The sequence below is a fragment of the Sphingomonas sp. Leaf9 genome (genome assembly GCF_001421355.1).
Classification (GTDB): Bacteria; Pseudomonadota; Alphaproteobacteria; order Sphingomonadales; family Sphingomonadaceae; genus Sphingomonas.
In genome coordinates, this window is record NZ_LMKC01000001.1 from 1 (window position 1) to 447,260 (window position 447,260).

A 447,260-nucleotide genomic window follows, 5' to 3' on the forward strand; every position below is an offset into this window, starting at 1 on the left:
GACGCCTAACCCATCGCCGCCGCAAAAACCTCCGTTCGTGCTGAGTAGGGGCTGAGCTTGTCGAAGGCCCGTATCGAAGCACCTGTGGCCCGGTCCTTCGATAAGGAAACCGGCGTCGCTTCGCGACAAGGAAACCGGCGTCGCTTCGCTACCCCTCTTAGGAAGGGCGCTTGCTTCGCCTGCGTTTCGCTGTCTCGGTAGAAGCGAGTAACTCGCCCCGTCCGGTGAACAGCCCTCTACGGGGGGTCGGCTTTGCTGTCAACAAAGTTTCGCAAAAAAGTTCCACAAATGTCATCCCGCTTGCGATTTCCCCCGTCGATGCCCGGCGGGAGCCGGAACACGACACCCTTCGACATCGCGTTCCGGCGGACGGCATCAGAACCCCAGCCGAACGGAAACTCCCGGCTTTGCAGCAACCTCCGCCTTCAGCAACTCGACCAGTTCCGCCGCGCCTGCCGCCGGCGAGTAGCGCAGTTGCCGCGCGACCACAGCGAAATCCCCCGGCGTCAAACCCTCGACCTCCGCCAGCGCCGTAGGAGCCGGCGTGCCGAAGAACCGCAGGAATGCCGCCGCGGATCGTTCGGGGCCAAGCGCCTGTAGACGCAGCTTGAAGACGAACCGGCGCAGCGTCGCGGGGTCGAGGCCAGCTTCGTGGTTCGTGGCCGCAACCACCGGCAACGGATGCAGGTCCAGCCATGTCAGCAGCTCGTTGACCTGCCCCACCTCCCAACTCGTCCGGGCGGTAGCGCGATCGAACAGCAGCGAATCCGCTTCATCGAACAGCAACACCGCCTCCCGCCGCCGCGCTTCGGCAAAGGCCTCGGCAATCTGCGCCTCCGTTTCGCCCACCCATTTCGACAACAGGTCGGACGCCCGCTTGACCAGCAGGGGCCGGTCAAGCGCCCGTGCCAGATGATGGGCGAACGCCGTCTTCCCGGTGCCGGGCGGCCCGGTCAGCAGGAGCGACACGTCGTTCGCCCCCTTCGACGCCAAGGCAGCGAACAACCGATCGATCGGCCGATCGGTCTCGAACAGCGTGAGGTCGAACGCCGTCGGCTCTGGTGGTGGCAAGATGCCGCCACGCATCGCGCGTACCAGCGCCTCTGCCGCGACAACGCCGCCATCCGCCTCCCCCGCCAGTTTCCCGGCACGTGTCGCGGTTCGCAGCACCGTGGCCGCTTCCGGGGCGATGTTCAGCAACGTGTCGAAGGCAGCGCCGGGACTCACCTGTTCTTCGCGCGCGACCCGATCGAGCATCGCCGCCGCAGACGCGCGCGACGGCAGGTCCAGCCGCAAGACGAAGCTCATCCGGCGCAGGATCGCGCGATCGACGTTGCCGATGGCGTTGGTCGTCCAGATCACCGGCACCCGGTTGGTTTCCAGAAGACGATTGACGAACACCTTGCTCCCCTGTCGCCGATCCACCCAGTCGCCTCCCGACGACGGACTGGCATCGCCGATCAGGTCCTCCATTTCGTCGAACAGCAGCACCGCCGGCCCCCGCCCGCCGAGCAGCCGCTGCGCCAGGGCAAGCGCCGTCACCCGTTCCCAGCGGGTAGGTTCTTCACCATTCTCATCCGCCTCGCCGACGCCGTGGAGTGTCGCGCCCACGGCATCGACCAGCGTGCGGGCCAGTTCGGTCTTGCCGGTGCCGGGTGGGCCATAGATCAGGATGTTGATCCCTGCCGCCCCGGCGGACAGCGTACCGCGCAGCAGGCGGACCAGAAAGTCGACCGGCTCGACATGGGCGAACGCTGCCAGATCGAGCATCGCCGTCTGCCGCATGCCGACCAGCGTCTCGAGCATCGCCTCCTCCGACGGCGGCGCCCGGTCGAGCAAACGCCGCAACGTCCAGCGTATGCCGATATCCGCCTCGCCCTCGCGGTTCGTGGTGAAGGATGCCAGTCCGAGCCGGGTGATCGCACTGCGCCGCGCGGCACGCTCGGCATCCTCCGGCCCCGCCCCGGCCAGGCTGCCCAGCAGGTGCGGCAGGTCGTGCCCATGCAGGCTCAGCAACCGCGCAAGGCTGCCCACGCGCGGCAGGCGGTCGCACGCGACCATGAGCCGCAGCAACGCGGCATCGACCGGCGACAAGGCAAGCGACCGCGCGAACATCTCGGCCAGCGCCAACGCCTCCGTCCGCACCGGTGCGCCACGCGGCGCGGAAAGCGCCGTCACCAGCACGTCCCAGTCCAGTTCCTCTTGCATGTCGGGTGCCAGCCAGGGGGCATGCGGCTGCGCCCATTGCAGCAGCGCCTTGGCAAGCGGTGCCGTGGCGGGCAACGCGCCCGCCGTCCGGAGCATCATGCCCCGGACGATATCCAATTCGTCCATGTCGGTTCCACGCGTCTATCGCCCCCGCGCGCAACGCAGCGCAGCGACGGCATTCCTTTAGAAGAAGGTTAGATGCGGCGGGGGCGGATGCCGGCCCGCCGCAGACGTCGTGGGACGTTTACGCGAAAGGCCGGAGACCGCCGACCCGTGCACCGCGATGGGCGGCAAGGTCGAACAAGGTACGTCTCCGTAACGCCCGCATTCCGCTGCGGACGGCGTGGCCGATAGCATGACGTCGTTGCGCTCGCAATCCGGTGGTCGGCGCGATCCCCTTGTTGGCTGTCGGCATGTGTGATGTACTGCCAACACACATTGTCGGGGGATGATATGCGCAAGGTAGCATTCTGGGGTGCATTGGCTGGCATCGCGGTTGCGGGACTGGCGGGGGCGACCCACGCGGCGGCACCGGGGGCGGGCGTTCCGGTGATCGAACGGACCAAGCTGTTCGGCAATCCGGTGCGCACCGCCGGGCAATTGTCGCCCGATGGCAAATGGCTGGCCTTCATCGCCCCGCGCGATGGGGTGCAGAACCTCTGGGTCGCGCCGGTCGATCGCCCGGCCGACGCCCGCGCGCTGACCGCCGAGACGAAGCGGCCGATCCGCTCCTATTTCTGGGCGCCGGATTCGCGACAGATCCTGTTCGTCAACGACAAGGGCGGCGACGAGAATTTCCTGCTCTATGGCGTCGATCTGACGACCGGCCAGCAAAAGGCGCTGACCCCGTTCGAAAAGACCACGATACAGGTGATCGGCATGTCCGATACGATCAAGGACCGCATCCTGATCGGCGTGAACAATCGCGACCCGCGCTGGCACGACGTGCAGGAGCTGAACCTGACCACCGGAAAGCTGACCCCGGTGTTCCAGAATGACGGCTATGCCGACTTCGTGACCGACGACCAGTTGCGCGTGCGCATCGTCGCCAAACCGCGCCCCGACAGCGGCATCGATTATTACCGCGTGGTCGACAACAAGGTGGAGGCGACCCCGTTCACGCGCGTCGATTATGAGGATGCATCCTCGACTAGCCCGCTCGGATTCACGGTCGATGGCAAGACGCTGTACTGGACCGACGCGCGTGGACGCGACACGCGGGCGTTGCTGGCGCAGGACATGGCGACCGGCAAGTTCAGTACCATCGGCTCCGGCGATCGTGCCGATGTCGGCGGCGGGCTGACCAATCCGACGACCGGCGTGATCGAAGCCTATTCGGTCTATTTCCACCGCAACGAATATGTCTCGGTCGGCGATGCGGTGAAGGCGGACCTCGCCTTCCTGAAGGCGCAGGACAAGGGCGAATTCTACATCGGCAGCCGCACCAATGCCGATGACAAGTGGCTGGTCACCTTCGATCCGGTCAGCGCACCATCGTCCACCTGGCTGTACGACCGGCGCGCACGCAAGCTGACACAGCTTTACACCCCCCGCCCCGATCTGGTCGGTGCGCCGCTGGTAGGGATGGAGGCGGTCGACATTCCAACCCGCGACGGGCTGTCGATGGTCAGCTATCTCACCCGTCCGAAGGGCGCGACCGCCGCGACGCCGATGGTCCTGCTCGTCCATGGCGGCCCATGGGCGCGCGACACCTATGGCTTCAACGCCTATCACCAATGGCTCGCCAATCGCGGCTATGCGGTGCTGTCGGTCAATTATCGCAGCTCGACCGGCTTCGGGAAGAAATTCGTGCAAGCGGGCGACAAGCAATGGGGCCGCAAGATGCACGACGACCTGCTCGATGCGGTCGATTGGGCGGTAAAGCGCGGCGTCACGACCCGGAACAAGGTGGCGATCATGGGCGGCTCCTATGGCGGCTATGCGACGCTTGCCGGGCTGACGATGACGCCGGATGCCTTTGCCTGCGGCGTCGATATCGTCGGGCCGTCGAACCTGTTCACCCTGCTCAAGACCATTCCGCCCTATTGGGAAGCCGGCAAGCAGCAAATGTATCGCCGGATGGGCGATCCGGGCACGCCGGAGGGACAGGCGCTGCTGAAGGAACGCAGCCCCCTCACCTATGCCGATGCGATAAAACGCCCGCTGCTGATCGGACAGGGCGCCAACGATCCGCGCGTCAACGTGGCGGAAAGCGACCAGATCGTCGCGGCAATGCAGGCAAGGAAAATCCCCGTCACCTATGTCGTCTTCCCCGATGAAGGGCACGGGTTCGCGCGCCCGGCGAACAACATCGCGTTCAATGCCGTGACCGAGAATTTCCTTGCGAAGTGCCTGGGCGGCCGGGCCGAACCGATCGGCGGTGCGCTCGCCGCGTCGACCGCGCAGGTGAAGGCCGGCAGCATCGAAGGCGTTCCCGCCGCCACCGGGACCAAGGGCAACTGACGCTCCCCGATACGCCGCCGCGCCCCGGCGTGGCGGCGTCCGGATCGGCACCCGTCCGGCGACGGTAGCCGCCACTATATGCCAGCACTATGCGATTGCCGGGAATCGCTCTCGAATTGCTACGCCCCCTGCGCCTAATCGCGCACCCCGTAAGGCTTCGTCGTGTGACGGATGCCGCGCCATAGGGGTAGCAACCATGAAGTTCCGTCCTGCCGCCATCGCCGTCGTGCTGGCAGCATTCCCGGTCGCCGCGCATGCGCAGACCGCACCCGAGCCGACCGACCCGCCAGCCGCCGTGACCATCAGCGGGTCGGCCGCGATCGCCTCCGACTATCGCTTTCGCGGCGTGTCGCAGTCGGACCAGGAAATGGCGGTGCAGGGCGGGATCACCATCGCCCATGACAGCGGCGCCTATATCGGCACCTGGGCGTCGAACCTGGCCGGATGGGGCACGTTTGGCGGCGCGAACATGGAACTGGACCTGATCGCCGGGTACAAGACCGCGATCGCCGATGGCGCGACGCTCGACGTCGGCCTCACTTGGTATGTCTATCCCGGCGGCGCGGACAAGACCGACTTCGCCGAACCCTATGCCAAGCTGACCGGCACCGCCGGCCCGGCGACGCTGACCGCCGGGGCGGCCTATGCGCCAAAGCAACAGGCGATCGGCAAATGGTATGCGACCGGTGCCGATGCGGCCAACGGCGTCTATACCCGGCCGGGCGCGAAGGACGACAATCTGTACCTGTGGGGCGATGCCGCCCTGCCCGTCACCGGCAGCCCGATCACCGCGAAGGCGCATATCGGCCATAGCTGGGGTCAGGATGGGCTGGGCCCCAACGCCACCGCCGTGTCGCCGACCGGCAGCTACTGGGACTGGTCGCTAGGCGCGGATGCGACCTATCGCAACCTCACCCTGAACGTCAGCTATGTCGACACCGACATTTCCAACCGCGACGCCGCCTATCTGCGCCCGAGCTTCAGCCGGGGACAGGACGGTACCGGCAACATCGCCGGCGGGACGGTCGTCGTCGCGCTGACCGCAGCCTTCTGACACAGGGAAGACAGCCATGCAGGATCTGCTCTGGGTCGCCATCATGGTCGGACTGGTCGCGCTAGCGCTCGCCTATGTCCGCCTGTGCGACAACGCGTGAGGGGGCGGCAATGACCCTCGACCTCTGGCTCGCCGCGATCACCGCGCTCGGGCTGCTCATCTATCTGGTGGCGGTACTGATCCGCCCCGAACGCTTCTGAAGGGAGCGGTTTCATGACCATTCAGGGCTGGCTCCTGATCCTTGGCTTTGTCGGCATCCTGCTGGCACTCGCCAAGCCGATGGGCCTCTGGCTGCACGCACTTTACGAAGGGCGCCGCACCCCGCTCCACCGCCTGCTCGGCCCCGTCGAGCGCGGCTTCTACCGCCTGTCCGGCATCGACCCGACCCAAGAACAGGGCTGGCGGCGCTATGCCGTGCACATGCTGGTGTTCAACGCGGTGCTGATGTTCTTCACCTATGCCGTGCTGCGCCTGCAGGCGGTGCTGCCGGGCAACCCGCAGGGGCTGGCGGCGGTCGGCGAGCATCTGTCGTTCAACACCGCGATCAGCTTCACCACCAACACCAACTGGCAAAGCTATGGTGGCGAGAGCACCATGTCGAACCTGTCCCAGATGTTGGGGCTGACCATCCATAACTTCCTGTCGGCAGCGACCGGCATCGCGCTTGCCTTTGCCCTCTTCCGCGGCTTTGCCCGGCGCGAGGCCAAGGCGATCGGCAATTTCTGGGCCGATGTCACCCGCATCACGCTTTACCTGCTGCTGCCGCTGTGCATCGCGCTGACGATCTTCTACATCGCCAGCGGCGTGCCGCAGACGCTGGCCGGCGTCGTCGATGTCCAGACGCTGGAGGGCGCGCGCCAGTCGATCCTGCTCGGCCCCGTCGCCAGCCAGGAAGCGATCAAGATGCTCGGCACCAATGGTGGCGGCTTCTTCAACGCCAATTCGGCACATCCGTTCGAAAACCCCACCGCGCTGACCAACTTCATCCAGATGCTGTCGATCTTCGTGATCGGGACCGGCCTCACCTGGACCTTCGGCAAGGCGGTCGGCAACCCGCGACAGGGTTGGGCGATCCTGGCTGCGATGATGATCCTGTTCCTCGCCGGAACGACCGTTGCCTATTGGGCGGAGGCTGCCGGCAATCCGATGCTGCACCAGCTGGGCGTCGCGGGCGGCAATATGGAGGGGAAGGAAGTCCGCTTCGGCATCGCTGCCTCCTCGCTGTTCACGGTCATCACGACGGCGGCGTCATGCGGCGCGGTCAATGCGATGCACGACAGCTATACCGCATTAGGCGGCCTGATCCCGCTGTTCAACATGCAGCTGGGCGAGGTCGTGATCGGCGGCGTGGGTGCCGGCATCTACGGCTTCCTGCTGTTCGCGATTCTTGCGGTGTTCGTCGCCGGCCTCATGGTCGGGCGCACGCCCGAATATGTCGGCAAGAAGATCGAGGCGCGCGAAGTGAAGCTGGCGGTGCTGGCCATCGCCGTCCTGCCCCTCGCCATCCTCGGTCTCACCGCCTTGTCATCGGTGCTCGACCAAGGGCTGGCCGGCCCCCTCAACAAGGGGCCGCACGGGTTCAGCGAAATCCTCTACGCCTTTACCAGCGCGGTCGCGAACAACGGGTCGGCCTTTGCCGGTCTGACCGCCAACACCCCCTGGTATAACGGGATGCTGGGCGTTGCGATGTGGCTGGGCCGGTTCTTCGTGATCGTGCCGATGCTGGCGATCGCCGGCAGTCTGGCGGCCAAGAAATACACGCCGGAAAGCTCGGGCTCGTTCCCGACGACCGGCGGACTGTGGGTGGGGCTGCTGGTCGGCATCATCCTGGTGCTGGGCGGCCTGACCTTCCTGCCGAGCCTCGCGCTCGGTCCCATCGCCGATCATCTCGCGATGATCCGCGGTCAATCCTTCTAAGGGGGCCCATCGTGGCGAAATCCCAAAGCAAGAGCCTGTTCACGGCCGATCTGGTCGTGCCGGCGATCAAGGCGTCGTTCGTCAAGCTGCACCCGGCCGAACTGGTGCGAAATCCGGTGATGTTCGTGACGGCGGCCGTCGCGGCGCTGCTCACCATCCTGCTCGTCGTCGGCAATGACGGCCTGACCGCCGGGTTCAAGCTGCAGCTGGTGGTATGGTTGTGGCTGACGGTGCTGTTCGGCACCTTTGCCGAAGCGCTGGCCGAAGGGCGTGGCAAGGCGCAGGCCGCGTCGCTGCGCGCGACCAAGGCGGAGCTGACCGCCAAGCGGCTGCGCGGTGACGGGCGCGACTATGAGAATGTGCCCGCCAGCGCGCTGACCGTCGGCGACGTGGTGCTGGTCGAAACCAACGACCTGATCCCATCGGACGGCGAGGTCGTGGCGGGCGTCGCCTCGGTCAACGAAGCAGCGATCACCGGCGAAAGCGCGCCGGTGATCCGCGAGGCAGGCGGCGACCGTTCCGCCGTCACCGCCGGCACCCGCGTCATTTCCGACGAAATCCGCGTCCGGGTGACCGTCGAGCCGGGCAAGGGCTTTCTCGACCGCATGATCGCGCTGGTCGAGGGCGCCGAGCGGCAGAAGACCCCGAACGAGATCGCGCTGACGCTGCTGCTGGTCGGCCTCACCATCATCTTCCTGATCGCGGTCGCCACCGTTCCGGGCTTCGCCAGCTATGCCGGCGGCAATATCCCGGTCGCGATCCTCGCCGCATTGCTCATCACGCTGATCCCGACGACCATCGCCGCGCTGCTGTCGGCGATCGGCATCGCCGGCATGGACCGGCTGGTCCGTTTCAACGTGCTGGCCAAGTCGGGCCGCGCGGTGGAGGCGGCGGGCGATGTCGACGTGCTGCTGCTCGACAAGACCGGCACGATCACCATCGGCGACCGGCAGGCGTCGGAATTCCGCGCGGTCGGCGGCACCAGCGAGGCCGAACTGGCCGAAGCGGCGCTGCTCGCCAGCCTAGCCGACGAGACGCCCGAAGGTCGTTCGATCGTCATCCTCGCCCGCGACCGGTTCCGCGTGGCGATCACCGAACTGCCCGCCGGTGCGGAGGTCATTCCCTTCACCGCCCAGACCCGCATTTCCGGGGTCCAGGTCGGCGGTTCGCTGATCCAGAAGGGGGCGGTCGATTCGATCCTGCGCGCCAATGCCGGATCGGGCGAAACCGCCGCCGCGACCGAACTGCGCCGCATCACCGACGAAATCGCCCGTGCCGGTGGTACGCCGCTGGCGGTCGCGATGGACGGCCGGCTGCTCGGCGCGATCTTCCTGAAGGATGTGGTGAAGGCCGGCATCCGCGAACGCTTCGGCGAGCTGCGCGCGATGGGCATCCGCACGGTGATGATTACCGGCGACAACCCGCTGACCGCCGCCGCCATCGCCGCCGAAGCCGGGGTCGACGACTTCCTGGCGCAGGCGACGCCGGAGGACAAGCTGGCGCTGATCCGCAAGGAACAGGCCGGTGGCAAGCTGGTCGCGATGTGTGGCGACGGCACCAACGACGCGCCGGCGCTCGCGCAGGCCGATGTCGGCGTCGCGATGAACACCGGCACGCAGGCGGCACGCGAGGCGGGCAACATGGTCGACCTCGACAGCGATCCGACCAAGCTGATCGAGGTCGTGGGGCTGGGCAAGCAGTTGCTGATGACGCGCGGGGCGCTGACGACCTTTTCGGTCGCCAACGACGTCGCGAAATATTTCGCGATCATCCCGGCGATGTTCGTCGCACTCTACCCGACCCTGGGCGTGCTGAACGTGATGGGGCTGGCCTCGCCGCAATCGGCGATTCTGTCGGCGATCATCTTCAACGCGGTCATCATCCCGATGCTGGTGCCGCTGGCGCTGAAGGGCGTGACCTACAAGCCGATGGCGGCGGGACCGCTGCTGTCGCGCAACCTCGCCATCTATGGCCTGGGCGGGCTGGTCGCGCCGTTTTTCGGGATCAAGCTCATCGATATCGTCGTCAGCGGCCTCGGCCTGGCGTAAGGAAGACGGACATGAACAAGGATTTTTCCTCCGCGCTGCGGCCGGCCATCGTGATGACGCTGCTGTTCGCCGCGTTGCTCGGCCTTGGCTATCCGCTGGCGATGACCGGGATCGGGCAGGCGCTGTTCCCGGCACAGGCGAACGGCAGCCTGGTCCGCGACACGACCGGCCGGGTAATCGGGTCGAGCGTCGTCGGACAGGCGTTCACCACCGACCGCTATTTCCAGACGCGCCCCTCGGCCGCCGGCAAGGGCTATGACGGCCTTGCCTCGTCCGGATCGAACCTCGGCCCCACGTCCAAGGCGCTGATCGAGCGGGTAACGACCGATGTCGCGAAGCAGCGCGATGCAGGCGTCACCGGCGCCCTGCCCGCCGATCTGGTCACCGCCAGCGGTTCGGGGCTGGACCCCGACCTGTCGCCAGCCGCCGCACTGGCACAGGCCCCCCGCATCGCCCGCGTGCGCGGCATCGGGGTCGAGGCGGTCCGCGCCCTGATCCAAGGGCGGATCGATGACTCGATTCTCGGCGATCCCACCGTCAACGTCCTCGCGCTCAACCAGGCGTTGGACCGCATGGCCCCTGCCCCGCGCTGATGCCGGCAGCCGACCCGCACCGTCCCGATCCCGACGCCCTGCTGCGCGCCGCCGCGCAGGAAGGGCGCGGGCGGCTGAAGATCTTCCTCGGCGCGGCGCCGGGGGTCGGCAAGACCTATGAGATGCTGTCCGAAGGGGCGGCGCGCAAACGCGACGGCGTCGACGTGGTGGTCGGCGTCGTCGAAACGCACGGCCGGGTAGAGACCGAGGCGCTGACCCGCGGCCACGAGATCATCGCCCGCCGCGACATCGCCTATGAAGGCCGGACGCTGGGCGAGATGGACATCGACGCCATCCTCGCGCGCAGCCCCCGCCTGGTGCTGGTCGACGAGCTCGCCCACACCAATGCGCCCGGCAGCCGCCATCCCAAACGCTATCAGGATGTCGAGGAGCTGCTGGCGGCGGGCATCTCGGTCTATTCGACACTCAACATCCAGCATGTCGAAAGCCTCAACGACGTGGTGGCCAGCTTCACCCGCGTCCGCGTCCGCGAAACGGTGCCCGACAGCATCCTCGAAGCAGCCGAGCTGGAGGTGGTCGACATTCCGCCCGACGAGCTGATCGACCGGTTGAAGGCAGGCAAGGTCTATTTGCCGCAGGAGGCGACGCGGGCGCTCGACCATTTCTTTTCCAAATCCAACCTGTCCGCCTTGCGCGAACTGGCGCTGCGCCGCGCGGCGCAGGCGGTCGATGCACGGATGCTCGACGATGTACGCGCGCTGGGGTTGGGCGGCACCTGGGCGGGGAGCGACCGGATCGTCGTCGCGATCAACGAACTGCCCGGCGCCGACAATCTGGTCCGCGCGGCCAAGCGGGTGGCCGATGGCCTGCATGGCCCGTGGACAGCGCTGTTCGTCGAAACCCCGCGCACCGCTGCGTTCTCGCCTGCGCAGCACGCCCGTGTGGCGGCGACGATGACGCTGGCGACGCAATTGGGTGCCGCGGTCGCCACCGTGCCCGCGCCCAATGTGGTTGAGGGGATTCGCGGCTTCCTGACCGATGCCCGCGCGACGCAATTGGTGCTGGGCAAATCGAACCGGTCGCGCTGGTTCGAACTGCGCCACGGATCGATCGTCGACCGGCTGGTCCGCGATACGCCGGGGGTGACGGTACATGTCCTGCCCGTCACCGGCGAAGCACCGCGCGAACCCGTGCGACAGCGGTCCTCGCCCGGCTGGGGCACGGCCGGCGGCTATGCGATCACCACGGCGATGATCGCGGGGATCACCGCGATCGCCAGCACGCTGTTCCACATCCTCGAACTCGGCAATATCGGCATGCTGTACCTGCTGCCGGTTATGGTCGCGGCCAGCCTGCACGGGCTGCGCACCGGGCTGTTCGCCGGGCTGGCGTCCAGCCTTGCCTACAACTTCTTCTTCCTGCCGCCGGTCGGCACGCTCAGCATCAGCAATCCCGAAAACATCGTGTCGGTCGTAGTGCTGTTCGGCGTGGCGGTGGTCACCAGCCAGCTGACGTCGCGGGTGCGGGCGCAGGCCGACCTTGCCGCCGCCAGCGCGCGAACCAACGCCACCCTTGCCGGGTTCCTGCGCCAGATCGCCGGCGTCAACGACCTCGATGCCGCCGCGCAGATGATCTGCGACGATGTACGCCGGCTGCTGGGGGTGCAGGTGTTGCTGCTGGGGCCGGAAGGGGGCCGCAATATCGGCATCCTCGCCGCGACCGACCCGGCCTATCGCCTCGACACGATGGACCACGCCGCCGCCAACTGGGCCTATGACACCGGCACCCCGGCGGGCAAGGGATCGGGGACCCTCACCGCGTCGGAATGGCTATTCCACCCGCTGAAGGCCGGCGAACGGGTCGTGGGCGTGCTCGCGATCGCCAACGAAACCGGCGGGAACCCCGTCCGCCCCGACCAGCTGCCGCTGCTCTCCAGCCTTGCCGACCAATCCGCGCTCGTCCTCGAACGGCTGCGGCTGCAGGCGGAGATGCGCGACGTCGATGCGGTGCGGACCCGCGACCGGTTGCGCGCGGCGCTGTTGTCGTCGGTCAGCCACGACCTGCGCACGCCGCTGACCGCCGTCATGGTCGCCGCCGATCAGCTTTCGCATGGCGTCACGCCCGAACTCGTTGGCACCATCCGGTCGGAATCGGCGCGCCTCAACCGGTTCGTATCGAACCTGCTCGACATGGCGCGCGTAGAGGCCGGCGCGATCCGGCTGAAGGTGGAGGCCACCGACCTGAGCGATGCGGTGGCGGGTGCCGCGCACGATGCGCGCGGCGCGCTGGAGGGGCATGACGTCCGACTGGACGTGCCGCCCGACCTGCCGCTGGTACGGGTCGATCCGCAGCTGCTGCACCACTGCCTGCTCAATCTGCTCGACAATGCCGGCCGTTATGCCGATCCGGGGACCGAAATCGTGATCGAGGGGCGCAATCGCTATGGCGAGATCAGCCTGTCGGTGCGCGATCGGGGACCGGGCCTGCCCCCCGGACAGGAGGCACGCGTGTTCGATACCTTTACCCGGCTGGAGGGCACCGACCGATCGGTCGGCGGCACCGGGCTGGGCCTCGCCATCGTCAAGGCATTTGCCGAGGCGATGGGGCTGAGCGTCACCGCCGCCAACCGCGCCGATAGCGAGGGCGCGATATTTTCCCTGCTGTTCCCGCCCGCATCACTGCTGCGCGACCTGCCGACCGGGACCGACCACTGATGCCCGCGAAGATCCTGATCGTCGACGACGAACCCGCCATCCGCCGCCTGCTGCGCAACACGCTTGTCCGCGCCGACTATGCCGTGGTCGAGGCGGGCAATGGCCGCGACGCGCTACAGGTCGCAGCGGCCGAGCGGCCCGATGCGATCCTGCTCGACCTCGGCCTTCCCGACCGCGACGGACTGAGCATCATTCCGCTGCTGCGCACGCATGGCGATGCCGTCGTGCTGGTCGTATCCGCCCGCGACGCGGTGGAGGAGAAAGTATCGGCCCTCGACCTTGGCGCCGATGATTTCGTGACCAAGCCGTTCGATACCGAGGAACTGCTGGCCCGGCTGCGGGTCGCGCTGCGCCACCGCCGCGCGAACGATCCCGCGCCACAGATCGTCGAACGCGGCGACCTGCGCATCGATCTCGACCGGCGCATCGTGCTGCGCGGCGGGGTGGAGGTGCATCTGACCCGCAAGGAACATGACGTGCTGGCCCAGCTCGCCCGCCATATCGGGCGGATCGTGACGCATGAACGGCTGCTCACCTCCTGCTGGGGCGGCGATGAAGACCCGCGCATCGAATATCTGCGCATCATTATCCGCAACCTGCGTCAGAAGCTCGAAGTACCCGATCCGGTTGGTAGCGTAATCGCCAATGAACTGGGTGTCGGATATCGCCTTAGAACCGACAGCTGAATCGATAAATCTGTAGCTATACAGGACTTGCCGGCGAATCACTTGGCCGATACCACCCGGGATATTGCAAACCGCCGAACATGAAGCGAAGATGAAATAACGACGTCTTCGCATGTCACCGAACCGTCACCGGACAGCCTTCGAATCGCAGTACTGGCCCCTTCCGAGCCGTATCGGCCCAAAGGGGAATTTACAGATGATCGTTCGTTCGGGTGTGCGCGCACGCCTTCTCATGGGTGCCGCCGCGCTGCTGGTGCCGGTCGCGGCACAGGCTGCCGCGCCGGAAGACGTAGTTCCCGCGCCCGTCACCGCCGCGCCCGAAGCACCGGCGACCGACGACGCCTCCGCAATCCCCGACATCGTGGTGACCGCGACGCGCCGGGAAACGAACCTGCAAAAGACGCCGGTCGCGATCAGCGTGCTGGGTGCCCCTGCCCTCGTCGATCGCCACGTCCAGAGCCTGTACGACCTGGCCGACGGTGCCGTCCCCTCGCTGCGCGTCGCCACGTTCGAAGCGCGGCAGAGCGCGCTGACCGTCGGCATTCGCGGCATCGTGCCGCTCGACGCCAACCAGCCGGCGCGCGAGCAGGGCGTCGGCATCTATGTCGACGGCGTCTATCTCGGCCGCCAGCATGGCCTCAACGCCGCGCTGTTCGATGTCGAGCGGATCGAGGTGCTGAAAGGCCCGCAGGGCACGCTGTTCGGTCGCAATACCGAAGGCGGCGCGCTGAACATCGTCACCCGCGCCCCCTCGGGCGAGTTCGAGGGCCGCATCCGCGCCGGCGTCGCCAACTATGGCGGCTATAACGGCGAAGTGCATCTCGACCTGCCGGCGTATGAAAATGTCAGCGTCAAGCTGGACGGCATCGTCCAGTATCAGGGGCCGACCACGAAGAACCCGCTCGCCGGGCAGACCGGCTTCAACTATTTCGATCGTCGTGGTGCCCGCGCCGCCGTCCGCTGGGCCCCGATCGATGGCCTGACCGAAGACTTCTCGTACGATTACGGCATCGATAAGAACTCACCCTTCTACAGCCAGCTGCTGAACTACAACCCCAATGGCTGCGTCGCCGGTGCCCAGTCGGCGGTCCCGGCCTGCACCCTGCCCGGCACCGCCTATACGGCGCTCACCGGCACGGTGAAGCCGCTGATGCCCGGCGTCGTCATCAACGGCACCAGCCGGATGAAGACCGCCGACATCGGCGTGCCGCAGCAGCCGAGCGTCGATGAAACCCACGGCTTCACCAACCTGCTAAAGTACAAGCTGTCGCCCGAAATCGAACTACGGTCGATCACCGCATGGCGCGGTGTCGATGCGACGCAGTGGGACAATTCGGGCGGCGCACACCGCGTGCCCGTCTTCAACCCCGGCAACGTCGTGATCGACGGCACGCTGTATAACGGCCAGCTGTTCAGCCGCTATTCGCTCGCCGACCTGCGCCAGCGCCAGTTCAGCCAGGAATTCCAGGCGGTCGGCACCGTCGACCGGTTCGATTATGTCGCGGGCCTGTTCTATTTCAACGAACATGTCAGCGACGACGCCGCAACGCCCAATTCGAACCTCTACAATGCCGCGACCGGGCGGATCAGCATCGTCAATCCGTGCGCGGTCATCACCACCGGCTTCACCGTCGTGAACAATCTGCCCGTCGGCGGCACCACCGCGCCTGCCGGATCGCAGCCGGGTTGCCGCTCGATCGACCGCGCGTCGGAAGTCTGGTCGAAAAGCTATGCCGCTTACGGTCAGGTTACGTGGAACGCGACCGACGTGCTGCACCTGACCGCCGGGGGCCGCTACACCCACGATACCAAGCGTGGCGAGCTGCATTTCTCGCGCAACATCAACTATGACACCAATACCGCCGCTGCGGCGCGCAACGGCTACACCCCGCTGGATGCGACGTGGAACCGCTTCAACCCGATGGTCACGCTCGCCTATGACGCGGCGGACAATGTGCATGTCTATGCGAAATACGCGACCGGATACCGCGCCGGCGGTGCGAGCTCGCGCACGTCGAACTATCAGGCGTTCGATCCCGAGGACGTGAAGTCGTACGAAGTCGGCATGAAGTCGGACTTCTGGGACAAGCGCGCCCGCCTGAACCTTGCCGCCTACATCATGGATCGCAAGGACAGCCAGGTCGACATCAGCTCGATCCAGTCGACCGCGACCGGGAACTTCAACAACCTGGTCACCATCAATGCCCCGGGCACCACCAAGATTCGCGGGATCGAGGCGGAACTGACTGTCCAGCCGATCGACAACCTGACGCTGAACGCCTCCTACGCCTATACCTATACCCGCATCCCGCCGGTTCTCATCACCAACAGCGTGACCAACGCCGCCGGGGTGACGACAGCCACGCAGGTCTATCAGAACTTCTATATCGTCTTTACGCCCCGCAACGCCGCCAGCGGGTCGATCGACTATGCCCTGCCGCTCGATACGGGGAACAAGCTGCGCTTCCACCTCGACGGCAACTATGCGCAGGCGACGCAGGCGTTCGACCAGTTCGCGACGAAAAACGCCGCATCGTTCATCGTCAACGGCCGGGTCGCGCTGGCCGACATCGCGCTGGGTGACGGGCACCAAAAGCTGACCGTCGCGCTATGGGGTCGCAACCTGTTCGACGAGCAATATGTCTATCGTCGCGATCCGTCGAACAGCCTGCCGGGCGCACCGACGACCAACGTGGCGTCGGGCAGCATCAACAACGTGCTGGGCGATTACGGCAACTTCAACGCCCCGCGCACCTTCGGCGTGGAAGGGCTGATCAACTTCTAATCGGCAGGACCAGCGCGGCCGATAGCCCCGGCCGCGCATCCGCCAGTTCCAGCCTGCCGCCGTGGAGGCGCGCGATCGCATCCACGATCGGCAGGCCCAGCCCATGGCCCGGACGATGCCGGCTGGCCTCCAGCCGCCCAAAGCGTCGCCGGGCCAGCGCCCTGTCCCCCTCGGCGATCCCCGGCCCGCTATCCGCGACGCAGAGGCTGACCGCATCGCCGTCGACCGCCAGCGATACCGTCACCCTCGTCCTCGGCGGGGTGTGGTGCAGCGCGTTCTCGACCAGATTGTACAGCGCCTGGCTCAGCAACTGCCGGTCGCCCGCGATGGTGATCGCGGGCAGCGTCCCCGTCGCCAGTATGCGCCCCTCCTCCTGCGCCACATCCGACAGCGTATCCACCACCTCGCCGGCAAGGTCGTGCAACGCGACCCGGCCGAACGCGCTGCGCCGATCGCCGGTATCGATTTCCGCAATGCGCAGGATCGCGCCAAAGATCGCCAGCAATTCGTCGCACTGCTCGATGGCGGCCTCCAGCTCGTCCGACGGCGCGCGTTCGGCGGCAACCGTCAACCTGCTGCGCAACCGGGCCAGCGGCGTGCGCAGGTCGTGCGCGACGTCGTTGGCGACATGTCGTAGCCCGTCGACCAGCGTCGCGATCCGGTCGAGCATCCGGTTGATCGCCTCCGCCTGCGCGGCGAACACGCCGCCGTTCGCCGCCACCGGGATGCGGTGCGACAGATCGCCGTCGATGATCGCCAGCGCGGTCGTCCGCGTGGCATCGATCCGGCGTCGCACGACCAGCCCGAACGTCGCCGTTCCCGCCAGCACGACCGCCGCGATCAGACCAAACCCGATCAGATAGTTGCGCAGGCGGATCGCATCATAGCCGTCGATCGGCTCCGTCTCGGCGACGGTGATGAGCGTCAGTCCGCCCCCGACCGATCGCGTCTCGGCCCGCCCGACGCTCAGCCCGGTAATCCCGTCCGTCCGGCTCACGTCGGAAAAGCCGGATCGAAGCGGTCGCGCCAGCGCGACGTTGCCGCCTAGCCGGTGCCCGGCGGCATCCAGCAGCTCGAACCCGATATCGCCGCTGTCCCGCCGACTGGAAAAGGCGACGATCCGGCGCAGGATCGCATCGGCATCGCCCGGCACCACATCCTCCAGCAGCGCATCGGCGACGGAATCGATCCGCCGGTCGACCAGCGACACGATCGCGGTGCGCGACGCGTGGAAGGTGGCATAGCCGGTCACCACCGTCACGACCGCGAACGCCGTCAGGAAGATCGCGGTCAGCGTGCGCAGCCGCAACATGTCAGGCGCGCAGGCTGTAGCCGACGCCGCGCTTCGTCACGATCGGATCGTCCTCCCCATCGGCGGTGAGCTTGCGCCGCAGCGCGCGAATCTGCACGTCGACGATGTTGGTCGCCGGTTCGAAATCATAGCCCCAGACGCGTTCGATCAGCATCGCCCGCGTCACGAACCCGCCGGCATGGCGCACCAGTTCGGCCAGCAGCTTGAATTCGAGGTTCGACAGGACCAGCGACCGCTCGCCCCGCCACGCGCGATGCTGTGCGGGCTGCAGGGTGATATCGGCGGCGCGCAGCGTTTCCACCACGTCGTCGCGCCAGCCGCGCGCTCGGATCAGTGCACGCAGCCGAGCATCGATCTCGATCGCCGGTGCAGGCTTCACGACATAATCGTCGGCCCCGGCCTCCAGCCCGCCCACCTTGTCACTGGCATGGCCGAGCGCCGTCAGCATCAGCACCGGCAGGCGGTGCCCCCGCGCGCGCAGCCGCTGCACCACCGTCGGCCCGTCGAGCAGCGGGATCATCGAATCGAGCACCACCGCATCGAAATCGCCGGCCTCGACCGCCGCCAGCGCGTCCGGCCCGGTACCGGCGACCGTGACGTCATGCGACAGCGTTTCCAGCTCGGCGCGCATCGCTGCGGCGAACGCGCGGTCATCCTCGACGATCAACAGCTTCACCGCAGCCCTTCCCTTTCCACGTGAACCACCGGCTATACCGGACAAGACACTGGACAGGCCAGCGCAAGCCGACGATTTGGTCGCGCCGGGTGCAGCGGCTATAGGCACGGCATGACCCCTGCCCCGACCGATCCCGATATCGAAACGATGCTGATCGGGCCGGTGGTGCCGGGGCGGGCGTGCGGCGACTGTACCGCCTGCTGCACGCACCTGACGGTCAACTCACCCGACTTCGCCAAGCCCGCCGGCACGCCCTGCCGCCATTTGTCGACGGGCGGCTGTGCGATCCACGCCACCCGACCGCATATCTGCCGGACCTGGTTCTGCGTCTGGCGCCGCCGCGCCGACCTGCCCGATGCGGCGCGGCCGGATCGATCGGGGCTGCTTGTCTCGCTCAACTTCGTCGATCGGCCGCACCATCCGCTGGAGGCAGTGTCGATCAACGTCCGGATGCTGCCCGGCAGCGACGCGATCCGCAGCGGCATGGCCGCCGCGATGCTTGACCAGCTGTGCGACCGTCTGGTGCCGGTATGGTTCAGCGACGGGCAGGAAAAGATGCTGATGCACCCCGCCGCCGACGTCGCCCGCCACATCGTGTCCGACACGCCGCCGCCGCCCTCGCTGGCAAACGAGGTTGCGGCGTGGCGCGAACGCTACGCCGTGTTCGACACGGACCCGGCGGCGGACGACTGACGCTCAGGCGAGCGACAGCGTGGGGTCGCCCGCCGGAATGGTGAAGGTCGCCAGCGTCGATACCGCCGCATCCGGCTCGCTCACGCTACGCACCGCCCGCGCCTGCGTCACCCAGCGGTCGCGCGTCACGTCGCACACTGCATAGCCGCGCCGGTCGCCGGTGAACTTGAGATACGGGTTGTTCGTCATCAGCCGTTCGTTGCCCGCCCGGACATCGGCCCCGTCGCCGCCGGACGAAATCGACGTGGTGACCAGTTCCACCGCCACCTTGTCGCCGGTGCCGGCATTGGTGCGCAGTTCGCCGGCAAAGGTCTGATGCTCGTCACCGGTCAGGACGACGGCGTTCTGCCCCTTCAACTGCCGCAGGAACCGTTCGCGGGGCGCGTCATAGGCGGCCCAGCTGTCCATGTTGCGGATCGGCACGGCGCCGTCCGCATCCCGCCGGTCGAGCGGCATCACCATCACCTGCTGCGCGATCGCATTCCACCGCGCCGCCCGTTGGGCAAGGTTGCGACCCAGCCACTGTTCCTGCGTCGGCCCCAGCACCTGCGCCTTCGGGTCGCGCACCCCGGCACACACCGGCTCGAACCCGTCATCGCACGGCTGGTCGCTGCGATAGCTGCGCGTGTCGAGCAGATGCAGGTCGACCAGATTGCCGATCGTCGCGCGGCGATACGCCTGGATACCGTCGCCGGTCGGAAAGGCGCTGCGCCGTATCGGGGAATGCTCATACCATGCCTGAAACGCCGCCGCGCGGCGCAGCGCAAAGACTTCCGGCAGCGTCCCGCGCTTGTCGGCGAGGCCGACCCAGTTATCCTCGACCTCGTGATCGTCGAACGTCGGGAACCACGCCGTTGCCGCATGCGCCGCCTGCAAATCGGGGTCCAGCTTGTACTGGGCATAGCGCCGCCGGAAATCGGCAAGATCGTATAGGTCCTGGCCCAGATGTTCGCGCACTACCCGGCGCGGCAGGCCGTCATGGCCGATGCTGCCCGGCGTCGAGCGCCCTTCATAGATATAGTCGCCATAGTGAAAGGCGAAATCGACCTCCTCCAGCGCCATGTGGCGATAGGCGGTGAACAGGCCGGCTTCGTAATTCTGGCACCCCACCACGGCGAACCGTACCCGGTCGACCGGCGTACCCGCCGCCGGCAACGTCCGCACCCGCCCCCGCTGCGACCGTTCGCGCCCGATCTGGAACCGATACCAATAGGGCCGCGCGGGTTGCAGCCCGGCGACCTCGACATGCACGCTGTGGCCCAGTTCGGGGCGGGCGATCGCCTCCCCCTTCGCCACCACGTTGCGCATGCCCTCGTCACTGGCGACGACCCATTCCACCGGCATCGCCGCCATCGGCATGCCGCCATGTTCGGCCAGCGGATCGGGGGCCAGCCGCGTCCACAGCACGAACCCGTCGCTCGACGGATCACCCGCCGCTACGCCCAGCCGGAACGGATAGGCCGCGAACAGCTGTTGCGCGCGCAGGATCGCAGGTGCCCCCACCAGCAGGGCGGTCGCGCCGACAAAGCCGCGACGGGTCAGAAGCGAAGACATGCGATGGTTCCTGAACGCTGATGATGACATTTCCGGGACGATCTATCATCCGGTCGCCGCACGGCAATCGCGTTTTGCCCCGCCGCCCGACCACGCGCACGGAACGGCAGAGCGGTTGCGCTGGCAAGGCTGACAACGCTATCAGTATCCACGACAGACCGCCGGGGGACGGCGCGACAGGGGATGGGGAGAACCATGATGCCGGTATCGACAACCGCGTGGATTCGCGACATTGTGAACGTTCACTCAATCCCATCCCACAGCTCGATCCGTTTCTCCTTCATCAGAAAGCAACCGATGCCCGCCACTCCCCGCACCGCCCTGCTGCGCCTTCTGGCCGGCTCGCTGCTCGCCGGCAGCGCGCTCGCCACCCCGGCGCTGGCGCAGACGACCAATAACGCGCCAAAGGCCGCCGCCGCGCCGACCGACGGCCCCGCCGCGCGGCCGTGGATGAACACAGCGCTCGACGCGGCAGCCCGTACCGAGCTGCTGCTGAAGGAGATGACGCTCGATGAAAAGCTGCAGCTGACCTTCGGCTATTTCTCGACCAAGGCGGAATGGCAGCGCAGCCCGATCAAGAACTGGCAGATGCCAAAGGACGGCCTGCCCGATTCGGCCGGCATCGTCCCCGGCATCCCGCGCCTCGGCATCCCCAGCCAGTGGCAGACCGATGCCGGCGTCGGCGTCGCCAGCCAGCGCACGCCGACCCCGCGCCTGCGCACCTCGCTGCCGTCGGGCATCGCCACCGCCGCGACGTGGAACCCGGAACTCGCCCAGGCCGGCGGCGCGATGATCGGGAACGAGGCGTTCCTGTCCGGCTTCAACGTGCAGCTGGCCGGCGGCATGAACCTGATGCGCGAACCGCGTAACGGGCGGAATTTCGAATATGGCGGCGAAGATCCGCTGCTCGCCGGCATCATCACCGGCCATGAGATCAAGGGCATCCAGTCGCAGAACGTCGTCTCGACGATGAAGCACTATGCCTTCAACGGGCAGGAAACGAACCGCTTCAACATCGACCACAAGATCGGCGAACAGGCCGCGCGTCAATCGGACCTGCTGGCGTTCGAATTCGCGCTGGAAATCGGCAATCCGGGGTCGGTGATGTGCGCGTACAACCGCGTCAACGGCTTCTATGCGTGTGAGAATGACTGGCTGCTCAACAAGACGCTGAAGCAGGATTGGGGCTATAAGGGCTTCGTCATGTCGGATTGGGGTGCCACCCATTCGACGACGCAGGCGGCCAATGCCGGGCTCGACCAGCAATCGGGCTGGGCATTCGATCGTTCGCCCTATTTCGCCGATGCGCTGCGCGAAGCGGTGAACAACGGCTATGTTCCCGAAGCCCGCGCGACCGACATGGCCCGCCGCGTCCTGTGGGCGATGTTCGACAACGGCCTGTTCGACAAGCAGGTCGCGGGCGATCGCGCGACCACCATCGATTATGCCGCGCACGCCGCCGTCACTCGCGCCGATGCCGAGGAAGGCATCGTCCTGCTGAAGAACACGCCGGGCCTGTTGCCGCTGTCGACCACGGCCAAATCGATCCTCGTGATCGGTGCCCATGCCAATGTCGGCGTCCTGTCGGGCGGCGGGTCGAGCCAGGTCTATCCGCATGGTGGCCCGGTGGACGGCCTCGCCGTGCCCGACGAATTCCCGAGCGGCTTTCCGGGGCCGAAGCTCTACCACCCCTCCTCGCCGATGAAGGCGTTGCAGGGCCGCACCCAGGCGACCGTCACCTATCTCGACGGCAAGGACGTTCGCGCCGCCACTGCCGCCGCGCGCAAGGCCGATGTGGTGATCGTGTTCGGCGAACAATGGACCGGCGAATCGATCGATGCGCCGAACCTGAACCTGCCGGACCAGCAGGACGCGCTGATCGATGCCGTCGCACGCGCCAACAAGCGCACAGTCGTCGTCCTCGAAACCGGCGGCCCGGTGCTGATGCCGTGGCTGCCCAGGGTCGGCGCGGTGCTGGAGGCATGGTATTCGGGCACGTCGGGCGGCGAAGCGATCGCCCGCGTCCTGACCGGCGAGGTCAATCCCTCGGGCCACCTGCCCGCGACCTTCCCTGCATCGCTCGCGCAGCTACCCCGCCCGGTGATCGAGGGCGATCCCAAGCTCGACCGCGATTCGCACCCGATGGGCAATTACGACATCGAAGGGGCTGCGGTCGGCTACAAGTGGTTCGACAAGACCGGCGCCAAGCCGCTGTTCCCGTTCGGCTATGGCCTGTCCTACACGAACTTCACGCTGGGCAAGCTGACCGCCGCGCCGCAGGGCAAGGGCGTGTCGGCGACCTTCACCATCACCAACAGCGGCAAGCTGCGCGGCAAGGGGCTGGCCCAGCTCTATGTCGCGGGCAGCGGCTGGGAAGCGCCCAAGCGGCTCGGCGGCTTCACCAAGGTCGATCTGGCCCCGGGTGAGAGCCGGAGCATGACACTGACCGTCGATCCCCGCCTGCTGGCAACGTTCGACAGCAAGACGCGCGGGTGGACCATTGCCGGTGGCGAATACCAGCTGCTGCTCGCGCACTCGGCGACCGATATCGCCGAGCGGGCGACGGTGCGGATCGCCCCGGCCACGCTCGACAATCGCGGGCGGTAAACGCGTGACGCGGGGATTGCGGCCACCGCGATCCCCGGACTCTCGGTAGGAACGCCCCCATATCCGTCACCCTGGGCTTGCCCCGGGGTCCCGCTTCTTCTTCCTGCCGCCGCAGAAGCGGGAGCCCGGATCAAGTCCGGGGTGACGAGCGGGGTGGATCAGTACCGTCGCGCCAACCACGAAGCGCCCGGACTGCCTGCCTTTACGGGATTGAACGGGGAAAGTGACGCTCCCGGCTCCAAACGTAAAAAGGGCCGCGGTAGCGAACGCCACCGCAGCCCTTTTCGAGCACATCGCAGCGGCGAAACGCCGCCCGCGACTTACTTCTTGCCGAGCGAGAGACCGCCGAAACGCTTGTTGAAGCGCGCGACCTGACCACCCGAATCCAGCATCTGGCCACGGCCACCGGTCCATGCCGGGTGCGCCAGCGGATCGATGTCCAGCGTCATCAGATCGCCTTCCTTGCCCCAGGTCGAACGGGTCTCGAACACCGTGCCATCGGTCATCTGGACCTTGATGGTGTGATAGTCGGGGTGCGTTTCTTTCTTCATCGGTCGTCTCCACAAGCGGCTGGTTCCGACCAGCCTTGGAAATGGGAAGGCGCGCCCGTACACGGACGCGCCCATAATAGCAATGATCGCTGTCGGCTTACGCCTTGGGCGGATCGGCGATCATGGCGGTGAATTCGCATTCCGCCGCCAGTTCACCGTCGATCCGGGCCTTCCCCGCGAACTTGCAGACGCGCGAACGCTTCTGCACGAATTCGGCCTCCAGCGTCAGCAGGACACCCGGTTCGACCGGCTTGCGGAATTTCACGCCGTCGATCGACATGAAATAAACCAGCTTGCCCGACCCGGCGAGGCCGAGGCTTTCCACCGCCAGGATGCCGGCGGCCTGCGCCAGCGCCTCGACGATCAGCACGCCCGGCATGATCGGACGTCCAGGGAAATGCCCCTGGAAAAAGCCTTCGTTGATCGTCACCGCCTTGATCGCGGTGATCGACCGGTCGGGGATCAACTCCGCGACACGGTCGACCAGCAACATGGGATAGCGATGCGGGATCGCCGCCATCACGCGCGTGATGTCGAGCGGTCCGATCGAGTTCGCTTCCCCTTCCATCGATCAGCGGCCTGCCGGGGCCGGACGTGCGCCGGCGGCCGGGGCGGCCTGTGCCGGGGCGGTCACGCTGACGCTGGGCAGCTGCGCGTTGAGCGCGGCCAGCACCGCATCGGTGATTTCGGTCGCCGGCGCGTTGTAGAAGCTGCTGCCCTTGTCGACGGCCAGCGTCGCGCCACGCTGCTGCGCGACCTGGGTGATGATCGGACCCAGCTTCGTGCCGATCTGCTCACGCACATAGGCGATGTTGCGCTGGACCTGCTGTTCCTGCTGCTCGATCTGCTGCTGCGAGGTCTGCTGCTTCTGCTGGAACGTGCGGATGCGGGTCTGGAGCGCCGCGTCCGGGTTGCCCTTGGCAGCGGTCACGGCAGTCTGCAGCGACTGCGCTTCGGTCTGCAGCGGCTGGCCGAGCGAGGTCGCGAGCGACTGGAGCTGGGTGCGCTGGGTCTGCAGCTGCGCGGTCGCCGCCTTGCACGCGGTGCAGTCACGGAAAATCCGCTCAGAATCGACGATGGCGATCTTCGCATCGGGCAGCGCCTGGGCGAACGCCGGGGCGGTCGGGAGCGCGAAGACGAATGCGGCAACAGCCGCCTTGGTGAAGCTACGCATCAGAATTGGGTTCCTACGTTGAAAGTGATGAGTTTCTTGTCGTCGCCCGGCTGGCTCAGCAACGCCTTGGCAAGGTCGATGCGCAGCGGCCCGAACGGCGAATTCCAGTTCACGCCAATACCGATCGACAGGCGCGGCTTGGCCGAGTCGCCCAAGAACTGTTCGAGGAAGGGCGCGGTCGTCGACGTGGCGATCGTATTGGTTTCGCCGCCGGCGCAGGTGCCGCCGATCGTCGCCGAATAGCCGACCGAACAGGTCGTCTGCCGGAACGCCGCCTGCCCCGACGCGTCGGTAAACTGGTTGTTGTACACCTGCTGGCCGTTGACCGTCGTGTTGGTCGTGAACGGCAGCAGCGACGGCGACCCGTCCTTGTTGAACTGCAGCGTGCCGTCGGCATTCTTCGCCTGCTGGAACTGCACCGTCGGCAACGGACGGGTAACGCCGAACAGCGCACCGGCCTGGATGAAGATCGACGGACGCAGGCCCAGTTCGGCGATACCCGATCCCAGCGGCGGCTCCAGTTCGAGCTTGCCGAGATAATAGGCCTTGCCGCCCAGCGGATCGTTCAGCACCTGATCGCGCGCAGTGACCAGCGCCTGGTCGCCGCCAGCGACCGAGCCGGTATATTGCTGGCGCTGGATGCGCGGGCCGACGCCACGAATGTCGAAGCCGCGGAACTGCGGTTCACCCAGATAGAAGCGATCGACGATGCGAACCGCGTCGATCCCCTCGCCCGGCTTTTTCTGCAGCGCGTGGATGTAACCGCCCTCGATGCCTGCCGACAGGACGAAGCCGCCGAGATTCCAGTATTTGTCGAAATCCCCCCGCACACGGGCATAGCGCACGTCGCCGCCCAGGCCGGCGAAATCGACGCCGGTGACCAGCCGCTGACCACGCGACGGGCGCAGGCGGTTGTTGAGATTGTCGAAGATCAGGTTCGCACCGACGATGCTCGACAGGCGATTACCGATCGAGTCGCACAGATAGCGTCCCGCCTTCAACGGGTCGCAGACACCGTTGGTAAAATAGGTATTTTCGTCCAGCCCGACATTGTCCTGGCTCAGCTGATACCGGCCCGACAGCGTCCAGAATTCGGTCAACGGCACGCTCGCCACGATCTGTCCGCCGGTCGAGACCTGCGAATAGAGCGAGTTGCGGCCTGTGCCGAGGAAGTTGAACGAATTGAAGTCGCGACGGAAGATCGTGCCGCCCAGCGCCACGTTCTTGTCGAACAGATAGGGTTCGGTGAACCCCAGCTCGACCGACTTCTGGTAGGTCGAATAGTTGACGGACGCCTGCAGGTCCTGCCCCTTGCCCCGGAAATTCCGCTGGCGGATCGACGCCTGGATGATGAAGCGTTCGAGGCTGGAGAAACCGGCCGAGAGCGTCAGCTCGCCAGTCGATTTTTCCTCGACGTTCGCCGCCAGGATGATGCGGTCGGGCGAGGAGCCTTCCTTGCGCTCGATCTCGAACTTTTCCTGGAAGTAGCCCAGCGAGTTGATGCGATCCTGCGACCGCTTGACCAGGAACGCGTTGAACGCATCCCCTTCGGCCACACGGAATTCGCGACGGATCACACGGTCCTGCGTCTGCGTGTTGCCGGTGATGTCGACCTTTTCGACATAGGTCCGGTTCGCTTCGTTCAGGAAGAACGTGATGCCCATCGTGAGCTTTTCACGATCGGGCTGATATTCCGGGCGGACATCGGTGAACGCATATCCGAACAGGCCGGCATATTCACTCAGCTGGTCGATCGCGTCTTCGGACAGCTTGGCGTTGTACCAGTCGCCCTTCTTCATCGGCAGCGTCTTGGTCAGCGCCGCGCTGTCGAAATCGCGGATCGCGCTTTCGACCGCCACGTCGCCGAATTTGTACCGCTTACCTTCTTCCACCACATAGGTGATGATGAAATCTTCCTTGTCCGGCGTCAGTTCGGCCACCGCCGAGATGACGCGGAAATCGGCATAGCCGTTGGTCAGGTAGAACTGGCGCAGCTTCTGCTGGTCATAGGCCAGCCGATCCTGGTCATAGCTCGTGTTCGAACTGAAGACGCGCCACGGACGCGACTCCTTGGTCGCCATCTCGCCGCGCAGCTCGCTGTCGCTGAACACCTCGTTGCCGAGGATGTTGATCTGGCGGACCTTGGATTTCGGCCCTTCCTGGATTTCGAAGATCACGTCGACGCGATTCTGGTCGAGCATGACCATCTTCGGTTCGACATTCGCCGCGAACCGGCCCTGCCGGCGGTACAGCTCGACGATGCGCGCGACGTCGGCGCGGACGGCGGTGCGGGTGAAGATCTGCCGCGGGGCGAGCTTGATCTCCTTGGTGATCTTGTCGTCCTTCAGCCGCTTGTTGCCTTCCAGCACCACGCGGTTGATGATCGGGTTCTCGCGGACCCGGACGATGATATCGCTGGTCTCGGCACCCTCGATCTCGACATTGGCGAGCAGGTCGGACGCATAGAGGTCCTTGATCGCCTGATCGAGCGTTTCCGCGGTGTATGGGCTGCCGACGCGCAGCTTCGTATAGGACAGTACCGTGTCCGGTTCGATGCGCTGCGCACCCTCGACCCGGAGCGAACGGATGGTCCGCACCGGGGCGGCGGGAACGGCGGGTGCCTGCACGGCAGGCGGCTGGACTGCCGGAGCAGCGGCAGCGGGACGCGTCTGTGCCGATGCCGCCGTGCCCGAGAGCATCGTGCTCGCGAGCAGCGCCACGCCATGTGCGCCATAAATCGAAAACTTGCTTGCCGTCACCAAACCCACCCCAACCGGAGGAACTTTCCAAACAGGACGAATGCGCCCTGCCCTAACCGCGTCAGCCGATCAAGCCGGCCAGCCCACGCCACACGCCGAACGCCCCCAGGTCGTTCACCGTGACGAATATCATCAGCGCCAGCAACAGCGCCAATCCGCCGCGAAATGCCCACTCCATCGTCTGCGGGCGCACCGGCCCGCGCTTTATCGCTTCGATGGCGTAAAAGAACAGATGCCCGCCATCGAGCATCGGAACTGGCAACAAGTTGATGAATCCCAGATTAATGGAAACGAACGCCACGAACGTCACCAGCGCCGGCCAGCCCAGCGAAAGCTGTTCGCCCGACGTCTTGGCGATGCGCAGCGGACCGCCCATTTCCTCCATCGACCGGCGACCGGTGATAATCTGCCCCAGGCCGTCGACGGTGCCGCGCAGGATCGATCCGACCATGCGGGCCCCCTCGACCGGGGCCTGCCACAGTGGCAGCGGCGCATAGACCGGCGCGCCACGCTCGATCCCGAAGCGGCCGATCTTTGCCTCGTTGCCGAAGCGATCGCGCTGCACCACCGATCCTATCACCGCATCCGCCGAGCGGAGCGCACCGCCGCGCACATAGTCGACGGTCACCCGCTCGCCCGGATGCATCGCGGTGTAGAAGGACAAGTCGGAAAATGTCTCGATCGATCGCCCGTCGAGCGACGCGATCCGGTCCCCCGGCTGCAATCCGGCGCGGTCGGCTGCGCTGCCCTGCACCACGCCGCCGATCGTCGCCGGCGTCCGATCCACGCCATAGGCCGCTGCAAAACCACCCAGAATCAGGACCGCCAGCAGCAGGTTCACCGCCGGTCCGGCGGCGACGATGATCGCCCGCTGCCACACCGGCTTTGCCTGAAACGTCCGGGCGCGCTCGTGCGCGGGCAGTTGCAGCCATTCGGCATCGGGCTGCGATGCCGGGTTCATGTCGCCGGCAAAACGGACATAGCCGCCCAGCGGCAACCAACCGAACTTCCACCGGGTACCATGGCGGTCGGTAAATCCGGCGACCTCCCGCCCGAACCCGACCGAGAAGGCATCGACCTTCACCCCGAACCAGCGTCCGGCGGCATAATGGCCCAGCTCGTGCAGGAAGACCAACGGCCCCAGCACCAGCAGGAACGCGATGATGGTCATCAACAGTCCGGGGGATTCGATCAAGCGACGCTGTCCTTCACACGCTCGCCCGCCAAGCCCCGTGCTTCGCTATCGATCGCCAGCACGGCGTCGATCGTCTGCGGCTTCGGCGGATCGAAGCGGTCGAGAACATCCGAGACGATTGCGGCAATTTCGAGGAAGCCTATCCGCCGGTCGAGAAAGGCGGCGACCGCCACCTCGTTCGCCGCATTCAGGATCGCCGGCCGCCCGCCGCCCGCCGCCAATGCGGCACGGGCCAGCGCCAATGCCGGAAAGCGCACCATGTCCGGCGCCTCGAAATCCAGCCGCCCGATCCGTGCGAGGTCGAGCCGCTCGCACGGCGTCTCCATCCGGTCGGGCCATGCCAGCGCGTGCGCGATCGGGACGCGCATGTCGGGCGACCCCAGCTGCGCCAGAGTCGACCCGTCGACATATTCGACCATCGAATGGATCACCGACTGGCGATGGACCAGCACGTCCAGCTGTTCCGGGGCCACCGGGAAGAGGTGATAGGCCTCGATCAGTTCGAGCCCCTTGTTCATCATCGTCGCCGAATCGACCGAGATCTTGGCGCCCATCGACCAGTTCGGATGCGCCACCGCCTGTTCGGGCGTGATCCCCTGCATCTCGGCCAGCGACCGTTCGCGAAACGGCCCGCCGCTCGCCGTCAGGATGATGCGGCGGATGCGTTCGGGCGGACAGTCGTCGAGGCACTGGAAAACGGCGTTATGTTCGCTATCGACCGGCAACAGCGTGGTACCGGCCTGGCCCGCCGCCGCCATCATCACCTCGCCGGCCGAGACCAGCGCTTCCTTGTTGGCCAGCGCCACCGCGCCGCCGCGCGCCAGCGCCGCCATCACCGGTTTCAGTCCCGCCGTCCCGACGATCGCCGCCATGGTCCAGTCGACCGGCCGCGCCGCGGCATCGATCACCGCCTGCGCACCGCCCGCCGCCTCGACCCCACTGCCGGCCAATGCCTCGCGCAGCACCGGCAGGCAGGCTTCGTCGCCGACCACCGCCAGCTTCGCGCCAACCCGCCGCGCCGCCGCCGCCAGCTTCCCCACATCGCGATGCGCGGTCAGCGCCTCGACCGCAAAGGCATCCGGCGTGCGTTCGATCAGGTCGAGCGTCGACGTGCCGACCGATCCGGTCGCGCCCAAAATGGTAACCCGCTTCATGCCAGATACAGCCCCGCCAATACCATCAGCGCCGCAGCAGGCGCGACGGGAACCAGTCCGTCCAATCGATCCATCACGCCGCCATGACCGGGCAGGACGTTGCCCGAATCCTTGACCCCGGCCTTACGCTTCAACTGGCTCTCGTACAGGTCGCCCATCTGCGCGAGCACCGCCAGCAGCGGCGTCACCAGCATCAGCAGCAGCGGCAACCCGGCAACATACAGCCCGCCCGCCAGTACCGACGCGGCGATCACGCCGCCGATCAGCCCGGCCCAGGTCTTGTTGGGACTGATCGTCGGCGCCAGCTTCGGCCCGCCGATCGAACGCCCCGCGAAATACGCCCCGATATCGCACGCCCACACCAGCGCCATCGCCCAGAAGGCGAGCAGCAGCCCGCCACCCTGCCCGCGCAGGAACACGACCGCCAGCGCCGGCGCTCCGCAATAGACGATGCCGCGCGCCAGCCCCGGCAACCGCGTGATAATGACGACAAAGAACGCCGCGCCGACGATCAGCCCCAGCGCCAGAAAGCTCGCGCCCGCCGCCAGCGGCGACAGGATCGCCAGCGGCACGGTCAGCGCAAGCTGGGCCAGCCGCTTATGCTCGCGCGACACTTTGTGCAGGTCGGCCCATTCGGCCATCATGAACAGCGTACCGATCGCGACCAGCAACCAGAAGACGAACCCGCCCAGCCACAGCGCAGTGGCGGCGACCGCGATCATCCCGACACTGGCCAGCGTCCGCCTGGCAAGGTCGGATTTGCGCCGCGCTACCGGATCGGCGGCGGGATCGGGGATCACAGGCCCCCGAACCGGCGCTGCCGCTGGCCATAGGCCGCGATCGCCTGCGCGAGCGCCTCGCCATCGAAATCGGGCCATAGCGTGTCGACGAACAGCAACTCGGCATATGCGGCCTGCCACAGCAGGAAGTTCGACAGGCGCTGTTCGCCCGACGTGCGGATCATCAGGTCGAGGGGCGGCAGGCCATCGGTATCGAGCTCGCGATCGATCGCCGCCTCGTCGATCGCCGACACCGGCATCCCCGCCGCGACCTTTTCCGCCAGCCGCCGCGCCGCCGCGACCAGCTCGGCCTGCGCACCATAGTTCAGCGCGATAGCGAGGATCGGCCCAGTGTTCGTCGCCGTCCGCGCGACCGCATCATCGATCAGCTCGACCAGATCGGCCTTCAGCGCACGGTAATTGCCCAGGATGCGCAGCCGCACGCCTTCGCGCGTCAGCTCCTTGATCTCGTTCTTCAGGAAATGGCGCAGCAACCCCATCAGGTCGCCGATTTCCTCTTCGGGACGACGCCAATTCTCGGAGGAGAAGGCATAGAGCGTCAGCGCCTCGATCCCCTGTTCTCGCGCCGCACGGGTGATGCGCCGCACCGCTTCCACGCCCTGCCGATGGCCGGCCACGCGCGGCAGCCGCCGGGCCTTTGCCCAGCGGCCGTTGCCGTCCATGATGATCGCCACATGACGGGGGATGACGGAAGAGGAAGGCAGGCCCGGTGCGGCGGAATCAGCCGCCGATACCGGAGCGCGCGCGGCGAACGACGTCACTTGCCGAGGATTTCCTTTTCCTTCGCGCTTGCGGCAGCATCGAGGTCGGCGATCGTCGCGTCGGTCATCTTCTGGACTTCGGTTTCGAGCTTCTTGCGCTCGTCTTCCGAATAGACGCCCTTCTTCTCGTCGGTCTTCAGGCTTTCCATGCCGTCACGACGGACGTTACGCACCGCGATGCGCGCCGATTCCGCGTACTTGCCGGCCAGCTTCGCCAGCTCCTTGCGGCGCTCCTCGGTCAGATCGGGGATCGGCAGGCGCAGCGTCTGGCCATCGACGATCGGATTGAGGCCGAGGCCCGCCGAGCGGATCGCCTTGTCGGTCGGGCCGACATTCGACTTGTCCCACACCTGCACCGACAGCATGCGCGGCTCGGGCGCCGAGACGGTCGCAACCTGGTTCAGCGGCATGTGCGCGCCGTACACCTCGACGGTAACCGGATCGAGCAGCGAAACCGACGCGCGACCGGTGCGGAGACCGCTCAGGTCGCCCTTCAACGATTCCACGGCACCGGCCATCCGGCGCTCCAGATCGGCCTTGTTATATGCGGCCATAACCGACTTCCTTCTGAATCAAGCGTTGTTCTGGACGATCGTCGACACACCTTCGCCCGCCAGCACGGCGGCAAGGTTGCCTTCGTCACGGATGTTGAAGACGACGATCGGGATATTGTTGTCGCGGCACAGTGCCACGGCCGACGCGTCCATGACCTTCAGGTCGTCGGCCAGCACGCGGCCGAAGCCCAGCGTGTCATAGCGGGTCGCGGTCGGCACCTTCTTCGGGTCGGCATCATAGACGCCATCGACGCTGGTGCCCTTGAACAGCGCTTCGCAGCCCATTTCGGCGGCGCGCAGCGCGGCGGTGGTGTCGGTGGTGAAGAACGGGCTGCCGGTGCCGGCGGCGAAGATCACGACGCGGCCCTTCTCCATGTGGCGCACGGCGCGGCGGCGGATATAGGGTTCGCACACCGATGCCATCGGGATCGCCGACTGCACCCGCGTCTCGACACCGATCTGCTCCAGCGCGTTCTGCATGGCGAGCGCATTCATCACGGTCGCGAGCATGCCCATGTAATCGGCGCTCGCCCGTTCAAAACCCTGCGCCGCACCGGCAACACCACGGAAGATATTGCCGCCGCCGACGACGACGCACACCTCGTGCCCCTCACCCCGTGCGGCCTTGATCTCGCGGGCAACGCGGTCGCACATCGCGGGATCGATGCCGAACTGGCCGGAGCCCATCAGCACTTCGCCGGACAGTTTCAGGAGGATACGGTTGAAGCGAGGACGGGTCATGGAACCTGCAAAGTTGGTCTATCAGAAGCGCGCCGGACCCTAGCCGCGACCGCCCGCAAAGCCAAGCGGGCATTGCCCCTCAGGGACGGATGCCCCGGACATGACGGCCGGATACAACAGGGGCCGCAAGCGCCTATCGCACTTGCGGCCCCTGTCTTTTGCCTGTCGGCGGTCGACCTTACTTGGTCAGGCCGGCCGTCGCGGCGACTTCGGCGGCGAAGTCGGTTTCTTCCTTCTCGATGCCTTCACCGAGCTGGAAGCGGACATAGTCCTTCAGCACGATGGTCGTGCCGGCGTCCTTGGCCGCCTTGGCAACGACATCGGCGACCGGCGTCTTGCCGTCCATGACGATCGGCTGGCTCAGCAGCGCGTTTTCCTTCGCGAACTTCTTCACCGAACCTTCGACCATCTTGGCGATGATGTCGGCCGGCTTGCCCGAATCGGCGGCCTTTTCGGTCGCGATCTGGCGCTCACGCTCCAGGATGTCCTGGTCGAGACCGCTCTCGTCCAGCGCCAGCGGGAAGGCAGCGGCGATGTGCATCGCGATCTGCTTGCCCAGCGGCTCCAGCACGTCGACGCCGGCATCCGATTCCAGCGCGACCAGCACGCCAATCTTGCCGAGGCCCGGACCCGCCGAGTTGTGGACGTAGGGAATGATCGCGCCCTTGGGGACTTCGACCGACTTCGCGCGGCGCAGGACCTGGTTTTCACCGATGGTCGAGATGTTGGCGACCAGCGCGTCCTCGACGGTGCCGCCGTTCGGCATCGCTTGGCGCTTCAGCGCCTCGACGTCATCACCCTTTTCCAAGGCGATCGCGACGACGTCACGCACGAAGCTCTGGAACTGGTCGTTCTTGGCGACGAAATCGGTCTGGCTGTTGACTTCGATCGCCACGCCCTTGGTGCCGGCGACGGCAACGCCGACCAGACCTTCGGCCGCGGTGCGGCTCGACTTCTTGGCGACGGCGGCAAGGCCCTTGGTGCGCAGCCAGTCGACGGCGGCTTCCATGTCGCCGTTGTTCTCGGACAGCGCCTTCTTGCAGTCCATCATGCCGGCGCCCGAGCGCTCACGCAGTTCCTTGACGGCGGTGGCGGTAACTTCTGCCATGATCAGGCTCCTGATTGGTGTTCGATATGCTTGCGGGCGAGGCAGCGCGTGTTCCGCCCTGCCCCGCCCGCACGTCAGTTCCGTGACAGCTTACGCTTCGACAGCGGCTTCCGGCTGCGCGGTCGGCTCGGCGGTCAGCGCTTCCTCGGCCGGCGGCTCGTCCATCGCGCCCAGGTCGCGGCCCGAATGGGCCATCGCCTGCTGGCCGCCACGGGTCGCGGCGATCGCGATCGCTTCGCAGTACAGGCGGATCGCACGGCTTGCGTCGTCGTTCGCCGGAACCGGGAACGCGATGCCGTCCGGCGACACGTTCGAATCGAGGATCGCAACGACCGGGATACCCAGCGTGTTGGCTTCCTTGATCGCCAGCTCTTCCTTGTTCGCGTCGATCACGAACATGATGTCGGGAATGCCGCCCAGATCGCGGATACCGCCAAGCGAAAGCTCGAGCTTGTCCTTCTCGCGGGTCAGGTTCAGCACTTCCTTCTTCGTCAGGCCGTGCGTGTCGCCCGACAGCTGCTCTTCAAGGGCCTTCAGGCGCTTGATCGAGTTGCTGATCGTCTTCCAGTTGGTAAGCATGCCGCCCAGCCAGCGGTGGTTCACGAAATGCTGGCCCGACTTGCGCGCTGCTTCCGCGATCGGCTCCTGCGCCTGGCGCTTGGTGCCAACGAACAGGACCTTGCCGCCCGATGCCACGGTCGACGACACGAATTCCAGGGCGCGCGCGAACAGCGGCACGGTCTGCGACAGGTCGAGGATGTGGACGCCGTTACGATCGCCAAAGATGTACGGCTTCATCTTCGGGTTCCAGCGGTGGGTCTGGTGGCCGAAGTGCGCGCCCGATTCGAGCAGCGCCTGCATGGTGACGACGGGTGCCGCCATAGGATAATTCCTTCCGGTTGATCCTCTGGGAAGCAGGAACCCTAGTCAGGCCAAAGGCCCAGGCACCGGTATGAGCGCTTCCCATGTGGGGTTGAGGCGGCGGCCTTTAGCGTAACGAACCGAAACGATCAAGACTTGACGGTGGAACGATATGAGAACATAACCGGTCCAGACACGGATCATGGAACAAGACCTCACATAACTGGTTGAGGGACCTTGCGATTTCATGATCGCATGATCGGGGAGTTTCGAGATGGCCCTGTTGGTTTCTGCACTGTTCGCCGCCGGCTTCGTTATCGCCGTCGCTACGATCTTCGCCACGGTCCTGCCGGCAAAGGACCGCATCCTCCGCCTGCTGATGCGCGGCCCGGAATGGACGATCGATCCGCTGCCGCCGGTACATCTGACTTCGCGGCGCGGCGTTATCCGTCAGCGTCCGATTACGGTCGTGGCGCAGCCGCTTCGCGCTGCCGCCTGATTCGTGCATAGCTGCGAATGCTGAACGGGAGCGTCGCCAGATAGGCGACGCAAACCGCCGTCAGCGTCTGCCACGGGGCGGAGACGAGCGCCGCTGCGACGATCACCACCCCGACGATCGCTTCGAACCGGATGTTGCGACGGAGCTTAAGCGACGACCAGCTATAGGTCGCGAGGCTCGACACCATCAGGAACGCGACAAACGCCACCCATGGCGCCACGAGCCAGGGTGAGCGGAACAACTCCTCGCCCGACCAGATCCAGATATAGAGCGGCAGCATCGCCAGCCCGGCACCGGCCGGCGCCGGAATGCCGGTCAGGAAGCCCGCTGATTTGTGCGGCTGATCGTCAGCATCGATCCGCGCGTTGAAGCGGGCAAGGCGCAGCGCGGTAAACACCGCATAAACCAGCGACACGATCCAGCCGATCCGCGGTTCGGCCAGCAGCGCCCAGAGATACATGATGAGCGCGGGCGACACGCCGAACGAGATCGCGTCGGACAGGGAATCGAGCTCCGCGCCGAACTTGCTCTCGCCGCGGACCAGCCGCGCGACGCGCCCGTCCAACCCGTCGAGCACACCGGCGAGCAGGACCATCAGGACGGCGCGTTCCCACTCTCCCCCGATCGCGAAACGAATGCCGGTCAGGCCGGAACACAGCGCCAATGCGGTGACGGCATTGGGGGCGACGGCGCGCAGCGGGATGCCCCGCACGGGAAGCGGACGACGCATCGTCATTGCGCGATGCCGGTGGCGGCGGCGATACCGGCGCGGCCCAGCACGGTTTCACCGGCAACGCTGCGCTGGCCCAGCGCGACCTGCGGCTCGGTGCCCTCGGGCAGATACACGTCCACCCGGCTGCCGAAACGGATCAGGCCGACCCGCTGTCCGGCGGCGACGAAATCGCCCGGCTTCACGAACGCGACGATCCGGCGCGCGACAAGACCCGCGATCTGCGTGAACCCGACGCGCTGGCCATCCAGCCCCTCGACCACGACATGCTGGCGCTCATTCTCGTCGCTCGCCTTGTCGAGATCGGCGTTGAAGAATTTGCCCGAGATATAAACGACCTGCCGGATGGTGCCGGCGATCGGGGTGCGGTTGATGTGGACGTCGAACACCGACATGAAGATCGATACGCGCACCAGCGGCTGATCGCCTAGGCCGTTGGGCCCGCGCAGCTCTGCCGGCAGCTCGACCCGCTGGATCATCGTGACCAGCCCGTCGGCAGGCGCCACGATCAGCCCCTCGCCCTGCGGCGTGGTGCGGATCGGATCGCGAAAGAACGACGCGACCCACAAGGTGACCAGCCCCATCGGCCATGCGAGCGTCTCCCACGCCATGAAGGCGAAGAAGGCGGTGACGACGGCGGCGATAAGGACGTATTTGCGCCCTTCGGGATGAACCGAGGGCCAGCGCCACTTGACGGTCGTGTTGCCGACCGCGGGCTTTTCGAGCGATGCCATGAAGCGTGGTGTAGCCAAGACGGGTCGTGCTGACAACCGCCCTGCACTCCCGTGCGGTTGATCCCGCGGCAACGACCCCGTAAGGCCCAGCCCAACCGCAACTATATCGAGAACAGGCGCATGGCGAAGATCAAGGTCAAAACCCCGGTCGTGGAGATCGACGGCGACGAAATGACCCGCATCATCTGGGCATGGATCCGCGAGCGGTTGATCCAGCCCTATCTCGAAATCGATCTCGATTACTACGACCTGGGTATCGAGAAGCGCGACGAGACTGACGACAAGATCACGGTCGACAGCGCCAAGGCGATCCAGAAGTACGGCGTCGGCGTGAAGTGCGCCACGATCACCCCCGACGAACAGCGCGTCGAGGAATTCGGCCTAAAGAAGATGTGGCGTTCGCCCAACGGCACGATCCGCAACATCCTGGGCGGCGTCGTCTTCCGCGAACCGATCGTCATCTCGAACGTGCCGCGCCTGATTCCGGGCTGGACCAAGCCGATCGTCGTCGGCCGCCATGCGTTCGGCGACCAGTACAAGGCGACCGATTTCAAGGTGCCGGGTGCCGGCAAGCTGACCATGAAGTGGGAAGGCACCGACGGCCAGGTGATCGAGGAGGAAGTGTTCGACTTCCCCGCCGCCGGCGTCGCCATGGGCATGTACAACCTCGACGAATCGATCCGCGATTTCGCCCGTGCGTCGATGAACTATGGCCTTGGCCGCGGCTGGCCGGTGTACCTGTCGACCAAGAACACGATCCTGAAGGCCTATGACGGCCGCTTCAAGGATATCTTCGAAGAAGTGTTCGCCGCCGAATTCAAGGACAAGTTCCAGGCCGCCGGCATCGAATATCAGCATCGCCTGATCGACGACATGGTGGCATCGGCGCTGAAGTGGCACGGCGAATTCGTCTGGGCCTGCAAGAACTATGACGGCGACGTGCAGTCGGATCAGGTCGCGCAGGGCTTCGGTTCGCTCGGCCTCATGACCTCGGTCCTGATGTCGCCGGATGGCAAGACGATCGAAGCGGAAGCGGCGCACGGCACCGTCACCCGCCACTATCGCCAGCACCAGCAGGGCAAGGCGACCTCGACCAACCCGATCGCGTCGATCTTCGCATGGACCGGCGGCCTGAAGTATCGCGGCAAGTTCGACGGCACGCCCGACGTGACGAAGTTCGCCGAGACGCTGGAGCGCGTCTGCATCGAGACCGTCGAGGCCGGCCACATGACCAAGGATCTGGCGATCCTGATCGGCCCGCATCAGCCGTGGATGACCACCGAGCAGTTCTTCGAACAGGTTCGCGTCAACCTCGAATCGGCGATGGGCGCGCAGGGCTAAGCCCCTCGCATCTCCGCACGTTTCCGGCGGCGTCCATCCAAACGGATGGGCGCCGTTGGTACGTTAGCGGTTGCTGCATCCGTGCCGCGTCCGCAACAATGGCCCCATGCCATTGCCGATTGATTCGACGCCGTTCAGCGATTCGCTGGTCATCCTGGGGGCCGCGGGCCTCGTCATTCCCGCCTTTGCCCGGTTTCGCGTCAACCCGGTGATCGGGTTCATCCTGGTCGGAGTGCTGGTCGGTCCGTTCGGCCTGGGCGCATTGGTCGACCGGGCGCCGTGGCTGTTCCACATCACGATCACCGACCGCCATTCGATCGAACCCTTTGCCGAATTCGGCATCGTGCTGCTGCTGTTTTCGATCGGGCTCGAACTGTCGTTCAAGCGGCTCTGGGCGATGCGGCGACAGGTGTTCGGGCTGGGTGCCGCCGAACTCTTCGGGTCGGCGCTGCTGATCGGCATTGCCTTGATGGTGCTGGGACAGGCGACCGCCGGCGCGATCGGGCTGGGCCTTGCGCTCGCGCTGTCCTCGACCGCGCTGGTGCTGCCGATGGCGGGCACCACCGGCCCGGTCGGCCGCCCTGCCTTCTCGATGCTGCTGTTCGAGGACCTGGCGCTGGTCCCGATCATCTTCGCCTTGGGCGCGCTGGCCCCGACCGCGACCGACGAGGGCTGGGCCGGGCTCGCCAACACGCTGATGTGGGGCGCGCTCAGCGTCGTCGGCCTCTACGCTGCCGGTCGCCTGTTCCTGCCGCGCCTGTTTGCGCAGGCGGCACGGACCAAGAGCCCCGAACTGTTCCTGTCGGCCAGCCTGCTGGTCGTGATCGTCGCCAGCCTGGTCACCACCGCCGCCGGCCTCTCGCCGATCGTCGGCGCGCTGCTCGCCGGGCTGTTGATCGCCGAAACCGAATATCACAGCGAGGTCGAGGTCATCACCGCCCCGTTCAAGGGGCTGGCGCTCGGCGTGTTCCTGATCACCGTCGGCATGAGCCTCGACCTCGGGACCATCGTCGACAACTGGCCCGAATTGCTGGGTGCGATCGCCGGGGTGGTGGTGCTGAAGGCGGCGGTGACGGGTGGCCTGCTCTGGTTCAACGGCGTGCGGCCGGGCACCGCGACCGAAACCGGCCTGCTGATGTCCAGCCCGTCCGAAACCACGCTGATCGTGCTGACCGCCGCAACGCAGGCGCAGCTGATCCAGCCCTCGACCGCCGCCTTCTGGCAAACGGTCACCGCGATCGGGCTGACCATCACGCCGCTGCTGGCAACGCTGGGCAAACGCGCGTCGCGGCGGATCGAACACCGCGTCGGATCACCCGAGGAGGCACCGGTCGATACCGCGGCGGGGCGCGTCGTCATCATCGGCTTCGGCCGGGTCGGGCGCCTGGTTGCCGAGATGCTCAAGACCCATGGCAAGCCCTATATCGCGGTCGATTCGGATATCGATAACGTGGCGACGGCCCGTGCGGAGGGGCATCCGATCCTGTTCGGCGACGTTTCGCGTTCCGAACTGGTCGACCGGCTCGACCTTGGCCGGGCGTCCGCACTGGTGCTGACGATGGACGATCCGGTGCTGACCGTGCGCCTGACCCGCCGCGTCCGGGGATGGGTGCCGAACCTCACCATCCTTGCCCGCGCCCGCGACGCGACCCACGCCGCCGAACTTTATGCCGCCGGGGTCAGCGACGCGGTGCCCGAAACGCTCGAAAGCTCGCTGCAATTGTCGGAAGCGGTGCTGGTCGACCTGGGCGTTGCGATGGGGCCGGTGATCGCATCGATCCACGAAAAGCGCGACGAACTGCGCCAGACGATCCGCGAACAGGCCGATCTGGAGCGCGAACCCCGCATCCGCCGCCTGCGCCGGATCGACGACCCGGTATAGCGGCGGCGTGCGGCGCGTCGCTAAAAAGCGAAGCGTGCCCGGCCCAGAATTCGGTCGCCGCTATGCCGCCGGTCGCCGATCGGCGCGACCGCGCGGTCGTCGGTCAGGTCGGTCCCCACATAATCGATCGCCAGCGTCAGCGGCCCCGTCACATGTTCGACCCCCAACCGCCAGTCGACATAGGTTCCGCCGGGCCGCAGCCGATCCGCCCGCGCCGCGTCGTCCACCGCGCCCGACGATCGCCCGACGCCGCCGATCAGCGTAAACGGCGTCATCGGCAACCCCGCCACGGCCTGTGCCGACAGATACAGGTTGCTACCGCCGATCGCCCGCTGCGGCGGGGCGTAGAGCGCCCCGGCAGTCAGTTCGACCGAACCCAGCGTATAGCGGGCATCGCCCCCGAACTCCGCATAATCCATGCCCCGCGCCGCACCGGCAAAGACATGGCCGATCGCCCGCCCGCGCAGGGCGAACGGCCCGACATCGCCGCCGATCGCCGCGCCCAGATCGGCCACCGCATCGGCCCCGTCGTGCCGTACCGATCCGCGCAGCGCCGCGACCCGTGCGTCGAGATCGACCATGCCCAGCGTCAGCGCGGCATCGCCAGACACCGACGCCCGCCCCTCGCTCCAGCTCAACCCGCGTCGCCGCTCGTCGGTGGTCGCTTCGACCCCGACCGAGGGTAAGGATTGCGCCTGCGCCGCTGCCGTCACCAGCAGCGATGCGACGCCGAATGCGATCCGTCCGATCATCCTGCCTGCGTCGTCCCATGCATCCGGTCGATTTCGGCATGCAGTACCGGGTGATCTTCCTGCGCCAACTGCACCAGCCGCGCCTGCAGCACCGCGTCCCGACGCGCGACCTCCTGGGCGATCGCCGCCTTCTGCGCGCTGCACCATCCGGGACGACTACCCTCGATCGCCGCATCATGGGTGAAGGACCGCGCCAGCGTCGATCCCGACGCATGCCGCGCCTGTCGTTCGACAACCAGTCCAGCGCGCCACACGCAGCGCAGCGTCGACGGACGCCCACCGGCACCGACCGTTCCGACCTGCTGATGGGTCACCCGCACATCGGCGGTGTAATCCGACTGCACGGTGCCGCTGCGATGATCGACGCGCATGCTGTGCGCCATACCGCCGTCCGGCGCCGCGATCGCCGCGCCCAGCAACAGCCCGACCATTCCGACCATCATCCCTTCTCTCCTTCATCCTGCTGCGGACGGCCCCGCCCCATATTGGCCGGTGACCGTGTGGACGTTCGTCCGATCCGTACATAACCGATCACGGCGGGGCGGCGTTCCGCAATCCGCGGCGGCAACGCTTTGTAACGAAATGAAAACGCCGTCCGGAGGCATCCCCCGGACGGCGCTTTCGCGAACGGACGGTGCCGGTACCGGCACCCGTCGGTTACTTCATGTGCGCGCTCAGCAGCTTGTTCATTTCGAACATCGAGCACGACTTCTTGCCGAACAGCTTTTCCAGCGTTTCGTCCGCCAGGATTTCGCGCTTGTCCTTCGGGTTCTGCAGGTCGTGCTTCTTGATATATTCCCACATCTTGCTGACGACTTCGCTGCGGGGCAGCGGGTCGGATCCGGTGATCTTCGCCAGATCGGCCGACGGCGTCACCGGCTTCGCGATTCCGCCCCGGGCGCCGCCGGTCGTCGTGGTTTCCTTGGCCATAATATTCCTCCTAGTCCCCCTGCGAACCGCGCTTCTTCAGCGCGGCAGGTCGATGGTTATGCAAGGTTCCGAACCGCTTGTCGCGGGGGAATTGCGACGAAACGTACCGTCAATCCCACGAAATTCCCCCGTCGACCGCGCTTTTCGGCCGCGATCGGCTCAGAACCCGAACCGCGCGCGCACGCCGTAGAAACGCGGCATGGCGGGATAGACGCCGTAGGTGCCGGTCTGTTCCGGGATCGCGAAGCCCGAAATGTTGTAATATTGGTTCGTGATATTCTCGACGAAGAATTCCAGCTGCTTGCGGCGATCGTCGGTCGCGAGACCGATCTTGCCGTTGAGCAGCGGATAGCCGTCGTTGCCGACCGTCGTCCGGCCCGTCCCGTCGCGCACGATCGACACATCGCTGTTATACCGCATGTCGACGTGGAACAGCATATTGAGATTGTCGGTCAGGCGCGGGGTCCAGGTCGCTGCAACCGTCACGACATTGCGCGGCTGGTTCAGGAACTGGCGGCCATTCTGGTTCTGCAGCGGCGTGCCGGTGAAATCATTGCCGGCATCATAGGATGCGTTGAGCAGCGTGTAGCCCAGGCGGAAGCTCAGCTCGCGGATCGGCTGGATCAGCGATTCGATCTCGACGCCCTTTGCGGTCGACTTGGGCACGTTCTGCACGACGAAGCTGTTGCCGGCGAAGATCAGCGACTGCAGCCCCTTGAACTTCTGGTAGAAGAACGCCGCGTTGAACGAGAATTGCCGCGTCACGCTGGTCTTGAAGCCCAGTTCGTAGCTGTCGACCGTCTCCGCCCCGAATTCCAGATCGGTCGCCTGCGCGCCGTCCCCGCCCAGCACCGTCGTGTTGAAGCTCGCCTGGTCGAGGTTATAGCCGCCCGACTTGAACCCGCGATCATAGCTTGCATAGGTCAGGATGTCGGGGGTCAGCTTGTAGGCGAGCTTCGCGGTACCGGTCAGGCGGCTTTCCGACCGCTTGTGGCTGTAATTGCCGTTGAACTCGCTCGACACCGCCGGATTGCAGCTGAGCAGGAACAGGTTCTGGAACAGCGCCGGGCTCGCCTGGCGGATCAGGTTGCGATAGGTCACCGCGCGCGGATCGTTGCCGAGGAAGAAGCCGCACGCCGCCGGATTGCTGTTGATCGACGCCGCCAGCTCCTTGCGCTCGTAATTATAGCGCAGGCCCAGCGTCAGCGAGAGCTTGTCGTTGAAATTGATGATGTTGTGCGTGAACAGCGCAAAGGCGTTGGTATCGACCTGGAAATCGTCGTTATTGTTGCCCTGTCCGGCGACGTTCGGCGTCAGCGGGGTGTTCAGATAGTTGAACAGCGCCGATCCGGGCGGGGCCGCCGCCTGCAACTGCGGGCTCTGTGCATAGAGCAGCTGCCCGAACAGCGGCACGGTGCCGGTCGGCAGTGCCGCGCCACCGCGCAGCGACGTCACCAGCTGGGTAAAGGTCGGCACGTTGAAGCTGCCGAAGAACTGCGCCTGCCGCCCGATACCGCCCGCCGACGGCGGCGCACCGAGCACCCCGGCCAGCAGCGTGTCGACATAGCGATTGGCGTCGTTGCCCAACCGCACTGTGTCGCGCAGCTTCAGCTGTTCGTTCAGGTAGAAGCCGCCGACGAGGAAATCGAGCTTCCCGTCGAACAGCTGCCCCTGCAACCGCAATTCCTGCGTGATATCGCGCAGCGACGACTTGTAGCCCTCGCGATAGGCGCGATCGATGCCCGAGTAATCGATGTCCTGGTTCCGCAGCACGCGGAAGTCGCGATAGGCGCTGATCGAGGTGAGCTTCAGGTCGCCGATATCGGCGTTCATCTCGCCCGACACGCCCCAGTCGCGCACCGCTTCCTTGTAATCGCGGTTGGGCGAGGCGGCCATTTTCCGCTCGGACGGCGCGCCGGTATAGATGCCGGTACGCCCCTGCTGCGCCGCGATCGCCTGGATCGCCGCCGCCGTCTGTCCGCGGGTGCCGCTGACCACGCCGCAGCATTGCTCGTCGGTCTTGTAGTAATCACCGATCAGGCGGAAGCTGAATGCGGACGTGTCGTACAGCGCCTGGCCGCGGACGTACCAGCGGTTGATGTCGTTGAACGCGCGGTCTGAATTGACGTCCTCGATATACCCGTCGCGCTTGCGGTATCCGCCGTCGAGGCGCAGCGCGAGCTGTTCGCTGACCGGCCCGGTCAACGCGCCCTTCAATTCATACGCGTTGAAATTGCCGTATTCGCCCTCGACATAACCGCCCAGATCGAATTTCGGCATCGCGGTCGTCACCGACAGCGCACCGGCCGAGGTGTTGCGGCCAAACAGCGTCCCCTGCGGCCCGCGCAGCACCTCCACGCGCTCGACCTCGGGCAGCTCGGCGATGGCGATGCCCGCGCGCGAGCGGAACACGCCATCGATGAACACGCCGACTGCCGGTTCGAAGCCGGGATTGTCGCCCGCCGTGCCGACGCCGCGAATCGACAGCGAGGTCGCGGTCGCCGACGACTGGCCGGTCGTCGTCTGGAGCGAGGGCGCCAGCTGTTCGAGGCCGCGAATATCGCGCACGCCGGCATCGTCCAGCAGCTGTGCGTTCACCGCCGTCACCGCGATCGGCACGTCCTGAATCGGTTCGGCGCGGCGGTTGGCGGTCACGATGATCTCGTTCCCCCAGTCGTCGTCGGCCTGTGCCGTAGCGTCACCCGGCGCGGCCGGCGCGGTGGGCGAAGCGGCGGGCGCGGACGGCGTGGTCTGCGCCCATGCCGGGACGGCGCCGGCGACCATCGACAGGGCGGTCGCGGTCAGCAGGTGGAACTTCTTCATGGCATCCCCTCTTCCTCAGCTGCCGATATGGTCCGGCTATGCATGTTGCATTTGGTGACGAAGCATCTATCCCGCGTCAACGGGCAACCTGCATCAACGGCACGCTTTCATCGGCGAACGGGTATGGAAGCCACAGTCGCCGCACCACAGGGGATCGCCCCCGCTGCCACTGTTGAGTCGAAGATCGGGAATGGAACGATACCATGTGTGACGCGAACGACGACAGCGACGCCTGCGAACTGCTGGGCCCCGCGCCCAAGATTCCGGTACCCGACGATGTGGTGGAGGCGATCCGCACGCTGCTGCGCTGGACCGGCGACGACCCGACCCGCGAGGGATTGCGCGACACGCCGCTGCGCGTCGCACGCGCCTGGCGCGAATATACGCAGGGCTATGCCGAGGACCCCGCGCAACATCTGGGTCGCGTGTTCGAAGAAGTCGGCGGCTATGACGAGATCGTGCTGCTGCGCGACATTCCGTTTCAGTCGCACTGCGAACATCACATGGCCCCGATCATCGGCAAGGCGCATATCGCCTATCTGCCCAAGGACCATGTCGTCGGTATTTCGAAGCTCGCCCGCGTCCTCCACGGCTATGCCCGGCGATTGCAGGTGCAGGAACGGCTGACCGCCGAGGTCGCCGACTGTATCTGGAACGGCCTGCGCCCGCGTGGCGTCGCGGTGGTGATCGAGGCGACGCATGGCTGCATGACGTCGCGCGGGGTCCGCACGCCCGGCGTGACCATGACGACCAGCCGGATGATGGGCGTGTTCCGCGAGGACGAGCGCAGTCGCAAGGAAGTGTTGTCGCTGATCGCACGCGGATGACGGAACGGCGGCGCGATGCGGGACGTTGCAACGCCATGATCCGCACCCTCGCCTGCCTCCTCGCCGCAGCGGCGGTGACCGCCTGCTCCGCCGAGCCCCCCGCCGCCGCCAATGCGGCCGATCCCGCCCGCCTTGTCGGGTCGGTCGGCGGTGCCGCGCCGGCATCGACCCCGCAGCCGGCGGCGGCAAAGGGCCTGCCCGAACCGACCGAGCCACATGCGGCGCCTGAATTGCAGCCGATGGTCTATGCCGATTTCAAGGACAAGGACCTGCTGGGGTCGGGCTGTTCGTTCCGCACCGTCCCGCGCGGCCCCGTGCTGCTGCTAGTCCGCGACCAGGGCGACGGCCTCGTCAAGTTCGACAAGCGCCTGCGCCGGATCACCGCCGCGACGCCGGGGCGCGAGGCGATCCAGAATGGCGGCATCCTTGCCGGCGATAAGGTGGCGTTCACCGTCGACCGTCCCGCCGCCAATGCCGACCCCGCATCCGATTCGACCCGCCAATGGCCCGCCACGCTGACGATGCGCACGCCCGATGGCGGCGAACGCATCTATCGCGGCGGCCGGTGGGAATGTGGCAGCTGATCGACCGGATTGCGTCGCGGCCACGGGCATTCTACAGCGTGCGCGTGGCCTCGTAGCTCAGCTGGACAGAGCGCCGCTTTCCTAAAGCGGGCGTCGGGGGTTCGAGTCCCTCCGAGGCCACCAGTTTCCCGAAGCGATGGGGTGCGTTGGCACCACGCCCATTCCCCTGACCCAATCCGTTCGCTTCGAGCTTGTCGAGAACCGAGCGGATCAGATTGGCTGAAAAGCCACTAATTCGCCCGCTCCGGCGGCACGATGGGCAGCGGCAGCGGTGCGATCGGCACGCCTTCCTCGACCAGCGCCTTCGCCTCCTCGCGGGTCGCCTGCCCGTGGATCGGCGCATGATCGGCGTCGCCGACATGCATCGCCCGCGCCCGATCGGCGAAGGCACGGCCGACCCATTCGCTGCCCGACAATGCCGCCTGCTGCGCCTTCGCCAATGCCGCCAGCGCGGCCTTCATCGCCTCGGGCGGCGGTCCCGCCGGCCGGTCGCCCTTGGCCGCGATGTTCGGGGCCATCACCGCCTTGTCGATCCGCGCGTCGTCGCACATCGGACAGCGGATCAGCGACCGTTCGCGCTGGTCGGCATAGGCATCGCTCGATGCGAACCATGCCTCGAACACATGCGCGTTGCCGCAGCGCAGGTCGAACACGATCATCCGACGATGTCGACCGGCGGGATCGGGCGACGATGGTCGAGCACCGGCACCCGCGCCCGCACCGCCGCGACCTGATCCGGGTCGATCTCGACCATGCCGATCCCCGCCGCCTCGCCCATGTCGAGCAGCACCTTGCCCCATGGATCGATCACCAACGAATGGCCAAAGGTCGCGCGGCCATCGGCATGGACCCCGGTCTGCGCCGCCGCGACGACGAAGGCCCCCGCCTCGATCGCCCGCGCGCGCAGCAAGATGTGCCAGTGCGCCTGCCCCGTCGGCACGGTGAAGGCCGCAGGCACCGACAGGATCGTCGCGCCCGCATCGCTCATCGCGCGGAACAGGTCGGCAAAGCGCAGGTCGTAGCAGATCGACAGTCCCATCGCCCCCGCCGGCGTCGCGACAACACAGGCACGCTCGCCCGGCGCATAGCTGGCCGACTCACGCCAGCTTTCGCCGCTGGGCAACGTCACGTCGAACAGGTGCAGCTTGTCATAGGTCGCGCGGACCGTGCCACTGTCGTCGATCACATAGCCGCGATTGGCCAACCGGCCATCATCGCGCCGGATCGCCAGCGACCCCAGATGGACCCAGATGCCCGCCCGCGCCGCCGCATCGCACGACGCCCGCAGCACCCGATCGCCAGCTTCGGTCGTAATCGACGCGGCGGCACGCGCGCGGTCGCGATCGATCAGCCCGGACATTTCGGGCGTGAACAGCATTGCCGCACCACCCGCGCCCGCCCGCTCGATCGCGTCCACCAGCACCGCGGCATTGGCATCTGGATCGATGCCGGCGGTCATCTGGAGCAGGGCAAGCTTCATGCCGTCAGCAGCGCGTCCAACCTGCCCTCACGCTCCAGCGCTGCCAGATCGTCCGATCCGCCGACATGGGTGTCGCCGATGAAGATCTGCGGCACCGTCGTACGGCCATTGGACTTCGCCAGCATTTCCTGCCGCTTCGGGCCGCCCATGCTGATATCGATCTCTTCATAGGCCGCGCCCTTCCCGTCGAGCAGCCGCTTGGCGCGCGTGCAATAGGGGCAGAAGGCCTTCGTGTAGATGAGGATGCTTGCCATGGACGTCAGGTGTGTCCGCTTCAGCCCCTTGTCAATCATCCGTGCCGACGACCCGTGCCCAGCACAGGACCGTGACCCGCCGCGCGCCTGCACGGCGTAGCGCATTGGTACAGGCGTCGACCGTCGCGCCGCTGGTGTGGACGTCATCGATCAGCACCACCGAACGCCCGGCGACCGCCGCCGGATCGTCGACGACAAAGGCACCGCGCACCGCCTTTGCCCGCGCCCGTCCGCTCATGCCGCGGAGCGGCGGCGTCGGGCGGGTCCGGCGCAGGCTGTCGCGCAGCACCGGCAAGCCGCGCATCCGCCCGAGCGCCGCGGCGATCAGCACCGACTGGTTATACCCCCGCGACCACAGCCGCCGCCGGTGGAGCGGCACCGGGATCAGGCAATCGGCATCCACCGCCAGATGCCGGGCCATCAACCGCGCCATCGTCGTCGCCAGTGCCAGCCGCCCGCCATATTTCAGTTTGAGCGCCACATCGCGCGCGACCGGGCCATAGGCGACCGCCGCGCGCACCCCGTCATGCACCGGTGGCTGGTGCAGGCAGGGGGCACAGCGCATTCCCGGACCCTGATCGACCGCCATCGGTGCGCCGCATCCGGCACAGGCCGGGTCGCCCAGAAACCGTAACCCCGTCCAGCATCCCGCACAAAAGCGATGATCCGCCTCCACCACGACGCCACACCCCGGACAGCGCGGCGGGATCGCAAGGGCGACCAGTTGCGCGATGGCGGCGGCGGGCAGGTGGGCAAGGCGCATCGCGTGCCCTTGTCGCCGCGCCCGCCGCCCGGCACAAGGCGCGGCGTGAGTGCCCCCGATCTCTTTGCCCGCCCGCGCCGTCGCCTGCACCGCGACCGCGCCCAGTTCGACTTCGCCCGCGCCGATTTCCTGCACCGCTATATGCTGGAGGGGATCGAGGACCGGTTGCAGGCGGTGACGCGCAGTTTCTCGGACGTCCTGGACCTTGGCTGCGCCGATGCCGCCTTCGCCCCGCCGCCCGGCGCGCGGATCGCCCGGTTCGATCCCGGCTTCGCCTTTGCTCGCGCCGCGCACGGCGTGCAGGGGGACGAAGACCGGCTGCCCTTCGCCGATGGCGCGTTCGATCTGGTGGTGTCGGTCGGCGTGCTCGACAGCGTGAACGACCTGCCCGGCGCGCTGACGCTGATCCGCCGCAGCCTGCGCCCCGACGGACTGTTCCTCGCCGCCTTCACCGGGGGCCGCACGCTCGCGACCCTGCGCCAGTCGCTGCTGGCGGCCGAGGCGGATCGCCCAGCGGCGCGGGTTCATCCACAGATCGACCTGCGCTCGGCCGGCGACCTGCTGGTGCGCGCCGGCTTCGCGCTGCCCGTCGCCGATTCCGAAACGCTGACCGTGCGCTATGCGGGGCTTGGCAAGCTGGTCGACGACCTGCGCGGCATGGGCGCGACCGGCCTGCTGGAGCCGGCCCCGCTCGGCCGCGCCGGGCTGGTCGCCGCCGCCTCGGCCTTTGCCGATCGCGCCGATTCCGATGGCCGCACCGCCGAAGCGTTTGAGGTCATCTACCTGACCGGCTGGGCCCCCGCGCCCAGCCAGCCGCAACCGGCGCGTCGCGGCAGCGCCACCGCCTCGCTCGCCGACACGCTGGGTCGGCCGGGCGCGCCCTAGACCAGCGCTTCGAGCAGTCCGATCAGCGGCCGGTCGGCGGGCGGCATCGGCAGTGCGTGCAACTGCACCGGCCGCAGCCATTGCAGCGCCGTCGCATGCCGCGCGACCGGTATCCCGTGCCATTTGCGCAGGGCATAGAGCAGCAGCAACAGGTGCCGCTCGCCCAGCGCCTCGCTGGCAAAGGCGGCCGGCGCCAGGCACTGGTGATCGACCACGATCCCCAGTTCCTCGTCCAGTTCGCGGACCAGCGCCGCCTCGGGCGTCTCGCCAGCTTCCACCTTGCCGCCGGGAAATTCCCACAGACCGGCCATCGCCGTGCCCGGCGGACGCTGCTGGACCAGCACGCGCCCGTCGCCGTCGATCATCGCGGCGGCGGTTACCAGTAATATGCGGGCCGGGGCGGACGACACTTTCTTAACCTCGTTCGGGATAGGGATCGGCGCTACAGCCATCGGGAGTCTTCCGTCATGCGTTCATCTCTGCGCCTGCTGCGCAGCCTGTGGCGGGACCAGCGCGGCGGGACCGCCATCGAATACGGCATGATCCTCGCCCTGATCGTGATCGGCTTGATCGCCGCGATTGCTGCATTGGGCAAGACCACCAGCGATCTGTGGAATGGCATCACACTGAATGTGACGCAAACCGGACCGCAAGGTTAACCATCAAAATGATTTCCTCACGATTTCTTTAAACTTTTGTCAACCGCGCTCCCGGTACTTTGGCTTTGTCGAACGGAACCTGGTTTCGAACGGCCGGGAATTGAAGCACGCAGAACCATGGAGCAGATTATGCAGAAGATCCGTACCTTCCTGAAGAACAGCAAGGGCGCGACGGCCATCGAATACGGCCTGATCGCAGCGCTGATCGCCGTCGCCGCGATCGCCGCGATGCAGGGCCTGGGCAACCAGCTGAAGCTGACCTTCGGCAACGTCACTGCCAACATGAAGGCGTCGTAAGACCCTTCGCACCAAGGATAGGGTGGCGGGACGGGGGTCCCGCCACCCTATTTTATTGTCCGCACGCAACCGCGTCTCCGGACAGGGCAAGTGGTTACAGGCGACCCATCGCCAGGAATTTCTTGCGCCGCGACTGCCGCAGCGCTGCGCCGTCCTGCGCCGACAGCGCGTTCAGCTCGCCATCGATCGCATCGCCCAGCGCCGCGATTGCCGCTGCCGGATCGCGATGCGCCGCGCCCAGCGGTTCGGCCACGATCCGGTCGATGACGCCCAGCGCCTTCAGATCCTGCGCCGTCACCCGCATCGCTTCGGCCGCTTCCGGTGCCTTGTCCGCCGTCCGCCACAGGATCGACGCGCAGCCTTCCGGGGAAATCACCGAATAGACCGCGTGCTCCATCATCAGCACCTTGTTGCCCGCCGCCAGCGCGATCGCGCCGCCCGAACCCCCTTCACCCAGGATCGCCGACACCATCGGCACGCCGAGGTTCAGCGCCGCCTCGGTCGAGCGCGCGATGGCCTCCGCCTGCCCGCGCTCTTCGGCCTGGATGCCGGGAAACGCGCCCGACGTGTCGACCAGCGTTACCACCGGCAGACCGAACCGATCGGCCAGCTGCATCAGGCGGATCGCCTTGCGATACCCCTCGGGCTTGCCCATGCCGAAATTGTGGCGCAGCCGTGTCGCGGTATCGTCGCCCTTTTCATGGCCAATCACCATGACCTTGCGCCCGCGGAACCGCCCGATCCCGCCCAGGATCGCCTGATCGTCGGCAAAGGCGCGGTCGCCGCCCAGCGGCATGAAGTCGTCGACCAGCCCCGCGACATAATGCTTGAAATGCGGCCGCTCCGGATGGCGCGCGACCTGCGTCTTCTGCCACGGGGTCAGCTTCGCATAGGTTTCGCGCAGCAGCCGGTCGGACTTCGTCTGCAACCGCCCGATCTCGGTCGCGATGTCCAGTTCCCCATCGGCGGCGGTGTCGCGCAGTTCGTCGATGCGCGCCTGCAGCTCGGCGATGGGTTTTTCGAAATCGAGGAAAGTAGCCATGGTCCGCGCCCTATGGCCGTGTCCGCCCGGCGTCAATCAGCGGGTGGAGTTCGCCCACCAGCTGCACCAGCCGCGATGCATCGACATGGGTATAGATTTCGGTGGTCGCGATATCGGCATGGCCCAGCATCGCCTGCAACGCGCGCAGGTCCGCGCCCCCTTCCAACAGGTGCGTGGCGAATGCGTGGCGCAGGACGTGCGGGCTGATCCGGTCGGGCGCGATCCCCGCCTCGCCAGCCAGCGCGCGCACGATCTGGTACAGCCGCATCCGCGACAAATGCCCCTTGCCCGACGGGAACAGCCAGGGGCTGTCCGCCGGCACATGCGCCCGCCATCGTGCCACCGCCGAACGCGACCGGTCGGACAGCGGCACCATCCGCTCGCGCCCGCCCTTCCCCTTCAGGATCATGTACGGCCGATCCGACACGATGCTCCCACGCGGCAGCGACACCAACTCGGTCGCACGCAGCCCCGATCCATAGAGCAGCTCGAACAGCGCGGAGAGCCGCAGGTCGTTGCGGTCGGGCGGCACCCGCGCGATCCGCGCATCGATCGCGGCGAACATGGCATCGATATCGCGGTTCGACAGGGTCTTGGGCAATCCGCGCGATGTGCCGGGCCGGGGCAGCGCCGCCCCGGGATCGTCGGCCCTGAGCCCTTCTTCCGCCAGGAACGCAAAGAACCGCCGCAGCGCCGCCGCCTTCCGCGCCACCGTCGACTTGGCGAGATCGGCCCAGCCATCGGCCAGCCGCCCGATCGCATCCGCATCCGCCCCGGCCAGCCGCCCGCCCAGCGCATCGGACGCCAGCGACAAATCGGTGCGATACGCGGACAACGTGTTGCGCGCCGCCCCCGCCTCCGCCGCCATCATTTCCAGAAAGCGGTCGATCAATACCCGGTCGCCACCGGGCGCGGTCACGCCCGACCCGTCACGACCGCGCGATCGCTTCCGCCGCGATCATCCGCGCCTCACCCTCACGCCCCGCCGCGCGCAGCGCCGCGACGATATGGAACAGCGCCTCGGCGGGCACCCCGCGCCAGTCGGACGTCTGCATGCCGGTGGCGGCGAGGAGCAGCACCGTGCCCCCCTCGCCATTCACGCCGGCACGGTCGATCGCATCGGTCCACGGATTGCGCGCCCCGACCGCGACGTTCAGCTCGCGCGCCATGCCCTGCACCTGATCGCGGGGCAGCCGGCCCAAGCCGGCGAGCGCGGCGAACAGCAACTGCCCCTTCCGCGCATTCTGTCCGGCATAGTCCGACACCGCGCCCGCCGCGACCGACCGTCCCATAGGGTCGGCGACGGTCAGCATCGCCCAGCCATCGCTGCCGACCGGAATGACCCCGCGCCAGCGCAGCGCCGGCAGGTCCAGCCCGGCGGTCAGCATCGACGCGATCAGCTGATCGGCATCGCCGGCGTGATCGGCGACCGGCGCGATCATCGCTGCCGCCCGCGCGGTCAGCACGCGCCGCGCATAGCCGAGCGGCGTGGTGATCGCCGGTTCCCAGAACTGGCGCAGCATCGCCAGCCGATCGGTATCGCTGCCGGTAAAGGCGGTGCGCAAATCGCTCGCCAGCGCGGTCTGCGTGCTGGTCGCATCCTCGTCGGTGGTCAGCTGGGCATAGAGGTCGACCAGCGCCTCGCTGGACACCACCCCTTGCGCAGCGGCCAGATCGGCATCGGCCAGCCGCAGGTTCGGCGCATATTGCGGCGCGGTCGCGTGCCAGTAGCGGACCTGTGGCCCAACGCCGCCGAACAGGCCGGCGGGGACCGGCGTCGCGCTGGCGGCAGCCATGCCGTAGCGCCACGCGGTCAGCCGGTCGATACCATCCCATTCGATCGTCGCGGCCCGGCGGCCCTGCGCGCCCTTGCCGACCAGCTTCTCGGCCAGCGCGACGTCGATCGCGCCGCCGCCCGGCGCCTGTCGCCGCGCCTGATCGACGATCCGCCCGGCCTGCGCCGCCTCACCCGACAGGCCGAGGCAGATGGCGTTGGCCAGCCGCCAACCGCGTTCGTTCGACACCCGCATCGCCGGCGCGTTCAGCGGGCAGAGACCGCCCGGATCGCCGGTGGCCAGCATCGCCTGCATCGCGATCTGGTAGAGCTTGGGCGTATAGTTATCGATGTCGACCGACTGGACCAGCGCGCGCGCCGGGGCGGCTTCGCCCATCCGCACCAGCAGCCACGCACGCTCGGCGGCGAAATCCGCGCCGTCGACGCCCGCCGGAGTGGCAATGTCGGACACCAGCGCCCGGCGCAGCGCGATCGAGACCCAGCGCGACGCGACCGGCGCGTCGAGCGAACGCATGATCCGTTGCAGCCACGGCCCGTCACTCGTGCCAAAGGCATTGCCGCCGAACGCGCCACCCTGTCCGGCGATGCCGATGCTGGCGGTCGAGCGCCGCGCATAATCGGGCAGCTCATATTGGCGCAGCGCTTCGGGGCTGATCGGGCTCGGCGTCGCGGTGGCACTCGGCACCGGCGACGGCTCGGCCCCCGGAATGCCGGGAACACCGGGCAATGGCTGCACGATCGGCGCGGCCGGCGCGAAATTGGGGGTGCCGGGTACAGCGGGCGCGGTCGGTCGGCCGCTCGCACGCGGGGTCGGCGTGGGCGCCGGGGCCGGTGCATCGCCGAAGCCCGGCGGCAATAGCGATTCGGGCACGTCCTGTCCGATCGCCGGTACCGCGACCGCGATCAGCGCGGCGGCAGCGATCCCGACGCGCAACCGGTCAGTTGGCGAGGTTTTCAAGCGAAACCGCCTTTTCGATCTGGGTCGGCTGCTGCTCGGTCGACCGCCCTGCCAGCACGAACATGCCCGCGACCAGCGCGACGACGACGACGATAAGAATGACAAGCGAACGCGACATGGATCAGATCGTCCCGAATACGATGGGCCAGGGAAAAAGACGGCGACGCGCCTTTTGCCCGATCGGCGGGGCGGCTGTATAGCCCCTCCCGCAATGCTGCAAATTCAAGACTCCCTGCCCCACCCCGCCCCCCGCTGGACCGGCCGCCCGATCGTGCTGGTCGGGCTGATGGGCGTCGGCAAATCCACCGTCGGCCGCCGCCTGGCGCAGCGGATGAAGCTCGATTTCGTCGATGCCGACAATGAAATCGAACATGCCGCCGGCATGACCATCGCCGAAATCTTCGAACGGTTCGGCGAGGAACATTTCCGCGACGGCGAACGCCGGGTCATCGCCCGGCTGATCGACGGCACGCCGAAAATCATCGCGACCGGCGGCGGCGCGTTCATGCAGCCCGATACCCGCAACCTGATTCTCGGACAGGCGCTGGCAATCTGGCTCGACGCGTCGCCCGCGGTGCTGGCCGACCGGGTGCGCCGCCGCGACACCCGCCCGCTGCTGCGCGGCAAGGACCCGGAAAAGGTGCTGACCGAACTCGCCCGCGTGCGAAACCCGGTCTACGCCCTTGCGCCGATCCATATCGTCAGCCAGCACGCGCCGCACGACGCCACCGTCACCGCTATCCTGAAAGCCATCGGCCAATGACCGTCATTCCCGTCGACCTCGGCACCCGCAGCTACGATATCGTGATCGAGGACGGCGTGCTGGCGCGGGCGGGCGACCATCTGGGGCCGATCGCGCGCGGGCGGCGGATGGTGATCGTGGCGGACGCGCAGGTGCCGATGCACCTCGCGACGCTGCGCGCCTCGCTCACCGCGTCGGGCATCGCCAGCGAGGTGATCGAGATCCCGGCGGGGGAGGGTTCGAAAAGCTGGGCGACGCTCGAATCGCTGCTCGATTCGCTGCTGGCGCTGGGCGTGGAGCGCGGCGACCATATCGTCGCGCTGGGCGGCGGGGTGATCGGCGATCTGGTGGGCTTTGCCGCCGCCATCCTGAAACGCGGCTGCGGCTTCGTACAGGTACCGACGACGCTGCTCGCGCAGGTCGATTCGTCGGTCGGTGGCAAGACCGGGATCAACACCCGCGCCGGCAAGAACCTGGTCGGCGCGTTTCATCAGCCCGCTTTGGTGCTTATCGACCCGACCACCCTCGACACGTTGCCTGCCCGCGAGGTGCGCGCCGGCTATGCGGAGGTCGTGAAATACGGCCTGATCGACGATCCCGATTTCTTCGCATGGTGCGAATCGCATGGCACCGCGCTGTTGCTCGGCGATCCGCAGGCCCGCACCCACGCCATTGCCCGCTCGGTATCGGCCAAGGCGCGGATCGTCGGCGCCGACGAACGCGAGACGACCGGCACCCGCGCGCTGCTGAACCTCGGCCATACCTTCGGCCACGCGCTGGAGGCCGAAGCCGGCTTCGACGGATCGCTGCTGCATGGCGAAGGCGTGGCGGCCGGTATGGCGCTGGCCTTCGCCTATAGCGCCGAGCAGGGGCTGTGCCGCGCCGAGGATGCGGAGCGGGTCGCCGCGCATCTGCGCGCCGCCGGCCTGCCCGACGGCCTTGCCGCCGCCGGCATCGCCGAATCGGGCGACACGCTGGTCGGGCACATGCTCCACGACAAGAAGCGCGAGGGCGGCACGCTGCCCTTCCTGCTCGCGCGCGGCATCGGGCATACCTATCTCGACCGCTCGGTCGATCTGGGACAGGTCGCTGCGTTCCTCGACCGGCAGCCCCGCTGATGCCGCAGGGCGTTGCCAAGCGCGACCTGCCGACGAAGGTCTGCCCGGTGTGCGACCGCCCCTTTGCCTGGCGCAAGAAATGGGCGCGCGACTGGGATAATGTCGTCTATTGCTCCGACCGCTGCCGGCGGACGGACAAGGCTGATTAACCGGATCACAGGCTTTCATGATATATCCCGACGGATCGCATGCGGTCGGGATCGGCGGAATGGAGCATCAGCGAAAGGCGCGGCTGGCGGGCGGGAACGGGGCGCTGGCATGGCTGGCCGATCCGGTCGTGGCCGTGCCCGACGCGGCGCGACCGATGCTCTACGCCGCGATATTGGCCGCGCCCAAGGTCGTGGTCATGGGCGCCCTCACCGGCATCACCATCAGCCTCGCCGCTGCGCTGCGCACCGGGCTGTCCATCTTCTGGGTCTTCTCCCTTCTCGAAGTGGTCGTGCTGCTCCTGCGCCTCCGGACGATCCGGCAGGTCCGCCACGCCTATCGCGCCGGACAATTGCCGACGATCGAGGGATCGATGCTGCTCTCGATCGGCTGGTGCGCGTTGCAGGGGCTGTCGGCGCTCGTCATCGCGCTGACCGGCGATCTGGTGCTGACGACGATCGCCACCGCCTTCATCCTCGGCCTCGTCGCGCCGATCTGCGCCCGCAATTACGCGATGCCGCGGATGGCGACGCTGATGGTCATGCTGTGCGACCTGCCGTTCAAGGTCGGCCTCGCCCTGTCGGGCGAATTGCTGCTGTGGATGCTCCTGCCGATGACCCTGCCGCTGTTCATCGGCGTGCGCGCGCTGCTGGGCAGTTTCGGGCGGATGCTGGCGCTATCGCTCGAAGCCGCCGAGCGCCAGCGCCACCTCGCCAGCCATGATCCGCTGACCGGTCTCGTCAATCGTCACGGCCTCGACGATGCGCTGGCGCGACTGGCCGACCCGCCGCATCGCCCGCTGGTGCTGCTGTGCATCGACCTCGACCAGTTCAAACCCGTCAACGACCGCTATGGCCATGCGGCGGGCGACGGCGTGCTGGTGGAGGTCGCCGCACGGCTGCGCCAGATCGCACCCGACACCGCAGCCATCGCGCGGCTGGGCGGCGACGAATTCATCGTGGCGATTCGCGACCTGCCGCCCGACGCCGCCCAAACGCTTGCCGAACACGTGCATGACGCGCTGTCCGCCCGGCGCTACCGCATTGATGACGACATAGCCGCTCCGGTCGGCGCAAGCATCGGCTATGCCTGTTTCCCGGAGGACGCCGCGACCCTCGGCCAGTTGCGCCGCCGCGCCGATGCCGCGCTCTACGCCGCTAAACGCGCCGGCCGGCTCTATCGCTACGACGACAGCCTGGCGCCGGTGAACGACGCCGCCTGAGTGTCAGGGGATGTCGCGCTGTTGCGCCTGCTGGTCGCGCCGCCATGCGAACCAGTTGCGCAGCATCGCCTGGGTACAGCCGGTCTGCCCGCCGGTCCCGACCACCGAACAGCTGTTCGGCCGCCCGACCCGCGCCTCTTCCATCGCGCTGTCGGCCCTGACCGCCCAGCTGGCACCCGCCGACGACCTGTCCGGCGGCGCGCGGAAGCGCTTGGGGATGCGATACCGCTCCCCCTCGTCCAGCCTCGCGCAGACCACGATCTCGTCGTCGCTGGCAGGCTTGGGACACGCGTCCTTGCCATAGACGGTGGCGTTGCGCACCCGCTGCGGCGGCGGATCGGCGGGCGCATCCTGTGCCAGCACCGGCGTCGCGATCGCAAGCGCCAATCCCGCCCATACCCAACGCGCCATATTCGTATCTCCTGACCCGCGATCCATACGCGACCGCATCGATGACCAGAACATGAACGCGCAAAGATTCCTGCCGTTGCACGCTGCCCACAGGACGCTATGGCGGTGCCATGATCCTCGTCATCGACAATTACGACAGCTTTACCTGGAACCTGGTCCATTACCTGATGGAACTGGGCGTGGAGGTCCGCGTCGAGCGCAACGACAGCATGACCGCGGCACAGGCGCTGTCCAGCAATGCGCAGGGTTTCCTGATCTCGCCCGGCCCCTGCACCCCAACCGAGGCCGGCATCTCGCTCGACCTGGTGGCTGCCTGTGCCGAGGCGCAGCGCCCGCTGCTGGGCGTCTGCCTCGGCCATCAGGCGATCGGCCAGCATTTCGGTGGAAAGGTCGTGCGCGGCGGGCTGATGCACGGCAAGACCTCGCCGATCGAGCATGACGGCACCGGCGTCTTCGCCGGCCTCCCCTCGCCCTTCACCGCGACGCGCTATCACTCGCTGATCGTGACCGATATTCCGGACGTGCTGGCGGTCAACGCCACCGCGTCGGACGGCAGCGTCATGGGTTTCCGCCACCGCGAACTCCCCATCCACGGCGTGCAGTTCCACCCCGAAAGCATCGCCACCGAACATGGCCACGCGATGCTCGCCAATTTCCTGAAGGACGCAGGGCTTCCCGCGACGATGCCGGCATGACCGTCACCGCGCTCCTCCCCGATCCGTCGACGCCGCTCGCCCACGAAAGCGCGGCGCAAGCCTTCGCCGCGATCCTCGACGGCACGGTGTCGGACGACGCCATCGCCACCTTCCTGATCGACCTCGCCATTCGCGGCGAGACGAGCATCGAGATCGCCGAGGCCGCCCGCGCGCTGCGCCATCGCATGATCCCGATCCACGGCCCGGCGGACGCGATCGACGTCTGCGGCACCGGCGGCGACGGGCACCATACCCTGAATGTCTCCACCGCCGTCAGCCTGGTCGTCGCGGCCAGCGGCGTCCCCGTCGCCAAGCACGGCAACCGCGCCGCCTCCAGCAAGGCCGGCGCCGCCGATACCCTCGAAGCGCTCGGCCTCGATATGGGGCGGGCCGGCGCGATGGCCGAAGCGACGCTGAGCGATATCGGCATCGCCTTCCTCTTCGCCGCCAACCACCATCCGGCGATGAAGCGCATCACCCCCATCCGCCAGCGGATCGGGCGGCGCACCATCTTCAACCTGATGGGGCCGCTCGCCAATCCGGCACGCACCACCCGCCAGCTGATCGGCATCGCCCGCCCCGATTACGCGGCGGTCTATGCCGAGGCGATGGAACTCCTCGGTGCCGAAACCGCGCTGATCGTGTCGGGGGAGGAGGGGCTGGACGAAATCTCCGGCGCCGGTCCGACCATCGTCGTGCCCGTCGGCATGACCATGGCCGACCGCATCGTGCCGGAAGACGCCGGCCTGTCCCGCCACCCGATCAGCGCGATCCGCGGCGGCGACGCCCATCACAACGCCGCCGCGCTCCGCGCGCTGCTGCGCAGCGAAAAGGGTCCGTATCGCGACGCGGTGCTGCTCAACGCCGCCGCCGCGCTGCTGATCGCCGATACCGCCACCGACCTGACAGACGGTGCCGAACGCGCCGCCGAGGTCATCGATTCGGGCGCGGCCGACCGCCTGCTCGACCAATGGATCGCCTATTCATGACGATGCTCGACACCATCCTCGCCACCAAGCGCGCCGAAGTCGCCGCCCGCAGCGCCCGCGCCAGCATCGCCGACCTCGACGCACGCGCCAGCGAACAGAGCGCCCCGCGCGGCTTTCGCGCCGCGCTCGACGCCCGGCCCGGCCACGCGCTGATCGCCGAGATCAAGAAGGCCAGCCCGTCCAAGGGGCTGATCCGCGCCGACTTCGATCCCCCGGCCCATGCCCGCGCCTATCAGGCCGGCGGTGCCGCCTGCCTCTCGGTCCTGACCGATATCGACTATTTCCAGGGCGCCGACGAGTATCTGGTCGCCGCTCGTGCCGCGTGCGACTTGCCGGTCCTGCGCAAGGACTTCAACGTCGATCCCTGGCAGGTTGCCGAGGCCCGTTCGCTGGGCGCCGACGCGATCCTCATCATCGTCGCAGCATTGTCCGATACCCAGATGGCGGAGATCGAGGCCGCCGCGATCGAGCGCGGCATGGACGTACTGGTCGAGGTCCACGACCGCGCCGAACTGGACCGCGCGCTGGCACTACAGTCGCGGCTGATCGGAGTAAACAACCGTAATCTCAAGGACTTCTCGGTCAGCTTTGAGCGAACCTATGAACTGGTCGGCCATGCCCCGGCCGGCTGCACCTTCGTCGCCGAAAGCGGCCTGACGTCCCGCGCCGATCTCGACGTGATGGCCGAACACGGCGTCCGCTGTTTCCTGATCGGTGAGGCGCTGATGCGGCACGCCGATGTCGAGGCGGCGACGCGGGCGATGATCGCTTGAGCCTGACCCATCTCGACGCCGATGGCAGCGCGCACATGGTCGATGTCGGCGGCAAGGTTGCGACCCGACGCCAGGCCATCGCCACCGGCCGCATCGTAATGGCAGCCGAAGCGCTGAGCGCGATCCGCGAAGGGTTGGTGAAAAAGGGCGACGTCCTCGCCGTTGCCCGCGTCGCCGGCATCATGGCGGCCAAGCGCACCAGCGACCTGATCCCGCTCTGCCACCCGCTGCCGCTGACCAAAGCGTCGGTCGATTTCGCATTCGAAGCCGACGCCATCCGCGTCACCGCAACGGCCGCGACCGATGGCAAGACCGGGGTAGAAATGGAAGCGTTGACAGCAGCTTCCACCGCACTCCTCACCATCTATGACATGGCGAAAGCGATCGACAAGGCGATGGTGATCGAGGGCGTATGCCTGCTGGAAAAGCAGGGCGGCAAGTCCGGAGACTGGGTTCGGGGCTAAGCGCCGGTTTCCCCCGCGGCGGCGGTGCAACCACCTCTACCCCAACCGTCACCCCGGGCTTGACCCGGGGTCCCGCTTCTTACTTCTCTCCGAACGAGAAACCGAAACCCCGGATCAGGCCCAGGGTGACGATCAGACGCAAAGGCCCAGCCCATGTCCCTCCTCCCCGTCGCCGATGCGCAGACCCGCGTCCTCGCCCTCGCCCGCCCCGTCACCCCCGAAACCCTACCGCTGACCGAAGCGCTCGGCCGCTTTGCCGCCGCCGACGTCATCGCACTGCGCACCCAGCCCGCCCGCCCGCTCTCGGCGATGGACGGCTATGCGATCCGCTTCGACGACCTGCCCGGCCCATGGGAAGTGATCGGCGAAAGCGCCGCCGGTGCCGCCTTCCCCGGCACGGTCACCGCCGGACAGGCGACCCGCATCTTTACCGGCGCGGCGATGCCCGCCGGGACCGATTGCGTGCTGGTACAGGAAGAGGCGACGCGCGACGGTACCCGCCTGCACCTGTCGGGTGAAGGCCCGGTACGCGGCGGCAATGTCCGCCGCGCCGGCCTCGATTTCCGCGAAGGCGAGCTGCTGATCGCCGCCGGCGATCGCATCACTCCCGCCCGCGCCGCACTCGCCGCGATCGCCGGTCACGGCACGCTGTCGGTCGGTCGCCGCGCCCGCATCGCCATCGCCGCGACGGGCGACGAACTGGTCCCCGCCGGACAGGCGTTGCGCGAAGACCAGCTACCTGAATCCAACGGGTTGATGCTCGCCGGCCTGCTCGCCGACCTGCCCGTGGAGCGCATCGACCTCGGCATCCTGCCCGACCGGATGGATGCGCTGGTCGACGCCTTCACCGCGGTCGATTGCGACCTGCTGGTCACGACCGGCGGTGCGTCGGTCGGCGACCATGACCTCGTTCGCCCCGCGCTGGCGGCGGCGGGCGGCGAACTCGATTTCTGGCGGATTGCGCTCAGGCCGGGCAAGCCGATGCTGGCAGGCCGGCTGCGCGATGCCGCCGTCCTCGGCCTGCCCGGCAACCCGGTGTCGTCGTTCATCACCGCGCTGCTGTTCGTCCGCCCGCTCGCCGCGCGGATCGCCGGTGCCGCCGACCCGATGCCCCGCAGCACCCGCGCGACGCTCGCTCATCCGCTGCCGGCCAATGGCGCGCGGCAGGACTATCTGCGCGCCACGCTGATCGACGGACAGGTGTCGACCGCCGCCATTCAGGACAGCTCGATGCTGCGCACGCTCGCCCGTTCCGATTCCCTCATCGTGCGCGCGCCCCATGCCCCGGCGGCCGATGCGGGCGACTCGGCGGAAATCCTGCAACTCGCTTGACGGCGTATAAATCGTTTCCTATTGGTTCCACGTCTGTTCCGACGGAGGACGTTTATGCTGACGCGTAAGCAGCACGAGTTGATCTGCTTCATCGACGACCGGTTGAAGGCAACCGGGGTCTCCCCCTCGTTCGAGGAGATGAAGGAAGCGCTCGACCTCAAGTCGAAGTCGGGCGTCCACCGCCTGATCTCGGCGCTGGAGGAACGCGAATTCATCCGCCGCCTGCCCAACCGTGCCCGTGCGCTGGAAGTGTTGCGGATGCCCGACCGCCCGGTCGCGAAAAAGCCGGTCGCCAAGCCTGCCGCAACGCCCCGTGCTGCCCCGCAGCCCGCCAACGACGTTGTCGAACTGCCGCTGCACGGCCGCATCGCCGCCGGTGTCCCGATCGAGGCGATCGAGGGGCAGGCGACGCTACCCGTTCCCGCCGCGCTGCTCGGCGCCGGCGACCACTATGCGCTCGAGGTGGCCGGAGATTCGATGGTGGAGGCCGGCATCCTCGACGGCGACTATGCCCTGGTCCGCCGCACCGAAACCGCCCGCGACGGCGAAATCGTGGTCGCGCTGATCGAGGATAGCGAGGCGACGCTGAAATATTTCCGTCGCGAGGGCGCGATGATCCGCCTCGACCCCGCCAACCGCAGCTACGACCCCCAGCGCTACCGCCCCGAGCAGGTGCGGGTGCAGGGCAAGCTGGCCGGACTGCTGCGTCGCTACTAACTCGCAACAGCACATTTGACCGCGAAAACGCGGCGAGTGTGAACTTTGTGAACTTTGGCCAAATAGCCTTTGGCTGACAGTCACTTAGCCAAAATGCTAAATCACGGGTGCTGGTCCGTTTGACGCGGACCAGTGAACTTACCGTCACCCCGGCCTTGCGCCGGGGTCCCCTTCTTTGTTAGAACAGCGGAAACCCTACCGCCCATTCCCTGGCGCATAGGGGGTCCGAACCGCCTTGTACCACGCCAGCGGATGCGCCGGCGGCACCACACCTGCCGGCAACGCCCGCCCCGACACCTCGGCGAAATAGGCGATACAGGCATCCCGCCACCACTGCGCCTCGGCCCGCTGGATCGTCAGGAACTGGCTGACCTCGGCATGGCGCTGGTCATCCACCTTTCCTTTGAGCGCCGCCCACTGCCCCTGCATCGCCGCGACCTCGGCCACGCCCCGGTCGTACCGCCCGACCAATTCCTCCCACAGCGTCCGCCCCGACGCCATCCGCCGCTCCCACGGCACATGGTGGAACCACAGCAGCAGGTCCTCGGGCACCGTCGCCGGATCGCCCCACCGCTTTGCCAGTGCCGGCGCATATTGCCCGACCGCATCGCTACCGCTCCGCGTCCGGTCGAACCCGATCCCCACGCGGTCGGCCTTGTGATAATAGACCGGGTTCCAGTCCGGTCGCGCCAGATCGTCGACCCACGGCCCCGGCCCATAATGGTGCCCGGTCGCGAACAGGTGGTGCAGCCCCAGCGGCATCATGTAATCGACCACCGCCTGCCGCGACCGCAGCATCATCGCCGCCGCCGGCTCGGCCACCGCCTGCCCCCACGTCATCGCCGCCCAATCGCGCGCGATTGCGTCCGCCCGGTCATCCGGATTCCACGCCAGCCGCCCAAAGGCATACCAGTTCGCCTGATCGAACTGCGACCCGGACCAGTTACGGTCCGTCCCGACATTGGCGACCCCCGCCATCCCGCTCAGCCCACCCGGCCGTGCCAGCACGTCGGCAACGGTCGAACCCTTTCGCGGACGCCAGGTGTCGCTGCGCAGCACCTCCTCCCACATCGGCCCCAGATAGGCGAGGTGGGTGGCGAACCCCAGATACTCCTTGGTGATCTGCACTTCCATCATCAGGGGCGTGCGCGGCATCGCCCCGAACAGTGGATGGAACGGCTCGCGCGGCTGGAAATCGATCGGTCCGCTCTTGACCTGCACGATCACATTATCGGCGAATTTCCCGTCGAGCGGCTGGAACTCGCTATAGGCCTGCTTCGCGCGATCCTCTGGCTTGTCATGGGCATAGACGAACGCCCGCCACATCACGACCCCGCCATGGGGTTTGAGCGCGGCGGCCAGCATGTTCGCGCCCTCGGCATGGCTCCGACCATAATCCCCCGGCCCCGGCTGCCCCTCCGAATTGGCCTTCACCAGAAAGCCGCCGAAATCGGGGATGCGGGCATAGATTTCGTCCGCCTTTGCCTGCCACCATGCCGCAACCTGTGGGTCGAGCGGGTCGGCGGTCTTCAGGCCGCCGACCTCGATCGGGGCGGAGAATTTGGCCGAAAGGTAGACGCGGATGCCCCACGGGCGGAAGATCGCCGCCAACCGCTCGACCTTCTCCAGAAACGCCGGGGTCAGCATGTCCGGGCTGGCATTGACGTTGTTCAGCACGGTCCCGTTGATCCCGACCGACGCATTGGCCCGCGCATAATCGGTATAGCGCGGGTCGCTGAAGCCCGGCAGCTTTTGCCAATCCCACAGCGACTGCCCCGCATAGCCACGCTCGACATAGCCGTCGGGATTATCCCAATGGTTCAGCACCCTAAGCGCCAGCCGCGGCCGCTCGACGATCGACAGTCGGTCGAGTGCCTGCCCGGCCTGCGCGATCCGCAACAGCCGGAACGCGCCATACAGAACCCCCACCGGCCGGTGCGCTGCGATCACCGTGACGGCATGCCCGTCGACCACCACCGATCGCAGCACATAGCCCTCCGGCCCCAGTTCCGACAGCGGCAGGCGCAATGCCGAGATCCGCGACGACCGGGCAGTCCCGATCAAAATTGCCCCGTCCGCCATAGCACCCGCCGAAACCTGCCGACCGGTCAGCCCCGACAGTCCGCGCTCCAGTTCCGCCGCCGCGTGCGCGATCGTGGCATCCTGCTCATCCCGAACGACCACCGTCGCCTTCGCAGCGACCGCCGCCGCCTGCGGTGCCGGAAGCGTCCGATAGCGCAGCCACAGGTCATAGCCGTCCTCGGCACGGGCCGGCGCCGTCCACGCCATGCACAGCAGTACCGCCCACCCGATCGCTCTAAGCATCCTGCATCCCTTCCTCCCGTCTGACCGACGGCGTTGACTTGAGGGTATCATCCCAGACATGGTAACGCTACCACGTCAAAGAACGTGGGAGAGGGAGAGCCTGATGACCATGATCGATCGCCGCAGCATGTTGGCCGGAGGTGCCGCGATGTTCGCCGCGCAAGGCGTTTCCGCAACCCCGGCAGTGTTGACGCCGAAGGCCGCTGCCGCACAGCGCGGCCGCCGCTTCGGCTCCGCCTTCGCCTGGGCTCCGCCCGGACGTGATGCCGCGTCGTTCAACAATCCGGCCTATGTCGCACTGCTGCAGCGCGACTGCGCGGTGCTGGTCGCCGAAAACCAGATGAAGTGGCAGGCACTCCGCCCCGCCGCCGACCGGTTCGACTTCACCCAGTTCGACGCGATGGTCGATTGGGCGATGCGGCACGGCTTCGCGATGCGCGGGCACACGCTCTACTGGGCCTATTCCAAATGGTTTCCGGCGTGGCTCAACAACCAGGATTTCGGGCAGCGCCCGGCGACGGCAGCGGCGGGCATCCTCGACCAGCATATCGAGACCGTCACCAAACGCTATGGTCGCAAGATCGACAGCTATGACGTGGTGAACGAGGCGGTCGATCCCGATACCGGGGACTTGCGCGAAACGTCACTGTCGCGGGCGATGGGCGGGACGGCCAATGTCCTCGACCACGCCTTCCGCACCGCCCGCGCTGCCGTGCCACATGCCGAGCTGGTCTATAACGATTATATGAGCTGGGAAGATGGCAACGAGAAGCATCGCGCCGGCGTGCTGTCGTTGCTGGAGGCGTTCCGCCAGCGGGGCACGCCGGTCGATGCGCTGGGCGTGCAGTCGCATATCGGCCTGTTCCAGCCGACAACCAATGCCGGTGCGGTCGCCCACCGGTTGGAGCCCGAATGGCGGCGGTTCCTCGACCGGGTGGTGGCGATGGGATACCGGCTGGTCATTACCGAATTCGACGTGCGCGATCGCGGCCTGCCCGTCGCCGTGGGTCCACGCGACCGCGGCGTCGCCGACTTTGCGCGCGCCTATCTGGACATCATGCTGTCCTATCCGCAGCTGGGGGACGTCCTCGCCTGGGGCCTGAGCGATCGCTACAGCTGGCTGCGCGGGTTCGAACCGCGTCCCGACGGTGCGGTCGCGCGCGGCTGCCTCTATGACATGGACCTCCGCCCCAAGCCGCTGCGCGATGCGATCGTCGCGGCGCTGGCCGGCGGCGTGCCACGCAAACGCTGAACCGGCGGCGGTGTTACCCGCCGCCGCCCATCAATAATCGCGGCTGTAGCGCAGCGATGCGTTCGACCCGCCGAACGATCCGGTCTGCGACAACAGCCTCAGCGTCTTGGTCAGCGCGATCTGGATCTGCGTGGCGGTGAAGCCGCGCGCGTCGGTGATGATCTCGACATAGATATCGTCGGTCAGGTACTTGCCCGCCGCCAGCGACGTGCCGCGCCCGCTCGCCTCATCGCCGCCCATCACCCGCAGCCGGTCGAACCCGGTTGCCGAACGCAGCTTGCCCAGCGGGTTCAGCCCGCCACCACCCGAGCCGCGCAGCGAGTTCAACGCCGCCGCCAGCTGGATCGCCTCGGTCGCCGACAGGTTCGTCACCGAACTGCCGAACAACAGCCGTGACAGCACCTCGTCCTGCGCCAGCGACGGCGTGGAGTTGAACGCGATCTGCGGCGCCTGCGCGGTGCCCGACACGTTGATCGTGGCAGTGATCCCCTCGGCAGTGGTCGATGCGACGATATCGATGACGGGGTTCATATAATCCTCGCCCTCGAACCGGATCATGCCGCGTTCGACCTCGAACCGCTTGCCGGCGAACGAATAGGTCCCGCGCACGAGCTGCAACTGCCCGTTGATCGTCGGCGCGGCGGACGTGCCGGCGACGCGCAGGTTCGCCTGCCATTCCGATTCCAGCCCCATGCCCGACACGAACAGCCGGTTGTCGGCTCGCACCCGCAGCGCGAGGCGGAACAGGCCGGCGGATGCCGCCGCCTGCCGCTGCTGCACGGCGTTCGGCCGGTTCGCATCGCTCTTGCGCCGGACCCCGGTCAGCTCCGGCACTTCGGCCGCACCCTGGCGGATGATCTGGTAGCGGGCCTCGGGGATGATGATATCGCCCGAGATCAGCCCACCGTCGCGCCCGTTCTGGATACGGATGTCGCCGGTCGCCGACGCGCCCAACGCATCGCTGCGCGCGAGCTGGGCATTGCGCAGCTGTGCCTTGATATCGATCGGGAAGCCGCTGTTCGCCGCCAGCCCGACCGTGCCCTGTGCAGCGACCGTCCCTTCGCCGGCACGCGCGCGCATCTGGGTCAGTTCGAACCGATCGTTGGTGAACCGCCCGTCGATGCCGAGATTGGTCAGCCGGGTGCCCAGCGTCTCATTCTCATAGGTCAGGTTGTTCGCCCGGACGATGCCGGTCAGCTGCGGTGCCTGCACCCGTCCGCCGAAATCGGCGGCAAGGCCGATCGGCCCCGACAATTGCTGGTCGGCCAGCCCCGCGAAGGAGAACAGCACGCCCGCCGGCCCATTATACCGGATGCCGCCCGACAGTGGTGCCGCCAGCATCCGCGTGACCCACGATCCGCTGCCCGGCGGCAGCGGCCGGAGGTTCGCGACCATCCGCCCCACCGTCGTCGTGCCGCGCCGGATCAGCGCACGGCCGCTGCCGCCTTCGGGACGAAGATCGCCGGCAAAGACGATATCGACCGGTTCGGAGATCGAGGCGAGGCTGGTCCGCTGGAAATTGCGGATGGTCAGCCGGGCATCTGCGCGCGGGAAGCTCTGATCCGCTGCCTGCGCGAAATCGAGGCTGCCCGTCGCGGTGCCGCCAAGCCCGGTGTCGGGGACGAAGGCGTTGACGATGCTCAGGTCCAGCCGGTCGAGCCGGGTCTGGATCGACATGCCATTGCCATAGACACCCGCCGCACGGATCGAACCCTGCGCGAAATCGATACGGGTCGGATACAGGCGATAGCCGCCCGGAGCCGAGGTGATCCGCGCCGGGTTGACCGTCTTGAACGGGATCGAATTGGCGACACCCTGCAACGCGACCAGGTAGTCGTTCGGCCGCAGCCGCGCATTGGCCGCGACCCGGAACGGGACGCCCGACGATCCTTCGGTAAACAGCTGCGCGGTGCCGTTGCCGCCGCGATAGTTGATCTTGGCGCGGCTGCGCTGGACGACGAAATCACCCATCGACAGGTTCGCGACCTGCGCGTCGGCGACGATTTCCGGCTGGTCGTACAGCACCGCGCTGCCGGTCACGATCGCGCGACCGATCCGCAGGCCCATATTGCCGGGGATCACCGCGTTCGATGCCTGCGCATTGACGTCGGCGCGCTGGAACTTGCCCTGCGCCGACAGTCGGGCGATGCCCGCGACGCCCGATCCGGCGAAGTTCACCCGGCCCGCGAACGGGCCGGCGTCGGTCGCTTCGATCCGGCCGTCGATGTTCATGCCGGCAAAGGTCGCCGAACGGATGTCGGCCGCCAGGCGCGGCGCGGTCGACAGCAGCACGTCGGCGCGGAACGGGCCGTAATCGGTGTTGCCCGTCGCCTGGATCGCATAGCGATCACCCTGCCCGCGCACCCGCGCCTCCAATCCGGTCAGCCCGACACCGACACCCGGTCGCGCGGCCCGCAGCAGCACCTGCGGCGCGGCAACGGTACCGGTCACCCGTGCGGTAAGCGGACCATATTGCGTCGAATATGCATCGGCATTGAACAGCAGCGGCCCGGCCGGATCATACCGTCCCGAACCGTTGGTGATGCGGAACTGTGGCGCGTTCATCCGCACGTTGGCGAAGCTGACGATCCCGTCCGGCCCCACCCCGACATCCGCCCGCGTGGTGGTGACATTGCCGCCCAGGAAGTTGCGGATGCCTTCGTTGAACAGCCGCGTCGTCTGCGCCACGACCCGCCCCTTGATCCCGAAGCCGCCATTCGGCGCGGCGTAGAGGCTGGCATCGGTCGTCAGGTTCAGGATGCCGATGCTGGCAACCTCGTAATCGTTGATCCGCCCCTTGATCGCACCGGTATAACGCCCGGTGGTCAGGTTCGCGGCTACGATCGCGGTCGCATCAATCCGGTCGGATCGGATACGCAGATTGTCGGACAGCACCTGATCGCCCGAAATGGCCAGGTCGCCGTTCAGCGCGACATTGGTGACCAGCCCGCCGACGGCCGCGTTCAACCCGGAAATCCGGCGCGCTTTCGCCGCGATCGGGATCAGGATGCGGTTGGAATCGACCGTCGCCTTGCCCTCGGCATATAGCTGTTCGACGACGGTTTCGCCGAAGCCCAGTGCGGCGGCCTGTACCTTGTAATCCACGGTCGGCGTGGCGAACGCACCGTCCAGCACGACGGCGGCGCGCACCGATCGGCCGTTCAGGTTCGGCGCGATCGCCCCGGGCGTCAGCAGCATCGCTTCGGTGCGGAAATTGCCGAACCGGCTGTTGCCCAGATCGAGCAGACCGGCGGCGTTCACTGCCAGCGCGCTGGAACGCAGCTGGATGCGCGTATCGGCCTTGCGGTTTGCCAGCGCGGCGTCGATCGCCACGACCATGCGCGGAGCGGTCAGCCGCTCGACCGGTCCCAGCAGGATCAGCCCCGGCCGCGTCGATCCGCGCACCGTGAAACGACCATCGCGACCGGTCAGCGCTAGGTCGGCAAGCGGCTGTCCGCCGAGCGTTCCGGCCAGCCGTCCGCGCCAATTGGCCCAGTCCCCCTGCCCGTCGACCGTGGCGACGATCGGCGCCTTCAGCCCGGCCATGCCGGCAATCATGCCATTGGCCGGCCCGGTGATCCGCGCATCGACGTCGAACCGGTTATCGTCGGGAACGGCATCGAGCTTCAGTGCAACCCGGTCGCCGCCGGCCACGCCCGGCGCGGCGATGGTTGCGGCATTGGCGGTCACCTGTGCGCGGCGGTCGGCGATATGCACCTCACCGTCGAGCTTCGCGAGATGGCGCTGCCCGGTCACCGCCGGCCCGACCTCGATCCGGTCGACGACCAGGCGGTTCACATCGATGTCATAGTCGGGCAGCAGCGGCGCGTTGAGATCGCTCGGCGGCGTGTCCTTCAGCACCGGATTGCGGGCGTAGCGGACCAACGGGCTGGTCAGGCTGCGGATATCGACATGCCCGTTCGCAAAGGCGAAGGGCCGCCAGTCAACCGCGATCGCCGGCGAATAGGCGAAGACACCCTTCGTATCGCTCAGCCGCAGGTCGCGAACCGTCATCGCGCCGTAGAGCGATCCATCGATCCGTCCGATATTTACCTTCAGCCCCGAGGCGGTGGTGTAGCCGTCGAGCTTGCCGACGACGAACCCGCGCCCCGGCCCAGTGTTCAGACCGAACACCAGCGCCACGAGCAGGAGCAGGAGCGCGACGATCGCGATGCCGATCCATTTCAGGATTTTGACCCATAGCGGGCGGTCACGCACGACGACGGTTTCGGTGGCGGGCATGTCGATGTCGGTCATCAGAATGCCTGCCCGATCGAGATATAGAGCGCGATCTTGGATTCTCCGGGGCGCCGGGCGATCGGCGTCGCGACATCGACCCGCATCGGGCCGAAATTGGTGTAGAAACGGCCGCCGATCCCCGCGCCAAAGCGGAGGTCGGAGCCTTTGGGCAGGCTCGATTCATAGACCTGCCCGGCGTCGATGAACGGCACGATCCCGAAATTGCCGAAGCGATAGCGCGCCTCCAGCGCGAATTCGTTCAGGCTGCGGCCGCCGATCGGCCGGTTGAGGTTGTTGCCATCCTCGTCCACCTCCGGCGTGCGGGGGCCAAGCTCCTGAAAGCCGAAGCCGCGCACCGACCCGCCGCCACCGGCATAGTAACGCCGCGACGGGGCAAGGTCGTCGCGCGCGATCCCCTGGATTGATCCGGCGCGGGCGCGACCGGCGATGACGATGCTCTCGCCGATCGGGTAATATGCGGTTCCTTCGACCATGAACCGGCCATAGGGGCGCGTGGCCCCCTGCACCGATGCTTCGGGGCTGGCGTTCAGTTTCAGGCGGAAGCCCTTGGTCGGGTTCAGCAGATTGTCGGACGTGTCGAACCCGGCGAACAGCGGCAGCGCGGCGATGCCATAGGTCTTGCGACGACGCGCGCCGACGTCGAAGTCATAGGTGTCTTCGTTGGTGCCGATCAGTTCGGCGCCATAGGCATAGGTAAAGCGCTTCTGCCAGATCGGCGTGGAATCGTACGACCAGCGGATGCCGAGCGTCCCGGTAAACGCCTCGAACGCGTTATAATTGCTGCGGCTGGCATTGGCGAGAATCTGGAAGGTCCGATCGCGCCGCCCGGCGTTCGACCGGCGGAACGTGACGCCCGCCCCCTGTTCCTGCGTTCCCGCCACGCCGCGCACGATCAGCGCACCTTCCGGCGGGAAGAGATTGCGATGCGTCCACGATCCTTCGAGGCGGATACCCTGCCCCGTGCCATAGCCCGCTTCGCCGGCCAGCGTCCGTGCCGGCCCGGCGTCCTGCTTGACCAGCAGATTGACATATTCGGTGCCGTCCGGCGCGACCTGCCCGGTGCGCTGCGGCTCGACCGACACGCCCGAGAACAGCCCGGTCGACACCAGCGCCGCGCGCAGGTCGTCGACCTTGCGATTGTCGTACAGCTCGCCCTGCTTGAACCGGGCGAGCACGCCGACATGCTCGGCATCGAAGGCGAGCTTGCCCGTCGTGGAATAGGTGCCGAACGACGAGCGCGGCCCGGTCGTTACAGGCAGGGTATAGGCCCCGGTGACGGTCGTATCATCGAGCAGAATATCGCGCTGGCCGACCTGGACGAACGGATAGCCCTGCTGCGGCAGCTTCAGGCTGACATTGGCCTCTGCCGCCTGGATACGTTCGGCATCGATCGGATCGCTGACCTTCAGCGGCAGCTCGCGCTGGACCAGGTTCGGCGGTACGGTCGGCTGGGTATCGATGCGGATCCAGCCCAAGGTGAACTGCTTGCCCGGAAGGGCCGTGACGACCGCGCGCACCTTCTGCCCCGGCGGTGTTTCGATCGCGGAGGTCGCGGTGCCGTCATAATAGCCCTTGGCGCGCATGATCCGAACGGCGAGTTGCTCGTCCTCCTTCGCACGGGCCTGCACCATCGCGGCGTTCGCGGCCTTGCCATCGCCTTCGCGCAGCGCCGACAGCGCGCGGAACTGCGTCTCGCCATCGATCGCGTCGAGGCCCTTGATGACGGTATCGTAACGGATTTCCACCGCGCGCTTGTCGTCCACCCCGGCGACTTCGACCGGGGTCACGTTGAACGACGACAGCGGCGTCAGCGGCTGGGCAAGCTCGGGCGCTTCGGGCTGTACCGCATCGGGCAGGGTTTCGGCGGGGAGCTGCGCTTCGGTCGCGGGCGCGGCCGGTGCCGGCAACGGCTGGACCTGCGGCGCCGGCGACGGCTTGGCATCAAATCCCGACAAGGGCTCAAGCGGCGCGTTAATGTCGCTGGAAAGGCTGGGCAGCGCCGCCTCGAACTCGCGATCGGGAACGATCGGCTCGATCGGCGGTTGCGCGGTGGTGGCGGTCGTCGGCGGTGTAACGCGATCCTGTGCCCTCGCGACCGGGATCATCATCGTACTGGCAAGCAGCGCAACCACCGTCGAGGCGCGAAATTCCCCCAAAACTTGTCCCCGTCCCCTTGGCGGACGTTGCGACACACAACCCCCGTGAACCGAAAACGCCATGCGAACGAATTGGTTCATATCGAAATTTCACTGCATCCGATCCTGCCGCCGCTGCGTTGGTCGACGGCAGCAAGGGGAGCAGCGTTGACCGATACCGTACCGCCGATCGACCCGGCCACCATCCCGGGCAGCGCGTCTGAACATCCATGGCAGCATCCGTGGCCTGCGTGGCGTGCGATTTTCTTCCGCGTCTACACGATGGTCGGCTATCACAACCTGTCGCTGATGGCCGCCGGGGTTGCCTTCTACGCCTTTCTCTCGTTCGTGCCGCTCCTGGGTGCGATCGTCATGACCTATGGACTGATCGCTGATCCCGCCACGGTCGCGCGGCATATGGAGACGATCTTCGAACTGGTGCCGGCCGACGCCGCCCGGCTGATCTCCGACCAGTTGATCGCTGTCGTCACCACCGCATCGACCCAGGCGGGCCTGGGCCTGTTCATCGCATTGCTGCTGTCGATCTATGGCGCGATGCGCGCTGCCAGCGCGATCATCCAGGCACTGAACGTGATTTATGAGGAAGAAGACGAGCGCAGCATCGTCATCACGACGCTGTTGTCCGCGATGCTGACGATCGCGGCGATCTTTGCCGGCGTCGTTGGCATCCTGTCGGCAGGCGTCTTGGCGTGGATTCGCAGCGAAACCGCATTCCTCGGCACCGTCGGCGCGATCGTCGTGCAGGGGGCGACGTGGCTGGTCGCCGCGCTGATCGCCAGCGCCGCAATTGCCTTTGCCTATCGCTACGGGCCGGATCGGGCGCGGGCCAAATGGCGCTGGCTGTCGGTCGGATCGGTCGCCGCCACCCTGCTCTGGCTGCTCGCAACCGTGCTGTTCGGGCTCTACGCGGCCAATTTCGCCAATTACAACGCAACCTATGGCGCGCTGGGCGCGGTCGTCGTGCTACTGATGTGGCTGTTCGTGTCGAGCTTCGCGATCCTGATCGGCGCGGAGATCAATGCGGAGGCCGAGCGACAGACGGCGGTGGACTCGACGGTGGGCCACCCGCTGCCGATGGGAAAGCGCGGCGCGCGCCTTGCCGACAGTCTGCCGAGCACGCGTCAGATGAAGCCGCGGCGCGACCGTTACTGACCAGCGGTTCGCTGCTCCATCGCATCGGCCGCTGCCTGGACGCGGGCCAGCATGTCGCGCAGGACGTCAATTTCCTGCGCGCTGAACGATGCGAACAGTTCCTGTTCGATCAGCAACGCCTTGGGCGCGACCTCATCGTACAGCGCCCGGCCGGATTTCGTGAGCCGCAGCAGGTGCGACCGCTGATCACCGGCATTCGCACTGCGCTCGACCAGCCCGCGATCGACCAGCGCGATCGCGCCGCGGCTGACCGTAACCTTGTCCATCCGGGTGGCGACGCACAGCGCCTGCTGCGTGATGCCGTCATGTTCCGCAATGACGGTGACCAGCCGCCATTCGGGGATACGGAGGCCGAACAGCGAGCGATAGGTGGAGGCGATGGCGTCCGACACCCGGTTCGATGCAATCGACAGGCGATACGGAAGGAAGTCGTCCAGAAGCAGTCGTTTGTTCACGACGGCAATTGTTGCCGCTGTCCCCGCCGCCCGTCAACCGGCGGAACCGGTATCGCACGCGAAACGTAATGATGGTCCATTCACGAGCCGGGATCTCCGCGATGTTCAATTGGAAGCACGAGGCGCAGGACAGCCTCGAAGCACTGCTGTTCGACCATATCGACGATCGCGCCTTCCCCTGTGTCGGAGCGAAATCGGCCATGGCGCGGGGCACGCTCGACGTTCTCGCCTGCTCCCGGATCGACAGCGCGTGGGACGATGTCCGCATCCACGACGCACTGATGCGGCTGGCGGAGGATTATCGCCGCGACCGGGCGATGTACCGTAGCTTCGCGGTGATCTTCGAGGGGCCGGACGACCTGAGCGAACCGCAATTCGAACATGCGCTGTGGCAGCGGGTGCAGTCGCTGTCGGACAAGGATGTGTGGCGCGGGCAGGATTATGACGCGCGGGTCAGCGCCGATCCCGACAACCCCCATTTCTCGCTGAGCTTCGGTGGCGAGGCTTTCTTCATCGTCGGCCTCCATCCCCGCGCCAGCCGTCCCGCGCGTCGGTTCGAACGACCGACGCTCGTCTTCAACCTGCACGACCAGTTCGAACGGCTGCGCGCCGAGGGTAAATACGAGACGATGCGTGAGAAGATCCTGGTCCGGGACGAGGCGCTGGCCGGCAGCCGCAACCCGATGCTTGCCCGCCATGGCACCACCAGCGAGGCTCGGCAATATAGCGGCCGGGTGGTCGACGACCGCTGGGCCTGCCCGTTCCACTATACGGGTGCGCCGAAGTGAACGTCTCCATTCCCGAACGATCCGGCACCGCGTTCCGGCTGGCCAAGGGCGATACGCTGGTCGTAATCGATCCGCGCGGGTGCCAGGTCGCCGACCTGCTGGCGTTCAACGCCGATGATCTGGACGAGGTGATCTCCTCCGGTCGGACGCTGGATTATGCCGAGACGATCCGGCTGACCACCGGCCACGCGCTCTATTCGAACCGCAGCCGGGTGATGCTGGACATCGTCGACGATACCGTCGGCACCCACGACTTCCTGCTGACGCCGTGTTCCTACGACACGTTCCACCATTTCTATCCCGACCTGCCGCCGCATCGCGGCTGTTTCGGCAATCTCGCTGCCGCGCTGGAGCCGTATGGCGTGCAGCCCGATCGCATCCCGGTGGCGTTCAACTGCTTCATGAACGTGCCGATCGATGGCGCGACAGGACGCCTCAGTGTCCTGCCGCCGCTTAGCAAGGCAGGCGACTCGATCACGTTCCGCGCGGTGATGGATCTGGTGATCGGCCTCACCGCCTGTTCCGCGCCCGCATCGAATGGCGGCAGTTTCAAGCCGATCGAATATCGGATCGAACCTGCCTAAACCGCCCAGCTGAGAAACGCGGCCCCGGCGAGCAGCGTGCCCAATGGCAACCGGTCGGTTGCCGTCGTCCGGCGACCGAGCAACGCGAGGGCCAGCACGACCGCCAGACCTGCCAGGGACGCGATCAACAGCACCTGTGGCAACGCGCGCCAACCGAGCCACAGGCCGATCGCCCCGAACAGCTTCGGATCGCCACCGCCCAGCCCGATCCGCCCGCGCACCCGGCGATACCCTTCAGCCGCCAGCCACAGCACACCGAACCCCGCCACGCCGCCGATCAGCCGCGCTTTCAGGTCGGCACCCAGCCCCGCCAAGCCGCCGGCCAACGCCACCACCGCCAGCGTTCCCGTCAGCGCATCGGGCAACCAAAAGGCTACATGGTCAACCGCTCCCAGCGCCAGCAACAGCCAGCCGCACGCCGCGCCGGCCACGCCCTCCCACCCCGGTGCTACCAGTCCGGCGACGACCCCGATACCGGCGCCCAGCAACTCGGTAACGGCATGGCCCGGCGCGATCCTCCCACCGCACATCCGGCACCGTCCCTGCAACAGCACGAAGCTGACGATCGGTATCAGCTCCATCGCGGTCAGCGTCCGCCCGCACCCGTCGCACATCGACCGCCCCACCAGCGCCGATCGTCCCGCCGGCCAGCGGATAACGATCGTCGCGATGAAGCTGCCAAACACCGCGCCCAGCGTTCCCAACAGGATCGGCCAGAAAGCGGAAGGCAGCGCAAGCATCATGGTCCGCGGCCTAGCGCGATTGCGGCGGCGCGGCCATCGCCCTAGATGATAACAAACGAAACAATGATAATTCCCGGAGAGCGTTCCATGTCCGATCCCGTCGTCATCCTGTCCTATGCCCGCACGCCGATGGGCAGTTTCCAGGGGGCGCTGTCGGGTGCCACCGCAACGCAGCTGGGCGCGACGGCGGTCGGCGCGGCGGTCGCGCGGGCCGGCCTGTCGGGCGAAGCGGTCGAGCGCATCTACATGGGCTGCGTCCTGCCCGCCGGGCTGGGACAGGCCCCGGCGCGGCAGGCGGCGTTGGGTGCGGGATTGCCGCAGCATGTCGAGGCAACGACCGTCAACAAGATGTGCGGATCGGGAATGCAGGCGGTGATGATGGCCGCCGACAGCATCGCCGCCGGCTCGGCCGATATCATCGTCGCGGGCGGCATGGAGAGCATGACCAACGCCCCCTACCTGTCGCAGCGTCACCGCAGCGGCGCGCGGATCGGCCATGACCGGCTGCTCGACCATATGTATCTCGACGGGCTGGAGGATGCCTATGAACCCGGCCGGCTGATGGGCAGCTTTGCCGAGGAAACCGCCGCCGCCTATGGCTTCACCCGCGAGGCGCAGGACGCCTTTGCGATCGAATCGCTCACCCGCGCGCAGGCGGCACAGGCATCGGGCGCGTTCGATCGCGAGATCGTGGCCATGGAGATCGCCGGGCGAAAGGGCACGACCACCGTCCGCCTCGACGAACAGCCCGGGCGTGGCGACGTTACAAAGATTCCGACGCTGAAGCCCGCCTTTGCCAAGGACGGCACGATCACCGCCGCCAACGCTTCCTCGATTTCCGACGGCGCGGCCGCGCTGGTGCTGGCGCGCGCCTCGGTCGCCGAGCGGCTGGGGCTGACCCCGATCGCGCGGATCGTCGCCCATGCCGGATACGCCCATGCCCCCGCCCGCTTCGCCACCGCACCGGTCTTCGCAATGCGCCGCGCGATGGAGCGGGCCGGCTGGAGCGCGGACGCGATCGATCTGTTCGAGGTGAATGAGGCGTTCGCCTGCGTCACCATGGCGGCGATGCACGACCTGGGCCTGCCCCACGACCGGGTGAACGTGCACGGCGGTGCCTGCGCGCTTGGCCATCCGATCGGGGCGAGCGGCGCGCGCGTGCTGGCCACGCTGTTGTCGGCACTGGAGACGCGCGGGCAGCGGCGCGGACTTGCGTCGTTGTGCATCGGCGGAGGCGAGGCGACCGCGCTGGCGCTCGAAATGGTCGACTGAGGACCGGAACCTTATCGCCCCGCCCGGCGTAGGCTACGCCACAGGCGTAGAAAAGGAATTGCCGTGGCGGATCGGGACGATGTGGTGGGATATGACGGCCCGGCAGGCGGTTGGGGCTCGGTCAAGGGGATGTCGAAGGTCCTCGCCAAGGAGCGTAACCGCCCCGCCGCGCTGGCGCAACTCGCCCGGCAGAACAAGACCAAGGGCTTCATGTGCACGTCCTGCGCATGGGGCAAGCCGGCCGAGCCGCACCCGTTCGAATTTTGCGAAAACGGCGCCAAGGCGACCCTTTGGGACCTGACGCCCAATCGCTGCACGCCCAATTTTTTTGCCGAGCATTCGGTCAGCGAATTGAAGACGTGGAAGGATTTCGACCTCGAGCATGTCGGGCGGCTGACGCACCCGATGCGTTACGACCATGCCACCGACCATTATGTCGAATGCGGCTGGGACGAGGCGTTCGCCGCGATCGGCACCGAACTGCGCGCGATCGACCCGAAGAAGGCGATCTTCTACGCCTCGGGCCGGGCCAGTCTCGAAACCTCGTATCTCTACGCGCTGTTCGCCCGCCTCTACGGCCACAACAACCTGCCCGACAGCTCGAACATGTGCCATGAGACGACCTCGGTCGCGCTCAAGAAGACGATCGGCGCGCCGGTCGGCACCTCGATCCTCGACGATTTCGAACATTGCGATGCGATGTTCTTCTTCGGCCAGAATACCGGGTCGAACAGCCCGCGCTTCCTCCACCCCTTGCGCGACGCGGTGAAGCGCGGGTGCAAGATCGTAACGTTCAACCCGGTCAAGGAACCGGGCCTGATCGCCTTCACCGATCCGCAGAACCCGTTCGAAATGGCGACGCGCAGCGAGACGAAGATCAGCTGCCAATATCATCAGGTAAAGCCCGGCGGCGACGTCGCGGTGATGATCGGCCTCGCCAAGCATGTGCTCGCCGCCGAGGACAAGAGCTGGGCCGAGCATCAGGTCCATGTGCTCGATATCGACTTCATCGAACAGCACACCCATGGCTGGGCCGAATTCGAAGCGATGGTCCGCGCGACCGACTGGGCCGATATCGAACGCGAAAGCGGCCTGCCCCGCGCCGATATCGAAGCGGCGGGACAGGTCTATGTCGAGGCGGATCGCACGATCGGCATCTACGGCATGGGCCTGACGCAGCAGGTGAACGGCTTCGATAACGTCGCGACCTATGTCAACCTGCTGCTGATGAAGGGCAATATCGGGCGCGTCGGCACCGGCATGTCGCCGGTACGCGGGCACAGCAACGTGCAGGGCCAGCGCACCGTCGGCATTTCGGAAAAGCCCGAACTGGTGCCGATGGACCGCCTGCGCGAGCTGTTCGATTTCGAACCGCCGATGGACCATGGCCACAACACCGTCGCCGCCTGCGAAGGCATCCTGAAGGGCGAGATCGATGCCTTCCTGTCGCTTGGCGGCAATTTCCTGCGCGCGATCCCCGATCTGGAACGGATCGAAGCGGCGTGGCCGCAGATGCGCCTGACGGTGCAGATCGCGACGAAGCTGAACCGCAGCCACCTCATCAACGGCAAGGTCGCCTATCTCCTCCCCTGCCTCGTGCGGACCGAGGTCGACCAGCAGGCAGGCGGCGAACAGATCGTCACGATCGAAGATACGTTCAGCCACATCCACGGATCGATCGCGACGCACGAACCGGCGAGCGAGCATCTGAAGTCCGAGGTCGCGATCGTCGCCGGCATCGCGAAGGCGACGCTCGACCCCAATCCGAAGGTCGACTGGGACGGATGGACCGGCGACTATGCCAAGGTCCGCAAGCTGATCGAGGATACCTATCCCGACCAGTTCCACGATTTCGAGGAACGGATGTTCACGCCCGGCGGCTTTTATCGCGGCAATTCCGCACGCGAGCGGGTGTGGAAGACGGAGAGCGGCAAGGCGGAATTCACCGTGCCGCGTTCGCTGTCGGGCACAAACATTCCCGACGCGCCGGGCCGGTTGCGGCTGGTGACGCTGCGGTCGAACGATCAGTTCAACACGACCATCTATGGCTATGACGACCGCTTTCGCGGCATCACCGGCACGCGCGACGTCGTGCTGATGAACCCGAAGGAGATCGAGAAGGCCGGTCTGCACAAGGGGCAGGTCGTGACCATCGTCGGCGACGGCGACGACGGCATCGACCGCCGCGTTTCGGGCCTGAAGGTCGTGCCGTTCGACCTGCCCGATGGCTGCATCGCCGGCTATTATCCCGAACTCAACCCGCTGATCCCGCTTGGCTGGCATGATTTCGGGTCGCAGACGCCGGCTGCAAAGGCGGTGCCGGTGCGTATCGTCGCCTGATGGACCAGGGGGGGCATGCCACCCGGCGCTTCGACCGGGTGGCCGCATCGGGGGATGCCGAACGACAGGAACGCGCGGTCGCGGTCGAGGCGCCGATCGCGGTCGAGGTCAATGGATTGGGCTATGCCGTGCTGATGGCGACGCCCGCCGACTTGGCCGATCTGGCGTACGGCTTCGTGCTCGCCGAACGGCTAGTCGACAATGCGCGGGAAGTGATCGACGTGACGGCGCATGGGATTGCGGCGGGCACCTTGTTGCGCGTGACCCTCACGCCCGCACGCCACGACCGCGTGGCCGATCGCGTGCGGCACCGGGTGTCGGAATCGTCGTGCGGGCTGTGCGGGATCGAAAATCTCGAACAGGCGCTGCGGCCGCTGCCCCCCCTGTCAGCGACGAGCGCGGCTTCACCGGCGGCGGTTCTTACGGCAGCGGCAGCGCTGCGCGATCACCAGCCTCTGGCCCGTGCAACCGGCGCCACCCATGCCGCCGCGCTGTGTGCTCCGGACGGCACGATCCGGCTGGTGCGCGAGGATGTCGGGCGGCACAACGCCTTCGACAAGCTGATCGGCGCGATGCGGCGCAGCGGCCGCGACTGGGACGGCGGTTTTGCCCTGCTCTCGTCGCGCTGCTCTTTCGAACTGGTCGAAAAGGCGGTGCTGGCCGGCTGTCCGTTGCTCGCGACGCTGTCGGCGGCGACCACGCTGGCGGTCGACCGTGCCGCCGCCGCCGGCCTGTCGCTACGGACATTAGTGCGGAGCGACACGGTGCTGGCGTCGTGATCCTCGGGGCGATCCTTGCCGGCGGACGCTCGACCCGGTTCGGGAGCGACAAGGCGCTGGCGACGCTCGGTGGGCGGGCGTTGATCGACCGGGTGGTTGATGCGCTTGCCCCCCAGGTCGATGCGCTGGTCGTGGTCGGCCGGACGCACCCCGGCATCGTCAGCATCGCCGACCGCCCCGCCCCCGACCTGGGGCCGCTGGGTGGGATCGGGGCCGCGCTGCATCATGCGGCAACGCACGGCTTTGCGCAGGTGCTGACCGTGCCGTGCGATGCCCCTCTGCTGCCCGCCGATCTGCGCCGGTACCTAGCGGCCGCCGGGCCGGCGGTGTATCTATCCGACCTGCCGGTGGTGGGGTGGTGGCCCGCGACGGCGGCGACCACGCTCGACGCATTGCTGGCAGCAGGGGGATCGCGATCGGTTCGCGCCTTTGCCGACCAGATCGGCGCACGGGGCATCAGCGGCCCGTCCGAAATTGCGAACGTCAACACCCCGGCCGATCTGGCGCTGCTGGCGAAGCACGATATAGCCGACCGGTGATGACCGCATCGTTCCTGATCCTGCGCATCGGCGATACCCGCCTCGCGCTGCCCATGGCGGCAGTGCGCGAGGTGCTGCCGCTGCTGCCGATCGACGCGCCGCCGGGCCTCCCGCGCCCGTTGCTCGGCTTCGTGACGTTGCAGGGGCGGCCGGTACCGGTGCTGGCCCCGCGCGTGTTGCTCGATCCGCAGCACGCGCCGGCAGCAATCGATCTGTCGGCGCATCTCGTCCGCCTGCGTGACGATATCTGCCTGCTGGTCGACCGGGCAGAGGATGTCGCGTCCGGTGTGGTCGGGCCCCTTGCCCCCGGCCACAGCCTGAACGCCGCGATCGTCGGCGAACTGCCGCTGGCGACCAGCGGCATCGCCCATGTCGTCGCGCCCGACCGGCTGCTGCTGGACGGCGAACGCGCGGCGCTGGCGGTGCTGACCGCCGCCGCCGCCGAACGCCGCGACCAATGGAGCGCGGCATGATCGGCGACGACGCTTTTGCCGAGGTGAAGGCGCTGGTGATCGCGCGAACCGGCCACCATTATTATGCGGACAAGGACGCCCAGCTTGCCGATCGCGTCGCGCAGCGGATGGTCGCGACCGGCGATAAGACGATCGGCGACTATCGCGCGCGACTGCGCGATCCGGCCGATCCCGAATGGCCGCTGCTCGAAAGCGCGGTCACGATCAACGAAACGTTCTTCTTCCGCTTCGCCGAACAGTTCGAGGCGCTGAAGACCCATATCCTGCCCGCGATGATCGACCGCCACCGGGAGGACCGCCGGCTGCGGATCTGGAGCGTCGGCTGCTCGACTGGAGCGGAGGCGCATTCGGTCGCGATCCTGCTCACCGACCTGCTGGGCGACGCGATCGCCGACTGGCGCATCGCGCTGACCGGCACCGATATCGACGAAGCGGCGCTGGAGGCGGCGCGCCAGGCCGAATATTCGTCCTGGGCACTGCGTACGATGGGCGAAGGCGAGCGCACGCGGCTGTTCGACCGGACGGGCGAGCGCTATCGGTTGAAGGACCGGTATCGTGGGCTTGCCCGGTTCGAACGCCACAACCTGCTGGCGATGATCGACGCCGCCGCGCCGCTGGGGTTCAGCGATTACGACCTGATCCTGTGCCGCAATGTGCTGATCTATTTTTCGCAGGACGACTCGACCGCGATCGTCGGCGCGCTGGTCGCGCGACTGGCGACCGACGGCATCCTGCTGCTCGGCCATGCCGAACCCAATCCCGGCTTCGACGCGGTGGCCGACAGCGACCTGAGCGCCGGCATCCTGACCTATCGTGCCCCGGGCACGCGGCAGAGGCCCGTGCCCCCACCCGCGCCGCCTGTGCCGCCGCCCCCGGCAGCACGCGCGCCCCGCCCCGTCCCAATCCGGGTAATGATGGCTCCACCCGTTCCGGCCCCCGAACCAACGGTCATCCGCGCTCCCGACGCGGTCGCGCATTATTTTACCGCGCTCGACGCACTGGCATCGGGCGACAAGGACCGCGCCGAACGGGCGTTTCGCGACGCGCTGTATCTCGACCGCTCCTTTGCAATGGCGCATTATCAGTTCGGCCATTACCTGCTGGCGCAGGGACGCACGCCCGATGGTCGCCGCAGCCTGACCAATGCGCTGCGTGTCGCCAGCGCCCTTGCCCCCGATACCGAACTGGCCGAAGGCGACGGGATGACCGCCGGCGCGATGACCGCCGCCATCCGCCATGCGATCGGAACCGGGCAATGAACGCACCCATCCTGTCCGCCGACGGCCTCGATGCCGATGCGATCGCCGCGATCCTCGCCGCGCGTCAGCACAGGCACGCGCAGGCGCGGCAGGCCGACGACCGGCCGACCGAAACGCTGCTGGTGTTCGAACTGGGCGGGGTCGCGCACGGCCTGCCGATCGACTGCGTACGCGCGGTCGCTCCGTTGCCGAAGGTCACGCGCCTGCCCGGCGCGTCCGCGCCGTTGAGCGGGCTGGTCGCGTGGCGGGGCACGGTGGTGAACCTGTTCGCGCTCGCCACTCTGCTCGACCGTGACGCGGCGGGAGCCGCGACGATGATCGTCCTGCGGCACGATGCACCCCGCATCGCGCTGTCGGTCGATGCGGTGGCGGGGGTGGTGACGATGCCCCGGCACGACGCTACCCCCACGCTTTCGACGCTCGTCATCGATGGCGACGAACGGTTGACACGCATCGACCCCATCGTGCTGATCGAACGACTACTCCCCGCCCGTCTTCAGGAAGGATAAGGTTTGTCCGTCTCTACCCGGATCGCCGCCGGTTTCGCGGCCCTGACCGCGATCCTCCTCGCGCTCGGCGTCTATGCCCTGGTCCAGATCGGCGAGGTCCGCCAGACCGTCGACCTGATCGTCGAACGCGACCTTGCCTCGATGGAGGCGCTGAACCGGATCGACCACGCCCTGTCGCGCAAGGTCGAACAGCGGGCCAGCCTGGTACAGGCGTTCCTGACCGGCGACACGACCCGCGTCCGCGAAGCGACGACCGGATGGCGCAACGCCATCGACGAAGCGCAACGCGGCATCATCGAGCAACAACGCGCGGCGGAAACCTATCGCGACAATTCGGTCACCGGCAAACGCGCAGAACTATGGGCGCGGATGGTGCGGCAGCTGGCCGAGGGTGAACGCGCGCTGGCGCAGACGCGTACCGATGTCGAAACCCAGCTGGCGGCGGTCGGCGCCGGCGACCGGGCGGGCGTGCTGGCGATCGAACCGGATATCGTTCGCGACCATGCGGTCACCGTCGCGCGCATCGGCCAGGCGCGCGATACGCTGAACGTCGCGATCGAACGCGGGCGCGACGCGACGCGCGATGTGTACGGCATGAGCCGGATTTCGATCATCATCGGGTTGATCGTCGCCATCGCCATCGCGATTGCCGTCGCGGTGACGACCCGGCGTTCGATCGTCCGGCCGCTCGATTCTTTCATGTCCTTCGTCGGCCGGATCGGCGGCGGCGACCTGTCGACGACCACCGATGCGACCGGTTCGGACGAACTGGGCCGGCTGGGGCGCACGCTCAACGACATGGTGGGCGGTCTGCGCACCATCGCGACGCAGAACCGGGCGGCAACCAACGACCTGAACGCCGCGACGACCGAAATCCGCGCCTCGACGCAGGAACAGGCGGCATCGGTCGAGGAACAGCTGGCCGCGGTGCAGGAAACCGCCGCGACCGTCGACGAGATCACGCATAGCGGCGCGCAGATCACCCGCCGCGCACAGGAGGTGATCGCCCAGGCACAGGCGACGGCGCAGGTCAGCGACGCGGGCCTGACCGCCGTCGCCGACACCGCCCGCGCGATGGACGCGATCCGCGAACAGGCGGAGGCGGTTGCCGCCAACATCGTCGCGCTTTCGGAAAAGACGCAGGCGATCGGCGACATCATCGCGACGGTCAACGACGTGTCCGAACGCTCGCACCTCCTCGCGCTCAACGCCTCGATCGAGGCGGCGGCGGCGGGCGAACAGGGGCGCAGCTTCGCGATCGTGGCATCGGAAATGAAGCAGCTGGCCGATCAGGCGAAGGGCGCGACCCGCAACGTCCGGTCGATCCTGGGCGATATCCAGCGCGGGATCAATTCGTCGGTGATGCTGACCGAGGAAGCGGTGAAGCGCGTCACGTCGGGCAAGGAGCGCACCGATGCCGGCCATGCCGCGATCGAGGAACTGGCAACCCGCGTGCAGGAAAATGTGCAGACGTTCCAGCAGATCGTTGCCTCTACCAACCAGCAGCAGATCGGCATCGAACAGGTGACCATCGCGCTGCAGAACATCCGCGAGGCATCGCAACAGACCGCCGCATCGACCCGCCAGCTGGACCAGGCGGCAAGCGACCTGGGCGAGTTGTCGCGCACGCTGGTCGGTCTGACCGATCGCTACCGCCTGTAACGGATCGGACGCGGAGGTGGACGAGCTTCAGGCTGAACTGCTGGCGGCTTTCGCATCGGAACTGGCCGAGCATATGGCCGGCATCCGCGCGGCGCTGGCCGATGCGGATGCCGGCCGCCCGGTCGACCTGCGCGAATTCAGCCGCCGGGCACACAGCCTGAAGGGAGCGGCGCGCGCCGTCGAACTGCCTGCCAGCGAAGCCGCCGCGCATGAAGCCGAAGCGCTGATCCTTGCCATCGAACGCGGCGACCGGGCGATGGACACCGCGGCAATTACCGAACTGCGCCGCCTCGCCGACGCGATCGAGGACGGTGCGGCGACGGATATGCCCGACACCGCAAACGAGGCGGAGCCCGAACGGCGGGTCGCGATCTCCGGTCAAAGCGTCGAAAATCTGGGGCGGTCGCTGCACGTCATGGCGACGCAGATCGCCGAACAGGGCATGGTCGCCGACCGGCTAGGCGCGCTGGCCGACGATCTGGCCGCGCTCTCGCCGCTGCTGTTGACGACGGGTGATGGCGAGGCCGCCCGCCGGCTTCGGCAGGCCACCACCGAACTCGACCGCATCCGCCGTCTCCACGGCCGGTTGCGCGACGCGCTCGATCGGTCGAGCGCCGAGCTGGAGCGCGATGGCGAACGCCTGCTCCTGCAACCGGTCGCCACCCTGTTCGACGGCTATGAACGTGCCGTCCGCGAACTGGCGACGGCCGAGGGCAAGGTTGCCCGGCTGCGGACGAACGATGCCAATGGCGAGGCCGATCGCCGTATCTTGAATGCCCTGCGCGATCCGCTGCTGCACGTCCTGCGCAATGCGGTACGCCACGGGATCGAGACGCCCGAGCATCGCCGTCGTGCGGGGAAAGAGGATGCGGGCACGATCTCGATCGATACCCGCATCGATCGCGGACGGCTGACCATCGCGGTGCGCGACGATGGTGCGGGCCTGAACGACAATGCGATCGTGGCCCGCGCCCGCGCCGCCGGACTGATCCCCGCTGATGCACCGTCCCCGCGCGGTGCGGCGCTCCACGCCCTGCTGTTCGAACAGGGCCTGTCCACCGCCGATCGGCTGGACGAGGTTGCCGGACGCGGCATTGGCCTGTCGGTGGTCGCGGAGGTCGCGCGGCGGCTGCACGGATCGGCCAGCATCATGCCCGGATCGGGCGGCGGCACCGTGCTGACCATCGCCGTTCCCGTCACGCTGACCCGCCGCACGCTGTTGCTGGTCGAGGTCGGCGACGTGCGATGCGCGCTGCCGTCCGATGCGGTGCGGTCGGTGCTGCAGATCACGCCGGCTGATTTGTCGCCGAGTGGCGGGGAAGTGATGCTGGCGGTCGACGGCCAGCCGCTGCCCGTGTCCCGCCTGGGCGACGTGCTGGGCGTCGCGCAGGCAGACGCCGATGCAACACTGCGCGCGGTCGTGCTGGAAAGTGACGGCATCCGGCGCGTGATGATCGTCGATGCGCTGAGCGACGTTCGCGCGCTGCTGGTCGGCGATGCCGCCACCATCGCCGCCGACCTGCCGCTCGTGCTCGGCACGGTATTGCTGAACGGAGAGGTCGTGCTGGTGCTCGATCCGGCGCAGCTGGTGCGCGATCGCGCCACCGGCCGAGCCGCCCACCCCCTAACCGTCCAGAAGGCGGAGACGCCGCAGCGGACGATCCTGGTCGTCGACGATTCGATCACCACCCGCACGCTGGAGCGCAGCATCCTCGAGGCGCAGGGCTACCGCGTGCTGATCGAGGTCGACGGTCTTGCCGGGCTGGAGCGGCTGCGCTCCGGCATCGACGCGATCGATCTCGTGGTCGCCGATGTCGAAATGCCGCGCATGGATGGTTTCGCGTTGCTGGCGGCGATACGGAACGATCCGGCGCTCAAAACTTTACCGGTCATCATGATGACATCGCGCAACAGCCCTGACGACATCGAACGTGGCCTGAGCCTGGGCGCCGATGCATATGTCACCAAGCAGGATTTCGATCAGGGCATGTTGATCGGCGTCGTCCAGCAGCTGATCTGACGCCATGGCCGTTCGTCCCACCCCCGCGCGCGTGATGATCGTCGAGGATTCGACGGTCGTGCGGACGTTGCTGACCCATATCGTCGGCAGCGATCCGCGCCTGACCGTCGCTGCCAGCTTCGCCACCGCCGAGGAAGCGATCGAGGCGCTGCCGGCGCTCCGCCCCGACGTCATCTCGATGGATATCCGCCTGCCCGGCATCGACGGACTGGAGGCGACGCGGCGGATCATGGCAGCGCATCCGACGCCGATCGTCGTCATTTCCGCCAGCATGGACGGCGGCGCGATGGGGACCAGCATGGACGCGCTGCGCGCCGGTGCGCTGTCGGTCGTCGAAAAGCCGGTCGGTCTTGGCGATGCCGCCTATGCGCAGGTGGCGCACGAAATCCGCACCCAGCTGGCGATCATGAGTGAGGTCGCGGTCGTCCGGCGCCGGATGCCGGCCGCTGCGGCAACCCCGGTACCGCCACCCCGCCTGCGCCCTCCTTCGGTCCTGTTGGTCGCCGCATCGACCGGTGGGCCCCCCGCCCTTGCGCGACTGTTCGGCGCGCTGCCCGCCGACCTTCCCGTGCCGATATTGCTGGTCCAGCACATGGGGGCGAGCTTCATGGCGGGCTTTGCCAGCTGGCTCGACAGCGTAGTACCACAGCGGGTGGAGATTGCCCGGAGCGGCGAAGTGCCGCGCGCAGGCACGATCCATGTCGCGCCAGGCGACGCGCATCTGATGCTCGCGCGGGGCGGCACCATGCGCGTCGCGACCGACGGTCCCGTGGGTGGGCAACGCCCGTCTGCCACCCGCCTGATCGAAAGCGCCGCGACCGCGATCGACGGGGCGGCGCTGGCAGTGGTGCTGACCGGCATGGGTGAGGATGGCGCGACCGGAGTCCGCGCGCTGCTCGCCGCCGGAGGACAGGCGGTGGCGGAGGATGCCAGCACCTCGGTCGTCTATGGCATGCCCGCCGCCGCACAACGCGCGGGTGCGCTGTCGCTGCCGCTCGACCTGATCGCGCCGCACATCCGCCGCATCGTGGACCGCGCGCGGTGAGCGAAGATGCGGCAATCCTGCTGATTGAGGATTCGGATACGCAGGCGCTGCAGCTGCGGCGGATGTTCGAGCGCGCGGGCTTTCGCATCGATCGGACGCGCGACGCCGAAACGGCCCTTGAGACGCTGAACCACAGCCGACCTGACCTGCTGGTCGTCGACTATCGCCTGCCGGGCATGAACGGTGACGAACTGGTCCGGATCGTTCGGCAGACGGGGGCGACGCGCACGCTGCCGATCCTGATGCTGACTGGCGACGATGCTTCAGATGTCGAACGGCAGGGGCTCGACAGCGGGGCCAACGCCTATGTGCCGAAACGCGGCGGGGCCGAACTGATCTTGTCGCGCGTCCGCGCCCTGCTGCGACAGGTGCGGGCACGGCCGGTGGGCGATGGCCCGGCGGCATCGCTGCGCCAGGCCCGGCTGCTACTGCTGGCACCGCCCACCGATCCCACGGATCGGCTGGTCACACAGCTGGCGACCGAGGGTTATCAGGTCGTCCATGTCGCGGCGATTTCCGATGCGATTGCGACGATCGACGACGACAGCGCCGACGGCATCCTCGTCGTGGAACCGATCGACACCCCCGGCTTTGGCCTGTCGGCCACGCTGGATCGGCGCCGAACCGAACGGGCGAGCGGCATCGCGCTGGTCGCGCTGACCGAGGATGCCGAACCGGCGACGGTGCTGGCGGGGCTGGCCGCGGGTGCGGATGATGTCGTGTCACGCGGGCAGGATGGCGACATGCTGCTCGTCCGGATCCGCGCGATCGTCCGCCGCAAGCTGGCGCGCGACGAGGAAGCGGCCGGCATCGCACGCGAACGGGCGCAGGCGATCGCGCTCGCACAAGCGCGCGCCGAAGCGGACTCGGCCGAACGCCTCGCCCGCGCCAACGACGAACTGGCCGGCGCGAATGCCCTGCTGCGCGAAACGCAGGCGCAACTAATCCAGTCGGCCAAGATGGCGTCATTGGGCGAGCTGGTCGCCGGCATCGCGCACGAGATCAACAACCCGCTGGCGTTCATCCTCGCCCATCAGGCGACCGTCGAGCGCGCCGTCGCGACGGCCGCCAGCGCCGACGACGCGGCGCGCACCGCGTTGCTGGCCAAGGCGTCGGATCGGTTGCAGTCGATCCGCTCCGGCCTCACCCGCATTCAGGAGCTGGTCGTGAAGCTGCGCCGTTTCTCGCGACTGGACGATGGCGAGGTGTCGCTGATCGACATTCCCGATGCGATAGATGCGGTGCTGACGCTGCTCGCGCCGCGTCTGGGCACCGTGGAGGTCGTCCGCGACTATGGCCCGATACGGATGCTCGAATGTTCCGGCGCGCTGGTCAATCAGGTCGTGATGAACATCGTCGCCAACGCCGCCGACGCGGTCGACCCGGCAAGCGGGCGGATCGTCATCGCGACCGGCTCTGCCGACGGCATGTTCCGCATCCAGATTGACGACAACGGGCCGGGCATCCCCGACGACCGGCGCGAACGGGTGTTCGAACCGTTCTTCACCACCAAGGATGTCGGGGCAGGAACCGGCCTCGGCCTCGCCATCGCGTATGGCGTCGTGCGATCGCACGGCGGCACCATCGCCATCGACCGCGCCGCGCAGGGTGGCGCTTCCTTCACGATCCAGATACCAGAACGGCCGTAATGGAAATGTCCGGTTCCCTGCCCCTGCTGCTGCTGGTCGATGACGAGCCCGAAATCCTCGTCGCGCTCGGAGATCTGCTGGAGGACCGCTATCGCATCCTGTCGACCGCCTCGCCGGTCGAGGCGCTGGAGCTGGTCCGGACCCATCCCGACATCGCCGTCATCGTGTCGGATCAACGGATGCCGGAACTGACCGGCAGCCAGTTCCTCGCCCGCGTCCGCAGCCAGACCAATGCGGAGGCGATCCTGCTGACCGGCTATGCCGATCTGACGGCGGTAGTGACCGCGCTCAACGACGGGGCGATCAGCGGCTATGCGAACAAGCCGTGGGATGCCGAGGCCCTGATCGCGATGATCGCCGCCGCCGCCGACCGTTTCGCGTTGCGGCAGGCATTGGCGTTCGAACGTGCCGCCTTTCGCGCCCTTGCCGATGGGTCGGGCGATATCGTGACGATCCTCGATCGCGATGGCCAGGTGGTCCGCGGCACGGCGCAGCCAAAGGGTGTCGATCCCCGCGACCTCGCCATCGTTGGGCAGGATGACAGCGATAGCGAGGACCGGCAATCGCCGCAGCCATCGGGCGATCGCTGGACGCACATCACCCGCATCCCGTTCGCCATCGGGACGCAGCGCTATCTGTTGAAGATCGAACGCGACGACACCGACCGGCGGCTGTCCGAACGGCGTCACCACCAGTCGGAAAAGCTGGAGGCACTGGGCACCTTGTCCGGCGGGATCGCGCATGATTTCAACAATCTGCTGGCGGCGATCATTGGCAACCTCGAACTTGCCGAACGGCGGATCGACGATCGCGACCGGCTGCGGCGCTATCTGGGTGCGGCGACCGAGGCGGCCGGGCGCGGCAGTGCCATCACCCGCCGTCTGTTGAGCTTCAGTCGTCAGCGCGACCTCGCCGCCGAAATCTTTCGGCCCGACGACGTGATCCAGTCGATCGAGGAACTGATCGTCCGCACCGCCGCCGGCCGCATCCGCGTAGCCTATGACTTTGCCGAGCCCGCCTGGGTGGTGCGGACGGATGTTGGGCAGTTTGAGCTGGCGATACTCAACCTAGCGATCAATGCGCGTGATGCGATGGAGGGCAGCGGGACGGTGCGGATCGGCACGGCGAATATCGCGGATGCCGCGGTGTTCCTGCCCGACTTTGCCGGACCGTTCGTCCGCATTTCGGTCAGCGATACCGGCAGCGGCATGGACAGCGCGGTACGCGAACGGGTGTTCGAACCGTTTTTCACGACCAAGGCGCAAGGGGCCGGGACGGGTCTCGGCCTGCCGATGGTCCGGGCAATGGCGCGGGCGGCCGGCGGCGACGTGACGATCGACAGCGAAGTCGGGCGCGGCACCAGCATCCACCTATGGCTGCCCCGGATCGATGCCGGGCCGATCGCGGTCAGTCCGCCGGCAAGCGACCGGATCACCCCTCGCCGCCTGATGCTGGTGGAGGACGATCCCGAAGTCCGTGCCGTTGTCGCCGCGCAGCTGGAGGCCGCCGGCCACAGCGTCGTCGTCCATGATTCGGCCACCCGCGCGGTCGCCGTGCTGGAGGCGGGCGAGCGGTTCGACATGGTGCTGACCGATTATGCCATGCCCGACATGTCGGGGATCGACGTAGCGGCCCGCGTGCGCGCCTGCTGCCCGGACACGCCGGTCCTGCTTATCACCGGGTTCGCCGAGATCGGCGACACGCAGATCGGCGTGCCGGTACTGACCAAGCCGTTCACCAGCGACCAGCTGCTCAGCGCGATCGCGCTGGCGACGGCTATTCCCGACAACGTATCCGGCTGAACGGCTGTCCATCGGTGACGATCGTCAGGCGATCGCCCGCGACCCGCAACGTCTGCGTCGTGGTCCAGCGCTGGCCCTCGCCCTCATAGTCGGCGGTGATCCGGACCTGCTCGGTACCGAGCGGTTCGACGCGCTTCACCGTGCCGACGCTCTCGTGAAACCATAATTCCCCCGGCGCGACCCGTACCCCTTCGATCGAAGCTGCCGGGCGGGCACAGGCGGCGGCATCGCGGTTCCACTGGCCGACGAACCGCGCCGGAATGGTACTGGGCGCAGCGGTCGCCTCACCCGGTGGCGGCGAGGGTTTGCCGACGAAGCCGCAGCCGCGCACGGTGCGCGCGTCGATGGTCAGCGTCGCGGTAAAATCGCGCGGCGCACCCGACATATCGTCCTCGCATGGCGCGCGAACCACCCGCAGGCGGACGCCCTGCCCCGCATCCCATTCTCGCGCATCGGCGCTGGCCCGGCGCGCGACCACCGCCAAGCGCCGCATGGGGACATCGACACCGCTCAGCGTCAGCACGTCACCAGCGATGCCGACCGAGTAAAAGGGTTCGTTGGTCGTGACCGTCAGCCGCTCGGGCACCGAACTGGCGACGGTGGTGGCTATCGGCGGCGTCGCGGAGGGAGACGGCGTAGGCGACGCGATCGGATCCGCCGGGGCTGTCCCTCCCCCGTTACAGCCCGCCAGCAACAGCAGGCCCAGCGCCGATGCCCACCGGTCAGCGCGGGGCATTGCGGCCCGTCCCGGCACTCACCCGATCGTCGCGGCTGGCCAGCGTCCCGATCACGTCCACCGACAGCTGCGGCGTGGTATCGGCCGGTCGATAGGCGGGAAACGCGATGACATCGTTCACCACCGCCACCTGTCCGCCAAGCTGCGTCGCTTCGAACAGCTGGCGCGCGAACGCGGTCGGTATCCGGATGCAGCCATGCGACGCCGGAAATCCGGGCAGGTTGCCGGCATGGAGCGCCACCCCGTCCCAGGTCAGCCGCTGCATGAACGGCATCGGTGCATTGTTATATAGGTTCGATCGGTGGAACGGGCGCTTCTGCAGGATGGTGTATTCGCCGATCGGCGTCATCTTGCCCGGCTTGCCGGTGGAGACCGTTGTCGCACCGATCAACCGGTCACCGCGATAGACGAACGCCATCTGCATCGGCACGCTCACAACGATGCTGACCGGTCCCGGCAATGCCGGATCATCGGCCCAGCGATGGTCGCCCGGCCGCATCGCCACCGCCGCCCGTTCGACCGCGAGCGCCGCCGGCGCCTGTGCCATCGCGGGGAGCGGCAGGATCACCAGCAACGGACAAAGGCGCAGCAGAACCGTCATGCCGCCACTATCCCGCAGCGCGCGGCGAATGGCAAATTTCGCGGTAACCATAGCTGCCAGAGTCGACCGTCCGTTCCATCCGCGCGACAAGCGGCGGAACGCTTGCACATGTGTTAATTGAATGGAAGGCGGTTCGCCCGTATCTCTAACCCTCAACAATTTGGCGAGGATTTGGATGCGGGACGAAGCAGTTCGATCGCGGCGAGCGGTGCTGAAAGCGGCAGGCGGATTGGCCGGTGCCGTACTCGCACAGGGCTGCACGACGAATTCGATCGTGCCCATCGCGCAAAACGCCCCCATCGTACCGCCGCAGCATCGCTTTGCCTCGGCACCCGTGCCGGCCGCTCCGGTGAAGCAGATGCGTGCACCTGCGACGGTCAATCCGCGGCTGTTCGAACGCGCGCTGGCGTCGATGGACCGCCATTCGGGACGGATCGCGCGTACCGACCGTATCGCCATCGCCGACTTCGCGGTCGATTCTGCCCATCCCCGGTTCCAGTTCATCGACATGCACAGCGGCGTCGTGTCGGCGATGCGCGTCGCGCACGGCAGCGGATCGGACCCGGCGCATTGCGGATCGTTGACCCGATTCAGCAACGTGCCCGATTCCAATGCCACGTCGGAAGGCGCGTTCATCACCGACAATTATTATGTCGGCAAGCATGGCCGGTCGCAGCGGCTGGTCGGGCTGGACCACACGAACGACAACGCCCTGATGCGTGCGATCGTCGTCCATGGCGCATGGTACGCCAATCCGGAAATGATCGCGCAGCACGGCAAGCTGGGCCGTAGCCAAGGGTGCTTCGCGGTGGCCGAGGGCGATCTGGCGCGCGTGTTCGACCTGCTCGGCGAAGGCCGGATGATCTACGCCGCCAAGGTTTGACGGGTAGACACCATGCCCCAAGCGTCACCCCAGACTTGATCCGGGGTACCGCTTTTTAACCGGCAACTGAAGAAGAAGCGGGACCCCGGATCAAGTCCGGGGTGACGGGTTGGGTGCTGAGGCGGTACGCCATTGCCAACCCCTGCCCTTTCGGCGTGGTCCTGCACGACGATCCTTGTTGGGCGCGGTGAGGGTCCTTAGGGTGCGGCCATGACCACGCACCCGTTCCATTCGATCCACACCCACGGCCTGCTGCGCGTCGGGGCCTGCACTCCGCCCGCGCATGTCGGCGACCCCGCCGCCGGGGGCCGTGCCGCGATCGAGCTTGCACGTCAGGGGCATGAGGCGGGCGCCGACCTGCTGGTCTTTCCCGAACTGAACCTCACTTCCTACGCGATCGACGATCTGCACCTGCAGGACGCGCTGTGCGATGCGACCGAAGCGGCGCTGGCGGCGGTGATCGTGGCCAGCGCCGATCTGCGCCCGGTGCTGTTGCTGGGGGCCGCGCTGCGGCGCAACGGGCGGCTCTACAACTGCGCGGTGGCGGTATCGTGCGGACGCATCCTCGGCGTCGTGCCCAAGACCTATCTGCCCAATTACCGCGAATATTATGAGAAGCGCTGGTTCGCGCCCGGCGTCGGGCTGACCGGCCTGACCATGGCGTTGTGCGGACAGACGGTGCCGTTCGGGACCGACCTGCTGTTTGCCGCCGATACCCTGCCCGACTTCGTGTTCCATGCCGAGATTTGCGAGGATTTCTGGTCGCCGCTGCCCCCGTCGACCGCCGGGGCGATGGCCGGGGCGCTGGTGCTGTGCAACCTGTCGGCGTCGAACATCGTGATCGGCAAGGCGCGCGACCGCGAGATGTTGTGCGCGTCGCAATCGGCGCGCACCGTGTCCGCCTATATCTATGCCGCGGCGGGCATCGGCGAGAGTACGACCGACCTGTCATGGGACGGCCAGGGGTCGGTGCACGAACTGGGCGAATTGCTGGTCCAGTCCGACCGGTTCGACCAGTCCGCCGGCATCGCCTTTGCCGATATCGATCTGGCGCGGCTGCGGCTAGAGCGGATGCGTACCGGCACGTTCAACGACTGCGCAGCGGCCAGCAGCCATCCGGAGACGCGGTTCCGCCGGATCGGGTTCGACCATGCCCCGGCGGAGGGCGATATCGGCCTGCGGCGTGCCGTACGCCGCTATCCCTTCGTCCCCAACACGCCCGAGCGGCTGGACGATGACTGCTACGAAGCGTTCAACATTCAGGTCGAAGCCTTACGCAAGCGGCTGGTCGCGTCGGGTACGAAGCGGCTGGTGATCGGCGTGTCGGGCGGGCTTGATTCCACCCATGCACTGATCGTGGCGGCCAAGGCGTTCGACCGGCTGGAGCGGCCGCGCACCGACATATTGGGCTTCACCATGCCCGGCTTCGCGACCGGCGAGGCGACCAAGGGCAATGCGTGGAAGCTGATGCGCGCGCTCGGCATCACCAGCGACGAGATCGATATCCGCCCCGCCGCGCGGCAGATGCTGGGCGATATTGGCCACCCCTTTGCCAGCGGCGAACCGGTCTATGACGTAACGTTCGAAAATGTGCAGGCCGGGCTGCGCACCGATTACCTGTTCCGGTTGGCGAACCAGCGCGAGGCGCTGGTCCTGGGCACCGGCGACCTGTCCGAACTGGCGCTGGGCTGGTGCACTTATGGCGTCGGCGACCATATGAGCCATTATGGCGTCAATGCCGGCGTGCCCAAGACGCTGATCCAGTACCTTATCCGCTGGACGATCCACACCGATCAGTTCGACCGCGACACCGACGCGGTGCTCGACGCGATCCTGAACACCGAAATTTCGCCCGAGTTGGTGCCTGCCGACGCCGATGGCCGGATGCAGAGCACGGAGGATCGCGTCGGCCCCTATGCGCTGAACGATTTTTTCCTCCACCATATCGTCCGCTACGGGCAGCGGCCGTCGAAGGTCGCGTTCCTGTGCTGGCACGCATGGCGCGATGCCGCCGCCGGGCGCTGGCCGATCGATTTTCCGGAAGCGGCGAAGGGCAGCTACGACCTGCCGACCATCGCCAAATGGCTGGAGAAGTTCCTGTGGCGCTTCTTCCAGACCAGCCAGTTCAAGCGGTCGGCACTGCCCAACGGGCCGAAGGTATCGGCCGGCGGCGCGCTGTCACCGCGCGGCGACTGGCGCGCGCCATCGGACGGGGTGGCGACGGCGTGGGTCGAGGAATTGCGCGCAGGGCTGCCGCCGCTCTAACGCTGCGCCCGTGCCGTCTTTTCCGACGCTGATCCGTTTAAGGCCCAGCGCAGCATCCGCGCCATGCCCTGCGCCCCGGCGCGGACGCCCAGCGGCGCGGTGCTGCGCAGTTCCAGCATCGCCCGCGCCCAAGGCGGCAGCAGGTCGATCGCCGCCGCGGTATTGAGCGCGCCGAACCCTTTCAAGAACGGGTTCGGCAACGGTTGCTGCAGCAGCGCGTCCCGCACCGTCCGGGTCCGATGGTCGCAGCACAACTCGCCGCGCACCTTCAGCAGCCACGCGTCCACCGCCGCGCGGCTATCGGACACGTCGCGCGCGCCCAGCCGCTCGGCCACGACGACATTCTCCGCGAAATAGCGGTCCTGATCGGCGCGCGACAGGTGCGGATCGCGGTAACGCAGATAGGCGCGCAGGAACGAGTCCGTCTCGGCGACATGGACCCAGGTCAGCAGGTGCGGATCATTGGCGTCATAGGGCGTGCCGTCAGGCAGCACCCCGTGCACCCGGTCGTGGATGTGCCGGACATGATCGATCAGCCGCCCGGCCTCCGCTGTGCCGCCATAGGTGGTGCCGGCGATGAACTGCGCGGTGCGTTTCAGCCGCCCCAGCATATCGCGGCGGAAATTGCTGTGGTCCCACACCCCAGCCAAGGCCGCTGGATGCAGCATCTGCATCAGCAGCGCCGTCGTGCCGCCGATCATCATCGACGAAAAATCGCCATGTACCCGCCAGCTGACCGATCCCGGCCCGAACAGACCGTCATCGCCCGGTGGCCGCCGAAGGTCGATCGCGCCGTCGCCAGCCCCGGTCAGCCCACGGACTTGGCGAGCAATAGTCTGTCGCAGGGGGTTCATCATGCAGGAACGATCGTAGCGCGCGGCCGGGTCCGATCGTTACGGAACCAAATCGCTCGTTCGCGACCTTTGTCGAACGTCCTCGAACCGACAGGCCTGCCGATGTCCTCTCCCCCCAGCCCGGAAAAGCCGCTCGACATCGTGCAGCGACAGGCGGCGATGTCGGGTCGCGAAATGCACGATCCGGGCAACGGCATCTTCTTTGCCGCGGTCAAGACCACGCGCATGCCGATGATCGTGACCGATCCCAATCTGCCCGACAACCCGATCGTCTTCGCCAACCCGGCATTCCTGAACATGACGGGCTATAGCGCGGAGGAGGTGCTGGGGCATAACTGCCGGTTCCTGCAGGGGGCCGACACCGACCCGGACACGGTGGCCGAAATCGCCCGCGCGATCCGCGAGCGGCGCGAAACCTCGGTCGAGATCGTCAACTATAAGAAGAACGGCAGTTCGTTCTGGAACGCGCTATTCATCTCGCCGGTGTTCGATGCCGACGGTACGCTCCGCTATCACTTCGCATCGCAGCTGGACGTCACCCGCCGCCGCGATGCCGAGGAAGCGCTGCGCCAGGCGCAGAAGATGGAGGCGGTGGGGCAGCTTACCGGGGGGATCGCGCATGACTTCAACAACCTGTTGACGGTGATCCAAGGGTTTGCCGACGTCCTGCTCAACCAGCTCGACCGGAACGACGCCCTGCCCCCCGACCGCGCCCGCCGGTCGCTGCGCGCGGTCATGGACGCGGCCGATCGCGGGGCCGAGCTGACGCAGCAACTGCTCGCCTTTTCCCGGCGGCAGAAGCTGTCGGGCCGGGTCACCAACATCGACGACCTGGTGCGGGCGCTGCTGCCTATGCTCCGGCGCACGATCGGCGACGTGCCGATCACGATCGAGGTCAAGCCGTGCGGCGACCATTGCAACGCCCGTATCGATCCGGTGCAGGCCGAGGCGGCGATCATCGGCATCGTCATGAACGCCCGCGACGCGATGCCCGACGGCGGCACGATCACCCTGTCGGCCGAGCATGTCGAGCTGGACGGCAGCGACCCGCGCTATGGCGACAAGCTGAGCGGTACGTTCGTCGCCCTGTCGATCGCCGACACCGGCAGCGGCATGTCGGAGGAGGTCCGCGCCCGCGTGACCGAGCCGTTCTTCACGACCAAGGACCAGGGCAAGGGCACCGGGCTTGGCCTGTCGATGGTCTATGGCTTCATGAAGCAGTCCGATGGCGCGCTGCACATCGCATCGCACGAAGGCCATGGCACCACCGTCTCGCTGCTGTTCCCGGCCGCCACCTCGGTCCCCGAGCCGATCCGCCAGCGCCGCGCCCGCAGCGACAGCGACCTGCGCGGCCAGGAAACCGTGCTGGTGGTCGAGGACCAGCGCGACCTGGGCGACCTTGCCGAAGCGATCCTGAAGGACTTCGGCTATACCGTGCTGCGCGCGGGCAATGGCCCGGAGGCGATCGCCGTGCTGGAAGGCGACGCGGCGATCGACCTGCTCTTCACCGACCTCATCATGCCCGGCGGCATGAACGGGGTGATGGTCGCGCGGGAGGGGCGGCGGCTGCGCCCCCGGATGAAGGTGCTGCTGACCACCGGTTATGCCGAGGCGTCGATCGAGCGGGTCGATGCACGCGGCACCGAATTCGACCTGATCGGAAAGCCGTATCGGCGGGCCGATCTGGCGCAGCGCATCCGGCAGGTACTCGACGGCCCGACCGGTACCGGTTGATGAACTTCGGTTTCGGTTATACTGCAATACGTTCCTGCCACGATCCCAGTCGCCGGGCAGCCATTGGATGACGAAAGGGCTACGCTTGGCGACCAGTGCAACTGCCCAGGATGCGGGGATGGCGACATCGCCATCGACCCTGGGACACGACCTGACGATCTGCGACCGCGAACCGATCCATATGCCAGGGGCAATCCAGCCCCACGGCATGCTGTTGATCGTCGATCCGGCCGAGGGCGCGATCGTCGGCGGCGCAGGCGATGTCGCGTCGCTGCTCGGAAACCAGTGGCTGGGCGGATCGATCCACGACCTGATCGGCGAGGCCGGGCTGACGCTGCTCCGTTCGACCATCGCCGGGCCGGTCGTGCTCGGCATGGTCGCCACGCGGGGGCTGTCCGCCGTCGCCAGCCGCGAGGGCCGTTTCTGGTTGATCGAGCTGGAGCCGACCGCCACCGGAGAGCCGGGCACCGACGACGCGCTGACGTGGATCGAACATGGCGGCGAGGAATTTTCGCGCGCGGTCGATCTGGACGACCTGTCGGCGCGCGCCGCGACCATCTTTTCGCGGCTGACCGGGTTCGACCGGGTGATGATCTATCGCTTCCTCGACGATGATTCGGGGAAGGTCGTTGCCGAACGCCATGCACCCGACATGGATGGGTTCCTGAACCACCATTTCCCGGCATCGGACATTCCGCGCCAGGCGCGCGCGCTGTATGTCCGCAACCGGGTCCGCGTCATTCCCGACGCGACCTATGTCCCGGCGCCGATCACCGGCATCGACCCGGCGCTGATCGGCATCGACCTCAGCAATGTCGGTGTGCGGGCGGTATCGCCGGTCCACGTCCAGTATCTGAAGAACATGGGCGTCGCGGCGTCGGCGTCGGTCTCGATCGTCAAGGACGGCATCTTGTGGGGGCTGGTCGCGTGCCACCATCGCAGCCCGCGTGGCCTGTCCTATCTGCAACGTAAGACGTGCGAACTGATCGCCGCGTCGTTCGCGCAACAGGTGACCGCAAAGGAAGAGGCGGCCGAATATCGCGAGCGGCTGCGCCTGCGCACCGCCGAGGACGCCTTGGCGCAGCGGCTGTCCCAGGAATATGATCCGGACCAGATGTCGGCGTTGATCGCCAGCGACCTGCAACGGTTGCTGCACGCCGATGGCTTCGTACTGCAACGCGGGGCGACGCTGAATTCCAGCGGCAACGTCCCGCCGCCGGAAGCCGTCGCCGACATCCTGCAATGGGTGCGGGCGCAGGGGAACATCCTGCTGCACAGCGCCGCGCTGGAACAGCGGCTGCCGGGTGCGCGCGCCTATCGCGACCTGGCCAGCGGGCTGCTCGCCATCACCCTGTCGACCGACGAGCCGGTGGTGCTGCTATGGTTCCGCGCCGAGACGCTGCAGACGATCCAATGGGCCGGCAATCCGCACAAGGCGGTCGGACAGGCACCGGACCAGCCGCTGACCCCCCGCGCCTCCTTCGCGGCGTGGAGCGAGGAGATTCGCGGCCGTGCCCGCCCATGGAGCCCGGCGGAGATCGAGGCGGCGCATCGCCTGTCGCGCCTGCTGTTCGACGCACGCCAGCGGCGTCGGATCGGCGAGCTGAACCGCGAACTGACCCGTGCCGTCACCGACAAGGACGCACTGCTCGCGCAGCAGGAAACGCTCATCAAGGAAGTGAACCACCGGGTGCAGAACAGCCTGCAGCTGGTCGTCGCGTTCCTGGCGATGCAGGCCCATGCCGAAAACGACGCGACGCTGACCCGCCATCTGGGTGAGGCGCAGCGGCGGCTGTCGGCCGTCGCGCTGGTCCATCGCCGGCTCTATTCCGAAGATACCGTCACGGTCATCGATCTCGGCCGCTATATCGAGGACCTGCTGGCCGAGATGCAGTCATCGATGGGCGCCGAATGGACCGGGCGACTGACAATGGACCTGGCGCCGCTGCTCATCACCGCCGACGCGGCGGTGCAGATCGGGCTGGTGCTGGTCGAACTGGTCATCAACGCGCAGAAATATGCCTATGGCGGACAGCCGGGGCCGATTTCGATCTCGCTGGAAAAGGTCCGCAACCGGTTCCGCCTGACCGTCGCCGACCGGGGACAGGGGCGCAGCGGCAACCGCACGGGCTTTGGCACGCGGATGCTGAGCGCAATGGTCAAGCGGCTCGACGGCACGATCGAGGAAAGCGACAACGCGCCGGGCCTGCGCTTCACGGTATCGGCCCCGATCGCGACGCCGGACGAGGCCTGAGATAGCGTGGCCGGTTCGACACCCGGCACCGGACCACTGCCATGAAGATCGATCTCAGAGCCGTTCGACACAGCGACCTAGCTACCTTCTTCGACCATCAACGCGATGCGGAGGCGGCAGCGATGGCGGGGTTCACGCCACGGTCCCGAACGGCGTTTGACGACCACTGGCGCAGGATCATCGCCGAGCCGCAGAATGTGGTGATGACGGTCGAGGTCGATGATGCGGTCGCGGGCTATGTCTCTGCGTTCCCGCAAGCGGATCGGCAGGAGATCGCCCATTGGTTCGGCCGGGCATATTGGCACCGGGGGATCGGGCAGGCCGCCGTCGCGCAGTTCCTGACACTACACCGCCGCCGTCCGATCTTTGGAACCATCGTCCGTTCGAACGCGGCGTCGGGTGCGATCCTGCGCAAGTGCGGGTTCATCCCCTTTGGCCAGGACACCGGACCGGACGGGGAGCCGGAAGAAGTCTTTCGACTAGATTAGATGCGGGGCCGACGGGCACGCGCCTTTTAGCGGCAAGGACGATCCGCCATGCCCACGAAAAGGGCGCGGCGGCCCATGGCCACCGCGCCCTTGATCCGTGACGCAATGCGTGCAGCCGATTACTCGGCGGCGGTCGCCTTGGCCGGACGCGGATCGCGACGCTCGGCGATACGCGCCGACTTGCCGGTGCGACCACGCAGATAATAGAGCTTCGCGCGACGCACGACACCGCGACGCACGACCTCGATCGAATCGATGTTCGGCGAGTAGAGCGGGAAAACGCGCTCGACGCCTTCGCCGAAGCTCATCTTGCGGACGGTGAACGACGAACCCATGCCGGCGTTCGAACGCGCGATGCACACGCCTTCGTAGTTCTGCACGCGGGTCCGCTCGCCTTCGACGACCTTCACGCCGACCTTGAGGGTGTCACCGGCGCGAAACTCGGGGAGCTTCTTCGACTCGAGGAACTTGGCGATCTGTTCCGCTTCGAGCGTCTGGAGGAGGTTCATTTCTTCTGACCTTCGTCTTGGTTGTGCGCACCAGAGGGCGAACGGACCCGAGCGTCGACATGACGCTCCCACAGGTCCGGCCGCCATAGCCGTGTATCGGATTCGGACCGTGCCTTGCGCCACGCCGCGATCCGCGCATGATCCCCCGATCGCAACACTTCGGGGATCACACGCCCTTCCCAGTCATAGGGTCGGGTATATTGAGGATATTCGAGAAGGCCGCTTTCGAAGCTCTCCTCGATACCACTCGAAGCCGCGCCCATTACGCCGGGAAGCAGCCGAACGCAAGCATCCAGCAGTACCAGCGCCCCCATTTCGCCGCCCGACAGGACATAATCACCGATAGCGACGGGTTCGATATCGCGCGCTTCGAACAGGCGTTCGTCGAACCCCTCGAACCGGCCGCACAGGATGATCGCGCCGGGGCCATCCGCCAGTGCCCGCACGCGTGCCTGGGTCAGCGCCTTTCCGCGCGGGGTCATCGCCAGGACCGGGCGACCATCGCTCACGCTGTCGAGCGCCGATGCCAGCACGTCCGCGCGCAGCACCATGCCCGCGCCGCCGCCCGCCGGGGTATCGTCGACCGAGCGATGCTTGTCGGTGGCGAAGTCGCGGATCTGCACCGCGTCCAGCGACCAGCGTTCCTCGCGCAGCGCCCGACCGGCGAGCGACATTCCCAGCGGGCCGGGAAACATTTCGGGATAGAGCGTCAGGACGGTCGCGGCAAAGGTCATGGCGACAGCCTCTGCCCGCTTGTTCGGGGGAACGAAAGCCCCTGCCCCGTCATTTGCTGGGTCATGCCTGCCCCCTCCCCCGAACCCGCCACGGTCGACTGCGCCATCATCGGTGCGGGTCCCGCCGGGCTGACCGCCGCGATCTATCTCGCGCGGTTTCACCTGACGATCCGCCTGTTCGATTGCGGGTCGAGCCGGGCGGCGATGATCCCGCGCACGCACAACCATGCGGGCTATCCCGGCGGCATTCCGGGGACGGAGCTGCTGGCCAGGATGCACGACCAGGCACGCGAATTCGGCGCGACCTGCGAAGCGGCGACGGTGACCGCGATCGAGCGCGACGGTGACGATTTCATCGTCCGCACCGACCACAGCGTCCTGCGGGCGCGCACCGTGCTGCTGGCGACCGGGGTGGTCAATCACCGCCCTGCCGGGCTGAACGATGCGGTGCACGACGATGCGCTGCGACGTGGGCTGCTGCGCTATTGCCCGATCTGCGACGGATATGAGGTGACCGACCGCCGGGTCGGCGTGATCGGCACCGGCGATCATGGTATGCGCGAGGCGCTGTTCCTGCGCGGCTATACCGCCGATGTGACGCTGATCGCGCCCGACAGCGACCATGCGCTCGACGACGAGTGCTGGGCGGCGCTGGATGCGGGCGGCATCCGCCGGGTCGATGGCCCGTGCGGCGATTACCGGATCGACGGCGAACACTTCGTCGTCCGTACTGCCGAGGGTGAGCTTTCGTTCGACAGCGTGTATCCGGCGCTGGGATCGCACATCCGTTCCGAACTGGCGATCGCAGCGGGCGCGCGGGCGAGCGAAGATGGCTGCCTGGAGGTCGACGACCACCAGCGCACGTCGATCCCCGGCCTGTTTGCCGCTGGCGACGTCGTGAAGGGCCTCGACCAGATCAGCCACGCCATGGGCGAGGCGGGCGTTGCGGCGACCACCATCCGCAACACGCTGGCCGAGCGTCGTCCGATCCGCCGCTGACAGCTTGTCGCCACCGCCGCCGCGCGGTAGCCATGGGGCGGATGCCGAGACGCCTGCTCCTGATCGCTGCGCTGTTGCCCGCCCTGCCGGTCAAGGCACAGTCGGTCGACCGCATCCTTGCCGCCGCTGCCGAACGGGAGGCGGCGCGAAATTGCGCTGCGACGGGTGCCGGGGAAATCGTCGTCTGCGGTGATCGCGATCGCGACGCGCGCTACCGCCTGCCGCTTCCCACAACCCGCGAGGTTGGCGAACAAGGCGCGGTGATCGGCGAGGTGCCCGCGCCATCGGTGCAGGACCCGTTCCTGTCGGGCTGCGGCATCTTTCGGGGCCAGCGCCGCTGTTCACAGCGCGAGGCGGAGGCCTATGGCTACGGGCGGGGGCGTGATCCGGTGACGCTGATCGGGCGGATCGTCACCAAATTGGTCGACCCCGATGCGGAGACGGGTCCGCCACCGACCGTACCATCACGGGACCGCTAATCGTTACGCATCAGGCTTGATTGGCGACCGGGGTGATCGTATCCGATCAATCGTGACCGAGACGACGCTTCGCCAGATTTTCTATGTCAGCCGTGGCGCGCCCGGTGTCGATGTCGACCAGATCCTGCAGCAGTCCCGCCACAACAACGCGGTCGACGGGATCACCGGCGTGCTGTGGCACGATGGCGACCATTTCCTGCAGGTGATCGAGGGGCCGCAGTCCAGCGTTGCGGCAACCTATGCCCGGATCGCGGGCGACCCGCGGCATCGCGACCTGACGATCCTGTCGGATCGCACCGTCGGGGCACGGGAATTCGGCTATTGGAGCATGGAGCGCGCCACGCGGTCGCTGAACGACGGCGATGCGGTGCTGGCGCGGATCGAACGGCGGCTGGCCGATGCGCCCGATACGCTGCGCCGGGCATTCGCCGCCGCCGCAGCGCGGTAGCGATCAGTCGACGGCGAACAGCGCCTCGACCACCAGCCGTTCGCCATTCCATTCGGGTACGGCATGCGGCTGCATCGGCACCATGAAGCGCTTGCCGCCGGGCCGTTCGATCTCGATCACGTCGCCTGCGCCGAAATCGTCGATGGCCACGACCTGTCCCAGCGCCTGGCCCGTGGTCGAAACGACGGGCAGGCCGAGCAGGTCGGCGTGATAATATTCACCATCGCTGAGCGGCGGCAGCTGGTCGCGAGCGATCCACAGCTCGGTGCCGCGCATCGCCTCCGCCTTGGTACGGTCAGCGATTTCGCGGAACCGGCCGATGACGCCATTGGTCGCGGGACGCACCGACACAAGGGTCAGCGCGCCACCGTTCAGCGTCGAATAGGTCGACAGGTCGTCGGTGAACAGCTTCAGCCGCACCTCGCCATGCAACCCGTGCGCACCGGCGATCGCCGCCAGCACGACGCGGCTGCGATCGACGTCAGGCGTCGGGCGAGCCTTCGCCGCCGGTGGGGGCGTCGTCGCTGCCTTCGGCGGGGTCTTCCGCCGATTGGCCGATGTTGGTGGCGTCTTCGTCATGGGCTGACTGTTCTTCGGGATCGGTCATGCGTCATGCTCCTGCTCGGGGTGAGCGGGAACGCATGACGCCGATCAAAAGGTGCCGGCCCACCGCGAACGACGGGCCGGCACACCCAATCACGCTTCGGCGGTTTCGGCCGGAGCGACAGCGGCTTCTTCAGCTGCCTTCGCCTTTTCGGCGCGCTCTTCCGCACGCTCGACGGCCTTCTCGCCGGGCTTACCCTTGGTCGGGTTGTTGCGAGCGGCGCGTTCCTTCACGCCGGCCTTGTCGAGGAAACGGGCAACGCGGTCGGTCGGCTGCGCGCCAACGCCCAGCCAGTGGGTCGCACGCTCGGCGTCGAGCACGACGCGCTTTTCGTCTTCCTTGCCCAGCAGCGGGTTATAGGTGCCGATCTTCTCGATGAAGCGGCCGTCACGCGGGCTGCGCGCATCGGCGACGACGATGCGGTAATACGGACGCTTCTTCGAGCCACCACGCGACAGACGGATGCTGAGTGCCATTATTCTTCTTCCTTCGTTGGTCTATGTAAGCCGGTTCCGACCGGCGATTACTTCTTCTTGATAAGGTTTTCGAAGCCGGGGGGCAGCTGCGGCATGCCGCCGCCCTTGCCACCCATGCCACCGCCGAGACCCGGCAGGCCCGGCATTTCGCCACCCGCCTTGCTCATCAGGTCGCCAAGGCCGGGACCGCCCAGCGCATTGCCAAGGCCGCCCATGCCGCCCTTGCCCAGCATCGCCATCATGCCCTTGATGCCGCCCATCTTCTTGAGCTTCTTCATCGCGGTCTGCATTTCCTGGTGCATCTTCAACAGCTTGTTGATGTCCTGCACCGTCGTGCCCGACCCCTTGGCAATCCGGATCTTGCGCTTGGCATTGATGAGTTCGGGCTTGGCGCGTTCCTTCGCGGTCATCGACGTGATCATCGCGTCCATGCGCAGCAGGATCTTTTCATCCACCGCACCCGACGCCATCGCCGCCTGCGCCTTCTTCATGCCGGGAATCATGCCGGCCAGCGCGCCGAGGCCACCCATGCGCCGCATCTGCGCCAGCTGCCCGCGCAGGTCGTTCATGTCGAACTGACCCTTGGCAAGACGGCCGGCCATCCGCTCGGCATCTTCGGCCTCGATCGACTGCGCCGCCTTTTCGACCAGCGACACGACGTCGCCCATGCCGAGGATGCGGCCCGCGACCCGCTTCGGGTGGAACGGCTCGATCGCGTCCAGCTTTTCGCCGGTGCCCGCGAACTTGATCGGCTTGCCGGTGACCGCGCGCATCGACAGCGCGGCGCCACCGCGCGCATCGCCGTCCATGCGGGTCAGGATGACGCCGGTCAGCGGCACCTGTTCGGAAAAGTTCTGCGCGACGTTGACCGCGTCCTGCCCGGTCAGCGAGTCGACGACCAGCAGCGTCTCATTCGGCTGGGCAATGTCCGAGACGGCCTTCATCTCGTCCATCAGCGCCTGGTCGACGTGCAGACGACCAGCAGTATCGAGCATGACGACATCGAAGCCCTGCAGCTTCGCCGCCTGCAATGCGCGACGGGCGATGTCGACCGGCTGCTGCCCCTGCACGATCGGCAGGGTCGTGACCTCGACCTGGGTGCCCAGCACCGCCAGCTGTTCCTGCGCCGCCGGGCGATTGACGTCGAGCGACGCCATCATCACCTTCTTGCCCTCGCGCTTGCTCAGCAGCTTGGCGAGCTTCGCGGTGGTCGTCGTCTTGCCCGAGCCCTGAAGCCCGACCAGCATGATGACGGCGGGCGGCGTAACGGAGACGTCCAGCTCGGCCGTGTCCGGGCCCAGCATGTCGACCAGCGCGTCGTGGACGATCTTGACGACCTGCTGCCCCGGCGTGATCGAACGCAGAACATTCTGGCCGACGGCGGCCTCGGTCGCCTTGTCGACGAATTCGCGCGCGACGGGCAGCGCGACGTCGGCTTCCAGCAGCGCCACGCGGACTTCGCGCATCGCCGTCCGGACATCGGCCTCGGTCAGCGCGCCGCGACCGCGCAGCCGATCGAACACCCCTCCCAGCCGGTCACTCAGACTTTCGAACACGCGCGCACTCCAATTCCGGTTTCCCGCGAAAATCGCTCAAGCAAAACACGCCGGCGGACGAAACCTCGTCGGCCGGCGTCGCCCTTGGGCGGCATTGCTGAACGATTCCCCACGGAAACGATCCGGAGGCTATAAAGCATCTGCGGCACCCATGCAAGTCGCAGCGACGGGTCGCGACGACCGGAGCCGGAGCATCGACGGGCCGAACGCCGGCTTTAACATCTTCTACACCGATCGGCGTCGATAACCCTCGGATATGGATTGGGATCGGCAACGCGGAACGGAGGGCATGGCTCCGGCGGATGCGCGACAGCGGGGCAGCCGCTGGACGCTGCCGATCTGTGTCAGCGCGATTCTGCTGTTTATCGGCCTCGGCATCGCCGTCATCTCCGGCGTGCTCGACCATCGCTATTTCGGCGGTGCCCCGGTCGAGCGGCCGCTGGTCGTGGCACTGCTCCTCAACGCACTTCTCGTCGTCTTCGGCTGGCGGCGGCACCGCGCGGTCGAGATCGAGATGCATGGCCGATCGGCGGCGGAAGAACGCGCCAGGATGCTCGCCTCGCGCGATCCGCTGACCGGTTTCCTCAACCGTCGTTCGCTGAGCGAAGCGGGTGCCGCGCTGCTGGGTGCCGCGATGCGCCGGGAACAGGCGGTCGCGCTGATGATCGTCGACCTCGACCATTTCAAGATGGTCAACGACATGCACGGCCATGAAACCGGCGACGCGGTTTTGCGTGCGGCGGCACAAGCGATCGCCGGCGTGATGCCGACGGCCGCGCTGACCGCGCGATTCGGCGGCGACGCCTTTGCCTGCGCGTTCGTATTCGACGCGCGCGACCCGTCGACCGTCGATCATGTCGCCTCGCGCGTCATCGCCGCGCTGTCGCAGCCGATCGAGGTCGATGACCGGCGCATCCACCTGACCAGTTCGATCGGCGTCGCGCGATCCGATTTCGACGGTGCGGGCATCGACACGCTGCTGCGGTCGGCGGATATCGCGATGTATTGCGCCAAGAAATCGGGACGCGGCGGCGTCACCTGGTTCAACCGCGCGATGGAACATGCGCTGATCGATCGCAACGACATCGAAAACGGCCTGCGCCTCGCCATTCCCGCCGGACAGATCGTCCCCTATTTCGAGCCGCAGATCGACCTGACCAACGGCCGGCTGTGCGGGTTCGAGGTGCTGGCACGCTGGATTCACCCGACACAGGGCGTCATTCCGCCCGACCGCTTCATTCCCGTTGCCGAGGAATCGGGACTGATCGCCGAATTGTCGCTGTCCATCATGCGACAGGCCTTTGCCGCCGCGCGCGACTGGGACCCGACGCTCTCGCTCTCGGTCAACATCTCGCCCACCCAGCTGCGCGATGCCTGGCTGGCGCAAAAGATCATCAAGGCGACGGTCGAGGGTGGTTTCGCACCCAACCGGCTGGAGATCGAGATCACCGAAAGCGCGCTGTTCGACAACCTCGCGCTGGCCCAGTCGATCGTCGGCTCGCTCAAGAATCAGGGCGTCCGCCTTGCGCTCGACGATTTCGGCACCGGTTATTCGTCGCTCGCCCACCTGCGCGCGCTGCCGTTCGACCGGATCAAGATCGACAAGAGCTTTGTCCTCTCGCTGCTCGACAATGCCGATTCGGCGGCGATCGTGAACGCGATCATCGGCCTTGGCGCGAACCTGAACCTGCCGGTCACCGCCGAAGGGGTCGAAACCGACACCATCGCCGAACGGCTGGCCGCACTCGGCTGTGCCAAGGCGCAGGGGTGGAACTACGGCAAGCCGCTATCGATCGCCGACACCCGCCGGATGCTGGCCGCGCGCGGCCTGCTGCATAGCGGCGGCGCGGTGGAGCCCGACCTGCCCGACCTCACCAGCCGGCGTCAGGTCGGCTGAGATACGCCGCCTCCACCTCGGTCGACACCCGGCCGAGCGCGGCGTTGCGCGACGGATAACGGCCATAGCGTCCCAGCACCTCGGCATGATCGCGTGCGAATGTCAGGTTGTTGGGGTTGCCCAGCGCCTCGAAACACCGCAACGAAAAGCGCGATACCCCTGCATCCTCGCTATGCATCAGCGGCATATACAGGAACGCCCGGCGCTCCGGCGGCAAGGCGCGATCGTCGCCGCGCGCGATCCCGATCAGCGTCAACTCCAGCGCCAGCGGATCGGCCGCGAACGCCGCCGCCTGTCCGCGGAACAGGTTGCGCGAAAACTGGTCGAGCACGATCACCGCCGCGAGCAGCGTGTCGCGATCGTCGCGCCAGCCCGCCGCCTCACTGGTCAGCAATTGCCGCTGCAATGCGCCGAACCGCGTGGCGATTTCCGCGTCCAGCGCGTCGTCCTTGGCGAAATGGCGCTCGGGGCCGACCTGATCGAACCAGAAGTCGAGCACTTCGCGCGCCTGTCCGTGGACTTCCCCGGTCGCTGTCCCTAGATCGTCGCCCATGCCATCCTCCTGTGGTCTCGCCATCATAACGCTCGGCTGCCGGCTGAACATCGCGGAAAGCGATGCGATCCGTGGTATCGTCGGCGCGCGCGACGTGGTGGTGGTCAACAGCTGCGCCGTCACCAACGATGCCGTCGCCGCCACCCGGCGCGCGATCCGCAAGGCGCGGCGCGACCGGCCGGCCAGCGAACTGATCGTCACCGGCTGCGCGGCGCAGATCGACCCGGCGAGCTTTGCCGCGATGCCGGAGGTGACCCGCGTCATCGGCAATTCCGACAAGCTGAACCCCGCCGCATGGGGATCGAGCGAGCCGGTGATCGTCCGCGCGATCGAGCGCGTGCTCGACACCGCTCCGCAATTGGCCGGCGGTTTCGAAGGGCAGACCCGCGCCTTTGTCGAGGTGCAGAATGGCTGCGACCATGCCTGCACCTTCTGCGCGATCCCGGCCGGGCGCGGGCCGTCGCGCTCGGCCGATATCGACGCCATCGTGGCGCAGATCGATGCGCTGGTCACCGCCGGCCATGCCGAGGTCGTGCTGACCGGGGTCGACCTGTCGAGTTATGGCGACGACCTGCCCCACACCCCCCGGCTGGGCGATGTGGTCGAGGCGATTGTCGTCCGCACGTCGCTCCGCCGCCTGCGCCTCTCCTCGCTCGATCCGGCAAATATCGACGCCAAGCTGGTCGAATTGCTGACGAACGAGCCACGGGTCATGCCGCATGCCCATCTGTCGTTCCAGGCGGGCGACGACATGGTGCTCAAGCGAATGCGCCGTCGCCATAGCCGCGCCGACGCGGTGCGGCTGGTCGAGCGGCTGAAGAACGCGCGGCCGGATATCGCGATCGGCGCCGACCTGATCGCCGGTTTCCCGACCGAGGATGATGCGATGGCGGCGAACACGCTCGCGCTGATCGACGATTGCGCCATCGTTCACGCCCATGTCTTTCCCTATTCCCCCCGCGCGCGCACCCCGGCCGCGCGGATGCCGCAGGTGTCGCCGCCCATCGCCAAGGCGCGGGCGCAGGCGCTGCGCGACGCCGCCGGTCGCCGGCACCGCGCGTGGCTGGCCGAACAGGTCGGCAGTGTTACCGACATCCTGGTCGAACGGCCCGGCACGCGCGGGCATAGTCCCGGCTTTGCCGACGTCCGGCTTCCCCCCTGCCCGCCCGGTCACATCGTGACCGCGCGGCTCACTCACATCGAAGGCGATCAGTTGATCGGCATGCCCCTATGAGCCTTTCGTGGCACGAACGCCTGCTCGGCGGCCTGAAAAAGACCTCCGACCGCCTGACCGGCAATCTGGTCGGCCTGTCCGCCGCGCGGCTGGACGAGGCGACGCTGGACGAGATCGAGGAGGCGCTGATCGCCTCCGACCTCGGCCCCGCCACCGCCGCCCGCGTCCGCACCCGCCTGTCCGAAGGGCAGTATGAGCGTAACATGGAGGAGCTGGGCATCCGGCTGGTGGTCGCGGAAGAGATCGAAAAGGTCTTGACCCCGGTCGCCAAGCCGCTGGAAATCGAGGCCTTTCCGCGTCCGCAGGTAATCCTGGTCATCGGCGTCAACGGCTCTGGCAAGACTACTACGATCGCCAAGCTCGCCAAGACGCTGGTCGAGCAGGATTATGGCGTCATGTTGGCGGCAGGCGACACGTTCCGCGCTGCTGCCATTGGCCAGCTCAGGACCTGGGCCGAGCGGATCGGCGTGCCGATCGTCAGTGGTGCCGAGGGCGGCGACGCGGCCGGCATCGTCTACGAAGCGGTCAAGCAGGCGACGGCCACCGGCATCGACGTGCTGATCGTCGACACCGCCGGCCGGCTCCAGAACAAGCGCGAGCTGATGGACGAGCTGGCCAAGGTCCGCCGCGTGTTGGGGCGCCTGAACCCCGCTGCGCCGCACGATGTTGTCCTCGTCCTCGACGCGACGACGGGGCAGAATGCGCTCAACCAGATCGAGGTTTTCAAGGAGACCGCCGGCGTTACCGGCCTGGTGATGACCAAGCTCGACGGCACCGCGCGCGGCGGCGTGCTGGTCGCGGCGGCGGAAAAGTTCGGCTTGCCGATCCATGCCATCGGCGTCGGCGAAACCGCCGACGACCTGCGCGGGTTCGATGCGCATGAAGTGTCCCGCATCATCGCGGGCGTGGAACGGGTGCGCAAATGACGACCGACGCCAAACCCCCGGTATCGCCGCTGTTCCGCATGGCGCTCGATTACGGGCCACTGCTGGTGTTCTTCATCGCCAATTTGCTGGCGAGCAAGATCGGCCTGCCCGATATGGTCGATTCGCTGGCGCAGGTAATCATCGCCAGCACCGCCTTCATGATTGCCAGCGTGGTCGCGATCATCGTGTCGAAATGGAAGACCGGCCATATCTCGCCGATGCTGTGGCTGTCGGCGGGGCTGGTCGTGGTGTTCGGCGCGCTGACGCTGTATTTCCGCGACGATACCTTCATCAAGATGAAGCCGACGATCGTCTATGTGATGTTCTCGGCGATCCTGACCTTCGGCCTCGTGACCGGACGCCCGCTGCTGCAACAGCTGCTGGAAACCGCCTATCCGGGCCTCAGCGCGATCGGGTGGCGCAAGCTCACGATCAACTGGGCGATCTTCTTCGCGTTCATGGCCGTGCTGAACGAGGTCGTTTGGCGGCATTCGACCTGGGATTTCTGGGTCGGGTTCAAGCTGTGGGGCGCGGTGCCGCTGACGCTGATCTTTGCGGCGGCGAATATCCCGATGCTGTTGCGCCATGGGTTGCAACTGGAGAAGGATGCCCCGCTGCCGCCGGCGGACTGACCTTGCTCCCTCTCCCCTTCAGGGGAGAGGGGAAAGCCGCGAGCGCCGCGTGCATGAAAAAAGGGGCCGTCCTTGCGGATAGGCCCCTCTCCCAACCCTCTCCCCTGCAGGGGAGAGGGCTATACGGCGAATTACTTCACCGCTGCGTCGTAGCGCTGGCCGACCTTGTCCCAGTCGACCACGTCCCACCACGCCTTCAGATACGCCGGACGCGCATTGCGGTACGTGATGTAATAGGCGTGCTCCCACACGTCGTTGCCCAGGATTGGCGTGCCCTTCACCGGGGCGAAGTCCATCAGCGGATTGTCCTGGTTCGGCGTCGAGGTGATGGCGAGCTTGCCATCCTCCCCGACGATCAGCCATGCCCAGCCCGAGCCGAACTGGTTCGCACCCGCCGTGTTGAACTGTTCCTTGAGTGCATCGAGGCCACCGAACTGGTCGTCGATGGCGTCCTTCAACGCGCCCGACGGCTGCGAACCGCCACCCTTCATCGTTTCCCAGAAGAAGGTGTGGTTCCAATAGCCACCGCCATTGTTGCGCAGCTTCGCCGGCGCGCCCGACATGTTCGCCATCAGCTCTTCGATCGACTTGCCTTCGAGGCTCGCGTCTTCCGACACGGCTTCGTTCAGCTTGTCGGTATAGGCCTGATGGTGCTTGTCATGGTGCAGCGTCATCGTTTCCTTGTCGATGGTCGGCTCCAGCGCGTCATAGGCATAGGGCAGCGGGGGAAGTTCGAAAGCCATGAGGGTTCCTCCTTGGGCGTTAAGCTCTGGTCGACCGAACGAAGCATGGGCCGATCGGCTCCGGTCGTTACGCTCGGGCAACATCTAGGACGCGGGGACCCGTGCACAAGGGTCGGTCAGCCGCCCTGCCCCAATAATCCGTGGCGTTTCAGCGCGTGGCGCAACTGGTCATAGGTCAGCCCCAGCGTATCGGCACAGGTCCGCTGGTTATAGCGCGCCTCGGCCATCGCACGGGTCAGCAGCTGGCGTTCGAACCGGTTCACCCGCGTCTTGAAATCATCGCCATTGTCGTCCGCCACCTCCGGCGCGTCGCCCGCCTCGCCCGTGGCGGCGGCCGGCGGCGGCGTGCTGGCGGTGCGCGGGCGAAAGGGGGAGGCGAACGGATCGACCTCCACCAGATCGATCGGCCCCGGCCGTTCCCAGCGATAGACCGAGCGTTCGACGGCATTACGCAGCTCGCGGACATTGCCCGGCCAGCGATGCTCCATCAGCTGGTCGACGGCATTGGGGCCAAAGCCCGGCCATTCGTCGCGGCCGATCTCGGCCGCCATCCGCCGTCCGAAGAAATCGGCCAGCACCATGATATCGCCCGGTCGCGCGCGTAAGGGGGGCAAGGTAACGACCTCGAAGCTCAACCGGTCGAGCAGGTCGGCGCGGAACGTGCCGCGCTCCACCCGGTCGGGCAGATGCTCGTTGGTCGCCGCGACGATGCGGACATCGACCCGGATCGGCCGCGACGACCCGATCCGCGTCACCTCGCCATATTCAACCGCACGCAACAGCCGCTCCTGCGCACCCATCGACAGCGTGCCCAGTTCGTCGAGGAACAGCGTGCCGCCATCGGCTTCCTCGAACCGCCCGGTGCGCGCCTTGGTCGCGCCGGTGAACGCGCCCGCTTCATGGCCGAACAGCTCCGCCTCGATCAGCGTTTCGGGCAGCGCGGCGCAGTTCATCACGACCAGCGGCTGGTCCCAGCGGCCGGACAGGCGGTGGAGGCGTTCGGCGACCAGTTCCTTGCCCGTCCCCCGCTCCCCGATCACCAGCACGGGACGGTCGAGCTGGGCGGCGCGGCTGGCGCGCTCCAGTGCATCGAGAAAGGGGCCGGATTGGCCGACGACCTGGCTTGCGCGTTCCATCGCCGATGTGTGGCGTATTTTCCCAAACATTCGCAAGCGCCAAATTCGCCACGGTCACCAACCGGCGAAAAGTGACGCAAAACCGTCATTTTCTGAATTGGCACGCCTCCTGCAATGTATCTTGCAAGCCCGGTACAGGGCGCAGGCAATCAAGCTTCAGGGAGCATTACCGTGATCCGCATCAACCAGAATGTGACCGTCCGCCAATCGATCCTCAGCCTGATCGGTGCCGTCGCGGTCAGCATCTTCGCCTTCGGCGTAACGACCGCTTCCGGTCCGATCGCCACACCCGTTGCCGCAGCGCCGATGGCGTGACGGCAGGCCGGGGCGGTTCTGCCCCGTTCCGTTCCGGCCACCCCAGTTTTTCCAGGAGTAACTCGATGGGTATCTTTTCCCGCACCCGCGACATCATCGCCGCCAACGTCACCGACCTGCTCGACAAGGCCGAAGACCCCGCGAAGATGATCCGCATGATCATCCTTGAAATGGAGGAAACGCTGGTCGAGGTCCGTGCGTCCGCCGCGCGCACCATCGCCGACCAGAAGGAAATGCGCCGCCATATCGCCAAGCTGGACAAGCTGCAGGACAGCTGGACCGAAAAGGCCGAGCTGGCGCTGAGCAAGGACCGCGAGGATCTGGCGAAGGCCGCGCTGGTCGAACGGCAGAAGGCGGTCGACATGATCGAACAGCTGAACGCCGAAATCGTCGTGCTCGACGATGCGCTGCGCGCGTCGGAAGCCGATATCGCCAAGCTGCAGAACAAGCTGCGCGAGGCGCGGACCCGGCAGAACGCCATCCAGACCCGGATGGAAAGCGCCAACAACCGCACCAAGCTGCGCGAGATGTATGCCGGATCGAAGACCGCCGAAGCGTTCAGCCGCTTCGACGTGCTCGAACGCCGGGCCGACCTGGCCGAAGGTCGCGCCGAAGCGGCCGGCATGGGCCAGGGTGGCAAGTCGCTCGAGGACGAGATCGCGGAACTGCGGTCGTCGGACAAGATCGACGCCGAACTGGCCGCGCTCAAGGCCCGCCTGAACCGGGAGGGCTGAGACGATGGGCGAATTCCTGACCGCGGCGGTCGCGATCAGCGTCCTCTTCATCGGTCTGCCGTGGCTGATCCTCCACTACATCACGAAGTGGAAACAGTCGCCGACGCTGACCAACGAGGACGAGCGACTGCTCGACGACATGCACGTCACCGCCCGCCGGCTCGAAGAGCGGCTCCAGACGATCGAGCGGATCATCGCCGCCGACAATCCGGACTTCCGCCCTTCGACGCCGCGCCGGGAATATCCGGAAAGCGATTTCCGCAACAACGACTACGCACGGAGGGACTGATGTCTGGCGCACGCACCAAATTCTATGTCGACAAGGCGAATGGCAAGATGTCGGGCGTGTGCGCCGGCATCGCCGACTACACCGGTGTCGAGGTCATGTGGATCCGCATCGGCACGGTGATGCTGACGCTGGTCGGCGGCTTTCCCTGGACGGCCATCGCGTATTTCATGATCGCATGGATGGCCCCGAAGAAGCCCTACGGCCTGTATGAAAGCCGCGAGGACGAGAAATTCTGGCAGGGCGTCCGGTCGAACCCGACCCGCTCGGCATCGGAAATGCGCTCGACCTTCCGCGATATCGACCGTCGCCTTGCCGATATCGAAATGTATTATACCAGCCGCAACACCCGTCTGGCGGACGAGATCGACAGCCTGCGCTGATCCGATCCCTGCCGGGACGATTTGGGGAGAGAGACGATGAATTGGGGTGGACCGGGTTTCGTATTGGCCATCATCGCGATGGCGATGATCGCCGGTGTCGTGAAGGCATCGATCCGGGCAAAGCATGGGATCGCCAAGGAGGACGAACGCGTCCGCGGCGGCAACCCCGATGCCGAGCGTCAGGCATGGCTGATGGCGCAACAGAACGAGCAGTTGCAGGCCAAGGTCCTGCGTCTCGAAGAACGCATCGCCGTTCTCGAGCGCATCGCGACCGACCCTGCCACCCGTACTGCCCGCGAAATCGACGCGCTGCGCTAAGCTTCGAGGACCAAGATCATGCTGACCAACAATCCCGACCTCGTTCCGATGATCGTCCTGCTCGGCCTTGCCATCATGGTGGCGTGGGTCGTCACCACCTGGCTGCGCGTCAAGAACGGCTATCCGTTGCAGGGCAGCTGGGGCCAGAACGTCTACCCGGTCGCCAACGACGAGACGGTCGAACGGGTCAAGCTGCTGAGCCAGGAAAACGGCCAGCTGAAGGCCGAGCTGGGATCGATCAAGGACCGGCTGGCCAATGTCGAACGGATCGTGACCGACGGCGCCCACAGCCTCGACCGCGAGATCGAGCAACTGCGCAGCCGCGCGAACTGAAAGGACCTGTCATGAGCCCCTTTCTCATCCCCGCCCTTGCCCTGATGATCCCGATCGTCGCGATCCTCAGCAAACTGGTCTTCCAACCTTGGCTGGAGCTGAAGGAGCGGGAATTGCAGGTCCGCGGCACCGAAACCGCCGAAAAGGCCGCGCAGTACGCCGCGCAGACCGAACGGCTGGAACAGCGCGTCCGCGTCCTCGAACGCATCATCACCGACCGCGGCGTCGACCTCTCCGACGAGATTGAGCGACTGCGCGACAAACCTCTCAACTGACCCCAAGCGAAGGGACCGTCCGATGAACCTCACGCTTACCCTCGCCCTTGCCATCACCACGCTGGCCGCCGTCACGATCCTTGCGGTTACGGCGCTGGCGGGATGGCGTGGCTGGCTCTCGCTCCAGCAGCAGCGGCTGGGCGATCACGCCATGACCCAGCAGCCGACCCCCAATGCCGGCACCCGGATCGAGATCGCCGACCTGAAGGAACGCATCCGCAAGCTCGAAGCGATCGCCGCCGGGGTGGAACTGTAGGGCCAAACGCCTATAGCGGCGTCATGCAGAGCATCGACGATATCCGCGAAGAATATGACTTCCTCGACGGCGACGACCGTTACCGGCTCCTGATCGACCTGGGGCGCCAGCTGGAGCCGATGCCCGATCCCCTGAAGACCGATGCGACGCTGGTTCGAGGCTGTTCGGCATCGGTCTGGGTCTATCCCCAGCCCCGCGAGGACGGGACGCTCCACTTCCTGGCAGACAGCAACGCCGCGATTACCAAGGGGATCATCGCGCTGGTGCTGGCGACCGTGCAGGACCAGCCGGCCAGGACGATCCTCGACACCGACATCGCCGACACGCTGGCCCCGTTCGACCTGCGCAACCAGCTCAGCTCCAACCGGACGCAGGGTATTCCCAACATGATCGCGCTGATCCGGGAAACGGCGGCACGGCTGGCGTGAAGCGCCGGATCGGCTGGATCGCGGCGGCGGCGGCCGTATTCGGCATCGCGACCGCTGCGGCAGGATATCGCAACGCGCTGGCCGACCCGATCGTGCGCGACCTGCACCTCCCCGCGCCGATCGCGCCGACCTCGGTCGTGCTCCTGACCGACAGCCATGTCGCCGGCCCCGACATGCCACCCGAACGGCTGGCGCGGATCGTGGCGCAGGTGAATGCACTGAAGCCCGATGTCGTCTTGCTGGCGGGCGATTATGTGAGCGACAAGGCGGCGTCGACGCGCACCTATCCCGCACAGGCGGCGATCGCGCCCTTCGCCGCGCTCCGCCCCCGGCTGGGCACCTTTGCGGTACTGGGCAACCACGATCACGAACGCGGCGCGGCCGAGATGCGGCGGTCGCTGCGCGCGGCGGGGGTCGAACCGCTTGCCAACGACGCGGTGCGTGCAGGGCCGCTGGCGATCGGCGGACTGGACGATGCCACGACCGACCACGCCGATCTGCCGGCGACACTGGCCGCGCTGGGGCGGATCGGCGGGTTCCCGATCGTGCTCAGCCACAATCCCGATCCGTTCAAGAAGCTGTCGGGCAAGGTCGGCGTGATGCTCGCGGGGCATACCCATTGCGGGCAGGTCCGGCTGCCGATCCTCGGTGCGCTGACCTATGGTTCCAATTACGGCGCGCGCTATGGCTGCGGTGTGGTTCGAGAAAAGGGGCGGGTGCTGGTCGTCGGCGCAGGACTGGGCACCAGCGAACTGCCGATCCGCTTCGGCACGCCGCCCGATATCTGGCGGATCACGATCGGCGGCTAATCCAGCCCCAGCCGCCCGGCCACCGCGTCCAGATCGTCGCCCGGCCGCACCAGCAGCCAGTCATTCGGCCGCGCACTGTCGACCACCACCACCGCGCCCTTGGGACACACGTCGAGGCACTTCACCTCGACCACGCCCGCACGCGACTTCGGCCCGTTCTTCAGCTTCAGATGCCGGCGCAGCGCCTTGGCCAGAGGCTTGCCCGCATCACCGAACCCGCCGTTCAGCTTCTTCGAACATTTGGCGCAGACCAGCACCGCCTTGTCCCAGCGGGACCGGACACCGGTCCTCACGCCGGTTTCCAGGCCCGGCGTTCTTCCGCGACGCGCAGCACGTCATAGGCCGCCTGGATCGCGTGGAATTTCTTCGCCGCCTCGGCATCGCCGGGCCGGACATCGGGGTGGAACACCTTGGCGAGCTTGCGCCACGCGAGGCGGATCGTGTCGAAATTGGCGTCGGGATCGCATTCCAGCACCTCAAGCGCGCGCATCTCGTCGCGCGAGCGGGTGCTGTCGCCAGAGCCTGCCCAGGCATTCGAAGCGGACGCGGCATAGCCATTGGCGGTGCGACGTTCCTCTGCCTCGCGGGCCTTGGCCTCTTCCTCGTTCAGCCCCTCGAAGTAGTTCCAGCCCTTGTTATATTCCGCCGCATGCGCTTCGCAGAAATACCAGCGGTCGGGGCTGTTGGGCGATTTGGGCGCGGGGCATTTACCGGGTTCGGTGCAACCGTGGCGGTCACACAGCTTCACCGTCTGCGCCTCGCGGCCCTCGCTATAGCCGCGCCAGCGGGGAAAGCCCCAGTCGTTCGATCGCGTGTTTCGTGCCATTGCTGTCGAAATAAGCCGCCATGCGCCTCACGCAACCCATTGTCGCGCGGGAATGTCAGAGGGTCTGTAAGCCGGGTTCTGTCCACCTGAATGAAACAGGATGGGCGACCATTCCTCTTGGACGACGCTTGCGCGCCATCTCTAGCAACCAACCCGGGCAGCGGGCCGGAACATGCCCCGGAGCACTTGCGTACTCCCTGCCGCCCCTATTCGGTCTTGCTCCCGGTGGGGTTTGCCATGCCGCTGCCGTTACCGGCCGCGCGGTGCGCTCTTACCGCACCCTTTCACCGTAACCCGGCCGAAGCCAAAGGCCGTCTGCTCTCTGTGGCACTGTCCCTGAACCCCGCGTGCCGAAGCCTGCGAAGCCCGCCGGGCGTTACCCGGCACCGTCGTTTCCGTGGAGCCCGGACTTTCCTCGGCACGCTTGCGCGCGACGCGGCCGCCCGACCCTCTGACCCGGACGCCCCTAGCCGACCGGAGGCGCCGGTTCAATCGTCGCCTTGCGGCTTTGGCAGCAACAGCGCGAGGAGGAGCATCCGGCATTCGCCATCGATGATCCCGTCGACCATTTCCGGCCGGAACCGCCGCTGGAACGCGGTGACCGCGGCGGTCGCATCGGCCACGTCATAGCCGAAACGTTCGAGCGCCAGCAGGAACCCGGCATCGCTCCAGCCGGGGTCCATCAGGTTGCGGGTCGGGCGGGGCAGCGCCAGCCGCAACCGCGCCAGCCGGTTCCACGGGAACAGCTCGCCCGGGTCCTGCTTGCGCAGCGGCGCGATATCCGAATGGCCGACGACATTGCCGCGCGTGATCGCGTGCCGGTCCTTGATCTGGTGCACCAGCGGGATCAGCGCGTCGACCTGCGCATCGGGAAAGGCACGATAGCCCCATTCATGCCCCGGATTGACCAGTTCGATGCCGATCGACGCGCTGTTGACGTCGGTGATCCCGCGCCAGTGCGCCCGGCCGGCGTGCCACGCGCGCTTGTCCTCCGCGACCATGCGGTAGATCGTGCCGTCCTCGTCGATCAGGTAATGCGCCGACACCTGCGCCGCCGGATCGGTCAGCCGCGCGATCGCCGACGCCGCGTCGGTCATGCCGGTATAGTGCAGGACGATCATGGTGATCGGCAGGCTGCGTTCGCCGAAGTTCGGCGACGGCGTATCGATCATGTCCATCCCGGCCCTCCCCTCGCCCATCCTGCCCCTCGCTTGCGGCCGGACGCGGGGAAAGGCAAGCCTGCCGGGGCGGGGCTAGTGCGCGGCGAGCCGGTACATGCCGCGATAGCGTTCGGACGGGACCAGCGCGTCGCTATGCCCGATCACCGTTTCGCCCGCCCCCAGCACCAGCAGCCCGCCGGGACGCAGCACCCCCGCGATCCGCTCCAGCACCGCCCGCCGCGCCGCCGGCGACAGGTACATCAGCACGTTGCGGCACAGCACGATATCGAACTTTCCGGCCGGCATCGGGTCGGACATCAGGTTCTGCTGGCTGTATAGCAGGCGCAGCCGCAGTTCCGGCCTCGCTTCCCACAACTCGTCGCGCAGTTCGAACCAGCGCATCATCCGCCGGATCGACAGGCCGCGCTGGATTTCGAACTGGGTATAGCGGCCCGACCGCGCCCGCAGCAGCGCGCGCGCGGAAATATCGGTCGCGCGGATTTCGGGAAGCGTCATCCCGCCCTGCTCCTGCGCCTCGGCGAACAGCATCGCCAGCGACAGCGGCTCCTGCCCGGTCGAACAGGCCGCCGACCAGATGCGCAGCCGGCGCGGCGTGTCGCCCGCCATGTCGTGCGCCGCGCCGATCACCTGGTCGAGCACCGACGAATCGCGGAAGAACGACGTTTCCTGGTTCAGCAGCGCATCGACCACCAGGTCGGCCAGCCCCGCTTCGCAGCGCCCGCCCGCCGCGATCCGCGCGACCAGTTCGTCCAGCGAGGCAAGGCCGCGTTCGCGCAGCATCGGCTGCAATGCGCTGTCGATCCGCCATGCCCGCCCGGCGTCGAGCTGTTGCCCGGTACGCTGTTCCAGCAGGCTGACGATCTTGTGCGCGGCGTGGCTCATCGGGGGTGCGGCCTGCGGCATCGTCATGCGGAACGCTTTCTGCGGGCGATGAACGCGCCCAGCTGGTCGGGGGTACCGATGGTGGAGGCAAGGCCGCTTTCGGCGATGGCGCCGGGCATGCCCCAGACGACGGAGCTGTTCTGGTCCTGCACCGCGACCACGCCGCCGGCCGCGCGAATGCGTTCGGCACCGCGGCATCCGTCACGGCCCATGCCCGACAGGACGACGCCCAGCGCGCGCTGCCCGAATACCTCGGCCACCGATTCGAACATGGGGTCGACGGAGGGCATGCACCCGCTGATCGCAGGCGCGCGGTCGAGCCGGGTCGCCGCCCCGTCGGTCGTCGATACGACACGGATATGCGCGTCGCCCGGCGCCAGGATCATCCGCCCGCGCTGGATGCGCAGGCTGTCGCGCGCCACGTCGACCGGTCGCCGGGCCAGCGTCGCCAGCTGCTGCGCGAAATAGCCGGTGAACGATCCCGGCAGATGCTGGGTAATCAGGATCGGCACGTCGAGGTTGTCGGGCAATGCGCGCAACAGCGGGGCCATCGCATGAATGCCGCCGGTCGAGGCGCCGATGGCGATGATGTCGAACACATCGCCCCGCGCCGCCGAGGCGACCGCCGATCGTGGTGTCGTCGCCATCACATCGGCGACCAGCGCGGTCAGCCGATGGGCGAAATTGCCGGCCAGCGGCGACGATTCGGGCTTGGCAAGCGTCGCCGCCGCACCCAGCGCCATCGCGTGCAGCGCCGTCGGCGATCCGGCGGTGCAACTGCCCGACAGGACGATGACCCGCGCATCGGGGGCAAGCGCGGTGAGTGCCGGCAGCCCGGTCAGCCCGTCGGTCCCCGGCAGATTGATGTCGAGCAGGATCAGGTCGACCGGCCGGTCGCCCAGCACGGCCAGCGCCTGCGCGATGCTGCCGACCGCCGCGATCACTTCATAGGTGGGGATCGCATCGACGATCCGGGCGATGACGCAGCGCGTGACCGCCGAATCATCGACGATCAGGACGCGCAGCGCCCCGGATACGGACGCCGCCGGTTTGGGACAGGCCGCGACCACGTCCGTCGTCGTTACGCGACGCCGACGATCTGGAGCTTGCTCTCCAGCGTCTCGCGATCGAACGGCTTCATCACATATTCGTCGGCCCCGGCCTCGATCGCGGCGCGGATATAGGCCATGCCGTTCTCGGTGGTACAGAACACCACCTTGGGATGCTGCCCGCCATCGCTTTCGCGCAGCGCGCGCAGGAAATCCATGCCGCTCATCACCGGCATGTTCCAGTCGAGCAGGATGACATCGGGCTGCTGTTCAGCGCAACGGTCCAGCGCCTCGCGCCCGTCGCCCGCTTCGCGGACCTCGAACTGCAACGTTTCCAGGATGTGCCGGGCGACCTTGCGGATCACCTTCGAATCATCGACGACCAGACAGTTCTTCATGACGACATCCTACTGTATACCAGGCCAGCCTAACGGCAGTTCGTAAGCAGGCCGTTAAAGGGGTCAGGCAGCGACCCGTTCGCCGCCGGCCGTCCGCGCGACGACGGCGGACAGGTCGAGGACAAGGACCGCGCGATCGTCATGGTCGATGACCCCGGCGACGACCGCCGCCCATGCCGCGCCGGGCATCAGGCCCGACGTCAGCGGCCGCAATTCGCAGCGATAAGCATCGTCGAGCATGTCGACCAGCAGCGCGTAATGATGGCCATCGACCTGCGTCACCACCGCCCGACGGCGCGGGGACGATGGGTGCGCCGGATCGATCGCGGTCGCGGTGTCGATCACCGTCACCACCCGGCTGCGCAGCGCGGCAAGGCCGCACACCGCACGCGCCGTGCGCGGCACCGGCGACACCGCCGTGATATCCACCACCGATTCGACATGATCCGACAGGATCGCGACATCCTGTCCGGCGACACGGGCAAGGAGGAACAGCTGCTGCATCGTCACTTCCCCACTGCCTGTCGCACCGCATGCAACACGCCTTCGCGGTCGTAGCGATAGATGCTGCCATCGCCGGTATCGGCGACCGACGCCCGCAGCCGGACGACCGGCGTCCGCCCGCCGGGGACCACCGCCGACGAATCCTCCGCCTGCGCCAGCACCAGCGCAGGCCGTTCGTCCTCCGCCAGCCGCTCGACCGCGCGATAGCCCGCCTGCTCCAGCATCGGCCGCAGGAAGGTGCGCATCCATCCCGTCCCGCCATCGGCCAGCAGGCAGGTCGGCCGCGCGGCGACCGCTTTGCCCATCGCCGGTGCCACTGCATGGGCATGGCGCTGGAACAGCCACAGCGGATCGACCTGTTCGACCTGTTCGCCCTCCAGCAGCACGATGCCCCCGCTCGGCCCGAATTCGGCCGCCGATGCCGCCAGTTCGGGCAGCATCACGATGTCCACCGCATCGTCGATGGCATAGGCCAGTTCGACCATGCCATCGGTCAGCCGCAGGACCGTCGTCACCCGGTCGACCGCATCGTCCGCGGTGGCCACCACCGGCAGCACCCGCCCGTCGATTGCCAGCCAGATGCGCCCGGTGCTGCGTTGCAGGCTGCCGGCGCGAATCCGCTCGATCCGGTCGATCACCCCCAGCGGGATCACCCGCCGCCGCCCGTCGAGGTCGTCGAACAGCAGCGCGGCGATGCCCGGTTCCTCGACCGCTTCCGCCTCTGCCGCCAGTTCGCGGTCCATCGCATCGGCGAAGGTCAGCCCGGCGGCATGCGCCACCCCGGCGCAATCGAGCATCAGCATCGGCTGTCCGGTATCGGGCAGCGTCTGTCCGGCGAACAGCCCGGTCGCCATCACCGCCGGTGCGGCGGGCTTCACCACCAGTTCCTCGGTATCCAGCACCTCGTCGACCGCGACCGCAAAATCGCCCGCGCCGATGCCGACCACGACCATCATCTTGCCCGCCGCATCGGGGCGCGGTTCGACGCCCAGCACCGCGCACAGGTCGACCACCGGCAGCCGCCGATCGCGAATCTGCGCGATGCGGATATCGCCCAGCTGGTCGATGCGGAAGTTTGCGCCGCGCGCCCGCACGATCTCGCCGATCGTCTGGCGCGAAATGGCGAAGCGATGCTCGCCCGCGCGTACGACGATCGTCGACACGATCGACAGCGTCAGCGGCACCTGCACCGCGATGCGCAGTCCGCGGCCGGGCTTGTTGTCCAGCGTGATCCGCCCGCCGATCTGGTCGATCGCCGCGCGCACCACGTCCATGCCGACGCCCCGCCCCGAAATCTCGGTTGCGACGTCGCGCGACGACAGCCCCGGCGCGAACACCAGCTCGCATTGCTGGCGCGCGGTCAGCCGCCGCAGCTCCGCCTCGCTGCGCTGCCCGCTGCCCGCCAGCTTCGCGATCAGCCGCTCGGTGTCGATGCCGCGCCCGTCGTCGATGATCTCGATGACGATCTGGTTGCCCGATTGCCGCGCGGCGACGTGCAGCCGCCCGCTCTCGCGCTTGCCCGCCCGGCGGCGTTCGGCCGGCGGCTCGATGCCATGGTCGATCGCGTTGCGGACCAGGTGGACCAGCGGGTCGCGCATCACCTCGATCATCTCGCGGTCCAGCTCGACATCGGCGCCGTCGACGCTCAGCGTCACTGCCTTGCCCACCGCCGCCGCCGTGTCGCGCACGATGCGCGGCAGCGGGGAGAACAGCGTCTCGATCTTCTGCATCCGCGTCCGCGTCACCGCGTCGCGCATGTCGGCGACCGACGCCGACAACCGCTCCAGCGCGCCTTCGACCGCCGGATCGAGGTCGAGGTCGCGCAGCCGCCGGATCAGTTCGTTACGGACCAGCACCATGTCCGACATGCCGCTCATCATCCGGTCGAGCAGGTCGACGTTCAGCCGGACGCTGCGCAGCGGCGCGCGGCCCTGCGCGATCGCAGCCGCCGCCAGCGGGGTCATCGCCTGCGCGACGCTTGCGCCCGGTGCCAGCGCGGCGATCAGCTCGTCCTCGCCCTCGTCGGTCAGCGGCAGGCCGGCGTCGATCGCCTCGACCAGCTCACCGATCCGGTCGATGATCGCCAGCACGGCGTCGACCAGGAACCGGTCGGGCCGCCGCTTGCCGTCGCGCACCTCGCACAGCGTATCCTCGGCAGCATGGCTGAGGCGCAGCAGGCGCGGCAGGTCGAGGAAGCCGCAGCTGCCCTTCACCGTGTGGACGAAGCGGAAAATGGCATCCAGCCGGGCGCGATCGTCGGGCGCGGCCTCCCACGCGACGACCTCCGTCGACAACGCCTCCAGCGTCTCGCGCGTCTCCGCAATGAATTCCTGTAACAGATCGTCCATGCGGCCCCGCCCGGTTGTGGCGCGACCATGGGCGGGATCAGGTTAAGACGTAGTTAGTGCGGGAAAGGGATCGCGCTCCCCTCCACCGCCACGAACGTCACCCCGTGACCAGCGACGCCCCGAACAGCAGCACCGGCGAATCCACCGGCGACACCTGCAACGTGCCGCCGCTCTGTTCGACCAGCTCGCGCGCAAGGCAGGCGGCGGCGGCGCGTGGCGTCATCATCGCGGCATCGCCCAGCAACGCACCACGCAATTCGGCGTCCAGCACGATGCGCAGGCCATCGGCCCGCACCGCGATATCGATGCCGTTCGCCGTCCGCTCCGCCCCGATGTCCAGCTGCCCGCCGCGCACCAGCGCGTCGCCCGCGATCAGCGCGAGGTTCAGCAGCACCTTCACCGCCGGCTTCGGCAGCGACGGCGCATCGACCATCCAGCCGAGCTGTACCCGGTGGTTGTCGCCGAACAGCCCTTCCAATGCGGCGCGGGCTTCGCGCGTATCGATCGAATCGCCCAGGCCACCCGACGCACCGAACGCCAGGCGAAAGAATTTCAGCTTGTTGGCCGAAGCCCGCGCGCTGTCCGCCAGCAGTTCGAGGCAGCGGGCGCGCATGTCCGGATCATGTTCGTCGGCCAGCAGCTCCAGCCCGTTGTTGAGCGCACCCACGGGGCTGAGCAGGTCATGGCACAATCGCGAACACAGCAGGCTGGCGAAATCGGCTGGGCTGATGTTCAATGCGACGACCCTTGTGCTTTGGCGAACGTCATCGTCCGCCCGGCCCCGTCCATGTGCACCGCTTCGCAGTTTTTTTCAACGTGGCCACCGGTGGATACCGCGAAGGCGACCGGATCGAACCGGCCGTACCGTGCGCCATTGGCGACCGCCCGCCACAGCCGCGCGGTCCCGCCGCCCATGATCAGCCACAACATCCCGTCCGCCGCCGCCTGCGCCGCATCGGTCAGCGACGGGTCGGCGCTGCCCGAGGGATGCGAATGATACCAGCCGAGCACCGCAGCCCCGCCCCGCCGGGCATCACGCAGCGCGCCGAACAGCACCGCCGGGTCGATTTCGAAATACCGCGCCGGATCGGCCGCGACATTTCCCGCCGGTTCCGCCACGGCGATGTGCCCATCCGTTCCCCGCAGGATGCCGCATATCTCGACCGGATTTTCGTTGGCGTCCCGTAACAGTCGCTGCAGCAGATCGCTTGAAAATTTCGGTTCCATCGCCATCTCCTACCCAATGGACCGGGGGGTTTCCACGATCGAGGCGCGCATCACCGACGCGGCGCACGGGCAACGGATCGACAAGGCATTGGCCGATGTCGTCGCCGACCTGTCGCGCGAACGGATCAAGGCGCTGATGGCCGCCGGCCATGTCCACAGCGCCGATGGTCCGGTGGCGGACGGCAAGCGGAAAGTCGCCGCCGGACAGGTCTTCACCATCACCCTGCCCGCCGCCGTGCCACTGGATAATATCGCGCAGGATATTCCGCTGGTCGTCGCCTATGAGGACGAGCACCTGATCGTCGTCGACAAGCCCGCCGGTCTGGTCGTCCACCCGGCCGCCGGCAATCTGGACGGGACGCTGGTCAACGCGCTGCTCCACCACTGCGCGGGCAAGCTGTCGGGGATCGGCGGCGTCGCGCGGCCGGGCATCGTCCACCGCATCGACAAGGATACGTCGGGCCTGCTGGTCGTCGCCAAGAACGACGTGACGCACGAAGGGCTGGCGCGGCAGTTCAAGGATCACAGCATCGACCGGCGCTATCTGGCGATCGCGGCGGGCCGGGTGTTAACTTCGACAGGTATGATCGACGCCCCGCTGGCGCGATCCCCCAATGATCGCAAGAAGATGGCGATCGTCCACAGCCCCACCGCTAAACATGCGGTGACCCACTTTCGCAAACTTCGGCAGCTGAACGGCGCATCGCTGATCGAATGCCGGCTGGAAACCGGGCGCACCCATCAGGTGCGGGTGCACATGGCGTCGATCGGCCACCCGCTGCTGGGCGATCCGGTCTATGCCGGACGGCGACCGGCATTGAAGGCGCAATTGGAAACGCTCGATTTCGCCCGACAGGCATTGCACGCCGCCCATCTGGGGTTCATCCATCCGGTCACAAAAAACGCTTTGTCGTTCGATAGTGACCTTCCGGCAGACATGCAGGAACTGTTGGACCATCTTCACGTATAGGTTTCGGCGATTCCGCACTGCGGCGTCGCTACAAGGACAAAGGGAGTTTCACGCGATGGCAACTGGCAGCAACGTCCCGGCGACGATCCCGGCGCTTGGCGGCGAGGCGAGCCTCAACCGCTATCTCTCGGAAATCCGCAAGTTCCCGATCCTTGCGCCCGAGCAGGAATATATGCTCGCCAAGCGGTTTCAGGAACATGGCGATCCGGAAGCGGCAGCCCAGCTCGTCACCTCGCACCTGCGCCTCGTCGCAAAGATCGCCATGGGCTATCGCGGCTATGGCCTGCCGGTCAGCGAACTGATTTCCGAAGGGAATATCGGGCTGATGCAGGGGGTGAAGAAATTCGAACCCGATCGCGGTTTCCGCCTCGCGACCTACGCGATGTGGTGGATTCGCGCCTCGATCCAGGAATTCATCCTGCGGTCGTGGTCCCTCGTGAAGATGGGCACCACGGCGGCGCAGAAGAAGCTGTTCTTCAACCTGCGCCGGATGAAGTCGAAGCTCGACGCGTTCGAGGATGGCGACCTCTCACCCGAACATCTCGCCAAGATCGCGACCGACCTCGGCGTGACCGAGGACGAGGTGACGTCGATGAACCGCCGCATGGCGATGGGCGGCGACACGTCGCTCAACGTCCCGATGCGCGAGGATGGCGAGAGCCAGTGGCAGGACTGGCTGGCCGATGACAGCCCCTTGCAGGACTCGGTCGTCGCCGAGGCGCAGGAAGCCGATGTCCGCCACGGCATGCTGGTCGAGGCGATGGACGACCTCAACGACCGTGAAAAGCACATCCTGACCGAACGCCGCCTGACCGACGATCCCAAGACGCTGGAAGAGCTGAGCCAGGTCTACGGCGTCAGCCGCGAACGCGTCCGCCAGATCGAGGTGCGCGCGTTCGAAAAGCTGCAAAAGGCAATGATGCGCCTCGCCGGCGACCGCCGGATGCTCGCGGCGGTGTAAGCTGAAGGGGTGGCGGGCCAAACCCGCCGCCCCGCTCCGTCATCCCCACCGCCCCTTCGTTATCCCGGCGAAGGCCGGGATCCATAACCCATGTCGCCCACGGCTCCTGCAACAACGCCAGTTGCCACCTTGCCCTTCCCCGCTTGCTACCGCTAGCGAGCTTCCATGCCCGCCCGCTCCGCATCCCGCCCAAAGTCCACCGCTAACCACAGCAACTGGGGCCGCCGCCTTACCGGCTGGGCCATCAAACTCGTCCTCGGCTTCGTAATCCTCTCGGTCCTCTGGGTCCTGATCCTGCGCTTCGTCCCCCCGCCGATCACCATCACCATGCTGGGCGACGTGCCGACCGGCCACGGCGTCACCAAATCGTGGCGCCCGCTGTCGAAGATCGACCCCGACATGCCCCGCGCGGTCATCGCCGGCGAAGACAGCCGCTTCTGCGCGCATAACGGCTTCGACTATCTCGCCATCGCCAACGCCGCCCGCCGCAATGCCGAAGGGGGCCGCATCCGCGGCGGATCGACCATCAGCCAGCAGACCGCAAAGAACGTCTTTCTGTGGCAGGGCGGCGGCTTTTTCCGCAAGGCCATGGAAGCCTATTTCACCGTCCTGATCGAAGCGATGTGGGGCAAACGGCGGATCATGGAAGTCTATCTCAACGTCGCCGAGACCGGCATCGGCACCTACGGCGTGGAGGCCGGCACCCGCCGCTATTTCAAGCACGGCGCCGACAAGATGGGCGCACGCGAAGCGGCCCAGATCGCCGCCGTCCTGCCGTTACCCAAGAAGCGCGCCGGCATCGCGCCGACCGGCTTCACCCGCCGCTACGCCCGCACGATCGAACGCCGCATCGGGATCGTGCAGCGCGAGCGGCTGGACAACTGCCTGAAATAACCGCCGTCCGTCTCCCGGCGAAGAGATGGCACTGACCGCCCGCCATAACAGATCACCCCAACCTACGCGGGGGTGACGCCAGTTCCGAGGGCCGATCGACATCTAACGATCATTCTGGATTTCTCGTCATTCCCGCGCAGGCGGGGATCCATAAACGCTGACGTTTCGGCAGGATTGGCGACGCTGGCGCATATGGACTCCCGCCTACGCGGGAGTGACGAGGGGGAATCGAGTAACCGCTCCCCATCAAGTGAACGGGAGGTCGATCGGTCCGAAGATGACGAGATCAGGTTACTTCGTCGCCCGCTCCACCGCATCCCCCGCCTTGTCCGCCGCGTCGCCGACGCTCTTCGCCGCCGACGTCACCGCGCCGGTCCGCGCATTGTCGTTGTTCGCATTGTTCAGCAGGAAATAGGCCCCGACGATCACCGCGAGCAGGATGGCAAGGCCAATCAACAGCCCGCCGCCCGATCCGCGCCGCTCGACGATGACCGTCTGCGGTGCGCCATTGGGGTTCGTTTCGATCCGGTCGCGGTCCATGGCATCCTCTCCCTGTCAGGTTGATATGCCCAAGAACCGTCACGTCCGCCGCTTGTTCCAGCAGCGTTCCAAACCGCTCAGAACGGCAGCTTGAACCCCGGCGGCAGCGGCAGGCCGTTGGTCAGCTTCGACATTTCGGTCGAACTCGCCGCATCCGCCTTCGCCCGCGCATCGTTGAACGCCGCGACGATCAGGTCTTCGAGCATCTGCTTCTCGCCCGGCTGCAACAGCGAGTCGTCAATATCGACGCCCAGGATGCGCCCCTTGGCCGACGCGCGGACCTTCACCAGCCCGCCGCCCGATTGTCCGTCGACCTCGATCGTGTCGAGGTTCGCCTGCGCCTTGGTCAGTTCGTTCTGCACGTTCTGCGCCATGGCCATGATGTCGTCGAGATTCTTCATCGCGCGATACTCCCGTCGCTGCGTTGCCAATGATCGAGGGTGGCGTCCGGAAACGCCGCCAGTGCCGCCTGTACCAGCGGCGATTTGAGGACCTGTTCGCGTTCCGATTCCGCCTTGGCCGTTTCCTGTTCGCGCAAGGTCGGTTCCCCCGCACCCTCGCCGATCAGAACGCGCCAATGGCTGCCGGTGATCCCCTTCAGCGCATTTTCCAGATCACGCGTGAAGTCGGCGGGCAAGGGCCGCGCCCCGCTCAGCTCGACCAGTTGCGGCTCCAGCCGGATCAGCCGCGCGCAATTGCGAAACTGCGCCTCCAGCGAATGCCGCCCATGCTTCGACAGCAGGGTCGCGATCTGCTCGGCCGTCTCGGGCAGCGGATCGGCTACCGCCACCGGCTCGGCGGCAGGCGCCGGTGCCGGAGTGGCAGGCGCCCCGATCGCCGGCATCTGCCCGGCGGCCAGCTGCTTCGCCAGCGTCCCCGGATCGGGCAGCGACGATGCATGGACGATGCGCAGCAACGCCATTTCGCACGCCTCGATCGGCAGCGCCGCGCGCGACACTTCCTCATGGCCCTTGAGCAGCAACTGCCACAGCCGATGCAGCATCGGGAACGACAGCGCGCTCCATCCATCGAACGCGTCGCGCTCCTCCGCCGACTGGCCCGGACCGCGGTCGCCGCCGACCTTGACGATCGTCACCGCATGCACCGTTTCCAGCAGCGTCCGCAGCACCGACGCCGGATCGACGCCCAGATCATATTGCGCCCGCAATGCCTTCAGCGCCCCCGGCGCATCGGCCTTCAGCAACAGGTCGAACAGCGTGCGGATCGCGCCCCTATCCGACAAGCCCAGCATTTGCCGAACCGCATCGGCGCGCACGCCTTCACCGTCCAGCCCGCCATGCGCGATCGCCTGGTCCAGAATCGACAGCCCGTCGCGCGCCGACCCTTCGGCCGCGCGCGCGATCAGTTGCAGCGCCTCCGGCTCCGCCTCGACGCCCTCGGCTTCCACGACATGCGCGAAATGCTGGCTGAGCAGATCGGCCGGAATCCGCCGCAGGTCGAACCGCTGGCAACGCGACAGGACCGTCACCGGCACCTTGTGCACCTCGGTCGTCGCCAGCAGGAACTTGACGTGCGCGGGCGGCTCTTCCAGCGTCTTCAGCAGCGCATTGAACGCTGGCGTCGACATCATGTGCACTTCGTCGATGATGTAGATCTTGAAGCGCGCCGACACCGCGGCATAGCGCACCGCCTCGGTCATTTCGCGCACGCTGTCGACGCCGTTGTTCGACGCGGCGTCGATCTCGATCACGTCGATATGCCGCCCCTCGGCAATCGCCCGGCACGGCTCGCACACCCCGCACGGATCGATCGTCGGCCCGCCCTGTCCGTCCGGCCCGATACAGTTCAGCGCCTTGGCGATCAGCCGCGCGGTCGACGTTTTGCCGACCCCGCGCACGCCGGTCAGCAGGAAGGCGTGCGCCAGCCGCCCGCGCTTGATCGCATTGCCCAGCGTCGTGACCATCGCATCCTGCCCGATCAGCTGGCTGAACGTCTGCGGCCGATATTTGCGCGCCAGCACGCGGTAGGGCTGCGCGGCGGCAGGCTGTTCGGGGATGTCGAGGGCGAGGAAGGAGTCGGACATTGGGGGTGTCTTAGCGGGTGGTGGCGGCGGTGTCGCCTGTCGTGCAAATGACCTTTGTCCGAATGTATCTCAGAAAGGTCCGGCGGACCGGTCTACGAAGCGCGTCTGACGCCCCGGTTCCCCGGCAGCGATCGTCGGGCGCAGTCTTGCACGAATGTCTTCAAGATGGGTGCGGGGCGCAATTCGCGCCGCCATTCTCCCACCGCAAAGACGATACGGTGCTCGGCGGCGCTGATCACCGAGGCCGGCGCGTAGCGGTCTACTTCGAGCGCATCCCCAGAGGTTGGCAGAGACCAGACCCGATCGTCCACGGTAAGGGTGAATTCTCGCGCGGCCATCGAATAACCGCCTGAGACAAGTGCGTAGCTCGGAGCGCCTCGGCAAGAGGCAGAGAAAACAGTCTGCTCTTGATCACCCCACCGATAGTCTAGACGAGTCGAGTACCCGTGGTGCTCCGGCCGGTATTCCCAGCCTGCATCGGAGCCTCCATTGGAGCCTGCGTCCCGACCGACTTCCCCACATGCTGTCGTCAGGATCAGGAACAGTGGCGCCAGAGAAGCGCACATCGTCCGCTTACGCATAAGCCCCTCGCCGCCATATAGGTTACACCAACAGCAGCTACGCCGCCAAAGCCTCCAACGCTTCGTTCGCCTCCATCCACTTCGTCTCCGCCACCTCGATCTCGGTATCGAGGCTCGCGCGGCGCTTCATCAGCTGCGCCATGGTCAGCTTCGCCAGTGCCGGGATCGCGTTCCCCGCCATCGCCGCGTCCAGCGCATCGCGCTGTTCGGTCAGCCGCGCCAGATCGCGTTCGATCGCCTGCGCGCCCTTCTTCAGCACCTGCGCCTTTTCGCGCGCTTCGGCGGCGGCCTTGCGGTCGTTCTTCTTGTTGGCCTTGGCCGCCTTTTCCTTCGCCGAATTGCCGAGGATCAGCGCGATATAATCGTCGATCGTCCCGTCGAACTCCTTCGCGGTCCCCTCATCGACCAGCACCAGGCGGTCGGCGGTCGCCTCCAGCATGTGGCGGTCGTGGCTGACCAACAGCACGCAACCGGTATAGGCGTTGAGCGCCTGCACCAGCGCTTCACGCGCATCGACGTCCAGGTGGTTGGTCGGTTCGTCGAGGATCAGCATGTGCGGCGCATCCCGCGTAATCAGCGCCAGCGCCAACCGCGCCCGCTCCCCGCCCGACAGCTTGCCGACCAGCGTGATCGCCTTGTCGCCCGAAAAGCCGAACCGCCCCAGCTGCGCCCGGACAGCAGCGGGCGACGCGCCCTTCATCTGGCGCGTCATATGCTCCAGCGGGGTGTCGTCGGTGCTCAGCTCCTCCACCTGATACTGGGTGAAATAGCCGACCTTCATCTTGCCCGCGGCGTTCATATCGCCGTCCATTGGCGCCAACTGCGCCGCCAGCAGCCGCGCCAGCGTCGTCTTGCCGTTGCCGTTGCGGCCCAACAGCGCGATGCGATCCTCGGGATCGATGCGCAGGTTCAGCCGCTTGAGGATCGGCGTATCGTTATACCCGACGCTCGCCATGTCGAGCGTGATGAGCGGCGGGCGCAGCTCGTCGGGATCGGGAAAGTCGAACGACAGGCTGGGGTCCTCCGCCATCGCCGCGATCGGCTTCATCTTGGCGAGGATCTTCAGCCGCGACTGCGCCTGCTTCGCGGTCGAGGCTCGCGCCGAGTTCTTGGCGACATATTCCTGCAGCTTGGCCCGCTGCGCCGCCTGGTTGACGCGCGCCGCCTCCAGCTGCGCCAGTCGTTCGGCGCGCTGCTTCTCGAACGCGTCATAGCCGCCCGGATAGAGCGTAATCTTGCCCTGGTGCAGGTGCAGGATATGGTCGACTACGTTGTTCAGGAAATCGCGTTCGTGGCTGACGACGACGATCGTCGCCTTGTAGCCTTTTAGGAAATCCTCCAGCCACATCACCGCTTCGAGGTCGAGGTGGTTCGACGGTTCGTCGAGTAGCAGCACATCGGGTTGGCTGAACAGCAACGCCGCCAGCGCCACGCGCATCCGCCAGCCACCCGAATAGCTCTCCAGCGGCCGCTGCTGCATTTCCTCGTCGAAGCCGAGGCCAACGAGAATGCGCGCCGCCCGCGCCGGCGCGCCATAGGCGTCGATCGCCAGCAGCCGTTCGTGGATATCGCCCAGCCGGTCGGGATCGGTCACCGTCTCTGCATCGTGCATCAGCCTGGCGCGCTCGACATCGGCCTCCAGCACGGTGTCGAACGGCGTCGCCTCGCCCGCCGGTGCTTCCTGCGCGACATAGCCGAGCCGCGAACCGCGCGGCATTTCGGCGGTGCCGTTGTCGGGTTCGAGTTGCCCGGCGATCACCCGCACCAGCGTCGACTTGCCCGCGCCATTGCGCCCGATCAGCCCGACCCGGCTGCCCGGAGGCAGCGCCGCACTGGCATTGTCGAGGATCGTCCGCCCGCCCAGGCGCACCGTGATACCGTTCAGATTGAGCATGGGCGGGCGCGTAGCAGTTTTTGCCGCGTTTGCGAAGAGCGGCGCGGAAGGCGCTTTCCTACATGGCACCGCCCCGCCATGATCCGCCCCGGCCGCATGGCGCGCCCGCTCTTTGACAGGTCCGATCGCCTGCGCGCGCTGCACGAGCCGCGCGCATTCCTATGCCCCAGGCGTCAACCCAGCAGTGGCTGGAGTCACCCTCGATACGGGCCAAGGACAAGGTTCACGGCTGCTGAAGCGATCGTTATTGCAACTGAATAGCAGCGCCGCACGAATTGCTTCGCGAGTGTGAACTTAGTGAACTTTGGCCGCTGGCCACCGATCCGCACCAAGGCCCGCCACGGGCAAAGCCCGTGTCGTCGGACGGCGCTCGACGCGCCGCCGGCCGGCCGCGCCGCATGGCTCGGCCTAGCTGCGCTACGCCTGGGCCGGCGCGGCAAACATCTGGCGCAGCTCGCTTTTCAAAATCTTCCCATTGGCGTTCCGCGGCAGCACCGTGTCGGAAAACCGCACCATCACCGGCACCTTGAAGCCGGCAAGCCGCGCACGAACAAAGTCTTGCAACTCGCCCTCGCTCGCCTCGCAGCCGGGGCACAGGTGAACGACGGCCGCCGGCACCTCGCCCAGCACCCGGTCGGGCACGCCGACCAGCGCAGCGTCGGTGACCGACGGATGCGCGTACAGCACGTCCTCGACCTCGATCGAATAGATATTCTCACCCCCGCGGATGATGATGTCCTTCGCCCGGTCGACGATGGTGCAGAACCCCTCCTCGTCCAGCCGCGCGAGGTCGCCGGTCCGGACCCAGCCGTCGATGAAGGTCTGCGCGGTCTCCTCCGGTGCATTCCAGTATCCGCGCACGATCATCGGTCCCCGCGCCCATAGCTCGCCGACCGCCCCCACCGGCTGTTCAGACACGCCATCGGGGCCGACGATCTTCAGGTCGGCGACCGGCACCGGCGCACCGCAGCTGGTCGGGCGCGCCAGATAATCCTCGCCGACATGCTGGGTGACGGTCGCCATCGTCTCGGTCATGCCCCAGCCATGGCCGGGCAGCGCGCCGAACACCTCGTAGATGCGCTTCACCAGGTCGGGCGCGGACGGCGCGCCGCCATATTGCACGACCTCCAGCGACGACAGGTCGTGGTTCGCGCGATCGGGATGCTCCAGCAACTGCCACGCGATCGTCGGCACGCCGCCGGTCACCTGCACCCGCTCCCGCTCGATCAGCTTGAGCGCCTCGCCCGCATCCCATTTGCGCATCAGCACCAATGTCGTGCCGCCAGCCAGCGCCCCCATCAACGACGCGCTGCACGCGGTCACATGAAAGAACGGGATGACCAGCAACCCGACCTTCGGTTGCGGCTCGGGCGGCATCTCACCCCGCCGCAAATAGGATCGCGCGGCGACATAGGCCGCCGACAGGATATTGGTCGACAGGTTGCGATGCGTGCCCAGCGCCCCCTTCGGCCGCCCGGTCGTGCCGCTGGTGTAAAAGATCGTTGCCGGATCGTCAGGCGCGATCACGACGTCGGGCAGCGGCACCTCGGGCAAGGTCGCATAACCGGCACAATCGCCGATCACGTCCTCCAACCGCCGCTCGATACCGCTTAGCGGCACCCGCGCCCGCGCGACGACGACCTGCTCCAGCCCCGACATCGCGCCATAATCGCCACCCAGCCGATCGTGCCGCTGGCGGTCGACGATCAACACCCGCGCACCCGAATCATTGACGCCGTACGCCAGCTCCTGCGGGCTCCACCACGCGTTGAGCGGCACGCAGATCGCCCCCGTCGCCACGATCGCGAAGAAGGCGACCGGCCATTCGGGCATGTTGCGCATGGCCAGCGCCACCCGGTCGCCCTTGCCGACCCCCATCGCGCCCAACTCGGCGGCCAGTGTCGCGATGGCGCGATATTGCGCGTCATAGGTAACGCGCTGCTCCTCGTGGATCGTCGCCAGCCGGTCGCCATGGGTGCGCGACAGCGCGATCAGCTGCGTCAGGTTGGCCGGCGCATTCTTCCAGACGCGCGTCTCGATCCCGTCGATCGTGGCGCTGTCCATCTCGAACGGCTGGCCCGGCGCGGTCAGCGCGGCCTGCACCTGCGCCATCGACATGCGCGGCCAGTCGGACGGCACCGCCATCGTTGCTTCGTCACCTGCCACGCAACCGCTCCCGCACTATTGTCGAAGGTCGGGTTTGCCCCGCCGCTCCGCTTTTCGATGCTGCGCACTATTGATTGTCGTTCCGCGAAAGGCAATAGAATGCGGCAACACTGCCGGCGTTTAGAAGGACCGGTATGGCAACCTATGGAGAAGGCCCGACATGTCCGTGACCACCGAACGCCATGGCGACGTCCTGGTCGTACTGGCCGACAATCCGCCGGTAAACGCCCTGTCGGCCGCCGTCCGCACCGGGCTGAAAGCCGCGATCGAGCAAGCCGCCGCCGACGATGCGGTGCGCGCGGTCGTCATCGCCTGCGCCGGGCGGACCTTCTTCGCCGGGGCCGACATCACCGAATTCGGCAAGCCGCCGGTCGAACCGATGCTGCCCACGCTGGTCGACCAGATCGAGGCATCGGACAAGCCGGTCGTCGCCGCGATCCATGGCACGGCGCTGGGCGGCGGGTGCGAGGTCGCGATCGCCAGCCATTATCGCATCGCGGTGCCCAGCGCGAAGCTCGGCACGCCCGAGGTGAAGCTCGGCCTGCTCCCCGGCGCCGGCGGCACCCAGCGCCTGCCGCGTCTGGCCGGCGTCTCGGTCGCGCTGGAGATGGTGGCGAAGGGCGATCCAATTTCGGCGAAGAAGGCGCTGGACGCCGGCATCGTCGACCGGCTGGCCGGCGAGGACAGCCTGCTCGCCGACGCCATCGCCTTCGCCCGCGACGTCGCCGACGTCCGCCCCATCCCCCGCGCGTCCGGACGCTCGCTTTCGCCCGATCCGGAAGCCGTCGCCGCGTTCGAACAGGCGAACGCCCGCCGCTTCCGGGGCTTCGACGCCCCCGCCGCCAACATCGCCTGCATCGTGAAGGCGACCGAAACCCCCTATGCCGAGGGGGCGGAGTTCGAACGGCAGCAGTTCATGCAGCTGATGTTCGGCGTCCAATCGGCCGCACAGCGCCACATCTTCTTCGCCGAGCGCAAGGCATCGAAGATCGACGGGATCGCCGACGACGTGAAGCTCCGCCCGATCCACCGGGTCGGCATCATCGGCGCAGGCACGATGGGCGGCGGCATTGCGATGAACTTCCTGTCCGCCGGCATCCCCGTGACCATCGTCGAGATGCAGCAGGACGCGCTCGACCGCGGCACCGCGACCATCCGCAAGAATTACGACGCGACCGCTGCCAAGGGGCGGATGAAGCCCGAACAGGTCGACCAGGCGATGGGCCTGCTCACCCCCTCGCTCGACCTGACCGCGCTGGCCGATGTCGATCTGGTGATCGAGGCGGTGTATGAGGAAATGTCGGTCAAGCAGGACATTTTCGGGAAGCTGGACGCGATCTGCAAACCCGGTGCGATCCTGGCATCCAACACCAGCTATCTCGACGTCAACGTCATCGCGGGCGCGACGAAGCGGCCGCAGGACGTGGTGGGCCTGCATTTCTTCTCGCCCGCCAACGTCATGAAACTGCTGGAGATCGTGCGCGGCGATGCCACCGCCGACGATGTGCTGGCGACCGCCATGGCGCTGGCGAAGAAGATCCGTAAGGTCGCGGTGATCGCCGGCGTCTGCCACGGCTTCATCGGCAACCGCATGCTGGAGCCACGCCAGGTCGAGGCGATGAAGCTGCTGCTGGAGGGCGCGACGCCCGAACAGGTCGATCGCGTCCATGTCGCGTTCGGCATGCCGATGGGGCCGTTCCAGATGGCCGACCTGGCCGGCGTCGACATCGGCTGGCACCGCGACCCCAACCGGATCGAAAACCTGCGCGACGCCCTCGCTGCGGAGGGCCGCTGGGGCCAGAAGAAGCAGGCCGGCTTTTACGATTATGATGCCAAGCGCACGCCATCGAACAGCCCGCGCGTCGCCGAGATCATCGACGATTTCCGCCAGCGGACCAACACCCCGCAGCACGACGTGACCGATCAGGAGATCGTCGAGCGCACGCTCTACACCATGGTCAACGAAGGCGCGAAGATCCTGGAGGAGGGCAAGGCGCAGCGCGCCTCCGATATCGATGTCGTCTGGATCTATGGTTATGGCTGGCCGGTCTATCGCGGCGGGCCGATGTTCTGGGCCGATACCGAAGGGTTGAAGAAGATCGTCGAGGGCCTCGACCGCCACGGCTTCGAGGTCTCCCCGCTGCTGCGCGAAAAGGCCGAACAGGGCGGGAGGTTCTCGGCATGAGCGACCTCGCCCAATTCCGCGGCGACACCCGTGCGTGGCTGGAGGAGAACTGCCCGCCCTCGATGCGCGAGCCGGTTCGTGCGGACAGGGACGTGACCTGGGGCGGGCGCAATCCGACCTACGCCAATCCCGACCAGAAGCTCTGGCTCGACCGGATGGCGGCGCGCGGCTGGACCGTGCCCGACTGGCCGACGGCCTATGGCGGCGGCGGCCTGTCGCCGGCAGAAGCGAAGATATTGCGCGAGGAAATGGCGGCAATACATGCTCGCAACCCGCTCTATTCGTTCGGCATCTCGATGCTCGGCCCCGCGCTCCTCAAATACGGGACCGAGGCGCAGAAGCAGGAGCATCTGCCCAAGATCGCCCGCGGTGAAATCCGCTGGTGCCAGGGCTATAGCGAACCCGGCGCCGGCTCCGACCTCGCCGGGCTCCAAACCAGCGCGGTCGACGATGGCGACGACTTCATCGTCAACGGGCAGAAGGTGTGGACCAGCTATGCCGACAAGGCGGACTGGATTTTCTGCCTCGTCCGTACCGACCGTACGACCAAGCAGGCCGGGATCAGCTTCCTGCTGTTCGACATGGCCTCGCCCGGCGTCACCACCCGCCCGATCAAGCTGATCTCCGGCAATTCGCCCTTTTGCGAAACCTTTTTCGACGATGTGCGCGTGCCCAAGGCCAATCTGGTCGGCGAACTGAACAAGGGCTGGGACGTCGCCAAATATCTGCTCGGCCATGAACGGGAGATGATTTCCGGCATGGGGCTGACCGACGATCGCCCGCTGATCGATCGCGCCGTGGCGACGGTCGGGCTGGACGCGCAAGGCCGGCTGGCCGACCCGATGCTCCGCGCGGCGATCGCGACGTTCGACGTCCGCGCCCGCGCCTTCGCCGCCATGTCCGAACGTTTCCGCGACGAACTGAAGGCCAACCGTGCGCACCCTGCCCAGCCCAGCATGATGAAATATGTCGGGACCGAGCTGAACAAGACCCGCCACGAACTGACGATGGCGGCGGGCGGCAGCGACCTGCTCGAATGGGAGGGTGCCGACAGCAACGACGGGGCCGCCGCCCGCACATGGCTGCGGACCAAGGCCAATTCGATCGAGGGCGGCACGTCCGAAATCCAGCTCAACATCGTCGCGCGTCGTATCCTCGACCTGCCGACCCAGTGACCTTCTGCCAGGAATTGCCACCATGCCCCTGTTTCTGAACGAAGATCAGACGATGCTCGCCGACACCGCGCGCGAGTTTTTGAGCGAAGCCGCCCCGGTCGCGCACCTGCGCACGTTGCGCGATGCCAACGATCCGACCGGGTTCGACCGCGACCTGTGGGCGAAGTTCGCCGAGATGGGCTTTACCGGCATGATGGTGCCCGAAAGCGCCGGCGGGCTGGGCCTCGGCCATGTCGAGGCCGGGATCGTGCTGGAGGAGATCGGTCGCAACCTGTCGCCCTCCCCCTTCCTCACCACCTCGGTCGCCGCCGTCGCCGCGCTGACCGGGACGACGGCGGGCGAGCGTTGGCTGCCCGCAATCGCCGTCGGCAAGACCGTCGCGGCGCTCGCCATCGACGAGCGCGCCAAGCATGACGACCGCATCGCCCTGAAGGCCGAGCGCGCCGGCAACGGCTTCCGCCTGTCGGGCACCAAGCAGTTCGTGACCCACGGCCATGTCGCCGACCTGATCCTCGTCGTCGCCCGCACCGCCGGCAGCGCGGAGGACAAGGACGGCCTGACCCTGTTCGCGCTCCCCGCCGACACGCCGGGCCTGACCGCCGATCCGCGCCGGCTGGTCGACAGCAGCATCGCCGCGCGGCTGACCTTCGATGTGATGGTCGATGGCGACGCGGTGGTCGGCGACGTCGATGGCGGCGGCACCCCGCTTGCCCGCCTGCTGTCCGCCGCCCGCACCGGCGCTGCGGCGGAGTCGCTCGGGGTCGGTGACGGCGCCGCCACCCGCACGCTCGACTATCTGCGCCAGCGCAAGCAATTCGGCCAGACCATCGGCAGCTTCCAGGCGCTGCAACACCGCGCCGCGCACCTCTATTCGGAACTGGAGGTCGCCCGCGCCGCCGTGCTGAAGGCGCAGCAGCTGCTTGATGACGCGCATGCCGATGCCGACCTCGCCGTATCGGTGGCCAAGGCAATGGCCGGCATGGCCGCCACGCTGTCGGTGCAGGAGGCGGTGCAGATGCATGGCGGCATCGGCATGACCGACGCGGCGGACATCGGCTTCTTCATGAAGCGCGCCCGCGTCCTGACCGAGATGTTCGGCGATATCGGCTATCACGGCGACCGCGTGGCCCGCGCCGGGGGCTATTGATGGAGCCGACGCCTGCCGACCTGATCGCCGGCCTGACCCGCCTGCTCGATATCGAGGAGATCGATACCGACCTGTATCGCGGCGCCCGCAATCCCGGCGGGGTCGGTCGCGTGTTCGGCGGACAGGTGATCGCACAGGCGTTGCAGGCCGCCCAGCGTTCGATCGGCGGGGACAAGATCGCCCATTCGCTCCACGCCTATTTCCTGCGGGCGGGGGATGAGCAGCATCCGATCGTCTACCGCGTGGTCCGCGATTTCGCCGGGCGCAGCTTCGCCAACGCCCGCGTCATTGCGATGCAGCGCGGACAGGCGATCCTGAACATGGCGGCGTCGTTCCAGCTGCCCGAAGACGGCCTCACGCATCAGGACGCGATGCCCGACGTACCGCCGCCGGAGGCGCTGCCGACCGACCGCGACCTGCGCGAGGCGATGCAGGACCGCATCCCCGAGAAATATCGCCGCCTGTTCCTGCGCGCCCGCCCGATCGAAATCCGCCCGGTCGAGGCGGAGCACTGGACCGACCCGACCCGCCGCGTGCCGCTGCAACATGGCTGGTTCCGCGCCGCCGCGCCGATCGGCGACGACATGACGCTGCACCGCGCGATCCTGGCCTATGCCAGCGACATGATGCTGCTCGGCACCTGCATGTTGCCCCACGGCATCCACTGGATGATGGACAAGGTGCAGACCGCCAGCCTCGACCATGCGCTATGGCTGCACGAGCCGTTCCGCGCCGACGACTGGCTGCTTTACCAGACCGACAGCCCCTGGGCGGGCCACGCCCGCGGCTTCAACCGCGGCCGCTTCTTCAGCCGCGACGGACGATTGGTTGCAAGCGTCGCGCAGGAGGGACTGGTCCGGGTACGGGAATAGCGCATCCCATTGCGATCGTGCCCCGCGCAGGCGGGGGCCCAGGATTACTCTGTCCCGAAGCTGCTATTTGCCGCCCTAGGCTCCCGCCTGCGCGGGAGCACGATTTGGGCTGGTTCAACCCGGCTCGTGCAACGGACACCCGTTGAACCGCCGGCGATAGTCCGCCGAATGGTCATAGATCGGCTTGCGCACCCGGTTGACCCCACCCAGCGGCTGGTGCGCGGCCAGCCCGGTCCACACGCTAAAGCGCAGATTTTCGTCGACCTCGGCCACCTTCTCGGCCGACCAGCTATCCTGCGGATCGGTGCGGATCGTCGCGACGGTGAGGTACGGGCTGACCTCCTCCGGCCACGGCGTCGCCGCATCCTCGATCGGCTGGGCGTCGGTATCGCGCAGCAGCTGCACGCGGACCTCCCATGCGCCGCGTACCTTGCCCGCATCCGCCTGCATATCCTCGCGGATCGCGTCCGGACGACCGCTGGTGTCGATCACCCGGTCGGTCAGCGCGATTAGGTCGGGCGACACCGGCACCAGCTGATATTTCGCGACGAACGCGCCGTGGCGAAATGGCGTGGCGGAGAAATAGGTCTCGCCCAGCGGATGGACGTTCTTCGATCCGCCCATCGTCTTCAGTAACGTGCTTTCGGTCCCGACTGCTTCCAGCGCCGCCTCTGCCCCGCGCAGGACATAGGACAGCGCCTTCTTGGCCCATTCCGCCTTGTCGGTGGTCTTCGCCAGCAGCTTGAGGTTGCCCGCAAATTTCTGCGGCGTCGGCGCGGCAAAGGCCGGCGCGTTGACCATCACGAAATCCTGCGTTCGCCCTTCCGCGCCGGGCAGTCGTTCCCCCTCGACGTCCAGCACCTTCCACGCGAGACCACGCGGCAAACCGATCGCATCGTCGAGGATATCACCCGGATTGGTCGAAAGCCGCATCACCACGGGATGCGTCCCTGGCGTCGCAAACAGCCCCTGCGCCAGCTCGGGCGGCAGGTCGTCGTGGATCGTCAGCTCGCCCTTCAGGATGCCGTGCCCCTTGGCATGGACCGCGCGCACCGCCTTGCCATAATCCTTCGACGTCGTTTCGAGGATGGTGTCGAAAGACTGTTCCATCTGCGCGACCGTCGTCGCCTCATCGGGCTGTGGCTGTTCCAGCCCGGCCGAATAGCGGATCGGCGGTTTCAGCGTGGCGGTCATGTGGCAAACTCCTTGCATCTTGCAACGAGAAGCGCCGGCCACCCACTTCGTTCCGCCCGATCAGACGGCGGTACGCCCGTAATCCTGCCGTGTGACCGGATGGCTCGACGACAACCCGCCATCGACCGCCCATGCCTGTCCGTTGACATAGCTGGCCTCCGCCGAGGCGAGAAACAGCACGACCGCCGCCACCTCCTCCGGCTCGCCACCCCGGCGCAGCGGATTCAGCCGCCCGATCCGCGCCTCCTTGCCATGCTGGCGGGCATGGTCGTACACCATCGCGGTCATGCCGGTTTCGATCAGGCCGGGGCATATCGCATTCACCCGTACCCCCGATCCCGACAGCTGTTGCGCGGCGGTCTGGACCAGGTTGATGACCCCCGCCTTGGATGCCGAATAGGGTGCCCCACCCGCGCCCGATCGCAGCCCGGCGACGCTGGCGGTACACACGATCGCCCCACCACCCGCCGCCGCCATGATCGGCGCGGCATGGCGAATCGCCAGGAACGGGCCGATCAGGTTGACCCGCAGGATCTCCGCCCAATCCTCCGCCGTCGTGTCGAACAGCCCGGCGATCCCACCGGAGATGCCGGCATTGGCATGCACCACATCGATCCCGCCGAACGTCTCGACCGCCAGCGCGATCACCCGCGCGACATCCGCGTCCTGCCCGGCGTCCATGGTACAGGCGACCGCGCGGCCGCCCATGTCGCCGATCATCGCCGCCGTGACGTCTGCCTGCGCAACGTCGCCGCACACCACCCCGGCCCCTTCACGGGCAAAGGCCAAAGCGGTTGCCCGCCCGATCCCCGATCCCGCACCGGTGACCAATACCGACTTGCCATCGAACCGCATCACGCGCCTGCCTTCTTCGCGAAATCCCACGCCATCGCCGCCAGCATCGGCACGCGCTCGGCCATCGCCGCCGCCTGCGCGCTGGCGGCATTGCCGTCGCGGACGCGCTGCTTGATGCCCTGAACGATCCCGGTCAGGCGGAACAGGTTATAGGCGAAATACCACTCCAGCTTCGGCACGTCCGCCCGGCCGGTCGCGGCGCAATAGCGCGCCACCACCTCGTCCATCGTCGGGATGCCGCTGTCGCCGCCGGCCAGCCCCTTGATCCCCGACCGGCCGTCCGGATCGGTGCCCCAGTTCATCAGCAGATAGGTGAAGTCGGCCAGCGGATCGCCCAGCGTCGACAGCTCCCAGTCGAGCACCGCGACGACGCGCGGCTCCCCTTCGGCAAAGATCAAATTATCGATCCGGTAATCGCCATGGACGATCGCGGTGCGATCCTGCGGCGGGACGGTGCGCGGCAACCATTCGATCAGCCGCTCGACAGCGGGCAGGTCGTCGGTCTGGCTCGAACGATATTGCCGGGTCCAGCGCGCCACTTGCCGCTCGAAATAATTGCCGGGCTTGCCATAATCGCCAAGGCCCACCGCGACCGGATCGATCGCATGCAAGGCTGCCAAGGCGTCGATCATCGCATCATAATGCGCCCGCCGCTCGGCCGGGGCCATGTCCGGCATCGACGCGTCCCAGATCGTCCGCCCCGCGACCCGCTCCATCAGGTAGAAGGGCGCACCGATCACGTCGGCATCCTCGCACAGCGCAATCGGCCGGGGTACCGGAAACCCTGTCGGGTGCAGCGCGGAAATCAGGGCAAATTCGCGCTCGATCGCATGGGCGCTGGGCAAGAGCGGCCCGAACGGCTTCCGCCGCAACACGAACGACCCGGCAAGCAGGTCGACGCGGTAGGTCGGATTGCTCTGCCCGCCCGGATAGCGCGTAATCTCGACCGGCCCCGCCCCGACCGTCGCCGCCAGCCACGGTGCCAGCCGCGCGAGGTCGAAATCAGCGCCCATCGGCCACCTTCGCGAATTCGGCGCGGGCGATGGCGCGGTTGTGCACCTCGTCCGGCCCGTCGGCAAAGCGCAGCGTACGCACCCCCGCCCAGGCGGCGGCCAGCGGGAAATCCTCCGACACGCCGCCCCCGCCATGCGCCTGGATCGCATCGTCGAGGATCTGCAGCGCCATCGTCGGTGCCTGCACCTTGATCATCGCGATCTCGCCTTGTGCCGCCTTGTTACCCGCGCGGTCCATCATGTCGGCCGCCTTCAGGCACAGCAGCCGCGTCATCTCGATATCGATCCGCGCGCGGGCGACCCGCTGTTCCCAGATCGAGTGTTCCGCGATGGCCTTGCCGAACGCCACGCGCGATTGCAGTCGCTTCGTCATCGCCGCCAGCGCCATTTCCGCGACGCCGATCGTCCGCATGCAATGGTGGATGCGCCCCGGCCCCAGCCGCCCCTGCGCGATCTCGAACCCGCGCCCCTCGCCCAGCAACAGGTTCGCGGCGGGCACCCGCACCTGCTCCAGCACCACCTCGCCATGGCCGTGCGGCGCGTGGTCGTATCCATAGACCGGCAGCATCCGTTCGATCCGCACCCCCGGCGTATCCATCGGGACCAGGATCATGCTCTGCTGCTGGTGTCGCCGCGCATTCGGATCGGTCTTCCCCATCACGATCGCCACCTTGCAGCGCGGATCGCCGGTGCCCGATGACCACCATTTGCGCCCGTCGATCACATAGTCGTCGCCATCGCGCACGATCCGCGTCTCGATATTGGTCGCGTCCGACGACGCCACCGCCGGCTCGGTCATCAGGAAGGCGGAACGGATCGCGCCCTCCATCAACGGCCGCAGCCACCGCTCCTTCTGCTCGGCGGTCCCGTACCGGTGCAGCACCTCCATATTGCCGGTGTCGGGCGCGGAGCAATTGAACACCTCGCTCGCCCAATGCCACCGGCCCATTTCCTCGGCACACAGCGCATATTCGACATTCGACAGCTGCGTCCCCTCGAACGCGAAACTCTCATCCACCACCGGCGCGCCCGAATGGGGCGGCATGAACAGGTTCCAAAGGCCGGCGGCCTTTGCCTTGTCCTTCAGCGGCTCCAGCATCGCGACCGGGGCCCAGCGGTCGCCACGCGCGACCTCCTGGTGATAATCATGGTCGGCGGGGGCGACATGTTCGGCGATGAATGCCGCCACGCGGTCGCGATATTCGGTTTCGCGCGCACTGAACCGAAAGTCCAACATCCGTCTCCCGTTGCAACTCTTTTGCCCGGTCTATGCCATACCGGATATTCGGTAAAGCGCGGATGACGTCGCGGCATGGTGCAACAATGGGGCTTGGGGTCCACACCCGATCTGCTAGGGTTGCGCCATGACGACGACCGACGGGGCCACCAAACGCTACCGCGCCAAGCGCGACGCCATCCTTGCCGCCGCGGCGGAAGCGATCAACGAGGCGAGTGCCAAGGGCATGACCTTTGCCGATGTCGCACGCCGGGTGGGCCTCAATACCACCAGCGTCACCTATTATTTCAAGCGCAAGGAGGATCTGGCCGCCGCCGCGTTCGACCACACGCTCGACTGGCTACAGGCGACGCTCGACGAATCGCTCCGCGAACCAACCCCGCAGGCCCGCGTTGCGAAGTTCCTCGCCATCCATTTCGACCGCCAGCGCCGGATCGAGGCGGGCGAGGAACGCCCCGTCGCGATGCTGTCCGACCTGCGCGCGATGGAGGACCCGTTCAAGGCGCGCCTGCTCGCCGGCTGGCGCGAGGTGTTCCGCAAGACGCGCACGCTGTGGGGCGAACCGCGCGACCGCATCGCCAAGGATGTGCAGGGCGCCCGCGCGCACATGCTGCTGGAAAACTGCTTCTGGCTGACCGTCTGGCTCGATCGCTACGAACCCGACCAGTATGACCGGGTGCAGGCGCGGCTGATGGACGTGTTCACCCACGGCCTTGCCGGTCCCGGCCAGCGTTGGGACCCGCAGCCGCTGGTGCTGGAACAGGCCGATGCGGAGCCGGCGCGCGACGCATTCCTGCGTGCCGCCACCCGGCTCATCAACGAACTCGGCTATCGCGGTGCCTCGGTCCAGCGGATCGCGTCGGAACTGAACGTGACCAAGGGGTCGTTCTACCACCATCTCGATGCCAAGGACGATCTGGTCGCGGCCTGTTACCAGCGCAGTTTCGACACGATCTCCGCCGCGCAGCGCGCCGCCGACCGCGACGGCGGCAGCCATTGGCAGCGCCTGTCCAGCACGCTCGCCACGCTGGTCGATGCGCAGTTCACCGAACAGGGCCCGCTGCTGCGCACCACCGCGCTCGCCGGCCTGCCCGGTGGCGTGCGACAGGCGATGGTCGACCGTTCCAACCGCATCGCCCGCCGCTTTGCCGGCACGATCAGCGACGGCATCGCCGAAGGATCCGTGCGCGCGGTCGACCCGCTGATCGCGGCGCAGGCGCTGATGGCGTTGCAGAATGCCGCGTTCGACATGCGCAGCTGGGCATCGACCATGCCGCGCGACCGCGCGGTCGGATTCTATGCCTCGACGGTGATGACCGGGCTGTTCACCGACCCGGCACTGTGACCGGCATTGCGGACGGCTCGGGCCGGGCCAGCCGCAGGACGATATAGCCCAGCACGCCCGCCGCCAGCGATCCCGCCAGCACGCCGATCTTTGCCTCCGCCTGTAACAGCAGGTCGCCGGGAAAGGCGAGCAGCGTGATGAAGATGCTCATCGTGAAGCCGATGCCGCACAGCATCGCGACGCCCAGCAACTGCAACCGGCTCGCCCCGGCCGGGCAGTCCGCCACGCCGAGCCGGATGGCGAGGGTCGCGAAGCCGAACACGCCGACGACCTTCCCGATCAACAACCCCGCCGCGACGCCCAGCGTCACCGGTGCGGCCAGCGCGCCGGGCGGCAGTCCCAGTACCGGCACCGCGGCATTGGCAAGGCCAAAGACCGGAACGATCAGGAACCCGACCGGGACATGCAGCGCCTGTTCCAGCCGGTGCAGCGGGCTGACGCAGTCGCGATCCGACCGCGCCGGCGTCCGCTCCATCGGGATGGTCAGCGCCAGCATCACCCCGGCCAGCGTCGCATGGATGCCCGACAACAGCACCAACACCCACAGCACGGCACCGACGATCAGATAGGGGGCAAGCCGCCGCACGCCGCACCGGTTCATCGCGACCAGCACCAGCAGCGCGACCGCCGCCCCGGCCAGGGCGGGCAGCGACAGACCGGCGGTATAGAAGAACGCGATGATCGCCACCGCGCCCAGATCGTCGATGATCGCCAGCGCGGCCAGGAACACCCGGAGCGACCCCGGCACCCGCTTCCCCAGCAGCGCGATCACGCCCAAGGCAAAGGCGATGTCGGTCGCAGCCGGGATCGCCCATCCGGTCGCGGTCGGCCCGCGATTGAACGCCAGATAGATCAGCGCCGGCACGACCATGCCACCGGCCGCCGCGATCCCCGGCAACACCCGCCGCGACCATGACGACAGCTGGCCGTCCAGCATCTCGCGCTTGATCTCCAGCCCGACCAGCAGGAAGAAAATCGCCATCAGCCCGTCGTTGATCCAGTGCCCGACCGACAGCGGGCCCAGATGGACGTGCAGCAACGCGTCATAGTCCGGGCCAAACGGCGAATTGGCAATCAGCAACGCGACCAGCGCCGCACCCATCAGGACGATGCCGGCGGCGGCCTGCGAATGGAGGAAACGGCGCAGCGCACTTGGGCGCTTGGGGGAGATCGGGGGCATCGGCGCTCCAGCCACACGGGGGCGGCACTGGCGGCCCGACCAGCGCGAATACCCTGCCCGCCGCCTTGCCGCGCCGAACACCCGGCGCGGTCTATTGCATCCGAACCGGGCCGGAGCAAGCCATCGCCGCTACGCCAACACCCCGCGATATTCCTCGCGCAACGCCGCCTTCTTCAGCTTTCCCGTCGCGCTGTGCGGCAGGGCGTCGACGAAGATCACGCGGTCGGGCAGCCACCATTTCGCGACCTTCGTCGCCAGATGCGACATGATCGCGTCCGCCTCGACCGTCGCGCCGGGGCGCCGGACCACCAGCAATACCGGGCGTTCGTCCCAGCGGGGATGCGGCACGCCGATCGCCGCCGCTTCGGCGACGCCAGCGCAGCCGACCGCCGCATTCTCCAGATCGACCGAACTGATCCATTCGCCGCCCGACTTGATGACGTCCTTCGCGCGGTCGGTGATCTGCATCGTTCCGTCGGGGTGCAGCATCGCCACGTCGCCGGTGTCGAACCAGCCATCCGCCGTCAGCGCATCCCCACCCTCGTCGCGGAAATAGCGCTTGAGGACCCACGGTCCGCGCACCTGCAAACTGCCTGACGTCACACCGTCGCGGGGCAGCACCGCACCCTCGTCATCGACGGTGCGCAGTTCGACGCCGAACGGCACTTTGCCCTGCCGGCACACCTGATCGACCCGCTGGTCGAAACTCAGGTCGTCCCAGTCCGGACCCGGCGCACCCATCGTCCCGATCGGCGACGTTTCGGTCATGCCCCACGCATGGTTCACCCGAGCGCCCATCCGCATCAGCCGCTCGATCATCGCGCGCGGCGCGGCCGATCCGCCGATCGTCACGACCTTCAGGTGCTCCGGTCGATGGCCGGTCGCGTCCATATACTGGAACATCGCGAACCACACGGTCGGCACGCCCGCCGAATGCGTCACCCGTTCGCGGTTCATCAGGTCGCACAGCACGGCGGGATCGTTGACCGCCGAGAACACGATCTTCGCCCCCACCGCCGGCGCGGCAAAGGGCACGCCCCAGCCGACCGCATGGAACATCGGCACGACCGGCAGGCAGACGGCGCGCTGCGACAGGTCGAACTCGTCGGGTTGCAGCTCGGCAATGGCGTGCAACACGTTCGATCGATGGGTATAGACCACGCCCTTCGGGTCGCCGGTCGTGCCGCTGGTATAGCAGATCATGCACTGGTCGCGCTCATCGCCCTCGACCCAGGCATAATCGCCGCTCTCGGGCGCGATCAGCGCGGCGAACGAATCCGCGCCCTCGCCGTCCATGACGATGAAATGTTCGATCCCGGTCAGGCGCGGCTTCATCCGTTCGATGATCGGCGCGAATGCCGCATCGTACAGCAGCACCCGGTCGCCGGCATGATCGGCGATATAGGCCAGCTGGTCGTCGAACAGGCGCGGATTGATCGTATGGATGATCCCGCCCATCCCGATCACGCCGTACCACGCGATCAGGTGGTGGGCGTGGTTCATCGCCATCGTCGCCACCCGGTCGCCAGGCTTGATGCCGATCCGTTCCAGCGCCTGCGCCAGCCGCCGCGCATCGTGCGCGATTCCCGCCCAGTTGGTCCGCGTCTCGGTGCCATTGGCCCAGCGGGTCACGATCTCCCGACCACCATGCTCGCGCTCGGCATGATCGAGCAGCCGCGGTACTCGAAGTTCGAAATCCTGCATTCCGCCCAGCACGCGCACTCTCCTTCGCGAACGGGGCCATGCTGCCCCTATCCTACGGCGGCGAGCGGTGCCTTCACCGTATCGAACGCCGCGCTGGCGACACCTTGCAGCCTGCCGACCCGTTCGGCAAGCTCGCCATCGATCCGGAAATCGCGGCCCAGGCATACCCGTGCTTCGATTCCGTGCGCGGCGGGCACCGAAACCCAGATTTCGCCCCGCGCGCCGCGCTCGTGCTGGACCAGCCCGGCGAGTGCCGGATAGGCGGCGGCATCCTCGATCGTCAGGTCCAGCCGCAACCGCACGTCGCGCGCGATCACGTCGAACGGCTTCAGCGACTTGACCGTCGCCCGCGCGCTTTCGTCGCCGGCGCGCCGGTCGAGTTCCAGCGTGAACAGCCCGCAGCCGCCAACCTTGCCCGCTGCCTCCAGATCGTTCGCCGCCCCTTCGTCGAAACAGGTCACCGGCACCTGCCCCGTCGCATCCGACAGCGTCGCCATCATGTACCGCTTGCCTCGCGCCGACGTCCGCCACCGCGCATCCTCGACCAGCGCCGCCACCGTCGCACCGACCCGTCCGCCCTCGGGCACCGGGGTATCGGCCAGATCGGCGATCTTGCGCGCGCCATGCGCACTGGCCAGATGGGCATAGCGATCGAGCGGGTGTGCCGAGAAATAGAAGCCGAACGCGTCCTTTTCCGCCGCGATCGCCTCGGTCAGCGTCCAATGCACGTCGGGCAGGCGGATCGCCGCCTCGGTCGCGCCGCTCGCTTCGCCGAACAGGCCACCCTGCCCGCTCGACCGGTTCGCCTCGGTCCGCTGCGCCGTCGCCATCAGCGTGTCGGCCAGCGCATGGACGCCCGCCCGATCGCCGACGACGCATTCGAACGCGCCCGCCGCCGCCAGCGTCTCGATCTGCCGCTTGTTCAGCAGCTTCGGATCGACCCGCGTCGCGAAATCGTCGAGCGACTTGTACGGCCCCTTCGCCGCCCGCTCCTCGACCATCAGCTCCATCGCCCGCTCGCCCACGCCCTTCAGCGCCGACAGGGCGTAGCGCACCGCCAAGTTGCCGTCGGCCTCCTCGACGCCGAAGGTCGCATCGCTGGCGTTGATGCACGGCGGCAGGCAGTCGATGCGCAGCCGCTTCATATCGTCGACGAAAATCGCCAGCTTGTCGGTCTGCGCATAGTCGAACGCCATCGACGCGGCGAAGAATTCGTGCGGATGGTGCGCCTTCAGCCACGCCGTCTGGTACGCCAGCAGCGCATAGGCCGCCGCGTGGCTCTTGTTGAAGCCGTATCCGGCGAACTTGTCGATCAAGTCGAACAGCTCGTTGGCCTTCGCCTCCTTGATGCCGTTCACCTCGGCACAGCCCTTCACGAAGATCGATCGCTGCGCGTCCATCTCCGCCTTGACCTTCTTGCCCATCGCGCGCCGCAGCATGTCCGCGCCGCCCAGCGAATAGCCGGCCAGGATCTGCGCGGCCTGCATCACCTGTTCCTGATAGACGAAGATGCCGTAGGTCTCGTTCAGAATCGGTTCGAGCAGGTCGTGGGGATAGATGATCTCCTCGCGCCCCGCCTTGCGCGCGCCGAACGACGGGATGTTGTCCATCGGCCCCGGCCGGTACAGCGATACGAGCGCGATGATGTCGCCGAAATTGGTCGGCCGCACCGCCGTCAGCGTCCGCCGCATGCCCTCCGATTCCAGCTGGAACACACCGACCGTATCGCCGCGCTTGAGCAGCTCGTAGGTGGCCGCATCGTCCCACAACAGGCTGTCGAGATCGACCACGATCCCCCGCCGCGCCAGCAGCTCGACCGCGAACTTCAGCACCGACAGGGTCTTGAGACCCAGAAAGTCGAACTTCACCAGCCCCGCACCCTCGACATATTTCATGTCGAACTGCGTGACCGGCATGTCGGACCGCGGATCGCGGTACAGCGGTACCAGCTGCGCCAACGGCCGGTCGCCGATCACCACGCCCGCCGCGTGGGTGGACGAGTGGCGCGGCAACCCCTCCAGCTTCATGGCAAGGTCGAGCAGCCGGCGCACGTCCGCCTCGCGCTCATATTGCTGGTGCAGTTCCGATACGCCGTTGATCGCGCGGTCGAGCGTCCACGGGTCGGTCGGATGGTTCGGCACCAGCTTGGCGAGGCGATCGACCTGGCCATAGCTCATCTGCAACACGCGGCCGGTGTCCTTCAGCACCGCGCGCGCCTTCAGCTTTCCGAAGGTGATGATCTGCGCCACCTGGTCGCGGCCATATTTCTGCTGGACATAGCGGATAACCTCGCCCCGCCTGGTTTCGCAGAAATCGATGTCGAAGTCGGGCATCGACACGCGTTCCGGGTTCAGGAAGCGCTCGAACAGCAGCCCCAGCTTGATCGGATCAAGGTCGGTGATGGTCAGCGCCCAGGCGACCGCCGAACCCGCACCTGAACCACGGCCCGGACCCACCGGAATATCATGGTCCTTCGCCCATTTGATGAAGTCGGCGACGATCAGGAAGTACCCCGGAAACCCCATCTGGCAGATGACGTCCAGCTCGAAATCCAGCCGAGCGAAATAGTCGGGGAACCTTGCAACCAGCTCTTCCTCGGTCAATTCGGGGATCGTCCCCGTCGCCGCCGGCGTCGGCGCATCCTCCCACGGCGCGGGCGCCTCGACCGCGACCTCGGCGGTCACCATGCCCTCTTCCAGCGCGACGATCTTGCGCAGGCGATCGACCAGCCCGGCGCGCGAATCGACGCGCAGCTTCAGCGCCTCGCCCTCGCGATCGCCGGCCAGGCTGGGCAGGATCGGCTTGCGCTTGGGCGCCGCCACCGCGCAACGCTGTGCGACGACCAGCGTATTTGCCAGCGCTTCCGGCAGGTCGGCGAACATCTCCTGCATGACGGCCGCAGGCTTCAGCCACGCCTCGGGCGACGAGCGCTGGCGATCCTCGCTCGCGACATAGCTGGACGATGCGATGCACAGCATCGCGTCGTGCGCATCGTGGAAATCCGCCTCGGCAAAGCAGCACGGATTGGTCGCGACCAGCGGCAGGTCGCGTGCATAGGCGAGGTCGAGCAGATGCGGCTCGGCGCGCTGTTCGACACTCTCGCCCCGCCGCGCCAGTTCGACATAGAGCCGGTCGCCGAACAGCGCCTGCAACCGGTCGGCATAGGCCAGCGCCTCATCCTCGCGCCCGGCGGCGAACAACCGCGCCAGCGCACCGTCGCCCGCGCCGGTCAGCGCGACCAGCCCGTCGCTACGCCCGATCAGCGCGTCGATCGGCACATGCGCGGGAATTTCCACCGGCCGGTCGAGATGCGCCATCGACACCAGCGCGCAGATATTGTCGTACCCGCGCGCGTCCTGCGCAAACAGCGGCAGCCAGTCGATGTCCGGCTCGACACCCTCGACCCCGCCCGGCCGCGCGACGGCCAGCAGCGTGCCGACCACCGGCTGCACACCCTGATCCTTGCACGCATCGGAAAACGCCATCGCGGCATACAGCCCGTTGCGATCCGACAGCCCGGCGGCGGGAAAACCCAGTTTGCGCGCAGCCTTGGCGATCGCCTTCGGATCGATCGCGCCCTCCAGCATGGTGAAGGACGAAAAGATACGAAGCGGTACGAACCCGGAATGCGCCATCCGCACGACGTAACCATCCAGGGCTGATTCGGCCAGTGGAGCAACGGCGGAACCACGACGAACCGCACCCGTTCCGGTGGCAAACAGGAGCATGACGATGACCGATTTCGCCCGCAACGTCCGTACCGGCGGCCCCGGATGGGGCTGGAGCCTCGCCTACGGTATCGTGTCGGTGCTGATCGGCCTCCTCGCCTTCGCCGCGCCCTTCCCCGCGACGCTGGCGGCGACGATGATCGTCGGCTTCTTCTTTCTGGTGGGCGGCATCGCGTCGCTGATCGCCGCGTTTAGGGGGCGTAACGGCCGGGGCTATGCCGCGCTGTTCGGGCTGCTGTCGGTGATTGCCGGCGGCTACATGCTGCTGATGCCGGTCGGCGGAGCGCTGTCGCTGACGCTGCTGATGATCGTCTGGCTCGCGGCCCGCGGGATCATGGAGCTGATCGTCGGCGCGCGGTTTCGGCGGTTGCGCGTGCCGATGCTGCTGCTCGGCGCGCTGAATGTCGTGCTGGCGATCCTGCTCTACACGACGGTGCCGTGGTCCGCGCTGACGCTGCCGGGCTACATCCTCGGCGCGAGCTTCCTGTTCGGCGGGATCGTCGCGATCATCGGCGCGCTGTCGGATCGACGGGAGCACGCAGCGTAAGCCGTTCCGAGAGGAAACGTACCCCCGCGCAGGCGGGGGTCCAGAGCCAAACAAGAAACGACAGCGAGTGGAACCCTGGGCTCCCGCCTGCGCGGGAGCACGGCCACGGCGGCACTATCCCAACGCCGCGGCAACTGCCCCTTCCAGCTCCTCCGGCTTGGTCGTCGGCGCGAACCGCGTGACCCGCTCGTCGCGCCCGACCAGGAACTTGGTGAAGTTCCACTTCACCGCCTCGCTGCCCAACACACCGGGCGCTGCTTTCTTGAGCGCGCGGAACAGCGGCGCGGCATCGGTGCCGTTCACGTCCACTTTGCCGAACACCGGAAAGCTGACGTCATAGGTCAGCGAACAGAATTGCGCGATTTCCGCGGCGTCGCCCGGTTCCTGCCCGCCAAACTGGTTGCAGGGAAATCCCAGCACGGCGAAGCCCTGCGGCCCGAACCGGCGATGCAGCGCCTCAAGCCCCGCATATTGCGGCGTGAACCCGCATTTCGACGCGACGTTGACGATCAGCAGCACCTGCCCGCGATAATCCGCCAGCGTCGTCTCCGCGCCATCGGCGGTTCGCACCGGAAGGTCGTACAGGTCGCTCACCGCAACACCCCATCATGCAGCCGCACCACCCGGTCCATCCGGCTGGCCAGTCGTTCGTTGTGCGTCGCGACCAGTGCCGACGAACCCTGCCCGCGCACCAGCCGCAGGAACTCGGCGAACACCACGTCGGCGGTTGCCTCGTCCAGATTGCCGGTTGGCTCGTCGGCCAGCACCAGCGCGGGCCGGTTCGACAGCGCCCGCGCCACCGCGACGCGCTGCTGCTCGCCGCCCGACAGCTGGCTCGGCCGATGGTGCAGCCGCTTGGACAGGCCCAATGCGCTCAGCAACTCGGTCGCCCGCGCATCCGCCACGTCGCGTTCGGCACCACGCACCAGCTGCGGCAGCACGACATTCTCGACCGCGTTGAAATCGGGCAGCAGGTGGTGGAACTGATAGATGAAGCCCATCCGGTCGCGTCGCACCTCGGTCCGGCGGTTCGCGCCGGCCTTGGCCAATTGTTCGCCGCACACCAGGATTTCGCCCTCGAATCCGCCTTCCAGCAGGCCGACCGCCTGCAACAGCGTCGACTTGCCCGACCCCGATGGCCCCAGCAACGCGACGATCTCGCCCGGCGCGACGGCCAGCTCGACCCCGCGCAGCACGTCGATCGTCGCTGACCCTTGCGTGAAGCTGCGCCGCAGATTGCGGGTTTCCAGAACCGGCTCAGTCATAACGCAGCACCTGCACGGGGTCGGTATTGGCCGCCTTGAACGCCGGATACAGCGTGGCGAGGAACGAGAAGAGCAGCGCAACCACCGCGATGACGATGATCTCGACCGGATCGGGCTTCGACGGGAGTTCGGTCAGATAGCGCATCGTCGGGTCCCAGATATCGATACCCGTCACCGCACCGACCGCCCCCAGGATCTGCTGCCGGAACGCCAGGAACACGAAGCCAAGGATCAGCCCCGCCCCCACGCCCAGCGCACCGATCGTCGTGCCGACCGTCATGAAGATGCGCAGCAGCCCGCCGCGCGTCGCCCCCATGGTCCTGAGGATCGCGATGTCGCGTGTCTTCGCGCGGACCAGCATGATGAGCGACGACAGGATGTTGAACACCGCGATCAGGATCAGGATCGACAACACGGTAAAGGTCACGATCCGGTCAACCGCCAGCGCCTGGAACAGCTCGCCGTTCAGCTGCCGCCAGTCGACGATCTGCGCGCTGGCGACATATTTGCGGGCCAGCGGCGCGACGATCTGCCCCACCTTGTCGGGATCGGTCGTCTCCAGCTCGATCGACCCGACCGTATCGCCGCTCAGCAGCAGCGTCTGCGCATCCTCGATCGGCATGATGACATACGCCTTGTCGAGGTCGTAGACCCCGACCTCGATGATCGCGGCGATGCGGTACGGCACCTGGCGGATCATCGTGCCAAACGGCGTCGTCGGCCCCTGCGGGCTGATGATCGTGATCTCGCTGCCGATAGTGACGCCCAGCGCCTGTGCCAGACGGCTGCCGATCACGACATTGCCGCTGCCCGGCGTGATCGAGCGGAGCGCACCCAGCTTCACATTGTCGCGGATCGTCGGATTGTCGCGAATATCCTCGATCCGCATGCCGCGCATCAGGATGAATTCGGATCGGCCGTTATAGGTCGCGAACAGCGGCTGTTCGATCAGCGGTGTCGCGCTGGTAACCCCCGGCGTCCGCTTGGCCTCGGCGGCGATGTTGCGCCAGTCGGGCAGTTGGTTGTTGTACCCCTGGATCAGCGCATGGCCGTTCAGCCCGACGATCTTGTCGAACAGCTCGGCGCGAAAGCCGTTCATCACGCTCATGACGATGACGAGCGCCGCGACGCCCAGCATGACCGCGACGAGGCTGATCGATGCGACCAGTGCGATGAACGCCTCCCCCCGGCCGGGGAGCAGGTAGCGGCGGGCGATCATCCGCTCGTAACGCGATAACAGCATAGGGGCGGTCGATATCCTGACAGGCAAGCCGAAGTTGGCGCTGTAGGTAGGCGATGCCGCGTCCGCAATCCATGCTGTTGCGGAATCGACACATGGTTAGCAAAACCGTAGCAAACATGCCGCTCCCCCGGTGACAGGCGGGCACAGGCATCCTACGACGGCCCCACGAAGCGCAGGCAACACAGGCCACGGTTCGGGGAGGCCAACCGGCTCCGCCCTGGAAGGGGGGAAGGGGCGTAGAAGCGGTGGCAACCAAGGGGGCTGACGAGCGATCGTCACGCAGGCGGCCGGGCTGGTAACAGTCCGGCCGTTTGCCGTTTCAGGGCCTGCGCGCACACATCGCGGCACCCGCAACCTTCCGCTCCCCGCGCCTCCTCCTCCACCAACCTCCGATATCCCCGTCCGCGCCAACGTCGGCGCCCGGCGCAACCTTCCGCGACCCGCTTTCCCCTCCCCGATCGGTCGCCCGGATATGCCGGATCGCGCAACCTTCGACAACCTCTTGAAAGCCTCGATTGTCGAACCATATCGGTTCGTGAACGGTGCCTGCGGGGCCGCTCACGAACCGGCATCGCCTATCCGGATGCCGCCTTCGATCAACTCGCTTCGACATGGAGGATTTGACATGCGTACGTTCGATTTCACCCCCTATCGCCGCTCGACCATCGGTTTCGACCGCTTGTTCGACCTGCTCGAAAACAATGCCCGCACCAGCGCGGGCGAGAATTATCCGCCCTTCAATCTCGAACGCGTCGCCGAGGATCGCTACCGCATCACACTGGCGGTCGCCGGCTTCAAGCAGGATGAGGTGGAGATCACCGCCCAGCAGAACCTGCTCGTCGTCTCGGGCAAGAAGGCGGATCAGACCGATGCGCAGAAGAGCGCGGTCCTGCATCTGGGCATCGCCAATCGCAGCTTCGAACGCCGGTTCGAACTGGCCGATTTCATCGTCGTGGAAAGCGCCGACCTGTCCGATGGCCTGCTGACCATCGAACTGCGTCGCGAAGTACCCGACGCGATGAAGCCGCGCCGCGTGGCGATCGGCGCATCGGCCACCCAGCCGGTGATCGCCAACGATGCCGCGAAGGGCGACGATTCGGCAAACGCCGCCTAAGCGACCCTTCCTGACGCAGGCGGGCGCCCGGACCTATCTGGTTCGGGCGCCCGTCATGATTCTAACGCCGTTGCCACAACCCGACCGTCACCCCGGACTTGATCCGGGGTCCCGCTTCTTGCCGGTTACGTGACGTTCGAAAAAGAAGCGGGACCCCGGGTCAAGCCCGGGGTGACGTTACGGTTGGGACTATGGGTTCGCCTCAAACCAACCGGGACTGCTTCACCGCCGCGCCGATAAAGCTCGCGAACAGCGGATGCGGGTCGAACGGCTTGGACTTCAGTTCCGGATGGAACTGCACGCCAACGAACCACGGATGATCGGGCCGCTCGACGATTTCCGGCAGCATCCCGTCGGGCGACATGCCCGAGAATACCAGCCCGCCCGATTCGAGCATCTCGCGATAGGCGGTGTTCACTTCATAGCGATGGCGATGCCGCTCGCTGATCGTGGTTCCGCCATAGATCGACGCGACGACCGAATTGCCCGCCAGCGACGCTTCATAGGCGCCCAGCCGCATCGTACCGCCCAGATCGCCATCCGATTCGCGCTTCTGGATGCCTTCGGGCGACATCCATTCGGTAATCATGCCGACCACCGGCTGCTCGGTCGGCCCGAACTCGGTCGACGACGCATTGGCGATCCCACCGGTCGAGCGCGCGCCCTCGATGCAGGCCATCTGCATGCCAAAGCAGATGCCGAAATACGGCACCTTGCGTTCCCGTGCGAAACGCACGCTGGCGATCTTGCCCTCGGCACCGCGTTCGCCGAACGCACCGGGAACCAGGATCGCGTGGCACGGCTCCAGCTCGGCGGCGACCATGTCGTGATCGCCTTCGAACAATTCGGCGTCGATCCAGCGGATCTTGACCTTCACCCGGTTCGCGATACCGCCATGGACCAGCGCCTCGTTCAGCGACTTGTACGCATCCTGCAGCCCGACATATTTACCGACCACGCCGATCGTGACTTCGCCTTCGGGGTTCTGGAGGCGATCCATGATGTCGCTCCAACGCGACAGGTCGGGGGCATCGCCGGGCTCGATCCCGAACGCGCGCAGCACTTCGGCGTCCAGCCCCTCGGCATGATATTGCTCGGGCACCGCATAGATGCTGGACGCGTCGAGCGCGGGAATGACCGCGCCGGCCGGCACGTTGCAGAACAACGCGATCTTCGCGCGCTCGCTCGCCGGCAACGGCTTTTCGCAGCGGCAGACCAGCACGTCGGGCTGCACGCCCAGCGCCGCCAGTTCGCGCACCGAATGCTGCGTCGGCTTGGTCTTCAACTCGCCGGCCGCCGCAATATACGGCACCAGCGTGACGTGGATGCTGATAGAGCGACCGCGGCCCAGTTCGTTCTTGAGCTGGCGAATTGCCTCGATGAACGGCAGCGATTCGATGTCGCCGACCGTACCGCCGATCTCGCACAGCACGAAGTCGAGGTCCTGCCCGTCGTCGTCGACGGTATCGGCCTGCGCGAATGCCTTGATCGCGTCGGTGACGTGCGGGACGACCTGCACCGTCGCGCCCAGATAATCGCCGCGCCGTTCGCGCTGGATGATCGTCTGATAGATGCGACCCGAGGTCACATTGTCCGACTGATGCGCCGCGACGCCGGTGAAGCGTTCGTAGTGGCCAAGGTCGAGGTCGGTTTCCGCCCCGTCGTCGGTCACATAGACTTCGCCGTGCTGATAGGGCGACATCGTGCCCGGATCGACGTTGAGATAGGGGTCAAACTTGCGAATGCGGACCTTGTAGCCGCGCGCCTGCAAGAGAGCTGCGAGAGAGGCCGCCATGAGGCCCTTGCCGAGCGACGAAACCACGCCGCCGGTGATGAAGATATACCGCGCCATGGGAAGCATCGCCTAGCGTCGAACGCCATCGCCGCCAAGCGCAGGATTGCCCTGCGCCCGCGAAATACGACGGACTGGTGGATGAAAAGGGGTGTTTAGCGGGCCAGCGGGACCGCGCCGTTGTCGGCGGGGGCCGGGTTGCCGCCCGGCTGGGCCGCCGGATTTGCCGGCGCACCCGCTGCCGGAGCCGGAGTCGTCGGCCGTGCCAGCGACGTATCGATCGACGCCCCGCCCCGATTCGCGGCGATGACCGCCAGCGCGATGCTCATCGCGATGAAAAGCCCCGCCAGGATCGCAGTCGCCCGCGTCAGGAAATCGGCCGCCCCACGCGCCGACATCAGGCCCGACGGGCTACCACCGGTGGTCAGCCCGCCGCCTTCCGACTTCTGCATGAGGATCACCGTCACGAGCAGCGCGGCGATGATCGCATGAACGACGAGCAGGAAGGTGAACATGGTCGAGGAACATTTCCGAAAGAAAGGAGTGCGGGTGTCGAAGCGCGCCACATAGGCGAGGGAACGCCCGCGATCAATGGAGCGCCAACGGTCCATCCGTAACATTATCGTATCGACCGGGAAACCAAGCGCGCGATTGCGACGTTCATCTTTCGACCCCGCCCTACGGCCTTGTACTGACGTTAGGTTCCAGCGATGTTCCCCACGATCCCCCTCAAGAAATGGATGGACGGCCTGGTCGATTATGTCCGCTCGGGAGAGCCGGACCTGACCAACCGCCAGATGGCGCTGATGATGATCGTCTATCTGCAACCCGGCCCCCATACCGTCCGCGGCCTGGCCCGTGCGCTGAACGTGTCGAAGCCGGTCGTAACGCGCGCCTTGAACAGATTGGGCACGCTCGGCTATCTCCGCCGCCAACGCGACGATGCCGACAAACGGAATATCTTCGTTGCGCAGACCAGCGAAGGGGCAAATTTTCTTGCAGAGTTCGGGCAGTTCATGGGCGGCGACGGCGTCGGCGACTATCACCGGCGACACGCCAGCGCGTAACCGCTTCGCGCTGCGCACGCGATCGGTCGCGATCGACCCTCGCACCGATGCCGTGCGACGCGACCTTGCCGACATCCGACTCGCCGACCGCGTGTTCGCTCCCCATTACGCCGTGCCGACGCGCCGGATGGTAGGCACCGTCACGCCGATCACCGAGTCCCCGGACGGTGCCGTCCTGTCGCAAATCCTGCCGGGCGAGCCGTTCGATGTGCTCGAATTCACCTCGACCCATGGCTGGGGCCGCTCGCCGATCGACGGCACGGTCGGCTTCGTGACGCGCAGCAACCTGATCGACGAATATCCCGCCTCGCACATCGTCGTGGCACGGCAGGCTATCGTTCACGCCGATGCCTCGACGACGCGCCCCCTGCCCCTGTCGCTGCCGATGGGCAGCCGGGTCGCCGCGACACCGGCCAATGACGACTGGGTGGAGGTCGATGGCGGCTATGTCGCCGCGGCGGCACTGCGTCCCTTGTCCGACGAGTCCGGCGATGCCGTCGACCAGGCGATGCGCCTGCTGGGAACGGGATTCGTCATGGGCGGACGTTCGGGCGCGGGGGTCGATGCCGCCGGGCTGATTTTCCTCGCATGGTCGCTGGCCGGCGCACCCCCGCCCCGCTTTCTCGACCTGCAGGCGGAGAGCGTCGGCACCGCTCTTGCCGAAGGCGACACGCTCCGCCGGGGCGACCTCCTGTTCTTTGCCGATCATGTCGCGATGCTGGTCGACGACACGACCGTCATCCACGTCACCGATACCGTGCGGTGCGATTCCGTGACCGCGCTCGACCGGTTCGGTCCCATTCGTGCCCGGAGGCGCCCCGCATGACCGTTCGCGTCTTCATCGACGGTGCCGCCGGCACCACCGGCCTTGAAATCGCCGACCGGCTCGGCGACCGGCCCGAGGTCGACTTCATCACCCTCGACGATACCCGCCGCAAGGATGCGTCGGCGCGGCGCGAGGCTTTGAACGACGCCGATTTCGTCATCCTCTGCCTGCCCGACGATGCGGCACGCGACGCGGTGGCGATGATCGACAACGACCGGACGCGCGTCATCGACGCCTCGACCGCGTACCGCGTTGCCGATGGCTGGACCTATGGCATGGCCGAACTGGAGCCGTCGCAGCCCGGCGCAATCGCGACCGCTATGCGCGTGTCCAATCCGGGTTGCTACCCGACCGGCTTCCTCGCGCTGGTCCGTCCGCTGGTGCGCGCCGGCCTCGTGCCCCACGACTGGCCGGTCAGCGTCAACGCGGTGTCGGGCTATTCCGGCGGTGGCAAGGCGATGATCGCCGCGTTCGAGAATGGCGAGACCGATACCGCGTGGCTCGGCTACGGCCTGTCGCTCGCGCACAAGCATGTGCCGGAAATGCAGCGCCACGCCCGCCTCGCCCATCCGCCGCTGTTCCAGCCGTCGGTCGCCCGCACCTATCGCGGCATGGTGGTCGAAGTACCGCTGCCGCTGTTCGCGTTTCACCGCCGCCCCAGCCTGTCGGCGATCGAGGCGGCGTTGCAGGAAGCCTATCGCGAATCGCCGGTGGTCCGCGTCCTGCCGGGCGACGACAGCGCGATCCCGATCGAGGCCGATGCCGGTACCGATCGGCTGACGCTGCGCGTGTTCGGCAACATGGATACCGGTCAGGCGCGGCTGGTCGCGACGCTGGATAATCTGGGCAAGGGTGCGTCCGGTGCCGCAGTGCAGAATTTCAACCTAATGGCCGGTTTCGACCAGACTGCCGGGCTGACGCTATGACGGCGAACGCAATTTCGTAACGATTTAAGCGATCTTTGCGCACCGCATACCTATGCCGCCTTCGCGTTCGCGAAATAGGCTGCTAGAGGCGCGCTCGATCACGGTTAGATAGCAGGAGTTGGCATGACGAGGGACCCGGTAGCGAAGCTGCTGTTGTTCGGCGCGACGGGTGACCTGTCGCAACGGATGCTCCTCCCCTCGCTCTATGGCCTGCATGCCGACGGCCTGCTGCCCGATGGATTGACCATCACCGGCACCGCGCGACACGAACATGACGATGCCGGTTTCCGCGATTTCGCGAAACACGCGCTCGACCAGTTCCTGCCCGACGACCGCAAGGACGAGGCGGCGATCGACGGCTTCCTCGCCCGCCTCCACTACCAGCCGCTCGATGCGTCGAACGTCGATGGCTTTGCCGCCCTCGCGGAAAAGCTGGGCGATATTTCCGGCGGCCTCGCCATCTTCCTGTCGACCGCGCCGTGGCTGTTCGGCCCGACGATCACCGGCCTGAAGAGCGCCGGCCTTGCCGGTCCCAAGGTCCGCATCAGCCTCGAAAAGCCGCTGGGCAAGGACCTGAAGTCCAGCCAGGAAATCAACGACCTGGTGGCCGCCGCCTTCCCCGAGGAGCGGACCTACCGGATCGACCATTATCTGGGCAAGGAAACGGTCCAGAACATCCTCGCGCTGCGCTTCGGCAATGCGATGTTCGAGCCGGTGTGGAATGCCCGCGGCATCGACAATGTGCAGATCACCATTTCCGAAACCGTCGGCCTCGAAGGGCGCGCGGGCTATTATGACGAGGTCGGGGCGTTGCGCGATATGGTGCAGAACCATGTCCTGCAGTTGGTCGCGCTGATCGCGATGGAGCCGCCCGCCCGCTTCGACGGCACGTCGATCCGCGACGAAAAGGTCAAGGTCCTGCGCTCGCTGCGCATGATTGGGCCGGAAGAGGTCAATACCCACACCGTCACCGGCCAATATGATGCCGGCGCGGTGAAGGGCGAGATCGTGCGCGGCTATGACGAGGAACTGGGCAAGGATTCGAACACCGAAACCTTCGTCGCGGTGAAGGCGCATGTCGACAACTGGCGCTGGCAGGGCGTGCCCTTCTACCTGCGCACCGGCAAGCGGATGACCGATCGCCATTCGGAAATCTCGATCCAGTTCAAGCCGGTGCCGCACTCGATCTTCGCCGATCGTGGCGGGCAGTTGCAGCCGAACACGCTGGTCATCCGTCTCCAGCCGGAGGAATATGTCCGCCTGCTGGTGATGGCCAAGGAACCAGGCCTCGACCGCGATGGCGTGCGCCTGCGCGAAGTGCCGCTCGACCTGTCGCTCACCACCGCCTTTGCCGGCACCCGCCGCCGCATCGCCTATGAACGCCTGCTGCTCGACCTGATCGAAGGCGACCCGACGCTGTTCGTCCGCCGTGACGAGGTGGAGGCGCAGTGGACGTGGATCGATGCGATCCGCGAAGGGTGGAAGGCGAACGACACCAAGCCCAAGGGCTATGCCTCGGGCAGCTGGGGGCCGAATGCCAGCGTCGCGCTGACCGAACGCGACGGGGTGACGTGGAACGAGTGAGCGTGTGAGACGCTCCCCTTCCACCCTATATACCCCGTCCAGTTCGAGCAGCATCGAGCAAAGTCGAGATGCGGCCGTCGAGAACCGGTTCTCAGGCAAGCTCGAACGAAACGGAAAAACACACGGGATTGCAGAATGACCGAGATCGAATGGTGGGAATATGACGAATCCACCGAATTTGCCGAGGCGCTTGCCGGCGATATCCAGTTCATCATCGAATCGGCGATCGACGCGCGCGGCGCGGCGGTAATCGCCCTGGCGGGCGGTCGCACCCCCGCCCCGATCTATGACAAGCTGGTCAAGGCCAAGCTCGACTGGAAGCGAGTGACGATCGTCCCCACCGACGACCGTATCGTGCCGATGGGCGACGCACTGTCGAACGTCACCGGCCTCGCTAAGATCTTTCTGCCCAAGGGCGCACGGGTGATCCCGCTGACCGCCGAGAAGGCAGCGGACTACAAGGCCGCCGGCCGCGCGGCGGACGCGCGGTTGCAGGACCTGCACTGGCCGCTCGACCTCTGCCTGCTGGGCATGGGTGCCGATGGCCATACCGCGTCGATCTTCCCCGGCCCCGACCTGACCGAAGCGCTGACCGGGCCCAAGGAACGACGCGCGCTGGGCGTGATGCCCGACCCGCTGCCGCCCGAGGCGCCGGTTGCCCGCGTGACGCTCAGCCACGCCGCGATCGCCTCGGCCCGTGCGCTGATGATCGCCATCACCGGCGATGAAAAGAAATCGGTGCTTGAACGCGCGATCGATCAGGGCGCATCCTCGTCCTATCCGATCGGCCGCGTGCTGGCCGAAGTCGAACTCCCCGTCGATATCCATTGGAGCCGCTAATGGCCTTCAACGCCACGATCGCCGCCGTCACCGACCGCATCATCGAAGCGTCGCGCGACAAGCGTGCCGCCTATCTCGCGCTGATCGACCGCGAGCGCGAGAGCGGCGTCGACCGGCCGATGCTGGGCTGCGCGAACTTGGCGCACGCCTATGCCGGCACCGATGAGGATCGCGACGCGATGCGTCCGGCCAACCGGATGAACATCGGCATCGTCACGGCCTATAACGACATGCTGTCGGCGCACGCCCCCTATTACCGCTACCCCGAACAGATGAAGGTCTGGGCGCGCGAAGCGGGCGTGACCGCGCAGGTCGCGGGCGGCGTGCCGGCGATGTGCGATGGCGTGACGCAGGGATTTCCCGGCATGGAGCTGTCGCTGTTCAGCCGCGATACCATCGCCCTGTCGACCGCGGTGGCGCTGAGCCACGGCACGTTCGAGGGTGCGGCGCTGCTCGGCATCTGTGACAAGATCGTGCCCGGCCTGCTGATGGGTGCGCTGCGCTTCGGCCATCTGCCGATGGTGCTGATCCCCGGCGGCCCGATGCGCTCGGGCATCCCCAACAAGCAGAAGGCGGCGGTTCGCGAAGCCTATGCCGAGGGCAAGGTCGGCCGCGAGGAACTGCTCGACGCCGAAATCGCCGCCTATCATGGCAAGGGTACCTGCACCTTCTACGGCACCGCCAATTCGAACCAGATGATGGTCGAGGCGATGGGCCTGCACGTCCCCGACGCCGCCTTCGCCAATCCGGGCACCAAGCGCCGTCAGGAACTGACCCGCTACGCCGTCCATCGCCTCGCCCAAATTGGCTGGGACGGCGACGATTATCGTCCGATCGGCCGGGTGGTCGATGAGAAGGCGATCGTGAACGCCGCGATCGTGCTGCTCGCCACCGGCGGATCGACCAACCACCTGATCCACCTGCCCGCCATCGCGCGCTGTGCCGGGATCATCATCGACTGGGACGATTTCAATCGTCTGTCGGAGGTCGTGCCGCTGCTCACCCGCGTCTATCCCAACGGGTCGGCCGATGTGAACGGGTTCGAGGATGCCGGCGGCCCGTCCTTCGTCATCCGCGAACTTCTGCGCGGCGGGTTGCTGCACGGCGACGTGCTAACCATCGCGAAGGACGGCATGGCCGCCTATGGCCGCCAGTCGACGATCGAAGACGACAAGCTGGTCTGGAAGGACCATGCCCCGACCAGCGGCGACGACACGATCGTCCGTACGATCGAAGCGCCCTTCGCTGAAGAGGGCGGCTTCCGCATCCTCCAGGGCAATATCGGCCGCGCCTGCATCAAGGTGTCGGCGGTCGATCCCGATCGCTGGGTCATCGAGGCACCGTGCCGCGTGTTCAGCGACCAGGCGGCGGTCCAGACGGCGTTCAAGGCCGGCGAGCTCGACCGCGACGTCGTGGTCGTCGTCCGGCATCAGGGGCCAAAGGCCAACGGCATGCCCGAACTCCACAAGCTGACCCCGCCGCTCGGCGTGCTGCAAAATCGCGGTTTCCGCGTGGCCTTGGTTACCGATGGCCGCATGTCGGGCGCCTCGGGCAAGGTACCCGCCGCGATCCACCTGTCGCCCGAGGCGCTGGGCGGCGGGCCGATCGGCAAGCTGCGCGATGGCGACGTCATCCGCCTCGACGCGAACGCCAACACGCTGGAGGCCTTGGTCCCGGCCGACGAATGGGCGGCGCGCGAACACGCCCCCGTGCCCCCGCCTGCCGACGGCACCGGCCGTGAAATCTTTGCAATGATGCGGCAGGGCGCAAGTGAAGCGGAAGCCGGCGGTTCGGCCATGCTCGCCGCGGCGGGGCTGTAACGCCGAACCACCATCCTCGTACCCCCGCGCAGGCGGGGGTCCAGAGCAACGAGCGTCGACCCATGCGACTCTGGATCCCCGCCTTCGCGGGGATACGTAACCGGGCCAAGAGAGGAATGTCATGGAAGTCGTTGCGGTAGATATTGGCGGCACGCACGCCCGCTTCGCGATCGCCGAGGTCGAGGACGGCCGGGTCGTGTCGCTGGGCGAACCGATCACGCAGAAGGTCGCCGAACATGGCAGCCTGCAACTCGCGTGGCGCGCGTTCGAACGCGATCTGGGCCGCCCCCTGCCGACCGCGGCCAGCCTTGCCGTCGCCTCGCCGGTCAACGACACGCTCATCAAGTTCACCAACAATCCGTGGATCATCCGCCCGCCGCTGATGAAGGAGCGGCTGGGCGTCGACACCTGGACGATCATCAACGATTTCGGTGCGGTCGGCCATGCCGTCGCGCAGGTTGCCGACAGCGACTTCATCCATTTGTGTGGGCCGGAAGGGCCGCTGCCCGACAAGGGCGTCGTCACCATTTGTGGCCCCGGCACCGGCCTCGGCGTCGCACAGCTGCTGCGCGCGCATGATCGTTATCACGTGCTGGAGACCGAGGGCGGGCATCAGGATTTCGCCCCGCTCGACGGGATCGAGGATGCGCTGCTCCGGCGGCTGCGGCGCGCGCATGGTCGCGGGTCAACCGAGCGCGCCTGCGCCGGCCCGTCGATCGTCGCCTGGTACGAAACCCTGGCCGAGATCGAGGGCGTGTCGGTACCGCATAGCGACGACAAGACGATCTGGACCGCGGCGCTCGACGGCACCGACAGCATCGCCGTCGCCGCGCTCGACCGCTTTTGCCTGACGCTGGGTGCCGTGGCCGGCGACCTTGCGCTGGCGCACGGGGCAAAGGCGGTGGTCATCGCCGGCGGGCTCGGCCTGCGGCTGAAGGATCATCTGCTCGAATCCGGCTTCGGTACGCGCTTTACCGCCAAGGGGCGTTTCCAGCAGCTGATGGCCGGCATCTCGGTCAAACTCATCACCCATCCCCAGCCCGGCCTGTTCGGGGCCGCCGCCGCATTCGCGCAGGAGCACGCACGATGACCGTCACCATTTCCGACATCATGCAGACCAGCCCGGTCATCCCGGTCCTCGTCGTCCATGACGCGGCGCAGGCACGCCCGATGGCCGAAGCGCTGGTCAAGGGCGGCCTGCGCGTCCTCGAAGTCACGCTGCGCACCCCCGCCGCGCTGGAAGCGATCGCGGAGATGAAGAAGGTGGAGGGCGCGATCGTCGGTGCCGGCACCGTCGTCAGCCCCGACCAGTTCCGCCAAGCAATGGACGCCGGCAGCGAATTCATCGTCTCCCCCGGCCTCACCGAAACCATCGCGCGCCCGATCATCGACAGCAAGGTCCCGTTCCTGCCGGGTATCGCCAACGCCGGCGACATCATGCGCGGCCTCGACCTCGGCCTCACCCACTTCAAGTTCTTCCCGGCAGAAGCATCGGGCGGCCTGAAGGCACTGAAGGCGCTCGCCGCGCCCTTCTATCAGGCCAAGTTCTGCCCAACCGGCGGCATCACCGAAGCGAGTGCGCCGGAATGGCTGGCGTTCGATCCGGTCCTGTGTGTCGGTGGCAGCTGGATCGTCGGCGCGACCCACGCCGAAACCGAAACCCGCGCGCACGCGGCGGCGGGGTTGCGGGCCTAAAATCCTCCCCGCCTCTCGGGGAGGGGGACCATGCGCAGCATGGTGGAGGGGGGTGTCCACGAACACCAAGGTTTCGTTTGCGGCTGACCCCCTCCACCATCCTGCGGATGGTCCCCCTCCCCATGAATGGGGAGGAGCTTCAAAGTGCTACATCTCGCCCCGTGCGCGGCGGATTTCGTACCATTTCTTCACATTGGCGTTATGCTCGGCCAGCGTGTCGGCGAACACATGCCCGCCGGTGCCGTCTGCGACGAAATACAGCGCCTTCGTGCTCGCCGGATCGAGCACCGCGTCGATCGAAGCCTTGCCCGGATTGGCGATCGGCCCGACCGGCAGTCCAGCCGACGCATAGGTGTTGTAGCCGTTCTTCGCCTGCAACTCCGACTTGCGGATACGGCGGCCCAGCGGCTTGCCTTTGGTGATCGGGTAAATGACCGTCGGATCGGCCTGCAGCCGCATGCCCATGCGCAGACGGTTGGAATAGACCGCCGCGACCATCCGGCGTTCCGATGCCTTGCCGGTTTCCTTCTCGACGATCGACGCGAGGATGATCGCCTCGCGCGGCGTCTTCACGACGCTGGTCGGCTTGCGCTTCTTCCATGCGGCGGCGAGGTAGCGGTCCATCGCCGCCTGCATCCGCTTGACCAGCACCTGCCGGTCGCCATCACGTTCGTAGCTGTAGCTGTCGGGCAGGATGCTACCCTCGGCCGGGAGCGGCGCGGGCCCCTCCATCTGCGGCGCCTTCGCCACCGCCTCCTGTACCAACACCGAAGGCCAGCCTTCGGGCACCATCACGAAGCGTTGCAGCGTGCGACCGCCCTGCAACAGCTTTAGCACGTCGGCTTGGCTCAGTCCCTTGGGGATGCGATATTCCCCGGCGCGGATCGGATCGTCGCTGCCGAGGAACCGCGCGAACAGGCGGAAGCGACCGGCGGACGGTATCGCGCCGGCTTCCTCCAGTTGCTCCGCCGCCGAGGCGAGGCTTGCCCCCTGCGGCACCGTTACCGTCAACGTGCGCTGCGCCGGACCAGACCCGCCCCAGCTCTGCATCACCATGAACAGCCCGCCGATCACGAGCAGCCCGAGGATGAGGCCAAGGCATCCGATCCGGCGCATCGCGTCAGATCGCCTTCATCACCAGCGAAGCGTTGGTACCGCCGAAGCCGAACGAGTTGTTCAGCACGGCGCGAACCTGCCGCTTCTTGGCGACATGCGGCACCAGGTCGACGCCCTCGGTGCCGTCATCCGGATTGTCGAGGTTGAGCGTCGGCGGCACGATCTGGTCGCGCAGCGCGAGGATGCAGAAGATGCTCTCCACCGCGCCCGCGCCGCCCAGCAGGTGGCCGATCGCCGACTTGGTGCTGCTCATCGACGCACCCGACAGGTCGTCGCCGAACACGCGCTTGGCCGCGGCCAGTTCGATCGTGTCGGCCATGGTCGAGGTGCCATGCGCATTGATATAGTCGATGTCCGACGGCTCCATGCCGGCCTTGCGCAGCGCCATGCGCATCGCATTCTCGGCACCCTTGCCCTCCGGATGCGGCGCGGTGACATGATAGGCGTCGCCCGACAGGCCATAGCCGACGACTTCAGCATAGATTTTCGCTCCGCGCGCCTTGGCGTGCTCATATTCCTCGAGCACGACGACACCCGCGCCCTCGCCCATCACGAAACCGTCGCGGCCCTTGTCATAGGGGCGGCTGGCCTCGGTCGGGCGGTCGTTCATGCTCATGTTCAGCGCGCGTGCCTGGGCGAAACCGGCGACGCCCAGCGGGTTGACCGTGCTTTCGGCACCGCCCGCCAGCATGATGTCGGCATCGTCGTCACGGATCATCCGCGCCGCGTCGCCGATCGAATGCGCACCGGTCGAGCACGCGGTGACGACCGCATGGTTCGGGCCCATCAGGCCGTACTTGATCGACACCTGACCGGAAATCAGGTTGATGAGGCGACCATGGACGAAATGCGGGCTGACCCGGCCCGGGCCCCGCTCGTGCAGGTTGACCGACTCGATCTCGATACCCGGCAACCCGCCGATGCCCGACCCGATCGAGACGCCGGCGCGCAGCTTCGTCGCCTCGTCCATCTCGGTCAGCCCGGCATCTTCCAGCGCCTGTCCGGCGGCATCGATGCCATAGATGATGAACGGATCGACCTGCCGCTGAATCTTGTGATCGACCCGTTTGTTGGGGTCGAACCCATATTCATGGTCCGCCGGCTTCACCTCGCACGCAATCTGGCACTTCTGGTTCGACGCATCGAAATGCGTGATCGGCCCCGCCCCGGACTTGCCGGCGATCAGGTTCTTCCAGGCGGTTTCGACCTCGGCACCCAGCGGGGTCACGAGGCCGAGGCCGGTCACGACTACGCGGCGCATGGCATTCTCTCCGTTCAGATACGTAACGAACGACCCCCCGCCCATGGCTTTTCGCCGGGACGGGGGGCCGTGAAATCATGGCAATCGGCAGGGCGGCGGGGCCGCCCCGGCCGGATCAGCCCTTGTGCTCGTCGATATAGGTGATCGCGTCCTTGACGGTCGTGATCTTCTCGGCGGCATCATCGGGGATCTCTACGCCGAATTCTTCCTCGAACGCCATGACCAGCTCGACGATGTCGAGGCTGTCCGCGCCCAGATCGTCGATGAAGCTCGCGTCTTCGGTAACCTTTTCCGCTTCGACGCCGAGATGCTCGACGACGATCTTCTTCACGCGTTCGGCGGTCTCGCTCATATTCATTCCCTCTTCAGATACCGGGGTGTTTATTACCTGAACGCCCCTAAAGCGCGTCCGGCCCGCGCGCAAGAGCGCGGGTGCGGACGCATTAACCCTTGGCAGCGAACAATCGTGCCAGCGTCGCCGCGTTGAAGGCATATCCGCCCATCAGCCGCTGGATTCGCGTATCGGCCTTCTTGGCACCCGCAAGGCTCATCAAGCCATCCATGAACGCATCCACCTCAGGCGTCTGCTTGCGCGCCAGAAACGCGTTCAGCACGGCGGGCGACGTCTGGCTGAGGCGACGGTTGACCGCGACCGGATCGACGCCCTTGGCCGACAGGCCCGATGCCAGCGCCTCGACGGCGATGCTGGTCACGACGATGTCGCCCGCGCGTGCATCCGCCTTGCCGGTGCCCGGCTGGCAGGTCGCGGCCTGGCGCCGCGCCGCCTTGACCAGCGCATCGGTGGCGGGCGAGGGCTTCTTGCCCTCCAGCACGCCGACGATCATGCCCTGCTGCATCTTTGCCAGATCACCCTTGGGCAGCTTTGCCACGGTGCATTTGACGACATTGGCATCACCCGCGGCCAACATCGCCGCAATCAGCATCACGCTCATACCATCGCCATCCCGCCATTCACATGGATCGTCTGGCCGGTCACATAACCGGCTTCCCGACTGGCGAGATAGGCGACGGCAGCGGCGACGTCATCGCCCTTGCCCAACGCCCCGGCCGGAATCTTGCCCAGCAGGGCGGCTTTCTGCGCTTCGGGCAGCACGTCGGTCATCGCCGACGCCATGAAGCCCGGCGCGACGCAGTTGACGGTGATGCCACGGCTCGCCAATTCCTGACCCAGAGCCTTCGACATGCCGACCAGCCCCGCCTTCGACGCGGCATAGTTCGCCTGCCCGGGATTGCCGGTCTGCCCGACGACCGACGTGATCGAGACGATGCGGCCGAAGCGCGCCTTCATCATCGGCTTGGCCGCCGCACGGCACAGGCGGAACGCCGCCTCCAGGTTGACGCGGATCACCTGATCCCATTCGTCGTCCTTCATCCGCATGGCGAGGTTGTCGCGCGTCACCCCGGCGTTGTTGACGAGGATATCGAGCTTGCCGAGCGCCGCCACCGCCTGCGGCACCAGCCCATCGACCGCCGCGCCGTCCGACAGGTCGCAGACGATCGGCACATGGTCGCCACCCAGTTCGGCGGCGAACGCCTCCAGCTTGGCCGCGTTGGAGCCGGACAGCGCCAACCGTGCCCCCTGCGCGGCGAGGCCCCTGGCAATCGCCGAACCGAGGCCACCGCTGGCACCGGTCACGAGGGCGGTCATTCCCGTAAGATCGAACATCGTCATTCTCCAAAAATCCGGCTCAGAGCCGCCCCACCAGCGCCTCGATATCGGCCATCGTCACCATGCTGGTCGCAGTCGCGTCCGGCGCGATGCGCTTGACCATCGCACCGAGCACCTTGCCGCCCAGTTCGACGAAATCGCTGACGCCGGCATCCTGCATCGCCAGCACCGATTCCCGCCAGCGGACCATGCCGGTCACCTGCTCGACCAGCAGGCGGCGGATCGTTTCCGGATCGGCGACGGGTGCGGCGGTTACGTTGGCATAGACCGGCACGACCGGCGCCGAGAGCGCGACATCGGCGAGCGCCGCGGCCATCGCATCGGCGGCGGGCTGCATCATCGGGCAGTGGAACGGCGCCGACACCGGCAGCACGACCGCGCGCTTGATCCCCATCTCCTTCGCCAGCGGCACGGCGCGATCGATCGCGGCCTTCGCGCCCGAGATCACGACCTGCGACGGATCATTGTCGTTGGCGACGGTGCAGACCTCACCCTCGGCCGCTGCTTCGGCCAGCGCCTGCGCCTTGGCCAGATCGGCACCCAGCAACGCGGCCATCGCGCCCTCGCCCACCGGCACCGCCGCCTGCATCGCCTGCCCCCGCAGTTTCAGCAGCCGGGCGGTGGTCGACAGGTCGAGCGCACCCGCAGAACACAAGGCGGTATATTCGCCGAGCGAATGGCCCGCGACGAAATCGGCCTTGTCCGCCAGGCGAATGCCGCCCTCGCGCTCCAGCACCCGGAGCGTAGCGATGGCATTCGCCATGATCGCGGGCTGGGCATTTTCGGTCAGCAGCAGATCGGCATCGGGGCCTTCGGTCATCAGGCGAAAGAGATTCTGCCCCAGCGCCTCGTCGACCTCCTGGAACACCTCACGGGCATAAGGGCTGGCGGCGGCGAGCGCGGCGCCCATGCCGACCGACTGGCTCCCCTGCCCCGGAAAGATGAATGCGCGCATCGCCGACGTCTCCTGCAAATCCAAGCCGCGCGGGGTAGTCCGTCGGCCAAGCTGAACGCAAGAGGGCGCATTGCGACATAATGCGACCATTTCGCAACGGGACTGACAAACCCCGGTTACAGCCCCTCCCCATCTTGGCTCCAACAGCAAATCGAAGGAGACCGAAGATGAAGAAGCTGATCCTCGCCGCGATGACCGCCTCGTTGCTCGCGACCCCGATGGCCGCATCGGCACAGAGCCGCACCGTCATCAAGGAGCGCCCCGGCCGGACGGTCGTGGTCGAAAAGAACCGCTTTGGCCAGAATGTCCGCAAGACCGTCGTCCGCCAGCAGCCGGCACGCTATGCCAAGTGGCAGCGCGGCCAGCGGTTCGACCGCAACCGGGCGCAGAATTATCGCCAGATCGACTATCGCGCCTATCGCCAGCGCGGCGTCTACGCTCCCCCGCGCGGCTACCAGTGGGTGCAGTCGGGCAACGACGCGGTGCTGGTGGCGATCGCCAGCGGGCTGATCGGCGCGGTGATCGGCGGCGCGATCGCCAACTGACCTTGCTTTCGCGCCCGATTCGGGTAAGGGGAGCGCATCCGGGGTGGCGGGCATGTCCTGCCGCCCCGGACTGCATTTGAAGACGACAGCCGGAGGGGCGACCGCGATGGGCGCGGCGTCAGCGATCGGCCAACAGACGAGAAAGAACCATGGCTCTCTACGAGCACGTGTTCCTTGCGCGCCAGGATCTGGCACAGGCGCAGGTGGACGCGCTGGCGGAAACCGCCACGAAGATCGTTCAGGACATGAACGGCAAGGTCGTGAAGACCGAAACCTGGGGCCTGCGCAGCCTCGCCTATCGCATCGCGAAGAACCGCAAGGCGCATTACGTCATGCTCGAAATCGACGCGCCGGGCGATGTCGTTGCCGAGCTGGAGCGCCAGACGCAGATCAACGAAGACGTGATCCGCTTCATGACCGTCAAGGTTGACGGCCACGAGGAAGGTCCGACCGTGATGATGCGCAAGAGCGAGCGTTCGGAGCGTGGCGACCGTCGTGGTGGCCGTGATCGTGACGACCGTGGTCCGCGCCGTGAGCGCGAGCCGTCGGCCGAAGTCGAAGCGTAAGGAGCAGCACCATGGCACGTCCGTTTTTCCGCCGCCGCAAGAGCTGCCCCTTCTCCGCGAAGGACGCTCCCCGGATCGATTACAAAGACGTTCGTCTGTTGCAGGGCTTCGTGTCCGAACGCGGCAAGATCGTCCCGTCGCGCATCACGTCGGTGAGCGCCAAGAAGCAGCGCGAACTGGCCCAGGCCATCAAGCGCGCCCGCCATCTGGGCCTGCTGCCCTACATCGTTAAGTAAGGAGCGCCCGACATGGACGTCATTCTGCTGGAACGCGTCGAGAAGCTCGGCGCCATCGGCGACGTGGTGAAGGTAAAGGACGGCTTCGCCCGTAACTTCCTGCTGCCGCGCAAGAAGGCGCTGCGCGCCAACGAAGCCAACAAGAAGGTGTTCGAGGCGAACCGCGAGCGGATCGTCGCCGACAACGCCGCCCGTCGCACCGACGCGGAAGCCGAAGCCAAGACGCTGGAAGGCGTTTCGGTCACGCTGATCCGTCAGGCATCGAACACCGGTCAGCTGTACGGTTCGGTCGCGGTTCGCGATCTGGTCGACGCGCTGGTCGCCGACGGCCACAAGGTCGACAAGTCGCAGGTTGCCCTCGACCGTCCGATCAAGGCAATCGGCCTGCACGACGTGAAGGTCGCGCTGCACCCGGAAGTGTCGGTTGCCGTCAAGGTGAACGTAGCCCGTTCGCCGGAAGAAGCCGAAATGCAGGCGCAGGGCGTCGACGTCATGGCGTCGATGTTCGAGCGTGACGACGCCGGCTTCACCGAGGATTACGATCCCAACGCCGAGCCGGGCGAAATCGCCCGCGACGACGCGAATACGGAAGAAGCGCAGGGCTAAGCCCCGACGCGTTCGACCAATAGAAAAGGCCGCCGGAGCGATCCAGCGGCCTTTTTCTTTGCCTTTCGCACGAAAGCGCGACGGCGGTCAGGGACAGGCCACGCAGGCACCGATCACGGCAGCGAGCGGGATCAGCGAGAGGATAACGGGAACGGCCTTGGCCATGGGAAGCGCCTTGCGGTGAATGGTTCAGCCGGATCAAAGCGCGATCGATCGAAAGGTTTCGCTGGGATGAACAGTATACGTATCAAATCAAAACTCTCCTGCCGGTGATTTCGTCGGTCAGGGTACCGCTCGCCGCTTGACGGCACCGGCATTGCGGCGTACGAGCGCCCCTCCCGCAAACGGCCCCTTCGTCTAGCGGTTAGGACGTCGCCCTCTCACGGCGAAAACACGAGTTCGATTCTCGTAGGGGTCACCAGCGACGGCGCGACACTTCGCACCGGCTGGCAGATGACAGGCGCGGGTTCCCCGAAGCGAACCCGCCACCGATCAGGCAAGGCCACGATTGCGCAGCAATGCGGTCGCGTCGGGCATCCGCCCACGGAACGCGACATAGCTGGCCGCAGGATCGCGCGAATTGCCCCGCGACAATACTTCGTCGCGCAGCTTCTTCGCCAGCACCGGGTTGAACACGTCGCCCGATTCCTCGAACGCGGCAAAGCCGTCGGCGTCGAGCACTTCGGCCCAGGTATAGGCGTAATAGCCCGCCGAATAGCCGCCGTCGAAGATATGGCTGAAGTGCGGCAGGCGATGCCGCATGCCCACCGCGTGCGGCACGCCCAGATCGGCGAGCTGCGCCTTTTCCCACCGCACCGCATCGAAATCGGCGGGCAGCGCGCCCAGCGAATGCAGCCGCATGTCGAGGATCGCCGACGACAGCTGCTGCACCGTCAGATAGCCCTGGTTGAAGGTGCGCGCCTCCAGCAGCGACTTCAGCATCGCCTCCGGCATCGGCTGTCCGGCGGCGTTGCGGGCGTGGACGCGCAGGATCGCCGGGTCGCTGACCCAGTGTTCGTGCACCTGAGACGGAAACTCCACGAAATCGCGGGTGACCGACGTGCCCGACAGGCTGGGATAGCGGACCTTGCTGAACAGGCCGTGCAGGCCATGGCCGAACTCGTGGAACAGCGTCTCCGCATCGTCGAGGCTGATGAGCGCGCGCTCGCCCGGTGCCGGGGGCGTATAGTTGCAATTGTTCACGACGATCGCCTGCTGCCCCAGCAACGTGCTCTGGTCGCGCAGCGAGTTCATCCACGCACCGGGCCGCTTGGTCGGGCGGGCGAACCAGTCGGCATAGAACAGGCCGATCGGCGTGCCGTTGCCTTCGCGCACCTCCCACACCTTCACGCCATCGGCATAGACCGGCACGTCGCTGCGCGCGACGAACTGGATGCCGTACAGCCGCTTCGTCGTGTCCATCAACGCAGCGACCATGCCGTCCAGCGGGAAATACTGCTTCACCGCGCCTTCATCGAGGCTGTAGCGGCGCTGACGTTCCTTTTCGGCGTAGAACCGCCAGTCCCACGGCTCGATCCGGGTCACGCCATCGGCGCTGGCGAGCTTCAGCAGCGCCGCTTCCTCTTCCCGCGCGCGGGTCAGCGCGGGGCGATAGACGCGCATCAACAGGTCGGTCGCGGCCTCCGGCGTCTTGGCCATCGCATCCTGCAACACGAAGGCGGCGTGGCTCCGCGCGCCCATCAGCTTCGCACGCTCGATCCGCAGTTCGACAAACCGGCGGATGATCGCCGACGTGTTGTTGTCGTTCGCATTGGCGCCGCGATTATCGAACGCCGCAAAGACCTTCTGTCGGGCGGCGCGGTTGGTTGCAACGGTCAGGAACGGTTCGACCGCCGACCGGGTAGCGGGGATCAGATAGCCGGCCTTGCCCTCTGCCTTAGCGGCGGTCGCCGCGGCGGACTTCAGGTCGGCGGGCAGCCCCGCGACCTCCGCTTCGGTCAGCAGGACGCTGCTCGCCTTCTGGTCGGCCAGCAGCTTTTGCCCGAACTGGACGCCGAGTTTTGCCTGTTCCTCATTGATCGCGGCGACGCGGGCGCGGGTCGCCGGGGGCAGCGCGGCACCGGCGCGGACGTAGCGCTTGTACGTCTCCTCCAGCAGCCGCGTCTGTTCCGGGTCGAGGCCGAGCGAGGCGCGATCCTTGTACAGCCGGTCGACCCGCGCGAACATCGCCGGGTCGAGCGAGGTTTCGTTCGAAAAGCGCGTCAGTTCGGGGACGACCGCTTCCTCGACCGCCTGGATTTCCGGCGTGGCGTCGGCCGAGGAGACGTTGAAGAAGGCCGACGACACGCGCGTCAACTGCTGGCCCGACCGCTCCATCGCCTCGATCGTATTGGCGAAGGTCGGTGCCGATCGGGCGACGGTGATCGCGCGAAAATCGGCACGCGCAGCCTTCAACGCTGCATCGAACGCCGGGCGGTAATGCGCCGGACGGATCGCCTGATAGGGCGGGATGCCGTTGGTCCAGTCACCGAGCAGCGGATTGGCAGGTTCGGCGGCGCGCAGCGGCGTGTTGAGCAAAGGCAGCATGGCAGCAGATACTAACAGGGTACGACGATGCATGGGCGTCCTTCATCTGGTTGAATCGATGCGTTGAATGCGATGGTATAGCATCGCGTCGGGCTGAACCATGGTCATGCGGCATCGGAGATGAACGCAACCCGATCGAAGCAACGGCGCGCGGCAGGCCAGGCAATTCCTCGTCCGACAGGCGACGACCGATATCGAGGGGTATTGCCACGGACGATCATAAGCATGATATGTTACGTTATATCATTCGAGGCGATTGTCCATGACGTCCAACACTGCCCTGCCCGAACTGCCGCCACGTCGACAGCGCCTGCTCGACGGCTTTGCCGTTACCGCGTCGCTCCTGTGCCTCATCCATTGCCTCGCGCTGCCGCTGCTATTCGTCGCCCTGCCGGTCCTTGCCACCATGCTGGTCGTGCCGGAGGCGTTCCATGCAATCGCCTTTACCTTCGCAGTGCCGACCAGCATGCTGGCGATGGCATCGGGGCACGCCCGGCACGGCCGCCATGGACCGGCCCTGCTGGCCGGGGCCGGACTTGCGCTGCTCGGACTAGGCGCGTTTGCGGTCGAGGCGGAAGTGGCCGAGCGAATCGTGTCGTCGATCGGCGCGGTGATCCTGGCCACCGCCCATGCGCTCAACTGGCGGGCATTGCCCCCGCGATCATGATGTCGGCGCAAAAGGCGCAGTGCCGACGCCCCTGCTCACTCAAGGATTTCGGACTTTCGACGCGCGCGCAGGGAGCATAGAAGCTGCCAAGGCGTTCCGCCCCCGCAACGAAACCGTCCGGCGACACGCGCCGGCCTTACCGAAACCGAGGCTGTCCAGCATGGCAATCGTCCGTCAGCGCGTCGAATCCGGCGGGTTCCTGATCTTTCTCGCGCTGGTCACCATCGCGCTTACCCTTGTCGTATCGAGCTTTATCGGCGCGCTGCTATGGGCAGGGCTGGCGGCGTTGCTGTTCCAGCCGCTGTTTCAGCGCCTGCTGCGCTGGCGGCCGGGCCAGCGCAACCTCGCCGCCGCGCTGACCATGCTCATCATCACCGTCGCGGTGGTCATCCCGGCGATGATTATCGTCAGCATGGTCATCGACCAGGCGGCCGGCGTCTATAGCCAGCTGCGCACCGGGCAGATCAATTTCGCGACCTATTTCGAACAGGTCCATGGCGCCCTGCCCGCCAAGGTGCAGCGGGCGATCGACAGTGCGGGGTTCGGCAGTTTCGAACGTGCCCAGCTGAAGATTTCGCAGGCGGCGAGCGCCAGCGCGAGCGTGCTCGCCCGTAGTGCGCTGTCGATCGGGGCCAATGCTGCCGCGTTCCTGCTGGCGTTCGGCGTCGGGCTGTACGTCACCTATTTCCTGTTGCGCGATGGCGAGCGGATCGGCCCGGCGATCGTCCGCGCGCTCCCGCTGGAGCCGACCGTTGCCCGGCGGCTGGCTGACAAGTTCGTCGCGGTCGTCCGCGCAACGATCAAGGGGTCGGGCGTCGTCGCACTGGTGCAGGGGGCGCTCGGCGCGATTACCTTCTGGATCGTCGGCCTGCCCGCAGCCTTGCTGTGGGGCGTGGTCATGGCGATCGTCGCGCTGCTGCCGGCGGTCGGCCCGGCGCTGATCTGGACCCCGGTCGCGATCTATCTGCTGGCGACCGGCGCGGTGTGGCAGGGCGTGGTCGTGATCCTGTCGGGCGTGCTGGTGATCGGCCTCGCCGACAATATCCTGCGCCCGGTGCTGGTCGGACGCGATACCGGCCTGCCCGACTGGCTGGTGCTGGTCACGACGCTGGGCGGCATCGACCTGCTGGGGCTGAGTGGGATCGTCGTCGGCCCGGTTGCGGGCGCGCTGTTCCTGACCGGATGGCAGGTACTGACCGAGCAGCGGCGACTGCGCGCTGCGCCGGCCGCGGACGAACAGGACCGTTAAGGCACCTGGCTGGCAGGATGGGCGGACAGGAGCAATGCCCCTGCCCGCCCTGTCGCATCAGAACTTCACACCGGCACGGGCGTACAGGTAGCGCCCGTTGAAGCCGAACGGCGAAAAGCTGCTGTACGGGATGAAGTAGTTGTTGATCGCCGCAGCACCCAGGATCGGGTTGCGCGTCGGATAGACGTCGAACAGGTTGTTCGCACCGATCGCCAGCTCGAACTGTCCCGGCGTCGCGCGGACTTCGAGGTCGGTCAGCCACTTCGGTTCCAGCTCGACATCGGTCGCCACCGCGCCACCCGGCGACAGCGTGTTGCCGAACCGGTTGGTACGCGCGGTGATGCCGAAGATCCCCTGCGACCAGTCGAGACCGACATTGACCTTCGATCGCGGCTGCCCTTCGGTCAGGCGCAGCGATTCCTGCCGCCCGAACAGCGTGACGCCCGGAATCGCCGACAGCGTGGAGCGGTTGGTGATGTCGGTCTGGTTATAGTTATAGCCGGCGGTCAGCGTGACGCTGCCGATGCCGAGGTCGGGCACACGGTAGGTGCCGACCACTTCCACGCCCTGGGTCCGCGTGTCGATGCCGTTGATGAAGAACCGGGCCGAGGTGATGTCCTGAATCCCGGCCCCGCGCAGCACGGCGACGACCGCATTGCCCTGCAGGTTTTCGGACAGGATGATCCGGTCGTTGATCTTGATGTTGTAGTAATCGGCCGTCAGCGTCAGGCCGCGCAACGGCGTCAGCGTCAGGCCCCCGCCGATATTGACCGACTTTTCCGCCTGCAACTGGCGCGACCCCAGCGCGCGGGCGACCGGATCGCCGACGCGGAAGGTGCCGATTTCGACCAGCGTGCCGCCGATATTCTGCGTCGCGAAGGACGAGAAGAACTGTTGCGCAAGGCTCGGCGCGCGGAAACCGGTCGAAATCGACCCGCGTGCCGCGATCCAGTCGGTCGGGGCAAAGCGTGCCGCGACCTTACCATTCACCGTGTCGCCAAAGTCGCTATAATGTTCGTAGCGGCCAGCGGCGACGACGTTGAATGCGTCGCTGACCTTTGCATCCAGTTCGGCATAGCCGGCAAAGCTGTCGCGCGACGTATCCACCCGGCTGTTGGGCGAGAAACCGGGGAAGCCCTGCGACCCAGCGGCGGCGCCGTTGGTGAAGGCGAACGGTCCGGCGGCATAGCTCTGGAATTCGCCGGCGACGATCTTGTAGTTCTCGTTGCGATATTCGCCACCCAGCGCCAGCGAGAGCGACGACAGGAAGCCGACGGCGATCTCGCGCTGCAGGTCGAGATTGACGGTCTGCTGGCCGAACCGCGTGCCGCCGGCGTTGAACGCACGCTGCGACTGCGGCCCGAACGACGCGTTATAGCTGTTCTCGATCCGGAAATCGAAGCTGTTGGTGCCATAGACATAGGACAGGTCGTATTTGAACCCGGCCACCTCGCCCTTCACGCCCAGCGCGCCGGAGAAATCCTCCATCTGCGTGGTGATGAGCGGCAGGAAACCATCGGCATAGAAGGGCGTGCAGACCGTGCCGGTGAAGGTGCAGTTGCGCAGGTCCTGAATGTTGCTGTTGGTATCGCGACCCGACGCCCGGCGGTAGAAGGCCGCGCTTTCGCCGTCGCGGATGCCGTAGCTGCCGAAGATGTAGAGTTCCGACGTCGCGCCGATATCGACGCCGCCGTTCAGGAAGAAGTTGAAGTCGGTGGTCTTCGCATCGCCATAGCGGTGGTTGACGCGGTTCGCGCCGAATTCGCGCGCATCGACCGTCCCGGTGGTCGACAGCGGATAGAAACGGCGCGGGTCATAGCCGGCGCGATTGGTCGGTTCGCGATCGCGATATTCGCCGGTCAGGTTCAGATAGGCGGTTTCGCCCATTGGCAGGCCCATATTGGCGGCAAAGGTCACGGTGCGGCCGTCGCGGACCTCGCGGTCGCGGCCGGTTTCTTCCAGCACATAGGTGCCGTCGGCGCGGACCTGCGGCTGGCCGTTGGCCTGGCGGGCGATCCCGGAGACTTCGGCCACGCCCTCCATCGACGAAACGTACTTGCCATAGGTCATCGTCGCGCGACCGCCTTCGCGGCGCTTCAGCTGGACGTTGATGACGCCGGCAATCGCGTCCGAACCATATTGCGACGAAGCACCATCGCGCAGCACGTCGATCCGCTCGATCGCGAGGCTTGGGATGGTGTTGAGGTCGACCGCCGACGAACCGCGCCCGACCGAGCCGTTGGCGTTCAGCAGCGAAGTGGTGTGGCGACGCTTGCCGTTGACCAGCACCAACGTCTGGTCGGGCGACAGGCCGCGCAGCGTCGCCGGGCGCACCACATCGGTGCCGTCGGTGATCGAGGGCTGCGGAAAGTTGAACGACGGGACCAGCTGGTTCAGCAGCTTGTTGGTTTCGGTGTAGCCGGCGTTGACCAGCGCATCGCCGGTGATGACGTCGACCGGTACCGGGCTTTCAGCGACCGTGCGGCCCTGCGCACGCGTGCCGACGACCAGGATTTCCTCGCCCGCGGGCACCTGATCGGCCGGCGGCGGCGCATCGGCGACCTGTGCAAAGGCCGGCACGGCGGCCAGCGCGCTCGTCAGAAACAACGCGGTGAAAACGGGTTTACGCATGAAAATCTCCCCCAGGTGCGGGCATTTGCCCATACCGTTGCGCGCCGACCCTCTCCTCCGCAATTTTCTGACGCAACCCTTCCGCGTTCGGCATCACACGATTGTCACACTACCGTTGCGGCGCTGCAACATCGGTTTCGCGGTCGAATCGCGCCTTCGCCATTGACAGCGCGGATCACCTTGCCTAGTCACGATCCACTTGCCGTGTGGGGTATCTCCACGCGGACATATTGTATTTGGGAAAGAAGCAAGGGCCATGTTCGCAATCGTGCGCACGGGCGGCAAGCAGTATCGCGTTGCCGCAGGAGACAAGATCGTCGTCGAAAAGCTCGACGGCGAAGCTGGCAGCAACGTGACGCTCGGTGACGTGCTCCTTGCTGGCGAAGGTTCGGAACTGAAGTCGGTCGCAGGGCTGACGGTTTCGGCGGAAATCATCGCGCAGGCGAAGGGCGAGAAGGTCATCGTCTTCAAGAAGCGCCGTCGGCACAACTACCGTCGCAAGAACGGCCATCGTCAGCAGCACACCATCCTGAAGATCACCGCGATCGGCGACAAGCGCGCCGACGACAGCGCCGCCGCATAAGCGCCCGAGCGAATACGAGGAGTTTGAACCATGGCACATAAAAAAGCAGGCGGTTCGTCGCGTAACGGTCGTGATTCGGCCGGCCGTCGCCTTGGCGTGAAGAAGTTCGGTGGCCAGGAAGTGGTCGCGGGCAACATCATCGTGCGTCAGCGCGGCACCAAGTTCTATCCGGGCGTGAACGTCGGGATGGGCAAGGACCACACCCTGTTCGCACTGGTCGATGGCCGCGTGGCGTTCAAGGAAGGCAAGCTCGGCCGCAAGTTCGCGTATGTCGAGATGCTGGCCCAGGCCGCAGAATAACGGGCTACCACACGGGTCGCCCACCAGGGTGACCCGGGTTCCGGCGACGGAACCAGCCAACAAGAGGGAGGCGGGTCACCCCGGCTCCCTTTTTTATTGCTCTCTCCGGCACCTGCCCGCTTCCCTGCGGAGGCGCGGCGTATTGGAGAGACGCTGATGTTCGCCCGTACCGAACGCCTGACCCTGCGTCCCGGCTGGCCCGAGGATGCTCCCGCCCTGCTGGCCGCGATCGGTCATGAGGCAGTCGTGCGCAACCTGTCGCGCGCGCCGTGGCCTTACACGCTGGCCGATGCGGAGGCGTTCATCGGCACATGGGCGGGCGATCCCGGCCTGACCTTCCTGATCTTTGCCCATGATCGCGGACGATGCGAGCTGATCGGCGGGATCGGCATCGGCGCGCTGGAGGGCGTGCCGCATATGCTGGGCTATTGGCTCACGCCCGCGGCATGGGGGCGCGGCTATGCGACCGAGGCGGGGCGTGCGGTGCTGGACGGCGCGGCGACACTGGGGATCGGGCGGGTCGTCGCCGGCCATTATGTCGACAATCCGGCGTCGGGCGCCGTGCTGCGGCGGCTGGGCTTCGTCGCCACCGGCACCCGCAGCATGATCCGCTCGCTTGGCCGGGGCATGACCGTCGAGACGATCGACTACGCCATCGACCTGTCGGATCGTCACAACGCCCGGCAGCTCGCGGCCTGATCGCAACGGAACGCGGTGCCCGCCCGGCTGGTTGATGCCGGGCGGCGCTGCTGCCGCATCCGGAGGACGCCCCGATGATCGATCCCGAAACGCCCCAGGAAAAGGAAATGGAAGAAGTCCAGGAAGAGGCCGCCGAGGAACGCGAGGAAGAAGGCGGCTATCAGTGATGTCGGCGGCCGGGGCGCGCACCGCGTGTCGCCCCGGTCACCCTTCCAGAAGGTCTAGATAGCCGACGACATCGCTGCTGGTCTGTAGATACAACCCGGCCTGCATTTCCTCCGGTTCGCGCGCGGCGGCAGCCATCGCTTCGGCAAGTGTGCCGTACAGGATCGTGGTTGCCACCCCGCCCTCGTCATCGAGGTGATAGAGCCGCACCGCCGCTTCTTCCGATACCGTTCGCATCCGCCGCTCCTGCCCCGCACCGTCGCGCAGGGCAAGCGGTTCAGGCGCTGGCGAGCCGGGCCGCCGCGAACTCGCTGTCGACCAGCCCGATCAGCGCGCGGTCGTCATGGTTCCATGGATGGAAGCCGGGCAGGAAGAAGGCGAACCACAGCCCCATGACCTTGCGCGCCATCCCCGGCCGGCCGAACGCATAGGCGAACAACCGCCATTTGAGGCGCGCACCGATCAGCCCGTCCTGTGCCAGCAGGTCGAGCATGCCGGCCGTCCGGCCGCGAAAGAATTTCGCGGTAACGATCAGCATGACGGCCGACTTGACCCGCCAGCGCTTGAACCGGCTCCAGTCACGCGTCGCATGCAGCCAGGTGTCGTAGGCAACGCCCTTATGCTCGATCTCCTCGATCGCATGCCACCGCCACAGATCGGCGGCGGCCTGGTCGCCGCCCGCCAGATGGCGCGGATTGGCGACCAGTTGATGGGCGAGGATCGCGGTGAAATGCTCGAGGCACATCGTCGCCGCCAGATTGGCGATCGGCGGCTTGCCGCGCGTGATCGCCAGCTCGCGATCGACCCGCGCCTCCAGCCGGGACGTGTCATAGCCCTGATCGGAAACATGGCGGTTGAACGCGACATGCTCGCGCGTGTGGATCACCTCCTGCTTGACGAAGGCGCGGATTTCGGCGGCAAGGTGCGGCGGCACATCGTCGCGAAACTGGCGCACGCTGTCGATGAAGAAGCCCTCCCCCTTCGGAAAGGTGACCGACAGCGCGTTGTAGAAGGCGGTAGCGACCGGATCGTCGTTCAGCCAATAGCGCCGATAGCCACCGTCGCGCCCGAAGCGCACGTCGCGCGGCGTGATGGTCAGGTCGGCGGGAGTCTTTGCTTTCGACACGGTTCTGCTCCACATCATCGCATGCACGTTGCGAATTACTTACACAAATGTCAATAGCGCGCCGCCGCCTCTCCCCCGAAGCGTCGCGCGATGCCGCGCTGGACGCGGCGCGCGACCTGTTGATCGAGGCGGGGCCGCAGGCGGTCACGCTGAAGGCGGTGGCGACGCGGATAGGGCGGACCCATGCCAATCTGCTCCACCATTTCGGGTCGGCGTCGGGGCTGCAAAAGGCACTGGCGGAACGGATGGCGACGTCGATCACCGCGACGATCGGCGCGGCGGTGCTGCGCGCCCGCGATGGCGACCACGACCCGCGCGAGATCGTCGACCTGACGTTCGATGCGTTCGATCGCGAGGGCGCGGGGGCGCTCGCCAGCTGGATGATCCTGTCGGGCAATGACGATGCGCTCGACCCGATCCTCGATGCGATCCATGCGCTGGTCGACCGGCTGGGCCATGAAAATACGCTCAGCGGGATGCCGCTGGCCGATGAGACGCTGCAGCTGGTGCTGATGGCGCTGGGCGACGCGTTGCTGGGCGGGCCGATGGCGAAGGCGCTGCGCCTGCCGCGCGAACGGGCGCGCGAGCTGGCGGTGCGCAGCCTGGTCGCGGTGCGCGGGCAGGCGTGAGCGTGCTGGTGCGTGCCGCGACGCCGGCCGATGCGGCGGCGATCACCGACATCCTGCTGCCGATCATCCGTGCCGGCGAAACCTATGCGCTCGACCGCACCATGACCGCGGAACAGGCGCTCGGCTTCTGGTTCGCACCCGGACATGCGGTGTTCGTCGCGGAGATCGCGGACCAGGTGCTCGGCACCTATTTCTGTCGCGCGAACAAGTCCGGCGGGGGCAAGCATGTCGCCGATTGCGGCTATGCGACGCACGGCACGGCGACCGGGCGCGGCATTGCCCGTGCGATGGCGCTGCATTCGTTCGACCATGCCCGTGCCGCCGGCTTTCGCGCGATGCAGTATAATTTCGTGATCGCCACCAATGTCCGCGCGGTCGGCCTGTGGCTCTCGCTCGGCTTCGAACAGGTCGGGCGGCTACCGGGTGCGTTTGATCATCCTACGCTGGGCGAGGTCGACGCACTGGTGCTCTACCGGCGGCTGTAGCATAATCTCCTTCCCCCTTGGGGCGACTCAGACTAAGCGCACGCCATGCATTTTCTCGATCAAGCCAAGATCTTCGTCCGTTCGGGCGGGGGCGGCCCCGGTGCCGTCAGTTTCCGCCGTGAAAAGTTCATGGAATATGGCGGGCCCGACGGCGGCAACGGCGGCAAGGGCGGCGATATCATCTTCGAAGCCGTGCCCGGCCTGAACACGCTCATCGATTTCCGCTACACCCAGCATTTCCGTGCGCCGCGCGGGTCGGGCGGTTCCGGCGCGAACCGCACGGGCGGCGGCGGACGCGACCTCATCATCCGCGTGCCGGTGGGAACGCAGGTACTGTCGGAGGACAAGGAGACCGTCCTCGCCGATTTCACCCATGCCGGGCAGCGCGAGGTGTTCCTGCGCGGCGGCGACGGCGGGCGCGGCAATGCCAGCTACAAGACGTCGACCAACCGCGCCCCGCGCCAGCACGGCACCGGCTGGCCGGGTGACGAGGCATGGGTCTGGCTGCGGCTGAAGCTGCTGGCCGATGCCGGGCTGGTCGGGCTGCCCAATGCCGGCAAGTCGACCTTCATCAACGCCGTGACCAATGCCAATGCCAAGGTCGGCGCCTATGCCTTCACCACCACCCGACCGCAGCTGGGCGTGGTCAGCCACAAGCAGCGCGAATTCGTCGTGGCGGACATCCCCGGCCTGATCGAAGGGGCCGCCGAAGGGGCTGGCATCGGCGATCGGTTCCTCGGGCATATCGAGCGGTGCCGGGTGCTGCTGCACCTGATCGACAGCCATACCGACGATCCGGTCGAGGCGTATCGCATCGTGCGCGGCGAGCTGGAAGCCTATGGCGCCGACCTGGCCGACAAGCCCGAGGTGATCGCGCTCAACAAGGCCGACCTGCTCGACGACGAACTGACCGAAGCGCTGATCGCCGAACTGGAAGCCGAAAGCGGGGCAAAGGTCCTGCCGCTGTCGGGTGCGACCGGTCAGGGGCTGGAAGCGGTGCTCGACCGGCTGATCGAGGCGATCGGGTCGGGCGAGATGCACGCGCAGGACACCGGCGACGACGAGGAACCGCGCGAATGGTCGCCGATCTAGGTGGTTCGATATCCTCCCCGCTCCGCGGGGAGGGGGACCGTCCGCAGGACGGTGGAGGGGGCGCTCCGCGCAACGCAGCCGCTGTGCAGCAGGACACCCCCCTCCACCAGCCTGCGGCCGGTTCCCCTCCCCGTGCCGGGGAGGATTGTTTCTCTCCCCAAGCCTGCCCCCGCCTGATCGTAAAGGTCGGGTCGGCGTTGCTGGTCGCGCCTGACGGCCAGCCACGGCGCGAATGGCTGGCATCCCTCGTCGCCGATATCGCCCAGCGCGTTGCCGCAGGGCAGCAGGTCGTCATCGTGTCATCGGGCGCGATCGCGCTTGGCGCGCGGCGGCTGGGACTGCCCAAGGGCGGGCGGGCCAGCCTGGAGGATGCGCAGGCGGCGGCCGCCACCGGGCAGATTGCGCTGTCGAGCATCTGGGCCGAATTGCTGGGGCAGCACGGCCTGACCGCCGCGCAATTGCTGGTGACGCTCGACGATCTGGAGGATCGGCGGCGCTACCTCAACGTCTCGGCGACGCTCGGGAGGTTGCTGACGCTGGGCGTGGTGCCGGTCGTCAACGAAAACGACAGCGTGGCGACGGAGGAAATCCGCTTCGGCGATAACGACCGGCTGGCGGCGCGGGTCGGTGCGGCGGCGCGCGCGAACGGCGTCGTGCTGCTTTCCGATATCGACGGGCTGTATGATTCGAACCCGCACAGCAACCCCGATGCCCGGTTGATCCCGCATGTCGCGCAGATCGATGCCGGCATCATGGCGATGGCCGACAGCAAGTCGTCGTCGGGCATGGGATCGGGCGGCATGGTGTCGAAGGTGGAGGCGGCGCGGATCGCCACTGCCGCCGGCGCGAACCTTGCCATCGCTACCGGCCGGATCGACCATCCGCTCGCCCGGTTCGGCGATACCGGCCATGGCACGGTCTTCGCCACCGCCGGCAATGCGCCGGCGCGCAAGGCGTGGCTGTCGGGCGGGCTGACCGATCGTGGATCGATCCGGATCGACGCGGGCGCTGCCCGTGCCCTGTCGAGCGGCCGCAGCCTGCTGCCCGCCGGTGCGATCGAGGTCGTCGGCGATTTCGCGCGCGGCGATCTGGTGCGGATCGTCGATGCCGAGGGGCGGGCGATCGCGCGGGGCCTTGCCGAATATGACGCCGGCGACGCCGCGCGGATCGTCGGGCGACGCAGCGACGAACTGGCCGAGCTGCTGGGCTATGCGCCGCGTTCGGCGCTGGTCCACCGCAATCATATGGCGTTGCTGTGAGGACGATGGCGCTGACCGGCGGGACCGGCTTTGTCGGTCGCCGCGTGATCGCGCAGGCGGTCGGGCAGGACTGGCATATCCGCGCGCTGACCCGCCGGGCGCAACCGGCCGAACCGAACGTCAACTGGGTGCGCGGCGCGCTCGACAAGCCCGACAGCCTGGTCGAGCTGATGGCCGGGGCCGATATGGTGCTGCACGTCGCCGGGGTCGTCAGTGCACCCGATGTCGCCGGCTTTACCGCCGGCAATGTCGCGGGGACGCAGGCGGTGCTGGACGCGGCACGGGCGGCGGGGGTGCGGCGGTTCGTCCACGTCTCGTCGCTGTCGGCACGCGAACCGCAGCTCTCGGCCTATGGTGCGTCGAAACGCGCGGGCGAGGAACTGGTGCGGGCAAGCGACCGCGACTGGACCATCGTCCGGCCCAGCGGTGTCTATGGCCCCGGCGATACCGAGATGCGCGACATGTTCCGCATGGCGCAGATGGGCCTCGCCCTCCTGCCCCCGCCGGGCAAGGTCGCGCTGGTCGCGGTCGACGACCTCGTGCGGCTGCTGCTGGCACTGGCCGAACGCGATGGCCCGCGTGCCGTGCTGGAGGTCGATGACGGCAATCCGCTGAGCCATGCCGACCTTGCCCGACTGATCGGGGCGGCGGTCGGGCGGCGGGTGCTGCCGATGCACCTGCCCGCCGGCCTGTTGCGGCTGGGCGCGCGGATCGATCGCACGTTGCGGGGTGCGGCGGCCAAGCTGACGCCCGACCGGGCAAGTTATCTTGCCCATCCCGACTGGACCGCCGATCCCGCCCGCCGGCCACCGTCCGACCTGTGGGAACCACGGATCGACACGGCACGCGGCCTTGCCGACACCGCGGCATGGTATCGCGCGCATCGTCTGCTATAGCCCCGCGCAATCACCTATTCTGGAAAGACCCGCATGAGCGACCGCGCCGCCACCCTCGCCACGATCACCAGCCTGATCGAACCGTTCAACAAGAAGGGCGTCGCGCTGACCGAGGCGACGACCTTTGCCGGCGATCTCGAATGGGACAGCCTGACCGTGATGGATTTCGTCGCGGCGGTGGAGGACGAGTTCGACATCGTCATCACCATGAACATGCAGGCGGATATCGAAACCGTCGGCCAATTGGCCGATGCCGTCGAAAAGCTGAAGACCGCCTGATCCCCCTGCCCGGCCCCGAAAGACCGACACCATGACCGAAGCCGCCGCCACGCCCCACGCCCTGCCCGCAACGCCGGAAGCGATCGCGCCCGAACGCGACCTGTTCAGCAAATTCGATGCGCTGATCGCCGAACGCGAGGCGCTGTTGGCAACCGGCGTGCGTGATCCCTTCGCGATCGTGATGGACAAGGTGACGTCGCCGACCCAGGCGGTGATCCGGGGCAAGGACACGATCCTGCTGGGCACCTACAATTACATGGGCATGACCTTCGACCCCGACGTCGTGGCGGCGGGCAAGAAGGCGCTGGACGAATTCGGCGCGGGCACGACTGGCAGCCGGGTGCTGAACGGCACCTACGACCCGCACAAGGATTGCGAAGCGGCGCTGCGCGAATTCTACGGCACCGACCATGCCATGGTGTTTTCGACCGGCTATCAGGCCAATCTCGGTATCATCTCGACGCTGGCGGGCAAGGGCGAATATATCATCCTCGACGCCGACAGCCATGCGTCGATCTATGATGGCTGTTCGCTCGGCAATGCCGAAATCGTCCGCTTCCGCCACAATTCGGTCGAGGATCTCGACAAGCGGCTGGGCCGCCTGCCCAAGGAGCCGGGCAAGCTGGTCGTGCTGGAGGGCGTCTATTCGATGCTCGGCGACATCGCCCCGCTGCCCGAAATGGTTGCAGTCGCGAAGAAGCACGGCGCGATGGTCCTGGTCGACGAAGCGCACGGCATGGGCTTTTTCGGCCCCAACGGCCGCGGCGTGTATGAGGAACAGGGCGTCGAGAAGGACGTCGATTTCGTCGTCGGCACCTTCTCCAAATCGGTCGGCACGGTCGGCGGCTTCTGCGTGTCGAACCATCCGAAGTTCGACGTGATGCGGCTGGTGTGCCGTCCCTACGTCTTCACCGCGTCGCTGCCGCCCTCGGTCGTCGCCACCGCCGCGACCTCGATCCGCAAGCTGATGCACGCGGGCGACAAGCGCGCGCATCTGTGGCGCAATTCGAAGCGGCTGCATGGCGGCCTCAAGGATTTGGGCTTCAAGCTCGGCACCGACACCCCGCAATCGGCGATCATCGCGGTGATCCTCGAGGATCAGCAGCAGGCGGTCCTGATGTGGCAGGCGCTGCTCGAAGGTGGGCTGTACGTGAACATGGCCCGCCCGCCCGCGACCCCGGCCGGCACCTTCCTGCTGCGCTGCTCGCTGTGCGCCGAACATACCGCCGAGCAGGTCGAGACGATCCTCGGCATGTTCGAGGCCGCTGGCAAGGCGGTGGGGGTCCTCGCGTAAAGATCCTCCCCGCCCGCGGGGAGGGGGACCGCCACGAAGCGGTGGTGGGGGGGGGGGGCTGGCCGTCCAATGCGACGGTCCCGTATGCGGACGCCCCCCCTCCACCAGCTGCGCTGGTCCCCCTCCCCGTGCCGGGGAGGATTTGTAAGGACTAGCTTCCCTCCACGCCTTCGCTATAGCCTTGCCCCATGCCATCGATCGATCGCTACATGGCCCGGCTGATCGCGGTGCCGCTGTTCTCCACGCTGCTGATTTCGGCGATGCTGCTCGTCCTCGACCGGATGCTGCGGCTGTTCGATTTCGTAGCGGCGGAGGGCGGCCCGGTCAGCGTCGTGTGGCGGATGCTCGCCAACCTGCTGCCCGAATATCTGGGGCTCGGCATTCCGATCGGGCTGATGCTCGGCATCCTGCTGGCGTTCCGCAAGCTCGCCACCAGTTCCGAACTCGACGTGATGCTGGGCGTTGGCATGAGCTATTGGCGGCTGCTGCGCGTACCGTTCATCTATGCGACGGTGCTGGCGGCGGCGAACCTTGCCATCGTCGGCTTCGTGCAGCCGCTGGCGCGCTATAATTATGAAGCGCTGCGCTTCGAACTGCGCACCGGCGCACTCGGGGCCTCGATCAAGGTCGGCGAATTCACGAAGCTCGGCGAACGCATGACGCTGCGGATCGAGGAAAGCCGCGATTCGGGCGCGGACCTGCGCGGCATCTTCGTGCAGGCGAGCCGCCCGAATGGCCAGTGGCTGGGCGTCACCGCGGAGCGCGGCCAGTTCCTGCGCACCGACGATCCCAACACTATCATCTTCCGCCTGACCAACGGCACCCTGATCCACAACGCCCCCGATTTCCGGGTACCCCGGACGCTGACCTTCACCGCGCATGACCTGCCGATCGACCTGCCCAAATTCGGCAGCTTCCGCCCACGTGGCGGACGCGATCTTGAACAGACGCTGCCGCAGCTGGCGATCACCGGCCATAACCCGAAGGTGAGCGAAGAGGATCGCGACGCGGCGCGCGCGAACTTCCATTTCCGGTTGGCGGAGGTGGCGACGATGTTCCTGCTGCCGATGCTGGCGCTGGCGTTGGGCGTGCCGCCCAAACGCTCTTCCTCGGCGTTGGGGGTGTTCCTGTCGATCGTGATGATCGTGACCTATCATAAGGTCAACGAATATGGCGAAGCGGTCGGCGGGCTTGGCCGGATCGATCCGATCATCGCGCTGTGGGGCCCGTTCCTGCTGTTCACCGCGCTGGTATTCCGCCTGTATTGGGTGATCGCGCGCGTGCCAGGCGGCGAGCCGATCGGCGGGCTGGAGCGGGGTGCCGCCAAGGTCGGCAAGTTCATCGGCCGCTATCTGCCCGGTCGTCGCAAGGCGGCGGCGTGATGCGTGCTTTTTTTCCCTCCACGACGGTCGCCATCTATATGGCGCGGCTGTTCCTGATCCGCACCTTCGCGATCCTGTTCGCGCTGGTGCTGGTGCTGCAGGCACTCGACCTGCTCAGCGAAAGCGGCAAGATCCTGGCGGTACCGGGCAACGGGCAGGCGGAAATCCTGCGCTACGTCTCGCTGCGCACGCCGCAGATCATCGCGCGCTTCCTGCCGTTTTCGGTGCTGCTCGGTACCATCCTGACGCTGACCCAGCTGAACCAGAATAGCGAGATCATCAGCCTGAAGGCCGGTGGGCTGTCGGCGCATCAGGTGTTGGCACCGCTGATCCTCGCCAGCTTTGGCGTGGCGGCATTGTCGTTCGCGTTCAACGACCGGGTCGTCGCGCGGGCAACCGCGACGCTGACCGTCTGGGACAATGTCGATTACGGGCCGATGCCGGTCGACCGGGGCGAGCGGACCAATGTCTGGGTGCGCGATGGCGACAATCTGATCCAGGTCGCGCGCGTGGCGGGGCGCGGCGAAGCGACGCGGCTGCGTGGCATTACCGTGTACAACCGCGAAGGTAGTTCGCTGCGCGAGCTCGTTACCGCCAGCAGCGGCTGGCGCGAGGGTGGCGCGTGGCGGATCGAGAATGCCGAACGCTTTACCGTCGCGACCGGCATTCGTGAGCGGTTGGGGACATTGAAGATCGCCGGCGGGGTCCGGCCGGATCAGTTCACCCTGCAGAATGTCGACCCCGACGGACTGTCGTTCGGCCAGTTGTCGCTGGCGATCAACGACCTGACCGAAGCCGGCCGTCCCACGAAGGCGCTGGAGGGGGCGCTGTGGCACAAATTATCGGGCCCGCTGTCGGCGGTGCTGATGCCGCTGCTGGCGGCGGTCGCGGCGTTCGGTGTTGCCCGTTCGGGCAAGTTGTTTGTCCGCGCGGTCATTGGCATGGCGCTGGGGTTCACCTATTTCGTGGCGGACAATTTCGCTCTCGCGATGGGCAACCTTGGGGCTTACCCACCGTTCCTAGCGGCTTGGGCGCCGTTCCTGCTGTTCTTCCTGATCGGTGAGGCGGTGCTGATTCGGACCGAGGAATAGCCCAAGGATCGTCGCACTTTGGCCGCAAAGCGCGGGCAGAGCGGAAACGATGGGCGAATCGTCCGGTTAAAGGAATGGATTGAGGAAGTTAGGCCGATGAACGCGATCACCGAGAAGCAGGGCTTCTGGAAAAAGTCGCACCATCTCGACAAGATGACCTTCAAGCAGCTTGTCGTTGCGTATTTTCAGTATCCGGCAATCATCGCCTATATCGCGCTGTCGTTCGTCGCGATCGGGCTGTTCGCATGGCGCCCCGCGCCGCTGGTCCCGACGCTGGCGTCGGTCGGCGTCGCCGTCCTTGCCTATCCGTTCGTGTGGTATGTGCTGCACCGCTGGGTGTTGCACTCCAACTGGATGTTCAAGTTCGCGCCGCTCGCCGCGACGTGGAAGCGTATCCATTACGACCACCATCAGGACCCGAACCACCTCGAGGTGCTGTTCGGCGCGCTGCACACCACGCTGCCCGCAATCGCGATCGCGACTGCGCCGATCGGTTTTGCCATCGGTGGGTTCGGTGGGGCGATGGCGGCGCTGGCGGCTGGCCTGCTGACCACCTGTTTCTACGAATTCTGCCACTGCATCCAGCATCTGGCCTACAAGCCCAAGAACAAGCTGCTGGTCGAGTGGAAGCGCAAGCACATGGCGCACCATTTCCATGACGAGCATGGCAATTTCGGCATCACCAACTTCTTTTGGGACAAGATTTTCGGCACCCACTACGAGCGCTCGGAACGCCCGGAAAAGAGCCCGACGGTCTTCAACCTCGGCTATACCGAAGAAGTGGCGAAGAAGTATCCCAAGGTTGCCGAGCTGTCGGGCGGCGTCGCAAAGGGGCATCCGCGCTATCGTGGATGACCGGATGACCGATTTGTCATTTGAAGTTTGAGACGGGGCGGCGCATTGCCGCCCCGTTGCTGTTTGGGGGATAGCCATGTCGATCACCGTCCGTCCGGTCGTTACCGCTGCCGATCGCAAGGCGTTCATCGCCCTGCCCTATCGGCTGTACGCCAACGATCCGCACTGGGTCCCGCCGCTGAAGAGCGAGGTCGCCGGGCAGATCGATCCCAAAAAGAATGGCTGGTTCAGCCATGCCGAAGCGCAGCTCTATATCGCCGAGCGTGGCGGGCAGGTCGTCGGGCGGGTGTCCGCGCATCTCGACACGCTGGCGCTGACCATGCCGACCGAGAAGGGTTTCGGCCCCGGCGTTGGTTTCTGGGGCATGTTCGAGGCGGAAGATGCCCAGGTAGCCTCCGCCCTGATCGCACAGGCCGAAAGCTGGCTGCGCGGCAAGGGCATGAACCGTGCGATCGGGCCGTGCAGCCTGTCGGTCTGGGAAGAGCCGGGTCTGCTGATCGAGGGGCATGACCATAGCCCGACGGTGCTGATGGGCCATCACCTGCCCGCCTATCGCGGCTGGATCGAAGGTGCCGGCTATGTCCCGGTCAAGCAGATGATTACCTATGAGCTGGACATCACCAAGGATTTCCCGCCGATCGTCCAGCGCATCGTCGCCGCCGGCGAAAAGAACCAGCGCATCCATATCCGCCGCGTCAACAAGGCGAAGTTTGCCGATGAGGCGGAGATCATCCTGCGCATCCTGAACGATGCATGGTCGGACAATTGGGGCTTCGTGCCGCTGACCCAACCTGAAGTGGACGATGTCGGCAAGAAGCTGAAGCCGCTGGTGTTCGAGGACCTGATCCGCATCGCCGAGCTGGACGGTGAACCCGTCGCGTTCATGATTACGCTGCCCGATATGAACGAGCCGCTGAAGCCCATGGGCGGATCGCTGCTGCCGTTCAACTGGCTGAAGCTGCTGCTGTGGCTGCGCGCGCCCAAGGCGCGGACGATGCGCGTGCCGCTGATGGGGGTCGTCAAGAAGCTGCAGGCGTCGCGCATGGCGAGCCAGCTGGCCTTCATGATGATCGAATATATCCGCCGCGATGCCGTCGCCAAGTTCGGTGCCTCGCGCGGCGAGATCGGTTGGGTGCTCGACGACAATCAGGGCATGAACGCCATCGCGACGACGATCGATAGCAAGGTCAATCGCGTGTATCAGATGTACGAGCGCACGCTGTAATCGACACCGCCGGGCGCACCAGCCCGGCGGTATTATCCCAATTCAAAGCCGACCGAGCGCGATCAGCGGATCGAACCCCCGCGCCCGCCAGTCGTCGCGGGTGCGGCAGATCTTCGGCCGCGGCGGTGCGCCTTCGCGGCGGTCCTTGATGCAGTAGCGCCGTTCACGAACGGTCGGCGTCGCGGCGACTGCTTCGGTGGCCGCGACGGTGAGGCCGGCGGTGGCTGGTGCCACCTCCGGCTGGGCGGCAAAGGCCGACGCGGCGGTGACGAGGCCGAGGACCTTCGACGTGATGATATACGCGGCAAACATTGGCTGGTCTCCCTGAAGATGTCCGCAGCGAGGCGGCGGATCTTGCGGGCAACATTGCAGTGTCTGTGCCAGTTATGGGGAAGCGTTGCCTATCAGTGACTTAGCGGGCATGTCACAAATTAAAGGTGACGTATATCGCTAATACACCGCATTCTGCGCCACATATTCGCATGCCCGGACCTCCCGGCAGACCGAAGGTCAGAAGCGCCGCGAAATCCCGCTATACAGGCGTAGCTCCGGCGTATGGTCGTCAAGACCCGCCGCACCGCCGGTATCGAGGAACAGGTCGTCCGACACCTGCCATGCGACCGCCAGCGCCAGCCGGTGGTCGGTCACCTTGTCCGCCCGCTCGAACTGCACTTCGGTCGTCAATTGGCACGCATCGGACAGGAGGATGCCCAGCCCGACCGTCGCCGTCGTCACCACCTGGTTCCCCCTGCCGCTATCGCGCGGCAGCCATGCGACTTCTGGGGAAAATTGCACGTTCAGCCGGTCGGTCAGATCATAGGACACCGGGGCCACCATCCCCGCTCCCCAACCGCCGCCGCCGATAGGGGAGCGGCCGACCGGCACCGTTACCGAAGGCTGCAGGCCATAGGACAGGCCCTTCCCGTCGGGGTTACGCAACGCGATGCGGGTGCCGACCTGGACATCGCCCGTCCGCGCGACGTTGCGCCCGGCGGGGCGATCGCGCGCGATCCCGAGCGGAGTCCATTCGACCTGCAACTCGGCCGTATCGCTGATGCCCAACCGGAACAGCGTATCCCCGAACACCACTGTGTCGCTGTCGCGCGAGCGTTCCCAATCGGACAGCGCGGTTTCGATCGCGAAATGGCCTGTTTCGATGGTGCACGCCGATTGCCCCAGGCTGGGCCGGGTCGGGCAGTAGTCGCGCGCGGCGGCAACGGACGGCACCGACGCTGCGATGCCGACCATGGCAAGCCCAATGCGCTTCACCGGAGGCGGACCCAGGTCGGCGCGTGATCGCTGGCCTTTTCACGACCGCGATGGCTTTTATCGACGCCGGCATCGACGAAGCGATCCGCAGCGATCGGGCTGAGCAGTAGGTGATCGATACGGAACCCGGCATCGCGCTGCCACGCACCCGCCTGATAGTCCCAGAAGGTCCACACGCCGCCCTTGGGAAAGCGCGTCCGGAGCGAATCGGTCCAGCCCTGCGCCAGCAACGCGCGGTACCCGGCACGCGATTCGGGCTGCATCAGCGCATCCGCCTGCATCGCCCGCACTGAAAACACGTCATCGTCGTTAGGGATGACATTATAATCGCCGGCAAGCACCACCGCTCGCTCTTCTGCCAGCAACTCGGCAGCGCGGGCGCGCAACCGGTCGATCCAGCGCAGCTTGTAATCGAATTTGGGGCCAGGCTGCGGATTGCCATTGGGTAGGTAGATCGACGCCACGACGACGCCATCGACCTCCGCCTCCAGATAGCGGCTATGCTCGTCCTCTGGCTCCCCGGTGAGCCCACGTTGCCGTTCGACCGGATCGGTGCCGCGCGCCAGCACCGCGACGCCGTTGAACCCCTTTTGCCCGTGCCAGATGGCACCGTAGCCGGCGGCGCGGATATCGGCTTCCGGAAACGTGTCGTCGCTGGATTTCAGTTCCTGAAGACAGACCACATCGGGCTGTTCCTCGGTCAGATATTCGATCAGCCGGGGCAGGCGCGCCTTGATGCCGTTGACGTTGTAGGAGACGATCCGCACGTCAGACCGCGAAGCTGGTGCCGCAACCGCAGCCGGATGCGGCCTGCGGATTGGTCACGCGGAACGCCGCACCACCCAGCGATTCGACGAAATCGACCTCGCTGCCCCGCACCAGATCGATGCTGACCGGATCGACCACCAGCGTCACGCCATCGGTCTGCGCGATGCTGTCCTCCGCATCGACGCCATCGGCAAGGCCGAAGCGATACTGGAATCCGGAGCAGCCGCCCCCTTCGACCGACAGGCGCAGGATCGCTGGCTTTGCCTGTTTCGCAGCGATGGCCGCGACGCGCGCGGCGGCGGCGGCGGACAGGGTGACGTCGGTCATGGTCGTATCCATCACGCCCAGATAGGCGCAGTGTCACGCGACGGCAACGGTCGTCGCGTCCGCGTCACTCCGCGACGGCGGGGCCACCCATCGCCAGACGCTGGCGCTGCGCACGGTCGGCTGCCATCGCGAGCTGCCCGGCCTGCAGATACGGCGCCGGGTTCACCGCCGACCCGTCGATACGGACTTCGTAATGGAGATGGCTACCGGTCGAGCGGCCGGTCGATCCCATCAGGCCGATCATCTGGCCGCGCTTCACGCGCTCATGGTCGCGAACGAGAATCTTCGACAAATGGCCGTAGCGGGTGGCGATGCCCTTGCCGTGGTTGACCTCGATCAGATTGCCATAGCCGCCGGCACGTTCGGCGCGCGAGATGATGCCGTCGGCGGTAGCGTAGATCGGCGTGCCGGTCGGGCCGGGAATATCGACCCCGGCATGCATCGCGGCGGTGCCACGGAACGGATCGGAACGGACCCCGAAATTGCTGGTGAACGAAAGGCTCTGCACCGGCTGATAGGACGGGATTGAAATCGCGGCCTGTTCGATGGTGTCGAGCTTCTTCCAGCTCATGAACAAGGCGCGGAACTGGGCGTCGGCCTGCGCATCGGCAGTGGCGGCACCGGCAGCCGCCGCGGCGGCGGTGGCGGCGTCGACCGGCTCATAGGGGCCACCCATCGCCGGCATCACCCGGCGCGGGTTCAGGCCCAGCTTGCGCAGCGATCCCGCCGTCTGGGCATAGCGCGCATCGGCAATCGCCTTTGCCTGCGCCGCCATTGCCGCCTGGTGCCGGGCCACGCGGTCGAACGGGCGGGTCACGCTGTTGGTGGCGCCCGCCGGCTTTTGTTCAAGCGCGGCAAGCGCCAGCGCCTTGGCATCGTCCGATCCGGTCAGTACCGCGGCGAGCGCTGCCTGGCGCTTGTCGAGCCGTTCGGCATGGGCACGGGCATCGGCGTGGAGCCGGGCGACATCGGCGCGCATCGCGTCGACCTGCTGTTGCATCACTGCGACCTTGTCATCGCCGGCCACCGCACCCGCTATCGCGGTGCCGACCGTCGCCTGCCCCATGCCATAGGCCGAAAAAGCGATGGTGACGGCGGCGAGACCGGCGGCAGCGGCCTGGTTTCGGCCGGAAATCGTATGGCGGCGCAGCTGCTTGCCATCGTGCAGGATAAAATGACGGGTCCGAAAGATCGAACGGAACCCCGCGATCGGAGCGACGTTGTTTTTAAATACGGAGGTAATCGACATTCTGTCCCGCTATCCGAGCGTTTGCGCGCCGGACGAGCCGACACGAACGATGAACCCCAATGTCTTTACGGCATGCCCCACCGCGTTGACCGAGGCTGCACTTGCCGGACTTTTGATACGGCACGCAAGCGCAGGCCCCTCCCCCCGCGTTAAACCGCCGTACAGGCACGGCGAGCCGTTTAACCATAGAGCCATGCTGGGAATATTCGGTCGGCAAATCGCCGGATTGCAATCGATTCGCCCGGCTCACGCCGGCAGCGCTGCAAGCACTTCCGCAGCGTGTCCCGCGACCTTTACCTTGCGCCACTGCTGTACCAATTTGCCCGCCGCGTCGAACAGGAATGTCGCCCGCTCGATGCCCATATAGCTCCGGCCGTACATCTGCTTTTCGACCCAGGTGCCGAACGCCTCGCACACCGATCCGTCCTCGTCGCTGGCTAGCTCGACGACCAGCCCGTGCTTGGCGGCAAAGCGCGTGAGCTTCGCCGGGGTGTCGCGCGAGATGCCGATCACCGACGCTCCCCGCGCGCGGAAATCGTCCATCAGCGCCGAAAAATCCTGCGCCTCCCGCGTACATCCGGTCGTGTCGGCCTTGGGGTAGAAATACAGCACCAGCGGACGGCCGATGCGATCGGCCAGCGTGAAGCGGGTGCCGTCGGCAGCCGTCAGCTCACCACCGGGTAGGGTGTCACCGATTTCCATCCTGCGCTCCTGTCACAATGCCTTGCCAAACCGCCCCGACCGTCTGCCGCACCGCATCCAGCCGGGCAAGCGCCGTCGGCCAGTCGGGACAGCCAAGCGCGGCCGCCACGATCGGTTGCGTTGCGTCGGATGGCACCTGTCCGTCAGGTGCGACCAGCCGCATCGTCACCAGCAGGCGGGTCAGGAAATCATGCGCCGACCGCAAGGTGTCGGGCAGCAGCCCCTCCCCCGCCAGCGCATCGATCGCCGCGCCCAGTTGCGGCACCAGGCCGCGACCGGTCGTAAGTTGCGTGACATGGACGGCGAATTCGAGATCGACGAGGCCACCCGTGACGAGCTTTGCATCGAGCGGCCCCACGGGCGGTTTATGCCGCGCCATTTCCGCGCGCATCGCGACCGCCTCCGCCGTGACGTCGCGCTGCGGCCGGTCACCGCCCAGCACCCGCGCGATGATCGCGGCGGCCTGCGCCTGCCCCTCGACCGACCCGACGATCGGCCGCGCGCGGGCAAGCGCCATATGCTCCCACGTCCACGCATCCTCCCGCTGATAGCGTTCGAACCCCGCGAGCGAGACGACCAGCGGCCCCTGCGCACCCGACGGGCGCAGGCGGGTATCGACTTCGTAGAGCGGCCCGGAGGCGGTCTGCACCGACAGTGCCGCCGTCAATCGCTGGGCAAGGCGGTTGTAATATAGGACTGCGCCGAGCCGCTTTTCCCCATCCGATTCCGCTGCAAAATCGCCCGTGAAGCAATAGATCAGGTCGAGGTCCGAAGCATGGGTCAGCGCGCCGCCGCCCAGCCGGCCCAGCGCAAGCACGATTAGTTCGCTGCCCGGCACATGCCCATGACGCTGCGCGAATTCCGCGATGGTGGCGGCGGCAAGAACCCGCACCGCCGCCTCCGCGACGCGCGCATAGCCCGCCGCCACCGCAAGCGGGTCGCTGGTGCCTGCCACGACCTGCACACCCAGCATGAAGCGCTTTTCGTTGACGACATCACGGACGCGATCGAGCAGCCGCTCATAACCGTCGCCACCGCGCGCCTGCATCTCGGCGGCCAGCGCGTCGACATCGCCGACCGGCTCCAACGCGCGCGCGTCGATCAACGCATCCAGCAGCACCGCGCGCCGGGCCAGCGCCTCTGCAAGCGTCGGTGCGTGGCACAGGATCGTGCTGAGCAGGCGGGCGAGTGCCGGCTGCGCTTCGAGCAGGCGGAACAGGTTGATGGCACTGGGCAACCGCGCGAGCATCGCGTCGAGCCGCAACAGCGCGGCCTGCGGATCGGCTGCCGTGGCGAGGCCGGCGACCAGTCCGGGCAGGCTGTCCTCCAGCGCGGCACGGGCCGCCGGACTGCGCAACGCCGGATACCCCCCACCGCGCCAGTCGGCGATCCGCCGCGCACCCTGCTCACCTGACGCGAAGCCCAGCGCCTCCAGCCGCTCCGCCAGCGATTGCGCGTCCACCGGCAGGCGCGCGGTGGTCGCCCCGTCGAGCCGGTCATAGATCGCGCCGACCGCCGCGACATGTGGCGCCAACAATTCGAGCAGCGCAGCAGCGTCGCCTACGCCGTGCAGCCGCGCTACTCGATCGAGCGCTTCGGGCTGATCGGGGAGGCTGTGCGTCTGCCGATCGTCGACCATTTGCAGCCGATGTTCGATGGTGCGGAACAGGGTGTAGGCGGCGTCCATCGCGCGGGCTTCGTCGGCGGTGATGCGCCCACTGGTCGCGAGCGCGGCCAGTGCGTCCCGGGTGGCCGGCGCTCGCAAGGCGGGATCGCGGCCGCCATGCACCAACTGATGCACCTGCGCGAAGAATTCGACCTCGCGAATGCCGCCGCGTCCGCGCTTCAGGTCATAGCCGGGACCGAATGCCTGTCCCTGCGCATAATGTTCGCGGATGCGGCGAGTGATCTCACGGATCTCGCCGATCGCGCCGTAATCCAGCGCGCGACGCCACACGAACGGCCGGATCGCTTCCAGAAAGCGATTGCCCAGCGCCAGATCCCCCGCAACGGCACGGGCGCGAATGAATGCCGCCCGCTCCCACGGCAAGGCCGCCGATTCGTAATAAGAAACGGCGGCGTCGACCGGCAGCGCGATCGGCGTGGCCTCCGGCGAGGGACGCAGCCGCAGGTCGACCCGCAGGACATAGCCATCGCCGTCGCGCGACTGGAGCAGTTCGACCGCGCGTCGGGCAATGCGCACCGCCGCCTCCGCCGGCGAATCCTTTTCGCGACGGGGCAGGATGACAGGATCGTAGAGCAGGATCGGGTCGATATCGGACGAATAGTTGAGTTCGTGACTGCCCTGTTTGCCAAGCCCGATCGCCGCGAAACCGATCAGCTCGGCCCCCGGCGTCCGTTCCTCGATCGCCTGTTCGATCGCGCGGTGCAGCGCATGATCGGCAAAGTCGCTGAGCGTCCGGGTGACGCGCGTCAGGTCATAGGCACCCGAAAGGTCGGCCAGCGCGACCAGCAGCGCGAGGCGGCGTCGCTCGACCCGCAATTGCCTCGCCAGCGGCATATCCGGTTCGGCGGCCACCGCGGCAAGGACGTCGCCATCAAATCCATCGATGCGGGTAAGGAAGTCCGCTTCGCGATCGATCAGCGTCGACAGGAACGGCGAACCGGCACGGACGCGCGCCAACAGATCGGACGATAACTGCATCACTTCCCCCGGCATCGATGCGACGGACTGCGATACCTATCGGTTAAGCGCATGAAACGAAACGCTCAAGCGGTCGTTGGAAGGACATGGCACCGCATGTTCCCTCCCCCGGCAAACGCCCCTTCGCGGGGCAGGTCGTGCGTCCGCCCAATCCGGGCGACGGCGTGGGTCACGCGCTTCGGCAGGTGTATCGTCAGGATGCGGCATTGCCGACGAACTGGCGGGAGTATCTCCAGTCGCTCGACGATCTGCCCGAGCAATAAGCGACCTCAGCGTTCGCGGCTGAGGTCGTCCACTTCGCCCATGATCGTATCAAGCACGGTCTGGCCATTATTATCAGGCTGTTCCGCGCGCGAGGGCAGCTTGCCCTCCGTCATCAACGCTTCCAGTGCGACGCGGCCGCGTGCGACACGGCTCTTGATGGTGCCGACTGCCACGTTACAGATTTCGGCAGCTTCCTCGTACGCGAAGCCACCGGCACCGACGAGGATCAGCGCCTCACGCTGCGGTTGCGGAAGGTGCAGCAGCGCGCGTTGCATGTCGGCCAATTCGACATGGCGATCCTGGCTGGCCGGTGCCGCAAGAATGCGGTCGGCCACCAGATCGTCCCACTCGCCCTTAAACCGGGCGCGACGCATCTGGGACAGGTACAGGTTGCGCAGGATGATGAACGTCCAAGCGCGCATGTTGGTGCCGGCCTGAAACCGCTGGCGCGCGGCCCATGCCTTCAACAGCGTTTCCTGCACCAGATCATCGGCCAGATCGCGGCTGCCTGACAAGGACCTGCCGAACGCGCGCAGGTGCGGAATGACCTGTGCCAGCTGTTTCTTAAACTCGGGGTCAGGCAACGCGACATGCTCCCGCACCTCGCCCGCCACGCCCTCGCTAATATCGGATTCAGTCATTCTTATCCGTTCGATACGCAGTCGGCCCGGTGTGGGGCAGACCCGAACATAGGGTTGGCGTTGGCGGAATGCCAGCCGCTGCGCGCCGGATGGTACGGCGCGCAACGGCGGGGATCAGGTCAGCAGGATGTACGCCATGACCGCGATCGCCGCGATCAGGGATATCGCCAGCACATAGCGGGTGACCCCGGGCGTTGCGCCGGCCCGCGCCTCGGTGGCGCTGACATGGATGCGGTCATTATCGTCTGCCATCGCCTATAAACCCCCGAGGTTCGTTTTGGGTCCGTACCGTTATGCGGCCGTTTCCGGCACGGTCGCCTCGTCGAAGAACAGCGCCTGGCTGATCGCTGCCTTCACCGTCGAGCGCTGGAAGGGCTTCGTGATGAGGAACGTCGGTTCAGGCCGCTCACCGGTCAGCAGGCGTTCGGGGAAGGCAGTGATGAAAATCACCGGCACGTTGAATTCCGACAGGATATCCTTCACCGCGTCGATACCCGAGCTGTCGTCGGCCAGCTGGATGTCAGCCAGCACCAGCCCCGGCCGGTCCTGCATCGCCAGCGCGACCGCCTCGTCGCGGGTTACCGCCACGCCGGTCACGTCATGGCCCAGATCGCGAACGATCTGTTCGAGGTCCATGGCGATCAGCGGCTCGTCCTCGATAATCATCACGCGCGACCGGGTCTGCTGTTCGATTTCGCGCAGTGCTTCGGCGACTAGTTCCTCGACCTCATCGGGGCTCGCCTCGATCAGATAGGCGGCGTCCTCGGTCGTGAAGCCTTCCATCGCGGTCAGCAGAAGCGCCTGACGCGACAGCGGGGCGATCCGGGCCAGCCGCGCCTGCGCGATCGCCTCGTTATCGGTTCCCGATGCGCTGGCCGCCCCGAATGCCTCGGGCTGGGATGATGCCCAGATCGCCTGGAACGTGCGATACAGTCCCAGCCGGGGATCGACCTCGCGCGGAAATTCTTCCGGCGCGGCAACGATCGCTTCCAGCGTCGCACGAACATACTGATCGCCCTCGGTCTGGCTGCCGGTAAGCGCACGGCCATAGCGCCGGAGGAAGGGAAGGTGCGGCGCGAGCTGCTGTCCGAGCGACATGATCAGGTAATTCTCCTTCGGCACGCCACCGGCATTGCCGACGACGCAAATCTTAAAAACGGCCACGAAACGGCAAGGAGAAGACGCCTCCCCCGAGTTCGCGTCAGGTCATGGAACCAACGAGCGCGTCTTTAGTTTCATGTCCGCCCAGACGCGCCCAGCCAAGGTAGCCTTGAAGCCGTCGGGCACATGATTTGACAGTTTCGTACCGGGAATATGGTCCGGGTATCGGGGGAAGGCATTGCTTCGTGAAGGATGGTGAAAAGGCGGCGCGGCAGTCGAGCGCGAACCCAGCAGCGGCGCCTTCATCGGACAAGAAGGATTCGTCGAACCTCGGCAACGCGCTGCGCGCCGTCTATCATGACGCCGCGAGCGAGGCCGTGCCGGACGAGATGCTCGACTTGCTGAGCAAGCTGAAATAGCTCACAGGGTGTGACGACATCCACCCCTGTTCGGCGGAAGCCGCCGAGTCCGGCCGCCGCCCTGCGCCGTGCGCCCACCGGCGCAAAACTGATGCTTATCCTCAGCGCCGCGCTTTTGCCGCTGGCCCTGATTGCCTTGTTCGCTACGTTGCAGACATCGCGGGTCGCCGATGTCGATCTGCGCGCGCGGTTGCGTGTCGCGGCGACGGAAGCGTCACGCGCGCTGGCGATCGAACTCGTCGGCGACATGACGGCATTGCGCGTGGCGATGACAGCCATGTCGACCGATCCCGCCAATTCGCCCAGCTGTGCGCGGGTCGAGGGGGTGTTCGCCCAGCAGACATCGGTCGGCGCGCGGTTCGGCATCTATTCCGCCGATGGCCGGTTGGTCTGCGGCACTGCCATTCCGGTGCGGATGGCCGGAGCGCCCGATGCCGGCGGTGTCCGGGCGCAGGTCGTTCCCGATGCCGGGCTAGTGCTCGACATTAGTGGCGTCAGTTCGGCACGGGCGGTTGCGTTTTTCCCGGTCACGATGCTCCGCGAACTGGCACAGCCAAGCGGCTTCGCCTCGCCCTATGAAGGCGGCTTGCTGCATGGCACCGATTCCGAGCTGATCCTGTCGCAACTGGCGGCACAGGGCGGGATCGACCGGCGCGAACGGGTCGACATTCCACTCGGCATCGATGACCTGGCATTTTCCATGGCCGTGCGCCGTGCGCCATTCACGTCGTCGGCGATCATCGCGATGCTGCTGCCGCTGGTCATGTGGATCGCGGCGACGGGCATCGGCTGGTTCGTGGTCGATCGCCTGCTCATCCGGCCGCTACGTCGCCTGCGTGACGATATCGAACGCTATCGCCCCGGCTCCCCCATGGCGGACGTCAATCTGGGCGCGGTGCCGGCGCAGGAGATCGCCGATCTGGGCGAGACGTTCCAGGAACTCACCCATACCGTCGAACGCCACGAACAATCGATGGCCGACGGGCTGGTGCGCCAGACGAAGCTGACGCGCGAAGTGCATCATCGCGTGAAGAACAACCTGCAGGTCATTGCCAGCCTTATCAATTTTCATGCCCGCAGCGCACACGGCGAAGCAGCGGCCGATGCCTATGCCACCATTCAGCGGCGGGTCGACGCACTGGCAGTCGTCCATCGGCATCATTATGCCGAGATGGAGGAAAATCGCGGGCTGGAACTGAAATCGGTCATCGGCGAGCTGGCGTCGAACATCCGGGCCACCGCGTCGGGCACCGCGACCAAGCTCGGCATCACGCTGAACGTTGAATCGGTGCTGGTGACGCAGGATGTCGCGGTCGCGGTGTCGTTCCTGCTGACCGAGTTGATCGAGCTGGCAGTATCGGTGAACCCGCAGGCGCAGGTCGGCGTCTCGCTGCGCCACGTCGTGGGTACCGACACCGCCGTCCTGCGCACGACTTCACCGGCATTGGTCGAGAGCGAGGACCTCGAAGCGCTGATCGCCAGCCGCTATGGCCGGATCATCCTCGGCCTGTCGCGTCAGCTGCGCGCGCCGCTGCACCATGATCCACTGACCGGGGCCTACGAGATCACCATCGCCGCCCGCGCGGGCTGACGCGGGATCAGCGCAGGCCGAGCAGCTTGTGCGTCTGCAGCGACAGGCGCCATTTCGGCCGGTCCATCGCAAAGTCGATCGCAGCGTCGCGGTGGATTTCCTCCATCCCCACCACGTCCATCGGCTGGATCAGGTGGTGCGCGAAGTTCCACTGCTCGATCGCATCCACGTCGATGCCGTCCTGCGGCCAGACGAGCTTCAGTTCATCACCCTGCCGCTGCACGACCTCGCTACCGGCCTTGGGACTGATGCAGATCCAGTCGATCCCGGGATGCGCCGCGATCGTGCCATTGCTTTCGATCGCGATGGTAAATCCTGCGTCGTGCAGCGCGGTGACCAGCGCATCGTCGATCTGCAACATCGGCTCGCCACCGGTCAGCACGACGAAGCGGCGGACGTCACCGCTGCCCCATGAGACGCTCACCGCAGCAACCAGCGCGTCGGCATCAGCGAACTTGCCCCCGCCCACGCCATCGGTCCCGACGAAATCGGTATCGCAGAAGCGGCAGATCGCCGTGGCACGATCCTGCTCGCGCCCGGTCCACAGATTGCAGCCGGCAAAGCGCACGAACACCGCGCGACGCCCGGCATGCACCCCCTCCCCCTGCAGGGTCAGGAACATCTCCTTGACGGAATAGGTCATAGGCCGGTGTCGGGCCGCTCGGCATAGCGCGTCGGATCAGGCAGCCCCGCCTCGACAAAGCCCCGCGCGCGCAGCCGGCAGCTGTCGCAACGGCCGCAATGCAGGTCGCCGACCGGGTCGTAGCAGGACCAGCTCATGCCGGCATCGATTCCCAGCCGATCCGCCTCGCGCGCGATATCGGCCTTGGTCATGTGTTGCAGCGGTGCGTGAATGCGGAACCGGTCGCCCTCCGCACCGGCGCGGGTGGCGAGTTCGGCCAGCCGCTCGAACCCGGCGATGAAGTCCGGGCGGCAATCGGGATAGCCCGAATAATCGAGCGCGTTGACGCCGATCCACAGGTCCCGCGCGCCCGCCGCCTCGGCCCAGCCGAGCGCCAGGCTGAGGAAGATCGTATTACGTGCCGGGACATAGGTGACGGGGATCACGTCCGGCTCGACGCCGCTCTTCGGCACCGCAATCGATGCATCGGTCAGCGCCGATCCGCCAAAGGTCGACAGGTCGAGCGGCAATACGACATGGCGTTCGGCGCCCAGCGCCTTGGCAATCCGCCGCGCCGCCGCCAGTTCGACCAGATGGCGCTGGTTATAATCGATCGAAAGCGCCAGCAGCCGGTGGCCTGCCTCTCGCGCCAGCGCCGCCGACACCATCGAGTCCAGTCCACCCGACACCAGCACCACGCTGAGGGGAGTATTCGTCATGCTGCGCTCGCTAAGCCCTTCGTGCCATAAGGGCAACCGCCCGACAAAGGACGGGCCGCACAGCGGCGGCCCGAAGGGGTTCCATGCTTAGGGATCACATGCATGCCCGTAAGGACATGTCCTGCTAATATCCGATCGGGGTTAAACATGCGCTTAACGGCCGCGCCCGCCGCAACTGCCGACGCGACGCGCCTCGAACGCATCGGCGAACGGCATGCCATCGACGATCCCCTCGCTCTCTATCCGCAGCGCACGAGGCGTATCGACATGGATTGTCGTACGGACGTGCCCCGCGCCCGGACAGGTATAATGGACGGTGGCGATGCGCGGCGTGTCCTCGATCACGAACCGGCTACACTGCGCCGCCCGCAGGCGAAGGCGGAACAGCACGGCGGTGTCGGCGATGCAGCTTTCGCGCGCCGCCTCCGCCGATCCGGGACTGCGTAGCGACCATTGACCGGTGGCCACCGGCTGCATCGCCATCAGCGACGGCGCGGCGGCGGGTTGCGCAACCGCTCCCCATGCGATGGCCAGCGCCACCGCCAGCCCCCACCGCAAACTTCCCCCCATGATGCCTTCCCCCCTGGTCGCGTCAGGCCGCTATGTCGGACAGCGCGAGCGGAAATTTCGTCGCGCAAAAGGCGCAATCGACAGTGATGATGCCCTGTTCATCGGCCATCGCCGCCCGCTCCTCGGTCGGGAAGCGCGAAATCACCCCCGCGATATAGTCGCGGTCGCACCGACAGCCGCGCGACAGCGGCGTGCTGGCGAGCACCCGGACCTCACGCTCTTCGTTGAACAGGCGCCAGACGAGCGTTTCCAGCGGCAGCATCGGGTCGGCAAGTTCGTCGGCACCCATCGTCGCGCCCAGCGCCTCGACATGGTGCCATTCAGGATGGTCGAGCCGGACGTGCAGTCGTTCGCGCCCTTCCTCGCCCTCGGGCAGATGCTGGAGGAAGATGCCGCCGGCAATCCGTTGGCCATTGTCGTCGACGCCGATGCCGAGGCGAACCAGCGACGGGATCTGTTCGGACTGCAGGAAATAGCTTTCCGCCGCCTGCGCGATCGATTCCCCGTCCAGCGGCACGATGCCCTGATACCGCTCGCCCGACGTCACCTGGTCGAAGGTGATCGCCAGATACCCCTGCCCGAACAGCGCGAACAGCGACGGGTCCTCGCCCAGTTCGGCCAGGCGATCGGCGTCGTAATCGACATAGCCGCGCAGTTCGCCATTCTTGTAGTCGCACACCATCAGGCGAATGATCCCGCCCTGCGTCTGCGCCTGCAGCGTCAACTGTCCCTCGGCATCCTTCAGCGTCGAGCCGAGCAGCGCGGTCAGCGCGAGCGATTCGGCCAGCAGCTTTTCGATCGGCGCCGGATAGGCATGGGCGGCAAGGATCGACTGCACGACAGGCCCCAACCGCACGACGCGACCGCGTGCGTGATGGTCGGGCAGCGTGAACCCGATCGCACGGTCGAGGTCGGGCAGGCGGACGGTATCGGACAAACGAAAGCTCCTCTTGCCCTCATGTTCGGGCAAACTGTGATCGATCACTCACATGGTAGCGCGCGCCGCGTTTCGCAAGCGCTTTGAGGCCCCCCGCGTTCGCACATGCAAAAACCGGGCGGCTCGCGCCCCAGATGGGACACGCGAACCGCCCGGCAGAACGGGCCGACACTGATCGAGTGCTCAGCCGACCAGGCCGAAACACCAGCGCAGGATCGCCTTTTGCGCGTGCAGGCGGTTTTCCGCCTCCGGCCAAATCAACGACTGCGGGCCGTCGATGACCTCGGTCGTCACCTCTTCATCGCGATGGGCCGGCAGACAGTGGAGGAACACCGCATCGGACTTCGCATGAGCCATCAGCGCGGCATCGACCTGATACGGGGCCATCGCTGCCAGCTTCTGTTCGGCATGGGCCTGTCCCATCGAGATCCAGGTGTCGGTGACGATGACGTCGGCATCGCGCACCGCCGCCACCGGATCGCGGGTGATGGTCGCGCGACCGCCCGCTGCCGCGATCACCGCCGGGTCGGGGTCATAGCCCTCCGGACAGGCGGCCACGACGTCGAAGCCCATCAGCGCGCCCGCCTCGACGATTGAGTGCAGGACGTTGTTGCCGTCGCCCAGCCATGCCCATTTCAGACCCGGCAGCGCCTTGCCCGATTCGATCACGGTCAACAGGTCGGCGACGATCTGGCACGGATGCGAATGGTCGGTCAGACCATTGATGACCGGCACCGACGCATAGCGCGCTATCTCGTCCAGCTTGGCCGCGTCGTCGGTGCGCACCATGATCGCGTCGCAATAGCCCGACAGGACGCGGGCGGTGTCGGCCACCGTCTCCCCGCGACCCAGCTGCGACGTGCCGGCGTCGAGCACCAGCGCCGATCCGCCCAACTGGCGCATCGCCATGTCGAACGACACGCGCGTCCGGGTCGAGGATTTTTCGAACACGCAGGCGAGCGTGTGGCCGGCGAGCGACGCATCGGCATCGGCGCGGCCCTTCGGCCAGCCCTTGCGCGCGGCCTTGGCATCCAGCGCGTCGTTCAAAATGGCGGCGATGCCATCGGCACCGGCCGAGGCGAGATCGAGGAAATGGCGCATATCGGGTAAATCCTCCCCATTTTGGGGAGGGGGACCGTCCGCAGGACGGTGGAGGGGGTGCTCCACCGGCGCTGCGTTTCGGGGCGGTCCCCCTCCACCATGCTTCGCATGGTCCCCCTCCCCGTGCCGGGGAGGAAATTCAATCAATCGTCGGCGACCGGCACGTAGACCCGCGCGGCGGCCGACAATTTCTCCACCGCTTCCGCGATATGGCTCTCATCAATCACCAGCGGCGGCAGGATGCGGACGACATTGTCGCCGGCCGCCACCGTCAGCAGGGTATGATGATCGCGCAGGTGCGCCACGAAACGGCGACTGTCCGACTTGAGCTTCAAACCGAGCATCAGCCCCATGCCGCGCACCTCCTGAAACAGATGGTCGTGGTTCGGGATCATCTGTTCGAGGCTGGAGCGCAGCCGGTCGCCCATCGCCTTCACATGAGCAAAGAACGCGGGGTCGAGCATCACATCGAGCACCGCCTGCCCCGCCGCCATCGCCAGTGGGTTGCCGCCATAGGTCGACCCGTGCGTGCCGAACACCATGCCCTTGGCCGCCTCGGCGGTCGCGAGGCACGCGCCGAACGGGAAGCCGCCGCCGATGCCCTTCGCCGCCGAAACGATGTCGGGCGTCACGCCGTACTGTTCATGCGCGAACAGCGTGCCGGTGCGGCCATAGCCACACTGCACCTCGTCCAGCACCAGCAACAGGCCATGTTCGTCGCACGCCTTACGCAGGCCGGTCAGGAATTCGGGCGTTGCGGTGCGCAGGCCGCCCTCGCCCTGCACCGGCTCCACCAGGAACCCGGCCGTGTGATCGTCGATCAGCGCCAGCGCGCCGGCGAGATCGTTGAACTCGGCATAGCCGAAGCCCGGCAGCAACGGTTCGAACCCGTCGCGCATCTTGGCCTGGTTGGTGGCCGAGATGGTGCCAAGCGTCCGGCCGTGGAACGCCTGGTTGAAGGTGATGAGCGTGTGCCGCTCCGGGTTGCCGTTGGCGAAATGGAACCGGCGCGCGGTCTTGATCGCGCATTCGACCGCTTCGGCGCCCGAATTGGTGAAGAACACCGTGTCGGCAAAGCTGTGGTCGACGATCCGCTGTGCCAATGCCTCGCCCTGCGGGCTGCCGTAGAGGTTGCTGACGTGCATCAGCGTCGCGGCCTGCTCCTGAATAGCCTTCGTCAGATGCGGGTGGCCATGGCCGAGCGCATTGACGGCGATGCCGGCGGCGAAGTCGAGATATTGCGCGCCGTCCTCACCATAAAGATAGCAGCCCTCGCCTCGGACCGGACGCACGCCGCACCGTGGATAGACGGGCATGAGCGCGGGGGTCGTCATCGAACTGCTCCTTCATGAGAAATATCGGCGTTCAAAACGCAAAAAGGCGGCCATGCCGGCCGCCCGGAGCGGCGCTGTACCGCCCCTGATGCGGATTCGTCAATTCTTGAGCTTCCACCCCGAGCGCAACAGCGCGTAGCAGCCGATCGCCATCGCGACATCGACCGCGAGGATCACCGCGCCGCCGAGCAGCACCGGCGAATCGGCGCGCTCCAGGAATCCGTAGCGGAAGCCAGAAATAATGTAGAAGAACGGGTTCAAGTGGCTGATCGAGCGGAAGGTCGGCGTCAGCGCCTCGACCGAATAGAAGGTGCCCGACAACAGCGTCAGCGGCCCGATCACGAAATTGGTGATCGCGGCGGCATGGTCGAACTTCTCCGCCCAGATCGATGTCATCACCCCGGCCAGCGCAAGGAAGGTCGATCCGAACAGCCCGAACCACAGTACGGCGCCCGGATGGCGCGGCATCACGTGCACGCCCGGATAGAGCAGCATCGCCCCCCACAACACGATCCCGACGAGGAACGCGCGCGTCACGGCGCCCCCGACCAGCGCCGCCAACAGCTCGCCGGTCGACAACGGCGGCATCAGGTAATCGACTACCGTCCCCTGAATCTTGCCGACCAGCAGCGCGAAGCTGGAATTGGCAAAGGCGTTGTTCAGCATCGCCATGGCGATCAGGCCGGGCGCGACGAAATCAGGGAACGGCACGCCCAGCACGCTGCGCCCCGCCCCGCCCATCGCGACCGAAAAGATCACGAGGAACAACAGCGTCGTGACCGCCGGTGCCCAGATGGTCTGAAGCTGCACCTTGAAGAAACGGCGCACCTCCTTGATATAGAGCGTGCGCAGCCCACCCCAGTTCACGTTCCGGATGACCGGCACGCCGGGGTCGGCGATGATGATTTTTGCGCGCGACGGGGATTGTTCCTGCATGGCTGTGTCGCCTAATCGCTGGCGCGCGTGGCGGCAAGGATCATGGTCGTTTGCGCGAATGACGAAGTGAAGGACGAATACGGGCATGAGCTGGACCGAAGAACGCATCGCGACCCTGGCCAAGATGTGGGAATCGGGCATGACCGCCAGCCAGATCGCCGAGGAACTGGGCGGGATCAGCCGCAACGCGGTGATCGGCAAGGCGCATCGCCTGGGCCTGCAGTCGCGCCCGTCGCCGGTGAAGTCGAACGACGCGGCCAAGGCAGCGGCACCCGCGCCCAAGCCCGCCGCTCCGGAGCCCGCACCGGTCGTCGCCGCTCCCCCGCCGCCGCCGCCGCCCGCTCCGAAGCCGGCACCTGCGCTCGAGCCGAAGCCTGAACCCGTCGCAGCTGCGCCGGTCGAGAACGACCCGTTCACCCCGCTTCCTGAAGAAGATCAGGCGGATGATGCCGAGGAAGAGGATGACGACGCACCGGTCGCCGCGCCGCGTCGCGCCGAACCGGTCATGCGCTCGGTCGGCCCCGGCGGTTTCCTGCGCCAGAATCCGGGCGAGCAGAGCGCGCCGCTGACCCCCGCTCCGCCGCGCCGCCTGGTGCCGGCCCGGCCGAGCGATGCGATTGCGGGCAAGACGACGCTACTCGACCTGAACGACCGTATTTGCAAATGGCCGATCGGGCATCCGGGCGAGCCGGACTTCCACTTTTGCGGCGACAAGGTGAACCCTGGCTTCCCCTATTGCGTCGATCATTGCGGCCATGCGTATCAGGCGCAGCTGCCCCGCCGCGACCGTCGTCCGCCGCCGCCGCTGCCTTATGGTGGGCCGCGGGTTCGCTGATCGCGCGAGGCCGAGCGAAAGCTCGGCCGCGCCCCCAGCGATCAGCACGGCCGGCGCGGCCCACAGCCGCGACCGACGGCATGGGCGAAGCCCATGCCCGCCGATCATTCTCCCCCCACCCCCCGCTTTGCGGATGGCCCCGTTTCGTTCTATACGCCCGCCATGGCCGACAATCTGTTCGAAGCGAACATCCCCACCCCGCCCGCCTATGACGCCTCCTCGATCGAGGTGCTGGAGGGGCTGGAGCCGGTTCGCCGCAGGCCCGGCATGTATATCGGCGGCACCGACGAACGCGCGCTGCACCACCTTGCCGCCGAAGTCCTCGACAACGCGATGGACGAAGCGGTCGCGGGCCATGCGACCCGGATCGAGGTGCAGCTGGACGTCGGCAACCGGCTGACCATCATCGACAACGGGCGCGGCATCCCGGTCGATCCGCACCCGAAATTTCCCGACAAATCGGCGCTGGAGGTGATCCTCTCCACGCTGCACTCGGGCGGCAAGTTCGCCGGGAAAGCCTATGCGACATCGGGCGGCCTGCACGGCGTCGGCATCTCGGTGGTGAACGCGCTGTCGGTGGATACGGTGGTCGAGGTCGCCCGCGACCGGCAGCTCTATCGCCAGCGCTTTTCGCAAGGGCAGACGATCGGCCCGCTGGAGCATGTCGGGGCCGCGCCCAACCGGCGCGGCACGCTGGTCGCGTTCACGCCCGATACCGAAATTTTCGCGGACCTCCAGTTCAAGCCCGCCCGGCTGCACAAGCTGGTGCGATCCAAGGCCTATCTGTTCGCCGGCGTCGAAATTCGCTGGAAATGCGCGCCCGAACTGGTCGAAGGCACCGACGTGCCGGCCGAAGCGGTGTTCCAGTTTCCCGGCGGCCTTGCCGACCATTTACGCGAGCAGGTCGGCGGCCGCGAATGTGCGACGGCCGATTTCTTCACGGGCACGCAGGATTTCCCCGGCGAGCAAGGTCGCGTCGAATGGGCGGTGGCGTGGCCGCTGTGGAGCGACGGCAGCTACAGCTATTATTGCAACACCATCCCGACGCCCGATGGCGGGACGCATGAACAGGGGCTGCGGCAGGCCTTGGTACGGGGCCTGCGCACCTTCGCCGATCTGGTCGGCAACAAGCGCGCCAAGGACATGACCGCCGACGACGTGACGGTCGGCTGCGAGCTGATGCTGTCGGTCTTCATCCGCGATCCGCAGTTCCAGAGCCAAACCAAGGACCGCCTGACCAGCGTCGAGGCCGCGAGCCTGGTCGAAAAGGCGGTGCGCGACCATTTCGACCATTTCCTCAGCCACAATATGGATCGGGGCAAGGCGCTGCTCGGCCTCGTGCTCGATCGGATGGACGAACGGCTGCGGCGCAAGGCCGAGCGTGAGGTCAAGCGCAAGACCGCGACCTCGTCGCGCAAGCTGCGCCTGCCCGGCAAGCTGACCGACTGCGCCTCCGACGATCCCACCGGCACCGAACTCTTCATCGTCGAGGGCGATTCGGCGGGCGGTTCGGCCAAGCAGGCGCGCGACCGCAAGACGCAGGCGATCCTGCCGATCCGCGGTAAAATCCTGAACGTCGCCTCGGCGACCAGCGCCAAGATTCTCGCGAACCAGGAAATCGCCGATCTGGTCCTCGCCATGGGCTGCGGCACGCGCAAGGACTGCCAGCCCGATGCGCTGCGCTACGAACGCATCGTCATCATGACCGACGCCGATGTCGACGGCGCGCATATCGCCACGCTGCTGATGACCTTCTTCTTTCAGGAGATGCCGGAAATCGTCCGGCGCGGGCACCTGTATCTGGCGCAGCCGCCGCTCTATCGCCTGACCGTCGGCGCGAAGTCGCTTTATGCGCGAGACGATGCCCATCGTGCCGAGCTGGAGCGCACCGCGTTCCGGGGCAAGAAGGTCGAGGTTTCCCGGTTCAAGGGGCTGGGCGAAATGAACCCCGGCCAGTTGCGCGAGACGACGATGGACCCGAAGAGCCGCAGCATGATCCGCATCACCCTGCCGCAGGAATATGAGGAACGCGCGGCGGTAAAGGATCTGGTCGACCGCCTGATGGGCACCAATCCCGCACACCGCTTCGCCTTCATCCAGGAAAATGCCGCAAGGTTGGACGAGGAGGTAATCGACGCCTGACGGGCGCGATTGACGCTCCTTCCCCGATGCCGCAACCTGCCGTCGACAGGGGTTTTGGGGAAGATATCGATGGTCGCCATGCTGATGATGCTCGCCGCGCTTGCCCAGCCGGCGGTACAGGCACGACCGGCCGAACCGACGATCGACACCCGCGCCCACGAGATCTTGGCGCTGCTGGGCGGTGCGGGGGAGTATGATGCGACCTTCGCCCCGTCGTTTCGCGCCGCCGTCCCGCGCGAGAAATTCGACGCCATCGCCATGCAATTGGCCCAAGCGCTGGGCAAGCCCACCGGGATCGGTGCGATCGAGCCGACCGGCGCCTGGTCCGCCCATATCCGCATCCCCTACGAACGGGGTACGCTGAAGGCCGACCTGGCGCTGGACCCCGCAGGCGACCATCGTGTCACCGGCCTTCTGACCCGAGGGGTCGAGCCGCTCGGCCCGGCGGCCCAGTCGATCGACGAAGTAATCGGTCAACTCGCGACGTTGCCCGGCACCAGCGTGTTCGCCGTGGCGCGGCTGGGCGATGGCCCGCCACGCACGAGCAGCACTCGCAACGCCACCACGCCCATCGCGATCGGTTCGGCGTTCAAGCTGGTCATCCTCGCCGAACTGGTCCGCTCGATCGAGGCCCGCGAGCGCAAATGGAGCGACGTCGTGACGCTGGACGGGTCGGCCCTGCCCGGCGGCGGCTATGCCCAGCAGCCAAAGGGCACGCGCATCCCGCTGAAAGAACTGGCCGAGCGGATGATTTCGGTCAGCGACAACAGCGCAACCGACATTCTGCTGTTCCACCTCGGCCGGGCAAAGGTGGAGGCGATGCTGCAGGTCGTCGGCTTTACCGATGGGGGCACGCGCAACTTGCCGTTCCTCGGCGCGCTGGAGCTGTTCAAGCTCAAGGGCGTGGACGGCGGGGCGCTCGGCACCCGCTATCTATCGCTGGACCGGGCGGCACGGCGGGCATTTCTCGACGGCCCGGTGCGCAACACACCGATCGCCGCGATCCCGCGCGACCTGTTCCAGAATGGCAAGCCGCTGCGGATTGCCGAGCTGGAATGGTTCGCCAGCCCGAACGACCTGATCCGCGCGATGGACTGGCTGCGCCGGCATATGGACGGTCCCGCAGGCACAGAGCTGCGCGCTGTCATGTCGAAGAATCCCGGCATTGCCGAGGCATCGTCACACTGGCGCTATGTCGGCTATAAGGGCGGGTCGGAGCCCGGCGTGCTGACCATGACGTTCCTGCTGCAGGCACAGGATGGCAGCTGGCATGCGTTGACCGCAGGCGTCAACGACACCGCACACGAGGTCGATACGCTCAAATTTACCGGGCTGGTGACCCGCGCGCTGGAACTTGCCGCGCCGCGTTAGAGGTGGGAGCCGGACGACCCGCTGCGAAATCGTTGCGGCTGCTTCCTTCCGGACCTGACCGGGTTGGCGACGGCATCGTCCGCCCGACTCCCGCGCGCCATATGGGCGAAGCGGCCGCCGGGCGCAAGGGGATCAATTACGCGGCGGGAGCTTGGAGTAAGGCACGAAGTCGCCGAGCGAGATCGATCCGCTCATCATCCGCGAATTGCGGTCGAGCAGGTTGACGATATCGATCCGGCACAATTGCGTACCGATCGTGCGCGTGACCAGGATATCATCACGGTCGAGAATACCGCCGCCCTGCGGCCGGTTCACGAACAACGTGCCGTTGTTCATGCGATAGACGATGGCGGTGTCCGGTACGATCTCGCTCGACCGGATATCGCGCAGGTTGATACAGTCGACCGGCTTGCCGGCGTCGCGCCGCTCGGTGATCCGCGACAGCGCCGCCTCCCCCGCTGCGTTGTCGCGTTCGCGTGCGGTGAGCGGGGCCGCGCTGGCCGCGACCAGGGCAATCGAGAGCAGGTTGAACAGGCGCATGATCGTCATCCCGGCTGGAGCAAGATCGACTCCGTAGCATATCCCGAATGAACCGACACTGACGCGGGCCGTTCCGCCCGCGCCGTCGCCCGACGATCAAAGGCTGGCCGCCGCCTCGATGATCGGCACGAACTTTTCGGCGGTCAGGCTGGCCCCGCCGACCAGCGCCCCATCCACATCGTCGATCGACAGGATCGACGCGGCATTGGCGCCGGTCACCGACCCGCCATAGAGGATGCGGATGCCATCGGCGGCGTCGCCGACCATCTGACGCAGCTTTGCACGGGCGATCGCATGAACCTGCGCGATCTCGTCCGCCGACGGGGTGCGCCCGGTGCCGATCGCCCAGCGCGGTTCATAGGCGAGCGTGAACCATTCGCCGCTCGCCCCCTCCGGCACCGACTTTTCGATCTGCGCCTGCACGACGCGCTCGGCGCGCCCCGCATCGCGCTCCGCTTCGGTCTCACCGCAGCACAGGATGACGTTCAACCCGTGGCGGCGCGCCGCTGCCGCCTTGGCCCAGGCGTCGTGGCTGGTTTCGTTCTGGTCCGCGCGGCGCTCGCTATGGCCGACGATGACGATGGTCGCGCCGGATTCGAGCAGCATTTCGGCGGAGACGCAGCCGGTATGCGCGCCGCGATCATTGGCATGGACATCCTGCCCGCCGATCTGCATCGTCGTGGCGATCTCCGACGCGGGGTGGACCAGCGTCGCGGGCACGCACAGCGCCACATCGACCCCGGGCGCGGCGGCAGCAGCGGCATCGATCGCGGCGATTTCGGCCAGCTGCCCGCGAAGCCCGTGCATCTTCCAATTGCCGGCTACCAGCTTGCGACGACTCATACCCACGGCTCCCCAGGTGTTTTACATGTTCTACAGCCGATAGCGCATGTGGCGTTCCACGCAACCTTGAAGCGGGCGCGACCGCCTTCTAAAGCGGCATCCTTTCATTCCTTTCGATCGGTTGCACGGATGCTCGGTTTCTTCAGGCGCATGACCAAGTCGAAGGTCGGCATCTTTGTCGGCCTGCTGTTGCTGGCGGTCATCGCCATCGGCTTTGCCATGGCCGATCTCAACGGTCTGCGCCCGTCGTCGCTGGGCGGCAACGGGGCAACCGTGGCGACGGTCGGCGACGACAAGATCACCGACACCGCGCTGACCGAGCGTATCCGGGGCGACGTGCAGCAGGCAGCGCAGCAGCAGCCGGGGCTGGACACCGCGCAATATATCGCGCGCGGCGGCTTTGAAGGATCGCTGAACCGTGCGATTTCGGACGCGGCGCTGCGTCAGTTCGCGCAGGATCACGGGCTGGTCGTGTCCGACCGCTATGTCGACGGACAGATCGCCAGCCTGCCGGCGTTCCAGGGGCTGGACGGCAAGTTCGATCAGCGCACCTTCGAACAGGCGCTGGCGCGTGCGCGCATCACGCCGCAGCAGCTGCGCGACGATATCCGCCGCGCGACCCTCACCCGCCTGATGCTCGCCCGCACCGTGGAGAGCAGCTATCTGCCGCAGCAGCTGGCGCTGCCCTACGCCTCGCTCGCGAAGGAAGCGCGCAGCGGGCAGGTCGCGATCGTACCGACCGCCGCCTTCCCCGCGCCGGCGGCTCCGACCGACCAGCAGTTGCAGGCCTATTACACCGCGAACCGCGCGCGCTATACCGTGCCCGAGCGTCGCGTGATCCGCTACGCGATCGTGACCCCGGCAAGCGTCCTGGCGCAGTCGGCGCCGACCGACGCCGAGATCCTGGCAGCCTATCGCACCAACGCTGCCCGCTTTGCCGCGTCGCAGACCCGCACCGTGTCGCAGGTCGTGGTGGCCGATCAGGCTGCTGCCAACAAGCTGGCACAGGCAGTGCGCGGCGGGCAGGCGCTGAGCACCGCCGCCAGCGCGATCGGCCTCGAAGCGACGAATTTCGCCGGACAGACCAAGGGGCAGCTTGCCGGCAAGACCTCGCCCGCCGTCGCCGATGCCGCCTTCGGCGCGCAGCAGGGTGCGGTCGAGGGGCCGATCCAGTCGCCGCTGGGCTTCGTCGTGCTGAAGGTCGATGCCATCACGCAGGTACCGGGCAAGACGATCGAGCAGGCCCGGCCGGAGCTGGTCGCCGAGCTGACCAAGACCAAGGGCGCGACGGCGCTGGGCGCGATCCAGGAAAAGATCGACGGCGGCATTACCGACGGCGCGACCTTCGACGAAATCGTCAAGGATTCGAACCTGTCGGCGCAGGCGACCGCTCCGGTCACCGCGCAGGGCATCGACCCGCTGAAGCCGGCCCAGCCCGATCCGGCGCTGACCCCGATCCTGCAGGCCGGGTTCGCGGCGGAATCGGGTGACGCACCGCAGATCGTGCAGACGGCGGCCGATGGCACCTTTGCGCTGGTATCGACCGGCGAAGTGACCCGCGCCGCGCCGCGCCCGCTGGCCGATATTCGCGAGCAGGTGATCGGCCAGTACCGGCAGCATCAGGCGCTGAAGGCCGCCCGTGCCGTCGCGCAGCAGATCCTGACCAAGGTGAATGGCGGCATGCCGCTGAACACCGCCGTCGCCCAGTCGGGCACCCGCCTGCCCGCGCCGCGCCCAGTCACCGCATCGCGCGCCCAGCTGTCGCAGCTGGGTGCGCAGGTTCCGGCCGCGCTGCAGCTGATGTTCTCGATGGCGCCCAAAAAGGCGAAGCTGACCGCCGCGCCGAACGGCGAAGGCTGGTTGATCGTCTATCTGGACGGCATCCAGCGCGGTGACGCACGCAACGACAAGGCGGCAATCACCGGCGTCGGCCGCGAGCTGCGTCGCATGAGCGGCAACGAATATGCCGAACAGTTCGTCGAGGCGGTTCGTCGGCAGGTGGGCGTGAAGCGCAACGAGCAGACGATCAATCGCGTGCGCAACGAACTGGTCGGCGGGGCCACGCCCGCGCCGGCACAATGAACGGGATCGAGGGGCTGGACGCCGCCCGCGCCGCGCTGGCGGCGGGGCGGCCGGCGTTGCTGTGGACCACGCGGGTTGCCGATACCGAAACGCCGGTCGCCGCCGCGCTTAAGCTGATCCAGCCCGGACGCGGCGACTTCCTGCTCGAATCGGTCGAGGGCGGGTCGGTGCGCGGGCGCTACAGCCTGTTGGGGCTGGCCCCCGATCTGGTGTTTCGTGGCGACGGGCATGCCGCGGCAATCAACGCCGACTGGCTGACCGATCGCGACACCTTCGTCCCCTGCGAGGAGCCGACGCTGGCGGCGCTGCGCACGCTGGTCGGGCAGTGCCGGATGGACGTGCCGGCCGCGCTGCCGCGTGCGCTCGCCTGCCTTGTCGGCTATTTCGGCTATGAAACGGTCGGGCTGGTCGAAACGCTGCCGCAGGCGGCGGAGGACGCGCTGGGCCTGCCCGACATGATGTTCGTGCGGCCGACCGTGCTGCTGGTGTTCGACCGGCTGTCCGACACGCTGTTCGTCGTCGCGCCGGTCTGGCCGGGGGCGAGCGTCGAGATGGCAGCGGAGCGGATCGAGGCGACGGCGGCGGCGCTGGACGCGGCGGCCCTGCCCGCGCCCGCGCGACTGGCGGAGGTGCCCGAACTGGCGCTTGCCCCCACCCTGCCCGCCGGCCGCTATGGCGAGATGGTCGCGGCGGCGAAGGAATATATCGCGGCGGGCGATATCTTTCAGGTCGTGCTGGCGCAGCGTTTCACCACCCCGTTCCCGCTCGAACCGTTCGAGCTGTACCGGGCGCTACGGCGGATCAATCCGTCGCCGTTTCTCTATCATCTCGACCTGCCGGGCTTTGCCCTGACCGGGTCCAGCCCGGAAATCCTGGTTCGACTGCGCGACGGTGAAGTTACGATCCGCCCGATCGCCGGCACCCGTCCGCGTGGGAGCACGGCGGCGGAGGACGAGGCGAACCGCACGAGCCTGCTCGCCGATCCCAAGGAACGCGCCGAGCATCTGATGCTGCTCGACCTCGGCCGTAACGATGTCGGGCGGGTCGCATCGACCGGCAGCGTGCGGGTGACCGACAGCTATACCGTCGAATTCTACAGCCACGTCATGCACATCGTGTCGAACGTCGTCGGCACGCTGCGGTCGGATGCCGATGCGCTGGACGCATTGTTCGCCGGTTTTCCGGCGGGCACGGTGTCGGGCGCGCCGAAGGTGCGCGCCTGCCAGATCATCGCCGAACTGGAGCGCGAACGACGCGGTGCCTATGCCGGTGGCGTCGGATATTTCAGCCCCGACGGATCGATGGATTCGTGCATCGTACTGCGCACGGCGGTGGTCAAGGACGGGATGATGCACGTCCAGTCGGGCGCGGGCATCGTCGCCGACAGCGACCCCGCCTATGAACAGCGCGAGTGCGAGGCGAAGGCCGGCGCGCTGCTGGCCGCCGCGCGCGAGGCGGTAGCACAGGCGGGCAAGGTTCGTTTCGGACAATAGCGCGGAATTCGGCGGGGTTTGCGGTACGTTCAGGTTACCGCAGTAGACTATTTGGCGGCGACATGCGGCCAAATATCGGAAATCGCATGATTCGTCGGTTGGAACAGTATTCCACGGACGGGCGGGAGCAGGCGTTCCCGTCCCGAGGAGCGAGAAAGACCATGGTGACTATTTGCCGTGCGACGTTGCAGGATATCGACCGCATCGTGCCGCTGTTCGATGCCTATCGCCAGTTCTATGGGTATGACAGCGACCTGGACGGGGCGCGGCGGTTTCTGACCGAGCGGCTCGATCGTGAAGAGTCGGTGATCCTGCTGGCAGCGGACGGCGCCGGGTTCACGCAGCTCTATCCGTGTTTCTCTTCCGCGCGGATGCGGATGACGCTGATCCTGAACGATCTGTTCGTCGCTCCGGAGGCGCGCGGGCGGGGCGTCGGAGCGGCGCTGCTCGACGCGGCCTGTGCCCATGCGCGGTCGGTCGGGGCAGCGCGGATGACGCTATCGACGGCGGTCGACAACAGCGCGGCGCACGCGCTGTACGTCCGCGCCGGATGGGAACGCGACGCGCAGTTTCATACCTATACCATCGCCGTCGGCTGAGCCCGTTCGGCGCCGGTAACGGCTCCGGCCCGGCTATCGCCGCAGCGCGATCCAGCCGAGCCAGAGCCAGCCGACGATCATCGCCAGTCCACCGAGCGGGGTGATCGGCCCCAGCAGCCCACGCGGGCCACCCAGCGCCATGGCGTAAAGCGAACCGCCGAACAGCAACCCGCCGGCGACGAACAGCCAGCCTGGCCCCCGCGCGCCAAGGTTCATCGCGACCAGCGCGGCGATGGCGTGGGCGAGCTGATATTGCCCCCCGGTCTTCAGCCAGTCCGCCGCCGGGCCGGAAGCGCCATGCGCGCCGAATGCCCCAGCGGCGACCGCCATGGCACCCGACAGCGCAGCGGCAAGGAGCAGGAGGTTCATCGTAACAACTCCCATGGATCGGTGACCATCGCCGTCAAACGCAACCCGGCCAACGCGAAACCCACGCGCTCGCCGATCGGCCGCCCCTTCATTCCGCGTCGCCCTGTGGCGCGTCCGACGTCGCGCCGACCCGGGCATGGGTGAAGATCATGTCACGGCCCTGTTTCAGATCGCCGGTTTCGGATTGCTGCGACAGGCGCTTCGCGTCGGTCTTGCGATACAGATCCTCGGTCCGGTCGATTTCGCCATCATCCACGCCGACGCTGACCATCGCCGCGCGCGCCATGGTGACGGCGGAATCGAGCACTTCGCGAAACACGCCCTGCACCGGGGCACCGGCGAGCTTGACGACCGAGCGGCGGTCATAGGCGCGCACGAAGATGCCGGCATTGGGAAACGCCTGATGGATCGCCTCGATCGTGTCGGTTTCGAACGGATCGCCATCGACGCAGAACAGCAGCAGCGCGGCGTCCTGCGCCCCGGCGAGGCGCAGCAGGTCGATGCGGGTGCCATCGCCATAATAGACCTTCATGCCGAAGCTGTCGGCGATCTCGATCATCTCGACATCGCGGTCGATGACGGTGACGCTGATCCCCTGGGCCAGCAGCATCTGGGCAACGGTCTGTCCGAAACGACCATAGCCGGCGACGACCGCGCTGGCACCGTCGTGGCGCGGCCCTTCGGGCGTTTCGCCGCGTTTCCTGGCAGGGTCTGCACGGAACTTGCGCGTCGCCATCATCAGGAACGGCGTGGTGGCCATCGACAGGGTGACAATTGCGCCGAACACGCTGGCCGCTTCGGGCGCGATCAGTAGGGCGTTCTGCGCCTGCGCGAACAGGACGAAGCCGAATTCACCGCCCTGACTGAGCAGCAGGCCCAGCGCCAGCGCGCCGCGCCACGGCATGCCGAACAGTCGGCCGAGGCCGAAGATCACCAGCCCCTTGGTCGCGATCAGCGCCAGCGCCATGCCGATAACGAATACCGGACGTTCGACGATCGCCCCCAGATCGAGCATCATGCCGACCGCGAGGAAGAACAGCCCAAGCAGGATCGAGCGGAACGGCTCAACATCGGCCTCCAGCTCGTGGCGGTACGGGCTGTCGGCCAGCATCACGCCGGCGATGAACGCGCCGAGCGCCGTCGACAGGCCCAGCGCCTGCATCACCGCCGCGCTGGCGATGACGGTGAACAGCCCGGCGAACACGAACATCTCGCGCTCGCCCATATTGCCGATTAGGCGGAACAGCGGCCGCAGCAGGAACCGCCCCGCCAAAATCAGTCCGACGACCGCGCCTACGGTCCACAGCGCCAATTGCCACCCCGGCGGGCCACCGGCATCGGCGGGATTGCGCGACAGCGCGGCGACGATGGTGATGAGCGGGACGATCGACAGGTCCTGAAACAACAGGATCGCAAAGGCGCGTTCGCCGAACGGCGTCTTCATGCGGCCGGCCGATTGCAGCATCGGCAGCACCTGCGCCGTCGAGGACAGCGCCAGCGGCAGGCCGAGCGCGATGGCGGCGGCCCAGCTGAAATGGGTGGCGAGCCAGACGACGCCGGTGATCGCAACGCCGCACAGCACGACCTGCAACAACCCGAGGCCAAAGATGTCGCGCTTCATCTGCCACAGGCGCGAGGGCGACAGTTCCAGACCAACGAGAAACAGCAGCAACGTGATGCCGAGCTCGGCAATGGCCAGCTTGGACTCGGCATTGCCGACCAGCCCCAGCACCTGCGGCCCGACCACCGACCCGGCGACGAGATAGCCGAGCGTGGCACCGAGGCCCAGCTTGCGGAAAATGAGAACGAAGACCAGCGCCGCGCCCAGCAACGGCGCGAAATCATGGAGCAGCGACGCGGTGCCGTGTTCCATCAGGCGGCGGCCCGCTGACCGGCGGCCTGTGCGGCGGCTTCGGCGGCGGCTTCGAAGGCCAGGCGGATCGAGGCATGGCGCGCGCTGTGCGGGCGGGCCGGTTCGAACAGGGTCAGGCCGGGCCACTCGGGCACATCCCCCTCCCCGGCCAGCCAAGCGGACAGCACATTGCTGGCGGCGGCAAGCTCGGCAGGGGTTTTGCCAACAATTTCCCGCGCCAGCAGCGCCGACGATGCCTGACCCAGCGCACAGGCCCGCACCAGCATGCCGACGCCGGCGACGCGACCATCATCGCCGAGCGCGATATCGACCGTTACCCGGCTGCCGCAGACAGCCGAGCGTTTTTCGATGGAGGCTTGCGGGTCGGAAAGGCGGACGGCCTGCGCGGTTTCGGCAGCAAGGCGGAGGATTTCAGTATTGTACAGGTTTGCGCTCACCGGCCCGATGTAGGGCGGGTTCGTGACGGTGGCGAGTCGCGGGGCGGCTTTTTCTATTCGCCGAACACCGGTTCGCCCCGGCGGCGGCGATCGATGAAGTCGACGACGCTGATGCTGGTGGCGTTGAGCAGCGGATAGGTGCGCGCGTTCTTGATCCATAACGGGCGACGCGTCGGGCCGCCACCGATGAAGTCCGCGGCAAGCAGCAGCAGCAGAAAGGCAAGGCTGACGAGGATCAACCCCTTCAACGCGCCGAAACCGAAGCCCAGCGCACGGTCGACCGGCCCCAGGACCGAGGCACGCGTACGCGCACCCACGGCGTTGGCGACCAGCCGCCCGGCGAAATAGCCCGTGCCGGCGATCAGCGCGAACGCCAGCGTCGCCGCGCCGCCCGCCGTGCCGGTCGGCGCGACCAGCGCGGCGGCGACGGTCGTGTGGAACAGTTTCAGCAGCAGCACGACCAGCGCCCATGCGCCCAGCGACAGGACTTCGGTGACGAAGCCGCGCAGAAAGCCCAGCACGGCCGCGCCGCCGACGGTACAAAGGACGGCGATGTCGAGCGAGGTCAGGCCCATGGGCGAGGCTATGCCGGGCGGCGGGGGGATTGTCGAGGTGGTGGTTGGGGCGCATCACTGATCCTCCCCGTGCCAGGGAGGATTCAGCGGCCCAGCATGTAATCCACAAATCTGGGCAAATCCTTGAACCCCGACAGCTTGATCGCCCCGCCCTCCGCCTGCGCAGCCGGAGCCAGCGCGCGGGAAAAGCCGAGCTTGCCCGCCTCCTTCAGCCGCAGCGCACCGTGCGCGACCGGCCGCACCTCCCCCGACAGCGCAATTTCGCCGAACACGATCGCATCGGACGGGATCGGTCGCTCCGACAGCGCCGACACCAGTGCCGCCGCGACGGCGAGGTCGGCGGCGGGGTCGGTTACGCGGTACCCGCCGGCGATGTTCAGATAGACTTCGGCGGTAGCGAACGCCAATCCGCAGCGCGCCTCCAGCACTGCGAGGATCATCGCCAGGCGGCCCGAATCCCAGCCGACGACCGCGCGACGCGGGGTCGCGCCGGACGCCAATCGGACGGTCAGCGCCTGCACCTCGACCAGCACCGGGCGCGTGCCTTCCAGGGCGGGGAAGACGACGGTGCCGGTGACGTTTTCATCGCGGCTGGTCAGGAACAGCGACGAAGGGTTTGAAACTTCGGACAATCCTTCGCTTTCCATCGCAAAGACGCCGATCTCGTCGGTCCCGCCGAAGCGGTTCTTGACCGCGCGCAGGATGCGATATTGATGGCTGCGCTCGCCCTCGAATGCCAGCACCGTGTCGACCATGTGTTCAAGCACGCGGGGGCCGGCGATCGACCCGTCCTTGGTGACATGACCGACCAGCACGACGGCGGTGCCGCGTTCCTTCGCGAAGCGGATCAGTTCGCCCGACGACGCGCGGACCTGGCTGACCGTGCCCGGTGCCCCTTCGATCAGGTCACTGTGCATTGTCTGGATCGAATCGATGATGAGCAGGTCGGGCGCGGCCGATCCGCCAAACGTCGTCAGAATGTCGCGCACCGACGTCGCCGCCGCCAGTTGCACCGGTGCATTGCCAAGCCCCAGCCGCCGCGCGCGCAGGCGGACCTGATCGGCGGCCTCTTCGCCTGAGACATAGGCAACGCCCTTACCCGCCAACGCCAGCTTGGCGGCGGCCTGTAGCAGCAGGGTCGATTTGCCGATACCGGGGTCGCCACCGATCAGCGTCGCCGATCCCTCGACGAACCCGCCACCCAGCGCCCGGTCGAGCTCGGCGATTCCAGTCTGGAGACGTTCCGGCAACGCGATGTCGGTGTCGAGGCCCGACAACAGGATCGGCCGTCCGCCGCTTTGCAGGTTATGCCGCGCGGAAAAGGGCGTGACGACCGCGCCGGCATCCTCGACCAGCGTGTTCCAGTCACCGCAATCGGCGCATTGCCCCGCCCATTTTGAGGAAACCGATCCGCATTGCTGGCAGACATAGCGCTTCTGGGGTTTTGCCATGCGCGGGCCGTAGCAGACGGGGAACGAAAGGGGAATATCCGGTCGACGCTGCGTTTACGGATAGCCCCCTCCACCATCCTGCGGATGGTCCCCTCCCCGTACCGGGGAGGATTTTAGTCGAGTTCGCTGCCTCTTTTCAGAACCTTGGCGCCGTCGTCCTGTTCGATCAGATAGGCGGGATTTTCCTTCGTGCCGTTCTTTACGACCTTACTGCCCTTGATCGTGCGCTGGACGCGCTTCTCGAAGCGCTCCTCGACCTTGCCCTCGGCCGTGCCGTTGCCCCACGACCATTTGACGGTCTGGCCCTTCTTGTAGCTGTCGCTCATCGTGTCCGCTCCTGTTTGTCAGGCGGGTCAACCCGTTGCGGTGGCCAAGCGTTCCGGTGGCGTGACCGGCGTTCCGGCGCTATGGGCACGCGGATGAAGCCTTCCCAGCTCCGCATCGCGATGTTCAGCGGAAACTACAATTATGTCCGTGACGGTGCCAACCAGGCGCTGAACCGGCTTGCGCGCCACCTGCTCGACCACGGCGTCACCTTGCGCGTCTATTCGCCGACGACCGACAAGCCGGCCTTTCCCCCGACCGGCGATCTGGTCAGCGTGCCCGCCTACGGAATGCCCGGCGGCCGCGGCGAATATAAGCTGGCGCGCGGGCTGACCGCGAAGACGCGCGCCGATCTGGAAGCGTTCGCGCCGAATATCGTCCATGTCTCCGCGCCGGACATTCTCGGCCACCGGGCGCTCAGCTGGGGCCGGGACAAGGGGATCGCGACGCTCGCCTCGCTCCACACCCGGTTCGAAACCTATCCGCAATATTACGGCATCGGGTTTCTGGAGCCGGTGGCGGTCGCGCTGTCGAAGCGGTTCTACAATCGCGCCGATCAGGTGATGGTGCCCGGACGCGGCATGGCCGACCTGCTGCGCGAATGGGGCGTCACCTCCCCCATCGGCATCTGGTCGCGCGGGGTCGATCACCAGCGGTTCAGCCCGGCGATGCGCGATCTCGACTGGCGGCGGTCGCTGGGCATCGGCGATGACGAGGTGGCGGTCAGCTTCCTCGGGCGGCTGGTGCTGGAAAAGGGGCTGGATGTCTTTTCCGACGTCGCCACCGAATTGCAGCGGCGCGGCGTCAAGCACCGCATCCTGGTGATAGGCGAAGGGCCGGCGCGCGACTGGTTCGCCGAACGCGTGCCGCATGCGGTGTTTGCCGGGTTTCAGGCTGGCGACGATCTGGGCCGCGCGGTCGCGTCGATGGACGTGTTCTTCAACCCATCGATCACCGAGACGTTCGGCAACGTCACGCTGGAGGCGATGGCCGCCGGCGTGCCGGTCGTCGCCGCACGCGCGACCGGCGCGGTGGGCATGGTCGAGGACCGGACGACCGGCTTCCTGGTGCCGCCGCGCGACGTGCCGGCCTATGCCGATGCGATCGCCCGGCTGTGCGAGGATGCCGACCTGCGCTGGCGCATGGGGCTGGCCGGGCATGAGGCGGCCAAGGGCTATCGCTGGGACACGGCGAACCAGTCGGTGCTGGATGCGTATCTGAAGATCGTTCGCGGGTAGCGGCGGCGCTGGGGCCGCGACGTTGCGGTATGGATTCCCGCCTTCGCGGGAATGACGACGTGGTGATCTGCACCCCTTCTTCGTCACCCCGGACTTGATCCGGGGTCCCGCTTTTTCCCGGCCGTAGAGAAGAAAAAGCGGGACCCCGGGTCAAGCCCGGGGTGACGGGTGGTTGGGCGTGGGAGTGACGGGGAGGGCGGCGTGCCTGGCCCCTGGCCCGCCGATCGCTTAACGTCGCATCAACCCGTATCCGCTAGTGCTGCGGGTGACGTTGAGGGTTCCCGCGCCGATGATCGACAATTTCTCGCTGGGGCTGACCCATTTGCTGATGCTGTTCGCGGCGTGGCGGTTGCTGCGGCGGCCCGATCTCGACGACGAACGCGTGCGGGACGACAGCCCGCGTAAAGGACGGGATCGCTTCGGTGCGTGATCTCGTCTTCGTCGCCTTTCTGGGATTGTTGTTCGCGGCCGGGTTTCGCAAGCCGTTCGTGTTCGTGCTGACCTATGTCTATATCGACATCGTATCGCCGCAGCGGCTGACCTATCTGCTGCTCAATTCGATTCCGATCTCGCTGATCGCGTGCGGCCTCGCGGTGCTGGCGTGGGTCGCGGTGGACGACAAGCGCGATACGCGGATGGCGCCGCGCCAGTTCCTGATGCTCGCCCTGCTGCTCTATTGCTTCTGGACGACCAAGACCGCCGATTTCCCGGTCGAGGCGCAGTTCAAGTGGGAATGGGTATGGAAGGCGCTGGCCTTCGCCATCTTCCTGCCGCTGACGCTGCGCACCAAACTGCGGATCGAATCGCTGCTGCTGTTCATGGTACTGTCCGCCGCGTCGATCATCATCGTCGGGGGGATCAAGACGCTGGGGTCGGGCGGCGGATACGGCGAACTCAACCTGATGGTGTCGAACAATGCCGGCCTGTACGAAGGGTCGACGATCTCGACGGTCGCCATCGCGATCATCCCGCTGATCCTGTGGTTCAGCAAATTCGGCACGGTGTTCCCGCCCGACTGGCGGGTGCGCGCCTTTTGCTATGCGCTGATCTTTTCGTGCATGTTGATCCCGGTCGGCACGTCGACGCGCACCGGGCTGCTGTGCATCGTCCTGCTAGGCGTGCTGATGCTGCGCGACGTGAAGCGGCGGCTGACCTATCTGGCGCTGGCCGGTGCGGCCGGGTTGATGGCGGTGCCGTTCCTGCCATCGGCCTTTACCCAGCGGATGGAGACGATCGGCACCTACCAGTCCGATGCGTCGGCCTCGACCCGGCTGGCGGTGTGGATGTGGACGCTCGAGTACGTGAAGCAGAACCCGTTCGGCGGGGGCTTCGTCGCCTATCTCCAGAACCGCATCCGCTATGAAAAGGTCGCGGTCGTCGGCGAGGGCGGCAACCAGACGGTCGAGCGCAGCCTAGAGGTCGATGCCGGGCGCGCTTACCACTCGGCCTATTTCGAAATGCTGGGCGAGCAGGGCTATCCGGGCCTCGCGATCTGGCTGCTGATCAACCTCGGCGGGCTGTTCCGAATGGAGGTGCTGCGGCGGCGCTATGCGAAGGCGGCGGAGGGCGAGGCGTGGGTCGTGCCGTTGGCTGCGGCGTTGCAGAACGGGCACATCGTCTATCTGTTCGGCGCGAATTTCGTCGCCATCGCCTTCCAGCCGTTCGTCTTCATGCTGATCGGCGCGCAGATCGGGCTCGACACTTATCTGGCGCGCAAGCGATCCGAACGGGCGTGGAACCCGATCCAGCGTCGCAGGAAGGAGGCGGTCACCGCATGAACGAGTTGAAGGCGCTGACCGGTGCGCGCGGGCTTGCGGCATGGTGGGTCGTGCTGTTCCACCTGCGCGGATCGATGGCGGAGATGCATCCGGCGGTCGAATCTGCCATCGCCAAGGGCTATCTGGCGGTCGATTTCTTCTTCCTGCTGTCGGGCTTCGTGATCTGGCTGTCGTGGGGCCGTCGCTTTGCCGAGGGTGGTTTTCCCGTCGCCGGCCGGTTCCTGTGGAAGCGGATGGCGCGCATCTGGCCGCTCCACCTGTTCGTATTGGCCTGTGCGGTCGCACTGGCGAGCGTGCTGGCGGTGACCGGGCGCAATATCGACCGCTTCCCCTTTGCCGAACTGCCGCTGCACGTCGTGCTGCTGCAAAGCTGGGGGTTCGTCGATCCGCTGAAATGGAATGATCCGGCATGGTCGATCTCGGCCGAATCCGCCGCCTATCTGCTGTTCCCGTTGCTGGCGGTTGCCATCGATTGGCGAAAAGTGCCGAGCGTGGTGCTGGTCGGGTTCGTCGCGGTGCTGCTGTTCGGTATCCTGCCGCTATGCGGTCAGGATGGCCTGGGCAGCGACCTGCAACGCTTTGCGGTCGTCCGCTGCGTGATCCAGTTCGCGGCCGGGACCGCGATCGGTGCGCTGTGGCTGCGCTGGCAGGGGCGCGACCGCATCGCGGCGATCGCGGTGGTCCTCGCGCTCGGCCTGGCAGCGGCATGGGGGCTGAAACTGCTGTCGGAAGCGCAGTCGCTGCCGGCTGCGCTCGCATGCCTGCTGCTCGCCGTCGGACTTGCGTCGAACCGGCGCGGCAACCCGCTGGAATGGGCACCGATCTATCGGCTGGGCGAGATCAGCTATGCCACCTATCTCGGCCATTTCCTGCTGTGGTTCGTGTTCAAGCTGCTGCTGGTGCAGGATGCCGCCGACGCGCCGGCATGGGTGCTGGCGCTGTATGTCGTTGCGGTGATCCTGTCGTCGGAGCTGCTGTATCGCGGCGTCGAACGCCCGGCGCAGACGTGGCTTAACAGGGTTGGAGATCGGCGACGGATGGTTACCGCCTGACGTTCACCAAAGTCGTCACCCCGGCGTTGATCCGGGGTGACGCCAGTGGAGAGGCTAGCGAGCGCCCGCCCCCATTACCTCACGCCTCGGCGAGTTCTTCCTGCAGCGCCTCGATCACTGCCTTCGAAAAGGCGGGGATGTCGTCGGGCTTGCGGCTGGTAATGAGATTGCCGTCGATCACGACCTCTTCATCGACCACCTCGGCCCCGGCATTTTCCAGGTCGGTGCGCACCGATGGCCAGCTGGTGACGCGGCGGCCGTCGACCACATCGGCCTCCACCAGCAGCCACGGCGCATGGCAGATTGCGGCGACGATCTTGTCGTCGTCCATGAATTCGCTGACGATTTCGACCGCGCGCTCCTGAATGCGCAATGCGTCCGGACTGGCGACGCCGCCGGGCAGCAGCAGCATGTCATATTCCTCGGTATCGACCGCATCCAGCGTCAGGTCGGGCGTGATCTTCCGCGCCTCTTCCTTGTCCTGGACGACGCCCTGGATCGGGTCGGTCTTGATCGATGCCAGCGTCACGGTCGCGCCGGCATCCAGCAGCGCCTGCCGCGGATCGAACAGTTCGGATTCCTCGAACCCGTCGGTGGCGAGGATCAGCACGCGGGCATTGGCGAGGTCGGCCATCGGGAAATCTCCTGTGCGGGGTGGTCCGGTCGTAACCGGTTGGCCCCACGCCGGTTCCGGAACGAAGCGACGAGCCGAACATTGATCGGGACATGCGCAGGGACAGCCCGATCGAACCAGCCGACGACGACATTCCCTGCCCCGCCGGCTGCGTCTTTTCCGATTGCGACGCGCCGGGCATCACCCGCAAGAAGTTGACGCGCGGTTGGGGCTATTACGATGCCGATGGCGAGCGCATTACCGAACGCGCCGAAATCGACCGGCTGAATGCCATCGGCCTGCCGCCGGCCTATCGCGACGCGTGGTTCTGCCCCGATCCCATCGGCCATATCCAGGCGATCGGCTGGGATGAAAAGGGTCGCAAGCAATATCGCTATCACGTCGATTTCCGCGCAGCGCAGGAAAGCGCCAAGTACGATCGATGCGCGGCGTTCGGCCACGCCCTGCCGAAACTACGCGCGCAGGTCGAACAGAACCTGGCCAAGCGCACCTTGTCGCGCGACCGCGCGGTGGCGGCGGTGGTGCGACTGCTCGACCTCGGGCGGGTGCGCGTCGGGAACGAAGGCTATGCGCGGGTCAACAAGAGCTTCGGCGCGACGACGCTGCGCAAACGGCACGCGAAACTCGCCGGGACGAAGCTGAGGCTCCAATACCGTGCCAAGTCGGGCAAGATGCGCGTGTTGACCATCACCGACCGCTCGCTCGCCAGCTTCGTGCGCAAATGCCAGGACCTGCCGGGGCAGCATCTGTTCCGCTGGGTCGATGAATCAGGCGAAACGCATCCGGTCACCTCGAGCGACGTCAACGCCTATATCCGCGCGGCGATGGGCGGCGACTTCACCGCCAAGCATTTCCGCACCTGGGGCGCCAGTGTGCTGGCCTTCACCACGCTGGCCGAGGCGGATGCGGATATCACCCTCAAGACGATGCTCGGCCCGGTGGTCGACGCGCTGGGCAATACGCCCGCCATTGCCCGCAAATCCTATGTCCATCCGCTGCTGATCGATCTGGTCAAGGACGGGCAGAGCGCGTTTCGCGATACGCTCCGCCTGCCGCGCACCGTCAAATATCTCAGCCGCCACGAACGCGGACTGATCGCGCTGCTGGAGGCGCAGGAGCGCCTGCCCGCCGCCGCCTGAAAGGATTTCATGAGCGTACAGAAAGCGTCGCCGGTCGCAACGGTCGAACAGGGCTTCAATACGGGCCAGGCACAGGCGCAGGCGCGACTGCTGCTGCAGGACAGCGCACGATGGATCGCCGAGAACTGGCTGCAGGTGCTGATCGCGCTGGGCGCGGGCGCGCTGATCGTCGTCACCCTGCTGCTGCTGCGCCGCTGGGCGCTGAAGCTGGCGGAGGAGGATCGCGCCGGCTGGGGCAGCGTCGCCGGCCGCGCCGTCGGGCGTACCGGGCTGTTCTTCATGGTGATGCTCGCGGCTAAGCTGGTCGACGGTTATGCGAGCGCACCGCCGATGGTGACCGCTACGATCGAATTCCTCTTTACCGTCGCCGCCGTGTTCCAGGCCGCGATCTGGGCACGCGAGGTCATATTGGGCGCGGTTGAGCGGCGTACGGCCAGCGACAGCTATCATGGCGAGGCGCTGGCATCCGCCATGGGGCTGATCCGGTTGCTGGTCACCTTCGCGCTGTTCGCCATCGCGCTGATCGTCGTGCTCGACAATCTGGGGGTGAACGTCACGGGGCTGGTCGCCGGGCTAGGCGTCGGCGGCATCGCCATCGGTCTGGCGGCGCAGGGCATCTTTGCCGACCTATTCGCCGCGCTGTCGATCATCTTCGACAAGCCGTTCCGGCGGGGCGACAATGTCAGCTATGACAAAACCGACGGCGCGATCACCGAGATCGGGCTGAAATCGACCCGCATCCGATCGGTCACCGGCGAAGAGCGGATCATTTCCAACAAAAACCTGCTCGACAAGGAAATCACCAACAACACCCGCCGCGCGCATCGCCGCGCGTCCTTAGTGGTCGGCGTCACCTATCAGACCGATGCCGAAACCTGCGCGCGCATCCCCGCCATGCTGCGCGAGGTGGTCGAGGCGCAGGACCGGGCCTTCGTGCGCTGCGGGCTGATCGGGTTCGGCGCGTCCAGCATCGATTTCGAGCTGCTGTTCGATTCGGCGGGCGCGGACTATGCCGCCTTTTACGACGGGCGGACGGCGGTCGGCATCGCGATCCTGCGCCGTTTCGCCGCCGAAGGGATCGAGATCGCCTATCCGACGCAGGTCAACCTGACCGCGCGGGCGGACGGAACAATCGTCGACCCGGTACCCGTCCAGCCATGATTTCGAAGATCAGGTCTGCCACAATCCTTACAGCGTCAGCCCGATTTTAGACTTCCTGGTGCGTTTCGGCTTGCGACGCATTCCACCGGCACTATGATCGCCCGAAAGATCGGGAGAGGATCGTAGTGGCCGACATCACGGCACAGGAACTGGCGGCGCAGGTCGGGGCGGTGTGGCGATCCGACTGGATTGCGCTGGATCAGGGCATGATCGATGCCTTTGCCGATGCGACTGGCGATCGTCAGTTCATCCATGTCGACCCCATCGCCGCCGCCGCGACGCCGTTCGGCGGCACTATCGCCCATGGTTTCCTGCTGCTGTCGCTGATGCCCCGCCTCGCGGCGCTGAGCGATCAGCCGCGGATCGCCGCCACGCGGATGCAGGTCAATTACGGCGGCAACCGCACCCGGTTCCTCACCCCCGTCCGTGCCGGCGCGCGCATCCGCGGTCGCTTTACGCTGCTGGCGATGGAGGAAAAGCGGCCGGGCCAGTGGCAGCAGACGACCGAATATGCCGTCGAGGTCGACGGCACCGACAAGCCCGCGCTGATCGCCGAATGGATCAGCCAGTTCTTCACCTGAAGCCCCGAGGATTTCCCATGCGCTCTGCCGTCATCGTATCGACCGCCCGTACGCCCATCGGCCGCGCCTATCGCGGGGCGTTCAACAACCTACCCGCACCGACGCTGGCCGCCCATTCGATCCGCGCCGCCGTCGAGCGAGCCGGGATCGAGGGGGCGGAGGTCGACGACGTGCTGCTAGGCGCGGCGATGCAGCAGGGGCATCAGGCGAACAACATCGCGCGCAACGCATCGCTGCGTGCCGGTCTGCCGATCAGCGTGTCGGGCATGTCGATCGACCGGCAGTGCGCCAGCGGGCTGATGGCGATCGCCACCGCCGCCAAGCAGATCGTCCACGACCGAATGGATATCTGCGTCGCCGGCGGGGTGGAGTCGATCAGCCTCGTCCAGACACCGCAAATGCGCGTCGCGCCCGATCCGGAATTGCTGGCGATGCACGGCGACATCTATATGCCGATGCTCCAGACCGCCGAGATCGTGGCTGCGCGTTACGGCATCTCGCGCGAACGGCAGGACGCCTATGCGCTTCAGTCGCAGCAGCGCACCGCCGCCGCGCAGGCCGCCGGGCTGTTTGATGCCGAACTCGTGCCCGTCACCTCAACAATGAACGTGGTGGACAAGGCGACGAAGGAAGTATCGGCCCACGAGGTCACCCTGACCAAGGACGAAGGCAACCGCGCCGACACCACGATCGAGGGGTTGCGGGCGCTGAAGCCCGTGATGGGCGAACAGGCGGTCATCACCGCCGGCAATGCCAGCCAGTTGTCGGACGGTTCGTCGGCCTGCGTGCTGATGGAGGAGTCGCTGGCCGCATCGCGCGGCCTCCAGCCGCTGGGGCGCTATATCGGCATGGCAGTTGCGGGCACCAAACCCGACGAGATGGGCATCGGCCCGGTCTATGCCGTGCCCAAGCTGCTCGAACGCTTCGACCTGTCGGTCGACGATATCGGCCTGTGGGAGCTGAACGAGGCGTTCGCGGTGCAGGTGCTGCATTGCCAGGACGTGCTGGGCATTCCGAACGACCGGCTGAACGTCAATGGCGGCGCGATCTCGATCGGCCACCCGTACGGCATGTCGGGCGCGCGAATGACCGGCCACGCGCTGATCGAAGGCAAGCGGCGCGGGGTGAAGTACGTCGTCATAACGATGTGCGTCGGCGGCGGCATGGGCGCGGCGGGGTTGTTCGAGGTACTTTGACCCGTCAACATTCTATTGACTAGTTATCGTCAATGGTTGATTGCTACTCCGTCAACCCATTATTGACGGAGCGGCAGATGCGGATGCAGGAAGAACAGTGGTTGCGGACCAGGACGGCGTCCATCATCCTTGACTGGGCGGAGGAACGCGAGCCGCCCTTTTCAGGTCTGGGCAAGGCTGATTTTGCCGAAGCCATCGTCGCGGCACATGTCGTTGCCGACGAAGCGCGGCTGAACCTGAACCAATGGATCGCTGCCGCGAGGCGGGCCGACATGAGTTGGGCGGAAATCGGCAAGACGCTGGGCATCAGCAAGCAGGCGGCGCAGCAGCGCTTCGGCCGGGCTACTGGCCATGCCGAGGAAGGGGTGGATAACGGAACGTTCGTTCGAACGGGCGCGACGGCGTTCAACGAACTGCGGATTCTGGCGGGGGAAGGCAGGAAGGGTAATGAGTTGGTTGCGCTTGGCGCACTGACCCTCAGCTTCCGTCCTAGCGAACAGACATGGGAATATTGCCGGCGGATCGGGACCGGCAGCGATACCACGCGCATGCAAGCCGAAGGCTGGGAGCATGTCGCCAGTTGGCTGCCGTTTCATTATTACAAGCGGGTGACCGAGTAGCGGGCTGCCCGAGATGACGGCCAGCGCACGACCCGGCGTTGTGCACTCCCCCTCTCCCAACCCTCTCCCCTGAAGGGGAGAGGGCTTTGGAGTCACCCGATGCGCTGCATCCAACCATGCGGGTCGTTGCTCCGCCCACGCTGGATGTCGGTCAACTGCTTCAGCAGTGCCTGCGTCCGCTCACCCGGCTGGCCATCGCCGATCTGGAAGCTGAAGTCCGCCGACGACACCTTGCCGATCGGAGTGACGACAGCGGCGGTGCCGCAGGCGAACGCCTCAACCAGGCGGCCGCTGGCGGCATCCGCCTGCCACTGATCGATCGAATAGCGTTCCTCGCGCACCGTGATCCCGACGTCGCGGGCCAGCGTCAGGATCGAATCACGGGTGATACCGGGCAGGATCGTGCCGGTCAGCGGCGGGGTCAGCATCGTGCCGTCATCGAACACGAAGAAGATGTTCATGCCGCCCAGCTCCTCGACCCAGCGACGCTCGGTCGCATCGAGGAACACGACCTGGTCGCAGCCCTGGCGGATCGCTTCCGACTGGGCGAGCAGGCTGGCGGCATAGTTGCCGCCGCACTTGGCGTCACCGGTGCCGCCGGGCGCGGCGCGGGTGAATTCCTTCGATACCCACAGCGAGATGCTCTTCGCACCGCCCGGCCAGTAATTGCCGACCGCCGAGGCGATGACGCAATAGAGATATTCGGCCGACGGCTTCACGCCGAGGAACGTCTCGCTCGCGATCATGAACGGGCGGAGATACAGCGCGCTGCCCTCGCCTGCCGGAATCCAGTCGCGCTCGGCGAGCGTCAGTTCGCGGCACGAGGCGACGAACAGATCCTCCGGCAGTTCGGCCATCGCAAGGCGGTGGGCCGAGCGACGGAAGCGCGCGGCATTCTGCTCCGCACGGAACAGCGCGACGCCGCCGTCGGGCAGCGTATAGGCCTTCAGCCCTTCGAAGATTTCCTGCGCATAGTGGAGGACGGCGGCGGCCGGGTCCATGACGATCGGCGCGCGCGCGGTGATCTTCGCGTCGTGCCAGCCCTTGTCCTCCGACCAGCGGATCGTCGCCATATGGTCGGTAAAGACGCGGCCGAAGCCGGGGTTGACGATCCGCGCGGCCCGCTCGCTCGCCGCGACCGGGGTCGCATGGGGTTCGAAGGCGAAGCTCGGCTGCGTCATGGCGTCCTCTTGGATGAATGCTTGCGGAGGGGTAGGCCGGATGGCACAAATGGTCAACATGACTGCCCCATCTTCCGCGCAACCCATGACCGCCTCTGCCCTGTTCCTGCGCGAGGCCGAGGTGCGGCGCGGGATTGAGTTGCTGTATTTCGGCTATAGTCATTTAACGCGCAGCATCGACGAGGAACTGGCGGCGCAGAACCTGGGCCGGGCACACCACCGCGCACTGTATTTCATCGCACGGCGACCGGATTTGTCGGTCAGCGAGCTGCTCCGGTTGCTGGCGATCACGAAGCAATCGCTGGGCCGGGTACTGAACGACCTGTCGGGGCGTGGGCTGGTCGAAAGCCGGGCGGGCGACCGTGATGCGCGGCAACGGCTGTTGAAACTGACGACTGAGGGACAGGCGCTGGAGGCGCGGCTGTACGAGATGCTGAACGCGAAGCTGTCGCGCGCCTATTCAGGCGCGGGGCAGGATGCGGTCAGCGGATTCTGGGCCGTGCTGGAGGGGTTGATCCCGGCGGGCGACAAGGCGGCGGTGGCGGCGCTGGGGCGACCCTGAGTGCCATTTCGTCACCCCGGACCTGATCCGGGGTCCCGCTTCTTTGCGCGGTCGGAAGAAGAATAAGAAGCGGGACCCCGGGTCAAGCCCGGGGTGACGATAAGGGCCGGGTATCGCCTGGGCGGAAAGGAATTACCTCCGCGCTGCTGCCGCCATTTCCGCGTTACGCCGTTGGGACGCCGCCAGTGTCGCCGCCAGCAACCGCTTGAGCGCATCGCTGTCGTCGAGCACGTTCAGCCCTTGCCGCGTCGAACCGCCCGAGCTGGCAACGCGGTCGGCGAGCGTCGCAGGTGAGGCTTCCGACCCGGCGGCCATTGTCGCCGACCCCTGCACCGTGGCGATGGCGAGGCGCTGTGCCTGATCGGCGGGCAGGCCGAGCGCAGCGCCGGCAGCGGCCAGCGCGTCGATGAAGCGGAACACGAAGCCCGGACCACAGCCCGACAGCGCCGTCACCGCGTCGAACAGCGCGGCATCGTCGATCCACTCGACCAGCCCCAGTGGCGCCATCAACCGGGCGGCGGTGGCGCGGGCGGCATCGTGCTGCCCATGCGAATGGAGCGCGACCACCCCCTGCCCGATCGCGACCGGCAGGTTGGGCATGGCGCGGACGATGGTGCTGGCGTTGAACCGACGGGACAGCGCCGCCTCCTCGACCCCGGCAAGGATCGAAATCAGCAGCGGCACGCCGGCGATGCGCGGGGCAAGATCGGGTGCGACCTCATCCAGTTGTTGCGGCTTGATCGCCAGCACGACGATGGCCGGCGGGCCGTCTTGCGGGATCGTCGTCGCGTGGGTTACGCCGGACGGCACCGCGCGCGGCGATCGGGTGACGACGGTGATCGCCGCCGGATCGACACCATCGGCGATCCACCGCTCCAGCATCGCGCCGCCCATATTGCCGCAGCCGATCAGCCACAACGGTCCGGGCAGCACGCTCATGCCTCGCCCTGCGTCTCGATCATCGATGCGGCGATCGCTTCCTTGGGGCTCTTGCCACCCCACAGCACGAACTGGAACACCGGATAGAAGCGTTCGCATTCATCGATCGCGGCGTCGATCATCATCTCCGCCTGATCGATCGTCAACACCGGCTCCTCGGGCAGCATCGCGGCGTGGCGATAGAGCAGGATGCCGCTGGACGACCACAGCTCGAAATGGCCGATCCACAGCTGTTCGTTGATCAGGCCGATCGTTTCATAGATCGCCGCGCGCCGTTCGTCGGCGACACGAACGTCGGGCAGCGCCAGGAATTGCAGCACGCCGTCCTCGCCGCGCCAGATCGCGCGCAGTTCGAATTCGGTCCAGCTGCCCTTCACATGCGCGACGATCTCGTCACCGTCGCGCTCATGCTTCCAGCCGTGCGCCGCGAAATAGCGCTCCAGCGTGTCGATCGGCACGGCGTCATCGCCGTCCTCTTCCACTTCGTCCAATATCATCCCCACGTCTTTAACCGCTCGCGTGCCCTGCGTCACGCGGCGCGGCGCGGGATGCAGGGCAATGGATCAGAGCGCGCCTTCGCCGGCACCCGTGCTGTCGACCGACGGCGCGGCGCCGGTGACCGTCTTGCCCTCCAGCGCATCGAGCCGGGCGCGCAGCGCATCGGCCTCGTCGCGCGCGGCGACGGCCATGGCCTTCACCACTTCGAATTCGTCGCGGCTGACGAAATCCATGCCGCCCAGGAACGTCTTGGCCCGTTCGCGCGCGGCAGCCTCACCCTCGCGCGCCATGCCGGCGATGGTGCCGGCCGCGCCGTTCACGAACTTGGCGAAATCGTCGAACAGGCGATTGTCGGACTGCATGGAAAATCCTTCCGGTTGGCCAGGCGCCCGTCGCGCCGACCGTTTCTAAAGCGTGATTTGGGTGGAATGGGCCGGCGGCACAAGGGTTTCCGCGTTCGGATTACGCCGGTCGATCTGCCAGTTGAGCGCCGACGCGATCACCAGCCACACCAGATACGGCACCAGCAGCCACGCCGCGAGCGGCCGGATGCGGCCAAAGGCAAAGGTGGTGGCAAGTGCTGTGAAGAACAGCGCGACGATCAGGTACAGCGCCAGCGTCACCTGATGCGCGCCAAAGAACAACGGCGACCAGACGAGGTTCATCGCCAGCTGCGCCACGAACAACGCGATGGCGATCCCCCGGCCCCGCGCGCCGCGCGCGTTCAGCACGACGGCTATTGCAAAGCCCAGCATCAGGTACAGGATCGTCCACACGACCGGGAACGCCCAGTTGGGCGGCCGGATCGCCGGCAGGTCGAGCATCCGGTACCAGCCGTTCGCATCCCCCGCGACGACCAGCTGCCCCGACGTGAATCCCAGCAACAGGATTAACGGCACGCAAACCACCGCGCGCCGCAGAAATCCCGATCGCAACTGCCACTTCGACGCGATCTCGTTCATCCCGCACCCCAGTACCGACGCGCCCGTTGCGCCGCCGTTCAGGGCGCAGTGCTTGCTGTGTGCGGTGCGTCATTGCAAGTCAAAGCGGCCGATTCGGGCGCATGGGCACCGATCAGGAACTCGATATTGCCCTCCGGCCCGGTAATCGGGCTGGGATCGACGCCCGCGACCCGCCAGCCAAGCCCGGTCAGCCAGTCGGCCACCGCATCGCATACGCGTGTATGGATCGCCGGATCGCGCACCACGCCGCCCTTGCCGACCTCCTCGCGCCCCGCCTCGAACTGCGGCTTGATCAGCGCCAGCAACCGGCCGCCGGGCTTCACGAAGGTCAGCGGCACCGCCAGCACCTTGGCCAGCGCGATGAAGCTCGCGTCGCACACCACCAGATCGACCGGCTCGGGGATCTGCGCCTCGGTCAGCAGCCGGGCGCTCAATTGTTCGTGGACGATGACCCGTGGGTCCTGCCTGAGCTTCCACGCCAGCTGGTTCGTACCGCTGTCGACCGCGTAGACCCGCGCCGCGCCGCGCGTCAGCAGCACGTCGGTAAAGCCACCGGTCGACGATCCGACATCGATCGCCACCGCCTGCGTCACGTCCCAGCCGAAATGGTCGAGGCCGTGCGCCAGCTTGATCCCCCCGCGCGACACCCACGGATGATCGCGCCCACGCACGTCCAGCGTGACGTCTGGGGCGAATTGCTGCCCCGGCTTGTCGACCTTGCGATCGCCGACGAACACCAGCCCCGCCATGATGAGCGCCTGCGCCCGCGTCCTGCTTTCGGCCAGGCCACGATCGACGAGCATCTGGTCCGCACGTTGCTTTGCCATGGCCTCGCATGGCGCGGCTTTCCGCCCGTCGCAACCCTTGATCGACTGGTCGATTGGCTATTGCCTATCGGATGAGTAGGAATACATTGACTATAGGAAGCCGCCCGGACCCGATCCCCGTCCCTAAGCCTGGCCGGCGGCTTCCACCCCGTTGAACACCATGAGCAGGAGCGTGACGATGGCACAGTTTTCGACTCCCCCGACCGGCCTGCCCACGGTGCTGACCGTGCCCGGCCTGAACGGTTCCGGCCCATCGCACTGGCAGACGCTGTGGGAGCAATCGCGCCCCGACACCGCGCGGGTCGAGTTGGGCCTGTGGTCGCGGCCATTGCGCAATGCGTGGGTGACGAAGCTCGATCAGGCGATCCGCCAGGCACAGGCGCCGGTGGTGCTGGCGGCGCATTCGCTCGGCTGTCTCGCCGTCGCATGGTGGGCGCAACTGTCGGGACAGCCCTATGGCTGGCCGGTCGCGGGCGCATTGCTGGTGGCGCCGGCTGATGTCGACCGGGCGGGCGCGCCGGTGGAATTGCAGGGTTTCGCCCCCACGCCGCGTTTCGCCCTGCCCTTCCCCTCGCTGGTCGTCGCCTCGACCGACGATCCCTGGGTCTCGATCGAGCGGGCGCATTCGATGGCGGTCGATTGGGGCAGCCATTTCGTCGATGCCGGCGCGCAGGGTCATCTGAATGCCGCCAGCGGTATCGGCTGGTGGGAAGAGGGCCAGGAACTGCTCGACCGCGTGATCGCGGCGTCGGGGGACGGACATGGCCATGTCCGGCTGCCCAGCGATGCCCGGTCGGTGCTGGCGATCAACGCCACCGACGCCGCGCAGGGGCAGTTCCTGCGCTGACGTCCAGCGTCACCCCGGATCACGTCCGGGGTGACGATCAGGCGACCGATTGAAGATAGACCGCCAGGTCTCGCACATCCTTCATCGGCGGCAGCTCGACCGGATCGGCCCGCTTCGGAATCGCCAGCCCCAGCCGCGCCCACGCTGCCTCGACCAGATCGGCAACGTCTTCGTCATCGATCATCAGGAACCGAGCGAAATCGTCGTCGGGATGCGGGACAACGCCCTCTCCGTAACAAGGCGCAACCAGATCGCGGGTCAGCGCGGCGATGGCCGGAGTCACGCCGTTCTCCGCCACCATCGCGTCGAAATCCGCCGTGCTCCATCCGGCGCGATACGCCTTGGCCGCACTGAACTGCCGCCACATCCGCCAGTTGAACCAGGCAAGCGCGACCACCGCCAACGCGATGATCGCCGCCGCCTTCTGTCCGCCGGTCATGCGCGGACTTCGGTGGCTCCGCTCTCGTTCCAGCGCAGCGCCTGCAACACCGTGTCGACGATCTGCGGCGCGTTCAGGCCAGCTTCGTCATATTGCTTTTGCGGGCTGTCCTGATCCTGGAAGGTATCGGGCAGGCGCATCGTGCGCAGCTTCAGGCCCGCATCGATCAGCCCGCTGTCGCTGGCAAAGGTCAGGACATGCGCGCCGAGGCCCCCGACTGCGCCTTCCTCGACCGTCACCGCGACTTCGTGGGTGGTCAGCAGGCGGCGGATCATCGCCTCGTCGAGCGGCTTGGCAAAGCGCAGGTCGGCAACGGTGGTCGACAGCCCCTTCGCCTCCAGCGCGTCGGCGGCCTTCAGCGCTTCCTCCAGCCGGGTGCCGAGCGACAGGATCGCGATCTTGCTGCCCTCACGGACCAGACGCCCCTTGCCGATCTCCAGCTTCTGCGGGACCTCCGGCAGTGCCACGCCGATGCCGTTGCCGCGCGGATAGCGTACCGCGATCGGCCCGGCGTCATATTCGGCGGCGGTATAGGTCATGTGGACCAGTTCCGCCTCGTCCGCCGGGGCCATCACCACCATGTTCGGCAGCGTCGCAAGATAGGTCACGTCGAAGCTGCCGGCATGGGTCGCGCCATCCGCCCCGACCAGCCCGGCGCGGTCGATCGCGAAGCGCACCGGCAAATTCTGAATGCAGACGTCGTGCACGACCTGATCATAGGCACGCTGGAGAAAGGTCGAATAGATCGCGCAGAACGGCCGCATGCCCTGCGCCGCCAGACCGGCGGCAAAGGTCACCGCATGCTGTTCGGCGATGCCGACGTCGAAGAATCGGTCACCATGTTCCTTGGCAAAGCGGTCCAGCCCGGTGCCCGACGGCATCGCGGCAGTGATCGCGCAGATGCGGCTGTCGGTATCGGCCAGTTGGCTCAGCGTATGGCCGAACACGTTCTGATATTGCGGCGGCCCGGCGGGCGCCTTCACCTGCGTGCCGGTGATGACGTCGAACTTCTGGACGCCGTGATATTTGTCCGCCGCCGCTTCGGCCGGGGCATAGCCCTTGCCCTTCTTGGTCACGACATGGACCAGGATCGGGCCTTCCTCGGCATCGCGGACATTTTCGAGGACCGGGATCAGATGATCGAGATTGTGACCATCGATCGGGCCGACATAATAGAAGCCCAGTTCCTCGAACAACGTGCCACCGGTCGCCATGCCACGGGCGAATTCGTCGGTCTTGCGCGCGGCGGTGTGCAGCGGGCGCGGCAGGCGGCGGGCGATCTTCTTGAGCGCCTCACGCAACCCCAGAAACTCGCGGCTCGACACGATGCGCGACAGATACGCGGACAGGCCGCCGACCGGCGGCGCGATCGACATGTCGTTGTCGTTGAGGATCACGACCAGCCGGTTGCCCGCCTGCTCGGCATTGTTCATCGCTTCATAGGCCATGCCGGCCGACATTGCGCCGTCGCCGATCACGGCAATGCCCTTGCCCGGCGTACCCGCGATCTTGTTGGCGACGGCAAAGCCCAGCGCCGCCGAGATCGAGGTCGAGCTGTGCGCCGCGCCGAACGGATCGTATTCGCTTTCCGACCGCTTGGTGAAGCCCGACAGCCCGCCGCCCTGGCGCAGCGTGCGGATACGGTCGCGGCGGCCGGTCAGGATCTTGTGCGGATAGCATTGGTGGCCGACGTCCCACACCAGCCGGTCGGCGGGCGTGTCGAACACATAATGGATCGCGACGGTCAGCTCGACGACGCCAAGGCCGGACCCCAAATGCCCACCGGTGGTGCCGACCGCGCTGATCGTTTCCTGCCGCAATTCGTCGGCGAGTTGCCGCAGGTCACCGGGGGCCAGCTTGCGAAGGTCGGCGGGCGTTTGAACGGTGTCGAGCAGCGGCGTGCTAAGTGGATCGGCCATCGCGCCTGACTAGCGCAGGTGGAACCCACTGTCGATTGCCGGTGCGCGCCAGTTGGGACAAACTGCGCGTATGGTTCAGGAAAGGTTCAATCCTGCACGCATGCTGCACAGGTTCCGCGCACTTCGATAACGGGGCGCACCGGCTTGAACCCGGCCCCCGACGCTGCGGCACGGACGGTACCTGTGATCTTTTCGTCATCGATATGCGTCGTCTGTCCGCATTTGTCGCAGACGAGGAAAATGCAGTCGTGGACGCAATCGGGATGGGTATTCGCCAGATAGGCGTTGGCGCTTTCGACCCGGCGCGCCAGGTTCGCGTTCACGAACAGGTCGAGGATGCGATAGACGCTGTTGGGTGCGACGCGCCGCCCCTGCGCCTTCGACACGGCATCGGCGATATCATAGGCGGAGGCAGGCTTTTCGAACGACGCCAACACGTCGAAGATGCTGGCACGCATCGCGGTCCATTGCTCGCCGGCGCGAATCAGCGCGGCTTCCGCCGCCTTGTTCCACGCGGCTCCGTGATGTTCGTGATGTTCGTGCGCCATGTCAGCGAGATAGGCGCGCAAACGACAGGCGGCAAGCCGCTCAGCAGCGCGCGCGACGGTTCAGATGATGCCCCAGCGCCAGCAGCGCGACGCCGCTAAGCGTCGCGATCGCTTCCGGCACGCCGTGCGGCAGGGTGAGCGCCAGCGCCATGACGGCAAGGCCCATGCCACCGATCAGCGTCGGCAACCGCTGCCCATGGCGCAAAAAGCCCACGCCCAGCGCGACGATGCCGAGCAGGACGGCCAGGCCGAGGCCGATTTCGTGGATCGCCGGATGCAGCAACGTGCCGCCGACCGACGCCAGCAGCGCCATGACCGCGATGGTCGTCACGCAGTGCACCGCGCACAGGCCGGACAGGATGATCCCGAACCGGTCGAGTCGGCCTTCGTGCAACCAGGTTCGGGCGGTGGTGCTGCGCATGCACCCCCTATGCCCCGAATTGCGCGAAGTTACAACATATCGTTTCATGGCTGCCCAAACGCCGCCGCACGCGCCGGGTTCGACGGGGCCACGAAAAAGTCCCGCCCTCAACGTTTGCGCGTTACCATCAGGTCGGGCTTGGCGGGCGGTTTCCAGCCGGCGGGCGGTTCGACCCGTTGCCGGCTGGTGCCCAGCCCCATCGCACCGGGCGCCTGCCGGGTCAGCCCCGCCGTGTCCGCCGCTTGCGCGGCGTTGGGATCGGCACCGCCGCGCAGCAGGTTGATCCGGTCGCGCAACCGCGATGCGGTTTCGAAATCCATCGCCGCGGCGGCGGCTTCCATCCGGGCGCGAAGCGTCTCGATCGTATCGGTCATGCGACCCGAACGCGCGAGACGCCGCGACGGATCATCGCCAGTCGAACGCCAGTGGCGCCTCGCGGAACGCAAACCGGTCGAGATGGCGCGCGACCGCCCCCTTCAGCCCGTCCAGCTGCTCCGCCGACGTCGCGTCGATCCGCACGTTCAGCGCATCGGAGGCGGCATCGAACGTCACCAGCGCGTCGCCGGGATGGCTGGCGCCGCGCGCGTCGCGGGGGAAGACCACCGTACCGTGGTCGGCGTCGAACTCGACGGTCAGGTTATGCTGCCAATGCTTGCACAGCTGCTGGAGGTACCGGCTGGCCTGCGCAGTCGGCACCGCGGCGTGGGTCGTGAAATCGGTCATAGGCGTTCAACTTTCTGCGCCGCTTCGTCGAGGATCGCGGCAATGGCGTGGAGGGTGTCGGTGTCGACGTCCGGCCCGGCGAGCCGGTGGTGGAGCGCGGCGCGCAGGTTGGCGCGGGCGCGGTGGATCGGGCCGGCATCGGTGCGGGCACGGTGTTCGCCCAGCGCCTGCAACCGTGCGAAGAGGTCGGCGACCTGTTCGGCATCCTGCGCCAGCTGCGCGCTGCCCGCCTCGGTCACGGCGAACAGCTTGCGCGTGCCCTCGCTCGCCTGTTCCTCGATCAGTCCCATGTCGGTCAGCAGCGTCAGTGTCGGATAAACGACGCCGGGGCTGGGCGCATAGGCGCCGCCGGTGCGCGCCTCGACCGCGCGGATCAGGTCGTATCCGTGGCGTGGCGCCTCGGCGATGAGCGCCAGCAGCACCAGCTTCAGTTCGTCACCGCCCAGCACCCGGCCCCGCGGCCCGCCGCCATGTCGGCCACGACCACCCGGACCCGGCCCGCCGGTCCATGACGCATATCCCATTCCAAATCGCATTCTCATTCTCCGATATATCTTAGACACCAAGATATATCTTGAAACGGTTCTTGCAAGAGGCGTTTGGCGGTTTTTTGCGAAGGCCTATATTCGGGCCATGTCCGACCTGTTCGCCGACTTCGCTCCGCCCGTTCCCGACCCGCCCGCCGCTGGGCCGCTGGCCGATCGCCTGCGCCCGACCACCCTGTCCGATGTCGTCGGGCAGGATCACCTGACCGGACCGGAGGGTGCGATCGGACGGATGGTGGCGGCGGGAAAGCTGTCGTCGATGATCCTGTGGGGACCGCCCGGCACCGGCAAGACGACCATCGCCCGGCTGCTCGCCGATGCGGTCGGCCTGCGCTATGCCCAGATTTCGGCGGTCTTCTCCGGCGTCGCCGACCTGAAGAAAGTGTTCGCCGAAGCGCGCGACCACGCCCGGCTGGGCCGCAAGACGCTGTTGTTCGTGGACGAAATCCACCGCTTCAACCGCGCGCAGCAGGATGGCTTCCTGCCCTATGTCGAGGATGGCACGGTGACGTTGGTCGGTGCCACGACCGAGAACCCGTCGTTCGAACTGAACGCGGCGCTGCTCAGCCGGTCGCAGGTGCTGATCCTCCACCGCCTCGGTGCCGATGCGTTGAACGAGCTGCTCGCGCGCGGCGAGGCACTGGAGGAACGGCCCCTGCCCCTGACCGACGCGGCGCGCGCGGCATTGGTGGCGAGCGCCGATGGCGATGGCCGGTTCTTGCTCAATCAGGCGGAGACGTTGTTCTCGATTCAACTGCCCGAACCGCTCGATCCCGCCGGGCTGTCGGCGCTGCTGCAACGGCGGGTCGCGGTGTATGACAAGGATCGCGAGGGGCATTACAACCTTATCTCCGCGCTCCACAAATCGCTGCGCGGATCGGACCCGCAGGCCGCGCTCTATTACATGGCGCGGATGCTGACGGCGGGTGAGGAACCGCTCTATGTCCTGCGCCGGCTGACCCGCTTCGCCAGCGAGGATATCGGCCTCGCCGATCCGCAGGCGCTGGTGCAATGCCTCGCCGCCAAGGACGCCTATGAGTTCCTCGGCAGCCCGGAGGGAGAACTGGCGATCGTGCAGGCGTGCCTCTACCTCGCCACCGCGCCCAAATCGAATGCGGCGTACAAGGCGCAAAAGGCGGCGTTCAAGGCCGCGCGCGAGACGGGATCGCTGATGCCTCCCCCCTCGATCCTCAACGCCCCGACCCGGCTGATGAAGGACATCGGCTATGGCAAGGGCTATGCCTATGACCATGACCAGCAGGACGGGTTTTCGGGCGCGAATTACTGGCCGGAGGAGATGCCCCCGGCACGCTTCTACGAACCGACCGGGCGCGGGTTCGAACAGCGCATCGCCGAACGCATGGCATGGTGGGACGAACGGCGGCAGACATCGTGACCCGCCGCTTCACGCGGTTTGCGGCGATCGACTGGTCGGGACAGGCGGTGGCGCGCCCCGCTGGGCTGGCGGTGGCGGAGGCGCATGACGATGGCCCCGCGCTCGTCACCCGCGACGGCGGCTGGTCGCGCGAGGGCATTCTCGACTGGCTGACGATGCTGGCGGATACCCAGGCGGACATGCTGATCGGGCTGGACCTGTCGCCCGCCCTGCCCTTCGTCGATGCCGGCGGCTATTTCCCCGACTGGCCCGGTTCGCCCGACGACGCCCGCGCGCTATGGGCGATGGTCGATGCCATGGCCGCCGGCGATCCGCATCTGGCGGCGACGTCGGTGGTGGACGACGCCGAACTGTCGCGCCATTTCCGCCGGCATCGCGCGCTCGGCGACCGCTTCGGACAGGGACGCGGGCGGTTGCGACGGTGCGAGGAACGGCAGCGCGCGGCAGGGTTCTCTCCGACCAGTTGCTTCAACCTGGTCGGCGCGGCGCAGGTCGGCAAATCAAGCCTGACGGGGATGCGGGTGCTGCACCGGCTGGCGGGGCGGATACCGGTCTGGCCGTTCGATCCGCTGCCGCCATCGGGGCCGGTGATCGTCGAAATCTACACCACCATCGCCGCGCGGGCCGCCGGGGTCCGCGCCGGGCGCAGCAAGCTGCGCGATGCCGATCAGCTGGACGCCGCGCTGGCGGTATTGGGCAGTGCGCCGCATGCGCCCTCCCCCCGCTATGACGATCACGCGACCGATGCGCTGCTGACCGCCGCGTGGCTCCGCGGGGTCGCGCACGATCCGGCGCTGTGGTCGCCGCCGGCACTGTCGCCCCGTGTCGCGCGTACCGAAGGCTGGACCTTCGGCGTGGTTTGAGATTGTGGTTCGACACACCGCTTGGTAAGCGAGTTTTGGCGTGCCCCGTTACGTTAATGGTAAACGGCTTCCTTTGTAACGAAGAGACGCGGGTTCGATTCCTGCACGGGGCACCAGCCGATTAGTTGAGGCTCGCGCGCAATCGCCCCGCGACATCCTCCAGCGTCACCCCGGCCAGCTGATCCGTCCCCTCGCCCGCGCGAAGCACGGTGGCAATGTTCAGCATGATCTGCGTCACATGATCGATCGACTGCAGGCCGGTCAGGTGCCGGCGCAGCGTCGTTTCGTCGCTGCCGAGTTCAAAGGCAAGCTCGCCGAGCAGGCGCGACGCCCGCTCCAGCTCGCCGGCCAGCGCCTCGCCCAGTTCGGGCGAGGCGACGGAGATCGCCGGCGCGCTCATTTCGAGCACAGTTTCAGGACGCCGGCGGCCAGCGCATCGGCCGCCACGGGCTGCGTCACCATGCCGCGCGACAGGGTATGGCCACCGCCGCTTTCGGCCGGCGCAAAGGCATAGCCGCCCGCGCCCAGCATCGCCTTCAGCCCGCCGCCGCCATCTTCGCTGCTGTCGAGGAACAATACGCCGGCCGCGTTCGAACCCGCCGCCTTGGCGGCAGCGGCGAACAGCAGCGAGATCGACGGCCGCTCGCCCGCCACCGGATCGCGCGCCAGCAGGCGCAGCTTGCCCGACGGCCATGCATCGACCACGACGTGATGGTCGCCCTGCGGCGCGAAATAGATCGTGCCCTGCTCGATCGCCATGCCGTCCTGCGCGACGACGACCTTCGGCGCGACCTGCGACCCCAGCTTTTCGACCATGCCGTTCACCAGCCCCGGCCCCAGATGCTGGACGACGATCGTCGGCGGGCAATTGGGCGGGAACTGCCCGAACAGGTTGAACAGCGACGCGGTGCTCGACGCATCGCCGCCGACCACCAGCAGGCGGCCGTTCCAGTCGATCGGGCGCGCGGCCGATGCGACCTTGGGCACCTTCACCGGGGCGTTGCGCGCCGACTTGATACGCTTGCCGAGCTTCGCGATGATCGCGTTCAGCTCGGCCGGCGCCGCCACGCGCGGCTTGGGCAGGCAGTCGATCGCGCCCAGGCGCAACGCCTCGATCGTCTCGCCCGCGCCGTCGGTCGTGCGGGTGGAGAACATGATGACCGGCATGGGCTTGGTATCCATGATCTCGGCCAGATATTCGATGCCGCTCATCCCCGGCATCTCGACGTCCAGCGTCATGACGTGCGGCTTGAGCGACGCCACCATCGAACGCGCCTCGGCCGCGCCATCGGCCAGTCCGACGACCTCGACACCCGGAATCCGTTCCAGCGCGCCCGAAATGAGCGCCCGCATGGTCAGGGAGTCGTCGACGACGAGGACCTTGGTGCTAGCAGCCATGATGTGATTGTCCCAAAAAGATTACGCGGTACTTCAAGCGGCTTCGGCGACCGGCTGGTCGACCAGTCGGTCGAGCGCCAGCACCAGGATCATGCGATTGTCGATCGTCGCCAGCCCTTCGAGGAATCGCGACGCCTCGGCATCGCCGATATCGGGGATCGGCTGCATGGCATCGGGGTGGATCGACACGATGTCGTTCACCGCATCGACGATGATCCCCTGCAGCTGTTCGCCGATCCGCACGACGATGATGACGTGGCGCGCCGACGGATCGGTCACGCCCCAGTTCAGCCGATGGCGCAGGTCGAATACCGGCAGCACGACGCCGCGCAGGTTCACGACACCGCGGACATAGGGCGGCACGTTGGGCAGCGGGGTGGCCGGCGACCATGCGCGGATCTCGCGGATCGCCATGATGTCGACGCCCAGGATCTGGTCGCCCAGCTGAAAGGTGATAAGTTGGCGGGACATGGGAGTTTCCTTGATCGCGCTTGGGGTCAGTGCAGGACGCGCCGGATCGCGGCGGCCAGCTTTTCGGGGTGGAACGGCTTCACGATCCAGCCGGTAGCACCGGCGTCACGCGCACGCTGCTTCTTTTCGTCGGAACTCTCGGTAGTTAGCACGAGAATCGGCAGGCTGCGACGCCCCTGCCCGCGGACTTCGGCGATCAGGCCGAACCCGTCCATGCGCGGCATGTTGATGTCGGTGATCAACAGGTCGGGCTGGAACCCGTCCAGCTTTTCCAGCGCATGAACGCCGTCCTCGGCCTCCACGACGCTGTATCCCAGATCGGTCAGCGCGACCCGCAGCAACATTCGCATGCTGGGCGAATCGTCGACGGTCATGATCGTCTTGGCCACGGTAAGAGGCTCCCTCGGTGCAGATTCGGTCATCAGAAAAACTCCACGTCGCCGACGGCGGCGGGCGGTGGCGGTGGTGCGCGCACGACGATCGGCGGCGGTGCGGTATCGACGACCGACCGGCATCGCGCCAACCCGACCGCCGCGCGAAACTCGACCCGACGCGCCTGGGTGCCGCCGACATCCTCACCGACCAGCGCGATGCGTTCGTCGCGCAGGAAGGTGCGGGCAAAGGCGATGTTGGCGCCGCCGATATCGCGGAACCCCGCGCGCATCGTCGCCCCGCCAAAGATGCGCGCGCGCATCCGCGACCGCGCCGCGCCACGCGCCAGCATCGCGTTGATCAGCACTTCCATCGCATACACGCCGTAACGCTGCATCGACGCCGGGTCGGACGCGTTGCCGTCCGCCAGCAGGTAATGGTTGATCCCGCCGATCTGGGCGATCGGGTCGTAGAAGCACGCGGCGACGCAGCTGCCGAGCACCGTCGTCAGCACGACATCGCGTTCGTTGCTGACCTGGGTCTCGCCCTGTGCAACGGTTACCCGCCGCAGTCCGTCACGGGTCGCCAGCGCGCTCATGCGGCGCATTCCGCCAACAGACGCGCGGCGATCTTGCGCAGCGGCAGCTGTTCGGTGACCGCGCCGATCTGCTGCGCGATCGCGGGCATGCCATAGACGACACTGGTCGCCTTGTCCTGGCCGAAGGTCATCGATCCGCAGCCGCGCATCGCCTTCATCCCCTCCGCCCCGTCACATCCCATGCCGGTCAGGATCGCGGCGGTCGCATCGCGGCCCGCCAGGCGCGCGACCGAATGGAACAGCCGGTCGACCGACGGGCGATGGCCGTTCACCTTGTCGCCTTCGACCAGGCGGCAATGGCGCCGGTCGCCCGATCCGCCGATCTCCATATGCCGTTCGCCGCCAGGCGCGAGATAGACCTTGCCCACCGCCAGCGGTGCGCCCGCGCGCGCTTCCTCGACGCTCGGCGCGCACAGCCGGTTGAGCCGCGCGGCAAAGCTCGGGGTAAAGGTCGCCGGCATATGCTGGACGATGACGGTCGGCGGGCAGTTGGCAGGAAAGCCCGACAGCAGCTCGATCAGCGCCTCGACACCGCCGGTCGACGCGCCGATCGCGATCATCGCGCCGGGACGCGGGGTATAGGTTGCACGTTCCTGCACCGGTGCGGCGGCGCGCACCGGCGTGGCACGCGCGGCCGGGCGCGCGGTGGCGGCGGCGCGGACCAGCTCGGTCAGCTCCGACGTGCAGGCGGCATCGGTGCCGGCCATCAGCCGCGTCTTGTCGAAACAATCGAACGCGCCGCGTTCCAGCGCGGTCAGGCTGGCCTCGGCGCCTTGCGCGGTCAGCGTCGACAGCATGACCACCGGCGTCGGGCGCAGCCGCATCAGCCGTTCGAGGAAGTCGAGCCCGCTCATCCCCGGCATCTCGATGTCGAGCGTCACGACATCGGGGTCGAGCGCCTTGATCTGCGCGCGTGCCTCGTCGGCGCTCGCGGCGGTGCCGACGACCTCGATCCCCGGATCGGCAAGCAGCCGGCGGCGAATGATCGCCTGCATCGCCATCGAATCATCGACGATGAGGGTGCGGACGCTCATGCGGCGATCTTCTGATATGCGGTGCGGCCGATGCAGCGGAACTTGTCCTGCACCGCGCCGATCAGCCGCTCCGAATGACCGATGTAGAGCATCCCCCCAACCTCCAATCGCTCGCCGAGCCGCGCCAGCAGGCGTTCTTTTGTGGGCTCGTCGAAATAGATCATGACATTGCGACAGAAGATCGTGTCGAACCGCCCCTTGAACGGCCAGTCGCCGAGCAGGTTGAGCGGCTTGAACGCGATTCCCTCGCGAAGGACCGGATCGACGACAAGGCTGTCGCCGTCCCCCCCGGTCCATACGGAACGCAGCGATGCGGGTACGGTCCGCATCGTTTCCTTCGAATACCGGCCGGCGCGCGCGGTGTTCAGCACGCTTGGCGACACGTCGGTCGCCAACAGGCGCAGGTCGGCCTTCAACAGTCGCTGAGCGGCGGCGCGGTCGGTGCCGAACATCGCCATCAGCCATGAATAGGGTTCCTCGCCGCTCGAACACGCCGCCGACCACAGCCGCACCCGCCCGCCCTTTGCCAGCCGGTCGGCGAGCGACGGCCAGATCCGCTCCACGAAATCCTCGAAATGATGGTTTTCGCGAAAGAAGCTGGTGTGGTTGGTGGTCAGCGCGTCGATCGCCCGGCCGCGTTCCTCGGCATCGCGGCCGATATGCGCCACATAATCGGCAAAGCTGCCGAAGCCGCATGCCCGCACGCGCGGCGCGATCCGGCCATAGACCAGCTGCGCCTTGCCATCGGGCAGCAGGATGCCGACCTCGTCATACACCAGCGCCGCGATGGCGCGGTGGTCGCCGGGGTGAAATTCGAATTCACGCGCGCGGCTGTTGTCGAGGGCGGCGGCCCGGTTCATGCGGCGATCGCCGCGGTCGGACGGTTGGCGAAGCGGCCGCGCGTCGTCAGCGCATCGACATCGGCGATCAGCGCGACGCGCCCGTCGCCCAGGATCGTCGCGCCCGCAACGCCGTCGATCGCCTGGTAATTCGCCTCCAGGCTCTTCACGACCACCTGCCGCTGATCCTGAATGGTATCGACCAGCAGCGCGGCCTGGCCATGGTCGCCCTCGACCACGATCAGCACGGCGTTCGTCGGGTTCCGCTCGGCCCCCTCGATGCCCAGATAGTCGGCGATGCGCAGCACCGGCACGTACGACCCGCGCACGTCGAGCAGCGTGCCGTCCGGCCCCAGCCGGCTGAGCGTGTCGTCGTCGGGGCGCAGGCTTTCGACGATATGGCCCAGCGGAATGACGAAGGTCTGCTGGCCCACGGTCACGATCATGCCATCGAGCACCGCCAGCGTCAGCGGCAGGCTGAGCGAAAAGCTCGACCCGAAGCCTTCGCGCGACTGGATGCCGATACGGCCGCCCAGCGCCTGGATGTTCTTGCGCACCACGTCCATGCCGACGCCGCGTCCGGACACGTTGGTGATGGCCGCCGCGGTCGAGAAGCCGGGCGCGAAGATCAGGTTGTCGATCTCCTCATCGCTCAGCACCGCATCGGGCAGGATGATGCCCTTCTCGATCGCCTTCGCCTTCACCCGTGCGCGGTTGATCCCCTGTCCATCGTCGGACACGGTGATGACGATGCGGCCCGACTGGTGCGCGGCGGCCAGGCGGACGACGCCCTCGGCCGACTTGCCCGCCGCGACGCGAACGTCGGGCATTTCCAGGCCATGGTCGACGGCGTTGCGGATCAGGTGGGTCAGCGGTTCGCCGATGCGTTCGACCACCGTCTTGTCGACCTCGGTCATCTCGCCATCCACCTCCAGGCGGACGCGCTTGCCGGTCTCGCCCTCCAGTTCGCGGACGATGCGCGGCACGCGGCTGAACACCGTCTTCATCGGCTGCGCACGGATCGCCATCGTCGATTCCTGCAACTCGCGCGTCAGATGTTCGAGGTCGCTCAGTTCCGAGATGCCGCCCATCTGGTTTTCGGCCAGCCGCTGCGCCAGCATCGCCTGCGTAATCACCAGCTCGCCGACCAGGTTGACCAGCCGGTCGAGCTTGTCGAGGTCGACGCGGATCGTCTGCGCCGGCGGTGCCACAGCAGCGGCCGGGGCAGCGGCACGCGGCGCGGCCGGTTCCGCCGCGACCGGCGACACAGCGGGCGCAGGTGCCGGCGCGGCAACCGGGGCGGGAGCAGGCGGCGGCGGCGGCGCGGCGACCTCCGGTTCGGCGACGACCGCTACCGGCGCGCTTTCCATCGAATCGAGCAGGTCGAACAGCGCGTCGACGCTATCCTCCGCCATCGCCGGTTCGGCATCGCCGCGCGTCAGCGTGATCGCGCTTGGGTCGCCGAATTCGAACACCGCGCGGATGTCATCCTCGGCAACGCTGGCGGGCAGCGCGACGTCCCACGCCAGATAGCCGCATTCGGGGTCCATCATGTCCAGCGGCGGCAGCGCGGCGCGGTCGCACGACGTCACCTTGCCGCCCAGCATCGTCAGTTCGCGCAGCAGCAGCAGCGGTTCGGCACCATGTTCGAACGCCTTGGACCCCGGCGTATAGCGCAGGCGCCAGCCATTGGCGGCATCCGCGCCGTCCTCCGACTGCGCCACATCGCCCAGCATCGACATCAGGTCGTCGAAATCGTCGGAAATGGCGACCGCCGGCGCGGCATCCGCCGCCGGCGCCGCCGCGGCCTTGGGCTCCGTATCGCCCCCGGCGGCCGCGACCAGCCGTTCCAGCATCGCCGCATCGGCCGGCGGCGTATCGCCGTCGCGCGCCGCCGCCACATGGTCGGCCAGCACGTCGAACGCCCCCACCACCACGTCGAGCAGCGCGGGCGTCAGTTCCAGCGTACCGTTGCGGATCAGGTCGAGCAGCGTCTCATACTGGTGGGTATAGGCCTGCAACCGTTCGTGCCCGAACGCGCCCGCCCCGCCCTTGATCGAATGGACGCAGCGGAAGACGCCGTTGATCGTTTCCGAATCGCGGTCGCCGTCGCGCAGCAACGCGAAATTGCCTTCCATCGCGGCAAGGCCTTCCTCGCACTCCTGGAAGAAGATCTGCTGGATTGCGTCGAGGTCCATGAAATTCGCTCCGGATCAGGCGGCGATAAGGGTGTCGAGGGCCGCCAGCGTCGCCATGTCGGCGAACACCGGACTCGCGCCGACGATGCGGAAATCCTGGCCCGATTCCTCCGCCGCGACTTCGGCAGCGGCCAGCACCTGCAGGCACGCTTGGCCGATCCGCTCCACGCCCGACGCATCGAGCAGGATCGGGGTGCCGGTGCCGATCGCATCGCGCAGCGTCTGGCGCAGCGCGGCGGCGGCGGGGGTATCGAGTACGGCAGGAAGAGCGATGGTCATGGGCGTATCCCGGAAAAGGAGGTCGCTGGCAGGGATTGGGATCAGAATTCGGTCCAGTCGTCTTCATCCACGACCATCGCGGCCGCGGTGGCGGCACTGCCGCTGGCGGCGGCCTTGCGGCGGGGTGGCGGCGACGACGGGGCCATGTCGCGGCTGACCTGCGCGACGCGGGCCTGCAACCGGTGGACGGCGCTCTGGGTCGGTGCATGGCGCGGAGCGGAAGCAACCTTGGCCGCGGCATAGGTGCCATGGCGCAGCGTGAAGCGGTCGACCTGCCGCGCCAGCTCCTGTGCTTCTTCGGCCAATGTGCGGGCGGCGGCGGTCGCCTGTTCGACCATCGCGGCGTTTTGCTGGGTCACGCCGTCCATCTCGTTGACGGCGGTGTTGACCTGTTGCAGCCCGGTCGCCTGCTGATCGGCCGAGGTGGCGATGGTGCCGACCAGCGCGCTGATCTCGCCGATGCGCCCGATAATCCGCTGCAATGCCTTGCCGGTTTCGCTGACCAGTTCGACACCGGTCGCGACCTGTTCGGACGATGCGTTGATCTTGGCCTTCACGTCCTTGGCGGCGTCGGCCGAACGCTGCGCCAGCGCGCGCACTTCGGACGCGACGACCGCGAACCCCTTGCCCGCGTCGCCGGCACGGGCGGCTTCGACCCCGGCGTTCAGCGCCAGCAGATTGGTCTGGAATGCGATGCCGTCGATGACGGTGATGATATCGCCGATCTCGCCCGATGCCCGTTCGATGCCGTGCATCGCGTCGACCGCGCGGCGGACGACATCGCCCGACTGTTCGGCCTCGTCACGGGTTTCGCTGACGACCGCATGGGCGCGGGTGGCGCCGGCGGCGGTTTCGCGCACTGTGCCGGTGATCTGGTCCATCGCGGCGGCGGTTTCCTCCAGGCTCGCGGCCTGCTGCTCGGTACGCTGCGACAGGTCGTCCGATGCCTTGCGAATGTCGTTGGCGCCGCTGTTGATGCCGCTGGTCGCCTCGCGCACCGCCGCCAGCACTTCCGACACCGCGTCCATCGCCGCGTTGAAATCGATGCGCAGCCGTTCGTAATCGGCGGGGAACGGGTCGGCGATGCGATAGCTGACGTCGCTGGCGGCAAGGCGCGACAGCCCCTCGCCCAGCCGGCCGACCACCTGCTTCTGGCCGGTCGCCGCGTCCTTTACCGACTGGCCGTTCGCCTGGAACACCTGCATCGCGCGCGCCATGCGGCCGATACAGTCGCGATGGTCGGCATGCTCGATCGTGCGCGACAAATCGCCGGCGGCAATCGCCTCCATTCCCACGACCGAATCGACATAGGGGTTGCAGACGGCGCTGCGGAACACGACCGCCAGCACGATAGTGACGCACAACGCCGCCACTGCCGCACCCAGCAGGATCGGCGCCGACGCCATGCCGCCCAGCGCCGCCGCCGTGGTGGCGACCGGCACGGCCACCAACAAGGCATAGACCGTCCCCATCACGGTAAACTTCAGACGGATCGGGGCGTCTTTGCGAAACCAACGCATCATTCATGTGCTCCAAACGAACTTTGTCACATCCCCCCGGACTGCATTGCTCGCTTGGATATCGAGGTACCGATCTCCGTATAATTTCTGGTTAATGTCGAAGATGCGTGGAACTGCGTACCGTCACGACCGATCGGCGCAGTTTCGGATACTGGATATTATCGTTCCAGATCATGATGTTATCCGATTCATCGAATTGACAGCGCCGGACAAAGTGGTAGCGATACCATTACCGGACAATCCGGCGACACGATGGGCGGAACGAACCGCACCACGCATCAGGGGAGTTTTCGCATGAGAGGTCATCTTCTCGGCAATCTGGCGCGCAGCGCCTCCGCCATCACTCTGGCCGCAGCTTTGGTCGCACCCGGCATCGCCGCCGCGCAGACCGGCGACACCGCCGTCAATGCCCAGCCTGGCGCCACCGAAGGCACCGCCGGCAGCACCGCACAGCAGACCGGCCAGGACCCGGTGCAGGACGGCGAGGAAATCGTCGTCACCGGCATCCGCGCCTCGCTGAACCGCGCGATCGATATCAAGCGCAACTCGGCCGGCGTGGTCGACGCGATCAGCGCCGAGGATATCGGCAAGTTCCCCGACACCAACCTCGCCGAGTCGCTGCAGCGCATCACTGGCGTGTCGATCAACCGGGTGAACGGCGAAGGATCGCAGGTGTCGGTGCGCGGCTTCTCGGGCGGGTTCAACCTCGTCACGCTGAACGGCCGCCAGCTCCCCGCCTCGAACGTCGACACCAGCGGCGCGGGCGATTTCGCACGCGGCACCGGGCGTTCGTTCGACTTCCAGAATCTCGCATCGGAAGGCGTATCGGCGCTGGAGGTCTACAAGACCGGCCGCGCCTCCATCCCGTCGGGCGGCATCGGCGCGGCGATCAACGTCGTTACCCGCAAGCCGCTGGACTCGCGGGAGGATGGCGTCACCGGCTCGTTCGGCGTGAAGGCACTGCACGATGTCAGCACGATGGAGGGCGAAGGCGCCCGCGTGCTTCCCGAAGTGTCGGGTCTGCTCAGCTGGCGCAACGACGCGCGCACCTTCGGCCTGTCGGTCTTCGGCAGCTTCCAGCGCCGCGACAGCACCTCGGCCCAGAGCGCGCCGAACTATTTCACGGTGGTCCCAACCGCCGACGTGCTCAACCCCGCCGGTCCTTACGTCAACGGCCAGACCCAGATCGAGAACCGGCCGACCACGCCGTTCACGCTGGTTCCCAACGACAGCCGCTACCAGTTTTCGGAAAACAAGCGGGAACGCATCAACGGCCAGGCGGTGTTGCAGTTCGCGCCGACCGAACGGCTGACCTTCACCGCCGACGCGCTGTTCGCGCAGAACCGGCTGGAGGAACAGCGCAGCGAGCAGACCAACTGGTTCAACCGCCCGTTCGGCCGGATCAAGTTCAACGGCAACGACGTGATCGCCACGCCCGATTTCATCTCGGAAACGATTAACGGCGTGAAGGACCAAGGCTTCGAGCAGCAGTTCCGCGCCACCAAGACCCAGCTTCAGTCCTATGGCCTGAACGGCAAGTGGCAGATGACCGATCGTCTGACGCTGAACGTTGATGGCTATCATGCCGTGTCGAAGTCGACGCCCGATGCCCCCAACGGAACGTCGGTGACATTGATGTCGCTTGGCGCGCCGGTCATCAGCAGCCAGGCGATCGATTATAGCAGCGGCTTCCCCCGCGTGACGCAGACGATCAACGATTCGATCAACGGCAATGGCAACGGCGTCCTCGACCTCGGCGACGTCGGCACGCAGATTTCGCGCACCAACACCGCCACCCAACGCCAGCGGATCAACGGCGGTCGTGCAGATTTCGGCTGGGACCTGGGCGGCGGCAGCCGGTTCGATTTCGGCGGCACCTACACCGACTCGCAAATGACCAGCCAGCGGGTGCAGACGCAGCAGCAGCTGGGCGACTGGGGCATCACCGATCCGGGCATCGTCCAGCGGCTGGCGTCGAACGTGGTCAAGACCTTCTGCCTCGACTGCAAGTTCGACAAGTTCAGCACCGCCGATGTGAAGCGCACTGCCTTCCGCGGCAACGCCGTCGTCCTGAACGACATCTTCTCGAACTTCTACGCCGCCAACCCGATTTCGACCACCGCCAACGACAATGATACGGTCGGCGAGAAGGTCTGGGGCGTCTATGGGCAGATCACCTGGAAGGGTGAGATCGCCGGCCGCCCCGCGAACCTGCTGTTCGGCACCCGCTATGAAGAAACGAAGGTCCGCTCTGTCGCGATCCAGGCGATCCCGTCGGCGCTGAAGTGGGATGCGGATAACGACTTCTCGGCGGTCGTCGCAGCCTCCGGCTCGCCGGTCGTCCAGCGCGGCAACTATACCAACCTGCTGCCGGCGGTCGATTTTAACATCGAGGTGTTCGACAACTTCATCGCCCGCGCGTCGGCAAGCCGCACGCTTGCCCGGCCCGACTTCGGCGACCTGTTCGCGTCGACAACGGCCGGCCCGCCGACGCGTCCGGTCGCACTGGGCGGCCGTCCGACCGGCCAGTCGGGCAATGCCAGCCTGCTTCCGCTCGTGTCGGACAATTTCGACCTGTCGGTCGAATGGTATTTCAAGCCGTCGAGCTATGTGTCGGTCGGGTTCTTCGACAAACGGGTGCGCAACTTCATCGGCAAGGGCGTGTTCAACCGCAGCCTGTTCGACCTGCGCGATCCGTCGTCGGGCGCGGCGGGCACCCGTTCGGGAACCGCATTGGCGCGGCTACAGGCGCTGGGTGCCGACCTGAGCGACGTGAACCTGTTCACCTACACCGCACTTCTTCAGCAGAACGGCGGCAACACTGCCCAGGCCGATGCCACGTTCCAGGCAAATCGCGTCAATGGCGGCGCGCTGAATCAGGATTATGTGAACAGCGTCCTGCAGGCGATCGACATCTACGCTAACGGCCAAGACCCGCTGTATAACTTTGCCGTGGAACAGCCGATCAACAACCGCGAGGGCCATATCTATGGCTTCGAACTCGCAGGTCAGTACTTCTTCGGCAACACCGGCGTCGGTGTCCAGGCCTCGTACACGAAAGTCTATGGCGACGTGAACGCCGACATCGCGGCCGATCCGAACGTCAATGTGTTCGCGCTGACCGGGCTGGGCGACAGCGCCAACGGATCGATCATTTATGACAAGAACGGCCTGTCCGCCCGCGTGACCTATAACTGGCGCGACAAGTTCCTGGCCGCGACCAATCAGGGCGACAGCCGAAACCCGTTGTTCGTCGCGCCGTTCGGCACGCTGGACTTCAACATCAGCTACGACCTGAACGACCGCATGGCGCTGTCGATCGAAGGGGTGAACCTGACCAGCGAGCCGCTGGTGCAATATGGTCGCGACCGTAACGCGTTGGTGTTCGCCCAGGAACTGAAGCCGCGCTTCCTGCTGGGGGCACGCTATCGCTTCTGATGCGGTCAAGTGACGGGAAAGGGGCGCCCTTCGCGCAAGGGCGCCCCTTTTCATCGCGCGCGATTGCCCTACCCTCACGCCAGCCCAAGGAAAGGTCCGCGTGTCGATGCCCCCCGTATCCCTCAACAACGTCGATCATCACGACCTGACCGTGCGGGTCGCGCACGGCGCCGACCATGGCGATGCGGTCAATCAGGTGCTGCTGTTCCCCAATGAATTCGAAGCGGCGCAGCGCGACTATCCGATCCTGTTCCGCCGCGACGACCGGGGCGGCCTCTATGCCGTCGCGCTGCTCGGCCTCGATCCCGATGACAATCTGTTTCTCGGCGACAGCGGCGAATGGCAGGCAAGCTATGTCCCCGCCGTCCGCCAGCGCGGCCCCTTCGGCCGCGATCGGGACAGCGGCGGTCTCACCATCGACCTGAGCGACCCGCGTGTCTCGCGCGGCGACGATGGCAATCCGCTCTACCTCCCGCACGGCGGCACCGCGCCCTATCTGGCGCATGTCGAGGGGGTGCTGGACGTGATCCACGAGGGGCAGCAGATCAATGCGCCCCTGTTCGCCGCGTGGCAGGCCGCCGACCTGCTGCGCCCGACCAATATCGAACTCGACCTGGGTGATGGGCAGAGCTGCACGATCACCGACATCTTGGTCGTCGCCGACGATGCGCTCGACGCGCTGACCGCCGACCAGCTGGCGGCGCTGCATGTCAGCGGCGCACTGCGCGCCGCGTTCATGGCCAGCGCGTCGCTCGACAACATTCCCCGGCTGATCGACCGGCGGCAACAGCGGCACGGCGGCTGACATGCCGCGTCCGGTTCGCAGCATCGATGGTGCGGATGCGATCGACCTGCCGTCGCTGCTCGCCGCGAACGAACCGGTCGTGCTGCGCGGGTTCGCCGCCGATTGGCCGCTGGTCGCGGCGGGCCGGGCGGGTGCGGAGCGGGCCATTGCCTATCTCAAGCAATTTGACGGCGGGCGTCCGATCGTCGGCTATACCGGCGAGCCGGCGATCGGCGGGCGCTTCTTCTACCGCGACGACTGGACCGGGCTGAATTTCGATGCCGCGCGGGTCGGATTGTCGGCGTATCTCGACCGGATCGCCAGCCATCTCGATGATCCGGATGCGCCGGCCTGCTACATCGGATCAACCGATCTCGACACGTACCTGCCGGGCCTGCGCCGCGACAACGACCTGTCGCTGCCGCCGCCGGCCCCCGGTCGGGCCGCGCCGCTGGCCAGCATCTGGATCGGCAACCGCACCGTCGCCGCGACGCATTACGACCTGTCGAACAACCTTGCCGTCTGCCTCGTCGGGCAGCGCCGCTTCACGCTGTTCCCGCCCGACCAGATCGCGAACCTCTATCCCGGCCCGCTGGAGCCGACGCCGGGCGGACAGGTGGTCAGCATGGTCGACCTGCGCGCGCCCGATCTCGATCGCTATCCCCGCTTCGCCGACGCACTGGGACAGGCGCAGATCGCCGACCTAAAACCGGGCGACGTCCTCTTCTATCCGGCGCTGTGGTGGCACAATGTCGAGGCGCTGGACCGCTTCAACGTCATGATAAACTATTGGTGGAACGACGCCCCCGCCTTTGCCGACAGCCCGATGACGACCCTGCTCCACGCCATGCTGTCGCTGCGCGAACGGCCGGCGGCGGAGCGCGCGGCGTGGGCCGCGATGTTCGATCATTATATCTGGCGTGGTGGCGACGATGCGCGTGCCCACTTGCCGCCCGAGATCCAGGGCGACCTCGCCCCGCTCGACCCCGCCGCCGCCCGGCGGCTGCGCGCGAAACTGTTGCAGAGATTGAACCGATGATGCGGATCGTGATCGCGGGCGGTGGCACCGCCGGCTGGCTGGCGGCAGCGCTGCTGACGCGACAGCTGGCGGGACTGGTCGAGGTGACCTTGGTCGAATCGGAGGCGATCGGCACGGTCGGCGTGGGCGAGGCGACGATCCCCACCATCCGCAGCTTCCACGCGCTGCTGGGCCTCGACGAGCGTGAGTTCATGGCGGCGACCGGGGCCAGCTTCAAACTGGGCATCGCGTTCGAACATTGGGCGCGCGCCGGCGATCGCTATCTCCACTCGTTCGGCGAAGTGGGCCGATCGACCTGGATGGGCGATTTCCAGCATTTCTGGCTGGAGGCGCAGCGACAGGGGGCGGCCGCCGATATCGGTGCCTACTGCCTCGAACACGAAGCTGCCGAGGCCGGTCGCTTCCTCGGTGGCCCCGACACGCCGCTCAACTATGCCTATCACTTCGACGCCGGCCGCTACGCTGCCTATCTGAGAGGGCGCAGCGAAGCGCAGGGCCTGACGCGGATCGAAGGAAAGATCGCGCAGGTCGAGCGCGACGGCGACAGCGGCGACATCGCTGCGCTGGTGCTGGACGATGGGCAGCGGGTGGCGGGCGACCTGTTCCTCGACTGCACCGGCTTCCACGCGCTGCTGATCGAACAGGCGCTGGGCGTCGGGTTCGAGGATTGGGGCCATTGGCTGCCCACCGACCGCGCGCTGGCGGTGCAGACCCGCGCCACCGGCCCGGCGCTGCCCTATACCCGCGCCATCGCGCACGACGCGGGCTGGCGCTGGCAGATCCCGTTGCAGCACCGCATAGGTAACGGCCTCGTCTACAGCTCGCGCCATCTGGGTGACGATGCCGCGCGCGACCGGCTGATGGCGTCGGTCGAGGGACAGCCGCTCACCGAACCGCGCCTCATCCGCTTTCGCACCGGACGACGGCTGGCGATGTGGGAGCGCAATTGCGTCGCGCTCAGCCTGTCGAGCGGATTCGTCGAACCGCTCGAATCGACCAGCCTGCATCTGGTGATGATCGCGCTGACCCGGCTGGTGCAGCTGCTCCCCTTCGGCCACCCCGGCGCCGCGGCGCGCACCCGCTTCAACGACCAGTCGCGCCGCGAGATCGAGGCGGTGCGCGACTTCGTGCTGCTCCATTATCACCTGAACCAGCGGCCCGAGCCGTTCTGGCGCGAACGGCGTGAGATCGCCCCGCCCGACAGCCTCAACGAACGTATCGCCTTGTTCGCGGAGGGCGCGCACACCTATCAGTCCGCCGACGACCTGTTCCGCACCGGATCGTGGACGCAGGTGATGCTGGGCCAGCGCCTGACGCCCGCCAGCTGGCATCCGCTGGCGCGTGCAATGCCACCGGGGGAATTGGGCACCGCGCTCGACGGGCTGCGCTCCAACATCGCCGCCACCGTCGCCCGCCTGCCGACGCATCAGCAGTTCCTCGACCAATATTGCCGCAGCGGCGATTGATCCGCCAACCGGGTCAGCCGTCGCCCCGGCGATAGGGATTGTGCATCTGGGACAGCCATCCCGTCACATGCTGCGGCACCGCCTCGACCGTGCCGCGCGGACGCCGCGCCGCCGCAACATCGATATGGCCGTGTTCGAACACCAGCCCCGCCCGGCCGTCATGCGCCCAGCGAACCCATCCTTCGAGATGGTGGAGCGTGCCCATCGTCACCAGCACCCGTGCACCGGAGGCCAGGTTGACCATATTGTCGATACAGACGCCTGCTTCGGACAGGTTGCGCACCCGGCATTCGACCACGCCTTCGCTGGATTCGACACGCGCGGTCAGGAACACGCTGTCCCGGCGCGGACGCGGGGGGAACGGGCCTTCAGGCGAATCGCTCATGCGCCTCACGCTATCCGCTCGATCGCTAAAACCCGGTTAACGCATCGGGAGCGATCGGAAATTGGTGCCCCTGGCCGGGCTCGAACCAGCACTCCTTGCGGAATCCGATTTTGAGTCGGACGCGTCTACCAATTTCACCACAGGGGCACGCAGGGCGCGTTAGCCGAAGCGACGCGCCCCCGCAACCGTCACGAAAACACGCGGTCGATATCGGCGCTGCCATAGGGGTCCTTGGGATCGGGCCCGAACCGGTTCGGCCCGCGCGTCCCCTCCGACACGTACAACACGAACAGCCAGATCCAGCCGATGATCGGCAGGAGGATGAGCAGCATCCACCATGCCGAGCGGTCGGTATCGTGGAGCCGGCGGAACGCGACGGTAAAGCTGGGCACCAGCAGCGCGAGGCTGGTCAGGGCGTTCAGCGGGCCGCTCCCCTCCCATCCGAACCCCAGCACATTGTCGACGATCGTCGTCGCGGCACCGATCAGAAAGCTGAACAGTACGAACATCCAATATTCCTGGCGACGCGAACGGCCGCGCACCTCGAAATACCGTCGCAGCGGCAGGATCATCCATTCCATGTCGGCACATTCCCCTCGTTACTGTTGCGCAATGTTTTGCAAGCCAGGGCGGGCAAGGCAACCGGTCAATTGACTGGTGCCCGCCGGCGATAGCTGAGCGCCTCCGCCACCTGCGCCCGTCCGATCGAGTCGGTGCCGCCCAGATCAGCGATGGTCCGGCTGACCCGCAGCACCCGGTGGAACGCCCGCGCTGACAGCCGCATCGCTTCCGCCGCCTGTGCCAGCAGCGCGCGCGCCGGTGCGTCGAGCGCGGCGGCACGTTCCAGCACCGCGCCGTCCGCCTCGGCATTAGTCCGGATGCCATCGGCGGCATAGCGTTCCCGCTGCGCCTGCCGCGCCGCCGCGACCCGCGCGGCGACTTCCGCCGACCCTTCGGCGGGCGGCGGCAGGACGAGGTCGGCGGCGCTGACCGCCGCCATTTCGATCGACAGGTCGATTCGGTCGAGCAGCGGCCCCGACACCTTCGCCTGATAATCGGCGGCACAGCGCGGCGCGCGGGCACAGGCCAGCGCCGGATCGCCCAGATGGCCGCAACGGCACGGGTTCATCGCCGCGATCAGCTGCACTCGCGCCGGAAAAGTGACATGCGCATTGGCCCGCGCCACGCTGACCTCACCCGTCTCCAGCGGTTGCCGCAGCGAATCGAGCACTGCCCGCTGGAACTCGGGCAGTTCGTCAAGGAACAGCACACCCAGATGCGCCATGCTGATCTCGCCCGGCTTTACCCTCAGGCCACCTGTGGATCGCCATCGGTTCGATGCACTGTGCGCAAGTTTCTGACCGGATCTTACCGCCGATTGACTACACTATGGGGAACGATAGCTTGCACTGGCGCTGCTTCTGCCCTCTCCAGACGTCATCGGAGCCAGTACCGTGACAGACTTGCCGAAACAGGTAATACCGCTGGGACAAGCGATGATCTCTGGAACCGTAGACGGCGACGACATTATGGCATCGCCCGAACGGCTCAGGATCGCGACGCTTAGAAAACCAGTGTTGGATCGGCTGCTCGCACTCCCCAAGCGGACGAATCGGGAGGTACGCATTGCGGCTGAAGAGCTAAACTGTTCAATTCGAACCGTATTTACCTTACTGAAAAGATACGGTGCGGCGCGGCGGCTCGCAGACTTGGCTCCGCGTAGACGCTCCTCATTGCTCGGCAGGAGCATGGTCGATGCACGTGTCGAGGCTATTATGGCCGAGGTGATCGCTTCTTATCACCTCAGTCGTATGAGACCCACTATCACTCAGACGATTCTGGAAATACGTCGGCGCGCTCAACAACTCGGCCTTGCGCTGCCCGATCAAAAGACTGTGCGAAAGCGCATAGCAGCCATCCCAGCGGTGCAAATTGTACGATCGCGTGAAGGTGCGAAGCGAGCGCGCGAACAGTTTGGTTTGGTGTCAGGCTCAACGCCCGAAACCGAGTTCCCCCTGCAACGAATCCAAATCGATCACACACGCGTCGATCTTATTGTCGTGGATGAAGCGCTGCGTCAGCCTCTTGAGCGGCCTTGGGTGACAGTTGCGATTGACGAATATTCCCGAGCCGTGCTGGGCTTTTATCTTTCACTAGAAGCGCCATCGTCTACGTCGGTCGGGCTGTGCCTAGTCCATAGCATTCTACCGAAAGATGGGTGGGCAGCACGGATCGGGCTCGTCCCCAAATGGCTTCCGTATGGCCGGCCCGACGAAATCTACACTGACAATGGATCGGATTTTCGATCCGAAGCCGTGGAGCTGGGTTGTCGATCTTGGGGCATGGTGATCAACTTTCGTCCCGGCGGGATGCCCCACTTTGGCGGGATCGTAGAGCGAGTGATCGGTACAGCAATGCGATCGCTGAGAACCTTGCCCGGTGCGACCGGCGGCTCGATAGCTGAACGCGGTGACGTTGATCCCGCCAAAGGCGCATCGCTGACGATGCAAGAGTTGGAGCTACTGCTCGCGACCTTCATCGCGGGTCATTATCATTGCAAAATCCATAGCCATCACGGAATGACGCCGAACGCGCGTTGGCAGGCTGGTATTTTTGGAGATCAGCAGCGAGCCGGTAGAGGCATCCCAACGCCAATCAACGATCCCGCAAGGCTATTGATAGACTTCCTGCCGATAGAGCGCCGGTCAGTGAACCGCCGGGGCATCCGGTGGGGTGGCATCCACTATATGGATGATATCCTTAGGCCTTATCTGGACGATCAAAGCCAGACCAAATTTGTTGTTCGGCGTGATCCCCGTGATGTCTCGCGTATCTGGTTTCTTTGTCCCGACGATAATATTTATTATCCGGTACGCTCGCGCGATATATCCCGCCCGAGTATTTCGGCATGGGAATTGGAAAATGCTCGCAAGCACCTGCGCGCTAGCGGCCAACGCGGTTATGACGAAACAGCGTTGTTCCAAGCCGCAGAGCTTCAACGAGAAATCGTTGCAAAATCTTTAGAGGCTCGCAAAGCCTCGCGAAAAAACCGGCTGGCGAAAGAGCGCCAGATAGGCGCGAGAATCAGTCAAAAATACTCGGAAACCCATCTCGACAGTCATGAGCCTGCTTCGGCATCCCCTTGGCGTCGCATCATTGACGATGATCTAAAAGGCGACGAATTTTACGAGGTCGATGAATGATCGATCGGGCCCGCGAACTCACTGCGACCGCTAAGGAGCTTTTAAACAGTTCTGACGATGAGCGGGTCGGCTCGCTCTCTCGAGAGCCGTTCGTGTCCTATGGGACAGCGAAGCGCATCTTGATCCGCATGAATGCCCTTCTGCACAGCCCTAGATCGCATCGGCCTGCAAGTATGCTTATTGCGGGCGCTACAAACAATGGAAAAACCATGCTCGTGCGCCGGTTCACCGACGCAAATTTGCCAGTCCATGACGAAGATGCGGATGCGGTGATCTGCCCCGTAATTTACATTCAGATGCCGCCGACCCCCGACGCTCGACAATTCTACCTCGCCATTCTCGAGAAACTTCATGTCCCGATCCAGCGGACAGCGGTCCTTAGCCACGTTCAGGCCCAAACACTAAAAATATGCAAGATTGTCGGACTTAAAGTCCTTATTATAGATGAGCTACATAATATACATGGCGGCAGGATTGAACAGCAAAGATATTTCCTAAATCTTCTTCGCTATATCTCAAACGAACTTGAAATACACATTATAGGATGTGGCCTAGCATCCGCATTGAGAGCACTGCAATCCGACGAGCAACTCACCAACCGCTTTGAACACTGGCCACTTCCGATATGGAAAAACGACAAAGCCTGTAAAGTGCTCCTGAACACGATCGAGTCCACATTACCACTACGACGACAATCGAGCTTGTCGGAAACAGAGATGATAGAGCGTATCTTAGGCCTTTCCGGGGGAACGATCGGCGAGATCGTTCGCCTAATTAGAGAAGCCGCTGAGACAGCGATACGGTCAGGAGCGGAGCGTATCGACACTAATCTGTTGGATGGTCTGGGATGGGTTGCCCCCGAGAACAGACGGCGAGCGGCTGAAGCTGTTTTAGGCCATCGCGGTTGACCGCAACCGAGCTCCTCCCCTGGCGACCAAGCCCGAAGCCAAACGAGCTATTCTCGTCGTGGTTACGGCGCTTAGCGCTAGGAAACAGCGGGAAGATTCAGACATTTTGCCATTTGCTGTGGCCGGGTCGGCAACTTTGGAACAGAGACACCGATGCCATCGCCCCTGCCGAGGTGCTCTTGTCGCTCGCCTCGCGAACAGGACGGAATATAGCCCTTCTGGAAAAAACGACGCTTCGCGCATTCGAAGGCATCGTGTTTGAGCACGTGCGCGTCAAGGTCGCGACCCGTTGGGTGTTGCCACTTGGGGTATATCATCGAACCCGGCGATTGGGCGGTCAGCAATGGTGCCCTGTCTGCCTGAGGGAGGATACCCACCCCTACTATCGGTTAGACTGGCGCCTAGCATTTTCAACCTCTTGTTCGAAACACGGGGTAATGCTTCACGATCGATGCACTTGTTGCGGGGAGCCTGCCGTGCCCCATCGCGGCGTTGATCCTGAGTGCCACCAGTGCGGGTTTGATCGCCGGAAATCGCCGGTCACTTTCGGAGATTCCAGAGCGCTCCAGCTCGAACATACTATGCGTGCCGTGGCTTATGGCACCGGAACGCTACCACCGCCGCTTCGCGACCTTCATCCCTTGGCGTATTTCGACCTGCTAAGGCAGGTCTTCAGTATCGTGTCATCGAATCCACGCTCAGCGCAGCTGAGGGAAACTGTAACCCGCCACTCGGGCGGCGACCCCTCGCCCCCGACTCGTTCGATGAAAAGCGCGGCATTCGAGAATCTTTCAACGTCCGACAGGCATCGCATGATCGCGATCGGAGCGTGTTTGTTAGAGGGATGGCCGTTCAATTTCATAGGCCTTTGCGCCGAGGCCGGGATGTGGAAAAGCTGGGCTATGCGCGGCGATCAAAGGCATATCCCTTTCAAATATGCCGATCCCGTCGCTACTTATCTTGCCCCGATCCTACCTTAGCCAGCTTTACGCGGCGCAAGACACGGTCTCCCGTCCTCGCTTTTTTGCATCTCGTTCGGCGGCTGAAGCGATCGCCGCATAATCCCGAAGAACCTTCTGCATGATCTTGACCTCAGCGAGTCCTACGTCGCTCGCGCCTACGAGCATGGCAGCCATGGCGCCCTCAAATCGATTGAGGCCGAACTCCACTTCTAGCACTCCAAGCATCGCCGACAGGCGACTCGCGACAGCATCAAAGTCAACTTCGCTATTTGGCAATTTCAACAAACGCGCCTCCTGCACATACAGAGGCCCCGGTCCGAAGCCGGGTGTTCGTAACCCCGCGCGTAGCACAAGGCGCTGCCGCCTTTGAGCGGAGCCTTGGACATACGCGGCAGCCACCCGGCCGAGAAACTCGACCGGACTACGCCTTCAACGGGGTTACGACGCCCCACGGACGGGATTGACCGTGCCGCACATCGTAGATCGCAGAAACAGACACTATGGGCAACGGCCCGATGCCCTGTATGAATATGACTTCATCTGCAGAGGGCATATTTTCACGTGCGAGCGACATTTGTGCGGCATGGTCAGAGCACCGGAAATGCCGGAATGCCAAGCGACGACCTTTCCTTGATCGAGCTCACCGACCTTGGTTGGCAGCAGGCCCGTGATGTTGCCGCGGTGTGGGATGAAACACCGTCGCTGATAGTCACTTCGCCATACCTTCGCACTCAGCAGACGGCAGCACCTACGATCGAGCGGTTCCACGGCGTTCCAGTTGAAGTTTGGCCGATCGAAGAATTCACTTACCTTCAACCTTCTCAATGGAACGGAACCCTCAGCTCTACGAGGATGCCTTATTTGGAGCGCTTCTGGAGCGCCGCCGACCCGACGTATTGCGATGGAGAAGGTGCAGAAAGTTTTGCAACGCTGCTTCGCCGCGCCGAAACGGCGCTTGGAAGGCTTTCGACCTTACCGCCCGACGCGCTGGTATACGTTTTTAGTCATGGTCAATTTATCCAAGCCGTCCGCGCTGTCATCAATGACAACCATTTGGACGACAAACAGAAAATGGAATTTTTTTGGAAAAAGGGCGCTCCGCCCCCAATAAGTAACGTACAAAGACTTTCGTTTAATTTCGGATCACAGGGATGGAATGAACGGTAAATTCGCATCGATTATCTAACCGATACAATCCGCCAATGCCGTTGCGACCGCGGACTCCGCCGAACTCAGTTTTTAGCCGCTAAAATTCGTCAGCGCTCAAACAAGCCCAATCCGAAGAACGGCTTCGTTCCCGGGAGCCGTATCCGAGAATCGCGGCGCGCAAGCGATGTCCTTCCGCGACGAATACCGACTTGAACATTGCGGTTCGACGGCCCGTGACGGCTTATCCGAAGCGCGTCCACCGTCGCTCATGCCAGGCCCGAGACTGAACCATATCTCCGAACCGCCAGAACCGGGTTTCCCGAGTGTGGAGACCAGCCCGAACGAGAGTCCAGCACTCGCCGGTTGGCAGCTCGACGATGCGGTGAATGTGCGCGGCATCGACGTGGTAGGTTTCGCCAGGGGGCCGGTGAACCAATTCACTGCGCCAACCGCCGCTCGGATCCAGATTGAACACCTCTTCGACATACCCGCCATCAAGGATCTCGGTGTCGAAGCTCCAGGGGTGGTCATGCGGCGTCGCGTGTGGCTCTTCCATCTTGAACCGGTGCAGCGCACGTCCGTCATCGAGATGATATTTGGTGAACGCCCGCGACATGCGCTCGACGCTGACGATCCGCGTGCCGTCGGGAAGCCGCCGACTAAATATATACCGTGCTTCCCATGGAACTGTACCCTGCCGTCCGCTCTCGGATCGTACTTGGGCTTTATTCAGCCTGCTTCGGAATAGGCGCGTTCAACCATGCGCGCGATTTTATGGCATATGGTTGGCGGCCTTATAGTTGGGGACCACCACTACTTGAGGCTTTCTGGACGTGATTGGTACTTTTAGACCTACTTACGATCACATTGCTTTTATCGCGACTTAGGCGGTGTGGCCTGCTTTTGGCGGCAGCAGTCATGCTTACTGACGTGATAGCTAACACCTATGCCTTGGTCGTTTTGAAGATTCCCGCATTCGGCTTGGCCGTGCCGCTCCAGGCGACATTTCTCGGGTTTGTGCTTGGCTCACTTCCGTTCGTTTGGCCTCAACGAGGACCATCAGCACTAGGTGCATGAGCGTCTGAGACTGCGCCGGGAGCGGCCGATCCGACATTCCCGATTAGGAAGGATGGTTGGGACGGCTGACGTTTGCAGGGTCCGCTGGTTGGCATGGAAGCAGCCGTTTCCCGAAATGTGTTCCCGATTGCTCTTTCCCGAAATGGCCCTGTGGAAACGGAGAAATGGGACAGCCAAACGCAAAAGCGGAACCCGCCGTTGGTATCCACCCGCAACGGATAATGTAAGCACGAAATCTTGATTGCGAGCGGCCGCTATGTTTGCGCGCCGCTGCATCTAGCGTCGCCGCTAGATCTCGATGGCGACCTCAGGCGCGACTTGGGCAGTAACCTCGGTGTACAGTTCTGTTCCTGGTGCCGCGCGGATGCTCGCGATCAGGCTATATCGTACCGCCTCCCCCGCATGGCCCTTCGCAACATTTTCTCTCCACCACCCCCCTGTTGGATAGACGATGATCGCGTCACGAGCGGCAAGCTCCGTCGCGGTGCCTTCCCAAATATCGGCGTGCAACGATCCTCTATTTCGCAACTGAGGACCGATAGTCCAGCCGGCATCCGACGCCGCGCGCCTTGCAGGTCGAGCACCTGGCTCAGACGTTCTACGTCGAATAAAAGTATCTAGTGAGTCATCCGCATGCTTTAGGTCGAAGCGTAATCCATGGCTTGCGTAAACGTGACGTCGTGACAATCCCCGCTCACCAGGGTTAGGCTCTATGAAATAGCTCAAGGTTATTCGCAGTTGGACAAGCGTCGCAGGATCAAGTGCGAGCAGTGCGCCTCTCGGCCACGGAAGCTGGTGGACTGCCAACTCGTCCGTAATCGCTGCTCCACCCTTCATCTTGAATGGCACGATCTCGTCTTCGGTAACAATAGTTAGATCGTGATCGAGGCTGCCGAGAGCACGCACTAAGGAAGGAACGCCAAAGCCGTAGCGACGCACAAGAGCAGGCTTGCCAATGGTGTTCTGATTGGCACGCATAGCATCGGTCCACTCTGCGGAGTGAACGATGAGACCGCGTACCGTCTCCGGCCACAATGTTGGCTTTTCCGCCATGATCTGTGCCGCCATTCGGGCGGCAAGCGCAGTAGCCGCGCTGGTGTCACCGGTTGTCGTGAAAGGTCGCTCGGCGATCGTGCGATATGTGGTCAGTAAGGCGAGGTCATCAACATGATCGCCCTGCCCCGTCGCTGGATCATGGCCTATGTTTCCGCCCTCGAACACAACATCGGGCTTCAAAGGCCATTCTCGAATCCAGCTGACGGAGGTTCGGCTCCGCGGCATGATGTCACCGGCGGCACCAAGCGCATTCCAGCCGGCATAAGTCGGATCCGAAATGAGCGTGCGCTCAGTGTACGCTCCAACAGTCAACGCATTCCATGCTTGAGCCGGATTTTCGATCGGCATTGTATCGTTGCGTGCTGGATAGTCTGCCGCAACGATCGCCTCGCGGATATTGCCAGCAGCGACCGCAATGAAGCGTTGCACCTCGTCGCGACCAAAGGTGATCGCATCTAGCTTGGCCGACCATGCCGATGGTCGGCCGCGACCGTGATCGCCTAGGCTTGTAACCGCTAGACAGATAGCTCTTGGTCGATTTGGCGCAGCAATCTCTGCTCGCGCAATCGCCTGAGCAGTGATTGCACCATATAAATCCGGGGCATTGGCGCCGTGATCCGGCAGGATCTTTACTGACTCCAACCGGTGCCGGACGACGATCGGCCCGGTCCCATCAAGTACTTCCATAAGGTCGCCGTACAGCGATGTCCCCGACATCTGCGTACCGTGACCTCCGTGACCTTGTGCACTGACATCCTCAGCATTCCAAGCGGCGTCGAATGCCTGCTGATCAACAGGTAGAAGGTAAGGTTTGATCAAAGGATGGTTGATGGTCGTACCGGAATCTAGCAGGCATACGGCCGGGGCTTCGTCATCGATCGGCACGAGCCGCTTTGCTAGATCTGCGCTCCACGTTCGTTGCTCAGCACCATCCATGCCCATAAAAAGCGAGGGCGTGTCTCGCGCGAGACGGAGCTCGGCAACGCTGTCAGTGTTGGCGATCACTCGTCCGAGCTGCTCAGGCGTACCTTTAGCGATAACCACATCACGTTCAGCGAACTCGAGGGTATGCTCGCGTGTGACCATGCCAAGCGCCTGCGCGGCCTTGTCGAACGACCCCTTTGTTCCTTTGCGAACCCACACCTCCCACCAGGCCTCGCCCCCCGGCGCGGGAAACAAGTTAGCCTGGTCGGTGTAGAAGGATCGAGCGACCGCTAAACGCGCGGTTTCGATCGACGCGATGAGGCGCTGATTTTTTGGCTTGCGAAGCTCTTCGACGGAGCCGTCGTCGTGTGTTTTGTAGGTGACATTGTCGTCGTCACGATAGGCCGCAACTTTTCTAAGGTAATAGTCCTTCTGCGCCTCGGGAACGAACACGGTTGCCGAAACCTGCCCCTCCTCCGCCGGGTGCACGTTCACTAGTTCAATCGGAAAGCGGCCCCGTCGGTTCTCCAGCTTGTCGACGATGTCCGCCTGGCCCGAAGGCAGAGTGAACTCGACATAGAAGCCTTTTTCTCCAGCAGCGATATTCGCGTCCCGGTTTGCGAGGACCGTCTCGCCTTGCTGCACAACCGCCGTCAGGGCTTGGGTTAGGGCATTTGCATGGCCAACCCGATCGCGCTGCGGCAGTCCACCGCCGCCATCACCGCCCGCCTGGTAGGCTGTGTAACCCCGCCGCGTGCCTGTACCCCGAAGATAGATATGCGGATGCGGCCGCGCTTGTTCGTCTGCCATTCTTACCGACGAGCCGCCGCCTTCCGCTCAGCGATCGCAGCGAAAAGATCCGCTGTCTCCACGCCGTCACGCCCTGCGAGCAACGTCCTTTTTGCTGCTTCGTCCGCAACACGAGAAAGGTCTGCCTGACTTAGCCCATCAACCCCTTCGGTTGCGTCTTCCCAAGACACGGAAGCCGTGTCGAAGGCCGATAGCCGAGCTTCAAGGATCGCCCGAGCTACCTGCGCGTCTGGCAGGGTGTATTCAATCACGTCGTCGAAGCGCCGGAAGAGCGCTGGGTCCAAGAGCTCGGGATGGTTGGTCGCAGCAACGATCAATCCTTCGCTGTCATCCTCTTCCAAGAACTGCAGAAAGGAGTTTAGAACGCGCCGGATTTCTCCTACATCGTTGCGTTCGCCACGGCGTGCTCCAATCGCATCGAACTCGTCAAAGAAATAAACGCCTCTAGTCTCGGTCATCGCTGAAAAGACCGTGCGAAGCTTCGAGGCTGTCTCGCCCATGAACTTTGTTAGCAGCCCGTCCAAGAGGACCGAAAACAATGGAAGCTTAAGCTCGCCGGCGATGGCTGCCGCGGTCATCGTCTTACCTGCTCCAGGCGGGCCTATGAGCAGAAGCTTGCGGCGCGGCTGCAAACCATGCTGGCGCAAGCGATGCACCTGCCGCTGCTCGAGGATTACCCTTTGAAGACGATCTCGCAACTCAACTGGGAGGACCATACTCGATAGCCGCGTATCGACATATTTGGCAGCGACCAGACTCGCCAACTCGCCACGAGGCTGAACAAGGGGAACGGCATGCGCCCGCGCTTTTGTCTTGCCCCGTGCTCGGGCATCATCCACCATCTCGCGCAGCTGCTGAGCGACCTTGCCATGGCCAAGGCGCGCTTCATTAGCGGCCGCCTGCATCGCGACACTGAGAAACTGCTCGTCATCGCCATCGATGTGACTCTGCAGCAGCGCGACGAAATGAGTCGCCTTTGTCACGCTAATTCGCCTGTACGATGCCCCATCATGCCTCATCTCGCGCTGTCTGTTGCGGCAACGCTCGGAAGACGCGCTTTGGTCGACTGCTCCCAAGTACTGGCCGTTCTATCGTCGTTCCATCAATGTGACAACGAGTTCCGCACAGTGGCTGCCGGGCAGACACGCGGACCCAAGCTCGATCTACATACCGCTATTGCCCTCAAGCGAGATCACCGCCGTCCCGGTCGGTGCTTTTTGGGTATGCCCCCAGCGCATCCTTCCAGGCCGGTCCTTTTTAGATCAATAGATGATCCATAGAATTCGGGGCTATTTGTTGCCTTGGTCCGGCTGAAGTCCCAGCCAAGGAGGACCATACGGCACCCAATCAAACGACACCGTCGATTTCTCACTGCAGGGGTAAGTATCAGGGTTTCTGTCTTAGCATCACGATCCTCGGTAGCGGTGTCGCGGGCATCGCAAAACCCTCGACTTATATGATGATTGCTGGCGACGCCTGGCAAAGGATCCGTCACACGAAGCCGTTAAGTCCTATGGGACTACTCAGGAGGCGCAAGGGCTTCGATGATCCGACAGTCGGCGACGGTGTTCCGGCTACAGGAATCTATCAGCGCATCGAGTTCACCAGCCAGTGCGGTGAGATCGGCAATCTTACGCCTGATCGCGTCGCGGTGTTGATTGGCAACGACATCAACAGCGATGCAGGACTGATCTCGTCGATCGGCAAGCCCCATCAACTCGCGTACTTGGTCGATCGAGAAGCCAAGATCGCGGGCACGACGAATGAAGGACAGGCGGCGCAGGTGCGCACCCTCATAGGTCCGATAGTTCCCCGCCGATCGCGCAGGTGCCGGCAGCAAGCCAATCTGCTCATAGTAGCGGATCGTTTCGACCTTCGTGCCAGTCGCACCAGCCAATTTTCCGATTGTCAGTTTCTCAGACACAGCGCTTGACCCTCTAGCGACTAGAGGGTGCATATAGGCTGTCAGATCGATTCTATCGAGGTGGCGAACATGGCCTGCACAAGCTGCGCGTCCGACAAGGCGGGTACTCTCAACGATCCAAAGTGGCGCCGGGCGCTATGGATCGCGCTTGCCGTCAATGGCGGCATGTTCGTTATCGAGATCATAGCCGGCATCACGGGCGGATCGAAGGCGCTCCAAGCCGACGCGCTCGACTTTTTTGGTGACACCGCGAACTACGCAATCAGTCTTGGTGTTGCCGGAATGGCGATAGCCTGGCGCGCACGCGCTGCGATGTTGAAGGGGGCGACGCTTGCTTTGCTAGGCGTCTATGTCCTGTTCGCGGCGGGATGGGGTGCGCTCCACGACGCGACGCCCCATGCCGACATTATGGGTGTGGTCGGCATCGCCGCGCTGATCGCGAACCTTGTCGTCGCGGTCATGCTGTACCGCTTCCGAAGCGGTGACGCGAACATGAGGTCAGTATGGATTTGCTCGCGCAATGACGCGATTGGCAACATTGCCGTCGTGCTAGCCGCAGGCGGGGTGTTCGGCCTCAACAGCGCGTGGCCTGATCTTGCCGTCGCCACCTTGATGGCTGTGTTGGGCATATCGGGCGGTGTTCAGATCATGCGGCAGGCACGCGCCGAAATGCGTAGCGAGCCCTCACCCGTCCCCGCTACTTACGAGCAGTCGTTACATGGCAGTCGGTAAGCTGCTAAGACGCGGGCCGATGCACCGCCTTTCCGCCCTGTTCCTCAGTTTCATGCTCGTGCTTATGCTCGGGCTTGGATCAGTCGCGCATGCGACCGAAGGCGTGACGTGCATTGATACCACAGCGGTCAGCTCCCTCGATCATTGCGACGGTGACGCTGACCAAGTGCCGGCAGACGCCGACAAGGCGTATCCTCACCATCATGGCGGTTGCCACGGCCATCATGTCGGCGTGCCGTTCGCGTCCGATTCAACCGGACCAGCCAGCAGCGTTCGTATGAATGCGTCGGTGTGGCGCAATGCGCCCAAGGCCCCGGTAGCGTCGGACCCAGCCCTACGTCCTCCCCAAGCCTGACCAACGCCTAATCTCGCCGGGAAAGCCCGTGCGGATGCTCAAAGGTTCGTCAGGAGTCCGTTCCCATGCACCGTTTTATTGCGGCCTTATTGGCCGTGGCGTCATGCGCGTCGATCGCGCAGGCGCAGTCAGCCGATCCAACATCGACCAGTCCCCCGCTTACCCTTGATCAGGCGCTTTCACTTGCCGGAGCGACCGCCCCTAGCCTTGAGGCTGCCACAGCAGCCGTCCGGGCAGCAGAGGCAGGCCGCACGGTTGCCGGCTACCGCCCTAACCCGTCGATCGTCGCCGAGACCGAGAACATTGCCGGTAGCGGTCAATATCGCGGCCTTCGCAGCGCCGAGACAACAGCAGGATTGGCACTACCGATCGAGCTGGGTGGCAAACGATCGGCACGGATCGCCGTCGCGGATGCGATTGGTAATCGAGCGCGGATAGGCACGGCGTTGGCTGAGGCTGATCTACGGCTTGCCGTCACTCAGCTCTACATCGAGGCGACAGCAGCGGAGCGTCGGCTTGTGATCGCCCGTCAGCAGGCCGGTATCGCCCGCGAGGCTTCGCGTGCAGCCGGCGTCCGCGTTCAGGCGGGGCGAGCATCACCGCTCGAACAGCAGCGAGCCGATGTATTGCGGATCAACGCGGAGACGGCTGTGGAGCGCTCGCAGCGGCTTGCCGAGGTCGCGCGAAGCAATCTTGCCCGACGGATCGGCCAACCCCTCACAGGACCGTTGGACTTGGCGTGGTTCGGCCGTGTCGAGAGCTTTGGTCCAGCGCGGCCGATCGAGACCGCCGGGACGCTGGCATTGGCAGCGACACGCGCGGACGTAAAAACGGCAGAGGCCCAGGTGCGGCTTGCCAGGTCGCAGCGCATTCCCGACGTGACACTCAGCGCCAGCGCACGACGGCTTGAGGCTACGAACGACGTGGCAGCGGTGTTCGGCCTGTCGATCCCGTTTCCGCTGTTCAACAACGGCAAGGCGGCAGTGGCGCAGGCGCGGGCGCAGACCGATTCGGCGCAGGCGCTACGTCGCGCGGCCGAGCTGGATACCGCGCAGGATATCGCAAGCGCACAGGCGAACGTCGCGAATGCCGCGACGACCGCTCGCAACGCCAGCGGGCCGGCATTGGCATCGGCAAGCGAAGCCGCTCGGATTGCCCGGATCGGCTACCGGGAGGGCAAGTTCGGTCAGCTCGATTTGTTGGATGCCGAACGTACCCTGTCCGAAACACGAACCGCCGCGATCGATGCGCTCGCCACCTATCACGACGCCAAGGCACGCCTCGAACGGCTCGTTGCCGCAGCGCCCTCGCCCGAGGAAACCAATCAATGACGAAGACCATCATGCGGGCGCTCGCGCCTATGACCCTGGCTATCCTCCTTGCCGGATGCGGCGGGGGTGGCAGCAGCGAGGCCGGTGAGAAAGCCGGAGCCGAGAAGGCGGAAGGTGCCGAGGCCGGCGAAGCCAAGGAGGGCCCAAAGGATATTGTTACCCTGTCCGCCCAGCAGATCGCGGATGCCGGGATAGAGGTTACGCGTCCTACAGTAGGCGGCGTGGCCGGAGCGATCGAGCTATCGGCGACGATCGAGGGCGATCCTCAGGGTGTGCAGGTTGTGTCCACCTCCGTAGGCGGTCGGCTCGTTTCCCTCACCCGCAATCTCGGGCAGTCAGTCAGCCGGGGCGACCCGCTGGCTATCATCGAAAGCCGGGAAGCGGCATCACTGAAAGCGGAGGTAGAGGCTGCGCGCGCGCGTTCCGCACTCGCCCAATCGAACCTTCGCCGCGAACAGCGCCTGTTCGCCGAACGCGTTTCGCCGGAGCAGGATCTGGTCGCGGCGCGAACGGCCGCAACGGAGGCCAGCATTGCCCTTCGTCTGGCGCAGCAGCAGTTGTCAGCGACGGGCAGCGGAGGCGGCGCGCTCAACCGCATCGCGGTCCGCTCGCCGATCGCCGGCCAAGTGATCGCGCGATCGGCGACCCTCGGGCAGGCAGTCGCGGCCGATGCAGAGCTGTTCCGCGTCGCCAACCTGTCGAAGGTCACTGTCACCACATCACTCGTTCCCACGGATGCTGGTCGGGTGAAACCCGGCGTGCGTGTCGAAGTGACAGCGCCGGGGCGGCGTCAGGAGGGACGCGTCACGTTCGCGTCCCCCATTCTGGACGAGACGACCCGATTGGTGCCGGTGATCGCCACCCTCGACAACGCCGGCAGCACATGGCGCGTCGGTGAGACGGTCAACGTATCGATCCTCGTTCCTGCGACCGGGGACCGCACCGTCGCTGTACCATCGGCCGCAGTACAGATGATCGAGGACAAGTCGTTTGTGTTCGTCCGGACGGCGACAGGTTTCCGGGCAATTCCAGTGACACTTGGCCGCACCAATGGCGGACAGGTTACCGTAACGGCAGGCCTTACCGGCTCGGAGCGCATCGCTTCCACCAACAGCTTCACGCTCAAGGCCGAACTCGGCAAGGGCGCAGGCGGGGATGAGGACTGAGCCATGATCGGTCGCATCGTCACCCTATCCGTCGAGAAGCGCTGGCTCGTCCTGCTTCTCACCATCGCGGCTGCGTTGCTCGGGATTGGCGCGCTGCGTCAGCTTCCAATCGACGCCGTACCCGACATCACCAACAACCAGGTGCAGATCAACGTCGTCGCTCCTGCCCTGTCCCCCGATCAGATCGAGAAGCAGGTTGCGTTCACCGTCGAAACCGCGCTCGCGGGCATTCCCGGCCTTGAATACACCCGCTCGCTAAGCCGCAATGGCTTTGCCCAGATCACAGCAGTTTTCGGTGAAAAGACCGATATCTACTTCGCGCGGGCGCAGGTCGCCGAACGCCTGAGAACCGCCGAGGAAGACCTCCCCGAAGGCGTGAACCCGGAGATGGGGCCGATCGCCACGGGCCTGGGCGATATCTTCATGTGGACCGTTGAATACCGCGAGCTGGATCAGGTCCATCACCGCAACGGCGAACCCGGCCTGCAACGCGATGCCAGCTATATCACCCCCGAGGGGGATCACCTCGTCAGTGACGCCGACAAGGCGACCTACCTGCGCACTGTGCAGGATTGGATCGTCACGCCGCAGCTAAAAAGCACGGCCGGGCTTGCCGGCGTCGACTCCCTTGGTGGCTACACCAAGGAATATCTCGTCGTTCCGGACGTACAGCGCATGGCAGCGATGCGGCTGACGCTTCAGGATCTCACCACCGCCCTTCAGCGCAGCAATACCAGCGCGGGCGCGGGCGTGGTCAACCGCAACGGCGAAGGGCTGGCGGTTCGATCGGATGGGCGTGTCCGCAACGCCGACGAGCTGGCCCGTACCGTCGTTGCCACCCGCGAGAGCGTTCCGATCCTGCTCAACCAGATTGCGGCCGTTCGCACCGGACAAGGGCTGCGCATGGGATCGGCGTCGGAAAACGGCCATGAGGTTGTCGTTGGGACCGCGGTCATGCGGATCGGGGAAAATAGCCGCACGGTATCGACTGGCGTTGCCGAACGGCTGACGCAGATCGGCCGCTCGTTGCCGGTCGATGTGGTTGTGAAGCCGGTGATGAACCGGACCGAGCTTGTGAACTCCACGATTTCGACGGTTGCCCGCAACCTTGCCGAAGGTGCGGTGCTGGTGATCGTCGTCCTGTTTGCGCTGCTTGGCAATTTCCGCGCGGCGCTGATCGCGGCCTGTGTCATTCCAATCACGATGCTGCTGACCAGCATCGGCATGTTGGAAGCGGGCGTTTCGGCCAATCTGATGAGCCTTGGTGCGCTCGACTTTGGTCTGATCGTGGATGGCGCGGTCATTATCGTGGAGAACGCATTACGGCGTTTGGGCGAGGCGCAGCATGGTCGCGATGACGTGCTGACGATCGAGCAACGTCTCGGGATTGTCGCGGCATCGGCACGCGAGATGATCCGCCCATCAGTGTACGGGCAGGCTATCATCATCCTTGTCTATGCGCCGTTGCTCACCTTCACGGGCGTCGAAGGCAAGATGTTCGAGCCGATGGCACTGACGGTCATCATCGCCCTGGTGTTCGTCTTCATCCTGTCGCTGACCTTCATACCGGCAGCGATTGCGATCTGGCTCAGCAAGCGGGTCGAGGAAAAGGAAAGCCGCGTCGTCACGTTCCTCCGGCAGCGCTATAAGCCGGGACTCGATGCGGCAATGCGCCGCCCCACCCTGACCATCGGCGTCGCGATCGGTGCGCTGGCACTCGCCGGGGCCGCTTTCATGACATTGGGGCAGGAGTTCTTGCCGCAGCTCGATGAGGGCAACATCCTCGTGCAGGCGGTCCGCATCCCGGGCACATCGGTCGATCAGAGCCAGGCAATGCAATTCCAGGTGGAAAAGGCACTCGCCAAGGCCCCTGAGGTCCGTTTCGCCTTCTCCCGCACCGGCACGTCTGAAATCGCGTCGGACCCAATGCCGCCTAACGCGACTGACACGTTCGTCATCCTGAAGCCGAAGAAGGAGTGGCCCGACCCCGGCCTGTCCAAGGAAGAGCTGGTGGAGCGGCTGGAAAAGCGCCTCTCCACCCTGCCGGGCAACGCCTATGAGATCACCCAGCCAATCCAGATGCGATTCAACGAGCTGATTGCAGGCGTGCGCGGCGATATCGCGATCAAGGTCTTTGGCGATGACTTTGGCGAGATGAACGCGACCGCAGACCGGATCGCCGGCATCCTTCGAAAGACGCGGGGTGCAGCAGACGTGCGGGTTGAACAAACCGAAGGTTTGCCGATGCTCGATATACGGCCGAACCGTATCGCCATGTCCCGCGTCGGGGTAACGGCCGGTGACGTGCAGGACACGGTTGCCGCAGCCATTGGCGGCCGACAGGCTGGCGTGATCTTTGAAGGCGATCGTCGCTTTCCCGTCGTGATCCGGATGGCGGAAAGCTCACGATCCGATCTGACGGCGGTTGCCCAGGTGCCGGTACCGACCGGCAGTGGCGGCTTCGTACCGCTATCGACTGTAGCGGATATCGCCGTGGTCGATGGTCCCAATCAGATCAGCCGCGAGAACGGCAAGCGCCGTGTCGTGGTGCAGGCCAACGTGCGCGATCGGGACGTGGCCGGTGTCGTGGCCGATGCCCGGTCAGCCATCGACGCTCAGGTGAAATTGCCGCCCGGAACGTATCTCGAATGGGGCGGTCAGTTCGAGAACCTGGCATCCGCCCGAGATCGGCTCAGCGTTGTGGTGCCGATCTGCTTCGTGGTCATCATGTTCCTGCTCTACGGCGCGCTTGGCTCCGTCAGGGATGCGTTGATCGTGTTTACCGGCGTTCCGCTGGCGCTGGTCGGAGGCATCCTTGCGCTGGTGCTAAGGGGCATGCCGTTCTCCATTTCAGCGGCAGTCGGCTTCATCGCGCTATCAGGTGTCGCGGTTCTCAACGGGCTGGTCATGGTGTCGTCCATCCATGATCTGATGCGGCAAGGCATGGATCGTGCGGTAGCGGCGCATCAAGGCGCTCTGGCGCGGCTCCGGCCGGTTGCGATGACGGCTCTCGTTGCGTCGCTTGGCTTCGTGCCGATGGCGCTTGGTCATGGTGCCGGAGCCGAGGTGCAAAAGCCGCTGGCGACCGTCGTCATCGGTGGCCTCATATCCGCAACCCTGCTCACCTTGTTCGTGCTGCCGACCCTTTATGCTCGTTTCGGACGGCGCGAGCTGCCAGCCCCATCAGGGGGACACATCGAACTGCCGCCTTTGGCTCATGACAGCGTGAGGGCCTAAGCTATGCAGGCCGTTGCCTTCACGCTCATTCCCGTCGTTGCCGTACTGATCGGCTCGCTATTCGCGGTATCGAGACGGCCAAGTGATGCCTTCGTAAGCGCCATGCAGCACTTGGCGGCAGGCGTCGTGTTCGCCGCAGCGGCTGCCGAGATCCTGCCGCAGGTGATGCACGAAGGCTCGCCGATCGCGACATTCACAGGCGGCGCGCTAGGCATAGTCGTGATGCTGTCACTCAAAGCCCTTGAGGGTCGCGCCAGTGGACCGATCGCTATGTTGGGCGCGGTCGCAGTGGATATCCTGATCGACGGGCTTGTTCTCGGGTTGGCGTTCGTCGCTGGCGGGAAGGCCGGGGTGTTGCTGACGATCGCGTTGACGTTGGAGGTGCTGTTTCTCGGACTGACCGTGACGACCGAGTTGGGCGAGACGATCAAGTCCAAGGCGCGGATCATCGCGATTACGATGGGGATCGCGTTGTTGCTGCCGATCGGTGCGGCGATAGCGACTCCCGTTGCAACGTTTCCGCCCGTCGTCATCGCTGGGTTTCTCAGTTTCGGTTTGATGGCGCTGCTCTACCTCGTGACGGAGGAGCTATTGGTCGAGGCGCACGAGAAGCCTGACACCCCGCTTATCAGCGCGATGTTCTTCATCGGGTTTCTGGGATTGCTCCTGATTGAGGAGGTATTGGGCTGACCGCTCGACGTGGAACGGCGTGGACCGATGATGATGACGCCGAGCTTCGTCGGCGTATCGAGGCCAAGCAGACTCTGGCGGTAATCGCACGCGAGATGGGCCGAACGATGGATGCAGTTCGGGGAAGAGCCTCAACCCTACGGGTAACTCTCCGCTCGTCACAGCGACCATGGCGCGACGGCGTGCCGCGCCGAGTAGATGTAGACTAGGAAAACAGGGGCGGTTGCCCGCCCCTATCCAGCTTTTAGCCGTGCTTCATGCCGCCCTTGGCATGATCGCAGCAGTCCGCGGCCTTGGCTTTTGCGCCATCCTTGCAGCAGTCCGCACCGTCCTTGCAGCACGCCATGTCGGCGCAGCAATTGGCGACAGCGGCGAATGCGCCAGTCGACAGGGTGAGGGCGAAGGCAGCGCTGATGAGCTTGAACTTGGTCATGATATTCTCCGAAATTTACGTGTGATGGTGTTCGACGTCACACGGTTTGCGGAGGGGGTGTGGCCGGAGCGTATGCCATGCCTAAAAGGCCCGTCTGTGGAGCCGGCCAAGGCGATAGACGGGAGGAAGGAACCAGCTCGATATGCTCGACGGTTTCGCCAGCAACCGCAACGCACGGTATGGCGCAGGCCGACGCAGGCGCCTTTTTGACGGGAGCGCCTGCTGATTTGCTGGCGCAGTCCATCATCGCGGACGCAGCCGGAGGCGCGGCCATCGCCATCGTCTCGCAGAGCGGGCCAAGCCGGACCAGCAACATTACTGCCAGGACGAAAAACGCCATGGAATGCAATATCTTGGAGAGTGGGCGACCCCAGCGTTTCATCCGGTCTAACTAGATGCACATAGGATGATGCACAACGTCTGATACGCCATGCGATCAGCCAAGAATGGTGTCGTCGTTGAGTAGACGCTGCCACCACCCTACATCGTGCCAGCTATCAAACTTTCGCCCAACCTCTCGGTAGATGCCTAGAGGAATGAACCCCATATTTTCGTGCAATGCGATGCTGCCGGGGTTCGGCAGGGCGATCCCCGCAAAAGCCGTATGAAAACCGCGGTGGGCAAGGTCAGCAATCAGCTTTGTATATAAGCTGCGGCCAACCCCCGACCGCTGCGCCTCAGGCGCGATATAGACCGTCATATCGACAGACCAGCGATAGGCGGCACGACTGCGATGCTGGCTGGCATAAGCATATCCAATAACCCGACCACGCCGTTCCGCCACGAGATACGGGTAGTCCTTTAAGGTTGCCTCGATGCGAGCGGCCATATCGGCGACAGAGGGCGGCACCTCCTCGAATGAAATTGCTGTTTCCTCCACCACAGGTGCGTAGATTGCCTGGATCGCACCCGCGTCTGTGATGACTGCCGACCGGACGATTACGGCACTAGTCATTTGCGCGGCGCTTGGGGTGCAATGGCGATACTCGACAAGTCCGTGGGCGTATTGAGCGGCACGCCAGCTTCTTTCCGTTCCGAGTAACGATCGACGAGTTGCGCCGTGTGCGGTCGCAGCAGGATCGTGAAGCGCACCAGCTCTTCCATCACATCTACGATCCGGTCGTAATAGCTGGACGGCTTCATCCGGTCGGCGTCGTCAAATTCCGCAAACGCCTTGGCTACGCTGGACTGGTTGGGGATCGTCACCATTCGCATCCAGCGGCCGAGGACGCGCAGGGTGTTTACACTGTTGAACGACTGAGATCCGGCCGACACCTGCATGACGGCGAGCGTGCGGCCCTGCGTCGGGCGCATCCCACCCATGGACAGCGGCAGGTGATCGACTTGCAGCTTCATGATGCCGGTAATCTGGCCGTGCCGCTCAGGGCTGCACCACACATGCCCCTCCGACCACATCGACAGTTCGCGCAGTTCGTGGACGGCAGGGTGATCGTCCCCAGTCACCTGATCGGGTAGCGGCAGGGTCGAAGGATCGAAGATCCGCGTTTCGCAGCCGAAGAATTGCAGCAGGCGGGCGGCTTCCTCGACGCAAAGCCGCGAGAAGGACCGCTCCCGCAGGGAGCCGTAGAGCAACAGGATGCGCGGAGGCGGATCACCAGCGCCCAGCCCAAGAGCAGGACGATCGAGCGCATAGCGCCGATCGAGCGCGGGCAGATTATCGGGATCGGAGAGAGTGCGGAGCGGCATCAGGCGGTCCTTGGGCCAAGCAGAATGATACAGGTGCCAATCAGGCAAAGTGCGGCCCCACCCGCGTCCCAGCGATCGGGCCTTACCCCTTCTACAGCCCACAGCCAGATCAACGATGCACAGATGTAGACGCCGCCATAGGCAGCATAGGCCCGCCCTGCTGCATCGCTATCTACGCGTGTCAGCAGCCAGGCGAACAGTATAAGCGAGACCACGCCTGGAGCCAGCCACAGGGGCGATTTGCCCAGCCGCAACCATGCCCAAAAGGCAAAGCAGCCTGCGATCTCCGCAAGCGCAGCAGCCGGATATACGAGTGCAGTCATGCGACGCTGATCCTAATCGCCAGTGCCGCGAGCGTTACTAGCAGCACCGGAATTGTTAGTGTCGCACCGACCTGGAAGTAATAGCCCCAGCCGATCCGGATGCCCTTTTGCCCGAGGACATGCAGCCAGAGCAGCGTCGCGAGCGACCCGATCGGCGTGATCTTCGGGCCAAGGTCGCACCCGATCACGTTGGCATAGATCATCGCTTCCTTGATCGCGCCTGTGGCGTGCGTCGCGTCGATCGACAGCGCACCCACCAGCACAGTCGGCATGTTGTTCATCACCGACGACAGCAGCGCCGCGATGATTCCGGTCCCGAACGCGGCACCCCACACACCGCCTTGCGCGGTGCGATCGAGCAGGCCCGCGAGATGGTCGGTTAAGCCAGCATTTCGCAAGCCGTAGACGACCAAGTACATGCCGAGCGAGAAGATCACGACCTGCCACGGCGCACCGGCCAGCACCTTGCGCGTCTGGATGACATGGCCGCGCGTGGCGATGACGAGCAGGAGGACCGCGCCGGCAGCGGCAACGGCGCTGACCGGCACGCCGAGGGGTTCAAGCAGGAAGAAGCCGGCGAGCAGTAGAGCGAGGACGACCCAGCCCGCCTTGAACGTGGCAGGATCGCGGATCGCGTCAGCTGGCGTGCGGAGCTGCGCCACATCATAGCTGCCCGGTATGTCGCGACGGAAGAACAGGAGCAGCGCGACCAGCGTCGCGGAGATCGACGCCAGATCGACCGGCACCATCACCGAGGCATAATCGGCAAAGCCGATCTGGAAGAAGTCGGCCGACACGATGTTGACGAGGTTGGATACGATCAGCGGCAGGCTGGCGGTATCGGCGATGAACCCCGCCGCCATAACGAACGCCAGCGTTGCCTTGTCCTTGTATCCCAGCGCGCGCAGCATCGCGATTACGATCGGCGTTAGGATCAGGGCCGCGCCATCGTTGGCGAACAGTGCCGACACTGCCGCACCGAGCAGCACGATCAGCACGAACAGCCGGCGACCATGCCCCCCGCCCCAGCGCGCGACATGGAGCGCCGCCCATTCGAAGAACCCGGCTTCATCCAGCAACAGGCTGACGATGATGATCGCGACGAACGTCGCGGTCGCATTCCAGACGATACCCCACACAACCGGCACGTCGGAGAGCGAGACGACCCCGACGAGCAACGCGATCGCCGCTCCGCCCAATGCGCTCCATCCGATGCCGAGGCCCTTGGGCTGCCAGATGACGAGCGCGATCGTGGCGACGAAGATAGCGAGCGCAAGCAGCATCAGGCGATGCGCTGACCCGAGGCGTCCACGACCTTTTCGCCGTCTTCCTTGGCAAACGCCCCCTGTTGCGGCTCGGACAGCAGATCAAGGACCGCTTCGGACGGTCGGCAGAGCTTCACGCCGACCGGAGAGACAACCAGCGGCCGATTGATGAGGACCGGATGTGCCATCATAGCGTCCACCAGCGCGTCGTCGGACAGCGACGTGTCGCCCAAGCCTAGCTCTGCATAGGGCGTGCCTTTCTCACGCAGCAGATCGCGGGGCGTGATCCCGGCGCGATCGATCAGCTCGACCAGCAGCGCGCGCGAGGGCGGCGTCTTCAGATATTCGACTATATGCGGCTCGATGCCGGCATTCCGGATCATCGCCAGCGCGTTGCGCGACGTGCCGCACTCGGGGTTGTGATAGATCACGATATCGACGGCCACGGGGCGTCCTTTCAGCAGCAGGGGGTGAGTTCGGCTAAGAGTGGCGCGCACAGTTCGGGCGAGCCGGCGCAGCAGTCTTTGACGAGGAACAGGGTTAGTGCGCGCAGTCCGTCCAGATCTGCGCGGTAGACGATGGAGCGGCTATGCCGTTCAAAGCGGACCAGGCCCGCACGCGCGAGGATGCCAAGGTGCGCCGACATCGTGTTTTGCGGCACATTGAGCTGCCGAGCAATATCGCCTGCAGCCACGCCGTCTGGCTCGTGCTGAACCAGTAGGCGGAACACATCGAGCCGTGTTCCTTGCGCTAGTGCGCTAAGCGCGGCGATCGCGGTGTTATTTTCCATATATCCAGCATAGACGATATAGTGAATTAAGCTAGAGCCGGGTGAGACACTTGGCTCCCCTCCCCTGCTTTCCCGCAACATTGATCGAATTTTTGCTAGTGCTTTTTAGGTATACCCTCTGCGTTCCTACTCTGGCCGGTCCGATTTCCGCCAAAAAGGGACATTAAGAATTTAGCTCGGATTGGCCCTTTGGTCCGCCTGGAGTCCTAACCAAGGAGGACCAAACTGCACCCTACCAAACGGCACCGATGAAGCTTCATTGAGGGTTGAAGCTCTTCCTTCTGTCCGCTCGCAAGGCAGTGTCGGCGCGTTGCAGTTCACTGCTGGCGACCGTCCCACAAACGATGGAGACCGTTGATAAAGGCCTGCGCGAAATCGGCGTGGCGGATGGCTGGTGACGCCGGCACAGTCGGATACGCCGCGTATCAGGCCGGCGCAGCCTGCCGGGCGAGCAGCTGAAGGTTGTATGCCGCGGCGGCCATGGTGAACTCCTCGGCGGCTCCTGACAGGCCTCGCAGCTTGAGCGTTCGTAGCCCCAGGTTGCGTTTCAGGTGGCCGAACACGCGCTCGATCCGCTGTCTTCGACGCCGTGCGTGCACATAGGCGTCGGTGCCGGCAAGGGCGCGCACGGTATCGCGGGCTTCCTCGCTGACGAGCCGGGTGACACCTCGCTTCGGACCGATGGTACATTGCGGCTTCAGCTCGCAGGCGGCGCAATCGGCTGGCCGGCTTCGGTAGACACGCACCTGTTTGGTCCGGTTGGTGCCGCAATAGCTGAGCAGCTTGTCCGCCGGACAGCAGTAGGCATCCGCTTCCCGGTCGTAGCGGAAGGCATCCCGGGTGAAGAAGGCGTCCCGCTGGCGGGTCCGGTCTATGACCGGGATGTATGGCGTAATGTTCCGGTCGATCAGCCAGCCGAGCAGCCGACCGCTACCATACGCCTTATCGGCCGAGAGACTGGCGCGTTCGATGCCCAGCCTGGTGCCGGCGCGTGACACCAGCGTCCGGGTCGCCGCCACCTCGGCTGCGAAGCGGGCGGGCGTCGCCTCCACGTCGAGGATGCAGTCGGTGTCGAGGTCGAGCAGGGGGTTGATGGCGTATGCGTAGCGCGCCGGTCCGTGCTTGCAGGTGAGCGCCGCCTGCGGGTCGGTCGGCGAGATGCTGGTCGGATCGACGGGCGCTGGTTCGTCGGGGTCCGGCGGCAACGCGGCATCGAGCGCCGCCAGATATTCGGCGACGGGTCGCGATATGCTTTCCCCGGCACGAAGCTCGTCTGCGGCGTCGGCCCCCTTCAGCTTCTTCTCGCGGCTGGCGTCGGCGATGATCGTGCTGCCGTCCACCGCCAAGTCGCGCCCCGTTACCAGCCCGGCCGCGGCGCACCGCGCGACTACCTGCTCGAATAGCAGACGATGTAGGTCGCAGGCGCGGAAGCGGCCGTGCCGGTTCTTGGAGAAGGTGGAATGGTCGGGCACTCGGTCGCCCAGATCGAGCTGGCAGAACCAACGATATGCGAGGTTGAGGTGCACCTCCTCGCACAGGCGGCGTTCCGAGCGGATGCCGAACAGATAGCCAACCAGCAGCATCCTGAGCATCAGCTCCGGGTCGATCGAGGGTCGCCCACTCGTGCTGTAGCTCGACGCCAGCGCCTCGCGCACGAAGCCGAAGTCCAACACGCCGTCGATGCGTCGGAGCAGGTGGTCGACCGGCACATGCTCATCGAGCCGGAAACCATAGAACAGCGCCCCCTGCGCCACCTGCCGACCCATCATGTCCGTGATCCCCCTACCGCCTTCCAGGAGTGAATCACGCCCCCGTCACCGTCGCAAGCAGCCGTTTTTCAACAGCCTCGATGGTATTTCGGGATTATGGAAGGAGATCGGTTAGCCTGTTCCACCTGAGGCATCGGGAGCCGCCTTGGGGTCGGGATCCTGTGCCTTGCCTGTCGCGGGTGCCGCCTTGTGGCTCGGCATAGCGATGAGATAGGCGACGATCGCGTTGACGTCCTTCTCGGCCACCGGAGCCTTGTACACTTCGCGCATCTTGGTGACGGTCGCCTTCCACTGATCCGCCGATAGCGCAGGCTGGGTCAGCGCCATGCTGGCCGAGTGGCACGAAGTGCAGTTGGCGTTGATGACGTCGGCGTGCGGACCATCGGGGTAGGTAACGTCATCGACCGGCAGGTCGACGCTGGTCGAGGCGAGCGAAAAGCCGCGGGCTGAGACGCTGGTGGGCGGTGCCGGCTCGGATGTCTCGGAGATCGGGGCAGGCGCCTTGCGGCTGCTCGGCGCCCCGATCGAGACGAGGATAATACCGGTCAGGCCGATCAGGCCAGCGGCCATGATGCCGGTAGACGGGGTCTTCATGCTACTCGCTCCTCAGGCCGCGATGATGGTGGTGGTTTCGATGTTGCCGCGCATGAACCCGCCCGGGTTCCAGATCGGCTTCATCGGCTGGGCGACCCCATTGGTGTTCCAGCAGCGCACCATGATCGGGTTGGGACCGCGTCTCAGCGGCACGCGACCATCCCACCGACGGAAGCTGTACCTGCCCTCGTCCACTCCGAGCGTCGTCTTGTACCAAGTGCGCCCACCATCCGACGAGACATCGACCTTGGCGACGCCGCAATCGCCGCCCATCGCGATGCCGCCGACCGGGATCGACGCCTCATAGGCGATCGCCTGGCCATCGGGCAGGCTGGTCATCCAGCTGCGCGGGATCATGCGATTGATCGGCACGGTCGGGAAGTCCTTGGCACCGGGCGCGACATTCGCGCCGGGTGTCGCCGGTATCTTGTAGGCCTTGGCCATCCAATACTGGTCGTCAAGGCCGGGCAGTACCTCGATCGCGTTCAGCATCTTGACCCAGTAGGTCGAATACCAGCCCGGGACGATCAGCCGGCAGGGAAAGCCGTTGAGGAGCGGCAGCTGCTCGCCGTTCATGCCGAAGGCGATCATCACTTCGCCGTCGCGGGCATGGTCGATGTCGAGCGCCTTCTCGAAGTCAGGGGCGTCCGCCACAACCGGCTGATCGAGCGCGCCAAAGCGCACCTGTACCGCGCCTGCCTTGACCCCCGCGAGGTCCAGCACGTCGCGCAGGCGCACGCCGAGCCATTTGGCATTGCCCATCGCGCCGTTGCCCCATTGCGCGCCGGCGACCCGGGGCTGGAACAGCCCACGGCTGTTGCCCGAACACTGGTTGACCGCCGCCATCTCGACCCGCGGCAGGCGCAGCAGTTGGGCGAGGCTAATCGACAGCGGTCGGTTGACGTGGCCGAAGACGTTGAGGCGGAAGCTCTCGACGTCGATCGAGGTTGGAATGTCGGCCCAGTGCCAGCGAACGAAGAACTGGTCGTTGGGCGTGAACACCGACTTGTCGAACACGTCCATCGGCGTCTCCAACAGCGGAGGATGGATGCGTTGGAGGATCATGCTGCCCTTGCCAGGAAAGGCGTTGGTCATCGGCCGCTCGGCATTGCCGCCAGGCAGCTTCAGGTCGACGAGCTGCTGCGCCAGCGCAGGTGCTGCGGCAAGGCCGGCGGTGCCGAGCGCCGTACGCCTGAGAAAGCGGCGACGGCTGGTTTCACTCGCCAGCGCGGCGTCAAAATTGTCCATGACAAGGCTCTCCTGTGGCCAGCCACGCTGGCGGTTCGAAGCGGCGTTCTGCAAGTGATCGGACCGATTGATCCGATCATCAGGGTGGATCAGTTCGGGGTAGCGATGCAGGGCGAGACGAACAGGTTGCCGCGCCATGCTCCGGCGAGTGTCTTGGCACCGACCAGCAGCCACATCGCCGCGAGCGCGACCGTCAGCACTGTGCCGACAATACCGAAGAAGCCTAGGTTCAGCGTCGTACCGAGGCGGAAGGTGGCGACGGTGTAGACGCCGAGCGGGAAGGTATAGCCCCACCAGCCAAGGTTGAATGGGACGCCGGCGCGCCAGTAGCGGATGGTGATGAGCGTCGCGAGCGACAGCCACCACAGGCCGAAACCCCACAGACAGAGCCCGGCGACGACGCCGATCCCTTGCGCGACGGTACCGACACCGACCAGCCCATGCGCCGCGAGGATCGCCGGCGCATCCGCCCCAAGCACCAGCATACCCAGCGCCCCGGTGCCGATCGGCCCCAGCGCAAGCCAAGAGGATGCCGCCATGCTCTCGTGCGGGAGCTTGTGGAGCGCCATGCGCAGGATCAGGATAGCGATGATGCCAAACGCGACCGGCACCGAATAGGCCCACAGCACGTAGGAAGTGGCGAGCGTCACGATCTGCGCGTGAGGATCGGTCAGATGCGGCGCGAGCAGCCCGCCGCTGGCACCCGCCACTTCCGCTGCGACGACCGGCAGCAGCCATACCGCAGTCATGCCGTCCAGGCTGTGCTCGTGGCGGGTAAACATCAGGTAGGGGATCAACACGCCGCAGGCGAGCGACATGGCGACGTCGATCCACCACAGGACGTGTGCGACCGGCACGATGCCGTTACCGAACCGCGCGATCCCGAAGGCGAGGCATCCGTTGATGATCGTCGCCAAGCCCATCGGAATGGTCCCGATGAACATTGACACGGTGTTGTGGCCGAAGATGCGCCGTGCCTCATGCCCGAACATCGCCCAGCGCGCGCCATAGAGACCGGCGAACAGGATGAAGAGCGCGATGTTGAAGAACCACAACACCTCGCCAATCGGTTTGAGCGCGGGGCCGATATTGGGCACCTGCGGCAGCGCGAGAGCGAGGATGCCGGTGCCCATCGTCGCGGCGAACCAGTTGGGTGTGAACTGGCGGATCATCTCGCGCGGGTGATCGAGCCTGCTTAGCGGCTTGAGGCCGGTCAGGGCCGAAGGTGCGTCGGCAGTCATGCGACCTGCTCCTTGATGAGGTCCGTCAGCGCGTCGGCCGCGCGGGTGCGATAGCGTTCCTTGTGGCGCAGCGCGTGGAAGGCGCGATCGGGTAACCCAAGCGGCAACTCGACCAGATCGCCGGCCTTGAGCGCGCGTGCGACGACCAATCGCGACAACACAGCGACGCCGGCACCGGCCTCGACCGCGGTACGCACCGCCTCGTTGGACGGCAGCGTCATCGCTACTGTCAGCTGGGCCGGATCAAACCCGCGCGTTCGCAGCACGTCCTCGAAGGTCGAGCGCGTGCCCGAACCCTGCTCGCGGACGATCCAGCGTGCAGCGCGAAGCCAGTCCTCGTCGACGCGCCCGGCGTCCTCATGGCCGACCAGCACCATCGGGTCACGCCCGACATTCCAGAGGGCGAGCGCCGGTTCGTCCACCTCGCCCTCGACGAAACCGAGCTCCGCCGCGCCGCTCAGGATCTGCGCTGCTGCACCTTCGGTGTTGTCGATCGCCAGTTCGACCGCGATCTGCGGGTGGCGTTCGTAGAAGGAGGCGAGCTTTGCCGGCAACCAGTAGCTCGCGATCGTCTGGCTTGCGACGATCCGCAACGAACCACGGGCAAGCCCGGCATAGTCCGCCAGCATCGTCTCGGCATGCGCTGCCTGCCCCAGCACTGCGCGCGCTTCCTCCAGAAAGCCGCGGCCTGCTTCGGTCAGCTGGATGCCACGCCCGACACGGTGAAACAGAGGAACCCCGTAGCGCGCTTCGAGGGCCGCGACCGCGCCGGAGGCAGCGGACTGCGTGACGTTCAGCACCTCCGCTGCCTTGGTGACGTGTTCGCGCTCGGCGACACCGACGAATATTCTGAGTTGCTCCAGGGTCATGCAGCTTATATCGCGCAATCTTATCGATACGACCAACCGTTTGATCCGTTTATTTCAATCTGGATATCGGAACGATCGGTAATCCTTCGTCTGCGATAGTCTTGAAGATTTGAAGCGATCCGCGCGCTTGCGGCGTTGGTTCGTCCATGACTGATATGATCGAGCGCAAATCCGAGCCCTACAACGCCGAGCCGACGCCCGGCGCGCTGATCGAGCGGTTCCTGACGCCGCAGGCGCTGTTCTACGTGCGCAGCCATGGTGCGGTGCCTGATCTGCCTGCCGATCACCGGATCGAGGTCAGCGGGATGAGCATGGAAAGACGCTCCTTCTCGGTGGAGGAGTTGAAGAGCGCGTTGGCCACGCGGACGGTGACGGCAGTTCTCCAGTGCGCCGGCAACCGGCGCACGGATCTTCAGCAGTTCGCAAAAACGTCCGGCGACCCGTGGGACGTGGGCGCGATCGGCAATGCGGAGTGGACCGGCGTACGACTGTCCGACGTACTGGATGCCGTCGGTGCGCCGGATGCGTCCGACCTGTTCGTGGCGTTCACCGGAGCGGACGAGGTGGACGTCGAAGGCGAGGAAGCATTGTTCGGGGTCTCGATCGCCATGGATAAGGCGCGGCAACCCGACGTCCTCATTGCCTGGGCGATGAACGGCGAGCCGCTGACGCCCGAACACGGCGCACCGATCCGCATGGTGGTGCCGGGCTATGCCGGGGTGCGGAGCGCCAAATGGCTGACACGGATCGAGGTGCGCGAGACGCCATCCGACGCACCGATCCAGGCGCACGACTACAAGCTCTTTCCTGCCGATGTGACGAGCGACACCGTCGACTGGAGCCAGGGTCTGACCATCAATGCCATGCCGCTCAACGCCGCGATCTGCGTGCCCGGCTCTGGCGAAAGCTTGCCGGCCGGGGAGGTGCGGATCGAGGGCTATGCCATCGCCTATGATCGCCGCGTCTCTCGGGTCGAAGTGTCGGTAAACGGTGGTCGCGACTGGCAACAGGCGACGTTCACCGATGATCCGGAGGCGCACTGGGGTTGGCGGCGCTGGACCCTCGACGCCACGCTCGACAAGGGGCGCCAGCACCTTGTCGTGCGCGCCTTCGACGACACTGGACAGGGTCAGCCCGAGCGGCCGGATACGATGTGGAACTTCGCTGGCTATCTGTGCACCGCCTGGCATCATGTGCACGTGCTGGTCGAATGATCGAAGCGTCAGCGGCACCGGATCTCGGCTTATGGATCGATGCGATCGGGCGGCTGGTGGTGGCGACCGCGGCTGGGATGGTGCTCGGCTGGGAACGCTCGCGCGAGAACCGGCAGATCATGGGCTTGCGGACGCTGGGCCTCGTCGGTCTGGCGAGCTGCATCGCCGTGCAGGCGATCGTACACAGTGGCTTGCCGAATGTGAACGCCGATGCCGCAGGACGGGCGATGCAGGGCATTCTGTCCGGCGTCGGCTTCATCGGTGCCGGCGCTGTGCTGCGGGTCGGCCAGGGTCAGGAAGTGCATGGATTGGCGACTGCCGCATGCATCTGGGTAACAGCCACGATCGGCGCGGCAGCAGGGTTGGCGGTGTGGCCGCTCATCATCGGCGGGTTGAGCCTTGCGATGCTCGTACTGTTCGTCGGCGCTCCACTCGAACGTCGCATTCGCGAACGGGCCAGGCTGACTCCGGCAGAGGCCGACCGGAACGATGCCGCGCGCAAGCCGTGATCCCGCTGGTCCGCCCAGTGCCTGTCGGCGCTGAGAACTGGCCAGGTGCTATCAGGACACAAGCGCCGCATCGGCCTGGCGCTGGACCTCGTTGGCGATCGGATGCAGCTCGGCAGCGGGGCGCTCCCCCACCACACTATAGCCGATCCCGTCGACCGCCCATGTGACCCGGCCCATGGTCCCGCTGGACGTGCTGGTCATGCTTGCGCTCTTGTCGATTTGCATGGGCCTCGTCAGCACCGCAAGCTTCGACGCTTGCGGTCCATCATAGAGGAGCAGCGCTGCAGGGCCGTGGGGCGTCGCGACCAATCGCCCCCCGCCATAGCGGTAACCCGCTGTGCTGAGGTCCGGGATGGTCACGCGCTCACCCAATCGGCTGGAGGTCCATCGGATCAGCATGGCGCGCTGGTCGGGGCCGATTTCCGCCGGTCGAATCCGGTCGGCGGCATAGACACGGAAATTGTCGCTCGCCTCATTGGCCAGCGCCGCGATGCCCGCGTGGGGTTCGCCGCTCCACCGCGCGCTCGACCAACCACCGCCAAATCCGACCGCCAGCAGAAGCGACGCGGCGATGGCGAGTTGCCAAGGCGGTTGGCGTTGCCGTCCCCTGATGGCTGCGACGCGCATCGTCGCCGGGATCGGTTCCTCCGCGATGGGAGCGAACAGGGACGCAAGGGCTCGCGCCTGCTCCGCCTGCTCCCGCAAACGGGCATGCACGTCCGGCTGGCCTTCAAGGTAAGCGTCGACCAGACGCTGCCGCTCGGGCGACAGCCTTCCATCGATCCACGCGGCCAGATCGTCCTCTCCGATCGGGCTGGTCATCGAATACTCCTTAATCGTGGCCGTTCACCCTCGCGGAGGAGCGTCGCCAGACGGTCGCGCGCCCGCGATATGCGCGACATCACCGTTCCCAGCGGCACGCCGACGACGGCAGCGACTTCCCCATATGACAGACCTTCGACGGAAATGAGGAGCAGCACCGTCCGCTGCTCCTCGGGCAACGCATCAAGTGCGCGCAACAGGTCTCGGTGGTGCAGGCCTACGTCCTGATCGGCCGGGCGGCCGAGCGCAGCGTCGTCGACGAGGTGGAGCGGAACCGCCGTACCTCGCCGACTGTGCTGCCGCTGATGGTCGACCAACAGATTGTGCAGGATCGCGTAGACCCATGGGCGAACCTCCGCACCCCGTCGCTGGCGCCAGCGCCCGACCGCGCGCTCAAGGCAATCCTGCACCACGTCATCCGCCATCGCCGGATCGCGCAACCACGACCGGGCATAGCGGCGCAGACCGGGGATCAGTGGCTCGATCGCGGCGGCAAGCGGGTCCATCTCAGTCGCGCTGCACCTGCACGATGCGGCCCGGAGCGCCGTTCACCACCTCGGCGACCGCCAGAAAACGCCGGGGTGCCGCGGTGCTGCCTTGAACGATCTGCCGGATCGGACCCGACGCGTTGACGATCGCCGCACCTGCCGGATTGCTCATGAAGTTCGCAAGCGGCTCTACCGCACCGCTGCCGTCCGCGTTGGCGGTGAGCACGAGCATGTAAGGCTTCTTGGGCTGCAAACCGGTAACGGCACTCTGCACGACCTGAATGATGCCCTGGTCGAAGAGGGTAATGCTGCTTGCAGCACCATTGCCGCGAACCGGCCCCATGTTCAGATGCACCGCCTTGCCTGCCGTACCGAGCGGTTGAAGATTGTCGGTGCCGAGGCCTGTCGGAATAGCGTTCGGCACATAGGCGATCGCCTGCGGTGCCTGTCCGACCGGCACGGTGGCAACGACCTTGTTGCCGGCGGTGTCGATCGCGGCAAGTTCATCAGCATTCTCCAGCCCGACATAGATGCGCCGGCCGTCGCCCGATGGCCAGACACCGTGCGGCATCTTGCCGACCGGGATGGTGGCGACAAGCGCGAAGTCGGACGTGCGGAACACCTTCACCGCGTTTTCCCCGCCTACCGTGACATAGGCGAACTGTCCCCTGACCGTGCGGGCGAAGTTGACGTGATTGGTGATCGGTCCGGTATCCAGCACCTTGAGGATCGCGAAAGGCGGCTTGGCATCGAATGCGACCGTCTTGCCGATGTCCTTCAGCGTGAACCACACCTGCTTGCCGTCCGGCGTCGCGGCGATGTTGGGACAGAACGGACTCGGCTGCGCCACCTGTCCGACCTGCGCGTGGGTCGAGACATCGAACACGGCCAGCACCGGATTGAACGAGGAACAGACATAGCCGTATCGGCCATCGGGAGAGAAGATCGTCATGCCCGGACCACCGGGCGTCTTGATGCGACCGGTCTCCTTGTACGTCTTGGGGTCGAGCACGGCGATGTAATCCTCGCCGCGTACCGTAACCCACACCTCCTTGCCGTCCGGCGTGAAGAACGCCTCATGCGGGCTGCGCCCGACATAGGTCGTGTGCTTGACGGTGTTGGTGGCGGTGTCGATCCACGACACGGCGTTGGATCCGATCGACACGACCGCCAGTGTTTTCCCGTCCGGCGAGAAGCCGAGGCCGTGAACCAGCACCTGCCCCTTGTAGAGCGGGGAAAAATTCATCGGCTGCGGATCGCCGAGCTTGATGACGCCGAGCAACCTGTTGTCGGCCGGGTCCGTCACCGACACCGTGTTGGAGAATTGTTCGGATGCATAGACGCGGTCGCGGTGGCTGACAGGCACGTCCTTGGCGTTCCACGGCGCCTGCTGGGCCATGGCAATGCCCGGTGCGGCGCTCATCAGCAAGGCGGCCGAGCGCAGGAAGGTCCGGATCATGTCAGTGCTCCATATGGCTGTGGTAGTCGCCGCCCCTCGTCGGGGCTGGCGTCGAAGGGGGTAGCGGCTGACCAATCGCCAACTTCATGGCGGCGATCTCCTGCTGCTGATCGATGATGATCTCCTGCGCAATGCGCTTGAGCTGCTCGTTATGACCGTAGCGCAGCTCTGCCACCGCCATATCAATGGCGCCCTGGTGATGCGGAAGCATCATTGCGACGAAGTCGCGGTCGACGTCGCCGGACGGCTTGACCATCATGCCCGCCATCATCCGGTCCATCGCGGCAGATACCATGCTGGCGTAGCCATCGGCGGGGGCGGCCGCGACTGCGCCGGTGAGCATGGCCGAAGCAGTCAGACCCAGCATCCAATTTCGTCTACGCATAAGCCTCCGGCGCATCAGTCTCGAAAGCGTAGACGACGCCCGTCGAGATTTATTCCATGGTTGAGCCAATTATTGATCCTCAGCAAAACAATGGTCTCATCGTGACCCTGCCGATGGTTGACCAGGTCGCCGTCGGACAGCATATGCTCGGCACGGCGATGGATTTCCGCCGGGCCATTCGGCCGAACCGCCCTCGCAAGGGTCGATGATTCCTACCAGGCGCCGCAAGGCAGCAAGGAGGAATCGTGCGCGCGACATTTCGCAATCTCTACGACCAGTTCAACATGGCAGCGTTCATTCGCGATCGCCGCACCCATGCCATGTCGGTGCTGCGATGGGCCTTGATCCTGGTCCCGATGGCCGCAATGGTGGGAACGCTCTGCGCGGCTTTCTTGTGGAGCCTCGATGCCGTGACCCGGCTTCGCTTTGCCTTTCCCTGGCTGCTCTACCTGCTGCCGATCGGCGGGTTCGTGGTCGGACTGCTTTACCATCTGACCGGCCGCTCGGTGGAGGGCGGCAACAACCTTATTGTCGAGCAGATCCACGAACCGGGCGGGGGGGTGCCACTGCGGATGGCACCGCTGATCTTCTTCGGCACGGTGGTGACCCATCTGTTTGGCGGTTCGGCCGGGCGCGAAGGCACCGCCGTCCAGTTGGGCGGCAGTCTCGCCAGCGGTTTCGGTCGCGCGCTCAAGCTCGATGCTGACGGCACCCGCATCCTGCTGATGGGGGGCATTGCGGCCGGGTTCGGCGCGGTGTTCGGCACGCCCATCGCAGGGGCGGTGTTCGCACTGGAGGTGTTGGCGATCGGGCGTGTCGAATATCGCGCGCTGGTGCCGTGCCTGGTCGCGGCACTGGTCGGCGACTGGACGTGCCTTGCCTGGGGCATCCATCACGGCGTCTACCGGATCGATGCGCTGGTGCCGGTCGATGCGCTGCTCGTCACCAAGGCGGGCGTCGCCGGGGTTGCGTTCGGGCTGGTCGGTCTCGCCTTCGCCGAAGCCAATCACACGCTCGGCGGGTGGCTCAAGCGCATCGTCTCCTATGGCCCGTTACGCCCCGCCATTGGCGGCATCGCGGTCATCGCGCTCGTCTACCTGTTCGGAACGCGCGACTATCTCGGACTCGGCACGTTGGCAGCGACGCCCGACAGCCTCACCATCGCCAGCTTCTTCGGACCGGACACGCATCCGTGGAGCTGGGCGATCAAGCTGCTGTTCACCGTCGTCACGCTCAGCGCCGGCTTCAAGGGTGGCGAGGTGACACCGCTGTTCTTCATCGGCGCGGCGCTCGGCAACGCACTCGCCCCCATGTTCGGCGTGCCCACCAGCGTATTCGCCGCGCTCGGCTTCGTCGCGCTGTTCGCGGGCGCGGCCAACACCCCGCTCGCCTGCACCTTCATGGGCATCGAACTGTTCGGCGCTGCCTATGCGGTGCCGATCGCGGTGGCCTGCTTCGTCGCCTACCTCTGCTCCGGTCATAACGGCATCTACCTGTCGCAGCGCGTCGCGGTGCCGAAGGTGCCGGCGACCGGCCTCACCCCGAACGCGACGCTTCGCGAGGCGCGGGCACACCGCGCCTCGCGAAGCCCACGCTCCTGATCCCCCCACCAATCGAGGGTTTGTCCATGCCCAATCGTTTCACCGTCCAGCATCGCGAAATCGGCATGCTGCGTATCTACATGAAACCGTCCGACCGAATTGGTGAGCGCAGCCTGCGTACGCTGTGGGCTGCCAAGCCGCTCTATCGCGAGCTAATCCAGACGGCATCATCAATGCCGTCGCGCAACACACGCACTATGGGTTCAGCAACCACGGCCAGATCCGCGAGAACGGATCGGAGGCGGCCGATCCCCATCTGACGATCTGCGTCGAACTCGTCGGCGAACGCGACCAGCTCGACCGGTTCTGCCGGCGACATGGCGACCTGCTCGGCGACAAGGTGATCGTCTACAAGCAGCTGGAACACTGGTCGGTCATGCCGCGGTTCGACCGATGACACCAATGATCGAATATGGGCTGCTGATCGTCGGTGCATTTGCGGCTGCTGCAATCTCGGGTTCGGCCGGGTTTGGCGGGGCACTGCTGTTGCTGCCGCTGCTGATTTAAGTCGTCGGCGTGACCGAAGCGGTGACGCTGCTGACGATCGTCCAGATCATCGGCAACGGTGCGCCGGCCGGGATGGGCTGGGCTGGCGCCAATCCGTTGGCGGCCCGTGTTGCTGTTCCTCTCCGCTGCCATACCGTTCTCGATGCTGGGCGCATTGTCGTTCGCGTCGCTACCGACGGCGCTCGTTGCGCGGATCGTGGGCGTGGCGATCCTGCTGTTCGTCATCCTGAAGGCCACGGGCATGATCGCGTTTAAACCCTCGCGCCGCGTGCTGGTGATCGGGGGCGGTGTGACCGGCCTGTTGTCCGGGCTAGTCGGGAGCGCCGGGCCGCTCGGCGCAGCGGTGTTCCTGAGCCTCGGTTTGCCACCGCTTGCCTATGTCGCGAGTGACGCGGTCGCCTCGATCGTGATGCACAGTTCCAAGACAATTGTTTACGGCGCGACGATCGACCTTGGACCAACCTTCTGGCCGCTGGCGATCGCGATGGGGCTGGCGATGATCGTTGGCACCTGGGCGGGGTGCTTGCTCATCAAGCGTCTGCCCGTTGAGCGCTTCCGCCAGCTCGTCATGGTCCTGCTCGCGCTGATCGCGACCGAGATGATCGTCATGGGTTAGTGGGAGGATTGTCGCGAATATCCTGAGTTTCGCTACACCAGCTCAAGCGTGGTCGGCTGACGGCGTAGCTGTCGCGAATGTCAGTCGCGGAATTACGCGACTTTCAACGCACATCTGCGACACGCTAACCTGTGCGTTAACGGTGTCGCTACGCAGGAGCCGGTGCCCGGCTCGTTCAGCTGAGCCGCAGCCAACCGCGCGGCCGGACGGCGGCTTTCAGGGAGCAGAAAAGTTGTCCTGAATGACTTACTATGGGTCGGAAGTCGCCCGGCAGCTTTCGCCGAAACGCCGCCCAACAGCGGACAGGCGGTTTTCCACCAGGATGCAGACCTTCCGCTTCCAGAGGATCGACAGGTGGTTGCCCCCTGCCCTTCCCGCCAAGTTCTAGCGGATCGTCACGACCTTGACCTCGACTGCATCCGCGATCTTCTTCCAGTTCTGGTCGCTTGTCCAAGCGGGCAATCCATCCCGTCGGGCTAGAGCCAGACAAAAGCGATCTCCAAGGCTAAGGCCCGCCTCGGCCGTCGCGGCGCGCAGCCGCCCGGCGATTTTCGCCAAGGCCTTGTCGGCCGGCACTACCGTCAGTGGCAGCGGATCAAGCATGGCATCAACTTCTCGCTCGGGCATTCCGGTATGAATGAAGTGGGTCACCACCTCAGCGTAGTTCACGCTGCTCACTCGCGCACCGGCGATACCGGCTGCAACCTTGGTAGATCCCTTTTCACCCTTGATCATTGCGATGAGAGCCGAGGCGTCGAGAACCACGCTCATTCGCCGCTATCTTCGCGACGCCGATTGAGGAATGCGTCAACAGAGGCGTCGGGATTACCGCCGGTATATTGCTCGGCCAGCGCCTGCGCCCTTGCCACCGCTTGGCTGGCGGTTCGCAGAACAACGCCATCTTCGGTTTCGTCGAGATATACCGCACCGCCACCCGTCAGGCCCAACCGCTTGCGAACGTCAGCGGGCAGGCTCATGCGCCCGTTTGGTGTTATGTTGATCTGTAGCGTCATGACGGCCTCTGTACCTCTGATCAGCATCGTCATCATCTTCTAGGGATATCCCGGCTTAGCAGCAACCGTCCCCACGGTATGCCAGCGAGCCTCGTTTGTACCACACCGTTTGGATTATGGCTCATCGACGTGAAGCTGCCCCACGTGCATAATCTCCGGTGCTTTTAACGTATGCCTTTCGCAGACCTTTCAATAGCTGGTATTTTAATATCGTCCTGACGACGTAAAAAGGACTAGACTAATAAGCACCACATATAGAAGACTACGGGATGTTCATTCGAGCCTATCTGCGCGCTTCTACCTCCGAACAGGATGCGTCGCGCGCGAAGAGCGCCCTCGACGTGTTTGCGGCCAAGCACGGGCTTCGGATTGCGGCCCGCTATGTCGAAAACGAAAGTGGAGCCAAGCTTCACCGGCCAGAGCTGTTCCGCCTGCTGTCAGATTGCGAGCCGGGAGACGTGCTCCTGGTCGAGCAGGTTGATCGGCTTTCCCGCCTCACCTCACCCGACTGGATCAAGCTGCGTAATCTAATCGACGCCAAGCAGGTCCGGGTTGTTGCACTCGACCTGCCGACGTCGTGGATCCTGACGGCACCGACGGATGAGTTCACCGGCCGAATGTTCGCAGCGGTCAACGCCATGATGTTGGACGTACTCGCCGCGGTTGCCCGTAAGGACTATGAGGATCGCCGTCGTCGACAAGCCGAAGGCACTGCAAAAGCCAAGGCAGCGGGCCTTTATAAGGGGCGTCCCGAGAACAAGACCCGCAACGCTGCGATCTCGAGCCTTCTTCGCGATGGCCGAAGCTGGCGCGATATAATGGATGCGACTGGGTGCAGTCGAACGCTGCTCGCCAAGATTGCTCGTGATCGCCGTCGACAGGCAGAGGCTGATGCAGCAATGTCAAACGCGCAACCCTAATGTGTTCAGGCAGACTCTAAACCCTCATAATGAGGTGTCCGATTTCGCTGCTACCGACTGTTTGAACGGGTTTTGCGTACCAAAGCCTATGCCCATTCAGAGTATACCCTGCGGACACGATACCAATTTACGCTTGAAATCAGTCGAAGCGAGCGAGAGATGTGCATTTTCACTAACGGGTGAAGACTACCATTCGCTCTTCAGCGGAATGTAAATAAGCCATGATGCGCTTGCCATATATATCCAAGCCCCGGCCTGATGAAAAGCTTTCCGGCTGGCTTCGCCAGATCGCATTTGAGTTCGGGCTACCTAGCGCGCAATCATTGCTACGTGCATTCGGCCTTACGCCCGTAAGCTCTTTGATACTAGATTTCTCATGCCCCCCGGATTTACTTCGGCGTCTTTCAACTCTGACCGGTCTTTCAATGCAAGCACTCGAACAGCTCGGCGACTCGCAGCGATCTGATCAATCAAATGCTGTAGGCGGACCCAAGAGAGTACGGGTGGGGTACGTATGGGGGACTTCTCATCGCAAAATATCTTTGATGCTAGAATCGATCAACCTAGATGAATGCGAGCGCGTAATCCTGCGTCCGCCCAAGCCAAGAAAATACAATAACATTCAGCGCGAACTAGCTCGAGCTGAGATATTTCGTGCAGAACCTGGAACAACTTTTGTATTTTACGATCTTTCTACGCTCGCTTACTCAGCAAATGATTTATCAGATCTTTTTGAAAGATGCCTTTCTCGTGATATACACTTAGAGTTTTCAAAAGAAGATATTTTATTGTCAAACGGTCATAATCTATCTCTACTAAGGATAGCTTCTACTATATACGATAACTTGGAAACCGACCTTGAAAAAGAGTCTGGTGAAGAGGAGGATCTGCTGATCGAGAGTCGTCGACGTAAGCAAGACTTTCGCGCATTTCGGAAAGGTCGCAAACGGGCTTTAACTGTTCAACAAGCGCAGGAAGCCGCAGAGCTATATCTGGAAAATGGTACCCCAGTGGCCGAGATCAGTCAGCGGTTTGGAACTAGCCAACCAACGATCTATCGCGTCATAATGGACCACCGCTTGGGTAGAGCCCCCAGGGATCGGATTGCTCCAGAGGAAGAATGACGCACCTTGTCGCAACGGTGGTGATCGACAGACTGGCTCATCGCGCAGCCCTCACCGCCGGTGCAATGCAACGATCCCCGATGCAATTAAACGCTCACCCTTCACACCACCGCCGGTCAGCGCCGCCATCGACGCCGAATGATGCGGTGAACGGAACGGCCGCACCCGCGTCATCCGCCCGCCGGCCAGCGTGCCGGCGACCGACTGTACCATCGACACCTCCAGCGCCTCGGCCGGGTCGAGCGGCGGCAATATGCCGGGCAGGCAGGACGCGAGCAGCGACTTGCCCGCCCCCGGCGGCCCGACCATCAGCAGATTGTGATTGCCCGCCGCCGCGATCTCCAACGCGCGCTTGGCGGTTTCCTGCCCCTTCACCTGGCGCAGATCGGTGCCGCTCCAGCCCTCCTCCGCGCCGCCGGGCTGCGGCATCGACAGGAGTTGTTCGCCCTTCAGGTGGTTGAGCAGTGACAACAGATCGGGCGCGGCGACGACCTGCGTTCCGGCCCAGGCGGCCTCCGCCCCCTGGCTCCCCGGACAGATCAGCGCGCGCCCCTCGCCACTGGCCAGCATCGCCGCCAGCAGCACGCCCGGCGACCCGGCGATCCGCCCGTCGAGGCTCAGTTCGCCGACGATCAGATAGTCCGACAGCGCCTCGGCATCGACCACCCCCATCGCCGCCAGCAGGCCCAGCGCGATCGGCAGGTCGTAGTGCGATCCTTCCTTGGGCAAGTCGGCGGGCGACAGATTGACGGTGATCCGCTTGGGCGGCAGCGACAGGCCGATGGCGGCGATCGCGGCGCGTACCCGTTCGCGGCTTTCGCCCACCGCCTTGTCAGCAAGGCCGACGACGACGAACGCCGGCAGGCCGCTGGCCAGCTGCACCTGCACCTCGACCCGCCGCGCCTCCAGCCCCAGATACGCCGCCGTCGATACGATCGCGACCATGCCGCCTTTGCCCCCCACTTGCCCCTGTGGGTCGTCCATAGCCGCTTTCCGCGTGGAGGGAACGATCCGTCGCGACCGTCTTGTCAGCGCAACACACGGCTGGCATGGACGTCGTCGATGCAGATTGCGCTGGTGACCCTCGGTGTGTTGCTGGTCCTGGTGACGCCGCTGGTCGCGGTGCTGCCGGGTCCCGTCGGTATCTTCACCTTCGCCGCCGGTACCGCATTGATCCTGCGCAATTCGCGCTGGGCACGGCACCGCTTTGCCCGGCGGCTGCGGCGGCATCCCCGCCTGCGCGCGCTGTCCGACCGGGCACTGCGCCGGGCCAGTGCCAAACGGCGGCGAATGCGCGCCGGGGTGTGACGGTCGGCGTTGACTTGGATGGGCGCCATGGCTAAGGGACCACCCACGCGGCCGCCGTCACTGGCGGCTTTTTACGTTCTGGCAGTTTTGAATACCCGGGGAATGAGTAATGAAGCGGACTTTTCAGCCGAGCAACCTGGTACGGGCCCGTCGTCACGGCTTCCGCTCGCGCATGGCGACGCCGGGTGGCCGCAATGTGATCCGCGCGCGTCGTGCCCGCGGCCGCAAGAAGCTGTCGGCCTAACCAAAATGCTTCGCCGCCGGGATTATCTGGCGGCGAATGGCGGACGCCGGGCACCGATGCCCGGCTTCCTCCTGCTGGTGCGCAACCGCAAGCCGGACGAACTGGCCGATACGCCGCCCCAGGCGATGCGAATCGGCATTACCGTATCGAAAAAGGTCGGAAACGCCGTCGTCCGCAACCGGATGAAACGGCGTTTTCGCGCGCTTGCCGCAGAGCTGCTGCCCGAACAGGGTGTTGCCGGTGCCGATCACGTGCTGATCGGCCGGGCAAGTGGCATCGAACGTCCGTTCGACGACCTGAAAGCCGACCTTTCCAAGGCATTGCGCAAGGTTCGCCGGTGACCGACACCGGCGGCCCTATCCGTTCGGGTACTGGCCGTCCGGGTATCGCCGCCCGTGCGCTGATGCTGGTCGCCCGCGCGTGGCAATTGGGTCCCTCGCTGATCCTGCCGCCGTCGTGTCGCTATCAACCCTCCTGTTCGGCCTATGCAATCACCGCCCTTGCCCGCTATGGCGCGATCAAGGGGGCGTGGCTGGCCGCCAAACGGATTGCGCGCTGTCACCCCTGGGGTGGGCACGGCCACGATCCGGTGCCCTAAGTCTGCGCCGTAAGGATTGTACGTGAAGAACGACCAGAAGAATTTCCTGCTGTTCGCGGTACTGGCTGCGCTGGTGCTGTTCGGCTGGCCGTATATCGCCAACCATTTCTTCCCGGCCGCGAACCCGCCGGTGACGAAGCTGGAGGACGGCAAGAGCAAGCCCGTCGCCAATCCCGCGACCGATCCCGCCGCCGACACCGCGAACGCGATTCGCGACCGGGCGCAGGTGCTGCGCGAAACCCCGCGCGTGGCGATCGAAACGCCTGCGGTGCGCGGCTCGATCAACCTGCGCGGCGGGCGGATCGACGATCTGGTGCTGCTGCGCCACAAGGAGACGATCGCCAAGGATTCGCCCCCCGTCCGGCTGCTGTCGCCGTCGGGCACGGCCGATGCCTATTTCGCGCAGTTCGGCTGGAGCGGCACGGGCATCACCCCGCCGCCCGCCGATGCGCTGTGGACCGCCAGCGGTACCAAGCTGACCCCGACCACCCCGGTTACGCTGACGACGCAGGCGGGCAGCCAGCGCTACCTGATGCAGATCGCGGTCGACGCCAACTACATGTTCACCGTGCGCCAGAGCATCGTGAACACCGGGGCGCAGCCGGTGCAGGTCGCGACCTATGGCCTGCTCAGCCGCCGCGGCGCGCCGGTCGACAAGGACACGATGACCATCCAGGTCGGCCCGATCTACGAAGCCGGTAACGGCGTGAAGTTCGACGTCGATTACAAGGATATCGACGCCACCCCGACGACCTTCGGCGCGAAGGGTGGCTGGCTCGGCTTCACCGACCATTACTGGATGACCGCGCTGATCCCCGATCAGAACGTGCAGCACGGCCTGACGCTGAAGGGCGGCGACCAGCGGCACCAGGCGGATTACCGTTCGCCGACGCTCGCCACGCTGAACCCCGGCCAGGCGATGACGCAGAGCGCACGCTTCTTTGCGGGTGCCAAGGAGAACAAGGTCCTGAACGCCTATGAGGAACAGGGCGTGCCCTATTTCTCGCGCTCGATCGACTGGGGATGGTTCCGCGTCGTCGAGGAACCGATCTTCGTCTATCTCGACTGGCTGTTTCGCATGGTCGGCAACTTCGGCGTGGCGATCATCCTGCTGACGCTGACGATCCGCGGCCTGATGTTCCCGATCGCCCAGCGCCAGTTCGCATCGATGGCCGCCATGCGCGCCATCCAGCCCAAGCTGAAGGTGCTGCAGGAACGCTACAAGGACGACAAGCCGCGTCTCCAGCAGGAGATGATGGCGCTGTACAAGACGGAAAAGGTGAACCCGGTTGCCGGCTGTCTGCCGACGCTGATCCAGATCCCGATCTTCTACGCGCTGTACAAGGTGCTGTTGCTGACCATCGAGATGCGGCACCAGCCGTTCGTCGGCTGGATCAAGGATCTGTCCGCGCCCGATCCGGCGACGATCCTGAACCTGTTCGGCTATCTCGACTTCACGCCGCCGCACTTCCTGGCGATCGGCATCGTGCCGGTGCTGCTCGGCATCTCGATGTACTTCCAGTTCAAGCTGAACCCGGCACCGATGGACGACATGCAGAAGCAGGTCTTCGGTCTCATGCCGTGGGTGCTGATGTTCATCATGGCCCCGTTCGCGGTCGGGCTGCAGGTGTACTGGATTACGTCGAACCTGCTGACGATCGCGCAGCAGCAGCTGCTCTATTCGCGGCATCCGGGTATGCGACAGGCCGCCGCGAAATGAACGACCTGCCGCCTCCCCCGCCCGGTGACGACCGCTTCGATCCCGACCAGATCGAAGCGGCACGCAAGATCTTTGCGGGACCGATCCAGTTCCTGAAGTCGGCGCCGTCGCTCGATTACCTGCCGTCACCCGACGTACCGGAAATCGCGTTCGCCGGTCGTTCGAACGTCGGCAAGTCGTCGCTCCTGAACGCGCTGACCGGTCGCACCTCGCTCGCGCGTACTTCGGTCACGCCGGGGCGCACGCAGGAGCTGAACTTCTTCGACATCGGCACGCCGCTGAAACTGCGGCTGGTCGACATGCCCGGCTATGGTTTCGCCAAGGCACCCAAGGACATGGTGCGCAAGTGGCGCTATCTGGTGAACGACTATCTGCGCGGACGACAGGTGCTGAAGCGCACCCTCGTGCTGATCGATTCGCGCCACGGCATCAAGGATGTCGACCGCGAGGTGTTCGAGATGCTGGACAAGGCCGCGACCAGCTACCGTATCGTCCTGACCAAGACCGACAAGATCAAGGCGACCGAACTGGAAGACGTCTATGCCGCGGTTGGCGAAGAGGTCCGCAAGCGTCCGGCGGCGCATCCCGACGTGATCTCGACGTCGAGCGAGAAGGGCATGGGCATCGCCGAACTCCGCGCGGCGGTGATCGAGTCGATCGGCTGACGCTTCGTCATTCTGCCGCAGGCCGGGATGACGACTGAGGCCCGCCCGCTCCAATCGAATGTTCGTCATTCCCGCGAAGGCGGGAACCCATACCCGCTGGCCTTTCGATCAAAACGCGACGTCAGCGCATATGGACTCCCGCCTTCGCGGGAGTGACGAAGGGGAGCGCCGCGTCCGACCGGCCGGACGATCGCGCTGCTCCTACCCCGCCTTCGAAGCAAACAGCCCCGCCCCCAGCGCGACTGCGCCCACCGACAGCGCGCACGCGACAATCATCAACAGCCCGTCGCGCACCAACAGTGCAATCCCGAACGCCATGATCGCTGCCATCGGCGCGGTGCTGGCAAAGGGCAGCAGCTCCAGCGGCGGCACGGTCAGGCACAGCAGGATCACTGCGACCCCCGCAACCTTCACCATCGGCCCCTTGGTCAGCGCAGGCAGGCGTCCGTGAAACCACTGGTCCATCCGCCGGGCGATCGGCCGGGTCTTGTCGGCGACCTTGACCAGCTTCGCCCCCTTCAGCCCGCGATTGGCGAGAAACCCCGGCAGCCACAGGTGCTTGCGTCCCAGCACCAGCTGTGCCGCCAGCAGGATCATCACGACCGCCATCGCCGTCGGCAGGCCCGGAATCCCGCCGACCGGAGAGATGTCGATCAGCGGGAAGATGATGAAGAACGGGCCGTACGCCCGCTGGCCCAGCGCCTCCAGCGCGTCGCCCAGCTTCGCTTTGTCGTCGCCCGCCTGTCCGCCCAATTCCCGCAGCCGGTCGAGCACCTCACTCACGCTGTGCGGGTCGCCGCTTTTATCGTTATCCGCCATGCACTTGCCAACGGATCGTTCCATGGCCGGTTCCAACCGCTCGACACGGCCGTCCGCGCATGGCACGACCCGGCCCATGCTGAAGCTCATCATCGGGAACAAGGCCTATTCCTCCTGGTCGCTGCGCGGCTGGCTGGCGGCCAAGCTGTCGGGCCTGCCGTTCGAGGAGGTCGTCGTGCCGCTCTACGACGCCGACTGGGACAAGCGTCGCGAGGGCGACGAGTTCGCGCCGTCGTCGGGCAAGGTCCCAATCCTGTGGGACGGCGACGATATCGTCGTGTGGGACAGCCTGGCGATCGTCGAATATCTGAACGAGAAATCGGGCGGCGACAAATTCTGGCCGGCCGATCCGGCGGCACGCGCCATGGCGCGGTCGATGGCGGCGGAGATGCATTCGGGCTTCGCGCCCTTACGCCGCAAGCACAGCATGAACGTCCGCCAGGTCTATGACCCGACCCAACCCGACGCCGACGTCGCGGCCGACCTGTCGCGCATCTACGAGCTATGGGCACAGGCCCGCGCCCGCTTCGGGCATGGCGGCGACTATCTGTTCGGCGACTTCGGCGCGGTCGACATCATGTTTGCACCGGTGGCGACGCGCATCGTCACCTATTCGCTACCCTGCCCGCGCTTTGCGATGGGCTATATCATCACCCTGTTGCAGCACCCGTGGATGCAGGATTGGATCGCCGCCGCGCAGGAAGAGGAATGGGTGCTGGAACAGTACGAGCAGCCGGTGACGTAACGATCCTCCCCGCTCCGCGGGGAGGGGGACCGCCGCGCAGCGGTGGTGGAGGGGGGGGTTCACCACGCAAAGCAACCGTAGCGGATGCCGATACCCCCCCTCCACCAGCCTGCGGCTGGTCCCCCTCCCCGTGCCGGGGAGGAACTTACGCCAGAAACCCCGCGATTGCGTCGCCCAGTTCCTTCTTCACCACCGCGCTCATATGATTGCCCGGCGTCTCGACTAGCCGCGCATCGGGCAGCAGTTCCGCCAGTGCGGCATGGCTGCCATTGTCATCGTCGTCCTCGCCCGCCAGCACCAGCACCGGCTGCACGATCGCAGCCAGTTCCTCGCGCGACGTATCGACGAACGTGTCGAGAATGCCGAGCAGCGCCACCGGATCGCCACCGGTGGTCTTCAGGAACGCTTCGGCCATCCACTCCGGCGATCCCCGCTCGAAACTGCCGAGGTTGGTCAGGATGCGCCGGAAATGCGCCGCGCGCCGCCCGGTGTCGAGCAGCCCTTCGAGGCCCATTCCGCTCAGCACCAGCCGCCCCGGATTGGCCCCCATCGTCACCATCCGCACCGCCGTCCGCGCGCCCAGCGAATAGCCACCCAGGTCGTAGTCGCTCAGCCCCAGATGCGCGAGCAGCGCCATGCCGTCCCGCGCCAGCGCATCGGGCGGATAGGCCGCCGCGGCATGCGGCCGGGCGCTCGCGCCATGCGCCCGCAGGTCGGGCAGGATCACTCGCCGGCCCAGCGCCGCGATCTTCGCTGCATGACCATATTTGATCCAGTTGGTGTCGGCATCGCTGAAATAGCCGTGGATCAGCATGACCGGCCGCCCCTCGCCCATTTCATGCCAGGCAATCTCCGCCCCGTCGAAACTGGCGAAGCGATGGGTGGTGACGGGCATCTGGGTCACGGTCGGGCAATCCTTGGCTTGGGTCACTGGCATCCGGGCTATGGGAGGATCGATTGCGCCTGTCGACCCATTGTCCTACCATTTGCCACTTCACCAGCGCGCGAAATCAAGTTAGTATCCAAAGCAACAAAAGAACAAGCGGGAGAGGGTGCCGGCCAGACCGGAGACCGACGCCATCACCCCCGCCCTGCCCCATAGCGGCGTGCCGCACAGCCGATCCGAAGATGTCTATGCGCTGGTCGTCGGTTGCGTGATGATCGCGCTCGGCCTTGCCATGTTGCACGCCGCCGGGCTGGTGACGGGGGGCATTGCCGGGGTCGCGCTGCTGGTGTCCTATCTGGTCCCGTTGCCGACCGGCGTGCTGTTCACGCTCATCAACATCCCCTTCTTCCTCTTCGCCCGCCGGGCGATGGGGGCGCGCTTCATGTGGCGGACCATCGCGGTCAATGGCGGGATCGCGCTGTTTTCCACCATGGCGCGCTACGGCTTTCGTATCGTGGAGGTCCATCCCGCCTTTGCCGCCATTGCCGGGGGCACGGTGATCGGCATGGGCATCCTGGCGCTGGCCCGGCACGACGCCGGGGTCGGCGGCACCGGCGTCGTCACCCTATGGCTGCAACGCACGCGCGGCTGGAATGCCGGCCGCACGCAGATCGCGATCGACCTCGCCATCCTCGCCGCATCGTTCGCAGTCGTCTCGCCGGGCAAGGTCGCATGGTCGGCGGTGAGCGCCGCGGCGATCAGCGGCATCCTGATCGCGTGGCATCGTCCGGGGCGCTACACCGGCTATTGACCGATCAGGCGGCGACGGCCGCGATCTGGTCGTTCGCGCGCAGCATCGCCGATGCGCGTTCGGTGGCGTGGCGGATATCCTCGGCCAGCGACTTCACCTCGCGCGCGACGACCGCAAAGCCGGTCCCGGCCTCGCCCGCCCGCGCCGCCTCGATCGCGGCGTTCAGCGCGACGAGCCGGGTCTGCGCGGTGATGTCGCCGATCGACGTCACGATCGCCGCCAGCTGCGCCATGACCGATCGCAACGCATCCGCCTGCCCCTCCAGCCGCGCCTGAAACCGCTGCCCCTCGTCGAAGCGCGTCTGCACCTCACGTTCCAGCAGCACCTGGCGGGTCAGGTCGGTCGCGATCTTGACGATGGACGATGGCCTGCCGTCGGTGTCGAGGATCGGGTTATACGTCGCCTGCAACCACACGTCGCGGCCCTGCCGGTCGACGCGGCGGTACATCCCGCTGTCGAACGCCCCGCTGCCGAGCTTGTGCCAGAATTGCGCATAGGTCGCGGAACCGCTGTCCTCCGCGCGACAGAACATGCGGTGATGGTGACCGCGCACCTGCACCAGCGAATATCCCATGGTGTCGAGGAACAGGTCGTTGGCCCATAGCACGGTGCCGTCGAGCGCGAAGTCGACCACCGCCTGCGATCGGCAGATCGCCTCCCACGCGCCGACATATAGCGCGCCATCCCGGATACCCTGCGTGTCCATATGCGGATATTGCGCATCAGTTGGTTAAGGCGGCCTTAGCAAATGGGCTTCGCCGACCATGGCCACGGCACGTCACCGTACGCAGCCCTCGCCCATCCGCGTCCGCTTCGTCCTCCGGACCGGTGCCGGAGGACGAAGCCGATCGCCGATCAGTCCTTCTTCAAGTGCCGGCGGCCAAGCAGCTCGGCGATCTGCACCGCATTCAGCGCCGCGCCTTTGCGCAGATTGTCCGACACGCACCACAGCGCCAGGCCGTTCTCGACGGTCGAATCCTCGCGCACGCGGCTGACATAGGTCGCGAAGTCGCCGACGCATTCGATCGGCGTCGCGTATCCACCGTCCTCGCGCTTGTCGACCAGCATGATGCCGGGGGCTTCGCGCAGGATCTTCTGCGCATCTTCCGCCGACAGTTCGTTTTCCATCTCGATGTTGATCGCTTCGGAATGGCCGACGAACACCGGCACGCGGACACAGGTCGCGGTCACCTTGATCTTCGGATCGAGGATTTTCTTCGTTTCGACCACCATCTTCCACTCTTCCTTGGTCGACCCGTCGTCGAGGAAGCTGTCGATGTGCGGGATTACGTTGAACGCGATCTGCTTGGTGAACTTCTTGGGCTCGGCGCTGTCGCCGACGAAGATGTTGCGGCTCTGTTCGAACAGCTCGTCCATCCCGGCCTTGCCCGCGCCCGACACCGACTGGTACGTCGCGACGACGACGCGGGTGATCTTTGCCGCATCGTGGATCGGCTTCAGCGCGACGACCATCTGCGCGGTCGAGCAATTTGGGTTCGCGATGATGTTCTTGACGCGGTATCCGTCGATCGCCTCCGGGTTCACTTCCGGCACGATCAGCGGCACGTCGGGGTCCATGCGATACAGCGACGAATTGTCGATCACGGTGCAGCCGGCGGCGGCGAACTTGGGCGCATAGACCTTCGTCGCCTCGCTGCCGATCGCGAACAGCGCCATGTCCCAGCCGGTGGGATCGAAATGCTCGATATTCTGGATCTTGTACTGCTTGCCGGTCTCACCGAAGTCGGCCATATCGCCGGCCGAGCGCGACGATGCCAGCACCGCCAGATCGTCGATCGGAAACTCCCGCTCCGCCAGGATGTTCAGCATTTCGCGCCCGACATTGCCGGTCGCGCCCGCGACGACTACCCGATAACCCACTTGCTTACTCCGCGTTCTTAACTTGCGCGAACGCATAGTCGCCTTGGAAGAAAAGTCCAGCAGTTCGGGGAACACGGCGGGCTGCGACCCGGCCCTTGCCCTCCGGGCGGCACGGTGCGCATCATTCAGACTGGATCGGAGGAACGGGATGATTGCACCACCCAAGTCGTTGGATCTGAGCGACATTGATGCGGCGCCTAGCCCGACCCTGCACCGTCATGGTGCCCCAATGAGCCGGCGGGCGAGGGCCGCGCCGATCGTCGCAATCGCGTTAATCGCGGGCACCGCGATCGGAACGACGGCCGGACTCCACTTGGCGAAACCGGGCGCACTGATCGAGGTGGAAACCTCGCCTGACCGAAAGGAGCGGGTCGAGCTCTACCGTCCGGATCGCTGGCAACAACTGACCGGCCACCCCTCGGCCGACTATGCCGTCGCACGCCTGTCCTCGGCCGCCGACGGCACCGTGCTGACGACCAGCCCGCCCTTCTATCTCGACGGATCGGGGGCGACACGATGGTCGCCGCAGGCGGTCGAGATCGGCACCGCCGCCCGGTACGACCGGGCAACGGGCCGATGGTCGGTACAGTAGCTTACTTCTTATCCTTCACCTGCCGGTCGAGGAAGGTCAGGATCGTCTTCCACAGATGCTCGCTGACACCGGGTCCGCCGACGCGGTGGGTTTGGCCGGGATAGAGCATCAGTTCAAACGGCGTCGCCGACTTCTGCATCGCCGCCATCATCGCAGTCGAATGTTCCAGCACGACGTTATCGTCGGCCATGCCGTGGATCAGCAACAGCGGGTCGCGGATCTTCGCCGCATCCGCCACCGCCGCCGACGCGGCATAGGCTTCGGGCACGGTGCGCGGATCGCCCATATACCGCTCGGTATAATGGGTGTCGTACAGTTCCCAGCGCGACACCGGCGCACCCGCCACGCCCGCGGCAAACACGCCCGGCGCCTTCTCCAGCATCTTCAGCGTCATATAGCCGCCATAAGACCAGCCATAGGTCGCGATCTTGTCGGGCACGACGTACGGCAGCGTCTTCAGGTAATTCGCGCCCGCGATCTGGTCCTCGACCTCGACCGTGCCCATCGCGCGGTAAATCTGGTTCTCGAACGCCTTGCCGCGTTCGGGCGACCCGCGATTGTCGATCTCGAACCAGATCCATCCCTGATCGACCAGATACTGCCTGAGCGCCCCGCCCCACGCCCGACGCACGACCTGGCTGCCCGGCCCGCCATAATGTGAGAAGAACACCGGATAGCGCTTCCCCGGCTCCAGCTTCGGGGTAATCATGTTCCAGTGCAGCACCGACCCGTCGGCGGCCTTGATCTCGCCGAACTGGGTCGGGCGATGACTGCCGACATAGGGCGCATAGGGGTGGTCGCCGGTCAGCGCATTCTCGTTGATCCACGCGATCCGCTTCGCCGACGTATCGGCCAGATAGGTTTGCGCCGGCTGGTCGGGGTTGGAGCGGGTGACGATCAGCCGCGACGCCTTCCCATCCATCGACGCGCCGTACGACCAGCCGGCCTCGGTCATCCGCGTGACGCTGCCCGGCTTGTTCAGATCGACGCGGTACAGCTGCCGCTCCAGCGCATCGTCCTTGTTCGCCAGGAAATAGACGCGGCCCTTCGCCTCATCGACGCCCGCCAGGTCGGCGACCATCCACGCTCCCTTGGTCAGTTGCGTCCACTTGCCCGCCTGCCAGCGGTACAGATGGCCGTACCCGTCACGCTCCGACCACCAGACGAGGCTACCGTCCTTCATCAGATGATAGGCGTCGGACAGGTTGACCCAGCTCTTGGGGCCGGACTCCTCGGTGAACAGCACGCTCGAACGACCGGTCGCCGGATCGACCTTCAGCATGTCGAGCTTCGTCTGCGCCCGGTCCTGCCGCTGGACCAGCAGCGCCTTGCCATCCGGCGTCCAGTCGACCCGCGCCAAATAGATGTCGGGATCGGCGCCGAGGTCGACCTTCACCTTGCCCGACCCGTCCGGCTTCATCACGTACAGCTCGACGAGCACGTTCGGCGTGCCTGCCTTGGGATAACGCTGCTGATAGATGCTCGTCCCCTCGGCGCCGATCGCCGAACGGGTGACGATGCCGACCGGCGATTCATCGAAGCGCTCGACCGCGACCAGCCCGTCGTTCGGCGACCACCAATAACCGGTGCGGCGGCTCATCTCTTCCTGCGCGACGAACTCCGCCTCGCCGAAATGGACGTTGTCCTTACCCTCGGTGGTGAGCGCGATTTCCTTGCCGCTTTTCAGGTCGAGCGCGACGAGGTTCTGGTCGCGTACGAAGCTGACGAAATTCCCCTCGGGGCTGACCACCGGGTTCAATTCGCCGCTGGTGCTGTTGGTCAGCCGACGGACCTCGCCGTCGATCGAGGCGAGATACAGGTCGCCGTCCAGCGGCACGAGGATCGACTTGCCATCGGGTGCCCAGTCATAGGCGAGGATACCGCGCTTGCCGGTCAGCGAACGGTCGCGCTCACGCTGCATCTTTTCGGCTTCGGACAGCGCGGCGCCGGTGCCGACCTTCTTCGAATCGACCAGCATCCGCCATTCGCGGGTGGTCGTGTCCATCGCCCACAGGTCGAACCGCTCGCGCTCGTCGGCGCGGTTACGCAGCAGCGTGACGTATTTGCCATCGGGCGACAGCTTCAGGCTCTGCGGCTGGCTGCCGTTCAGGTCGGGGCTGGCGAAGACCCGCTCCAGCGTCAGCTCGCCGGGCTTTACCGGTTCACTCGCCATCCCGGCCGTTCCCATCGCCAGCAACGCCGCACCCATCAACCATTTTACCATAGTGCCCCGTATCCTCATCCGGCTACTTCGCGCCGGTAGTAACCGTTGTTATCGCTTGGGGCGGGGCAGAGGACAATGGTTGAGTTCGGCAAGTTGCGAACCGGTTCAACCCACCGATGCCGTACCCCCGCGCAGGCGGGGGTCCAGGGCCACAGGCGCAAGCCTCGGTTGACTTGACCCTGGATCCCCGCCTGCGCGGGGATACTTGAGGCGACCCTACATCGTCTCGCCCGGATCGACGCCCCACAGCCGCGCCTGCTCGACATAGCCACCGCGCCCCTTCACGTCGAAGAAGCACCACGCGCCATTGCACCGCGACAGCCGCCCGACGACGCCCGGCGCGGCGCGCCACACCACCGCCGCGCCCGCCTGCGGCGACGCGCGCAGCTCGATCACCTCGCGCCCGACGAACCCGGTGCGCCGGTCGCTCAATAGCCCGACCTGCAACCATCCGCGCGTGCCGTCGGGGTCCTCGACCCGGCGCCAGTCCTGATAGATGTCGAGCACCTTGATCGGCATGTCGGCGCGGCGATAGACCCATTGCGTCGGATAATTCTTGCCCGGCCCGCTGCGCATCCGCGCCTCGCCCGCCGCGATCGATGCATAATAGGGCGTCTTGCGGCGCTGCGCCTCGGCCGCTCCTGCCGCCATTATCGTCAGCATCGTCGCCACCACGACCGACCGCCCGCCCAAGCGCATGATATTTTCCCCGAATGTCCGTCCCTTGCCTCTATCGGCAACCAAGCCCCCACGGCAAGCCGTTGACGCCGCGCGACCCAACCGCCAATCCCTATGCCATGGCCCCAGCATCCCCCCCGCCCCGCACCCCCAAAGTCCAGGTGACCCGGCGGCTGCCGGCCGCGACCGAGGGGCGGATGGCGACGCTGTTCGACACGGTGTTTAGCGCCGACGACCACGCCCTGTCGCGCGACGAACTGGCCGCCGCGATGGCTGACTGCGACGTGCTGGTCCCCGCCGTCACCGACGTGATCGATGCCGACCTGATCGCCGCCGCGCCCGATCGCCTGCGCTTGATCGCTAATTACGGCGCGGGGGTGAACCATATCGACCTGAAGGCCGCGCACGCCCGCCGCATCCTCGTGACCAACACGCCCGGCGTCCTGACCGAAGACACCGCCGACATGGTGATGGCGCTGATTCTTGCCGTGCCGCGCCGGCTGGCCGAGGGTGAAAAGCTGGTCCGCTCCGGTGAATGGAAGGGGTGGAGCCCCAGCGGGATGCTCGGCCACCGCATCGGCGGCAAGGCGCTGGGCATCGTCGGCATGGGCCGCATCGGCCAGGCCGTCGCCCGCCGCGCCCGCGCCTTTGGCCTGTCGATCCACTACCACAACCGCCACCGCCTGCCCGAAACGGTCGAGGCGGAACTGGGCGCGACGTGGCACGGCGATCTCGACGAAATGCTTGGCGTCATCGACCTGCTGACGATCCACACCCCGCGCAACGCCGACAGCGAAAACCTGCTTGACGCGCGCCGCATCGACCGCCTGCGCCGCCACGTCTATCTCATCAACGCCTCACGCGGCGGCATCGTCGACGAAGAGGCGCTGGTCGACGCGCTGGAACGCGGACGGTTGGCGGGCGCCGGGCTGGACGTGTGGGCGCACGAACCCGCCATCGACCCGCGCCTCCTTGCGCTGCCCAACGTCGTGATGACCCCGCATATGGGATCGGCGACGCTGGAGGGCCGCGTGGCGATGGGGGAAAAAGTGATTACCAACATCCGCGTTTGGTCGGACGGGCACCGCCCGCCGGATCAGGTGCTGGATGGGTTGCGGTAACGTCGCAAATGCTGTGATCCGTCACGCATCCGAAGTACTGCCAAGAACCACCCGCTATCGAGTCCTGCCATGCACTTTGACCTGATTCAGTCACTCAGCCTGTGCGGCGACCTGTCGATCCCGAACGACGATCGCGCCGGCAGCACCGCGAGGCGCGCATGGGCAATCGATGGCGCCACCGATCTTGGCCCGCCGGGGCTGATGGGTGAGCAGGGTGGCGCCGCATGGCTAGCGGCAACCGCAGACGCTGCGTTCGCGACCGCGGACGCCCCAACGCTGGCCGATGCCTGTACCCAGGTCTGCGAACGGATCGAAGCGCGCTATACCGCCGAGGCGCGCCGCCGCCCCGAAGGTCCATGGGAATTGCCTCGCGCTTCCTTCGTCGCGGTTCAAATCGTCGATGGGAAGGCGGAACTGGCATGGGCCAGTGACTGCTCGCTCCTCCACCATACTGCTGGCCGCACCTTCTGGCGAACCCCGGAACCCAGCCGTTCCCACGAAAGCGCGCAGGCGGCGGCACTCGGCCCCGGCATCGGCGCGGTCAAGCTCGGTACAGCGGCGGTGCTGCGGGATCGTCGCCAATCCCGCTCGCGCGCCGGACAACGCGTGCTCAGCATCGACGCCACCGCCACGCTGGCAATTCTCAGCCAAGCCCAGTTCGATCTGGCGGTCGGGGACGAATTGCTCCTGATGACCGACGGCATGGTCGCGCTGGTCGATTCCTATCGACGCTATGATGCCGACAGCCTGTTCGACGCCGTGCGTACCCAGGGGCTAACCGCGCTCGGCACCGAGCTGCGGACGATCGAACGGGACGATGCCGCCTGCCTGCGCTACCCCCGTTTCAAGGTTAGCGACGACGCCACCGCCCTATGGCTGCGCATCGGCGGCCCAGGCGTAATCTGACGTCGCCTCGGACGTGATCGAAGCGATGCTGCTGTCGCTTTCCTACACCGCCGCGCTTGGCCATGCTGTACCACAGGCCACCATCCGGCCCGCTCTTTGACACCGTCGCTCCAAACGCCACGCAAACAGCGCACGAGTGTGAACTTAGTGAACTTTGGCCGAAAAGCTCAGCCTTCCAAGCCACGTAGCCATTCACCGATCATCGCCTGTCCGGCGCGCACCGCCGCCGGGCCCAGCGAGCGATATTCTTCGGTCAGCGTGTCCCGATGCTTCGGGCAATCAAGATAATCCAGCCACGCCTCGAACCGCGCATCCTCGCCCATTTCGGCATGGAATTGCAGCGCCAGCAGGTTGGCACCCCGCCGGAACCCTTGCCGGTAGCGCGCGGTCGTCGCCAGCAGCTCGGCCCCTTCGGGCAAATCGAACGTGTCGCCATGCCAGTGCAGCACCGGCACGCCCGCGACATGCGCCAGAGGCGATTCGATACCCGGCGTCAGGTCGACGGCGCCGAACCCGATCTCGCAACCGGTACCCTTGTACACCGGCGACCCCAGCGCCGCCGCGACCATCTGCGCACCCAGACAGATGCCCAGCGTCGGCCGATCCGCCTCCAGCCGCCGCGACAGCGCGGCGATCTCGCCCGGTATCCACGGGTTGTCGGCGACATCATAGACCCCCATCGGCCCGCCCATCACGATCAGCAGGTCGGGATGGGTCAGGTCGGCGGTGGCGAACGCCGGATCGGTCACGTCGATCCGGTCGATGGCATATCCCGCCGCCTCGACGGGCACGCGGTACCCGGCGCAGCCTTCATACGGGACGTGGCGGACGATCAGCGCGGACTTCATGGGCACAGTCTATCCTGCGCAAGCTGAATGGCACCTGCAATGTTTCTTTGTATTGCCGTGGCGATGCTTTGGAACCCCGGCTGCGCCAAAACCATTTGCCTGCCGTAGCGTAAACCGGAGTAAACTTATGAAAAAGCTCGCAACCATCGTCCTCGCCCTCGCCGCCGGCAGCTCGCTTGCCGCCTGCTCGACGCTGCGCGGTGGCGCGATCGGCGCGGCGGGCGGTGCCGGCATCGCGGCGGCCACCGGCGGTAGTGTCGAAAAGGGCGCGGCGGTCGGCGGCGTCGGTGGCGCGGTGGTCGGCACCGTCGCCGACGACTGATGCAAAAAGGCCGGGGCAGCGCATCCGCAGCCCCGGCCTGTTACCTTCGTGTCCTGACGGTGCAGGTCGTCGATCAATCCCCGGTCAGGATGCGATCGACCAGCTGCTTCACGCTCGGCACGAAACCGTTGGAATAGAACGGATCGCGCTTGAAGTTGTAGGCAGCGTGGCCGGCGAACATCAGGTTCTGGTCGGTCGGGCCACCATGGGCGATGTCCTGCAACGTCTTCTGAATGCAGAAGCTGCGCGGATCGGCCAGCCGCCCAGTCGAGTTCGTCTCGCTATCGGCCCAGCTCGAAAAGCTGCACTGCGACAGGCAGCCCATGCAATCCGCCTGATCCTTGCGGATGATGCCCTTTTCCTCGGGCGTCACGAATACCAGCGTGTTGTCCGGGGTCTTCAGTGCATCGGTGAAGCCCGCGCCGAACCATTCGCGCGCGCGCAGCAGGTCGCCCTGCGTCACCCAGAAATTCTTGCCCTTAACGCCCACGTCCAGCTGGAACACATGGTCGCCCGCTTCCTGCGTCGAAAAGGCGATCTGCCGCTCCGACCGCGCTTCCAGGTTGCGCAGGAACGGATTGCGCACTGCCGACGAATAGAAACCGGTCGGGCTGAACCGGTGCAGCAGCACCTCGCCCTCCTCGATCTCCATCAGCTTCGCCTTCCACTCCTCAGGGATCGGGCTTTCCTGCGTCAGCAGCGGACGGGTGCCGAACTGGAACGCGATCTTGCCCAGCTCCGGATTGTCGATCCAGTCGTTCCAGTCGCGCAGGTACCACACGCCACCGGCCATCACGATCGGCACATCGTCGGAAATGCCGCCCTCGCGCATCGTCGCACGCAGGTCGCGGACGCGGGGATAGGGGTCCTGCGGCTCCAGCGGATTTTCGGCATTGGACAGGCCGTTATGCCCACCGGCCAGCCACGGGTCTTCATAGACGACCGCCGCCAGCCATTCCGACGCCTTTGAATAAGCCCGCTTCCACAGCGCGCGAAACGCACGGCCAGACGACACGATCGGCAGATAGCTGACGCCGTAGGACGCGGTGATCTCCGACAGCTTGTACGGCATCCCCGCGCCGCAGGTGACGCCCGACACGAGTCCCCGCGTCCGCTCCAGCACGCCGTGCAGGATGCGCTGCGCCCCGCCCATTTCCCACAGGACGTTGATGTTGATCGCGCCGTTGCCGCCGGCGATCTCCCACGCGCGCCGTACCTGCTGCACCGCGCCCTCGATCGCATATTCGATCAGTTCCTCATGGCGTTCGCGACGGGTCAGCGCCTTGTACACCTGCGGAATGATCTTGCCCTCGGCATCATAGCTGTCGGCATTGACCGCCGACACGGTGCCGATCCCGCCCGCCGCCGCCCAGGCGCCGGCCGATGCGTGGTTGGTAGCGGCAACGCCCTTGCCCCCTTCGATCAGCGGCCAGACTTCGCGGCCGTTATAGACGATGGGCGACAGACCTTTGAACAACATGACCTCCAACGGGAACTTCGCAGCGGAACCGGCGCACCGCGCCACCGCATCCGGCCGTCATTAATCCCACCCGCGCCCGAACGCGAGCAAATTGCGTGCGCACCTTTGGGTAGCACGTTACCGTGCGCGATGCGGACCAGACTTTTGCTCCTTGCCCTGACCCTTATCCCGGCGAGTTGCGCCGCTCCGCCACGCCGCGAGCAGGTGTTGATGGAGGAAATAGAACGGAAGGTTTCGCTACCAAGCGAGGCGCTCCCGCTCCACCGCTACGCCCGTCATTATGCCTTTACCAGCAGGGGCGTCGAAGGCGTCTACGTCGTGATCTACCCGCCCTCGAACGAAGGCGAGATGGGGTTCCTGACGGAGGATTGGGGCTGGCGCCCTTTGACGGAAGCAGAAACCCAGGAAGCCGAAGCCTCGGACGCTGCTCAGCGCGTTCGACTGGGCGAAGCGAACAGCCGACGCTGGCATGTCTCCGACGCCGAATTTCCCGGCGCTGACGATGGGGGCTGTGAGTATGTGAACATCGGCTATGACCCGCGGACCAAGCAGTTCCTGTATGTGGAGTGCAATGGCCCGTCTGGACGGGGCCGTCCCGCCTGATACCTACGGGCCAGCTGGCTATGTTACCCCAACGCCCCCGGCCGCCCCAGCGCCCGCTCGTACAACGCCTTGTACGCCGCGATCATCTTCGCCTCGTCGAACTCGGCACGCGCCTTGGCAAGGTTCGCCTCGCCCACCCGCTGCCGGGCAGCCACGTCGACTGCCAGCGTCTGGAGCCGGTCGCGCAGGTGCACCTCGTGCCGGTCGATCCCCATATACGGGTGGTTCTCTTCGGCCACCATCGCCATGATATCGCCGACCGGTGGGGCCACCACCGGCAGGCCGGTCGCCATCGCCTCCATCACCGAAATCGGCTGCTGCTCGCTGCGCGACGACAGTGCGAAGATGTCGAACAGCCCCATGTAGCGATAGGGCTCGGGCAGAAAGCCGGGCAGCACCACGCGGTCGTCGATCCCCATCGCCTCGGCCGCATCGAGGATCGCCTGCCGCTCCGGCCCCTCGCCGACGATGACCAGCCGCACCTTCACCGCGATCCCGCCAACGGCCCGGACCAGTAGCGGCAGGTCCTTCACCTCGCGCAAGCCCGCGACGGTACCGATCACCACCTCGCCCGGCTTGCGCTTGAGGCCGGGGATCGCATCCGCCGCGACCGGTTCGGCATAGCGATCAACCGGAATGCCGTTGCCGATCAGGTGCAGACGGTGTTCGGGCTGCTTCCATGCCCCACGCGCGACCTGCATCAACCGCTGCGATGGCACCACCAGCGCCTCCGCCGCGCCTAGGGCAAAGCGACGATACAGGTTGCGCACCGGGTTCAGCCGGGTCGCCTCGTCCTCGTTAAAGCCGTCCTCGTGATGGACGACCGGCGGCATGCCCTTGGCGAAGACGCGCTTCGCCATCACCCCGTCGATCGCACCCCAGTTATAGGTCAGCACCAGGTCGAAGCGGCGCATGTACTTCGCGATCGCCTCATACCGCGCGACCGACGGCTTGCCGGTCAACGGCGGCGGGTTCTGCGCGATTTCGTGAGCGATATAGTCGGCAATCGCCGAGCGTGCCTCGGTTCGTTCCGGCACGCCCGACACGATGGTGTGCACCGCGCGGTCGCCCCAGGCGTGCATCAGCCGGATCGCGCGCGCTTCCTTGCCCCCATACGCGAACGACGAATGGAGGTGGAGGATGCGAACCGGTGCGCTCACGCCGCCGCCACCCGCGCCAGCAGCCGGTCGATCGCCGCCACCGACGCCGGTTCGGTCAGGATCGGCGCGTGGCCGACATCGGCGACCGTGGTCAGCTCCGCGCCGTCGATCCGCTCGACCATCGCCTCGGCCACCCGCGCGGGGAGGATGTCGGACAGGCCGCCGCGCAGGATCGCGACCGGCTTGCCGGCTAGCGCGTCATAGGCACGCCACATGTCGGGGCCTGCCTCGTTGCCCGGCACGCGGAACGGCTCGGCGATCTTCATGTCGTAATCGAGCATGATCCGCCCGGCCGAATTCAGCCGGTGTAGCCGCTTGGCCATATGCAGCCAGTCCTGCACCTCATAGGCCGGATAGGCATCGCCATTTCCCTCGGCCAGCGCGCGGGCGGCGTGCATCCAGGTCGGGTGGCTGACCTGTTTACCGACATAGCCGCGAATCCGCCCCAGCCCCGCCGGGTCCAGTTCCGGCCCGACATCGTTCAGCAGGGCGGCCGCGATCCGATCGCGATCGGTCGCCGCCAGCAGCATGGTCAGGATACCGCCCAGCGACGTCCCGAACGCGACGACGCGCGGCAGTTCCAGCTGGTTCAGCAGCGCCTCAACATCCTGCAGATAGACCAGCGGGACATAGGTCATCGGATCGCGGGCATAGCCGCTCTCGCCGCGCCCGCGCATCTCGGGCACGATCAGCCGCCACTGCCCGGCCAGCCGGTCGGCGACATCCTCCCAGTCGCGCGCATTGCGAGTGAGGCCATGCAGGCACAGGATCGCCGGACGATCCGTCGGGCCGCCATAGTCGCGATAATGCAGTCGGAGGCCGTCGTTCGACCACCAATAGCCATCGGTGAAGCGTTGCTTGTCCAAAAGCGCCATCGCACCCCATATCGCCGCATGGCCGAAAACCCGCAACCCGCTCGCTACCGTCCCCGCACCGATATTCTCGATTTGGGAGACGCGTTCTACGATGCCGTGCCGGCGGCGGCGTTTCCGGAACACATCCTGCGCTTCCGCAACGATCGGGCGGCGGCGGAGATCGGGATCGTCGCGGCGGCCGACCATATCCCAGCGCAAGCGGGGGTCCAGCGCCGGGTAGGACCGGCGGCCGCGTCTGTGGCTCTGGATCCCCGCCTGCGCGGGGATACGGAACGAAGCATCTCCCTCTCCGACGCCGAATGGATCGACCATTTCGGCCGCTTCACCCCCCTCCCCGGCAGCCTCCCCGAACCCCTCGCGCTGCGCTATCACGGGCATCAGTTCCAGTCGTACAACCCCGATATCGGCGACGGGCGCGGATTTCTCTATGCGCAGGTCACCGACAATCGCGACCGGCTGCTCGACCTCGGCACCAAAGGGTCGGGCCAGACGCCCTACAGCCGCTTCGGCGACGGCCGCCTGACGCTGAAAGGCGGCGTGCGCGAGGTGCTGGCGACCGAGATGCTGGAGGCGCTGAACGTGCCCACCTCGCGCAGCTTCTCGCTGATCGAAACGGGTGAGGCGTTGACGCGCGGCGACGAACCCTCGCCCACCCGGTCGGCGGTGCTGGTCCGGCTGAACCACAGCCATGTCCGCATCGGCACGTTCCAGCGACTGGCCTATGAACGCGACGCGGACGCGATGCGGCGGCTGGTCGACTATGTCCTGACGCGCCTCTACCACCACGCCCCCGGCAGCGACCCTGCGATCGCCTTGTTCGACGAAGCGGTCGGGCGCATCGCGACGCTGGCCGCGCGGTTCATGGCCGCCGGGTTCGTTCACGGCGTGCTGAACACTGACAATATCAACCTGACCGGCGAGAGCTTCGACTATGGTCCGTGGCGGTTCGCGCCGACTTGGGACGCCGGGTTCACCGCAGCCTATTTCGACCATCACGGCCTCTATGCCTATGGCCGGCAGCCCGACGCGATGCACTGGAACGCCATGCAGCTTGCGGTCGCGCTGCGCACCGTCGTCGATGCCCCGCCGCTGATCGCGATCCTCGAAACCTTCCCCGAACGCTATGCGAAGGCGGCGGCCGAAGCGGTGCTGTGGCGGCTGGGCGTAACGCCCCGTACCGATGCCGACGACCGTGCCCTCGCCGATGCGGTGACGACGGCGCTGGCACGCTCGAAAATGCCGATCGATGCCTTCTATCACCACGCCTTTGGCGGCTGGCTGCCCGAGGGAGAGGAATGGGCGGCGTTCGAGGAGGTCCGCGCCCGCCTGTCCGACTATCGCCCGCGTTCCGACCGCAGCCACCCCTATTGGTCCAACGCCACCCCCTGTTCGATGCTGATCGACGAGGTGGAGGCGATTTGGGCGGCGATCGCCGATCGCGACGACTGGTCGCTGTTCGATACAAAGGTAGCGGCGATCCGCCGGATGGGCGCGGCGCTTACCTGATATCAACCCTCTTGCCGGCAAACTGGCATCGTGCCGCATTCTGGTTCAAGGAAGCGGCAAAGCAGGAACCGGACGACCATCAGCATGCCCGAACTTGTCTCGACCGAACCCGCCACCGGCGCGACGCTGTGGCGCGGCCCGATCGGCGATGTGGATACCGAGGTCGCCGCCGCCCGCGCGGGATGGGCCGGCTGGGCGTCGCGGCCGCTCGCCTACCGCGTCGAAGCGATGCGGCGCTTCGCCAATGTCGTGCGCAGCCGGTCGGAAGCCTTTGCCGACATCATCGCCCGCGAAACCGGCAAGCCGCTATGGGAAGCGCGCACCGAGGTCGAAACGGTCGTCAACAAGGTCGACATTTCGGTCACCGCCTATGCCGAACGCACCAGCCAGCGCCGGCTGGAATCGCCGCTCAACGCCCGCACCGCGCTCCGTCACAAGCCGCACGGCGTGCTGGCGGTGCTCGGGCCCTATAACTTCCCGGCGCACCTGCCCAACGGCCACATCATCCCTGCGCTGATCGCCGGCAATGCCGTGGTGTTCAAGCCTTCGGAAAAGACCCCGGCCAGCGGTGCCTTCCTCGTCGACTGCTACCGCGCGAGCGGCGTGCCCGAGGATTGCGTCCGCCTGCTGATCGGCGGCGCGCAGGAGGGGCGTGCCCTTGCCGCGCATCCCGATATCGACGGATTGCTGTTCACCGGATCGGCGCGCACCGGCATCGCGCTCAACCGGCAGTTCGCCGATACCCCCGACAAGATCCTCGCGCTCGAAATGGGCGGCAACAACCCGATCGTCGTGTGGTCCACACCCGACGTCTATGCCGCCGCCGTGCTGGTCGTGCAGTCCGCCTTCACCTCGGCTGGACAGCGCTGCACCGCCGCGCGCCGCCTGATCGTCGAGCGGCGCCTGGCCGAACCGCTGCTGGCCGAGATCAACCGGCTGTGCGAACGGCTCATCATCGGCGAACCGCATGCCGACCCGGCGCCCTTCATGGGGCCGGTGATCGACAACGAAGCCGCCGACCAACTGACCGAAAGTTTCCTGTCGCTGTCGGCGCATGGCGGACGGCCGCTGCGGTTCATGCAGCGGCTGGTGGAGGGACGGCCGTTCCTGACGCCCGGCATCATCGACATGACCGATGCGACCGAACGCGCTGACGTCGAACTGTTCGGGCCGTTGCTGCAGGTGTCCCGCGTCGACAGTTTCGACGACGCCATCGCAGAGGCGAACAATACCCGCTACGGCTTGTCCGCCTCACTCGTGTCGCAGGACCCGCAGCTCTACGACCGGTTCTGGGCCAATATCCGCGCCGGCATCGTCAACTGGAACCGCCCGACCAACGGCGCATCGTCGGGCGCGCCGTTCGGCGGGATCGGCCTGTCAGGCAATCACCGCCCGTCGGCCTATTATGCCGCCGATTACTGCGCCTATCCGGTGGTGTCGGCCGAAGCGGAACAGGCGCGCGCATCGATCGGCATCGGGCTGCGCAACGAATAGCGCCCCTGCCCTAAACAATCCCTACCCCGCGCCCAAGCAAGCGTCGGTTGCCTGAACACCGGCGCGGTCGCATCTAGCGTGCCATGGCTACGCTACTCGATCCGACCGCGCGTGGGCGCGTCATCCTTGTCGGTGCTGGTCCGGGTGATCCGGGCCTGCTGACCGTGCGCGCGGTGGAGGCGCTCAAGACCGCCGATGTGGTCGTCCATGACGGGCTGATCGACCGCCGCGTGCTCGACCTCGCCCCCGCCGGTGCCCAGCGCATCTCGGTCGCCAAGCAGCGCGCGCGCCACACGCTGCCGCAGGAATCGATCAACGCGCTGATCGTCGCGCACGTCAAGACCGGCGCAATCGTCGTCCGGCTGAAGGGCGGCGATCCGTTCATCTTCGGACGCGGCGGCGAAGAGGTCGAGGCGGTACGCGCCGCCGGACTGCCGGTCGAGGTCATCCCGGGCGTCTCCGCCGCACTCGGCTGTGCCGCTGGCGCAATGCTGCCGCTGACCCACCGCGACTGGTCGTCGGCGGTCAGCTTCGTCGCAGGGCAATGCAAGGGCCTCTCCGAACAGGACTGGTCGGGCCTCGCCGGGCAGGGCCGCACGCTGGTGATCTACATGGGCGTCGCGACCGCGGAGGCGATCGCCGACAAGCTGATGGCCGATGGCGTCGCCCCCGACATGCCGGTCGCGGTGCTGGAGCGCGGCACCTATGCCGACGCCCGCGCGCTGCGTACCCTGCTCGCCGACCTCGGCCCGATGGTCGCGCGCGAGGATGTGAAGAGCCCGGCCGTGATCGTCGTCGGCGAGGTGGTCCAGCTGGCCGATGCCGAGGACAAATTGGGCGCATGGGCCAAGGCGGCGGAGGTACTGGCGTGAAATTGCTGACCGGAAACGACCTCGCCAGCGGCGACGTGACCTGGTGGACCGGCAGCGACTGGTCGCGCCATGTCGAGGACGCGGCCGACGTCGGCGCGGACGGCGACCGCATCGCGCTGGTCGAGGAAGCCGCGCGGCGGGTGAACGTCCCCTATGTGATCGACGCGGTGGCGACCTCCGACGGCCCCCGCCCGGCGCATATCAAGGACCGCATCCGCGCCCTGGGTCCGACGGTTCGCGCCGACCTGACGCTAAAGCCCGCCGACCCCGATGCAGGGGCGTGGGTCATTTAGGTCCTCCCCGGCACGGGGAGGGGGACCATGCGAAGCATGGTGGAGGGGGCTGTCCGGCTCCACCGCGGTTGCGTTGCGCGGCACTCCCCCTCCACCAGCCTTCGGCCGGTCCCCCTCCCCGCGTGGCGGGGAGGATTTAGGAAGAAACGATGTACCAGTACGACACCTACGACCAGTCGATCGTCGATGCCCGCGTGGCCGAGTTCCGCGATCAGGTTGAACGCCGCCTGTCGGGCCATCTGACCGAGGATCAGTTCAAGCCGCTGCGGCTGATGAACGGCCTGTATCTCCAGCTGCACGCCTACATGCTGCGCGTCGCCATCCCCTATGGCACGCTGTCGTCGACGCAGATGCGCGTGCTGGGCGATATCGCGCGCACCTATGATCGCGATTACGGCCATTTCACCACGCGCCAGAACCTGCAGTTCAACTGGATCAAGCTGGCCGACACGCCCGACATCCTCGAAAAACTGGCTAAGGTCGAGATGCATGCCATCCAGACCAGCGGTAACTGCATCCGCAACATCAGCTCCGACCAGTTCGCCGGCGCCGCTGCCGACGAGCTGACCGATCCGCGCCCATGGGCCGAACTGCTGCGCCAGTGGAGCACGTTCCACCCCGAATTCAGCTACCTGCCGCGCAAGTTCAAGATCGCCGTTATCGCCGCCGAAGAGGACCGCGCCGCGATGCGCCTCCACGATATCGGCCTGCGCATCGTCGAACAAAACGGCGTGGCGGGCGCGCAGGTCTATGTCGGCGGCGGCATGGGCCGCACCCCGATGATCGCGCCGCTGGTCAACGACTTCGTGCCACTCGGTGACCTGATGAGCTATCTCGAAGCGTGCCTTCGGGTCTACAATCGCTACGGCCGGCGCGACAACATGTACAAGGCGCGGATCAAAATTCTCATCCACGAAATCGGCGTCGACAAATATCGCGCCGAGGTCGCCGAAGAGTTCGCGCATATCAAGACGCTGGGTATCGATCCGCCCCAGGCTGAATTCGACCGCATCGCCGCCTTCTTCGCCGACCCCGCCTTTGCCGATACGGCAAACGACGCCCCCGTCGACCGCAGCGAGGCAGGGTTCGCGGCATGGCTCGACCAGAACACCCATGCCCATAAGCGCGCCGGCTACACGATCGTCACGATCAGCCTGAAGCCCGCCGGCGGCATCCCCGGCGATGCGTCCGCCGATCAGATCGATGCGATGGCCGACCTCGCCGAAGCGTACAGCTTCGCCGAACTGCGCGTGACCCATGCCCAGAACATCGTTCTGCCGCATGTCCGCTCGGCCGATCTGCGCGCGGTGTATGACCGGCTGGTCGCGATCGGGCTGGCCGAGGCGAATCTCGACCTCATCACTGACATCATCGCCTGCCCCGGCCTCGATTATTGCAGCCTCGCCAATGCCCGCTCGATTCCACTGGCGCAGAAGATCGCCACCCGCTTCGCCGATCCGGTGCGGCAGCGGGACCTGGGCGAACTCAAGCTCAAGATCAGCGGCTGCATCAACGCCTGCGGCCACCATCATGCCGGGCACATCGGTATCCTGGGCGTCGACCGGAAGGGCACCGAGAATTTCCAGCTGCTGCTCGGCGGATCGGGTGCGCAGGACGTGTCGCTGGGCAAGATCACCGGCCCCGGCTTTTCCGAAGACGGCGTGGTCGACGCGATCGAGCGGGTGACCGACCGCTATCTCGCCGAACGCGAACAGGGCGAGCGCTTCGTCGACACCTATCGCCGGATCGGCATGGAGCCGTTCAAGGAGGCCATTTATGGCTGAGCGAAACGCCGTTTTCCCGGCCAACCCCCACACGCTTTACGCCGAGCATGGCTATTCGCCCGCGGTTCGTGCCGGCGACCTGCTGTTCGTATCGGGACAGGTCGGTGCCCGCGCCGATGGCACGCCCGAGCCCGATCTGGCCGATGAGGTCGCCTTGGCCTTTGCCAATCTGCGTGATGTGCTGGCCGGCGCAGGCGGCACCCCGGCGGATGTGATCGACGTGCACCTGTTCACGACCGATCCCGATGCCGTTTTCCCGCTGCTGTTCGCCCATCACCCCGCATATTGGGGCGAAGGCCCGCTGCCTGCGCTGACCGCCGCTGGCGTCACCTGGCTCGCCGGCTTCCGGTTCGAGATCAAGGTTATCGCGCGCATTCCCAATGAAGGAGCCGCCACATGAGCGAGCCGCTAAGCCTGCGCGACGATGCCGCGCATGACGAACCCGCCGTGACGCTCGACGCGTTCCTCGGCCAATCGAACGCCACAGCGGTGCGGATCGAGGCGGGTGACGATGCCCGCCTGCTGTTGCCGCACATCGACCGGCTGGCGCTGGTCGAGGTCAGCTTTCCCAAGTTCCGCGACGGGCGCGGCTATTCCTCGGCAAGCATCCTGCGGGAAGCGGGCTATACCGGCGAACTACGCGCGGAAGGCGACGTGCTGGTCGATCAGATTCCGCTGATGCGCCGCTGCGGCTTCGACAGCTTCGCACCTGCCGCGCCGGTCGATCCGGCGGCACTGACCCGCGCGCTCGACCGCTACGATCACGGCTATCAATCGGCGGCCGACGGGCACGTTCCGGTGTGGAAACTGCGCCATGGCTGAGGCCGATTCCGACCTGCGCCTCCGCGACCGGATCGATATCGCGCCCCGCTTCACGGCTGCCGATGCCGAGGCACTGAACGCACGCTTCGACGGCGTGCCGACGCAGGCGATGCTGGCGACGGCGCTTGGTGAAGGGCTGCTCGGCCGCGTTGCCGCCGTGTCGTCGTTCGGTGCGGAATCGGCGGTGCTGCTGCACCTGATCGCCTCCGTCGATCGCTCGGTGCCGGTCCTGTTCCTCGAAACCGGCAAGCATTTCCCCGAAACGCTCGCCTATCGCGACATGCTGGTTCGTAGGCTGGGGCTGACCGATTTTCGCAACCTGACGCCCGATGCCGACCTGCTGGCGGCACGGGACGCGACGGGCGAGCGCTGGTCCTACGACCCCGATGGCTGCTGCGATCTGCGCAAGGTCGAACCGCTGGCGCGCGGACTGCTCGGCTTCGATGCGAGCTTTACCGGGCGCAAGGCGTTCCAGTCGGCGACGCGCACCGCGCTCCCCCGCTTCGAAATCGACACGTCGGATGCGGTCGGTCGGTTGAAGGTCAATCCGCTCATCACCTGGACCCCGGCGGATATCGATGCCTATTTCGCGCAGCACGACCTGCCGCGCCACCCGCTGGTCGAACAGGGGTTTCCCTCGATCGGATGCCAGCCCTGCACCAAGCAGGTGAAGCTGGGCGAAGACCCGCGTTCGGGGCGATGGGCCGGGTTCGACAAGGTGGAATGCGGCATTCACACCCCGCTGCCCGACGTCGATGCGAACCTGCCCGGCGCCTGACGCCGACTTGCCCCCGGGCGACTTCGGGGGCAAAGCGGCGCAATGCAGCAATCGGCAGTCGCCTATTTCACCAACGGCCGGATCATCCTCGCGGCCGTGTCGCGCACCGCAGCGGGCGATACCATCGCCACCGACCCGAAATGGTTCGGCAAGTCCGTGAAGAAGGCCGTCATCGCACAGGCGATCACTGAGGCCCTTTCGGCATCCCGCAACAATGTGACCGACCCCACGCCCGATCAGTGGAAGCGCCAGTTCATCCCGTTTCAGGACGCGGCGGCGGTCAAGAACTTCAAGACGTTCATGCGCGACACGAAGCGGGTCGATCTGGAGCGCCGCGATGGAGCGGTCATACTGACGCCGTTCGACAATCTGGGCGTGAACAACGGCTTCGAAGCGCGGGATAGCGAAGTACGAAAGGTCGCGGCAGACGATGGCGAGAGTGCGGCGGGCGCGCTGCTGATCCTGCTCGGCCTGCGGCCGGATAGCAGCCCGTCCGTGGCGAGCGACGCCAACTGATCGCTAGACCATGATGACATGAAACTTGCCCGTTCGTACTGAGTAGGGGCTGAGCTTGTCGAAGACCCGTATCGAAGCATCTGCCGCCAACGATCCTTCGATACGTCCGTTCGACAAGCTCAATGGCTAATCAGGACAAACGGGTAAGCATAAAGTCATCATGCTCTAGCACTGCAGACCTCTGCGAAACCGCTCAAACCGTACCCCCGCGCAGGCGGGGGTACAGCCATGCAGAACAAACGGTTACCGGCGAAATCCTAGGCCCCCGCCTCCACGGGCGCGCGGGGTAACGGTGGAGCGCGCCCCGCCGTTACCCCAACGCCGTCACGCCCAGGCCTTTGTCCGCACCGCATGGTCGGCCGCGCGCGCGGTCAGTGCCATGAACGTCAGCGACGGATTGACGCACGACACCGATGCCATCTGCGCGCCATCGGTGACGTATAGATTCGACGCGTCATGCGCCTGGCTCCACTGGTTCAGCACCGACTTGCGCGGGTCCGCCCCCATGCGTGCGCCGCCCATTTCGTGGATCGCGTCGCCGGGGATATGCGCCCCTTCATAGCTGTGAACATTCACCAGTCCGGCGGCCTTCAGCATCTTTTCGCCCTCGACCCGGGCATCGGCCATCATCTTCAGCTCGTTGTCGCGGAAGGTGACGTCGAACCGCATCAGCGGCACGCCAAAGCGGTCGACCTTGTTCGCGTGCAGCGATACGCGGTTGTCGGCATAGGGCAGGCATTCGCCGAACGCGCCCATGTTGAACTGCCACGGGCCATATTGCCGCATCCCGTGCTTCATGTCCTTGCCGAAGCCGACCGGGCCAGCCGGATCGCGCCGCGCGCTGCCCTGATAGCCATAGCCCCGGCGGAAGCCGACGCCTTCCTCGCCGTTCAGGTTGCGGAAGCGCGGGACATAGACACCGCCCGGCCGCCGGCCGAACTCGATCAGGTCGGTCATGCCCGGAATCTCGCCCGACGCGCCGACGCGGAAGATATGATCCATGACATAGCGGCCCAGCGTCCCGCTGCTGTCGAAATGGCTGCGGCCACCGCCCGCCATCCGCGAATTCATCAGGATCTGCGTCGATGCCATCGCCGACGCGCACAGGAACACCATGCCGGCCTGCACCACCTGCGCCTGACCGGTCTTCGCATCGATGAAGCGGACCCCGGTCACCTTCTTTCGCGCGGCATCATATTCGAGGTTCGTCACGACCGCATCGGATTGCAGCGTCAACCGCCCGGTCGCCCGCGCGGCGGGCAACGTCACCGCCTGCGTCGAGAAATAGGCACCGAACGAACAGCCATTGCCGCACTGGTTGCGGAACTGGCACTTGCTGCGGTTCTGGTCGGGCTTGTCCTCGGTCATGTTGGACAGGCGCGTGTGGATCAGCTTGCGCCCCGGAAACTGCGTCTCCAGCTTCTGCTTCAGCCATTTCTCCGCGACGTTCATCGGCATCGGCGGCTGAAATTCGCTGTCGGGCAGATAGGGCAGATTCTCGCGCGATCCCGACACGCCGATATATTTCTCGACATAGCTGTACCATGGCGCCACGTCGTCATAGCTGATCGGCCAGGCACCATCGATCCCCTCGCGCTGGTTCGCGGCGAAGTCGTCGGCGCTCCAACGGAACGACCACCGGCCCCAGATCAGCGACTTGCCACCGACCGCGCCGGGGCGGATCCAGTAGAATTTTTCGCCCTCGTCGAACGCATAGGGGTTCAGCCGGTCGTCATTGTAGAACTGCCGGCTGCTGGGTGCGACATAGCCGTTCTTGGCGATGAAATAGTCGCTGTCCATCAGCGGCTTGGGCATCATGTTGCGCGCCGGCACTTCATATGCCGGCTTCCCGTCATAGGGATAGCCCTCGATATGCTCGACCATGCGCCCACGGTCGAGCATCAGGACGCGCAGGCCCTTTTCGGTCAGTTCTTTCGCGGCGAACCCGCCGCTGATGCCCGATCCGATGACGATCGCGTCGAACCTGTTGGTGGCAGCCATATGTCCCCTCCCAGGGTATTGTTCTTATTCAGTAGCGAAGGGCGCGCAGCGTCCGGTAGCTGGTCGTGATGTCGGGCAGATAGGGTGCCGGTGCCTGATCGTTCTCGACATAGAAATGGCGGACGCCCTTGCTGCCCCGGCGGCGGAACAGCGCGGCGAAGTCGGTCTTGCCGGCGCCCACCGCGCACATGCTGCCATCGGCGCGCGCATCCTTGACGTGATAGGCATAGAGCCGTGGCCCCAGCCGGTCGATCCAGCCGCCGACATCCTCGCCCGCATGGCCGACCCAGTAGAGGTCGAGTTCGACCTTCACGAGCGCGGGGTCGGTTTCCTTCAGCAGCCGTTCGTACAGGCTGACCCCGCCCGGCTTCACCGTAAATTCGAAGTCGTGGTTGTGATAGGCGAAACCCAGCCCGGCTTTCCGCAGATCACGCGCGAAGCGGTTGATATTGGGCAGCGCCTGCGTCCAGCCCGCTTCGTTGCGATATTCGTCGGTCATGTACGGCAGGATCACCGTATCGGCGCCCAGCGTCTTGGCCATCGCGACCTGCTTGTCGAACGACCCCAGCAGCGCGTCATAGCCGATATGGACCGACGGCGATTTCAGCCCGAGCCGGTCCATCGTCCGCCGCAGCATCTTGTGATCCATGGCGTCATAGCCGCCACCGCCATATTCGACCTCGCGATAGCCGATCTTCGCGATCGAGGTCAGCGTCGCCACCGGGTCCTTCTGGAACAGGTCGCGCACGGTGTAGAGCTGGATACCGACCGCGCCGATCTGCGCGGCGGATGCGGTGCCGGTGGCGGCCAGCGCGGCGACGCCGCCCGCCCCGATCAGGAAGTTCCTGCGATCGATCATCATGCGCTATAGACCTTGTTGACCTTGGAATAGGGAAAGGCGCCGTCATATTCGCCGGGCACCGGCAGATATTCGCGCTCCTGCGTCATGCCGATTTCCGACGTGTAGTAGCCGGCGAGGACCAGCTGGCGGAACGCTTCGAAGAAGGTCTTGCCGCCCTGTATCCGGTCGTTCATCGCCAGCGTCAGCAGCGCATCCTGCTGCGCCGGCGTCGCCTTGGCAGTCGATACGCGATAGTCGGCCATCGACTTCGCCTCGATCGCGTCCAGCCCGGCGATGATCGGCACCCGCTCGGCCGGATAGGACCAGTCGGCCAGCAGCTTTTCGATATATTGCGGCACCCCGGCGGCGATCGCGCCCGGCGTGTCGGTGGTCGGCAGCACCCGTTCGCTAAGCGCCGTCATCGCCGCGCGCTGCACCGGGGTGAATACCGCCACGCTCGGCGGGCCTTCGCTGATGGCCGGGACCGGCGTCGTCACCGGCCCGCTGGCCCCCGCCGCCCGTGCGAGCGGGGCGTAGAGCGCGGTTCCGAACATCGCCGCGACGCCAGCCAGCGCCGTCCTGCGGTCGATCATTTCATCGTCTCCTTCAAATCCTGCGCAATCGCGGCTTCGGGCAAGGGGCGGACCCAGATGTTGCGGAACGACACCGGCGAATCATGGTCCTGCAACTGGATTGGCGCGGCATCGCCATGCGCCGTGTACTTCGCGACCTGCCGCCACACGGTCGTGCCCAGCATCGCCTGATGGTTCTGGACCAGTACCCCGTTCAGGAACGCGGTGACATAGGCGGGGCGGACCAGCGACCCGTCGGTGGCAAAGCGCGGCCGTTCGAACACGATGTCATAGCTCTGCCACTCGCCCGGCGCGCGCGCCGCATTCACCAACGGCGGCTTGAAGCCATAGACCGCACCGACCGTGCCGTCGGCATAGGTCGGGTTCCGGTATCCATCGAGGATCTGGACCTCGTAGCGCTGCATGAACCACACGCCGCTATTGCCGCGATCCTGCGACGATTTGGTCGGCGGGTTGGGGCTGCGGAATTCCAGGTGGAGCTGCACGTCGCCGAAGCTCCGCTTGGTGACCAGCGCATTCTCGCCACCGGCGCTGGCGCGCGACGGCACGGTCATCGCGCCGTCCTTGATCGGCCACGCCATACGCTGCGGCGTCCATGCGTCGAGCGAGCGCCCGTCGAACAGCACCACCGCATCCGACGGCGCACCGCCCGGCTGCTTTGCCGGGGTCACGACCACCGGTGCGGGACGGTCGGCATCATGGACCCGCCATTGCCCGCCGGGCAGCATCGGCGTGTCCTTGAACCCCGGCTTGTCCTGCGCGATGCCGGATGTTGAGAGCGTTATCAACGTCGCGCCAAGCGCGACCATCGTGCGGAGCGTCATCCGTCCCTCCCCCTTTTAAGCCTGGTCGATCCGGCGATAGGCGGCGACCAGCGCCTCTTCGCCCGCGCGACCCTTTATCGAATTGCCATGTTCCATGCCGATCACCCCGGCATAGCGTTTGCCCTGCAACCAGCGAACGATCGTCGCATAGTTGATCTCGCTCGTGCCCGGCTCGTTCCGGCCCGGATTGTCGCCGAACTGGATATAGCCGATCTCGTCCCAGCAGGCGTCGAGCGTCGGGATCAAATTCCCCGACTGAATCTGTTCGTGATACAGGTCGGCCAGCACCTTCACGCCCGGACTGTTCGCACCGCGCGCGACGGCATAGCCCTGCGCCACAGTCTGCATGTAGACGCCGGGATGGTTGGTGCGGGTATTGAGCGGCTCCATCACCATTGCGATCCCGTGCGGCGCGACGATCTCTCCGGCGCGGCGCATCACGTCGATCACCCGCGCGGTCTGAATATCCAGCGGCACCTTCGGGTCCATGAAGCCGGTCACCACCGTCATCCGCGTCGCCGACAGCCGCTTCGCAACGTCAATCGATGCACGGATATCGGCCAGGAACGCCTCACGCTCCGCACCGTCGGTCGCGCCCAGGATCGGCCGCGACTGCGCCCATTTCGGCATGGAGGCGACGAACACCCCCATCGTCATACCGCGTTGCTGCAACGCCTTCGCCATCGCCGTCTGTTCGGCGACGCTGCGTAAGGCGGCCTCGTTATCCTCCCACGCGGTAAAGCCCTGATCGGCGGCAAAGGCGATCTGTTCGATCCGCCCGCCCCGGCTGGCAAAGCTGCCCTCGTGTGGGGCAAACTTCAGCGAGAAGCGCGCGGCGTTGGACGGCGGGCGCTGTGCCGCGCCGACGCCGGTGGCCAGCGTTGCCGCCGCAGCGCCCGCCATCACCGTGCGGCGCGACACACCGCTCATTTGGCCGACGTCAGATAGGCGATGACCGCCGCGCGCTTTGCCGCATCGGGCGTGGCGATCGGCATCCGCGTGCCCGGCACCTTCTTGGTCGGGCCGGCAAGATATTCATCCAGCGTCTTGGCATCCCAGCGCAGCTTCGACGCCTTCATCGCAGGCGAATAGTTGAAGCCCGCGACCGATGCCGCCGGCCGTCCGACCACACCGTTCAGGTTCGGGCCGATGCCGTTGCGCCCGCCCTTGTTGACGGTGTGGCACGCCTTGCACGCATTGAACGCCGCCGGTGCGGCGGCCGGCGTCTGCGCGGTCGTCGGCGTTGCGGTGGCAAGCAGCGCGACGGTCGCGCTGGCCCCGGCGATGGCGATTCCCATCAGAAACTTCATCGATACTCTCCCGATACATGGGTCCATTTGGCGTCGGATGCGGCGTTCGCGATCATCGCCTCGATAAAGGCCATGGTGCGCACACCGTCGGTCAGGCCGGGCACGAACCGCGTGCCGTTACCGCGAATCTGTGCGGCAAAGCCTTGATACAGATTGGCAAATGCCTCGATATACCCCTCTGGATGACCCGAGGGTGTACGCAGCAATGCCTGGGTCGCCCCGCCCAGCCCCGGACCGCCGGCGCGGACCACTTCAGTCGGCCGGTCGAGCCAGCGCAGGGTGAGCGTGTTCGGCTCCATCTGCGCCCATTCGAGCGTGCCCAATTCGCCCGACACCCTGAGCTTCAGGCCATTTTCCTCGCCCGCCGCGACCTGACTAGCCTTCAGCGTGCCCCGCGCGCCGCCTTCGAAACGCAGCAATGCGCTCACGTCGTCGTCCAGCCGGCGACCGGGGACATGCGCCGTCAGATCGGCCGACAGCGTATCGACCCGGATACCCGCGATATGTTCGGCCAGATGGAACGCATGGGTCCCGATATCGCCCAGGCAGCCGCCCAGTCCCGCCTTGGCCGGATCGGTGCGCCATTCGGCCTGCTTATTGCCCTCGCCATCGATCGGCAGGCTCAGCCAGCCCTGCAGATATTCGACCTGCACCACCCGGACCTTGCCCAGATCGCCGCGCGCGACGCGGGCGCGTGCCTCCTCGACCAGCGGATAGCCGCTATAGGTAAACGCCAACGCGAATTTCGCCCCGCCCGCTTGCGCGGCAGCGGCGATGGCGCGCGCTTCGTCGCCGTTCATCGCCATCGGCTTTTCGCAGAAGACGTTGATTCCGGCTTCCAGTGCGGCAATCGCCATCGGCGCGTGCAGATGGTTGGGCGTCACGATCGCCAGCGCATCGATCCGCTCGCCGACCGGCAGCGCCTGTTCGCCCGCGATCAATGCGTGGATATCGCCATAGACGCGTGCGGGGTCGAGGTTGAGCGCCGCCCCGCTGCGCGCATTGCGATCCGCATCGCTGCTGAACGCGCCGGCAACCAGTTGCCAGTCGCCGTCCAGTGCCGCCGCATGACGATGGATCGCGCCGATGAACGCCCCTTCGCCACCGCCGGCCATACCGAGCTTCAGGGGTCGACCGCTGCTCATTCCGGCGACAATCCCATCAGCGTGCGGATCGCGGCGCGATCGACGCCGCTCGCCGCGAAATCATCGAACGGATGATCGGTCAGGCGGATCATATGCGCCTCGATGAACGGCGCCCCTTCGGCGGCACCATCCGCCGAGTTCTTCAGCGCGCATTCCCATTCCAGCACCGCCCAGCCGTCATAGCCGTACTGCGCCATGCGGCTGAACACGCCCGAGAAATCAACCTGCCCGTCGCCCAGCGACCGGAACCGCCCGGCGCGATCGACCCAGTTCTGATAGCCGCCATAGACGCCCGACCGTCCGGTCGGGTTGAACTCCGCATCCTTCACATGGAAGCACGAGATGCGGTCGTGATAGCGGTCGATGAAGTCGAGATAGTCGAGCTGTTGCAGGACATAATGCGACGGGTCGAACAACAACCGCGCGGCATTATGGCCCTTCACCGCCTCAAGGAAGCGCTCCCACGTTGCGCCGTCGTGCAGGTCCTCACCGGCATGGACCTCGAACGCGCAGTGCACGCCATTGTCCTCGAACACGTCGAGGATCGGGGTCCAGCGCCGCGCCAGTTCGGCGAACGCTTCCTCGACCAGCCCGGCGGGCCGCTGCGGCCACGGGTAGACGTATGGCCAGGCCAACGCGCCGGAGAAGGTCGCGTGTGCCTTCAGCCCCAGCTTCGCGCTGGCCTTTGCCGCCATCGTGACCTGCTCGACCGCCCAGACCTGCCGCTCGGCGGGCTTGCCGTGGACTTCGGGCGGCGCAAAACCATCGAACAGCGTGTCATAGGCGGGATGGACCGCGACCAGCTGACCCTGCAAATGGGTCGACAGCTCGGTCACTTCGATACCGTGCTGCGCCAGCTTGCCGGTCAGCTCGTCGCAATAATCCTGGCTTTCCGACGCGGTCTTCAGGTCGATCAACCGGCTGTCGCACGGAATCTGCACCCCGACATAGCCGAGGCTGGCCGCCCATTCGGCCATGTTCTCAAGACTGTCGAACGGGGCCTCGCTGCCCATGAACTGGGCGAGGAAGATGCCCGGTCCCTTCATGCCCGTCATGCCAGCGTCTCCTTGCGGTCGTCGCGGAAGGTAAGTTGGAACAGCAGCGCGATCGCGGCGGCGGCGATCGCGGGATAGACCCACATGCCCTGCCAGTCGGCGATGGTCGGGTTGGCGGGCAACTGCGCATAGAGCAGCGCGCCGATCTGCGACCCGAGCAGCATGCCGACGCCATAGGTGAACAGCGTCAGCATGCCCTGCGCCTGCGCATTCACACCCTTAGGCGCGGCGATGATCCCGGTGTAGATGGCGCCGGCGACGAAGAAGAAGTCGTAGCACACGCCGTGCAGCGCGACACCCAGATAGACCGCCCAGATCCCCGACCCGCCGTCACCGATCGCGAACAAGGCATAACGCAGCGCCCACGCGGCCATGCCGACCAGCAGCAGCGGCTTCACCCCGAAGCGGCGATAGAGCCACGGCATCGAGAACATGAACACCAGCTCGGACATCTGCCCGATCGCGAGCGTGCCGCCGACATTCTCGATCCCGGCCGCGCCGACATAGGGCGAGGCATAGGCATAATACATCGCCAGCGGGACCGAGATCAGCGTCGCGCACAGGATGAAGATCAGGAACGACTTCTGCCGCATCAGCCCGAACGCCTCGACGCAGAACACCTGCGCCAGCACGCTGCCGCCCTGGGGTTTGTCGGCTTCCACGGCCGGCAAGGTGATGCTGTAGAGGCCGAGCGCCACCGACACCACCGCTGCGACGGTGAAGATCTGCGGGCTGGCCGACAGCCCGGCCCAACCGATGATCAGGCCCGACGCGATCCAGCCGATGGTGCCGAACGCGCGGACGAACGGGAAATTGTCGGTCCGCTCGCCAAAGCTCTTCAGCGCGATGGTGTTCGCAAGGCCGACGGTCGGCATGTAGAGGATCATATAGCCCAGCAGCAGCCAGACGAACGTGCTGCCACGTTCGGGCGTGATGAGCGAAGGCATCAGGAACAGCAGCACGCCACCGACCAGATGCAGGATCACCATCAGCGTCTTTGGTGCGACATAGCGCGTCGCGACCATGCCGAGCAGCAGCGATCCGACGATCGAGGCGATCGGCCCCATCGAAAACGCATTGCCGATCAGATTGCCGATACCGACCGTCTGCATCACGAGGCCGAGCGTGACCTGCCACGCGCCCCAGATGAAAAACTGCATGAACATCAATGCGCTCAGCCGGACGGTCATCCCGCCATCGACCGACGCGCGACTGCGACGCCCAACACCCTCCGCAATGGCCATGCGCCATCCCCTCCGCGGTTTTATCTGCTAATTGCACGCGAGGCTAAGTAGATATGACAGCGCTGTAAAGGCTAATGTAACCGGTTTCACCGCTTTTGCGGGATTCGATGGGTCGCGGCGTATCCCGCAAGTTGATAACGTTCACTGATCCGGGCTGCGGCAATGGCGATCGATGAACGCCATATGGTCCGGCATCGCCCGCACCCCCGAATCCATCGCCGCCGCGATCCGGGTCATGCGATCGTCCAGTTCGGCATCGCTTAGCAGGTCGGCGATCGGGTGATGGCGTTTCGGCACGACATTCTGCCCATGCAGCACCGCCAGCCAGCTCGTCTCGCTGAACAATTCTTTGTCGTGGCGATAGAGCCGCGCATTCTCGCGGAAGATCGCGATGCGCTCGGCCAGCGAATCGGGGATCGCCATAGCGCGACACCGGCGCCAGAACGGACTGTCGTCGCGCGCCGTCGCCTTGTAATGCAGGACCAGGAAGTCGCGGATTTGTTCATATTCCGCCCGCGTCCGCCGGTTGTAATAATCGATGTCGGGCTGGTTGAACGACCGGTCGGGAAAATTGGTCAGCAGCCGCGCGATGCCCGACTGGATCAGGTGGATCGACGTCGATTCCAGCGGTTCGAGAAACCCCGACGCCAGCCCCAGCGCGACGACGTTGCGATCCCACGCCTTGCGCCGGATGCCCGCCGTAAAGCGCAGGAAATTGGGCCCGGCCAGCGCCTCGCCGTCCAGTCCGGCGTCGAGCATCGCCAGCGCGGTTTCATCATCGGCATAGTCCGAACAATAGACATGGCCGTTGCCGGTGCGCGATTGCAGCGGAATGCGCCAGCGCCACCCGACGCTGGTCGCGGTCGCCCTGGTATACGGCGTCGGGTCGGCCACCCGTGAACAGGGCCGCGCTACCGCCCGGTCGCACGGCAGCCATTCGCGCCAGTCGTCATACCCCGCCTGCAACGCTCCCTCGATCAACAGCCCGCGAAAGCCCGAGCAGTCGATGAACAGGTCGCCGCCGACGCTGCGGCCATCGTCCAGCACGACATGATCGACATGGCCGTTGCCACCGTTCAGCACGACATCGACGATCCGCCCCTCGATCCGCTCGACGCCCGCCGCCTCGGCACGTTCGCGCAAATACCGGGCATAGAGCGCGGCATCGAACTGGAACGCGTAGGAGATGCCGCCGAGCGGCGATCCCGGCCGGCTATGGTCGGGCCGCTGGAACTTGCCCGCGCGCGCTGCGCCCACGCCGATGCTGTAGCGATCGAGCGGCAGCGCCCCGCCCATCTGCGCCTGCCGGTACCAGAAATGATGGAAGTGCAGCCCTTCCATCTCCTGCCCATAGCTGCCGAACGGGTGGATATAGCGCTCGCCGATCGCGCCCCAGTCGACGAACTCGATGCCGAGCTTGAACGTAGCGCAGGTCCGCCGGACGAACTCGTCCTCGTCGATTCCCAGCAGGCGGTTGAAATACTGGATGTGCGGGATCGTCGCCTCGCCTACGCCGACCGTCCCGATTGCTTCGGATTCGACCACGCGGATCGCCATGCCGCTGCCCGAGAGGATGCGGGAGAAGGCGGCAGCGGCCATCCATCCGGCGGTGCCGCCGCCGACGATGATGATGCTGCGGATATTGCCGTCCTTCATGCCGCCTCCGCCGGGCAATACGGTGCGCTCACAATGCGGCCTTTCGCAGATAGTCTTCGAACTGCATGCGATAGACGCGGGCAGGTGGCAGCGTCGCCACCCCCTGTTCGATCTCGCGCGCCATGTTGGACAGGAACCGCGCGACCTGCGCCCTGTCCGCGCGGGCTGCCAGCCGGTCGTGCAACGCCTGGCGACGCCCCATCCCCAGATGCAGGATCAACCAGTCCTCCGGATGAAACGGTTCGAGATCATAGGCGACCAGCACCCCGCGCCGTTCGAACATGGTCAGCTTGCGCGCCAGCTTTTCCGGCACCGCATCCGCCTGCTCCGCCTGCCAATAGGGCCCGTCCGGCAGGTCATCCGCGGCAAAGAACGCCTTCTGGAACAGCGCGGCATGGTCGTGATCCTCGGCAAAGCGGCGATTATATTCCGCCGACTCGACCTTGTGATCGGCCGATACCGGAAGCAGCGTCAGCAACCGCTCGATATCGCGCTCCAGCAATAGCATCGGCGCTGGCGTCAGCGGTTCGATCACGCCCGCCGCCTGCCCGATCGCGACACCATTGCCGACCCAGGCCCGCGACCGCCGGCCCAGGGTCGCCTGCGGCCCGTCGATCACGCCCGGCGCGCCGACGATTGTCCGCCGGGTGCGCCCTTTCAGCGGGGTATCGCTCTCCCACCCCTGCGGCGTCGCCCGGACGGTGCGCATCGGCGCCTGATCGTCGGCCGGCAGATCGCGCGCGGCGATCGCGATGCCGCGACCATCGCGCGTGTCGTGCGAAACCGCCGACAACAGCCGCGCCTCCGGTCCCGACACATCGACATACAGGTCGGCGGTCACGATGCTGCCATCGTCCAGCGTCACGCCGGTAATCCGGCCCTCCGCCACGGCAACCGACGCAAGCGATCCCGCCACCCGCTCGACCCGCCCGGCCACTGCGAACAATCGCGCATAGTCGCCGGGATCGAACTGATAGCCATATTCGGCACGCGACAGCGGGTGCGGCGTACCGTTGGCGGCGGCGCGCGGCGGATGGACGAAGACGCCCCGTCGCGCCGCCTGCAATCCGGCGACGAACGGATCGATCCCGCCCGCCCCGGCCAGGCCGAGATACTGATGGAACTGCACCCCATCCATCACCGGGAACGGCAGCGCGAACGACTGCATCCACGACCGACCCGCCCCCCAGCTGGCATAGCGGGTGCCCCATGAAAAGGCGGTGGCGCTGTCGAGGATCACCTGCCGCTCATCCACCCCCGCGGACAGATTTAAGGCATAGGACGATGGCCCGGTGACGTTGCCATAGAACAGATCGCTCGCGTCCTGTTCGCCGGCCCGTACCCACGCGATCGCGGTCGACGGCGGCAATTGCCGCGCCAGCGCCGCCAGTGTCATCCGCGCCGCCAGCCCGTCGCCGCACACCAGCACCTGCCCGATCGGCACCCTGTCAGCCATCACGCGGCCAGCCCGGCGGCCGCCGGCGACTGCCGGATATACTCGGCATGGTCCGGTGTTGCGCGCACCGCCCCGGCAACCTCCGCCCGCAACGCCGCCGCCCGCTTTGCCAGCGCCCCGCCCTCGATCCCCGCGACGCGCGGATCAAAGGCGTCGGGCACCAGCCCCTGCCCCAGCATCACCGCCACCCAGCTGGGTGGCAGGAACAGCCCGAACTGATACGGCACGATATAGCCGCGTGCCCGCCACGTATCGATCTTGTGCTGCAGGCTGTCGGGCAGGGTCAGCGCGCGGAAATGCCGCCACATCGGGCTGTCGTCACGCTCGGTCGCGACATAATGCAGCAACAGGAAATCGCGCACCCGTTCATAATGCAGCGCCATTCGTCGGTTATATTCGTCGATATCCGCCGCCGCGAATTCCTGATCCGGAAACAGGCCCAGCAGCTCGGTAATCCCGTCCTGGATCAGATGGATCGACGTCGATTCCAGCGGTTCGAGGAAGCCGCCGGCCAGCCCGATCGCCACGACGTTGCGCTTCCAGAAATCGCGCCGCCGCCCGGTCGTGAAGCGCAGCCGGCGCGGCTCCGCCTGCATCGGCGCGTCGAGGTTGTCGACCAGCTGCTGCTGCGCCTCGTCGTCGGAAATGAAGTCGCTACAATAGACATGGCCGTTGCCGACCCGGTGCTGGAGCGGGATGCGCCACTGCCACCCCGCCGTCCGCGCAGTCGCCCGCGTATAGGGGCCGAGCGGCCCATGGCTCACAGTCGGTACCGCCACCGCACGGTTGCACGGCAACCACCGGCTCCAGTCGTCATAGCCCGACTGCAACGCGCCCTCGATCAACAGCCCGCGAAACCCCGAACAGTCGATGAACAGTTCGGCCCCGACCACCCGCCCATCGGCCAGCGTGACGTGGCGGACAAACCCGCTCTCCGCGTCCAGCGCGACGTCGACCACCTTGCCCTCGACCCGCTCGACGCCGCGCGCCTCGGCATAGCGGCGCAGGAACGCGGCATAGAGCGAGGCGTCGAACTGATAGGCATAGCCGAAGCTCGATTCGACGCGGCCGGGTTCGCTGGCGGGATGGCGGAAGCGGTTCTGTTCGGCGGCAACGATGGGATAGGAGTAATCGTCCAGCCGGCTGGTATCGCCCATCGAACGAAGCCGCAGCCATTGGTGATAGAAGGGGATCGCGTCGTCGCTCGGCCCGTAATTGCCGAACGGATGGATATAGCGGTCGCCGAGTCGGCCCCAGTCGCAAAACTCGATACCCAGCTTGTAGGTCGCTTCGGTTGCGCGCATCAGGTCGGCCTCGGCGATGCCCAGCGTGGCGTTGAACGCGCGAATATGCGGCAGGGTCGCTTCGCCGACGCCGACCGTGCCGATCTCTTCCGATTCGATCAGCCGGACAGCGACGTTCAGCCCGCCGAGCCTGTTCGCAAGCGCAGCGGCGGTCATCCACCCCGCCGTGCCCCCGCCGACGATGCACACCGACGCGATCCGGCGGTCGGTCATGCCACCTCAACCCCGACAAATCCCTGCAATATCATCCGACGTCTCTTCCCCGCCCTCATAACAATACGCAAGACTTTTTATAGTGTTCGCATGACTTCGCCGCAGCGCAGCAATCGTAACAGCTGAAATCACTGGTCGCGTTGTATGAAAGCGCGGTTTCGCACCAAATTGTCAACGTCGCCCGGAAAAATGTTACCGCTATCTTGTCCGACTAAATTGGATCAGTTATGCGATGAATCGTAGCCGATCCTGTTCGGCAGGGGCCGTGTCCTTTCACGACTCACAATCGATCAGGAACGGACACAGGGGAAACCAGGACGGCCGGAACAACGGACCGCTTCAGGGAGGGGATATTGCGATGAGAACACACGGATTCCGCGTTCGCTCGGGCTCGGCCAGGTGCCTGCTGATGGCGACGTCGGCGCTGACCCTGGCACTTACGCCGTCGATCGCCGCGGCACAGAGCGCCGCCACCGATCCGGAAGGGGAACCAGCCGTCACGTCGCAGGGGCCGCAGACGACCACCGACTCCGAAATCGTCGTCACCGGCATCCGCGCCGCGCTGGAATCGGCGAAGGAGATCAAGCGGAAATCGTCGACCTTCGTTGACTCGATCACCGCATCGGACATCGCGACCCTGCCCGACCTGTCGGTCGCCGAAGCGATCGGTCGTATCCCCGGCGTCACCATCTCGCGCTTCCCGACCGGCGGCGCCAGCCCTGACTTTCCCTCGCCCGAAGGACGCGGCAACCTGGTGCGCGGCCTCGGCTTCGTACGGTCGGAATTCAACGGGCGTGACGCGTTCTCGGCCAATGGCGGCCGCTCGCTCGACTTCTCCAGCATCCCGCCCGAACTGGTCGGCGGCGTCGACGTCTACAAGAACCAGAGCGCCGACCTGATCGAAGGCGGCATCGGCGGGTCGATCAACCTGCGCACGCTGGAACCGTTCGACAGCAAGAAGGACCTGTTCGTCGTCGCGGTCGATGGTACCTATTCCGACCTGCGCAAGAAATGGTCGCCGCAGGCCAGCATCACCGCCGGCAAGCGCTGGAACACCGGGATCGGCGAATTCGGCATCCTCGGTTCCTATTCGCGCTCGCGCCTCGATTCGCGCATCCATGGCTGGCAGCAGAACGCGCCGATGCCACGCGTGCTGAACGCGGCGGGCCAGGTGCCCGAAACGACCTTCACCGGCGCGAACAAGGTCAACGAATTCACCGGTGTCGATCCGTCGCAGATCGTCGGCATCACGCCCGGTTTCCAGCTGCGCACGAACGACGTCGATCGCGAACGCATCAGCTATTATGTCGCGGCGCAGTGGAAGACCGACGGCCTCCAGCTGACCGGCAAGTACATTCGCGCCGAAAACAAGATCAACAGCATCGAACGCACGTTCGAATGGTTCCCCGAACACGACACCGGCACCACCGCCGGCGTGTCGGATATCGTCCTCAACAAGAACTGGGGATCGGCCGGCACCCCGATGTGCAGCGGCCCCGGCGGCTTCCCGTCCAATCCGGGCGACTGCGAACGGCTGATCCCGGTGCGTGGCGGACTGATGGAATCGGGATATGTAACCAACAACGCCGATTCGTGGACCGGCGCGCGCGGTTCGCCGGTCGGCTCGCTCGGCATCGGCAAGATCGAGGAAGCGACCACCGAGGATTTCAGCCTCAACCTGAAGTGGAACGTGACCGACCGCCTGTTCATCACCCTAGATGGCCAATACACGAAGGCCGACGCCCGCCAGCGTTCGATCTGGGGCGGGATGAACACCTACCTCAACTGGAAGATCCGGCACGATCTCGACAATCCGTCGATCGAATTCCTGATCGACCCGCAGCACCGCTTCAACCCGAACCAGACGCGCTTCACCGGCGATCGCGACGCGACGGCGACCACCGCCGGCGTGTTCATCCCGACGCCGACCAGCACCGCCGACTTCAACGGGTCGACGTGGCAGTTCGCCGCCGACCAGTTCCAGGTCGGTACCGGTGACCTGAAGGCGTTCCGTGGCGACCTTGCCTATGATGTCTCGGGCAGCGACGGGCTGGCCAGCTGGTTCGACAGCGTGAAGTTCGGCGCGCGCTATTCGGAACGCAGCCAGGTCAATTCGGAAATGGCGCTCAACTGGGGCTCGATCGCACCGGCATGGGATGGTCGCGGCGGCTTCGCGGTGGCCGGCACCTTCCAGAACCCGTCGCAGGGCTTCGAAGCGGTCGGCTTCAACGATTTCTTCCGCGGCGGCGTGGTGAAGGGCGCGAACAATTCGTTCGTGTTCGTGAACCAGGACCTGTTGTCGAACTATGCCAGCTTCCGCAACTACCTGAACGCCGAACCGCAGACCGCCAACGGCAATTACGGCTGGGTTCCGCGCGGCACGTCGGACGGTTCGCGGTTCGGCAACCCGATCTTCCGCCCGGAAGATACGTCGAACATCACGGAGAAGACGCGCAACGCGTATGTCCGCGTCGACTTCAAGCATGAATTCGACAACGACATGTCGGTCGATGGCAATGTCGGCGTCCGCTATATCCGCACCGATCTCGACTCGTCGGGCTTCCTCGCCTTCCGCGCGTTCGTCGCCGATATCCAGACGCCAGCGGTTACCGACGGCGTCCGGACCCGCACCGACGATGCGGAAAGCCGCGACGATCCGCGTGACTTCCTGCCGCAGGCGACCGCCTATGCCGGACAGAATCCGATCGCTCGCACGCTCAAGCTGAAGGACGAGCATTGGCTGCCGTCGTTCAACCTGAAATGGAATCTGAACCGCGAGATGCTGTTCCGTGCTGCCTACAGCAAGGGGCTGAGCCGCCCGAACGTGCAGGATCTTCGCGCGTCGCAGGAATATGTCGTCACCACCAACCGCATCAACTTCCCGCAGATTACCGATCGCAACGATCCGCTGTTCGGTATCGATCGGGGGGCGCAGAACATCACCGTCGGCGAAATCCGGGTCAGCCGCGGCAACCCCTATCTGAAGCCCACCACCGCCGACAGCTTCGACCTGTCGTACGAATGGTACTTCAAGGGCGGCTATTTGTCGGTTGCGGGCTTCTACAAGGATTTGCGCAACATCATCACCAACGGCGATCTGCCGCTGGGAACGGTGGGCGGCATTCCTGGCCAGCAGCAGGGCTCCGTGACACTGGATGGCCAACAGGTGCCGGTGATCTACAACGGTGCGGTGAACCAGGCGAAGGCGACCGTGAAGGGTATCGAGGTCGGCTATCAGCAGTTCTTCGACTTCCTGCCCGGCCCGCTCAAGCATCTGGGGTTCCAGGGGAACTACACCTTCATCGATGCGAAGACGACGCCACCCGCCAATGGTGTGGACAGCGACGGCGACGGCGTGCCGGATGACGTGACCACCGTGTTCCGCTGGGGCGTCGACGACCTGCTGGGTCAGTCGAAGCACATCGCCAACGCGGTCGCGATCTATCAGGACAAGATCGTCGAAGCCCGCCTCGCCTATAACTGGCGGTCGGAATATCTGACGACCTATCGCGACTATGTGACGGGCAACCCGATCTACAACTCGGCGGCCGGCTTCCTCGACGCCTCGCTGAAGTTCAACATCGCCAATCTCCAGCTACGCGGATCGATCGCCAATATCCTGGATACCAAGAGCAAGGCGCGATCCTATATCGATGCAAGCGGCCAGATGTACGACCGGTTCAGCTTCCTGAACGATCGCCGCATCGTGGTCGGCCTGCTGTTCCGCATCTAGACCCCGGAGCGGAACGACTGGGGAGGTGCCGCGTGGCGCCTCCCCAATTCTTTTATCCTATTCCTTCGTTGCTTCCGCGCAGGCGGGTACCGACACACGCAATTGTTCTGGTGCAAGCCCGAATGTCGGCGGCAATGGATTCCCGCCTTCGCGGGAATGACGATTTACAATGAGGAAGGCGATAGCCCGCCCTATTCCTCCAGCCCGCTGAACCCGCCACCGGCATAGTCGCTGAACTTGGTGATGTGCGGCTCGAACTTCAGCGTCACCTTGCCCGTCGCACCGTGACGCTGCTTGGCGATGATGAGTTCGGCAAGGCCGTAGACCCGCTCCATGTCCATCGCCCATTTGGCGTGATCTTCGAACACCCGCGCATCGTCGCCGTCGCGCGGGCGCTTCGGCTCCTTCGCCGCGACGTAATAATCCTCGCGGTATACGAACCACACCATGTCGGCGTCCTGCTCGATCGAGCCGGATTCGCGAAGATCGGACAGCTGCGGGCGCTTGTCCTCGCGCTGTTCAACGGCACGGCTCAACTGCGACAGCGCCATCACCGGCACGCCGATATCCTTGGCCAGCGTCTTCAGCCCGCGCGAAATCTCCGAGATTTCCTGCACGCGGTTGTCGCTGCCCTTGCCCGACCCTTGCAACAGCTGGAGGTAATCGACCACGACCAGCCCCAGTTCGCCGTCCAGCTTGCGCTGCAACCGGCGGACGCGGGTATGCAGACCGGAGATGGAGAGGCCGGCGGTATCGTCGATATACAGCGGCAACTGCTCCAGATCGGCAGCCGCATTGGCCAAGCGGGTGAAATCCTCCTTGCGGATCTTGCCCATGCGCAGCGCTTCGGAACTGATCGCCGCCTGTTCCGCCATGATACGCGTCGCCAGCTGGTCGGCGGACATTTCGAGGCTGAAGAACGCGACCTTCGCGCCGACCGACTTGCCCTTTTCCATGCCGGCACGCTGGTCGTCCATATACCGCTGTGCCGCGTTGAACGCGATGTTGGTAGCAAGCGAGGTCTTGCCCATGCCGGGACGGCCGGCAAGGATGATGAGATCGCTATGGTGCATACCGCCGATCCGGCCATTGACCGAATCGAGGCCGGTGGTGACGCCCGACAGGCCGCCACCCGAATTCATCGCGCGTTCGGCCATGCGCACCGCCATGGTCGTCGCCTGCGCGAACGACTTGACCGCGTTGGCGGTGGTCCCCTCTGCCGCGACCTTGAACAGCGCTTCTTCCGCCGCCTCGATCTGCTTCTTGGGATCGACCTCGGTCGAGGTGTCGGTGGCGTTTTCCACCAGCGTCCGCCCGACGGTGATGAGCGCACGCAGCTGCGCCAGATCGTAGATCTGCTGCGCGAACTGGCGCGCGCCGATCAGGCTGGCGTTGCTGCCGGTGATCTCGACCAGATATTGCGTGCCGCCCCGGCCGGCCAGCAACTCGTCGCCATCGAACATGGGCCTCAGCGTCACGGGACTGGCGATCATGCCGGTGCGCCGCACGTCGCGGATGCGTTCGAAGATGCGGGCGTGGGCGGGATCGTAGAAATGCTCGATATCCAGCCGCTCGACCATATCATCGGCCAGCCCGTTGTCGATGAGCATCGCGCCCAGCAGCGCCGCCTCCGCATCGACGTTATGGGGCACGCGCGGCGGTTGCGGGGGAGTACCCCCGCCAATGCTGTGAACAGTAGCCATGCCCCCCCTCTCCCATTCCCCGCGTTCGGCGGCAAGCGAAAGGGGCTGGGGAAACGACCGACAACTCGCTAAGTGCGGCGGATGGCCGACCCGCGGATCATCGATGTCACCCTGGACGAGCGCACGATCCTGTGGCGCAGCGCCGATATCGAGCAGGAACGCCGCATCGCGATCTTCGACCTGCTGGAGGCGAATCACTTCGCCCCGCAGCGTGCGACGCCGGACAATTATGCCGGCCCGTATCGCATTGCGCTGTCGGTGCCCGAGGGGCGGCTGGCGATCGATATTTCGCGTGAGGACGGCACGCTGGTCGAAACGCTGGTGCTGGGCATGGCGCGGCTGCGTCGCCCGATCCGCGATTATTTCGCGATCTGCGACAGCTATTACAAAGCCATCCGCCAGGCGACCCCGCACGAGATCGAGACGATCGACATGGCCAGGCGCGGCATCCACAACGACGCGGCCGAGGCGCTGCGCGAGCGGCTGGACGGCAAGGTCGAGATCGATTTCGACACCGCCCGCCGGCTGTTCACCCTGATCTGCGTGCTGCATATCAAGGGATGATGCGTAATCGGTTGATCCTGGGCGCGCTGGCTATGCTGGCGATCGCGGCCGTCGTGGCATGGCGCTGGTCGGTCGGCTGGCAGCCCGATGCCACCCGCTATCCGGTGCAAGGATTAACGGTCGCAGCCGGCGACGGCGCGATCGATTGGGGCATGCTGAAGGCACGCGGCGCGGACTTCGCGTTCGTCACCGCGTCGAACGGCACGAAGCGCGATCCGGCGTTCGAGGCGAACTGGAACGGCGCGCACGATGCCGGCCTGCGCCACGGCGCGCTGCACGTCTTTTCGCTGTGCGAGCCGACCGCCGATCAGGTGACCGCCTACCTGACCACCGTCCCGCGGGCCGCCGATGCGCTGCCCGCCGCCCTCGCGCTCGACTTCACCGATGGCTGCGACGCGCAGCCTACCCGCGCGCAGGTGTTGACCGCCATTCGCGGATTCCTCGGCCCCGCCGAATATCATGACGGCCGGCCGATGATGCTGCGCATCTCGCCCGCGTTCGAGCGCGAGTATCGCGTGAGCGAGGCGATCGTCCGTCCGCTCTGGGCGACCAGCCGTTTCTTCGAACCCGATTATCTGGCGCGGCCATGGCGGATGTGGCAGGCGAACCCCGCGCGCAACGTCGATGGCGTCGCCCATCCTGTCGCCTGGAGTGTAGCCGCCCAATGACCGAACCCGCCCAGTTGATCGAGGCGGCCCGTGCCGCCGCCGCCCACGCCCACGCACCCTATTCGCGCTTCGCGGTCGGGGCCGCGCTGCTGATGGAAGACGGCTCGATCGTCACCGGCGCGAACTTCGAAAATGCCAGCTACGGCCTGTCCCTGTGCGCGGAAACGGTGGCGATCGCCAGCGCGTCGGCCGCAGGGCGCCTGCGGCAGATCGTCGCGGTCGGCGTGATCGGCGGTGCGATGGACGCGAGCGGGAGGCCGACCGGCACGATGCCGGTCAGCCCTTGCGGCCGCTGTCGCCAGGTCATCAATGAGGCGGCGCAGATGGGCGGCCGCGACCTCCCCGTCTACTGCGGTGCCGCCGAGGGGGACGCCATGCGGACCTACCGATTGTCGGAATTGCTGCCCGACGCCTTCGGGCCAGCCGACCTGGGGATCGGCTGACCCCGGCGGGCTTAGCCGGCGCGTGCGCGACCGGCAGCTTGCACGAACTGCCACACGTCGGACGAGAATCCCGGATCGGCCTGCCCGTCCCAGTCGGCGCGCGCATCGTGGAGCCGCGATGCACCGGCCATCATGTCCGGCGTCGCGACGGCCGCGAACGGTGCCAGCAGCGCCTCCCATTCCCGCAGATACCCCTGGGCAACATCGGACGCCGGGTCCATCGGCAGCGCCGCCGCGATCCGTTGCCCCAAGTCCGCCCATTGCGCCTGATACGCTGCTGGATCGAAATCGGGCGGCAACGCGGCCATCCGTTCGCCCCATTGCGCCTGTTGTTCGGCGGTGAAGTGGCGATCGACCACCGCCCTCCATTCGTTCGTCGTCATGGCATTTCCCTTTCGAATCAGCGAGCAAAGTGTCGCGACGTCGATGCGCTCGCCGGCATCGATGCGGGACTGGATGGAGCTTAGGAGGTCGGCAGTTTCGGCCAGCGCGGCGCGCTGCGCCTCGACGGCAGCCTGCTGCGCCGCGATCATCGCGCCGAGCCGGGCGTCAGGCCGGTCGAGCAGCTGCCCGATCGCCGCCAGCGTGAACCCGGCCCGCTTGAGCGCGACGATCGCGTGAAGCCGTTCGAGTTCCCCGGTGCCGAAAACGCGGCGCCCGCTTGCCGTCCTGAGCGGCCGGATCAGTCGGCGCGCTTCATAAAAGCGCAACGCCCGGCTGGTCAGGCCGGTAGCAGCGGCGACGTCGGCAATGTCGAGCAGATTGGTCATGGGCGAACCCTACCGCTTGACGCAGCGTCAACTGCAAGCCCCATCTTGACGATGCCGCTTGCCCTGTACCCGCGATCCGGCAATGGAGCCGGCAGCAGCAAAGGGGTAATTGATGAGCATCCTGTCGGACCACTGGATTCGCGAGACGGCGCTGGCGACGGGGATGATCGAACCCTTCGTCGAATCGCAACGGCGCGAAGGCTGCATCAGCTACGGCCTGTCGTCCTATGGCTATGACGCGCGGGTGTCGGACGAGTTCAAGATCTTCACCAATGTCGATTCGGCCGTGGTCGATCCGAAGGACTTCGCCCAGAACAGCTTCGTCGATCGAAAGACCGATGTGTGCATCATCCCGCCGAACAGCTTTGCACTGGCCCGCACCGTCGAATATTTCCGTGTTCCCCGCGACGTGCTGGTCATCTGCCTCGGCAAATCGACCTATGCGCGCTGCGGCATCATCGTGAACGTGACCCCGCTGGAACCGGAATGGGAAGGTCACGTCACGCTGGAGTTCTCCAACACCACCCCGCTACCCGCCAAGATCTATGCTAACGAAGGCGCGTGCCAGTTCCTGTTCCTGAAGGGCGACCAGCCCTGCGGCACCAGCTATGCCGACCGTGCGGGCAAGTATATGGGCCAGCGCGGCGTAACGCTGCCGCGGCTCTGACGATGATCGGACGCAACTGGACCGCGGGCAGCGCCGCCATGCGATCGGTCGCCTTGCTGCCGATCCTCGCGCTGTTCGCCCCCCGATTGCCGCTGCCCTGGGCCTTCGGGATCGGGAGCGTGCTGATCGCATGGTTCGCGTTCGTCTGCGCGCGGGTCGCGATCAACGATCATCGTCGCGCTTCGGAAACCCCGCCGTTCCGTCCGTTCCGCCGTTCGCGATAGGGCGCACGCGGCGGCGCGATCGTCTGCGGCACCTCCCACGGATGCCGGCCGCCGCGTCGCACCGTCGTCACCCGTCCGGTCGATAGCGTCACCGCCACCCCGCCCGTCCGGGCCAATACGGCGCGGTCTAGCTTCAGCCAGCGGGGGATACATTTATCGGGCAGCCGCCGTTCGCTGACCACGATATCGGCACGGGCACAGGCCGCGACCAGTTCGGCCCATGGCACTGCATAGCCGCTGCGGGTGGCGAGGATCGTCCACACCCGCCCGCCCGCCCGTCGCCGCGCGATGCACAGGTCCGGGCTGCACCGCGCGCCGGGCTGTTCGGACAGCGGCGGGAGTTCGCCGATCACCCCGCCGCCCTCGCCCAGTGTCGACCGCACATAGTCCCCCGCCCGGTCGCGCAGGATCGCCATGCCGCCATCGTCGGTCGCCAGCGCCAGATGCCGCCCATCGCCGGTCACCAGCAGGTCGGGCGCGGGCGTCGCCAACGCCCAGACCGCTCCCGCGATCAACGGTACCACGCCCCAGCGTCGCCACCGCGTCCGCCATAGTGCGATCCACAACCCGCCCGCGACCATCAGCGCAAACGCCCCGTCGGGCATTGCCGGCAGCGCCGCGACCGATCCCGGTGCCGATGTGACGCGGTGCGCGATCCACAGCAGCAGCGCCAGCGACCGCTCGACCGCCCACCATGCCGGCCCGCCAAGGCCCACCGGATCGAGCAGCAGCGCCAGCGCCTCCAGCGGCATGGTGACGAAGGTCGTGAGCGGGATCGCGACGATATTGGCCAGCGCGCCGTACAGCCCGGCGGTGTGGAAATGATACAGCCCGATCGGCATCAACGCCGCCTCGACCGCAACCCCGGTCAGCAGCAGCGACCCCAGTTCGCGCAGCAACCGCCAGCCGATCGCCTCCTCGCGCTTCAGGAACCAGCCGCGTACGCCGGGATGCTCGTGCAGCGCGACGATCGCGGTGACGGCGGCAAAGCTCAGCTGAAAACTCGGCCCGGCAAGCGATTCCGGCAGGACCAGCAGGACCAGCAATGCGCCCGTCGCGATCATCCGGAGCGTGATCGCCTCCCGCCCCAGCGACAGCGCCGCCAGCACCAGCAGCGCGGCGATGCACGACCGCACCGTCGGCACGTCCGCCCCCGACAGCCACGTATAGAACAGCGCGGCACAGGCCCCCGCCCCCGCCGCCACGACCGGCAACCGCACCCGGAGCGCCAGCGGCGGGAACAGCGCCAGCAGCTTCAGCACCAGCGTCATCGTCGCGACGACGACCGCGGTCACATGCAGCCCGCTGATCGACAGCAGGTGCGCCAGGCCCGACCGCCGCATCGCCTCTGCATCCGCTTCGGTGATTGCCCCCCGGTCGCCGGTGACGAACGCGGCGGCGATCCCGCCGGTGCTGCCCTCCACCCGCGACAGGATATGATCGGTCAGCCGATCGCGCAGTGCCGCATTGCCCGGATCGCCCGCCGCGACGACCCGCACCGGGGCAAAGCCGCGCCCGGTCGCGCCCAGCCCCTGAAACCACGCCGCCCGCGCAAAGTCATAGGCACCCGGCACGGCGGCGGTCGGCGGCGGCATCAACCGCGCCCTGAGCGCGATCCGCGCGCCCGGCACGACGCCTGCGGGCGTATCCTTTTCGGACAGGTTGACGCGGATGCGCGGCGGCAGGCCGGCCGTGATATCGGGCCTGAGCGTCAACCGGACCGCCTCGCGCGCGGGCAGCGGTTCGACCCGTTCGACTACCCCTTCGAACGCCACCACCACCGGCCGGGCGAGCACCGGCGCGGCAACCCGCTCGGCCCGCCACCACACCAGCGCACAGCCCAGCATCGCCAGCATTCCGGCCATCGTCACCGCCCGCGCGGTGCGCGTGCCCCATGGCAGCACGGCCCCGGCAAACGCGATCGACAGCGCGAGCAGCAGGAACGCGGCCCACGCCCCCTGCCCCGGCAACAGGAACCATGCCGCGATTCCCACCCCCAGCGCGACCGGCATCCACAGCGGCAATTGCCCCCGTTCGGCCTCCGCCAGCGCCTCCATGCGCCCAAGGAACCGATGCGGGGGGCGCACGGTTTGAAGCGTGCCGGGCAGCATGCTAGGGGCGGTCGCGGCTGAATGGGCCATCATGTTTCACCCGATGTCTGGGGGTATCCGCGCTTGGGCGCAACCAATTCCGCGACGCCTGTCGTCACCCGTTTCGCGCCGTCCCCGACGGGCTTTCTGCATATCGGCGGCGCGCGCACCGCGCTGTTCAACTGGCTCTATGCCCGTCGCCATGGCGGTCGTTTCCTGCTGCGTATCGAAGATACCGATCGCGCGCGTTCGACCCAGCCGGCGATCGATGCGATCCTCGACGGGATGCGCTGGCTCGGGCTCGACTGGGACGGCGATGCCGTGTTCCAGTTCGCCCGCGCCGACCGCCATGCCGCCGTCGCCCGCCAGTTGCTCGACGCCGGTCATGCCTATCGCTGCTATGCCACGCCCGAGGAACTGACGGCACTGCGCGAGGAACAGCGCGCCGCCGGCAAGCCGATCCGCTATGACGGCCGCTGGCGCGACCGCGCGCCCGAGGATGCGCCGGAGGGCGCTCCGTTCGTCGTCCGGTTGAAGGCACCCAAGGAAGGCTCGGTCACGATCTCGGATCAGGTGCAGGGTGACGTGACTGTCGCCAATGCCGAGCTGGACGATTTCGTGCTGCTGCGTTCGGACGGCACGCCGACCTATATGCTGGCGGTCGTCGTCGACGACCACGACATGGGCGTGACCCACGTCATCCGCGGTGACGATCACCTCAACAACGCCTTCCGCCAGCTCGCGCTGATCCGCGCGATGGATGCGGTCGAGGGCGGCTGGCCCGATCCGGTCTATGCCCATGTGCCCCTCATCCACGGCGCGGATGGTGCCAAGCTGTCGAAGCGCCACGGCGCGCTGGGCGTCGAGGCCTATCGCGACGAACTGGGTGTCCTGCCCGAGGCGCTGAACAACTACCTGCTGCGTCTGGGCTGGGGCCACGGCGATGAAGAGATCATCAGCCGCGAGCGCGCGACCGAGGTGTTCGACCTGTCGGGCGTCGGCCGTTCGCCGTCGCGGTTCGATACGAAAAAGCTGCTGAACCTCAACGGCCACTATATCCGCGAGGCCGACGATGCGCGCCTGACCGATCTGGTCGCGCAGCGTTTGCCCGAGGGGATTGACCGCGATCTGCTGCAGCGCGCCATGCCGGTGCTGAAGGTCCGCGCCGCCGACATCAACGAACTGGCGACCAATGCGGCGTTCTTCTTCCGCTCCCGCCCCCTCGCGATGGACGATGGCGCGACCACGCTGCTGACGCCCGACGCCCGCGCGATCCTCACGCAGTTGCACGCCAAGCTTGACGCACTCGCAGCATGGGATACGGAGACGATCGAAGCTGCGGTACGCGAAGTGGCGGAGGCGTCGGGGTTGAAGCTGGGTGCCGCCGCGCAACCGCTTCGCGCCGCGCTGACGGGTTCGCGCACCTCACCGGGGATTTTCGACGTGCTGGCCCTCTTGGGCCGCGACGAAAGCCTGGGCCGCATCGAAGACCAGATGGCCACATCGGCCGCATAACGTAACAGGAGACGCCGAATGGCCGAAGACGCTAAGCTGCAGGTTGCGGGCAAGGACGTCCAATTTCCGGTACGGTCGGGCACCATCGGTCCCGACGTGATCGATATCCGCAAACTGTATGCGCAGACCGGCACCTTCACCTACGATCCGGGCTTCACCTCGACGGCCAGCTGCGACTCGGCGCTGACCTATATCGACGGTGACGAAGGCGTGCTGCTGCACCGCGGCTATCCGATCGGGCAGCTGGCCGAAGAGTCGAGCTTCATGGAGGTCGCCTATCTGCTGCTGAACGGCGAGTTGCCCTCGGGCGACGAGCTGACCAAGTTCACCGGCACGATCACGCGCCACACCATGCTGCACGAACAGCTGGCCGGCTTCTATCGCGGCTTCCGTCGCGACGCGCACCCGATGGCGGTGATGTGCGGCGTCGTCGGCGCGCTGTCGGCCTTTTACCACGATTCGACCGACATCACCGATCCGCACCAGCGGATGGTCGCGTCGCATCGCCTGATCGCGAAGATGCCGACGATCGCCGCCATGGCGTATAAGTATAGCGTGGGGCAGCCGTTCATCTATCCGAAGAACGACCTGAGCTACACCGGCAACTTCCTGCGCATGACCTTCGGTGTCCCGGCCGAGGAATATGAAGTGAACCCGGTCGTCGAAAAGGCGCTGGACCGCATCTTCATTCTGCACGCCGACCACGAACAGAACGCGTCGACCTCGACCGTGCGTCTGGCCGGTTCGTCGGGCGCCAATCCGTTCGCGTGCATCGCGGCGGGCATCGCCTGCCTGTGGGGTCCGGCGCATGGCGGCGCGAACGAAGCCGCGCTCAACATGCTGCGTGAGATCGGCACGCCCGATCGCATCCCGGAATATATCGCCCGTGCCAAGAACAAGGACGATCCCTTCCGCCTGATGGGCTTCGGTCACCGCGTGTACAAGAACTACGATCCGCGCGCGACCGTGATGCAGAAGACGGTGCGCGAAGTGTTCGATTCGCTCGGCGTCAACGACCCCGTGTTCGAAACTGCGCTGCAGCTGGAGGAAATTGCGCTCAACGACGATTACTTCCGCGAGAAAAAGCTGTTTCCGAACGTCGATTTCTATTCGGGCGTCATCCTGTCGGCGATCGGGTTCCCGACCACGATGTTCACCGCGCTGTTCGCCCTTGCCCGCACCGTCGGCTGGGTCGCGCAGTGGAACGAGATGATCTCGGACCCCGAGCAGAAGATCGGCCGTCCGCGTCAGCTCTATACCGGTCCGACGCAGCGCGATTACGTGCCCGTGGGTCAGCGCTGAGATGCGCATCGTCCGACGCACGCTGATGATCGTTGGCGCGATCCTCGCGTTCGTCGGACTGTTCTGGCTGGGTCAGGGGATGGGTGTCATCCGCTGGCCCGCCAGTTCGTTCATGATCGACCAGTATCTGTGGGTCGTGACCGGATCGGTGGTCGGTGCGCTCGGCCTGTTGCTGGTCCTGATCGCGCGCCGCCTGCCGCGCCGTTGATCGGCCGGCCCCGAGTCGCGGGCTGAATCAAGTTCAGCCGAAATCGATTGCGCCCCGGAAATTTTGCGGCGCGCCTGATTAATTTCGACGTGCTCCCGCCAGTCCAACTGGTGCGACACGCGACCTGCCGCGCGGCCCATTTGCGCAAGGCATGGTTAATGCTGGCAATTTTGTCGGCGCGCATTTTGCGCCATCCACGGCACCCGTCCGTGCTCCAAACACCGCACTTAAATCGATATTAAGCGCTGTGTGCGACGTAGACCCTGTTCCTTGGGGTCGAAATCGTATGACGTCTACCTTCTCCCTTCCCGATGCGCTGAGCATGACCACGGTCGCCGCCGTGGCCGACGACCTGCGCGCATTGCCGCTGGACGGCGATGTCGTGCTCGACGTCTCGGCCCTCGCCGCACCTGATCTCAGCGTCGTGCAGCTCATCCACAGCCTTCGCCTCGAAGCCGGCGCGCAGGGCGGCGACGTCCGCCTGTCCGCCCCGGCCGGCGAAGCGCTGACCGCCCTTCTTCACCGCGCCGGCTTCAGCGACGCGATGACCCCCGACGACAATGCCTTCTGGTTCCACGGAGTCCCGCTACAATGACCGCTTCCATTCTCGCCGTCGATGATTCCGCCAGCCTGCGCATGGCGATCCGTATCGCGCTGACCGGTGCCGGCTATACCGTGACCGAGGCCGGCGACGGGGTAGAGGGTCTGGCAAAGGCCACGTCGACGAAGTTCGACATGATCGTCACCGACCTGAACATGCCGAACATGGACGGCCTCGCCATGATCCGCGAACTGCGCAAGCAGCCCGCGCAGGCCGGCGTGCCGATCATCTTCCTGACGACCGAGTCCGACCCGGAAATGAAGAACCAGGCCAAGGCCGCCGGTGCGACCGGCTGGCTGGTCAAGCCGTTCGTGCCGGACCAGCTGGTGAAGGTCGCGCGCAAGGTGCTGGGCCGGTGAGCGGCGACGATCCGATCGCCGCCTTTCGCGTGGAGGCGGGCGAGGTCCTCGATGCCGTCGAACAGGGGCTGCTCGACCTCGGCCATGACCTTGGCAATGTCGATCTGGTCAACGCCGTGTTTCGCGGGCTGCACACGCTGAAGGGTTCGGGCGCGATGTTCGGCTTCGACGCGCTCGCCGGCTTCACCCACCACTGCGAAACCGCGTTCGACCGGGTGCGCAAGGGGCAGGTCCCGGCGACCGCCGCCCTCGTCTCGGTGATCCTATCGGCGCAGGACCATATGCGCGCGCTGGTCGACGGCGATGCGCCGAGGGCGGAGGGCAACGCGATCCTCGCCCGGCTGCAGGCCGCGATCGACGAAGCGTCGGGCGCCACCCCCGCCGCCCCCACCGCGCCGGTTACTGCGAAGCGCACCGGTTGGCAGGTGTCGTTCAAGCTGCCGGTCGATGCGATGGCCAACGGCACCAACCCGCTGATGCTGCTCGACGAGCTGCGCGAGCTGGGCGAGGCGACCATCGCCGCGCGCACCGACGCCATCCCGCCGCTGTCGCAGCTGGTACCGACCGAATGCCATGTCGGCTGGGACGTGACCCTGATCGGCGACATCAAGCGCGACGATATCGAGGACGTGTTCATCTTCGTGATGGACGACATGGAACTGACCATCGAACCGCTTGCGGTCGATGCGGAAGACGCACCCGCCGTCGCAGCGCCGATCGTCGTCGCGGAAGAACCCGTAATGGCAGTGCCCACCGCCGCACCGACCACCGACGGCCCCGCCGCCCGATCGACCGCCAAGGCGGAAGAAAGCGTCCGCGTGCCTGCAGGTCGGCTCGACGCGCTGATGGACCGGGTGGGCGAGCTGGTGATCGCGCAAAGCCGCCTGTCGCAGCTGGCCCATCGCGGGCAGGACCTGGTGCTGCGCTCGGTCTCCGAAGAAATCGAACGGCTGGCGGGGGAACTGCGCGAGACCATGATGGTGCTGCGCATGGTCCCGGTCGGTTCGCTCTTCTCGCGCTTCCGCCGCCTGATCCACGACCTGTCGCGCGACACCGGCAAGACGATCGAGTTCGAAACCGAAGGCGAGGCGACCGAAGTCGACAAGACCGTGATCGAACGCCTGTTCGACCCGATGGTCCACCTGATCCGCAACAGCTGCGACCACGGGCTGGAGACGCCGGACGACCGCGCCGCCGTCGGTAAGCCCGCCGCCGGCACCGTCCGCCTGGCGGCGCATCAGGCCGGGGGTGAGGTCGTCATCACCATCCGCGACGACGGCCGGGGCATCAACCGCGCCCGCGTGCGGGCGAAGGCAGAGGCAAACGGCCTGATCCAGCCCGACCAGGCGCTGAGCGACCATGACCTGCTGCAGATGATCTTCGCGCCTGGTTTCTCGACCGCGGCGACCGTCACCAACCTGTCGGGCCGGGGGGTCGGCATGGACGTGGTGAAGCGCACGATCGAAGGGTTGCGCGGGTCGATCGACGTCCAGTCGACCGAGGGCGAGGGATCGTTGATCGCGCTGCGCATTCCGCTGACGCTGGCGATCATCGACGGCCTGCTCGTGCGGGTCGGCACCGGCCGTTACGTCATTCCGCTGACCGCGGTCGAGGAATGCATCGAGCTGTCGCTGGAGGACGACCTGCGCCATCGCGGCCGCAGCCTCATCACGTTGCGTGAAAAGCTGGTGCCGTTCCTGCGCCTGCGCGAAATGTTCGCCACCGACACCCGGCCTGATCCGTTCCAGAAGATCGTGGTCGTCGCCACGCCGCAGGGGCGCGTCGGGCTGGTCGTCGATCAGATCATCGGCAACCACCAGACCGTCATCAAGCCGATGTCGGCGCTGCATCAAGGTGCCGCGACCTTTGCCGGCGCAACGATCCTCGGCGACGGCGAGGTCGCGCTGATCCTCGACATCGCCCAGCTGATCGCGCTCGGCCAACCGCATGAGGAGACGCTACGTGCAGCCGGATAACGTGCAATCGGCCACCGTGCCGTGGAATCAGGATCGCCAGCTGGAGGTCCTCGTCTTTGACCTTGGCGGGCAGAGCTTTGCACTGGAAGCGGTGCTGGTCCGCGAAATCCTCGACATGATGCCCGAAACCCGGGTGCCCGGCGCACCGCCGCTGGTCGGCCATGTCGTGAATTTCCGGGGGCGGATCATCCCGCTCGCCAATCTGCATCTCGCCTTCGGCATGGACCTGCCCACGACGACGCCCGACAGCCGGATCGTCGTGATCGAAATCGAGCTGAACGGCGAGGCGATGATGGTCGGCCTGCGCACCGACAAGGTGCACGAAGTCGCCACGTTCGATGCGGCCACCAGCGAGGGGGCACCCGTCGTCGGGCTGCGCTGGCGCCGGGACTATGTGCGGACGCTGGTCCGGCATGGCGACGATATCGTGGTGCTGCCCGATCTGGACGCCATTTTCCAGACGATTGCCCGCCGCGACCTGGCGGCGGCAGCCATCAACTAACCATCCGGGGGGGATCAACATATGCGTGCAACGATAAAAATGAAACTTGCCGTCACGTTCGGGGTCGTGCTGGCGCTGCTGGCGGGCATCGTCGCGCTCAGCATGACGAAGATGTCGGCCATGAACACGAATATCGTCGAGGTCATCGACGGGCCAGCCGCACGACAGGTGCGCAATCTCACCATCAAGGTGAAGATGAATGAAATGCTGCGCCTCGAAAAGAACATGGCACTGACCAGCGACGCCAACTTTACGAAGCAGCTCGACCAGGAGTCGCTGGCGAAGGCTGCGGAACTCGACCAGCTCATTTCCATCGCCGCCCAGAATTCCACCGAACAATCGAAAGGCGATTGGGCGAGCCTGAGCGCCGCCTGGGCCGAATATAAGGGCGTCAACCAGCAGATTCGGACGTACGCACTGGCCAATGACAATGCCCAGGCCGCATCGCTGACGCTCACCAAGTCGCGCGACCTGATGAAGAAGATGTCGCAATCCATCGATACGCTGGTCGAACGCAGCAACGTGCGGATGGCGGAATCGAAAGAAGCGACTGCCGCCGAATATGCCGCTGCGCGCAACCTGGTGCTGACCGTCGCCATTGCCGCAATGCTGATCGCCATCGGCGGTGCGCTGTGGATCAGCATGATCGTGTCGAAGGGGCTGAAGCGGGTCGGCGTCGCGCTGGACGCGGTGGCGATCGGTGATCTCGACCAGGAAGTAACCGTCACCAGCAACGACGAGATCAAGGATCTGGTCGACACGGTGAATCGCATGACGGTCGCGCTGCGCAAGTCGGCGGTACTGGCCGATACGATCGCACAGGGCGACCTGACCGTCGATCACAGCCCTGCGTCGGACAAGGACAAGCTCGGCCACGCGCTGGTGTCGATGGTCGAGCGGCTGCGCGGCGTGGTCGGCGATGCGACCGGCGCGGCGAACAACGTCGCCGCCGGCAGCCAGGAACTGTCCGCATCGTCCGAACAGGTGTCGCAGGGCGCGACCGAACAGGCCGCCGCTGCCGAGGAAGCCTCGGCATCGATGGAGCAGATGGCTGCCAACATCAAACAGAACGCCGACAACGCCGCCCAGACCGAAAAGATCGCGCGCCAGTCTTCGAAGGATGCCGAAGCGAGCGGCGTCGCGGTGGACAAGGCCGTCGTTGCGATGCGCACCATCGCCCAGAAGATCGGCATCGTGCAGGAAATCGCGCGGCAGACCGACCTGCTGGCGCTGAACGCCGCAGTTGAGGCGGCCCGTGCCGGCGAACATGGTCGCGGCTTTGCGGTGGTCGCATCCGAAGTGCGCAAGCTTGCCGAGCGCAGCCAGACCGCCGCTGCCGAAATCAGCGCGGTGTCGGGCGACACGGTGCAGGCCGCCGCACAGGCCGGCGAGATGCTGACCAAGCTGGTCCCCGACATCCGTCGTACTGCCGAACTGGTGTCGGAAATCAGCGCTGCCTGCCGTGAACAGGATATCGGCGCGAGCCAGATCAACCAGGCACTGCAACAGCTCGACACCGTGACGCAGCAGAATGCATCGGCGTCGGAACAGATCACCTCGACCTCCGAGGAACTGGCCGGACAGGCGAACGAGCTGCAGCAGAGCATCGCCTTCTTCCGCGTGGAACAGACCCATCACGCCCGCAAGCCGGCCGCGACGCGCAAGCCGACAGCCCGCGCCAAGGCACCGGCCGCCGCGCCACGTCCGAAGGTGAACACGATCGCCGACCAGCAGAACCGCGTCCGCGGCTTCGCCCTCGACCTGTCGCAGGGCGGGCCGGACAGCGACGACGCCGCATTTGGAGCAGCAGCAGCATGACCGATACTACACCGATGCAGGTCGTTACCTTCGGCCTGGGCGACGAAGTGTTCGCCGTGCCGGTGACCATGGTTCGCGAAATCCTCGACTATCGCCCCGCCTTTCGCGTGCCGAACGGCCCGGCGTGGATGCTCGGCATCACCGACGTCCGGGGACAGGGCGTACCGATGATCGACCTCCGGATGCGGCTTGGCCTGACGCCGGTCGAACCGACGCTGGCCACCCGCGTGCTGATCGTCGACGTGGTGCTGGCCGACCGCATGCTCTCGCTGGGGCTGGTGGTCGACCGGGTGATCGCGGTCGCCAGTTTCGAACGCGACCGGCTGGAATCCGCGCCCGATATCGGGCTGCGCTGGCGATCCAATTATATCGCCGGCGTGGTGCGCGAACCGGACGGCTTCGTCGTGGTGATCGACGCTGCGGAGGTCTTCTCCAACGACGACTCCGCGATCGAGACCATCGCCGCCGCCGCCTGACCCCCCTTCGCCGCGTCGCACCCGGCGGCGGGATGCGACGCGGCCATCGATCCGCCGCTGGCCAAAACAAGAAAAGAGGATGTCCGTCATGTCGATGCTGTCGCAGTTCAAACGCACCTCCCGGCCCGGCGCGGCGATCGCCGAAATCCACGCGCTTACCCGGTCGATCGCCGCCGGCGACCTGTCGCAGCGACTGCGCGAGGATATGGCGACCGACGAGGCGCGCGACCTGCTGGCGGCGGTCAACGCCCTGCTCGACACCGCACTGGCGCCGGTCGGCCAGCTCGACGCGGCGATGGCGCATGTCGTGGCCGAACATGATCGTGGCGAGATCGACGTCCTGCTGGCACCCGACAGCCTTCCCGGCGATGTCGGGCGGATCGCGGGCCAGGTGAACCGGCTGGTCGGATCGCATATCGATACGAAGAAGGCGGCGATGGGCTGCATCCGCGAACTGGCCAACGGTCATTTCGACGCACCCTTCGCGCAACTGCCCGGCAAGAAGGCGTTCCTGAACGACACGATCGAAACGCTGCGCGGCAATCTGCGCACGCTGATCGCCGAGATGAACCACATGTCGGACGAACATGATCGCGGCGACATCGACGTCGTGGTCGCCGTCGACAAATTCCCCGGCGATTTCCGGACCATGGCGGCCGGTATCAACACGATGGTCGCCGGCCATATCGCGGTGAAGAAAAAGGCGATGGCCTGTCTCAAGGCGTTCGGCGAAGGCGATTTCGACGCAACGCTCGAACCCTTCCCCGGCAAGAAGGCGTTCATCAACGACACCATCGAAACGCTGCGCGCAAATTTCCGACAGATTTCGGGCGAGATCCAGCGCCTGATCGGTGCGGCGACCGACGGCCGCCTGACCGAACGCGGCGACGCGGCCCGGTTCGCCGGCGACTATGCGGCGATGGTCGCGGGGATCAACGGGATGCTCGACGCGATCCTCCTGCCGATCGCCGAGGGGAACCGCGTGCTCGATCGCGTCAGCACCGGCGACCTGACCAGCCGGGTCGAGATCGCCTGCGACGGCGATCACCAGCGGATGAAGGACGCGATCAACCGCCTCGTCGACAATCTGTCGAAATTCGCGAACGAGGTCGCATCCGCCTCCGACCAGGTCGCCGCCGGCAGCCAGCAGCTCTCGTCCTCGTCCGATCAGGTGAGCGAAGGGGCGAGCGAACAGGCCGCCGCCGCCGAGGAAGCCTCCGCTTCGATGGAGGAAATGGCCGCCAACATCAAACAGAACGCCGACAATGCCGCGCAGACCGAAAAGATCGCGCGCCAGTCGTCGAAGGATGCCGAGGCCAGCGGCCTCGCGGTCGACCGCGCCGTCTCCGCGATGCGCACCATCGCCGACAAGATCGGCATCGTGCAGGAGATCGCCCGCCAGACCGACCTGCTGGCGCTGAACGCCGCGGTCGAGGCGGCGCGCGCCGGCGAACATGGGCGCGGCTTCGCGGTCGTCGCCTCCGAAGTGCGCAAGCTCGCCGAACGCAGCCAGAGTGCGGCGGCCGAGATCAACGCCGTCTCGTCCGACACGGTGAAGGCCGCCGGCCAGGCGGGCGAGATGCTGACGAAGCTGGTGCCCGACATCCGCCGCACCGCCGAACTGGTGTCGGAAATCAGCGCCGCATGCCGCGAACAGGATATCGGTGCGAGCCAGATCAACCAGGCGTTGCAGCAGCTCGATTCCGTGACCCAGCAGAACGCGTCGGCATCCGAAGAGATTTCGTCGACCGCCGACGAACTGGCGGGCCAGGCGGAGGAACTGCAGGCGAGCATCGCCTTCTTCCGGCTGGCCAACGCTCCGGCGGCGGCGGCCCCCGCCGCGCCCCGTGCACCGGCCAAGGTCAAGGCGAAGAAGCCGAAGGCACCGGCCAAGGCCCGCACCGGCAGCATCGCCGACCAGCAATCCCGCGTCCGCGGCTTCGCACTCGACCTGTCGCAAGGCGGCTTCGACGACGAGGACGCAGATTTCGGCCGGGCGGCCTGATCGCCGCCCTGCCCCCTACCCGACCCGACGACAGGATCGTCGTCACCGCGTCGACCGATTGGAATTCGCCTGATGTCCGCACTACTCGCCCCGTCCCCCGATCAGGACCGGCTCAGCCCGCACAAGTTCGCGCGGCTGTCGGCGCTGATCTTCGACCAGACCGGGATCAAGATGCCCGCGACCAAGGCGACGATGCTGCAGGGCCGGTTGCAGCGGCGGCTGCGCGAGGTCGGCATCGCCTCGCTCGATGCCTATTGCGACCATCTGTTCGACGGCAGCGCCGACCCGGATGAAATGGTCCACCTCATCAATGCGGTGACGACCAACAAGACCGATTTCTTCCGTGAACCGGGCCACTTCGATTTCATGACGCAGACGGCGCTGCCGACGCTGGCCGATGCCGGCCGGCGTCGCATCCGGGCGTGGAGCGCCGCCTGCTCGACCGGGGCCGAACCCTATACGATGGCGATGGTGCTCGATCAGTTCGCGCAGAAGAGTGGGATCGATTACGGCATTCTCGCGACCGACATCGACACCGCCGTGCTCGAAACGGCCCGGCGTGGCATCTATCCGGCGGAACTGGTCGAACCGGTGCCGGCGATGCTCCGCCAGCGCTATGTCGCCACGTCGCGCGACCGGGATTCGAACCAGGTGCGCATCGTGCCTGCGCTGCGCTCGGCGATCGGCTTTGCCCGGCTGAACCTGATGGATGCCCGCTATCCGGTCGGCGAACCGATGGACATCATCTTCTGCCGCAACGTGCTGATCTATTTCGACAAGGAAACGCAGGAGCGCGTCGTCCGCCGGCTGTGCGACAATCTGCGTCCCGGCGGCTTCCTGTTCCTTGGCCATTCGGAATCGATCGCCGGCATGGACCTGCCGGTGAAAACCGCGTCCTACACCGTCTTCACGAAGGACTGACATGGCCAAGATCCGCGTCCTCATCATCGACGACAGCGCCAGCGTCCGCCAGGCGATGACGGCGATCCTGAGCGAAGACCCCGCGATCGAAGTGATCGCCGCCGCCGCCGATCCCTTTGCCGCTGCGCGCTGCATTCAGGAGGAGGTGCCCGACGTCATCACGCTGGACGTCGAAATGCCGCGGATGGACGGCGTGACCTTCCTGCGCAAGCTGATGAGCCAGAAGCCGATCCCGGTGGTGATGTGTTCGTCGCTGGTCGAGGAAGGGTCCGAAACGCTGCTCCAGGCGCTGGAGGCGGGTGCGGTCGACGTCATCCTGAAGCCGCGCATGGGGGTCGCCGATCACCTGAACGACGCCAAGATGCGCATCCGCGAAACGGTGAAGGGTGCAGCACGCGCGCGGCTGCGCAGCCGCCCCGCCGCCAGCCGGCTGAGCGCGCCCGCCGCCAAGCTGACCGCCGATGCGGTGCTGCCGCCGCCCACGGGCCGCGCCATGAGCCGCACGACCGAAATGGTCGTCTGCATCGGCGCGTCGACCGGCGGGACCGAAGCCCTGCGCGAGGTACTGGAGGCGCTGCCCGCCAACTCGCCGGGCATCGTCATCGTGCAGCATATGCCCGAAAGCTTCACCCGGGCCTTCGCCAAGCGGCTGAACGGGCTGTGCCAGGTCGACGTGAAGGAGGCCGAGGACGGCGATACCGTAATGCGCGGTCATGTCCTCATCGCACCGGGCGGCCTGCGCCACATGATGCTGGAACGACAGGGTGCGCGCTATGTCGTCGCGGTCAAGGAAGGGCCGCTGGTCTCGCGCCACCGCCCCTCGGTCGACGTGCTGTTCCGCTCCGCCGCGCGCAACGCCGGGTCGAACGCGGTCGGCATCATCATGACCGGCATGGGCGACGACGGCGCGCGCGGCCTGCTGGAAATGAAGCAGGCCGGCGCGCGCACCTTCGCGCAGGACGAGGCGACGTCGGTCGTGTTCGGCATGCCCAAGGAAGCGATCGCCCGCGGCGCGGCCGACCGGGTGATCCCGCTCGGCGCCATCGCCCGCGAATTGTTGCAGGCGACCGCGCGATGACGCTCGCGCCGCGCCCTGCCTACCCACCCGTTCAGGACTGACGCCATGCAGTATATCCGCATCGATACCGACCATGCGCAGGCGATCGACCTGTCCGACCTGAAACGCTCGCTCGCGCTGGTCGCCGCCGGCATGGACGCGCGCTTCGTCCGCGCCGGGACTACGCTCGCCACCGCGATCGAGACGATCGACCGCATCATCACCTCGATCGACGGGGTGACCGGTGCGCTCGACGAAAGCGTCGCCGGTATCGCCGTGTCGAGCCTGAAGTCGGTCTCCGGACAGCTCGACGCGCTGCCGGTGGTGCAGGCGGGTCGCGAGGCCGACATGGCCCGGATCAGTGCCGCATCGCGCGTGCTGCGCGACCATGTGATGGACATGCGACAGGCGCTGCGCGTGCTCCATATCTATGGCATGAACATCAAGATCGCGGCCTCGGGCGAGGCGGCTTTCGTGGGCTTCGTCAATGACATGGGGCAACGTCTTGCCACCGGTGAAGAACATCTCGAAGGGTTCCTCGCCAAGCTGAAGGAACTGTCGGGCAGCGTCGGCAGCGTGCAGCAGGCCGGTCGCCTGCTCGCCGCCGAAACGCGCAAGATCCTGCCCGCCGTGCCGGTGCGGCTGACCCGCGATGCCGATGCGCTCCACACCCATCTGGGCGATGTGGCGTCGATGGCGCGGCAGGTGGCGGAGATCGCGCGGACGGTGCAGGGACGCGTCGCGACCATGCTCGGCGCGTTGCAGGTCGGCGACAGCACCCGGCAGCGGCTGGAACATGTCGTCTCCGCGCTGCAACTGCTCGACGGGGCCGCGCATGCCCTGCCCGAAGCGACCCATGTCGAGGTCGCAGCGGTGGTCCACCGGCTGCTCGCCGCGCTGCTCGAAACCAGCGCCGCCGATTTCGACCGCGACGCCGCGATCCTAGTCTCCACGCTGAAGGCACTCCAGCCCGACACCGCCGCGCTGCTCGATTTGATCGAGGACGATGCCGGCCGTAACGGCCGTCCGTTCCTGATCCAGATCGAGGAAGCCGTCGGCGAAATCGCCGTCATCACCGTGCAGTTGCAGGAAGCGGACCAGCGGTCGGCGGCGATGCTGGGCCTCATCACCGAAACCGTCACCGAACTGACCGGGCGGCTCGAACAGCTGCAGCGCGTCCAGTTCAACGTGCAGGACATCGCGACCAACACCCGCCTGCTGTGCCGTCGCCACGGCGATCTGGGCAAGGCGGTGTCGGTCGTCGCGGGCGAAGTCGACATCTATGCCCATTCGCTGGGCAATGCGATGCGCGGCATCGGCCAGCCGATCCGCGAGCTGTCGGACGTCAACACGCTCCTTGCCGAAAAGCGCGGCACCGAGGGGGAAGGCGACATGGGCGGCAAGCTGTCGCAGGCGCTGGTCGTCATCCGCGAGGGGTGCCAGCGCACCGACATGGCCGTACGCGAAGGCGGCGACGATGCCCGGCAGCTGATCGAACTGCTGGCGATCGCGGGCGACGAGATCGGAGCCGAGCTGGAACTGGGCGCCACCATGCGGCAGGCGGCGATCGTCCTGTCGGCCACGCCGCCGGTCGATGTCCTGTCGGACGACGCCACCGCCGCGCTGGGCGAGCTGCTGCCGCGCATCTTCGCGCTCTACACGATGGCGCAGGAACGCGACGTCCACGCCGCCAACGTACCGGCCGCCTTTGCGGTCGCCAGCGCGGCGGTCGAGGAGGATGACGACGACGACGGCCTGTTCTGACGGGTCGGCCGGGCGGCGCGGCTTTGCGCCCCCGGCCAAAGCGGTTAGGGTGGCGGGTGACTACCACCCCGCTCCCCAGCCGCTCGCAACGCCTGAAGGCCGCGACCGCGACGATCCATGACACGCTCGACCGCCGGATCATGGCGCTCGACCCGTTCTCCTCGACCGAACGCTATATCCGCTTCCTACGCGCCCAGCAGGCGTTCCATGCCGCGCTCGCCCCGCTCTATGCCGCGCCGTACCTCCGGGCGCTGATCCCCGATTTGGCCGAACGCGACCGGTCGGCAGCGATCGTGGCGGACCTTGCCGACCTCGGCGCGTCGGCACCGGTGATAGCGGACGCCGATCCGGTCGAACCTGTCGACATGTCGACAGCGCTCGGATGGCTCTATGTCGCCGAAGGATCGTCGCTCGGCGCGGCGTTCCTGCTGAAGGCCGCGCAACAGATCGGCCTGTCGACCGACCACGGCGCCCGCCACCTCGCCGGCCATCCCGAAGGCCGCGCGGCGCATTGGCGGCGCTTCACCGCACGGATCGACGCCGCGGACATGACGCCGGAGCAGGAAGACCGCATGATCGCCGCCGCCCGAGACGCCTTCGCCCGCTTCCGCGCACTGGCGGACGCCGCCTTTGCGTGACCAAGACGGTTCCGACCATGCGGACCAACCGCTAGGCTAAGCGTATGCTTTCCCTCGACGACCCGTATTGGAACGATTTGCAGCACGCGTACGGCGATGCCGGCGACGTGCCGGCGCTCCTGCGAACCTTGGCGTCCTCGCCCGGGCCAAGAGCGACGGACCAGGACGAGCCGTGGTTCAGCCTCTGGTCGAACCTGTGTCATCAGGGTGATGCCTACACCGCGTCCTACGCGGCCGTTCCGCACCTGGTGAAGATCGCAAGCCATGCGGCCGGGCCGGTGGATTGTGGATTTTTCCAGCTGCCCGCGGCAATCGAAGTCGCCCGCCGGACGGGGCGCGGACCCGGCATTCCGGCAGCGCTGGTCAACGCCTATCGGCTGTCCATCGAACGCCTGATGGAAATTGTCAGCCTGCAGCGTCACCACGCCTGGGATCAGCCGATGCTGCTATCCGCCGCCGCAGCGCAGGCGGTTGCCAAGGGCCATATCGATGTCGCCGAAGCGCTGCTGAACCTCGACACGGACTGGATTTCCCGGATCAATCGCGGCGAATTCGACGGAGCGTTCTAGTTCGGACCTGTTCTTCAGGCCCACCCGCTCACGCTACCGCGTCGAACCGCCCCGGCAGCAACAGCACGAACCGCGCGCCCTGCCCCGGTGCACTGTCGACCAGGATGTCGCCGTGCATCGCCCGCGCCAGTCGCCGGGCGATGTAGAGGCCCAGGCCGCTGCCGCCCGCCTCGGTCGGGTCGACCCGGCCGAACTTCGCGAAGATGCGCTCCTGATCGGCGGCGGCGATCCCCTTGCCCTGATCGCCGACGATCACGCAGGCATCGTCGCCGTCGCGCTCCAGCCGGACCCACACCGTGCCGCCCGGCGGCGAATAGCGCACTGCATTGCCGATGAGATTGACCAGAATCTGCAGCACCCGGCGGAACTCACCATGCGCCGGCATCGCTTCGTCGAACGATGGCCGGTCGATCCGCACATCGCCCTGCGCCGCACGCACCGCCAGCAAACCCGCCGCACGCCGGGCCACGTCGGCGAGGTCCAGGTCTTCGATCGCCACCGCGAAATCGGCGCGCTCGATCGCCGACAAATCCTCCAGATCGTCGACCAGGCCCAGCAAATGCCGCCCGGCGCTGGCGATATCGGCGGCATAGGCGACGTAATCGTCGCGCAGCGGCCCGTCGGTCTGCGCCGACATGCTGTCGGCATTGGCGATGATCCGACCCAGCGGATCGCGCAGCGCGCGGCCGATGCGGCGGCTGAACCCGTCGGGCAGGTCGGACGCAACCTCGGCAGGGTGCGCCTCCAGTTGCGGCGGCGCGTCACGCGCCGCGCCGTCGAAGCCGGCAAATTGCCCGGTGGCATCGACGCGCGGCACCGCCGACAGGCGGACGCGGTGCGTCGTGTCGCGGATCGCGGCTTCCTGCCCGTCGAACCAGCCTTGCGCCGCCAGCGCGCTCAGGATCGGAAAGCCGCCATCGCCATCATCGTTCAGCGCGAACAGCCGCGTGATCGGTTGGCCCAGCACGCGCTGCGGATCGAAGCCCAACCGCGCGGCGGCATGGTCCGACACATGGGTCAGGTGCAGCGCCGCGTCGGTGGTCCACAGCCAGTCGGCATCGGAACGCAGGAAATCCACCTCACGCCGCCCGGCCGGTTCGGCCTCCCACGGCGCGCCTGCCTGCCAGCCACCGACTTCCAGCCGGATGCCCAGTTCGTCGGGTTCGGCGCGCACGGTCAGCGCGATATCGTCCTCGCCATCGGCGGCGACGATCGGGCGGGTCAGCGCGATGCCCAGCCGCTGGACCAGCCGCACCAGCGCCGCGATCTGCGGCACGGCGATCGGCTGTCCGGGGCCGCCCCCCGCCCGCCGGTTCAGGTCGGCCAGACGCGGCTCGGCGTCCAGCAGCAGCCCGTCCGCCGACAATCGCCCGATCGCGGGCGGCGCGCCAAGGCGATGGTCGTTCACGCCGCCGACCCCAGCGCCAGCATCGCCGCATGATAGTCGGCATCCAGCGCCATCGGGGCCAGCGCGACCCGCGCGGCCTCGGGCGTTACGTCCATGATGACGTCGATCCGGTCGGCAAAGCCTTCGATATCGCGCGCCGGTTCCGCTTCGGCCAGCGCGAAGCCGATCCGCGCGATCGTGGCGCGATCCACCGCCAGCGCGCGCAGCACGACCCACAGCCGTGCGCCATCGGGATCGATCACCAGGTCACGGACCCGCTCGAACGCCAGCCCGCTGGCCCGCGCGACCAGCGCGGTGAACAGCACCAGCCGCCCGTCGCCGATCGCCTCCGCCAGCAGCGGCGCGACCTCGTCGCCCTGCGGCTCGATCGCCTGTGCCAGCCGCATCGCTGCAACCTCCAGCGGGACCAGATCGCCCTGCGGTTCGATCGCCCGGCGTACCGATTCGGCCAGCGCCGCGTCGAGCAGCGCGATATCGCTGCCTGCGCCCGCCATGTCGCGCAGCGCCGCCGCGACCCACCATGCCAGCCGCGCCAGCAACGGCCGGGCCAGTTCGACCGCCGCCGGAATCCCCTCGACCACGCTGCCCCGCCGCGACTGCGCGGCCAGCATCGCGACGGCGGCGGCGGCGACCAGCCGGTCGCTCGACTGCGCCAGCCGGGCGACCATCGTCGGCCCGTCGCCCCGGTCGGCGATCGTCACCGGCAGCCCTTGCGCGATCGCGTTCAGCCGGACCCGCGCGAACAACTCACCGAACAGCACCGGATCGCGGAACAGCCCGGCATGCACCACGCGGTCGAACGGCGATCCCGCCGCGCGCAGCCCCTGCGCCAGCGGCGCCTGCCCGCGCGAGGTCAACAGCCGGATCGCATGGTCGCGCACCAGCGCGTCGACGCCGGTGATCGTCGTGCGCATCACCGTATCGAGCTGCGCGGCGGTGCGGTCGTCGATCCGCGCCTCGTCGGGCAAATGGAAATGTTCGGCCGCCGCACGCAGCCGCCGGTGCCCCGCGCGCTCGGCCGCGGCGACATGGTCCAGCAGCAGGAGGGCGGCAGCGCTGGCTTCGCGGGGATCGATCGGCTCGATGGACATGGTTCCGGCTTTAACCTTACCCGGTTAAGGCTAAGCTAAGCCTCGCGCCGCAAAGTTTCGATGGCGTGCGCAAGTGTGACACCCGCGTGGAGCGCGACCAACGCCAGCCCGATCGTCGATGTTCCGGCCAGCGCAAAGGGTGCGAGCAGTACCAACGCCGTCGCCGGCGTCGCGGCCCACGGCGGCCGGACGGCAGGCGAACGCCGCGCCAGGATCGTCGCGACCACCCCGACCAGCGCCAGCACCCCCGCCGTCCCCGTCTGCACGATCAGCGACTGGACCAGCCCGATGCCCAGTACGCCCGCGACGCCGAACACATCGACCCCCCGCTCCTGCATCGCCGCATGGCCGTCCTCGCCGCGCAGCCAGCCGAGCAGCGACCCGGCCGACAGCACGACCATCGCCAGGAACAGCAGCACCGTCGCCGCGCCTGCGCTCCAGAACGGGATCGCCGCCAGCCCGGCAACGCCCAGCACGCCACCCGCTGCACCGATCGCGACATCCGGCACCTTGCGCCGCACCAGCAACGGCAGCAGCAGCCGCGATACCGGCGTGAAGACATAGCGGTCGATCCAGCCGGTACGCTGTTCGGCCAGCGACGCCAGCACGTCCTTGCTGCGCACCTCCAGCGTCCCCGCATCGCGCTCCACGCCATGCCCCGATCGCACCGCCTTCGCCGGCAGCAGGACATGCGCCGCGCGCGCCTGCGTCGCGACGCGCAATAGCGTCGACTGGAAATCATATTCGCGCGGCAGGCGCGCGGCATCGTCCAGCCGGTCGATCGACAGCGTGGCGACCCCGGCCCAGCAATGCTCGGCATCGACCCGTTCGACCGACGTCGCGTCCCCCGTCGGCGTCACCAGCAGCGTATCGGTCGGCTCCAGCGCCATCCCCTCCACCACCGCATCGGTCGTGACCAGGCCGTCGGCCAGCGCGACGATGGTGGCCAACGGATGGACCTTCGCCTTCGCTTCCTCCGCCGATCGCACGATGTCGACCGTCGCCCCGCGCCGCCCGATCCGATTGACCGCCGCCGCCAGCGCCGGCGTCACCCGCCCGACCGCGACCAGCAATTGCCCGACACCGGCCGCGACCAGCAGCCGCGCCTGATATTCGATCAGGGTCATGCCGCCAAAGGGCAGGGTCGCCGCCAGCACGCCGGGCTGGTGCTCGGCTTCTTCGGTCGCGAAAATCAGGCCGGTCAGCATGCCCCGCCGTTAAGCGCTCACGAGCCGAAGCGCCAGCCCCGAGCGCGGCGCCGGATATAGTACACCACCGGTCAGCGGCTGGGCGACGCCGGTCGTGCCGGGAAAGGTGATCGGCAGCCCTTTCAGCGACCGCACCGCCAGATAGGCGAACCCCTCGGCCTCCAGCGCATCGCCGTCCCAGCCGATCGCATCGCTCGGCTCGGCGGTCAGGCCGCAGCGCTCGCCGATCATCCGCAGCATCTCCGGATTGCGCCGCCCGCCGCCCCCGACGAACAACCGCTTCGGCCGTGCGGGCAATCGGTCGATCGCCTCGGCAACGCACGCGGCGGTAAAGGCGGTCAGCGTCGCCGCCCCGTCCGCCGCCGACAGCCCGCGCGCCGGCTGGATGGTAAAGTCGTGCCGATCCAGCGATTTGGGATGCGGCAGTTCAAAGAACGGATGGTCGAGCATTGCGGTCAGCACCGCCGCATCCACCCGCCCGCTCGCCGCCAGCGCGCCGCCTTCGTCGTACCGCGCGCCGCTTTCCGCCTCGACCCAGCTGTCGACCAGCCCGTTGGCCGGGCCGGTATCGAACGCGATCAGCGCGCCATCCTCACCGACATAGGTGATGTTGCCGACCCCGCCCAGGTTCAGCACCGCCACCGGCTTGTCCATCCCCTCGACAAGCGCCGCATGATAGACCGGCAATAGCGGCGCGCCCTGCCCGCCCGCCTGCACGTCCGCCACGCGCAGCCCGGCGACGACATCGATGCCCGTCGCCGCCGCCAGCGCCGCGCCATCGCCCAGCTGCCATGTCCAGCCCTTGTCCGGGCGATGCGCCACCGTCTGCCCATGATAGCCGATGACGTCGACCGCCCGCGCCTCCACGCCCGCCTGTTCCAGCAGCGCGGCGACGGCGGCTGCATGGGTGCGGGTCAGCAGTTCCTCGGCCCGCTCGATCAGCGGATGTTCGCCCGGATCGTCGAACAGCAGCGCCAGTTCGGTCGCCGACGCCAGCGTGGCGCGGTCGTCATCACTATACGGCGTACCGACGAACGCGATCGGCCGCACCTCGCCCTTGCCATCGGTCTCGATCAAGGCCGCGTCGATCCCGTCGAGCGAGGTTCCAGACATCAGGCCGATCGCAAGCAAGGGGGCATCTCCGCACCAGTGAACGCCCTCAATATCGCCTGAACCGTGCCGAAGTCGAGATGCGTGGACTTGGGTGCGCCCGCGACGCTAAGGGAACGCGCATGGCATACACCTCCGACTTGCTCGTCACCCTGTCCGAACGGGGCTATATCCATCAGCTGACCGACGCCGCCGGCCTCGACGCGCTGGCGAACAAGCAGGTCGTGCCCGGCTATATCGGCTTCGATCCGACCGCGCCGTCGCTCCATGTCGGCAGCCTGGTGCAAATCATGCTGCTGCGCCGGATGCAGCAGACCGGGCACAAGCCGATCGTGCTGATGGGCGGTGGCACCGGCAAGATCGGCGACCCCAGCTTCAAGGACGAGGCGCGCAAGCTGCTGGCCGAGGACGGGATTTCGGCCAACGTCGCGTCGATCAAGCGCATCTTCGAACGCTTCCTGACCTTCGGTGACGGGCCGTCGGACGCGGTGATGGTCGACAATGCCGACTGGCTCGATGCCCTCGAATATATCCCGTTCCTGCGCGAGGTAGGGCAGCATTTCAGCGTCAACCGGATGCTGTCGTTCGATTCGGTGAAGCTCCGCCTCGACCGCGAACAGTCGCTGTCGTTCCTCGAATTCAACTACATGATCCTGCAGGCCTACGACTTCCGCGAATTGTCGAGCCGGCATGGCTGCCGCCTGCAGATGGGCGGCAGCGACCAGTGGGGCAACATCGTCAACGGCATCGAACTGTCGCGCCGGATGGACGGGACCGAGGTGTACGGCGTCACCACCCCGCTCATCACGACGGCGGACGGCGGCAAGATGGGCAAGACCATGTCGGGCGCGGTGTGGCTGCACGAGGACCAGCTGCCGCATTTTGATTACTGGCAATTCTGGCGCAACACCGACGACCGCGACGTCGGCCGCTTCCTCCGCCTGTTCACCGACCTTCCGCTGGACGAGATCACCCGGCTGGAAGCATTGCAGGGGGCCGAGATCAACGAGGCGAAGAAGATCCTCGCCAATGAAGCCACCGCCATGTGCCGCGGTGCCGACGCCGCGACACAAGCCGCCGAAACCGCGCGCCGCACCTTCGAGGAAGGATCGGCCGGCGACACGCTGCCGACCTTCGCGGTCGCCGGCGGCATCACCGTGGTCGACGCGTTGGTCGCGCTCGGCCTTGCCGCGTCGAAGGGCGAGGCGCGCCGGCTCATCAAGGGCGGCGGCGCACGGGTCGATGGCGAGAAGGTCGTCGACGAAGCGCAACTGATCGCGGTCGAGGCGCCGGTGCGGGTATCGTCGGGCAAGAAGCATCACGGGCTGCTGACACCCGCGGAGTAGGGCTACCCTTCCCACCACCCCGTTCGGTTCGAGCAGCTTCGAGCTTGTCGAGAAGCGTCCGTCGAGAACTGGGTTGCTTGGGGCACCCCCTCTCGACTGAGGTTCTCGACGGGCCCGAAGCAAACGGATTGGGGGATTTGGCCCTACCCCCGCCGCACCAACACCGCCCCGACCAACACCAGCGCCACCCCGGCCAGCCGCATCCCGCTGATCGGCGCCTTCGGCAACCCGATCAGCCCGAACCGGTCGATTACCAGCGCCGCGACCAGCTGCGTCGCGATCATGATCGTCAGCATCGACGCCAGCCCCAGCCGGGGCGCAGCAAAGGCCGCCGCCGACACGAAGAACGCGCCATAGGCCCCGCCCAGAAACATCCACGGCCGTGCCTCGCGCAGATTGGCCAGCGGCGTCCGGTCGGCGATCAGCCAGACGGCCGTAAGGATCATCGTCCCCACCGCGAACGACACCAGCGCCGCCAGCAACACTGACCCGATGCTCCGCCCCAGCGCGGCATTGGTCGGCGGCTGCACGGCAAGGCCGATACCGCCCAGCAGGGCGACGATAAGCGGAGCAAGGGCGTTCATGGGCAAGGCGCTATCGGTCGCGACCGTCCCAAGCAACCTCCGTCATTCCGGCGAAGGCCGGAATCCATGGATGGGGTGACGTCGCGGACGATCGAGAACACCCGACACAATGGATTCCGGCCTCCGCCGGAATGACGGATAGGGCGGCAAGAAGCTACCGTACCCCCGCGCAGGCGGGGGTCCAGGGGAACGAAGCGCGCCGCCCGTGGCTCTGGATCCCCGCCTGCGCGGGGATACGGCCAATGAACTTACCCCGACCGCAACCGCCCAACCCCCGCATCCCGCTCGAACAGGTACAACGCCACCCGCGCCGCCTGCCCCCGCGGCCCCTCCAGCCCCCCGTCCCGATCGACCAACAACCGCGCATCCGCATTCGCCACCGGCAGCAACTCGCCCAGCATCTCCGGCGTGGCCAACCGAAACACCGCCTCCCCCGACTGCCGCGTCCCCAGCAACTCGCCCCCGCCGCGCAGCCGCAGATCCTCCTCGGCGATCCGGAACCCGTCGTTGCTCTCCCGCATCAGCGCCAACCGCGCGCGCGACGTCTCCGACAGCGCATTGCCCCGCAACAACAAACACACCGACTTGCCGCCCCCGCGCCCGACCCGCCCGCGCAGCTGGTGCAGCTGGGCCAACCCGAACCGATCCGCCGCCTCGATCACGATCAGCGTCGCATTGGGCACGTCGACCCCGACCTCGATCACCGTCGTCGCGACCAGCACGCCCGCGCGCGCTGCCGAAAACTCGGCCATCACCGCGTCCTTTTCCAGCGGTTTCATCCGCCCATGGACCAGCGCCACCTTGTCCCCGAACCGCTGCCGCAGTGCCTCGGCCCGCGCCTCGGCGGCGGCAAGGTCGGACTTCTCGCTCTCCTCGACCAGTGGGCACACCCAATAGGCCTGCTTCCCCGCCGACAGATGCCGGGCGAGGCCATCGACCACCGCGTCCAGCTTGTCCTCCGACATCACCACCGTCTCGATCGGCTCGCGCCCCGGCGGCATCTCGTCCAGCCGGCTGACATCCATCTCGCCATATTGCGCCAGCGTCAGCGTGCGCGGGATCGGCGTCGCGGTCATCACCAGCAGGTGCGGCGGGCGGACCGCCTTCGCCTGCAACATCATCCGCTGCGCCACGCCGAAGCGGTGCTGTTCGTCGACCACCACCAGCCCCAGGTCGCGATAAGTCACGCCTTCCTGAAAGATCGCGTGCGTGCCGATCAAGATGTCGATCGACCCATCGGCCAATCCCATCAGCACGCTCTCGCGCACCTTCCCCTTGTCCCGGCCCGTCAGCGCGGCGACGGTCACCCCGGTCCCCGCCAGCTGCCGCTGCAACGTCGCATAATGCTGCCGCGCCAGGATTTCGGTCGGCGCGAGCAACGCCCCCTGCGCCCCGCCCTCCACCGCGATCAGCAGCGCCATCAACGCCACCAGCGTCTTGCCCGACCCGACATCCCCTTGCAGCAGCCGCAGCATCGGCTGGGTCTGCGCCATGTCGCCCTCGATCTCCCCGATCGTCCGCGACTGCGCCCCCGTCGGCGTGTACGGCAGGTCCAGTTTGCTGCGCAGCCGCCCGTCCCCGGTCAGCGCCCGCCCTTTCCGCGCCCGCGCCTCGCCCCGCACCAGCAACAGCGCCAACTGGTTGGCGAACACCTCGTCATACGCCAACCGCTCCCGCGCCTTGGCATCGGCCGGATCGGCGTGGATGCGCGCCAATGCCGCCTTCCACGCCGGCCAGTCATGCTTGGCGAGCAGGCTCGGCTCGATCCATTCGGGCAGGTCGGGAGCTCGTTCGATCGCCTGTGCGGTCAATTGCCCGACCCGGCGTGAAGTCAGTCCCTCGGACAGCGGATAGATCGCCTCCCGTTCGGGCAGGCTGTCGGCCTCTTCGGGGGGCAGTACATGGTCCGGGTGGACCATCTGCAATTCCTGCCCGTACAGCTCCAGCTTGCCCGACACGATCCGCGTTTCGCCGAGCGGGAACAGCTTCTTTACCCAGCCCGACGACCCGCCGAAATAGGTGAGACTGAGGATATTGCCCTGCACGTCCGCTGCCCGCACCCGCGTCGGCCCCCGCCCCGCACTCACCCGGTAGTCGGTCGCGACCAGCGGAATCGCGATCACCCGCCCCGCATCCTGCTCCATCAGCTCCGTGCGCTTCAGCCGGTCGACCCAGCCGGTCGGCAGATGGAACGCGACATCGACGACGCGCGACAGCTTCAACCGCTCCAGCGGCTTGGCAAGCGCGGGGCCGACCCCCTTCAACGAGGTGACTTCGGCAAACAGCGGGTTGAGGAGATCGGGACGCATGACTATCTCGCCCTAATCCCAACCGGCGTCCGCTTCCAGCGTCCGCCGGCCAATCGGCATTGGAACCTCATGGACCGCGAAACCCGGCTGAAGCGCCTGAAATTCCGTAGCTGGCATCGCGGCACCCGCGAAGCCGACCTGATGATCGGCGGCTATTTCGACGCGCATTCGGCGACGTGGAGCGATGCCGACATGGACTGGTTCGAGGAATTTCTCGAAGAACAGGATGTCGACATCATGGCATGGGCGATGGGCGTCCAGCCACCGCCCGCACAGTTCGACCACCCGGTCCTCCACGCGATGCGCGCGATGGATTTCGTGCCGGTTTCGCGGTGAACTGAAGGGGGAAGCGGAACCCGATCTCCCTCTCCCCTTCAGGGGAGAGGGCCGGGGAGAGGGGAATGCCACAACACCCGCCCCGCACTCCCCCTCTCCCAACCCTCTCCCCTGAAGGGGAGAGGGCTTAAGGTAAAAAATGCCCGACCTTTCCAAGATCCTCTCCGCCCCCCGCTCGCTTACCCTCGCAGGGGTTCCGGCCGGCTTCCTGCCCGTGCTGCTCGCCGACCTTGCGCGCGGGGCAAAGGGCGACCTGATCTACATCGCCCCCGACGAGGCAGCGATGCGCGCGATCGCGGCGACCGCGCCGTTCTTCGCGCCCGACCTGTCGGTGCTCCAGTTCCCGGCATGGGACTGCCTCCCCTACGACCGCGCCAGCCCGACGCTGCGCTCAATGGCCGAGCGCCTTGCCGCGCTGCACATGCTCCAGACGGCGGCAAAGGGCCCGCGGCTGATCGTCACCACCGTCAACGCCGCGACCCAGCGCACGCTGACCCCGTTCCGCATCCGCCAGCTCGTCGCGCGGCTTGCACCGGGTGAGCGCATCTCGCTTCCCCGCCTGTCCGCCCTGTTGCAGGCGAACGGCTACAATCGAGTGGATACCGTCCATGACGCGGGCGAGTTTGCGGTGCGCGGCGGCCTGGTCGACCTGTGGCCGTCGGGCTCCGAGTCGGGCCTCCGCCTCGATTTCTTCGGCGACGAGATCGAAACCGTCCGCACCTTCTCGCCGGAGGATCAGCGCACCACCGGCCGCGTCGACGGCTTCACCCTGCTCCCCGCCTCCGAAGCGTTGCTCGACGAGGAATCGATCAAGCGCTTCCGCACCCGCTACCGCGAAAAGTTCGGCGCGACCGCGACCGGCGACCCGATCTATCAGGCGATCAGCGACGGCCGCCGCCTGTCGGGCATGGAGCATTGGCTGCCGTTCTTCGAAGAGCGACTCGAAACCTTTTTCGATCACCTCTCCCCCGAGGCGGTCATCGTCCGCGACGCCGGCGTCCCCGCCGCCGCCGAAGCGCGGTTCGAATCGATTACCGACTATCACACCAACCGCGTCCGGGCGCAGACCAACGATCCGGGCAGCTACCGCCCGCTCCTCCCCGCCGCGCTCTATCTGTCGGCGGACGAATGGACCGACCGCCTGTCCGACACCGCCGCGCATCAGGTCACGCCCTTTCACGCGCCCGACAGCGCGACCTCGCTCGATTTCGAGGTCGACGGCCCCCGCGACTTCACCCCCGAACGTACGCAACAGGCGAACATCTACGAAGCCGTCGTCGACCACATCGCGTCCTTGCGTAAACAGGGCCGCAAGCCGATCCTCGCCAGCTATTCGGAGGGCGCGCGCGAACGGCTGATGGGCCTGCTCGCCGACCACGACCTGACCGGCGTGTCGACCGTCGAGACATGGCAGCAGGCGCTGGGCGGCGCGAAGTCGACCGTCTCCTTCGTCGTCCTCCCCCTCGACCACGGCTTCACCGCCGCCGACGTCGCCGTGTTGACCGAACAGGACATGCTCGGCGACCGCCTCGTCCGCCGGGCCAAACGCCGCAAGAATACCGACGCCTTCCTGCAGGAACTCGCCACCCTCTCCCCCGGCGATCTCGTCGTCCATGCCGACCACGGCATCGGCCGCTATGTCGGGCTGACCCAGGTGCCGGTGGCCAAGGCCCCGCACGATTGCGTCCAGCTGGGATATGCCGGCGGCGACAAGCTCTACGTGCCGGTCGAAAACCTCGAAGTCCTCAGCCGCTACGGCGCGGGCGAGGAAGGTGCGACACTCGACCGCCTCGGCGGCGAGGCATGGCAGCGCCGCAAGGCGCGGATGAAGGATCGCATCCGCGAAATCGCGGGCGACCTGATCGCCACCGCCGCCAAGCGCGCGATGCGTCCCGCCGACATTGCCGAGCCCGACAGCGGCGGCTATCCCGCCTTCGTCGATCGTTTCCCGTATCAGGAAACCGACGATCAGGAACGCGCCATCGCCGACGTCCTCGACGATCTGGTCGCTGGCCGCCCCATGGACCGCCTCGTCGTCGGCGACGTGGGCTTCGGCAAGACCGAGGTGGCGCTACGCGCCGCGTTCGTCGCCGCCATGGCGGGCATGCAGGTCGCGATCGTGTGTCCCACGACCCTCCTCGCCCGCCAGCACTACAACAACTTCAAGGCCCGCTTCGAAGGCTTCCCGATCGAAATCGGCCGCCTCAGCCGCCTCGTCACCGCGACCGAGGCGAAGAAGGTCCGCGATGGCCTGACCGACGGCACGATCGACGTGGTGGTCGGCACCCATGCCGTCCTCTCCAAACAGGTCGACTTCAAGCGCTTGGGGCTGGTCATCGTCGATGAGGAACAGCGCTTCGGCGTGACGCACAAGGAGCGGCTGAAGGCGATGAAGGCCGACGTCCACGTCCTGACGCTCACTGCCACCCCGATCCCGCGCACGTTGCAGATGGCGATGTCGGGTCTGCGCGAACTGTCGGTGATCCAGACCCCGCCGGTCGATCGCCTCGCCGTGCGCACCTACATCATGCCATGGGACCCGGTGGTGTTGCGCGAGGCGCTGCTGCGCGAACATTATCGTGGCGGACAGGCCTATTTCGTCACCCCGCGCATCGCCGACCTGCCCGATATCGAGAAGTTCCTGACCGAGGAAGTTCCCGAAATCCGCTACGTCGTCGCCCATGGCCAGATGGCCCCGACCGAGGTCGAGGAACGCATGTCGGCATTCTACGACAAGCGCTACGACCTGCTCGTATCGACCACCATAGTCGAATCCGGCCTCGACATTCCGTCGGCCAACACCCTCATCATCAACCGCGCCGACAAGTTCGGCCTCGCCCAGCTCTATCAGCTGCGCGGCCGCGTCGGCCGGTCGAAGACCCGCGCCTACGCGTACATGACCACGCCCCCCGAACGGCTGGTCAGCGAAGCGGCGGAAAAGCGGCTGAAGGTGCTCTCCGACCTCGAATCGCTGGGTGCTGGTTTCCAGCTCGCCAGCCACGACCTCGACCAGCGCGGCGCCGGCAACATGCTCGGCGACGAACAATCGGGCCATATCAAGGAAGTGGGCTTCGAACTCTACCAGTCGATGCTGGAGGAGGCGATCCTCGACGCGAAGGCCGGCGGCATTCGCGACGACAAGCCCAAGGACTTCTCCCCCACAATCACCGTGGACGCGCCGATCCTGATTCCGGAGGACTATGTTCCCGACCTCGACCTGCGCATGGGCCTGTACCGCCGCCTGAACGATGTCGAGGACCGCGCCGGCATCGACGCGTTCGCCACCGAACTGATCGACCGGTTCGGCAAGCTGCCGGTCGCAACCGCCAACCTGCTGCAACTGATCGAAGCCAAGTTGAACGCCAAGAAGGCGTGCATCGCCAAGATCGACGTCGGTGCGAAGGGCGCGATCGTCAGCTTCCACGAGGACAAATTCCCCAGCGTCGAAGGGCTGCTCGCCTATGTCGACAAGCTCAACGGCACCGCAAAGCTGCGCCCCGACATGCGCCTCGTCATCAGCCGCAACTTCGGCGATCCACAGGCGCGCCTGAACGCCGCACTCCAGATTTCGCGCGGACTGGCAAAAGCGGCGGGGTAGCAGCGGCTAGGGCAGTCCCGCCGGTCGCGGGGTCACCGATTGCAGCCTGCCCGTTCTACCGCTCTGCGTGGCGGACGATGGCCTCGCACACGCGATGCGTCGCCAGGATGGCGGCGGCATCGACCCCGCGCCGCTCCTGCGCTGCACGCAGGAAATCATCGCACATCGCATCGAACCCGCGTTGCCGCCCGACCGGTACCCAGTCGCCCCGACGCTGTACGATCGTGTTCCCGCACGTCTCGACCCGATCGGCGAGGTTGAGCACGGCATGGCGCGCGCCGCCGCCGATCACGTCCACACGTTCCTCGTCCAAGCCGCTGTTCCGGTGCATCAACCCGACCGCACTAAACCCGTCGCCGGCCATTGTCAGGGTGATGGCATGGAGCATCCCGCCCACGACCTGGGTCTCGATCGCATGTCGGCGAACCGGGGCGGGCGCGAGGAAATGCAGGCTATCGACGACATGGATGAAATCATCGAACACGACCTGTCGCGGCAGATCGGGCTGGGCGCTGCGGTGTTTTTCCATGACAATCAGGCTGGCATCGCTCCTGCGCAGGGCAACATAATCAGGCGCGAACCGCCGGTTGAAGCCCAGGGCCAGCGGCGTGCCACGCTCCTCCGCCAACGCGACCAGCGCCTCGACATCGCGCAGATTGTCGGCAAGCGGCTTGTCGACAAAGGTGGGAACGTCGTGCGCCAGCAGCAACCGGACGAGGTCGGCATGGGCGGCCGTCGCGGCGTGGACGAACGCCGCATCGAACGATGCGACCGACAGCGCATCGGCCGCGCTGCCATGGAGATGGGCGATGCGGAACGCGCCGCCAACCTCGGCCAGAACCGACCTGTCCCGCGTCGCCAGATGGATTTCAAGATCGGGCCGCCGCGACAGGACGGGAAGATACGCCTTGCGGGCAATGTCGCCCAATCCGATCACGAGTACGCGCATTTTACTGTTCCGATCAGGCTGGCTTGCCGGGCATCAACCGGTATCCCGGCGATCGGGCCTTCCGCAACACCGTTTCAGGGCACGTCTGCCAGGGCATCGGCGCGACCGCGTGCTTCGCTTGCCGCTTTCCTACAACCGCCACCCTCGCCAGAGTACGGGTCGCAGCCTGCCACCGCTCCTTGACACCGCCACTCCCCACGTCGCGCAAATAGCGCACGAGTGTGAACTTAGTGAACTTTGGCCGCCGCGGGGCCAAAAAACCCTAATAATTCAACTGCAACTGGGTCCGGATCACATCGCCCTCGGCCCGCCCCAACCGCCGCTCGTCCGCCTCGGCGCGATCCATCCGGGCATAGGCCAGGGTCAGTTCCAGCGCCGGGACCGGCTGAAACTCGATGCCCAGCTCGATCTCATCGGTCTCCAGCCGGGGCGAATTGACCGCCGCCTTCCACCCGCCGCGATAGGTCTGCCACCGGGCATAGGGCATGAACGGACCCACCGGCGACGCCTTCACCCGCGCCATCGCCTGCACATAGCCGCCATGCAGCGGCTTGGTCGTGATCGCGCGCAGCGTCCGATCATATTCCGGCCCGCGTCCCCAGTTCCACTCCGCCTGGAACCCGATCGGCGCGGGATACAGGATCGCATGCAGCCCGATCCGTTCGTCGGCAAAGGCCACGTCGCTGACCCCGCCGGTGCGCACCTCGGGCTGGACGCGGTTGGTGAAGCCACTGGCGCCGACCTCCAGCACCCGCCCGCCGCCGATTTCGAACGGCCATGTCGCCAGCGCGACCGCCATCACCGCGTCGTTCGTCTCCTCGCGGTTCACGCCCTGCCCGTTATAGATGCCGACCCCGAACGCGCCGTAATTCCCGAACAGCTTCTGGCCATCGTCGGTCAACCGCTTCCAGATCGCATCCACCGACGCCGGGGTATAATAAGCGACGACACCGATATCGCGTTCGCTCGGCACCCCGCTGTTGATCGCATCGCTGCGGTCGAGCGTCAGCCGGTTCGACGACGACTGCATATTCTCCCACCCGAACGGCACCTTCGACTGGCCGAAACGCAGCCGGAACCGTTTGTCGGGGTCGAGAAACGCATCGAAATAGGCGTCGCGCAGTTGCAGGAACCCCTCGCGCCGCTCACCGACCGATTGGTTCGATACCGCCGTCGCGAAATCGGGCTGGAGATAGAACGACACCCGCTCGCCCAGATCGCCCTGCAGCACCAACCGGATGCGGCGAAAGGTAAAGCCGGTATCGTCGCCGATGCCGCTGTCATGCACCGACCGCAGCCGCGCGACACCATCGGGCGCGGTACGATCGCCTGACACGATCTCGCTCAGCCGCAGCTGGGTATAGCCGCGCAGCCGGATGCGATCGTACCATTTCTCGCGCTTGGCCGGCGGTGCGGCAGTCGCGACCTGCGTTTTAGCAGCGGGTGGTGGTGTTACGGCAACCTGCGGCGGCTGCGTGGTCGGGGCGGGCGCGCGAACCGCCGCCTGCGCCGCCTTCATCTCGGCGATGACCGCCTTCAGCTCGTCGATCTGCCGCTGCAACTCCTGCACCGTCTGCGCCGAAGCGGGTGGCGGGACCATGAAGGATGCGGCGACCGCCGCGGGCAGGAAGGGCTTCATGGACCCGCGCCATGCCGCTGCGGCACGACGCGGGTCAAGCAGTGATTATGACGCTTCGATGACGCCTTACATATGTAGCGTGCGACCGTACGCCCCGAGCACCGATTCGTGCATCGATTCGGAGATCGTCGGGTGCGCGAACACCGTCTCGGTCAGTTCCTTTTCGGTCGTCTCGAGCTGACGGGCGATGACATAGCCCTGGATCATCTCGGTCACTTCCGCACCCACCATGTGCGCGCCGAGCAGCTCGCCGGTCTTGGCGTCGAACACCGTCTTCACGAAACCTTCGGCCTCGCCCAGCGCGATCGCCTTGCCGTTGCCGATGAACGGGAACTTGCCGACCTTCACGCTATAGCCCGCTTCCTTGGCTTTCGCCTCGGTATAGCCGACGCTGGCGACCTGCGGGCGGGCATAGGTGCAGCCCGGGATGTTGTTCTTGTCCATCGCGTGCGGATGGACGTCTTTATTGCCCAGCGCCTGGGCGATAGCTTCGGCAGCGATCACGCCTTCATGGCTCGCCTTGTGCGCCAGCCACGGTGCGCCGGTCACATCGCCGATTGCCCAGATGCCGTCGACATTGGTCTTGCCATAGCCATCGGTCTTGATGTGGCCGCGTTCGGCTTCGATCTTCAGCGCTTCCATGCCGATATTCTCGGTATTGGGCACGATGCCGATCGCGACGATCGCGTGGCTGAACTCGACCTGCTCGACCTTGCCGTCCGGCCCCTTGATCGCGGCCTTCACGCCGCCTGCGGTCGCTTCCAGCTTTTCCAGACCCGACTTGGTCTTGATCGTCATGCCCTGCTTGGTCAGCGCCTTGTGCATGAACTCGCTGACTTCGGCGTCCTCGACCGGCATGATCCGGTCGAGCATCTCGACGATGGTCACGTCCGCGCCCATGTCGTTGTAGAAGCTGGCGAACTCGACGCCGATCGCGCCCGATCCGATGACCAGCAGCTTGGTCGGCATTTCGGGCGGCACCATCGCGTGACGGTACGTCCAGATCTTGGCGCCATCGGCCTTGGCGAACGGCAGGTCGCGGGCGCGTGCGCCGGTCGCGATGATGATGTGCTTGGCTTCCAGCTCGGTGGTCTTGTCGCCTTGGCTGACCGACAGCTTGCCCTTGGCGGTGATGGTGCCGACGCCCTCGTGCACCGTCACCTTGTTCTTCTTCATCAGGCCCTTGACGCCCGCGTTCAGCTGGCCCGCAACCTTGCGGCTGCGATCGACCACCTTCGCCAGATCGAACGACGGCTTCTCGTTCGACAGGCCGTATTGCGCAGCATGCATCATGTAGTGATAGATTTCGGCCGAGCGCAGCAGCGCCTTGGTCGGAATGCAGCCCCAGTTGAGGCAGATGCCGCCCAGCCGCTCGCGCTCGACGATCGCGACCTTCAGGCCCAGCTGGCTCGCGCGGATCGCCGCGACATAGCCGCCGGGGCCGGAACCGAGCACGATGAGGTCGTAAGATTCAGCCATCACTTTGCCTTTTTGCTCGCTGCTGCCCGGTCGAGCAGCTGAAATAATTGCCGCACGATTGCCGTGCGTTAGCCCTCGATCGCCCGTGGTTTGCGGTGTTCGTCGATCGCGACGAACACGAACTGCGCCTCGGTCACCCGGCACGTCGCCTCGCCGAAGCGGTCGCGGCGCCAGGTTTCGACCTTGATCGTCATCGACGTCCGGCCGACCTTGATGAGATCGGCATAGACCGACAATTCGTCGCCGACCGCAACGGGCGCGTGGAACTGCATGGCATCGACCGCGATCGTGACCGCCCGCCCCCTGGCATGGCGCGCCGCGACCAGACCGGCGGCCATGTCCATCTGCGACATGATCCAACCGCCGAAGATATCACCATAGGGATTGGTGTCGGCCGGCATCGCGGTCACGCGCAGTGCAGGCTGGTCGCTCGGTGGCGTCGTGGCATTCTCAACGATCATGCGACACGCCCTTCACGCGTTCCTCGGCCATGGCCCGCTGCACCTGCCGGATGCCCAGCACCAGCACGACGACCATCGCCGCACCCGTCACCGTCCAGATGTCGCGCCGCCCCAGTGGATACGACCATGCCGACAGCGACCCGACCGCCCATGCCGCCGCGATCCCCGCGACGACATGCACGATCTCGGTCAGCAGCCGGGCGCGCATTTACGCGATCAGGCCGAGGGGCGACTCCACCAGCGCCTTGAACAGCTTCAGCATCTCGGCACCGTCCGCACCATCGATGGCGCGATGGTCGAAGCTGCCGGTCGCCGTCATCACGGTCGCCACGCCCAGCGCGTCGTCGACGATGTACGGACGCTTCTCCCCGGCACCGACCGCCAGGATCATGCCCTGCGGCGGGTTGATGACTGCTTCGAACTGCTTGATGCCGAACATGCCCATGTTGCTGAGCGACGCGGTACCGCCCTGATATTCCTCGGGCTTCAGCTTGTTCTCCTTGGCGCGGCCGGCCAGGTCCTTCATCTCGCTGCTGATCTTCGCCACGCCCTTGTTGGCGGCGTCGCGAATGATCGGGGTGATGAGGCCGGTCGGCGTCGACACCGCCACCGACACGTCGGCGCGCGAATACTGCACCATTTCGTTGCCGAGGAAGGTGACGTTGCACTTCGGGCTGTTTTCGAGGGCAACACCCAGCGCCTTGATCAGCAGGTCGTTGACCGACAGCTTCACGCCACGCGCGTCGAGCGACTTGTTGAGGTCGCCGCGCAGCTTCAGCAGCGCATCCAGACGGATATCGACCGTCAGATAGATGTGCGGCACCTGCTGCTTCGATTCGGTCAGGCGACGCGCGATCGTCTTGCGGATGTTCGACAGCTTTTCGACCGTGTGCGGGATCGAATCGTCGAACCACACGGCGGCGGGCTTGGGCGCTTCGGCGGCCGGGGCCGATGCAGCGGCCTGCGGTGCAGGTGCCGCGGCTTCCGACTTCGGCGCGCTCGCCTGACCCGGCTTGGCGCTCTCGACGTCCACCTTCACGATGCGGCCGTTCGGGCCGCTGCCGGTGACACCCGACAGGTCGAGGCCCTTGTCGGCCGCGATGCGGCGGGCCAGCGGGCTGGCCTTTACGCGGCTGCCATCGCTCGACGCGGCGGGCGCGGCAGGCGCCGGCTTCGCTTCAGGGGCAGGCGCGGCGGCTTCGGCCTTCGGAGCCTCTTCCTTCGGCGCATCGGCCTTGGCCGGTGCGCTGCCGATCGACGACGCGTCCTCGCCCTCTTCGAGCAGGATCGCGATGACCGCACCGACCTTCACATTGTCGGTACCCTCGGCGATCAGCACCTTGCCGATCGTGCCTTCGTCGACGGCTTCGAATTCCATCGTCGCCTTGTCGGTTTCGATTTCCGCCATGATGTCGCCGGACTTGACGGTATCACCTTCCTTCACCAGCCATTTGGCCAGCGTCCCCTCTTCCATGGTGGGGGACAGGGCGGGCATCTTGATCTCGATCGGCATGGGGCAGAGTGGTCCTCTCAGGCTCGTCGCGCCTCTTCGCTGTCGGACGGCTCCCGGTCAAGCCCCGGCACGATCTTGCGTCATCGGCATCAACCGGCGCATGAACCGTAGCGTCAGGGGAAGATGCGATGCGGACATATCTGGTGGTCGTCGACGAAAGTCCGGAAAGCGCGGTCGCGCTGCGCTTCGCCGCGCGTCGTGCGGTGAAGACCAATGGTGGCGTCGAAGTGCTGGCACTGGTCGAACCGCAGGAATTCGCGCCCTGGGGCGGCGTGCAGGCGACGATCGAGGAAGAGGCGAAGGAGCGCGCCGAGGCATTGGTACAGGCAGCGGCGGGTACGCTGATCGCCGAATCGGGGCTGCAACCGCATCTGACGGTAAAGATCGGCGAAGGCCCGCGAATCGTGCGCGACATGATCGCCGCCAATCCCGAGATTGCCGCACTGGTGCTGGGCGCCGCCGCCACCGGATCGCCGGGGCCGCTGGTCACCCATTTCGCCGGGACCGATGCCGGCGCCCTGCCCGTGCCGCTGATGATTATTCCCGGCAGCCTCGACCGGGCGGGTATCGATCGCCTGAGCTGACGCATAGTCAGCCGCCGTTCATCAGGCGGCACCTAGTCGATGCTTGCGGAATACCGTGCGGGGGAGAGCAGCGATTCGCGCTCGATCCCCCGCGGGCTGCTGCTGTTCGCCGGGTATCCGGCACATCCTCTCTTATAATTCAGCGCAGCGCTGGCGGAGGTCCGTTAGCGCGAGCCGGGCACAAAAAAAAGGGCCGGCGAACCGACCCTTGAAAAGTTTTAGGAGAGGATGCCTGAAAGGCACAGTCGTTGTGCACCGCAACCGGATGGTTAGCAATTGCAAAAAACGAAACCAAACATTCAATTTATGCATCAACCCTACTCATCGGGTAGGTTTTAGGTGGCGATGGGTATCGCAGGAAACCGGTTGAGCGGACCCGCATAACGCGGCATCCTCCCGGAAATGCGCATGATTTTGCTCCTGCCCGCCCTGATCCTCGCCACCGCCGCCGGTGCGCGTGACACCCCCCGCCCCGACCGACTCCGTGCCGATGTGGCCACGCTGGTCGGGTTCGGCACGCGCCACACCGCGTCCGATCCCGATCATCCGACCCGCGGGATCGGCGCGGCGCGGCGCTGGTTCGCGAACGAACTGACCCGAATCGGGGCGAACTGCGGCAATTGCATCACCGTGGCCAATATCGCGCGCGGCTTCACCGGCCCCCGTGCGCCGACCGGGGTCAACGTCGTCGATGTGCTCGGCTTCCAGCAGGGCCGCGATCCGAAGCGGGTCGTGATCGTGATGGGCCATATCGACAGCCGGGTCAGCGACGTGATGGACGCGAAGAGCGACGCGCCGGGCGCCAATGACGATGCGTCGGGCGTCGCGCTGGTGCTGGAAACCGCGCGGCTGTTATCGAAGGAAAAATTCGACGCCACCATCGTCTATGCCGCGCTGTCCGGTGAGGAACAGGGGCTGTGGGGCGCACAATTGCTGGCCGATACCGCGAAGGAGCGCGGCTGGACCGTCACCGCCGTGCTCAACAACGATATCGTCGGCAACACCATCGGGCAGGACGGGCGCAAGGTCGCCGACCGGATCCGCGTCTTTTCCGAAGGGATTCGCGCCTCCGAATCGATCGAGCAGCAGATCGCCCGCCGCGCCGCCGGGGGCGAGGATGACGGCCCGTCGCGCGCGCTGGCCAAGACGGTCGATGCCGTCGCGACCGGCCTTCCCGGCGGGCTCGACGTGTTCCTCGATCGCCGCCCCGACCGCTTCGGACGCGGCGGCGACCACGAACCATTCCTGAAGCTCGGCTATCCCGCGATCCGCTTTTCGGTCGGGGTCGAGAATTACGACGCGCAGCACCAGGACCTGCGCAGCGAGGGCAAGCGCGTCTATGGCGATACGATCGACCGGATGGACTTCGCCTATCTGGCAAAGGTGACCGCGATCAACGCGGCGACCATCGCCCGGCTGGCCGCCGCGCCCGGCGCGCCGACCAGCGCCTCGATCGAGGGGGCGCTGTCGACCGACACCACCGTCCGCTGGCAACCGGTGGCGAATGCGGCGGGCTATCGCATCCGCTGGCGGCGCAACGATGCGCAGGACTGGACGAACAGCCGCGACGTCACAGGTAGCGAAGCGGTGCTGAAGGGGGTGATCGTCGACGACCATTTCGTCGCCGTCTCCGCCCTGTCGGCATCGGGCGCGGAGAGCGTACCGACCTTCGCCGGTCGCGCCCCGCGCTGATCGTCACCGCCGCAGCAGTTTCGACCGATGCGCCCGCCGCGGCGAAGGGCGGCGCGTTTCATAGGTGACGACCTCCTCGGTCGTGGTCGTCGTCACCGGCGCATTCTGGATCGTGACCGTGGTGACGGTGCGCGGCGGGTAATAATAGCCATCGGCGATATAGCCGCCTGGCCCTTCGGTCGTGGTCGTCGTAGTATAGCTGCGCGCGACCGGCGCCGCGCCGACGTGCCGCTCGACATAGCCGCCACGCGGGCTGGGGCGGATCGGCTGCACCTCCTCGCGCATCGGGCCGAACACGACACCGGGCGCATCGTCATAATAGCCATCGTCGGGCGCGACCGGCACGTCCCCGCCCGGCAGCGGATAGTCGGCTCCATAGCCCCGCTGCACAGGCGGCGGAGGCGGCGGCGGCGGCGCGCGGCGATCTTCGGCACGGTCGATCGCGGTCCCGGCCAGCGCGCCGCCCCCTGCCCCGATCAGCGTCCCGCCCAGCCGGTTGCCGCGCCCGGCGATGACGTTGCCGGCAACGCCGCCCGCGACGCCACCGATCACCGCCCCGCCGACTCCATCGTCACGCCGCGCGACCGGCGGCGGCGGAGGGGGCGGCGGCGGAGCGTCGTTCTCGGCAAGATACCGGTCATAGGCCCGGTCATCGCGGACATAGCGGCCCGTGTCGCGCGCATCCCAATCGATGCCGCGCCGATAATCGACCACCCGCCCGTCGCGATCGGCCAGCACCGCATCGTCATAATAACGATACCAGCCGTAACCCGCCTGCGGTCGGCTGAGCCCATAGGCCGGCCAATCCTGAACAAAGAAGCTGGGCGCGACCCAATAGCGCGGCATCACCCAACCGCGCGCCGGCGTGCGATAGGCCGCCCAGCCACCCGGCGCATAATAGCCGCCATACCAGCGCCCGCGCACCTTCCCGCCCCAGCGTGGGCCGGGCAGGTTCACGCGTGGCTGTCCGGCCGCAATTCCCGGCCGCCCCGGCCGCGCCTCGGGCGATTGTCCGACGCGCGGCTGCGCCTCGGCGGCACCGGTCGAGGCAAGGATCGCCGCAATGGCGGCAAGGGTCGGCGTTCGCATCGTCGGGCAGGCTCCCTGGTACGCGGCTCACCCCGCGCTATGGTTGCCCAAACCTTACCACGCACCCCGGTTCCCGGCCAATCCGGCGATTGCCGGCCCGACCGTCCCGCGGCGGGGCAGATCAGCCGATCCTTGGGCCCAGCAACGCCACCAGCGCCTCGCATCCCGCCTGGTCCTCGGCATCGAACCGGCCGGGCAGCGGGCTGTCGAGGTCGAGCACCCCGATCAACCGGTCGCCGACGACGATCGGCACCACCAGCTCGCTGCGGCTGTCGGCGTCGCAGGCGATGTGGCCGGGAAAGGCGTGGACATCGGCGACCAGCTGCGTCGTGCGCGTCTCCGCCGCCGTCCCGCACACGCCGCGCCCCATGGCGATGCGGATGCACGCCGCCTTCCCCTGAAACGGCCCCAGCACCAGTTCGTCCTGCGCCAGCCGATAGAAACCGGCCCAGTTCAGGTCGGGCAGATACTGCATCAGCAGCGCCGACGCGTTCGCCATATTGGCAATGGCGTCATTCTCCCCGGCGGTCAGCGCATCGAGTGCGGACAGCAGGTCGCGGTACAGGTCGCCCTTGGCGCCGGCGGAAATATCGAACTGGTACATGGGGCGTTATGTAGCGCCGGAGGCGCCCGGCACAATCCTCCCCGCTCGCGGGGAGGATTTCAGTCCATCCGAACCTTCCCCCGCCCGGCCTTCACCTGCGACCTACCCTTCTTCGCATCCACCCGCCGAACCTGTGACGCCTTGGTCGGCTTGGTCGCGCGGCGCTTCTTGGGCACGATTGTCGCCTCGCGGATCAGCTCGAACAGCCGCTCGCGCACCTCGCGCCGGTTCATCTCCTGCGAGCGCGAGGCATCGGCGCGCAGCGTCAGCACGCCCTCCTTGGTCAGCCGCGATCCGGCCAGCGCCGCCAGCCGATGCTTCACCGCCTCGGGCAGCCCCGGCGATGCCACCACGTCGAAGCGCAGCAACACCGCGCTGTCGGTTGTGTTCACATGCTGCCCGCCCGGCCCCGACGCACGGGTAAAGCTCTCGACCAGCTCGCCGCTGTCGATCGAGATCGACCGGGTAATCGGGATGCGCGGCAAATCAGGCCTCGTCGAACCCCGCCGCGACGAAGCTCCTCGGCCACGGTGCGGTCACGTCGATCGCCGGCTTGTTGTCGCGCGGCACCATCAGCCCGACGGCGTGGAGCAACATGCCGTGCCGCCCGCCCCGGCCATAGACCGGATCGCCCGCGACCGGGCAGCCCAGCCCCTCGGCCATGTGCACGCGAATCTGGTGGGTGCGGCCCGTTTCGGGAAACAGTGCGATCAGCGCCTGATCGCCCACGGTGCGCAGCACGCGCCAGTTGGTCCGCGCCGGCTTGCCCTTCGCATCGCCGACCATCCGCCACCCGGCCTCGGCGGTGCTGACCTTGGCCAGCGGCAGGTCGATCTCACCCGATTCGCCCGCCGGAATCCCGTCGAGGATCGCGAGGTAGCGCTTCGTCACCCGCCCCTGTTCGAATGCCTGCTGGAACCGGGCATGCGCCTTGGGATTGCGCGCGAGCAGCAGGCACCCACTGGTATCGCGGTCCAGCCGGTGGACCGGCGTCGGTTCGCGTTGAAAGGTGAAGCGGAGTTCGTCCGCACGCCCGACGATGCTCGGCGATCCGTCGCGCGGCGGATCGACCGGCAGGCCGGCAGGTTTGTCGAGGACGATCGCCTCTCCGTCGATGAACAGTACCAGGTCGTCAAGCATTGCGCTCCCTTGCCATCGTTGGCGACGCCATGCCAGTGCGCTTGGGGTGTCGTGCCGACCCAGCCGGAGACTTTCGTGCGCCGAACCACCCTCGCCCGCCTGTTGCCGCCGCTGAGCCTGCTTGCCGCCTGCGCCCCGACCACCACGCCCGCGCCACCGGTCGCGGTGCCGACCCCGGCGCCTGCCCCGACGCCGGTCGCACCACCGCGCATCACCGCTTTGCCGCCCGCCGGCCCGACCGGCCCGGTCGAACTGTGCGGGCGCGGGACGGTACAGCGTACCGGCGACGGCCGGCTGTTCAACCATTTCCCCTATCCCGACATGCCCGCGACCGCGCTGGTCGACGCACCGGCGGCGCTTGGGCAATCGTGCAAGATCCATCCGGCGATGGCCGCCGACCTCACCCGCCTGCTCGCCGCCGCCGATGGCGATCCGGCGATCGCGGGCACGCTGCGCGCCGTGTCGTGCCACCGTTCCGAAGCCTTGCAGCGCCAGACCTTTTGCGGCGGCATCGGCATGAACGGATCGGGCAGCTTCGCCGAACGCGCCTGGGCGTCCGCGCCACCGGGGCATAGCGAGCATTCGACCGGCTATGTCATCGACTTCGGCACCAGCACGTCGCCCGCCTGCAACGCCGAAGCCTGCTTCGCCGCCACCCCCGCCGGCCGCTGGCTCCGCGCCAATGCCGCGCGCTTCGGCTTCGAAATGTCGTTCCCGGCGGGCAACCGGCAGCAGGTGAAGTGGGAGCCGTGGCACTGGCGCTGGGTCGGCACGGCGGCGACCGAAGCCGGCGCGGCACCGGCGCGGTCGCTGTTCCTGCAGGCGCGGACCCGGTTTCCGGCGGAGCCGAAGGTCGATTAGGCGTCGACCACTCCACGATCCGGTGTCGAGGATTCAGCGAAACTCGTGAATTACCTCAATGGGACCGACGATAGCGGCGTTGAAGGCATCCATCTCCTCCGCCGGTATCCAATATTCCCGGTGCGCTTTTCCACCGGCATCCTGCACCTGATAGCGGCGAAGATACGCGCGCAGAACCTCGAACCGGGTAACATACCCCGAGCCACTTTCCCGAACATTCCAATCCCGCGCGATCTTCACCGCATATTCCTCGGTCACCACGGGATAGAAGATGGGCTGTTCCGGCAATCGAGGAGGAAACGCCGACATGCCGCTCTCCGCAATCAGGCGCAGTTCGACCGGGCCGACCGGTCGCCACAAGGTGATGGTATCCTCTGTCATCCGGCAAGCCTAGACACGACCAAACGCGTTTTCCACCTATCTCCACGCAGCCCTAGTCAGCACCTGACCGCAGACCGGGCAACGCATGATTGCCTCACCGCGTCGGCGCAGTAACCCCCGCATCCGTCTGCACCACCGGCCGCATCGTCCCGTCCGCGTTGTACCGCAGCCGCTCAACCGTCACCGCTCGCCGCCCGATCGCGCCGTTCAGGTCGCCGATCGCCAGCGTCGCATTGTGCAGGAACAGGTACCAGTCGCCCTTATATTCGACGATCCCCGGATGGATGGTGAAGCTGTACTTGCCCGATCCGGTCAGCTCCCCGCGATAGGTCCATGGCCCCTTGATCGACGGTGCCGTCGCATAGGACACGCGCTCGTCGCGATGCTTCGACCGGTCGAGCGAGGCATAGGTCAGGTAATAGGTGCCGTTCCGCGCATGCAGCCACGGCCCCTCTTCAAAATGCGGCGGGGTGATCTCGGTGATCGGCCCGTCGATCTCGATCATGTTGGGCTTCAGCTTCGCGATATAGCATTGCCGGTTGCCCCATGCGATCCAGGTCGTGCCGTCCTTGTCGGTGAAGACGGTCGGGTCGATATCTTCCCAGCTGTGCATGCCCTTGGGCGTCATCTGGTTGGTGATGAGCGCCGATCCCTTCGCATCGACGAACGGCCCGGTCGGCTTGTCCGACACCGCCACCGCGATCGCCTTGCCCGGATGGGTGTCGTCATGCTCGACAGCAGCATAGAACCAGTATTTGCCGTTTTTATAGATTGCCTGGCTGGCCCAGGCATCGGCCTTCGCCCATTTGAAATCGGCGACCTTCATGATCGGACCATGGTCGGTCCAATGGCGCATGTCGGTGGTCGAATAGACCAGCCATTCGCGCATGTTGAACATTTCGTCGCGCTGCGCCTGATCGTGCCCGACGTACAAATACAGCCGGTCGCCGACGACCAGCGGCGCGGGGTCGGCGGTGAACTTGTCGCGGATGATCGGGTTGCTGCCCGGCACCGGCCGTTCCTGCGCGCCCGCAACGCCCGCCACCAGCAACGCAGCCCACAACGCTATCCCGCGCATATCCCTCTCCATCATCGTTCTTTGCAACGATGATAGCCGATAGCGCTAACAATCCAACCGGTTGCCGCCAGTAAAACTGCGGGGCGACCCATCAGGCCGCCCCGCGTGTCGCCTTATCCGAACACCTTGGTCGCCAGCTCGGCGATACGCTTGCCCTGATAGCGCGCGCCGCCCAGTTCGACCTCGGTCGGCTGACGGCTGCCATCGCCCGCCGCGATCGTCGACGCGCCATAGGGGGTGCTGCCGTTCACTTCGTCCAGCCCCAGATGGCCTTCATAGCCATAATCGAGGCCGACGATGGTCAGGCCATGATGCATCAGGTTGGTGATGATCGAGAACAGCGTGGTTTCCTGCCCGCCATGCTGCGATGCGGTCGAGGTGAAGGCCCCGCCGATCTTCCCGACCAGTCCGCCCTTGGCCCAGATGCCGCCGGTCGTGTCCCAGAACGCCGCCATCTGGCTCGACATCCGGCCGTACCGGGTCCCGGTGCCGACGATGATCGCATCATACTTCGTCAGCTCATTGGGATCGGTCAGCTCGGCATGATGGTCCGCGACCTGGAAACCCGCCGACTTGGCGACCTCCTCGGGTGCGGTTTCACGCACGCGGCGGACGTCCACCTCGGCACCGGCGGCGCGGGCGCCCTCGGCCACCGCATCGGCCATCTTCGCGATATGGCCATAGGACGAATAATACAGGACCAGAACCTTCGACATGTGCAGCTACTCCCTCGCGGATTATTCGGAATCGACCAGGACGATTTCGGCGTCCTCGGTCGCGGTGATGGTGACGGTCTGCCCACCCGACAGCGCGGCCCCGTCGCGCGCCTGAAAGGCTACGCCGTCGATGGTGATCGCGCCGGTCGCAGCGACCAGATAGGCGTGACGCCCTTCGCCCACGCTATGTTCCACGCTTTCCCCGGCCTTCAGCGTCGCACCCAGCACCCGCGCCTCCGCCCGGATGCGCAGCGCGTCGCCGTCATCGTCATATCCGCTGGCCAGCGTGACGAATCGGCCCGAGCGCTCCCCCTTCGGGAACGGCTTGGCACCCCATGCCGGCGCGCCGCCCTTCTGGCGCGGCTCGATCCAGATCTGGAAGATGCGGGTCGTCTCCGGCTCGAGGTTGTATTCGGCATGGCGGACACCGGTGCCGGCGCTCATCACCTGTACGTCGCCCGCCGTCGTGCGGCCCTTGTTGCCCAGCGAGTCCTGGTGGGTGATCGCGCCGGAGCGGACATAGGTGATGATCTCCATGTCCTTGTGCGGGTGCGGCGGAAAGCCGCTGTTCGCGGCGATCTCGTCGTCGTTCCACACCCGGATCGCGCCCCAGCCCATGCGGCTGGGATCGTAATAATTGGCGAAGCTGAAATGGTGGCGGGCGTTCAGCCAGCCATGATCGGCATGGCCCAGGCTGGTGAAGTCACGTTTGTCGATCATCGTCGATCTCCTTGCTTGACCCCCAAGATAAGCGCGCCGATCATGTCGTAAATGGAAACGTCGGAAACCGATCGTTTCGCGGATGGAGGGGTAATGCGTCTTCCCGATTTCGAAGCCTGGGCGATGTTCGCCTGCGTCGTCGAACACCGATCGTTCAGCGCCGCGGCCCAGTCGATCGGCGTGTCGAAGGCCACGGTGTCGAAGGCGGTGGCCCGGCTGGAGACTTCGCTTGGCACCACCCTGTTCCACCGCACCTCGCGCCGCCTGACGCTGACCGACGCCGGGCAGTCGCTCGCCGAGCGCGCCGGGCGCATCCTGGCCGAGGCACAGGCGGCGGAGGAACAGGCGCGCGACGCCGCCGCCGCGCCGACCGGACTCGTCCGCATGGCCGCGCCGATGTCGTTCGGCCTCGCCCATGTCGCCCCGGCGATCGCCGACTTCCTCGAACAACATCCCGGCGTGGAGATCGACCTCACGCTGTCCGATGCGAAGGTCGATATCGTGGCCGAGGGGATCGACGTCGCGCTGCGCATCGCCGACCTGCCCGACAGTTCGCTGCGCGCCCGCCGCCTCGCCCCCGTCGCGATTCGCATCGTCGCCGCGCCGACCTATTGGGATCGGCGCGGCCGGCCGACGCATCCCGCCGATCTGGGCGACCATGCCTGTTTCGGCTATACCAACCTGCCCAGCGCCATCTGGCATTTCCGGCGCGGCGAAGAGGAGGTCGCGGTGCGCCCGACCGGGCCGCTGGCCACCAACAATGGCGAAGCGCTGCTGCCCGCGCTGTGCGCCGGACTGGGCGTCGCGCGGCTGCCCGACTTTCTGGTCGATGCCGATATCGCCGCCGGGCGGCTGGAACCCGTCCTGCCCGACTGGAATAGTGGCAGCGTCGCGCTGCACCTCCTCACCCCGCCGGGCACGCTGCGTCCGGCGCGGGTCGAGGCGCTGATCGACTTCTTCGCCGAACGCTTCCGCCGCAGCTGCAACCAGCGTTAATTTTGCTAAATCTTTTCTTCGGCCTGCCGTTTACCACAACAGAACCCTTCGTTCCGCTTAACCAACGGAATTTACGAAGTGTTTTCGATTAGGCAAAAATTAACCTTTTGCCTTCATAGGTGTTTACGGTAATGTTTTTGCTGCGCGCGGCTCAGGGACGACAGCGCGCCGCGAAACGGGGGATGTAGGCCGATGCGCGTGCTGTTGATCGAGGACGAGCCGACGACCGCCAAGGCGATCGAGCTGATGCTCACGACCGAGGGGTTCAACATCTACACGACCGATCTGGGCGAAGAAGGCCTCGATTTGGGCAAGCTGTATGATTACGACATCATATTACTCGATCTGAACCTGCCCGACATGCACGGGTACGATGTTCTGAAGAAGCTGCGTGTCGCACGGGTACAGACCCCGGTGCTGATCCTGTCGGGCGTCAACGAAATGGATTCGAAGGTCCGCTCGTTCGGCTTCGGTGCCGACGACTACGTGACCAAGCCGTTCCACCGCGAGGAACTGATCGCGCGCATCCACGCCGTCGTCCGCCGGTCGAAGGGGCATTCGCAGTCGGTCATCCGCACCGGCAAGCTCTCGGTGAACCTCGATGCCAAGACGGTCGATGTCGACGGCGCGCGCGTCCACCTGACGGGCAAGGAATATGCGATGCTGGAGCTGCTCTCGCTCCGCAAGGGCACGACCCTGACCAAGGAAATGTTCCTCAACCATCTCTATGGCGGGATGGACGAACCGGAACTGAAGATCATCGACGTCTTCATCTGCAAGCTGCGCAAGAAGCTCAGCATGGCCTGCGAAGGCGACAATTATATCGAGACGGTCTGGGGCCGCGGCTATGTGCTGCGCGAACCCGATGAAATGGTCGAGGCCGCGGTCGCGTAACGCGGTCCGCCTCCCGACCCATCCATTCCCAGCCCGTTCGGTTCGAGCAGCTTCGAGCTTGTCGAGAAGCGCCCGTCGAGAACGGGGCAGACACCCCCACCAAACGAGCTTTCGTATCCCCGCGCAGACGGGGATCCAGGGTAACGAGGCGATACGCTTGCGGCTCTGGATTCCCGCCTGCGCGGGGATACGGCCACTTACGCCGTGATCGCGCCGCCCATGTTCAGCCGCTTGCCGTTGGTGATGATCACCCGGTCGCCGAGCTTCGCTGCCCCGAACAGCTTCTTCGCAAACGCGGTCGGCACCCCGATACAGCCATGCGTCGCGCCGCCTTCCTGCACATCGCTGCCGTGAATCGAGATACCGTCATTGGTCAGCCGCAGCATGTACGGCATCGGCGCGCCATACAGGTTGCTGACGTGATCGGCGTCCTTCTCGGTAATCTTCAGCGCGCCCAGCGGCGTGGGTTTCCAGTCGGCACCATATAGCACCACCGCCGCGCCGATCTCATAGCCATCGCGAAACACCGACAGCACCTGCGCATCGAGGTCGATGGTGACGATCAGCTTCCCGCTGGCCGGCGCACCCTCCTCGTCCCATACCCAGCGGCCGTGGGTGAACGGCCCTTCGATGTTCAGCACGCGCCGGACGACCATCGCCTCCGGCGCGGGCGTCGACACGGCAACCGGAGTCGCGACGGGCATGGGCGCGGGCGCGGGTTTTGCCGCCGCGACCTTCACAACCGGCTTGGCGGAAACCGGCGCGGGGCGCTCGGCGCTGAGCAGCATCGCTGCCCCGCCCGCCGTGGCCCCGACCACACCGACCAGCACTGCCACACCCAACCCGGCTCGCAACGAAACGCCCATCACTCCTCCTGTCGCCCGCCAATGTAGGGCAAGCGGAGCCGCGACACACCCCGGCAATCCGGGACGTGCCAGGATGGCACGTTAATCCTCTCCAGAATGGGGAGGAAATTATCGTCCGCTATCGACCTTCGGCACGTCCTTCAGCGGCCACGCCTTGTACCCGCCGACCCACGTTTCGATCACCCGCGTCGCGCGCAGGTCGGCCGGCGTCGCCGCCACCGGATCGCGATCGACCACGATGAAGTCCGCCTTCTGCCCCGGCAGCAGCGACCCGAACTTCTGCTCGGCAAAGCCTGCGAACGCCGCGTCCTGGGTAAACGCCTTCCACGCCTGTTCGCGCGTCACCTTTTCCTCGGGCCGCCAGCCGCCCGGCGGCTGCCCGTTCGCGTCCTCGCGGGTTAAGGCCGCTGCCCAACCGACGAAGGGGTTCGGGTTCTCAACCGGATAGTCCGACCCGAACGCCAGCCGCCCGCCGTCGCGCAGGACGGTCGCCCACGCATAGGCCCCGGCCAGCCGCGCCGGCCCCAGCCGCGCCTCCGCCATCGTCCGGTCGCCGGTCGCATGGACCGGCTGCATCGACGCGATGATCCCGTTCTTGCCCAGTCGCGGCAGGTCGGCGGGGTCGAGCACCTGCGCATGTTCGATCCGCCAGCGCCGATCGTCCTTATACGACGACGCCAGCTCGTCGATCGCGTCCAGCACCTGCCGGTTCGCGCGGTCGCCGATCGCATGGATCGCGAACTGGAACCCGTCCATCGTGCCCCGGCTCAGCAGGTTCAGCAGCGTCGTGTCGTTGATGAACGACAGCCCGGTCTGCTTCGGCGCATCGCTATACGGCGCCTTCAACCACGCCCCGCGCGATCCCAGCGCGCCATCGGCATACAGCTTGATCCCGCCCATGCGCAGCCGGTCGCCGTACAGCCACGGCGTCGGCCCGGCCCCGGCGATGGTCAGCGCGGGTTCAAGGCCCGCGGCATAGCTCATGATCCGCACCCGCAGCTGGCCGATATCGCCCATCCGGCGGAACACTATCCAGTCGTCGACCGACGTGCCCATGTCCGCCGTCGCGGTGATGCCGGTCGACAGCAACAGCTCCTGCGCCTTCAGGAACGCGGCGTTACGTTCGCGCGGGGACGGCTTGGGCCTGGCCGCATCGAACAGGCTGGCGGCATTGTCGACGAACACGCCCGATGGCTGTCCGTTCGGCAGCAATTCGATCCGCCCGCCCGCCGGGGCGACGGTCTTCGCGGTAATCCCCGCCGCCTTCATCGCCGCGCTGTTCGCCCATACCGCATGGCCATCGGCACGTTCCAGCAGCACCGGCTTGTCACCCGCCGCCGCGTCCAGTTCGGCAGCGGTCGGGAAGCGGCCTAGCCCCCACGCTTCCTGGTTCCAGCCGCCGCCCAATATCCACTGCCGATTGCCGTTGCTGCGCGCATAGGACTGGATCGCGGACTGCGCGTCGCTCAACGACTTCGTGGTCGACAGGTCGAGTTCGAGCGCGCGATACCCCAGCGACATGACGTGCCCATGCGCGTCGATCATGCCCGGCATCACGATCTTGCCGGCCATGTCGCTGCGCCAGTCGAGCTTCTTCGGCGCCTTCTCGCCCTTCGGCACCAGCCGGACGACCTTGCCGTCCTTGTCGACCAGGATGCCGCCGAAGCGCACCACCTGTCCCCGCGAATCCAGCGCCACGCCGTTGACGTTGTCGATCAGGCCATCGGCCTGCGCGGTCCCGGCGAGCAGCAGCGCGGCAAGGGTAAGTGCCGCCCGCCTCACTTCGCGATCCTCCGCACCAGCGCGCTGGTATCCTGCCGCCCGCCACCCATCGCCTGCACCTGCGCATAGAATTGATCGACCAGCGCGGTCACCGGCAACGTCGCGCCGTTGCGCCGCGATTCATCGAGCGCAAGGCCCAGGTCCTTGCGCATCCAGTCGATCGCGAAGCCGAAATCGAACTCTTCCTTTGCCATGCTCGGCCAGCGATTGACCATCTGCCAGCTCTGCGCCGCGCCGCCCGACACAGCCTCCAGCACCTTGTCGAGATCGAGGTCGGACGCCTGCGCGAACCGCAACGCTTCGGACAGCCCGCCCAGCACGCCCGCGATGCAGATCTGGTTGACCATCTTGGTCGTCTGCCCCGCCCCCGCGTCGCCGACATGCACGATCCGCTGGGCATAGGCGGTCATCAACGGCTCGGCAGCGGCAAAGGCTTCGGCCGAACCGCCGCACATGATCGACAGCTTGCCGTTCTCCGCGCCAGCCTGTCCGCCCGACACCGGCGCGTCGAGCACCAGCAGCCCCTTGGCCGCCCCCGCCTCGGCCAGTTCGCGCGCGATTGCCGCCGATACGGTGGTATGGTCGGCAAACAGCGCGCCGGGCTTCATCGCCCCGAACACGCCATCCTCGCCCAGAGTCACCTGCCGCAGATCGTCGTCATTGCCGACACAGGCGAGCACCGCGTCCGCCCCGTCCGCCGCAGCCGCCGGCGTGTCCGCGACCTGGCCGCCATGCTTCGCCGCCCAGCCATCGGCCTTGGCACGGGTGCGGTTGTAGACAGTGACCTGATGGCCGGCGGAGATCAGGTGTCCGGCCATGGGAGCGCCCATGACGCCGGTACCGATGAATGCGAGTTTTGCCATGGGGCGGGGGTGTAGGAGGTAAGCGCGGGGCCGTACAGCCACCGGGCGTTCCAAAGGCAAAATCCACCCGTTTTCCGCTCGGTTCGAGCAGCTTCGAGCCTGTCGAGAAGCGTCCGTCGAGAAGCCGGTCGATCGGGCTACCCCCTCCCCGCCTTTTCCTTCGCGCCCAAATCGGCTACCCGCCCGCGATGGCTACCAACCCGATCGCTCCGCCCGCCCTGCCCCTCACCGTCGACGATGTTCGTGGCGCGGCGATGCGTATCGGCGGCTCGATCGTCCGCACGCCGACCCTTATCAGCCGCACCCTGTCCGACCTGACCGGCGCGACCGTCTATCTGAAATTCGAAAATCTTCAGTTCACCGCCGCTTACAAGGAACGTGGCGCGCTCAACACCCTGCTGCAGCTCGACGAAGCTACCCGTGCGAAGGGCGTGATCGCCGCGTCCGCCGGCAACCATGCGCAGGGCCTCGCCTATCACGGCAACCGGCTGGGCGTGCCGGTGACCATCGTCATGCCGCGCCCGACTCCGACCGTGAAGGTCATGCAGACGCAGAGCCACGGCGCGACCGTGGTGCTGGAGGGGGAGACGTTCGACGCGGCCTATGCCCATGCCCGCAAGCTGGAGGCCGAACAGGGGCTGACCTTCGTCCACCCCTTCGACGATCCGCGCATCATGGCAGGGCAAGGCACCGTCGCGCTCGAAATGCTGGCGGACGTGCCGGAGCTCGACACGCTGGTCGTGCCGATCGGCGGCGGCGGCCTCATCAGCGGCATCGCGACCGTCGCGAAGGCAGCGGATCGCCCGATCGAAGTCATCGGCGTACAGGCCGAGCTGTTCCCGTCGATGTACAACCGCCTGCACGGCACCGACATGGACTGCGCCGGCGATACGCTGGCCGAGGGGATCGCGGTCAAGCAGCCCGGCGGCCTGACCGCGCAGGTCGTCGCCGCGCTGGTCGACGACATCGTGCTGGTCAGCGAACGCCAGCTGGAAGAGGCCGTCAGCCTGCTGGTCCAGATCGAAAAGACCGTGGTCGAGGGCGCCGGTGCCGCCGGCCTCGCCGCGCTGCTCGGCCATGGCCAGCGGTTCAAGGGCAAGACCGTTGGCATCGTCCTGTGCGGCGGCAATATCGACACCCGCCTGCTCGCCAACGTGCTGCTGCGCGATCTCGCCCGCTCGGGCCGGCTCGCCCGCCTGCGCATCCGGTTGCAGGACCGCCCCGGCGCGCTGTTCCACGTTGCCAAGATCTTCCACGAACACACCGTCAACATCATCGAGGTCTATCACCAGCGCGTCTTCACGACGCTGCCGGCCAAGGGCCTCATCACCGACATCGAATGCGAAACCCGCGACCGCGCGCATCTCGACCGGCTGGTCGAGGGCCTGCGCGCCGGGGGGTATGAAGTGAGCACGGTCGAACTGGCATGACCGACGCCATCACCGGCGCCTGCCTGTGCGGGGCCTGCCGCTACCGCACCGACGCGCCGGTGATGAACGTGCGCACCTGCCACTGCCATCGCTGCCAGCGCGCGACCGGCAGCGCCTTTTACGCGCGGGTGATGGTGCCGCTCGCCTCGGTCACGATCGACGGGCCGGTGCGCTGGCATGACGGCGGCACCGGCGTCCGGCGGGGCTTCTGCCCCACCTGTGGGTCGATCATGTTTTCGGAACGGGCAGCGGCCGGCACGATCGGCCTGGCCATCGGCACGCTCGACCATCCCGAACGCTTCGCACCCACCGAACATATCTGGGTATCGGCGAAGCAGCCGTGGCTGGTGTTGGCCGATGGCGTGCCGCAATTCGCCGAAGGGCCGCCGGCCACCTGATCGCTTGCGGAAAATTCGCGGTTAACGCGCTTTTCGCCACGTCTTGTCATCGCCATATCCACCGCGTCATTCTATCGGGGACGCCCGATCCGAAGGAGCAATGGGTGACCGCGCCGTTTCGATTCCCCCGGTTCTTCGTCACCTCGCCCGCGCCCTGCCCCTATCTGCCGGGGCGGCAGGAGCGGAAGGTATTCACCGAACTGAGCGGCGACAATGCGGACGAACTGAACGAGGCGCTGGGCCGGATCGGCTTTCGCCGCAGCCAGTCGGTCGCCTATCGCCCCAGCTGCGTCGGGTGCAGCGCCTGCGTATCGGTGCGCGTCGTCGCCGGTGATTTTTCGATGAACGCGACACAGCGCAAGCTGATGCGCCGCCACGCCGATCTCGACATCCGCGCCTGCAAGCCATGGGCGACCGACGAACAGTTCCGCCTGCTGCGCCGCTACCTGACGGCGCGCCACCCCGGCGGCGGCATGACCGCAATGGACGAATCGGACTTTGCCGACATGGTTGAACATTCGCCGGTCACGTCCTGGGTCATCGAATATCGCGAGCCTGCCGTCGACGGCGTACCCGGCCGGCTGGTCGGCGCGTGCATCACCGACGAACAGGCCGACGGGCTGTCGATGGTCTACAGCTTCTTCGAAACCGACGACGACGCCCGGCCGGGCCTGGGCAACTTCATCATCCTCGACCATATCCGCCGCGCGCGGGCCAGCGGCCTGCCGCATGTCTATCTCGGCTATTGGGTGCAGGGATCGCCGCGCATGGCCTACAAGACGCGCTATCGCCCGCTGGAGGTGCTGGGACCGACCGGCTGGGCATTGCTCGACGATCCGGCCCCCACCGCGCGCGTCCCGGCATGAGCGCCGCGCTCCTCGCCCTAGCACTGGCGGTCCAGCCGGCCGCCGGGCTGGAGCAGCGCCGCGCGACCATCGTCCAGTTCGAAATCAAGCTGGCGACCGGCCTGTCGCCCGCGCAGGAGGCCGCCGCGACCGCGGTCTTTGCCGCCGACACCCGCACTATCCGCCGCTGCGCCGATGCCGGCACGATCGGTGCGCGGTACAAGGCGGAACGGCGCTTTTCGGGATCGATCACCGAACGCCGCAACACCGCGTTCGCCGCGATCCCGATCGACCTGCGCCGCGAGCTGGACAAGGTGCCGACCGGACACGCCACACGAGTCTTCGGATCGCCCGGCGTCCGCCGCGTACTGATCGCCTGCACTTTGCCGAAGGTGCCGGTAGCGCGACAGGGCACGGTGTAGCGCAGTACAATCGGCCTGCACTCGCACGACCGGCGGTTCGAGGTCGCTTACCCCACCCTCGCCATTCCCGCGAAGGCGGGAATGAATAACCCCAGACGCCAGCGAAAGAGTCGCAACGTCAGCATCGATAGCCTCCCGCCTTCGCGATAGTGACGGCGGATAGGATAATTCAACGGCACCAACACGAACAGGCACCCGACCCAAATGGGCCGGATGCCTGTTCGAAACCCAATATCGGACAGGCCGTCGGCCCGCCCGATGCCGAATCAGCCCTGACGGGCCTTGAAGCGGCGGTTGGTTTTGTTGATGACGTAGATACGCCCACGACGACGGATCACGCGGTTGTCCCGGTGACGATCCTTGAGCGACTTCAGCGAATTGACGATCTTCATGGGAACGGCTCTCAAACGGCAAAGAGGCCGCTCGCACGGCCGGAAAAGAGGCGTCCAGCTATCGCCACGCGCCCGCTTCGTCAAGACGCAACCGCTGCAACGCATCGAAACACTTGCGCAATGAACCCATAGCATCATCTGGCGCGTTATGTGCTTTGGATGAACCGTGGCTGTTTCGGGGTAGATGACATGAAGAAGGCGTTGGGTTTCGGACTGGCGGCAGTTGCCGCATTGCTGGCGAGCGGCTGCACCACCGGCGGATCGCGGGTCAGCCCGGTCGACGTCACCCGTTTCCACCTGAACCAGCCGATCGCGAAGGGCAGTTTCTCGATCGAACCGGTCCAGACCAACATGACCGCGACCCCTGAATTCCAGACCTACGGCAATGCCGTTGCGCGTGAGCTCGAAAAGCTCGGCTTTGCCCGTGCCGGTACGCAGCCGTCCGACCTGATCGTCGGTGTCGCCTTCACCCGCGGGACCAAGGGGTTCGTCGAAAAGCGCGCACCGGTATCGATCGGCATCGGCGCGGGCGGCGGTGGCGGCGGCTGGCGTGGCGGCGGCGTGGGCCTGGGTGGCGGACTCGGCTTCGGCCTGGGCGGTGGCCAGCGCGAGGTGATCGGCGCCGAACTGGCAGTCCAAATTCGCCGTCGTGCCGACAGCACCACCGTCTGGGAAGGGCGCGCGGTCACCGATTCGCTGGAAAGCACGCCCGGCGCGCAGCCGGTATTTCAGGCCGATCGGCTGGCCAATGCGCTGTTCCGCAACTTCCCAGGCGAGTCGGGAATCACTACGACGGTGAAATGAGCATCACCATCAACGCCGCGTTCGACAGCGGCAACATCCGCGTCGTCGCCATACAGGGCGATGTGATCGACCTCGATATCGTCGCCGATCACCAGTCCGACTTCTACCAGTGGTTCCACTTCCGCGTCGCCGGGGCGCGGGGGCGGACCCTGACCTTCCGCATCATCAATGCCGGCGGCTCGGCCTACGCCTTCGGCTGGCCGGGCTACCGCACCCGGATGAGCACCGACCGGCAGGCGTGGCGGCAGGTCGATACCGACTATGCCGATGGCGTGCTGACCTTCACCGCGACGATCGACACCGACCTCGCATGGTTCGCCTATTTCGCGCCCTATTCCATGGAGCGCCACGACGACCTGATCGCCCGCATTGCTACGCAGCCCGGCGTCGCCCACCGCGAACTGGGCCAGACGCTGGACGGCCGCGCGATCGATTACCTGACGCTCGGCGAAGGCCCGCTGCAGGTGTGGGCCTATGCCCGCCAGCATCCCGGCGAATCGATGTGCGAATGGTTCATGGAAGGGCTGCTGGAGCGGCTGACCGACCCGAACGACGCGCTTGCTGCCGACCTGCGCACCCGCATGACCTTCCACTGCGTGCCCAACATGAATCCCGACGGCTCGTTCCGCGGCCATCTGCGCACCAATGCCGCCGGCGTGAACCTTAACCGCGAATGGCACGCGCCCACCCCCGACCGCAGCCCCGAAGTGTTGTGCGTCCGCAACCGCATGGACGAAACCGGCGTCGACATCGCGATCGACGTACATGGCGACGAAGCGATTCCCGCCAACTTCATCGCCGGCTACGAAGGCATTCCCAACTGGACCGACGACCACGGCGCCCGCTTCACCGCGTTCGGCGCGGCATGGGCGGCGGCGACGCCGGAGTTCCAGACGAAGCTCGGCTATCCGGTGTCCGCGCCGGGTCAGGCGAACCTGTCGATGTCGACCAACCAGCTCGCCAATCGCTTCGGCGCACTCAGCATGACGCTGGAAATGCCGTTCAAGGATCACGACGAAAATCCCGATCCGGAATTCGGCTGGTCCCCCGAACGCTCGAAGGCGCTGGCGCATAGCTGGCTGGAAGTGCTGGCGAACTTTACGGCATAGACTCCTCTTCTTCGTACCCCCGCGCAGGCGGGGGTACGGAGCCACACGCACCATGGCTCGCCAATGCAACCCCGGCCCCCCGCCTGCGCAGGGATAAAGCCTATCTCCTGCGGCTACTCGAAATGCGCTTGCGAAGAGCACCGCCACCCGGTTCCTCTCGCGCACACTTTGGGCTAGGTGCACCGCAACAACAGCAATGGAGGCCCCATGCCCACGCTCGTCCTGATCCGCCACGGCCAATCGGCCTGGAACCTCGAAAACCGCTTCACCGGGTGGTGGGACGTGAACCTGACCGAGCAGGGCGAGGCGGAAGCCAAGGCGGCCGGCGAGCTGCTGGCCGCCAAGGGGCATGATTTCGACCAGTGCTTCACCAGCTTCCAGACGCGCGCGATCAAGACGCTGAACATCGCACTGGAATCGATGGGCCGCCTGTGGCTGCCGGTCGAAAAGGACTGGCGCCTGAACGAGCGGCATTATGGCGGCCTGACCGGTCTGGACAAGGCGGAGACCGCCGCACGCCACGGTGACGAACAGGTAAAGATCTGGCGCCGCAGCTTCGACGTGCCGCCGCCCCTGCCCGAAGCCGACAGCCCATGGGACCTGTCGGCCGACCGCCGCTATGCCGGGATCGACATCCCCCAGACCGAAAGCCTGAAGGACACGATCGACCGCGTGCTCCCTTATTGGGAAAGCCGCATCGCGCCCGAACTGAAGGCCGGCAAGCGCGTCCTGATCTCGGCCCACGGCAACTCGCTGCGCGCGCTGGTCAAGCACCTGTCGAACATTCCCGATGCCGACATCACCGGCCTCGAAATCCCGACCGGCCAGCCGATCGTCTACGAACTGGCGGATGATCTGACGCCGACCGACCGGTATTATCTGAACGAACGGTAAGGGGGCGTCGCCCTTCTTTCCTGGAAATCCGTTCGGTTCGAGCAGCTTCGAGCTAGTCGAGAAGCGTCCGTCGAGAACTTGGTCGTTTGGGGCACCCCCTTCTCGACTACGGTTCTCGACAAGCTCGAAGCAAACGGAAAATAACGGACTGGCGTGCAGCGTGTGGCGTGAGGGACGGGGAGAAACCCCTTTCCTACACGCCCCACCCCCGCCAAACTCCCCACCGGCCCCGCACCACGGCCAGCGCTCTTTGACACCACCGCCACAAACGCCACCCAAACCCACCACGAGTGTGAACTTTGTGAACTTTGGCCCCTGAATATGCCCGTACGGCATCCTTACGCTTGCCCTGTTCCCACCCCTTCCCTAAGCAGCGGCTCCCCCAAAAGCGTTACGGGCAGATAATGAACGACGGGACCGTGGTCGGCATCATCATGGGCAGCACCTCCGACTGGGACACCATGGCGCATGCCGCCGACGTCCTGACCAGGCTCGGCATTCCCCATGAAACCAAGGTGGTATCCGCCCACCGCACCCCGCAGCGGCTGGTCGAATACGCCACCAGCGCAGTGGCGCGCGGGCTGAAGGTCGTGATCGCCGGGGCCGGCGGCGCGGCGCACCTGCCCGGCATGGTCGCCTCGATGACCCGCCTGCCCGTGCTGGGCGTGCCGGTCGAATCGAAGGCGCTGAAGGGCATGGATAGCCTGCTGTCGATCGTGCAGATGCCCGGCGGCGTCCCCGTGGGCACGCTGGCGATCGGCAAGGCAGGCGCGATCAACGCCGGCCTGCTCGCCGCCTCGATCCTCGCGACGCATGACGATGCGTTGGCGCAGCGGCTCGACGCATGGCGCGCGGCGCAGACCGACGGCGTGGCGATCGATCCGCAATGACCCCGCTGCCTCCCGGTTCGACCATCGGCATCATCGGGTCGGGACAGCTCGGCCGGATGATCGGCGTCGCGGCGGCGCAGCTCGGCTACCGCATCCACGTCTATGCCCCCGACAGTGGCCCGGCGAACGACATCGCCTTCGCCCATAGCCGCGGCGCCTATGACGATATCGCCGCGCTGCAGGCGTTCGCCGCGCAGGTCGATGTCGTCACCTACGAATTCGAGAACATCGCCGCTGCCCCGATCGAGGCGCTGGGCGACAAGGTGCGCCCCTCCGCCCGCTCGCTGGCGGTCGCGCAGGACCGGGTGCGCGAAAAGAGCTTCGTCGAACAGTTGGGCGGCCGTCCCGCCCGCTGGGCCGAGGTCACCGACCGCGCCGCGCTGGACGCGGCGATCGCGACGGTCGGCTGCCCGGCAGTGCTGAAGACCACCCGCTTCGGCTATGACGGCAAGGGGCAGGCCCGCCTGCTCTCGCCCGCCGACGCCGACACCGCCTGGGAAACCATCGGCGGCGGCCCGGCGATCCTCGAAGCGTTTGTCGACTTCGAGGACGAATTCTCGATCGTCCTCGCCCGCGGCATCGACGGCGCAATCGTCACCTATCCAGCCCCGAAGAACGTCCACAAGGCCGGCATCCTCGACACCTCGACGGTCCCCGCCCCCGCGATCGAACCATGGCGCACCGAGGCGGAGGCGCTGGCCGCCAAGGTCGCCGGGGCGCTCGATCATGTCGGCGTCCTGACCCTCGAATTCTTCTGCGGGCCGGACGGCGCGGTGTTCAACGAGATGGCTCCACGCGTCCATAATTCGGGCCATTGGACGATCGAGGGCAGCGAGACCTCGCAGTTCGAAAACCATGTCCGCGCCGTGCTGGGCCTCCCGCTCGGCAGCGTCGCGATGGCGGCCGCACGGGTCGAGATGACGAACCTGATCGGCGATGACGTCGATCAGTGGCCCACCCTGCTCGCGGAAGCCGGCGCCCACCTCCACCTTTATGGCAAGCACGAAGCCCGCCCCGGCAGGAAGATGGGCCATGTGACGCGGGTAGAACGGTAAGTCCTCCCCGGCACGGGGAGGGGGACCGCCGCAAAGCGGTGGTGGAGGGGGATCACCTCGCAGCGCAGCGCCAGCCGACACCCCCCTCCACCAGCCTACGGCTGGTCCCCCTCCCCGTTCCGGGGAGGAACCTTCAAGCCGCCACCCCCAGTTGCCACAGCACGAACGCCATCTCCTCGGCGGCTTCCTTCAGGCTCTCCCACCGCCCCGACTTGCCGCCATGGCCCGCGCCCATATTGGTCTTGAGCAGCAGCACATTGTCGTCGGTCTTGGTCGCCCGCAGCCGCGCGGCCCACTTGGCCGGCTCCCAATAAGTCACCCGCGGATCGTTCAACCCGCCCGAAATGAACACCGGCGGATAGGCTTGCGCGGTCACATTATCGTAGGGTGAGTAGGACGCGATCAGCTCGAACGCCGCCTTGTCCTCGATCGGGTTGCCCCATTCGGGCCATTCGCCGGGCGTCAGCGGCAGGCTGTCGTCCTGCATCGTGTTCAGCACATCGACGAACGGCACGCTGGCGACCACTGCCCCCCACAACTCCGGGTCGGAGTTCATCACCGCGCCCATCAGCTCGCCGCCCGCCGATCCGCCGGCGATCGCGATCTTGCCCTTGTCGGTAAAGCCCAGCTCGATCAGCCCCTTCGCCACATCGACGAAATCGTTGAAGGTATTGGTCCGCTTCTCCAGCTTCCCGTCCAGATACCATTGCTGGCCCAGATCGTCGCCGCCCCGGATATGGGCGATGGCGAACGCCATGCCGCGGTCGAGGAACGACATGCGGCTGGTCGAGAAGCCCGGCGGGATCGCATAACCATAGGCGCCATAGCTGTAGAGATAGAGCTTGCCCGTCCCATCGCGCGGGAAGTCTTTCGGGTACACCACCGAACACGGGATCGCGGTGCCGTCACGCGCGGCGATCTCCAGCCGCTCGGTCGCATATTTGGCGGGATCATAGCCCGACGGGATCGTCTGCACCTTGCGCACGGTCAGGCCGCCGCTGGCGACGTCATAGTCGTAGACCGTGCCCGGCGTGACCATCGACTCGTATCCGAGCCGCAGCGTATCGACATCGTACTCGGGATTGTCGCCCAGCCCGACGACGAAGCTCGCCTCCGGAAACTCGATCGGCCGCGCCGGCCCACCGGCGTAGTCATGCAGCCGAATCTGGTCGAGCCCGTCCAGCCGCCCCTCGACCACGAACAGCTTCGCAAAGGTCGTGACGCCGGTCATGTAGAAATGCGGGTCGGCGGCGATCAGCTCCTGCCAGTCGCCCGGCCTCTCCAGCGATGCGGTCGCCAGGCGGAAGTTCGGATGGGTGTCGTTGGTATGAAGGTAGAGCGTGCCGTCATGCTCCTCCACGTCATACTCCACGCCTTCCTCGCGCGCCTTTACCAGCAGCGGTTCGGCGGTGGGGTCGTCCGCCGGGATCAGCCGCACCTCGCTGGTGACGTGATCGCCCGCCGAAATGACCAGAAAGCGCCGCGACTGGGTTTCGCCGACCGACACGCGCCAACCTTCGTCCGCCTCGTGATACAGCTCGATATCCTGTTCGATCGGCGTGCCGATACGGTGGAGCCGGGCATTGTCCGTCCGCCACTGTTCGTTGGCGAGGCCGTAGAGGAACCCGCTCGAATCCGCCGTCCACACCAGTTCGGACAGCGTGCCTGGAATGACGTCCGCCAGCAGCTCGCCGGTGTTCAGGTCCTTGACCCGCGCCTCGAACCGCTCGCCGCCGTCATCGTCGATCGCATAGGCGAGCAACCGGCCGTCGGGGCTGATCGACAGCGCGCCCAGCCGGAAATATTCCTTGCCCTCCGCCAGCGCCGGTTCGTCGAGGATCAGTTCATCCGCGCCCCCCGCGACGGGCCTGCGCCACCAGCGGCGATATTCGCCGCCGGTCTCGAAATCGGACCAGTACCACCAGTCGCCATCGCGCTGTGGCACGGTGGCGTCGTCCTCTTTGATCCGGGCGCGCATCTCGGTGAACAGCGTGTCGATCAAGGGCTGGTGCGGTGCCATCACCGCATCGAAATAATCGTTCTCGGCCTTCAAATAATCGAGGACGTCGGCATCCTCAACCTTCGGATAGTTCGGGTCGCGCAGCCATGCCCATGGGTCGGACACGGTAATGCCGTGACGGTCATAGCTATGGGCGCGCTGTTCGGCGATCGGCGGAATGGGCTTGGTCATAGCCGCCCATGTGGGACGAAGCCCCATGGAAGTCGAGCGACCTTGTGGCTTTTGCCCGGCCGTTTCGGCTGATACGAGCAGTGCATGACCAGCCATACCGACCTCCTGTCCGCCCTTCGCGCCCATCTCGCCACGCTCGACCTGACCGGGTTCATCGTGCCGCTGACCGATGAATATATGAGCGAATATGTCGGCGACTATGCGCAGCGGCTTGCTTGGCTGACCGGGTTCAAGGGGTCGGCGGGCAGCGCCGTCGTCCTGCGCGAAACCGCCGCGATGTTCACCGACGGGCGCTACACGCTGCAGGTACGCGAACAGGTCGATGCCGCCGACTGGCAGTTCGTGCAGGTACCCGCGACCACGATGGCCGACTGGCTGCGGGCCAACGCCCATCCCGGCGACCGGATCGGCTTCGATCCGTGGCTGGCGACGGTCGGGTGGGTCGCGGCAACCGAAGCGGCGCTCGCGGATGTCGGCGCGGTACTGGTCCCGGTCGACGCGAACCCGATCGATGCACTGTGGAACGACCGCCCTGCCCCCTCGCCCGCGCCGATGACGGTGCAGGACGATGCGCTGACCGGCCGCACTTCCGCCGACAAGCGGGCAGCGATCGGTGAATGGCTGAGCGACCGCCGTGCCGATGCGGTCGTGCTGACCGCACTCGATTCGATCGCATGGACCTTCAACGTGCGCGGCAGCGACGTGGCGCATACCCCGGTGGCGCTGAGCTACGCGATCGTTCATGCCGACGGCACCGCCGAGTTGTTCGCCGAACCGGGCAAGGTGGGTGAGGACGTCGCCCGCCATCTGGGTAATGCCGTCACCGTCCGCCCGATGGCCGACTTCGCCGCCACGCTCGGCCAGTTCGCCGGCAAGCGTATCGCCGCCGATCCCGACCGCGCCGTCGCCGCGATCCACGATGCGTTGCGTCGGGGCGGCGCGACGATCATCACCGAACGCGATCCGACCGTGCTGGCCAAGGCGATCAAGAACCCGGTCGAAATCGCCGGTCATCGCAGCGCGCAGGCCCGCGACGGCGCGGCGATGGTCCGCTTCCTCAAATGGTTCGAGGAAACCGCCCCGTCGGGCACGCTGACCGAACTCTCGGCGTCCGACCGGCTGGAGGCGATTCGCGGCGAAACCGGCCTCCTGCGCGACCTGTCGTTCGACACCATCAGCGCGACCGGCGCGCACGCCGCCAGCCCCCATTACAAGGCGACCGTGGAGAGCAATGCGCCCATCCTGCCCGGTCAGCTCTACCTGATCGATTCGGGCGGCCAATATGCCGACGGCACCACGGACATCACCCGCGTCATGCCGGTGGGCGAGGTGTCGGAAGAAATGCGCGACCGCTTCACCCGCGTGCTGAAGGGCCATATCGCGATCGACACCGCCATATTCCCCGACGGGACGCTGGGCGGCCATATCGACGGCTTCGCACGGCGGCCGCTGTGGGAGGCCGGGCTCGACTACGCCCACGGCACCGGCCACGGCATCGGCGCCTTCCTGTCGGTACATGAAGGGCCGCAGCGGATCGGCGCGCCGAATTACCCCGGCGGGGGGCCGCTGGAGCCGCTGCGCGCGGGCATGATGCTGTCCAACGAGCCGGGGTATTACAAGGCGGGCGACTACGGCATCCGTATCGAGAACCTGCTGCTGGTCGTCTTGCGCGATATCCCCGGCGGCGACCTGCCGATGCTGGGGTTCGAGACGCTGACCTTCGTGCCGATCGAACGTTCGTTGATCGTGCCCGCGTTGCTCAGCGATGCCGAGCGGACATGGGTCGATGGCTATCACGCACGGGTGGAGGCGTTGCTGACCCCGCTGCTCGACCGCGAAACCGCCGCCTGGCTGGCAGCGAAATGCGCGCCGCTTAGCTGATCCGGATCCCGGTCGCGCCATGGCGACCGGCATTCGTATGCATCAATGCAATCGATTGTTGCATTTTTGATGGCGAGGGGCGACAAGCATGCCGTCGGCGATAGACCGGCATGCAAGGAGCAGGACCGACCATGGCGCCCCCGATGAAACCGCATTTGTCGCTGCCCCGCATCCTCGAAATGAATCTGGGGTTCCTCGGCCTGCAGTTCAGCTTCGGGCTGCAGCAGGGCAACATGGCGCCGATCTACAGCTATCTGGGCGCGAACGAGGCGCAGCTGCCGCTGTTGCAGCTGGCCGGGCCGCTGACCGGACTGTTGGTCCAACCCTTGATCGGCGCGCTCAGCGACCGCACCGATAGCCGCTGGGGCCGGCGCACCCCTTATTTCGTGATGGGCGCGGTGCTGTGTTGCCTCGGCCTGTTCTTCATGCCGTTGTCCAGTTCGATCCTGATGGCGGTGTCGCTGCTGTGGATTCTGGACGCCGGCAACAACATCACGATGGAGCCGTATCGCGCCTATGTCAGCGACCGGCTGAACGAGGATCAGCACCAGATCGGCTTCCTGACGCAGAGCGCGTTCACCGGCTTGGCGCAGATGCTGGCGTTCCTCACCCCCTCGATCCTGGTGTGGGCGGGGATGAACCAGGACTGGGTGGACACCCACAACATCCCCTATACCGCCCGCATCGCGTTCATGGTCGGGGCGGTGCTGTCGATCTCGACGATCCTCTGGTCGATCCTGCGCGTGCCCGAACTGCCGCTGACCCCGACCGAAAAGGCGGTGATTGCCGCCAAGCCCAAGTCGTTCGGCGCGACGCTGGCCGAAGTCGGCAGCGCGATCCGCGACATGCCGCCGGCGATGCGCAAGCTCGCGCTGATGAGCCTGTTCCAATGGTACGCGATGATGGCCTATTGGAACTACGTCATCTACACGATCGGGCGCACGGTGTACGACACCGCCGATCCCACCTCGTCCGGCTTCCATTCGGCGGTGCTGACCAATGGTGAGATGGCCGCCTTCTACAACGGCGTCGCCTTCCTCGCCGCCTTCGCCATGGTGCCGATCGCCCGACGCATCGGCGCGGCCCCGCTCCACGCGATCAGCCTGATCGCGGCGGGTATCGGCATGGTCTGCCTGCCGCATGTCACGTCGAAGGCGCTGTTGTTCCTGCCCGCTGTCGGCATCGGTCTGGGCTGGGCCAGCATCATGGGCAATCCGTACATCATCCTCGCCGGATCGATCCCGCCGGAGCGTACCGGCGTCTATATGGGCATTTTCAACATGATGATCGTCATCCCGATGCTGATCTTCTCGGCAACCATGTGGCTGTTCTACCAGCCGCTGCTGGGTGGTGATCCGCGTAACGTGCTGACCCTGTGCGGCGTGCTGATGTTCTGCGCGGCGGCCGCGGTGTGGAGCGTGCGCGAACGCAACGCCGATGGCGCACCGGTCGGAGCGGTGCGTTGAACCCCTTGCCCCACGCCCTGACCCACTGGCCCGCCGAACAGGTCGCGCGGATCGCCGCCGATGGCCCCGATCGCCTGCCCGTACTGGCACCGGCCGATATCGTCCCGATCGATCCCGACCACGACTTCTGGGACATGTGGCAGATCGCCCGTGCCGATGGATCGACGGTGATCATCGACGGGCGCAGCTACTGGTTCTTCCTCGGCACGCCGCGTTTCGACGATCCCGAGGCCCGCCACGATGCCGCGCGCATCTACCTGACCAGCCATGGCGACGATGGCTGGCGGCTACACGGCACGACCTTTCCCGACGACTTCACCCCCGGCAGCCGCGAATGGTCGGGGTCGACGGTGCTGGCCGAGGATGGCCGGACGCTGACGATGTATTTCACCGCCGCCGGCCGGCGGGACGGGCCGCACAGCTTCGAACAACGGCTGTTCGAGACGGTCGGACGCTTCACGGTGGCGGGCGACGATGCGCGAACCGAAGGCTGGTCCACGCCGGTCGAGAGCATCGCGGCGGACGGCACCTGCTACCGCATCGCCGATGAGGTCGTGGCGCCGCCCACCGGCATCAAGGGCTTTCGCGACCCCGGTTTCTTCCACGATCCGGCAACCGGCCGCGATCATTTGCTGTTCGTCGGATCGGCGGCCTGGACCGATGCGCAACTCGACGGGCTGATCGGCATCGCCAGCCGCGATCATGCCGCTGCCCCGTGGCAGCTCGCCACCCCGCTGGTCGACGCCATCGGCGTGAACAGCGAGCTGGAGCGGCCGCACATCATCTTGCGGGACGGCCATTACTATCTGTTCTGGTCGACGCAGGGCAAACGCTTTGCCCCTGGCCTCCCCGCCCCGACCGGGCTGTATGCGATGGTCGCGGACGGCATGGACGGCCCGTGGCGGCCGGTGAACGGTTCCGGCCTCGTCGCCGGCAATCCGGCGGCCGAGCCGACGCAGGCCTATTGCTGGTGGGTCACCGGCGAGGGACAGGTCGCCGCCTTCGTCGACTATGCCGGGCTGTACGGGGCGGACGCCAGCGCCGATGTGGCGCTGCGCCGCGACCGGTTCGGCGGGACTGCCGCCCCGTTCTTCCAGCTCGACTTTGCCGGAGACCGGGTGACGATCCGCGCTGCTACAGGTTGAGCAGCGCGGGGTCGCCGCCTTTCGCCATGATGTTGATCGAGGTCGAGCGTTCGGCGGCATAGCGCAGCAGCGCATCGGGGCCGCCCGCCTTGGGACCGGTGCCCGACAGCCCTTCGCCCCCGAACGGCTGCACGCCCACGACCGCGCCGATGATCGACCGGTTGACGTACACGTTCCCCGCCGGGACCAGCGCGGCGACCTCCTCGGCAAAGCGGTCTATCCGGCTGTGGATGCCGAGCGTCAGGCCATAACCGCGCGCCGCCAGCTTGCTCGCAACGTCCGCCAAATTGGCGGGATCGTAGCGATAGATGTGCAGCACCGGCCCGAACACCTCGCGTTCGAGAAAGTCGGGACTTGGCACTTCGGCGATGACCGGCGCGAAATACGTGCCATGCGCGTCGTGCCCACGCGTGTCGCCGCGGAACAGGATCGTCGCCTCGCGCTCCAGCCGCTCGACATGGGCGTTCAGCGCGTCGCGGGCATCGCGGTCGATCACCGGGCCGATATCGGTCGCCGGATCGGACGGGTCGCCGATGACCATGCAGCCCGCCGCCCCGACCAGCGTCTCGATCGTCGCATCCGCCGTATCCCTAGGCAAATACAGCAGCCGCAGCGCCGAACAGCGCTGCCCCGCCGAGCCGAAGGCGGAGAGCAGCACATCGTCGACCACCTGTTCGCGCAGCGCGCTGGTATCGACGAACAGGCCGTTCAGCCCACCGGTCTCCGCGATGAACGGCAGGATCGGGCCATTGCGGTTGGCGAGGCTGCGGTTGATCGCCCAGGCGGTATCGGTGCCGCCGGTGAAGGCGACGCCGGCGATGGCCGGATGCGCTACCAGCGCCGCGCCGACCTCCGCCCCGTCACCGGGCAGCAGCGCCAGCAGGTCGGGGTCAAGCCCGGCGGCGTGGAACAGGCGCACGGCTTCGGCGGCGACCAGCGGCGTCTGTTCGGCGGGCTTGGCGAGGACGGCGTTACCGGCGGCGAGTGCGGCGGCGACCTGTCCGGTGAAGATCGCAAACGGGAAATTCCACGGGGAGATGCAGACGAACACCCCGCGCCCATGGAGTTCGATCTGGTTCACCTCGCCCACCGGTCCCGGCAGCACGGTCGGCCCGGCGAAGCGGGTTTCGGCGAGAACGGCGTAGTAACGGCAGAAGTCGACCGCCTCGCGCACCTCGGCGACGGCATCGTTCAGCGTCTTGCCGGCCTCGGCGGACAGGATCGCGATGAACCGGTCCATCTGGGCATCCAGCGCGTCGGCCATGGCGCGCAGGAGTTTCCCGCGGGGAACCCCGCCGGCCGCGTTCCAGCGGGGCTGGGCGGCACGGGCCAGCGCGGCGGCGCGGTCGATTTCGGCGGGGGTGGCGGTGGTGACCGAGCCGATGGTGCGGCTGTGGTCGACCGGGCTGACCACCGGCGTGGCACCCGCACCGGGCAGCGTCTGTCCGCCGACGATCGGGCCGGCGTGGAGGGTGGCGAAGGTTGCGCGAGCCGCACTTGCGGTCGCGCGGACCGAGGCGATCGAATAGTCGCGGCCCAGCGGGTTGGCGCGGCCGGGATAGATGTCGGATGGGGACGGCAGGCGCGGATGTTGGCGCGGGGTTGCCGCCACCGCCGCCACCGGGTCCGCCACCAGCGTCGTCGCCGGCACTTCCTCATCAAGCAACGCATTCACGAAACTGCTGTTCGCGCCGTTTTCGAGCAGGCGGCGCACCAGATAGGGCAACAGCTCCTCATGCCCGCCGACCGGGGCATAGGCCCGCAGTATCAGCGAGTTATCGCCGATAGCTGCCGCCGCCTGTCGGTACAGGCCTTCCCCCATGCCGTGCAGCCGCTGGTGTTCGATCGTCACCCCGGCGCGGTCGGCCATGTGGCGCACCGCCATCAGGCTGTGGGCGTTGTGGGTCGCGAACTGGGGATACAGCGCCGGGGCCGCGGCGATCAACTTGTGCGCGCAGACCAGATAGCTGAGGTCGGTCGCCGCCTTCGACGTGAACACCGGATAGCCGGGATGGCCGGCGATCTGGGCGCGCTTCACCTCGCTGTCCCAATAGGCGCCCTTGACTAGCCGGACCATGATCCGCCGTCCGGTGTCGCGCGACAGCCGCTCCAGGCGATCGATCACGCCGCGCGCCCGCTTGCCGTACGCCTGCACCACGACGCCGAGGCCGGTCCAGTCGCCCAGCTCGCTCTCGCGCGCCAGCCGGTCGACCAGCTTCAGCGACAGGGCCAGCCGATCCGCCTCCTCCGCATCGATCGCGAGGTTCAGGTTGTGCTGCGCGCCGATCAGCGCGAGGCGCTTCATGCGCGGATAGAGGTCGGCGAACACGTCGTCCTCGCGCACCGCTTCGTAGCGGGGGCACAAAGCCGACAGCTTCACCGACACGCCGTGCCCCTGTTCGGGGGTGCTGCCCGGCGCGCGGGCGCTGCCGACCGCCTCGATCGCGGCGGCGTAGATGCGTTCGTAGCGTTCGGCGTCCTCGGGGGTGCGGGCACCCTCCCCCAGCATGTCGAACGAGCAGAGATAGCCTTCCTTCGCCGCGCGTTTCAGCGCCGCCTCGATGGTCGATCCCAGCACGAACTGGTCGCCCATGATGCCGACTGCAGCGGCCAATGCGCGGCGGATGACCGGTTCGCCCAGCCGGCCGGCGAGGCGCCGGATCGTCTCACCGATGCCCGCGGGGCCTTCCTCGCCGACCAGCTTGCCGGTCAGGGTCAGGCCGATGGTGGAGGCGTTGACGAACAGGCTGGACGACTGGCCCAGATGCGCCGCCCAGTCGGCGGTCCCGACCTTTTCGGCGATCAGCCGGTCGCGGGTCGCGGCATCGGGGGTGCGCAGCAGCGCTTCGGCAAGGCACATCAGCGCCAGACCCTCCTGCGTACCCAGCGAGAATTGCTGGAGGAACCCCTCGACCACGCCGGGCTTGGCGGCGGCGGCACGGGTGCGCTCGACCAGCTTTGCGGCGTTGGCGACGATCGCTGAACGGTCGGATTGGGTCAGCGGCACCTGCGCCAGCAGTTGCGGCAGCAGCACGGCTTCGTCGATGAACTTGTCGGCGTCCAGTGCGTCCCAATCGATCGCGGGCATTCGTCTCTCCATAAGCGGTTCGTCGGTATATCGCGGGTAGTGACGAAGGTGCTTCGTATGTTGGGTGGATTGGGCGATGGTTTTTTCGGGATATTGCCGATATCACACCCAATCTTCGGATCAGGTGGAAGAAGAAGCGGGACCCCGGATCAGGTCCGGGGTGACGTAGGGCGTGTGGCGGGGCGCGCCGCGACCAAGGGAGGACGGGATGGACCAGACCGATCGCAAATTGCTGCGCGTGCTGCAGGCCGATGGCCGCATCACCAACCAGGCACTGGCCACGCAATGCGGCATTTCACCCGCGGCCTGTTTCGAACGGGTGCGCCGGCTGCGCGAGAGCGGGGTGATCCGGGGCTATGCCGCGCTGCTCGACCCGGCAAGGCTTGACCGGTCGCTGCTGGTGTTTATCGAAGTGCTGCTGGATCGGACGACCGACGACGTCTTCACCGCCTTTGCCAACCACGTCCGCGACCTGCCGGAAGTGTTGGAATGTCATATGGTTGCGGGCGGTTTCGACTATCTTCTGAAGGTACGCATGGCGGATATGGACGCCTATCGCGCGTTCCTCGGTCGCACGCTGACCACGGTGCCGGGCGTGCGCGAGACGCGAACCTATGCCGTGCTGGAGGAGGTCAAGGCGACCACCGCGCTGCCGCTATGACCCCGCGCCATCCCGCTCGATCACCAGATACACCATCGTCTGGGTCAGCAGCATATAGGCGATTTCGCCGAAAGTGACCGGGCCGGCGATGCTGCCGGCCTGCCGCCCCTTCAAGCCGGCATAGAGATAATTCAGGATGCAGTTGCAGCTGAACGCGATCTCGCCGCGCGGATTGCCGAGATGCTCGGCAAATTCCTGCGGATAGTCCCCGATCGGGCGGGCAAAGCGATATTCGATCCCCTCGTGCACGGGGGCGAAGAAGGTGACCTTGCTCGACGCGTCATCGATCGCGGCGGTCGCGACGTTAATCATCGCGCCATTATAATCGGCGACCAGCGGCAGGCGGGTGTCGATGCCGTTCGCCGCGATGTGATCGACCAGCCGCGTCGGGGTGCCGTCCACCCGCACCCGTTCGACGGTGAAGCCGGTGTCCTCGACGAAGGTCAGCACCGGGCCGTCCATGTCGGGCGTGAACAGGTTGACGATATCGACCCGGGCAAAGGCATCGTCGGGCAGTGCCACGTGCAGCACGACAGCGGCATCATAGGCGCTGCGCCCGGTGCGGCCGTCGAACACCTTCGGACGCGCGGCCGGATTGGCATCGCCCGCAACACCCGTCACCCAGCCGACCACCGGGCGGCGGAACATGTCGCGCCATTCCAGCCCGTGTAGCGCGAAATCGCGGTGCACGTCGCTCTGCCCCGGCATCAGGACGATGGTGTAGCCATTGTCGGGGCCCAGCGCCGCCATGTCGGGCAGTGCGGCGCGGTCGAGCATCCCGACCCATGCGACCGATGCGATCGCGGGCATCCGCTGAACAAAGATGCGGTCGCGGTCGCACGCGCCCCCGGCCTCGGCGGTCATGAAATAGGGGCTGGTGCCCCCGATCCAGTCGCCGCGCGGCAGGGCGGCGAGCAACGGCTCTTCGGCAGCCAGGATGAGCGTGTCGCCCGCCTCCAGCATCGCGGCAACTTCCGCCACGCTGTACAGCGACCGGTCAGCCTGGTGCGGGTTCGGGCCGGTCATCGTGCTGTTCCCTGAAAGATGGTCGCAAAATCTTCGCGGGCGAAGCGGAGATTGTCGTGGAAGAAGGTGCGCAGTTCGGCGACCAGCGCGGGCCGATCGGCGTCGGGCCGGGCATAGGCATGCGTCAGGCGGATCATCAGGATACGCAGCGCGAGACATTTGTACGTCGGCCGGATCGCCCCCGACAGCAGGCCGTCCCAACGCGGGTCGTCGGTCGGCGGAATTTCGATAGTTGCCGTCATGCCCAATGGTCCTCTCGCCGCGAAAGCTATGCCGCGGAACGGTTAAAAACCGGTGTCCGCGTGACGCCCCGTTGCGGCCGGTGGCGTTTGCGGATCGCTTCGCCGCCACGACGCGTTTCGACCATTGCGTACGGACCGGGGCGTGATAGCCTCTCCCCTGCCCTCGCGCTGCTCGGGAGACGACACGATGGTTGCCGTTGCCAATACCCGCTATTCGGTCCTTGCCCTGTCCGACGGGACCCCGCCGCCTGCCTTGCAGGACGCGATCGAGCGCCTGCGCGCGACGTTGCTGCCGCTGGGACGCGAGACGCCGGCCGACCGCAATATGCTGGGCGCGCGAATCGACCGGTTCGTGGGCGATGCCGATCGGCAGGTGATTCTGCTGGCGCATGGTGCCGGCTGCCGCGCGGCGGCGTGGTGGGCGCGACTGTCGCCGAGCCATTATGTGCAGCGGGTGGCGGGCGCGATCCTGGTCGACCCTGAACTGGACGCGGGCAGCACCCGCTTCGCCTCCCCCGCAACCCTGTTGCCGTTCCGGTCGATGACGCTGGACCGCACCGGCCGGATCGAGGCGCTGGCCCGCGAATGGGGCAGCGAGGTGATGCCGGACGACAGCGCGACCCGTGGCGGCGGGCTGCTCCGGCTGATCGACCGGTTGAGCGGTGCGGTGGTCGCACATGACGTGCGGACGGCGGAGAAGCTGGCGGGAATGCGCTGACGCGAACGCTCGCGCGCCCTATCCCCGGCGGCGCGGCATCAGTGCGTTGCGCATCGCGAAGCTGGAGTTGATCCGCGTGACGCCGGGCAGGCGCGACAGGATGTCGGTGTGCAGCGCCTCATACGCCGCCGCCGATTCGACCGCGACGCGCAGCCAGTAATCGGACTGGCCGGTCATCAGCCAGCATTCCTGAATTTCGGCATGGCGGCGTACCGCGGCTTCGAAACGGGAGAGATATTCCTCGGTCTGCCGCTCAAGCGTCACCTGTACGATGACGGTCGCGCCGTGATCGGCCGGGTCGGCGCGGGTGACGACGGTATAGCCGCGAATGACGCCGCCATCCTCCAGCAACCGCACGCGCCGCAGACAGGCCGATGGCGACAGCCCGACCTCCGCCGCCAGTGCGTTGTTCGGTTTGCGCGCGTCGAGCCGCAACAGGTTCAGCAGCTTGCGGTCGATGGCGTCGAGATTCATTTTCGTTGCGTCCGTGCCGCATTTCGTTGCGTCGGAACGCTAATATGGCAGGACGTTCGACACAATCGCAAAACCTGCGACGGATTCGGCGCTACGCTGTTCGATGGAGAGACGAGGACCGATGGCATTGCTGACGATCGACCTGAACGCACTAACCGCCAATTACCGGATGATCGCGGCGCGCGTCGCTCCGGCGCGGGCGGCGGGCGTGGTGAAGGCCGATGGCTATGGATTGGGCGCCGTCCCGGTCGCCGATGCGCTGTATCGCGCCGGGTGCCGTGATTTCTTCGTCGCGCTGACCGGCGAAGCCCATGCGCTGCGCCCGACGCTGCCCGCCGATGCGCGGTTGTTCGTGCTGAACGGGATCGCGCCGGGTGAGGAAGCGGCGCTGGTCGATGCCGATGCGATCCCGGTGCTGAACTGCCCGGCGGACATTGCCCGCTGGGGCGCGGCGGCGCGGATCAACGGGCGGCGACTGCCGGCGGCGTTGCAGGTCGACAGCGGCATGTCGCGCCTTGGCCTGGCACCGGCGGAGGTGGCGGCGATCGCCGCCGATCCGCGGCTGCTGGCCGATATCGACGTCGTGCTGGTGATGAGCCATCTGGCGTGCGGCGACGAACCCGGTTCGGCGGCCAACGGGGCGCAGCGCGCGCGGTTCGACGAACTGGCGGCGATGCTGCCGCAGGCACCGCGTTCGCTGGCCAATTCGGGCGGCAGTTTTCTGGACGGCGGCTTCCATGGCGACCTCGTGCGGCCGGGCATCGCGCTGTACGGCGGTGCACCGCAGGAGGACCGGCCCAATCCGATGCGGCCGGTCGTCGCGCTCGATGCGCGGATCGTGCAATGGCGCGACGTGCCGGCGGGGACCGGCGTCGGCTATGGCCTGACCTCGGTCGCCGACCACGACCGGCGGATCGCCACGCTGTCCTATGGCTATGCCGATGGCTGGCCACGGATGCTGAGCAATCGCGGCGCGGCCTATGTCGCGGGGGTGCGCGCGCCGATAGCCGGGCGGGTGTCGATGGACAGCATCTGCATCGACGTGACCGATGTACCCCTCGACCTGCTGGTCGCCACGCCCCATGCCGAGCTGATCGGTCCGCACCAGACGATCGACCGGGTCGCGGCGGATGCCGGCACCATCGCCTATGAAATCCTGACCAGCCTGCGCCACCGCCATGCCCGGCGGATCGTGGCCTTGCGCGAACAAGAGGACGCAACATGCGGATCGTGATCCTGGGCGCGGGGGTGATCGGCGTCACCTCCGCATGGTATCTGGCACAGGCGGGGCATGAGGTCGTGGTAATCGACCGACAGGCCGGGCCGGCCCTCGAAACCAGCTTTGCCAATGCGGGCGAGATTTCGCCGGGCTATGCCTCCCCCTGGGCGGCGCCGGGCATCCCGGCCAAGGCGGTGAAGTGGCTGTTCATGCAGCACGCCCCGCTGATCCTGCGCCCGCAGCTGGACATGGCGATGCTGCGCTGGCTGGTCGCGATGCTCGGCAACTGCAATGCGCGCGACTATGCGGTGAACAAGGGGCGGATGGTGCGCCTGGCCGAATATAGCCGCGACCAACTGATCGAGCTGCGCGCCGCCACCGGCATCACCTATGACGAACGGACGCAGGGCACGCTGCAGCTGTTCCGCGAGGAAAAGCAGCTGGCCGGCATCGACAAGGATATCGCAGTCCTGGAGGCCGATGGCGTCGCCTACGAAGTGCTCGACCGCGCCGGGTGCATCGCCGCCGAGCCCGGACTGGCGGGCAGCAACCTGCCGCTGGCAGGTGGCCTGCGCCTGCCCGGCGACGAGACGGGCGATTGTTTCAAATTCACCAACCGGCTGGCCGAGATGGCGACGGCCGCGGGGGTCGAGTTTCGCATGGGCACGACCGTCCGCCGCCTGGTGCGGCAGGGGGACCGGATCACCGCCGTCGAAACCGATCACGGCACCGTCACCGGCGATGCCTATCTGGTCGCGATGGGCAGTTTTTCACCCAAGCTGGTCCGGCCGCTGGGCCTCAAGCTGCCGGTCTATCCGGTCAAGGGCTATTCGATCACCGTGCCGATCGTCGACGAAGCGCGCGCGCCGGTATCGACGCTGCTCGACGAAAGCTACAAGGTCGCGATCACCCGGCTGGGCGATCGCATCCGCGTGGGCGGCATGGCGGAGATTTCAGGCTTCAACAACGACCTGCCCGAAGCACGGCGGGCGACGCTGGAATATTCGCTGGGCAGCCTGTTCCCCGGTGCCGGCGACACGTCGCGGGCAAGCTATTGGAGCGGCCTGCGCCCGATGACGCCCGACAGCACGCCGGTCGTCGGCGCGACGAAGTATGGCAACCTGTTCCTGAATACCGGCCACGGGACGCTGGGGTGGACCATGGCCTGCGGGTCGGCGGCGGTCATCGCCGATTTGATGTCGGGCAAGCGGGCGGCGATCGAGACGGCGGATTTGTCGATCGCGCGGTATTGAGGGCTTCGGTCGGGAGAAGAAGAAGCGGGACCCCGGATCAAGTCCGGGGTGACGTTGCGGTTGGGGCTACCCCTACCCCAATAACGCCGTCAGCGCCGGGACGGTCAGCGGTTCGGCGCACAGGAAGCCCTGGTACAGCTGGCACCCCTCGGTCGCCAGTGCGTCGCGTTGTTCGACCGTTTCCACCCCTTCGGCGATGATCGTCAGGTCGAGCGAGCGGGCCATGTCGATCACGCCGCGCACCACCACCCGGTCGCGATGCGATCCGACGATATCCTGCGTCAGCCGCCGGTCGAGCTTCAGATAGTCGAGCGGCAGCGCCTTCAGATAGGCGAGGCTGGAATAGCCGGTGCCGAAATCGTCGATCGCGACGCGGCATCCGGCGGCGCGCAGCGTCGCGAGCAGCCCGGCCGCCTCGCCCAGTTCGGCGATCAGCCCGCTTTCGGTGATCTCGACGGTCAACCGGTCGCGCGGAAACCCGCTCGCATCGGCGGCGGCCAGCAGCGTTTCGGCGAAATCGGGCTGCGCCACGTCCTCGGCCGTCACGTTGATCGACAGCCGCAGCCGCGACAGCGGCGCGTCCCAGCGCGCGGCGATGCGCATCGCCAGATGCTGGACATGCGCCGACAGGCTGCCGGCCAGCCGCGCCTGCGCAGCGGCGGCGAACAGCAGTTCCGCGCCCAGCTCGCCACGGTCGGGATGATCCCACCGCGCCAGGGCCTCGACCCCGACGATCCGCCCGGCCAGCAGGTCGACCTGCGGCTGGAACCGGATGGTAACCTCCCCCCGGTCGATCGCACGGCGGACCTCGCCCGCCAGCCGTTCGGCGCTGTCCTCGGCCGGCGGCTCGTGCGGATCGTCCGAACGGACACCGGGCAGCTCCCGCTGTATCCGGCGGATCAGCTGCTCCCCCGTTTCGTCCCCCTGCGCGACGCCGCACGCCTGCCGCAACGCCAGCGACACCATCGTGCTGCCCGCGACGAACGGCCGCGCCAGCGCCTGCTTCAGCGCCTCCTCCAGCCCGTCGTCATTGCCATGCGGCAACAGCACCGCGAATTCGGTCCCGCCCAGCCGCGCCAGCGCCGCGCGGGCGACGCCGGCGTCGCGCACCGCCTGTTCGATCCGCCGTTCGACCGCACGCAACAGGGCATCGCCGACCACCCGCCCCTGTTGCCGGTTCACCGGATCGATCCCGGCCACCGCCAGCACGCGGATACCGGGACGCTCGCCGCCCTCGATCCGGCGATCGAGCCAGCGCTCCGCCCCGGCATGGTCGCGCACCGACCCCAGCGCCTCGCGCACCACCGCGCCGATATCGCCGACGCGCGCCAGCGGTTCGATCAACGCATGAAGCCGCCCGCTATGCCGATCGCGCGCGACATGCTGCACGACCCGCCCAAGGCCCGGCAGGTCATGGGCAAAGGCGGTGGCGGGCAGGTTATCGGTCAGCCGCCGGAGGCCCGCCAGCGCGATGCGACGCCCGTCCGGCCCCAGTGCCCGCAACAGCGCGCGCGGATCGCTGGTTTCGGCAAAGCCGGTCGCCTCCGCCAGCGCGGGCGTCAGTTGCAGCGTGCCGCGTTCCGCATCGTGCCGCCAGCCGAGCGGCGCCCCCGCCCCGGCCGCCGGATCGTGCCAGCCGCCGCCCATGCGCACGACATGGCGCTCGGCCGATCGCACCGCCTGCAACAGCACTTCGCCGCCGATCGGGCTGACCAGGATATGGGTCGCGCCGGCATCGTGCAGCGCGCCCAGCCGGTCGACATCGCCGCGCGACACCAGCACCAGCAGCGCATCGCCATGGCCGGCGATGCGCGACAATTCGGCGGTGGCGGCAATCCCCTCGTCGATCGCGCCGCGTGCATCGACGATCGCGATGGCCGTCCCGCTGGCGGCGACGCGCTGGCGCAGGCCATCGGCACGGCGGGCGGCAACGACGCGCCAGCCGGCCCGCGACAGGATGGCGGCGAGTTCGTCCCGCTGCCGAAACGACAGTACGAACAGCGCGCGCTGCTGCGCCGCCTCATGCCCCGACCATGCGGTCAATTCCCACCCATCGGCGCGGACTGTATGAAACCCTGCGCGCGGCGGCAATGGACCGTCCGTATGGTTCGGTCTTACAACATGACCGGCTGATCGCCCCGCCCCCCGCTCGGGACAGGGCAGGTTCGGCACGAAAAGCGCGCAGCCCCGGTCATTGCCATTCCGGGGTCGGCACCCTAGCTTTGCCGGTAATGTCCTGCGCCCCTTCCCTCATCGACGCGCATGGCCGTACCATCCGCTATCTGCGCATATCGGTCACCGATCGATGCGACCTGCGCTGCCGCTATTGCATGGCGGAGGCGATGACCTTCCTGCCGCGCGCCAAGCTGCTGAGCCTCGAGGAGATCGCGCTGATCGCCGAACGGTTCGTGGCGCGCGGGATCGACAAGATCCGCCTGTCGGGCGGTGAGCCGCTGGTGCGACGCGGCGTGACCGAACTGACCCAGCGGCTGGGCCGGATGGTTGGGAACGGCCTGTCCGAACTGACCATGACGACCAACGCCACCCGGCTGCGCGAACATGCGCCGGCGCTGGCCGCTGCCGGCATCCGCCGGATCAATGTCAGCCTCGACAGCCTCGAGCCCGACGTCTTTAGCTATGTCACGCGCCATGGCGACGTCGCGCAGGTGCTGGACGGCATCGCCGCCGCGCGTGACGCGGGCTTGGCGGTCAAGATCAACATGGTGGTCCTTAAAGGCCTGAACGAGGAGCATGTCGGCGACATGCTCGACTGGTGCGGGCGCGAGGGGCATGACCTGTCGCTGATCGAAACCATGCCGCTGGGCGCGATCGACGAGGATCGCACCGACCGCTTCGTGCCGCTGACCCGCGTGTTCGACACCCTGTCCGACCGCTTCACCCTGACGCGCGACAACCACCAGACCGGCGGGCCGGCACGATACTGGCGGGTCGGCGAACATGGCAACCGGCTGGGCCTCATCTCGCCGCTGACCGCCAATTTCTGTGCCGGGTGCAACCGGGTGCGGCTGACGACCGAGGGCAAGCTGTACCTCTGTCTCGGCCATGACGATCATGTCGACCTGAAGGATGCATTGCGCGAGGGCGGGATCGCGGCGGTCGATGCCGTGCTGGACGCCGCCCTGCCGCGCAAGCCCGCCGCGCATGATTTCCGTATCGAAACCGGGGCGGCGCCCGCCGTTGCCCGCCATATGAGTGTGACCGGCGGATGACCACGCGCCTTGCCCTGCTGGCCTCCCCCACCGCACAGGCGCGCGCGGCGGAGGAAACGCTGCGCGCCCGCTACGACTGGGTGGGGGTCGAGGATGCCGACCTGATCGTCGCGCTGGGTGGCGACGGGTTCCTGTTGCAGGTGCTGCACATGCTGCTGGAGCGGCGGCGGACGGTGCCGGTGTTCGGCATGAACCTGGGCACGGTCGGGTTCCTGATGAACGAATGGCGCATGGATGAGCTGGACCGGCGGCTGGGCCGGGCCAAGCCGTTCCGCGTATCGCCGCTGACCATGACCGCGACGACGATGGACGGCGAACAGCGCGTGTTGCCCGCGATCAACGAAGTCTCGCTGCTGCGCGAAACGCGCCAGACCGCGAAGCTGGAGGTATCGCTCAACGACCGGGTGGTGATGCCCGAACTGGTCTGCGACGGCATCCTGGCCGCCACCCCCGCCGGATCGACCGCCTATAACCTGTCGGCCAACGGCCCGATCCTGCCGATGGGGTCGGGGATGCTGGCGCTGACCCCGATCAGCCCGTTCCGCCCGCGGCGCTGGCGCGGTGCCATCCTGCCCGACAAGGCGCGCATTACGCTGCGCGTACTGGAGCCGGAGAAGCGCCCCGTCTCGGCCGTCGCCGACCAGCGCGAAGTGCGCGACGTGGCGCAGGTGGACATCGCGGCGGATCGGGTGCGCGACCTGACGCTGTTGTTCGACCCCGAACACGCGCTCGACGACCGCATCACGATGGAGCAGTTTGCCGGCTGAGGCGAGAAAGTGAAAATAACCGCTTGCAAAGCCCGAATCCGCTGGTAGAGACGCGGCCTCGCAGTTGTTCCCTGATAGCTCAGCGGTAGAGCTCTCGACTGTTAATCGAGCGGCCGTAGGTTCGAATCCTACTCAGGGAGCCAGCGACACCCCGGCACGACCGGGCGGACAAGGCGGGGCTGATGCTCCGCCTTTGGTCGTTTTGGGCTATGGCATTGGTGCATCTTGGTAAGGCCGCGTTCAGCAACGGCTAATCTGATGTACGGCACGGTCCATCGGCTCAAGTCCACGGACCCGAACCCCCGGCGGATCGTTTCATTCGCAATGGAACGACGCCATGGGTCGGTAGCCATGGCGGCATTGGAGAAACTGATGTTGCTGAACCCTACCCCGCGTGCCCGCCTGCGGGCGATCGGCACCACCCTTGTCGGGGCGCTGGCGCTGGCCGCCTGCGCGACGCCGACCCCGTATCAGCCCGCTTCGGGCTCGGGATTCTATCGCAACGGCTATAGCGACCAGCAGATCGAGCCGAACCGCTATCAGGTCAGCTTTTCGGGCAACAGCCTGACGTCGCGTGAAACGGTCGAGCGCTATCTGCTCTATCGCGCGGCGCAGCTGACGCTGGAGCGTGGCTATGACTATTTCATCATGGCCGATCGCGACACCAACCTGCGCAGCCGCACCTATTCGACGCCAGGCGTCGGTGGCGGCTTCGGGGGATGGGGCGGCGGCTTCGGCTTTGGCGGCTGGGGCCCGGCATGGCGCTATCGCAGCCCGGCGTTCGGCTGGCGCGCCTGGGACCCGTTCTGGGGCGATCCGTTCTTCGACCGCTCGGTCGATATCCGCACTGTCGACAAATATGAGGCGATGGCGGAAATCGTGCTGGGTCGCGGTCCCAAGCCCGGCAACAACGTTCGGGCGTTCGATGCCCGTGCGGTGCTGCAGAGCCTCGGGCCGAGCGTGATGGAGCCCGAACCGCGCCGGTAAGTGGCGTCTGGGTCTGAATTGCGGAAAGGCCGCCGTTCCCGTGGGGGAGCGGCGGCCTTTTTGCTGGGCGGGCCTGTCCGTGGAGGTTGGACGTATTGCATTGGCGGAGTGCGTTGGGGACGCTCGCATATTGGCAGCGACACCAGCCAGTCTCGTCACCCCGGACTTGATCCGGGGTCCCGCTTCTTCATCGGCCGCGGAAGAAAAGGGAGCGGGACCCCGGGTCAAGCCCGGGGTGACGGGGGGAGAGCGGTGGGTCGCCAACTGGCGATCGGGCCTTCGCCTCGCCAATAAGCGTATCCCCGCGCAGGCGGGGATCCAGAGCCGCAAGCGTCGTCGCCCGTGACCCTAGATCCCCGCCTGCGCAGGGGTACGCTTTAGCCGTCAACTATGGGACGGCGGCAGCCTTACGCCACCAGCACCCCATGGCAGTGCTTGTACTTGCGCCCCGACCCGCACGGACACGGCGCGTTGCGGCTGACGCGGCCTTCCCAGCTGGCCGGATCGTCGCCCAGTTCCTCGTCGGGCTGCGGGGCGGCCATCTGCAGCATCGGCACGCGGGTCGTTACCAGCCCCGGCGTGCCCTCCCCGCCCCAGCTGTCGTCCTCGCCGGTCAGCGGGTCGATATGCATCGTCAGGAAATCGGGCAGTTCCGGCAGTTCGGGCGGTGCCTGGAAATTGAAGTTCGCGTGCGCCATCGTGCGGGTCACGTCCTCGCGAATGCTGCCCAGCATCCGTTCGAACAGCGCGAACGCCTCCTGCTTATACTCGTTGATCGGCGTCTTCTGGGCATAGGCGCGCAGGTGGATGACGGCGCGCAGTGCGTCGAGCATCGCCAGATGCTCCTTCCAGTGATGGTCGAGCGTCTGGAGCAGGATCGACTTCTCGATCTGGGTCCAGCTGTCGGCATCCAGTTCGGCCGACTTGGCATCGACCAGCGCGTCAGCTTCGGTGCGGATACGCTCTTCCAGCGTTTCCGCGTCGAGGCCGTCTTCGTTCGCGACCCATTCGGCGACCGGCGCATCGACGCCCAGCAGCTCCTGCGCCTGTTCGCGAAGCCCCTCGACGTTCCACTGTTCGGGATAGCTGTCGGGCGGCACCGCGTCGCCGACGACGGTGTTGACCACCGCGTGGCGCATGTCGACCACGACGTCGCCGACCGCTTCGGCGTCCATGATGTCGGCGCGCTGTTCGTAGATGACCTTGCGCTGGTCGTTCATCACGTCGTCATATTCGACGACCTGCTTGCGCACGTCATAGTTGCGCGCCTCGACCTTGCGCTGCGCGGTTTCGATCGCGCGGGACAGCCACTTGCTGCCGATTGCCTCGCCATCCTCGATATTGTTGCGCATCATCTTCGCGAACAACGTGTCCGGCCCGAAAATCCGCAGCAGATCGTCGTCGAGGCAGAGGTAGAAGCGCGACAGGCCCGGATCGCCCTGACGCCCCGACCGGCCGCGCAGCTGGTTGTCGATGCGGCGGCTTTCGTGGCGTTCGGTGCCCAGCACGAACAGGCCGCCGGCATCCAGCACCTTCTGCTTTTCCTCGACGATCTCCGCCCGGATGCGCGCGGCGGCGGCGTCATATTCGCTCGTCCCCTCGACCAGATCGGGATGTTCGTCGAGCATGCGGAATTCGAGGTTGCCGCCCAGCTGAATGTCGGTACCGCGACCGGCCATGTTGGTCGCGATCGTCACCGCGCCCAGCCGCCCGGCCTGCGCCACGATATGCGCTTCGGATTCATGGTAGCGGGCGTTCAGGACCTTGTGGTCGACGCCTTCCTGCGTGAGAAACTCCGACAGCAGCTCCGACTTTTCGATCGAGACGGTGCCGACCAGCACCGGCTGCCCCTGCGACGCATGTTCGCGGATCTTCTTGGCGATGGCGCGGAACTTGTCGTCCAGCGTCTTGTAGAATTCGTCCTCTTCATCGACACGGCGCACCGGCACGTTGGTCGGGATCGAGACGACGTTCATCTTGTAGATGTCGAAGAATTCGGGTGCTTCGGTCGCCGCCGTGCCGGTCATGCCCGACAGCTTCGGGTACATGCGGAAATAATTCTGGAAGGTGATCGAGGCGAGCGTCTGGTTCTCCGGCTCGATCGTCACGCCTTCCTTCGCCTCGGTCGCCTGGTGCAGACCGTCCGACCAGCGGCGGCCGTCCATCATGCGGCCGGTAAATTCGTCGATGATGACGACCTTGCCGTCCTTCACGATGTAATCGGTATCGCGCTTGAACATCATGTTCGCCCGCAACGCCTGATTCACATGGTGGACGACCTGCGTATTTTCGAAGTCGTAGAGGTTCGCGCCGAACAGCAGCCCGGCATCCTCCAGCATCCGTTCGACCTTTTCCGTGCCGTCCTCGGTCAGCACGATCGCCTTCTGCTTTTCGTCCTTCTCGTAATCGTCGGCGCTCAGGCGCTTCACGATCTCGTCGACCGAGCGGTACAGGTCGGACTTGTCGTCGGTGGGACCCGAGATGATGAGCGGGGTGCGCGCCTCGTCGATCAGGATCGAATCGACCTCATCGACGATCGCGAAGTTGAACGGCCGCTGCGTCATCGACGCGCGGTCGAACTTCATATTGTCGCGCAGATAGTCGAAGCCGAATTCGTTGTTGGTGCCATAGGTGATGTCGGCGCCATACGCTTCGCGGCGCTGGTGATCAGCGATGTTCGGCACGATCACGCCGGTAGTGAGACCCAGGAAGCCGTACACCTGCCCCATCTGTGCCGCGTCGCGCCGCGCCAGATAGTCGTTGACGGTGACAACGTGTACGCCATCACCCGGCAGCGCGTTCAGATAGCAGGCGAGCGTCGCGACCAGCGTCTTTCCTTCACCGGTGCGCATCTCGGCGATTTCGCCCCGGTGCAGCACGATGCCGCCGACCATCTGCACGTCGAAATGGCGCATGCCCAGCACGCGACGCGCGGCTTCGCGCACGGTTGCGAAGGCTTCGGGCAGCAGCGAATCGAGCTTGGCGCCGTTCGCCAGCTGTTCGCGGAACTTCGGGGTCTGCGCCGCCAGCTCCGCGTCGGACATGGCGGTCAGCGTGGGTTCGAAGCCGTTGATCTTGTCGACGATCGACCCGAGCGATTTGACGTAACGGTCGTTGGACGACCCGAACAGCGATTTGGCGAGGCCACCGAACATGGGCGAATTTCCTTTGGGATCAGGCGTGCGCGCCGCGCCGAATGCCGGCGGCTGCGCAGAATGGGGATGGTCGAAAAGGCGCGGTTACGCGCTATTCGTGGGTGCGCAGCGTGCGTGCGCGCACCGCGAACCGGGGCGCGGGCGTCAGGAACAATGGCTGCGGATCGCGCGCGTAAGGCTGTACCGGCCGCGCGGCTGCGACCGACCCGCCCTCGACCACCGCGACCGCGATCTGTGCGGCGACGACCTGCGCCTGTGCGACCTGCCGCGCATTCGCGACTCCCACGCCGGGCAGCAGGCCGGTCAGGCCCGTCAGCAGCGCAGAGAGGAACAGCAGCAAACGCAAGCGATACGTCCAGACGGTTTGGTTTCGCGACGGGTCGCCCGGCGCATAGTGGCGAGACATAGGGACGCGGCGGGCCGGCGTCCAGCGGCGGTTGATCTACTTGACGGCAGATCGGCTTGGCAATCTCCAGCGCATTTCCCGTTGCCATACGCCAGCAGCGGCCTTTCCATCCGCGTCACGGGCCGGCTTGAAGCGCAATCGCGTCACCATCCCGCGACAGGTCGCCTCATCCAGTGTCAGGCCACCCGACTGGAGAATACGGCATCCTGCAACCCTGCCCCGCCGATCGACATCGATCGCAAACTTCACCACACCCTCTTCGCCGCGCCGAAGCGCCTCCGCAGGATAATCATCATCGGTCAACCATGTCGCGGGACCGACCCTTTCAGGCGGAGTCTGCGCAATCACCCCGCCACCCCAACAAAGCGTTGCAACCGCCGCGCCCATGCGTAGGAACCGTCGCATACTCATCCCCCTGCCCCGCTTACCGGCGCAGGCTAGACCGGACACAGCGCCCATGTCGACTGCCGTATCCCCGCTCGCCACGCCGTTCCCCGCGCTGCCGCCGATCGCGGGCGTGACGCTGCGCGTCGCGCGGGCGCGGTACAAGAATTGGGACCGGTGCGACCTGACCTTCGTGACGCTGGCCGAAGGCACGGCGGTCGCCGGCGTGCTGACCAACAGCAAATGCCCCTCGCCCGAGGTCGAATGGTGCCGCCGCGCGCTGGTGCTGGGCCGGGCGCGGGCGCTGGTGGTCAACGCGGGAAACTCCAATGCCTTTACCGGCGACCGGGGCCGCGCCGCTGTCGAGGCGATCGCCGCGCGCACCGCACAGGCGATGGAATGCCAGCCGTCCGACGTCTTCGTCGCCTCTACGGGCGTGATCGGCGTGCCGCTGCCGATCGACAAGGCCGAAGCCGGGCTGGACGCCGCCTTCGTCGCCGAACCCTGTGGCTGGGAAGCGGTCGCCGAGACGATCGGCACCACCGACACCTTTACCAAGGGCGCGTTCACGACGGCGAAGATCGGCGACCGCACGGTCAAGCTGTCGGGCGTCATCAAGGGGTCGGGCATGATCGCGCCGGACATGGCGACGATGCTCGGCTTCATCTTCACCGATGCCGCGGTCGATCCGGTGTTCCTGCAAGACGCATTGGAAGCAGCCAACCGGCGGACCTTTTCGTGCATCACGGTCGATGGCGACACCTCGACCAGCGATACCGTATTGGCCTTTGCGACCGGGGCGGCGGGCAACGATCCGATTGCGTCGTTCGACGATGACGGCGCGGATGCGTTCTCAGCGGCGCTGCACGAGCTGTGCCGCCAGCTCGCGCATCTGGTGGTTCGCGATGGCGAAGGTGCGACGAAGTTCATCGCGGTGACCGTCGAAGGCGCGGAGAGCAACGGCAGCGCCCACCGCATCGCGATGAGCATCGCCAATTCGCCACTGGTGAAGACTGCCATCGCCGGGGAGGACGCCAATTGGGGGCGGGTCGTCATGGCGGTCGGCAAGGCGGGCGAACCGGCCGAGCGCGACAAGCTGTCGATCCGCTTCGGCACGACGCAGGTGGCCGAGGGCGGGCTGGCGGTCGCCGGTTACGACGAAGCGCCGGTCGCTGCGCATCTGCAGGGTCAGGAGGTCGAGATCGGCGTGACCCTGCATCTGGGCGAAGGCCACGCCACCGTGTGGACCTGCGACCTGACGCATGGGTATATTTCGATCAACGCCGATTATCGTAGCTGAGCGCGCTGGGGCGGGTACTCGTCAACGCTGGATCAATAGCGGACAGGCTTTCAGCTTCTTCCCGGTCAGATCAGTGTAAATGCCGGTTCCAAGCGAGCATCATGGTCAATGCTCGGTATCGAGCGGCGTGATCGAGAGCATCTCGTTGAGAACGATCAGCCCCGGCGATAAATTGAAGTGCCCGTATCCCAGCATAGGCTCACGCTTCATGTCGACAGCCTGCCGCCCAACAAACCTGACCTTGTAAAGCCGCCCATAATACAGCCCCTTGCTGCCAGCGGGTTTGGTGAAAGGCGTCAGCGCTTCGTACGTATTGAGCCACGGTAGGCGATTGGTGGGGTTAAGATCGGCGCGACTGTTCGCGCCCTCTGCAAAAGCCTGTCCTTCGAACTCGTCGATCCAGATGCCTTCGTAGACACGCGGCAGGTCGAGATCGACACAAATCCGGTCCCCGCGATATACGAGATACTTGCGGCTGCCTTCGCCCGCTTCGCGAGCGCATGGAGGTACCCGCACGAGCCGCCGTAATTTGGCGTCCGGCGACGCTGCCGCCTGTAACAGCAGCGCCGCCAGCAACATCAACCCAGTTCGCCCTCGAGCCATGCCTTCAACTGGCTCTTGGGCCGTGCGCCAAGCAGGTCGGCGACCGGCTGGCCGTTCTTGAACAGCTTCAGCAGCGGGATCGACTGCACGCCCATCGACCCGGCGGTATCGGGGTTGGCCATGATGTCGACCTTGGCGATCGTCACCTTGTCGCCCAGTTCGTCGGCGATTTCTTCCAGCGCCGGGGCGATCATCTTGCACGGGCCGCACCAGTCCGCCCAGAAATCGACCAGCACCGGCTTGTCGGATTGCAGGACGTCGGCGGAAAAGCTGGCGTCGGTAACGGTCTTGGTCGGCATGATAATCTCCTTGGTTCGGCAATATCTATGGTCTGGGGGTCGGCACCTCAAGCTTCGCGGGGCAAGCTTTGTTCCCCCGCCCCCAAGCCGGGCTTGTGCGCAGCGACCACCGCATCGGGCAGTACGAACATCCGCGGGCCGGCGGTGTAGAGCAGCGCCGCCTCCACGCCGTGATCGGGAAAGATCACGCGGAGTGCCGCGGTATAGGCCGCCATCTGCCGCAGGTGATAGACCGGGATGTCGGCCACGTCGTCGGGTACACGTCGCCCGGTCTTGAAATCGACCACGCGCACCGTGCGGTCGCCGATGCACAGCCGGTCGACGGTGCCGGCCACCACTTGCGTACCGACCACGGCGGCGATCGGCGCCTCGGCCAGCGCGTCGGGGCCGAACAGGTCGGCAAAGTCCGGATCGTCGAGCACCGCCATCGCATCGCGCGTCACCCGGCGGCGCAGGCCGGCATCCGCCACGCCCGCCGCGCCAGCCAGCCAGCGTTCAGCGGCATCGGCCCGCTCGGCCCGCGGCAGGTCGGGCAGGCGTTGGAACAGCTGGTGGAGCAGCCGGCCCCGCTCCGCCGCCGCGCGCATCGTTGCGGTAGGCGGCGGGTCCGACACCTCGTCTTCACCCACGGCGGACGGGGCGAGCGGGCGCGGCGGGCGCGCCTCTGCCGGGGCCGGTGCGCGCAGCCAGGCGGGCGCGGGTGCGCCGACGACCGGTGCCGTGCCGGCCCGCGCCTTCGCCGCGACCGGCGGCTGCGGGGTCAGGCCGGTGAAGACGCGCTCGCCCTCCCCCTCCGCCACGCCCAGCGCGTCGAACGCCGCGGCGGCGGCGCTGTACCAGCTGAGCGGCGGCGGCACGCCCTTGTATTTGGCGGACGGCGCGCCGGCGATGACCAGCCGCTCCTCGGCACGGGTCGCGGCGACATAGAAGAGCCGCCAATGTTCCTCCAACTCGCGCTGGTCGATCGCGGCGAACGCATCGTCGACCGGCGTCCCCCGCTCAGCCCCGCGCGGGCGGAACAGCGGAAAGGCCGCACTGTCATGGCCTTCGGGTGCCCAATGGACGATATCGCGGCGGCTGTTGGTCGGGTCGATCGCGGCATCGGCCAGCAGGACCAGCGGGGCCTGCAACCCCTTCGACCCATGCGCGGTCATCACCCGCACCGCGCCGCCCGCACCGCCCGCGTCGCGCTTGATCTCCACCTCGCCCCGGTCGAACCATTCGACGAAGCGCTGCAGCGACGGCGTGGCGACGCTTTCGAACGACAAGGCGGCGTTGAGTAATTCGTCGATCGGATCGCGCGCCTCTTCGCCCAGCCGCGCGATCAGCTTGGTGCGTCCGTCCAGTTCACCCGAGAGCAATTCCTCGAGGAAGCGATAGGGCGTCGCGAAATCGGCGCGGCGCAGGATGCGCGACAGCGGTTCGACCGCATCGCTGTTCGTCTGGCGCAGGTGCCGCCAGAGGCTCCCGCCCTTGCGCAGCGCCCCGGCCAGCAACTGTTCCTGCGTCCAGCCGATCAGCGGCGAGACGAGCAGGCTGGCAAGACTCAGGTCATCGTCGGGCTGGAGCGCGAAGCGGATCGCAGCGAGCAAATCCTTGACCGCCAGCGGCGCATCGAGCCGCAGCCGGTCGACGCCCGCCACCGGCACCCCCTCGGCATAGAGCCGCGCGACGATCAGCGAGGCGAGGTCACCGCGCCGCTTGACCAGCACCATGATGTCGCCCGGCTGGAGCATCCGCCCCTTGGATTCCAGCGGCAGCGTGCCGATCCAGCCGGCGATCGCCCGCGCGATCTTCGCAGCGATCACCCGCGTCACGTCATCGACCCAGCCTTCCTCGGCATCGTCGGGGGTATCGACCACCGTCGGCGCCCACAGGGTCACGGTGCCGGGGCCGGGCACTTCGCTGTCATGGGTGTCGGGCGCGTCGATGCCCATCGCCGGTTCGGGCAGGGTGGCGATGGCGGCATCGACGAATTCCAGCACCGGGCGCGTCGTGCGGAAGCTGTGGGTCAGCGAGAGCGTGTCGAGTTCGCGCGCATCGCCATGATATTCGCTGGGCAACGCGGCGCGCCGTTCGAAATCGACATGCGCCGCGCGGAAATAGATCGGGTCGGTGCCCTGGAAGCCGAAGATCGCCTGCTTGTAGTCGCCGACGACGAACAGCGTCCGCATCCCCGCCGCGCGCACCGCGTCGCCGCTGAAGAATTCTTCCACCAGCGACCGGACGATCGCCCACTGCTGCGGATTGGTGTCCTGTGCCTCGTCGATCAGGACATGTTCGGTGCTCTGGTCCAGCTTGAAGCGCACCCAGTCGCCGATGCCGGGTTGCGCGAGCAGGTTCAGCGTCTCGCGGATCAGGTCGTCGAAATCGACCGCGCCGGCGCGCCGCTTGGCACGGACATAGGCATCGGCATAGGCGCGCCCGGCCGCCATCGCGTCGGCCAGCGCATCGGCATAGCCCATTTGCGCGGCCAGTTCGACCAGCTCGCCCGCGCGGCCGCCGACCACATCGGCCAGTTCGTCATAGTCCGGTTCGGCGGCGATCAGCTTGGCCGATGCCTTGCGCAGCGTATCCTCGGCCGTGAAGAAGATCTTGCGCACGTCGCGGACACGTGCGGCGCGCTCGGCCGAGGCACGCGCCAGCCAGTCCATGATCGCCGCATGGGTCTTCTTGCCGGTGGCCGTGCCCCAGCTGAGATTGGCGGCGGCCAGCCGTTCGAGCGCGTCGCAGTCGAATGCGTCGTCGCTGCACGCCTCTGCCAGCATCTCATCGACCGGGCCGGACGGCAGGTCGAGCGCGCGGCGCAGGAACGGCTGGAGGCCGCTTGGCAGCTCGGCCATCGCCTGCGGGCGCTTGGCACATTCGCGCAGGAAATTCTCGGCCGCGCCCTCACCCATGCGCAGCGACATGGCGGCGATGGCGTCGCCGATCCGGGTCGATCCGGTGCGCTGCTCCTCGACCAGCAATTCGGCCAGCGCCTCGCGTGCCATGCCCGCTTCCTCGCGCGCCTCCAGCGGGCGGAAGCCGGGGACCAGC

Annotated in this window: 439 protein-coding genes, 5 tRNA genes, 2 other RNA genes, 2 pseudogenes and 1 riboswitch (1 of these 449 running past the window's edge); of the genes and pseudogenes, 223 read left to right on the top strand and 225 right to left on the bottom strand. The window is 66.5% G+C overall.

Annotation, left to right across the window (positions count from 1 at the left end):
* Positions 1–375: 375 nt before the first annotated feature.
* Positions 376–2,334: an AAA family ATPase gene (locus tag ASE58_RS00005; protein WP_055816863.1), complete on the bottom strand. Its 1,959-nt coding sequence runs from the start codon at positions 2,332–2,334 to the stop codon at positions 376–378.
* Positions 2,335–2,661: 327 nt separating this feature from the next.
* Here ASE58_RS00005 and ASE58_RS00010 point away from each other — a divergent pair, with 327 nt between their 5' ends.
* The 9 genes from ASE58_RS00010 (at position 2,662) to ASE58_RS00050 (ending at position 16,429) form a co-directional block, all read left to right on the top strand.
* Positions 2,662–4,671, top strand: a complete 2,010-nt coding sequence (locus ASE58_RS00010) for a S9 family peptidase (protein WP_055816865.1) — start codon at positions 2,662–2,664, stop codon at positions 4,669–4,671.
* Between the two features lie 196 nt (positions 4,672–4,867).
* Positions 4,868–5,725 carry a TorF family putative porin gene (locus ASE58_RS00015; protein ID WP_055816867.1) on the top strand — a complete coding sequence of 286 codons (858 nt, stop codon included), beginning with the start codon at positions 4,868–4,870 and terminating at the stop codon, positions 5,723–5,725.
* 110 nt (positions 5,726–5,835) lie between these two features.
* The gene (gene kdpF, locus ASE58_RS00020; protein WP_055761421.1) at positions 5,836–5,925 is read left to right on the top strand and encodes a K(+)-transporting ATPase subunit F; all 90 of its coding nucleotides are present in this window, start codon (positions 5,836–5,838) and stop codon (positions 5,923–5,925) included.
* A 13-nt stretch (positions 5,926–5,938) separates the two neighbouring features.
* Positions 5,939–7,642 carry a potassium-transporting ATPase subunit KdpA gene (gene kdpA, locus ASE58_RS00025; RefSeq protein WP_055761418.1) on the top strand — a complete coding sequence of 568 codons (1,704 nt, stop codon included), beginning with the start codon at positions 5,939–5,941 and terminating at the stop codon, positions 7,640–7,642.
* Positions 7,643–7,653: 11 nt separating this feature from the next.
* Entirely contained in the window at positions 7,654–9,690 is a 2,037-nt protein-coding gene (kdpB, locus tag ASE58_RS00030; protein WP_055816869.1) for a potassium-transporting ATPase subunit KdpB, read from the top strand.
* An 11-nt stretch (positions 9,691–9,701) separates the two neighbouring features.
* Complete coding sequence (gene kdpC / locus ASE58_RS00035) at positions 9,702–10,283, top strand: potassium-transporting ATPase subunit KdpC (protein ID WP_055816871.1); 582 nt, start codon at positions 9,702–9,704, stop codon at positions 10,281–10,283.
* A complete protein-coding gene (locus tag ASE58_RS00040; protein ID WP_055816873.1) occupies positions 10,283–12,958 on the top strand; it encodes a sensor histidine kinase in 2,676 nt (891 codons plus the stop codon). Before kdpC ends, ASE58_RS00040 begins: the two co-directional genes overlap by 1 nt.
* The gene (locus ASE58_RS00045) at positions 12,958–13,644 is read left to right on the top strand and encodes a response regulator transcription factor (RefSeq protein ID WP_055816876.1); all 687 of its coding nucleotides are present in this window, start codon (positions 12,958–12,960) and stop codon (positions 13,642–13,644) included. The genes ASE58_RS00040 and ASE58_RS00045 overlap by 1 nt, the downstream gene beginning before the upstream one ends.
* A 196-nt stretch (positions 13,645–13,840) precedes the next feature.
* Complete coding sequence (locus ASE58_RS00050) at positions 13,841–16,429, top strand: TonB-dependent receptor (protein WP_055816878.1); 2,589 nt, start codon at positions 13,841–13,843, stop codon at positions 16,427–16,429.
* On the opposite strand, the gene ASE58_RS00055 is transcribed toward ASE58_RS00050, so the two are convergent.
* A complete protein-coding gene (locus tag ASE58_RS00055) occupies positions 16,419–17,741 on the bottom strand; it encodes a sensor histidine kinase (protein WP_055816880.1) in 1,323 nt (440 codons plus the stop codon). The genes ASE58_RS00050 and ASE58_RS00055 overlap by 11 nt on opposite strands.
* A gap of 1 nt (position 17,742) precedes the next feature.
* Entirely contained in the window at positions 17,743–18,417 is a 675-nt protein-coding gene (locus ASE58_RS00060; RefSeq protein ID WP_055816882.1) for a response regulator transcription factor, read from the bottom strand.
* Between the two features lie 111 nt (positions 18,418–18,528).
* Between ASE58_RS00060 and ASE58_RS00065 the strand changes: the two genes are divergently transcribed.
* On the top strand, positions 18,529–19,110 hold the full coding sequence (locus tag ASE58_RS00065; protein ID WP_055816884.1) for a YkgJ family cysteine cluster protein: 582 nt from the start codon (positions 18,529–18,531) through the stop codon (positions 19,108–19,110).
* 3 nt (positions 19,111–19,113) lie between these two features.
* On the opposite strand, the gene ASE58_RS00070 is transcribed toward ASE58_RS00065, so the two are convergent.
* Positions 19,114–20,664: an alkaline phosphatase D family protein gene (locus ASE58_RS00070; protein WP_055816886.1), complete on the bottom strand. Its 1,551-nt coding sequence runs from the start codon at positions 20,662–20,664 to the stop codon at positions 19,114–19,116.
* Positions 20,665–20,961: 297 nt separating this feature from the next.
* On the opposite strand from ASE58_RS00070, the gene ASE58_RS00075 reads away from it, so the two are divergent.
* A complete protein-coding gene (locus ASE58_RS00075) occupies positions 20,962–23,271 on the top strand; it encodes a beta-glucosidase family protein (RefSeq protein WP_055816888.1) in 2,310 nt (769 codons plus the stop codon).
* Between the two features lie 320 nt (positions 23,272–23,591).
* Here ASE58_RS00075 and rpmE read toward each other — a convergent pair whose 3' ends face one another.
* The 12 genes from rpmE to rpsB all read right to left on the bottom strand — a co-directional run bounded on the left by rpmE (position 23,592) and on the right by rpsB (position 34,950).
* Complete coding sequence (gene rpmE / locus ASE58_RS00080) at positions 23,592–23,822, bottom strand: 50S ribosomal protein L31 (protein ID WP_055761384.1); 231 nt, start codon at positions 23,820–23,822, stop codon at positions 23,592–23,594.
* A 97-nt stretch (positions 23,823–23,919) separates the two neighbouring features.
* A complete protein-coding gene (gene fabZ, locus ASE58_RS00085; RefSeq protein WP_055816890.1) occupies positions 23,920–24,390 on the bottom strand; it encodes a 3-hydroxyacyl-ACP dehydratase FabZ in 471 nt (156 codons plus the stop codon).
* Between the two features lie 3 nt (positions 24,391–24,393).
* Positions 24,394–24,996: an OmpH family outer membrane protein gene (locus ASE58_RS00090; RefSeq protein WP_055761377.1), complete on the bottom strand. Its 603-nt coding sequence runs from the start codon at positions 24,994–24,996 to the stop codon at positions 24,394–24,396.
* The gene (gene bamA / locus ASE58_RS00095) at positions 24,996–27,755 is read right to left on the bottom strand and encodes an outer membrane protein assembly factor BamA (protein ID WP_055761721.1); all 2,760 of its coding nucleotides are present in this window, start codon (positions 27,753–27,755) and stop codon (positions 24,996–24,998) included. The genes ASE58_RS00090 and bamA overlap by 1 nt, the downstream gene beginning before the upstream one ends.
* A 61-nt stretch (positions 27,756–27,816) precedes the next feature.
* Complete coding sequence (locus ASE58_RS00100; RefSeq protein WP_055816892.1) at positions 27,817–28,950, bottom strand: M50 family metallopeptidase; 1,134 nt, start codon at positions 28,948–28,950, stop codon at positions 27,817–27,819.
* The gene (locus ASE58_RS00105; RefSeq protein ID WP_055816894.1) at positions 28,947–30,104 is read right to left on the bottom strand and encodes a 1-deoxy-D-xylulose-5-phosphate reductoisomerase; all 1,158 of its coding nucleotides are present in this window, start codon (positions 30,102–30,104) and stop codon (positions 28,947–28,949) included. Before ASE58_RS00105 ends, ASE58_RS00100 begins: the two co-directional genes overlap by 4 nt.
* Positions 30,101–30,904 carry a phosphatidate cytidylyltransferase gene (locus ASE58_RS00110; RefSeq protein WP_268795041.1) on the bottom strand — a complete coding sequence of 268 codons (804 nt, stop codon included), beginning with the start codon at positions 30,902–30,904 and terminating at the stop codon, positions 30,101–30,103. Before ASE58_RS00110 ends, ASE58_RS00105 begins: the two co-directional genes overlap by 4 nt.
* The gene (locus tag ASE58_RS00115) at positions 30,901–31,665 is read right to left on the bottom strand and encodes an isoprenyl transferase (protein WP_055816896.1); all 765 of its coding nucleotides are present in this window, start codon (positions 31,663–31,665) and stop codon (positions 30,901–30,903) included. Before ASE58_RS00115 ends, ASE58_RS00110 begins: the two co-directional genes overlap by 4 nt.
* Positions 31,662–32,219, bottom strand: a complete 558-nt coding sequence (gene frr / locus ASE58_RS00120; RefSeq protein WP_055761366.1) for a ribosome recycling factor — start codon at positions 32,217–32,219, stop codon at positions 31,662–31,664. Before frr ends, ASE58_RS00115 begins: the two co-directional genes overlap by 4 nt.
* 18 nt (positions 32,220–32,237) lie before the next feature.
* Positions 32,238–32,960, bottom strand: coding sequence for a UMP kinase (gene pyrH / locus ASE58_RS00125; protein WP_055761362.1), 723 nt, complete (start codon positions 32,958–32,960; stop codon positions 32,238–32,240).
* A 178-nt stretch (positions 32,961–33,138) separates the two neighbouring features.
* Complete coding sequence (tsf, locus tag ASE58_RS00130) at positions 33,139–34,068, bottom strand: translation elongation factor Ts (RefSeq protein WP_055816898.1); 930 nt, start codon at positions 34,066–34,068, stop codon at positions 33,139–33,141.
* A 90-nt stretch (positions 34,069–34,158) separates the two neighbouring features.
* The gene (rpsB, locus tag ASE58_RS00135; protein WP_055761356.1) at positions 34,159–34,950 is read right to left on the bottom strand and encodes a 30S ribosomal protein S2; all 792 of its coding nucleotides are present in this window, start codon (positions 34,948–34,950) and stop codon (positions 34,159–34,161) included.
* Between the two features lie 253 nt (positions 34,951–35,203).
* On the opposite strand from rpsB, the gene ASE58_RS00140 reads away from it, so the two are divergent.
* Positions 35,204–35,428: a hypothetical protein gene (locus ASE58_RS00140; protein WP_055761354.1), complete on the top strand. Its 225-nt coding sequence runs from the start codon at positions 35,204–35,206 to the stop codon at positions 35,426–35,428.
* On the opposite strand, the gene ASE58_RS00145 is transcribed toward ASE58_RS00140, so the two are convergent.
* Positions 35,391–36,164, bottom strand: a complete 774-nt coding sequence (locus tag ASE58_RS00145) for a CDP-alcohol phosphatidyltransferase family protein (RefSeq protein WP_055761351.1) — start codon at positions 36,162–36,164, stop codon at positions 35,391–35,393. The genes ASE58_RS00140 and ASE58_RS00145 overlap by 38 nt on opposite strands.
* Positions 36,161–36,892, bottom strand: coding sequence for a phosphatidylserine decarboxylase (locus ASE58_RS00150; protein WP_055816900.1), 732 nt, complete (start codon positions 36,890–36,892; stop codon positions 36,161–36,163). Before ASE58_RS00150 ends, ASE58_RS00145 begins: the two co-directional genes overlap by 4 nt.
* Positions 36,893–37,012: 120 nt before the next feature.
* Here ASE58_RS00150 and ASE58_RS00155 point away from each other — a divergent pair, with 120 nt between their 5' ends.
* Together ASE58_RS00155 and ASE58_RS00160 are read left to right on the top strand one after the other, a co-directional pair.
* A complete protein-coding gene (locus ASE58_RS00155) occupies positions 37,013–38,233 on the top strand; it encodes an NADP-dependent isocitrate dehydrogenase (protein ID WP_055816902.1) in 1,221 nt (406 codons plus the stop codon).
* A 106-nt stretch (positions 38,234–38,339) separates the two neighbouring features.
* The gene (locus ASE58_RS00160; RefSeq protein WP_055761716.1) at positions 38,340–40,115 is read left to right on the top strand and encodes a cation:proton antiporter domain-containing protein; all 1,776 of its coding nucleotides are present in this window, start codon (positions 38,340–38,342) and stop codon (positions 40,113–40,115) included.
* 20 nt (positions 40,116–40,135) lie between these two features.
* On the opposite strand, the gene ASE58_RS00165 is transcribed toward ASE58_RS00160, so the two are convergent.
* From ASE58_RS00165 to ASE58_RS00180, 4 genes are all read right to left on the bottom strand, one after another.
* Positions 40,136–40,867, bottom strand: a complete 732-nt coding sequence (locus ASE58_RS00165) for a TorF family putative porin (protein WP_055816903.1) — start codon at positions 40,865–40,867, stop codon at positions 40,136–40,138.
* Positions 40,864–41,310, bottom strand: coding sequence for a hypothetical protein (locus tag ASE58_RS00170; protein WP_055816906.1), 447 nt, complete (start codon positions 41,308–41,310; stop codon positions 40,864–40,866). The genes ASE58_RS00165 and ASE58_RS00170 overlap by 4 nt, the downstream gene beginning before the upstream one ends.
* A 214-nt stretch (positions 41,311–41,524) precedes the next feature.
* Positions 41,525–41,797 (bottom strand): SWIB/MDM2 domain-containing protein, encoded by a 273-nt coding sequence (locus tag ASE58_RS00175; RefSeq protein WP_055761337.1) that lies wholly within the window; start codon positions 41,795–41,797, stop codon positions 41,525–41,527.
* 159 nt (positions 41,798–41,956) lie between these two features.
* Positions 41,957–44,620, bottom strand: coding sequence for a TonB-dependent receptor (locus ASE58_RS00180; RefSeq protein ID WP_055816908.1), 2,664 nt, complete (start codon positions 44,618–44,620; stop codon positions 41,957–41,959).
* Between the two features lie 203 nt (positions 44,621–44,823).
* On the opposite strand from ASE58_RS00180, the gene folE reads away from it, so the two are divergent.
* The 3 genes from folE (at position 44,824) to ASE58_RS00195 (ending at position 46,154) form a co-directional block, all read left to right on the top strand.
* Positions 44,824–45,447, top strand: coding sequence for a GTP cyclohydrolase I FolE (folE, locus tag ASE58_RS00185; protein ID WP_055816910.1), 624 nt, complete (start codon positions 44,824–44,826; stop codon positions 45,445–45,447).
* A gap of 35 nt (positions 45,448–45,482) precedes the next feature.
* Entirely contained in the window at positions 45,483–46,031 is a 549-nt protein-coding gene (locus ASE58_RS00190; RefSeq protein WP_156347542.1) for a hypothetical protein, read from the top strand.
* A gap of 46 nt (positions 46,032–46,077) precedes the next feature.
* Positions 46,078–46,154: transfer RNA gene (locus tag ASE58_RS00195), tRNA-Arg, on the top strand.
* Positions 46,155–46,261: 107 nt separating this feature from the next.
* Here ASE58_RS00195 and ASE58_RS00200 read toward each other — a convergent pair.
* Genes ASE58_RS00200 through ASE58_RS00215 form a run of 4 tightly spaced genes read right to left on the bottom strand, consistent with a single transcriptional unit; the run spans position 46,262 to position 48,528 of the window.
* Complete coding sequence (locus ASE58_RS00200) at positions 46,262–46,690, bottom strand: DUF1178 family protein (protein WP_055816914.1); 429 nt, start codon at positions 46,688–46,690, stop codon at positions 46,262–46,264.
* Entirely contained in the window at positions 46,687–47,511 is an 825-nt protein-coding gene (locus ASE58_RS00205; protein WP_055816916.1) for a carbon-nitrogen hydrolase family protein, read from the bottom strand. The genes ASE58_RS00200 and ASE58_RS00205 overlap by 4 nt, the downstream gene beginning before the upstream one ends.
* A complete protein-coding gene (grxC, locus tag ASE58_RS00210; RefSeq protein ID WP_055761713.1) occupies positions 47,508–47,765 on the bottom strand; it encodes a glutaredoxin 3 in 258 nt (85 codons plus the stop codon). Before grxC ends, ASE58_RS00205 begins: the two co-directional genes overlap by 4 nt.
* Before the next feature lie 31 nt (positions 47,766–47,796).
* Complete coding sequence (locus ASE58_RS00215) at positions 47,797–48,528, bottom strand: ComF family protein (RefSeq protein WP_055816918.1); 732 nt, start codon at positions 48,526–48,528, stop codon at positions 47,797–47,799.
* Between the two features lie 45 nt (positions 48,529–48,573).
* Here ASE58_RS00215 and ASE58_RS00220 point away from each other — a divergent pair, with 45 nt between their 5' ends.
* A complete protein-coding gene (locus ASE58_RS00220) occupies positions 48,574–49,413 on the top strand; it encodes a class I SAM-dependent methyltransferase (protein WP_055816920.1) in 840 nt (279 codons plus the stop codon).
* Here the strand turns inward: ASE58_RS00220 and ASE58_RS00225 are convergent.
* A complete protein-coding gene (locus ASE58_RS00225) occupies positions 49,410–49,778 on the bottom strand; it encodes a (deoxy)nucleoside triphosphate pyrophosphohydrolase (RefSeq protein WP_055761314.1) in 369 nt (122 codons plus the stop codon). The two genes, ASE58_RS00220 and ASE58_RS00225, sit on opposite strands and share 4 nt — an antisense overlap.
* 102 nt (positions 49,779–49,880) lie before the next feature.
* On the opposite strand from ASE58_RS00225, the gene ASE58_RS00230 reads away from it, so the two are divergent.
* A complete protein-coding gene (locus ASE58_RS00230; RefSeq protein ID WP_055761311.1) occupies positions 49,881–50,072 on the top strand; it encodes a Flp family type IVb pilin in 192 nt (63 codons plus the stop codon).
* A 129-nt stretch (positions 50,073–50,201) separates the two neighbouring features.
* Positions 50,202–50,369: a Flp family type IVb pilin gene (locus tag ASE58_RS00235; protein ID WP_055761707.1), complete on the top strand. Its 168-nt coding sequence runs from the start codon at positions 50,202–50,204 to the stop codon at positions 50,367–50,369.
* 94 nt (positions 50,370–50,463) lie between these two features.
* Here the strand turns inward: ASE58_RS00235 and ASE58_RS00240 are convergent, their stop codons facing one another.
* Genes ASE58_RS00240 through ASE58_RS18160 form a run of 4 tightly spaced genes read right to left on the bottom strand, consistent with a single transcriptional unit; the run spans position 50,464 to position 54,282 of the window.
* Positions 50,464–51,411, bottom strand: a complete 948-nt coding sequence (locus ASE58_RS00240; protein ID WP_055816922.1) for an acetyl-CoA carboxylase carboxyltransferase subunit alpha — start codon at positions 51,409–51,411, stop codon at positions 50,464–50,466.
* Positions 51,412–51,421: 10 nt separating this feature from the next.
* Positions 51,422–52,330 carry a tyrosine-type recombinase/integrase gene (locus ASE58_RS00245; RefSeq protein WP_268795042.1) on the bottom strand — a complete coding sequence of 303 codons (909 nt, stop codon included), beginning with the start codon at positions 52,328–52,330 and terminating at the stop codon, positions 51,422–51,424.
* A gap of 10 nt (positions 52,331–52,340) precedes the next feature.
* Positions 52,341–54,164: a hypothetical protein gene (locus tag ASE58_RS00250; protein ID WP_055816924.1), complete on the bottom strand. Its 1,824-nt coding sequence runs from the start codon at positions 54,162–54,164 to the stop codon at positions 52,341–52,343.
* On the bottom strand, positions 54,145–54,282 hold the full coding sequence (locus tag ASE58_RS18160; RefSeq protein WP_200909265.1) for a hypothetical protein: 138 nt from the start codon (positions 54,280–54,282) through the stop codon (positions 54,145–54,147). The genes ASE58_RS00250 and ASE58_RS18160 overlap by 20 nt, the downstream gene beginning before the upstream one ends.
* A gap of 93 nt (positions 54,283–54,375) precedes the next feature.
* Between ASE58_RS18160 and ASE58_RS00255 the strand changes: the two genes are divergently transcribed.
* The 4 genes from ASE58_RS00255 to ASE58_RS00265 are packed head-to-tail and all read left to right on the top strand — an operon-like array spanning position 54,376 to position 57,393.
* Positions 54,376–54,927 (top strand): shikimate kinase, encoded by a 552-nt coding sequence (locus ASE58_RS00255; protein ID WP_055761302.1) that lies wholly within the window; start codon positions 54,376–54,378, stop codon positions 54,925–54,927.
* On the top strand, positions 54,924–56,024 hold the full coding sequence (gene aroB, locus ASE58_RS00260) for a 3-dehydroquinate synthase (protein WP_055816926.1): 1,101 nt from the start codon (positions 54,924–54,926) through the stop codon (positions 56,022–56,024). The genes ASE58_RS00255 and aroB overlap by 4 nt, the downstream gene beginning before the upstream one ends.
* Complete coding sequence (locus ASE58_RS17320) at positions 56,024–56,173, top strand: DUF2256 domain-containing protein (protein WP_082467498.1); 150 nt, start codon at positions 56,024–56,026, stop codon at positions 56,171–56,173. The genes aroB and ASE58_RS17320 overlap by 1 nt, the downstream gene beginning before the upstream one ends.
* Positions 56,174–56,190: 17 nt before the next feature.
* On the top strand, positions 56,191–57,393 hold the full coding sequence (locus tag ASE58_RS00265; RefSeq protein WP_055816928.1) for a GGDEF domain-containing protein: 1,203 nt from the start codon (positions 56,191–56,193) through the stop codon (positions 57,391–57,393).
* Between the two features lie 3 nt (positions 57,394–57,396).
* On the opposite strand, the gene ASE58_RS00270 is transcribed toward ASE58_RS00265, so the two are convergent.
* A complete protein-coding gene (locus ASE58_RS00270) occupies positions 57,397–57,804 on the bottom strand; it encodes a hypothetical protein (RefSeq protein WP_055816930.1) in 408 nt (135 codons plus the stop codon).
* Positions 57,805–57,914: 110 nt separating this feature from the next.
* On the opposite strand from ASE58_RS00270, the gene ASE58_RS00275 reads away from it, so the two are divergent.
* The 6 genes from ASE58_RS00275 (at position 57,915) to lexA (ending at position 62,774) form a co-directional block, all read left to right on the top strand.
* Positions 57,915–58,499: an anthranilate synthase component II gene (locus ASE58_RS00275; RefSeq protein ID WP_055816932.1), complete on the top strand. Its 585-nt coding sequence runs from the start codon at positions 57,915–57,917 to the stop codon at positions 58,497–58,499.
* Positions 58,496–59,488, top strand: coding sequence for an anthranilate phosphoribosyltransferase (gene trpD, locus ASE58_RS00280; RefSeq protein WP_055816934.1), 993 nt, complete (start codon positions 58,496–58,498; stop codon positions 59,486–59,488). The genes ASE58_RS00275 and trpD overlap by 4 nt, the downstream gene beginning before the upstream one ends.
* Positions 59,485–60,261 carry an indole-3-glycerol phosphate synthase TrpC gene (gene trpC, locus ASE58_RS00285; RefSeq protein WP_055816936.1) on the top strand — a complete coding sequence of 259 codons (777 nt, stop codon included), beginning with the start codon at positions 59,485–59,487 and terminating at the stop codon, positions 60,259–60,261. Before trpD ends, trpC begins: the two co-directional genes overlap by 4 nt.
* On the top strand, positions 60,258–60,725 hold the full coding sequence (moaC, locus tag ASE58_RS00290; RefSeq protein ID WP_268795043.1) for a cyclic pyranopterin monophosphate synthase MoaC: 468 nt from the start codon (positions 60,258–60,260) through the stop codon (positions 60,723–60,725). The genes trpC and moaC overlap by 4 nt, the downstream gene beginning before the upstream one ends.
* Positions 60,726–60,878: 153 nt before the next feature.
* The gene (locus ASE58_RS00295) at positions 60,879–62,057 is read left to right on the top strand and encodes a molybdopterin molybdotransferase MoeA (protein ID WP_055816938.1); all 1,179 of its coding nucleotides are present in this window, start codon (positions 60,879–60,881) and stop codon (positions 62,055–62,057) included.
* Between the two features lie 54 nt (positions 62,058–62,111).
* Positions 62,112–62,774: a transcriptional repressor LexA gene (gene lexA / locus ASE58_RS00300; protein WP_055816940.1), complete on the top strand. Its 663-nt coding sequence runs from the start codon at positions 62,112–62,114 to the stop codon at positions 62,772–62,774.
* A gap of 195 nt (positions 62,775–62,969) precedes the next feature.
* Here the strand turns inward: lexA and ASE58_RS00305 are convergent, their stop codons facing one another.
* On the bottom strand, positions 62,970–65,099 hold the full coding sequence (locus ASE58_RS00305) for an alpha-glucuronidase family glycosyl hydrolase (RefSeq protein WP_082467500.1): 2,130 nt from the start codon (positions 65,097–65,099) through the stop codon (positions 62,970–62,972).
* 103 nt (positions 65,100–65,202) lie between these two features.
* On the opposite strand from ASE58_RS00305, the gene ASE58_RS00310 reads away from it, so the two are divergent.
* A complete protein-coding gene (locus tag ASE58_RS00310; RefSeq protein WP_055816942.1) occupies positions 65,203–66,351 on the top strand; it encodes an endo-1,4-beta-xylanase in 1,149 nt (382 codons plus the stop codon).
* A 30-nt stretch (positions 66,352–66,381) separates the two neighbouring features.
* Here ASE58_RS00310 and ASE58_RS00315 read toward each other — a convergent pair whose 3' ends face one another.
* A complete protein-coding gene (locus ASE58_RS00315) occupies positions 66,382–70,608 on the bottom strand; it encodes a translocation/assembly module TamB domain-containing protein (RefSeq protein ID WP_055816944.1) in 4,227 nt (1,408 codons plus the stop codon).
* Complete coding sequence (locus ASE58_RS00320; RefSeq protein ID WP_082467604.1) at positions 70,608–72,719, bottom strand: autotransporter assembly complex protein TamA; 2,112 nt, start codon at positions 72,717–72,719, stop codon at positions 70,608–70,610. Before ASE58_RS00320 ends, ASE58_RS00315 begins: the two co-directional genes overlap by 1 nt.
* Before the next feature lie 195 nt (positions 72,720–72,914).
* On the opposite strand from ASE58_RS00320, the gene ASE58_RS00325 reads away from it, so the two are divergent.
* Positions 72,915–73,919: a YihY/virulence factor BrkB family protein gene (locus tag ASE58_RS00325; RefSeq protein ID WP_235513437.1), complete on the top strand. Its 1,005-nt coding sequence runs from the start codon at positions 72,915–72,917 to the stop codon at positions 73,917–73,919.
* Here ASE58_RS00325 and ASE58_RS00330 read toward each other — a convergent pair.
* Positions 73,913–74,374: a MarR family winged helix-turn-helix transcriptional regulator gene (locus ASE58_RS00330; protein WP_235513438.1), complete on the bottom strand. Its 462-nt coding sequence runs from the start codon at positions 74,372–74,374 to the stop codon at positions 73,913–73,915. The two genes, ASE58_RS00325 and ASE58_RS00330, sit on opposite strands and share 7 nt — an antisense overlap.
* 101 nt (positions 74,375–74,475) lie before the next feature.
* On the opposite strand from ASE58_RS00330, the gene gntA reads away from it, so the two are divergent.
* On the top strand, positions 74,476–75,162 hold the full coding sequence (gene gntA / locus ASE58_RS00335; protein WP_200909266.1) for a guanitoxin biosynthesis heme-dependent pre-guanitoxin N-hydroxylase GntA: 687 nt from the start codon (positions 74,476–74,478) through the stop codon (positions 75,160–75,162).
* Positions 75,159–75,746 (top strand): DUF1989 domain-containing protein, encoded by a 588-nt coding sequence (locus ASE58_RS00340; RefSeq protein WP_156347544.1) that lies wholly within the window; start codon positions 75,159–75,161, stop codon positions 75,744–75,746. The genes gntA and ASE58_RS00340 overlap by 4 nt, the downstream gene beginning before the upstream one ends.
* On the opposite strand, the gene ASE58_RS00345 is transcribed toward ASE58_RS00340, so the two are convergent.
* Positions 75,743–76,489: a prepilin peptidase gene (locus ASE58_RS00345; RefSeq protein ID WP_055816948.1), complete on the bottom strand. Its 747-nt coding sequence runs from the start codon at positions 76,487–76,489 to the stop codon at positions 75,743–75,745. The genes ASE58_RS00340 and ASE58_RS00345 overlap by 4 nt on opposite strands.
* Positions 76,490–76,576: 87 nt before the next feature.
* Here ASE58_RS00345 and ASE58_RS00350 point away from each other — a divergent pair, with 87 nt between their 5' ends.
* The 12 genes from ASE58_RS00350 to ASE58_RS00405 all read left to right on the top strand — a co-directional run bounded on the left by ASE58_RS00350 (position 76,577) and on the right by ASE58_RS00405 (position 91,838).
* Positions 76,577–77,761 carry an acetyl-CoA C-acyltransferase gene (locus ASE58_RS00350; RefSeq protein WP_055816951.1) on the top strand — a complete coding sequence of 395 codons (1,185 nt, stop codon included), beginning with the start codon at positions 76,577–76,579 and terminating at the stop codon, positions 77,759–77,761.
* A gap of 63 nt (positions 77,762–77,824) precedes the next feature.
* Entirely contained in the window at positions 77,825–80,101 is a 2,277-nt protein-coding gene (locus ASE58_RS00355; RefSeq protein ID WP_055816952.1) for an FdhF/YdeP family oxidoreductase, read from the top strand.
* Positions 80,101–80,880, top strand: coding sequence for a formate dehydrogenase accessory sulfurtransferase FdhD (gene fdhD / locus ASE58_RS00360; protein ID WP_055816955.1), 780 nt, complete (start codon positions 80,101–80,103; stop codon positions 80,878–80,880). The genes ASE58_RS00355 and fdhD overlap by 1 nt, the downstream gene beginning before the upstream one ends.
* The gene (gene mobA, locus ASE58_RS00365) at positions 80,877–81,419 is read left to right on the top strand and encodes a molybdenum cofactor guanylyltransferase (RefSeq protein WP_055816957.1); all 543 of its coding nucleotides are present in this window, start codon (positions 80,877–80,879) and stop codon (positions 81,417–81,419) included. Before fdhD ends, mobA begins: the two co-directional genes overlap by 4 nt.
* A complete protein-coding gene (locus ASE58_RS00370) occupies positions 81,419–81,892 on the top strand; it encodes a chemotaxis protein CheW (protein ID WP_055816959.1) in 474 nt (157 codons plus the stop codon). The genes mobA and ASE58_RS00370 overlap by 1 nt, the downstream gene beginning before the upstream one ends.
* Positions 81,889–83,151, top strand: a complete 1,263-nt coding sequence (locus ASE58_RS00375) for a CheR family methyltransferase (protein WP_200909267.1) — start codon at positions 81,889–81,891, stop codon at positions 83,149–83,151. The genes ASE58_RS00370 and ASE58_RS00375 overlap by 4 nt, the downstream gene beginning before the upstream one ends.
* Positions 83,148–83,660, top strand: coding sequence for a chemotaxis protein CheW (locus ASE58_RS00380; RefSeq protein WP_055816963.1), 513 nt, complete (start codon positions 83,148–83,150; stop codon positions 83,658–83,660). Before ASE58_RS00375 ends, ASE58_RS00380 begins: the two co-directional genes overlap by 4 nt.
* Positions 83,661–83,663: 3 nt before the next feature.
* Complete coding sequence (locus ASE58_RS00385; RefSeq protein ID WP_055816965.1) at positions 83,664–85,322, top strand: methyl-accepting chemotaxis protein; 1,659 nt, start codon at positions 83,664–83,666, stop codon at positions 85,320–85,322.
* A 16-nt stretch (positions 85,323–85,338) separates the two neighbouring features.
* Positions 85,339–87,342 carry a hybrid sensor histidine kinase/response regulator gene (locus tag ASE58_RS00390; protein ID WP_055816967.1) on the top strand — a complete coding sequence of 668 codons (2,004 nt, stop codon included), beginning with the start codon at positions 85,339–85,341 and terminating at the stop codon, positions 87,340–87,342.
* 4 nt (positions 87,343–87,346) lie between these two features.
* A complete protein-coding gene (locus tag ASE58_RS00395) occupies positions 87,347–88,387 on the top strand; it encodes a chemotaxis protein CheB (RefSeq protein WP_200909268.1) in 1,041 nt (346 codons plus the stop codon).
* Complete coding sequence (locus tag ASE58_RS00400) at positions 88,384–90,036, top strand: response regulator (RefSeq protein WP_055816971.1); 1,653 nt, start codon at positions 88,384–88,386, stop codon at positions 90,034–90,036. Before ASE58_RS00395 ends, ASE58_RS00400 begins: the two co-directional genes overlap by 4 nt.
* Positions 90,037–90,041: 5 nt before the next feature.
* Entirely contained in the window at positions 90,042–91,838 is a 1,797-nt protein-coding gene (locus ASE58_RS00405) for a response regulator (protein ID WP_162233493.1), read from the top strand.
* On the opposite strand, the gene ASE58_RS00410 is transcribed toward ASE58_RS00405, so the two are convergent.
* Both ASE58_RS00410 and ASE58_RS00415 read right to left on the bottom strand, forming a co-directional pair.
* A complete protein-coding gene (locus ASE58_RS00410) occupies positions 91,813–92,574 on the bottom strand; it encodes a hypothetical protein (RefSeq protein WP_156347545.1) in 762 nt (253 codons plus the stop codon). The genes ASE58_RS00405 and ASE58_RS00410 overlap by 26 nt on opposite strands.
* Complete coding sequence (locus tag ASE58_RS00415) at positions 92,561–93,175, bottom strand: L,D-transpeptidase family protein (protein ID WP_082467610.1); 615 nt, start codon at positions 93,173–93,175, stop codon at positions 92,561–92,563. Before ASE58_RS00415 ends, ASE58_RS00410 begins: the two co-directional genes overlap by 14 nt.
* Before the next feature lie 208 nt (positions 93,176–93,383).
* Between ASE58_RS00415 and ASE58_RS00420 the strand changes: the two genes are divergently transcribed.
* Both ASE58_RS00420 and ASE58_RS00425 read left to right on the top strand, forming a co-directional pair.
* On the top strand, positions 93,384–94,058 hold the full coding sequence (locus ASE58_RS00420; protein WP_235511885.1) for a murein L,D-transpeptidase catalytic domain family protein: 675 nt from the start codon (positions 93,384–93,386) through the stop codon (positions 94,056–94,058).
* A gap of 210 nt (positions 94,059–94,268) precedes the next feature.
* Positions 94,269–96,323 (top strand): NAD(+) synthase, encoded by a 2,055-nt coding sequence (locus tag ASE58_RS00425; RefSeq protein WP_055816977.1) that lies wholly within the window; start codon positions 94,269–94,271, stop codon positions 96,321–96,323.
* Here ASE58_RS00425 and ASE58_RS00430 read toward each other — a convergent pair.
* Positions 96,320–97,177 carry an oxygenase MpaB family protein gene (locus tag ASE58_RS00430; protein WP_055818049.1) on the bottom strand — a complete coding sequence of 286 codons (858 nt, stop codon included), beginning with the start codon at positions 97,175–97,177 and terminating at the stop codon, positions 96,320–96,322. The genes ASE58_RS00425 and ASE58_RS00430 overlap by 4 nt on opposite strands.
* A gap of 102 nt (positions 97,178–97,279) precedes the next feature.
* On the opposite strand from ASE58_RS00430, the gene ASE58_RS00435 reads away from it, so the two are divergent.
* The 3 genes from ASE58_RS00435 to ASE58_RS00445 all read left to right on the top strand — a co-directional run bounded on the left by ASE58_RS00435 (position 97,280) and on the right by ASE58_RS00445 (position 101,653).
* A complete protein-coding gene (locus tag ASE58_RS00435) occupies positions 97,280–98,911 on the top strand; it encodes a histidine kinase famiy protein (RefSeq protein ID WP_055818050.1) in 1,632 nt (543 codons plus the stop codon).
* 118 nt (positions 98,912–99,029) lie between these two features.
* Complete coding sequence (locus ASE58_RS00440) at positions 99,030–101,165, top strand: histidine kinase dimerization/phosphoacceptor domain -containing protein (RefSeq protein ID WP_055816979.1); 2,136 nt, start codon at positions 99,030–99,032, stop codon at positions 101,163–101,165.
* Between the two features lie 41 nt (positions 101,166–101,206).
* The gene (locus tag ASE58_RS00445) at positions 101,207–101,653 is read left to right on the top strand and encodes a GNAT family N-acetyltransferase (RefSeq protein WP_082467504.1); all 447 of its coding nucleotides are present in this window, start codon (positions 101,207–101,209) and stop codon (positions 101,651–101,653) included.
* Positions 101,654–101,772: 119 nt separating this feature from the next.
* Here the strand turns inward: ASE58_RS00445 and rplS are convergent, their stop codons facing one another.
* Together rplS and trmD are read right to left on the bottom strand one after the other, a co-directional pair.
* Positions 101,773–102,162, bottom strand: a complete 390-nt coding sequence (rplS, locus tag ASE58_RS00450) for a 50S ribosomal protein L19 (RefSeq protein ID WP_055761205.1) — start codon at positions 102,160–102,162, stop codon at positions 101,773–101,775.
* Positions 102,159–102,896, bottom strand: a complete 738-nt coding sequence (gene trmD, locus ASE58_RS00455; protein ID WP_055816984.1) for a tRNA (guanosine(37)-N1)-methyltransferase TrmD — start codon at positions 102,894–102,896, stop codon at positions 102,159–102,161. The genes rplS and trmD overlap by 4 nt, the downstream gene beginning before the upstream one ends.
* 63 nt (positions 102,897–102,959) lie before the next feature.
* Here trmD and ASE58_RS00460 point away from each other — a divergent pair, with 63 nt between their 5' ends.
* From ASE58_RS00460 to ASE58_RS00470, 3 genes are read left to right on the top strand one after another with little or no spacing between them, the layout of a single operon-like run.
* Positions 102,960–103,895 carry an NAD(P)/FAD-dependent oxidoreductase gene (locus ASE58_RS00460; protein ID WP_055816985.1) on the top strand — a complete coding sequence of 312 codons (936 nt, stop codon included), beginning with the start codon at positions 102,960–102,962 and terminating at the stop codon, positions 103,893–103,895.
* A gap of 41 nt (positions 103,896–103,936) precedes the next feature.
* Positions 103,937–104,374, top strand: coding sequence for a hypothetical protein (locus ASE58_RS00465; RefSeq protein WP_055816987.1), 438 nt, complete (start codon positions 103,937–103,939; stop codon positions 104,372–104,374).
* Between the two features lie 52 nt (positions 104,375–104,426).
* Complete coding sequence (locus tag ASE58_RS00470) at positions 104,427–104,822, top strand: BLUF domain-containing protein (protein WP_055816989.1); 396 nt, start codon at positions 104,427–104,429, stop codon at positions 104,820–104,822.
* A gap of 3 nt (positions 104,823–104,825) precedes the next feature.
* On the opposite strand, the gene rimM is transcribed toward ASE58_RS00470, so the two are convergent.
* The 4 genes from rimM to ffh form a co-directional block, all read right to left on the bottom strand.
* Positions 104,826–105,284 (bottom strand): ribosome maturation factor RimM, encoded by a 459-nt coding sequence (gene rimM / locus ASE58_RS00475; protein WP_055816991.1) that lies wholly within the window; start codon positions 105,282–105,284, stop codon positions 104,826–104,828.
* A 19-nt stretch (positions 105,285–105,303) separates the two neighbouring features.
* The gene (locus ASE58_RS18410; RefSeq protein WP_268795045.1) at positions 105,304–105,429 is read right to left on the bottom strand and encodes a hypothetical protein; all 126 of its coding nucleotides are present in this window, start codon (positions 105,427–105,429) and stop codon (positions 105,304–105,306) included.
* An 89-nt stretch (positions 105,430–105,518) separates the two neighbouring features.
* Entirely contained in the window at positions 105,519–105,902 is a 384-nt protein-coding gene (gene rpsP, locus ASE58_RS00480) for a 30S ribosomal protein S16 (RefSeq protein WP_055761188.1), read from the bottom strand.
* A 47-nt stretch (positions 105,903–105,949) separates the two neighbouring features.
* Positions 105,950–107,458 (bottom strand): signal recognition particle protein, encoded by a 1,509-nt coding sequence (gene ffh, locus ASE58_RS00485; protein ID WP_055761184.1) that lies wholly within the window; start codon positions 107,456–107,458, stop codon positions 105,950–105,952.
* Between the two features lie 289 nt (positions 107,459–107,747).
* On the opposite strand from ffh, the gene ASE58_RS00490 reads away from it, so the two are divergent.
* The gene (locus tag ASE58_RS00490) at positions 107,748–109,355 is read left to right on the top strand and encodes a putative bifunctional diguanylate cyclase/phosphodiesterase (protein ID WP_055816993.1); all 1,608 of its coding nucleotides are present in this window, start codon (positions 107,748–107,750) and stop codon (positions 109,353–109,355) included.
* On the opposite strand, the gene ASE58_RS00495 is transcribed toward ASE58_RS00490, so the two are convergent.
* The gene (locus ASE58_RS00495; protein WP_055816995.1) at positions 109,330–109,908 is read right to left on the bottom strand and encodes a DUF924 family protein; all 579 of its coding nucleotides are present in this window, start codon (positions 109,906–109,908) and stop codon (positions 109,330–109,332) included. The two genes, ASE58_RS00490 and ASE58_RS00495, sit on opposite strands and share 26 nt — an antisense overlap.
* Between ASE58_RS00495 and mtaB the strand changes: the two genes are divergently transcribed.
* Genes mtaB through ASE58_RS00510 form a run of 3 tightly spaced genes read left to right on the top strand, consistent with a single transcriptional unit; the run spans position 109,907 to position 112,700 of the window.
* Entirely contained in the window at positions 109,907–111,142 is a 1,236-nt protein-coding gene (gene mtaB, locus ASE58_RS00500) for a tRNA (N(6)-L-threonylcarbamoyladenosine(37)-C(2))-methylthiotransferase MtaB (protein WP_055816997.1), read from the top strand. The two genes, ASE58_RS00495 and mtaB, sit on opposite strands and share 2 nt — an antisense overlap.
* Positions 111,139–112,068, top strand: coding sequence for a signal recognition particle-docking protein FtsY (gene ftsY, locus ASE58_RS00505; RefSeq protein WP_055761172.1), 930 nt, complete (start codon positions 111,139–111,141; stop codon positions 112,066–112,068). The genes mtaB and ftsY overlap by 4 nt, the downstream gene beginning before the upstream one ends.
* Entirely contained in the window at positions 112,065–112,700 is a 636-nt protein-coding gene (locus ASE58_RS00510; RefSeq protein ID WP_055817000.1) for a septation protein A, read from the top strand. Before ftsY ends, ASE58_RS00510 begins: the two co-directional genes overlap by 4 nt.
* Before the next feature lie 131 nt (positions 112,701–112,831).
* On the opposite strand, the gene ASE58_RS00515 is transcribed toward ASE58_RS00510, so the two are convergent.
* Both ASE58_RS00515 and pspF read right to left on the bottom strand, forming a co-directional pair.
* Positions 112,832–113,443: a superoxide dismutase gene (locus tag ASE58_RS00515; RefSeq protein ID WP_055817002.1), complete on the bottom strand. Its 612-nt coding sequence runs from the start codon at positions 113,441–113,443 to the stop codon at positions 112,832–112,834.
* A gap of 116 nt (positions 113,444–113,559) precedes the next feature.
* Complete coding sequence (gene pspF / locus ASE58_RS00520; protein ID WP_055817004.1) at positions 113,560–114,579, bottom strand: phage shock protein operon transcriptional activator; 1,020 nt, start codon at positions 114,577–114,579, stop codon at positions 113,560–113,562.
* 171 nt (positions 114,580–114,750) lie between these two features.
* Between pspF and ASE58_RS17710 the strand changes: the two genes are divergently transcribed.
* The 10 genes from ASE58_RS17710 (at position 114,751) to ASE58_RS00565 (ending at position 118,716) form a co-directional block, all read left to right on the top strand.
* Positions 114,751–114,894 (top strand): hypothetical protein, encoded by a 144-nt coding sequence (locus ASE58_RS17710; protein ID WP_156347546.1) that lies wholly within the window; start codon positions 114,751–114,753, stop codon positions 114,892–114,894.
* A gap of 65 nt (positions 114,895–114,959) precedes the next feature.
* On the top strand, positions 114,960–115,628 hold the full coding sequence (pspA, locus tag ASE58_RS00525) for a phage shock protein PspA (RefSeq protein WP_055761160.1): 669 nt from the start codon (positions 114,960–114,962) through the stop codon (positions 115,626–115,628).
* A 4-nt stretch (positions 115,629–115,632) separates the two neighbouring features.
* On the top strand, positions 115,633–115,917 hold the full coding sequence (pspB, locus tag ASE58_RS00530; RefSeq protein ID WP_055817006.1) for an envelope stress response membrane protein PspB: 285 nt from the start codon (positions 115,633–115,635) through the stop codon (positions 115,915–115,917).
* Positions 115,917–116,297, top strand: coding sequence for an envelope stress response membrane protein PspC (pspC, locus tag ASE58_RS00535; protein WP_055761154.1), 381 nt, complete (start codon positions 115,917–115,919; stop codon positions 116,295–116,297). Before pspB ends, pspC begins: the two co-directional genes overlap by 1 nt.
* A gap of 36 nt (positions 116,298–116,333) precedes the next feature.
* Positions 116,334–116,615, top strand: a complete 282-nt coding sequence (locus tag ASE58_RS00540; protein ID WP_055817007.1) for a hypothetical protein — start codon at positions 116,334–116,336, stop codon at positions 116,613–116,615.
* A gap of 48 nt (positions 116,616–116,663) precedes the next feature.
* Entirely contained in the window at positions 116,664–116,948 is a 285-nt protein-coding gene (locus ASE58_RS00545) for a hypothetical protein (RefSeq protein WP_443024636.1), read from the top strand.
* A gap of 11 nt (positions 116,949–116,959) precedes the next feature.
* Positions 116,960–117,223: a hypothetical protein gene (locus ASE58_RS00550; RefSeq protein ID WP_055761146.1), complete on the top strand. Its 264-nt coding sequence runs from the start codon at positions 116,960–116,962 to the stop codon at positions 117,221–117,223.
* Between the two features lie 22 nt (positions 117,224–117,245).
* Positions 117,246–117,479 (top strand): hypothetical protein, encoded by a 234-nt coding sequence (locus ASE58_RS00555; protein WP_055817009.1) that lies wholly within the window; start codon positions 117,246–117,248, stop codon positions 117,477–117,479.
* Between the two features lie 23 nt (positions 117,480–117,502).
* Positions 117,503–117,907, top strand: a complete 405-nt coding sequence (locus ASE58_RS00560; protein WP_055817012.1) for a SufE family protein — start codon at positions 117,503–117,505, stop codon at positions 117,905–117,907.
* Entirely contained in the window at positions 117,904–118,716 is an 813-nt protein-coding gene (locus ASE58_RS00565; RefSeq protein WP_235513440.1) for a metallophosphoesterase, read from the top strand. Before ASE58_RS00560 ends, ASE58_RS00565 begins: the two co-directional genes overlap by 4 nt.
* Here ASE58_RS00565 and ASE58_RS00570 read toward each other — a convergent pair.
* The 11 genes from ASE58_RS00570 to ASE58_RS00615 form a co-directional block, all read right to left on the bottom strand.
* Entirely contained in the window at positions 118,713–119,009 is a 297-nt protein-coding gene (locus ASE58_RS00570; RefSeq protein ID WP_200909269.1) for a (2Fe-2S) ferredoxin domain-containing protein, read from the bottom strand. The two genes, ASE58_RS00565 and ASE58_RS00570, sit on opposite strands and share 4 nt — an antisense overlap.
* Positions 119,006–119,542: a J domain-containing protein gene (locus tag ASE58_RS00575; RefSeq protein WP_055817016.1), complete on the bottom strand. Its 537-nt coding sequence runs from the start codon at positions 119,540–119,542 to the stop codon at positions 119,006–119,008. Before ASE58_RS00575 ends, ASE58_RS00570 begins: the two co-directional genes overlap by 4 nt.
* A 51-nt stretch (positions 119,543–119,593) precedes the next feature.
* Positions 119,594–119,997, bottom strand: an RNA gene (rnpB, locus tag ASE58_RS04150) — RNase P RNA component class A.
* Between the two features lie 33 nt (positions 119,998–120,030).
* The gene (locus ASE58_RS00580; RefSeq protein ID WP_055817017.1) at positions 120,031–120,720 is read right to left on the bottom strand and encodes an N-acetylmuramoyl-L-alanine amidase; all 690 of its coding nucleotides are present in this window, start codon (positions 120,718–120,720) and stop codon (positions 120,031–120,033) included.
* 75 nt (positions 120,721–120,795) lie between these two features.
* Positions 120,796–121,632: a CheR family methyltransferase gene (locus ASE58_RS00585; RefSeq protein WP_235513441.1), complete on the bottom strand. Its 837-nt coding sequence runs from the start codon at positions 121,630–121,632 to the stop codon at positions 120,796–120,798.
* Complete coding sequence (locus tag ASE58_RS00590; RefSeq protein WP_082467520.1) at positions 121,629–122,675, bottom strand: chemotaxis protein CheB; 1,047 nt, start codon at positions 122,673–122,675, stop codon at positions 121,629–121,631. Before ASE58_RS00590 ends, ASE58_RS00585 begins: the two co-directional genes overlap by 4 nt.
* An 11-nt stretch (positions 122,676–122,686) precedes the next feature.
* On the bottom strand, positions 122,687–123,052 hold the full coding sequence (locus tag ASE58_RS00595; RefSeq protein ID WP_055761124.1) for a response regulator: 366 nt from the start codon (positions 123,050–123,052) through the stop codon (positions 122,687–122,689).
* A 63-nt stretch (positions 123,053–123,115) separates the two neighbouring features.
* Positions 123,116–123,556 carry a chemotaxis protein CheW gene (locus ASE58_RS00600; RefSeq protein ID WP_055761121.1) on the bottom strand — a complete coding sequence of 147 codons (441 nt, stop codon included), beginning with the start codon at positions 123,554–123,556 and terminating at the stop codon, positions 123,116–123,118.
* Between the two features lie 2 nt (positions 123,557–123,558).
* Complete coding sequence (locus ASE58_RS00605) at positions 123,559–125,904, bottom strand: chemotaxis protein CheA (protein ID WP_055817019.1); 2,346 nt, start codon at positions 125,902–125,904, stop codon at positions 123,559–123,561.
* Between the two features lie 97 nt (positions 125,905–126,001).
* Positions 126,002–126,640, bottom strand: coding sequence for a histidine phosphotransferase family protein (locus ASE58_RS00610; RefSeq protein WP_055761114.1), 639 nt, complete (start codon positions 126,638–126,640; stop codon positions 126,002–126,004).
* Positions 126,637–127,131, bottom strand: coding sequence for a Mov34/MPN/PAD-1 family protein (locus tag ASE58_RS00615; protein ID WP_082467612.1), 495 nt, complete (start codon positions 127,129–127,131; stop codon positions 126,637–126,639). Before ASE58_RS00615 ends, ASE58_RS00610 begins: the two co-directional genes overlap by 4 nt.
* 16 nt (positions 127,132–127,147) lie before the next feature.
* Between ASE58_RS00615 and ASE58_RS00620 the strand changes: the two genes are divergently transcribed.
* The 3 genes from ASE58_RS00620 (at position 127,148) to mtgA (ending at position 129,956) form a co-directional block, all read left to right on the top strand.
* Positions 127,148–128,101: an RluA family pseudouridine synthase gene (locus ASE58_RS00620; RefSeq protein ID WP_055817021.1), complete on the top strand. Its 954-nt coding sequence runs from the start codon at positions 127,148–127,150 to the stop codon at positions 128,099–128,101.
* 55 nt (positions 128,102–128,156) lie between these two features.
* Positions 128,157–129,062, top strand: coding sequence for an RNA polymerase sigma factor RpoH (gene rpoH, locus ASE58_RS00625; protein ID WP_055761109.1), 906 nt, complete (start codon positions 128,157–128,159; stop codon positions 129,060–129,062).
* A gap of 165 nt (positions 129,063–129,227) precedes the next feature.
* Positions 129,228–129,956: a monofunctional biosynthetic peptidoglycan transglycosylase gene (mtgA, locus tag ASE58_RS00630; protein WP_055817023.1), complete on the top strand. Its 729-nt coding sequence runs from the start codon at positions 129,228–129,230 to the stop codon at positions 129,954–129,956.
* 291 nt (positions 129,957–130,247) lie between these two features.
* On the opposite strand, the gene ASE58_RS00635 is transcribed toward mtgA, so the two are convergent.
* The 5 genes from ASE58_RS00635 to ASE58_RS00655 form a co-directional block, all read right to left on the bottom strand.
* Positions 130,248–130,496 carry a hypothetical protein gene (locus ASE58_RS00635; RefSeq protein WP_055817026.1) on the bottom strand — a complete coding sequence of 83 codons (249 nt, stop codon included), beginning with the start codon at positions 130,494–130,496 and terminating at the stop codon, positions 130,248–130,250.
* A 77-nt stretch (positions 130,497–130,573) separates the two neighbouring features.
* Entirely contained in the window at positions 130,574–130,897 is a 324-nt protein-coding gene (locus ASE58_RS00640; RefSeq protein ID WP_055761101.1) for a YbaB/EbfC family nucleoid-associated protein, read from the bottom strand.
* Positions 130,894–132,540, bottom strand: coding sequence for a DNA polymerase III subunit gamma/tau (locus ASE58_RS00645; protein WP_055817028.1), 1,647 nt, complete (start codon positions 132,538–132,540; stop codon positions 130,894–130,896). The genes ASE58_RS00640 and ASE58_RS00645 overlap by 4 nt, the downstream gene beginning before the upstream one ends.
* Before the next feature lie 618 nt (positions 132,541–133,158).
* Positions 133,159–135,015 (bottom strand): ABC-F family ATP-binding cassette domain-containing protein, encoded by a 1,857-nt coding sequence (locus ASE58_RS00650; protein ID WP_055817030.1) that lies wholly within the window; start codon positions 135,013–135,015, stop codon positions 133,159–133,161.
* A gap of 417 nt (positions 135,016–135,432) precedes the next feature.
* Entirely contained in the window at positions 135,433–137,160 is a 1,728-nt protein-coding gene (locus ASE58_RS00655; RefSeq protein WP_055817032.1) for a class I adenylate-forming enzyme family protein, read from the bottom strand.
* Between the two features lie 181 nt (positions 137,161–137,341).
* Here ASE58_RS00655 and ASE58_RS00660 point away from each other — a divergent pair, with 181 nt between their 5' ends.
* From ASE58_RS00660 to ASE58_RS00675, 4 genes are read left to right on the top strand one after another with little or no spacing between them, the layout of a single operon-like run.
* Positions 137,342–139,366: a 3-hydroxyacyl-CoA dehydrogenase NAD-binding domain-containing protein gene (locus ASE58_RS00660; RefSeq protein ID WP_055817034.1), complete on the top strand. Its 2,025-nt coding sequence runs from the start codon at positions 137,342–137,344 to the stop codon at positions 139,364–139,366.
* Positions 139,363–140,541, top strand: a complete 1,179-nt coding sequence (locus tag ASE58_RS00665; RefSeq protein ID WP_055817036.1) for an acyl-CoA dehydrogenase family protein — start codon at positions 139,363–139,365, stop codon at positions 140,539–140,541. The genes ASE58_RS00660 and ASE58_RS00665 overlap by 4 nt, the downstream gene beginning before the upstream one ends.
* A gap of 22 nt (positions 140,542–140,563) precedes the next feature.
* Positions 140,564–141,688 (top strand): acyl-CoA dehydrogenase family protein, encoded by a 1,125-nt coding sequence (locus ASE58_RS00670; RefSeq protein ID WP_055761082.1) that lies wholly within the window; start codon positions 140,564–140,566, stop codon positions 141,686–141,688.
* Positions 141,688–142,560, top strand: coding sequence for an acyl-CoA thioesterase (locus ASE58_RS00675; RefSeq protein ID WP_156347547.1), 873 nt, complete (start codon positions 141,688–141,690; stop codon positions 142,558–142,560). The genes ASE58_RS00670 and ASE58_RS00675 overlap by 1 nt, the downstream gene beginning before the upstream one ends.
* A 114-nt stretch (positions 142,561–142,674) precedes the next feature.
* On the opposite strand, the gene ASE58_RS00680 is transcribed toward ASE58_RS00675, so the two are convergent.
* From ASE58_RS00680 to ASE58_RS00695, 4 genes are read right to left on the bottom strand one after another with little or no spacing between them, the layout of a single operon-like run.
* The gene (locus ASE58_RS00680; RefSeq protein WP_055817040.1) at positions 142,675–143,754 is read right to left on the bottom strand and encodes a catalase family protein; all 1,080 of its coding nucleotides are present in this window, start codon (positions 143,752–143,754) and stop codon (positions 142,675–142,677) included.
* A 60-nt stretch (positions 143,755–143,814) separates the two neighbouring features.
* The gene (locus ASE58_RS00685) at positions 143,815–144,609 is read right to left on the bottom strand and encodes an SDR family NAD(P)-dependent oxidoreductase (protein ID WP_156347598.1); all 795 of its coding nucleotides are present in this window, start codon (positions 144,607–144,609) and stop codon (positions 143,815–143,817) included.
* Positions 144,609–145,622: a phosphotransferase family protein gene (locus tag ASE58_RS00690; protein ID WP_055817044.1), complete on the bottom strand. Its 1,014-nt coding sequence runs from the start codon at positions 145,620–145,622 to the stop codon at positions 144,609–144,611. The genes ASE58_RS00685 and ASE58_RS00690 overlap by 1 nt, the downstream gene beginning before the upstream one ends.
* Positions 145,612–146,856 (bottom strand): acyl-CoA dehydrogenase family protein, encoded by a 1,245-nt coding sequence (locus ASE58_RS00695; RefSeq protein ID WP_055818059.1) that lies wholly within the window; start codon positions 146,854–146,856, stop codon positions 145,612–145,614. The genes ASE58_RS00690 and ASE58_RS00695 overlap by 11 nt, the downstream gene beginning before the upstream one ends.
* 130 nt (positions 146,857–146,986) lie before the next feature.
* Here ASE58_RS00695 and ASE58_RS00700 point away from each other — a divergent pair, with 130 nt between their 5' ends.
* On the top strand, positions 146,987–148,204 hold the full coding sequence (locus ASE58_RS00700) for a TetR/AcrR family transcriptional regulator (protein WP_055761066.1): 1,218 nt from the start codon (positions 146,987–146,989) through the stop codon (positions 148,202–148,204).
* Here the strand turns inward: ASE58_RS00700 and nhaA are convergent.
* From nhaA to dnaE, 3 genes are all read right to left on the bottom strand, one after another.
* Positions 148,185–149,384 (bottom strand): Na+/H+ antiporter NhaA, encoded by a 1,200-nt coding sequence (gene nhaA / locus ASE58_RS00705; protein ID WP_055817046.1) that lies wholly within the window; start codon positions 149,382–149,384, stop codon positions 148,185–148,187. The genes ASE58_RS00700 and nhaA overlap by 20 nt on opposite strands.
* A gap of 129 nt (positions 149,385–149,513) precedes the next feature.
* Entirely contained in the window at positions 149,514–151,088 is a 1,575-nt protein-coding gene (locus ASE58_RS00710) for a long-chain fatty acid--CoA ligase (protein WP_055817048.1), read from the bottom strand.
* 47 nt (positions 151,089–151,135) lie between these two features.
* Positions 151,136–154,723, bottom strand: a complete 3,588-nt coding sequence (gene dnaE / locus ASE58_RS00715) for a DNA polymerase III subunit alpha (RefSeq protein ID WP_055817050.1) — start codon at positions 154,721–154,723, stop codon at positions 151,136–151,138.
* Between the two features lie 97 nt (positions 154,724–154,820).
* On the opposite strand from dnaE, the gene ASE58_RS00720 reads away from it, so the two are divergent.
* Entirely contained in the window at positions 154,821–155,363 is a 543-nt protein-coding gene (locus ASE58_RS00720) for an HdeD family acid-resistance protein (RefSeq protein ID WP_235511880.1), read from the top strand.
* A gap of 114 nt (positions 155,364–155,477) precedes the next feature.
* Here ASE58_RS00720 and ASE58_RS00725 read toward each other — a convergent pair whose 3' ends face one another.
* From ASE58_RS00725 to ASE58_RS00735, 3 genes are read right to left on the bottom strand one after another with little or no spacing between them, the layout of a single operon-like run.
* A complete protein-coding gene (locus ASE58_RS00725; RefSeq protein ID WP_055817053.1) occupies positions 155,478–155,957 on the bottom strand; it encodes a glutathione peroxidase in 480 nt (159 codons plus the stop codon).
* Positions 155,954–156,628: an ABC transporter ATP-binding protein gene (locus ASE58_RS00730; RefSeq protein WP_055761054.1), complete on the bottom strand. Its 675-nt coding sequence runs from the start codon at positions 156,626–156,628 to the stop codon at positions 155,954–155,956. Before ASE58_RS00730 ends, ASE58_RS00725 begins: the two co-directional genes overlap by 4 nt.
* Positions 156,621–157,871 carry a lipoprotein-releasing ABC transporter permease subunit gene (locus ASE58_RS00735; protein WP_055817055.1) on the bottom strand — a complete coding sequence of 417 codons (1,251 nt, stop codon included), beginning with the start codon at positions 157,869–157,871 and terminating at the stop codon, positions 156,621–156,623. The genes ASE58_RS00730 and ASE58_RS00735 overlap by 8 nt, the downstream gene beginning before the upstream one ends.
* Positions 157,872–158,496: 625 nt before the next feature.
* Between ASE58_RS00735 and ASE58_RS00740 the strand changes: the two genes are divergently transcribed.
* Positions 158,497–158,985, top strand: a complete 489-nt coding sequence (locus ASE58_RS00740; RefSeq protein ID WP_055817056.1) for an Hsp20 family protein — start codon at positions 158,497–158,499, stop codon at positions 158,983–158,985.
* A 202-nt stretch (positions 158,986–159,187) separates the two neighbouring features.
* Here the strand turns inward: ASE58_RS00740 and ASE58_RS00745 are convergent, their stop codons facing one another.
* Both ASE58_RS00745 and secG read right to left on the bottom strand, forming a co-directional pair.
* A complete protein-coding gene (locus ASE58_RS00745) occupies positions 159,188–160,837 on the bottom strand; it encodes a CTP synthase (RefSeq protein ID WP_055817058.1) in 1,650 nt (549 codons plus the stop codon).
* A 95-nt stretch (positions 160,838–160,932) separates the two neighbouring features.
* Complete coding sequence (gene secG / locus ASE58_RS00750) at positions 160,933–161,292, bottom strand: preprotein translocase subunit SecG (protein WP_055817060.1); 360 nt, start codon at positions 161,290–161,292, stop codon at positions 160,933–160,935.
* Between the two features lie 225 nt (positions 161,293–161,517).
* On the opposite strand from secG, the gene ASE58_RS00755 reads away from it, so the two are divergent.
* From ASE58_RS00755 to eda, 8 genes are all read left to right on the top strand, one after another.
* Positions 161,518–161,844, top strand: a complete 327-nt coding sequence (locus tag ASE58_RS00755; RefSeq protein WP_055761039.1) for a MarR family transcriptional regulator — start codon at positions 161,518–161,520, stop codon at positions 161,842–161,844.
* Positions 161,774–162,670, top strand: coding sequence for a C40 family peptidase (locus tag ASE58_RS00760; RefSeq protein ID WP_156347548.1), 897 nt, complete (start codon positions 161,774–161,776; stop codon positions 162,668–162,670). The genes ASE58_RS00755 and ASE58_RS00760 overlap by 71 nt, the downstream gene beginning before the upstream one ends.
* Positions 162,667–163,596, top strand: coding sequence for an N-acetyl-gamma-glutamyl-phosphate reductase (argC, locus tag ASE58_RS00765; RefSeq protein ID WP_055817064.1), 930 nt, complete (start codon positions 162,667–162,669; stop codon positions 163,594–163,596). Before ASE58_RS00760 ends, argC begins: the two co-directional genes overlap by 4 nt.
* A 123-nt stretch (positions 163,597–163,719) precedes the next feature.
* On the top strand, positions 163,720–165,180 hold the full coding sequence (gene zwf, locus ASE58_RS00770; protein ID WP_055761029.1) for a glucose-6-phosphate dehydrogenase: 1,461 nt from the start codon (positions 163,720–163,722) through the stop codon (positions 165,178–165,180).
* 135 nt (positions 165,181–165,315) lie between these two features.
* Positions 165,316–166,020 carry a 6-phosphogluconolactonase gene (gene pgl / locus ASE58_RS00775; protein WP_055761026.1) on the top strand — a complete coding sequence of 235 codons (705 nt, stop codon included), beginning with the start codon at positions 165,316–165,318 and terminating at the stop codon, positions 166,018–166,020.
* Positions 166,020–167,840, top strand: coding sequence for a phosphogluconate dehydratase (edd, locus tag ASE58_RS00780; RefSeq protein WP_055817066.1), 1,821 nt, complete (start codon positions 166,020–166,022; stop codon positions 167,838–167,840). Before pgl ends, edd begins: the two co-directional genes overlap by 1 nt.
* A gap of 121 nt (positions 167,841–167,961) precedes the next feature.
* A complete protein-coding gene (locus tag ASE58_RS00785; RefSeq protein WP_055761021.1) occupies positions 167,962–168,930 on the top strand; it encodes a glucokinase in 969 nt (322 codons plus the stop codon).
* Positions 168,927–169,535, top strand: coding sequence for a bifunctional 4-hydroxy-2-oxoglutarate aldolase/2-dehydro-3-deoxy-phosphogluconate aldolase (eda, locus tag ASE58_RS00790; protein ID WP_055761017.1), 609 nt, complete (start codon positions 168,927–168,929; stop codon positions 169,533–169,535). The genes ASE58_RS00785 and eda overlap by 4 nt, the downstream gene beginning before the upstream one ends.
* Before the next feature lie 147 nt (positions 169,536–169,682).
* Here the strand turns inward: eda and mltG are convergent, their stop codons facing one another.
* The 6 genes from mltG to fabD form a co-directional block, all read right to left on the bottom strand.
* The gene (gene mltG / locus ASE58_RS00795) at positions 169,683–170,651 is read right to left on the bottom strand and encodes an endolytic transglycosylase MltG (RefSeq protein WP_055817068.1); all 969 of its coding nucleotides are present in this window, start codon (positions 170,649–170,651) and stop codon (positions 169,683–169,685) included.
* 4 nt (positions 170,652–170,655) lie between these two features.
* The gene (gene fabF, locus ASE58_RS00800) at positions 170,656–171,912 is read right to left on the bottom strand and encodes a beta-ketoacyl-ACP synthase II (protein ID WP_055818061.1); all 1,257 of its coding nucleotides are present in this window, start codon (positions 171,910–171,912) and stop codon (positions 170,656–170,658) included.
* Between the two features lie 115 nt (positions 171,913–172,027).
* The gene (locus ASE58_RS00805) at positions 172,028–172,264 is read right to left on the bottom strand and encodes an acyl carrier protein (RefSeq protein ID WP_055760552.1); all 237 of its coding nucleotides are present in this window, start codon (positions 172,262–172,264) and stop codon (positions 172,028–172,030) included.
* A gap of 91 nt (positions 172,265–172,355) precedes the next feature.
* Complete coding sequence (locus ASE58_RS00810) at positions 172,356–172,865, bottom strand: hypothetical protein (protein ID WP_055817070.1); 510 nt, start codon at positions 172,863–172,865, stop codon at positions 172,356–172,358.
* Complete coding sequence (gene fabG, locus ASE58_RS00815) at positions 172,862–173,599, bottom strand: 3-oxoacyl-[acyl-carrier-protein] reductase (RefSeq protein WP_055818064.1); 738 nt, start codon at positions 173,597–173,599, stop codon at positions 172,862–172,864. Before fabG ends, ASE58_RS00810 begins: the two co-directional genes overlap by 4 nt.
* 22 nt (positions 173,600–173,621) lie before the next feature.
* The gene (gene fabD, locus ASE58_RS00820) at positions 173,622–174,557 is read right to left on the bottom strand and encodes an ACP S-malonyltransferase (RefSeq protein ID WP_055818066.1); all 936 of its coding nucleotides are present in this window, start codon (positions 174,555–174,557) and stop codon (positions 173,622–173,624) included.
* 167 nt (positions 174,558–174,724) lie between these two features.
* Here fabD and ASE58_RS00825 point away from each other — a divergent pair, with 167 nt between their 5' ends.
* From ASE58_RS00825 to ASE58_RS00845, 5 genes are all read left to right on the top strand, one after another.
* Positions 174,725–175,102, top strand: a complete 378-nt coding sequence (locus ASE58_RS00825; protein ID WP_055761010.1) for an RcnB family protein — start codon at positions 174,725–174,727, stop codon at positions 175,100–175,102.
* 149 nt (positions 175,103–175,251) lie between these two features.
* Positions 175,252–175,668 (top strand): 30S ribosomal protein S6, encoded by a 417-nt coding sequence (gene rpsF / locus ASE58_RS00830; RefSeq protein ID WP_055761007.1) that lies wholly within the window; start codon positions 175,252–175,254, stop codon positions 175,666–175,668.
* 11 nt (positions 175,669–175,679) lie between these two features.
* The gene (gene rpsR / locus ASE58_RS00835) at positions 175,680–175,904 is read left to right on the top strand and encodes a 30S ribosomal protein S18 (RefSeq protein ID WP_010543816.1); all 225 of its coding nucleotides are present in this window, start codon (positions 175,680–175,682) and stop codon (positions 175,902–175,904) included.
* A gap of 12 nt (positions 175,905–175,916) precedes the next feature.
* Complete coding sequence (rplI, locus tag ASE58_RS00840) at positions 175,917–176,510, top strand: 50S ribosomal protein L9 (RefSeq protein WP_055817071.1); 594 nt, start codon at positions 175,917–175,919, stop codon at positions 176,508–176,510.
* A gap of 346 nt (positions 176,511–176,856) precedes the next feature.
* A tRNA-Glu gene (locus ASE58_RS00845) sits at positions 176,857–176,931 on the top strand.
* A 71-nt stretch (positions 176,932–177,002) separates the two neighbouring features.
* On the opposite strand, the gene ASE58_RS00850 is transcribed toward ASE58_RS00845, so the two are convergent.
* Positions 177,003–179,057 (bottom strand): M3 family metallopeptidase, encoded by a 2,055-nt coding sequence (locus ASE58_RS00850; protein ID WP_055817073.1) that lies wholly within the window; start codon positions 179,055–179,057, stop codon positions 177,003–177,005.
* A gap of 262 nt (positions 179,058–179,319) precedes the next feature.
* On the opposite strand from ASE58_RS00850, the gene ASE58_RS00855 reads away from it, so the two are divergent.
* Together ASE58_RS00855 and ASE58_RS00860 are read left to right on the top strand one after the other, a co-directional pair.
* Positions 179,320–179,724: a MerC domain-containing protein gene (locus tag ASE58_RS00855; RefSeq protein ID WP_082467521.1), complete on the top strand. Its 405-nt coding sequence runs from the start codon at positions 179,320–179,322 to the stop codon at positions 179,722–179,724.
* 160 nt (positions 179,725–179,884) lie between these two features.
* Positions 179,885–180,973, top strand: a complete 1,089-nt coding sequence (locus ASE58_RS00860; RefSeq protein WP_055817075.1) for an AI-2E family transporter — start codon at positions 179,885–179,887, stop codon at positions 180,971–180,973.
* A 57-nt stretch (positions 180,974–181,030) separates the two neighbouring features.
* On the opposite strand, the gene ASE58_RS00865 is transcribed toward ASE58_RS00860, so the two are convergent.
* Positions 181,031–183,604, bottom strand: a complete 2,574-nt coding sequence (locus ASE58_RS00865; protein WP_055817077.1) for a TonB-dependent receptor plug domain-containing protein — start codon at positions 183,602–183,604, stop codon at positions 181,031–181,033.
* 256 nt (positions 183,605–183,860) lie between these two features.
* Between ASE58_RS00865 and rplU the strand changes: the two genes are divergently transcribed.
* The 3 genes from rplU to ASE58_RS00880 all read left to right on the top strand — a co-directional run bounded on the left by rplU (position 183,861) and on the right by ASE58_RS00880 (position 185,186).
* Entirely contained in the window at positions 183,861–184,187 is a 327-nt protein-coding gene (rplU, locus tag ASE58_RS00870; RefSeq protein ID WP_055760895.1) for a 50S ribosomal protein L21, read from the top strand.
* A gap of 30 nt (positions 184,188–184,217) precedes the next feature.
* Entirely contained in the window at positions 184,218–184,487 is a 270-nt protein-coding gene (gene rpmA, locus ASE58_RS00875; protein ID WP_055760892.1) for a 50S ribosomal protein L27, read from the top strand.
* A 156-nt stretch (positions 184,488–184,643) separates the two neighbouring features.
* Positions 184,644–185,186, top strand: coding sequence for a GNAT family N-acetyltransferase (locus ASE58_RS00880; protein WP_200909270.1), 543 nt, complete (start codon positions 184,644–184,646; stop codon positions 185,184–185,186).
* A gap of 204 nt (positions 185,187–185,390) precedes the next feature.
* On the opposite strand, the gene ASE58_RS00885 is transcribed toward ASE58_RS00880, so the two are convergent.
* Positions 185,391–185,588 carry a hypothetical protein gene (locus tag ASE58_RS00885; protein ID WP_055760888.1) on the bottom strand — a complete coding sequence of 66 codons (198 nt, stop codon included), beginning with the start codon at positions 185,586–185,588 and terminating at the stop codon, positions 185,391–185,393.
* Positions 185,589–185,628: 40 nt separating this feature from the next.
* Positions 185,629–186,492: a metal-dependent hydrolase gene (locus ASE58_RS00890; RefSeq protein WP_055817079.1), complete on the bottom strand. Its 864-nt coding sequence runs from the start codon at positions 186,490–186,492 to the stop codon at positions 185,629–185,631.
* Between the two features lie 32 nt (positions 186,493–186,524).
* On the opposite strand from ASE58_RS00890, the gene ASE58_RS00895 reads away from it, so the two are divergent.
* The 11 genes from ASE58_RS00895 (at position 186,525) to ASE58_RS00945 (ending at position 196,964) form a co-directional block, all read left to right on the top strand.
* Positions 186,525–187,106, top strand: coding sequence for a TetR/AcrR family transcriptional regulator (locus ASE58_RS00895; RefSeq protein WP_055817081.1), 582 nt, complete (start codon positions 186,525–186,527; stop codon positions 187,104–187,106).
* A 2-nt stretch (positions 187,107–187,108) separates the two neighbouring features.
* Positions 187,109–187,591 (top strand): GNAT family N-acetyltransferase, encoded by a 483-nt coding sequence (locus ASE58_RS00900; RefSeq protein ID WP_200909288.1) that lies wholly within the window; start codon positions 187,109–187,111, stop codon positions 187,589–187,591.
* Between the two features lie 45 nt (positions 187,592–187,636).
* Positions 187,637–188,683, top strand: coding sequence for a GTPase ObgE (gene obgE, locus ASE58_RS00905; RefSeq protein WP_055817086.1), 1,047 nt, complete (start codon positions 187,637–187,639; stop codon positions 188,681–188,683).
* Between the two features lie 173 nt (positions 188,684–188,856).
* Positions 188,857–189,942: a glutamate 5-kinase gene (gene proB, locus ASE58_RS00910; RefSeq protein WP_055818072.1), complete on the top strand. Its 1,086-nt coding sequence runs from the start codon at positions 188,857–188,859 to the stop codon at positions 189,940–189,942.
* Positions 189,943–189,947: 5 nt separating this feature from the next.
* Complete coding sequence (locus tag ASE58_RS00915) at positions 189,948–190,838, top strand: NAD-dependent epimerase/dehydratase family protein (protein ID WP_055817088.1); 891 nt, start codon at positions 189,948–189,950, stop codon at positions 190,836–190,838.
* Between the two features lie 33 nt (positions 190,839–190,871).
* Positions 190,872–191,117 carry an acyl carrier protein gene (locus ASE58_RS00920; protein WP_055760871.1) on the top strand — a complete coding sequence of 82 codons (246 nt, stop codon included), beginning with the start codon at positions 190,872–190,874 and terminating at the stop codon, positions 191,115–191,117.
* A gap of 31 nt (positions 191,118–191,148) precedes the next feature.
* The gene (gene spt, locus ASE58_RS00925; RefSeq protein ID WP_082467525.1) at positions 191,149–192,411 is read left to right on the top strand and encodes a serine palmitoyltransferase; all 1,263 of its coding nucleotides are present in this window, start codon (positions 191,149–191,151) and stop codon (positions 192,409–192,411) included.
* Between the two features lie 188 nt (positions 192,412–192,599).
* The gene (lptF, locus tag ASE58_RS00930) at positions 192,600–193,793 is read left to right on the top strand and encodes an LPS export ABC transporter permease LptF (RefSeq protein ID WP_200909271.1); all 1,194 of its coding nucleotides are present in this window, start codon (positions 192,600–192,602) and stop codon (positions 193,791–193,793) included.
* Positions 193,793–194,884 (top strand): LPS export ABC transporter permease LptG, encoded by a 1,092-nt coding sequence (gene lptG / locus ASE58_RS00935; protein ID WP_055817090.1) that lies wholly within the window; start codon positions 193,793–193,795, stop codon positions 194,882–194,884. The genes lptF and lptG overlap by 1 nt, the downstream gene beginning before the upstream one ends.
* Positions 194,885–194,980: 96 nt before the next feature.
* Complete coding sequence (locus ASE58_RS00940) at positions 194,981–195,739, top strand: sterol desaturase family protein (RefSeq protein WP_055817092.1); 759 nt, start codon at positions 194,981–194,983, stop codon at positions 195,737–195,739.
* A gap of 76 nt (positions 195,740–195,815) precedes the next feature.
* The gene (locus ASE58_RS00945; RefSeq protein ID WP_055817094.1) at positions 195,816–196,964 is read left to right on the top strand and encodes a hypothetical protein; all 1,149 of its coding nucleotides are present in this window, start codon (positions 195,816–195,818) and stop codon (positions 196,962–196,964) included.
* A 42-nt stretch (positions 196,965–197,006) separates the two neighbouring features.
* On the opposite strand, the gene ASE58_RS00950 is transcribed toward ASE58_RS00945, so the two are convergent.
* From ASE58_RS00950 to ASE58_RS00980, 7 genes are all read right to left on the bottom strand, one after another.
* Complete coding sequence (locus ASE58_RS00950) at positions 197,007–197,276, bottom strand: hypothetical protein (protein WP_055817096.1); 270 nt, start codon at positions 197,274–197,276, stop codon at positions 197,007–197,009.
* A 198-nt stretch (positions 197,277–197,474) separates the two neighbouring features.
* Positions 197,475–198,212: a transporter gene (locus ASE58_RS00955; RefSeq protein WP_055894710.1), complete on the bottom strand. Its 738-nt coding sequence runs from the start codon at positions 198,210–198,212 to the stop codon at positions 197,475–197,477.
* Positions 198,213–198,229: 17 nt separating this feature from the next.
* On the bottom strand, positions 198,230–199,000 hold the full coding sequence (gene xth / locus ASE58_RS00960; protein ID WP_055760852.1) for an exodeoxyribonuclease III: 771 nt from the start codon (positions 198,998–199,000) through the stop codon (positions 198,230–198,232).
* 1 nt (position 199,001) lies between these two features.
* Complete coding sequence (locus ASE58_RS00965; protein ID WP_055761641.1) at positions 199,002–199,328, bottom strand: HesB/IscA family protein; 327 nt, start codon at positions 199,326–199,328, stop codon at positions 199,002–199,004.
* A gap of 64 nt (positions 199,329–199,392) precedes the next feature.
* The gene (locus tag ASE58_RS00970; protein WP_055817100.1) at positions 199,393–200,577 is read right to left on the bottom strand and encodes a M23 family metallopeptidase; all 1,185 of its coding nucleotides are present in this window, start codon (positions 200,575–200,577) and stop codon (positions 199,393–199,395) included.
* A gap of 246 nt (positions 200,578–200,823) precedes the next feature.
* The gene (locus ASE58_RS00975) at positions 200,824–201,279 is read right to left on the bottom strand and encodes a peroxiredoxin (protein ID WP_055817102.1); all 456 of its coding nucleotides are present in this window, start codon (positions 201,277–201,279) and stop codon (positions 200,824–200,826) included.
* Positions 201,266–203,944 carry a bifunctional [glutamine synthetase] adenylyltransferase/[glutamine synthetase]-adenylyl-L-tyrosine phosphorylase gene (locus tag ASE58_RS00980; RefSeq protein WP_235513442.1) on the bottom strand — a complete coding sequence of 893 codons (2,679 nt, stop codon included), beginning with the start codon at positions 203,942–203,944 and terminating at the stop codon, positions 201,266–201,268. Before ASE58_RS00980 ends, ASE58_RS00975 begins: the two co-directional genes overlap by 14 nt.
* A gap of 86 nt (positions 203,945–204,030) precedes the next feature.
* On the opposite strand from ASE58_RS00980, the gene ASE58_RS17715 reads away from it, so the two are divergent.
* Entirely contained in the window at positions 204,031–204,207 is a 177-nt protein-coding gene (locus ASE58_RS17715; RefSeq protein ID WP_156347551.1) for a hypothetical protein, read from the top strand.
* A gap of 6 nt (positions 204,208–204,213) precedes the next feature.
* On the opposite strand, the gene ASE58_RS00985 is transcribed toward ASE58_RS17715, so the two are convergent.
* The 3 genes from ASE58_RS00985 to ASE58_RS00995 form a co-directional block, all read right to left on the bottom strand.
* Entirely contained in the window at positions 204,214–204,849 is a 636-nt protein-coding gene (locus ASE58_RS00985; protein WP_055817106.1) for a sigma-70 family RNA polymerase sigma factor, read from the bottom strand.
* A 114-nt stretch (positions 204,850–204,963) separates the two neighbouring features.
* Positions 204,964–205,101: a hypothetical protein gene (locus tag ASE58_RS18165; RefSeq protein ID WP_055760838.1), complete on the bottom strand. Its 138-nt coding sequence runs from the start codon at positions 205,099–205,101 to the stop codon at positions 204,964–204,966.
* Between the two features lie 39 nt (positions 205,102–205,140).
* Positions 205,141–205,947 (bottom strand): response regulator, encoded by an 807-nt coding sequence (locus ASE58_RS00995; protein WP_055818078.1) that lies wholly within the window; start codon positions 205,945–205,947, stop codon positions 205,141–205,143.
* Between the two features lie 248 nt (positions 205,948–206,195).
* Between ASE58_RS00995 and ASE58_RS18090 the strand changes: the two genes are divergently transcribed.
* The gene (locus tag ASE58_RS18090) at positions 206,196–206,369 is read left to right on the top strand and encodes a NepR family anti-sigma factor (protein ID WP_162233494.1); all 174 of its coding nucleotides are present in this window, start codon (positions 206,196–206,198) and stop codon (positions 206,367–206,369) included.
* A gap of 91 nt (positions 206,370–206,460) precedes the next feature.
* Entirely contained in the window at positions 206,461–207,960 is a 1,500-nt protein-coding gene (locus ASE58_RS01000; RefSeq protein WP_082467527.1) for a sensor histidine kinase, read from the top strand.
* A gap of 7 nt (positions 207,961–207,967) precedes the next feature.
* On the opposite strand, the gene queE is transcribed toward ASE58_RS01000, so the two are convergent.
* The 7 genes from queE to ASE58_RS01035 form a co-directional block, all read right to left on the bottom strand.
* The gene (queE, locus tag ASE58_RS01005; RefSeq protein ID WP_055817110.1) at positions 207,968–208,603 is read right to left on the bottom strand and encodes a 7-carboxy-7-deazaguanine synthase; all 636 of its coding nucleotides are present in this window, start codon (positions 208,601–208,603) and stop codon (positions 207,968–207,970) included.
* On the bottom strand, positions 208,600–209,301 hold the full coding sequence (gene queC, locus ASE58_RS01010; RefSeq protein WP_055817112.1) for a 7-cyano-7-deazaguanine synthase QueC: 702 nt from the start codon (positions 209,299–209,301) through the stop codon (positions 208,600–208,602). The genes queE and queC overlap by 4 nt, the downstream gene beginning before the upstream one ends.
* 153 nt (positions 209,302–209,454) lie before the next feature.
* Entirely contained in the window at positions 209,455–209,871 is a 417-nt protein-coding gene (locus ASE58_RS01015) for a hypothetical protein (RefSeq protein WP_156347552.1), read from the bottom strand.
* Positions 209,872–209,893: 22 nt separating this feature from the next.
* Positions 209,894–210,808 carry an Hsp33 family molecular chaperone HslO gene (gene hslO, locus ASE58_RS01020; protein WP_082467529.1) on the bottom strand — a complete coding sequence of 305 codons (915 nt, stop codon included), beginning with the start codon at positions 210,806–210,808 and terminating at the stop codon, positions 209,894–209,896.
* Between the two features lie 183 nt (positions 210,809–210,991).
* A complete protein-coding gene (argF, locus tag ASE58_RS01025) occupies positions 210,992–211,909 on the bottom strand; it encodes an ornithine carbamoyltransferase (protein ID WP_055817115.1) in 918 nt (305 codons plus the stop codon).
* Between the two features lie 143 nt (positions 211,910–212,052).
* A complete protein-coding gene (locus ASE58_RS01030) occupies positions 212,053–213,243 on the bottom strand; it encodes an aspartate aminotransferase family protein (protein ID WP_055817117.1) in 1,191 nt (396 codons plus the stop codon).
* A gap of 99 nt (positions 213,244–213,342) precedes the next feature.
* Positions 213,343–214,179, bottom strand: a complete 837-nt coding sequence (locus ASE58_RS01035) for an ABC transporter permease (protein WP_055760817.1) — start codon at positions 214,177–214,179, stop codon at positions 213,343–213,345.
* A gap of 85 nt (positions 214,180–214,264) precedes the next feature.
* On the opposite strand from ASE58_RS01035, the gene ASE58_RS01040 reads away from it, so the two are divergent.
* The 3 genes from ASE58_RS01040 (at position 214,265) to ASE58_RS01050 (ending at position 218,527) form a co-directional block, all read left to right on the top strand.
* On the top strand, positions 214,265–215,014 hold the full coding sequence (locus ASE58_RS01040; RefSeq protein WP_055817119.1) for a GcrA family cell cycle regulator: 750 nt from the start codon (positions 214,265–214,267) through the stop codon (positions 215,012–215,014).
* Between the two features lie 162 nt (positions 215,015–215,176).
* Positions 215,177–217,156, top strand: coding sequence for a DNA topoisomerase IV subunit B (gene parE / locus ASE58_RS01045; RefSeq protein ID WP_055817121.1), 1,980 nt, complete (start codon positions 215,177–215,179; stop codon positions 217,154–217,156).
* A 69-nt stretch (positions 217,157–217,225) separates the two neighbouring features.
* Entirely contained in the window at positions 217,226–218,527 is a 1,302-nt protein-coding gene (locus ASE58_RS01050; RefSeq protein WP_055817122.1) for a serine hydrolase, read from the top strand.
* On the opposite strand, the gene ffs is transcribed toward ASE58_RS01050, so the two are convergent.
* The 3 genes from ffs to tpiA all read right to left on the bottom strand — a co-directional run bounded on the left by ffs (position 218,526) and on the right by tpiA (position 219,910).
* An RNA gene (gene ffs / locus ASE58_RS17325) (signal recognition particle sRNA small type) lies at positions 218,526–218,622 on the bottom strand. The genes ASE58_RS01050 and ffs overlap by 2 nt on opposite strands.
* Positions 218,623–218,659: 37 nt before the next feature.
* Positions 218,660–219,076 (bottom strand): hypothetical protein, encoded by a 417-nt coding sequence (locus ASE58_RS01055; protein WP_235513443.1) that lies wholly within the window; start codon positions 219,074–219,076, stop codon positions 218,660–218,662.
* An 87-nt stretch (positions 219,077–219,163) separates the two neighbouring features.
* The gene (gene tpiA, locus ASE58_RS01060) at positions 219,164–219,910 is read right to left on the bottom strand and encodes a triose-phosphate isomerase (protein ID WP_055760804.1); all 747 of its coding nucleotides are present in this window, start codon (positions 219,908–219,910) and stop codon (positions 219,164–219,166) included.
* Between the two features lie 129 nt (positions 219,911–220,039).
* Here tpiA and ASE58_RS01065 point away from each other — a divergent pair, with 129 nt between their 5' ends.
* The 3 genes from ASE58_RS01065 (at position 220,040) to ASE58_RS01075 (ending at position 224,084) form a co-directional block, all read left to right on the top strand.
* Positions 220,040–221,992 (top strand): peptidylprolyl isomerase, encoded by a 1,953-nt coding sequence (locus ASE58_RS01065; protein ID WP_055894713.1) that lies wholly within the window; start codon positions 220,040–220,042, stop codon positions 221,990–221,992.
* Complete coding sequence (trpE, locus tag ASE58_RS01070) at positions 221,989–223,485, top strand: anthranilate synthase component I (protein WP_055817126.1); 1,497 nt, start codon at positions 221,989–221,991, stop codon at positions 223,483–223,485. The genes ASE58_RS01065 and trpE overlap by 4 nt, the downstream gene beginning before the upstream one ends.
* Positions 223,486–223,646: 161 nt before the next feature.
* Positions 223,647–224,084, top strand: coding sequence for a GNAT family N-acetyltransferase (locus ASE58_RS01075; protein ID WP_055817128.1), 438 nt, complete (start codon positions 223,647–223,649; stop codon positions 224,082–224,084).
* A 33-nt stretch (positions 224,085–224,117) separates the two neighbouring features.
* Here the strand turns inward: ASE58_RS01075 and ASE58_RS01080 are convergent, their stop codons facing one another.
* The 6 genes from ASE58_RS01080 to ASE58_RS01105 all read right to left on the bottom strand — a co-directional run bounded on the left by ASE58_RS01080 (position 224,118) and on the right by ASE58_RS01105 (position 229,115).
* Positions 224,118–224,453, bottom strand: a complete 336-nt coding sequence (locus tag ASE58_RS01080; protein ID WP_055817131.1) for a DUF423 domain-containing protein — start codon at positions 224,451–224,453, stop codon at positions 224,118–224,120.
* An 88-nt stretch (positions 224,454–224,541) separates the two neighbouring features.
* Complete coding sequence (locus ASE58_RS01085) at positions 224,542–226,326, bottom strand: cation:proton antiporter domain-containing protein (RefSeq protein ID WP_055817133.1); 1,785 nt, start codon at positions 226,324–226,326, stop codon at positions 224,542–224,544.
* The gene (locus ASE58_RS01090) at positions 226,326–226,763 is read right to left on the bottom strand and encodes an iron-sulfur cluster assembly scaffold protein (protein ID WP_055817135.1); all 438 of its coding nucleotides are present in this window, start codon (positions 226,761–226,763) and stop codon (positions 226,326–226,328) included. The genes ASE58_RS01085 and ASE58_RS01090 overlap by 1 nt, the downstream gene beginning before the upstream one ends.
* Positions 226,764–226,816: 53 nt before the next feature.
* Positions 226,817–227,338, bottom strand: coding sequence for a CvpA family protein (locus tag ASE58_RS01095; protein ID WP_055817136.1), 522 nt, complete (start codon positions 227,336–227,338; stop codon positions 226,817–226,819).
* Positions 227,339–227,421: 83 nt separating this feature from the next.
* Positions 227,422–228,789 carry a DNA repair protein RadA gene (gene radA, locus ASE58_RS01100; protein ID WP_055817138.1) on the bottom strand — a complete coding sequence of 456 codons (1,368 nt, stop codon included), beginning with the start codon at positions 228,787–228,789 and terminating at the stop codon, positions 227,422–227,424.
* Between the two features lie 113 nt (positions 228,790–228,902).
* A complete protein-coding gene (locus ASE58_RS01105; RefSeq protein WP_055817140.1) occupies positions 228,903–229,115 on the bottom strand; it encodes a DUF2945 domain-containing protein in 213 nt (70 codons plus the stop codon).
* Between the two features lie 93 nt (positions 229,116–229,208).
* Between ASE58_RS01105 and ASE58_RS01110 the strand changes: the two genes are divergently transcribed.
* The 4 genes from ASE58_RS01110 to ASE58_RS01120 all read left to right on the top strand — a co-directional run bounded on the left by ASE58_RS01110 (position 229,209) and on the right by ASE58_RS01120 (position 233,181).
* On the top strand, positions 229,209–230,351 hold the full coding sequence (locus tag ASE58_RS01110; protein WP_055818084.1) for a glycosyltransferase family 4 protein: 1,143 nt from the start codon (positions 229,209–229,211) through the stop codon (positions 230,349–230,351).
* A gap of 265 nt (positions 230,352–230,616) precedes the next feature.
* Complete coding sequence (locus tag ASE58_RS18170; RefSeq protein WP_156347553.1) at positions 230,617–230,781, top strand: hypothetical protein; 165 nt, start codon at positions 230,617–230,619, stop codon at positions 230,779–230,781.
* Positions 230,774–232,129, top strand: coding sequence for a DUF5935 domain-containing protein (locus tag ASE58_RS01115; RefSeq protein ID WP_055817142.1), 1,356 nt, complete (start codon positions 230,774–230,776; stop codon positions 232,127–232,129). Before ASE58_RS18170 ends, ASE58_RS01115 begins: the two co-directional genes overlap by 8 nt.
* Positions 232,126–233,181: an acyltransferase family protein gene (locus tag ASE58_RS01120; RefSeq protein ID WP_055817143.1), complete on the top strand. Its 1,056-nt coding sequence runs from the start codon at positions 232,126–232,128 to the stop codon at positions 233,179–233,181. The genes ASE58_RS01115 and ASE58_RS01120 overlap by 4 nt, the downstream gene beginning before the upstream one ends.
* Before the next feature lie 79 nt (positions 233,182–233,260).
* On the opposite strand, the gene ASE58_RS01125 is transcribed toward ASE58_RS01120, so the two are convergent.
* The gene (locus ASE58_RS01125; protein ID WP_055817144.1) at positions 233,261–233,815 is read right to left on the bottom strand and encodes a type 1 glutamine amidotransferase domain-containing protein; all 555 of its coding nucleotides are present in this window, start codon (positions 233,813–233,815) and stop codon (positions 233,261–233,263) included.
* Between the two features lie 92 nt (positions 233,816–233,907).
* Between ASE58_RS01125 and ASE58_RS01130 the strand changes: the two genes are divergently transcribed.
* From ASE58_RS01130 to ASE58_RS01150, 5 genes are all read left to right on the top strand, one after another.
* Positions 233,908–234,954: a DNA topoisomerase IB gene (locus ASE58_RS01130; RefSeq protein ID WP_055817145.1), complete on the top strand. Its 1,047-nt coding sequence runs from the start codon at positions 233,908–233,910 to the stop codon at positions 234,952–234,954.
* Between the two features lie 9 nt (positions 234,955–234,963).
* Entirely contained in the window at positions 234,964–236,115 is a 1,152-nt protein-coding gene (locus tag ASE58_RS01135) for a mechanosensitive ion channel family protein (protein ID WP_082467531.1), read from the top strand.
* A 125-nt stretch (positions 236,116–236,240) separates the two neighbouring features.
* Positions 236,241–236,696, top strand: a complete 456-nt coding sequence (locus ASE58_RS01140; protein ID WP_055817146.1) for a MaoC family dehydratase — start codon at positions 236,241–236,243, stop codon at positions 236,694–236,696.
* 17 nt (positions 236,697–236,713) lie between these two features.
* Positions 236,714–237,892 (top strand): acetyl-CoA C-acyltransferase, encoded by a 1,179-nt coding sequence (locus ASE58_RS01145; protein ID WP_055817148.1) that lies wholly within the window; start codon positions 236,714–236,716, stop codon positions 237,890–237,892.
* A gap of 77 nt (positions 237,893–237,969) precedes the next feature.
* The gene (locus ASE58_RS01150) at positions 237,970–238,512 is read left to right on the top strand and encodes a hypothetical protein (RefSeq protein WP_055817150.1); all 543 of its coding nucleotides are present in this window, start codon (positions 237,970–237,972) and stop codon (positions 238,510–238,512) included.
* 92 nt (positions 238,513–238,604) lie between these two features.
* Here the strand turns inward: ASE58_RS01150 and ASE58_RS01155 are convergent, their stop codons facing one another.
* The gene (locus tag ASE58_RS01155; protein WP_055817152.1) at positions 238,605–239,693 is read right to left on the bottom strand and encodes a branched-chain amino acid aminotransferase; all 1,089 of its coding nucleotides are present in this window, start codon (positions 239,691–239,693) and stop codon (positions 238,605–238,607) included.
* 85 nt (positions 239,694–239,778) lie between these two features.
* Between ASE58_RS01155 and ASE58_RS01160 the strand changes: the two genes are divergently transcribed.
* Positions 239,779–240,255: a MarR family winged helix-turn-helix transcriptional regulator gene (locus ASE58_RS01160; protein WP_235513444.1), complete on the top strand. Its 477-nt coding sequence runs from the start codon at positions 239,779–239,781 to the stop codon at positions 240,253–240,255.
* A gap of 132 nt (positions 240,256–240,387) precedes the next feature.
* Here the strand turns inward: ASE58_RS01160 and proC are convergent, their stop codons facing one another.
* From proC to ASE58_RS01185, 5 genes are all read right to left on the bottom strand, one after another.
* Positions 240,388–241,194 (bottom strand): pyrroline-5-carboxylate reductase, encoded by an 807-nt coding sequence (gene proC / locus ASE58_RS01165; RefSeq protein ID WP_055817157.1) that lies wholly within the window; start codon positions 241,192–241,194, stop codon positions 240,388–240,390.
* A complete protein-coding gene (locus ASE58_RS01170) occupies positions 241,191–241,691 on the bottom strand; it encodes a YbjN domain-containing protein (protein ID WP_055760750.1) in 501 nt (166 codons plus the stop codon). Before ASE58_RS01170 ends, proC begins: the two co-directional genes overlap by 4 nt.
* 66 nt (positions 241,692–241,757) lie before the next feature.
* On the bottom strand, positions 241,758–242,054 hold the full coding sequence (locus ASE58_RS01175; RefSeq protein ID WP_055817160.1) for an accessory factor UbiK family protein: 297 nt from the start codon (positions 242,052–242,054) through the stop codon (positions 241,758–241,760).
* A gap of 45 nt (positions 242,055–242,099) precedes the next feature.
* Positions 242,100–242,654: a TspO/MBR family protein gene (locus ASE58_RS01180; protein ID WP_055817163.1), complete on the bottom strand. Its 555-nt coding sequence runs from the start codon at positions 242,652–242,654 to the stop codon at positions 242,100–242,102.
* A gap of 38 nt (positions 242,655–242,692) precedes the next feature.
* On the bottom strand, positions 242,693–243,481 hold the full coding sequence (locus ASE58_RS01185; protein ID WP_200909273.1) for a TlyA family RNA methyltransferase: 789 nt from the start codon (positions 243,479–243,481) through the stop codon (positions 242,693–242,695).
* Positions 243,482–243,659: 178 nt separating this feature from the next.
* On the opposite strand from ASE58_RS01185, the gene ASE58_RS01190 reads away from it, so the two are divergent.
* On the top strand, positions 243,660–244,328 hold the full coding sequence (locus ASE58_RS01190) for an RBBP9/YdeN family alpha/beta hydrolase (protein ID WP_055817166.1): 669 nt from the start codon (positions 243,660–243,662) through the stop codon (positions 244,326–244,328).
* Between the two features lie 37 nt (positions 244,329–244,365).
* Here the strand turns inward: ASE58_RS01190 and ASE58_RS01195 are convergent, their stop codons facing one another.
* From ASE58_RS01195 to ASE58_RS01225, 7 genes are all read right to left on the bottom strand, one after another.
* The gene (locus tag ASE58_RS01195) at positions 244,366–244,767 is read right to left on the bottom strand and encodes a hypothetical protein (RefSeq protein ID WP_055817171.1); all 402 of its coding nucleotides are present in this window, start codon (positions 244,765–244,767) and stop codon (positions 244,366–244,368) included.
* Positions 244,764–246,686, bottom strand: coding sequence for a 1-deoxy-D-xylulose-5-phosphate synthase (gene dxs, locus ASE58_RS01200; protein ID WP_055817174.1), 1,923 nt, complete (start codon positions 246,684–246,686; stop codon positions 244,764–244,766). Before dxs ends, ASE58_RS01195 begins: the two co-directional genes overlap by 4 nt.
* 86 nt (positions 246,687–246,772) lie before the next feature.
* The gene (locus ASE58_RS01205; RefSeq protein ID WP_055817176.1) at positions 246,773–247,234 is read right to left on the bottom strand and encodes a Fur family transcriptional regulator; all 462 of its coding nucleotides are present in this window, start codon (positions 247,232–247,234) and stop codon (positions 246,773–246,775) included.
* Positions 247,235–247,274: 40 nt separating this feature from the next.
* Positions 247,275–247,655, bottom strand: coding sequence for a MerC domain-containing protein (locus ASE58_RS01210; protein ID WP_055817178.1), 381 nt, complete (start codon positions 247,653–247,655; stop codon positions 247,275–247,277).
* 107 nt (positions 247,656–247,762) lie between these two features.
* Complete coding sequence (locus ASE58_RS01215; RefSeq protein WP_055817181.1) at positions 247,763–248,029, bottom strand: UvrB/UvrC motif-containing protein; 267 nt, start codon at positions 248,027–248,029, stop codon at positions 247,763–247,765.
* A gap of 31 nt (positions 248,030–248,060) precedes the next feature.
* Complete coding sequence (locus ASE58_RS01220) at positions 248,061–248,378, bottom strand: DUF2218 domain-containing protein (RefSeq protein ID WP_055817184.1); 318 nt, start codon at positions 248,376–248,378, stop codon at positions 248,061–248,063.
* On the bottom strand, positions 248,375–248,914 hold the full coding sequence (locus ASE58_RS01225; RefSeq protein ID WP_055817187.1) for a PadR family transcriptional regulator: 540 nt from the start codon (positions 248,912–248,914) through the stop codon (positions 248,375–248,377). Before ASE58_RS01225 ends, ASE58_RS01220 begins: the two co-directional genes overlap by 4 nt.
* A gap of 97 nt (positions 248,915–249,011) precedes the next feature.
* Between ASE58_RS01225 and ASE58_RS01230 the strand changes: the two genes are divergently transcribed.
* The 3 genes from ASE58_RS01230 to ASE58_RS01240 all read left to right on the top strand — a co-directional run bounded on the left by ASE58_RS01230 (position 249,012) and on the right by ASE58_RS01240 (position 251,298).
* Positions 249,012–250,319, top strand: a complete 1,308-nt coding sequence (locus tag ASE58_RS01230) for a replication-associated recombination protein A (RefSeq protein WP_055817190.1) — start codon at positions 249,012–249,014, stop codon at positions 250,317–250,319.
* The gene (locus tag ASE58_RS01235; protein ID WP_055817192.1) at positions 250,289–251,182 is read left to right on the top strand and encodes a hypothetical protein; all 894 of its coding nucleotides are present in this window, start codon (positions 250,289–250,291) and stop codon (positions 251,180–251,182) included. Before ASE58_RS01230 ends, ASE58_RS01235 begins: the two co-directional genes overlap by 31 nt.
* Before the next feature lie 42 nt (positions 251,183–251,224).
* Positions 251,225–251,298, top strand: a tRNA-Thr gene (locus tag ASE58_RS01240).
* A 5-nt stretch (positions 251,299–251,303) separates the two neighbouring features.
* On the opposite strand, the gene ASE58_RS01245 is transcribed toward ASE58_RS01240, so the two are convergent.
* The 10 genes from ASE58_RS01245 to ASE58_RS01290 are packed head-to-tail and all read right to left on the bottom strand — an operon-like array spanning position 251,304 to position 259,894.
* The gene (locus ASE58_RS01245) at positions 251,304–251,582 is read right to left on the bottom strand and encodes a hypothetical protein (protein WP_055818089.1); all 279 of its coding nucleotides are present in this window, start codon (positions 251,580–251,582) and stop codon (positions 251,304–251,306) included.
* Positions 251,579–252,580, bottom strand: coding sequence for a chemotaxis protein CheB (locus tag ASE58_RS01250; RefSeq protein ID WP_235513446.1), 1,002 nt, complete (start codon positions 252,578–252,580; stop codon positions 251,579–251,581). Before ASE58_RS01250 ends, ASE58_RS01245 begins: the two co-directional genes overlap by 4 nt.
* A 33-nt stretch (positions 252,581–252,613) precedes the next feature.
* The gene (locus ASE58_RS01255; protein WP_055760706.1) at positions 252,614–253,051 is read right to left on the bottom strand and encodes a chemotaxis protein CheW; all 438 of its coding nucleotides are present in this window, start codon (positions 253,049–253,051) and stop codon (positions 252,614–252,616) included.
* Positions 253,052–253,077: 26 nt separating this feature from the next.
* On the bottom strand, positions 253,078–253,440 hold the full coding sequence (locus ASE58_RS01260; RefSeq protein WP_055760704.1) for a response regulator: 363 nt from the start codon (positions 253,438–253,440) through the stop codon (positions 253,078–253,080).
* A gap of 32 nt (positions 253,441–253,472) precedes the next feature.
* Positions 253,473–254,021, bottom strand: coding sequence for a chemotaxis protein CheD (locus ASE58_RS01265; RefSeq protein WP_055761621.1), 549 nt, complete (start codon positions 254,019–254,021; stop codon positions 253,473–253,475).
* A complete protein-coding gene (locus ASE58_RS01270) occupies positions 254,018–255,055 on the bottom strand; it encodes a protein-glutamate methylesterase/protein-glutamine glutaminase (RefSeq protein ID WP_055760701.1) in 1,038 nt (345 codons plus the stop codon). Before ASE58_RS01270 ends, ASE58_RS01265 begins: the two co-directional genes overlap by 4 nt.
* Positions 255,052–255,915 (bottom strand): CheR family methyltransferase, encoded by an 864-nt coding sequence (locus tag ASE58_RS01275; RefSeq protein WP_055760698.1) that lies wholly within the window; start codon positions 255,913–255,915, stop codon positions 255,052–255,054. The genes ASE58_RS01270 and ASE58_RS01275 overlap by 4 nt, the downstream gene beginning before the upstream one ends.
* Positions 255,912–258,092: a chemotaxis protein CheA gene (locus ASE58_RS01280; protein WP_055817199.1), complete on the bottom strand. Its 2,181-nt coding sequence runs from the start codon at positions 258,090–258,092 to the stop codon at positions 255,912–255,914. Before ASE58_RS01280 ends, ASE58_RS01275 begins: the two co-directional genes overlap by 4 nt.
* Positions 258,093–258,107: 15 nt before the next feature.
* Positions 258,108–258,371, bottom strand: a complete 264-nt coding sequence (locus tag ASE58_RS01285) for an STAS domain-containing protein (protein WP_055760692.1) — start codon at positions 258,369–258,371, stop codon at positions 258,108–258,110.
* A 41-nt stretch (positions 258,372–258,412) separates the two neighbouring features.
* Positions 258,413–259,894 (bottom strand): methyl-accepting chemotaxis protein, encoded by a 1,482-nt coding sequence (locus ASE58_RS01290; RefSeq protein WP_055817202.1) that lies wholly within the window; start codon positions 259,892–259,894, stop codon positions 258,413–258,415.
* Between the two features lie 291 nt (positions 259,895–260,185).
* Here ASE58_RS01290 and ASE58_RS01295 point away from each other — a divergent pair, with 291 nt between their 5' ends.
* The 4 genes from ASE58_RS01295 (at position 260,186) to ASE58_RS01310 (ending at position 266,618) form a co-directional block, all read left to right on the top strand.
* On the top strand, positions 260,186–263,329 hold the full coding sequence (locus tag ASE58_RS01295) for a TonB-dependent receptor (protein WP_055817205.1): 3,144 nt from the start codon (positions 260,186–260,188) through the stop codon (positions 263,327–263,329).
* A gap of 106 nt (positions 263,330–263,435) precedes the next feature.
* Positions 263,436–264,134 carry a SapC family protein gene (locus ASE58_RS01300; protein ID WP_055817208.1) on the top strand — a complete coding sequence of 233 codons (699 nt, stop codon included), beginning with the start codon at positions 263,436–263,438 and terminating at the stop codon, positions 264,132–264,134.
* A gap of 1 nt (position 264,135) precedes the next feature.
* Positions 264,136–265,152, top strand: coding sequence for a cupin-like domain-containing protein (locus ASE58_RS01305; RefSeq protein WP_055817211.1), 1,017 nt, complete (start codon positions 264,136–264,138; stop codon positions 265,150–265,152).
* The gene (locus ASE58_RS01310; RefSeq protein WP_055817213.1) at positions 265,149–266,618 is read left to right on the top strand and encodes a tryptophan halogenase family protein; all 1,470 of its coding nucleotides are present in this window, start codon (positions 265,149–265,151) and stop codon (positions 266,616–266,618) included. Before ASE58_RS01305 ends, ASE58_RS01310 begins: the two co-directional genes overlap by 4 nt.
* 13 nt (positions 266,619–266,631) lie before the next feature.
* On the opposite strand, the gene ASE58_RS01315 is transcribed toward ASE58_RS01310, so the two are convergent.
* The 4 genes and pseudogenes from ASE58_RS01315 to ASE58_RS17725 form a co-directional block, all read right to left on the bottom strand.
* Positions 266,632–267,003, bottom strand: coding sequence for a PilZ domain-containing protein (locus ASE58_RS01315; protein ID WP_055817217.1), 372 nt, complete (start codon positions 267,001–267,003; stop codon positions 266,632–266,634).
* Between the two features lie 62 nt (positions 267,004–267,065).
* A tRNA-Leu gene (locus ASE58_RS01320) sits at positions 267,066–267,150 on the bottom strand.
* Between the two features lie 41 nt (positions 267,151–267,191).
* Entirely contained in the window at positions 267,192–267,584 is a 393-nt protein-coding gene (locus ASE58_RS01325; RefSeq protein ID WP_055817221.1) for a DUF805 domain-containing protein, read from the bottom strand.
* A gap of 65 nt (positions 267,585–267,649) precedes the next feature.
* Positions 267,650–268,351, bottom strand: a pseudogene (locus ASE58_RS17725) (ATP-binding protein); the annotation flags it as partial.
* A gap of 115 nt (positions 268,352–268,466) precedes the next feature.
* Between ASE58_RS17725 and ASE58_RS17730 the strand changes: the two are divergent.
* Genes ASE58_RS17730 through ASE58_RS17350 form a run of 3 tightly spaced genes read left to right on the top strand, consistent with a single transcriptional unit; the run spans position 268,467 to position 272,094 of the window.
* A complete protein-coding gene (locus ASE58_RS17730) occupies positions 268,467–270,206 on the top strand; it encodes a Mu transposase C-terminal domain-containing protein (protein ID WP_156347554.1) in 1,740 nt (579 codons plus the stop codon).
* On the top strand, positions 270,203–271,114 hold the full coding sequence (locus tag ASE58_RS17345; RefSeq protein ID WP_082454009.1) for a TniB family NTP-binding protein: 912 nt from the start codon (positions 270,203–270,205) through the stop codon (positions 271,112–271,114). Before ASE58_RS17730 ends, ASE58_RS17345 begins: the two co-directional genes overlap by 4 nt.
* The gene (locus ASE58_RS17350; RefSeq protein ID WP_082454008.1) at positions 271,111–272,094 is read left to right on the top strand and encodes a TniQ family protein; all 984 of its coding nucleotides are present in this window, start codon (positions 271,111–271,113) and stop codon (positions 272,092–272,094) included. The genes ASE58_RS17345 and ASE58_RS17350 overlap by 4 nt, the downstream gene beginning before the upstream one ends.
* A gap of 6 nt (positions 272,095–272,100) precedes the next feature.
* Here ASE58_RS17350 and ASE58_RS01335 read toward each other — a convergent pair whose 3' ends face one another.
* Entirely contained in the window at positions 272,101–272,358 is a 258-nt protein-coding gene (locus ASE58_RS01335) for a hypothetical protein (protein WP_156347555.1), read from the bottom strand.
* Between the two features lie 279 nt (positions 272,359–272,637).
* Between ASE58_RS01335 and ASE58_RS17355 the strand changes: the two genes are divergently transcribed.
* Together ASE58_RS17355 and ASE58_RS17735 are read left to right on the top strand one after the other, a co-directional pair.
* A complete protein-coding gene (locus ASE58_RS17355; RefSeq protein WP_082454007.1) occupies positions 272,638–273,243 on the top strand; it encodes a histidine phosphatase family protein in 606 nt (201 codons plus the stop codon).
* Positions 273,244–273,409: 166 nt separating this feature from the next.
* The gene (locus ASE58_RS17735; RefSeq protein WP_156347556.1) at positions 273,410–273,973 is read left to right on the top strand and encodes a hypothetical protein; all 564 of its coding nucleotides are present in this window, start codon (positions 273,410–273,412) and stop codon (positions 273,971–273,973) included.
* Positions 273,974–274,590: 617 nt separating this feature from the next.
* On the opposite strand, the gene ASE58_RS01345 is transcribed toward ASE58_RS17735, so the two are convergent.
* The 3 genes from ASE58_RS01345 to ASE58_RS17360 form a co-directional block, all read right to left on the bottom strand.
* The gene (locus ASE58_RS01345; protein ID WP_055817230.1) at positions 274,591–277,092 is read right to left on the bottom strand and encodes a S8 family peptidase; all 2,502 of its coding nucleotides are present in this window, start codon (positions 277,090–277,092) and stop codon (positions 274,591–274,593) included.
* A gap of 2 nt (positions 277,093–277,094) precedes the next feature.
* Positions 277,095–278,075 carry an AAA family ATPase gene (locus ASE58_RS01350; protein ID WP_055817233.1) on the bottom strand — a complete coding sequence of 327 codons (981 nt, stop codon included), beginning with the start codon at positions 278,073–278,075 and terminating at the stop codon, positions 277,095–277,097.
* A gap of 536 nt (positions 278,076–278,611) precedes the next feature.
* Complete coding sequence (locus ASE58_RS17360) at positions 278,612–279,016, bottom strand: MerR family transcriptional regulator (protein WP_235513447.1); 405 nt, start codon at positions 279,014–279,016, stop codon at positions 278,612–278,614.
* Between the two features lie 69 nt (positions 279,017–279,085).
* Between ASE58_RS17360 and ASE58_RS01360 the strand changes: the two genes are divergently transcribed.
* From ASE58_RS01360 to ASE58_RS01380, 5 genes are all read left to right on the top strand, one after another.
* Positions 279,086–279,748 (top strand): cation transporter, encoded by a 663-nt coding sequence (locus ASE58_RS01360; RefSeq protein WP_055817241.1) that lies wholly within the window; start codon positions 279,086–279,088, stop codon positions 279,746–279,748.
* Between the two features lie 420 nt (positions 279,749–280,168).
* Positions 280,169–281,434: a TolC family protein gene (locus tag ASE58_RS01365; protein WP_055817244.1), complete on the top strand. Its 1,266-nt coding sequence runs from the start codon at positions 280,169–280,171 to the stop codon at positions 281,432–281,434.
* A complete protein-coding gene (locus ASE58_RS01370) occupies positions 281,431–282,600 on the top strand; it encodes an efflux RND transporter periplasmic adaptor subunit (protein WP_055817247.1) in 1,170 nt (389 codons plus the stop codon). Before ASE58_RS01365 ends, ASE58_RS01370 begins: the two co-directional genes overlap by 4 nt.
* Positions 282,601–282,603: 3 nt before the next feature.
* Positions 282,604–285,837 carry an efflux RND transporter permease subunit gene (locus tag ASE58_RS01375; RefSeq protein WP_055817250.1) on the top strand — a complete coding sequence of 1,078 codons (3,234 nt, stop codon included), beginning with the start codon at positions 282,604–282,606 and terminating at the stop codon, positions 285,835–285,837.
* A gap of 3 nt (positions 285,838–285,840) precedes the next feature.
* Positions 285,841–286,527 (top strand): ZIP family metal transporter, encoded by a 687-nt coding sequence (locus tag ASE58_RS01380; RefSeq protein WP_055817253.1) that lies wholly within the window; start codon positions 285,841–285,843, stop codon positions 286,525–286,527.
* A gap of 244 nt (positions 286,528–286,771) precedes the next feature.
* On the opposite strand, the gene ASE58_RS01385 is transcribed toward ASE58_RS01380, so the two are convergent.
* From ASE58_RS01385 to ASE58_RS01435, 12 genes are all read right to left on the bottom strand, one after another.
* Positions 286,772–286,960: a hypothetical protein gene (locus tag ASE58_RS01385; protein WP_041394287.1), complete on the bottom strand. Its 189-nt coding sequence runs from the start codon at positions 286,958–286,960 to the stop codon at positions 286,772–286,774.
* Positions 286,961–287,396: 436 nt separating this feature from the next.
* Positions 287,397–287,915, bottom strand: a complete 519-nt coding sequence (locus ASE58_RS01395; protein ID WP_055817259.1) for an arsinothricin resistance N-acetyltransferase ArsN1 family B — start codon at positions 287,913–287,915, stop codon at positions 287,397–287,399.
* On the bottom strand, positions 287,912–288,667 hold the full coding sequence (gene arsH, locus ASE58_RS01400) for an arsenical resistance protein ArsH (RefSeq protein ID WP_055817262.1): 756 nt from the start codon (positions 288,665–288,667) through the stop codon (positions 287,912–287,914). The genes ASE58_RS01395 and arsH overlap by 4 nt, the downstream gene beginning before the upstream one ends.
* Positions 288,667–288,990: a YnfA family protein gene (locus ASE58_RS17365; protein ID WP_082467533.1), complete on the bottom strand. Its 324-nt coding sequence runs from the start codon at positions 288,988–288,990 to the stop codon at positions 288,667–288,669. Before ASE58_RS17365 ends, arsH begins: the two co-directional genes overlap by 1 nt.
* On the bottom strand, positions 288,987–290,273 hold the full coding sequence (locus ASE58_RS01405) for an arsenic transporter (protein ID WP_055817265.1): 1,287 nt from the start codon (positions 290,271–290,273) through the stop codon (positions 288,987–288,989). Before ASE58_RS01405 ends, ASE58_RS17365 begins: the two co-directional genes overlap by 4 nt.
* Positions 290,273–290,701, bottom strand: a complete 429-nt coding sequence (arsC, locus tag ASE58_RS01410; protein WP_082454004.1) for an arsenate reductase (glutaredoxin) — start codon at positions 290,699–290,701, stop codon at positions 290,273–290,275. Before arsC ends, ASE58_RS01405 begins: the two co-directional genes overlap by 1 nt.
* 11 nt (positions 290,702–290,712) lie before the next feature.
* Positions 290,713–291,045 carry an ArsR/SmtB family transcription factor gene (locus ASE58_RS17370; protein ID WP_082454003.1) on the bottom strand — a complete coding sequence of 111 codons (333 nt, stop codon included), beginning with the start codon at positions 291,043–291,045 and terminating at the stop codon, positions 290,713–290,715.
* A 425-nt stretch (positions 291,046–291,470) separates the two neighbouring features.
* The gene (locus ASE58_RS01415) at positions 291,471–292,814 is read right to left on the bottom strand and encodes an IS1182 family transposase (protein WP_055817268.1); all 1,344 of its coding nucleotides are present in this window, start codon (positions 292,812–292,814) and stop codon (positions 291,471–291,473) included.
* 111 nt (positions 292,815–292,925) lie between these two features.
* Positions 292,926–293,408 (bottom strand): c-type cytochrome, encoded by a 483-nt coding sequence (locus ASE58_RS01420; RefSeq protein WP_055817270.1) that lies wholly within the window; start codon positions 293,406–293,408, stop codon positions 292,926–292,928.
* Positions 293,409–293,420: 12 nt separating this feature from the next.
* Positions 293,421–294,656 carry a molybdopterin-dependent oxidoreductase gene (locus tag ASE58_RS01425; RefSeq protein ID WP_055817273.1) on the bottom strand — a complete coding sequence of 412 codons (1,236 nt, stop codon included), beginning with the start codon at positions 294,654–294,656 and terminating at the stop codon, positions 293,421–293,423.
* Positions 294,657–294,745: 89 nt separating this feature from the next.
* The gene (locus ASE58_RS01430) at positions 294,746–295,897 is read right to left on the bottom strand and encodes a TDT family transporter (protein WP_055817276.1); all 1,152 of its coding nucleotides are present in this window, start codon (positions 295,895–295,897) and stop codon (positions 294,746–294,748) included.
* Positions 295,894–296,766: a LysR family transcriptional regulator gene (locus tag ASE58_RS01435; RefSeq protein WP_055817280.1), complete on the bottom strand. Its 873-nt coding sequence runs from the start codon at positions 296,764–296,766 to the stop codon at positions 295,894–295,896. Before ASE58_RS01435 ends, ASE58_RS01430 begins: the two co-directional genes overlap by 4 nt.
* A 146-nt stretch (positions 296,767–296,912) precedes the next feature.
* On the opposite strand from ASE58_RS01435, the gene ASE58_RS01440 reads away from it, so the two are divergent.
* Positions 296,913–297,980: a sulfite oxidase gene (locus ASE58_RS01440; protein ID WP_055817283.1), complete on the top strand. Its 1,068-nt coding sequence runs from the start codon at positions 296,913–296,915 to the stop codon at positions 297,978–297,980.
* Entirely contained in the window at positions 297,977–298,489 is a 513-nt protein-coding gene (locus ASE58_RS01445) for an MgtC/SapB family protein (RefSeq protein WP_055817286.1), read from the top strand. The genes ASE58_RS01440 and ASE58_RS01445 overlap by 4 nt, the downstream gene beginning before the upstream one ends.
* Before the next feature lie 51 nt (positions 298,490–298,540).
* Here ASE58_RS01445 and ASE58_RS01450 read toward each other — a convergent pair whose 3' ends face one another.
* The 4 genes from ASE58_RS01450 to ASE58_RS01465 are packed head-to-tail and all read right to left on the bottom strand — an operon-like array spanning position 298,541 to position 301,625.
* Positions 298,541–299,311: an anti-sigma factor family protein gene (locus ASE58_RS01450; RefSeq protein ID WP_055817290.1), complete on the bottom strand. Its 771-nt coding sequence runs from the start codon at positions 299,309–299,311 to the stop codon at positions 298,541–298,543.
* The gene (locus ASE58_RS01455) at positions 299,308–299,817 is read right to left on the bottom strand and encodes an RNA polymerase sigma factor (RefSeq protein ID WP_055817293.1); all 510 of its coding nucleotides are present in this window, start codon (positions 299,815–299,817) and stop codon (positions 299,308–299,310) included. Before ASE58_RS01455 ends, ASE58_RS01450 begins: the two co-directional genes overlap by 4 nt.
* A 1-nt stretch (position 299,818) precedes the next feature.
* The gene (locus ASE58_RS01460) at positions 299,819–301,258 is read right to left on the bottom strand and encodes a YncE family protein (RefSeq protein WP_055817296.1); all 1,440 of its coding nucleotides are present in this window, start codon (positions 301,256–301,258) and stop codon (positions 299,819–299,821) included.
* Position 301,259: 1 nt separating this feature from the next.
* Positions 301,260–301,625: a DUF305 domain-containing protein gene (locus tag ASE58_RS01465; protein ID WP_235513448.1), complete on the bottom strand. Its 366-nt coding sequence runs from the start codon at positions 301,623–301,625 to the stop codon at positions 301,260–301,262.
* Positions 301,626–301,788: 163 nt separating this feature from the next.
* Positions 301,789–301,865, top strand: a riboswitch (Fluoride riboswitch).
* 23 nt (positions 301,866–301,888) lie between these two features.
* On the opposite strand from ASE58_RS01465, the gene ASE58_RS01470 reads away from it, so the two are divergent.
* The 3 genes from ASE58_RS01470 (at position 301,889) to ASE58_RS01480 (ending at position 304,367) form a co-directional block, all read left to right on the top strand.
* Positions 301,889–303,244 (top strand): voltage-gated chloride channel family protein, encoded by a 1,356-nt coding sequence (locus ASE58_RS01470; protein ID WP_055817299.1) that lies wholly within the window; start codon positions 301,889–301,891, stop codon positions 303,242–303,244.
* Positions 303,245–303,368: 124 nt separating this feature from the next.
* Positions 303,369–303,641, top strand: coding sequence for a DUF190 domain-containing protein (locus tag ASE58_RS01475; protein WP_235513449.1), 273 nt, complete (start codon positions 303,369–303,371; stop codon positions 303,639–303,641).
* 216 nt (positions 303,642–303,857) lie between these two features.
* A complete protein-coding gene (locus ASE58_RS01480; RefSeq protein ID WP_200909276.1) occupies positions 303,858–304,367 on the top strand; it encodes a sulfite exporter TauE/SafE family protein in 510 nt (169 codons plus the stop codon).
* 384 nt (positions 304,368–304,751) lie between these two features.
* Here ASE58_RS01480 and ASE58_RS01485 read toward each other — a convergent pair whose 3' ends face one another.
* Both ASE58_RS01485 and ASE58_RS01490 read right to left on the bottom strand, forming a co-directional pair.
* A complete protein-coding gene (locus tag ASE58_RS01485) occupies positions 304,752–305,138 on the bottom strand; it encodes a type II toxin-antitoxin system VapC family toxin (RefSeq protein ID WP_055817303.1) in 387 nt (128 codons plus the stop codon).
* Positions 305,135–305,380 (bottom strand): AbrB/MazE/SpoVT family DNA-binding domain-containing protein, encoded by a 246-nt coding sequence (locus tag ASE58_RS01490; protein ID WP_055818096.1) that lies wholly within the window; start codon positions 305,378–305,380, stop codon positions 305,135–305,137. Before ASE58_RS01490 ends, ASE58_RS01485 begins: the two co-directional genes overlap by 4 nt.
* Positions 305,381–305,649: 269 nt before the next feature.
* Between ASE58_RS01490 and ASE58_RS01495 the strand changes: the two genes are divergently transcribed.
* Positions 305,650–306,300 (top strand): recombinase family protein, encoded by a 651-nt coding sequence (locus ASE58_RS01495; protein ID WP_055817306.1) that lies wholly within the window; start codon positions 305,650–305,652, stop codon positions 306,298–306,300.
* Positions 306,301–306,845: 545 nt separating this feature from the next.
* Positions 306,846–307,424 (top strand): helix-turn-helix domain-containing protein, encoded by a 579-nt coding sequence (locus ASE58_RS17745; protein WP_156347558.1) that lies wholly within the window; start codon positions 306,846–306,848, stop codon positions 307,422–307,424.
* Positions 307,425–307,523: 99 nt separating this feature from the next.
* Here the strand turns inward: ASE58_RS17745 and ASE58_RS01500 are convergent.
* A pseudogene (locus tag ASE58_RS01500) lies at positions 307,524–308,369 on the bottom strand (YifB family Mg chelatase-like AAA ATPase); the annotation flags it as partial.
* A gap of 117 nt (positions 308,370–308,486) precedes the next feature.
* Between ASE58_RS01500 and ASE58_RS01505 the strand changes: the two are divergent.
* The 6 genes from ASE58_RS01505 to yihA all read left to right on the top strand — a co-directional run bounded on the left by ASE58_RS01505 (position 308,487) and on the right by yihA (position 311,959).
* Entirely contained in the window at positions 308,487–308,732 is a 246-nt protein-coding gene (locus tag ASE58_RS01505) for a hypothetical protein (protein ID WP_055760667.1), read from the top strand.
* Between the two features lie 109 nt (positions 308,733–308,841).
* Entirely contained in the window at positions 308,842–308,976 is a 135-nt protein-coding gene (gene rpmH / locus ASE58_RS01510) for a 50S ribosomal protein L34 (RefSeq protein WP_055760664.1), read from the top strand.
* A 5-nt stretch (positions 308,977–308,981) separates the two neighbouring features.
* Complete coding sequence (gene rnpA, locus ASE58_RS01515) at positions 308,982–309,317, top strand: ribonuclease P protein component (protein WP_055817309.1); 336 nt, start codon at positions 308,982–308,984, stop codon at positions 309,315–309,317.
* A gap of 44 nt (positions 309,318–309,361) precedes the next feature.
* Complete coding sequence (yidD, locus tag ASE58_RS01520) at positions 309,362–309,574, top strand: membrane protein insertion efficiency factor YidD (RefSeq protein WP_055818097.1); 213 nt, start codon at positions 309,362–309,364, stop codon at positions 309,572–309,574.
* A gap of 22 nt (positions 309,575–309,596) precedes the next feature.
* Positions 309,597–311,294 (top strand): membrane protein insertase YidC, encoded by a 1,698-nt coding sequence (gene yidC, locus ASE58_RS01525; protein WP_055760658.1) that lies wholly within the window; start codon positions 309,597–309,599, stop codon positions 311,292–311,294.
* Positions 311,291–311,959, top strand: coding sequence for a ribosome biogenesis GTP-binding protein YihA/YsxC (gene yihA / locus ASE58_RS01530; RefSeq protein ID WP_055817312.1), 669 nt, complete (start codon positions 311,291–311,293; stop codon positions 311,957–311,959). The genes yidC and yihA overlap by 4 nt, the downstream gene beginning before the upstream one ends.
* A gap of 201 nt (positions 311,960–312,160) precedes the next feature.
* On the opposite strand, the gene ASE58_RS01535 is transcribed toward yihA, so the two are convergent.
* The gene (locus ASE58_RS01535; protein ID WP_235513451.1) at positions 312,161–312,802 is read right to left on the bottom strand and encodes an exopolysaccharide biosynthesis protein; all 642 of its coding nucleotides are present in this window, start codon (positions 312,800–312,802) and stop codon (positions 312,161–312,163) included.
* A gap of 55 nt (positions 312,803–312,857) precedes the next feature.
* Between ASE58_RS01535 and ASE58_RS01540 the strand changes: the two genes are divergently transcribed.
* A complete protein-coding gene (locus tag ASE58_RS01540) occupies positions 312,858–313,523 on the top strand; it encodes a glutathione S-transferase family protein (protein ID WP_055818099.1) in 666 nt (221 codons plus the stop codon).
* Positions 313,524–313,668: 145 nt separating this feature from the next.
* Here the strand turns inward: ASE58_RS01540 and ASE58_RS01545 are convergent, their stop codons facing one another.
* The gene (locus tag ASE58_RS01545; protein ID WP_055817319.1) at positions 313,669–314,418 is read right to left on the bottom strand and encodes an alpha/beta fold hydrolase; all 750 of its coding nucleotides are present in this window, start codon (positions 314,416–314,418) and stop codon (positions 313,669–313,671) included.
* A 157-nt stretch (positions 314,419–314,575) separates the two neighbouring features.
* Between ASE58_RS01545 and ASE58_RS01550 the strand changes: the two genes are divergently transcribed.
* Positions 314,576–315,220 carry a YitT family protein gene (locus ASE58_RS01550; protein ID WP_082467534.1) on the top strand — a complete coding sequence of 215 codons (645 nt, stop codon included), beginning with the start codon at positions 314,576–314,578 and terminating at the stop codon, positions 315,218–315,220.
* A gap of 4 nt (positions 315,221–315,224) precedes the next feature.
* On the opposite strand, the gene ASE58_RS18480 is transcribed toward ASE58_RS01550, so the two are convergent.
* Together ASE58_RS18480 and ASE58_RS01560 are read right to left on the bottom strand one after the other, a co-directional pair.
* Positions 315,225–315,926 (bottom strand): methyl-accepting chemotaxis protein, encoded by a 702-nt coding sequence (locus tag ASE58_RS18480; protein ID WP_055817322.1) that lies wholly within the window; start codon positions 315,924–315,926, stop codon positions 315,225–315,227.
* A gap of 149 nt (positions 315,927–316,075) precedes the next feature.
* A complete protein-coding gene (locus tag ASE58_RS01560) occupies positions 316,076–317,101 on the bottom strand; it encodes an aspartate-semialdehyde dehydrogenase (RefSeq protein WP_055760643.1) in 1,026 nt (341 codons plus the stop codon).
* Between the two features lie 229 nt (positions 317,102–317,330).
* Here ASE58_RS01560 and ASE58_RS01565 point away from each other — a divergent pair, with 229 nt between their 5' ends.
* Positions 317,331–317,693 (top strand): hypothetical protein, encoded by a 363-nt coding sequence (locus tag ASE58_RS01565; RefSeq protein ID WP_055817324.1) that lies wholly within the window; start codon positions 317,331–317,333, stop codon positions 317,691–317,693.
* 1 nt (position 317,694) lies between these two features.
* Here ASE58_RS01565 and ASE58_RS01570 read toward each other — a convergent pair whose 3' ends face one another.
* A complete protein-coding gene (locus tag ASE58_RS01570) occupies positions 317,695–319,917 on the bottom strand; it encodes a S9 family peptidase (RefSeq protein ID WP_055817326.1) in 2,223 nt (740 codons plus the stop codon).
* Between the two features lie 216 nt (positions 319,918–320,133).
* Positions 320,134–320,616 (bottom strand): SH3 domain-containing protein, encoded by a 483-nt coding sequence (locus ASE58_RS01575; protein WP_055760633.1) that lies wholly within the window; start codon positions 320,614–320,616, stop codon positions 320,134–320,136.
* Positions 320,617–320,714: 98 nt separating this feature from the next.
* Between ASE58_RS01575 and ASE58_RS01580 the strand changes: the two genes are divergently transcribed.
* Together ASE58_RS01580 and ASE58_RS01585 are read left to right on the top strand one after the other, a co-directional pair.
* The gene (locus ASE58_RS01580) at positions 320,715–321,716 is read left to right on the top strand and encodes a 2-hydroxyacid dehydrogenase (protein WP_055818103.1); all 1,002 of its coding nucleotides are present in this window, start codon (positions 320,715–320,717) and stop codon (positions 321,714–321,716) included.
* Between the two features lie 69 nt (positions 321,717–321,785).
* Positions 321,786–322,622, top strand: a complete 837-nt coding sequence (locus tag ASE58_RS01585) for a hypothetical protein (protein ID WP_055817328.1) — start codon at positions 321,786–321,788, stop codon at positions 322,620–322,622.
* 167 nt (positions 322,623–322,789) lie between these two features.
* On the opposite strand, the gene ASE58_RS01590 is transcribed toward ASE58_RS01585, so the two are convergent.
* A complete protein-coding gene (locus tag ASE58_RS01590) occupies positions 322,790–323,470 on the bottom strand; it encodes a glutamine amidotransferase-related protein (protein ID WP_055817330.1) in 681 nt (226 codons plus the stop codon).
* Between the two features lie 127 nt (positions 323,471–323,597).
* Here ASE58_RS01590 and ASE58_RS18415 point away from each other — a divergent pair, with 127 nt between their 5' ends.
* A complete protein-coding gene (locus ASE58_RS18415; protein WP_055817332.1) occupies positions 323,598–323,792 on the top strand; it encodes a hypothetical protein in 195 nt (64 codons plus the stop codon).
* 73 nt (positions 323,793–323,865) lie between these two features.
* Here the strand turns inward: ASE58_RS18415 and ASE58_RS01600 are convergent, their stop codons facing one another.
* Entirely contained in the window at positions 323,866–325,269 is a 1,404-nt protein-coding gene (locus tag ASE58_RS01600; RefSeq protein WP_055761604.1) for an NAD(P)H-dependent flavin oxidoreductase, read from the bottom strand.
* A 132-nt stretch (positions 325,270–325,401) separates the two neighbouring features.
* On the opposite strand from ASE58_RS01600, the gene ASE58_RS01605 reads away from it, so the two are divergent.
* The gene (locus tag ASE58_RS01605) at positions 325,402–325,875 is read left to right on the top strand and encodes a hypothetical protein (RefSeq protein ID WP_055817334.1); all 474 of its coding nucleotides are present in this window, start codon (positions 325,402–325,404) and stop codon (positions 325,873–325,875) included.
* Between the two features lie 23 nt (positions 325,876–325,898).
* Here the strand turns inward: ASE58_RS01605 and ASE58_RS01610 are convergent, their stop codons facing one another.
* Positions 325,899–327,035: a glycosyltransferase gene (locus ASE58_RS01610; protein ID WP_055817336.1), complete on the bottom strand. Its 1,137-nt coding sequence runs from the start codon at positions 327,033–327,035 to the stop codon at positions 325,899–325,901.
* On the bottom strand, positions 327,032–327,910 hold the full coding sequence (locus ASE58_RS01615) for an alpha/beta fold hydrolase (RefSeq protein WP_055817338.1): 879 nt from the start codon (positions 327,908–327,910) through the stop codon (positions 327,032–327,034). Before ASE58_RS01615 ends, ASE58_RS01610 begins: the two co-directional genes overlap by 4 nt.
* 18 nt (positions 327,911–327,928) lie before the next feature.
* Here ASE58_RS01615 and ASE58_RS01620 point away from each other — a divergent pair, with 18 nt between their 5' ends.
* From ASE58_RS01620 to ASE58_RS01660, 9 genes are all read left to right on the top strand, one after another.
* Positions 327,929–329,416: a protein adenylyltransferase SelO family protein gene (locus ASE58_RS01620; RefSeq protein ID WP_055817340.1), complete on the top strand. Its 1,488-nt coding sequence runs from the start codon at positions 327,929–327,931 to the stop codon at positions 329,414–329,416.
* A gap of 84 nt (positions 329,417–329,500) precedes the next feature.
* On the top strand, positions 329,501–330,910 hold the full coding sequence (gene astD, locus ASE58_RS01625) for a succinylglutamate-semialdehyde dehydrogenase (RefSeq protein WP_055817342.1): 1,410 nt from the start codon (positions 329,501–329,503) through the stop codon (positions 330,908–330,910).
* An 83-nt stretch (positions 330,911–330,993) separates the two neighbouring features.
* Positions 330,994–331,782 (top strand): uroporphyrinogen-III C-methyltransferase, encoded by a 789-nt coding sequence (gene cobA / locus ASE58_RS01630; protein WP_055817344.1) that lies wholly within the window; start codon positions 330,994–330,996, stop codon positions 331,780–331,782.
* On the top strand, positions 331,779–332,075 hold the full coding sequence (locus tag ASE58_RS01635) for a DUF2849 domain-containing protein (RefSeq protein ID WP_055817346.1): 297 nt from the start codon (positions 331,779–331,781) through the stop codon (positions 332,073–332,075). The genes cobA and ASE58_RS01635 overlap by 4 nt, the downstream gene beginning before the upstream one ends.
* 149 nt (positions 332,076–332,224) lie before the next feature.
* The gene (locus tag ASE58_RS01640; protein WP_055817348.1) at positions 332,225–333,859 is read left to right on the top strand and encodes a nitrite/sulfite reductase; all 1,635 of its coding nucleotides are present in this window, start codon (positions 332,225–332,227) and stop codon (positions 333,857–333,859) included.
* Positions 333,852–334,259 (top strand): Rid family hydrolase, encoded by a 408-nt coding sequence (locus ASE58_RS01645; protein ID WP_055817350.1) that lies wholly within the window; start codon positions 333,852–333,854, stop codon positions 334,257–334,259. Before ASE58_RS01640 ends, ASE58_RS01645 begins: the two co-directional genes overlap by 8 nt.
* Positions 334,256–334,681, top strand: coding sequence for a DUF934 domain-containing protein (locus ASE58_RS01650; protein ID WP_055817351.1), 426 nt, complete (start codon positions 334,256–334,258; stop codon positions 334,679–334,681). The genes ASE58_RS01645 and ASE58_RS01650 overlap by 4 nt, the downstream gene beginning before the upstream one ends.
* Complete coding sequence (locus tag ASE58_RS01655; protein WP_055817353.1) at positions 334,674–335,459, top strand: phosphoadenylyl-sulfate reductase; 786 nt, start codon at positions 334,674–334,676, stop codon at positions 335,457–335,459. Before ASE58_RS01650 ends, ASE58_RS01655 begins: the two co-directional genes overlap by 8 nt.
* A 42-nt stretch (positions 335,460–335,501) precedes the next feature.
* Positions 335,502–335,975 carry a hypothetical protein gene (locus tag ASE58_RS01660; protein ID WP_055817355.1) on the top strand — a complete coding sequence of 158 codons (474 nt, stop codon included), beginning with the start codon at positions 335,502–335,504 and terminating at the stop codon, positions 335,973–335,975.
* 324 nt (positions 335,976–336,299) lie between these two features.
* Here the strand turns inward: ASE58_RS01660 and ASE58_RS01665 are convergent, their stop codons facing one another.
* From ASE58_RS01665 to ASE58_RS01720, 12 genes are all read right to left on the bottom strand, one after another.
* A complete protein-coding gene (locus ASE58_RS01665; RefSeq protein WP_055760588.1) occupies positions 336,300–337,976 on the bottom strand; it encodes a GMC oxidoreductase in 1,677 nt (558 codons plus the stop codon).
* A 28-nt stretch (positions 337,977–338,004) separates the two neighbouring features.
* Positions 338,005–338,835, bottom strand: a complete 831-nt coding sequence (locus ASE58_RS01670; protein ID WP_235513453.1) for a sugar phosphate isomerase/epimerase family protein — start codon at positions 338,833–338,835, stop codon at positions 338,005–338,007.
* Positions 338,835–339,410: a gluconate 2-dehydrogenase subunit 3 family protein gene (locus tag ASE58_RS01675; RefSeq protein WP_055817358.1), complete on the bottom strand. Its 576-nt coding sequence runs from the start codon at positions 339,408–339,410 to the stop codon at positions 338,835–338,837. Before ASE58_RS01675 ends, ASE58_RS01670 begins: the two co-directional genes overlap by 1 nt.
* A complete protein-coding gene (locus ASE58_RS01680; RefSeq protein ID WP_055817359.1) occupies positions 339,407–340,234 on the bottom strand; it encodes a 3-keto-disaccharide hydrolase in 828 nt (275 codons plus the stop codon). Before ASE58_RS01680 ends, ASE58_RS01675 begins: the two co-directional genes overlap by 4 nt.
* Before the next feature lie 15 nt (positions 340,235–340,249).
* Positions 340,250–341,164: a hydroxypyruvate isomerase family protein gene (locus ASE58_RS01685; protein ID WP_055817361.1), complete on the bottom strand. Its 915-nt coding sequence runs from the start codon at positions 341,162–341,164 to the stop codon at positions 340,250–340,252.
* The gene (locus tag ASE58_RS01690) at positions 341,161–341,544 is read right to left on the bottom strand and encodes a c-type cytochrome (protein ID WP_235513454.1); all 384 of its coding nucleotides are present in this window, start codon (positions 341,542–341,544) and stop codon (positions 341,161–341,163) included. Before ASE58_RS01690 ends, ASE58_RS01685 begins: the two co-directional genes overlap by 4 nt.
* On the bottom strand, positions 341,541–342,689 hold the full coding sequence (locus tag ASE58_RS01695; protein ID WP_055817363.1) for a Gfo/Idh/MocA family protein: 1,149 nt from the start codon (positions 342,687–342,689) through the stop codon (positions 341,541–341,543). The genes ASE58_RS01690 and ASE58_RS01695 overlap by 4 nt, the downstream gene beginning before the upstream one ends.
* Positions 342,686–343,744, bottom strand: coding sequence for a sugar phosphate isomerase/epimerase family protein (locus ASE58_RS01700; RefSeq protein WP_055760571.1), 1,059 nt, complete (start codon positions 343,742–343,744; stop codon positions 342,686–342,688). Before ASE58_RS01700 ends, ASE58_RS01695 begins: the two co-directional genes overlap by 4 nt.
* The gene (locus ASE58_RS01705; protein WP_082467535.1) at positions 343,741–344,988 is read right to left on the bottom strand and encodes an MFS transporter; all 1,248 of its coding nucleotides are present in this window, start codon (positions 344,986–344,988) and stop codon (positions 343,741–343,743) included. The genes ASE58_RS01700 and ASE58_RS01705 overlap by 4 nt, the downstream gene beginning before the upstream one ends.
* A 141-nt stretch (positions 344,989–345,129) precedes the next feature.
* A complete protein-coding gene (locus ASE58_RS01710) occupies positions 345,130–346,644 on the bottom strand; it encodes a tryptophan halogenase family protein (RefSeq protein ID WP_055817365.1) in 1,515 nt (504 codons plus the stop codon).
* A 28-nt stretch (positions 346,645–346,672) separates the two neighbouring features.
* The gene (locus ASE58_RS01715; protein ID WP_082468902.1) at positions 346,673–348,100 is read right to left on the bottom strand and encodes a tryptophan 7-halogenase; all 1,428 of its coding nucleotides are present in this window, start codon (positions 348,098–348,100) and stop codon (positions 346,673–346,675) included.
* Positions 348,100–349,617, bottom strand: coding sequence for a tryptophan halogenase family protein (locus ASE58_RS01720; protein WP_055817369.1), 1,518 nt, complete (start codon positions 349,615–349,617; stop codon positions 348,100–348,102). The genes ASE58_RS01715 and ASE58_RS01720 overlap by 1 nt, the downstream gene beginning before the upstream one ends.
* A 409-nt stretch (positions 349,618–350,026) precedes the next feature.
* Here ASE58_RS01720 and ASE58_RS01725 point away from each other — a divergent pair, with 409 nt between their 5' ends.
* Positions 350,027–353,350 (top strand): TonB-dependent receptor, encoded by a 3,324-nt coding sequence (locus tag ASE58_RS01725; protein ID WP_055817371.1) that lies wholly within the window; start codon positions 350,027–350,029, stop codon positions 353,348–353,350.
* 191 nt (positions 353,351–353,541) lie between these two features.
* Here the strand turns inward: ASE58_RS01725 and ASE58_RS01730 are convergent, their stop codons facing one another.
* The gene (locus ASE58_RS01730; protein ID WP_055760557.1) at positions 353,542–355,053 is read right to left on the bottom strand and encodes a replicative DNA helicase; all 1,512 of its coding nucleotides are present in this window, start codon (positions 355,051–355,053) and stop codon (positions 353,542–353,544) included.
* 81 nt (positions 355,054–355,134) lie between these two features.
* Between ASE58_RS01730 and ASE58_RS01735 the strand changes: the two genes are divergently transcribed.
* From ASE58_RS01735 to ASE58_RS01745, 3 genes are read left to right on the top strand one after another with little or no spacing between them, the layout of a single operon-like run.
* Entirely contained in the window at positions 355,135–355,617 is a 483-nt protein-coding gene (locus tag ASE58_RS01735; RefSeq protein ID WP_055760555.1) for a UPF0262 family protein, read from the top strand.
* Complete coding sequence (locus tag ASE58_RS01740) at positions 355,617–356,285, top strand: GH25 family lysozyme (RefSeq protein ID WP_055760551.1); 669 nt, start codon at positions 355,617–355,619, stop codon at positions 356,283–356,285. The genes ASE58_RS01735 and ASE58_RS01740 overlap by 1 nt, the downstream gene beginning before the upstream one ends.
* On the top strand, positions 356,282–356,728 hold the full coding sequence (locus ASE58_RS01745) for a cytidine deaminase (RefSeq protein WP_055760549.1): 447 nt from the start codon (positions 356,282–356,284) through the stop codon (positions 356,726–356,728). The genes ASE58_RS01740 and ASE58_RS01745 overlap by 4 nt, the downstream gene beginning before the upstream one ends.
* Before the next feature lie 11 nt (positions 356,729–356,739).
* Here the strand turns inward: ASE58_RS01745 and ASE58_RS01750 are convergent, their stop codons facing one another.
* On the bottom strand, positions 356,740–357,498 hold the full coding sequence (locus tag ASE58_RS01750; RefSeq protein ID WP_055817372.1) for a MerR family transcriptional regulator: 759 nt from the start codon (positions 357,496–357,498) through the stop codon (positions 356,740–356,742).
* Between the two features lie 112 nt (positions 357,499–357,610).
* Here ASE58_RS01750 and dcd point away from each other — a divergent pair, with 112 nt between their 5' ends.
* A complete protein-coding gene (dcd, locus tag ASE58_RS01755) occupies positions 357,611–358,165 on the top strand; it encodes a dCTP deaminase (RefSeq protein WP_055760544.1) in 555 nt (184 codons plus the stop codon).
* A 2-nt stretch (positions 358,166–358,167) separates the two neighbouring features.
* The gene (locus ASE58_RS01760; protein WP_055817374.1) at positions 358,168–358,389 is read left to right on the top strand and encodes a hypothetical protein; all 222 of its coding nucleotides are present in this window, start codon (positions 358,168–358,170) and stop codon (positions 358,387–358,389) included.
* Here ASE58_RS01760 and ASE58_RS01765 read toward each other — a convergent pair.
* The gene (locus ASE58_RS01765; protein WP_055818109.1) at positions 358,335–360,446 is read right to left on the bottom strand and encodes a ComEC/Rec2 family competence protein; all 2,112 of its coding nucleotides are present in this window, start codon (positions 360,444–360,446) and stop codon (positions 358,335–358,337) included. The genes ASE58_RS01760 and ASE58_RS01765 overlap by 55 nt on opposite strands.
* A 117-nt stretch (positions 360,447–360,563) precedes the next feature.
* Between ASE58_RS01765 and gltX the strand changes: the two genes are divergently transcribed.
* The 15 genes from gltX to ASE58_RS01840 all read left to right on the top strand — a co-directional run bounded on the left by gltX (position 360,564) and on the right by ASE58_RS01840 (position 376,190).
* On the top strand, positions 360,564–361,994 hold the full coding sequence (gene gltX / locus ASE58_RS01770) for a glutamate--tRNA ligase (RefSeq protein ID WP_055817376.1): 1,431 nt from the start codon (positions 360,564–360,566) through the stop codon (positions 361,992–361,994).
* Positions 361,995–362,012: 18 nt separating this feature from the next.
* Positions 362,013–363,296, top strand: a complete 1,284-nt coding sequence (locus ASE58_RS01775; RefSeq protein WP_055817378.1) for a citrate synthase — start codon at positions 362,013–362,015, stop codon at positions 363,294–363,296.
* 1 nt (position 363,297) lies between these two features.
* The gene (locus ASE58_RS01780) at positions 363,298–363,504 is read left to right on the top strand and encodes a hypothetical protein (RefSeq protein WP_055760532.1); all 207 of its coding nucleotides are present in this window, start codon (positions 363,298–363,300) and stop codon (positions 363,502–363,504) included.
* 286 nt (positions 363,505–363,790) lie between these two features.
* Positions 363,791–364,099 carry an STAS domain-containing protein gene (locus tag ASE58_RS01785; protein ID WP_082467538.1) on the top strand — a complete coding sequence of 103 codons (309 nt, stop codon included), beginning with the start codon at positions 363,791–363,793 and terminating at the stop codon, positions 364,097–364,099.
* The gene (locus tag ASE58_RS01790) at positions 364,096–364,464 is read left to right on the top strand and encodes a response regulator (RefSeq protein WP_055760525.1); all 369 of its coding nucleotides are present in this window, start codon (positions 364,096–364,098) and stop codon (positions 364,462–364,464) included. Before ASE58_RS01785 ends, ASE58_RS01790 begins: the two co-directional genes overlap by 4 nt.
* Positions 364,461–366,440 carry a chemotaxis protein CheA gene (locus ASE58_RS01795; protein WP_055817380.1) on the top strand — a complete coding sequence of 660 codons (1,980 nt, stop codon included), beginning with the start codon at positions 364,461–364,463 and terminating at the stop codon, positions 366,438–366,440. Before ASE58_RS01790 ends, ASE58_RS01795 begins: the two co-directional genes overlap by 4 nt.
* Complete coding sequence (locus ASE58_RS01800) at positions 366,427–366,942, top strand: chemotaxis protein CheW (protein ID WP_055817381.1); 516 nt, start codon at positions 366,427–366,429, stop codon at positions 366,940–366,942. Before ASE58_RS01795 ends, ASE58_RS01800 begins: the two co-directional genes overlap by 14 nt.
* A 39-nt stretch (positions 366,943–366,981) precedes the next feature.
* Positions 366,982–368,760 (top strand): methyl-accepting chemotaxis protein, encoded by a 1,779-nt coding sequence (locus ASE58_RS01805; RefSeq protein ID WP_235513455.1) that lies wholly within the window; start codon positions 366,982–366,984, stop codon positions 368,758–368,760.
* Positions 368,757–369,236 carry a chemotaxis protein CheW gene (locus tag ASE58_RS01810; protein WP_055817385.1) on the top strand — a complete coding sequence of 160 codons (480 nt, stop codon included), beginning with the start codon at positions 368,757–368,759 and terminating at the stop codon, positions 369,234–369,236. Before ASE58_RS01805 ends, ASE58_RS01810 begins: the two co-directional genes overlap by 4 nt.
* Positions 369,237–369,324: 88 nt before the next feature.
* A complete protein-coding gene (locus tag ASE58_RS01815; RefSeq protein WP_235515889.1) occupies positions 369,325–371,241 on the top strand; it encodes a methyl-accepting chemotaxis protein in 1,917 nt (638 codons plus the stop codon).
* Between the two features lie 72 nt (positions 371,242–371,313).
* On the top strand, positions 371,314–372,162 hold the full coding sequence (locus ASE58_RS01820; RefSeq protein WP_055817387.1) for a CheR family methyltransferase: 849 nt from the start codon (positions 371,314–371,316) through the stop codon (positions 372,160–372,162).
* A 1-nt stretch (position 372,163) separates the two neighbouring features.
* A complete protein-coding gene (locus tag ASE58_RS01825; RefSeq protein WP_055817389.1) occupies positions 372,164–373,240 on the top strand; it encodes a protein-glutamate methylesterase/protein-glutamine glutaminase in 1,077 nt (358 codons plus the stop codon).
* A 45-nt stretch (positions 373,241–373,285) separates the two neighbouring features.
* Complete coding sequence (locus ASE58_RS01830; protein WP_055817391.1) at positions 373,286–374,983, top strand: hypothetical protein; 1,698 nt, start codon at positions 373,286–373,288, stop codon at positions 374,981–374,983.
* Between the two features lie 56 nt (positions 374,984–375,039).
* Positions 375,040–375,621, top strand: a complete 582-nt coding sequence (locus tag ASE58_RS01835) for a biliverdin-producing heme oxygenase (RefSeq protein ID WP_055817393.1) — start codon at positions 375,040–375,042, stop codon at positions 375,619–375,621.
* A gap of 44 nt (positions 375,622–375,665) precedes the next feature.
* A complete protein-coding gene (locus ASE58_RS01840; protein ID WP_055817395.1) occupies positions 375,666–376,190 on the top strand; it encodes a hypothetical protein in 525 nt (174 codons plus the stop codon).
* Between the two features lie 28 nt (positions 376,191–376,218).
* On the opposite strand, the gene ASE58_RS01845 is transcribed toward ASE58_RS01840, so the two are convergent.
* Genes ASE58_RS01845 through ASE58_RS01860 form a run of 4 tightly spaced genes read right to left on the bottom strand, consistent with a single transcriptional unit; the run spans position 376,219 to position 381,028 of the window.
* Positions 376,219–377,598, bottom strand: a complete 1,380-nt coding sequence (locus ASE58_RS01845; protein ID WP_055817398.1) for a PAS domain-containing sensor histidine kinase — start codon at positions 377,596–377,598, stop codon at positions 376,219–376,221.
* Positions 377,595–378,689 carry a DUF2336 domain-containing protein gene (locus ASE58_RS01850; RefSeq protein ID WP_055817400.1) on the bottom strand — a complete coding sequence of 365 codons (1,095 nt, stop codon included), beginning with the start codon at positions 378,687–378,689 and terminating at the stop codon, positions 377,595–377,597. The genes ASE58_RS01845 and ASE58_RS01850 overlap by 4 nt, the downstream gene beginning before the upstream one ends.
* Positions 378,690–378,724: 35 nt before the next feature.
* On the bottom strand, positions 378,725–379,897 hold the full coding sequence (locus ASE58_RS01855; protein WP_055760486.1) for a hypothetical protein: 1,173 nt from the start codon (positions 379,895–379,897) through the stop codon (positions 378,725–378,727).
* 9 nt (positions 379,898–379,906) lie between these two features.
* Positions 379,907–381,028: an anhydro-N-acetylmuramic acid kinase gene (locus ASE58_RS01860; protein WP_082467539.1), complete on the bottom strand. Its 1,122-nt coding sequence runs from the start codon at positions 381,026–381,028 to the stop codon at positions 379,907–379,909.
* A gap of 101 nt (positions 381,029–381,129) precedes the next feature.
* Between ASE58_RS01860 and tyrS the strand changes: the two genes are divergently transcribed.
* Positions 381,130–382,353 carry a tyrosine--tRNA ligase gene (gene tyrS, locus ASE58_RS01865; RefSeq protein ID WP_055817402.1) on the top strand — a complete coding sequence of 408 codons (1,224 nt, stop codon included), beginning with the start codon at positions 381,130–381,132 and terminating at the stop codon, positions 382,351–382,353.
* 143 nt (positions 382,354–382,496) lie between these two features.
* Here tyrS and ASE58_RS01870 read toward each other — a convergent pair whose 3' ends face one another.
* Entirely contained in the window at positions 382,497–382,937 is a 441-nt protein-coding gene (locus ASE58_RS01870; protein WP_055817403.1) for a DMT family transporter, read from the bottom strand.
* 248 nt (positions 382,938–383,185) lie between these two features.
* Positions 383,186–385,246, bottom strand: a complete 2,061-nt coding sequence (gene recG, locus ASE58_RS01875; protein ID WP_055817404.1) for an ATP-dependent DNA helicase RecG — start codon at positions 385,244–385,246, stop codon at positions 383,186–383,188.
* A 69-nt stretch (positions 385,247–385,315) separates the two neighbouring features.
* On the opposite strand from recG, the gene ASE58_RS01880 reads away from it, so the two are divergent.
* Together ASE58_RS01880 and mfd are read left to right on the top strand one after the other, a co-directional pair.
* Positions 385,316–385,582, top strand: a complete 267-nt coding sequence (locus tag ASE58_RS01880) for an FAD assembly factor SdhE (protein ID WP_055760478.1) — start codon at positions 385,316–385,318, stop codon at positions 385,580–385,582.
* Between the two features lie 139 nt (positions 385,583–385,721).
* A complete protein-coding gene (mfd, locus tag ASE58_RS01885) occupies positions 385,722–389,180 on the top strand; it encodes a transcription-repair coupling factor (RefSeq protein WP_055817405.1) in 3,459 nt (1,152 codons plus the stop codon).
* Between the two features lie 55 nt (positions 389,181–389,235).
* On the opposite strand, the gene ASE58_RS01890 is transcribed toward mfd, so the two are convergent.
* The 6 genes from ASE58_RS01890 to ASE58_RS01915 form a co-directional block, all read right to left on the bottom strand.
* On the bottom strand, positions 389,236–390,129 hold the full coding sequence (locus ASE58_RS01890) for a Gfo/Idh/MocA family protein (protein ID WP_055817406.1): 894 nt from the start codon (positions 390,127–390,129) through the stop codon (positions 389,236–389,238).
* Between the two features lie 262 nt (positions 390,130–390,391).
* Entirely contained in the window at positions 390,392–391,768 is a 1,377-nt protein-coding gene (locus ASE58_RS01895) for a porin (protein WP_055817408.1), read from the bottom strand.
* 66 nt (positions 391,769–391,834) lie between these two features.
* Positions 391,835–393,247, bottom strand: a complete 1,413-nt coding sequence (lpdA, locus tag ASE58_RS01900; protein WP_055817410.1) for a dihydrolipoyl dehydrogenase — start codon at positions 393,245–393,247, stop codon at positions 391,835–391,837.
* 68 nt (positions 393,248–393,315) lie between these two features.
* The gene (locus ASE58_RS01905) at positions 393,316–393,708 is read right to left on the bottom strand and encodes an acyl-CoA thioesterase (RefSeq protein ID WP_055760460.1); all 393 of its coding nucleotides are present in this window, start codon (positions 393,706–393,708) and stop codon (positions 393,316–393,318) included.
* Positions 393,698–393,916 (bottom strand): hypothetical protein, encoded by a 219-nt coding sequence (locus ASE58_RS01910; protein ID WP_055817412.1) that lies wholly within the window; start codon positions 393,914–393,916, stop codon positions 393,698–393,700. The genes ASE58_RS01905 and ASE58_RS01910 overlap by 11 nt, the downstream gene beginning before the upstream one ends.
* On the bottom strand, positions 393,917–395,221 hold the full coding sequence (locus ASE58_RS01915) for a pyruvate dehydrogenase complex dihydrolipoamide acetyltransferase (protein WP_055817414.1): 1,305 nt from the start codon (positions 395,219–395,221) through the stop codon (positions 393,917–393,919). It lies immediately after the preceding gene.
* Between the two features lie 128 nt (positions 395,222–395,349).
* On the opposite strand from ASE58_RS01915, the gene ASE58_RS01920 reads away from it, so the two are divergent.
* Both ASE58_RS01920 and ASE58_RS01925 read left to right on the top strand, forming a co-directional pair.
* Complete coding sequence (locus ASE58_RS01920) at positions 395,350–395,805, top strand: universal stress protein (protein ID WP_055760453.1); 456 nt, start codon at positions 395,350–395,352, stop codon at positions 395,803–395,805.
* Between the two features lie 402 nt (positions 395,806–396,207).
* Complete coding sequence (locus tag ASE58_RS01925) at positions 396,208–397,497, top strand: M20/M25/M40 family metallo-hydrolase (protein WP_082467541.1); 1,290 nt, start codon at positions 396,208–396,210, stop codon at positions 397,495–397,497.
* A 3-nt stretch (positions 397,498–397,500) separates the two neighbouring features.
* Here ASE58_RS01925 and ASE58_RS18175 read toward each other — a convergent pair whose 3' ends face one another.
* The 4 genes from ASE58_RS18175 to ASE58_RS01945 all read right to left on the bottom strand — a co-directional run bounded on the left by ASE58_RS18175 (position 397,501) and on the right by ASE58_RS01945 (position 400,330).
* Complete coding sequence (locus ASE58_RS18175; protein ID WP_055817415.1) at positions 397,501–398,586, bottom strand: RcnB family protein; 1,086 nt, start codon at positions 398,584–398,586, stop codon at positions 397,501–397,503.
* 121 nt (positions 398,587–398,707) lie between these two features.
* On the bottom strand, positions 398,708–399,190 hold the full coding sequence (locus ASE58_RS01935; protein WP_055817417.1) for a GAF domain-containing protein: 483 nt from the start codon (positions 399,188–399,190) through the stop codon (positions 398,708–398,710).
* A gap of 59 nt (positions 399,191–399,249) precedes the next feature.
* A complete protein-coding gene (gene arfB, locus ASE58_RS01940) occupies positions 399,250–399,675 on the bottom strand; it encodes an alternative ribosome rescue aminoacyl-tRNA hydrolase ArfB (protein ID WP_055760444.1) in 426 nt (141 codons plus the stop codon).
* 1 nt (position 399,676) lies between these two features.
* Positions 399,677–400,330: an RluA family pseudouridine synthase gene (locus ASE58_RS01945; protein ID WP_055760441.1), complete on the bottom strand. Its 654-nt coding sequence runs from the start codon at positions 400,328–400,330 to the stop codon at positions 399,677–399,679.
* A gap of 75 nt (positions 400,331–400,405) precedes the next feature.
* Between ASE58_RS01945 and ASE58_RS01950 the strand changes: the two genes are divergently transcribed.
* Positions 400,406–401,191 (top strand): M15 family metallopeptidase, encoded by a 786-nt coding sequence (locus ASE58_RS01950; RefSeq protein WP_200909278.1) that lies wholly within the window; start codon positions 400,406–400,408, stop codon positions 401,189–401,191.
* A gap of 33 nt (positions 401,192–401,224) precedes the next feature.
* Here the strand turns inward: ASE58_RS01950 and ASE58_RS01955 are convergent, their stop codons facing one another.
* The 4 genes from ASE58_RS01955 to ASE58_RS01970 form a co-directional block, all read right to left on the bottom strand.
* Positions 401,225–401,572, bottom strand: coding sequence for a hypothetical protein (locus tag ASE58_RS01955; protein ID WP_055817421.1), 348 nt, complete (start codon positions 401,570–401,572; stop codon positions 401,225–401,227).
* 94 nt (positions 401,573–401,666) lie between these two features.
* Complete coding sequence (locus tag ASE58_RS01960) at positions 401,667–402,650, bottom strand: glycoside hydrolase family 43 protein (protein ID WP_200909279.1); 984 nt, start codon at positions 402,648–402,650, stop codon at positions 401,667–401,669.
* A 113-nt stretch (positions 402,651–402,763) separates the two neighbouring features.
* Positions 402,764–403,366 (bottom strand): NAD(P)H:quinone oxidoreductase, encoded by a 603-nt coding sequence (gene wrbA / locus ASE58_RS01965; RefSeq protein WP_055817424.1) that lies wholly within the window; start codon positions 403,364–403,366, stop codon positions 402,764–402,766.
* Positions 403,367–403,387: 21 nt separating this feature from the next.
* Complete coding sequence (locus ASE58_RS01970; RefSeq protein WP_055817426.1) at positions 403,388–404,086, bottom strand: pirin family protein; 699 nt, start codon at positions 404,084–404,086, stop codon at positions 403,388–403,390.
* Positions 404,087–404,179: 93 nt separating this feature from the next.
* Between ASE58_RS01970 and ASE58_RS01975 the strand changes: the two genes are divergently transcribed.
* Both ASE58_RS01975 and ctrA read left to right on the top strand, forming a co-directional pair.
* Positions 404,180–405,082: a LysR family transcriptional regulator gene (locus tag ASE58_RS01975; RefSeq protein WP_055818118.1), complete on the top strand. Its 903-nt coding sequence runs from the start codon at positions 404,180–404,182 to the stop codon at positions 405,080–405,082.
* Between the two features lie 192 nt (positions 405,083–405,274).
* Positions 405,275–405,976, top strand: a complete 702-nt coding sequence (gene ctrA, locus ASE58_RS01980; protein ID WP_055817428.1) for a response regulator transcription factor CtrA — start codon at positions 405,275–405,277, stop codon at positions 405,974–405,976.
* Between the two features lie 197 nt (positions 405,977–406,173).
* Here the strand turns inward: ctrA and ASE58_RS01985 are convergent, their stop codons facing one another.
* The 3 genes from ASE58_RS01985 to ASE58_RS01995 all read right to left on the bottom strand — a co-directional run bounded on the left by ASE58_RS01985 (position 406,174) and on the right by ASE58_RS01995 (position 409,487).
* Positions 406,174–406,842, bottom strand: a complete 669-nt coding sequence (locus ASE58_RS01985) for a L,D-transpeptidase family protein (protein WP_055817431.1) — start codon at positions 406,840–406,842, stop codon at positions 406,174–406,176.
* 108 nt (positions 406,843–406,950) lie between these two features.
* A complete protein-coding gene (locus ASE58_RS01990) occupies positions 406,951–408,624 on the bottom strand; it encodes an amidohydrolase (RefSeq protein ID WP_055817433.1) in 1,674 nt (557 codons plus the stop codon).
* Positions 408,621–409,487: an NAD(P)-dependent oxidoreductase gene (locus tag ASE58_RS01995; RefSeq protein WP_055817435.1), complete on the bottom strand. Its 867-nt coding sequence runs from the start codon at positions 409,485–409,487 to the stop codon at positions 408,621–408,623. Before ASE58_RS01995 ends, ASE58_RS01990 begins: the two co-directional genes overlap by 4 nt.
* Positions 409,488–409,675: 188 nt before the next feature.
* Here ASE58_RS01995 and ASE58_RS02000 point away from each other — a divergent pair, with 188 nt between their 5' ends.
* The 4 genes from ASE58_RS02000 (at position 409,676) to ASE58_RS02015 (ending at position 412,582) form a co-directional block, all read left to right on the top strand.
* Positions 409,676–410,917, top strand: coding sequence for a threonine ammonia-lyase (locus tag ASE58_RS02000; RefSeq protein WP_055817436.1), 1,242 nt, complete (start codon positions 409,676–409,678; stop codon positions 410,915–410,917).
* Positions 410,914–411,315: a GFA family protein gene (locus tag ASE58_RS02005; RefSeq protein WP_055817438.1), complete on the top strand. Its 402-nt coding sequence runs from the start codon at positions 410,914–410,916 to the stop codon at positions 411,313–411,315. The genes ASE58_RS02000 and ASE58_RS02005 overlap by 4 nt, the downstream gene beginning before the upstream one ends.
* A gap of 104 nt (positions 411,316–411,419) precedes the next feature.
* Complete coding sequence (locus tag ASE58_RS02010; RefSeq protein ID WP_055760406.1) at positions 411,420–412,181, top strand: arginyltransferase; 762 nt, start codon at positions 411,420–411,422, stop codon at positions 412,179–412,181.
* A complete protein-coding gene (locus ASE58_RS02015) occupies positions 412,178–412,582 on the top strand; it encodes a hypothetical protein (protein ID WP_055817440.1) in 405 nt (134 codons plus the stop codon). Before ASE58_RS02010 ends, ASE58_RS02015 begins: the two co-directional genes overlap by 4 nt.
* Positions 412,583–412,848: 266 nt before the next feature.
* Here ASE58_RS02015 and ykgO read toward each other — a convergent pair whose 3' ends face one another.
* Positions 412,849–412,974 (bottom strand): type B 50S ribosomal protein L36, encoded by a 126-nt coding sequence (gene ykgO / locus ASE58_RS02020; protein WP_055755695.1) that lies wholly within the window; start codon positions 412,972–412,974, stop codon positions 412,849–412,851.
* 189 nt (positions 412,975–413,163) lie between these two features.
* On the opposite strand from ykgO, the gene ASE58_RS02025 reads away from it, so the two are divergent.
* From ASE58_RS02025 to ASE58_RS02045, 5 genes are all read left to right on the top strand, one after another.
* A complete protein-coding gene (locus ASE58_RS02025; protein ID WP_055817442.1) occupies positions 413,164–413,778 on the top strand; it encodes a DUF4136 domain-containing protein in 615 nt (204 codons plus the stop codon).
* Complete coding sequence (locus ASE58_RS02030) at positions 413,775–414,887, top strand: M14 family metallopeptidase (RefSeq protein WP_055817444.1); 1,113 nt, start codon at positions 413,775–413,777, stop codon at positions 414,885–414,887. Before ASE58_RS02025 ends, ASE58_RS02030 begins: the two co-directional genes overlap by 4 nt.
* 207 nt (positions 414,888–415,094) lie before the next feature.
* Positions 415,095–415,781 (top strand): 2,3-diphosphoglycerate-dependent phosphoglycerate mutase, encoded by a 687-nt coding sequence (gene gpmA / locus ASE58_RS02035; protein ID WP_055817446.1) that lies wholly within the window; start codon positions 415,095–415,097, stop codon positions 415,779–415,781.
* A gap of 404 nt (positions 415,782–416,185) precedes the next feature.
* On the top strand, positions 416,186–416,671 hold the full coding sequence (gene purE / locus ASE58_RS02040; RefSeq protein WP_055817448.1) for a 5-(carboxyamino)imidazole ribonucleotide mutase: 486 nt from the start codon (positions 416,186–416,188) through the stop codon (positions 416,669–416,671).
* Positions 416,668–417,726: a 5-(carboxyamino)imidazole ribonucleotide synthase gene (locus tag ASE58_RS02045; protein ID WP_055817450.1), complete on the top strand. Its 1,059-nt coding sequence runs from the start codon at positions 416,668–416,670 to the stop codon at positions 417,724–417,726. The genes purE and ASE58_RS02045 overlap by 4 nt, the downstream gene beginning before the upstream one ends.
* A gap of 133 nt (positions 417,727–417,859) precedes the next feature.
* Here ASE58_RS02045 and ASE58_RS02050 read toward each other — a convergent pair whose 3' ends face one another.
* Positions 417,860–419,917: a S9 family peptidase gene (locus ASE58_RS02050; protein ID WP_082467543.1), complete on the bottom strand. Its 2,058-nt coding sequence runs from the start codon at positions 419,915–419,917 to the stop codon at positions 417,860–417,862.
* 84 nt (positions 419,918–420,001) lie between these two features.
* Between ASE58_RS02050 and ASE58_RS02055 the strand changes: the two genes are divergently transcribed.
* From ASE58_RS02055 to ASE58_RS02065, 3 genes are all read left to right on the top strand, one after another.
* Complete coding sequence (locus ASE58_RS02055; RefSeq protein ID WP_055817454.1) at positions 420,002–421,798, top strand: aminopeptidase P family protein; 1,797 nt, start codon at positions 420,002–420,004, stop codon at positions 421,796–421,798.
* A gap of 143 nt (positions 421,799–421,941) precedes the next feature.
* Positions 421,942–423,264: an MFS transporter gene (locus tag ASE58_RS02060; protein WP_235513457.1), complete on the top strand. Its 1,323-nt coding sequence runs from the start codon at positions 421,942–421,944 to the stop codon at positions 423,262–423,264.
* The gene (locus tag ASE58_RS02065; RefSeq protein ID WP_235513458.1) at positions 423,261–424,409 is read left to right on the top strand and encodes a glycoside hydrolase family 68 protein; all 1,149 of its coding nucleotides are present in this window, start codon (positions 423,261–423,263) and stop codon (positions 424,407–424,409) included. Before ASE58_RS02060 ends, ASE58_RS02065 begins: the two co-directional genes overlap by 4 nt.
* Here the strand turns inward: ASE58_RS02065 and putA are convergent.
* Entirely contained in the window at positions 424,399–427,497 is a 3,099-nt protein-coding gene (gene putA / locus ASE58_RS02070; protein ID WP_055817458.1) for a bifunctional proline dehydrogenase/L-glutamate gamma-semialdehyde dehydrogenase PutA, read from the bottom strand. The genes ASE58_RS02065 and putA overlap by 11 nt on opposite strands.
* Positions 427,498–427,705: 208 nt before the next feature.
* Here putA and ASE58_RS02075 point away from each other — a divergent pair, with 208 nt between their 5' ends.
* Positions 427,706–428,158 (top strand): Lrp/AsnC ligand binding domain-containing protein, encoded by a 453-nt coding sequence (locus ASE58_RS02075; protein WP_055817460.1) that lies wholly within the window; start codon positions 427,706–427,708, stop codon positions 428,156–428,158.
* Here the strand turns inward: ASE58_RS02075 and ASE58_RS02080 are convergent.
* A complete protein-coding gene (locus ASE58_RS02080) occupies positions 428,153–429,184 on the bottom strand; it encodes a DUF6976 family protein (protein WP_055817462.1) in 1,032 nt (343 codons plus the stop codon). The two genes, ASE58_RS02075 and ASE58_RS02080, sit on opposite strands and share 6 nt — an antisense overlap.
* Entirely contained in the window at positions 429,181–429,426 is a 246-nt protein-coding gene (locus tag ASE58_RS02085; RefSeq protein WP_055760370.1) for a hypothetical protein, read from the bottom strand. The genes ASE58_RS02080 and ASE58_RS02085 overlap by 4 nt, the downstream gene beginning before the upstream one ends.
* Positions 429,427–429,613: 187 nt before the next feature.
* On the opposite strand from ASE58_RS02085, the gene ASE58_RS02090 reads away from it, so the two are divergent.
* Positions 429,614–430,144, top strand: coding sequence for an alpha/beta hydrolase (locus ASE58_RS02090; protein ID WP_055817464.1), 531 nt, complete (start codon positions 429,614–429,616; stop codon positions 430,142–430,144).
* A gap of 18 nt (positions 430,145–430,162) precedes the next feature.
* On the opposite strand, the gene ASE58_RS02095 is transcribed toward ASE58_RS02090, so the two are convergent.
* A complete protein-coding gene (locus ASE58_RS02095) occupies positions 430,163–430,618 on the bottom strand; it encodes an Lrp/AsnC family transcriptional regulator (RefSeq protein WP_055761572.1) in 456 nt (151 codons plus the stop codon).
* A gap of 121 nt (positions 430,619–430,739) precedes the next feature.
* On the opposite strand from ASE58_RS02095, the gene alr reads away from it, so the two are divergent.
* Both alr and ASE58_RS02105 read left to right on the top strand, forming a co-directional pair.
* On the top strand, positions 430,740–431,852 hold the full coding sequence (gene alr, locus ASE58_RS02100) for an alanine racemase (protein ID WP_055817466.1): 1,113 nt from the start codon (positions 430,740–430,742) through the stop codon (positions 431,850–431,852).
* Positions 431,840–433,090: a D-amino acid dehydrogenase gene (locus ASE58_RS02105; protein ID WP_055817468.1), complete on the top strand. Its 1,251-nt coding sequence runs from the start codon at positions 431,840–431,842 to the stop codon at positions 433,088–433,090. Before alr ends, ASE58_RS02105 begins: the two co-directional genes overlap by 13 nt.
* A gap of 72 nt (positions 433,091–433,162) precedes the next feature.
* Here the strand turns inward: ASE58_RS02105 and ASE58_RS02110 are convergent, their stop codons facing one another.
* Positions 433,163–435,133: a GGDEF domain-containing phosphodiesterase gene (locus ASE58_RS02110; protein ID WP_235513459.1), complete on the bottom strand. Its 1,971-nt coding sequence runs from the start codon at positions 435,131–435,133 to the stop codon at positions 433,163–433,165.
* A 188-nt stretch (positions 435,134–435,321) separates the two neighbouring features.
* Between ASE58_RS02110 and moaA the strand changes: the two genes are divergently transcribed.
* The 4 genes from moaA (at position 435,322) to ASE58_RS02130 (ending at position 438,074) form a co-directional block, all read left to right on the top strand.
* On the top strand, positions 435,322–436,320 hold the full coding sequence (moaA, locus tag ASE58_RS02115) for a GTP 3',8-cyclase MoaA (protein WP_055817470.1): 999 nt from the start codon (positions 435,322–435,324) through the stop codon (positions 436,318–436,320).
* Positions 436,317–437,087 carry an NAD kinase gene (locus ASE58_RS02120; protein ID WP_055760357.1) on the top strand — a complete coding sequence of 257 codons (771 nt, stop codon included), beginning with the start codon at positions 436,317–436,319 and terminating at the stop codon, positions 437,085–437,087. Before moaA ends, ASE58_RS02120 begins: the two co-directional genes overlap by 4 nt.
* Positions 437,088–437,155: 68 nt before the next feature.
* Positions 437,156–437,230 (top strand) — tRNA-Asn (locus ASE58_RS02125).
* Positions 437,231–437,459: 229 nt separating this feature from the next.
* Positions 437,460–438,074 carry a CC0125/CC1285 family lipoprotein gene (locus ASE58_RS02130; protein WP_235513460.1) on the top strand — a complete coding sequence of 205 codons (615 nt, stop codon included), beginning with the start codon at positions 437,460–437,462 and terminating at the stop codon, positions 438,072–438,074.
* Positions 438,075–438,481: 407 nt separating this feature from the next.
* On the opposite strand, the gene secA is transcribed toward ASE58_RS02130, so the two are convergent.
* The 3 genes from secA to ASE58_RS18510 all read right to left on the bottom strand — a co-directional run bounded on the left by secA (position 438,482) and on the right by ASE58_RS18510 (position 442,094).
* Positions 438,482–441,229 carry a preprotein translocase subunit SecA gene (gene secA / locus ASE58_RS02135; RefSeq protein ID WP_055817472.1) on the bottom strand — a complete coding sequence of 916 codons (2,748 nt, stop codon included), beginning with the start codon at positions 441,227–441,229 and terminating at the stop codon, positions 438,482–438,484.
* A 91-nt stretch (positions 441,230–441,320) separates the two neighbouring features.
* Positions 441,321–441,575: a hypothetical protein gene (locus ASE58_RS02140; RefSeq protein WP_156347562.1), complete on the bottom strand. Its 255-nt coding sequence runs from the start codon at positions 441,573–441,575 to the stop codon at positions 441,321–441,323.
* Positions 441,576–441,671: 96 nt separating this feature from the next.
* Positions 441,672–442,094, bottom strand: coding sequence for an energy transducer TonB (locus ASE58_RS18510; RefSeq protein WP_082467545.1), 423 nt, complete (start codon positions 442,092–442,094; stop codon positions 441,672–441,674).
* On the opposite strand from ASE58_RS18510, the gene argJ reads away from it, so the two are divergent.
* Positions 442,093–443,319 (top strand): bifunctional glutamate N-acetyltransferase/amino-acid acetyltransferase ArgJ, encoded by a 1,227-nt coding sequence (gene argJ / locus ASE58_RS02145; RefSeq protein ID WP_055817476.1) that lies wholly within the window; start codon positions 442,093–442,095, stop codon positions 443,317–443,319. The two genes, ASE58_RS18510 and argJ, sit on opposite strands and share 2 nt — an antisense overlap.
* Positions 443,320–443,424: 105 nt before the next feature.
* Here argJ and ASE58_RS02150 read toward each other — a convergent pair whose 3' ends face one another.
* The 3 genes in view from ASE58_RS02150 to addA are tightly spaced (at most 47 nt apart) and all read right to left on the bottom strand, a layout consistent with a single transcriptional unit that may run on beyond the window.
* Complete coding sequence (locus tag ASE58_RS02150; protein ID WP_055817478.1) at positions 443,425–443,898, bottom strand: hypothetical protein; 474 nt, start codon at positions 443,896–443,898, stop codon at positions 443,425–443,427.
* Complete coding sequence (gene trxA, locus ASE58_RS02155) at positions 443,898–444,221, bottom strand: thioredoxin (RefSeq protein WP_055760313.1); 324 nt, start codon at positions 444,219–444,221, stop codon at positions 443,898–443,900. Before trxA ends, ASE58_RS02150 begins: the two co-directional genes overlap by 1 nt.
* Before the next feature lie 47 nt (positions 444,222–444,268).
* Positions 444,269–447,260: the 3' portion of a double-strand break repair helicase AddA gene (gene addA, locus ASE58_RS02160; protein ID WP_055817480.1), read on the bottom strand. It continues 434 nt past the right edge of the window; the window shows 2,992 of its 3,426 coding nt (coding positions 435–3,426); the start codon falls outside the window, past its right edge; the stop codon is at positions 444,269–444,271.

What these genes read in the sequence shown, in the direction of transcription:
- rpmE (WP_055761384.1), bottom strand. Translation starts at nt 23,822, where the DNA reads ATGAAGAAAGAAACGCACCCCGACTATCACACCATCAAGGTCCAGATG.
- ASE58_RS00615 (WP_082467612.1), bottom strand. Translation starts at nt 127,131, where the DNA reads ATGGAACCGAAATTTTCAAGCGATCTGCTGCAGCGACTGTTACGGGAC.
- nhaA (WP_055817046.1), bottom strand. Translation starts at nt 149,384, where the DNA reads ATGCCCCCGATCTCCCCCAAGCGCCCAAGTGCGCTGCGCCGTTTCCTC.
- trpD (WP_055816934.1), top strand. Translation starts at nt 58,496, where the DNA reads ATGACCGTCACCGCGCTCCTCCCCGATCCGTCGACGCCGCTCGCCCAC.
- ASE58_RS00730 (WP_055761054.1), bottom strand. Translation starts at nt 156,628, where the DNA reads ATGACTGAGCCGGTTCTGGAAACCCGCAATCTGCGGCGCAGCTTCACG.
- argJ (WP_055817476.1), top strand. Translation starts at nt 442,093, where the DNA reads ATGTCGACTGCCGTATCCCCGCTCGCCACGCCGTTCCCCGCGCTGCCG.
- ASE58_RS01105 (WP_055817140.1), bottom strand. Translation starts at nt 229,115, where the DNA reads ATGAGCGACAGCTACAAGAAGGGCCAGACCGTCAAATGGTCGTGGGGC.
- ASE58_RS01185 (WP_200909273.1), bottom strand. Translation starts at nt 243,481, where the DNA reads ATGGCAAAGCAACGTGCGGACCAGATGCTCGTCGATCGTGGCCTGGCC.
- ASE58_RS01145 (WP_055817148.1), top strand. Translation starts at nt 236,714, where the DNA reads ATGCGCTCTGCCGTCATCGTATCGACCGCCCGTACGCCCATCGGCCGC.
- ASE58_RS01575 (WP_055760633.1), bottom strand. Translation starts at nt 320,616, where the DNA reads ATGCGCTTGGGCGGGCGGTCGGTCGTGGTGGCGACGATGCTGACGATA.
- ASE58_RS01235 (WP_055817192.1), top strand. Translation starts at nt 250,289, where the DNA reads ATGGTGGGACGAACGGCGGCAGACATCGTGACCCGCCGCTTCACGCGG.
- ctrA (WP_055817428.1), top strand. Translation starts at nt 405,275, where the DNA reads ATGCGCGTGCTGTTGATCGAGGACGAGCCGACGACCGCCAAGGCGATC.
- ASE58_RS01035 (WP_055760817.1), bottom strand. Translation starts at nt 214,179, where the DNA reads ATGCAGGAACAATCCCCGTCGCGCGCAAAAATCATCATCGCCGACCCC.
- ASE58_RS01290 (WP_055817202.1), bottom strand. Translation starts at nt 259,894, where the DNA reads ATGATGCGTTGGTTTCGCAAAGACGCCCCGATCCGTCTGAAGTTTACC.
- ASE58_RS01175 (WP_055817160.1), bottom strand. Translation starts at nt 242,054, where the DNA reads ATGCAGTCCGACAATCGCCTGTTCGACGATTTCGCCAAGTTCGTGAAC.
- ASE58_RS01160 (WP_235513444.1), top strand. Translation starts at nt 239,779, where the DNA reads ATGACCGCCTCTGCCCTGTTCCTGCGCGAGGCCGAGGTGCGGCGCGGG.
- ASE58_RS01030 (WP_055817117.1), bottom strand. Translation starts at nt 213,243, where the DNA reads ATGACGACCCCCGCGCTCATGCCCGTCTATCCACGGTGCGGCGTGCGT.
- ASE58_RS01085 (WP_055817133.1), bottom strand. Translation starts at nt 226,326, where the DNA reads ATGGAACACGGCACCGCGTCGCTGCTCCATGATTTCGCGCCGTTGCTG.
- lexA (WP_055816940.1), top strand. Translation starts at nt 62,112, where the DNA reads ATGCTGACGCGTAAGCAGCACGAGTTGATCTGCTTCATCGACGACCGG.
- ASE58_RS01460 (WP_055817296.1), bottom strand. Translation starts at nt 301,258, where the DNA reads ATGATCCGGACCTTCCTGCGCTCGGCCGCCTTGCTGATGAGCGCCGCA.
- ASE58_RS00965 (WP_055761641.1), bottom strand. Translation starts at nt 199,328, where the DNA reads ATGACCGACGTCACCCTGTCCGCCGCCGCCGCCGCGCGCGTCGCGGCC.
- ykgO (WP_055755695.1), bottom strand. Translation starts at nt 412,974, where the DNA reads ATGAAGATCGTCAATTCGCTGAAGTCGCTCAAGGATCGTCACCGGGAC.
- ASE58_RS18165 (WP_055760838.1), bottom strand. Translation starts at nt 205,101, where the DNA reads ATGGCAGACGATAATGACCGCATCCATGTCAGCGCCACCGAGGCGCGG.
- ASE58_RS18175 (WP_055817415.1), bottom strand. Translation starts at nt 398,586, where the DNA reads ATGCGAACGCCGACCCTTGCCGCCATTGCGGCGATCCTTGCCTCGACC.
- moaA (WP_055817470.1), top strand. Translation starts at nt 435,322, where the DNA reads ATGTCCTGCGCCCCTTCCCTCATCGACGCGCATGGCCGTACCATCCGC.
- ASE58_RS01805 (WP_235513455.1), top strand. Translation starts at nt 366,982, where the DNA reads ATGAAACTTGCCGTCACGTTCGGGGTCGTGCTGGCGCTGCTGGCGGGC.
- ASE58_RS01820 (WP_055817387.1), top strand. Translation starts at nt 371,314, where the DNA reads ATGTCCGCACTACTCGCCCCGTCCCCCGATCAGGACCGGCTCAGCCCG.
- ASE58_RS02015 (WP_055817440.1), top strand. Translation starts at nt 412,178, where the DNA reads ATGAGCGCCGCGCTCCTCGCCCTAGCACTGGCGGTCCAGCCGGCCGCC.
- ASE58_RS00640 (WP_055761101.1), bottom strand. Translation starts at nt 130,897, where the DNA reads ATGAAGAATCTCGACGACATCATGGCCATGGCGCAGAACGTGCAGAAC.
- ASE58_RS00885 (WP_055760888.1), bottom strand. Translation starts at nt 185,588, where the DNA reads ATGCGAACGGTATCGGAAGAAGCGGCGGTGCGGCTCTATCACCTCGAT.
- ASE58_RS00490 (WP_055816993.1), top strand. Translation starts at nt 107,748, where the DNA reads ATGGCTCCGGCGGATGCGCGACAGCGGGGCAGCCGCTGGACGCTGCCG.
- spt (WP_082467525.1), top strand. Translation starts at nt 191,149, where the DNA reads ATGACCGAAGCCGCCGCCACGCCCCACGCCCTGCCCGCAACGCCGGAA.
- ASE58_RS01765 (WP_055818109.1), bottom strand. Translation starts at nt 360,446, where the DNA reads ATGGAGGCGCTGGCGGAGGCCGAACGGGGGCAATTGCCGCTGTGGATG.
- ASE58_RS00710 (WP_055817048.1), bottom strand. Translation starts at nt 151,088, where the DNA reads ATGCAGGATTTCGAACTTCGAGTACCGCGGCTGCTCGATCATGCCGAG.
- ASE58_RS01425 (WP_055817273.1), bottom strand. Translation starts at nt 294,656, where the DNA reads ATGGACAATTTTGACGCCGCGCTGGCGAGTGAAACCAGCCGTCGCCGC.
- ASE58_RS01790 (WP_055760525.1), top strand. Translation starts at nt 364,096, where the DNA reads ATGACCGCTTCCATTCTCGCCGTCGATGATTCCGCCAGCCTGCGCATG.
- ASE58_RS01745 (WP_055760549.1), top strand. Translation starts at nt 356,282, where the DNA reads ATGACCGAACCCGCCCAGTTGATCGAGGCGGCCCGTGCCGCCGCCGCC.
- ASE58_RS02025 (WP_055817442.1), top strand. Translation starts at nt 413,164, where the DNA reads ATGAAGAAGGCGTTGGGTTTCGGACTGGCGGCAGTTGCCGCATTGCTG.
- ASE58_RS00145 (WP_055761351.1), bottom strand. Translation starts at nt 36,164, where the DNA reads ATGACGATGCGTCGTCCGCTTCCCGTGCGGGGCATCCCGCTGCGCGCC.
- ASE58_RS01665 (WP_055760588.1), bottom strand. Translation starts at nt 337,976, where the DNA reads ATGGCTGCCACCAACAGGTTCGACGCGATCGTCATCGGATCGGGCATC.
- ASE58_RS00855 (WP_082467521.1), top strand. Translation starts at nt 179,320, where the DNA reads ATGACGTCCAACACTGCCCTGCCCGAACTGCCGCCACGTCGACAGCGC.
- ASE58_RS01245 (WP_055818089.1), bottom strand. Translation starts at nt 251,582, where the DNA reads ATGAGCGCGCCGGCGATCTCCGTCGCCTCGCCCGAACTGGGCGAGGCG.
- ASE58_RS00945 (WP_055817094.1), top strand. Translation starts at nt 195,816, where the DNA reads ATGTCGATCACCGTCCGTCCGGTCGTTACCGCTGCCGATCGCAAGGCG.
- ASE58_RS02105 (WP_055817468.1), top strand. Translation starts at nt 431,840, where the DNA reads ATGCGGATCGTGATCCTGGGCGCGGGGGTGATCGGCGTCACCTCCGCA.
- ASE58_RS01050 (WP_055817122.1), top strand. Translation starts at nt 217,226, where the DNA reads ATGGTCGCCATGCTGATGATGCTCGCCGCGCTTGCCCAGCCGGCGGTA.
- ASE58_RS00545 (WP_443024636.1), top strand. Translation starts at nt 116,664, where the DNA reads ATGATCGTCCTGCTCGGCCTTGCCATCATGGTGGCGTGGGTCGTCACC.
- ASE58_RS00230 (WP_055761311.1), top strand. Translation starts at nt 49,881, where the DNA reads ATGCGTTCATCTCTGCGCCTGCTGCGCAGCCTGTGGCGGGACCAGCGC.
- ASE58_RS01960 (WP_200909279.1), bottom strand. Translation starts at nt 402,650, where the DNA reads ATGCGCGGGATAGCGTTGTGGGCTGCGTTGCTGGTGGCGGGCGTTGCG.
- lptG (WP_055817090.1), top strand. Translation starts at nt 193,793, where the DNA reads ATGCGTGCTTTTTTTCCCTCCACGACGGTCGCCATCTATATGGCGCGG.
- ASE58_RS00150 (WP_055816900.1), bottom strand. Translation starts at nt 36,892, where the DNA reads ATGGCATCGCTCGAAAAGCCCGCGGTCGGCAACACGACCGTCAAGTGG.
- fabD (WP_055818066.1), bottom strand. Translation starts at nt 174,557, where the DNA reads ATGCGCGCATTCATCTTTCCGGGGCAGGGGAGCCAGTCGGTCGGCATG.
- ASE58_RS00065 (WP_055816884.1), top strand. Translation starts at nt 18,529, where the DNA reads ATGACCCCTGCCCCGACCGATCCCGATATCGAAACGATGCTGATCGGG.
- ASE58_RS00170 (WP_055816906.1), bottom strand. Translation starts at nt 41,310, where the DNA reads ATGATGGTCGGAATGGTCGGGCTGTTGCTGGGCGCGGCGATCGCGGCG.
- ASE58_RS02005 (WP_055817438.1), top strand. Translation starts at nt 410,914, where the DNA reads ATGACCGACGCCATCACCGGCGCCTGCCTGTGCGGGGCCTGCCGCTAC.
- ASE58_RS00405 (WP_162233493.1), top strand. Translation starts at nt 90,042, where the DNA reads ATGTCCGGTTCCCTGCCCCTGCTGCTGCTGGTCGATGACGAGCCCGAA.
- ASE58_RS01065 (WP_055894713.1), top strand. Translation starts at nt 220,040, where the DNA reads ATGCTCGGTTTCTTCAGGCGCATGACCAAGTCGAAGGTCGGCATCTTT.
- ASE58_RS01230 (WP_055817190.1), top strand. Translation starts at nt 249,012, where the DNA reads ATGTCCGACCTGTTCGCCGACTTCGCTCCGCCCGTTCCCGACCCGCCC.
- ASE58_RS00920 (WP_055760871.1), top strand. Translation starts at nt 190,872, where the DNA reads ATGAGCGACCGCGCCGCCACCCTCGCCACGATCACCAGCCTGATCGAA.
- ASE58_RS00415 (WP_082467610.1), bottom strand. Translation starts at nt 93,175, where the DNA reads ATGACGGTTCTGCTGCGCCTTTGTCCGTTGCTGGTGATCCTGCCGCTC.
- ASE58_RS01130 (WP_055817145.1), top strand. Translation starts at nt 233,908, where the DNA reads ATGCGCAGGGACAGCCCGATCGAACCAGCCGACGACGACATTCCCTGC.
- pgl (WP_055761026.1), top strand. Translation starts at nt 165,316, where the DNA reads ATGACCGAGATCGAATGGTGGGAATATGACGAATCCACCGAATTTGCC.
- ASE58_RS01840 (WP_055817395.1), top strand. Translation starts at nt 375,666, where the DNA reads ATGCTTTCCCTCGACGACCCGTATTGGAACGATTTGCAGCACGCGTAC.
- ASE58_RS01995 (WP_055817435.1), bottom strand. Translation starts at nt 409,487, where the DNA reads ATGGCAAAACTCGCATTCATCGGTACCGGCGTCATGGGCGCTCCCATG.
- ASE58_RS00655 (WP_055817032.1), bottom strand. Translation starts at nt 137,160, where the DNA reads ATGGCGGTGCCGTCCGACTGGCCGCGCATGTCGATGGCGCAGGTGCAG.
- ASE58_RS01615 (WP_055817338.1), bottom strand. Translation starts at nt 327,910, where the DNA reads ATGGCGCTTTTGGACAAGCAACGCTTCACCGATGGCTATTGGTGGTCG.
- ASE58_RS01205 (WP_055817176.1), bottom strand. Translation starts at nt 247,234, where the DNA reads ATGGCGCACGAACATCACGAACATCACGGAGCCGCGTGGAACAAGGCG.
- ASE58_RS01435 (WP_055817280.1), bottom strand. Translation starts at nt 296,766, where the DNA reads ATGACCCTGGAGCAACTCAGAATATTCGTCGGTGTCGCCGAGCGCGAA.
- ftsY (WP_055761172.1), top strand. Translation starts at nt 111,139, where the DNA reads ATGAGCCTTTCGTGGCACGAACGCCTGCTCGGCGGCCTGAAAAAGACC.
- ASE58_RS01285 (WP_055760692.1), bottom strand. Translation starts at nt 258,371, where the DNA reads ATGACCATCGCTCTTCCTGCCGTACTCGATACCCCCGCCGCCGCCGCG.
- ASE58_RS01180 (WP_055817163.1), bottom strand. Translation starts at nt 242,654, where the DNA reads ATGAACGAGATCGCGTCGAAGTGGCAGTTGCGATCGGGATTTCTGCGG.
- ASE58_RS01685 (WP_055817361.1), bottom strand. Translation starts at nt 341,164, where the DNA reads ATGAGCGGTGTGTCGCGCCGCACGGTGATGGCGGGCGCTGCGGCGGCA.
- ASE58_RS00465 (WP_055816987.1), top strand. Translation starts at nt 103,937, where the DNA reads ATGCCGAGACGCCTGCTCCTGATCGCTGCGCTGTTGCCCGCCCTGCCG.
- ASE58_RS01275 (WP_055760698.1), bottom strand. Translation starts at nt 255,915, where the DNA reads ATGAACCGGGCCGCCGCCCTCGACAACAGCCGCGCGCGTGAATTCGAA.
- kdpA (WP_055761418.1), top strand. Translation starts at nt 5,939, where the DNA reads ATGACCATTCAGGGCTGGCTCCTGATCCTTGGCTTTGTCGGCATCCTG.
- ASE58_RS00215 (WP_055816918.1), bottom strand. Translation starts at nt 48,528, where the DNA reads ATGCGCCTTGCCCACCTGCCCGCCGCCGCCATCGCGCAACTGGTCGCC.
- ASE58_RS00950 (WP_055817096.1), bottom strand. Translation starts at nt 197,276, where the DNA reads ATGTTTGCCGCGTATATCATCACGTCGAAGGTCCTCGGCCTCGTCACC.
- ASE58_RS01450 (WP_055817290.1), bottom strand. Translation starts at nt 299,311, where the DNA reads ATGACCAGCCCGATCGGAGAGGACGATCTGGCCGCGTGGATCGATGGA.
- pspB (WP_055817006.1), top strand. Translation starts at nt 115,633, where the DNA reads ATGGGCGAATTCCTGACCGCGGCGGTCGCGATCAGCGTCCTCTTCATC.
- ASE58_RS01120 (WP_055817143.1), top strand. Translation starts at nt 232,126, where the DNA reads ATGAACGAGTTGAAGGCGCTGACCGGTGCGCGCGGGCTTGCGGCATGG.
- rnpA (WP_055817309.1), top strand. Translation starts at nt 308,982, where the DNA reads ATGCTTCGCCGCCGGGATTATCTGGCGGCGAATGGCGGACGCCGGGCA.
- ASE58_RS01810 (WP_055817385.1), top strand. Translation starts at nt 368,757, where the DNA reads ATGACCGATACTACACCGATGCAGGTCGTTACCTTCGGCCTGGGCGAC.
- trmD (WP_055816984.1), bottom strand. Translation starts at nt 102,896, where the DNA reads ATGACCTTTGCCGCGACCGTCCTGACGCTCTATCCCGAAATGTTTCCC.
- argF (WP_055817115.1), bottom strand. Translation starts at nt 211,909, where the DNA reads ATGCGCCATTTCCTCGATCTCGCCTCGGCCGGTGCCGATGGCATCGCC.
- ASE58_RS01570 (WP_055817326.1), bottom strand. Translation starts at nt 319,917, where the DNA reads ATGGTAAAATGGTTGATGGGTGCGGCGTTGCTGGCGATGGGAACGGCC.
- ASE58_RS00865 (WP_055817077.1), bottom strand. Translation starts at nt 183,604, where the DNA reads ATGCGTAAACCCGTTTTCACCGCGTTGTTTCTGACGAGCGCGCTGGCC.
- ASE58_RS01750 (WP_055817372.1), bottom strand. Translation starts at nt 357,498, where the DNA reads ATGACCAATCTGCTCGACATTGCCGACGTCGCCGCTGCTACCGGCCTG.
- ASE58_RS00370 (WP_055816959.1), top strand. Translation starts at nt 81,419, where the DNA reads ATGACCGCATCGTTCCTGATCCTGCGCATCGGCGATACCCGCCTCGCG.
- ASE58_RS00345 (WP_055816948.1), bottom strand. Translation starts at nt 76,489, where the DNA reads ATGATGCTTGCGCTGCCTTCCGCTTTCTGGCCGATCCTGTTGGGAACG.
- ASE58_RS01490 (WP_055818096.1), bottom strand. Translation starts at nt 305,380, where the DNA reads ATGACGCTACAGATCAACATAACACCAAACGGGCGCATGAGCCTGCCC.
- dnaE (WP_055817050.1), bottom strand. Translation starts at nt 154,723, where the DNA reads ATGGCGCATTCCGGGTTCGTACCGCTTCGTATCTTTTCGTCCTTCACC.
- ASE58_RS00980 (WP_235513442.1), bottom strand. Translation starts at nt 203,944, where the DNA reads ATGCAGTTATCGTCCGATCTGTTGGCGCGCGTCCGTGCCGGTTCGCCG.
- mltG (WP_055817068.1), bottom strand. Translation starts at nt 170,651, where the DNA reads ATGCGCCGGATCGGATGCCTTGGCCTCATCCTCGGGCTGCTCGTGATC.
- ASE58_RS00975 (WP_055817102.1), bottom strand. Translation starts at nt 201,279, where the DNA reads ATGGAAATCGGTGACACCCTACCCGGTGGTGAGCTGACGGCTGCCGAC.
- ASE58_RS01945 (WP_055760441.1), bottom strand. Translation starts at nt 400,330, where the DNA reads ATGCTTGACGACCTGGTACTGTTCATCGACGGAGAGGCGATCGTCCTC.
- trxA (WP_055760313.1), bottom strand. Translation starts at nt 444,221, where the DNA reads ATGCCGACCAAGACCGTTACCGACGCCAGCTTTTCCGCCGACGTCCTG.
- ASE58_RS01080 (WP_055817131.1), bottom strand. Translation starts at nt 224,453, where the DNA reads ATGAACCTCCTGCTCCTTGCCGCTGCGCTGTCGGGTGCCATGGCGGTC.
- ASE58_RS01780 (WP_055760532.1), top strand. Translation starts at nt 363,298, where the DNA reads ATGCGCATCGTCCGACGCACGCTGATGATCGTTGGCGCGATCCTCGCG.
- ASE58_RS01955 (WP_055817421.1), bottom strand. Translation starts at nt 401,572, where the DNA reads ATGACAGAGGATACCATCACCTTGTGGCGACCGGTCGGCCCGGTCGAA.
- lptF (WP_200909271.1), top strand. Translation starts at nt 192,600, where the DNA reads ATGCCATCGATCGATCGCTACATGGCCCGGCTGATCGCGGTGCCGCTG.
- ASE58_RS01380 (WP_055817253.1), top strand. Translation starts at nt 285,841, where the DNA reads ATGCAGGCCGTTGCCTTCACGCTCATTCCCGTCGTTGCCGTACTGATC.
- folE (WP_055816910.1), top strand. Translation starts at nt 44,824, where the DNA reads ATGTGTGACGCGAACGACGACAGCGACGCCTGCGAACTGCTGGGCCCC.
- ASE58_RS00430 (WP_055818049.1), bottom strand. Translation starts at nt 97,177, where the DNA reads ATGAACCCCCTGCGACAGACTATTGCTCGCCAAGTCCGTGGGCTGACC.
- ASE58_RS01135 (WP_082467531.1), top strand. Translation starts at nt 234,964, where the DNA reads ATGAGCGTACAGAAAGCGTCGCCGGTCGCAACGGTCGAACAGGGCTTC.
- ASE58_RS00275 (WP_055816932.1), top strand. Translation starts at nt 57,915, where the DNA reads ATGATCCTCGTCATCGACAATTACGACAGCTTTACCTGGAACCTGGTC.
- ASE58_RS01925 (WP_082467541.1), top strand. Translation starts at nt 396,208, where the DNA reads ATGCGCATGATTTTGCTCCTGCCCGCCCTGATCCTCGCCACCGCCGCC.
- ASE58_RS00090 (WP_055761377.1), bottom strand. Translation starts at nt 24,996, where the DNA reads ATGCGTAGCTTCACCAAGGCGGCTGTTGCCGCATTCGTCTTCGCGCTC.
- ASE58_RS00560 (WP_055817012.1), top strand. Translation starts at nt 117,503, where the DNA reads ATGCAGAGCATCGACGATATCCGCGAAGAATATGACTTCCTCGACGGC.
- secG (WP_055817060.1), bottom strand. Translation starts at nt 161,292, where the DNA reads ATGTTCACCTTCCTGCTCGTCGTTCATGCGATCATCGCCGCGCTGCTC.
- ASE58_RS00005 (WP_055816863.1), bottom strand. Translation starts at nt 2,334, where the DNA reads ATGGACGAATTGGATATCGTCCGGGGCATGATGCTCCGGACGGCGGGC.
- tyrS (WP_055817402.1), top strand. Translation starts at nt 381,130, where the DNA reads ATGGCATACACCTCCGACTTGCTCGTCACCCTGTCCGAACGGGGCTAT.
- ASE58_RS01465 (WP_235513448.1), bottom strand. Translation starts at nt 301,625, where the DNA reads ATGCTGGGTCTGACTGCTTCGGCCATGCTCACCGGCGCAGTCGCGGCC.
- rpoH (WP_055761109.1), top strand. Translation starts at nt 128,157, where the DNA reads ATGGCAACTGGCAGCAACGTCCCGGCGACGATCCCGGCGCTTGGCGGC.
- ASE58_RS02085 (WP_055760370.1), bottom strand. Translation starts at nt 429,426, where the DNA reads ATGACGGCAACTATCGAAATTCCGCCGACCGACGACCCGCGTTGGGAC.
- ASE58_RS01830 (WP_055817391.1), top strand. Translation starts at nt 373,286, where the DNA reads ATGCAGTATATCCGCATCGATACCGACCATGCGCAGGCGATCGACCTG.
- ASE58_RS00055 (WP_055816880.1), bottom strand. Translation starts at nt 17,741, where the DNA reads ATGTTGCGGCTGCGCACGCTGACCGCGATCTTCCTGACGGCGTTCGCG.
- recG (WP_055817404.1), bottom strand. Translation starts at nt 385,246, where the DNA reads ATGCGTCCCGATCTCCTCAACCCGCTGTTTGCCGAAGTCACCTCGTTG.
- ASE58_RS17345 (WP_082454009.1), top strand. Translation starts at nt 270,203, where the DNA reads ATGATCGATCGGGCCCGCGAACTCACTGCGACCGCTAAGGAGCTTTTA.
- ASE58_RS01855 (WP_055760486.1), bottom strand. Translation starts at nt 379,897, where the DNA reads ATGCTGACCGGCCTGATTTTCGCGACCGAAGAAGCCGAGCACCAGCCC.
- ASE58_RS01280 (WP_055817199.1), bottom strand. Translation starts at nt 258,092, where the DNA reads ATGGACCTCGACGCAATCCAGCAGATCTTCTTCCAGGAGTGCGAGGAA.
- rpsR (WP_010543816.1), top strand. Translation starts at nt 175,680, where the DNA reads ATGGCACGTCCGTTTTTCCGCCGCCGCAAGAGCTGCCCCTTCTCCGCG.
- ASE58_RS02000 (WP_055817436.1), top strand. Translation starts at nt 409,676, where the DNA reads ATGGCTACCAACCCGATCGCTCCGCCCGCCCTGCCCCTCACCGTCGAC.
- ASE58_RS00460 (WP_055816985.1), top strand. Translation starts at nt 102,960, where the DNA reads ATGCCTGCCCCCTCCCCCGAACCCGCCACGGTCGACTGCGCCATCATC.
- ASE58_RS17715 (WP_156347551.1), top strand. Translation starts at nt 204,031, where the DNA reads ATGGCACCGCATGTTCCCTCCCCCGGCAAACGCCCCTTCGCGGGGCAG.
- ASE58_RS01300 (WP_055817208.1), top strand. Translation starts at nt 263,436, where the DNA reads ATGCCCCCCGTATCCCTCAACAACGTCGATCATCACGACCTGACCGTG.
- ASE58_RS01725 (WP_055817371.1), top strand. Translation starts at nt 350,027, where the DNA reads ATGGCGACGTCGGCGCTGACCCTGGCACTTACGCCGTCGATCGCCGCG.
- ASE58_RS17320 (WP_082467498.1), top strand. Translation starts at nt 56,024, where the DNA reads ATGCCGCAGGGCGTTGCCAAGCGCGACCTGCCGACGAAGGTCTGCCCG.
- ASE58_RS01975 (WP_055818118.1), top strand. Translation starts at nt 404,180, where the DNA reads ATGCGTCTTCCCGATTTCGAAGCCTGGGCGATGTTCGCCTGCGTCGTC.
- gntA (WP_200909266.1), top strand. Translation starts at nt 74,476, where the DNA reads ATGTTCAATTGGAAGCACGAGGCGCAGGACAGCCTCGAAGCACTGCTG.
- rplU (WP_055760895.1), top strand. Translation starts at nt 183,861, where the DNA reads ATGTTCGCAATCGTGCGCACGGGCGGCAAGCAGTATCGCGTTGCCGCA.
- ASE58_RS01375 (WP_055817250.1), top strand. Translation starts at nt 282,604, where the DNA reads ATGATCGGTCGCATCGTCACCCTATCCGTCGAGAAGCGCTGGCTCGTC.
- ASE58_RS00440 (WP_055816979.1), top strand. Translation starts at nt 99,030, where the DNA reads ATGGCGACATCGCCATCGACCCTGGGACACGACCTGACGATCTGCGAC.
- ASE58_RS00940 (WP_055817092.1), top strand. Translation starts at nt 194,981, where the DNA reads ATGAACGCGATCACCGAGAAGCAGGGCTTCTGGAAAAAGTCGCACCAT.
- ASE58_RS01155 (WP_055817152.1), bottom strand. Translation starts at nt 239,693, where the DNA reads ATGACGCAGCCGAGCTTCGCCTTCGAACCCCATGCGACCCCGGTCGCG.
- ASE58_RS01935 (WP_055817417.1), bottom strand. Translation starts at nt 399,190, where the DNA reads ATGTACCAGTTCGATATTTCCGCCGGCGCCAAGGGCGACCTGTACCGC.
- ASE58_RS00305 (WP_082467500.1), bottom strand. Translation starts at nt 65,099, where the DNA reads ATGCTTAGAGCGATCGGGTGGGCGGTACTGCTGTGCATGGCGTGGACG.
- ASE58_RS00890 (WP_055817079.1), bottom strand. Translation starts at nt 186,492, where the DNA reads ATGTGGAGCAGAACCGTGTCGAAAGCAAAGACTCCCGCCGACCTGACC.
- pspA (WP_055761160.1), top strand. Translation starts at nt 114,960, where the DNA reads ATGGGTATCTTTTCCCGCACCCGCGACATCATCGCCGCCAACGTCACC.
- ASE58_RS00605 (WP_055817019.1), bottom strand. Translation starts at nt 125,904, where the DNA reads ATGGACGATCTGTTACAGGAATTCATTGCGGAGACGCGCGAGACGCTG.
- ASE58_RS00955 (WP_055894710.1), bottom strand. Translation starts at nt 198,212, where the DNA reads ATGGTCGGCATCGCAGCGTCGGTGCCGTCCGTTGCCGCCGCGCGCGAC.
- ASE58_RS01585 (WP_055817328.1), top strand. Translation starts at nt 321,786, where the DNA reads ATGCACTTTGACCTGATTCAGTCACTCAGCCTGTGCGGCGACCTGTCG.
- ASE58_RS01405 (WP_055817265.1), bottom strand. Translation starts at nt 290,273, where the DNA reads ATGCTGCTTGCGCTCGCTATCTTCGTCGCCACGATCGCGCTCGTCATC.
- ASE58_RS00270 (WP_055816930.1), bottom strand. Translation starts at nt 57,804, where the DNA reads ATGGCGCGTTGGGTATGGGCGGGATTGGCGCTTGCGATCGCGACGCCG.
- tpiA (WP_055760804.1), bottom strand. Translation starts at nt 219,910, where the DNA reads ATGAGTCGTCGCAAGCTGGTAGCCGGCAATTGGAAGATGCACGGGCTT.
- ASE58_RS01645 (WP_055817350.1), top strand. Translation starts at nt 333,852, where the DNA reads ATGGCTGAGCGAAACGCCGTTTTCCCGGCCAACCCCCACACGCTTTAC.
- ASE58_RS01910 (WP_055817412.1), bottom strand. Translation starts at nt 393,916, where the DNA reads ATGCGCGCCCGGCTGCTGACCGAGATCGTGCATGTCGTCGCGGGGATC.
- ASE58_RS01430 (WP_055817276.1), bottom strand. Translation starts at nt 295,897, where the DNA reads ATGACTGCCGACGCACCTTCGGCCCTGACCGGCCTCAAGCCGCTAAGC.
- ASE58_RS01395 (WP_055817259.1), bottom strand. Translation starts at nt 287,915, where the DNA reads ATGACTAGTGCCGTAATCGTCCGGTCGGCAGTCATCACAGACGCGGGT.
- ASE58_RS00805 (WP_055760552.1), bottom strand. Translation starts at nt 172,264, where the DNA reads ATGAGCGAGACCGCCGAACGCGTGAAGAAGATCGTCGTCGAGCATCTC.
- ASE58_RS01660 (WP_055817355.1), top strand. Translation starts at nt 335,502, where the DNA reads ATGCAGCAATCGGCAGTCGCCTATTTCACCAACGGCCGGATCATCCTC.
- dcd (WP_055760544.1), top strand. Translation starts at nt 357,611, where the DNA reads ATGAGCATCCTGTCGGACCACTGGATTCGCGAGACGGCGCTGGCGACG.
- ASE58_RS00075 (WP_055816888.1), top strand. Translation starts at nt 20,962, where the DNA reads ATGCCCGCCACTCCCCGCACCGCCCTGCTGCGCCTTCTGGCCGGCTCG.
- proC (WP_055817157.1), bottom strand. Translation starts at nt 241,194, where the DNA reads ATGAGCGTGCTGCCCGGACCGTTGTGGCTGATCGGCTGCGGCAATATG.
- ASE58_RS00425 (WP_055816977.1), top strand. Translation starts at nt 94,269, where the DNA reads ATGACCACGCACCCGTTCCATTCGATCCACACCCACGGCCTGCTGCGC.
- ASE58_RS01485 (WP_055817303.1), bottom strand. Translation starts at nt 305,138, where the DNA reads ATGAGCGTGGTTCTCGACGCCTCGGCTCTCATCGCAATGATCAAGGGT.
- ASE58_RS01000 (WP_082467527.1), top strand. Translation starts at nt 206,461, where the DNA reads ATGCTTATCCTCAGCGCCGCGCTTTTGCCGCTGGCCCTGATTGCCTTG.
- ASE58_RS17370 (WP_082454003.1), bottom strand. Translation starts at nt 291,045, where the DNA reads ATGGAAAATAACACCGCGATCGCCGCGCTTAGCGCACTAGCGCAAGGA.
- ASE58_RS00540 (WP_055817007.1), top strand. Translation starts at nt 116,334, where the DNA reads ATGAATTGGGGTGGACCGGGTTTCGTATTGGCCATCATCGCGATGGCG.
- ASE58_RS00225 (WP_055761314.1), bottom strand. Translation starts at nt 49,778, where the DNA reads ATGATCGACGGCGACGGGCGCGTGCTGGTCCAGCAGCGTCCGCCGGGC.
- ASE58_RS00660 (WP_055817034.1), top strand. Translation starts at nt 137,342, where the DNA reads ATGTCCGTGACCACCGAACGCCATGGCGACGTCCTGGTCGTACTGGCC.
- arsH (WP_055817262.1), bottom strand. Translation starts at nt 288,667, where the DNA reads ATGCCGCTCCGCACTCTCTCCGATCCCGATAATCTGCCCGCGCTCGAT.
- ASE58_RS01535 (WP_235513451.1), bottom strand. Translation starts at nt 312,802, where the DNA reads ATGGAACGATCCGTTGGCAAGTGCATGGCGGATAACGATAAAAGCGGC.
- ASE58_RS00880 (WP_200909270.1), top strand. Translation starts at nt 184,644, where the DNA reads ATGTTCGCCCGTACCGAACGCCTGACCCTGCGTCCCGGCTGGCCCGAG.
- ASE58_RS01305 (WP_055817211.1), top strand. Translation starts at nt 264,136, where the DNA reads ATGCCGCGTCCGGTTCGCAGCATCGATGGTGCGGATGCGATCGACCTG.
- ASE58_RS00635 (WP_055817026.1), bottom strand. Translation starts at nt 130,496, where the DNA reads ATGGACCGCGACCGGATCGAAACGAACCCCAATGGCGCACCGCAGACG.
- ASE58_RS00755 (WP_055761039.1), top strand. Translation starts at nt 161,518, where the DNA reads ATGGACGGCCTGGTCGATTATGTCCGCTCGGGAGAGCCGGACCTGACC.
- obgE (WP_055817086.1), top strand. Translation starts at nt 187,637, where the DNA reads ATGCATTTTCTCGATCAAGCCAAGATCTTCGTCCGTTCGGGCGGGGGC.
- ASE58_RS01915 (WP_055817414.1), bottom strand. Translation starts at nt 395,221, where the DNA reads ATGCCGATCGAGATCAAGATGCCCGCCCTGTCCCCCACCATGGAAGAG.
- ASE58_RS00315 (WP_055816944.1), bottom strand. Translation starts at nt 70,608, where the DNA reads ATGACCGACATCGACATGCCCGCCACCGAAACCGTCGTCGTGCGTGAC.
- zwf (WP_055761029.1), top strand. Translation starts at nt 163,720, where the DNA reads ATGACGAGGGACCCGGTAGCGAAGCTGCTGTTGTTCGGCGCGACGGGT.
- ASE58_RS00140 (WP_055761354.1), top strand. Translation starts at nt 35,204, where the DNA reads ATGGCCCTGTTGGTTTCTGCACTGTTCGCCGCCGGCTTCGTTATCGCC.
- ASE58_RS00825 (WP_055761010.1), top strand. Translation starts at nt 174,725, where the DNA reads ATGAAGAAGCTGATCCTCGCCGCGATGACCGCCTCGTTGCTCGCGACC.
- secA (WP_055817472.1), bottom strand. Translation starts at nt 441,229, where the DNA reads ATGTTCGGTGGCCTCGCCAAATCGCTGTTCGGGTCGTCCAACGACCGT.
- ASE58_RS01265 (WP_055761621.1), bottom strand. Translation starts at nt 254,021, where the DNA reads ATGAGCGCGCTGGCGACCCGTGACGGACTGCGGCGGGTAACCGTTGCA.
- ASE58_RS00200 (WP_055816914.1), bottom strand. Translation starts at nt 46,690, where the DNA reads ATGATCGTGTTCGACCTGCGCTGCGGCAACGCGCATGTGTTCGAGGCA.
- ASE58_RS00165 (WP_055816903.1), bottom strand. Translation starts at nt 40,867, where the DNA reads ATGATCGGACGGATCGCATTCGGCGTCGCATCGCTGCTGGTGACGGCA.
- ASE58_RS00995 (WP_055818078.1), bottom strand. Translation starts at nt 205,947, where the DNA reads ATGTCGCTCGGACAGCAGCTCGCGCCGCACCTTCCCTTCCTCCGGCGC.
- ASE58_RS00580 (WP_055817017.1), bottom strand. Translation starts at nt 120,720, where the DNA reads ATGGACATGATCGATACGCCGTCGCCGAACTTCGGCGAACGCAGCCTG.
- ASE58_RS02060 (WP_235513457.1), top strand. Translation starts at nt 421,942, where the DNA reads ATGAAACCGCATTTGTCGCTGCCCCGCATCCTCGAAATGAATCTGGGG.
- ASE58_RS01495 (WP_055817306.1), top strand. Translation starts at nt 305,650, where the DNA reads ATGTTCATTCGAGCCTATCTGCGCGCTTCTACCTCCGAACAGGATGCG.
- ASE58_RS01580 (WP_055818103.1), top strand. Translation starts at nt 320,715, where the DNA reads ATGGCCCCAGCATCCCCCCCGCCCCGCACCCCCAAAGTCCAGGTGACC.
- mtgA (WP_055817023.1), top strand. Translation starts at nt 129,228, where the DNA reads ATGCCCGCCCGCTCCGCATCCCGCCCAAAGTCCACCGCTAACCACAGC.
- ASE58_RS01220 (WP_055817184.1), bottom strand. Translation starts at nt 248,378, where the DNA reads ATGACCGATTTCACGACCCACGCCGCGGTGCCGACTGCGCAGGCCAGC.
- ASE58_RS01455 (WP_055817293.1), bottom strand. Translation starts at nt 299,817, where the DNA reads ATGGACCCGCTTGCCGCCGCGATCGAGCCACTGATCCCCGGTCTGCGC.
- ASE58_RS01675 (WP_055817358.1), bottom strand. Translation starts at nt 339,410, where the DNA reads ATGATCGACCGCAGGACGGCGCTGGCTGGCGTCGCGGCGATGTTCGGA.
- ASE58_RS00675 (WP_156347547.1), top strand. Translation starts at nt 141,688, where the DNA reads ATGGAGCCGACGCCTGCCGACCTGATCGCCGGCCTGACCCGCCTGCTC.
- ASE58_RS00155 (WP_055816902.1), top strand. Translation starts at nt 37,013, where the DNA reads ATGGCGAAGATCAAGGTCAAAACCCCGGTCGTGGAGATCGACGGCGAC.
- ASE58_RS02130 (WP_235513460.1), top strand. Translation starts at nt 437,460, where the DNA reads ATGTTGCTGAACCCTACCCCGCGTGCCCGCCTGCGGGCGATCGGCACC.
- ASE58_RS01700 (WP_055760571.1), bottom strand. Translation starts at nt 343,744, where the DNA reads ATGACGGGCATGAAGGGACCGGGCATCTTCCTCGCCCAGTTCATGGGC.
- ASE58_RS00240 (WP_055816922.1), bottom strand. Translation starts at nt 51,411, where the DNA reads ATGGCTACTTTCCTCGATTTCGAAAAACCCATCGCCGAGCTGCAGGCG.
- parE (WP_055817121.1), top strand. Translation starts at nt 215,177, where the DNA reads ATGGCCGACAATCTGTTCGAAGCGAACATCCCCACCCCGCCCGCCTAT.
- ASE58_RS01415 (WP_055817268.1), bottom strand. Translation starts at nt 292,814, where the DNA reads ATGATGGGTCGGCAGGTGGCGCAGGGGGCGCTGTTCTATGGTTTCCGG.
- rpsF (WP_055761007.1), top strand. Translation starts at nt 175,252, where the DNA reads ATGGCTCTCTACGAGCACGTGTTCCTTGCGCGCCAGGATCTGGCACAG.
- ASE58_RS00380 (WP_055816963.1), top strand. Translation starts at nt 83,148, where the DNA reads ATGAACGCACCCATCCTGTCCGCCGACGGCCTCGATGCCGATGCGATC.
- kdpF (WP_055761421.1), top strand. Translation starts at nt 5,836, where the DNA reads ATGACCCTCGACCTCTGGCTCGCCGCGATCACCGCGCTCGGGCTGCTC.
- ASE58_RS00690 (WP_055817044.1), bottom strand. Translation starts at nt 145,622, where the DNA reads ATGGGCGCTGATTTCGACCTCGCGCGGCTGGCACCGTGGCTGGCGGCG.
- ASE58_RS01055 (WP_235513443.1), bottom strand. Translation starts at nt 219,076, where the DNA reads ATGACGATCATGCGCCTGTTCAACCTGCTCTCGATTGCCCTGGTCGCG.
- ASE58_RS01735 (WP_055760555.1), top strand. Translation starts at nt 355,135, where the DNA reads ATGGCCGACCCGCGGATCATCGATGTCACCCTGGACGAGCGCACGATC.
- ASE58_RS01695 (WP_055817363.1), bottom strand. Translation starts at nt 342,689, where the DNA reads ATGAGCAGCGGTCGACCCCTGAAGCTCGGTATGGCCGGCGGTGGCGAA.
- ASE58_RS01720 (WP_055817369.1), bottom strand. Translation starts at nt 349,617, where the DNA reads ATGACCGACCGCCGGATCGCGTCGGTGTGCATCGTCGGCGGGGGCACG.
- ASE58_RS18160 (WP_200909265.1), bottom strand. Translation starts at nt 54,282, where the DNA reads ATGTCGCGTTCGCTTGTCATTCTTATCGTCGTCGTCGTCGCGCTGGTC.
- ASE58_RS01440 (WP_055817283.1), top strand. Translation starts at nt 296,913, where the DNA reads ATGACTGATATGATCGAGCGCAAATCCGAGCCCTACAACGCCGAGCCG.
- ASE58_RS01760 (WP_055817374.1), top strand. Translation starts at nt 358,168, where the DNA reads ATGATCGGACGCAACTGGACCGCGGGCAGCGCCGCCATGCGATCGGTC.
- ASE58_RS00310 (WP_055816942.1), top strand. Translation starts at nt 65,203, where the DNA reads ATGACCATGATCGATCGCCGCAGCATGTTGGCCGGAGGTGCCGCGATG.
- ASE58_RS01385 (WP_041394287.1), bottom strand. Translation starts at nt 286,960, where the DNA reads ATGACCAAGTTCAAGCTCATCAGCGCTGCCTTCGCCCTCACCCTGTCG.
- ASE58_RS01740 (WP_055760551.1), top strand. Translation starts at nt 355,617, where the DNA reads ATGCGTAATCGGTTGATCCTGGGCGCGCTGGCTATGCTGGCGATCGCG.
- ASE58_RS00650 (WP_055817030.1), bottom strand. Translation starts at nt 135,015, where the DNA reads ATGCTCAATCTGAACGGTATCACGGTGCGCCTGGGCGGGCGGACGATC.
- ASE58_RS01870 (WP_055817403.1), bottom strand. Translation starts at nt 382,937, where the DNA reads ATGAACGCCCTTGCTCCGCTTATCGTCGCCCTGCTGGGCGGTATCGGC.
- ASE58_RS01365 (WP_055817244.1), top strand. Translation starts at nt 280,169, where the DNA reads ATGCACCGTTTTATTGCGGCCTTATTGGCCGTGGCGTCATGCGCGTCG.
- ASE58_RS01270 (WP_055760701.1), bottom strand. Translation starts at nt 255,055, where the DNA reads ATGAGCGTCCGCACCCTCATCGTCGATGATTCGATGGCGATGCAGGCG.
- fabG (WP_055818064.1), bottom strand. Translation starts at nt 173,599, where the DNA reads ATGTTCGATCTTACGGGAATGACCGCCCTCGTGACCGGTGCCAGCGGT.
- ASE58_RS18510 (WP_082467545.1), bottom strand. Translation starts at nt 442,094, where the DNA reads ATGGGCGCTGTGTCCGGTCTAGCCTGCGCCGGTAAGCGGGGCAGGGGG.
- ASE58_RS00850 (WP_055817073.1), bottom strand. Translation starts at nt 179,057, where the DNA reads ATGCTGCCTTTGCTCAACACGCCGCTGCGCGCCGCCGAACCTGCCAAT.
- purE (WP_055817448.1), top strand. Translation starts at nt 416,186, where the DNA reads ATGAACGACGGGACCGTGGTCGGCATCATCATGGGCAGCACCTCCGAC.
- ASE58_RS01040 (WP_055817119.1), top strand. Translation starts at nt 214,265, where the DNA reads ATGAGCTGGACCGAAGAACGCATCGCGACCCTGGCCAAGATGTGGGAA.
- ASE58_RS01195 (WP_055817171.1), bottom strand. Translation starts at nt 244,767, where the DNA reads ATGACCGGCGGACAGAAGGCGGCGGCGATCATCGCGTTGGCGGTGGTC.
- rpmA (WP_055760892.1), top strand. Translation starts at nt 184,218, where the DNA reads ATGGCACATAAAAAAGCAGGCGGTTCGTCGCGTAACGGTCGTGATTCG.
- ASE58_RS01445 (WP_055817286.1), top strand. Translation starts at nt 297,977, where the DNA reads ATGATCGAAGCGTCAGCGGCACCGGATCTCGGCTTATGGATCGATGCG.
- ASE58_RS00680 (WP_055817040.1), bottom strand. Translation starts at nt 143,754, where the DNA reads ATGACCGCCACGCTGAAACCGCCGATCCGCTATTCGGCCGGGCTGGAA.
- ASE58_RS02045 (WP_055817450.1), top strand. Translation starts at nt 416,668, where the DNA reads ATGACCCCGCTGCCTCCCGGTTCGACCATCGGCATCATCGGGTCGGGA.
- ASE58_RS01545 (WP_055817319.1), bottom strand. Translation starts at nt 314,418, where the DNA reads ATGCCCGTCACCACCCATCGCTTCGCCAGTTTCGACGGGGCGGAGATT.
- ASE58_RS00160 (WP_055761716.1), top strand. Translation starts at nt 38,340, where the DNA reads ATGCCATTGCCGATTGATTCGACGCCGTTCAGCGATTCGCTGGTCATC.
- ASE58_RS01825 (WP_055817389.1), top strand. Translation starts at nt 372,164, where the DNA reads ATGGCCAAGATCCGCGTCCTCATCATCGACGACAGCGCCAGCGTCCGC.
- ASE58_RS02050 (WP_082467543.1), bottom strand. Translation starts at nt 419,917, where the DNA reads ATGACCAAGCCCATTCCGCCGATCGCCGAACAGCGCGCCCATAGCTAT.
- ASE58_RS02095 (WP_055761572.1), bottom strand. Translation starts at nt 430,618, where the DNA reads ATGAATCTCGACGCCATCGACCGCAAGCTGCTGAACCTGTTGCGGCTC.
- ASE58_RS01310 (WP_055817213.1), top strand. Translation starts at nt 265,149, where the DNA reads ATGATGCGGATCGTGATCGCGGGCGGTGGCACCGCCGGCTGGCTGGCG.
- ASE58_RS01015 (WP_156347552.1), bottom strand. Translation starts at nt 209,871, where the DNA reads ATGGGGGGAAGTTTGCGGTGGGGGCTGGCGGTGGCGCTGGCCATCGCA.
- ASE58_RS17745 (WP_156347558.1), top strand. Translation starts at nt 306,846, where the DNA reads ATGCTAGAATCGATCAACCTAGATGAATGCGAGCGCGTAATCCTGCGT.
- pyrH (WP_055761362.1), bottom strand. Translation starts at nt 32,960, where the DNA reads ATGACCCGTCCTCGCTTCAACCGTATCCTCCTGAAACTGTCCGGCGAA.
- ASE58_RS00810 (WP_055817070.1), bottom strand. Translation starts at nt 172,865, where the DNA reads ATGAGCGTGATGCTGATTGCGGCGATGTTGGCCGCGGGTGATGCCAAT.
- ASE58_RS00595 (WP_055761124.1), bottom strand. Translation starts at nt 123,052, where the DNA reads ATGAAGAACTGTCTGGTCGTCGATGATTCGAAGGTGATCCGCAAGGTC.
- pspF (WP_055817004.1), bottom strand. Translation starts at nt 114,579, where the DNA reads ATGGAACGCGCAAGCCAGGTCGTCGGCCAATCCGGCCCCTTTCTCGAT.
- ASE58_RS01890 (WP_055817406.1), bottom strand. Translation starts at nt 390,129, where the DNA reads ATGCGCGTACTCGTGATCGGATTGGGCGACATTGCCCGCAAGGCGTAT.
- ASE58_RS01815 (WP_235515889.1), top strand. Translation starts at nt 369,325, where the DNA reads ATGTCGATGCTGTCGCAGTTCAAACGCACCTCCCGGCCCGGCGCGGCG.
- ASE58_RS00190 (WP_156347542.1), top strand. Translation starts at nt 45,483, where the DNA reads ATGATCCGCACCCTCGCCTGCCTCCTCGCCGCAGCGGCGGTGACCGCC.
- yihA (WP_055817312.1), top strand. Translation starts at nt 311,291, where the DNA reads ATGAACGACCTGCCGCCTCCCCCGCCCGGTGACGACCGCTTCGATCCC.
- ASE58_RS01110 (WP_055818084.1), top strand. Translation starts at nt 229,209, where the DNA reads ATGAAGCCTTCCCAGCTCCGCATCGCGATGTTCAGCGGAAACTACAAT.
- fdhD (WP_055816955.1), top strand. Translation starts at nt 80,101, where the DNA reads ATGGACCAGGGGGGGCATGCCACCCGGCGCTTCGACCGGGTGGCCGCA.
- rplI (WP_055817071.1), top strand. Translation starts at nt 175,917, where the DNA reads ATGGACGTCATTCTGCTGGAACGCGTCGAGAAGCTCGGCGCCATCGGC.
- ASE58_RS00410 (WP_156347545.1), bottom strand. Translation starts at nt 92,574, where the DNA reads ATGCCCCGCGCTGACCGGTGGGCATCGGCGCTGGGCCTGCTGTTGCTG.
- ASE58_RS00040 (WP_055816873.1), top strand. Translation starts at nt 10,283, where the DNA reads ATGCCGGCAGCCGACCCGCACCGTCCCGATCCCGACGCCCTGCTGCGC.
- trpE (WP_055817126.1), top strand. Translation starts at nt 221,989, where the DNA reads ATGAACGGGATCGAGGGGCTGGACGCCGCCCGCGCCGCGCTGGCGGCG.
- ASE58_RS18410 (WP_268795045.1), bottom strand. Translation starts at nt 105,429, where the DNA reads ATGACCGATCCCGAAGAACAGTCAGCCCATGACGAAGACGCCACCAAC.
- trpC (WP_055816936.1), top strand. Translation starts at nt 59,485, where the DNA reads ATGACGATGCTCGACACCATCCTCGCCACCAAGCGCGCCGAAGTCGCC.
- ASE58_RS01605 (WP_055817334.1), top strand. Translation starts at nt 325,402, where the DNA reads ATGCGGACCAGACTTTTGCTCCTTGCCCTGACCCTTATCCCGGCGAGT.
- ASE58_RS01565 (WP_055817324.1), top strand. Translation starts at nt 317,331, where the DNA reads ATGAGCCGGCGGGCGAGGGCCGCGCCGATCGTCGCAATCGCGTTAATC.
- ASE58_RS00600 (WP_055761121.1), bottom strand. Translation starts at nt 123,556, where the DNA reads ATGCAGCAGCTGTTCCTCCTTGCCCGTGTCGCCGGACAGGATGTCGCG.
- ASE58_RS01650 (WP_055817351.1), top strand. Translation starts at nt 334,256, where the DNA reads ATGAGCGAGCCGCTAAGCCTGCGCGACGATGCCGCGCATGACGAACCC.
- ASE58_RS00445 (WP_082467504.1), top strand. Translation starts at nt 101,207, where the DNA reads ATGAAGATCGATCTCAGAGCCGTTCGACACAGCGACCTAGCTACCTTC.
- queE (WP_055817110.1), bottom strand. Translation starts at nt 208,603, where the DNA reads ATGACCTATTCCGTCAAGGAGATGTTCCTGACCCTGCAGGGGGAGGGG.
- ASE58_RS00375 (WP_200909267.1), top strand. Translation starts at nt 81,889, where the DNA reads ATGATCGGCGACGACGCTTTTGCCGAGGTGAAGGCGCTGGTGATCGCG.
- ASE58_RS00350 (WP_055816951.1), top strand. Translation starts at nt 76,577, where the DNA reads ATGTCCGATCCCGTCGTCATCCTGTCCTATGCCCGCACGCCGATGGGC.
- ASE58_RS02030 (WP_055817444.1), top strand. Translation starts at nt 413,775, where the DNA reads ATGAGCATCACCATCAACGCCGCGTTCGACAGCGGCAACATCCGCGTC.
- ASE58_RS00175 (WP_055761337.1), bottom strand. Translation starts at nt 41,797, where the DNA reads ATGGCCAAGGAAACCACGACGACCGGCGGCGCCCGGGGCGGAATCGCG.
- ASE58_RS00205 (WP_055816916.1), bottom strand. Translation starts at nt 47,511, where the DNA reads ATGAAGCTTGCCCTGCTCCAGATGACCGCCGGCATCGATCCAGATGCC.
- ASE58_RS00620 (WP_055817021.1), top strand. Translation starts at nt 127,148, where the DNA reads ATGGACCGGGGGGTTTCCACGATCGAGGCGCGCATCACCGACGCGGCG.
- ASE58_RS01895 (WP_055817408.1), bottom strand. Translation starts at nt 391,768, where the DNA reads ATGAAGCCCTTCCTGCCCGCGGCGGTCGCCGCATCCTTCATGGTCCCG.
- ASE58_RS01715 (WP_082468902.1), bottom strand. Translation starts at nt 348,100, where the DNA reads ATGGCTGACAGGGTGCCGATCGGGCAGGTGCTGGTGTGCGGCGACGGG.
- ASE58_RS01670 (WP_235513453.1), bottom strand. Translation starts at nt 338,835, where the DNA reads ATGATCGATCGCAGGAACTTCCTGATCGGGGCGGGCGGCGTCGCCGCG.
- ASE58_RS01150 (WP_055817150.1), top strand. Translation starts at nt 237,970, where the DNA reads ATGCGGATGCAGGAAGAACAGTGGTTGCGGACCAGGACGGCGTCCATC.
- rpsB (WP_055761356.1), bottom strand. Translation starts at nt 34,950, where the DNA reads ATGGCGGCACCCGTCGTCACCATGCAGGCGCTGCTCGAATCGGGCGCG.
- ASE58_RS01125 (WP_055817144.1), bottom strand. Translation starts at nt 233,815, where the DNA reads ATGGCCGACCTCGCCAATGCCCGCGTGCTGATCCTCGCCACCGACGGG.
- ASE58_RS00045 (WP_055816876.1), top strand. Translation starts at nt 12,958, where the DNA reads ATGCCCGCGAAGATCCTGATCGTCGACGACGAACCCGCCATCCGCCGC.
- ASE58_RS00395 (WP_200909268.1), top strand. Translation starts at nt 87,347, where the DNA reads ATGGCCGTTCGTCCCACCCCCGCGCGCGTGATGATCGTCGAGGATTCG.
- ASE58_RS00645 (WP_055817028.1), bottom strand. Translation starts at nt 132,540, where the DNA reads ATGTCCGACTCCTTCCTCGCCCTCGACATCCCCGAACAGCCTGCCGCC.
- cobA (WP_055817344.1), top strand. Translation starts at nt 330,994, where the DNA reads ATGGCTACGCTACTCGATCCGACCGCGCGTGGGCGCGTCATCCTTGTC.
- edd (WP_055817066.1), top strand. Translation starts at nt 166,020, where the DNA reads ATGGCCTTCAACGCCACGATCGCCGCCGTCACCGACCGCATCATCGAA.
- radA (WP_055817138.1), bottom strand. Translation starts at nt 228,789, where the DNA reads ATGGCAAAACCCCAGAAGCGCTATGTCTGCCAGCAATGCGGATCGGTT.
- kdpC (WP_055816871.1), top strand. Translation starts at nt 9,702, where the DNA reads ATGAACAAGGATTTTTCCTCCGCGCTGCGGCCGGCCATCGTGATGACG.
- ASE58_RS01970 (WP_055817426.1), bottom strand. Translation starts at nt 404,086, where the DNA reads ATGATCGACAAACGTGACTTCACCAGCCTGGGCCATGCCGATCATGGC.
- ASE58_RS00915 (WP_055817088.1), top strand. Translation starts at nt 189,948, where the DNA reads ATGGCGCTGACCGGCGGGACCGGCTTTGTCGGTCGCCGCGTGATCGCG.
- ASE58_RS01315 (WP_055817217.1), bottom strand. Translation starts at nt 267,003, where the DNA reads ATGAGCGATTCGCCTGAAGGCCCGTTCCCCCCGCGTCCGCGCCGGGAC.
- ASE58_RS00685 (WP_156347598.1), bottom strand. Translation starts at nt 144,609, where the DNA reads ATGCGGTTCGATGGCAAGTCGGTATTGGTCACCGGTGCGGGATCGGGG.
- ASE58_RS01640 (WP_055817348.1), top strand. Translation starts at nt 332,225, where the DNA reads ATGTACCAGTACGACACCTACGACCAGTCGATCGTCGATGCCCGCGTG.
- ASE58_RS00255 (WP_055761302.1), top strand. Translation starts at nt 54,376, where the DNA reads ATGCTGCAAATTCAAGACTCCCTGCCCCACCCCGCCCCCCGCTGGACC.
- ASE58_RS00320 (WP_082467604.1), bottom strand. Translation starts at nt 72,719, where the DNA reads ATGATGATCCCGGTCGCGAGGGCACAGGATCGCGTTACACCGCCGACG.
- ASE58_RS01215 (WP_055817181.1), bottom strand. Translation starts at nt 248,029, where the DNA reads ATGACCGATACGATCGAGACGCTTCGCGCCCGGATGGAAGCCGCCGCC.
- dxs (WP_055817174.1), bottom strand. Translation starts at nt 246,686, where the DNA reads ATGGCCGATCCACTTAGCACGCCGCTGCTCGACACCGTTCAAACGCCC.
- ASE58_RS01985 (WP_055817431.1), bottom strand. Translation starts at nt 406,842, where the DNA reads ATGGGCGTTTCGTTGCGAGCCGGGTTGGGTGTGGCAGTGCTGGTCGGT.
- ASE58_RS01905 (WP_055760460.1), bottom strand. Translation starts at nt 393,708, where the DNA reads ATGATCGTTGAGAATGCCACGACGCCACCGAGCGACCAGCCTGCACTG.
- ASE58_RS01785 (WP_082467538.1), top strand. Translation starts at nt 363,791, where the DNA reads ATGACGTCTACCTTCTCCCTTCCCGATGCGCTGAGCATGACCACGGTC.
- ASE58_RS17735 (WP_156347556.1), top strand. Translation starts at nt 273,410, where the DNA reads ATGTCCTTCCGCGACGAATACCGACTTGAACATTGCGGTTCGACGGCC.
- ASE58_RS01705 (WP_082467535.1), bottom strand. Translation starts at nt 344,988, where the DNA reads ATGGCCATTGCGGAGGGTGTTGGGCGTCGCAGTCGCGCGTCGGTCGAT.
- ASE58_RS00735 (WP_055817055.1), bottom strand. Translation starts at nt 157,871, where the DNA reads ATGCTGTTATCGCGTTACGAGCGGATGATCGCCCGCCGCTACCTGCTC.
- ASE58_RS01190 (WP_055817166.1), top strand. Translation starts at nt 243,660, where the DNA reads ATGGCACAGTTTTCGACTCCCCCGACCGGCCTGCCCACGGTGCTGACC.
- ASE58_RS01710 (WP_055817365.1), bottom strand. Translation starts at nt 346,644, where the DNA reads ATGAAGGACGGCAATATCCGCAGCATCATCATCGTCGGCGGCGGCACC.
- ASE58_RS01345 (WP_055817230.1), bottom strand. Translation starts at nt 277,092, where the DNA reads ATGGCAGACGAACAAGCGCGGCCGCATCCGCATATCTATCTTCGGGGT.
- rplS (WP_055761205.1), bottom strand. Translation starts at nt 102,162, where the DNA reads ATGAACCTCCTCCAGACGCTCGAAGCGGAACAGATCGCCAAGTTCCTC.
- ASE58_RS00180 (WP_055816908.1), bottom strand. Translation starts at nt 44,620, where the DNA reads ATGAAGAAGTTCCACCTGCTGACCGCGACCGCCCTGTCGATGGTCGCC.
- argC (WP_055817064.1), top strand. Translation starts at nt 162,667, where the DNA reads ATGACCGTTCGCGTCTTCATCGACGGTGCCGCCGGCACCACCGGCCTT.
- ASE58_RS02075 (WP_055817460.1), top strand. Translation starts at nt 427,706, where the DNA reads ATGGACCAGACCGATCGCAAATTGCTGCGCGTGCTGCAGGCCGATGGC.
- mfd (WP_055817405.1), top strand. Translation starts at nt 385,722, where the DNA reads ATGCCCGACCTTTCCAAGATCCTCTCCGCCCCCCGCTCGCTTACCCTC.
- ASE58_RS00010 (WP_055816865.1), top strand. Translation starts at nt 2,662, where the DNA reads ATGCGCAAGGTAGCATTCTGGGGTGCATTGGCTGGCATCGCGGTTGCG.
- ASE58_RS00740 (WP_055817056.1), top strand. Translation starts at nt 158,497, where the DNA reads ATGCGTACGTTCGATTTCACCCCCTATCGCCGCTCGACCATCGGTTTC.
- ASE58_RS00785 (WP_055761021.1), top strand. Translation starts at nt 167,962, where the DNA reads ATGGAAGTCGTTGCGGTAGATATTGGCGGCACGCACGCCCGCTTCGCG.
- rpsP (WP_055761188.1), bottom strand. Translation starts at nt 105,902, where the DNA reads ATGGCACTCAGCATCCGTCTGTCGCGTGGTGGCTCGAAGAAGCGTCCG.
- ASE58_RS00435 (WP_055818050.1), top strand. Translation starts at nt 97,280, where the DNA reads ATGTCCTCTCCCCCCAGCCCGGAAAAGCCGCTCGACATCGTGCAGCGA.
- ASE58_RS00665 (WP_055817036.1), top strand. Translation starts at nt 139,363, where the DNA reads ATGAGCGACCTCGCCCAATTCCGCGGCGACACCCGTGCGTGGCTGGAG.
- lpdA (WP_055817410.1), bottom strand. Translation starts at nt 393,247, where the DNA reads ATGGCTGAATCTTACGACCTCATCGTGCTCGGTTCCGGCCCCGGCGGC.
- ASE58_RS00515 (WP_055817002.1), bottom strand. Translation starts at nt 113,443, where the DNA reads ATGGCTTTCGAACTTCCCCCGCTGCCCTATGCCTATGACGCGCTGGAG.
- ASE58_RS00495 (WP_055816995.1), bottom strand. Translation starts at nt 109,908, where the DNA reads ATGGGCGACGATCTAGGGACAGCGACCGGGGAAGTCCACGGACAGGCG.
- ASE58_RS01370 (WP_055817247.1), top strand. Translation starts at nt 281,431, where the DNA reads ATGACGAAGACCATCATGCGGGCGCTCGCGCCTATGACCCTGGCTATC.
- putA (WP_055817458.1), bottom strand. Translation starts at nt 427,497, where the DNA reads ATGCCCGCGATCGATTGGGACGCACTGGACGCCGACAAGTTCATCGAC.
- ASE58_RS00985 (WP_055817106.1), bottom strand. Translation starts at nt 204,849, where the DNA reads ATGACTGAATCCGATATTAGCGAGGGCGTGGCGGGCGAGGTGCGGGAG.
- ASE58_RS01880 (WP_055760478.1), top strand. Translation starts at nt 385,316, where the DNA reads ATGGACCGCGAAACCCGGCTGAAGCGCCTGAAATTCCGTAGCTGGCAT.
- ASE58_RS01680 (WP_055817359.1), bottom strand. Translation starts at nt 340,234, where the DNA reads ATGACGCTCCGCACGATGGTCGCGCTTGGCGCGACGTTGATAACGCTC.
- ASE58_RS01775 (WP_055817378.1), top strand. Translation starts at nt 362,013, where the DNA reads ATGGCCGAAGACGCTAAGCTGCAGGTTGCGGGCAAGGACGTCCAATTT.
- fabZ (WP_055816890.1), bottom strand. Translation starts at nt 24,390, where the DNA reads ATGGAAGGGGAAGCGAACTCGATCGGACCGCTCGACATCACGCGCGTG.
- rpmH (WP_055760664.1), top strand. Translation starts at nt 308,842, where the DNA reads ATGAAGCGGACTTTTCAGCCGAGCAACCTGGTACGGGCCCGTCGTCAC.
- ASE58_RS01255 (WP_055760706.1), bottom strand. Translation starts at nt 253,051, where the DNA reads ATGTCCCGCCAACTTATCACCTTTCAGCTGGGCGACCAGATCCTGGGC.
- ASE58_RS00720 (WP_235511880.1), top strand. Translation starts at nt 154,821, where the DNA reads ATGACCGATTTCGCCCGCAACGTCCGTACCGGCGGCCCCGGATGGGGC.
- ASE58_RS18480 (WP_055817322.1), bottom strand. Translation starts at nt 315,926, where the DNA reads ATGGACACGCAGGGTATCCGGGATGGCGCGCTATATGTCGGCGCGTGG.
- ASE58_RS01225 (WP_055817187.1), bottom strand. Translation starts at nt 248,914, where the DNA reads ATGCGATTTGGAATGGGATATGCGTCATGGACCGGCGGGCCGGGTCCG.
- tsf (WP_055816898.1), bottom strand. Translation starts at nt 34,068, where the DNA reads ATGGCAGAAGTTACCGCCACCGCCGTCAAGGAACTGCGTGAGCGCTCG.
- ASE58_RS00895 (WP_055817081.1), top strand. Translation starts at nt 186,525, where the DNA reads ATGTCAATAGCGCGCCGCCGCCTCTCCCCCGAAGCGTCGCGCGATGCC.
- ASE58_RS00550 (WP_055761146.1), top strand. Translation starts at nt 116,960, where the DNA reads ATGAGCCCCTTTCTCATCCCCGCCCTTGCCCTGATGATCCCGATCGTC.
- fabF (WP_055818061.1), bottom strand. Translation starts at nt 171,912, where the DNA reads ATGCGCCGCGTAGTCGTGACCGGCCTCGGCCTCGTGACCCCGCTGGGT.
- ASE58_RS00015 (WP_055816867.1), top strand. Translation starts at nt 4,868, where the DNA reads ATGAAGTTCCGTCCTGCCGCCATCGCCGTCGTGCTGGCAGCATTCCCG.
- ASE58_RS02150 (WP_055817478.1), bottom strand. Translation starts at nt 443,898, where the DNA reads ATGTTGCTGGCGGCGCTGCTGTTACAGGCGGCAGCGTCGCCGGACGCC.
- ASE58_RS18415 (WP_055817332.1), top strand. Translation starts at nt 323,598, where the DNA reads ATGAAAAAGCTCGCAACCATCGTCCTCGCCCTCGCCGCCGGCAGCTCG.
- ASE58_RS01420 (WP_055817270.1), bottom strand. Translation starts at nt 293,408, where the DNA reads ATGAAGACCCCGTCTACCGGCATCATGGCCGCTGGCCTGATCGGCCTG.
- mtaB (WP_055816997.1), top strand. Translation starts at nt 109,907, where the DNA reads ATGCCATCCTCCTGTGGTCTCGCCATCATAACGCTCGGCTGCCGGCTG.
- ASE58_RS00295 (WP_055816938.1), top strand. Translation starts at nt 60,879, where the DNA reads ATGTCCCTCCTCCCCGTCGCCGATGCGCAGACCCGCGTCCTCGCCCTC.
- ASE58_RS01295 (WP_055817205.1), top strand. Translation starts at nt 260,186, where the DNA reads ATGAGAGGTCATCTTCTCGGCAATCTGGCGCGCAGCGCCTCCGCCATC.
- frr (WP_055761366.1), bottom strand. Translation starts at nt 32,219, where the DNA reads ATGGCCGCATATAACAAGGCCGATCTGGAGCGCCGGATGGCCGGTGCC.
- ASE58_RS01505 (WP_055760667.1), top strand. Translation starts at nt 308,487, where the DNA reads ATGCAGATTGCGCTGGTGACCCTCGGTGTGTTGCTGGTCCTGGTGACG.
- alr (WP_055817466.1), top strand. Translation starts at nt 430,740, where the DNA reads ATGGCATTGCTGACGATCGACCTGAACGCACTAACCGCCAATTACCGG.
- ASE58_RS01170 (WP_055760750.1), bottom strand. Translation starts at nt 241,691, where the DNA reads ATGATATTGGACGAAGTGGAAGAGGACGGCGATGACGCCGTGCCGATC.
- ASE58_RS01095 (WP_055817136.1), bottom strand. Translation starts at nt 227,338, where the DNA reads ATGGGCCTGACCTCGCTCGACATCGCCGTCCTTTGTACCGTCGGCGGC.
- ASE58_RS00070 (WP_055816886.1), bottom strand. Translation starts at nt 20,664, where the DNA reads ATGTCTTCGCTTCTGACCCGTCGCGGCTTTGTCGGCGCGACCGCCCTG.
- ASE58_RS00510 (WP_055817000.1), top strand. Translation starts at nt 112,065, where the DNA reads ATGACGACCGACGCCAAACCCCCGGTATCGCCGCTGTTCCGCATGGCG.
- ASE58_RS00050 (WP_055816878.1), top strand. Translation starts at nt 13,841, where the DNA reads ATGATCGTTCGTTCGGGTGTGCGCGCACGCCTTCTCATGGGTGCCGCC.
- ASE58_RS02055 (WP_055817454.1), top strand. Translation starts at nt 420,002, where the DNA reads ATGACCAGCCATACCGACCTCCTGTCCGCCCTTCGCGCCCATCTCGCC.
- ASE58_RS01920 (WP_055760453.1), top strand. Translation starts at nt 395,350, where the DNA reads ATGCGGACATATCTGGTGGTCGTCGACGAAAGTCCGGAAAGCGCGGTC.
- grxC (WP_055761713.1), bottom strand. Translation starts at nt 47,765, where the DNA reads ATGGCAAGCATCCTCATCTACACGAAGGCCTTCTGCCCCTATTGCACG.
- ASE58_RS00585 (WP_235513441.1), bottom strand. Translation starts at nt 121,632, where the DNA reads ATGACGATGCCGCAGGCCGCACCCCCGATGAGCCACGCCGCGCACAAG.
- pspC (WP_055761154.1), top strand. Translation starts at nt 115,917, where the DNA reads ATGTCTGGCGCACGCACCAAATTCTATGTCGACAAGGCGAATGGCAAG.
- ASE58_RS00265 (WP_055816928.1), top strand. Translation starts at nt 56,191, where the DNA reads ATGATATATCCCGACGGATCGCATGCGGTCGGGATCGGCGGAATGGAG.
- ASE58_RS01850 (WP_055817400.1), bottom strand. Translation starts at nt 378,689, where the DNA reads ATGTCCATCGAGCCGATCGATCCCCGCGAAGCCAGCGCTGCCGCCCTC.
- ASE58_RS00700 (WP_055761066.1), top strand. Translation starts at nt 146,987, where the DNA reads ATGACGACGACCGACGGGGCCACCAAACGCTACCGCGCCAAGCGCGAC.
- ASE58_RS00745 (WP_055817058.1), bottom strand. Translation starts at nt 160,837, where the DNA reads ATGGCGCGGTATATCTTCATCACCGGCGGCGTGGTTTCGTCGCTCGGC.
- wrbA (WP_055817424.1), bottom strand. Translation starts at nt 403,366, where the DNA reads ATGTCGAAGGTTCTGGTCCTGTATTATTCGTCCTATGGCCATATCGCG.
- ASE58_RS00670 (WP_055761082.1), top strand. Translation starts at nt 140,564, where the DNA reads ATGCCCCTGTTTCTGAACGAAGATCAGACGATGCTCGCCGACACCGCG.
- gpmA (WP_055817446.1), top strand. Translation starts at nt 415,095, where the DNA reads ATGCCCACGCTCGTCCTGATCCGCCACGGCCAATCGGCCTGGAACCTC.
- ASE58_RS00860 (WP_055817075.1), top strand. Translation starts at nt 179,885, where the DNA reads ATGGCAATCGTCCGTCAGCGCGTCGAATCCGGCGGGTTCCTGATCTTT.
- ASE58_RS02120 (WP_055760357.1), top strand. Translation starts at nt 436,317, where the DNA reads ATGACCACGCGCCTTGCCCTGCTGGCCTCCCCCACCGCACAGGCGCGC.
- ASE58_RS01655 (WP_055817353.1), top strand. Translation starts at nt 334,674, where the DNA reads ATGGCTGAGGCCGATTCCGACCTGCGCCTCCGCGACCGGATCGATATC.
- ASE58_RS00555 (WP_055817009.1), top strand. Translation starts at nt 117,246, where the DNA reads ATGAACCTCACGCTTACCCTCGCCCTTGCCATCACCACGCTGGCCGCC.
- ASE58_RS01620 (WP_055817340.1), top strand. Translation starts at nt 327,929, where the DNA reads ATGGCCGAAAACCCGCAACCCGCTCGCTACCGTCCCCGCACCGATATT.
- ASE58_RS17365 (WP_082467533.1), bottom strand. Translation starts at nt 288,990, where the DNA reads ATGACTGCACTCGTATATCCGGCTGCTGCGCTTGCGGAGATCGCAGGC.
- ASE58_RS02090 (WP_055817464.1), top strand. Translation starts at nt 429,614, where the DNA reads ATGGTTGCCGTTGCCAATACCCGCTATTCGGTCCTTGCCCTGTCCGAC.
- ASE58_RS01360 (WP_055817241.1), top strand. Translation starts at nt 279,086, where the DNA reads ATGGCCTGCACAAGCTGCGCGTCCGACAAGGCGGGTACTCTCAACGAT.
- ASE58_RS00970 (WP_055817100.1), bottom strand. Translation starts at nt 200,577, where the DNA reads ATGTCGATTACCTCCGTATTTAAAAACAACGTCGCTCCGATCGCGGGG.
- astD (WP_055817342.1), top strand. Translation starts at nt 329,501, where the DNA reads ATGCCCGAACTTGTCTCGACCGAACCCGCCACCGGCGCGACGCTGTGG.
- ASE58_RS02080 (WP_055817462.1), bottom strand. Translation starts at nt 429,184, where the DNA reads ATGACCGGCCCGAACCCGCACCAGGCTGACCGGTCGCTGTACAGCGTG.
- ASE58_RS01590 (WP_055817330.1), bottom strand. Translation starts at nt 323,470, where the DNA reads ATGAAGTCCGCGCTGATCGTCCGCCACGTCCCGTATGAAGGCTGCGCC.
- ASE58_RS01325 (WP_055817221.1), bottom strand. Translation starts at nt 267,584, where the DNA reads ATGGAATGGATGATCCTGCCGCTGCGACGGTATTTCGAGGTGCGCGGC.
- ASE58_RS01250 (WP_235513446.1), bottom strand. Translation starts at nt 252,580, where the DNA reads ATGGCTGCTAGCACCAAGGTCCTCGTCGTCGACGACTCCCTGACCATG.
- ASE58_RS01075 (WP_055817128.1), top strand. Translation starts at nt 223,647, where the DNA reads ATGGTGACTATTTGCCGTGCGACGTTGCAGGATATCGACCGCATCGTG.
- ASE58_RS00235 (WP_055761707.1), top strand. Translation starts at nt 50,202, where the DNA reads ATGCAGAAGATCCGTACCTTCCTGAAGAACAGCAAGGGCGCGACGGCC.
- aroB (WP_055816926.1), top strand. Translation starts at nt 54,924, where the DNA reads ATGACCGTCATTCCCGTCGACCTCGGCACCCGCAGCTACGATATCGTG.
- ASE58_RS01730 (WP_055760557.1), bottom strand. Translation starts at nt 355,053, where the DNA reads ATGGCTACTGTTCACAGCATTGGCGGGGGTACTCCCCCGCAACCGCCG.
- ASE58_RS01210 (WP_055817178.1), bottom strand. Translation starts at nt 247,655, where the DNA reads ATGCGCAGCACCACCGCCCGAACCTGGTTGCACGAAGGCCGACTCGAC.
- queC (WP_055817112.1), bottom strand. Translation starts at nt 209,301, where the DNA reads ATGACGAATACTCCCCTCAGCGTGGTGCTGGTGTCGGGTGGACTGGAC.
- ASE58_RS01690 (WP_235513454.1), bottom strand. Translation starts at nt 341,544, where the DNA reads ATGAAGTTTCTGATGGGAATCGCCATCGCCGGGGCCAGCGCGACCGTC.
- ASE58_RS00105 (WP_055816894.1), bottom strand. Translation starts at nt 30,104, where the DNA reads ATGAAGCGGGTTACCATTTTGGGCGCGACCGGATCGGTCGGCACGTCG.
- ASE58_RS00575 (WP_055817016.1), bottom strand. Translation starts at nt 119,542, where the DNA reads ATGGCACGAAACACGCGATCGAACGACTGGGGCTTTCCCCGCTGGCGC.
- eda (WP_055761017.1), top strand. Translation starts at nt 168,927, where the DNA reads ATGACCGTCACCATTTCCGACATCATGCAGACCAGCCCGGTCATCCCG.